The organism is Microbacterium sp. NPDC090003, assembly GCF_044748385.1.
Lineage (GTDB): Bacteria > Actinomycetota > Actinomycetes > Actinomycetales > Microbacteriaceae > Microbacterium.
The window spans coordinates 675629-1130410 of the sequence record NZ_JBIVFW010000001.1; the positions used below are offsets into that span (position 1 = coordinate 675629).

Genomic DNA, 454782 nt, shown 5'->3' on the forward strand with positions numbered 1-454782 from the left:
TGCCGAGGCCCCAGTCGTCGACGCCGCAGTTGTTGCTGACGACGCTCAGGTCGGTCGTGCCCTGCGCGAGCAGAGCTTCGATGAGGGCGATCGGGTTTCCGGAGAGGCCGAACCCGCCGACGGCGAGGGATGCTCCGTCGGGGATGTCGGCGACCGCCTCCGCGGCAGAGGGCCAATGCTTGTCGATCACGCGTACTCCTTCGAACGGGCGTTGGGTCCAGCTTGACCGTCGCGCGGTGGGATCGACAGCGGGTGCTTGTGATGTGGACGTATCCCCGGGTAGCGTCCACATTATGGAACGAGTATCGACGAGCGTGCCCGGAGCGCAGGCCATCGCTCGGGCTGCCGGACTCCTCCGCCTCGTGTCGGGCGGGCGCCCCGAAGGGATGGCGCTCCAGGAGCTCGCCCACGCCGCCGCCCTGTCGAGGTCGACGACGCACCGCCTGCTCAGCGCGCTCCGCGCCGAGGGGCTCGTCGATCGGGAAGACACGACCGCCCGCTGGATGCCGGGACCCGAGCTCTACCTCATGGGCAATGCCGCAGCCGCGCGATACGACGTCACCGCCCTCGCTCGCGATATCGTGCGGTCGCTCGCCGTCAAGACCGAGGAGAGCGCGTTCTTCTCGGTTCGACGAGCCGATGAGACGGTCTGCCTGCTCCGCGAGGAAGGAGCCTTCCCGATCCGCTCGTTCGTGCTCAGCGAGGGTGTGCGCTTCCCCCTCGGTGTGGCGAGCGCAGGCCTGGCGGTCCTGGCCTTCCTGCCCGACCACGATGTGGATGCATACCTCGATCGCCATCCGGAGCTCGCGTCGACGTGGGGGCGCTCGCATGCGCCGAAGCCGCTGCGTGCACGCCTCGCCGAGACGAAGGAGCGCGGCTTCGCGGTCAATCCCGGCCTCATCGTGGAAGGCAGCTGGGGCATCGGCGCGGCCGTGTTCGATCGCCACGGCCGCCCGGAGTGGGCGCTGAGCCTGACGGGCGTGGAGTTCCGGTTCGGCCCGGATCGCCTCGCGCACCTCGGTCGCACGCTGCTCGCCCACGCCCACGAACTCTCGGCGCGGATCGCGGGCGCTCGACACTGACATCGCATTACATACCAGCGGGTATATACTCATTGGTATGCAACGTACGGAAGTGATCCCGTCCATCGTGCTCTCGGCGTATGCGCTCGGCCGTATCGCCGCACAGGATGCCGGCAATGAGGCACCCGCCGCCCAGTGGCGGGTGCTCAGCCTGCTCGGCCGCCAGGGCGCCTCGAGGGTCGGCGAGCTCGCCGCGGCCGCTCGCACCACCCAGCCGGGAATGACCCGCCTGATCGGCACTCTCGAGCGCGACGGACTGGTGCACCGCTCCCCCGACCCCGCCGACTCCCGCGCGGTGGTCGTCGAGACGACCGACGCCGGTGCCCGGGCTCTCGCCGCCTGGCGCGACGAGTTCCGCGACACGCTCGCGCCGCGGTTCCACGCCCTCGACGACGCCGACTGGGCGACCCTGACCCGTGCGGCCGAGATCCTCGCCGCGCACACCGACCCCACCGACCTCCCCGACCGAAAGGACTCCACGCAGTGAACACGACCGCCACCCCCTCCGTCTGGAAGCAACCCGCGCAGGTGTGGGCCGTCGCCTTCGCGTGCGTCGTCGCGTTCATGGGCATCGGACTGGTCGATCCCATCCTCCCGGCGATCGCGGAGTCCCTGCAGGCCTCGCCCGTCGAGACCGAGCTCCTCTTCACGAGCTATCTGCTCGTCACCGGCCTCGCGATGCTCGTCACGAGCTGGATCTCGAGCCGGATCGGCGCGAAGGCGACCCTCCTCATCGGACTCGCGCTGATCGTCGCCTTCGCCCTGCTCTGCGCCCTCAGCGGCAGCGTCGACGCCGTCATCGGCTTCCGCGCCGGGTGGGGCCTCGGCAATGCGCTCTTCATCTCCACGGCTCTCGCCACGATCGTCGGCGCGGCGTCCGGCGGCAGCAGCGCCGCGATCATCCTCTACGAGGCGGCACTCGGCCTCGGCATCGCGATCGGCCCGCTCCTGGGCGGGCTCCTGGGCGAGATGAGCTGGCGGGGACCGTTCTTCGGCGTCGTCGCCCTCATGGCGATCGCGTTCATCGCGGTCCTCGTGCTTCTGCGCGGCCCCGCCGAGAAGCGCACTCCGGTGCCGTTCTCCGCGCCGTTCACCGCACTCCGCCGCCCGGCGCTCGCGATCCTCGCCATCGCCGCGCTGTTCTACAACATCGGTTTCTTCGTGCTCCTCGCGTTCTCGCCCTTCCCTCTCGGGTTCGGCGCACTCGGCATCGGATTCACGTTCTTCGGCTGGGGCGTCGCGCTCGCGATCACGAGCGTCTGGGTCGCTCCACTCCTCATGCGCCGGATGCCGCGGACGCGCATCATCGTGACCGTGCTGCCACTGCTGGCCGTCGACCTCGTCGCGGCGGGTTTCCTCGCCGGTGACCCCGCGGCCCTCGTCGTGTGCATCATCATCGGCGGCCTCCTGCTCGGCATCATGAACACGGTGCTCACCGAGGCCGTCATGGAGGCCACCGACCTCCCCCGCTCGGTCGCCTCGTCGTCGTACTCGGCGGTGCGTTTCCTCGGCGGCGCGATGGCGCCTCCGCTCGCCGCGCTGCTGTGGCACTCGTTCAACGTGACGGTCCCGTACCTGTTCGCCGCGGCATCCGTCCTGATCGCCGCCCTCACGGTCTTCCTGGGCCGGCGCGCACTGGCCCACATCGATTCCCACGGGGCGGTCCCGGCCGCCGAAGACGCGCAGGCGATCCTCGTCGGCGACGCCGCCTGACCGAACCCCCGGGAGTCTCCCGCCGCACCGACGGCTGCGACACTCCCGGGGGTGCGAGCTCGATTTCGCACCGCGTCGATCCCCTGGTAATGTAATTCCTCGGTCGGGGTCATCCCGGGCCACGCACCTCTAGCTCAATCGGCAGAGCAACTGACTCTTAATCAGTGGGTTCTGGGTTCAAGTCCCAGGGGGTGCACGGATCAGCCTCGTAGACTCTCGCCAGTCTTCGGGGCTTTTCTGCTTTCCGCATCACCTTCGCGCCGCGTCACCGCAGGTCTCCCGACGATCGAAGCGCTCGGCCCGGGCGACTACGCTGGTGGCGTGACCGCCATCCCCCGCGCATCCGACTTCCGCAGCGATCTCGAACTCGCCCTGCGCCTGGCCGATGCGGCCGATGCGCAGTCGCTCCCCCGGTTCGACGCCGCCGATCTGCAGATCTCCACCAAGGCCGACAACTCCCATGTCACCGACGCCGACCTCGCGACCGAACGCGCGATCCGCGACATCCTCGCGACCGAGCGCCCGGAGGACGGGATCTTCGGCGAGGAGTTCGGCGCCGAGGGAGACACTCACCGCCAGTGGATCATCGATCCGATCGACGGCACCGCCAACTTCCTGCGCGGTGTGCCGCTCTGGGGCACGATGATCGCCCTTGCGGTCGACGGCGTGCCGCAGGTCGGAGTCGTCAGCATGCCCGCGCTCGGCCGCCGCTGGTGGGCATCGCCCGACGAGGGCGCATGGACGGCGACGGAGAGCGAGCCGCGGCGCCTGCATGTCTCCGCCGTCGCGTCGCTCGACGATGCGAGCGTCAGCTTCCAGAGCATCGCGCAGTGGGCGGATGCGGGACGCGTCGACACGCTCATCGCCCTCGCGGATCGGGTGTGGCGCGACCGCGCGTACGGCGATGTCTTCTCGTACATGCTCCTCGCCGAGGGCCGCCTCGACATGGTCGCCGAGTTCGACGTCAAGGAGTACGACATCGCGGCCGCCGTGCCGATCGTGCGCGAAGCCGGCGGCACGATGACGGACTACGCGGGTGCCGAGACGATCTCGACGCGCTCGACACTCGCCACCAACGGCATCCTCCACGACGCCTTCCTCACCTTCCTGCACCCCTGAACTCCCGAGGCTCGCGATGACCCCTCCCCGCATCGTCTCCATCACCGCCGGAGCAGCATTCCTCCTCGCCGCACTGACGGCGTGCTCCGCCCCGGGCGACACCGACCCCACCCCGACGCCCGATGCCGCGACGCCAGCCCCGCAGGCGAGCGTGGAGCCGGACGCAACGCCGAACCCCGATCCGACATCCGCAGCGCTCACGTGCGAGTCGATGATCTCCGTCGGCACGGTCGCGGCCCTGACCGAGGCGGGATGGACGGCAGAGACCAAGGACTTCGTCATCGGCGACACCACCATCTCGGAAGACGAGGGACTGCTGTGTTTCTGGGGTGACTACGCCGTGGCGTCCGATCACGGCCAGCTGTACGGCTGGGCCGAACTGAGCGCGGGCGCGGCCAGCGCTGCCCAGACGTCGCTCCTGGCCGCGGGTTGGCATCGCGAAGACGGCCCCGAGGGGGTCTACATCACCGAGGATCCGCAGTATGCGATGGGCACCGACGACGACGGGTACGGCATGACCTACCTCTTCGGCGACGGGTGGGTGAAGCTCGCCGACACCAAACAGGGTCTCCTCCTCATCGAGGGCGCCGGCTGAGGGCACTCCATTGCGGATGCCGGTCAGCCGGGAGACAATCGGCCCATGAGCGAACGCAACGACGAAGCGAACACCGCCGCGATGCTCGACCGAATCGCCACGCGATTTCCCGATGTCCCGCGGGAGAACATCGAGAACATCGCACATGAGGAGCACGAACGTCTCAGCGGAGCGCGCATCCAGGACTACGTGCCGGTGCTCGTCGAGAAGGAGACCGTGGAGCGCCTGCGCACGGGGGCCGTCCCCGTGCAGACGCCGCTTCCCGACGGAGCCTGACCGGCGCGCGGCGGCTGCCGTCGTCACCACATCGACGGGAAAATCGCAAGGGTGGCGACATCTTCCGGCCGTCGTGGTGCGCTGGATATCAGCGACGCCACCACGCCGCGGAAGGAGCAGACATGTCCGATCCGTTCTCCACTCCCCTGGCGCCGGGCGAACAGCCCACGCGCCCGGAGCCCCTCGACCCGACACCGGGTGAGCCGACGGCCCCGACCCCGGACGAACCTCTCGTCCCGCACCCGGACGAGCCGCTCGCGCCGAACCCGCAGGAGCCCACGATCCCGCTGTAGCAGCTATCCAGGCATCCACCGACCCACAGACGAGGAGAGATCATGACCGCAGACAGCGACCGCAACGACATCAGCACCGAGCCGTCCCCCGGCCCGGAGGAGAACGACAACCTCGGAGCCCAGGACGGCAAGGGCGACCCGGCGACGGTGCCTCCTGGCGAAGGCGACGACGACTCCGTCGACGCGGAGGACCCCGCCGAGAGTTGACGCACTACCCGCACGCAAGAGGCCCGGCCCCGTGATCACGGGGCCGGGCCTCTTTGCTTGCGACAGCGACCTGGTGGAGCTGGGGGGAATCGAACCCCCGTCCAACGCTGAGTCTCCACGCCTTCTCCGGGCGCAGTCTGTGAAGACGTTCTGCTCGGCTCCGACCTTTGTCACAGACACCTAAGTCGACGAGCCCAGCCTGGGAAGAGTCCCATGCGACGTCCAGACGCCGTCGCACAGCAAGATTCCTAGATGACGCCAGGATCCGTATCGGAATCACATACGGCCTGACGGACTATCGGGCTCGCTTATGCAGCGAGGGCGAAGTCGTTGCGCTTGGTTTCGGCAACTATTTTTTTGCAGAGAGCGTTTACGAGATAACTCTGCATCCTCGGCCCGCTTCTCGTGGATTCACAGGCGCTGTCGAAACCGATCAGCCCCGTGGTCCTTCTCTCGAAGGAGCCGCTGTCGCACTATGGAATTTTCCTCCGGATGCTGTCGCATCCGGCTTCACAGGATACAACGGATCCTTCCCTCCTGCCATTCCCGCCGGTGAGTGCGGGCGTTCATCCGCGCGTCGGGTGCCTGGCGTAGAGTCGGCCCCATGAGCGATGTCACCGTCACCGTCCGCGGCGAGCACGAGGCGCGCGTCGCGCCGGAGCGCGCCACCATCCGCGTCACCGTCCGCGCCGAGGGCCCCGAGCGGGCGGCTGTCGTCGACACCGTCATGCGTCTCGCCGAGCCGCTGCGGGTGAGCATCACCGACCGCAGTGACGCCCACACCGTCGTCGACTGGTCGAGCAAGCGCCTTTCGGTGCGCGCCGAGAGGCCGTGGAACAACGAGGGCAAGCGACTCGCCCCGGTGTACTACGCGAGCATCGACTTCACGGCGACGTTCACCGAAGCATCCGAGTTGTCGATCTGGGTGTCCGACATCTCGGCCTGGGAGGGCGTCGAGGTCGGCTGGGTGAACTGGCACCTCACCCCCGAGACGCGCGCTCGCATCGAGCGCGAGGTCGCCGCCGCGGCCGTCGGGGTCGCCGTCACCCGTGCCGAGGCCTACGCCGGCGCCCTCGGGCGCGACTCGGTCTCCCCCGTCGAGATCGCCGACGTCGGACTCATCTCGAACCGTGAGGCGCAGCCCGCGGCCCCCATGCTGAAAGCGCGTGGCGCGGCCTTCGCAATGGCCGACGCCTCTCCTGGAATGGAGTACGAGCCGGAGGAGATCGTCGTCTCCGCCACCGTCGAGGGGCGTTTCATCGCCTCCTGACCGCTGCGGACGGTCTCAGCTCGCGTATGGTGCGAGATCGGCGGCGAGACGCTCCGACACCCGGGCGTGCACCGCGGTTCCGTCTTCACGATGGTCGACGGCGAGAAGCATGCCGGTTTCGTGGATCGCGGCGACCAGGTCGCCCCGGTCGTACGGAACGACCGCATGCACCTCGACCGCCGGCTTCGGGAGTGCCTCCTCGATCGCGGCACGAAGCTCGGCGATACCCTCCCCCGAGCGCGACGACACGAAGTGGGCCTTCGGCTCGAGACCGCGCAGCACGAGTCTCTCGTCGTCATCGATCAGGTCCGCCTTGTTGAAGACGACGAGCTCGGGCATGTCCCGCACACCGACGTCGCCCATCACATCACGAACGGTCTGCAGTTGGCCGGCAGGATCGGGGTGCGAAGCGTCGACGACGTGAAGCACGACGTCGGCGTCGCCGACCTCCTCGAGCGTCGACCGGAAAGCCTCGACGAGCTGATGCGGCAGGTTGCGGACGAACCCGACGGTGTCGGTCAGCGTGAACACGCGTCCGTCAGCGGTCTCGGAGCGGCGGACGGTCGCGTCCAGCGTCGCGAACAGCGCGTTCTCGACCAGCACTCCCGCACTTGTCAGCGCGTTGAGCAGACTCGACTTGCCGGCGTTCGTGTAGCCGGCGATCGCGACGGAGGGGATCGTGTTGCGCTTGCGCTCCGCCCGCTTCGCCTCGCGAGCCGGACCGAAGTCGCGGATCTGACGACGCAGAAGCGCCATCTTCGTGCGGATGCGTCGGCGGTCGAGCTCGATCTTCGTCTCGCCCGGGCCGCGCGAGCCCATTCCGGCGCCGCCGGCACCGACCTGTCCGCCCGCCTGACGGCTCATGGAATCGCCCCAGCCGCGCAGACGCGGGAGAAGGTACTCGAGCTGGGCGAGTTCGACCTGCGCCTTGCCCTCACGACTCTTGGCGTGCTGGCTGAAGATGTCGAGGATCACGGTCGTCCGGTCGATGACCTTGACCTTGACGACGTCCTCGAGCGCACGGCGCTGGCTGGGCGCCAGCTCCGTGTCGGCGATGACCGTGTCCGCACCGACAGCGGCGACGATGTCCTTGAGCTCCTGGGCCTTTCCGCGGCCGAGGTAGGTGGCGGCGTCGGGGTGGGGGCGACGCTGCAGCACACCGTCGAGCACGACGGCGCCCGCGGTTTCGGCAAGGGCTGCGAGCTCGCGGAGGGAGTTCTCGGCGTCGGTCTGCGCGCCCTGCGGGTAGACACCGACGAGCACGACGTTCTCGAGTCGGAGCTGCCGGTACTCGACCTCTGTGACGTCTTCGAGCTCGGTGGAGAGGCCGCCGACGCGACGAAGAGCATGGCGATCCTCCAGGTCCCACTGGTCACCGTCCGATGCGGCATGCGCCGCCGTCGACCGGTCCTGCAGCGCCTGTGCTGCTCCGAACACGCGGACCTCCGAGCGATTCTCGGCGTGAGCGAGCACGCGGTCGAGTGCGTCGCCGTCTTCGTGCTGTGTGGTGGTTTCCGTCATCCGTCCCTGATCTCTTGCTTTCGTTCGAGCCTTAACCTTAGCCCGCGCTCTCCGGTACGCTCACCGTATGGGGTCCGATCACTACTTCACTGCGGCCCCGGCCAGTCCTGAGAACCTGCGAACGATCCGTGTGACGCTCGCAGGCCGCGAGCTCGAACTCACCACCGCCGGCGGTGTCTTCAGCCCGGATCGTCTGGACGCCGGTACGTCAGTGCTTCTCGCCAACATGCCTCCCGTTCCTCCGGGGGGCAATCTTCTCGACCTCGGCAGCGGCTGGGGTCCCATCACGCTGTCGATGGCACTCGCGGCGCCCCATGCGAAGGTCTGGGCGGTCGACGTCAACGAGCGTGCCCTCGATCTCGTCCGCCGCAATGCGGCATCCCTCGGGCTCACCAATGTCAACGCGTCGTTGCCCGAGGATGTTCCCGCCGATGTGACCTTCCGGACGATCCGCTCGAACCCGCCGATCCGCGTGGGCAAGAACGTTCTGCACGATCTGCTCGAGAAGTGGGTGCCGCGGCTCGACGAGCGTAGCGACGCCTGGCTGGTCGTCCAGCGCAACCTCGGCGCCGACTCACTACAGCGCTGGATCGGTTCGACGTTCCATCCCGGGTTCACGGTTTATCGGACCGCGACCAGCAAGGGCTACCGGGTGCTCAAAGTGCGCAAGCACGGAACGCCCCCGACCGAGCCCATCGCGATCGCCTGAGGCGCAATCGGCCGTTCGCCGACCCGTGAGCGAGCGCCGCCGCTCAGGCGAGTTCGATCTCGCCATGGAAAGCGAGCTGGGCCGGCCCGGCGAGAGCGACGTGCTCACCGTCCTCGGCGGCGAACATCCGCACTCCGAGCGTCCCGCCGGGAACCTCGACGCGCCAGTTGTCCGGCGCCTGCTCCCCCGCCCAGTGACGCACGGCGAGAGCCGTGGCGGCCACACCCGTTCCGCAGCTGAGGGTCTCCCCCACACCACGCTCGAACACGCGCATGCGCACATGTCCGATGCCGTCGCGAACCAGGGGTTCGCCCGGCACGACGAACTCGACGTTGGCGCCGGCAGGCGGGAGCGGATCGAGGAGCGGAGGCCGGTGAAGGTCGAGAGAGGCCAGTTCCGCCTCGCTCGCGACCGCGACGACGACGTGTGGATTCCCGACGTCGATCCCCAGGCCCGGTCGGGTGACGGCGAGTCCGCTGGCGGTCACCAGCGGATCGTCTCCGTCGAGACGCCAGCGGCCGAGATCGACCTGATACCCGTTCTCGCTGCGCGTGACGTCGCGCACCCCCGCTCGGGTTCCGATCGGAAGAGTCGATCCCGCATCGATGACGGCGAGGCCCGCCCACAGGAGGTAGTGCGCGAAGACACGGATGCCGTTGCCGCACATCTCGGCGATCGAACCGTCGGCGTTGCGGTAGTCCATGAACCACTCGGCATCCGGCTCTTCGGCGAGGGATGCGGCTCCGTCCGCGATCGCGGCGGAGCGGACGACGCGAAGGACCCCGTCGGCACCGATGCCGAAGTTGCGGTCGCAGAGTGCCGCGACCTGATCGGCTGTGAGATCGAGAGCACCATCGGGGTCGGCGATGATGACGAAGTCGTTGCCGGTGCCGTGACCCTTGGTGAATGCGACCATGCTCCCAGTCTAGGGATCCCGGCTATGCGTCAGCGATGAGCCGCTTGCCGGTGTTCGCCACGGCGAATCGTTCGTAGCCGAGCGCATCGTAGAAGCCCAGCACCCCTTCGTTGCCCTCACGGACCATGAGCTGCACCTTCGGGCAGCCGAGAGCCAGAAGCAGCCTTTCCGCCTCGGCGACCAGCTCGCGCGCGATGCCTCGACCACGATGAGAAGCCGCTGTCGCGAGGTAGTAGAGCCATCCGCGATGGCCATCGTATCCGGCCATCACCGAGCCGAGGACGGTCGCGCTTTCCGGGGCCGTCGCGACGAGGAACAGCTCCGGTTGCACGCGGAGTTTGCGTTCGATGTCGCGGCGGGGATCGTTCCAGGGTCGGGTGAGTCCGGCCTCGGTCCACAGCTCGACGACCGCATCGGTGTCGGCCTGCTCGAATGCCCGCACGTTCCAGTCCATGATGATGCTCCCTTCGTCGACGCCTCCAGGATCGCGCCGACGAACGAGCCTATCCAGTGCGGGTATTACCGGACCACGCGATAGTGACCGCAGAGGAAGCCGCGGTTACGGGCCACATCGAGCAGCTCGAACTCCAGCGCGCGGGGAAACAGGGGCGCACCCGCTCCGAGCGTCACGGGTGCGAACTGGATCCACACCTCGTCGAGCACACCGGCGTCGGCGAACTGGCCGGCGAGGTCGCCACCACCCACGACCCAGATGTCATCACCGCCGGCCGCGAGCCGCATCGCAGCGTGCACGTCGCGCACCTCGCCCTGGACGAAACGGACGTCGGCCCGCGAGGGAACCGCGAGCTCGCGATGCGTGAACACCCAGGTGGGCTGCGCATACGGCCAGGGTTCGTCGCCCTGGGCGCGCAGCAGCCACTCATACGTCGATGCACCCATCGCGAGCGCACCGATCCCCTCGACGAAGGCCGGGTAGGCCATCGGACCTTGCTGGTCGAAATCCTGGCTCAGAAGCCACTCGAGAGAGTGATCCGCCGTCGCGATGAAGCCGTCGAGGCTCGAGGCCGTGTAGAAGTGGGTCGCCATGTGGCCATGGTCGCACCGACCACCGACATCGGTCAGTCGGCGATCAGCGCCGCGACATCGATCGGATGCTCGACCCACTCGATCGCGGGATACCGCTTGAACCACGACACCTGTCGGCGCGCGTAACGGCGTGTCAGAGCCTGGGTCTCGGCGATGGCTTCCGCTTTGCTGAGGCGACCGTCCAGTTGACCCAGCGCCTGCGCATAACCGATCGCGCGGCTGGCCGTGATGCCTCTTTCGAGTCCCCGAGAGCGAAGCCGCTCGACCTCTTCGAGAAGGCCCTCGGCCCACATCCGCTCCACGCGGGCATCGAGCCGTTCGACGAGCGCGGGGCGTTCGACGTGCACACCAATCACGCGCGTACGTTGCTGCCAGAGCGTCGGCGAGGTCGGCAGAGCGGCGCCGTGCGTGGTGGCCCCCTGTTCGAGCACCTCCAGCGCTCGCACGATGCGGCGGGAGTTCTTCGGATCGACCCGCGCCGCCGCGGCTGGGTCCGCTGACTGCAACCGAGCGAGAAGTGCATCAGCTCCGTGCTCGGCGAGCTCCGCTTCCAGGCGCGCGCGGACCGCCTCGTCACGGGGCGGGAACCGGAAGTCGAAGACGACGCTCGAGACATAGAGCCCCGATCCGCCGACGAGGATCGCATCGCCACCGCGCCTCTGCACGTCGAGAACGGCGGCCCTCGCCTCGGGCTGGTACCACGCGACCGCCGCCTCCTCGTCGACCTCGCGGACGTCGAAGAGATGATGCGGAATCCCGCGTCGCTCATCGAGAGGGAGCTTGGCTGTACCGATGTCCATACCGCGGTACAACTGCATCGCATCGACGTTGATGATCTCAGCCGGATTCCCGCGCGACCGCAGCCCCTCGGCGATGTTCAGTGCAAGTTCGCTCTTGCCCGTACCGGTGGCTCCGACCACCGCCCAGAGGCGCGGCGCCGCCTCTGACGCGGAACGGGCGTCGTTCACACCCCGACGCGCAGGGTCGGCAGCCCGAGGGACACGGCACGGGGGCCACCATCGCCCGCCGGGGTGGGGACGGCGCACGACTCGGACTGCGCGCGATCCCAGGCGTCGCCTCCACGCGTGCGGCGGATCCGGAGCGGAGCACCGGTCGGGTCGTCGGCAAGAAGATGGAACGGCGCGGCATGCGTGATCGTCACGGTGACGACATCGCCCGGCCGCGGAAGGTCGGAGCCCGGCGTGACCTCGAAGTGCACGAGACGGTTGTCCTGGGCGCGTCCGGTGAGCCGATGCGTCTCGGCATCCTTCTTCCCCTCCCCCGTCGAGACGAGAACCTCGACCGACCGACCGACCTGCTTCTGGTTCTCTTCGAGCGAGATCCGCTCCTGCAGCGCGAGCAGGCGGTCGTAGCGCTCCTGCACGACGGCCTTGGGGACCTGATCCTCCATCGTCGCGGCGGGGGTGCCCTCGCGGATCGAGTACTGGAACGTGAAGGCGCTGGAGAAGCGCGAGAGCTCCACGACGCGCATCGTGTCTTCGAAGTCCTCGTCGGTCTCGCCGGGGAAGCCGACGATGATATCGGTCGTGATGGCCGCGTCGGGCATCCGATCGCGGACACGATCGAGGATGCCGAGGAACTTCTCGCTGCGGTAGGAACGACGCATGGCCTTGAGGATGCGGTCACTGCCGGACTGCAACGGCATGTGCAACTGGGGCATCACGTTGGGCGTCTCGGCCATCGCATCGATCACGTCGTCCGTGAATGCCGCCGGATGCGGGCTCGTGAAGCGGATGCGCTCGAGTCCCTCGATCTCACCCGCGGCACGCAGCAGCTTGCTGAACGCCTGACGATCGCCGAACTCGACGCCGTAGGAGTTAACGTTCTGCCCGAGGAGGGTGACCTCGATCGCTCCGTCCTCGACGAGCAGACGGATCTCGTTGAGGATGTCGCCGGGACGCCGATCCTTCTCCTTGCCGCGCAGGCTCGGCACGATGCAGAAGGTGCAGGTGTTGTTGCAGCCCACGGAGATCGATACCCAGCCGCTGTGCGCGGCGTCGCGCTTGGTCGGGAGCGTGGAGGGGAACACTTCGAGCGACTCGAGGATCTCAAGCTCGGCATCGCCGTTGTGGCGTGCCCGCTCGAGCAGACGCGGCAGCGACCCCATGTTGTGGGTGCCGAAGACGACATCGACCCACGGAGCCTTGTCGAGCACGGTCTGCTTGTCCATCTGCGCGAGACATCCGCCGACCGCGATCTGCATTCCATCCTTGCGGCGCTTCACGCCCGCGAGCTGGCCGAGCGTTCCATAGAGCTTCCCGGCCGCGTTGTCGCGCACCGCGCAGGTGTTGATGATGACGACATCGGCTTCGTCACCGGCCGCGGCGCGAACGTAGCCCGCACTCTCGAGCGAGCCGGAGAGGCGCTCGGAATCGTGCACGTTCATCTGGCAGCCGAACGTGCGCACTTCGTAGGATCTCTGACGACCGTCGGCGTCGACGGCTGCCGACGACGAGGTGATGATCGTCGGTTCACTGCGCGGAGTAGTCATGATCTCTCCATTGTACGAGCGGGAGACGGCACCTCCGGGCTGACGCCTCAGTCCGACTCGACGAAGCGCACTCCGGAGCTCTTCGCACCGAATGATGCCTCGTTCAACGCCGTCTTCGCCGCGTTCGTCGCAACGGATCCGCCGTACCCGCGGCGAGCGAGCTGTCCGAGCAGACGCCGGAGGGCGGTCTCGTGATCAAGGCGGCTGAGCGAACGTGCCTTGGTACGAGCGAACTCCAGTGCGCGTTCCGCATCGTCGTCCGGCAGTTCGTCGAGGGCCGCGGCGATCACGTCGCGCGGGATCCCACGCTGCGCGAGCGAACGGGAGATGGCGACGCGCCCCTGCCCCTTGCGATCGACCCCCGCGGCCACGAGCATCTGCGCGAGCTCTTGATCGTCGAGGTACCGGCGCCGGAGGAAATCGTCGATGACATCGTCTACCTGTTGAGCATCGAGTCCATGACCACGCAAGACCTGCCGTGCTTCGGACACCGACAGCGATCGCGTGCGGAGCTTGCGCACCAGACTCTCTTCGGCCGCTTTACGGACCTCGAGCAGGTCGGGTGCATCGTCGCCGGCGCGCCGGTCATCGACGAAGGATACGGAAGCGGATTCGTGAGCGGACGCGGAAGTCGTCGGCGCGGCAGACGCGGAGGAGGGAGCGTCCGAGAGGGCCCGCAGGCGCGGGGCCTTTGCTCCCGAAGACGCGCGCCCTGAGCCTCCGGATGGCTCCGCAGCCCCCTCGCGAGTCGTTGCGTTCGCTCCGGGAGGGGTGACGCTTCGGGCTCCGAAAAGAGGGATGACGGGGGCGACCCGCCCGGTGTCCTGACGCGGACCGCCCCCGTTCTCACCGTTCATGATCAGGCCGGGCGACGCTCGGCGAGCTCATCTGCCGGAGCCGCGGGAACGGATGCACCACCGATGCCGAGCTTCTGCAGGATCTGGGTCTCGATGGCGAGTGCCACGTCGGTGTTGTTCAGCAAGAACGTGCGGGCGTTCTCCTTGCCCTGGCCCAGCTGATCGCCGTCGTAGGTGTACCACGAGCCCGACTTCTTGACGATTCCGTGCTCGACACCGAAGTCGATCAGACTGCCCTCGCGCGAGATGCCCACTCCGTAGAGGATGTCGAACTCCGCCTGCTTGAAGGGCGGGGCCATCTTGTTCTTGACGACCTTCACGCGGGTGCGGTTACCCACTGCGTCGGTGCCGTCTTTCAGGGTCTCGATACGACGGATGTCGAGGCGAACCGATGCATAGAACTTGAGCGCCTTACCACCGGCGGTCGTTTCGGGAGAGCCGAAGAACACACCGATCTTCTCGCGCAGCTGGTTGATGAAGATCATCGTGGTGTTGGTCTGGTTCAGGCCACCGGTGAGCTTGCGGAGAGCCTGCGACATCAGTCGAGCCTGCAGACCCACGTGCGAGTCACCCATCTCACCTTCGATCTCGGCGCGGGGCACGAGCGCCGCCACGGAGTCGATGACGATCAGATCGATGGCACCGGAGCGCACGAGCATGTCGGCGATCTCGAGCGCCTGCTCACCCGTGTCGGGCTGCGAGACGAGCAGGGCGTCGATGTCGACGCCGAGCTTGGCGGCGTAATCAGGGTCGAGCGCGTGCTCGGCATCGATGAACGCCGCGATACCGCCCGCGCGCTGAGCGTTGGCGATCGCATGCAGCGTCAGCGTGGTTTTACCCGAGGACTCCGGGCCGTAGATCTCGACGATGCGGCCACGCGGGAGGCCTCCGACGCCGAGAGCGACGTCGAGGGCGATGGAGCCGGTGGGGATGACGGCGACGGGTGCGCGCTCGTCGCTGCCCAGCCGCATGACCGAGCCCTTTCCGAACTGACGGTCGATCTGGGCGAGTGCGGTCTCGAGGGACTTCTCGCGGTCGGCGGGAGATGGCATGTCGTGCTCCTTCTGCTTCGCGTGGTGCCGCCTGTAGGCTGTCGCGGCACTTCCGGCTGGAAGCAACTCTCCGACAAGGCGTATGGCTCGGTGGCCATGTCTTCACCGTACGAGGAGCCTCCGACATTGCGTCGTCGAGTCGCGCGAACAGTGGAGAACACTAACGTCTGAACCACTGTGCAGAAGACTACGCCCGCTTCGAACGAATATTCGACGACACGCCGGATCCTGCCATCTCGTCGCGATATCGATCGAACGCATGCGCGAACTCAGCGCCTGCGCGGCTCAAGCCTGCCCGCACCGTACCGTCTGTTATCGGGCACTTCCATCTCGTCGCAGAGCGCGAACCAGATCTCCCGCGGGGGAATCCCCGCGGCCAGCGCCTCTTTCGCGGTGCGACCGGCGAGCGGCGTGAGCACCAGATCGTTCAACACCGAAGACGTGCGTCCGGGGAACTCGTCCTCGACGGCACGCAGGAATTCACTTCGACGCATGAAGCAACGACGGGGCGCGTCGGATCAGTGGAGCGAGAGCTCGGGCTCGATCGAGGCGACCAGATCGTCGGGAACGACATCGGGGAACACCTGGATGCCCTCGAGCACGGAGATGCGATCTCCGACCTCGCGCATGATGGTCGAGATGGGGACGTCGAGCGCATCGGCGACAGAGGCGAGGATCTCGCTCGACGCCTCCTTCTGACCGCGCTCTACTTCGCTCAGATAGCCGAGCGCCACGGAAGCCTTGCTCGCGACCTGCCGAAGGGTGCGCCCCTTCTGCAGACGGAAGTCCCTCAGCACATCGCCGATTTCCTGTCGTACAAGAATCATCGGAACCTCCTCCCCAATCGGTGTCTCGGAGTCTCCCCCGAAGTGATGGCCAGTATAACCTCGCCGACCTTCATAAAATCTACAACTGCACTCTGTGGTTTGAGTGTGAGCACGAAATCAATAACCTCGTCGCGACGGCGACTATTCCCGGGACATTTCTCGGAGCATCTCGAGGGCGGCTCGTACGGACGCAGAGCGGATCCGATTCCGGTCGCCGGGGAAGAGGAACGATCCCGCCTCGACGCGCTCGGGTGTGGCGACGGCGATGTGCACGGTGCCGACCGGCTGCCCATCGGGCGAGACGGGACCGGCGATGCCCGTGGTCGCGACGCCGACCGAGGCGTCGACGCCGTCCACCCCCACGGCGCGCCGGACGCCCCGTGCCATCTGCCGCGCAACCTCCGGATGCACCGGGCCCTCACGGCCGAGAAGCGATTCATCCACCCCGAGCAGCGTGTGCTTGATCGGCGTCGCGTAGGCGACCACTCCTCCGAGCACCACGGAAGATGCTCCGGGCACGCTCACGAGCTCGGCGATCACCGCTCCGCCCGTGAGCGACTCCGCTACGCCCAGTGTCCAGCCGCGGCGCGCGAGCGTCTCGATCACGGCTGCCGCGAGGTCGGTCATCGACTCCGACGCGCCCCGCGCACCTGCGCGACGACGTAGTCGATCCCGCTCCAGATGGTCAGCACCAGCACCACGAGCATGAGCACGAAGGTGATCAGGGTCCACGCGGGAATGCCGATCAGCACGTGCAACGGCATCAGCGCCCATGCGAGGGCGACCCCTTGCGCAGCGGTCTTGACCTTGCCCATCCATGCCGCAGCGACGACGTGCTCGTTGACGATCATGAGCCGGTGGATCGTGATCCCCAACTCGCGGACGAGGATGATCGCGACGATCCACCAGGAGACCTCGCCGAGGACGGCGAGCCCGATGAAGCCCGCCCCCGTCAGCAGCTTGTCGGCGATCGGGTCCCAGAGCTTGCCGAAATCACTGACGATGTCGTAGCGGCGGGCGAGGTAGCCGTCGACCCAGTCGGTCGAGATGGCGAGGATGAACAGGATCGCCGCAGTCCAGCGCAGACCGAGATCGGGAACCCCATAGGTTCCTCCGAGCAGGAGCAGCACGAAGAACACCACTGCGAGCGGGATGCGCGCGATCGTGATCGCGTTGGGCAGCTGCCGAGGAATCGCCATCAGTCGCGTCCCGTCAGGCCCCAGGCGTCTTCATCGCCCTCTGCCTCGACCACGGGAAGACCCTCGAACTGCGCTTCGAGAGGATCGGAGGCCATCGCCGCCGTCGCAGGAGCGGCCGGCGCCGCGCTGGGCGCCGCGGGAACATCCTCACCACGGAGCTTCGCCATCACTCCCCCGAGCTGCTCCGCCGTGACGAGCACGTCGCGAGCCTTGGAACCCTCGGACGGGCCGACGATCTCCCGCGACTCGAGGAGATCCATCAGGCGTCCGGCCTTGGCGAAGCCGACGCGGAGCTTGCGCTGCAGCATCGAGGTGGAGCCGAACTGAGAGGAGACGACCAGCTCGGCGGCAGCCAACAGCAACTCGAGATCGTCGCCGATGTCTTCGTCGACGTCCTTCTTACGCGGCTCCAGTGCCTCTTGGACATCGTTGCGGTACTCGGGTCGAGCCTGACGCGTCACGTGCTTGACGACCGCGTCGATCTCCTTCTCGTCGACCCAGGCGCCCTGCAGACGGAACGGCTTCGAGGAACCCATCGGCGAGAACAGCGCGTCGCCCTGACCGATGAGCTTGTCGGCACCGGGGCTGTCGAGGATCACGCGGCTGTCGGTGACGCTCGTCACGGCGAACGCGAGACGGGATGGCACGTTGGCCTTGATCAGACCTGTCACGACGTCGACGCTCGGGCGCTGGGTCGCGAGCACCAGGTGGATGCCGGATGCGCGGGCGAGCTGGGTGATGCGCACGATCGAGTCCTCGACGTCGCGCGGGGCGACCATCATGAGGTCGGCGAGCTCGTCGACCACGACGAGGAGATAGGGATACGGCTTGAGCACTCGCTCGCTGCCGGCCGGCAACTCGACCTCGCCGGCTCGCACCGCGCGGTTGAAGTCGTCGATGTGGCGGAATCCGAACGACGCGAGGTCGTCGTACCGCATGTCCATCTCTTTGACGACCCACTGCAGCGCCTCGGCCGCCTTCTTCGGGTTGGTGATGATCGGAGTGATCAGGTGCGGCACGCCCGCGTAGCTGGTGAGCTCGACGCGCTTCGGGTCGATCAGCACCATTCGCACGTCGGCCGGGCGCGCGCGCATCAGCAGACTCGTGATCATCGAGTTCACGAAGCTGGACTTTCCGGAACCGGTGGAACCGGCGACCAGGAGGTGAGGCATCTTCGCCAGGTTCGCGATGACGATGTTGCCGCCGACATCCTTGCCCACGCCGATCGTCATCGGGTGCGTGCTCTTCTGGGCCGCCGGGGAGCGGAGCACGTCGCCGAGGGCGACCATCTCCTTGTCGGCGTTCGGGATCTCGATACCGATCGCGCTCTTGCCCGGGATCGGCGAGAGGATGCGCACGTCGTTCGAGGCCACGGCATACGCGAAGTTGTTGCTCAGCTGCAGGATCTTCTCGACCTTGACGCCGTGACCCACCTCGACCTCGTACTGCGTCACCGTCGGTCCGCGCGAGAAGCCGGTGACCTTCGCATCGACTTTGAACTGCGTGAGCACACTGGTGATCTGCTCGATGACCTTATCGGTCGCCTCGGAGCGCATGACGGGGGGCGGGCCCTCGACCAGGAGCCCCGGCGAGGGGAGGATGTACGGCGCGACGGGTGCCTGGGGGCCGCGATCCCCCGGCCCCTCGGTCCCGAAACCGTCGAGGCCCGGGAGCTCGGGCACCTCACCGGTGTCGGAGTCGTCGTCGAGGAGCGCCGTCGTCTGCTGCTCAGCGAGGGAATCGGCCACGGAGCGCACGTCGGACAGAACCTCGGTGGCGGAATCGTAGGGGTTCTCGACGACGACGGCCTGGTCGTACGCAGGGGTCGCCTCCGCGGTCGAGAGGAGGGCCGTGATGTCGTCGGAGCCGAGGGTGCCCTCATCGGGGTCCTCCTCGCGGCCACTCTTGTTTCGCCGCCACCAGGGCAGGACGTTCTCGTCGTCGGTCTTGTCGGCATCGTCGATCTCGGGCTGCTCCGCCGCGGGCTGAGGACGCTCCGCGTCGAACATCCAGGCGTACAGATCGCCGAGCCGCCGACCGATCCGGTTGGGCGGCGTCTTGGTGAGGATGAGGATGCTCAACGCGATGACGAGGCCGAGCACGACGTAGGCCACGGCGGGATGCACCAGCGCGAGCGGTTCACCCACCAGCCAGCCGAAGACCCCTCCCGCCTCGCTGATGGCGGCCATTCCCATGTTCGGGTGCGCGCGCGCGGCGGTTCCCGCGCCGTCCGGAGCGCCGGCGGCGACGTGGCTGATACCTGCGAGTGCGAGCACGAAGAGGCCGAAACCGATGCCGATGCGGCCGTTGTCATGGACCGAGGACGGGTGACGGAAGAGCCATCCGGCGAGGAAGAGCAGCAGTACGGGCATGACGAACGCGATGCGGCCGACCAGTCCACCGACCGAATAGGCGCTGACATTGGCGGCGACCTCGTTGCCGATGAAGAACCACTCGTTCACCGCGCCGAGGACCGCCAGCAGGACCAGGAGGAACGGGAACCCGTCGCGACGGTCGTCCTTCTCCAGCGTCTCCGGGCCGAAGGCGCGGAAGAGCCCTCCGACACCGTGTGCGAGCCCTGTCCACGCCCGGACCGCCACCGGCGGCTTGTCGAGTTCGTCGATGTACTTCTTGGGGACGGGCTTCTTCGCTGCCGGCTTCTTGGGCGCAGGCGAGGCTTGGGGAGCCGCCCGCCGCGAGGGGCGGGACGGCGCGCTCCCGGACGCGCGCTCGGACTTGGTGGTACTCCTGGCCATGCCCTCACGTTACGGCCCGTGGCCGACATTCCCGCGTATCGACGCGGCTTTCAGCCGATCCCGCTGATCACGCCTCGATCACGAGGGGGACGATCATCGGACGGCGACGCAGACGCTGGTTGACCCATCGGCCGATCGTGCGGCGCACGACCTGGGAGAGTGCGTGGGTGTCGCGCACGCCGTTGCCGGAGGCCTCCTTGAGCGCGGCGACGATCTTCGGCGTCACGTCGTCGAAGACCGAGTCGTCCTCAGCGACACCGCGCGCGTGGATCTCGGGTCCGGAGATGATCCGCCCGGTCGCGGCATCCACCACCACGATGACCGAGATGAAACCCTCCTCGCCGAGGATCCGGCGGTCCTTGAGATCGGCATCCGTGATCTCGCCGACCGTCGAGCCGTCGACGTACACGAAGCCGAGGTCGAGCTGCCCGACGACCGACGCCACGCCGTCGCGCAGGTCGATGACGGTGCCGTTGGAGGCGATGATCGTGCGCTCCTCGGCGATTCCCGTGTCCTGCGCCAGCTTGGCGTTCGCGATGAGGTGACGGTACTCGCCGTGCACCGGCAGCACGTTCTTGGGCTTGAGGATGTTGTAGCAGTAGAGCAGCTCTCCCGCCGCGGCGTGTCCAGAGACGTGCACGCGGGCGTTCGCCTTGTGCACGACGTTCGCACCGAGCTTGGTGAGGCCGTCGATCACGCGGTACACGGCGTTCTCATTGCCCGGGATGAGGCTCGAGGCGAGGATGACGGTGTCGCCCTCGCTGACCTCGATCGCGTGATCCATGTTCGCCATGCGGCTGAGCACCGCCATCGGCTCGCCCTGCGAACCGGTCGACATGTAGACGATCTTCTCGTCCGGGAGATCGCGCGCCTTCTTGAAGTCGATGAGCACGCCGTCCGGCACCTTCAGATACCCGAGCTGCTCGGCGATGGTCATGTTGCGCACCATGCTGCGGCCGAGGAACGCCACGCGTCGCCCGTGGGCGTGCGCCGCGTCGATGACCTGCTGCACCCGGTGCACGTGACTCGAGAAGCTGGCCACGATCACACGCCGGGGCGCCTTGCCGATCACCTGGTCGAGCACCGGGCCGATCGAACGCTCGGTGGGGGTGAAGCCCGGCACGTCCGCGTTGGTCGAGTCCACCAGGAAGAGATCGACGCCCTCCTCGCCCAGGCGCGAGAACGCGCGGAGGTCGGTGATGCGACCGTCGAGCGGCAGCTGGTCCATCTTGAAATCACCGGTGGCGAGCACCATGCCCGCCGGCGTACGGATGGCGACGGCCAGGGCATCGGGGATGGAGTGGTTCACGGCGACGAACTCGAGATCGAAGGGGCCGACCTTCTCCTGCTGGCCTTCCTTGACCGTCAGCGTGAACGCCTTGATGCGGTGTTCCTTGAGCTTCGCCTCGACGAGAGCCAGGGTCAGGCCCGATCCGATCAGAGGGATGTCACCCTTGAGGCGCAGGAGGTACGGAACAGCCCCGATGTGGTCCTCGTGCCCGTGCGTGAGCACGACGCCGACGATGTCGTCGAGACGATCGCGGATCGGCTCGAAGTCAGGGAGGATCAGGTCGACACCGGGCTGGTGCTCCTCGGGGAACAGCACCCCGCAGTCGACGATCAGGATCTTGCCGTCGTACTCGAACATGGTCATGTTCCGACCGATCTCGCCGAGACCGCCGATCGGGATGACCCGCAGCGTTCCTTCGTCGAGTGCGGACGGTTCGGCCAGGGGAATGGACATGCTGTCTCCTCAGTCGGACACTCGGCGCGTCCGTTCGTTCATGGCGACGCGACTCAGCGCGTCGTGCCGTGCACCTTGGGCAGGGCACCACCCGCGGCCGCGTTGCGGTCGGGGCGGAAGTTCGAGAAATCGGCGCCCGGGACGCCGGCGACGAGATCGAGCTCGTCTTCGATGAGTGCGGCCTCCCACTCCTCCGGCCCGACGAGCGGAAGACGCACGCGCGGACTGGAGATCCGGCCGAGGCCGTGGAGGATGTACTTGGCGGCGACCGTGCCGGGAACGTGGGTCATCACGGCGCGCACGAGGGGCTCGAGGCGCTTGTGCTCGGCGGTCGCCGTGGCGAGATCGCCACGGTTCACCGCATCGACGATCGTGCGGTACGGAGTCGCGGTGATGTTCGCGGTCACACCGATCAGGCCCGTCGCCCCGATGGCGAGGTGCGGAAGAACGTTGGCGTCGTCACCCGAGAAGTACATGAGGTCGGTCTGGTTGAGCACTCGGCTCACCTCGGAGAAGTCGCCCTTGGCGTCCTTGACCGCGAGGATGTTCGGGTGCTTCGCCAGGCGGAGGAGCGTCTCGTACTTGATCGGCACACCGGTGCGCCCGGGGATGTCGTACAGGATCACCGGCAGGTCGGTGGCATCGGCCACCAGACGGAAGTGCGTGAGGATGCCGGCCTGCGTCGGCTTGTTGTAGTACGGCGTGACGATCATGATGCCGTCGGCGCCGGCCTTCTCGCTCGCCTTGTACAGCTCGATCGCGTGGGCGGTCTCGTTCGATCCGCCTCCCGTGATGATCTTGGCGCGACCGGCGGAGACGGACTTGCCGATCTCGACGAGCTTGAGCTTCTCGGGGTCCGTCAGGGTCGAGGTCTCGCCGGTCGTGCCCGTCACGACGACACCGTCAGCACCCGCGGTGATGACGTCGTCGATGTGCTTCTCGACGGCGGGCCAGTCGACTTCGCCGTCGGCCGTCATCGGAGTGACGAGCGCGACGAGAACCTGTCCGAAAGGGTTGCCCGAGTGCGTCATGCAACCAGAGTATCGTCTCGGCCCGACCTCACGCGGACGCGGTCGTCCGGATGACGTCGCCGCGCACGACGTCGGGACGATCCCGGAACAGGATGCCGACGGTCGAACCGACGCTCGCCTCGTTCGCCTTCTTGCGGAGCATCTCGATCGCCGCGATCTCCGCAGGCATCGGTGGCGTCCCGTCGCGCATGATCACCACGCGGTCGCCGACGCGCAACCTGCCCGTGGTCACTCGCCCCGTCGCGACCTTGCCGCGTCCGGTGATCGTGAACACGTCCTCGACCGTGAGCTCGCCGAGACTCGACCCGCCCACGTTCGGAACAGGACCCTGCTCCGCTCCCGCATTCCCCGACAGCGCGGCCAGACGAGCCGCCTGCTCGTCGTTGTACCGGCGCAGCATCTCGTCCGCGCTCTCCGGAGCCTTCTTCCGACCGAACAGCCATCCCATGCACCGATCCTAGGCAACGATCACGTCGTAGGCTCAAGCCATGGCATGGGTCACGCACGAGTCCGACACCGTCTACGCCAACCGCTGGATCGAAGTACGCGAGGACAGAGTCACCGGCCCCGCCGGAGACGACGGCATCTACGGGGTCGTGCGGATGCAGCATCCCGCCGTCTTCGTCGTCGCGCTCGACGACGAGGAGCGCGTCTGCCTGGTCACCCTCGACCGCTACACCACGGGGACCTCCGTCGAGGTGCCCGCCGGCGGTAGCGATGGCGAGGATCCCCTCGTCGCCGCGCGACGCGAACTTCTCGAGGAGACCGGATTCACGGCATCCGACTGGCGCGAGCTCGGTGTCATGAACGCGCTCAACGGCGTCGCGGATGCTCCGGAGCACGTCTTCCTGGCCCGAGGGCTGACGGCGATGGACCCGGCGACGGCCGCCGAGAGTCAGCGCGAAGAGGGTATCGACCAGGTCTCCTGGGTGCCGTTCGCCGATACGCTCGCGATGATCGCCGACGGACGCATCACGGACGGCGAGACGATCGGTGCGCTCGCTCTGGCCGGCATCCGCCTGGGACGGTTCCGCTGAGCCGGATGGTCAGACCCGTCCGCGCCGAGCGATCCCAGCCGTGACCGACCGCGGAAGCAGACCGGTCAGCGCCACGATCACCTTGTACCGCAGCGACGGAACAGACACCGACTTCTCGCGGGCGGCGTCGCGAAGTCCCTCTCGGACCACGTCGCGCGCATCGAGCCACATCAACGATGGAACACCCTCATGCCCCGGGGCCAGGCCCATCCGCTCATGGAAGCTCGTGTGGGTGAACCCGGGGCACAGCGCCGTCACACTCACCCCGTCCCGCGCGTATTCGGCGTTGGCCCACCGACTGAACTGGATGAGCCACGCCTTGCAGGCGGAATAGGTCGACCGCGAGATGAATCCCGCCACGGAGGCCACGTTGATGATGCGCCCTCCACGACCGCGCATGGTCTGCAGCGCGGCGTGCATGAGGCGCATCGAGGCCTCGACGTGTACTCGCAGGTGGCGCACCTCGTCGGCGATGTCGTTGTCGGCGAACTGCAGCGGCAGCCCGAACCCGGCGTTGTTCACGAGCAGGTCGATCGGGTCGTTCGCGTCCTCGAGTCGCTGCTCGACCCGCTCGACGCCCTCCTCGATCGCGAGATCGGCCGGAAGCACCTCGACGGCGACGCCGAACTCGCTGCGCAACTCGGCCGCCAACGACGCCAGAGCCTCCTCCGACCGAGCGACCAGGACGAGGTCGGCGCGGCGCCGCGCGAGCTGGCGCGCGAACTCGGCCCCGAGCCCGGCGCTCGCTCCGGTGATCAGCGCGGTGGGCATCAGCGCTCGTATCCGAGGAAGCGGTAGCGCACACCGGTGCGGGAGGTGAGCCACTCCCCCTCGTCGACCAGGCGCCACCCGGTCTTCGCGGGAGCGTACGCGTCACCGTCTACCTCGAGCTCGAGCTCGGTGACCTCGAGCCGATCGGCGTCGCCGATCACCTGCCGGAAGATCTCGGCTCCCCCGATGATCCAGACCCGGTCCTGGCCGCGCACCGCCTCGGCGACCGTCGCCGCTCGGCGTGCCCCCTCTGCGTCCCAGTCCTGCTGGCGGGTGACGACGATGTTCTCCCGGCCGGCCAGCGGACGGAACCGCTCGGGGAGCGAGTCCCACGTCTTGCGCCCCATCACGACCGGAGCACCCAGGGTGACCTCTTTGAAGTGCGCCAGGTCCTCGGGCACGTGCCACGGCATGCCGCCCTCGGCGCCGATGACGCCCCCGGCCGCCTCCGCCCAGATCAGGCCGACCCAGGTCATACCGCGACCGCCGCGCGGATCGGGGCGTGGTGCTGATAGTCCTCGACGACGAAGTCCTCGAAGGTGTAATCGAAGATCGACTCGGGCGTGCGCGCGAAGCGCAGGGTCGGGTACGGGTACGGGTCGCGGGTGAGCTGCTCGGTCACCTGCTCGATGTGGTTGTCGTAGATGTGGCAGTCACCGCCCGTCCACACGAAATCGCCGGGCTCGAGACCGAGTTGCTGGGCGATCATCAGGGTGAGGAGCGCGTAGGAGGCGATGTTGAACGGAACGCCGAGGAACATGTCGGCACTGCGCTGGTAGAGCTGGCACGACAGCTTGCCGTCGGCGACGTAGAACTGGAAGAGCGCGTGGCAGGGCGCGAGAGCCATGTCGGGGATGTCGGCAGGATTCCAGGCCGACACGATCAAACGGCGTGAGTCCGGCGAGCGGCGGATCTGTTCGATGACCTCCGACAGTTGATCGATGCTCTCGCCGCCCGGAGTCGGCCACGAGCGCCACTGCACGCCGTAGACGGGGCCGAGCTCTCCGGCGTCGTCCGCCCACTCGTCCCAGATCGTCACGCCGTTCTCCTGCAGCCATCGCACGTTCGACTCCCCGCGCAGGAACCACAGCAACTCGTAGGCGATCGACTTGAAGTGCACCCGCTTGGTCGTGATCAGCGGGAAGCCCTGCGACAGGTCGAAGCGGATCTGCCGTCCGAACACGCTCGTCGTCCCCGTTCCGGTGCGATCGGACTTGTGCGTTCCGTTCTCGAGGACGTCGCGGAGGAGGTCTTCGTACGGCGTCGGGACGGGTGCGCTCATGAGAGCCAGAATACCTTCCCGGACCACGACACGGGCGGAGGAGCACTCGCCCGCTGCCGTCATCGTCGGACACATCGGCCCCTCCACTCGCGCGGGCGCCGTACCCTCGATTCATGTCTCCCGTCGTCGCCCTCGCGCTCCTCGCCGCGCTCGTGGCGGCCGCCGTCGTGATCGGCGCCGTCGCGAAGAGGCGGGACGGACGCCGGCGGGCGGGAGGAGCGCTGCGATTCGATGCGCAGGATGCCGTTCCCGCCGAGCTCGGATCGAGAGCGACACTCGTGCAGTTCAGCACCGAGATGTGCGCACGCTGCCCTCAGGTCCGCCGGATGCTGCGCTCCTTCGCCGAGGAGGGCGACGGCCTCCGTCACATCGAGGTCGACCTCACCCATCGCCCCGACCTCTCCTCGCGCTATCACGTGCTCCAGACCCCCACCACGTTCCTCGTGGACGACTCCGGCGCCGTGCGTTCCCGATTCCATGGCGTGCCGCAGCGGCGCGCCCTCACCGAAGCCCTCGCCTCCCTCTGAGACGACGTCAGGAGCATCCATGTCCTCTCCCGTCGGCATCGATCCCCGCGGTCCGCGTTTCGCAGCGACGATCACCGCCGTGCTCCTTCTGATCGCGACGTTCCTCGGTCTCACCGGACTCGCGACGGCGCGGGGCGCGGCGACGTTCGGCTGGTTCGCCTATCAGCCGACGGTCGTCACGGGGGGCGACTGGCTGATCGCGGATGCATCGGTCTCCGAGCGCGCACTCGATCCCGCCTTCCTCCTCTCGGCGGTGATCGCGCTGCTCTTCCTCTGGAGCATCCTGTCCCCCGCGACCGCTCCCTGGGGCGTGCTCTTCCGCCGCGCTATCCGCCCGCGCCTCGCGCCCCCGACCGAGCTCGAGGACCCACGCCCACCCCGCTTCGCGCAGGGAGTCGGCCTGTTCGTCGTGGCGATCGGTCTCGTCCTCCAACTCGTCGGCGTGCCCTGGGCTCTCCCGATCGCCACCGCCGCCGCCTTCATCGCCGCGTTCCTGAACGCCGCGATCGGCCTGTGCCTCGGCTGCCAGCTCTATCTGCTGCTCCAGCGCACCGGGCTCCTCGGGCGCACGCGCGCGGCCTGACACGTTCCCCCGGAGAGCGCCGCTCGCTAGGCTGGCGATGACGCGACGCTGCGCATCCGCAGTGCGAGAACCGGAGGAATCATGCCCGTCACCAGCGAAGCGACCACCACCTGGACCGGATCACTGGCGGAGGGCTCCGGCACCGTCGCGTTCTCGTCGTCGAAGCTCGGCACCTTCCCCATCGACTGGAAGGCCCGCAGCGAGGGCAGCGACACCACCACCACGCCGGAGGAGCTCATCGCCGCCGCGCACGCGTCATGCTTCAGCATGGCTCTCGCCCACGCACTGAGCGAGAACGGCACGCCGCCGGAGCGGGTCGACGCGAGCGCCTCCGTCACCTTCAAGCCGGGCGTCGGCATCACCGGCAGCCATCTCAACGTCAACGCCGTGGTTCCCGGCCTCTCCGCCGAGGCGTTTCGAGCGATCGCCGAAGAGGCGAAGTCCGGATGCCCGGTCTCGCAGGCGCTCGCCGGCATTGACATCACCCTCGAAGCCACTCTCGCCTGAGTCGACGGCGATCAGCCGCGCGAGAGCCTGATCGCCTCGCGGATGCTCGCGCGGGCGTCCTTGCGCCGCCCCGCCGCATCCTGCACCACGCCCAGCCGGAACCGCTCGCGCCACTCCTCGGGTGCGGCCTCCGCTGCGGCGGCGTACCGCTCGATCAGCGGGTCGGCATCCGCCCGCGCGATGCGTCCGCTCGGAGTCAGTTCGGTCTCCGCCTCCGGCATTCCGCCCTCGGCATCGAGCGTACGACCGAGCCGGTCTGCGGCGAAGCCGAACTGCATCTCACGGATCAGCGCCCAGGCGCCGATCAACGGCATGACGAGGAGAGCGACGCCGATCGCGATCGCGATCGGCTCGCCGGTGCCGAGCATCAGCACGGCGCGATAGCCCACCACGACGATGTAGAGCGCGAGGCACAGGGCCATCACGCCGACGCCGATGCGGGAGATCATGATCGGATGCCGATGTCGATCATGTTCTCGAGACCGACGACGACTCCCGACGCGTCGCGAGTGAACGGAACGGCGAGGCGGATGCCGGGGGCATAGGCGAGGGCGGGCTCGACCGTGTCGTGCGTGAATGTCAGCGATTCGCCGGGGCCCGCAAGCACCACCTCCTGCTTCGCGATGACACCGGGACGGCGGAGCGAGTGGATCGGGACGCTGCCGACCTGCTGACCGCGGGCCCGCTGATCGGCGTGCGGGGCGCTCACCGGCCCCTGCTCGGAGCGCGCGGCCGCGATGAGTTCGGCGGTGCGCACGGCGGTGCCGCTGGGCGAATCGATCTTCGTCTCGCGATGCGCCTCGACGATTTCGGCGGAGTCGAAGAACGGTGCCGCCGCGGCGGCGAGAGCGGACCCGAGTACCGAACCGAGCGAGAAGTTGGGAATGAACACCGCCGCCGTGCCGGCGGCTTCGACCAGAGGGCGCACGAGCGCGATGCGCTCCGCCGACCAGCCCGACGTGGCCACGAGCACGTTCTGCCCGTGCTCGACCGCCGAGCGTACGACGTCGATGCTCACCTGCGGCGTCGAGGCATCGATCACCAGGTCAGCGCCCGCGAGCTCCGAGAGGTCACTCGACGAGGACAGGACACGGCTCACCTCGAACCCGTCGAGGTCGTCGATGACGGCGTGGATGATCGCCCCGAGCTTGCCGGTCCCACCGACGATTGCTACCTGCGTGGTCATGGTTCCCAGTCTATTTCGGGCGCCGCGCGCCCCGGCCCGGGGCGCGCGGTAACTTCCGCCGACTCAGACGGGGATCGCGTCGGGAATACCCGTGCGGAGCTCCATGGGCAGGTGTCCGGTGTCGTTGTGGTTCAGCAGCGTCCACGGACGGCCCTGCTTCTGAGCGATGACCGTGAGACCGCAGTGGGCCTGATTCAACGTCATCCACCGCCACTCGGGAGCTCCGAGCACTTCGCGCACGAACCACGAGATCACGAAGTTGTGGGTGATGAGCACCTCGTGCACCTCGCCCGTCTTGCGCACGAGGAACTCGTTGACGGCGTCGGACATCTGTGCGCCGCCGGCCTCGATCTCCGCGTCGGTGATCGATCCGAAGAACGGCTCGAATGCGGCCGGGGTCTCCTCGGTCATGCCGGTCGGGACGCAGTCGAACAGCAACGAGGTCGGCTTGGGGTCCACCGAGGGCAGCCGGCCCGCGATCGCACGCGCCGTCTCGTTAGCCCGCAGCAGAGGGGAATGCCAGACCGCATCGAGCGGGAGACCGCCCAGGCGGTCGGCGATCAGCTCGGCCTGGCGCTGTCCGCGCGGAGACAGGGGGCCGTCGGCCAGGCCGTGCTCGGCATCCTGATGTTCACCGTGTCTGACCAGATAGATATAGTGCGTCACTGCTCGCTCGCTTCATCGCCAGCATCTGCCGGACTCTCACTCCACCCTATGCCACGCATATGACAGTCGCGTGGAGCCGCTCAGGTCCCCGCTCGCGCGAGATCTGCGAGCTGGGCGCGCGACAGCGCGACGCCCGCCCCCTGCATGAGCTCGTCGACGTGCTCGGCGGCGAAGGTGTTGACGATCGGCGCGACGATCGACCTCTGAGCGAGCAACCAGGCGATCGAGACGGCGGCGACGGGCACGCTCAGCTCTTCCGCGATCTGATCGAGCGCGCGGAGGATGCGGATGCCGCGACGGTTGAGGTTGCCCCGCAGCTGTTCGCCCCGCACTCCCCGAGAAGCGACGGACTTGTTTCGGTGACGTCCCGAGAGGAATCCGTGCTCGAGCGCGTGCGACGGGGTCACCGCGAGGTTCTGCGCACCGGCGACGAGGCGCAGATCGCCTTCGAACCACTGGCGGCGGATCAGGTTGTACGGGGCGTCGACGACTTCGATGCGCGGGTAGCCCGCCGAGGCGAGGATGCGCGCCTCGACCAGTCGCTCCGGGGCGAACCCGAAGGCGCCGACGGCTGCCACCTTGCCGGCGTCGACCAGCCACTCCACGGTCGCGAGGGTGTCTTCGAGATTCGTCGTGGCGTCGAGAGTCGCGTCGAGGTACAGCACATCGATGCGTTCGGTGCCCAAACGCGTCAACGACCCCTCGACCGCGCGCACGAGATTGACCGACCCGAGCCCCGGGTTGTCCGCATGCGCACCGATGCGCGCGCTCAGCACGACCTCGTCGCGCAGCCCGCGGGACCGCAACCACTGACCGATGATGTGCTCGCTGCGACCGCCCGAGAAACCGTCGGCGGTGTGCACGGCGTTGCCGCCGAACTCGATGTAGCGATCGAGGATGCCGTGACTCGTCTCGAGATCGACGTTCCACCCGAACTCGGCGGCACCGAGCATGAGCGGGAAGGTCTCGATCCCGGTCTCACCGAGCGGGACACGGATGGTCTCACCGACCCCTGGACCCACGATCGGGATCGGGGCGGACGGATGCTCGGCGCCCTGCGCGAGCGCGCGATCATCCGGGGCGCCTGCGCCTACGCCGAACAATCGCATACTCTCACCCCCACGTCGATCGGTGCGATCCGATCTTCGTACCTGCATTCGTGCACCCCCCGGTGCGTACTTCGAGGGTATGCGAAACCGGCGAACTCGCCGACCAATCCGCGGAACGGCGGGCAAACTTCCCATAACGGTTCGATCACGAGAACGACGAGGGCCCGGTGCCCTCCCCTGCGGGAAGGCACCGGGCCCCGTCGTACGGAACCGATTACTCGGCCGCGGCGTCCTCGGCCGGAGCGGCGTCGGCTGCGGGGGCCTCGTCGATCACGGGCTCGAGCGAGAGCTTTCCGCGGTCGTCGATCTTCGTGATCTTCACAAGGATCTTCTGACCGACCGAGAGCACGTCGTCGACGTTCTCGACGCGCTTGCCACCGGCGAGCTTGCGCACCTCGGTGACATGCAGCAGGCCGTCCTTGCCGGGCAGCAGCGAGACGAACGCACCGAAGGTGGCGATCTTCACGACGGTGCCGAGGAACTGCTCGCCGACCTCCGGGTTGGTCGGGTTGGCGATCGCGTTGACCTGAGCACGGGCGGCCTCGGCCGAGGGGCCGTCGGTCGCGCCGATGTAGACGGTGCCGTCCTCCTCGATCGAGATCTGCGCGCCGGTCTCGTCCTGGATCGCGTTGATCGTCTTGCCCTTCGGGCCGATCAGCTCGCCGATCTTGTCGACCGGGATCTGCACGCTGATGACGCGCGGCGCGGTCGGCGCCATCTCGTCGGGCGCGTCGATCGCGGCGTTGAGGACGTTGAGGATCGTCAGACGCGCGTCGCGAGCCTGGGTCAGCGCACCTGCGAGCACCGACGACGGGATGCCGTCGAGCTTCGTGTCGAGCTGGATCGCCGTGACGAACTCGCTCGTACCGGCGACCTTGAAGTCCATGTCGCCGAGCGCGTCCTCCGCACCGAGGATGTCGGTGAGGGCGGCGTAGCGCGTCTCGCCGTCGACCTCGTCGGAGACGAGACCCATCGCGATACCGGCGACGGGCGCGCGCAGCGGCACACCCGCGTTCAGCAGCGACAGCGTCGAGGCGCAGACCGAGCCCATCGACGTCGAACCGTTGGAGCTGAGCGCCTCCGAGACCTGACGGATCGCGTAGGGGAACTCCTCGCGGCTCGGCAGCACCGGCACGAGTGCGCGCTCGGCGAGGAAGCCGTGCCCGATCTCGCGACGCTTCGGCGAGCCCACGCGGCCGGTCTCACCGGTCGAGTAGGGCGGGAAGTTGTAGTGGTGCATGTAGCGCTTGCTCGTGGTGGGCGACAGCGAGTCGATCTGCTGCTCCATCTTGAGCATGTTCAGCGTGGTGACGCCCATGATCTGGGTCTCGCCGCGCTGGAAGATCGCGGAGCCGTGCACGCGCGGGATGACCTGCACCTCGGCGTCGAGCGGACGGATGTCGGCCAGGCCGCGACCGTCCATACGCACGCTCTCGGTGAGGATGCGGCCACGGACGATGGTCTTGGTGACCGACTTGTAGGCTGCACCGAACTCGAGCGGTGCCGCCGCGGGAAGCTCGCCCGCCTCGGTCGCCGCGATCAGCTCTGCCTTGACGCGGTCCTTGACCACATCGTCGGCCGCCTGGCGCTCCTGCTTGTCGGCGATCTGGTAAACGTTCACCAGTTCGTCGTACGAGCGGCCGGCCACGAAGTCGTAGACCTCGCTCGAGTACGGGGGGAAGACCGGGTACACGCCCGGCTCCTTCGAGGCGGTGGCGGCGAGTTCGGCCTGAGCCTTGACGAGCTGCGCGATGAACGGCTTCGACGCCTCGAGGCCCTGGGCGACGACGGCCTCGTCGGGCTTGGTGGCGCCCGCCTTGATGAGGTTCCAGCTGCCCTCGGTCGCCTCGGCCTCGACCATCATGATCGCGACGTCTTCGGTGCCGTCGGCCTTGGTGACGACGCGGCCGGCGACGATGAGGTCGAACACGGCTTCGCTGACCTGCTCGGCCGTCGGGAACGCGACCCACTGGTCGGCGTGCTCGCCCTGGCCCGGGATGAACGCGAGGCGCACGCCGGCGACGGGGCCGGAGAACGGAAGACCCGAGATCTGCGTCGACGCGGATGCCGCGTTGATCGCGAGAGCATCGTAGAACTCTCCGGGGGCGATCGAGAGGACGGTGATGACGATCTGGACCTCGTTGCGCAGTCCGTCGACGAACGACGGACGCAGCGGACGGTCGATCAGACGGCAGACCAGGATCGCCTCGGTGGAGGGGCGGCCCTCGCGACGGAAGAACGAGCCGGGGATCTTGCCGGCGGCGTAGGAGCGCTCCTCGACGTCGACCGTCAGCGGGAAGAAGTCGAAGCCCTCACGCGGGTGCTTGCCCGCGCTGGTCGCCGAGAGGAGCATCGTCTCGCCGTCGAGGTACGCGGCGACTGCGCCCTGAGCCTGCTGCGCGAGGCGGCCGGTCTCGAAGCGGATGGTACGGGTGCCGAAGCGGCCGTTGTCGAGAACGGCCTCGGTGGCGGTGATTTCAGGACCTTCCAAGAGGTCTCTCCTTCTTTGTTTAGACTCGCGAATCCGTGTGACGCGCGAGCGTGTTCATGAAGGAGCGGAACGGCAGGATAAGGGCGCGCGAGCACTCTCGCGAATGTCACCTGCGCTGGCCACCAGTAGAAAGCCACCCGACATGACGTCTGCCGAGGAACCCACCACAGGGGACCAGCTCCTCCGCCGATCGCTCCATGAGTCGATGTGAAGTTGTCCGGCCGACACAGGTCAGCCTCCCCAACCCTACCAGGAACGCCCGATTTCACCCCTGTCCGGCCGGTACGCCGCGCTGCACCGTGGAGCGCCCGAGGTAGACGTAGTCGTCGTGCTTCGCGACGCGGCCGTCACCCGCGGCGCGACCGTGGAGCCGCCGCCAGACCCAGGGCAGGGCATGGCGGGACCACCACAGTCCGGTACCGATGTCGACCTGCTCGTGCAGTGCGGCGTCGAGGGCTCCGAGAGCCTCGGCATGCGGAACCCCGAGGATGTCGCCCGCGCGATACGCCAGGAAGCGGTGGCCGCTGCTGCTGAGGTGGACCAGATCCTCCCCCCAGTGCTCGCGCTCGCGCAGCGCCGGGTGGAGGTCGGTGTCGATCAGCACCGCGCCCGTGCGGGCGGCGATGCCGCTGAGCGCCGTGGCGAACGCCGCGAACCGGGCTGTGTAGATCGCGGCGGCACGCCGACCCGGCAGGAACGGCGTCACGACGACGACCGTGGCTCCCGTCGCCCGCAGACGCACGATCGCACGCTCGAGCTCTGCGGCGAGCGCGGGGATGTCGACACGATGCTTCACCAGGTCGTTGGCACCGACGAGCACCGAGACCAGATCGGGACGGAGTTCCAGAGCGCGCTCCAGTTGAGGGCCGCACACGTCGGCGACCCGCTTGGAACGGATGGCGAGGTTGGCATAGTGCAGCCCTCCCCGCGAGGCGAGCAGGAGGGCGAGGCGGTCGGCCCATCCGCGCAGAGCGCCGTCGGGCGCGGGATCGCACAGCCCTTCCGTCAGGGAGTCCCCCAGGGCGATGTATCTCTGCCATCGCGCGGGGACGACGGGCAGGGGTGTCTCGGGTCGGACGCTGCGGCGAGCGCGGAGCGACACATCGACCCGCTGGAGCGTGCGCGCCTCCTCGAAGTGCTCGACCAATCGTCCGCAGACGCTGTCCCAGGAACGCGCTCGCACCGCCTCGCGGCCGGCCTCACCGAATGCTCGGCGCTTGCGGGCGTCGCCCACCAGATCGGACACCCGCATCCGCAGGTCGTCGAGGTCTCCCGGGCGGTAGAGCCATCCGTCGATCCCCATCCGGACGAGGTCGAGGGGCCCACCGCGACCGGTGGCCACCACCGGCACACCGCTCGCGTGCGCTTCCTGCAGTGTCTGTCCGAATGTCTCGCTCTCGCCGGGATGCACGAAGACGTCGAACGAGGCGACGGCTGCGGCGAGCGCATCGCCGTCGAGGTGACCGAGGAAGACAGCATCCGGCAGCCTCTCCTGCAGGCGCGCCCTGCTCGGCCCGTCTCCGACGACGACGAGGCGCGCACCGGCGATCGCACGCAGGGCGACGAGGTCCTCGACCTGCTTCTCCGGCGCGAGACGGCCCACGTAGCCGATGACGACCTCGGCACCCCAGCGGGCGCGCAGGTTCTCGTCACGGCACGCCGGCTGGAAGCGTTCCGCGTCGACTCCTCTCCCCCAGCGGCGCAGCCGGTCGACTCCGAGGCTCTCGAGCTGTCGGGCGGACTCCGACGAGGGGGCGAGGTTCAGCGTCGCGCGCCGGTGCAGACGAGCGACGTGCGTCTGCGCGATTCCGGTCGTCGCCGCGACGCGATAGCGCTCGGTGTAGGCCGCGACGTCGGTCTGGTAAGCCGCGACGGATGCCACCTCGAGCCGCTCCGCAGCGAGCACGCCCCGCCAGCCCAGCGCGAACGGCGACGCCAGGTGCACGACGTCCGGCCGGAAGCGCCGGAGGGAGACCGCCAGGCGCGAGGCCCGCGAGGTGCCGACCCGGACGTCGCGGTACCCCGGGAGTGGGACGCTCGGGATCGCGTCGATCGGAGCGCCGTGCATCATCTGCGGCATGCCGATCGCAGCGGGGGCGATGACGTGGGCGTCGTGCCCGTGCCGTTCGAGGTGGCGCAGGATCTGCACCACGGATCCGGTCACACCGTTCATGTGCGGAAGGAAGGACTCTGTCACGATCGCGACTCTCACACCCCCAGGATGCGGGCAGGGATCGGCGGCCGAGGCCGATTCGCGGGGAGCGCACCAGATGTTCACCGGATGCACGAAAGCCCGTCACCGGCTATCCGGATTTCAGTTGCCGTTCACCGCCGGAGGGCACCGTTGAAGACGTGCCCACCGATCTCCTCGCCGATGTACTCGCCGATGTCCTCGACGGCCCGTGGGCGCTCGCAGTCATGTGCCTGCTCGTGTTCGGTGACGCCTTCCTGGTGGTGATCCCCGGAGAGGTCGCCGTGACAGCCCTGGGTGCAGCATCCGTCTCGACGGGCGCTCCGCCGCTCTGGGCCGTCATCGCCTGCGCCGCAGTCGCGGCCGCTCTCGGCGACATCGCGTGCTACCTCATCGGGCGCTTCGTCGGAACCGAGCGCTGGCGCTGGACGCGCGCGCCGCGCGTCCGGCGTGCGCTCGACTGGGCCCGCCGCAGACTGGACGGTGGGATGGCGACCGTCCTCTTCACCGCGCGTTTCGTTCCGTTCGCCCGCCTCGCGATCAACCTCGTCGCCGGAGCGTCCCGTGCGCATCCTCCCCGCTACCTCGCCCTGGTCACCATGGCGGCGCTCGGATGGGCGGCGTATCAGGCCTCGGTCGGCGCTGCCGTCGCCGCGCTCCTCCCCGGGGGGCCGATCGTCGCGATCCCCGTGTCGATCGCCGTGGCCGTCGGCCTCGGTCTGCTCATCGACCTGATCACGCGCCGCAGCAGGCGAGACCTCCCGGACGAGACGCCGGTGGCCTAGGCTGGCGGACATGAGCACCGAAGAAGGCGCCACCTCCTCCTCCGAGGAGATGAAGCGCAAGTTCAAGGAAGCGCTCGAGAAGAAGAACGCGCAGCACCGCCAGGGCGAGTCGCACCTGGATGGCGATTCCGCCGTCCACGGCGGCGCGGCCCCGCAGACGCGGCGCGAGTTCCGACGCAAGAGCGGTTGACCACCGATGCGGGAGCCGACATGCCGTCGGCTCCCGCATCCTTCGTCCGCTCCTCGGGTCAGCCCTGCAGCGAACGTCGACGCGCGCGCTCCTCTTTCGCCGACATCTCGGCGAGCGCCGACTCCTTGAGCTCCTGTACGTCGGCGGATTCTCGTTCATCGGACATCCCGTGCTCATCGACCCCGTCCAGCAGTGATTCGTCGAACGGCAGGTCGCCCCTGAGCACCCGACCGACGCGATCGCGATCGATCTGCTTCGTCCACGTGCCGATCAGAAGCGTCGCGACTGCGTTGCCGGTGAAGTTGGTGAGAGCGCGTCCCTCGGACATGAACCGGTCGATGCCGACGATCACGCCCACCCCGTCGACGAGGTCGGGGCGGTAGGCCTGCAGCCCCCCGGCCAGGGTCGCGAGTCCGGCGCCGGTGACCCCGGCCGCTCCCTTGCTCGCGATGATCATGAACACCAACAGGCCGATCTGCTCCCCGATCGACATCGGCTGCCCCATGCCGGTCGCGATGAACAGCGACGCCATGGTCAGGTAGATGGCCGTGCCGTCGAGATTGAACGAGTAACCGGTGGGTACGGTGATGCCGACGACGGGCTTCGACACCCCCACGTGCTCCATCTTCGCGATCAGTCGCGGAAGGGCCGACTCCGACGACGACGTGCCCACGATCAGCAGGTACTCCCGGCCGAGGTACTTCATCAGCCGGAAGATGTTGACCCGTGTCACGGCGTAGAGCAGCACGCCCAGGATGACGACGATGAACAGGATGCAGGTGATGTAGAACGCCACCATCAGGATGCCGAGGCTCCAGATCGCCGAGATGCCCGTCTTGCCGACGACCGCGGCGATCGCTCCGAAGGCGCCGAGCGGCGCCAGCCAGAGGATCATTCCGAGAATGCGGAAGACGACCTTCTGGAGGTTCTTGACCGCGTCCATGATCGGTGCGCCCCGGTCGCCCAGTCCCTGCAGAGCGAATCCTGTGAGCAGGGCGATGAAGAGCACCTGCAGCACGCTCTCTCCGGTGAACGCCGAGAAGAACGTCGCCGGGATGATGCCGAGGATGAACTCCTGCGTGCTCTTCGCCTCTCCCGTGTCGGCGTCGTACGTCGCGCCGGCCATGTCGAGGCCCGATCCGGGGTGGATGAGGTTGCCGACGACCAGCCCGATGGCCAGAGCGAAGGTCGACATCACCATGAAGTACAGCAACGCGAGCCCGCCGATCTTCCCGACCGTCGCGGCCTTGGCGATCGACCCGACCCCGACGACGATCGTGCAGAAGATGATCGGGGCGATCATCATCTTGATCAGCGCCACGAATCCTTTGCCGAGTGGTTCGAAACTCTGCCCGACCTCGGGCCAGATCAGCCCGACGAGTGCGCCGAGCACGACCGCGATGATCACCGACACATAGAGCCAGGTATGACGGTCCCAGGACTGCTTGCCGCGCCTCCAGTGAAAGCCGGGCAGTGTGAATCCGGTCGTGATGGCCATTGCTCCTCCTCGGGATGAACGTCGTCGTTCGGGACCGGCGTCGTCGCCGGCGATGTGCCCACGCTCTCTGACTTCGCACGACGGCGCCATTTGTGGTCGTATTGGTCACATTCGCCACCGCAGACGAAGGGAGCCGCGATGTCGCACGCCCGCACCGCCCGAAGCGCGGCGTCCCGCGTGTTCCTCGTCCTCCTGGTCTCCGCCCTCGTCATCGGCGCGCTGGTGGCGCTGTTCCTCGTCGTCGAGGCTCAGCGCGCGACGCGTGCGGAGGCAGAGCGGGTGACCGCGTCCACCGCCGTCGCGCTCGCCGCATCGCCAGTCGTCTCGTCGTCGCTCGCGGAGGAGGACCGGGAACGCGCGACGCGCACGCTCGAGCCGTACGCGCTGGAGGTCATCGACGCCGCGGGCCTCGACTTCATCACGATCATGACGGCAGGCGGGCTCCGCGTGACCCATCCCGACCTCGACGAGATCGGGAAACCCTACCTCGGCACGATCCCCGATCGCCCGGTGCCTCTCACCGAAGAGTTCACCGGCACGCTGGGTCCCTCGGTCCGCACCATCGTCCCGGTGACGGGCGCGGACGGGAGCCTCCTCGGGTGGGTGGCCGCCGGCGTCACCACAGAGACCATCAGCGAGACGCTGTTGCGACGCCTGCCGCTCTCCCTCGGCATCACCGCCGCCCTGGTATCGGCCGGGGCACTCGGCGCGTGGGCTGCACGGCGGATCACTCGACGGATCGCCGGGGATCTGCCCCCGGGTCAGGTGAGAGACGCTGTGTCGTCCTACGAGTCGATCCGCACGCTCGGCGACGCGCTGCGCGCCCAGACCCACGAGCACGGCAACCGCATGCACACCGCTGTCGCGCTGCTCGAGCTGGGGCGCGTCGATGAGGCGATCGGGATCCTCACCGAGACCTCACGGCAGAGCCAGTCCCTGGTGGATCAGGTCACCGCCCGTCGGCACGGCGATCCCACCGTGGGGGCACTGCTGCTCGGCAAGGCGTCTCAGGCGAAGGAGCGCGGGATCGACTGGCGCATGACCATCGCGCCCGACACCCCGCCCACGCCGTTGTCCGCCGTCGACAGCGTGTCTGTCCTGGGCAACCTGATCGACAACGCGATGGATGCCGTGACGGATGCCGACGACAGATGGGTGTCGGTCACGCTGCGTCGTTCGGCGGACGACGGGATCGAGCTCGACGTGGCCGACAGCGGCCCCGGCATACCGCTTCTGCTGCGCGACGAGATCTTCGCCTCCGGATTCTCGACGAAGGAGGCCGGCGCCGCCGGGCGAGGGGTCGGGTTGACGCTCGTGCGCGCCCTCGTCCTCGATGCCGGTGGTCGGATCGAGGTCCGCCACGATCCGACCACCTTCCACGTGAGCCTTCCGGCTGCGCGCGGGCGGGGCAGACGATGATCCGCGTGCTGCTCGTCGACGACGACGCCCTCACACTCGAGCTGCACCGGAACTACATCGAACGACTCGACGGGTTCGTGGTCGCCGGCGAGTGCACCGGAGCACGCGCCGCGGTTCAGGCGATCCTGGATCGCCCACACGGGGACGGATTCGACCTCGTGCTCCTCGACGTGACGATGCCCGACGGCTCCGGACTCGACGTGCTCCGCACCCTCCGCGCCCGCTCCGCCGCCGTCGACGTCATCGCGATCACCGCGGTGCGTGACGCCGAGACGGTTCGTCAGATGGCGGCGCTCGGTGTCTTCCAGTACCTCGTCAAACCGTTCTCGTTCTCCGTCTTCCAGGAGCGGCTGACGCAGTACGGCGCGCATCGTGCGGCGGCGCGGGCGACGGACGGCGAAGCGACCCAGGCCGAGATCGACGCGCTGCTGGGGAGGTCCACCGGGAGCATTCCCCTGCCGAAGGGGCTCTCACCCTCCTCGCTCGATCGGGTGACGGCCGCGCTCCGCCGCAGCGGACCGATTTCGGCGAGCGAGGCCGCGGCCGACCTGGGGATGTCGCGCGTCGCCGCCCGGAGGTACCTCGAACACCTCGCGATGGAGGGCCTCGCCGACCGCGGGGCGCGCTATGGCGCCCGCGGTCGACCGGAGACCGAATATACGTGGCGACGAGGCGACGGAGCCTGAGCAGGCCCCGCCGTTCACTCGCCGGCGAGACCTCCGAGCATGTGCCCGAACGAGCGCCCCTCGCCCAGGTAGGTCGCGGGATCGAACGGGTCGGTCGCCACCGCCGCCTCGCGGCGCGCGATGACGTCGGCCAGCTCACGCGCACCTTTCTCGACGCGCTTGGCGAGCGGGGCGACGTCGTCACCCGCGCCGCCCCAGTCGCTCGAGGCCGCGAACACACCGGTCGAGACCGCGTCGGCGTGCAGGTACGCGAAGAGCGGCCGGATCGCGTAGTCGATCGCGAGCGAGTGACGGGCCGTGCCCGCATTCGCTCCGATGAGCACCGGCTTTCCCGTGAGCGCGTCGGGGTCGAGCACGTCGATGAACGACTTGAAGAGCCCCGAATAGCTCGTCGAGAAGATCGGTGTCACCGCGATGAGGGCATCCGCCGACACCACCGTGTTGATCGCCGTGTCGAGGGCGGGCGGAGCGAATCCCGTGAGCAGGTTGTTCGTGATGTCATGCGCGTAGTCGCGAAGTTCGATCACGTCGACCGTCGCCTCGATCTCACGAGCGGCGAGTTCTTTCACGGTCTCGGCCGCGAGACGATCCGCGAGCATCCGCGTGGACGACGGGTTCGAGAGTCCGGCCGAGACGACGGCGATCCGACGCGTGGTCATGTCACGCCTCCTTGCGGCCGAGGCCGAACGACGCACCGGCGGGGGCCGGCGTGTCCTGGTAGGGGCTGTCGCCGGTGAGGTTGTCTCCGCGGTTGGCGCCGGGGCGGGCCTGACGGGTGGGCCCGTCGCCGAACTCCGCCTTCACTCGCGCGGCGTGGGTCGGAGCATCCGGCACCGATTCCGGACGGTTCTCCGCCAGCTCCTTGCGCAGGACGGGCACGACCTCGCCACCCAGGATGTCGAGCTGCTCGAGGACGGTCTTGAGGGGCAGACCCGCGTGGTCCATGAGGAACAGCTGACGCTGGTAGTCGCCGTAGTGATCGCGCATACCGGCGTAGCGATCGATGACCTGCTGCGGCGAACCGACCGTGAGCGGCGTCATCTCGGTGAAGTCCTCCATGCTCGGACCGTGACCGTAGACCGGCGCGTTGTCGAAGTAGGGGCGGAACTGGTTCACCGCGTCCTGCGACTTGGCCGCCATGAAGACCTGTCCGCCGAGGCCGACGATCGCCTGCTCGGGCGTGCCGTGCCCGTAGTGGGCGTAGCGCTGGCGATATAGCTCGATCAGACGCTGGTAGTGCTCCTTGGGCCAGAAGATGTTGTTCGCGAAGAAGCCGTCACCGTAGTATGCGGCCTGCTCGGCGATCTCCGGAGTGCGGATCGATCCGTGCCACACGAACGGCGCGATACCGTCGAGCGGGCGCGGGGTGGAGGTGAATCCCTGCAGCGGCGTGCGGAACTTGCCCTCCCAATCGACGACATCCTCGCGCCACAGCTTGTGCAGCAGCGCGTAGTTCTCGATCGCGAGGGGCAGACCCTGGCGGATGTCCTGGCCGAACCAGGGATAGACGGGACCGGTGTTGCCGCGGCCGAGCATGAGGTCCATCCGACCGTCGGACACGTGCTGGAGCATCGCGTACTCCTCGGCGATGCGCACGGGATCGTTGGTCGTGATGAGCGTCGTCGAGGTGGAGACGATGAGCCGCTCGGTCTGCGCCGCGAGGGCGGCGAGGAACGTGGTGGGGCTGGACGACCAGAACGGAGGGTTGTGGTGCTCGCCGACGGCGAAGACGTCGAGGCCGACCTCTTCGGCGTGCTTCGCGATCGCCAGCGTCGCCTTGATGCGCTCCTGCTCGCTCGGCGTCACTCCGGTGGTGGGGTCGCGCGTGATGTCGCTCACCGACATGATGCCGAACTGCATCGCGGGTGCCCCTGACTGCTCGCTCATGATCTCTCTCCAACTCCTCCGAACCCGATGCTGACATCCGGTTCTATTCATCTGAATGTATATGAGTCAACGCGATCGCACCAACTTTATTCCCGGCGGTAGCCTCGGGGGATGAGCATCACCGGAGCGGACTCCACACCGCCGGCGACAGGATCCACTCCGCGCCCCCGACGTCGCGTCCCGTTCTGGGACAACGCGCGCTACGCCTGCATCGTGCTGGTGGTGCTGGGGCACGCGATCCAACGTCTCATCTACGACTCCGACATCGCGTTCGCCTTCTACCTCGCCCTCTACGCCTTCCACATGCCGGCGTTCGCGATCATCTCGGGATACTTCTCGAAGTCGGGGTCTCCGACCAAGACGCAGATGGCCAGGGTGATCACCGACATCCTCCTGCCCTATGTCATCTTCGAGACGCTCTGGACACTGACGAAGTGGCTCGTCGAGGGCCAGGCGAATCCCAACCCGACGCAGCCGTCCTGGACGCTCTGGTTCCTCCTCGCCCTCGGAATCTTCCGCCTCGTCCTCCCCTACCTCGCGCTGCTGCGCTGGCCGCTGCTCTGGACCGTCGCGATCTCGATCGGCGTCGGCTACCTCCCCAACATCGACAGCACTTTCTCGCTCTCGCGCACGCTCGGCCTCCTCCCGTTCTTCACCCTCGGCTGGTGGCTGCGCGAGCGGGATGTCGTGGCCCGTCTGCGCCTTCTCGACTTCCGCCCGTGGTGGATCCGGGTGATCGCGGTCGCCATACTCGCGGGCACCGGGTGGGCGGCCTGGAACTGGCTCCCGTTCTGGCAGGAGTTCGATCTGCGCCACTGGCTCTTCTACGAGGACTCCTACGCGGACCTCGGTCTCGGGGGCGAGCAGTGGTGGGCCGGCGGTGTGCGCATCGCGCTGATGCTCCTCGCGGTGCTGCTGTGCGCGGCGTTCTTCGTGCTGATCCCCCGCGGCACGTACTGGTGGACCACGTTCGGCCAGTACACGATGTACGTCTTCCTTCTGCACTCCTTCGTGCTGTATCCGTTCCGAGAGTCCGGCATCCTCCGCGACCTCGAGCCCACCTGGATCTGGTTGCCGCTCGTCACGCTGCTCTCGGTCGTCGTCGCGCTCGCTCTCGCCACGAAACCCGTCCGACGGGTGTTCCGTCCGCTCGTCGAGCCGCGACCGAAGTGGCTCTTCCGCGATCCCGAGTTGACCTCGCGTGAGGGGCGGCGCAACGACCCGACCGGCTCGAGACGGCCGCGATAGCCTGGACGATGTGACACGAGCCTCGACCCTCAGCGACCGCATCGTCCGCGAGATCGAGACCAGCGGGTTCGGCGCCCTCGGCCTGCACGTCCTCGTCGGCGACGAGACGGCCGCGCATCGCTGGGCGCCCGACGAGCGCGTCGACATCCAGTCCGTCGCCAAGGGGGTGTGCGTGCTCGCTGCGGGCATCGCCGACGCCGAAGGCCTGGTCTCCGTCGACGCGCCCGTAGCGGACTCCCTTCCCGGATGGGAGCTCGGCCCGGGAGTCGCCGAGGTCACCCTGCGTGACCTGCTCACCATGTCGAGTGGAATCGATCTCCCGTGGTCGGAGACGATGATGACGGACTGGCCCGACCTCGCAGCGGAGTTCCTCCGCCGGCCGACATCCGGACGAGCGTTCCAGTACTCGAACGCGAGCACGTACACCGCGATGCGCGTGCTCGCCGAGCACGTGGGCGACGTGCACGCCTACCTCGAACCGCGCCTGCTCGATCCGCTCGGCATCGTCGACACGAAATGGGAGCGCTGCCCGAACGGCCGGATCGTCGCAGGGGGCGGACTGTTCCTCCGCACCGAGGAGATGGCCCGGATCGGACGCCTCATCCGCGATCGCGGCGAGTGGCGGGGGCGCCGCCTCGTCGACGCGCAGTGGATCGATCGGATGCACTCCGAGTGGATCGCGTGCGGCGAGAACCCCGGCTACGAGCGGTACGCCCTCGCCGGATGGGACGGCCCGGGTGCGGGATGGCGCCTGCACGGCGCTCATGGGCAGCTGTTGATCTTCGCCGGCGACGCCGTCGTCACGATCACCGCCGAAGACCATTTCGGGGCGGATGCCGTCACCGCCGCGATCATGCGCATGATCGCCGAGTGACGAGCCCCCGCCGGCGCGGCGGATCAGGCGAAGAGTTCTGCTCCGATGTACGACCCGGCGGTCGCACCGCGCGGGATCGCCCAGATGCCCGAGCCGACATGGCGCAGATACTCGTTCATGAGGTCGGTCGACAGCCGGCGTTGCAGCGTGATGAACTGCGCGGGGTCTCGCTGATACGACAGGAAGAAGAGCCCGGCGTCCAGCCGCCCGAGGTCGTTGTTCCCGTCGACGTAGTTGTACCCGCGGCGCAGGATGCGGATGCCGTCGTTCTGCGCGGGGTGCGCGAGCCGCACATGCGCATTGGCGTCGATCGCGGAGCCTGCGAAGTCGGGCTCGGTGAACTCCGCGCCCCCGGAGAGCGGCGCGCCCTCCCCCTTGTCCCGTCCGATGATGGTGTCCTGCTCCGACAGCCGTACACGGTCCCACGTCTCGATGAGCATCGCGATCTTGCGGGCGACGAGGTAGGACCCGCCCGCCATCCAGGCCGGCTCGTCGGCGTCCGCGACCCAGACGTGGGCGTCGAGGGCGGCGGTGTCGTCGGCGAGGATGTTCGCGGTGCCGTCTTTGAACCCGAAGAGGTTGCGTGGCGTGGCCTGTGCCGCCGTCGTGCGCGAAGTCTTGCCGAACCCCAGTTGCGACCAGCGCAGGCGGGCTCGGCCGAAGGCGATGCGGCTGAGGTTCCGCACGGCGTGTACGGCTACCTGGGGATCGTCGGCGCACGCCTGGATGCAGAGATCTCCGTGCGAAGCCTGCGGGTCGAGGTCGTCGCCGAGGAAGGCGGGAAGTCGTTCGAGAGCAGCGGGACGGGACGCGGCGATCCCGTACCGGTCGCCGTCTTCGTTCTCGAATAGACCGGGACCGAAGCCGATCGTGATCGTGAGCCCTGCAGCAGGGAGGCCCTGCGCCTCGCCGGTATCGTCCGGCGGCTCCTCCGCCGACCCGCCGACCGCTCCCGTTGCGCTGACGTCGAGGCCCTGGGTCATGCGCGATGCCGCGTACGTCCAGTCCTGCAGGAGAGAGATGAGATCGCCGCGATCCGTGCGCGGCATCATGTCGAACGACGCGAAATGCAGGTGATCCTGTACCGGCGTCGTGATGCCTGCCTGATGCTCCCCGAAGAAGTCATAGGCGGCGAGGGACTCCTCTGCGGCACGCGAGCGTCCGAGGGCGACGCCGCCGGTCAGCCCGGCGGCGGCACCGACCGCCAGGCCCGCGACTCCCCCGCCGATCGCGAGGCCGAGCAGGCCCCGGCGGCTCAGACCGGACGGAGCGGATGCCGCGGCCACCGCCTCGTCGGAGGTCGAGTCGGCCGCGGCATCCGCTCCTGTGTCGTTCACGTGCGTGATCGTACCCTTCCGTGGATCCCGGAGCTCAGTCGAGAACGGTGCCGGTGAGCTGCGAGAGCGGCTCGGCGAGCGCGTTGATGAGGTCGGTGAACTCGCGCTTGTCGGCATCCGTGAGCTCGGAGTACCCGACGAAGCCGTCGGTCAGCGAGCCGTGCGCCGCGAGCGACTGTTCGAGTGCGGCGTAGCCGGACTCGATCTCCGAGACGAGCGCGGCGCCCTCCCCGCCCTGCGCCTCGGCGAAGTCCTGCACCAGCGAGAACGCCATCTTGGATCCTTCGACGTTCGCGGCGAAGTCGTACAGGTCGGTGCCCGACCACCAGTCCTCCTCACCGGAGATCTTGCCCGTCGCGACCTCGTCGAGCAGCGCGATGGCGCCGTTCGAGATCCCGCCGATCCCCTGGTCGTCGAGCGTCTCGGTGAAGTCGTCGGAGTGCACGTAGTCGTACAGTTCTTGCACGTCGGCGAGCAGCAGGTCTCCGAAGTCGGCCCGCTCCTCGGTCGTCGACGGCGCCCAGTCCTGCCAGGCCGGCGTCTCGCCGTCTGCGTTCAACGCGTCCTGCGCGGGAACCCAGAGGTCCTTCTCGATGCGGTGGAAGCCCGTCCAATCGAGGCCCTCGGCCACGGCGTCGACCTCGCGGTAGTCGATGCGCGGGTCGAGGTCGCCCAGCGCCTCGGCGACCGGCTCGATGCGCTCGTAGAAGGCGCGCGTGAGCGGGAAGAGGCTCCGAGCGGTGTCGTCGTCGCCCGCCTCGTATGCCGCGACGAGGTCTTCGACCGCCGGAACGAGCTGGCCGACCTGATCCTTCACGAAGGCGGCGTAGAGGTCGACGGCCTGCTGCTTCTGCTCGGCGTCGGGACCGTCGACGGTGACACGCTCGCCGGTGACGGTGAACGCGGACTTGCCGACCCCCTCGCCGATCATCCCGGGCTTGCAGAGAGTGAAGTAGTCGCCCGGCTGAGCCACGACGGTCAGGGTGCGCGAGGCCGAGGGCGCGATGTTCTCGACCTCGCCGACGATTCGCAGCCCGTCATCGGCGAGCAGGTAGAACTCCGAGACCTGACCGCTGTCGTTGGTCACCTCGAAAGTCAGGGTGCCGCTCTCGGCCGTGGTGCCCGATACCGTGCATGCACTGTCGGTCGACGAGACGTCGAAGGTCGCGCCGGTGGCGACGTCGCTCTTCGCGACGCAGCCGCTGAGCACGAGCGCGGCCGCGCCCGTCGCGGCGATCGCGCCGAGGATCCGGTGGGAGGTGGTCATGCTGCTCCTTGCTGTGTGGGTGAGGAAACCGGTGCGTCCGCGGCGTTCGACGAGACGAGCGGAGCGGATGCCGAGGGACGACGCGAGCGGAGACCGCGCACGAAGAGAAAGCCGACGACCGCGATGTAGATGGCCCAGGCGGTCACCTGCAGCCAGGTCATCCGCGGCATGAACCCGACGGTCGCCTGCAGGATGGCGGCCCAGGCGCTGTCGGGAGCTATCGCCGGCGTCACGTCGAACGCCCACCCGAAGGGGAACGCCTGCCAGCCGACAGCCACGGCACCGGTCACGGGATCGATCGGGGCGGCGGCCGTGAACGGGCCGGGCAGCGCCCCGGCCTCTTGCAGATCCATGAACGCGTAGGCGAGAACCCCTCCGGCGACGATCACCAGGAAGCCGCCCGTCCAGGCGAAGAAGCGCCGCAGGTCGAGACGTACGGCGCCACGCGCGATCAGGGCACCGATCACCACGGCGACGGCGAGTCCGAGAAGCGCTCCGAGCAGAGCGGAGGGAGCGTCGCCGAACGACTGGACCATCGACCACAGCAACAGAGTCGTCTCGATCCCCTCGCGGGCGACCGAGACGAAGCCGATCGCGACGAGGGCCCACAGCCCGCCCTGGGTGAGGGCGCGGTCGATGCCCCCCTCGAGCGTGGCCTTCATCGTGCGCCCGGCCCTCTGCATCCAGAAGATCATCCACGTCACCATCGCGACCGCGAGCAACGACAGCAGTCCGCCGATCAACTCCTGCGCCACGAACGTGAGCTCATACGCCCCGAAGGTCAGGACGGCGCCGATGCCGAGCGCGAGGGCGACCGCAAGGCCGACGCCGGCCCACAGCCGCGGCAGCACGTCCCGCCGACCGAGGCGACCGAGGTAGGCGACGAGGATGCCGACGACGAGGGCGGCTTCCAGGCCTTCACGGAGGCCGATGAGGAATGTGGCGAGCACGCGGGGATCTCTCTGCAGAACATTACTGAGGTAAGGCATCCCTTACCTACGAGACTTTAGCACCGCGGTAATCCTCCGCAACACACGCCCGTCAGGGCGAGGCGGCGCCGTACTCTCGTGCCATGGCTGAACTCTCGCTCCCGATCCTCGATCTCTCCCAGCTCGACGAGGGACCCGCCGCCGCCGCGCGCTTCCGCGAGGACCTGCGCGCTGCCACGCACGACGTCGGGTTCTTCTACCTCACCGGCACGGGCATCTCCCCTGATCTCGAGGCGCGTCTGCACCGGGCCGCGCTGGACTTCTTCGCGCTGCCCGAGGCCGACAAACTCGCGATCGAGAACGTCAACAGCCCGCACTTCCGCGGGTACACGCGGATCGGCGGCGAGCGGACGCAGGGCAAGGTCGACTGGCGCGAGCAGATCGACATCGGCCCCGAGCGCGATGCGATCGAGGGCGGCCCGGCGTTCAACCGCCTCATCGGACCGAACCTCTGGCCCGCCGCGCAGCCCGAGCTGCGGGAGATCGTCACCGAGTGGCACGCGACCCTCTCGGAGGTCGCACGCAAACTCCTGCGCGCCTGGGCCGAGACCCTCGGCGCGGACTCGTCGTACTTCGACGAGCATTTCGGCGAGCCCTCGACCCTGATCAAGATCGTCCGCTATCCGGGCACGCACGAGCCGGAGCCGCAGCAGGGCGTCGGCGCGCACAAGGACTCCGGCGTGCTCACGCTGCTATGGGTCGAACCCGGCAAGGGCGGGTTGCAGGTCGAGCGCGACGGCGAGTGGGTCGACGCTCCCCCGGTTCCCGGAGCCTTCGTCGTGAACATCGGCGAGCTCCTCGAGTACGCGACCGGTGGGTACCTCAAGGCCACCAACCACCGCGTCGTCTCCCCGCAGGCGCCGAACGAGCGGATCTCGATCCCGTTCTTCTTCAACCCCGCGCTCGACAAGCGGTTGCCGCTGATCGAGCTCCCCGCCGATCTCGCGGCCGCGGCCACCGGGGTGACCGACGATCCGACCAACCCGATCCACGCCCTCTACGGCGAGAACGCGCTCAAGTCCCGGCTGCGCGCACACCCCGACGTCGCGGCGATCCATCATGCCGACCTGGTGGGCGCCGACGTCTGACCCTCACGGCCCCGCTGCGCTGAGCGGCTCCGCTGACGATCCGACCGTAGTCGGGGAAGAAGCGAGATCAACCTCTCCGGGGAATGACGAAGGCCGCCCCACACCTGGGGCGGCCTTCTCAAGAATGTTTTGCGCGATTGTACGCTGGCGTGCTCTGCCTTAGCGGCGAAGACCCAGGCGAGCGATCAGCGAGCGGTAACGCTCGATGTCGACGCTCTGGAGGTAGCCGAGAAGACGACGGCGCTGACCCACGAGCAGGAACAGACCACGACGCGAGTGGTGGTCGTGCTTGTGCTCCTTCAGGTGCTCGGTGAGGTCCTTGATGCGCTGCGTCAGCATCGCGGCCTGCACCTCGGGGGATCCGGTGTCACCGGGGTGCGTCGCGTACTCTTCGATGATCGCCTTCTTGACGTCTGCTTCGAGTGCCATAGATTCGATCCCCTTTCAGCTTGTTGCGCGGCGCCCGACGCCTGATGCGAGGGCTCTCTTTATCCGCGGCCGATCAAACGGCAACCTGAAGAGTCTACCAGCCGCAGGCCCCTGCCGACGACAGCTATCCGCGCCCGCCCTCTCTCGCCTCGGATACGCTCGAGAGGTGCAGCACGGCCAGGCATCGCGATGAGCGGATCACGGGGTCACCTCATCGACCTCTCCCCCCTCAAGGCGAGCCCCGCGTTCGCTCGGATGTGGGTGGGATCGGCCCTCGCCGGCATCGGAGGACAGCTGACGCTCGTCACCGTGATGCTGCACGTGTTCAGCCTCACCGGCAGCACCTTCGCGGTGTCGATGATCGCGGTCGCCGGGCTCGTCCCGATGATCCTGGCCGGGCTCTACGGCGGCATGCTCGCGGACGCGTTCGACCGGCGCCGGGTCGCACTCATCGCCGCGACGGTCACCTTCGCGTCCACGGCGCTGCTCGCCACGCTGACCTGGACCGGCTCGGAGACGATCTGGTGGCTCTACGCGCTGAGCATGCTCACCGCGGCGGCGAACTCGGTCGGCATGGCTACCCGCACGGCGATCGTGCCGCGCCTGATCCCGCGCGACCTGCTCGCGCCGGCATCCGCTCTGAACGGGATCTCGATGGGTCTCACCGTCATGGCTGGGCCGGCCCTCGCCGGGATCCTGGTCGCCCTCACCGGGTACGGATGGACCTACACGATCGACGTCATCCTCATGCTCTCGATGTTCCTGGGGCTCTGGACCCTGCCCGCTCTCCGCCCCGAAGGCGATATCGTGCGCCCCGGACTCGCCTCGCTCGTCGACGGTTGGCGATTCCTCCGACGAGCCGGCAACATCCGCATGCAGTACATCGTCGACATCATCGCGATGACGTTCGGGCAGCCGCTCGTGCTCTTCCCCGCTCTCGGCACGATCCTGCTGGGCGGCGGAGCCGTGACGACCGGGCTCCTCACCGCCGCCGTCGCACTGGGCACCTTCGCCTCGAGCCTGTTCTCCGGCCGCGTGGTGCAATACCGCTGGCACGGACGCGGCATCGCCCGCGCCGTCCAGGCGTACGGCGCATCGATCCTGGCATTCGGGATCGTGCTGCTCGCGGGCGCGTTCCTCTCCCCGGCATCCGAGGCCGTACCGAACGTCGCCCTCATCGTCGTGGCGTGCATCGCGCTCGCGTTCTCCGGAGCAGCCGACAACGTGAGCGCGATCTACCGCAACACCATGATGCAGGCGGCGGTGCCCGATGCCATGCGCGGCCGCCTCCAGGGCGTCTTCATCGTCGTCGTGGCCGGCGGGCCCCGGGTCGGCGCCCTGTACGCCGGCACCCTCTCGACCTTCACCGCGCTCTGGTTCCCGCCCGTACTGGGCGGCGTGATCGTGATCGCGCTGGTCGCCGCCCTCGTGCAGCGCAGCCCTCGCTTCCGCGCCTATGACGCGGAGAACCCCGAGCCGTGAACGGCCCGGGGTCCTCAACGCACGCGGATCAGCCCTGCTGCAGAGCAGCCTGCAGGTCGAGGTTGATCGTGACGTCCTTGCCGACGAGCACGCCGCCGGTCTCGAGAGCGGCGTTCCACGTCAGGCCGAAGTCCTCGCGGTTGATGACGGCCTTGGCCGACGCGCCGGCCTTGTAGTTGCCCCACGGGTCGGAACCGAAGCCGCCGAAGTCGACCTCGAAGCTGACCGGCTTGGTGATGCCGCGGATCGTGAGGTCACCGTCGACGTACAGCTCGCCGTTCTCGGCACGCGCGCCGGTGGACACGAAGTCCATCGTCGGGAAGTTCTCGGTGTCGAAGAAGTCGGCCGAACGCAGGTGCTGGTCGCGCCCCTCGTCCTTCGTGTCGACGGACGAGACGTCGACGCTCGCCTCGACCGTGGTCTCGAGGGGGTTCTCGGGAGCGGTCAGCGTCGCGCTCTTCACGCCGAAGGTGCCGCGCACCTTCGAGATCATCATGTGGCGGACGCTGAAGGTGACCTCGCTGTGGGCGGGGTCGAGGACGTAGGTGCCGGGGCGGTAGCCGGGGATGTCGATGCTGGTCATGGGATCTCCTTAGGACGTGGGGGCCGCTCGTATGGCGACAGGAAAGGGAACGGTGCCCTCGAAAGATATATTCCCATGAATAAGAATCTCCTGAGTGCAACGGAAGACGCCCCGCCCGCGAACGGGACGAGGCGTCTTCGTGAACGTCGTCGGATCAGCCGACGGCGACGAGGTCGATGATGAAGATCAGCGACTTGCCGGAGAGGAAGTGCCCTCCCCCGGCCGGGCCGTAGGCGAGGTGCGGCGGGATGACGAGCTCACGACGGCCGCCGACCTTCATGCCGGGGATACCGTCCTGCCAGCCCTGGATCAGGCCGCGCAGGGGGAACTGGATGGTTTCGCCGCGGCCCCACGAGGAATCGAACTCCTCGCCGGACTCGAACTCGACACCGGCGTAGTGCACGGTGACGGTGTCGCCGGGCTTCGCCTCGGTGCCGTCACCCTCGATGATGTCGCGGATGACCAGCTCTGCGGGCGCAGGACCGGTGGGGGCGTCGAACTCGGGCTTCGTACGATCAGTCATGACTCCATCCAACCCGAGGAGACGCCGACCGGTCAACGCGACCGCACCTGCTCACAGCGAACACCCGACGAAGTCGCCCTTGACACTCCCGGGAGGCGGGTGCACCCTGGTTTCAAGCCAACTCAGCGCCCGGGAGACATGCAGGCATCGCCGCAGCACCGGGCGCTGAGTCTGTCCGGGCACCACCCCGTCGCTCAGTAGGCGAGCAGCGCGGCGCGCGTGGCACGGGTGCGGATGAGGAGAGCGCGTTCGTCGTCCGACGCGAGCGGATCCCGCCCGGTGATCGCGCGCTGGCGGACGGATGCCAGTGTCGTCGCGTCTTTGATGAACTCGCGCATCAGGGGTCGCCGATCCCCGCGCAGCCGCGCAGCCCAGGCCATCCCGACCTTGCGCCCCGCCGGTGTCGCGAGCATCGTGACCTCCTCGGGAGTGAACCAGCCGGCTGCCGCGTAGTCGCTCAGACGCGCCTTCGTGAGACGCGCCTCCTCTCGGCGGAGCGCGACGATGCCGATGATGAACCCGGCGAACAGCGGGACCTGCAGCGTGAAGTACAGCAGGAAGAAGTCGGCGTAGGTCGCGGATCCGTTCCACAGCGCGTGCAGCAGGATCGCGCCCAGCAAGCCGAGGAGCCCGGCGCCGAGGGCCGCCCATGCCGAGGAATGACGGCGTGCCGCGAGTCCGATCGCGAGTCCCGTCAGCGACGTGAACATCGCATGGGCGAACGGGGAGAGGAGCGCGCGCACCACGAAGGTCACCGAGAGCTGCTCTCCCCCGCCCTCGATCAGGCTGATCGCGAAGTACTGGATGTTCTCGGTGAACGCGAACCCCGCGCCGACGAGCGCGCCGTAGACGACGCCGTCGATCGGACCGTCGAACGCGCGACGTGCCACGAGGAAGATGAGGAAGACCCCGAATCCCTTCCAGAACTCCTCGACGATGGGCGCCTGCACGACCGCGGCGAGCTCCTCCGAGCGAAAACCGAAGGCGAAGGTGAGCGCGAGATCGACCAGCAGCGTGAGGCCGACCGCGGCGACCGCGCCCCACGCGATTGCGAAGATCACCAGGCTCTTGGGCTCGGGCTCCCACCGATCGATCAGTCTCACGCCGAGGAAGACGATCGCGAGCGGGATGAGCGCGAGCACCAGCCCGATGACGGATGCCGAAGGTCCGAGCGCCACGATGAAGTACCCGATCAACGCCAGGAGCAGCAGACCGAGGAATCCGAAGAGCCAGATCGATACGCTGCGCCCCTTGCGCGTCGGCACGGGGAGCGCGGGGAGCCCCTCGGCGGGAGACGGCGCGGACGGAGCGGGCGGGGTGTACGGCGTCGGCTGCGCGAGCGCGGAGGCGTAGGTCGGCTGCTGTGAGAACTGCCGGGGCGTATAGGCCGACTGTGCGTACTGCTGCTGCGAGAACTGGGGAGCCGGGGGCTGCTGGGGGGCCGGGGGCTGCTGGGGAGCCGGCGGCGGGGTGTACGGCGAGGGCTGCTGCGGCTGGGACGGTCCTCCGAAACTCATAGCCACGAGCATAGGGGCCGAAGGGGTGACGGTCGCGGTATACCGGACGCCTCTACGCGGCCAGGACGCAGCCACCCGGTAGCGTAGAGGCATGCGGTTCGCTCATCTGCGCCGTCCGGATTCCCCCTCTGCGGTTCTCGCGGTGGTGGAAGACGCCGACGCCATCCTCGTCTCCGACCTCCTCACCGACGCTCCGGCGACGCTGCAGCAGCTCATCGAACGCGGGGACGCCGCGCTCGATCTGCTCCGCACGGCCCTCGCCGAAGGTGCCGCGCCACGGCACCCGCTCGGCGAATGGTCCTTCGCCTCGGCGGTTCTGACGCCTCCGGCCGTGCTGGCCGTGGGACTGAACTACGCCGCCCACTCGAGCGAGTTGGGGCTCAAGACCGATGCGGCACCGACCGTCTTCACCCTGTGGCCGAACTCGCTGACAGGCCACCAGCAGACGACCTCCTGGCCCCGTGCCCTCAGCGAAGCGGTCGACTACGAGGCGGAGCTCGGCGTTCTGATCGGCACCCCGGCGAAGAACGTCGCGGCGAGCGATGCTCTCTCGCACGTCTGGGGCTACACGGTCGTCAACGACATCACGGCACGGAACATCCAGTTCGCGGAGGCTCAGTGGTCACGATGCAAGTCCTTCGACGGCTTCACTCCGACCGGGCCGTTCGCGGTCACCGCCGATGAGATCGCGGACCCGCAGGATCTGCACATCTGGACCGTCGTCGACGGTCACACCGTGCAGGACGCGACGACCGGCCAGATGGTGCGCTCGGTGGCGACGCTCATCGCACACCTCTCACAGTCCCTCACGCTGTTGCCCGGCACGCTCATCTCCACCGGAAGCCCGGGCGGGGCCGGCTACTCCCGCGATCCGCAGATCTTCCTCCGCGACCGTTCGAGCGTCACCGTCGGCATCGACGGCATCGGCGAACTCACGACGCACTGCCGCATCCTCGACTGATCGTCGTCGGGACGAGGGATCGCAGAAGGGCGGATGCCGAAGCATCCGCCCCCTGCGATCTCCGCTCAGATCTCGATGAGGTCGTCGGTCGGGATGATCGGGATCGCCGCCGTGACGGCCTCGAGTCCGGACAGACGCGCGGGCGACAGCTGCTTGGTGACCTCTTCACGCGACATGAGGCCGGCCTCGACGACGAGGTCGGCGACACTGCGGTTGGTGAGCAGCGCCGTCTTCGCGAGCGCCGCCGCCGCCGCGTACCCGATGAAGGGGGTGAGCGCCGTGATCACACCGACCGAGGCGCCGACCATGGTCCCGAGCCGGTCGCGATTGGCCGTGATGCCGTCGACGCAGTTCACCCGCAGGGTCCACATCGCCTGGCGCATCCAGGTGATCGACTGGAAGATCGAGTGCGCGATCACGGGCTCGAAGGCGTTGAGCTGGAGCTGCCCTCCCTCGACGGCCATCGTCACGGTCATGTCCGCGCCGACGACCGCGAAGGCCACCTGGTTGACGACCTCGGGGATCACGGGGTTGACCTTGCCGGGCATGATGCTCGACCCCGCCTGGCGGGCGGGGAGGTTGATCTCGCCGAATCCGGCCTGCGGCCCCGACGAGAGCAGGCGCAGATCGTTGCAGATCTTCGAGAGCTTGATGGCATTGCGCTTGAGCGACGACGAGAACGACATGAACGCCCCGGTGTCGCTCGTCGACTCGACGAGGTCGGTGGCTGTCTCGAGGTCGAGGCCCGTAATCTCGCGCAGGTGCTTGAGAACGGCGGGCGCGTAGTCGGAGTGGGTCGTGATGCCGGTGCCGATCGCCGTGGCGCCCATGTTGATCTCGAACATGAGCGAAGCGTTCTCGGTGAGCCGGCTGTGGTCCTCGCCCAGCGTCGTCGCGAAGCCGTGGAACTCCTGGCCGAGCGTCATCGGCACGGCGTCCTGCAGCTGGGTGCGTCCGACCTTGAGCACGTCGTGGAACTCCCCCGACTTCGCCAGGAACGATCGGCGCAGCAGGTCGAGCTCCTCGAGCAGCGCCTGCAGGGTCAGCGACAGGCCGATCTTCACGGCGGTCGGGTACACGTCGTTGGTGGACTGGCTCCGGTTGGTGTGGTCGATCGGCGAGAGGAACGCGTAGTCGCCCTTCTCGCGCCCCGCCATCTCGAGCGCGATGTTGGTGATGACCTCGTTCGCGTTCATGTTGGTCGAGGTGCCCGCACCGCCCTGGATCACCCCGACCGTGAACTGGTCGTGGAACTCGCCGTCGATGACGCGCTGGGCCGCGCGGTCGATCAGATCCGCCCGCTCCGGGTCGAGCACTCCGATCTCGCGATTCGCACGCGCACTGGCCTGCTTCACCATCGCGAGCGCGCGGACGAGATCCGGGTAGACCGAGATCGGGCGCTTCGTGATCGGGAAGTTCTCGTCGGCGCGGGCGGTGTGGATGCCCCAATACGCGTCAGCGGGAATCTCCATGCTCCCGAGGGAGTCGGTCTCAGTACGGGTCAGGGTCGGCGCGGCAGATGCCATGTCACATCCTTGTGGGTCGTGGCGAATGAGTGGAGTGGGGGATCGCTCCAGTCTACGCCCGCGCCCTCGCCGCGCTCGGGGCACCGCATCAGCGCGTCGGCGGCTTCCGTGAGAACGCCTCCAGACGCGCCTCGGGATCCAGCACCGCCATCTTCTCGAGCCACGCCTCCGAGAAGTAGTCGCCGGTGGACGCCGTCGTCACCGGTACGACGGTGTGCGTGACGGTGTCGGAGTAGACGTGCACGAGGTTGAACGCCTGCGCGGCATCCATACCGTTGACCTCGGCCGCGGGGCGGGCGACGTTCATCGTGTAGCAGGTGGCGGAGGCGACGCTCACGGGCACCCCGGCGAACACACCGGTCGACGAGTAGTGGAGGTGGCCGGCGAGGACGCCCCGCACGTCGCTCCCCCGGATCGCCTCCTCGAGCTTCTCCTGATGGCGCAGTTCGAGAATGTCGAACAGCGGCAGGTGACTCGGCAGGGGCGGGTGGTGCATGGCCAGCAGCGTCCCGTGCGGAGCCGGGGTCCGCAGCACATCGGCGAGCCACGCGAGCTGATCATCGTCGAGGTCGCCGTGGTGCCAGCCGGGCACCGAGGTGTCGAGCGCGATGATGCGCAGGCCGTCGACCTCCCAGACGCCCGTGACGGGCTCCTGCGTCGCGGGCGCATCCAGCAGCCCCGCCCGCAGAGCGGGACGCTCGTCGTGATTTCCCGCGACCCAGATCACCTGCGTGCCCAGTTCCTCGGCGACCGGCTCCACGGCGTCGCGCAACCGGCGATAGGCGTCGGGCTCCCCCAGATCGGTCAGGTCGCCGGTGAGGACGATCGCAGCGGGAGACGGATGCACCGCCCGGATCGCGTCCAACGTGCGTGCGAACGTTCCGTCGACGTCGTAGCGTCCGCCTAAGCGCGCGCCTCCGGCGAGGAAGTGCGGGTCGCTGACATGGATGATCGTGTGCGACGCCGGCTGATGCCGACCGAAGACGTAGGGCCCTGGCATGGCACCAGCCTACGACGGGGGTGGGACGCGGCGGCGCCCCGAGCGCATCAGTGGCCGACGACGATGATCAGGATGCCGGCGACGACCGCGAGCGCGCAGAGGGCGAAGCATCCGTACGCCCCCACGAGCGACAGGCGCTTCTGCCCGTCGGTGAGCGGGCTCTTGCGCGCCGCCTTGGCCGCCTGCTTCTCGGCCCGGCGGAGGTCCTTCTCGGTGATGACCGTGATCGCGTCCGTGAACTCCGCGGGGCTCACCACGGGAGCATGCCCGCTGCGCACCAGCAGGCGCAGACCCAGGGCGTAGAAGGTGACGATCGCGACCGCGCCGATCAGCGCCGCGACGAACACCTGGAAGAAGGCGAGCCAATCGATCGAGACGCTCATTCGCCCGTTCCCTTCTCCGTGCCGGTGTCGTCGCGGACGGCGGTCGTGCTCTTCGTGCGCGTGCCGTTCTTGCCCTGTGCACGCGCATCGGCCTTCGCCTGCTTGCGGGCCTTCGCCTCGGCCTTGGCCTGCTCGATCCGCTGCTGGCGGCGCGTGGGCGGCGGGGCATCCGGCAGGTCGATCGCGAGCCCGGATTCGGCCACATCGCTCATCGCGTTCGCGGGCGTGACCGCGTCACGGCGCGAACGCAGGAAGAGTCCGATGATGACGGCGAGGGCGAGCACCGCGTCGATCGCGATGCCCCAGCCGCCGAGCCAGAGGGCGATGAGCGCGGCCAGCGCGCCGACCGCGGCGGCCGCCGGGAGCGTGAGGAGCCATCCGATCGCGATGCGACCGGCCGTCCGCCAGCGCACCGTCGACCCGCGCCGACCCAGACCGGAGCCGATCACCGAGCCGGAGGCGACCTGGGTCGTCGAGAGCGCGAAGCCGAAGGCACTCGAGGCGAGGATCGTGGCCGCCGTCGCGCTCTCGGCCGAGAAGCCCTGTGCCGGCTTCACGTCGGTGAGGCCCTTGCCGAGCGTGCGGATGATCCGCCATCCGCCGAGGTACGTTCCGAGAGCGATCGTCACCGCACAGGCGATGATCACCCAGAGATACGGATCGGCTTGATCGGCGTTCTGCCACCCCACGGTGATCAGGGCGAGGGTGATGACACCCATCGTCTTCTGCGCGTCGTTCGTTCCGTGCGCGAGCGCGACGAGCGACGACGTGAAGATCTGCCCCCAGCGGAAGCCGTCGCGGCCGTCGGGCCTGCCGTCGTACCGACGCGTGATCGAGTACGCGGCCTTGGTGGCGACGAAGGCGATGATGCCGGCGGTGATGGGCGCGATCAGGGCGGGGAGGATGATCTTCGACAGCACCATTCCGAAGTCGATCCCCTGCACGCCGACTCCCACCAGCGTGGCGCCGATGAGGCCGCCGAACAGCGCGTGCGACGAGCTCGAAGGCAGCCCGAGCAGCCACGTGAGCATGTTCCAGGTGATCGCGCCGATGAGCCCGGCGAAGATCATCGGCAGGAAGACGGCGGCTTGGATGCCGTCTTCGTGGATGATCCCGTGCGAGACGGTCTTGGAGACCTCGGTCGACAGGAAGGCGCCGACGAGATTCAGCACCGCGGCGAGGAGCACGGCGGTCTTGGGCTTGAGAGCACCGGTGGCGATGGGCGTCGCCATCGCGTTCGCGGTGTCGTGGAAGCCGTTGGTGAAGTCGAAGAAGAGTGCCAGCAGGATCACCAGCACGACGAGGAGGGCTGCGGTTTCCACCGTTCGCTTTCGGTCGTTGAGGAAGAGGGAGATGTCGACGGGATCGACGTGACGAACGAAGAGTTCACCGTGGGTTTGACTTCCGTTAACCGGCCCCGTTGAATCCTCCCACCGTCCCCGGTGCCGGTCAACTCGACCTGGGATAGCGTGGAGCGGTGACCCACGCCCCGATCGCAGACCGACGTTCGTCCCTCCGCACGCACCACGGCGACACCTTCGACGACCCGTACGAATGGTTGCGCGAGAAGGAGTCCCCCGAGGTCGTCGCGCACCTCGAGGCCGAGAACGCGCACACGGATGCCGAGACCGCGCACCTCGCCGGACTCCGCGAGACGCTGTTCGAGGAGATCAAGGGCCGCGTGCAGGAGACCGATCTCTCGGTGCCGACCCGCCGCGGCGACTGGTGGTATTACAGCCGCACGGTCGAGGGCGCGCAGTACGCGATCCACTGCCGTGCGGCGGCCGACGCCGACGACTGGACTCCCCCGCGGCTGACGCCGAACGCCGCCGTTCCGGGCGAGATCGTGCTCCTCGACGGAAACGTCGAGGCCGAGGGGCACGAGTTCTTCTCCCTCGGGGCGTTCGACACCTCAGACGACGCGACGAAGCTGCTCTGGTCGACGGACTTCGAGGGTGATGAGGTCTACACGGTCCGCGTGCGCGACCTCGCCACCGGCGAGACGCTCGACGATGAGATCCCGAACACGGCCGGCGCGTTCTTCACGCCCGACGGCTCCGCGATCGTCTACACGACGCGTGACGATGCCTGGCGTCCCGACACCCTCTGGCTGCACGTCCTCGGCACCCCGGTGTCCGACGACGTCCAGCTGTTCCACGAACCCGACGAGAAGTTCTGGCTCGGCGCCGGCATCACCCGCAGCCGGAAGTACCTGGTCATCGGCGTCGGCTCGAGCATCACGAGCGAGGAGTACCTGGTCGATCTCGCCGGACCTCTCACGGCGGAGCCGCGGATCATCTGGCCGCGCACCGAAGGCGTCGAATACTCGGTCGAGCACGCGGTCGTCGACGGTGAGGACCGTCTGCTCATCCTCCACAACGACGACGCCCTCGACTTCGAACTGGTATCGGTCGCGGCCGACGCGCCTCAGGGCGCGCGGCGCGTCATCCTGCCGCACGAACTCGGTCGGCGGCTGCTCGGCGTCGATGCGTTCCGCGATTTCGCGACGGTCGAGTACCGGGCGGAGGGCCTGGAGCGCGTGGGACTGCTCGATTACACGACGGATGCCGTCGCCGACATCCCCTTCGACGAGCCGCTGTACTCGGCCGGAGTGAGCGGCAACCCGGAGTGGCACTCCCCCTTCCTGCGCCTCGGATACACCTCGTTCGTCACTCCGGGCACCGTCTACGACCTCGACCTCGCGACGAAGGAACTGCTGCTCCGTAAGCGCGTCACCGTGCTCGGCGGCTACGACCCGACCGAATACGGGCAGCGGCGTGAGTGGGCGACGGCCGATGACGGCACCCGGGTGCCGATCTCCCTGGTCTGGAAGAAGGAGTTCGGCGCCCCCGGCGAGACGCCGCGCCCTCTGCATCTGTACGGCTACGGCTCGTACGAGCACTCGATCGATCCCGGGTTCTCGGTGGCCCGCCTGTCGGAACTCGATCGCGGAGTCGTCTTCGCCGTTGCGCACGTGCGCGGCGGCGGTGAGATGGGCCGGCAGTGGTACGAGGACGGCAAGCTGCTGCACAAGCGCAACACCTTCACGGACTTCGTCGCGAGCGCCCGTCACCTCGTCGACACCGGCGTGACCGCGCCCGACCGTCTCGTCGCCGAGGGCGGCAGCGCCGGCGGGCTCCTGATGGGCGCCGTCACGAACCTCGCTCCCGAACTGTTCGCCGGCGTGCTGGCCGCCGTACCGTTCGTGGACGCCCTCACGACGATCCTCGATCCGTCGCTCCCGCTCACCGTCATCGAGTGGGACGAGTGGGGCGATCCCCTCCACGACGCCGACGTCTACGCGTACATGAAGTCGTACTCGCCGTACGAGAACGTCCGCGACGGCGTGCGCTACCCGCGCATCCTCGCGGTGACGTCGCTCAACGACACGCGCGTCCTGTACGTGGAACCGGCGAAGTGGGTCGCCCGCCTGCGAGAGGCCGGAGCATCCGACGTCCTGCTCAAGTGCGAGATGGTCGCCGGGCACGGCGGGGTCAGCGGGCGCTACAACTCCTGGCGCGAGCGTGCGTTCGAGCTCGCGTGGATGCTCGACACGCTCGGTCTGGCCGACTGACCGCGCGAAGAAAGAACGATCGCGCCGCCTGGGTCCGTTCCGCTGAGGAGCGGCCCGATGCGGCGCGATCGTCTGATTCGAAGTGACGCGCTCAACCGAAGAGCGCTGCGGCCTCGTCGTACCGGCTGCGGGGAACCGTGTTCAGCTCTCCCAGCGCCTCGGCGAACGGCACCTCGACGATGTCGGTGCCGCGGAGCGAGACCATTCGGCCCCAGGACTTCGCGACGATCGAATCCGCCGCGTGCAGGCCGAGGCGTGTGGCGAGGACGCGGTCGAACCCGGAGGGTGACCCTCCGCGCTGAATGTGCCCGAGCACCGTCGAACGCGTCTCGATACCGGTGATGCGCTCGATCTCGGGGGCCAGTACCTCGCTGATACCACCGAGCCGGGGGCGGTTGAACGCGTCGAGCCCCTTGTCGCTGTACGCGGTGTCCATGCCGGTGAGCGTGAAGCCCTCGGAGACGACGACGAGAGGCGCACGGCCGCGGTCGTGTGCGCTCGAGACGAGAGCGGTGATCTCATCGATCGACATGGGCACCTCGGGGATGCAGATGACGTGCGCGCCGGCCGCCATACCCGCATGCAGTGCGATCCAGCCGACATGGCGACCCATGACCTCGGCCACCATGCAGCGCTGATGCGAATCGCCGGTGGTGCGCAGACGGTCCATGGCATCGGTGGCGATGTTCACCGCGGTGTCGAAACCGAACGAGTAGTCGGTCGCGCGCAGATCGTTGTCGATGGTCTTCGGCACGCCGATCACGTTGATGCCGTCGTTCGCGAGACGGTTGGCGGCTGCCAGCGTGCCCTCCCCGCCGATGGCCAGGATGCCGTCGATGTTGTGTGCCGCGAGCGTCTTCGCAATGTTCTCGGCGCCGCCCCTCGGCCCCTCGTACGGGTTCGTCCGGCTGGTGCCGAGGATCGTTCCGCCGACCTTGGAGAGCCCCTTGACCTCGTGACGGGTGAGCGGGAAGAAGTCACCGTCGACGACCCCGCGCCAGCCGTCGCGAATGCCGACGAACTCGATGTCGTAAGTGGTCGTGCCCTTGAGCACGACGCCGCGGATCACCGCGTTGAGTCCGGGGCAGTCGCCACCGCTCGTCAGGATTCCGATCTTCATGCTGTGCCTCAGACGCTCGGGAGAAGGAAAGGGGAAAGGCGACGCTGCCTGCGATCGACACTAGCGCCATGCGACCATCGAGCGCCATTCGAGCACGTCGAAAACCGACGATCTTGTCGACGAAAAAGGGCCATTCGGAGCAACTTCTCCGAATGGCCCTTCGCGGCGCTCGAATCGCGGTCAAGAAAATCGATTCTTAACTCCTTTCAGGCGCTGTGCAGCGTCTCCCGCAGCAGGTGCATGAGCGCCCCGAGCTGCACGGGTTCGGCGGCCGCATCGTCGATGGCTTCGCCGTCGAGCGCTCGAGCGGCCAGGCCCTGCTTCTGATCGATGAGCTCGGCGATCTTCGTGTCGATCGTGTGCGCGGCGATGATGCGCCACGCGGTGACCGGCTCGTCCTGACCGATGCGGTGTACGCGGTCGATGGCCTGCGTCTGCTCGGCCGCCGTCCATGACAGCTCGGCGAGCACGACGTTCGACGCCGCCTGCAGGTTGAGACCGACGCCCGCCGCCGTGAGGGAGCAGACCGCGATGCCGACCTCGGGGTCGCCGTTGAAGTCATCGATCGCCTGCTGGCGGACCGTTGTCGTCTGGTCGCCACGGATCGAGACCGAGCGGATGCCCGCGGCGGCGAAATGCGCCTCCGCCTGATCCATCACGTCGATGTGCTTCGCGAAGAACACGACCTTGCCCACCGAGCGCTGCAGCTGCGCCGCGTAGTCCGCGGCGAGCGATGCCTTGGCCTGGCCGATACGCCGGACCATGGTGAAGACGTTGTCACCCCCGGTTCCCGCGGCTTTCGACTCCTCGAGCTCGTTCTGCGCGACGAGACGCACGATGTCGTCGTCGATCTCGCCCGGCGCGAGGCCGCGATCACCGCGCGCCTCGATGATCCGACGGTACCGGGCGGCGAGACGCTCCCCCAGCTCGCGCTCGGCCTGACGGATGCTGCGACCGAACTCGTCGTCGAGCTGCACGGGGAGATCGGCGATCAGCTTGTCGGGCAGATCCGCGGCGACGTCCTTCTTCTTGCGACGGACGATACCCATCGAGATGACGGCGTCGCGCGCCTCGGGGTAGAACGCCTTGTCCGCCGGGGTGAATCCCGTCGCGTCGAGCTTCTCCATGAGCTCCGGACCGGGCTTCTCGCCCGTGGTCCACCCGAGGAACCGCCAGATCGCGTCGAAGTCCTCGACGTCGTTGATCAGCGGCGTACCGGTCAGGGCGAGCATGAGCGGCTTCCCGCCGGGCGTACGCTCGCGCACGCGGGAGGCCAGCGACAGTACGTTCTGCGAGCGCTGCGATGACAGGTTCTTGATGAAGTGCGCCTCGTCGACGACCATTCCGCGCAGTCCGATCGACGACAACCACGAGAGATGCCGGTCGAGGATCTCGTAGTTGACGATGAAGATGTCGGCGAAGGCGTCGATGTCATCGCCGTCTCCCTGGATCACGGTCGCACGCCGCTGCGGCGTCCACCGTTCGACCTCGCGCGCCCAGTTCATCTTCACGACGTTCGGGACCACGACCAGGAGCGGATAGGCACCCGCGACCGACGCGGCGAGAACCGACTGCGCCGTCTTGCCCAGACCCGGCTCATCGGCCAGGAGGAAGCTGCGGTGCCCGTCGCGAACCGCCTCGAGGAAGCGGGACTGATGCACCATCACCTCGAGCCCCTTGGGCGAGATGTGGTCGTACTCGGGTGCCGGAGGCAGCTCCATGCTGGCGGCCGAGCCGCCCGCACCGGTCTCGAACGCCTTGTACAGCGGGCCCATCAGTTCCCAGCCGTCGAGGCGACGGCGCGGGGTGGTGGTCACGCGCGGCGTGAGATCGGGGGCGAGGAACGGGTTCGCGAGCTGACGGGCCTCGACCGACGGCGGGGTCACCTGGCGCTCGGCGATCGCGGCGGGAACGACGGAGATCTGCACCGGCGCGGCGTCGGCGATGATCAGCTCCTCCGGAGCGAGCTCCGCGCCGGACTCGAGCAGCCAGTCGCGTCGCATGCGCTTGGCGACCGGAGAGGTCGCCTGATCCGCTTCGAGCAGCTGGATGAGCGACGTGTCTCGCGCCGCTGTCTTGGCGAGGATGGTCGCGACGCCATCGAGCCGCTTGAGCAGCTCGGTGCGCGCGGCATCGCCGATATCGGCATCCGCCTTGACCCTGGCGCGCTCTTCGCGCACCAGGAACGCGATCACCTGGAATTTGACCCGGTTGGTCGGTCCCAGCTTTCCGCGCTGGGACTTCGCCTCGATCTCGCGCACCTTGCGCGCGAGGATCGGGATGAGGGGCGCCTCGTCATCGCGACGGGACGACTTCTTGCGCCGTGTGGCGGCGGTTGCCGTGGTCGGCATGCTCCTCCTGAGCGTGAAGGCCGGAACGCCCCAGGGGCTCCGGCGCTCTGTTGTCCGCGTGTGGCGTGAGCCAGGACCGTGCGGACAGTAGATCGATCATCTCGCCGATGCGCGCAGGACGCGGAAGATTCGACGATGACTGCGACTACTCTACGCCATCCCGGGCGGGGAACACTCGTGGCGACGCGCGGCGGGCCGATCAGGCGGTGCGCTCGCGCAGCACACGCTCCGCGTCGGCCACGTCGGCGGCGATCTGCGCCGTGAGCTTCTCGATGCCTTCGAAGGCGACCATGCCGCGCAGGCGCTCGGTGAACTCGACGGTGACGTCGTGTCCGTAGAGATCGAGACCGGTCTCGCCGAGCACGTGCGCCTCGACCTGGCGCTCGAGCACGTCGTCGAAGGTCGGGTTCGTCCCGACGGAGATCGCGGCAGGATGACGGATGCCCGTGTCGTGGTCGATCAGCCAGCCTGCGTACACGCCGTCGGCCGGCACGAACGCATCGACGACGGCCGACAGGTTCGCGGTCGGGTATCCCAACTCCCGTCCCCGCTTGAGGCCGTGCACGACGACGCCTCGCACATCGGGCGAGCGCCCGAGCACGCGTGCGGCGCCGGTGACATCGCCCGCGATGAGGAGCTCGCGGATCCACGTCGACGACACCCGTCGCTCGGAGCCGGGCAGGTACACGTCATCGACCACCTCGACGGTGAACCCGTGGCTCGGCCCCATCTCGCGCAGCAGGTCGGGGGTGCCCGCGCCGCGGTTCCCGAAGCGGAAGTCCTCGCCCACCAGGACGGTCGAGACCCCGAGACCCGCGACCAGGATCTCGGTCACGAAGTCCTCGGCGCTGAGCGAAGCCATCGCCTCGTCGAAGGTGAGCAGCAACGTGGCGTCGAGACCGAGCTCGCCGAGGAGCTCGAGTTTGCGCTCCACGGTCACGACGTTCTCGGGGCAGCGATCCGGTCGAAGGATCGCCAACGGGTTGCGATCGAAAGTGACGGCGACGGAACGTGCGCCCGTCTCGGCCGCTCGCTCCTCGAGCCGCCGGATCACGGCACGATGCCCGGCGTGCACCCCGTCGAACTTGCCGATCGCCACGATGCTGGGGCCGAACCCCGGCGGGACCTCGGCGAGATCACGGAAGACGATCACGCGTCGACCTCGACCGTCGTCCGTGCGGCGCCCGGCCGATTCGTCCGCAGCCACCAGATGCCGAACACCGGAAGGACCAGCGGGATGAAGAGGTAGCCGCGTCCGAAGAGCGACCAGACGGTCTCGTGCTGGAACTGCTCGGGAATGAGGATGCTGAGCAGGCCCACCACGAGAACGCCCGTGAGCTCGAAGACGATCGCCACCCAGGCGACCGTGTACCAGCCGCCCCGCCGCGCGAGGACGAGCGCCAGCGTCGCGAGGATGTAGACGACGGCCGCGACGGCCGAGAGCGAGTACGCGAGAGGAGCCTCGTCGAACCGTCGGAAGATCTGCACGAAGCTCCGGCCGGTGGCCGCGAGCGCCATGACGGCGTAGACGATCACGAGGACGCGACCGATTCCGGTCATCCTGGTGGTGGGGGCGGTGGTGCTCATAGCGCATTCCATCCTAGATGCGCCAGAGGGGACCGACGTCCGTGTGCGGCGCCGGGTTACGCGATCTGCACGGTCCAGATGACGTGCATGCGCCACACCATGATCGCGATCGCCAGCGCGGCGACTCCGAGGATGACGGTGCTCCAACGGCTGCGCTCCATCAACGCCCAGAGCACGGCCCCGATCGGCAGGAGCACGGCGGAGACGAGATAGACCCAGAACTCGAGGAGGTCCCCCGTGGGCGGGTTCCCCACGAGCGGAGCGACGATCGCGGTGATCACCTGGGCGACCAGCAGCGCTTCGACGAGGCCGACGGCGCCGACGGACCAGTCGCTCGGGCGGCGGCCGGCGAGTCCCGCCACGACGCAGAAAGCTCCGGCGACGACCGCCACCACGATCTGGGCGAGCGTGAACCACAGGATCATCGGGCACTCTCCGGCATGTTCATGGCGCTCTTGAGGTCGCTCCCGCGTCTCTCGACGACGCCGACGAGAACGCCTTCGTCGTCGATGGCGGCGACCAGCGGTGCATCGATCCGGCCGGCTTGACCGGGGAGCCGCTTCCCGTGGCGCAGATCCCGCGCTTCGTCGCCGGAGACGGACAGGACGGGCAGGATGAGCTCGGCGGCCTGCGCGGGGGTGAGGACCGGAGCTCCCTCGAGGGAGTCGATGCCGACGGCATCCGCCACGTCGAACGAGCCGACCCGGGTGCGCCGCAGCGAGGTGAGGTGCCCGCCGACGCCCAGCGCGGCTCCGAGGTCGCGCGCCAGCGATCGGATGTACGTCCCGGACGAGCAGTCGACGATCACATCCAGATCGCGGATGCCGTCACCCGCTCTGTCGCCGACGACATCGAAGCGAGAGACGACGACGGTCCGCGCGGCGAGGACGACCTCCTCCCCCGCACGGACACGATCGTATGCGCGGCGACCGTCGACCTTGATCGCGGACACCGCGCTGGGAACCTGCGAGATCTCACCGGTCAACGCCGTGATCTCCGCGGCGATGCGGGCGTCGGACACGTCCGCCCACGCGGAGGGGTCTGCGTACGCCGTGATCGCTCCGTCGGCGTCGTCGGTGCCCGTGGCCTGTCCGAGGCGGATGGTCGCCTCATAGGTCTTGGTGGCGCCCACGATGTAGGTGAGGAGCCGGGTGGCACCCTCGATGCCGATGACGAGCAGACCGGTCGCCATCGGGTCGAGCGTCCCGGCGTGTCCGACCTTGCGGGTGCCGAACGCACGACGTGTGCGCGCGACCACGTCGTGGCTGGTCAGCCCTGCGGGCTTGTCGACGAGGAGGATGCCCGGCAGAACCATCCCTCCAGCCTACGGTGCCCGGCCACGCGGGCGAACACGCGATCGAGGCTCGAATAGGCTTGTCGGATGCCGGAGATGCCCGAGAACCGCGACCGGTCGATCGCCGTGCCGGTCATCGACTGGTACCGCTCCGCGGCTCGCGACCTGCCCTGGCGTCGGCCCGAGTTCCACGAGCGTTTCGGCGCATGGGGTGTGCTCGTGAGCGAGTTCATGCTGCAGCAGACCCCCGTCGCCCGCGTGATCCCCCGTCTCGATGCGTGGTTGGAGCGCTGGCCGACGCCGGCGGACATGGCCACGGCCTCCCCCGCTGAGGTCGTGCAGCAATGGGCGAACCTCGGCTATCCGCGCCGCGCGCTCTGGCTCCATCGGGCAGCGACGGAGGTGGTTCGCGAGCACGACGGAACGGTCCCCCGAGACGTCCCCGCGCTGCTCTCGCTCACCGGGATCGGCGACTACACCGCCCGCGCGGTCGCCGTCTTCTCCTACGGCGACCGTCATCCCGTGGTCGACACCAACACGCGCCGCGTTCTCGCACGCGCCGTCGACGGCGTCGCGCACCCCGGGCCTCCCTCCCGGCGCGACCTCGTCCTGATGGAGGCGCAGATGCCGGTGGACGACTCCGCCGCCACGGTGTTCAACGCCGCCGTCATGGAACTCGGCGCCACCGTGTGCACCGCACGCGTGCCGGTCTGCGAAGCGTGCCCGATCGCCGACCGTTGCGCGTGGCTCGCCGCGGGGAGCCCCGCGACAGCGGACACCCGTCGCAAGCAGGCCGCCTACGAAGGATCGGATCGGCAGGCGCGCGGCGCCGCGCTGCGAGTGCTCAGGGAGATCGCCCCCGCAGGCATCGTACTGGAGGATCTGCTGCCCGACTGGCCGGATCCTTTGCAACGAGATCGCGCGATCGACTCGCTCATCGCGGATGGTCTGGCCGAAGCCGGGAACGGCGAGATCGCGCTCCCCCGCTGACCTCTCACAGCATCTGATTCGTCCGGTGCGCCAGCACGGTGAGCTCGACGCGCGAGCGTACGCCGAGCTTCGCGAACGCCCGTCCGATGTGCACCTCGACCGTGCGCACCGACACCACGAGGGCCTCCGAGATCTCCCGGTTGCTCGCGCCGGCCGCCGCCCGCATCGCGACCTCGAGCTCGCGCGCGGTGAGCTGTTGCGACCACGCTGCCCGGCACGCCGCCAGCGGATCGATCGCCGAGGACGCGTCATCGGCCTCGAGGGTCTCGATCCGGCGCACCACCGATCGCGCCCAGGCGTGAGCCCCCGAGAGTTCGAAGAGGCTGAGCGCCGTGCGCAGGTGCTCGCGAGCGAGGACCGCCTCGCCGCGGATCGCCGCACGCGTTCCGAGCATCGCCTCGATGCGAGCGCGCGCGAACGGCGATCGCAGAGTGCGTGCCGCACGCAAGACCTCATCGCGCTCGGAGTGCCAGCGCACATCGGGAGCGGTGGCGACACGGGTGCGGAGTGACCGAGCGAGGCTGACCTCCGGAGGCTCGATGAGACGCACGGCCGGTTCCTCGTCGCCCCCGGGGCGGATCTCCTCGAGCCCGGGAACGGCGAACGATGTCTGCGGCGCCCCGAGCTCGCGCCACAGTCGGACGAAGCCGGCAGCTCCGTCGAAGTCTCCGTCGAGGAACGCTTCGATGCCCTGATCCACCAGCAGATCGATCCGCTGAGCCGACGGCAGCGCATAGGTCAGCGAACGAGCGAACGGTCCGAGCTCTCCGAGCACCGCGAGGTCGAGTCTGCGGGCGAGAACCACACCCAGTCCGGCGAACGGCATGCTCACCGGGAGCGTCATGGATGCCTCGAGCAGACGCTCGCGGGCCTCGCCCATGTCACCCCGCCAGACGAGAAGCAGAGCATGCGCGACCGCACGGTAGGCATCGACGAGTGGGCTGCGCTCGAATCCCTCCACGAGCGGATCCACACCGGAGGCGAGTGCGTCTTCGTGAGCGAGCAGGCGCAGACCGACGTCGATCCGTCCGTCGAGAGCAGACGTGAGCGCGCGCATCAGGCCCCCCGTCACCGGGCCCGTGCCCTCGGCATCGTCTTCTTCGGACTCCCCCACGAGCAGCCACGCGAGGGCGACCGCGGGGTCCCGCAGCTTCGACTCGACACCGACCCGGGCGGACGCGTACCTCAGCGACTCCCGCCAGGCGCGCATACCTCGGCGATCACCGCGCTCCGCGCACAGGGGCACGGCCAGCGCCGCTCCTCGAGCGATCGAGTACCAGTCCTCCGGTGCATCCGATGACGGGCGCAGGGCCTCCAGCTCGATCTCGGGGACCGAGCCCTGCAGGTGCGCCTGCGCGATGAGCAGTCCGGCGAGGCCCTGCAGGCGATAACGCTCCGTCCCGTGCGGGAACAGGGTGCCCAGCCAGGCCGCGGCCTCGAGGGCGTACCCGCCGCCGATCGCGGCCGCGCCGGCGACCATCCGGGCTTCGTCGAGGTCACTCCCCACCGCGTGGGCGGCCGCCTCGCGTGCGATCATCAGGGCGCGATCGGCGTGCCCCGCTTCCGACAGCCCCCTCGCGATACGTGTGAGCTCGCGGGCGGATCCGGGGGCCGTCTCCAGCGACGCGCGCGCCCGATGCCAGTCCGCCTCGACCGTGCGCCGTCGCCGCGCGAACACCTCGTGCAGACGCGCGTGCACTCGGGCGGCCTCGCCCGACCCCATGCCCGCGGATATCCAGATCGCGAGTCGCCGGTCCTGGAGGCCAATGCGCCCGGCATGCAGGTCGAGATGCCCACTGATCGCGGATGCCGCGAGCTCCTCGGCGGTGCGACCGTCGAAGTCCAGGAGCGGCTCCAACTCGTCGGTCAGCGTCACCGCCAGCGCGAACAGAAGGGCACGATCACGCGCCGAGAGATCCAACCCTCGGAAGGCCTCGTCGACGGCGGGCACCATCGGCAGAGGAGACGGCAACGGAAGCAGCCCCTGGCGCTGTGCGCGCGTCAACGCGGCCACCACCTGACGGATCGCGAGCGCATTCGCGTTGAGATCGACGATGAGCCGCGACAACACGTGCGGCGCACAACCGATCTGTTCGTCGACCAGATCGCCGAGCAACGGACCGACCGTCGCCCAGGCGTGAGTCGTACCCCCGAACACCGCTGTGCCGTCGATGATGCACCCCCTCGCACCGGATGAGTCGTCTCTCATCCGGTGCGACGGTAGCAAGAGGAACCGCGACCGCAACGGTCATCGACCGATATACCCAACGCGTCTCCGCGCAGGCGGGATCAACGGTCGGAGTCGTCGTCCTCCGCACGCACGTACGGGTCGGCGTCGCCGGCGTGCGAGGCCGAGGAAGCGAGCTTCGCCACCTCCGCGTCGCGTTCCTGAGCCTGACGCAGCAGCGCAGTGATGTGGTCGGCGTTCTCCGGGAGCGCGTCCGGGATGAACTCCAGCGTCGGCACCAGACGAGTGCTGAGCTGTCGCCCGACCTCGCTGCGGAGCATCCCGGTCGCCGAGGTCAACGCCGCACCGCTGGCGATGCGCTCCTCCTCGGTGCCGAGCACGGTGTAGAACACCGACGCGTGCTGGAGGTCACCGCTCACGCGCACATCGGTGATCGTCACGAAGCCGAGCCGCGGGTCGCGCAGCCCCTTCTCGAGCCGCTCGGCGAGGATCACGCGGATCCGGTCGGCGAGGCGAGCCTGTCGTTCTCCAGCCATTTCTCTTCTCCTTGTCGCCGGTGATCGTCACCGACGGTCTCACGAGGGAATGCGGATGCCCCGCCCCGGTGACGGGGTCGGGGCATCCACTCTGTCGAGCCTACGTTCAGGAACGCGGCTTCTCGACGAGCTCGGTCGTCTCGATCTCGTCACCGATCTGGATGTCGTTGTACTTGCCGAGGCCGATACCGGCTTCGTAGTCCGTACGCACCTCGGTGACGTCATCCTTGAAGCGACGCAGCGATTCGATCGCCAGGCCGTCCGCGAGGACGACTCCGTCGCGGATGACGCGGGCCTTGGCGTTTCGCGTGATCGTTCCCGATCGCACGATGACACCGGCGATGTTGCCGAACTTCGAGGAGCGGAACACCTCGCGGATCTCGGCGACACCCGACTGGACCTCTTCGTACTCCGGCTTGAGCATTCCCTTGAGGGAGTTCTCGATCTCGTCGATCGCGTTGTAGATGACCGAGTAGAACCGGATGTCCACGCCTTCGCGGGAGGCGCGCTCGCGCGCCTTCGTGTCGGGCCGGACGTTGAAGCCCACGATGATCGCGTTGTCGATCGTCGCGAGGTTGACGTCGGACTCGGTGATCGCACCCACACCCCGGTGGATGATGCGCAGCTGGACGGAGTCGTCGACCTCGATCTTGAGCAGCGATTCCTCGAGCGCCTCGACGGCACCCGAGACGTCACCCTTGATGATGAGGTTGAGCGACTCGACCTTGCCCTCTTCGAGTGCCCGGGTGAAGTCCTCGAGCGAGATGCGCTTGCGGGCCTTGGCCAGCTGGGCGTTTCTCTCGACCGCTTCACGCTTCTCGGCGATTTGGCGGGCCATGCGGTCCTCTTCGGTGACGATGAACACGTCACCGGCGCGAGGCACCGAGTTCAGACCCTGCACCTGGACCGGACGCGACGGGTAGGCCTCGAGGACCTGCTCGCCGTTCTCGTCGGCCATCGCACGCACACGTCCGTAGGCGGTGCCGGCGACGATCGCGTCTCCGACGCGGAGCGTTCCCGACTGGATGAGCACCGTCGCGACCGAACCGCGCCCCTTGTCGAGCTTCGCCTCGATGGCGACACCGCGAGCAGCCTTGTTCGGATTGGCGGTGAGGTCGAGGCCCGCGTCCGCGGTGAGCAGCACGGCGTCGAGGAGCTCCTGGATGCCGGTGTTGGCACGCGCGGAGACATCGACGAACATGACGTCGCCACCGAACTCCTCGGCGACCAGGCCGTACTCGGTGAGCTGCTGGCGCACCTTCGACGGGTTGGCGTCGGGCTTGTCGACCTTGTTCACCGCGACCACGATCGGCACGTTCGCCGCCTGGGCGTGGTTGAGCGCCTCGACCGTCTGCGGCATGATGCCGTCGTCGGCCGCGACCACGAGGATCGCGAGGTCGGTGACCTGGGCACCACGGGCACGCATGGCCGTGAAGGCCTCATGGCCGGGGGTGTCGATGAAGGTGATGGCACGCTCGATGCCCTCGTGCTCCGTCCACACCTGGTAGGCACCGATGTGCTGGGTGATGCCGCCGGCTTCGCCCTCGATGACATTGGTCTGACGGATCGCGTCGAGCAGTCGGGTCTTACCGTGATCGACGTGGCCCATGACGGTGACCACCGGCGGACGGATCTCGAGGTCGTCCTCGCTCTCCTCCTCCAGCTCCTTCTCGAGGTCGAGACCGAAGCCCTCCAGGAGCTCCTTGTCCTCGTCCTCGGGCGAGACCATCTGGATCTTGTAGCCGAGCTCCTCGCCGAGGACCTCGAACGTGGCCTCGTCCAGGGACTCGGTGGCAGTGGCCATCTCACCCAGGTTGAAGAGGATCGTGACGAGGGTTCCGGGCTGGACCGTGTAACCGGTCAGCGTCTCGATCTTGTCGGCGAAGTCCGCGATCGACGCACCACGGCGCATGCGGATGATCTCCCCGTTTCCACGGGTGACGTTGACACCGCCGACGACCGGGGCGCTCCGCATCTCGAACTCTTGCCGCTTCGCCCGCCGCGACTTGCGCTGCTTGCTCTTGCCGCCGCCCTTACCGAACGCACCGGCGGTACCACCGCCGGGACCACGGCCACGACCGCCGCCACCACCGGGACGACCGGCGAAGCCGCCACCGGGACGTGCGCCGGGGCCTGCACCGGGTCCACCGGCGCCACCGGGACGACCGGGGCCACCGGGACGCTGCTGGAACGGCGCGCCGGGACGACCGCCCTGGCCACCTCGAGGGGCACCGGGACGGGGCGAGCCGGGACGCGGAGCACCCGGACGCGGAGCACCGGGGCGCGGAGCCTGCGGGCGCGGGATGTTTCCCGGAGTCGGGCGCTGTCCCATACCCTGCGCCGAGGCGAAGGGGTTGTTCCCCGGGCGCGGACCGGTGGGACGCTGTCCCATGCCCTGGGCCGAGGAGAACGGGTTGTTGCCCGGGCGCGGAGCGCCGGGCTTGGGCGCACCGCTGTCACCGGAGGGCGCGGCAGGTGCCGGCGCCGCCGGTGCGGCCGGGGCGGGCGTGGACGGCTCCGCCGCGGGAGCATCCGCAGCCGGCGTCTCGACGACCGGGGCCGGAGCCGGCTTGGGTCCGGGCTTGGGGCCCGGGGTGGGTGCCGACTTGCCGGAAGGCTTGGCCGCTGCCGGCTTCGCGGCGGCGGGGCTCGCAGCCGCGGCGGGCTCGGCGGATGCCTTGAGCGAGGGGTCGGCATCGATCGCCGCGCGCAGCTTGCGCGCCACCGGCGGTTCGATGGTCGATGAGGGACTCTTGACGAATTCGCCGAGTTCCTTCAGCTTTGCAAGTGCGACCTTGCTGTCGACGCCGAGTTCGGCGGCGATCTCGTGTACGCGTGGTTTACCAGCCACAATTCTCCTGTCTGGGGCAGTCTGCCCAGACAGGGCAGACCATTAGTCGCGGACGGGTCTCATTTCGAGCCGTTCACTTTGTTTCCATAGCCGTTCAGCCGTTTCTCGATGGTCTGCGTGTCCACAGCGGTGGACACACGGAGTGCTCGTCCGAAAGCGCGGCGCCGCAGTGCGGACGCCATGCATTCCTGCGACGGATGCATCCACGCGCCTCTCCCCGGCAGGACGGCACGCTCATCGATGATGAGGATTCCGTTCTGGGACACCACCCTGAGGAGGGTGGAGCGGGGAGCACGCGTGCGACAGCCGACGCACGTTCGTACGGGTTCCATCTTACACCTGCGTTTCCTCTCGCTCGGCACGTGGACGGCGCGTGCCGAGCGGACGGTGGGCGCTCAGTCCAGGACGCTGTCCGGCTGGATGTCGATCTTGGCGCCCGTGAGCTTGGCGGCGAGGCGGGCGTTCTGCCCCTCCTTGCCGATCGCCAGCGAGAGCTGATAATCGGGGACCAGGGCTCGCACGGCCTTGGTCGTGGCGTCGAGGATGAACGAGCTCGTCACCTTCGCCGGGGAGAGTGCGTTCGCGACGAACGCCGCGAGTTCCGGGTCGTGGTCGACGATGTCGATCTTCTCCCCCGACAGCTCCTCGGTGACGGCGCGCACGCGGCGGCCGAGTTCGCCGATGCAGGCTCCCTTGGCATTGATCGACGGGTCATTGGCCTTGACCGCGATCTTCGAGCGGTGCCCCGCCTCGCGGGCCAGGGAGACGATCTCGACGAGACCGGCGGCGATCTCGGGGACCTCGAGTGCGAAGAGCTTGCGGACAAGACCGGGGTGCGTGCGCGAGACCGTGATCTGCGGACCCTTCAGCCCCTTCGCCACACTCGTCACGTAGACGCGGATGCGTGATCCGTGCGCGTATTCCTCGCCGGGAACCTGCTCCTCGGGCGGGAGGATGGCTTCGACCGAACCGAGGTCAACATGGATCATCCGCGGGTTCGGTCCCTGCTGGATGACACCCGCGACGATGTCGCCCTCCTTGCCGCGGAACTCACCGAGCACGGCTTCGTCGGCGATGTCGCGGAGGCGCTGGCTGATGACCTGCTTGGCGGCGAATGCGGCGATGCGACCGAAGTCGCTCGGCGTCGCGTCCTCCTCGCCGATGATGGCGCCTTCGTCGTCGGAGACCGCCTGCAGGACGGCGACATGACCGGTCTTGCGGTCGAGGTCGACGCGCACGCCCTCGGGAAGGTCACCCTCGGCCGAGACGTGCTTGGAGTAGGCGGTCAGGATCGCCTGCTCGATGATCGCGACGAGTTCGTCGAAGGGGATCCCCTTCTCCTTCTCGATTCCACGCAGCAGGCTCAGTTCGATATCCATGACGGCTCCCTATTCAGCTCTCGTCGCGCGGAATCACACACGCGACATCCGTACAACGATACCCCGCCCCCGCCGCGCGTCGCCACGTCAGGCCGACGGCGTCCTCTCCGGCAGCGCGTCCGCGGAGGACAGGGCGTTGATCGCGCCGATCAAGCGGAACAGGTCGCCCACGCGTCGCTGATCGAGTCGGAGCGCCAGCCGCGGAAGGTCGACGACATCGTCATCGGCGATCTCCGGGGCTCGCGGGGCCGCGCGTTCGATGCGGTCGGACGCCAACATGGACGCGAACCTCGCGTTCAGATCGGCGAGCTCGGCATCCGTCGGCTCCGCCCGGAGCCGCAGCACCAGCGTGTCTCCGAACCAGCGCAGCGAATCGTAGTTCCGCCAGAACCCCGTGATCTCCGCGCGGGCTGCTTCCACCGAGTCCGTGATCACCACTCGATCGAAGTCACCTTCCGAGATCACTCCCGCGGGCGCGAGGTGCTCGTCGACGAAACTGCGCAGCCCCTCCCAGAATCGCCCACCGGTCTCGTCGAGGAGCACGATCGGCATCGGCTCCGCCTTACCGGTCTGCTGGAGAGTGAGGAGCTCGAACATCTCGTCGAGCGTGCCGAACCCGCCGGGCAGGCAGATGAAACCCTGCGACTCCTTGATGAGCATCAGCTTGCGGGTGAAGAAGTACTTCATAGCCACGACGTGGTCCTGCCCGGACGCCACGATCCCGTTGGGCTTCTCCTCGAAGGGAAGCCGGATCGAGACACCGAGGGAGAGGGCCGGCCCCGCTCCCTCCGCCGCGGCCTGCATGATCCCCGGCCCTGCCCCCGTGACGACCATCCACCCATCCGTCGCCAGCGCCGCCGCGACGTCGCGGGCCTGCCGGTACAGAGGATCGTCGGTACGCGTGCGGGCGGAACCGAAGACCGTGACCTTGGGCACGCCGCGGTACGGCGCGAACAGCCGGAACGCGTCGCGCATCTCCGCGAGCGCCGCCGACGCGATCTTGAGGTCGAGGCGGTCGGTGCCGTCCTCTCCCAGCAGGATCGCGGTGCGCAGCATCCGCATCACGAGCCGACGGTCGGCGTGCACTCCGGCATCGTCGAGCACGGCGTTGATCTCGGCGCTCAGGGCGTCGGGAAGCGGTTCGTCGATCATGCGTCCAGCGTGTCACGACCCGGTGACCGGGCGCGAGGTGCCACACCGGGAATGCGAACGCCGCGCCCCGACGGGACGCGGCGTTCGTTCGATCGTCAGCGGGAGAGGCGTTCGACGGCTTCGGCGATCGACACGGCATCGCGGTCGCCCGTGGCGCGATCCCACAGCTCGACCTGCCCCTCGGCCGCGCCGCGCCCGACGATCACGATCTTGGGCACGCCCACGAGCTCGGCATCGCCGAACTTCACACCGGGCGAGACCTTGGGCCGATCGTCGTAGAGAACGTCGAGCCCGATGCCCTCCAGAGTGGACGAGAGCTCTGCCGCGACGTCGAACGCGGCCTGGTCGCGGCCGGCGGCGACCACCTGCACGTCGAACGGCGCGACCGACGCGGGCCAGATGAGTCCCTTGTCGTCGTTGTTGAGCTCGGCGATGATCGCGAGGATGCGCGTGACGCCGATGCCGTACGAGCCCATCGTGACCGTGACGAGCTTGCCGTTGACGTCGAGCACCTTCAGACCGAGCGCCTCGGCGTACTTGCGCCCGAGCTGGAAGACGTGCCCGATCTCCATGCCGCGTGCGAGTTCCACGGGTCCCGAGCCGTCGGGGGCGGGGTCGCCCGCGCGCACGTCGGCGATCTCCACGATGCCGTCGGCGACGAAGTCACGTCCGGCGACCACGGAGTGCGCGTGCTTCTGATCGATGTTCGCCCCGGTGATCCAGCTGGTGCCCTCGCTGACACGCGGGTCGACAAAATAGCGGATCCCGGTGGCGGATTCTTCCCCCAGCACGGCTCCCGTGGTCGACCACGGGCCGATGTATCCCCTGACGAGCAGCGGGTGCTTCGTGAAGTCCTCCGGCGTGGCGGTCTCGACCGCGGCCGGGGCGAAGGCCACCTCGGCGCGCTTCTCGTCGACCTCACGGTCTCCGGGGATCCCGACGACGACGAGTTCGCGGGTGCCGTCGAGGTGCGTGAGGGCGAGGACGACGTTCTTGAGCGTGTCCGCGGCCGAGTACTCCCCGTCGAGAACCGCGTTGGCATGCGCGACGAGTGTGTCGATCGTCGGGGTGTCCGGCGAGTCGAAGACGATCGGCTCGGCATCGGTGTCGAAGGCGACGGCGTCGGGCACGGCGGTGGTGAACGCCTCGACGTTCGCGGCGTATCCCCCGGCGCTGCGCACGAAGGTGTCCTCACCGACCGGGGTCGGGTGCAGGAACTCCTCGCTGCGCGAGCCGCCCATCGCCCCGGCATCCGCCTGGACGATCACGTACTCGAGCCCCAGGCGCTGGAAGATGCGCTCGTACGCATCGCGCTGAGCCTGGTAGCTGGCCTCCAGTCCCTCATCCGATGCATCGAAGGAGTAGGCGTCCTTCATCGTGAACTCGCGTCCGCGCAGCAGACCGGCGCGCGGGCGGGCCTCATCGCGGTACTTGTCCTGGATCTGGTAGATCGTCAGAGGCAGATCCTTGTACGAGGAGTAGAGATCCTTGACGAGCTGCGTGAAGGCCTCCTCATGGGTGGGAGCGAGCAGATAGTCGCCACCCTTTCGGTCCTTCAGACGGAAGAGCAGATCGCCGTACTCGTCCCAGCGTCCCGTCGCCTCGTACGCCTCGCGCGGCATGAGCGCCGGGAAGTGCACCTCCTGCGCGCCGGCGGCGGCCATCTCCTCGCGCACGACGGTCTCGATCTTCGACTTGACGCGCAGTCCCAGTGGCAGCCACGCGAAGATGCCCGCCGCCTGCGGCCGGATGTAGCCGGCGCGGATCAGCAGCTTGTGACTCGCGACCTCTGCGCCTGCAGGGTCTTCACGGAGAGTACGGAGGAAGAAGTTCGAAAGACGAGTGACCACGGGCCAAGTCTACTGACCCGTGGCCGTCGCCTTTCGGCGGATGACTCAGTTGAGCGCCGGGAGCCCATCGGGAACGACGCCGCCCTTGTAGAGGCTGGCGGCGAGCTCCTGCAGTGCGGTCAGCGCGGCGCGCTGCGGGAGCGGGCCGTAGGAGATGCGAGCGACGCCGAGCTTCTCGTACTGGGCGGCGCTGAGCGCGCCCGGCAGCCCGATGACGCTCACCTTCCGCTCACCGATGCCCTCGACCAGCTGGCGCGTGACGTGGGCGTCGAGGATGCCGGGCACGAACACCGAGGTCGCGCCGGCATCGATGAACGCGCGACCGCGCTGGATCGCGTCGGCGATGCTCTGTTCGACCGGACGCCCGCCGGCGCGGACGAACGCGTCGGTGCGGGCGTTGAGGGCGAACGGCACCCCCTCCGCCTCGGCCGCCTTGACGATCGCTTCCACGACGGCGATCGACTCGTCGAGGGGCTTGAGGCGATCCTCGACGTTCGCGCCCACGACCCCGGCGGCGATGGCCAGACGCGTGGTCTCCCCCGCGTCGTCGTAGCCGTCGTCGAGGTCGGCGGTGACCGGCACGTGGACGGACGCAGCGATCCGGCCGACCATGTCGAGCATGATGTCGCGCGGGATCGTGCCGTCGTCGTAGCCGAACGACGCAGCGATGCCATGACCGGCCGTCGCGATCGCTTGGGTCTCGGGGAGCTTGGCGACCGCTCGCGCGGACACCACATCCCACACGTTCACGACGCGGAGGATCTCGGGGGCGTCATAGAGGTCGACGAGGGTCTGAGCCTTGGCTGAAGTGGTCATGTCGTCCACGCTAACGCGAACCCCCGACGATCGGGCCGCCGGGAATCACCCGTGACGATCCTCCGCGTGCGGATCCGCCTAGTGTGGACGCATGCCGCAGCGTCGTTCCCATGTCGACTCCTCCGCCGCCCAGACCGAGCTCGCCGTCGCGCTCTCGGCACTGCGTGCAGATCTCGACGCCCCGGTCGACTTTCCCCCCGAGGTGCTCGACGAGGCGCGCGCCTCCACCTCGCCCCCGCCCGAGCTCGACCTGCGCGATCTGCCGTTCGTGACCCTGGATCCCCCCGGCTCCCGCGATCTCGACCAGGCGTTCCATCTCGAGCGCGACGGCCGCGGATACACCGTGCGCTACGCGATCGCGGATGTCCCCGGTTTCGTCTCCCCCGGAGGCGCCGTCGATAGGGAAGCGCGTCGCCGCGGCCAGACGCTGTACGCCGCCGACGGATCGATCCCGCTGCATCCGCCCGTGCTGAGCGAGGACCGCGCCTCCTTGCTCCCCGACATCGATCGGCCCGCACTCGTGTGGACCTTCGGGCTCGACGGTGAGGGCACCGTCGTCGACACCGCACTCGAACGGGCGCTGATCCGGTCGCGGCTGCAGCTCGATTACACCGGTGCACAGGAAGCCGTCGACCGCGGGGAGGACGGCCCCGTCTCCCTCCTCCCCGAGATCGGCCGACTGCGCATCGCTCAGGAGCGCGCCCGGGGCGGCGCCAGCCTGAACCTGCCCGACGAGGAGGTCATCCGGACCGACGGCGGCGGATACGCGATCCGCCGCCGCAGCCCGCTCCCGGTCGAGGAGTGGAACGCACAGTTGTCGCTCATGACGGGCATGGCGGCCGCCTCGCTCATGCTCGGCGCGGGGGTGGGGATCCTGCGCACGATGCCCCGCCCCGACGACGCGGCGTTCGACACGTTCCGCCGACAGACGGCCGCGCTCGGACGCCCCTGGATCACCGGCGACTACGGCGACTTCCTCCGCGACCTGGATCGCACCGACCCTCTCACTCTTCCCGTGCTGCAGGCGGCCGCGACGCTGTTCCGAGGTGCCGGCTACGTGACCTTCGACGGGTCGACGCCGACCGACACCGTGCAGGCCGCGATCGCCGCGCCGTATTCCCATGCGACCGCGCCGCTGCGCCGACTCGTCGACCGGTGGACGCTGACGATCTGCCTCGCCGTGTCGCGCGGCGAAGCACTCCCCTCCTGGGCGCGGGACTCGCTGGCCGACCTGCCCGGTCTGATGCAGGAGTCGTCGCAGCGTGCCTCCCGACTCGACGCTGCCACCGTGAACGCCGTCGAGGCCGCGCTCGTCACCCCGCTGATAGGCGCGCACGTCGAGGCGACGATCATCGAGCTGCGCGGGGAGCGCGCGCGAGTCCAGCTGGCGGACCCCGTCGTGACGGCATCCGCACCCGTTCCGGTCGACGCACGCCCGGGCGACGTCGTCCGCCTGCGCATCGCGCGTGCGGACATCGGTGCCGGCGAGATCGAGTTCTCCCTGGACTGACAGTCCGTCAGGCCGCGGGGACGACGGTCGTCGTCATCACGAGCAGCTGCGGATCGCTCAGATCGAGCGACACCCGGATCTCCCCGAACGCCGCCAGCGAATCCACGTGCGTGCCGCCGCAGAGGATCACCGCCTCCCCCTCCGGGAGCTCGCAGTGCCACCGGCGCCGGTCGACGATCGTCGGACCCTCGGCGACGATCCGGCTGCGCGCGGCCGCCGTCACCCACGCGCTCAGCTGCGCGTTGATCGATGCCTCCCGCTCGCCGAGCGTCGCTGCGAAGGTCTCGGAGTCGAAGCCCGCGCGCCGCAGGCTCTTGCCCAGGCGATACTCGTCGATGCTCCCGTCCTCGTGGATACGACTGGACTGGTTCGCCCGCCCCTCGAAGTCGGGGGTACCGAGAGCATCGGCCCCGGGATCCTTGCGCCACAGATCAGCGACGGCCAGGTCGAGCGCGAGCGACGCGAGGTGGCACGCCGTATGACCGCGGCTGAGCCCCGCTCGGTGCCGCTCATCGACCACGAGTCGGGCCACCTCGCCTTCCGCGAATCCCGCAGGAGCCGAGCCGTCGAGGCGATGGGCGACCAACCAGGTCCACCCCTCGGCCCCGCGTCGCTCGGGAATCGCCGAGCCGACGGCGAAGACTCCGTCGTCGCTGACAGCCGCCATGACCGCCTCCGCGACCGCCGCGCGCTCCTCGCCCACGACGATCGTTCCCTTGTCGCCCGGCTGATCGGGCCAGGTGTGATCGACCGGGTGGAAAGGCGTCTCCGCGACGACGACCACGACGGCGCCAGCGTCGGCCCGATCGATGCGGGCGATGACGCTCTCGCCCCGGACGGAACCGTCGGCGAACGACACGACTGTCGACGACATTGCTTCTCCCTGCCGGGTCAGACGGTGACGACCTGCGCGGTCCCGAGCGGGGCCTCGGGGCCCATCTCGGCGGCGATCCGGTTCGCCTCCTCGATCAGCGTCGCGACGATGTCTGCTTCGGGCACGGTCTTGATGACCTCACCCTTGACGAAGATCTGACCCTTGCCGTTGCCCGAGGCGACTCCGAGGTCGGCTTCGCGCGCCTCGCCCGGCCCGTTGACGACACAGCCCATGACGGCCACGCGCAGCGGCACCGTCATGTCCTTGAGGCCCTCGGTGACGTTCTCGGCAAGCGTGTAGACGTCGACCTGCGCACGGCCGCACGAGGGGCAGGAGACGATCTCGAGCTTGCGCTCGCGCAGGTTCAGCGATTGCAGGATCTGATGCCCGACCTTGACCTCTTCGGCCGGCGGGGCGGAGAGCGAGACGCGGATCGTGTCGCCGATCCCCTCGCCGAGGAGGATGCCGAACGCGGTGGCGCTCTTGATCGTGCCCTGGAACGCCGGTCCCGCCTCGGTCACGCCGAGGTGGAGCGGCCAGTCGCCGCGCTCGGCGAGCTGACGATACGCCTTCACCATCACGATCGGGTCATTGTGCTTGACGGAGATCTTGAAGTCGTGGAAGTCGTGCTCCTCGAACAGCGACGCCTCCCAGACCGCGCTCTCGACGAGCGCTTCGGCGGTGGCTTTGCCGTACTTGGCGAGGATGCGCCGATCGAGCGAACCGGCGTTCACGCCGATGCGCAGGGAGACGCCTGCGGCCTTCGCCGCCTCGGCGATCTTGCCGACGTTGCCGTCGAACTCGCGGATGTTCCCGGGGTTCACCCGCACGGCCCCGCACCCGGCGTCGATCGCCGTGTAGATGTAGCGCGGCTGGAAGTGGATGTCGGCGATCACGGGGATCTGGCTCTTCATCGCGATGATCTTGAGCGCGTCAGCGTCGTCCTGGTGGGGAACCGCCACGCGCACGATCTCGCAGCCCGACGCCGTGAGCTCGGCGATCTGCTGGAGGGTCCCGTTGATATCGGTCGTCTTCGTCGTCGTCATCGACTGAACGGTGACGGGAGCGTCCCCACCCACGAGCACCTTGCCCACTTTGATCTGCCGGGACTTGCGGCGCGGGGCGAGGACTTCGGGGATCTTCGGCATTCCGAGGTTCACTGCTGGCACTGCTCCAGACTACGCCGCCAGGATGGGCGCAGGCTGGAAGCGGAGCCGGGGGACCGAGCGTCACGCGCCCGGAAGACGCACCCCCGGTGTGGTAGTTTCGCCCCATGCTCGCGAACTTCACCTGGTGGCCCGCCTCCTAGGCGGTGTGTTCGCGTTCCCACGAATCCAGACCGCCTCCGGGGCGGTCTTTTCGTTGCGCCGAGCCGGAGCCCTGCACAGGAGACATCGATGACCCTCTCACGACTCGCCGAGCTCACGGCCGATCCACGTTCCTCCTTCGTGCTGATCGCGCGCGACGGATCCGACACCGTCGAGCTGCTCAGCGGTGAGGTGGTCGACGTCGATCTGCTCGCCGACATCCCGCTGACCGTCGACGGCGCCCCGCGCGAGGTGTTCGCGCTCGTCCCGTACCGCCAGGTGCGCGAGCGGGGTTTCGTCTCACAGGACGACGGGGCGCCGCTGCGCTGCATCGTCGTCGACGAGCATCTGCACCTGCCGACGCCTGAGCTCCTCACCGCGCTGCCCGGCGCACGGATCCCCCTGCACGATGACGGATTCGATATCCCCGACGACGAGTACGCGGCGATCGTCGAACGCGTCATCGCGGACGAGATCGGCCATGGCGAGGGCGCGAACTTCGTCATCCGACGCGACTTCATCGCTCACTTCGATGTCGACGAGCGCACGGCGGCCCTCACCTGGTTCCGTGCACTGCTCACGCACGAGCGCGGTGCCTACTGGACGTTCGCCGTCGTCACGCCCGGCCACATCGCCGTCGGCGCCAGCCCCGAGGCTCACGTCGTCGCGCGCGAAGGGATCGTCACGATGAACCCGATCTCGGGCACGTTCCGCCACCCCGCGGGAGGAGCGACCAAGGAGACGCTGGTCGACTTCCTGTCGTCGACGAAGGAGACCGAGGAGCTCTTCATGGTCGTCGACGAAGAGCTCAAGATGATGAGCGCGGTCTGCTCGGACGGCGGACGCATCACCGGCCCGCACCTCAAGGAGATGTCGCGGCTGACGCACACCGAGTACATGCTGCGCGGCCGGAGCCGACTCGATCCGCGCGACATCCTCCGCGAGACGATGTTCGCCCCGACCGTCACCGGTTCCCCCATGCAGAACGCCTGCGCGGTGATCCGACGGCACGAGCGCGAACCGCGCGGCTACTATTCCGGTGTCGCGGCGCTCTTCACCCCGAACGACGACGGCGGTCATGATCTCGATGCCCCGATCCTCATCCGCACCGTCTATCTGAAGGACGGAGAGCTGCGCGTGCCGGTGGGAGCGACACTCGTGCGCCATTCCGACCCGCACGGCGAGGTCAGCGAGACCCACGGGAAGGCCGCCGGCGTGCTCGGCGCCATCGGGGCGATCGATCGGGACCGAGCGGCCGAGATGCGCAGCGATGCGGATGCCCCGGGCGCCCCGCTGACGCTCGCCGACGACCCCACTGTCGCGGCACTGCTCTCGTCGCGCAATGCGCGCCTGGCGGATTTCTGGCTGAACCCGCAGGGCGATGACGATTCGGGTCCGTTCGCCGGGCGCACCGCACTCGTCGTCGATGCGGAGGACCGCTTCACCACCATGCTGGCGCATCAGCTGCGGCATCTCGGGCTCGATGTGCGGATCGCCGCGTGGAGCGACGTGCACGACGACGATGTCGATGCCGTCGACCTCGTCGTCGCGGGTCCCGGCCCGGGAGATCCCCGCGATACCGAGAGCCCGCGCATCGCGCGGATGCGCGATGTCGTCACGCGTCGCCGCTCCGCGGGAACACCGCTCCTCGCGGTCTGTCTCAGCCACCAGATCCTCGCCGATTCGCTCGGGATCGCCCTGACCCCGCTGGATGCGCCGCACCAGGGTCTGCAGAAGTCGGTCCCCGTCTTCGGCGAGGAGGCATCGATCGGCTTCTACAACACGTTCACCGCGCGGGTCTCCCCCGGCACGACCGTCGCCGGCGACGCCGAGGTCTCGGCCGATCCCTCCAGCGGCGACGTCTATGCGCTGCGCGGTCGGCGCTACGCATCGGTCCAGGGTCACCTCGAGTCGATCCTGTCGCGCGACGGCATCCGCACCCTGGAACGGCTCGTCTCCCACGCCCTCCGCTGAGCGGCCCTACTGCAGGAAGTTCACCGGGTTGAATACGTCGGCGAGGAGCAGAAGTGCGCCCATCCCGATCAGCAGCACCGCGACGACGACGGTGAGCGGCACCAGCTTCGTGGCATCGACCGGTGCGGGCGGCGGGCGGCGGAACAGGCGCGCCCATGCGCGCTTGATCCCTTCCCACAGCGCGACGACGATGTGACCGCCGTCGAGCGGCAGCAGCGGGATCAGGTTGAAGACGAAGAGAGCGATGTTCAACGAGCCGAGCAGGTTCAGCAGCACGGCGAAACGGTTGAGCACCGGCGCATCGGTCGCGGCGACCTCTCCGGCGAGCCGCCCGACACCGACGACGCTGAGCGGGCCGTTCGGATCACGTTCACTACCGGTGAACAGGGAGACGCCGACGTCCCAGAGGCGCACGGGCAGTGTCGCGATCAGATTCGCGACACGGCCCACGTTCTCGACCGCCATCTGGGGTCCGACCGACAGCGGCTGCGGGACGTAGCCCATCTGCGCGAACATCCCGACGTAGCCGACCTTTTTCACCACCGGATCCCCGGCGTCGTCGAGGATCGGCCGACCGCTGGCATCCGTCAGCGTGCGCTCGGCGGTGATCGGCGTGATCTCGAGGTTCTGATCAGCGCCGTCGCGCCGGACCACCACGTCGAGCGTCTCGCCCGGCGCCGCCTGCACGATCGCCGTGGCCTCGGCGAAGGTCGACACCGGGGTGCCGTCGATCGAGACGAGGATGTCATTGGGGAGGATCCCGGCTTCGGCCGCCGGTGATGCCGGGTCGGCGTCCGTGCACTCGGTCTGCGACGAGCCGGCCGGCAGCACGCACTCCGTCACCGAGGCGATCGTCGTGGTGCCCTGCTGCAGTCCGATCCCCGAGGCGAGAACGGTGAAGATGAGCAGCGCCAGGACGAGGTTCATGAACGGTCCGCCGAGCATGACGATCACTCGCTTCCAGACCGGGAGCTTGTAGAAGACACGGTCCTCTTCGCCCACCGCGATCGTCTCGTCGTTCGCGGCGCGTGCGTCCTGGACGAGCGACCGGAACATGCCTGTGGCCGCACGGGAGTTCTTCGAGGCCGGGTACATGCCCGACATCGAGATGAAACCACCGATCGGCAGCAGCTTGAACCCGTACTCCGTCTCGCCGATCCGGCGCGACCAGATGCGCGGCCCGAAGCCGATCATGTACTGGCCGACGCGCACGCCGAAGAGCTTCGCGGGCAGGAGGTGACCGATCTCGTGCAGGCCGATCGAGAGCGCGAGCCCAACCAGCATGAACAGGATGCCACCCACATAGAGCAGGGTTTCCACGCGCCAACGCTACTGCCTGGAGCCTAGGAATCCGCCCGGCACGTGAGATCATGGAAGAGACATGTCGATTGAACAACAACCGAGCCTGCCTCCCGTGCTCCGCCCCGCGAACCCGCCCCGGCGTCAGCTGTCCGAACTCGCCTCCCGATTCGCGCGCGACACGCGCGGCGAGCTGGAGGGGGTGGCCGTCAGCGGCATCACCCTCGCGACCGCCGACCTCCGCGCGGGAGAGGCCTTCGTCGCGATCCGGGGCGTGAACCGCCACGGCGCTGAGTTCTCGGCCGCGGCCGCCGAGAAGGGCGCGGTCGCGATCATCACCGACGACGATGGCGCCGCGATCGCCGAGTCGGTCGGCCTCCCGATTTTGATCGTCGACGATCCGCGGGCGGTCCTGGGCGACCTCAGCGCCTGGGTCTACGGCACCGGGGCCGACGATCCCCTCCCCCTGCTCTTCGCTACCACCGGGACCAACGGCAAGACGAGCGTCTCCCATCTGCTCGCCGGCATCCTCGACCAGATCGACGTCGTCACCGGACTCTCCTCGACCGCCGAACGTCACATCGCGGGCGAAGTCATCGTCTCGCGACTGACGACGCCCGAAGCATCCGAGTTCCACGCCCTCCTCGCCCTCATGCGCGAGCGCGAGGTCGAGGCCGTGGCCGTGGAGGTGAGTGCCCAGGCGCTCTCGCGCCATCGCGTCGACGGCATCCACTTCGACGTGGCCGGCTTCACCAACCTCAGCCACGACCACCTCGACGACTACGCCGACATGGAGGAGTACTTCGAGGCGAAGCTCCCGCTCTTCCGCCCCGACCGGTCGAAGCGCGGCGTCATCTGCCTCGACTCCCCCTCCGGCGCGATCGTCGTCGAGCGCGCCGAGATCCCCGTCGTGACGGTGGGCACTCCGCTGATCGCCGCCGACCCGGAGGCCGCAGCGAAAGCGGACTGGGTCGTCACGATCGATGACGAGCGCGCCGCCGGCACCACGTTCACCCTGGCCGGCCCTGCGGGAACCCTGACGACGACGGTCCCGGTGATCGGTCCGCACATGGCCGCGAATGCCGCACTGGCGATCGTCATGCTCCTCGAGGGCGGCTACGCCTGGGAGCGGATCGCCGCGGCCCTCGAGCGCGACGGCGGCATCCGCGCGTACCTGCCCGGGCGCACGCAGCTCGTGTCGGGCGAACGCGGCCCCGCCGTGTTCGTCGACTTCGGCCACTCCCCCGATGCTTTCGAGAAGACGCTCGCCGCCGTTCGCCGCGTGACCCCGGGGCGCGTCGTGATGCTCTTCGGCGCCGATGGCGACCGCGACGCCAGCAAGCGATACGACATGGCCCGCACGGCCGTGCAGGGCAGCGACATCCTCGTCGTGACCGATCACCACCCCCGCTTCGAGGATCCCGAGTCGATTCGGGCGACACTGGTGGCGGGTGCGCGGAAGGCGCGCCCGGATGCCGAGATCCACGAGTACTCGCCGCCCGAGACGGCGATCATCGCCGCCGTCTCGCTCGTCGGGGACGGAGATGCGATCCTCTGGGCGGGTCCCGGGCACCAGGACTACCGCGACATCCGCGGGGTGCGTACGCCGTACTCGGCCAGGGAGCTCGCCCGCCGCGCCCTGCGCGCGGCGGGGTGGCCGGTGCCGGACTCGCGCTGGCCCGTGCCGTACCCCGACGAGGACTGAGGCTCAGGCAGCGGCGATCAGCCGGTCCGCCTTCTGTCGGGCCCAGAGCTCGGCGGCGGCGAGCGACTCCACCGTGAGGTGTTCGGGCGGCTCGTGCGCATCGACGACGCGGGCAATCGTGTCGACGATTCCCAGGAACGGCAGTCGCCCTTCGTGGAAGGCGTCGACCGCCTGCTCGTTCGCAGCGTTGTAGACGGCGGGGAACGTCGCTCCCGCACGGCCGACGGTCTTGGCGAGCGCGACGGAAGGGAATGCCTCCTCGTCGAGGGGCTCGAACGTCCAGGAGGACGCCGTCGTCCAATCGAGAGGGCGGCCCACCCCGCCGACGCGGTTCGGCCAGTCAAGTCCCAGAGAGATCGGCAGGCGCATGTCGGGCGGCGATGCCTGGGCGATGGTCGAGCCGTCGACGAACTCGACCATCGAGTGCACGATCGACTGCGGGTGCACCACGACATCGATGTCGTCGTAGGCGATGTCGAAGAGCAGGTGCGCCTCGATGACCTCGAGGCCCTTGTTGACGAGAGTGGCGGAGTTGGTGGTGACCATACGCCCCATATCCCAGGTCGGGTGGGCCAGGGCTTCGGCCGGCGTGACTCCGGCGAGATCCTGTCGGCTGCGTCCGCGGAAGGGACCCCCGGATGCCGTGACGACGAGTCGACGCACCTCGGCGTGCGTTCCGGCGCGGAGTGCCTGCGCGATCGCCGAGTGCTCGGAGTCGACCGGCACGATCTGCCCGGGCTGTGCCGCGGCGAGCACCAGCTCACCGCCCACGATGAGGGACTCCTTGTTCGCCAGGGCGAGCGTGCGGCCGGCCTTCAGGGCGGCGAGTGTCGAGCCGAGGCCGATCGATCCCGTGATCGCGTTCAACACCACATCGGCGTCGACATCCCGCACGAGTTGCTCGGCCTCGGCGGCCCCCAGAGCGGTGCTCTCGACACGAAAGCTCTCCGACTGCTCTCCCAGCAGCTCTGCGTTCGAGCCTGCGGCGAGACCGACCAGCTCGAAACGGCGGGGGTTGGCGCGGATGACGTCGAGCGCCTGCGTGCCGATGGAACCGGTGGAGCCGAGGACGATGATGCGCTGCATGTCGTCAGCCTATGACACGCCCTCGGCTCCCCTGCTTACTGCTGGACCTGCTCCGGCGGGGTGGTCGCGAGGATGTCCACGACGAACACGAGGCTCTCGTTCTGGAGCTCGTTGCCCTCGCTCGCGCCGTACGCCTCGGACGGCGGCATCGTCACGATGACCTGCGATCCGACCTTCTGTCCTTCGAGCGCCTTCTTGAAGCCGGTCACGACACCCGTCGTGGGGAACTGAGCCGGGGCCGCTCCGCGGCTCCAGCTGGAGTCGAACTCCTCCCCGTCCGACCACTTGATGCCGCGGTACTGCACGGTGACCAGATCGCCCTCGGCGACCGTCGCGCCGTCGCCCTGCTTCAGGACTGCGACCTTCGTCTCGGCCGGAGCATCGCCGTCCGGGAGCGTGATCGTGGGAGCGCCGTCCGCGTCGAGCTCGACGGCGGGCATCCCCGCTTCGGGCTCGACGTCGGTACCCGATGCGGTTGTCGGGAGCTTCTCGATGGTCTGGACGTAGAGAACGCTCGGGTTCAGCCCCTCCTGCGAGGCCGGGAGGGTGAGTACGACGCTCGATCCGAGGGGAAGGCACTCCGCGGCGACCGTGAAGACGGTCGACTGCGTGGGGTCGGAGATCTGCTGCTGCTGCGACGCGAGCAGGGCGGAGAGGATGCCGTCCGGGCCGCGTTCCGAGCTGCTCAGGACCTCGTTGGTCGTCGCGTCGACGAGCTGATAGCGCAGCGAGACGAGGTCGCCCGGAAGCACCTCGTCTCCGTCGCCCTCGGTGATCACCGAACGCTCGGGTTCGGTGATCTCGGTGCCTGCGGGGACCGTGACCTTCGCCTCGGCGTCCGTTCCCTCGACCGTGACGGCGTCGGAGCCGGCACCGGATGGGAGGTCGGCGAGGCACGACGTCGCCGCTGCGGTCTCCTCCGGAGTGGCCGAGCTCTCCGGCTGCGCGCCGCCGGAGCAGCCTGCGAGCAGAAGGGTCGCCGCGGCGACGGTGGACAGGACGAGGAGCGGACGCTTGCGCACAGTTGAGCCTTCGAGATCGCGGGCGGGACGCTCCATCCTCTCGCATTTCGCTTGGCCCGCGCTGGGAGAGGCGACACAACCGCTTCATTCCGGTGCCGGCATGGATCTCGGAGTAGCCTTCTCTGATGACCTCTGAGCCGTCCGTGGACCCGGAATCGTCCCCCGCAGAGACCGCAGAGACCTCGAAGTCGGCGGAGCCTCGTCACGCCGGATTCGCCTACGCACTGGGGCGCAGCATCATCAGCCCGCTCGCCCGGCTGATCTATCGTCCGCGCGTCGAGGGCAAGGAGAACGTCCCGCGCACCGGGGCCGTGATCTTCGCCAGCAACCACCTGTCGTTCATCGATTCCATCGCGATCCCGGTGGCTGCTCCCCGACCGGTGCATTTCCTCGCGAAATCCAGCTACTTCGAGGGCACGGGCGCCAAGGGTTGGCTCAGCAAGACCTTCTTCGAATCCATCGGAGCCATACCGGTACGCCGCGGCGCCGGACAAGCGGCGCTGGATGCCCTCGACCTGCAGCGTCAGCTGCTCGACGAGGGACTCGCCGTCGCCCTCTATCCGGAGGGCACCCGTTCCACCGACGGTCGGCTGTACAAGGGCCGCACCGGCGTGGCGTTCCTGGCGCTCCAGACGGGAGCGCCCGTGGTGCCTGTCGGCCTCATCGGAACCGACAAGGTGATGCCCGTCGGAGCGAAGATCCCCACGACCAAGCAGCGCATCACGGTGCGTTTCGGCGAGCCCCTCGATCTCGCCCCGCACGGACCGGCGACGAGTGGTCGAGCGCGTCGTCTCGCGACCGACGAGATCATGGCCGCGATCCATGCGCTCTCGGGCCAAGAGCTCGCCGGAGCGTACAACGAAGCACCCGCGCAGGGAGCGATCGAGAAGATCAAGCAGGCGCTGCCGCACGAGCGCCGCTGAGGCGTCAGCGAGCGCTCAGCCGAGCGCGGTCACCGTGGCCTCGTGCCGCACGGGGAAGTTCATCGAGTTCGCGATGAAGCACCATTCGTTCGCCTGCACATGTGCGCGCTTCGCCGCCTCGATCATCGACGCGTCGGCGACGACGACCTGCGGGCGCAGTGTGACCTCGGTGAACGATCCGCCGCCCGTGCCGTCTTCGCGCATCGTGCCGGTCGCGTCGTCGCGATAGGAGACGACGACCACACCTGCGGTGACGCACGCATGCAGGTACGACAGCAGGTGGCATTCCGACAGTGATGCCACGAGCAGATCCTCGGGGTTCCACCGCGAGGGGTCGCCGCGGAAAGGCTTGTCGGCGGATGCGAGGAGCATCGGCTTGCCCTCCACGGAGATCTCGACGTCGCGCCGATAGTCGCGGTAGCCGCTCGTGCCGGTCCCGGTGTTACCGGCCCAGACGCTCGTGAGCGCATAGCGGTGCTCTCCGAGGATGCGCGGTGCGTGCTCTGCCATCCCCCCAGTGTGCCACCGGTCGCCGACACTCCCGGTGCCGCGCCCGCTTCGGCGGCTCGTCGGGAGACGGGGATAGTCTGGACGGGTGCTGGAGACTCTCACCGTTCAGGATTCCGTCGAACTCGCCGTCGTCGAGCGGAGCGGCTTCGTCGAGTCGCGACACGCGGGAGCGGCGGTGGTGCTCTCCTCCGACGGAGAGGTGGTCGCCCGCCTCGGCAACGCGGATGCGCTCATCCTGCCGCGCTCCAGCATGAAGCCTCTGCAGGCAGTGGCCTGCATCACGGCAGGAGCCGCGCTCGAGGGCGAGCACCTCGCCCTGTCGACGGCGAGTCACGTCGGTACCGATCGGCACGCCGCCGCGGTGCGGGAGATGCTGACGGCCGGTGGCCTGAACGAGGACGCCCTCGCCTGCCCGCCGGCCTGGCCGAGCGACCAGGCGACCCGCGATGAGATGGTGCGCGAGCACGGCCAGCAGGCGAGCGTGCGGATGAACTGCTCGGGCAAGCACGCTGCCATGCTGCGTGCGTGCATCGCCACCGGCTGGCCCACCGAAGGGTATCTGGAGGAGAGCCACCCCCTGCAAGCGCACATCCGCGAGGTGATTGAGCGTCTTACCGGCGAGAAGATCTCCCACACGTCGATCGATGGCTGCGGCGCGCCGGTCTACGCGATGACGCTGACGGGCCTCGCTCGCGCGATCCACCGGATCGGCACGGCGTCGGATCGCTCGCCGTTCGCCCTTCATCGGGTCGCCGGTTCTTTGGTGCGCGCCGTTCGCGAGCACCCCTGGACCATCGAGGGTCCCGGGCGTCCCGACACCGTCGCCATCGAGAAGCTCGGAGTCTTCGCGAAGGGAGGCGCCGAGGGAGTCATGGTGATGGTGGCGCCCGACGGCACGACCGTCGCCCTGAAGATGCTGGACGGCGGAGCGCGGGCGTCGACCATCGTGGCTGCGACGCTGCTCGCACGAGTCGGAGCACTCGCCGATCGTGACGTCGCCGACCTCGGCGATGCGCTCTCGCTCGACGTGCTCGGTGGCGGCAAGCCGGTCGGTCGGGTTCACGTCTCCCCCGGTATCTGACGGCTCACTCCCGGCGTTCCCGCAGGCTCCTCCGCGTGGGGGGCTGCTCCGACGGCTGCTGCGCGCCAACACTCGCTGCGGACCCGGGCGCGGGTGTCCACGCCTCTTGCTCGCCGAGGAGCGCGGGCACCACGAGTCGCCGCGGCGTCTCTGCGCCGCGCACCGCCCACACCCGTCCGGCATGAACCCGCGCGAACGGCGGCAAGTCACGGTGCCCGACCAACTGCCGGAGATCAGATGGCCGCTCCACGCGGATGAGCACCTCGCCTTCGGCCCGGACGCGCTGCCAGAGCGACCACTCGCGCTGCCAGGCATCGGCATCGCCGAGAAGAACGACCGGCCCCTGCCCTCCGCCTACGGTCTGCATGACGCCTCGACCGGCACCGGCACCCACACCTGCGCCGGATCCGATCGCGCTCACCCGCGCCGAGGGGTACGCCTTCTGGATTGCGGAAACGAGCGATGCGGCCCCGGCCGTGACGATGGCGTGGATCTCCGCGCCCGGCTCCCAGCGCTCCCGCTCCCTGGGCTCCGACTCCCCGCCGCCCATCCCTGCTCGCCCGTCACTCACACCTCCGTCGGGCGTCCAGAAGAACTGCGTCTCGTGTCCGTCGAGACGAGCACGGCCGGGTGGACGCCGCTCGTCGAACGTCGCGCTCTCACCGCCGGCGGCGACGTGATCGACCCTGCTCGCGGCGCGCAGCAGCGCTCGTCGAGGCAGCGCGTCGAGCACCCGCCCGACAGCGCCGCTCGCCCGCGTCGCACTGATCACCACGCTGCTCCCGGTCGCGCCGCGCAGGATCTGCTCCCACCGCTGCACCAACGTCTGCGCATACTCGGGCGGGAGCTCCGCGACACGGGCGTCGAGGTCGTCGCAGAGCACGAGGGCGGGCATCCGGGTCCGCCCCTCGACCAGCGACTGCACCACATCCCACATCCGCTCCGGGTCGGAGGGGATCCAGAGCGCCTCCGGTACCTGTGCGGCGAGCACGCGGAGAGCGGCGGTGCGCCCCGACCCGGGAGCGCCGATCACGGCGATTCCGCGATCCTGGCCCACACGGATGCCGAGCCGCGGCTGCGTCTGCGACTCGGGGACGTCGGCGATCCCCCAGGGGGTCTCCGCGCTCCCGGTCCGCCTCGCATCTTCCGGCAGCGGGATCACTTCGGCCAACGGAAGCAACCACGGACTCGCGGGGCTGGGCAGGTGCGCCCAACGCTTCGCCACTTCGCTCAGGTCGTCTTCGCGAGTCAACGCGACGCGAACGGGTTCAGCATCGTCGTCCTGCGGACGGCGCACGAGGCAGAGGCCTCGGGCACTCGCTCCGCCGGGGATCTCCGCCGCGGCCGCGGTCCCGATTATCGCGCGGCTGTCGGACGGATCGCTGACCCGCAGGCTGAGCCGCAACGGGCAGTTCGCGGCGAGGGAGTCCCTCACCACCCCCGAGGCGCGTTGGGTGCCGAGGATCAGATGCATTCCCAGCGCGCGGCCTCGCGCAGCGATGTCGGTGAACACGGTGCCGAGATCGGGATGGTCCTGCAGGAGGGCGGCGAACTCGTCCACGACGATCAGCAGTCGCGGAATCTCGACGTCGGCGATGTCGCGAGCACCGGCAGCGGCGAGAACGGCTTCCCGACGACGCAATTCGGCGCGCAGGCTCTGTACGCCGCGTCGCGCTCCCGCCTCATCGAGATCCGTCATGACCGCTGTCACCTGGGCAAGCTCCCGGAGTGATTCGAACGCCGTCCCACCCTTGAAGTCGGCCAGCACGAAGTTCACACGCTCAGGGCCATAAACCGCGGATATCGCGGTCACCCAGGTCACCAGAAGCTCGCTCTTGCCGGTTCCCGTGGTGCCGGTGACGATGGCGTGCGGTCCGTCTTCGACGATGTCGACTTCTCCATCCGCACCGGCTCCCCGCCCGATGACCGCCCTCAGCCCTGATCCGGCGGGCGTCTGCACGAGCTGAGCGAACTCCACCGCCTCCGGGACGGCATCCGTTTCGTCCTCGAAGGCGGCTCGACGGGCGGTGATCGTCTCGAACTGCTGGCGGGAGATCCCCTCCGCGGCGATCGTGACGACGCCCTCCGGAGTTCGAAGAGTGGCCTCCCGCGGTTCCTGCAGATCCAGAACGGTGAGGATCCCGTCGGGTACCTCCTCCCCTGGCCCCGCCAGCCAGATCGTCGCGTCCGCCTCGGACTCCCGCATCGACGCGGATCCGACGCCGAGACGGAATCCTCGCCGGAGCGACGACGCGTGCGGTAGCCCGGAATAGTCTCCGTCGGGGAAACCCTCGCCGACGAGCTTCAGCTGTCCGGGCGCGAAGCGCAGACAGAGCTGGAGCACCAGCGCACGCGCCACTGCAAGGGTGAGAGGCTGCGGGCCTCGCACGCAGATGCCCGCTCCCAGGGGGAGGAGGATGGGTGCGGAGTCGAGCACACGCGCGCGTTCCTGAAGTTCACGCGCCCGCTCGCCGTCGCCACCGGTCGTCCGGATGATGCTGGCGACAGCGCCGGAGCCGACCACCACCGGCGTCATTGCCCCGGGCGGCTCGACACCGCGCAGCGGCGGTTCCTGCGCGCAGGTGGCCGCGTCGGGATGCTGACCCCAGCGGCGCCGACGCTCCTCCCGATGCAACGAGGTGAGCTGTTCCTCCGCCATCGTCCACGACCGCTCGTCCTCGTCGAGGATGCGTCGCTGCTCTCTGCGACGACCGCGCGCGGAATCGAGGAGCGAGGCCACCATCATCACCGGTCCGAGCGCGGCGAAGCAGAGGGAGAAGAGCGAGCCGGTGATCAGCCAGAGCACGAGGCCGGCGACGACGGGCATACCGGCCGCGAGGAAAGGGAGAGGGGCGCGTCGGGGCGGGACCGGTGTGGCAGGCAGCACGATCGGGAGGGGATCCATGCCTCCATTCGACGGCATGGGGATGAGCGGAGGGTCTCCGCTCACAGATGATCGGCGCTATTCGCCGTTCTCGTCCGATGTGGAGGAAGAGTCTGCAGGATCCGTCACCTGCACGATGATGACGGTGACGTTGTCTCGGCCACCGTTCTCGAGAGCCGCGGCGAGCATCGCGTCGACGGCCGGTCCCGGTTCGGGGTTCTCGCGGAGGAAGTGCTGGATACCGTAGTCGGTGAGCTCCTTGGTGAGACCATCGGAACAGATCACGAACCGATCGCCGGCGCGGACCTCGATCGTCAGGTAGTCCGGCGGCGTCAGCTCACTCGCCCCGACTGCCCGTGTGATCACGTTGCTGTAGGGGTGCCCTTCCGCTTCCTCCGGACTCAGCTTCCCCGCCGTGATGAGCTCCTGGACGACCGAGTGATCGGTGGTGACCTGCACGAGGCGGTCGTCGCGCAGGAGGTACACGCGTGAGTCGCCGATGTTCAGGGAGACCCAGTGGGGCTCGCCATCCAGCTCTTCGAGGAACACGCCGGTCAAGGTCGTTCCCGTACCCTCGTCCGTCGTCTCGGGGTGATCGGCGATATCCCCCACCGCGAGCGCGAGCGCCTTCTCGATCGCCGGCCTTGCCACCGACCCGTCGTCGACCAGGGCCTGCAACCGCTGCACGGTGCTCTGACTTGCGATCTCGCCTCCGGCGTGACCGCCCATGCCATCCGCGACGATGAAGAGCGGATACTCCGCGAGGAAGGCATCCTGATTGGTGTCGCGGCGACGACCTTGATCGGTCGTCCCCGCCCACGACAGGAGCAGCGGGCGCTGCGCGACCGTGACGCTACGCGTCGTCGTTGTCGTCTCAGCCACGTGCTGCCTCCGATGGTCCCGCGACGGATCGGACGGCCGCGAGGTACTCACACATCGTAGTCGAATCGTCGAACCCGCTCACACCTGCGCCCCGGGGTCGGTCGGCAGCGGGAACAGCGCGTCGATGGCCGCGAGTTCTTCGGCGTCCGGTCGCCACGCGTCCCCGGCTCGCGCGTTCGACTCGACCTGCGCGGCCGACGTCGCCCCTGCGATCACGCTGGACACCGCGGGACGGGAAAGCAACCACCCGAACGTGGCCTCGACCATCGTGATCCCGCGCTCCTCGCAGAAGTCGCGGAGGGCGTCGAGGGCATCCCACGGCGCGTTCTCCCACACGTGACGCCGGGACGACATGATCCGGCTGGTCTCCGGTCCGCCATCGCGGGTGAACTTGCCGGTCAGCAAGCCGTTGTGGAGCGGGAAGAAGGGGAAGAAGCCCAGACCGTAGCGTTCGACTGCCGGGAGCACCTCGCGCTCGGCCGCGCGGGCGAGAAGCGAGTAGTGGTTCTGCGCCGAGACGAAACGACCGCTCGAGCGGGCGGTGGACGTGAACTCGGCTTCGGCGATCTGCCAACCGGTGAAGTTGGAGTGTCCGTAGTACCGGATCTTCCCTTCGCGGACCAGCTCGTCGAGCGCATCGGTGGTCTCGGCGATCGGCGTCTCGGGGTCGGGGAGGTGCAGCTGGTACAGATCGATCCAGTCCGTCTGAAGTCGCCGCAGCGACTCCTCGACCGCGCGCCGCACGTAGCGTCGGGATCCTCGGGCTGCGGGGAACGCGTACCCCATGTCGCGTTCGTGACCGAACTTGGTCGCGAGCACGACGCTGTCGCGTCGCCCCTGGAGGGCCTCCCCCATGAGCGTCTCACTGGTTCCGGCCACGGCGCCGTACATGTCCGCGGTGTCGAACAGCGTGACGCCGTTCGCGATCGCCGCGGAGATCACCTCGCGTGTGCCCTCGATCGTCTCGGTGGCGGTGCCGGCCCGCCCGAAGTTGTTGCACCCGAGGCCGGTGGCGGAGACGAGGAGTCCGGACGCACCGACGCGGCGCTGTGACATGACCATGCCTTCACGCTATCCCAGCGGCGCGCCGGTCCTCGGCGACGGGCCGGAGCGCCGGAAGACGGGAAGAGCCCCCGACCTGAGGTCGAGGGCTCTTCGCACGGGGCGATCAGGCCGGGGGCTGCGTGGGATCCGTCGGCGGAGCAGCGGGCGGTGCCGGCGGAGCAGCGGGCGGTGCCGGCGGGGTCGCGGGCGGCGCAGCAGGGGGCGGCGGAGTGGGAGGCACACCGGGCGCACCTGTGGCCGGAGCGGCCGGGGGCGTGTATCCGGGCTGAGCGGGCTGACCGTAGCCGGGCTGCGCGTATCCCGGCTGAGTGGGCTGCCCGTAGCCGGGCTGAGCCGGCGGAGCGTAGCCCTGCGGGGCCGGTGGCGCGTACCCCTGCGGTGCCGCACCGTAGCCGGTTGCGCCGTAGCCTGCCTGCGGAGCGGCAGCCGACGGCTGGACCGGGATGCCCGCCCACACGGTGCGGTCACCCAGGAAACCGTTGCCGGCCCAGGACGCCGGCTGGATGTTCGGGTTCCACCGCGACTTGTCGAAGGCGTTGATGCCGAGCCACACGACCGAGAGGAAGATGTAGAGGACGACCCAGACGGCATCCTTCTGCAGTTTCAGACCGACACGCCATGCGGCGATCACGGAGAACACTCCGACAGCGAGCGAGAACAGCGCTCCGATGCCGATCCACGAAAGGAGCAGCGCTCCGGCGAGGCCGTAGAGGACGATCCACGGGCTGAGGTCGCCGAGCTTGAAGAACACCATCTGGTTGTAGACCGGTACCCAGGCGCGCCACTTCCCTTCGACGCCGGCCTTCTCGAAGATCTTCATCAAGAAGATCGCGCTGACGACGTAGGCTGCCAAACCGATGACGATACCGAAGATGATGGCGCCCGCGAATGCGGCCCAGTATCCCGAGTCGTAATAAGGGTTCATGATCCCCTCCGGATCCGAATGAGCGGACGCGATTCACGCCGCGAGACCCACCATAGCGGTGCCGATAACGACGCGGCAACGACACGCACGGGGAGAGGTCCCCATGAGCAGCCGGGCGTCACTCCGTGACGACCAGCTCGATCATCCCGCTTTCTCCGGTCCGCCGGAGAACGATGTCGTGCTTCGACGCCCAGGTGAGGAGCGACCGCAATGAACCGATCCGTGGCCGGCTCTCCGCGAGAGCGCGGACGAGTTGCCCCTTCGACTTCTTGTTGAAGTGGTTGAGAGCCCGCGCTCCCCCGTCGCCCTCGTCGGTGACGACCCTGACGTAGACCGACGGCACGGGGGCGGGAATCGGCCCCAGTGCGACGTAGGCCTCGCTCCGCAGATCGAGCACGAAGTCGGGTTCGGCCTCTGCGATGGCACGGCCGGTGGCATCGGCCCAGTGCCGACGCATCGGCGCAACGCCGGGCAGCGTCGTGCCCGCCGCGAGCCGGTAGGGAGGAATGCCGTCGAGCGCCCCGACCGGCCCGAACGGTGCCGAGTGGATCCACACGTGCTCCCCCAGCCAACGGCGCGACGCCACGGAGAGAGTGCGCGCGTCGAGCGCGTCGAACAGCACTCCGGTGTAGCGGTCGATCGCGGGCATCGTCGGCGCGGTTCGCAGCATCCGATTATGGGCGATGTCGCCCGCCTGACGTTCGCTCAGCTTCAACACTCGGCGCGCCTCCTGCTCATCGGCAGCGAGATCGACGAGCGCGTCGATCATCGCCGTGCGACGCGCGTGCAGGCTCGGCAGCGCCAGTGCGGCGGGATCGAGTGGATCACCGGTACCGCCCGGGTGCTTGGTCTCTGATGGAGGGAGAAGGATCTTCATGAGTCCTCGGAGGGGGAATACAGACGCGTCCGCCTCGGAACCCGGAGATCCGGGTCCGAGGCGGACGCATGTAGTGAACTGCTAGGCGATGAGCGCTGCGTTACCGGCGACGATCGTCAGGACGTTGCCCTCCATCGAGAGGAATCCGTCCTGCGCGTTCGCGAGCACCTTGGTGCCATCGGTCTGGGTGATCCGGACCTGACCCTCGGCGAGGATGGCCAGCACCGGCTCGTGACCGGACATGAAGCCGATCTCACCCTCGACGGTCTTGGCGATCACGAGGCTCGCTTCTCCCGTCCAGACCTCCGCGTCGGCGGAGACGAGGCTGACATTGAGCGCCATGGTCAGGCGTTCTCCTTCTGGATCTGCGCCCAGCGCTCTTCGACGTCGCCGATGCCACCGACGTTGAAGAAGGCCTGCTCGGCCACGTGGTCGAAGTCGCCGCGGGTGATCGCATCGAAGGACTCGATGGTCTCCTTGAGCGGGACGGTCGAACCCTCGACGCCCGTGAACTTCTTGGCCATGTAGGTGTTCTGCGAGAGGAACTGCTGGATACGACGCGCACGCGACACGACGATCTTGTCTTCCTCGGAGAGCTCATCGACACCGAGGATGGCGATGATCTCCTGCAGTTCCTTGTTCTTCTGGAGGATCTGCTTGACCGTCGTGGCGACGCGGTAGTGGTCCTCACCCAGGTAGCGGGGGTCCATGATGCGCGACGTCGAGGTCAGCGGGTCGATGGCCGGGTACAGACCCTTCGAAGCGATCTCACGAGAGAGCTCGGTCGTCGCGTCGAGGTGGGCGAAGGTGGTCGCCGGAGCCGGGTCGGTGTAGTCATCGGCCGGCACGTAGATCGCCTGCAGCGAGGTGATCGAGTGACCACGCGTCGAGGTGATGCGCTCCTGGAGCACACCCATCTCATCGGCGAGGTTCGGCTGGTACCCCACGGCGGACGGCATACGGCCGAGAAGCGTGGAGACCTCGGAACCGGCCTGCGTGAAGCGGAAGATGTTGTCGATGAAGAGCAGCACGTCCTGCTTCTGCACGTCACGGAAGTACTCCGCCATCGTCAGAGCCGACAGTGCGACACGAAGACGCGTCCCCGGCGGCTCGTCCATCTGGCCGAACACGAGCGCGGTCTTGTCGAAGACGCCTGCCTCTTCCATCTCGTGGATGAGGTCGTTGCCCTCACGGGTACGCTCACCGACACCGGCGAACACCGACACTCCACCGTGGTCCTGCGCGACGCGCTGGATCATCTCCTGGATGAGCACGGTCTTACCGACACCGGCTCCACCGAACAGACCGATCTTTCCACCCTGGACGTACGGGGTGAGGAGGTCGATCGACTTGATGCCCGTCTCGAACATCGTCGTCTTCGACTCGAGCTGGTCGAAGTTGGGCGCCTTGCGGTGGATCGGCCAGCGCTCCGTGACCTCGAGGGTCTCACCGGGCTCGCCGTTGAGGACCTCGCCGATCACGTTGAAGACCTTGCCCTTGGTGATGTCGCCGACCGGGACCGAGATGGCCTCTCCGGTGTCGCGCACCTCCTGGCCGCGGACGATGCCGTCGGTGGGCTTCAGGGCGATTGCGCGGACGAGCTCGTCGCCGAGGTGCTGAGCGACCTCGAGGGTGATCTCGGTCGACTCCTCGCCGATGGTGATCGTGGTCTTCAGCGCGTTGTAGATGCCGGGGATCGAGTCGTGCGGGAACTCGATGTCGACAACCGGACCGTTGACGCGTGCGACGCGCCCGACGACCGCGGTCGCGGGCTGGTCAGCCGTAGCGGTGGTGGTCATTTCTTCGTCTCTTTCCTGATGGTCTATTTGCCAGACGAGAGGGCGTCGGCGCCGCCGACGATCTCCGCGATCTGCTGCGTGATCTCCGCCTGGCGCGCGTTGTTGCGCAGACGGGTGTAGTCGGTGATGAGCTTGTCGGCGTTGTCGCTGGCGGACTTCATCGCCTTCTGCGTCGCAGCCTGCTTGGCGGCAGACGACTGCAGGAGGGCGTTGAAGACGCGGCTCTGGATGTACACCGGCAGGATCGCGTCGAGCACGGTCTCGGCATCGGGCTCGAACTCGTAGAGCGGGTAGACAGCGCTGCCCGCCTCGGACTCGTCGGCCTCCGCGATCTCCAGCGGAAGCAGGCGCACCGATTCCGGCGACTGCGTCATCATGCTGACGAAGCGGTTGTACACGAGGTGGATCTCGTCGACGCCGCCGTCCGCGCCGCCGCGCGAGAACGCATCGAGCAGAGTCGACGCGATCTCTTCGGCCGTGTGGAACGACGGAGTGTCGGTGTCGCCGGTCCACTCCGCAGCCGCGGCGATGCGACGGAACTGGAAGTAGCCGACGGCCTTACGACCGACGAGGTAGAACACCGGCTCCTTGCCCTGACCGCGCAGCAGCTCCGCCACCTCGAGACCCTCACGGAGGATCTGCGAGTTGAAGGCACCGGCGAGGCCGCGATCCGACGAGAAGATAACGACCGCGGAGCGGCTGATGTTCTCGGGCTCACGCGTGAGCGGGTGGTCGACGTTCGAGTGCGTCGCGACGGCGGACACGGCCCTCGTCACGGCCCGCGCGAAGGGGGTGGACGCCTTGACGCGTGCCATCGCCTTCTGGATGCGCGAAGCCGCGATGAGTTCCATCGCCTTCGTGATCTTCTTGGTCGTCTGAGCAGAACTGATCTTCTGCTTGTAGACCCTGAGTTGAGCGCCCATGAAATCAGTACCTCACGCGATTACGCGCGACGACCCTTGACGATCTTCTCCTGGTTGACGTCGTCTGCCTCCGCAGCGGCGTGCTCCTCGTGACCCGGGGCGCCGATGGCGTGTCCCTTGCCACCCTGGAACTCCAGGACGAAGGCATCCGTGTGCTTCTCGAGCTCCGCGACCGTGTCGTCGCTGAGGACGTTGGTCTCACGCAGGGTGTCGAGCACCGAAGTGTTGCGACGCAGGTAGTCGAGCAGTTCGCGCTCGAAGCGCAGAACGTCCTCGACCTCGATCGTGTCGAGCTTGCCGTTGGTTCCGGCCCAGATCGAGACGACCTGCTCCTCGACCGGGTACGGCGAGTACTGCGGCTGCTTGAGCAGCTCGGTCAGACGTGCACCGCGCGACAGCTGACGACGCGAGGCGGCATCGAGGTCGGAGGCGAACATCGCGAACGCCTCGAGCGAGCGGTACTGCGCAAGCTCGAGCTTCAGCGTTCCGGAGACCTTCTTGATCGACTTGACCTGAGCGTCACCTCCGACTCGCGAGACCGAGATACCCACGTCGACCGCCGGACGCTGGTTGGCGTTGAAGAGGTCGGACTGGAGGAAGATCTGGCCGTCGGTGATCGAGATGACGTTGGTCGGGATGTACGCCGAGACGTCGTTCGCCTTGGTCTCGATGATCGGGAGACCCGTCATCGAACCGGCGCCGAGCTCGTCGGACAGCTTCGCGCAACGCTCGAGCAGACGCGAGTGCAGGTAGAAGACGTCACCCGGGTAGGCCTCGCGGCCCGGCGGGCGGCGCAGCAGAAGGGAAACGGCGCGGTAGGCCTCGGCCTGCTTCGACAGGTCGTCGAAGATGATGAGCACATGCTTGCCGCCGTACATCCAGTGCTGACCGATGGCCGAGCCGGTGTAGGGGGCGAGGTACTTGAAGCCCGCGGGGTCGGATGCCGGAGCGGCCACGATCGTGGTGTACTCCAGAGCGCCGGCCTCTTCGAGCGCGCCCTTCACCGAAGCGATGGTCGAGCCCTTCTGGCCGATCGCGACGTAGATGCAGCGGACCTGCTTGTTGACGTCGCCCGACTCCCAGTTCGCCTTCTGGTTGATGATCGTGTCGATCGCGATGGCCGTCTTACCGGTCTGGCGGTCGCCGATGATCAGCTGACGCTGGCCGCGTCCGACGGGGATCATCGCGTCGATCGCCTTGATTCCGGTCTGCATCGGCTCGTGCACCGACTTGCGCTGCATGACGCCCGGAGCCTGAAGCTCGAGTTCGCGAACGCTCTCGGTGGCGATCGCGCCGAGGCCGTCGATCGGGTTGCCGAGCGGGTCGACCACGCGGCCGAGGTAGCCGTCGCCGACGGGCACGGAGAGGACCTCACCCGTGCGGGTGACCTCCTGACCGGCCTCGATGCCGGCGAAGTCGCCGAGGACGACCACACCGATCTCATGCTCGTCGAGGCTCTGGGCGAGGCCCTTGGTGCCGTCGGCGAAGATCACGAGCTCGTTCGCCATGACACCGGGCAGTCCTTCGACGTGCGCGATGCCATCAGCGGCGTCGATGACCGTGCCGACCTCAGTCGCCGCGGCCCCGGTGGGCTCGTAAGCGGCGGCGAAGTCCTTCAGCGCGTCACGGATGACGTCGGGGCTGATCGATAGTTCTGCCATTGTCTTCCCTTTGTATCTGGGTGCGCGGTTCCCCGCGCGAAGTCGTGTTAGCCCGCGAGCTTCTGGCGAAGGTCGGCGAGTCGTGCGGAGATGCTGCCGTCGATCACGTCGTCAGCGATCTGCACGCGCAGACCACCGATGATCGTCGGGTCGATGACGACGTTGAGCGCCACCTGACCGTCGTAGCGTCGCGAGAGCGCTTCGCCGAGGCGGGCGCGCTGCGCGTCGTTCAGCTCGCTCGCGCTGTAGACCGTCGCGACGACGCGGTCGCGCTGGTCGGAGACGATCCGCATGGCGCGGTTGAGGAGCTGACGGATCCGCCGCCCGCGCGGCTGACGCACGAGGGAGGAGACGATCAGGGCCGCGGGGGCGCTGGTCGCTCCCGCGAGAAGACGCTCGACGAGAGCCGACTTCGCGTCCTGCCCACCGAGACGGCTTCCCAGGGCGAGCTCGAGCTCGGGGTTCGCCGCGACGACGCGGGAGAAGCCGAACAGCTCCCCCTCGATGTCGGCACCGGCGTCGGCGATCGCCGAAGCGCGAATCGCGAGCTCGTCGATGCCATCGATGAGCTCGACGGCGTTCGACCAGCGTTCCGAGACGACCGTCTTGAGCACGGCCTGCGTGTCGGCCGACAGCCCGCCGAACACCGCGGTCACGACGTTCTGCCGTGCCGCTGCGGGGGCCGCCGGGTCAGCCAGCGCGCCGCTCAGCTGAGACGAATCTCCCACGGCGTGCGCGGCGGCGAAGAGCTCCCGCGCGGTGTCGAGGGTGACGTCCTTCGCTGCGGCAAGCGTCTGGATGGATGCCGCGAGTGCCTGAGTGGTCGCGCTGCCCATTACTGAGCCGCCTTCTCGGATGCTTCGAGGTCGGCGAGGAAGCGATCGACGACCGCCGTCGCGCGGGCATCGTCGGAGAGCGTCTCACCGACGACGCCACCGGCGAGGTCGATGGCCAGCGTGCCGACCTCGTTGCGCAGCGAGACGAGAGCGGTCTGACGCTCGGCCTCGATCTGCGTGTGCGCGGTCGCCGTGATGCGGGCTGCTTCGGAGGAAGCCGCATCCTTGGCCTCGGCGACGATCTTCTTGCCGTCCTCACGGGCGGCCTCACGGATCTCACCGGCTTCGGTGCGTGCCTCGGCGAGCTGACGGGTGTACTCCTCGAGAGCCGCCTCGGCCTGCTTCTGGGCCTCGTCGGCCTTGGCGATGTTGCCCTCGATCGCGTTGGAGCGAGCGTCGAGGAGGGTGTAGAGCTTGGGCAGCGCCACCTTCCAGACGACGACCAGGATCACGACGAAGCAGACCGCCGACCAGATGATGTCGTACCAGGCGGGGATGAGCGGATTGTGGTCCGCCTCCTCCGCCGCGTACGTGACAAGAGCGTTCAGCATCCTGTCTCCTTATCGCAGAGGGTGTCTGTCAGGACTGGAAGATGAAGTAGGTCGCGATGCCGATGAAGGCGAGCGCCTCGGTGAAGGCGATACCGATCCACATGAGGACCTGCAGGCGACCGGCCAGCTCGGGCTGACGGGCGACGCCCTCGATCGTCTTGCCGACGACGATACCCACGCCGATGGCCGGTCCGATCGCCGCGAGGCCGTAGCCGACGGTGCCGATGTTGCCGGAGATTTCAGCGAGAACCGTAGTTGCGTCCACGGGTTTTTCCTTTCGTTGGGTGGGAAGGCGGTTGGTGCCGACCCGCTCAGTGCTCTTCTGCGACCGCGAGCTGGATGTAGACCGCGGTGAGGATGGTGAAGACGTAGGCCTGCAGGAACGCCACCAGGATCTCGAACAGGGTGAAGGCGAACCCGAAGGCGAGCGTGCCCGCGCCGAGTGCTGTCCACCACCCTCCGAGAGTGATGACGAAGAACTGCGTTGCGGAGAAGAACAGGACGAGCATCAGGTGCCCGACGATCATGTTCATCAGCAGTCGGAGGGTCAGCGTGACGGGCCGGATGATGAAGGTCGAGAGGAACTCGAGCGGCGTCACGATGATGTAGAGGAACGGGGGAACACCCGACGGGAACAGGGAGTTCTTGAAGAAGCCCTTGGGGCTCTTCTTGATGCCGGCGTAGATGAAGGTCACGTAGCTGACGACGGCCAGCAGCAGCGGAACGGCGATGATGCTCGTACCCGCGATGTTCAGGAACGGGATGATTCCCGTGATGTTCATGAACAGGACCATGAAGAAGATGGTCGCGAGGATCGGCAGGAACCGACGACCGTCCTTGCGTCCGAGCAGATCTTCGGCGACGTTCACCCGAACGAAGTCGAGGCCCATCTCGACGAGGCTCTGAAAGCGTCCGGGGACGACGCGCATGTTGCGCGTGCCGAGCCAGAGGATCAGCACGACCGCGATGGTGGCCAGGAACTGGATCAGGTGGATGCGGTGGATGACCAGATCGCCGATCTGGAACACCGCATCGGGGAAGAACTCCGCGATCGACGGAGCGTGGAACTCGTCATCGGTGGCAAGTCGTGGCGTCAGGGTCGCAGCAAGATTAAACAGCGCGGGCTCCAGCTTCGGGGCACCGGTCAGAACCGGGGCGACGATGGTCGGTGTGCTTCACAGCGCAAGCGCTCGCGGGCGAGCGGCGGGCACGTTTCAACACTATCAGAGTAAAGGCGACCCTAAGACCTCTGCGGGCCCTCATCGGGGGACGAACCCCCCGGAGCGACGTCCTCGGGGGCGACCGCGGGCAGCGAAGCATCGCTGACGTTCGGAAGCCGCATCGTCATGAGGACGACGGCGTCGACGATGAGCGACATGAGCACGCCGGCCACGATCGCGACGAAGAAGATCACGGGGTCGAGCCAGGGCTGATCCTTGAGCACGATGACGCCGAGGAAGAACACGATCAGCTTGAGAAGCCACCCGCCGAGCACGATCGCGAAAAAGAACTGCACGTACAGCGGTTCGCCGAACCATCGGTTCGCGATCAGGATGCTCGCTCCGGTGATCCCGAGGAACACCGCAGCGATGAGCACACCGAGCAGGCCGCTGATCAGTCCGTTCTGCTGCCCGACGAGGTAGCCCACGACCGCCGCGGCGATCGCGAGGATCGCGGTGGCGACAGCCGACCAGATGAGAGTGCGCCGCAGGATCGGCGTGCTGGAAACGGGATTCGGACTCATGATGGCTCCACGGGTGTCGGGTCGGAGTCGGGGGTGACGGGGATCGGCCGCCGGGAGGGCTTCAGTGTGAGAACCAGGCAGGCCGCGATGCCGACCACGCCGAAGCCCACACCGGGGAGGTATTGGCCGGGCCAGTCCTCGCGGGCGCCGACGTACATGAGGAGGACCGCGAGCGAGATCACCGCCGTCCACGCGTAGAAGATGAGGACGGCGTCGCGGTCGCGGTGACCGAGGTCGAGCATGCGGTGATGCAGGTGCTTGCGATCCGGGGAGAACGGCGACTTGCCGGCGTGCATGCGGCGCAGCACCGCGAGGCCGAAATCGAGCAACGGCAGCAGCACCACCATCAACGGCAGAAGGATCGGGATGAACGCACCGAGCAGCTGGGACCGCCCGAGCCGCTCGGGGTCGAGCGCGGAGGGATCCATCTGCCCGGTGAGGGAGATCGCGGAGACGGCCATCAGCAGACCGAGCACGAGTGCGCCCGAGTCGCCCATGAAGAGCTTCGCAGGGCTCCAGTTCCAGGGAAGGAACCCGATGCAGGCGCCGATGAGGACGGCGGCGATGAAGGTCGAGAGATTGAAGTAGCTCGAGGCTCCGGAGTCGCGCGTGAAGATGTAGGAGTACGCGAAGAAGACGCCGTTGGCGATGAGGCAGACCCCGGCGACGAGGCCGTCGAGACCGTCGATGAAGTTGACGGCGTTCATGACCACGACGATCGCGAACATCGTGATCGTGATGCTCAGCCAGCTCGAGAAGACGATGAGGTCGCCGAACGGGAGGGAGAGGATCTGCAGCCCTCCCCCGATCGTGAGGATCCCGGCCGCGAGGAACTGCGCACCGAGCTTGATCATCCAGTCGAGGTCCCACAGGTCGTCGACGACACCGATCACGGCGATCAGCAGTGCGGCTCCGAGGATGGACCACATCGTCTGCGGGGGCATCCAGATGCTCTGGAAGAAGGGGTTCGCCGCCGAGATCCCCATCGCGGCAGCGATGCCGAGGAAGATCGCGACCCCGCCGAGCCGAGGAGTGGGACGCGTGTGCACGTCGCGGTCTCGGATCTCGGGGTACAGCTTGAACCGCAGGCTCACCCGCAGGACCGCCCAGGTCAGTACGAAGGTGATCGCGGCGGTCAGGATGATCGTGAAGAGGTACTGCTTCACGAATCCCCGTCCTGTCGATGCGCGGGCGCCGCGGAGCCCGGCTCCGGGGCGGGCTCGAGCAGATCGCCGAGCACCTCCTCCAGCTGCTCGCGAGTGATCGCCCCGTCACGCAGGATGCGCACGCGTCCGGCATCCGAATCCGCCGGCGGACGCACGAGCGAGGTGGCATCGACGATCGTCGAAGCCACACCGTCGCGGCTCATGCCGTCTGCGAGGTAGACGGCGACGCTGTCGCCGAGCATCTTCTCGGCGTCGAAGGCCGAGATCGCCGCGGCCTGGCCCGTGAGGTTCGCGCTCGAGACCGCGAGCGGACCGGTCTCGGCCAGCAGTTCCAGCGCCACGCGCCCCTCGGGCATCCGCACGGCGACCGTTCCGCGCGTCTCGCCGAGATCCCAGACGAGCGAGGGCTGCGCCGGGAGGACGATGGTCAGCCCGCCGGGCCAGAACGCGTCGACGAGGCGTTGGACCGGCTCGGGGACCGACTCCGCGAGCGCCGTCAGCGTCTCCTGGGTGCCGATCAGGACGGGCGGCGGCTGATCGCGGCCCCGTCCCTTCGCATCGAGCAGCCGCTGCACGGCAGTGGGCGAGAAGGCGTCGGCGGCCACGCCGTAGACGGTATCGGTGGGCATGACGATGAGTTCGCCGCGGCCGATCGCCTGGCGCGCATGACGCATACCGGCGAGCAGCTGCGCCTCGTCGCCGCAGTCGAAGATGGAGGACATGTCGTTCCGATTCTACGGGAGGCCGTCGGGAGAGCGGATCAGGGACGGATGGCCGTCGTGGCGCGGTCGCGCAGGGTGAGGTCTCGGTGCGTCGCCGCGGCCCGCCAGCCATCGCGTTCGAGGATGCCGCGGATCTCGGCCCCCTGGAGTTCGCCGTGCTCGATCACCAGCAACCCGCCCGGGCGGAGCAGCCGCAGAGCGTTGGTACTGAGCGCGCGCACGAGATCGAGACCGTCCTCGCCGCCGTACAACGCCATCGCCGGATCGAAGAGGCGCACCTCGGGGTCGCGCGGGATGGCGGCGTCCGGCACGTACGGCGGGTTCGAGATGACGACGCTGGCTGTACCGGCCAGTTCGGGAAAGGCATCCGCCATGTCGGCGAGCACGAGTGTGAGGTTCTCGGCGTCGGCCGTGTTGCGGCTGGCCCACGCGTGCGCCTCGGGTGAGAGCTCCGCGGCATAGATCCTCGCGTGCGGCACCTCGGTCGCCATCGCCAGCGCGATCGCGCCGCTCCCCGTTCCGAGGTCGATGCCGATCGGCTGCGGGTCGGGCGCGTGCAGGAGCGCGTCGATCGCGTGCTGCACCACCATCTCCGTCTCGGGCCGGGGCACGAACACCCCGGGGCCGACAGCGAGCTCGAGATGCCGGAACGGAGCGGTGCCGGTGATGTGCTGCAGGGGTTCCCGCGACTCCCGACGCGTCACGAGAGCGTCCAGCCGCTCGGCGTCCTCCGCGCTCAGCACATCGCCGCGCACGACGGCCGCCTGCACCTCGCCGCGACGAAGGCCCCGCACGTGGCCGACCAGCAGCTCGGCGTCGACGAGCGGGTCGGTCACACCGGCGTCGGCGAGACGCTGAGCGGCCGCACGGACGGATGCGGCGAAAGAGGTGTCGAGCATGATCTCCAGCGTAGAGCGCCCCGGAGCCGTCACATTGCCCTCTCCCCCGCACCCCTCCCATAGGCTGAGAGCGAAGCGACCCGCACAGGAAGGCTCCTCCATGCCCGGCATCCACTCCGACATCACGACCGCGTTCGGCAACACACCGCTGGTCCGCCTGAACCGCGTGACCGAGGGCCTCGGCGCAACCGTGCTCGCGAAGCTCGAGTTCTACAACCCCGCGTCCAGCGTCAAGGACCGCATCGGCATCGCGATGATCAATGCCGCCGAAGCATCCGGTGAACTGCAGCCGGGCGGCACGATCGTGGAGTCGACCAGCGGCAACACCGGTATCGCCCTGGCGATGGTGGGAGCCGCGCGCGGGTACAAGGTGATTCTCACCATGCCGGCGTCGATGTCGAAGGAGCGCCGCGTGCTGCTCAAGGCCTTCGGAGCCGAGATCGTGCTCACCGACCCCACGAAGGGCATGAGCGGCGCGATCGAGATCACGAAGCAGATCGTTGCCGACACGCCCGGAGCAGTCTGGGTGCGGCAGTTCGAGAACGCCGCGAACCCCCAGATCCACCGTGAGACCACGGCGCAGGAGATCCTCCGCGACACCGACGGCGACGTCGACATCTTCGTCGCGGGCGTCGGTACCGGCGGCACCGTGACCGGTACGGGGCAGGCCCTCAAGGCGGCGAAGCCTGACGTGCAGGTCATCGCCGTCGAGCCGAAGGACTCCCCCGTCCTGAGCGAGGGGCACCCCGGCCCTCACAAGATCCAGGGCATCGGCCCCAACTTCGTACCCGCGATCCTCGACCGCGACGTGATCGACGAGATCATCCCGGTCGAGTTCGACGATGCCATCCGCGTCGCCCGCGAACTCGCGGCTCGCGAGGGCCTGCTCGTCGGGATGTCGTGCGGCGCAGCCACGTGGGCGGCTCTGCAGGTGGCGGCTCGCCCCGAGAACGCCGGCAAGAAGATCGTCGTGATCCTGCCCGACACCGGAGAGCGCTACCTGTCGACCGCGCTCTTCGAAGACCTGCGCGAGGACTGACGATCACCGCATGATCGGTCGAATGCGCGAGGACATCACCGCAGCCCGGCTGCGCGACCCCGCGGCCCGGAGCGCCGTGGAGGTCGCACTGCTGTACCCCGGTCTCCATGCCGTCTGGGCGCACCGGGTCTCGCATGCCCTGTGGCGACGGCGACTGCGTTTTCTCGCGCGGGCCAATTCGCAGCTCGCCCGCTGGTTCACGGGCATCGAGATCCACCCGGGAGCGCGGATCGGCCGCCGCTTCTTCATCGACCATGGCATGGGTGTCGTCATCGGCGAGACCTCGGAGATCGGCGATGATGTGATGCTCTACCACGGGGTCACGCTCGGCGGGCGCTCGCGCTCCAGCGGCAAGCGGCATCCCACCCTCGGCGACGGTGTCGCCGTCGGAGCCGGTGCGAAGATCCTCGGCCCCGTGACCATCGGGGCGCATTCCTTCGTCGGAGCGAACGCGGTCGTCACCCGGGACGCCCCCGCCGAGAGCGTCCTCGTCGGCGTCCCGGCGAAACCGCGTCAGCGTGTCGGCGGTGAAGACACCCGCGCCCTGCTCACCGTGCCGGACTACTCGATCTGACCCCGCTCAGCGTGCGCGACGATCACGCTTCTCGCGCGCATCGCCGACTCTGCGCTTCAGGAAGATCAACGGCAGGAGCACCGTGCCGAGCGCCGTGATGAGCCAGACGATCACCGCGCCGAGCAGCCAGCCGGAGACGTCGACGATGCGCAGACCGCCGATCGGCAGCAGCACGACGATGATCAGCGCCACCAGGGTCGAGAAAATTCCGATGCCGCCGAGCAGCACCGGCGCATAGCGGTCGGCGATCCTGCTGATCCACGGCGACAGGATGCTCTGCAGCAGCGCGAAGATCAGGATGCAGAGCACGAAGCCCCACCACTTCGACCACTCGATCCGGAACCCGTCCAGCAGAAGATCGGCGACGATCAGCCCGAGTCCCGCCGAGGCGATGTAGATGAGGGCACGGAAGAGGAGTGTGATCACGCGCTGAGCCTAGCGCTCGGGGTGACCGCGTGGTCAGGACTCGGTGCCGACGGCGGCGAGCCGCGCCTCTTCGTCGGTCGTGATCGCCGATTCGATGATCGGCCCCAGCGCGCCGTCCATCACCTGATCGAGGTTGTAGGCCTTGAACCCCGTCCGGTGGTCCGCGATGCGGTTCTCGGGGAAGTTGTAGGTGCGGATGCGCTCGGAACGGTCCATGCCGCGGATCTGCGACCGTCGGGCATCGGATGCCGCCGCGTCGAGCTCTTCCTGCTGCTTCGCCAGCAGCCGCGCGCGGAGCACGCGCATGCCCGCCTCGCGGTTCTGCAGCTGCGACTTCTCGTTCTGCATGGAGACGACGATGCCCGTCGGGACGTGCGTGATGCGCACCGCGGAGTCGGTCGTGTTGACGGACTGACCGCCCGGCCCCGAGGAGCGGAAGACGTCGATCTTGAGGTCGTTCTGATTGATCTCGATCTCGTCGGGCTCGTCGACCTCGGGAAACACGAGCACACCGGTGGTCGAGGTGTGGATGCGCCCCTGCGACTCGGTCGCCGGTACGCGCTGCACGCGATGCACGCCGCCTTCGTACTTGAGGTGCGCCCAGACCCCCTGCGCCGGGTCGGTCGAGGAGCCCTTGATCGCGACCTGGACGTCCTTGTAACCGCCGAGGTCGGACTCATTGCGCTCGAGCAGCTCGGTCTTCCAGCCCATCGACGCCGCGTACTGCACGTACATGCGCAGCAGATCGGCCGCGAAGAGCGCGCTCTCGGCCCCGCCCTCCCCCGCCTTGATCTCCATGATGACGTCACGGGCATCGTCCGGGTCTCGCGGGATGAGGAGTCGCCGCAGCTTCTCCTGCGCGGCCTGGAGGCCGGCCTCGAGCCCGGGGACCTCCGCAGCGAAGGCCTCGTCCTCGCGGGCGAGTTCGCGCGCGGCATCCAGGTCGTCGCATGCCGCCACCCACGCCTCGTGGGCGGCGACGATTCGCGACAGCTCGGCATAGCGACGGTTCACACGCTTGGCGCGCGCGGCGTCGGCGTGCACCGCCGGGTCGGAGAGTTCCTCCTGGACCCGGCGGTGCTCGTCGATGAGAGCCTGGACGGACTCGAACACGGATTCTCCGCTCAGCGGATGTTGTTGTCGTGCGAGCCAGCAGGCAGGGTCGGGATCGACTTCTGCATCTGCACGAGGAACTCGACGTTCGACTGCGTCTCCTTGAGCTTGCCGAGGACGACCTCGAGGGCCTGCTGGGTGTCGAGGCCGGCGAGGGCACGACGGAGCTTCCAGGTGATCTTGACCTCGTCGGAGGAGAGCAGCATCTCCTCACGACGCGTGCTCGACGCGTTCACGTCGACGGCCGGGAAGATGCGCTTGTCGGCGAGCGAACGCGACAGACGCAGCTCGCTGTTACCGGTGCCCTTGAACTCCTCGAAGATGACCTCGTCCATCTTCGAGCCGGTCTCGACGAGAGCCGTGGCGAGGATCGTGAGCGATCCGCCGTTCTCGATGTTGCGCGCGGCGCCGAAGAAGCGCTTGGGCGGGTAGAGCGCCGACGCGTCGACGCCACCGGTGAGCACGCGACCGGAGGCCGGAGCCGCCAGGTTGTACGCGCGACCGAGACGGGTGATCGAGTCGAGCAGCACGACGACGTCGCGACCGAGTTCGACGAGGCGCTTCGCGCGCTCGATGGCGAGCTCGGCGACCGTGGTGTGGTCCTCGGCCGGGCGGTCGAAGGTCGAGGCGATGACCTCGCCCTTGACCGTGCGCTCCATGTCGGTGACCTCTTCGGGGCGCTCGTCGACGAGCACCACCATGAGGTGGACCTCGGGGTTGTTCTGCGCGATCGCGTTGGCGATCTGCTGCAGGACGATCGTCTTCCCGGCCTTCGGCGGCGCGACGATCAGGCCGCGCTGCCCCTTGCCGATCGGCGCGACGAGGTCGATGATGCGCTGCGTGAGCTTCTCGGGCGCGGTCTCGAGGCGCAGGCGCTCCTGCGGGTAGAGCGGCGTGAGCTTGCCGAACTCGACACGCGTCGCCGCATCGTCGATCGACAGACCGTTGATCGAGTCGACCTTGACCAGGGCGTTGTACTTCTGGCGCCCCTGCTGCTCGCCCTCGCGGGGCTGCTTGATCGAACCGACGACGGCATCGCCCTTGCGCAGGTTGTACTTCTTGACCTGCCCGAGCGAGACGTAGACGTCGCTGGGACCGGCGAGGTAACCGGTCGTGCGGACGAAGGCGTAGTTGTCGAGCACGTCGAGGATGCCGGCGACCGGGATCAGGACGTCGTCCTCACCGATCTCGGTATCGAACTCGTCGGTCTGCGCGTTGCCGCGGCGCTTGTTGCGCTGACGGTTGCGACCGTTTCCACCCTGCTCGTCGTCGCCGCTGGGCTGCGCCTGCTGCTCCTGCGCCGCAGCGGCGCCGTTCTGGCCGCGTCCGCGGTTGCGGCTGCGGTTGCGGTTGCGACCGCGACCGCTCTGCTCGTCGCCGCTGTCGCCGCCATCACCGGCGTTGTCCGTGGCGGGAGCGTTGTCGGCGGGAGCGGACTCGGCGGCAGGAGCGTCCGCGGCCGAAGCGTCGGGCTCCGCCGTCTTCTTCGGTGAGCGGCGACCGCGGCCCGCGGCCTTGGGGGCCGCCTCGGCGGAAGCATCCGCAGCGGCGGCGTCGGCGGGCTTGTCCGTCGACTTGTCGTCGGAGGCCTGGGCGGGAGCCGCCTTGTCGGCCGCCTTCTCCGCAGCGGGCGTCTCGCCCGCGGACTCCGCAGCGGGGGCCTCGGCATCCGACTTCTTGGCGCGGCTGCGGCGAGGCGCCTTGGCCTTCGGAGCCGCCTCGGCGGTGTCACCCGCAGCGTCGGACGTGGCCGGCGCCGCATCGGCGGCCGGCGCGGCCTCTGCCGCCTTCTCGGCCTTCGCCGCGGCGGTCGCCGTCGTCGCACGTCGCGGTGCGCGCTTGCGGGCGGGTGCCGCCTCAGCGGATGCGTCGGTGCCGGCTGCCGCCGGAGCATCGACGACCGGGGCGGCCTGGTCGTTCTGGGTCTCGGAGAAGTTCTCCACGAGTACTCCCTCTATTTCTCGGGGGGTAGTGAGCGGTCCACGCGCGCAACGGGTGCTGCGCGCGTTCGCACGGGCTGACGCTCGGCGCCAGCCGGCCTAGGCACTTGTGCCATGAGGTTGGACGTGCGGGTCTTGCAAGAGTTGCAATGGGGCCAGATTCACGAAGACGTTACGTGGAGCCCTCCGCTCGATCCCCCACTGTACCACCACGCACATCGACGGCGAGCAGGAGGGATTCCCACGGAGTGTCGGTCACTCGCCCGGCGAGTTCGACCGCGTCCTGACGACTTCCCGGCCCGTCGGCGAGCACCAGCACGCTGGGTCCGGCACCGGAGACCACGGCGGCGAAACCGGCCGCACGCAGGGTCTGCACGAGTCGCTGCGTCTCGGGCATCGCCTCGGCGCGGTAGTCCTGATGGAGCCGGTCGGCGGTCGCGTCGAGGAGGAGTTCGGGGCTCTGCGTCAACGCCGCGATCAGCAGCGCCGAACGCGACACGTTGAACACGGCATCCGCGGTGGAGACCTGTGGCGGCTGGAGAGAGCGCGCCTGCGAGGTCGACATCGTGTACGCCGGTACGAGCACGAGAGGAGACACGCCCCGGTGCACGAGGAGCTTCTTGTGCTGGGCGCCGCGCTCGCTCATCCAGGCGATCGTCAGACCCCCGAAGAGAGCTGGAGCGACGTTGTCGGGATGCCCCTCGAGCTCGGTCGCGAGGCGCAGCAGATCCGAGTCGCCGATCTCGACGTCCCCGGCGAGGAGTCCCTTCGCGATCAGGACCCCGGCGACGACGGCCGCACCGGAGGAGCCGAGGCCGCGGCCGTGGGGCACGCCGTTCTCGGCGACGATGCGCAGACCCGGCATCTCGCGCCCGGCGTCGGCGTAGACGTGCTCGACGGTGCGGACGATCAGGTTCGACGCGTCGCGCGGGATCTCCTCAGCGCCAGAACCCGACACCTCGATGTCGAGCTCACCCGCCGGCAGTTCGGTGACGACCAACGAGTCGTAGACGCTGAGTGCGAGGCCGAGTGTGTCGAAGCCCGGACCGAGGTTCGCGCTCGTGGCGGGAACACGGACCTCGATCGTGCGCCCTTCCGCCACCGTCACTCGCCTTCCACGCGCAGCACCGAGACGACGCGCTCGACGACCGAGCTGTCGGCGAGTGCCGCGACCGCCGCGCTGAGCGACTGCTCGGCTGCCCGGTGCGTGCCGATGATGAGTCGCGCGGTGGGCTCCTCGTCGCCCTCGACCGTCTGGACGATCGTGGCGACCGAGACGCCCCCGTCGCTCAGGATGCCGGCGACCGTGGCGAGCACGCCCGGGGCATCCGCGACCTCGAGGGTGACCTGGTAACGGGTCGTGACATGCCCGATGGGCACGACCGGCAGGTTCGCGCGCGTCGACTCGCCCACGCCCACGCCGCCGGCGATGTGACGGCGAGCGGCGGAGACTACGTCACCGAGCACGGCCGACGCGGTCTGCACTCCGCCGGCACCGGCACCGTAGAACATCAGGGAGCCGGCGGCCTCCGCCTCGACGAACACCGCGTTGTTGGCGCCGTGGACCGTGGCCAGCGGATGCGAGTGCGGCACCAGCGCCGGGTACACGCGCACCGAGATCGATTCGGTTCCGTCGACGTCGAGGCGTTCGCACACGGCGAGGAGCTTGATCACGAAGCCCGCCGCACGAGCCTCCTCGATCATCGACGCGGTGACGGTCGTGATGCCCTCGCGGTACACCGCGTCGAGCGGGACGGCCGTGTGGAACGCCAGGCTCGCGAGGATGGCGGCCTTCTGCGCCGCGTCGTAGCCTTCGACGTCGGCCGTGGGGTCGGCCTCCGCGTACCCGAGCCGTTGCGCATCGGCGAGGACATCGGCGAAGTCGGCACCCTCGGTGTCCATGCGGTCGAGGATGTAGTTCGTCGTGCCGTTCACGATGCCCATGATGCGCACGATGCGGTCGCCGGCGAGCGAGTCGCGCAGCGGGCGGATGATCGGGATGGCACCGGCCGCAGCGGCCTCGTAGTGCACCGAGGCCCCGACGCGGTCGGCCGCTTCGAAGAGCTCCGGGCCGTGCGTGGCGAGGAGCGCCTTGTTGGCCGTGACCACGTCGGCGCCCGAGCCGATCGCCTGCAGGATGCTCGTGCGAGCGGGCTCGATGCCGCCCATGAGCTCGATCACGATATCGGATCCGAGGATCAGCGACTCGGCATCCGTGGTGAAGAGCTCGCGCGGAAGATCGACGTCGCGCGGCGCATCGACGTCGCGCACGGCGATGCCGGCGAGCTCCAGCGACGCGCCTGCGCGGTCGGCGAGCTCGTCGCCGTGGCGCAGCAGGAGATCGGCGACCTGGGATCCGACCGCTCCGGCGCCGAGAAGCGCCACTCGAAGTCGTCGGTACTCAGCCATTGTTGCTCCTTCGGAGGTGGGTCATTTCTCTCCCTCGGGGGCTTTCGCCCCGTCGATGCCCGCGTCACGGGAGAGGAGATCGTCGATGGTCTCACCGCGGACGATGACCCTCGAGCGACCGTCGCGCACGGCGACGACCGGCGGACGCGGAACATGGTTGTAATTGCTCGACAGCGAGACGCAGTACGCGCCCGTCGTCGGCACGGCGAGGAGGTCGCCGGGCACCAGATCGGCGGGGAGGTACTCCTGATCGACCACGATGTCGCCGGACTCGCAGTGCTTGCCCACCACGCGACTCAGCTGCGGGGTACCGAGGCCCGCGCGCGACGCGATGCGCGCCGAGTACTGCGCCCCGTAGAGCGCCGGGCGCGCGTTGTCGCTCATGCCGCCGTCGACACTGACGTAGCGCCGGACGGCACCCGAGTCAATGGTCACGTCCTTGGTGGTGCCGACCTCGTACAGCGTGACGCCCGCCGTGCCGACGATCGCGCGGCCGGGCTCGAACGAGAGCGCGGGCACGGCGATACCCCGAGCGGCGCAGCCCTCGGCGACGGCCGACACGATCTCACCGGCGAGGACATCGATCGGAGTGGGGTCGTCGGTGCGTACGTAGGCGATGCCGAAGCCGCCGCCCAGGTTCATCTGCGGGACTGCGCCACCGTCGAGCAGCGCCGCGTGCAGTTCGAGCACGCGCGAGGCGGACTCGCGGAACCCCGCGACACCGAAGATCTGCGACCCGATATGGCAGTGCAGACCCACGAAATCGAGCCCGGGGATCTCGCGGATGCGAGCGACGGCGGACTCGGCATCCTCGAGGGGGAATCCGAACTTCTGGTCCTCGTGCGCGGTGGCGAGGAAGTCGTGGGTCTCGGCGTGCACGCCGCTGATCACGCGTACGAGCACACGCTGCACCGCGTCCACGCGCGCGGTGATCGCTGCGAGTCGCTCGATCTCGATCGCGCTGTCGACGATGATGCTGCCTACACCGACCTCGACCGCTCGTTCGAGCTCCCGTGTCGACTTGTTGTTGCCGTGGAACCCGATGGAGGCCGGGGCCACTCCGGCGGCGAGCGCGACCTCGAGCTCTCCCCCGGTGCACACGTCGACGCGGAGTCCCTCGTCGACCACCCAGCGCGCGACGGTGGCACTCAGGAACGCCTTGCCGGCGTAGTACACCTGAGCGACCGTGCCGTGCTCCGACGCCGCCTGATCGAAGGCCCGGCGGAACTCCCGTGCGCGTGCACGCACCTCGTCCTCGTCGAGCACCAGGAGCGGCGTGCCGTAAGTGCGGGCGAGGGTCACGGCATCCACCCCGGCGAGGGTCAGGACACCGTCGGCATCTCGGGCGGCGCGCTCGGGCCAGACACCGACCGCGAGGTCATTCGCGTCATCGGGAACGGCGAGCCACTCGGGCGCGAGCGAATCGGCAGCGGAAAGCAAGGGACACCAATCGTGGAGCGGGACTCGGGCGGGAAGCGCACGACGAGACTGACCCCGATTCTAGGGCACGGCGCATGCCGCACTAGCCATGGTGACGCCCATGCCGCAACCCCTGTGACGGCGGCCGCCGCCTGCTCCTAGGGTGGGATCGTGGAAGCCCCGTCGAAGTCCGAAGCCCCCGCCCGCCCCGGGCCGATCCCTCGTGCCGTCGCCGCGATCATCCGCTGGGCGCTGATCCGCAAGCCGGTTCGTGCATTCCTCCTCTACAGCGAGCGACGCGGGGCGATGCTCGCGGACAGCGTGACGTATCGCGCCCTCTTCAGCGTCTTCGCCGGTGTGCTCCTGGGCTTCTCGATCGCCGCCCTGTGGCTCGCCGGCAATCCTCAGGCCTGGAACGCGATCATCGACTCGGTCCAGTCCGTGGTGCCCGGCCTGATCGGCGAGGACGGTGTGATCGACCCCGCCGATCTCCGGCAGCCGATCTCGTTCTCTCTCGCAGGTGCGATCTCGGCCGTCGCCCTGATCGGAGCCGCGCTCGGAGCCGTGGGTTCTCTGCGCACGGCCGTGCGGGTGATCTCCGGCACCGCGCAGAGCGACGTTCTGTTCATCTGGGTCATGCTGCGCAACCTCGCGCTCGCGATCGGCATCGGCGCGGCGTTCGTCGCTGCGGCATTCCTCTCGATCGTCGGACGGATCGGCGTCGGCTGGGTGAGCGATCTGCTCGGCGTCTCCACCGACTCCGCCCTGGCGACCTGGGGCGTCCGCATCATCTCGCTCGCGATCGTCTTCGCCCTGAACACCGCGCTGCTCATCGCCGTGTTCCTCGTGCTCTCCGGGGTGCGTCCGTCGGCGCGCTCGCTCTGGAGCGGCGCCCTCCTCGGCGCCGTCGGCCTCCTGGTGCTGCAGGAGCTCTCTTCGCTCTTCGTCGGCGGCGCGACGAGCAATCCGCTTCTGGCGTCCTTCGCGTCGCTGCTCGCCCTCCTGATCTGGCTCAACCTGTCGGCGCAGGTCATGCTCATCTCGTGCGCCTACATCATCACCGGCGAGGAGGAGCGGCGGGACCGGGTGCGCGCTCGTTTCGGCGCGACCACTTTCCCGCAGCGTCGCGTGCAGCGGGCCGAGATCGATGTGAAGATCGCGACCGACGAACTTCGCGCCGCCCAGGAGGCCGCCCGCGACGCCTGACTCACCCGGCCGGGCAGGTGCCCTTCTCGAGCAGGCTCTCGTCGGTGACGATGGCTCCGTCGACGTCGATGTCGATCACGGCGACGGATCCGTCGATCTCCAGCCCTGTGAGCGTGAGACCCGCCGGAAGCTGATCGGCGATGCAGATCCGCTGCGGCCGGGTGAGATCCGCACCGACGGACCCCAGATCGGATCCGACCTGCGAGGCGTCGATCTCGATCCCCCCGATGCTCAACGACACCGGCGTGAGTTCGAGATCCCCCTCGAGTGCTCCGGGCGTGAGGGTGAGTGAGATCGGCACGGCAAGGCCCAGAACGGTGATCGACCCGCTGACGGTGGCATTCGGTTCGTCGAGAGCGACCGTCTCCACCGGCAGATCCGTGGTGGCCAGCAGCGAGGTGAACTGGTCCTCGTCGATGCGGATCGTGCCCTGCGCGCCCGCGAGATCGCCGCCGCGCAGCGGCACGCCCGTCGCGGTCACGTCGACCGCACCGGTGATGCCCTCGAGGGTGACCGCGTCGGTCGACAGGCGCAGGCTGTCGAGACGCCCGCCGATCAGTTGCGGCAGGAGGATGCCGTCGGCGTCGACCTCGAGCTGCTGATCAGCAGGGAGGTCGAGCTGATCGATGACGAGCGAGCGCACGATCCCCGGAAGGATCGCTCGGGCGACGAACTCCGCCGCGACTACGAATCCCGCGAGCACGATGACGACGATGAGCACCACCCACGGCCAGCGTCGACGACGACGCCCAGAGGCGCGCGTGGTGCCGTGGTCGGTCCCGGTGCCCGGGAGGACGAGCGTCGGATGCTCGGCATCCGGCTCCGGGTACGGCAGCGTGCGGTTGTCCTCGCTCACGTCGTCATCCTGCCCTGCCTCGGTCGTGCGGACGGCGGATCACATGCGCTCCGGTGCGGAGACACCCAGAAGGTCGAGCCCGTTGCGGAAGACCTGGCCGGCGGCGTCGTTGAGCCAGAGACGCGTGCGGTGCACGCTCTCGATGGGATCGTCGCCCTGCGGGATCACGCGGCAGTTGTCATACCAGCGGTGATAGAGGCCTGCGAGCTCCTCGAGATAGCGGGCGACGCGATGCGGCTCGCGGACCTCGGCGGCGAACGCCACGATGCGCGGGAACTCCTGCAGCGCGCCGAGCAGCGCAGCCTCGGACTCGTGTGTCAGCGTCTCCGGCGCGAACTCGGAACGGTCGACACCCGAATCGTTCGCGTTGCGGCTCACATTGTGCGTGCGGGCGTGGGCGTACTGCACGTAGAAGACGGGGTTGTCGTTCGTGCGCTTCTGCAGCAGTTCGGGGTCGAGATCGAGCGGCGAGTCCGCGGGTGAGCGCTCGAGCGAGTACCGGAGCGCATCGGCACCGAGCCACTCGAGCAGGTCATCCATCTCGATGATGTTGCCCGCGCGCTTGCTGAGGCGAGCGCCGTTGATCGACACCATCTGCCCGATGAGCACCTGGACGTTTCGCTCCGGATCCTCGCCCGCCGCACCGGCGACCGCTTTGAGGCGGTGCACGTACCCGTGGTGGTCGGCGCCGAGGAGGTAGATCTTGTTCTCGAAGCCGCGGTCTCCCTTGTTGAGGTAGTACGCTGCGTCCGCGGCGAAGTACGTGTACTCGCCGTTCGAGCGGCGGATCACCCGATCCTTGTCGTCGCCGAAGTCGGTGGTGCGCACCCAGACGGCGCCGTCCTCGTCGAAGACGTGGCCCTGCTCGCGCAGGCGCTCGACCGCCTGGTCGATCAGGCTCGTGCCCGACGCGTCCTTGGCATGCAACGTGCGCTCCGAGAACCACACGTCGAATGGCACGTTGAAACGGTCGAGCGAGCTCTTGATCTCGGCGAGCTGGTACTCGTAGCCGAGTTCGCCCGCCACCGCGAGCTGCTCGTCGTCGGAAAGATCGAGCAGATCCGGACGGGCCTCGAGGATGCGGCCGCCGAGCGCCGTGATGTACTCCCCCGGGTATCCGCCCTCGGGGGTCGGCTCGCCCTTCGCCGCGGCCACCAGCGACGACGCGAAGCGGTCCATCTGCGCACCGGCATCGTTGATGTAGTACTCCCGCACGGCGTGCGCGCCGCTGGCGAGAAGCAGGCGGACGATCGCATCACCGAGCGCCGCCCAGCGGGTGTGGGCGATGTGCAGCGGGCCGGTCGGGTTCGCCGAGACGAACTCGACGTTCACGCTGACGCCCTGCTGCGAGGTGTTCGTGCCGTAGGCGACGCCCGCGTCGACGATCGTCTTCGCCAGCGCGCCCGCGGCAGCGGCCTCGAGACGGATGTTGATGAAACCGGGGCCCGCGACCTCGGCGGAGGCGATGCCGTCGACCGAGACCAGACCGTCGGCGATCTGCTGCGCGAGCTCGCGCGGATTCGTGCCGAAGGGCTTGGCGAGGCGCATCGCGATGTTCGAGGCCCAGTCGCCGTGGTCGCGGTTGCGCGGGCGCTCCAGCACGATGTCGGATGCCGAGAGCCCGAGGGGCTCGCCGGGGCGTCGCTCGTCCGCGATCGGGGCGAGGACGGAGAGGAGGGCTTCGGCGAGCGTTTCAGGATTCATAGACCACCAAGTTTACGGCTCGGGACGGTGTCGAATTTGCGCAGACCGATCTGTGACTTACCCTCATGCCATGACTGTCGCTCCCGCCCGACGCCGACTGCGTTTCGCCGGTGTCGCCGCCGTGCTCGCCGTCGCCGTCGTCGCGGGTGTGCTCGGCGTGTGGCGCCCCTGGGCACCGCTCCCCTCCACCGCCCCCGTCGGCGCCGCGGAAGGCGAGCCCGCCGCCGCGATCGCCCCGGCGCCGCTCGTGCTGCCGGAGCACCCGACCGTGCTCGTCTTCGGCGATTCCTGGACCTACGGCTCGGCGGCCACCGTCCCCACCGAGGGCTATGCATATCTCCTCGCCGACCTCCTCGACGGCGAGACCATCGTGAAGGGAGTGCGCGGCAGCGGCTACCTCAAGCCCGGACTCGACGGTCCCGCTTTCGGCGAGCGCATCGCAGCGCTCGATCCCGCGCTGTCGCCCGACCTCGTGATCCTGCAGGGATCGATCAACGACCGAGAGCAGGGCGAGGCCGGGTATCGCGATGCCGTGAACGCCGCCTGGGATGCGATGGCGGCGAAGTATCCCGAGGCGACGATCGTCATCCTCGGCCCTGCTCCGCATGAGCTCCCCGTGGGTGCCGGTACCGCACGCATCGACGCCGATCTCGCGGATCTCGCCGGCGCCCGCGGCTGGTGGTACATCTCCCCCGTCGCGGAGGATTGGATCACCGAGCAGAACTACCTCGAGGTCATCGACGTCGAAGTGGGGCGCAAGCATCCGTCTTCGGCCGGGCACCGCTACCTCGCCGAACGCGTCGCCGCCGCGCTCGATGAGCTCAGCGGCGCGCCGGTCACGATCGCGGGCGAGTCGGAGACGACCCCCGAGCAGTGATATCGTCGTTCGGTACGCCTCCGTAGCTCAGTGGATAGAGCGCCGGTTTCCGGTACCGTAGGTCGCAGGTTCGACTCCTGTCGGGGGCACGTACGCGAGAGGGACCGTCCGTTCGGACGGTCCCTCTCCACGTTCCTGAGGGCGTCAGGACGCCGGCAGCGCCTTCTCGAGCAGCGGCGTCAGGTTCTTGACCGTGTAGAGCGCGGCCTGGGGCGAGCCCAGCGAGTACGCGGCCGAGATGTCGCCGTCGATGACGATCGAGCGACCGTCGGTCACCGCCGGGAGACCCTTCCACTGCGCGTCGTCGGTGATCTCGGTGGTGTCGATGTAGATCGGGAAGGCGACGATGAGGTCGGCGTCGATCAGGTCGAGCTCCTCGCTCGAGATAGAGACCGAGAAACCGCCCGAGTTGGTGGGGATCTCGGCGATCGTCGGGTTCTGCACGAAGCCGAAGCGCTCGAGCGTCTGCACGCGGTTGCTCCCCTCGATGTAGGCGCCCCAGCCCTCGCTGGTGCGCGTGGCCGCGGTGACCGTCTTGCCCGCCCACTCCGGGTGCGCGTCGGCGGCGGCACGGTAGGCGTCATCGATCTCGGCGAGCAGCTCCTCGCCCTTCTCCGGCACGCCCAGCGCGGTCGAGATCATCTCGACCTGCTGCTCCTGGGTCGTCAGGTAGCTTTCGCCACCCTCGGGCACGCCGATGGTGGGTGCGATCTCGGAGAGACGGTCGTAGCGGTCCTGCTCGCCGCTTCCGCGGACATCGAGGATGAGATCGGGATCGAGAGCGGCGATAGCCTCGTATGACGGCTCGAGCGTCGCGATGATCTCGGGAGACTCGTCGTAGAGGCCCTCGGCCCAGGGGCCGACGCCGTCTCCGCCGAACTCGAGCCAGTCGGAGGCGCCGACCGGCTGGTATCCGAGTGCCAGCGCGGTCTCGGCATCCGCCCATCCGAGCGCGACGATGCGCTGGGGCGCACTCTCGACGGTGACGTCGCCGAACGCGGTCTCGACCGTCTGCGGGAAGGTGCCGGTCGCGGGCACCGATCCCCTGCTCGACGGCTCCGACTCGGCCACGGTGCTCGAGCATCCGGCGAGGGTCAGGGCGAGCAGCGCGACGGCCGCCGAGATCTTGAGGGTCGATTTCATGGCGTTGGCCTTTCGATTCATACCGGGGCGCACCCGATCGGGCGCACGCGACACCTCTGAAGGGTGCGCGGGATCGACCTTAGGTTACCCTAAGCTTGGCGGGTGACCTCGACGACCTCGCTCCCGTCCGCCGACCTCGGCACGACGGCGGGGACGCGTCACTTCGGAGCTCGACGGACCGTCGGGTTCGCCCTCATCGCCCTGGCGCTGAGCGCGACCGTGCTACTCAGCCTCTCGATCGGCGCGCGCGAGGTCGCCCTTCCCCTCGTGTGGGACGCGCTGCGCGGGGCCGGCTCCGATGCCGATGCCGCGACCGCGCTCGCGCTCCGCATCCCCCGCACCGTGCTCGGCCTCCTCGTCGGCGCTGCGCTCGGGGTGGCTGGAGCACTGATCCAGGCCGTGACCCGCAACCCGCTCGCGGATCCCGGAATCCTGGGCGTGAACTCCGGGGCAGCCTTCGCCGTGGCGATCGCCGTCGGCGTCTTCGGCCTCACCGCACCGCCCGCTTTCCTGTGGTTCGCGTTCGGCGGAGCGCTGATCACCACGATCGTCGTGTACCTCATCGGATCGGCGGGCCGCGGGTCGGTGAGCCCGGCGCGCATCACGCTCGCGGGCGTCGCCATCGGCGCCGTGCTCTCGGGGATCACCTCGGCCATGCTGCTGGCGAACCCGAGGGGATTCAACGCGATGCGCGCCTGGGAGGCCGGTATCATCGCGGATCGCGGGTGGGAGGTCGTGCTCGTCGCCGGTCCCTACCTCGCGGTCGGCCTCGTCCTCGCCCTGCTCCTCGGTCGCCCGCTCAACGCTGTCGCGCTCGGTGACGACCTCGCCCGGTCGCTGGGCTCGAGCGTGCTGCGTACCCGCATCCTCTCGATCGTCGCGATCACACTGCTGTGCGGCACCGCGACGGCCATGGCCGGTCCGATCGCCTTCATCGGCCTGATGATCCCCCACGTCGCCCGGTGGATCGTCGGCCCCGATCAGCGATGGATCCTCGCCTACTCCGCACTGCTCGCCCCGATCCTCCTTCTGGCATCCGACGTGCTCGGACGCGTCGTCCTGCGTCCGGGCGAGCTGCCGGTCGGAATCGTCACCGCCTTCGTCGGCGCTCCCGTGCTCATCGTGCTCGTCCGCAAGCAGAGAGCGAGCGCGCTGTGAACCCGACGATGGACGACGCCGTGTCCGCACGGCGGGTGCCCGACGGCCACCTCGCTCTCCCCGTCCCAGGCGGAGTCATCCCCCTGCATCGGCAGGGCGTGCTCGTCGGCGTCCTCACGGCGCTCGGCATCGTTGCGATCGCGCTGCTCGCGCTCTGCCTCGGCGACTACCCGCTCTCCCTCGGTGACGTCGCCACCGCGCTCTTCTCGGACCAGGGCTTCGCGAGCAGGATCGTCGTCGAGTGGCGACTCCCGCGCATCGTGGCCGCCATCCTGTTCGGGGCCGCGCTCGCCGTCTCCGGCGCCCTGTTCCAGACCCTCACCCGCAACCCCCTGGGATCCCCCGACGTCATCGGTTTCTCGACCGGCGCATACACCGGAGCGATCATCGTCATCACGCTCGTCGGCGGCAGTGTGATCGCCGTATCGGTGGGGGCTCTGACCGGCGGCCTCGTGACCGCGCTCCTGGTCTACCTGCTCGCGTGGCGGAACGGCGTGCAGGGGTTCCGGTTGATCGTCGTCGGTATCGCCGTGACCGCGACCCTCAGCAGCGTCAACACCTACCTGCTGATGCGTGCGCAGACCGAGGTCGCGATGACGGCGTCGATCTGGGGCGCCGGATCGCTCTCGCTCGTCGGTTGGGGCGACATCGCGGTCGCGGTCGGGCCGTTGGCGCTGCTGTCGGTCCTCACGCTGTTCCTCAGCGGCCCCCTGCGTCAGCTCGAGCTCGGCGACGACGCGTCCCGCGCGCACGGCGTGCACAGCGAGCGCACTCGTCTGGCGGTGATGATCGTCGGTGTGGCGCTCATCGCGATCGTGACGGCCGTCTCCGGCCCGATCGCTTTCATCGCTCTCGCCGCACCGCAGATCGCACGCCGTCTCACCGCCGGTGCCGGCATTCCGATCGGCGCCTCCGCGATGGTCGGCGCGTTCCTTCTGCTCGCCGCCGACGTGATCGCGCAGCACGTCGTTCCCGGAGCGGTTCCGGTCGGCATCGTCACCGTCGTGATCGGCGGCGTCTACCTGGTCGGTCTCCTCGTCCACGAAGCCCGAAAGCAGCTCTAATCATGCCCGCACCCGATGCCCGCCTGGTCGCCGAATCCGCGACGCTCGCCTATGACCGGCGCGTGATCTCAGAAGGCCTCTCCCTGAGCATCCCCGACGGCTCGTTCACCGTGATCGTCGGCCCCAATGCGTGCGGCAAGTCGACACTCCTGCGCGCACTCGCCCGACTGCTGAACCCCAGTGACGGAGCGATCACGCTCGACGGCAAAGCCATCAGCCGGTACCGGGCGAAGGAAGCGGCCCGGATGATCGGCCTGCTCCCGCAGAGCTCGATCGCGCCCGACGGCATCACTGTGGTCGACCTGGTCGGCCGCGGACGCTATCCGTACCAGGGACTCATCCGCCAGTGGAGCAGTGACGACCAGGAGGCGGTCGAGCGGGCGATGCGCGCGACCAACGTCTCCGAGTTGCGGGCGCGACAGGTCGACGAGCTCTCGGGGGGACAGCGTCAGCGCGTCTGGGCGGCGATGGCGCTCGCCCAGCAGACCCCGATCCTGCTCCTGGACGAGCCGACCACGTTCCTCGACATCGCCCACCAGATCGAACTCCTCGACCTGTTCGCCGACCTCCACGCTGACGGGAACACCCTCGTGGCCGTGCTGCACGACCTCAATCACGCCGCGCGGTACGCGACGCACCTCATCGCGATGCGCGATGGACGTATCGTCGCCGAGGGCGAGCCGCGGGCCGTGGTGACCTCCGCGCTCGTGCGCGACGTCTTCGGGCTCGAAGCCCGGGTGATCGAGGACCCCGCGACGGGAACGCCCCTGGTGATCCCGGAGGCCCGGAGCACCCGCGACGCACGGAGCCGCTGAACGGCGCTGCTGCCCGCCCGGCTCATCCCCTGGACACCGCCCCGCGGCGAGCGCATGCTGAATCCATGACCGCTTTTCAGATCACGCATCCGTTCAGCGGGTTCAGCGTCGACTCGATCGACGCGGCCCGCGCCTTCTACGGCGACACCCTCGGGCTGGATGTCACCACCAACGCGATGGGGTTCCTCGACATCCACCTTCCCGACGGCGGATCGATCCTCGTCTACGAGAAGCCCGATCACACGCCGGCGAGCTTCACGATCCTCAATTTCCCCGTCGACGACGTCGAGGCGGCGGTCGACGACCTGAACTCCCGCGGCGTGGTGACGAAGATCTACGACGATGCCGATCTCAGCACCGACGCCAAGGGCATCATGCGCGGCGGGCCCGATCGCGGCCCGGACATCGCCTGGTTCACCGACCCTGCGGGCAATGTGCTCGCGGTGCTGTCGGCTTCCTGATCTCTCCTCCCCGGAGCACCGCGGCGCCCTCAGACCACGTGGGCGAGCGCAGCGAGCGGGATCGCGATCCATGCGGGGCGGTTGCGCTTCTCATAGACCGCTTCGTACACGGCCTTGTCGGCGACGTACGCGTCGAGCAGCGTGCGGTTGTCGGCGAGGATCTGCTCCTCCTCCCCCGGTGCCGCGGCATCCGCCCCGACCGACTCGGTACGGCAGAGCGCACCGACGTAGGCGTCGAGGAAATGCCCACGCGCACGACGCGCCCACTCCCGGGCGAGATCGGCGCGCAGGTCGTCTTCCGCATCGGGGTCGGGTCCCTCCTCCGTGGCCTGCGTGAGAGCGACCGTGCCGGGCACGTAGTCGAAGGAACGCAGCATCCCGGCGACGTCGCGCCAGGGAGAATCGGGGAGTGAGCGCTCCGCGAACGGGCGTCCCGGCTCGCCCTCGAAGTCGACGATGCGCCACCCGTGCGCGGTGCGCAGGGTCTGACCCAGGTGAAGATCGCCGTGCACGCGCTGCACGTCGAGCCGGCCGAGCGCCGCCACCGTCGCGTACATCGCCCGGAGGCGCTCGGCGAACGGCTCGAGTTCCGGCACGACGCCGAGCGCGTGGTCGAGGCGGTCCTCCAGCGCACGCGCCAGGGCTCGCGCGGCAGCCGCATCACGCGTCTCGGACGGGAACCGGCTGCGCAGTGCCGCGTGCACCTCGGCGACCGCAGTGCCCAGGCGGGCGGCTTCGCCGGCGAAGTCCGCTCCCGACTCCTCGACGCTCTGCGACGGGTTCGCGAGCAGTGATCGCACGCTCCCGGTCGCCAGCTCGAAGCCGTCGGAGGCGGTGCGCAGGAACTCCTGCATCATCGCGAGCTGCACGGTCTCCCCGTTGACATCGGCCTCGACCCAGCCGTAGAGCGCCGCGACGTGCTCCGAGTGCTGCCGGGTGAGTTCCCGATGGATCTCGATGTCGGGATTCACCCCCGGGGTCACCTTGCGGAACAGCTTCATGATCGCGACGTCGTCGAAGCGGACCGACGAGTTGGACTGCTCGCCGGTGAGCGGAGAGGAGCGCAGTTCCGGATCGAGCGGCTCGGTGCCCTCCACGCGCCGGAAACGCAGTCCGCCGATCTCGTGCGCTCCGCTGAGCTCCGCGGCGACGAGCCCGTTCAGCCAGAGAGCCATGGCGTAGCGGTCGTGCACGGCGTCGTAGATGTGACGCAGACGCCCTTCGTCCTCCACGGCGGCTATGAAGGCGTGGGCGATGGCCTCCTGCGGCTCGTCGTAGAGCGCCAGGGGCACCTGGTAGGTCTCCTCCCCCGCCTCCGCGTCGGAGTACTCGACGGTCACGAGGAAGACCGCCACCCGGACGCCCTCGCCCCCGGCGGCGAGATCAGCGATGCGCCGCGATCGCGCGACGCTGAAGGGCCGGCTCTTCCCGGCGAACCACCGCGTGCGGACGAAGTAGTCCTCGAGGTCGGTCCCATCGATGATGCTCACAGCATCCCCCTGTCGTCGCCGTCATCGGCGGGCTCCTGCAACTGGAACCAGAAGAACCCGTGCCCGCCGAGCGTCAGCAGGTACGGCAGTTCGCCGACGCGCGGGAAGGGCACGCCGCCGACCAGCTCGACCGGCACCATTCCTTCGAACCGACGGAGGTCGAGTTCGACCGGTTGCGGGAACTGCGACAGGTTGTTGACGCACAGGATGACGTCGACGGTGCCGTCGTCATTGGTGTGCTCGCGCGTGTACGACAGCACGGCGGGGTTCGATCCCCCGAGATCGTTGAAGCTGCCGAGTCCGAAGGCCGGGTGCTTCTTGCGGGCGTGGATCATGAGCCGCGTCCAGTGCAGCAGCGACGACCGGTCCTCCTGCTGTGCCTCGACGTTCACCGCGAGGTACCCGTACACGGGGTCCTGCACGATCGGACGGGAGAGTCGTCCGGGGTTGGCGGTCGAGAAACCGGCGTTGCGATCGGAGGTCCACTGCATCGGTGTGCGCACGCCGTCGCGATCGCCGAGCCAGATGTTGTCACCCATCCCGATCTCGTCGCCGTAGTACAGCACCGGTGAGCCGGGCAGCGAGAGCAGCAGCGCCGTGAAAAGTTCGATCCGATCGATGTCGTTGTCGAGAAGCGGCGCGAGGCGACGACGGATGCCGATGTTCGCCTTCATCCGCGGATCCTGCGCGTACTCGCTCCACATGTAGTCCCGGTCCTCGTCGGTGACCATCTCGAGGGTGAGTTCGTCGTGGTTGCGGAGGAAGATCCCCCACTGGCATCCGGAGGGGATCGAGGGCGTTTCGGCGAGGATCTCGCTGATCGGATACCGGGACTCCCGCCGCACGGCCATGAAGATCCGCGGCATCACCGGGAAGTGGAAGCACATGTGGCACTCGTCGCCGCCGACCTCGGGATCGCCGAAGTAGTCGACGACATCGGCGGGCCACTGGTTCGCCTCGGCGAGCAGCACGCGACCCGGATACTCGTCGTCGACGATCCTCCGCACCTTCTTGAGGAAGTCATGGGTCTCGGGCAGGTTCTCGCCGTTAGTGCCCGGTCGCTCGTAGAGATACGGGACGGCGTCGAGGCGGAATCCGTCGAGCCCCATGTCGAGCCAGAACCGCATGGCGTCGATCATCGCCTCGTGCACCTTCGGGTTGTCGAAGTTGAGATCGGGCTGGTGGGAGAAGAAGCGGTGCCAGAAGTACTGCTGGCGCACCGGGTCCCACGTCCAGTTGCTGGGCTCGGTGTCGACGAAGATGATCCGTGCATCCTCGTAGAGGTCGTCGGTGTCGCTCCACACGTAGAAGTCGCCGAAGGGGCCGTCCGGATCCTTCCGGCTCGCCTGGAACCACGGATGCTCGTCGCTGGTGTGGTTCATGACGAAGTCGATGATCACCCGCATGTCGCGCGCATGGGCCGCGTCGAGGAACTCCTGGAAGTCGGCCGTGGTGCCGAGATCGGATTGGATGCCCGTGTAGTCGGCGACGTCGTACCCGCCGTCTCTCAGCGGGGAGGGGAAGAACGGCGGGATCCAGAGGCAGTCCACGCCGAGCCACTGCAGGTAGTCGAGCTTGTCGATCAGCCCGCGGAAGTCACCCGACCCGTCGCCGTCGCCGTCCTTGAAGGAGCGGACCAGGACCTCGTAGAACACGGCGGTCTTGAACCACTCGGGCGCAGGGCTGCCCGGGGTGTCGGGGAACGGCTCCTGGGTGAGGATGGGGATGGATGCCGTGGGCGGTGCCGGATCGGCCGCAGTGCTCATGCGTTTCTCCCGTCTCGCAACATGCGCCCAACCTGTCACATCCGCCCCCGGGAGCGTCACCCCTTGCGGGTTCGGACGACGAAGGTGTACCGGAGCGGGCGTCGGTGGTCCCGTCTACCGTTGCCGCATGTCGATTGTGCATCGCCTTCCCGGCCCCTGCCTGCTCTGCGGCGGCACCGATGGCCACCGCCGCGAGGGCGTCTGGACGTGCGCGACCTGCGGCTGGCGGTACGGCGACGTGCCCGACGACGATCTCCCCCGCCCCCGCGTCGACGTCGTCTACTACCTCCGCTACGACCGTCGGGTGAAGATCGGCACGAGCATGCGTCCTCGGCAACGGCTCGCGAGCATCCGGCACGAGGAGCTGCTCGCGTTCGAGCGCGGCGGCCGCGCGCTCGAACAGCAGCGGCATCGTGAGTTCGCCGAGTTGCGAGAGGGCGGTGAGTGGTTCACCTTCGGTACGGCGCTCGAAGTGCACACCGCCGGCCTCCGACGCGCGGGCCCCGCCTGGGACCAGTACGCGCGCTGGGTGAGCGAGGCGTTTCGCGGTTCGACATACTAAATTGTGCACAACTGAATTGCGTGCAATACTCGTTGGATGGCCGTGACCGATGAGATGGTGTGCTTCTCCCTGTACTCCGCCGCCCGCGCGACGACGCAGGCGTACCGCGCTCTTCTCGCGCCGTGGGGGCTCACCTACCCGCAGTACCTCGTGCTCGCGATCCTCTGGCACGAGGGCGAGCAGACCATCGGATCGCTCGGCGAAGCGATGCAGCTCGACTCCGGTACGCTCTCCCCCCTCGTGCGGCGGCTCGAGCAGGCGGGGCTCGTGCGAAAACAGCGCAGCTCCGAGGACGAGCGGGTCGTGACGGTTCAGCTCACGTCGGATGGCCAGGCTCTCCGCGGCGACTTGGCGACGATTCCGGCCGAGGTCGCCGGATTCTCGGGCATCCGCGACGATGCGCACCGGCTGCGTCTGATCGCGGAGCTCCACGAGCTGACGCGCCTCCTCCAGGCATCCACCCCGACCTCCGCCGGCGCCGCACGCGCCCGCGGCTCCGAATGACCACCCTCCCGGAAGGACACACACCCATGGAAGCTCTCTACACCGCCGAAGCCCTCGCCACCGGCGCCGGCCGCAACGGCCACGTCGCCACCGACGACCGCCGCGTCGAGTTCGATCTCGCCATCCCGAAGGCGATGGGCGGGAGCGGCGACGGGGCGAACCCCGAGCAGCTGTTCGCCGCCGGCTACGCGGCCTGCTTCCACTCCGCGCTGCAGTCGGTCGCCCGAGCGCAGAAGGTCCAGATCGAGGACTCCTCGGTCGGCGCACGCGTGCACATCGGTTCCAACGGCCAGGGCGGCTTCGGCCTCGCGGTCGAGCTCGAGGTCGTGATCCCCACGCTCCCCCACGAGCAGGCGCAGGCCCTCGCGGATGCCGCGCACCAGGTGTGCCCGTACTCGAACGCGACCCGCGGCAACATCGACGTCACGATCACCGTCTCCGACGACTGAGACCGAAGGAGAACCTTCATGCACGCACTCATCCACCACACCTTCGGAGAAGCCGAAGACGTCCTCGCCGTGGAGGAGCGGCCCGTTCCCGAACCGGGGCCCGGCCAGGTCCGTCTCCGCGTCGCCCTCTCCCCCATCCACAACCACGACCTGTGGACAGTGCGCGGCACCTACGGATTCAAGCCCGAACTGCCCGCCGCCTCCGGCACCGAGGCTCTCGGCGTCGTCGATGCCCTCGGTGACGGGGTCGATCATCTCGTCGTCGGTCAGCGTGTCGCGACGGGTGGCACGTTCGGCGCCTGGGCCGAGTACATCGTCGCGAACGCCGCCGGGCTCATCCCCGTACCCGACGGCCTCTCCGACGAGAGCGCCGCGCAGCTGGTCTCGATGCCCTTCAGCACGATCAGCCTGCTGCAGTTCCTCGATGTGAGCGAAGGCGACTGGATCGTCCAGAACGCGGCGAACGGCGCCGTCGGGCGGATGCTCGCCCAGCTCGGTGCCGCGCGCGGCGTGAACGTGCTCGGCCTCGTGCGGCGCTCGGCCGGCGTCGACGAACTGCGCGCCCAGGGCATCGAGAACGTCATCGCGACCGACCAGACGGATTGGCGCGAGCGGGCCGCCGCGCTGACCGGTGGGGCCGCGGTCGTCGCGGGGGTCGACTCGGTCGGCGGATCGTCGGCCGGCGACGTGCTGTCGCTGATCGGCGAGGGCGGCACGCTCGTCGCCTTCGGCGCGATGAACTCCCCCGTCATGGAGATCGCCTCGTCCGACGTGATCTTCAAGCAGGCGACGGTGAAGGGCTTCTGGGGCAGCAAGGTCATCCAGACGATGGACGCGCCCACCCGCGGAGCGCTGTTCGCCGAGCTGATCCAGCGGGTGACCGACGGCACGCTCACCCTCCCGGTCGCCGGCACCTTCGACGCCGCCGACATCGCGGATGCCGTTCGTCTCAGCAAAACCCCCGGTCGCGTCGGCAAGGTGCTCCTGCGCTTCTGACACCCGCCGAACGCGTGGGCCGGGTCGCCGATGTCGGCGTCCCGGCCCATACTGCGTTCATGGACATCTCACTGATCAGACCCGCAGGACTCGTCGTGAGTCCTGCGTTCAGCCATGTCGCCGTCGTCCCCCCGGGAGCGACGACGATCCACGTCGGCGGCCAGAACGGCGTCGACGAGACCGGGAGGGTCGTCTCCGACGACGTCGCAGAGCAGTCGATCCGCGCGGTCGAGAATGCGGCGATCGCTTTGACGGCGGCCGACGCGACGCTCGACGATGTGATCAGCTGGACGGTGCTGATCCATCAGGATGCCGATGTTCGCGCCGCCTACGGCGCGGTAGCATCCCGGCTCGAGCGCGACGGCGAGCCTCCGCTGGTCACCGCCGCGGTCGTCGCGGCTCTCGGCGTTCCCGGCGCTCTGATCGAGGTCAGCGCCGTCGCCGCCGTCCTGCGCGCCTGAGGCGCATCCGGAGATCAGGTACCCGGGTCAGGCGAGCGAGGCACCGATCGCGGTGACGACGATCGCGAGCAACGGCAGGGTGCCCTGCATCGCCGCAGCACGCGCCTTGGTCCGATCCGCGAGCACGAGCACGAGGGCCGCGGCGAACATCATCCCGGTGCCCGCGAAGACCAGGGTCAGCCCGATCGTGGCGAATCCGAACATCGTGAACCCGATGCCGAAGAGAGTCGTGAGCGCCAGGAACAGGTTATAGAAGCCCTGGTTGAAGGCCAGCTGCTTCATCGTGACGGCATCCGCCTCACTGGCGACGCCGAAGATGTTGCGGGTCTCGGGCTCGGTCCACTTCAGCGACTCGAGCGCGAAGATGAAGACGTGGAAGGCGGCAGCGGCCGCGGCGAGGACGAGTCCGACGATGAGCATCCTCCGATTGTCGCAGACTCGCGCGGTCGAGGGCGGGCACCCGACCGGGCAGACCTCAGACCAGGAAGATCGGCAGCAGTCCGGGATTGTGCGCGTGCACCAGAACGGCGAACACGACGGCGTCGAACAGCAGGTGCACGGTGACCACGTAGGCGAGTGAATGGGTGCGCAAGAAGATGAAGCCCTGCAGCAGCGCGAACGGGATCGTCAGGAGAGGCCCCCACTCCCGGTAGCCGAGTTCCCAGAGGAACGACACGAAGACGATCGACTGCAGCACGTTCGCCACCGCGTCCGGGAAGTGCCGACGCAGCAGGGCGAACACGGTGCAGATGAAGAACAGCTCGTCCCAGATGCCGACGGCGCCGACGCCCACGAAGAGGCGCGCGATCAGATCGGGAGTGTCGACGACGGGCCAGTTCGCGTAGACGCCGCTCGTGATGAAGTAGAACGGCAGGATCAGCCAGCCGAGCACGAGGACGGCGACGAGCCAGCCCCACTGCAACCGGCCCCACCGGCGGTGCGCCCGCCATGGGAACGAGATCGCCCGGTCGCGATACACGAAGCGCGATACGAGGTAGGGCACCGCGACCGCGCCCCCGAGCGCGAGGGTGAAGCGCAGCATCGCCAGGTTGTCGAGCTCGGCCGCCAGCGGGATCACGCTCACGACGAGCAGGCCGAGGGCGATGAGCGACAGGTCGCGCGTGAGCGAGGGGGCGGATGCCGTCACACGTCCGCGTTCGATCGCCCAGGAGATGCCGATCCCGATCGCCAGGAGCACCCATCCGAGCCAGGCGAGCTCCGCCACGAAGAACGCGGGCGCGGCTGCGCAGACGAGCACCGCCGGGACGATGCCCTGCGCCGTGCTCGTGGTCGGCGCGTCGGTCACGAGCGCGGACGACGTCGGTACACGAGGTCGCGGATGTCGCGCCCCTTCGCGATGCCCTTGCGTTCGAACGCCGTCATGACGCGTCCGTCGAAGCGCTCGGCCCACTCCCCCTCGAAGGCGCGCTCGAAGAGCGGTTCGGCATCGAGCACCTCGCGCATCTGCAGCGCATAGTCCTCCCAGTCCGTCGCGAGACGGAGCAGTCCGCCGTCGACGAGAGCCCGGGCCGCGTTGTCGGCGAATCCCGGACGCACGAGGCGACGCTTCATGTGCTTCTTCTTGTGCCACGGGTCGGGGAAGAAGATCCAGGTCTCCGTGGCAGCGGCCTCCGGCAGGTACGACGAGAGCACCTCGGGCGCGTTCGCCTCGATGACCCGCAGGTTCTTCGCGCCCTCGCGATCGGCGTCGAGCATGGTGCGGGCGAGGCCCGCACGGAACACCTCGACGGCGAGGAAGTCGTCATCGGGCCGCGACGCCGCAGCGGCGACGATCGCGTGGCCCTGCCCCGAGCCGATCTCGACGATCAGAGCGGCGTCGCGACCATATTCGGCGGCGACATCGAACCGGGCCTCCGGATGCACCGAGGTCCACGCGACGGCCCGCGGTACGTCGAGCAGGTAGTGAGGGGCGAGGTCGGTGAAGGCGCGGTCCTGCGCCTCGGACATCCGTCCGCTCCGGCGCACGAAGGACACCGGCTCGTCACGGAAGGTTCGGGGTTCGGGCATGTTTCCAGGGTAGTCGTGTGCTTCGCCGCGGCCAGCGCGCGGGTCAGCCCGCGGGTTCTGTCACGAAGTCGATGAGCTCTTCCACGCGGCCGAGCAGTGCCGGCTCGAGGTCGCGATAGCTGTGCACCCTGCTCAGGATGTGCTGCCACGCACGCGCGGTGTCGGCCTGGGTTTCGTGCGGCCACCCGAAGGCGCGGCAGATCCCGGTCTTCCAGTCCGTGCCCCGCGGAATCTCGGGCCAGCGGGTGATACCGAGTGCTCGTGGGGTGACGCACTGCCACACGTCGACGAACGGATGCCCGACGATGCGCACGTGGCGGCCGAGCGGACCCCGGGCGACGGCATCCGCGATCCGCGACTCCTTCGAGCCCGGCACGAGGTGGTCGACGAGCACGCCGTAGCGCCGCTTCGCGGACGGGGGCTCTTCGGCGAGCAGGTCGTCGAGGAGGTCCACACCCTGCAGGTACTCGACCACGACGCCCTCGACGCGGAGATCGGCGCCCCACACCTTCTCGACGAGCTCCGCGTCGTGCTTGCCCTCGACGAGGATCCGGCTCGGCAGCGCGATGCGCGCGCGCTGGTCTCCGACGGCGAACGATCCGGATGCCGTGCGCTGCGGTGCCTGCGTCTTCGGCGCCGGGGGCGCCAGCCGCACGGGCCGGCCCTCGATGAGGAAGCCGCCGCCGAGCGGGAACAGACGCTTGCGGCCCTTCCAATCCTCGAGTTCGACGTTTCCTCCCTGCACGCGTGTGACCGCTCCGCAATACCCGTCATCGGCCACCTCGACGACGAGATCGAGCTCGGCGGAAACCGTCGGCACCTGCTTCGTGCCACGCTCGCGCCAGCCCGATGCGAGCACATCCGATCCGTACCTGTCGTCCATGCCTTCCAGCGTATGCGTCTCCGCTGAGGGCGAACGGCGATCCGCCCGTGGATGCTGTCGCGTGTCGGGCTGTGTGAATAGACTCGGAGCCATGGGGCGCGCCTGCCGGTCGGAGGGAAAACGATGAAGACACGGTGGCTGGCGCTGAGCGCCGCAGTGCTCGCCGCAACGGCGGGTCTGCTCTCCTCGGGAGCCGCCTCCGCGACCGATCCCCTCACGCTCGACTCCGGGTACGTGACCGACGATGCCGGCGTTCTTTCCGCGAGCGAGAAGGACGCCGTCGAAGAACGGCTCCAGGAGCTCACCGAGAACTCGTCCGCCGATCTCTTCGTCGTCTTCGTCGACGAGTTCACCTCGCCGAGCGGCCGCGTCGAATGGGCGGACGCCACAGCGACGCGCAGCAACCTCGGTCCCGACCAGTATCTGCTGGCGATCGCGACCGATCAGCGCAGCTACTACATCTCCGCGGCCGAGGGCGGGCCGTTGAGCAACTCCCGCCTCGACGACATCGAGCAGGAGATCCAGCCCCTGCTCGCCCAGGACGACTGGGACGGAGCGATCCTCCTCGCCGCCGATGAGATTCAGGGCGATGGCGGCGCCGGTGCTCTCCGGGCTCTCCTGATCGTGGCCGGCCTCGTCGCGCTCGCACTCGTTGCGTGGTTGGTCATCGCTCTCGTCCGGCGGAGTCGCCGCGCGGCCGCAATCCGCAAGCGCGGGGCGATGCCGGAGCATCCCGACCCCGCCGACCCGTTCTCGACGCTGACCGATGAGCAGGTGCAGACGCAGGCGGGATCTGCTCTCGTGCAGGCCGACGACGCCATCACCTCCAGCCGCGAGGAATTGGGCTTCGCCATCGCGCAGTTCGGTGACAGCGCAACGGCCGAGTTCACGACCGCGGTCGACCAGGCGAAGGCGAAGCTGTCGGAAGCCTTCGAGCTCAGACAGAAGCTCGACGACGAGATCGAGGACACGGTCCACGAGCAGCGCGCCTGGAACATCCGGATCATCCAGATCGCCGACGAGATCGACGACATCCTCGATGCGAACACGGAGGCCTTCGACTCGCTCCGCGAGCTCGAACAGAATGCTCCGCAGGAACTCGAACGCGTCCGCGGTGAGCGCGCCGCGCTCGGTCCTGTGCTCGACGGGGCGGCCGAGGATCTGGCGACGCTGTCGTCGACCTACGCGGCCGAAGCGCTGACCACCGTCTCGGACAACCCCGCGCAGGCCCAGGAGCGCGCTGCCCTCGCCGACCATGCGATCGACGCCGCGGCGGAAGCGATCGCCGCGGGCCGCACGGGCGACGCGGCGTTCGCCATCCGCACGGCCGAGCAGTCCGTCGCGCAGGCGGGGCAGCTCGTGCAGGCGATCAGGGCCCTCGGGTCGGACCTCGCCGCCGTCGAGACACAGGCGCAGGCGCTCGTGGCCGAGCTGCAGTCCGATGTCGCCGCCGCCCAGCAACTCCCCGACACCGGCGGAGCGCTCTCCGCGGCCACGTCCACGACCGTGCAGTATCTGCAGGCCGCACAGGCCGATCTCAGCGGGACCGCGCGCAATCCGCAGCGTGCGTTCGACGCCCTGTCCGCCGCGAACGCCCAGATCGATGCCGCGATCGCCCAGGGGCGCGAGGCGCTCGATCGCACTCGGCGCGCGGAGCAGATGCTCGAGCAGACCCTGACCCAGGCGGGCTCCGAGATCCGCACCGCCCGGGAGTTCATCGAGACCCGACGCGGAACGGTCGGGTCCACCGCGCGCACCCGTCTCTCGCAGGCCGATGCGAGCCTGACACAGGCGCTCGGCCTTCGAGCCACCTCGCCGGACGCCGCACTCACCGAGGCGACCCGGGCCCTCGACCTCGCCCGCCAGGCGATCTCCTCCGCCTCCGCCGACGTGTCCGCCTACGATTCCCGCGGGTACGACGGCTGGGGCAACGGACCGTTCGGAAACTCCGGGGGCTCCGGCGGCTCGGGCCTCGGCGGAGACATCCTGGGCGGGATCATCGGCGGACTCCTCGCCGGTGGCGGCGGAGGCGGCAGTCGCTCCCGTTCGCGCAGCAGCAGTTGGCGCTCGAGCGGTGGCGGTGGATTCCGCAGCTCCGGCTTCGGCGGCGGTCGCTCCGGCGGCGGTCGCAGCGGCCGCTCCGGAGGTGGGCGCTTCTGAACTTCACAGACTCCTCGGCAAGACTTCGATATCGGCCCTCTGAAAGGAACCTCGCATGACCAAGCAGTCCATCTTCGGACGAATCTCGACCCTCGTCCGCGCGAACATCAACTCGCTCCTCGACTCTGCCGAAGACCCGCAGAAGATGATCGATCAGCTCGTGCGCGACTACACGAACAGCATCGCCGACGCCGAGTCCGCGATCGCCGAGACGATCGGCAACCTGCGCCTGCTCGAGCGCGATCACGAGGAAGACGTGCAGTCGGCCACCGAGTGGGGCAACAAGGCCCTCGCCGCCAGCCGCAAGGCCGACGAGATGCGCGGCTCCGGTGACACCGCCGACGCCGACAAGTTCGACAACCTCGCGAAGATCGCCCTGCAGCGTCAGATCAGCGCCGAGCGCGAGGCCCGCGGTGCCGAGCCGCAGATCGCCGCGCAGACCGAGATCGTCGACAAGCTCAAGAGCGGCCTGAACGGCATGAAGGACAAGCTCGGCGAGCTCAAGAACAAGCGCAGCGAACTGCTCGCACGCGCCAAGGTCGCCGAGGCGCAGACGAAGGTGCAGGACGCCGTCGGGTCGATCAACGTTCTCGACCCCACCAGCGAGCTGGGCCGCTTCGAAGACAAGGTCCGCCGCCAGGAGGCCATCGCTCAGGGCAAGATCGAGCTCGCGGCGTCGAGCCTCGACGCCCAGTTCGAGAGCCTCGAGGACCTCGGTGAGCTCACCGAGGTCGAGGCGCGTCTCGCCGAGCTGAAGGCCGGCGGCTCCGCTCCGCGTCAGGCCATCGAAGGCAACTGATCCACCCGTGGATGCCCCGGACTCCCCGTCCGGGGCATCCGCACTTCCTCTTTCCCAGGAGGCACCCATGGTGCGATTCCTCGTCGTCCCGCAGTGGCAGGGATCGCCGGCCGCACGCGCGATGCTCCTCGTCGACGGCGCATCGGCCATCGCCGGCGATCTGCCCCGCGCCCGCACGACCACCCTCGACGTGCCGGTGGAAGCCGGCGAGTCGCTGGGCACCGGCGTGCGGCGGCTCAGCGCCCTCCTGCGCACCCGCGATCTGATCCGCGAGCATCTCACCGACGAGTACAGCGTGCTGATCGGCGGAGATTGCAGCATCACGGTCGCCGCCCTCGACGCGCTGCCCGGCGGCACCGACGACCTGGCCGTGGTGTGGTGCGATGCTCACGCCGACCTGAACACGCCGGAGACCTCTCCTTCCGGGGCGTTCTCCGGTATGGCGCTCCGTGCGATCATGGGCGAGGGCGAGCCGCAACTCGCACTCGCCGCTGCCCTTCCTCGCGAGCGCATCGTCACGGTCGGCATGCGGGCCCTCGACGACGCCGAGGTCGACGAGATCTCCTCGTTCACCCACCTGCGGGTCGACGATCTCGACGACTCGGACGCGCTGCTCGACGCCGTCCGCGCGACCGGCGCCTCGCGGGTCTGGGTGCACATCGACGTGGATGTGCTCGATCCCGCCGAGATCACCGGTGTCTCGGATCCCGCACCGTTCGGGATGACCCCGGCGGCGCTCGCTTCGGCCATCCGCCGACTCCGCGAAGAGATCCCGCTCGCAGGTGCCACGATCTCGGGCTTCGCGCCCCGCACGCCCGCCGACGCGGTGGACGACCTCGGGGCGATCCTGCGTCTGATCGGTGCCGTGGCATGACGACGGACTGGAGACCCGTGGCCGAGGAGGCACTGGCCCGCGGCCGACGCTTCGACCGCCGTCTCCCCGCGTTCCTGCTCCGCTCCCCCGTGAGCTGGATCGGTTATGCCTGGGCCACGGCGGTGGGATGGCTCTGGGGATCGTTGTGGAGCACCGGCCGCGTCGAACGCCGTGCCGGACTCTGGATCTTCCGGGGAATGCCGACGTGGACCTTCAATCGCGGCGGCGTGTGCGTCGGAGGTTGCTTCCTCACCGGCGATGCCCGTCCGACGGATGCCGTCCTGCGCCACGAGGCGGTCCACAAGGCCCAATGGCTGCGATACGGGTTCCTGATGCCGGTGCTGTACTTCGTCGCCGGGCGCGACCCGCTGCGCAATCGCTTCGAGATCGAAGCCGGGTTGGAAGACGGCAACTACGTTCGCCGCTCCCGCTGACGGTCAGCGATCGAGCGGGAGGAGACCGAAGCGCTCGGGAGCGTGGATCGACGTCGGCTCGACCGCGAGGCTCGTCGTGAGGTGGTCGACGATGTCGGCGGTGCCGAGGTACCCGCCGAGAAGGGTGACCTGAGTGGAGACCTCGTCATCGCACAGCATCTCGTCGGCCCACGCGCACGTGGCACGTGCGAGAGCCTGCCCCGGAGCGCAGGAGCGACCGGAGCCCGGAGCCCCCGAGCGATCGGCGCGGGCCAGCCAGGTGACGGTCATGCGTGCCGGCGCGTCGATCACCTGGATGTCATCGGCGGTCGGCACCTCGATGAAGATCCGACCCGATGCGCACAGCGGAAGCGTGGAGAGGAACATCTCGAGGTCGACGAGCGACTTCTCATCTGCCGTGACGAGGTGGTGAGAGCGCTGACGAGCGGCACGGCGCGCTGCGCGCGTGCTGCGGGTGTCGAACGTGGTGTCCATGGTCCTTCCATCGTAACACCGATGAAGGCATGCCTAACCTTGCTCCACGATCCGCCTCACCCGACGGGCTCGACGAGAGCCGCGGTGAGCGCCTCGAGCTCGGCATCCGTCATCCCCTGTGCCCGCAGATAGTCGGCCGCCGACCCCCAGCGCTCGTCGACCATCTCGAGCAGACGGCGCATCACGGGAGCCGGTGACTGCGTCGCGAGAGAGACGGCATTGACGGCTTCGGGGTGCAGCTCCGTCAGGTATGCGGCGATCCGACGGTTCCGCTCGGGCGGGAGCTGCGACTCCGTCAGTGCATAGTCCTCGATCACCGCCTCGCGATCGGCACCGACGGCCGACAATGCGAGCGCGACCGTCACCCCTGTGCGGTCCTTACCCACCGTGCAGTGGACGAGCGTCGGTTCCCCCGCCGCGATGATGCGGATGGCCTCGACGAGCCTGTCACCGCTCTCCTCGAGGAGATGGAGATAGAGGTCTTCGAGACTCGTGTCGGTTTCGAAGAACGAGCGCACGGAACCCAGGAACAGCGGGAGGTGCGTGGTATCCGGACCGACGATCTCGCTGGGCTCCGCCGCCACCTCCTCGCCGTCACGCAGATCGACGATGTGCGCGACACGGCCGCGGAGCTCCTCGGCCCCCTTCGCCGTGGCTCCGGACAGCTGACCGGAGCGCAACAGCACGCCGTGTCGGATACGACCGCCGACGGCCGGCATCCCTCCGACGTCGCGGACGTTGTTGACACCGCCGACGTCGAGCACGCTCATGGTGTCGCCTGCGGCGAACGGGCCGGCACGGGGTATCGCCCGGCGACGACGACGCGGTTGAACGCGTTGATCGACACGCACGCCCAGCTCAGCGCCGCATACTCCTTCTCGGTGAAGACACTGCCGACGCGGTCGTACACCTCGTCGGACACGCCCTCGTCCGAGATGAAGGTGAACGCCTCGGCGAGTTCGAGCGCCGCTCGCTCGCGCTCGCTGAACACGCCGCTCTCGCGCCACGTGGCGATCTGCATCATGGTGTCGGCGTCGATGCCTGCAGCCTCGGCGCGGTCGACGTGGATACGGGTGCAGTAGGCGCACCCGTTGAGCTGCGAGCAGTGGATCATGACGAGTTCTTTCAGACGATCGTCGATCCCGTTGGCAGCGCAGATGTCTCCGACGGTGCGGGAGAACGCATCGAGGGCCTGGTAGGCGGTCGGCTCGGTCTTGGAGAGGTGCACTCGCGTCTCGCTCATGACTCCATGATATTCGGCTGTCGATGCCACGAGGGTGACGCATCGCGCCGTCGGGAAATGCAGAACGATAAGTTCATGCTGCTCTTATTGATCTTATTGTCACGGTTTACCGCATCTTGACCGCTCACTTTGATCCGGCATTTCGCGATGACGTCTCACGGGGCGCAGAATATGGGCGTGGCGATCGACATCAGCGAGTTCAGCTATCTTCCCGCGCAGGCCGAGGCACTCGGCGTTCCCGTTCCTCCCGTCGAACGGCTCACCCTCGCCCTGCCGGACGGTCGTGCGGTCAGCGCGCTTCGCTTCGGCACGGAACCTGCGCGCGTGACACTGCTGCACGGCGCCGGTCTGAACGCCCACACCTGGGACACCACGGCGCTCGCCCTCGGGATCCCCTTGCTCGCGATCGACCTCGCCGGACACGGCGACTCGTCATGGCGCGACGATCTCGACTACACGCCGCGCACCCTCGCCGCCGACGTGGCTGCGGCGCTCGATGCCTGGACCGACGTGCCGCAGATCGTCGTCGGACAGTCACTGGGCGGCCTGACCGGTGCAGCGCTGGCGGCGAGCCGCCCGGATCTCGTCGCCGAACTCATCGTCGTCGACATCACCCCCGGCATCGACACCTCCGCCGGTCCCGCAGCTCTCCGCGAGTTCTATGCCGGACCCGTGGATTTCGCGACCCGCGATGAACTCGTCGACAAGGCGATCTCGCTCGGCTTCGGCGGTACACGCCCCGAGACCGAGCGCGGTGTGTTCCTGAACACCCGCGTGCGGCCGGATGGACGCATCGAGTGGAAGCACCATTTCGCGCACCTCGCGGCGCAGGCTCTCGCATCTCACGACCCGGGCACGCCGGCGGCGCCATCGGTCCTGCACGAGACCGGATGGGACGATCTCGCCGCCGTCCGCGCTCCTCTGACCGTGATCCGGGCGACGCGGGGATTCGTGAGCGAGGCGGATGCCGACGATCTGCAGCGCCGCATACCCGACGCACGCGTCGTGGTGTTCGACGCCACCCACAACGTGCAGGAGACCGCGCCCGCCGAGCTCGCCGAGTTCGTCGCTGCCGCCTCCGCGTCGGTGTGAAACGGAATGTGACGTCGCGTTCCACACCGCACCCTTCGATTTCTCGCTCATCCCTAGGCTCGTTCAACCGGCACACAGCACCTGCCGCACCGAGAGGAAACCACCATGTTCCGACGCTCCCGACGCGTAGCGCTCATCTCCGCGCTCGCCGCCACCGCTGTGATCCTCAGCGCGTGCTCCGGCAGTCCGCAGCCCGCCGCCACCTCGACGGGTGAGGTCGACCCCGACGCGACCCTGCACGTGGGTCTCGTTCTCGAGCCGACCAACCTCGACATCCGGCACACCAGCGGTGCGGCACTCGAGCAGATCCTCATCGACAACATCTACGAGGGCCTAGTCACCCGCACCCAGGACAACGGGATCGAGGCGCGCATCGCCTCGGACTACTCGGTCTCCGACGACGGCCTGACCTACTCGTTCACCCTCAACGACGGAGTGGTCTTCCACGACGGCTCCCCACTGACGTCTGCCGATGTCGTCGCCTCGTACGAGGAGGTTCGCACCGACGAGACCGTCCAGGGCAACGCGGAGTTCGCGTCGGTCTCGTCGATCACCGCGCCCGACGACAAGACCGTCGAGATCGTGCTCTCCGAGCCGAACCAGAACTTCCTCTTCGCCCTGACCGGTCCCGCCGGCCTGGTGTTCAAGAGCGGCGACACCACCGATCTGCAGACGGCGGAGAACGGCACCGGACCCTTCACTCTCACCCGCTGGAACAAGGGCAGCACGATCACATTCGCGCGCAGCGACGCCTACTGGGGTGAGCCCGCCGGCGTCGCGTCGGTCGAGTTCCAGTACATCCCCGACTTCACCGCGGGCGTGAACGCGGCGATCGCTGGCGACGTCGACGTGCTGACCGCCGTGGACCCGAACCTCGCACCGCAGCTCGAGGACTCGGGCGACTTCACCCTCACCACCGGCCGGACGACCGACAAGGCCACGCTCGCATTCAACAACGCGAAGGCGCCGCTCGACGACGTCCGTGTGCGCGAGGCGCTTCGCCTGGCGATCGACCACGACGCGCTCATCGAGGCGGCCGGCGCGGGCACCCCGCTCTACGGACCGATCCCCGAGCTCGACCCCGGGTACGAGGACCTCTCCGATGTCGTGTCCTACGACCCCGAGCGCGCGAAGGAGCTCCTGGCCGAGGCCGGGCAGGAGGATCTCGAGCTGACCCTCACGATCCCCTCGTTCTACGGCACCACGGTACCGAAGGTGCTCATCTCGGACTTCGCGAAGGTGGGCGTCACCCTCGACGTCGACTCGGTCGAGTTCGCCACCTGGCTCGAAGACGTCTACACCAACCACGACTACGACCTCAGCTACGTGCTGCACGTCGAGCCTCGCGACTTCGGTAACTTCGCGAACCCGGACTACTACTTCGGGTACGACAACGCCGAGGTGCAGAGCCTCTACGCCGAGGCCCTCGCCGAGGTCGATCCCGACGCCTCCGCCGAGCTCCTCGCCCAGGCGGCGCGGATCGTCTCGGAGGACCACGCGGCCGACTGGCTGTACAACGGTCAGACGATCACCGCGGTCGCTCCGATCGTCACCGGGTTCCCCGAGGATTCGATCAACTCGCGCATCAACCTGGCCGGCGTGACGGTCTCGTCCGCCGACTAGGCGACGGTCTCGTCCTCCGTGATCCGTTACGCGCTCGTCCGAGGGGCCCTGCTCATCGCAGGGCTCCTCGTCGCGAGCGCCCTCATCTTCCTCACCCTGCGCGTCTTCCCGGGCGACGTGGCCCAGCTCATCGCCGGCACCCAGGCCTCGCCGGCCGAGGTCGAAGCGCTGCGCGAATCGCTCGGCCTGAACCGCCCTCTCCTGTCGCAGTACACCGACTGGATCGGAGGCATCTTCCGCGGCGACCTCGGCACCTCGTTGCTCTCCGGCGCCTCGGTCGGCGAGGAGCTCCTGCTCAAGGCGCAGGTCACGGTGCCGCTCGGGCTGATGTCGCTCCTCATCGCCGTCGTGATCGCGATCCCCTTCGGCATCCTCGCGGCGCTGGCTCGCGGACGGCGTGCGGGCACGGCATTGAGCGTCGGTGCCCAGACCCTCGCCGCCGTGCCCGTCGTCTGGGCCGGGATGATGCTCATCGTCGTCTTCTCGGTCTGGCTCGGATGGTTGCCCCCGCAGGGCTTCCCCCGCACCGGGTGGAGCACCCCCGGCGAGGCCATCGAGGCCCTCCTCCTGCCGGCTCTCACGATCGGGATCGTGGAGGGTGCCATGCTCATGCGCTTCGTCCGCAGCGCGACCCTGCAGGCAGCCGGCCAGGACTTCGTCCGCACGGCTGCGGCGAAGGGCCTCAGCCGGACGCAGGCCTTGATCCGACACGGCATCCCCGCCGTCGGGCTGTCGATCATCACGGTGCTCGGTCTGCAGATCGCCGGCATCATCGTGGGATCGGTCGTGATCGAGCAGCTGTTCACCCTCCCGGGCATCGGGCGGATGCTGGTGGCAGACGTCGGCACCCGCGACCTCATCAAGGTGCAGAGCGAACTCCTCGTGCTCACCGGCTTCGTACTCGTGGTCGGATTCGTGGTCGACCTGCTCCACCGCGCGATCGACCCACGCCAGAGGGAGGCATGATGGCCCCGCTGTGGCTCCGCCGTCTGTGGGCGACCCCGACGGGCGCCTTCGGCCTGATCGTCGTCGCCGTCATCGGCCTGACAGCAGTCGTCGCCCTCTTCTGGACGCCGTTCGACCCTCAGTCCTCGACCATCAGCGAGCGGTGGCTCGGTCCGAGCTGGCCCCATCTGCTGGGCACCGACGACACCGGGCGCGACATCCTGAGCCTGATCATGGCGGGGGCGCGCACGACGGTGTTCGTCAGCATCGGTGCCGGAGTCGTCGCCACGCTCGTCGGCATCGCCCTCGCCGCGCTCGGGGCCCTCACCGCCCGATGGCTGCGCGAAACGATCGCCGTGCTGGTGGACATCCTGATCGCCTTCCCGGTGCTCCTCATCGCGATGATGATCTCCTCGGTCTGGGGCGGCTCGCTCTGGGTCGTGATCTGGGCCGTGGGCATCGGCTTCGGCGTGAACATCGCACGCGTCACGCGTCCCGAGCTGCGACGCGTGCAGCAGAGCGACTTCATCCTGGCGGCGAAGGCGTCGGGCCTCACACCCGCGCAGAGCCTGCTGCGTCATCTGCTCCCCAACGTCGCTCCGGTGTTCATCGTGCAGCTGTCGTGGTCGATGGCCGTCGCCGTGCTGGCCGAAGCCGGGCTGTCGTACCTCGGATTCGGTGCATCGGTCGTCGAGCCCAGCTGGGGCCTGCTGCTCGCCGACCTGCAGCGCTACATCGGCGTGCACCCGCTCTCGGTGATCTGGCCGGGTCTCACGATCACCCTCACCGTCCTCGCCCTGAACCTCCTCGGCGACGCGCTGCGCGAAGCGACCGACCCCACGCTGCGTCACCGCCGTGCCGAGACCCACACCCCTGGAGTCGTCGCATGAGCCTCGTCGTCGAAGATCTGGCCGTCGAGATCGACGGGCGTCGCGTGGTCGACGGCATCTCGTTCGAGGTCGAGGACGGTGCCCGTCTGGGGCTGATCGGCGAGTCCGGGTCGGGCAAATCACTCACCGCTCTCGCGATCCTCGGGCTCCTGCCCGACGGCGCCACGGCGGCCGGGAGCATCCGATGGAACGGGACGGAGCTGATCGGGATGCCGGACCGCGAGCTCGCCCGACTGCGCGGAGACGAGATCGGCATCGTGTTCCAGGAGCCCCGCACCGCGCTCAACCCGATCCGCACGGTCGGTCGGCAGATCGCCGAAGCCATCCGCATCCACGAGGGCATCGGGCGACGGGAGGCGCGCGTGCGCGCAGTTCAGGAAGCCACCCGCGTGCGACTCCCCGATCCGGAGTCGATCGTCGATCGCTACCCGCACCAGCTCTCGGGCGGCCAGCGCCAGCGCGTGGCGATCGCCATGGCGCTCGCCAGCCGACCGCGGGTGCTCATCGCCGACGAGCCGACCACGGCGCTCGACGTCACGATCCAATCCGAGATCCTGACGCTCCTGCTGCGCCTCGTCGAGGACGAGGGCATGTCGCTCGTGTTCATCACCCACGACCTCGCCGTCCTCGCGCAGGTCGCCACAGAGGGCGTGGTTCTCGAACACGGACGCGTCGTCGAGTCCGCTCCGGTCTCGACGCTGCTCACCGCGCCGAGCTCGCCGATCACGCAGGGGCTGCTCCGCGATGCGACGGCGACGCTGTGGCGCCCGGACGGAGGCATCGCATGAGTCTCGTCGAAGCGCGCGGGCTGACCCGCGAGTTCATCGTCCCGAAGCGCTCGCCCCTCGAGCGCACGCGTCGGCAGACGGCACTCGAGCCGACCGACCTCGACATCGTCGAGGGCTCGTCCGTCGGGATCATCGGCGAGTCCGGTTCGGGAAAGTCGACACTGGTGCGCCTGCTGCTGGGCCTCGACACACCGACCTCGGGGACGGTGTCCGTCGGCGGTCGGCGCGTGGACGCGTCGGCATCCGCGACGTCCCTCCGGTGGCTACGCCGGCAGACAGGACTCGTCTTCCAAGACCCCTACGCCTCGCTCGACCCGCGCATGACCGCCGGGCAGATCGTGCGCGAGCCGCTGTGGGCCCTCGGCATCGACGGCGAACATCGTGCGCGTGTGCGCGAAGTGCTCGCCCGAGTCGGGCTGGAGCCCGATGCCGGCGACAGGTATCCGCACGAGTTCTCGGGCGGGCAGCGGCAGCGCATCGCATTGGCGCGCGCGATCGTGCACGGTCCCCGCATCCTCATCGGCGACGAGCCGCTCTCGGCCCTCGACGTGACCGTGCGGGCGCAGATCCTCGACCTCCTGGCCGATCTGCGCCGGACGACCGACCTCACCCTCGTGCTCGTCTCGCACGATATCGGCGTCGTGCAGAACCTCAGCGACACCGTCGTGGTCATGAAGGACGGCCGGATCGTCGAGCGCGGCACGACCGACGACGTGCTCCTGCGCCCGCAGCACGACTACACGAAGGCCCTGCTCGCCGCGATCCCGGTGATCCCGCGCGGTCAGTGACCGCGGCCGGCGGCGAGGAAGCGACGGCGGCGCGCGACCGGCCTCAGCGCGCGTTTCATGTAGACGGTGCCGAGTTCACGACCGAACTTGTGGCCGACGCGTGCCATGCGCCCCGCCTCCACGAATCCGAGTCGCGCGTGCAGACGGATCGAGGCCTCGGCACCGCTGTCGCTGATGACCGCCACCATCTCGCGGATGCCGAACTGTTCGCAGGCGTCGATCAACGCCTGCAGCAGCGCGCCGCCGAGGCCCTTGCCGCCGGCGCCCGGGCCGAGGTAGATGGAGTCCTCGACCGTGTAGCGATAGGCGTTCTTGCCCGCCCAGGGCTGCGCGAGCGCGTATCCGATGACCACCCCAGACGGTGAGACAGCGACGAGGAACGGGAGCCCGAGCCGGTCGAGCAGCGCGAACTTGTCGCGCCAGTACGGGATGCTGCTGCTCTTCTCGTCGAGCGTGACGGCGGAGTTGCTCACGAAGTGGTTGTAGATCTCGCGCACGGAGGGCAGATCGCCGGGGCGAGCGGGACGGATCGTGTACGAGAAGATCTCGGGGGTCGCCGCAGGACGCAGGTGGCGCGGCAGGATGCGACGTCGGTCCCCCGGTTCGAACTGCATGCGTTCAGCTTAGGGATCCGGGGCGTTCGCCCTCTACCCGCCAGTCGATGGGTGCCTCTCCCCGGTCCTCGAGCAGTTCGTTCGCGCGGGAGAAGGGTCGAGACCCGAAGAAGCCCCGACGCGCCGACAGCGGCGACGGGTGGGCCGACGCGATGACCGGTGTCGATCCGAGGAGGGGACGCAGGTTCTCGGCATCCTTGCCCCACAGGATCGCCACGAGGGGGCGGTCGCGCGCGACCAGCGCCCGGATCGCCGTTTCGGTGACCTTCTCCCAGCCCCACCGCCGATGCGACCCCGCGACGCCCGGCTGCACGGTCAGCACACGGTTCAGCAGCAGCACCCCCTGATCGCTCCACGCCGCGAGGTCGCCGTGCGGCGCGGGCGGAATGCCGAGATCGCTCTCCCGCTCGCGGTAGATGTTGGCGAGGCTGCGCGGCAGCGGCCGTACGTCGCGGTCCACCGCGAACGAGAGTCCGATCGGATGCCCGGGGGTGGGATAGGGATCCTGCCCGATGATGAGCACCCGCACATCGGCGAGCGGTCGCCGGAACGCCCGAAGCACGTTCGCACCGTCCGGGAGGTATCCGCGCCCGGCCTCCACCTCGCCGCGCAGACGCTCGCCCAGGGCGGTGATGTCGTGCTGCACCGGCGCGAGCGCCTCCGCCCATCCCGGATCGATCTCGCCATCCGCGGCGAGCTCCACGAGGGTGCGCGCCATCGTCAGTCGGCGGAGCGCACGCGCAGCGGTCCGCGCGCCAGCAGGTGCTGCGCCGACTGCGCGACCGGGCGCATCGTGACGAGGTCGAGGTTCACGTGCCCCGGCGCATCGAGCGCGTAGGCGATGACGTCGGCGACGTCTTCGGCGAGCAGAGGAGCCTCGACCCCGGCATAGACGGCTTCGGCCGCGACGGCGTCTCCGCCGAGACGGTTGAGGGTGAACTCCTCGGTGTGCACCATCCCCGGTGCCACCTCGACCACACGGATCGGCTCGCCGTTCAGCTCCTGGCGGAGCACCCGTACGAGCATCGCCTCGGCGGCCTTCGCCGCGTTGTATCCGGCACCGCCCGCATACGCGGACTGGGCGGCCGTCGAGGTCACGAACACGGTGTCGGCGTGGCCGTCGGCCGCTGCCGCGCGGCGCAGCAGGGGAAGCAGGCCCTTCACGAGCCGCTGCGTCGAGAGCACGTTCGCGTCGAACATCCACTGCCAGTCCTCGACGGAGGCGTCCTCGATGCGGTCGGTTCCGCGCGCACCCCCGGCCACCTGCACGAGCGCGTGCACGGGGCCGCTGGCCTCCAGCTCGGTGATGAGGGCGTCGACGGCGGCGGAGTCGGTCAGGTCGCAGGCGATGGCGGATGCCCCGGTCTCGGCCACGAGGGCCGTGAGCCGATCCTCGCGTCGGGCGACGCCCACGACGTCCCATCCGCGCGACCGGAGCTCCCGCACCGTCGCCGCCCCGATCCCCGAGCTCGCTCCCGTCACAACTGCACGTCTGTTCACCATGCCTCCACCGTACGATGTTCCGCGGTTTTTCGTCGATCGGCAGTGTTACGTCACATTTCCCACCCTTTGTTGACAGCGGGGAGTGTTCCGTACTCTCGCTGAAACGGCATCTGCCATCCCACCATCGATCGTTCCAGGGGGAACAACATGTCCGCACCCGAGACCTGGCGTTTCGAGACCAAGCAGATCCACTCCGGCGCTGCGCCCGACCCGGTGACCAAGGCGCGTGCCACGCCGATCTACCAGACCACCTCGTACGTGTTCGACAGCGCCGACCACGCGGCGAACCTCTTCGCCCTGGCCGAGTTCGGCAACATCTACACCCGCATCCAGAACCCGACGCAGGACGTCCTCGAGCAGCGCCTCGCGGCCCTCGAGGGAGGCACGGGAGCACTGGTGCTCTCGAGCGGCCAGGCGGCATCGACCTTCGCGATCCTGAACATCGCCGAGGCCGGTGACCACTTCGTCGCCTCGAGCTCGATCTACGGCGGCACCTACAACCTCTTCAAGTACACGCTCGCCAAGCTCGGCATCGAGGTCACGTTCGTCGAGAACCAGGACGACCCCGAGGAGTGGCGCCGCGCCGTCCGCCCGAACACCAAGCTGTTCTTCGCCGAGACGATCGGCAACCCGCAGATCAACGTCCTCGACATCCGCGCCGTCGCCGACGTCGCGCACGCCAGCGGTGTGCCGCTCATCGTCGACAACACGATCGCCACCCCGTACCTGATCCGCCCGTTCGAGCACGGCGCCGACATCGTGATCCACTCGGTCACCAAGTTCCTCGGCGGCCACGGCACCACGATCGGCGGCGTCATCATCGACGGCGGTTCGTTCGAGTGGTCGAAGAACGTCGAGAAGTTCCCGGGGCTCACCGTTCCGGACCCCTCGTACCACGGCGCGAGCTACACGACCGCGGTGGGCGACCCGCTCGCATACATCATCAAGGCTCGCGTGCAGCTGCTCCGCGACCTCGGATCCGCGATCGCCCCGCAGAGCGCGTGGAACCTGATCCAGGGCGTCGAGACGCTGTCGTTGCGCATCGAGCGCCACGTGCAGAACGCGCAGGAGATCGCCGAGTGGCTCGACGGACGCGATGACGTCGCGACCGTCAACTACTCGGGCCTGCCGTCCTCCCCCTGGTACGCCAAGGCCAACGAGTACGCGCCCAAGGGCGTCGGCGCGGTGCTGTCGTTCGAGCTGAAGGGCGGTGTCGAGGCGGGTCGCGAGTTCGTGAACAGCCTCTCGCTGTTCAGCCACCTGGCGAACATCGGCGACGTGCGCTCACTCGTCATCCACCCCGCATCGACCACTCACGCGCAGCTCACCCCCGAGCAGCAGCTCACGGCGGGCGTCACGCCCGGCCTCGTGCGCCTCTCGGTCGGCATCGAGAACGTCGACGACCTCAAGGCCGACCTCGACCAGGCTCTGGCCGCCGCCCGTCGCGTGTCGGAGGCCGCTCGCGCCTGACGGCTCCTGTGCTGTGACGGATGCCTCGGACTCCCGGAGTCCGGGGCATCCGTGTCTTCCGGCGACGTAACGTTCACCACCCGCCCCGCAGGTCACGCGAGAATGGAAGCATGGACTGGCAGACGACCTCTGAAGACACGGTGCCCTCGGCACTCGTGACGGAGGCCGATGTCCGGCTCCTCCGCGCGCGACCTCCCGCGACCGGCGCCTGGCGCGACGGCGATCCCGTGGGCGGACGCCGCTTCGCGCGTTCGGGCGCGTTCCGGACCGAGAGCGGGGCCGAACTCCCGAGCATCCGCATCGCCTACGAGTCGTGGGGTGAACTGAACGCCGCGGGCGACAACGCGGTGCTCGTGCTGCACGCCCTCACCGGTGACAGCCACGTGCGCGGCGAGGCCGGTGCGGGGCATCCGACCGCCGGGTGGTGGGAAGAACTCACCGGTCCCGGCGCGCCCCTCGACACCGACCGCTGGTTCGTCATCGCACCCAACATGCTCGGCGGCTGCCAGGGGTCGACCGGGCCGGCGAGCGTCGCCCCCGACGGCTACGAGTGGGCCTCGCGCTTCCCGTACCTGACGATCCGCGATCAGGTCGCCGCTCAGGTGCGCCTCGCCGATGCCCTGGGCATCGATACGTGGGCCGCGGTCATCGGCGGCTCGATGGGCGGCATGCACGCGCTCGAGTGGGCGGTGACGCATCCGGAACGGGTCGAACGGCTCGCCGTGCTCTCGTCGCCACCCGTGACCACCGCCGACCAGATCGCGCTCAACACCGTGCAGCTCGAGACGATCCGCATGGATCCGCGTTTCCAGGGCGGCGAGTACTACGACCTCGGCGACGGCGACGGCCCGCACCGGGGGCTGGCCCTCGCCCGGCGGATGGCTCTGCTGAACTACCGGAGCCCGATCGAGCTCAATCAGCGGTTCCAGCGCTCCTGGCAGTCGGGGGTCTCACCGCTCGGGCACGGCGGACGCTTCGCCGTCGAGTCGTACCTCGACTTCCACGGCAACAAGTTCACCCGCCGCTTCGACGCGAACAGCTACATCACGCTCGTCGAGGCCATGAACTCGCACGACGTCGGGCGTGATCGCGGCGGCGTGGAGGAGGCGTTGCGCACCGTGACCGCGACGACGCTCGTGCTGGGGATCGACAGCGACCGCCTCTTCCCGGTCGACGGCCAGCACCGCATCGCCCGGAGCATCCCGAACACCCTCGACGGCCACGACGCGGTCGTCCTGAACAGCGACTTCGGGCACGACGGGTTCCTCATCGAGAACGAGGCCGTGGGCGCCCACCTGCGCCGACTGCTCGCGACCTGACGCGCCGACGGCTCACTCGGCGACGCGCTCCTCGACGAAGCGCCACGGGAGTCGGTCGGTCAGCAGACGACCCTGCTCCCAGGCGAAGTCGCGCCCGGCATCCGTCGGGATCACGCGCGTTCGGAACAGGGTCGGTGCCGACGAGGCGGCGAGCGCGGACGCGGCGTCGGTGACCGCGATCAAACCGTGGAGCGTCATCCACGTCGGCGGAAACAGCGTCCACTCCCCCGTCGCGTGCCGTTCGATCGCCTCTGCCGGCGTCGTCCAGGCGTAGTCGACGACCTCCTCGGGCGACGGCTCGGGCGTGGCATCCGGTGCCGGCGCGAGGAAGAACCACGTCCGGATCCGCGTCGGCGCCTCGGCGGGCGGATGCCACTGCGACAACACCGTCAGACCGTCGACCTCGAGGCCGACCTCCTCCTGCGTTTCGCGAATGGCGGCGCGGCGAGCGTCATCGATCTCCGCCGAGCCGTCTCGTCGATCCCGGTGCTCCACCTTGCCGCCCGGGAAGACCCATGCGTCCGCGAAGGAACCCCGCTCAGGCCGACGGATCATCAGCACCTCGACGCCGCCGCCGCCGGAGTCACGAACCAGCACGGCCGTTCCGGCGACCGGAAGAGCATCGGGGATGAGCATCCCCTCACCCTACGACGATGCGCTCACCGGGGCCGCGGAGCGATGAGCTTCGACGCGGTACGAGAGCAGGGCGATCACCAGACCGGCGATCGCGAGCACGGCTCCCGTCCATGCCGGAGCTGTGAAGCCCCAGCCGACGGCGATCACGACGCCGCCCAGGAACGCTCCGAGGCTGTTGCCGATGTTCAGCGCCGAGTGGTTCATGGCCGCGGCGATCGACTGATTGTCTCCGGCGACGTCCATGAGACGGGTCTGGATCGTCGGGCTGAGCACCGAGGAGACGAAGCCGACGATGAGCACCAGCAGGCTCAGCGAGATGATCCAGAACGAGAAGACGGCGAGCAGGGCGAAGACGACCGCCATCGCCGCGAGTCCGAACAGCAGCGTGCGACGCAGGTCGATGTCGGCGAGATGACCGCCCACGAGGTTTCCGACGGTCATGCCGATGCCCATGAGCACCAGAACGATCGGCACCACCCACTCCGGCGAGCCGGCGACCTCGGTCACCAACGGGGCGATATAGCTGTACACGGCGAAGAAACCGCCGAAGCCGATCGCGCCGATGCCCAGCGTGAACCAGACCTGCCGGATGCGGAAGACACCCAACTCCTGGCGCATCGTCCGGCCGGGGGAACCCGGGTGCTCGGGGACGAAGAACACGATGCAGATCGTCGCGAGGGCGAAGACGAGCGCGACGACGCCGAACGCGGCGCGCCATCCCCAGGCCTGCCCGAGGAAGGTACCGAGTGGAACGCCGACGACGTTCGCGACCGTGAGGCCGGTCAGGATGAAGGCGACGCCCTTGGCGCGGTTTCCCGGGCCCATGACGTCGGCCGCGACGAGTGCACCGATGCCGAAGTAGGCGCCGTGCGGGAGGCCGGCGAGGAAGCGGGACGCTCCGACCAGCTCGAACGTCGGCAGCACCACGGTGAGGGCGTTGAAGACGGTGAGCGCGATCGCCAGGACGATCATGACGCGGTGGCGCGGGAAGCGTGCGACGAAACCGGCGATGGTCGGCGCTCCCACCACGACGCCGAGCGCGTACAGCGAGATGAGCCAGCCGGCCTGGCTGAGCGCATCCTCCTGGCTCGAGGCCCAGAGCGAGGGAAGCAGGTCGGAGGCGATGTTCGGGAGCAGGCCCATGATGACGAACTCGGTCATGCCGATGCCGAAGCTGCCGATGGCGAGAGAGAGGAGCGCCCTCTTCGCCGCACCCCTCGATTCAGTCGAGGGATTCACCGGTCCAGCTTACCGGCCCAGCGAGGGCGCGAAGGCACCGGGGGTCGTCCCGAGCAGACGGCGGAAGTGTCGCGTGAGATGGGCCTGATCGTGGAACCCGGCCTGCGCCGCGACGTCGGACGGTCGGATGCCATCGACGAGAAGCCTCCGCGCGAGATCGATGCGTCGACTCAAGACGTACTGGTGCGGCGCGATCCCGTACGTGCGCGTGAAGGAGCGAATCAGATGACTCGGATGCGCCCCGAACGCCTCAGCGACCTCGGACAGAGTGAAGGACTCCGTGAAGCGATCGTCGATGAGCGCCCGGAGACGGCGTGCGAGGGGTGTGTCGCGAGCGGCCACGGTCGACGATCCGAGATGGGTGAGGAGGCGTCGTCGCAACTCGAGCGTCCAATGCTCGGCGGCGAGAAGGTCGCCGGGCCGGGCGAGTGCGGCGTGGATGCGTCGCGCCGCCGCCGTCGTGCGCGGGTCCCGCACCGTCGGATGCGCGACCGACCTGCCCACCGCCTCCGCGGGCAGCCACTCGGGGTCGAAGTACACGACCCGCTTGCGATAGATGCGGCCGTCGACGGTCGAGCGCCCGTCGTGCGGGATGCCCGGGGGCAGCAGCGTCATCGCACCCGGCGCGGCGATGTGCGGCGAGCGATCGAGACCGTAGGCGACCGCTCCCTCGTCCACGAGCATCGCCGTCCAGACCTCGTGGGCGTGCAGCGGGTACGCGTGCTCGAAGGAGGCGTGATACACCTCCCGCACTGCGGGCACCTCGGGGTGCCAGGCGTGCACGCGATCGACCATGCAAGAAACGTACAAGACGCCGCGCGACTCCGGCGCGATCGTGGATTCATGACCAGCGCACCGCCGACGAGCACCCCCCTCGACCAGACCGCCCGCTTCGACACGAAAGTCGTCGTCCTCCTCGGCGAGAGCCTCGCCGCCTGGCAGGAGCTCAACGTGACCGCCTTCCTGATGTCCGGCATCACCGTGAGCGCGCCCGATCTCACGGGCGGACCGTACCGCGACCGCGACGGCACGACCTATCTGCCGATGCTGCGTCAACCCGTGCTGGTCATGACGGGGAACTCCGATCTCCTGCGCTCGGTGCGCGACCGAGCCTCCGATCGAGGCGATGTCGCACTCGCGATCTACACGCGCGAGCTTTTCGCGACCGCGCACGACGATGCCAATCGTGCCGCCGTCGCGGCCGTGGGCACGACCGACCTCGACCTCGTGGGGCTTGCGCTCCGGGGTCCTCGCAACGCCGTCGACCGCATGCTCAAGGGCGCCCGCATGCACTCGTGAACGAGGTGCGCGGCCTACTCGGCCTCGTCGATCGCGCGCTCGAGCCGCTCGATCTTGCCGTCGAGCTCTCCGGTGAAGCCGGGGCGGATGTCGGCCTTGAGCACCAAGGACACGCGTGAGCCGAAGGGCATGACCGCCTCGGTGGCGCGCTTGACGACGTCCATCACGGTGTCCCAGTCGGGACCCTCGATCTCGGTGAACATGCTCGTCGTGCGGTGCGGCAGCCCGGACTCGCGGACGACACGGACGGCCGCGGCCACGGCGACGTGCACGGAGCCGTCTTCGCGACCGGTGCCGGAGGGGGCGACGGAGAACGCGATCAACATGAGGAACCTCGGTTTCTTCGGTGGTGGGGTGAGTGGGCTCACCGGTTCGCGGTGGCCCCGGGGTCGTCGAGCCGGCGATGCATCAGAGGCTCCGTCCGGTCCGCGGCGCCGTCGGGAGTCCGTACGACGGCGCGGATGCCGATCACGAGCAGGATCAGGAGCAGGGCGTTGCGCACCGACAGCACCACGATCGGCAGGACCTGCGCCTGGAGGAGCGCGTCGTAGCCGAGCGGATAGACGAGGCAGGTGAGGATGCAGAGCAGGAGCACCACGACGGTGGGAACGGCGGCCCGCACACGATCGAACACGAGCCACAGGATGACGGGCGCGATCAGCCATACCTGGAACTGCGGGGAGCCGACCTTGTTGGTCACGATGAGCGCCGCCACGAGCGAGAGCGCGAGCGGGGGAAGAAGCCGGGCGAACGCGGCCCCGCGCATCGCTTTCCAGCCCGAGAGCGCGAGGATGCCGGCGACCACCGCGACCATGACTCCGGAGAGCGCCGCGACGACGACATCGGCGCCCGGAGCGGCGACCTGGAATGTGAGGATGTCGAAGCTGTACTCGATGCGCGCGGACCCGCCGGGGACCGCCCACAGGAAGGGCGTCGCCGCGACCGCCTCGATCTGCAGACCGCGCCCGCCCTGCTCGGTGAGGAAGCCGAAGAGATGCTCGCGCGCTCCCAGTAGAAGCAGACCGGTCACGACGGCCGCCGTCACCGCCAGGGCCGCGACGACCGTACGCAGCCGATGGCGGCCGGCGACGAGCGCCGCGAGCAGCACCGCTCCGGGCCAGATCTTGATCCACGCGCCGATCGTCAGGAGGGCTGCGGCGAGCGCGGGGCGCGAGACGAGCCAGAGGCCGACGATCACGACGATGGGCAGGGTGACCGCATCGAGCCGGTAGAGCGCGATCGGTCCCAGCAGCAGGAGGGCGGCGCTCCAGAACCATGCGGCGGTGCGACGCGGTGCCGACGGCGAGCGCCCGAGCAGCACCGCGAAGGCGAGCGCGTCGAGAGCGCTCACGAGGATCGCCCAGGCGACGAGGTATGCCCCGGAGACACCGAGCACTCCGACGAGGGGCACCGCCATCGCCTTCGCCAGGAGGAGCGGCACGAGGGCCAGCTGGGGGTACACCCAGGTCTCGGTGATCCCGACGATCGGGCCACCACTCACCGCCGCCGTCGCCCAGGGTTCGTACACCAGCACGACATCACCCATCGGCTGACTCGGGTAGACCCACCCCAGCCACGCGATCAGGGCATGGATCGCGACGAACACGACCCAGAGCGCGATGAGTCGTTCCGCCCCCTGCTTCACGCCAGCACGTCCGCGATCGCGCGCGGCAGCGCCTGCGCGACGTCCGACGCGACGATCGGATGCCCGGGCTCACCGTTCGCGCTTCCGGAGGCGAGCCGGGCGGCGTAGCCGTGGAGCCATGCGCCCGCGGCGGCTGCCTCTGCCAGCAGAGCGCCGGGGTTCGCGGCGAGCAACGCACCCAGCGTTCCGCCCAGCACATCCCCCGTGCCGGCCGTGGCGAGCCAGCCGGTCCCCGCCTCGACGGCGATCACTCCCCCGTCCGGGGCGGCGATGAGGGTGCGCGCGCCCTTCAGGAGCAGCGTGACACCGAGCGCGCGGGCGACCTCACCGGCGTCCGCAGCGCGATCTCCCTCGGGAGCCCCCAGACGCAGGCGCGCACGCAGTGTCGCGAACTCCCCCGCGTGGGGCGTCAGCAGCACGGGAGCGGTCGGACGGTCGACGAGGTCGAGCGCCCCGGCGTCCACCACGACTCGGGCGCTCCCGGCCAGCAGCGAGCGGAGCGCTTCTTCTTCGTCGGCGGTGCGATGCGCGGCATCCGTCCCCGACCCGATCACCCACGCATCCACCCGCGTGTGCCCGACATCGCTCCCCGTCACCGTCTCGGGGCGACGGGCGAGCACGGCATCCGACACTCGACGGTCGCCCACGAAGCGCACGAACCCCGCGCCGGCGCGCCACGCGGCCTCGACGCCCAGTACCGCCGCGCCGGGGTAAGCCGCAGAGCCGGTACGGAGTGCCACGACACCGCGCGAGTACTTGTCGTCGTCGGTCGACGGCACCCGGAGCAACCGCGCCGTATCACTGCGGGACCACTCGCGCACCTCGACCATGACTCCACGTTAGTGCGACGGCCCTCGGTCCGTGCGAGCGAGGGTAGCGTCGAACGGTGAGCATTCTCTTCTCCCCCCTGAGCATCCGTTCCGTCGAGTTCCCCAACCGTCTCTGGGTGTCGCCGATGTGCATGTACAGCGCGGTCGACGGCGTGGTGCAGGAATGGCACCACACGCATCTGACGCAGTTCGCCTCCGGCGGCGCCGGTCTGATCGTCGCGGAGGCGACCGCCGTGGTTCCCGAAGGTCGCATCTCACCGCGCGACGTCGGACTCTGGAACGACGAGCAGCGCGATGCCTGGGTGCCCATCGTCGCGGCGATCCACGAGCGCGGCTCGCTCGCGGGCATCCAACTCGCCCACGCCGGCCGAAAAGCATCGACCTGGTGGCCCTGGGCGGAACTGCGCGGATCCGTGCCGATCGCCGACGGCGGCTGGACCACGACCGCGCCGTCCGCCGTCGCGTTCGAGGGATTCGCCGAGCCCGAGGCCCTCGATGCCGAGGGAATCGAACGCGTCGTCACCGGCTTCGCCGAGGCCGCCCGTCGCGCGCTCGACGCCGGGTTCGACGTGCTCGAGATCCACGGCGCGCACGGCTACCTCGTGCACCAGTTCCTCTCGCCACTGTCGAATCGGCGCGACGACGACTACGGCGGCCCGCTCGAGAACCGCGCCCGCCTGCTGCTGCGCATCCTCGATGCGGTGCGAGACGTCGCAGGCCCCGGAGTCCCCGTGTTCGTGCGCATCTCGGCCACCGATCACGCCGAGGGCGGATTCACCGCCGACGAGGCGACGCAGGTCGGGGAATGGGCGGCCGCGCACGGTGCGGACCTCATCGACGTCTCCAGTGGCGGTCTCGTCGCCCACCAGCAGATCAGCGTGTTCCCGGGATATCAGGTGCCGCTGGCCGAGACCGTTCGCCAGGGCGGTCGCATCCCGGTCTCGGCGGTCGGGCTGATCACCGCCGCCGCGCAGGCGGAGCAGGTGCTCTCCGACGGTGCCGCCGATGCGATCTTCGCGGGGCGCGAGTGGCTGCGCGACCCGCACTTCGGCCTGCGCGCCGCTCACGATCTCGGTGTCGACGTCGCCTGGCCCCCGCAGTACGACCGCGCGCGCTGGCGCTGATCCGCCGCGCACGATCCGCGTGCGACGAGGGCCGCCGACCCGTGATCGAGTCGGCGGCCCTCGTCGTGTGCGGATCAGTGCCTGCGTACGCGGCGAGTCGCGTCCTGAACCTCTCCGACCAGCTCTTCGAGGATGTCCTCGAGGAAGAGCACGGCCGTGGTCTCGCCCCGGGCATCGCGCACCTTGGCCAGGTGACGGCCGGCGCGGCGCATGACCGCGAGGGCGTCTTCGAGGTCGGTGTCCTCCTGCACCGGCACCATGTGGTGGATGCGCTTGGCGGGAAGGGGCTCGACCATCTTCACCTCGGCATCCGGGCCGTCCGATGCTCGCAGGATGTCCTTGAGGTGCACGTACCCGATCGGTGCGCCCTCGTCATCGACGATCACGTAGCGGGAGAAACCGTACCGCGCGACCGCCTTCTCGATGTCGTCGGGCGTCGTCGTGGCCGGCAGCGTGACGAGGTCACCGAGCGGAACGGCGACGTCGCGCGCCTTCTTGTCGGAGAACTCGACGGCGGCAGCGACCGTCCCGGCCGTGTCGGTGAGAACCCCTTCGCGGCGCGACTGGTCGACGATCGTCGCGACCTCCTCGAGCGTGAACGTCGAGGCAGCCTCGTTCTTGGGTTCGACCCGGAACAGACGCAACACGGCGTTCGCCGTCGCATTGAGCACCCAGATCACGGGCATGAAGACCTTCGAGACCCACACCAGTGGGGTCGCGAGGATCAGAACGGCGCGGTCCGGCACGGAGAACGCGAGGTTCTTCGGAACCATCTCGCCGAAGACCACGTGCAGGAACGACACGATCAGCAGGGCGATCGTGAACGAGACCGCATCGACGGCGCCGTCGGGCCACCCGAGCGCGTGCAGCGGCACGGCCAGCAGGTGGTGGATCGCGGGCTCAGAGACGTTCAGGATCAGGAGCGAGCAGATGGTGATGCCCAGCTGCGAGGTCGCGAGCATGAGCGTCGCGTGCTCCATGGCGTACAGAGCCGTCTTCGCGGCGCGCGAGCCCTGTTCGGCACGCGGCTCGATCTGCGAGCGGCGTGCCGAGATCACCGCGAACTCCGCGCCGACGAAGAAAGCGTTCGCGACGAGCAGCACGACGAGCCACGCGAGTCCTCCCCAATCGCTCATCGGGTCACCTCCGCATCCGCGTCGACGGGTCTCGGGACGAAGCGGATGCGGTCGACCCGGCGACCGTCCATGCGGACCACCTGCAGCATGCCGCTGTCGAGCGACACCTCGTCGCCGACCGCGGGGACGCGCTCGAGGACGCTCATCACATAGCCGCCCACCGTGTCGTACACATCGCCCTCCGGGACGTCGATCCCCGCGCGACTGCGCAGCTCGTCGGGGCGCAGCTCGCCCGGGAAGGTGAGCCCGTCGCGGCCACGGATCACGCCGGCGCGCGTACGGTCGTGCTCATCCGACACCTCGCCGACGATCTCCTCGACGAGATCCTCGAGGGTGACGAGACCGGCGGTCCCGCCGTACTCGTCGACGACGACCGCGAGTTGGTATCCCCGCGCACGGAGCTCGGAGATGAGACCGTCGATGTGCACGGTCTCGGGAACGCGCAGGGGCTCGGTCGCGAGCGCGCCGACCGGTACTTCGGTGCGGCGGTCGCGCGGCACCGAGATCGCCGCCTTCAGATGCACGACCCCCATGATGTCGTCGAGATCGTCGTCGTACACCGGGAACCGGCTGTGCCCCGTGCGACGGGCGAGCTGGATGACGTCGTCGGCCGAGTCCCCGGCCGCGATCGCGTGCATGCTCGGGCGCGCCGTCATGACATCGGCCGCGGTGAGGCGCGAGAACGTCAGGGTGCGGTCGAGCAGCGTCGCGGTGTCGGCTTCGAGCACCCCCGCGCTCGCCGATCGGCGCACGAGCGAGGAGAGTTCCTCGGCGCTGCGAGCCCCGGAGAGTTCTTCCTTCGGCTCGATGCCCATGCTGCGCAGCACGCCGTTGGCGCTGCCGTTGAGCACGACGACCGCAGGCTTGAAGACGGTGGTGAAGGCGACCTGGAACGGCACCACGAGCTTCGCGGTGGCGCGCGGAAGGGCGAGCGCGAAGTTCTTCGGCACCAGTTCGCCCAGGATCATCGACAGCACGGTGGCGACGAACATCGCGACGACGGTGGCGATCGGTGCGACCGCGGGCTCCGGGATGTGCCAGGCGACGAGCGTCGGCCTCAGGAGGTTCGACAGCGCCGGCTCCATCGTGTACCCCGTCAGCAGAGTGGTGAGCGTGATGCCCAGTTGTGCCGAGGAGAGATGCGTCGAGGTGTGCTTGAGGGCACCGATCGTGAGCGCGAGTCGGGATTCACCGCGTGCATGCCGCGCTTCGAGATCCGCTCGGTCGAGATTGACCAGTGCGAACTCGCTCGCGACGAACAGGCCGGTGCCGATCGTGAGCAGGAGCCCCACGCCCAACATGACGTAGTCCATCAGAGGTTCCTCTCCGGCGGGAGAGGGGGACGGTGGGGCGATCTACTGCAACTGGGAGGGTCGTCCATAGTGTGGACGATTCTACCGAATCCGCCCGCGCGCGGTCGCGTCGCCCGCGCGCGATTCCGCTACCAGCTGACCGGCAGCGCCTTGCCCTCTTCATAGCCCGCGGCCGACTGCAGACCCACGAGTGCGCGATCGTGGAACTCCGGGACGGTGGAGGCTCCGGCGTAGGTGAACGACGAGCGCACGCCGGAGGTGATCATGTCGAGCAGGTCCTCGACGCCCGGCCGCAGCGGATCGAGGTAGATCTTCGACGAGGAGATGCCCTCGGCGAAGAGTTCCTTGCGCGCTCGCTCGTAGGCGTCGAGCCTGCCGAAGCGGGCCTGCACCGCTTTCGTCGATGCCATCCCCCAGGACTCCTTGAAGATGCGCCCCTCGGCGTCGCGCTGCAACTCACCCGGAGCCTCGATCGTCCCGGCGAACCAGGAGCCGATCATCACGGATGCCGCGCCCGCCGCGAGCGCCAGAGCGACGTCTCGCGGGTAGCGCACCCCACCGTCCGCCCAGACGTGCGCCCCGAGCTCGCGGGCCGCCTGGGCCGTCTCGAGCACCGCCGAGAACTGGGGGCGGCCGACCGCGGTCATCATGCGCGTGGTGCACATCGCGCCCGGGCCGACACCGACCTTGAGGATCGATGCTCCGGCATCCACGAGATCGTGCACGCCGTCGGCGGTCACGATGTTCCCGGCGACGAGGGGAAGCCCGAGGTTCAGATCCGACACGGTGCGCAGGGCGCGCAGCATCCCGTCCTGATGCCCGTGCGCCGTGTCGAGGACGAGCACATCGACCCCCGCCCCGGCGAGAGCGGTCGCCTTCGCGGCGACGTCGCCGTTGATCCCCACCGCTGCGGCGACGGTGAGCCGCCCGTCGGCGTCGAGTGCGGGGCGGTAGAGAGTGGAGCGCAGGGCGCTGCGCGCGCTCAGCGTCCCGACGAGGTGCCCGTGGTGCACGACCGTGACCATGTCGACACCGGCCTCGGTGATCACGTCGAAGGCGTGCCGTTCGGAGCCGATGTCGTCGGCATCGATCGACGGCGTCCCTCGATGCACGAGGTCGCCCAGCTGCGCATCCGGCAGAGCCGTCGCCAGCCGATTCGCGGGAAGGATGCCGAGGATGTCCTCGACACCGATGGGCGCGGCACCGTGGGCGACGACGATCCCGTGCCCCGGTGCGGCCGGGAGGAGGCGGAGGGCGTCGGCGACCGATGCGTGGGGCGGGAGGACGAGCGGCGTGTCCCACAGCACCGGCTGCGCCTTGACATCTCGGATCGCCGCATCGAGATCCTGGAGGGGCATATCCTGCGGCAGCACTCCGAGGCCTCCGCGTCGCGCCATCACCGCGGCCAGGCGCGGCCCGGTCACGGAGTTCATGTTCGACGCCACCAGAGGCAGGGTCGCGGGGGTGCCGTCCTGCGGTGCCAGGTCGACCTGGAGTCGGCTGGTGACCGACGATCGCCGGGGCACGAGGAAGACGTCGGAATAGGTCAGATCGACGGTCGGCTGCGCACCTGAGAACTCCATGACTCCACGGTATCGAGATCGAGCGCTCCCTGGGCATGGCGTCGAAGATTCGCACCGGGAAACACGTTAGGCTTGTCGATCGAGAGTGTGCGGACCTGGGCGCATCCTGCGTCCCGCGAGCACTGTGAATCTTCAGCGATGAAAGAGGGCGATCGAGCGTGTCGAACCAGGTGACCGGCGTCGGGGGCGACGGGGGGTTCGGAGCCAATTCCTGGCTCGTCGAAGAGCTCTACGAGCAGTTCAAGGTGAACCGCGATTCCGTCGACAAGGAATGGTGGCCGATCCTCGAGAAGTACCACTCCGAGAACGCCGGTGCCACGGCCCCGGCCGGCGCCCCGGCGGCTGAGCAGCCCGCCCACCCGGTGACGGCCCCGATCCCCGTGATCGGAGCACAGCCCGTGGCGCGCACGACGGCGAAGCCGGCGGCATCCGCTCCGATCCCGGCGCAGGCCCCCAAGCCCGCGGCGAAGGACCCGTCCCCGGCTCCCGCGGATGAGGCCGAGGAAGACAAGGTCACCGTCCTCCGCGGCATGCCCAAGACCCTCGCGGCCAACATGGACGAGTCGCTCACCGTCCCCACCGCGACGAGCGTCCGCACCATCCCGGCCAAGCTGATGATCGACAACCGCATCGTCATCAACAACCACATGGCGCGCACCCGCGGCGGAAAGATCAGCTTCACCCACCTCATCGGCTGGGCGCTCATCCGCACGCTCGACGAGTTCCGCAGCCAGAACGTGTTCTACGCCGAGGTCGACGGCAAGCCCTCCGTCGTCGCCCCCGCGCACGTCAACCTCGGCATCGCGATCGATCTGCCGAAGCCCGACGGCACGCGCGCCCTCATGGTGCCGAGCATCAAGCGCGCCGACACCATGACCTTCACCGAGTACCTCTCGGCGTACGAGGACCTCGTCACCCGCGCCCGCAACAACAAGCTCACCGCCGGTGACTTCCAGGGCACGACGGTATCGCTCACGAACCCGGGCGGCATCGGCACGGTGCATTCCGTCCCGCGTCTGATGAAGGGCCAGGGCTGCATCATCGGCGCCGGCGCCCTCGAGTACCCCGCCGAGTTCCAGGGCGCGAGCGAGAAGACCCTCAACGAGCTGGCGATCGGCAAGACGATCACCCTCACCAGCACCTACGACCACCGCGTCATCCAGGGTGCGGGATCGGGCGAGTTCCTCAAGAAGGTGCACGAGCTCCTGATCGGGCAGCGCGGCTTCTACGACGACATCTTCGCGGCGCTGCGCATCCCGTACGCGCCGATCCACTGGAACCCCGACATCGCCGTCGATCTCGCCGAGCGGGTCGACAAGCAGTCTCGCGTGCAGGAGCTCATCAACTCCTTCCGCGTCCGCGGCCACCTCATGGCCGACATCGATCCCCTCGAGTACCGTCAGCGCTCGCACCCCGACCTCGAGATCGAGAGCCACGGGCTCACCTTCTGGGATCTCGACCGCGAATTCGTCACCGGCGGCTTCGGCGGCCGTCGCGTCGCCAAGCTGCGTGACATCCTCGGAGTCCTGCGCGACTCGTACTGCCGCACGCTCGGCATCGAGTACATGCACATCCAGGACCCGGAGCAGCGTCGCTGGTTCCAGGAGAAGGTCGAGGTCAAGTACCAGAAGCCCGGCCACGACGAGCAGCTGCGCGTCCTCCGCAAGCTCAACGAGGCCGAGGCGTTCGAGACCTTCCTGCAGACGAAGTTCGTCGGTCAGAAGCGCTTCTCGCTCGAGGGCGGCGAATCGCTCGTGCCGCTGCTCGACGAGATCCTCCAGGGGGCCGCCACCGCCGGCCTCGAGGGCGCCGCCATCGGCATGGCGCACCGCGGCCGTCTGAACGTGCTCACGAACATCGCCGGCAAGACCTACGGCCAGGTGTTCCAGGAGTTCGAGGGCACCCAGACCCCGGGCAACCAGCGGGGCTCCGGCGACGTGAAGTACCACCTCGGGACCGAGGGCACCTTCGTTGCCGACGACGGATCGGAACTCCCGGTCTACCTCGCCGCCAACCCGTCGCACCTCGAGACCGTCGACGGCGTGCTCGAGGGCATCGTCCGCGCGAAGCAGGACCGCAAGCCGATCGGCACGTTCGCCTGGCTGCCGATCCTCGTGCACGGCGATGCGGCCTTCGCGGGCCAGGGCGTCGTGGTCGAGACGCTGCAGATGTCGCAGCTGCGCGGCTACCGCACAGGGGGCACGATCCACGTCGTGGTCAACAACCAGGTCGGCTTCACGACGACGCCGAGCGACGGACGCTCCTCGGTGTACGCCACGGACGTCGCGAAGACCATCCAGGCACCGGTCTTCCACGTGAACGGCGACGACCCCGAAGCCGTGATCCACGTCGCGCAGCTCGCCTTCGAGTACCGCGAGCGCTTCCACCGCGATGTCGTGATCGATCTCGTCTGCTACCGCCGTCGCGGTCACAACGAGGGTGACGACCCCTCGATGACCCAGCCCCTGATGACCGACCTGATCCAGGCCAAGCGTTCGGTACGCCGCCTGTACACCGAGTCGCTCGTCGGTCGCGGTGACATCACCGAGCAGGAGTACGACGAGGCCAAGGCCGATTTCCAGAACCGGCTCGAGATCGCCTTCGCCGAGACGCACGCCGCCGAGACCGGGGCCACCCCGATCGCGCCCGACCTGCCTCCGGTCGACGACCAGGTCGGTGCACCGGATGTCACCGGCGTCGCGGGTGAGGTCATCCAGCTCATCGGTGATGCGTTCGTGAACAAGCCCGAGGGCTTCACCGTGCACCCGAAGATCCAGCAGCTGCTCGACAAGCGCCTCGATATGAGCCGCAACGGCGGCATCGACTGGGGCTTCGGCGAGCTGCTCGCGTTCGGATCGCTGCTCGTCGAGGGCACCCCGGTGCGTCTCGCCGGTCAGGACGCGCGCCGCGGAACGTTCGTCCAGCGCCACGCCACCCTCCACGACCGTGCCAACGGCCAGGAGTGGTTGCCGCTCTCGAACCTGTCCGACGCCCAGGGCCGCTTCTTCGTCTACGACTCCCTGCTCAGCGAGTACGCGGCGCTCGGATTCGAATACGGCTACTCGGTCGAGGCTCCCGAGGCGCTCGTCCTGTGGGAGGCGCAGTTCGGCGACTTCGTCAACGGCGCCCAGTCCGTGATCGACGAGTACATCTCGGCCGCCGAGCAGAAGTGGGGCCAGCAGTCCAGCGTCACGCTGCTGCTCCCCCATGGGTACGAGGGCCAGGGACCCGATCACTCGTCGGCACGCATCGAGCGATTCCTGCAGCTCTGCGCACAGGAGAACATGATCGTCTCGCGTCCTTCGACGCCGGCCTCGTACTTCCACCTGCTGCGCCGTCAGGCCTACGCCCGTCCGCGCAAGCCGCTGATCGTGTTCACGCCGAAGGCCATGCTGCGTCTGCGCGGCGCGACCAGCCCCGTCGAAGCGTTCACGCAGGGACGCTTCGAGCCGGTGATCGACGACGACCGCGCCCTCGACCGCAGCGCCGTCAAGCGCGTGCTCGTGCACTCGGGCAAGGTGCATTGGGACCTTCGCGCCGAGCTCGACAAGAAGCCGAACCCCGAAGTGGCGCTCGTGCGTCTCGAGCAGCTCTACCCGACGCCGATCGACGAGCTCAAGGCCATCACCGACTCGTACCCGAACGCCGAGCTCGTGTGGGTGCAGGAGGAGCCGGAGAACCAGGGCGCCTGGCCGTTCCTGGCACTCGCATTCGCGGACGTGCCCGGAGACCGTGCATTCCGACCCGTTGCTCGCGCTGCGTCGGCGTCACCCGCGACCGGGTCGTCGAAGGTCCACGCCGCGGAGCAGGCCACACTCCTGCGCGAGGCGCTGACGACGGCCTGACGTTCCCTCATACGCAGAAGGGCCCCCGACTTCGGTCGGGGGCCCTTCTGCGTATGCTCGGCGCGGAGCGCGCGATCAGTACCAGATGTCGAGCGACGGCGCAGGAGACGTGAAGAAGGCGCGGTCGAGGAGGTCGACGACGGATGCCTCGGCGTCGATGAGGCCCGCTCCGGCGAGCACGGTCGCGCGCACCGCCCCCGCGTACAGCGACGACAGAGCGGCGACGCCGAGGACGGCATCCGGTGCGGCGGATTCCGCTGCTTCGACGGTCGCCACGCCCGAGACGTCGACGCGGAGTCGCCAGTCCCCCGCAGCGAAGCCGAGGGGGTCGTGGATGCGGAGCACCAGATCGACCGGAACCGAGTACTTCCGCGCGCTCAGTGCTCGAGCGACATCCAGCACTCGCAGCCAGCCGTGATCGTGCACCTCCTGCGTGACGCCACGCTGATCGGCCACCAGCCACGGCAGCGGGTCATCCGCCGTCTGCAGGTCGGCGGTGACCTCGTCGACGAGGTCGTGCTGCAGGGCGAACCGCCACAGCGCTGCACGGGCATCCGCGGTCTCGGCCACCAGCATCCGCACGTTCAGGCCGAATCGGAAGCTGCCGCTGCGATCGGTCACCGTGTATACGAGCACACCACGGGTCTCGCCGTCGGCGTCGACGTGGCGCACACCGCGCACCTTGTCGCGATCGGTCTCGCCCGGGGCGGTACCGGCGAACTGCTCCCATCGCCCCGGCCACCCGGCGATGCGGCCGGCACGCATGCGACGGGCACGCTCGTGGACCGTCGCGAGGTCGTCGACGAGCTGCGCGCGCTCGCGATACTCCAGGCGTCCGGACGGTTCGTACCCACCCCATCCCGCGCGCCGGGTGTCTACCGTGAAGCGCACGGCCGGCAACGCCGACCCGAAACCGTAGCGGCCGTAGATGGTGGCCTCGGACACCGTGAGCCCCGCGATCGCGATCCCTGCGCCGTGTGCCGCACGCAGCTCGCCTTCGAGGAGGGAACGAGCGATGCCCCGACGCCGATGCGTGGCGGCGACGGTCACCCCGCTGATCGCCCACATCGCGATCTCCGCTCCACCGGGCACCGTCAACGGCGTCACCCAGGAGTCGATGGTCGCGACAGGAAGGTCGCCGGAGTCCGCTGCGGCCTCGAAGACCCCGGTGGTGCGACGCTGCGAGACGGTCTCGCGGCTGTGGGCGAGCGCCTCGGGGGACGACTCCTCACCGAGGAATCCGCGGCCGACCGCTCGGAGGAAGGGCGTCGCGGCCGCGTCGTCGCTGAGATCGACCACGCGGTAGTCGAGACCCGAACCGTTCAATCGGTCGCGAGAGGTCGCGTCGGCGGGGATGTCGCGGGCGTCGATGAGGCTCATACATCCACCCTATGGGTGGGTGACGGCATCCGACTCCGAGATGTCAGTGCTGTGCGGCCTGCGCCTCACGCAGACGGGCGAACACCTGATCGCGCAGCTCCTCGGGAGCGGTCTCCTTGCAGGCACGCGCGATGACCTCCGTGAGCGTCTTGGCCACGAGAACCTCGTCGCGGCACGACGGGCAGTTCTCGAGGTGCTCGCGGATCTCGGTGTGCTCGGTCTTGCACACCTCGTTGCGGAGGTACTCCTCCAGATCCTGACGCGCTTTGTCGCAACCGCAGTCGCTCATTTCCCGCTCCTCTTCTCAGCCGCGGCGATGCCCCGCTCCGCGGCGTAATCTGCCAGCAACTCCCGCAGCATCCGTCTGCCACGGTGCAGACGGCTCATCACGGTGCCGATGGGGGTCTTCATGATGTCGGCGATCTCCTGGTAGGCGAATCCCTCGACGTCCGCGAGGTACACCGCCAGCCGGAAGTCCTCGGGAACCGCCTGCAGCGCGTCCTTCACGACGGACGCCGGCATGTGATCGATCGCCTCCGCCTCGGCAGACCGGCTGTGCGACGCGGTCGTCGACTCAGCGCCTCCCAGCTGCCAGTCCTCGAGCTCGTCGATCGTGCCCTGGAACGGCTCGCGCTGCTTCTTGCGGTAGATGTTGATGTACGTGTTCGTGAGGATCCGGTACAACCACGCCTTGAGGTTCGTCCCCTGCGAGAAGGTCGCCCACGAACCGTAGGCTTTCACGAACGTCTCCTGCACGAGGTCGGCGGCGTCAGCGGGATTGCGCGTCATGCGCATGGCGGCGGCGTACAGCTGATCCATGAACGGGATCGCCTGTTCCTCGAACTCACGCTGAGAGTCGCTCGGGGTCGCTACGGTTGCGGTGTCATCCATCACGGGCCAGTCTAGGCCGCTGATGTCCACCGTCCCACGCTCCAGGGTCGCCAGCATCCTGCTCTCCTCCTCGGCGGGTGCGCCGCCGTTCACTAAGGTGGAAACCGATGAGCGCCAACAGGTATTCCCCTCCCCCCGTCACGGGCGCCTACACCGCGCCGGTTTTCGACGATCCGATCCACGCGACGCTGACGATCCCCGGCTCGAAGTCCCTCACGAACCGGGAACTCATCATCGCCGCGATCGCCGACGGCCCCGGTCGTCTGATCGGTCCGCTGCACTCCGACGACTCGCGCCGGATGGTCGATGCCCTGCGCGCGCTCGGCGTCGGTATCGAGGAGGTGGAGGCCGGGCGCGAGTTCGGACCCGATCTCGTCGTCACGCCCGCCAAGCTCGCCGGAGGCACCACGGTCGACTGCGGCCAGGCCGGCACGGTCATGCGGTTCATCGCGCCGCTCGCGGGCCTCGCGTCCGCCGACGTGCACCTCACCGCCCACGAGAATGCCCTGCACCGCCCCATGGGCGGCTTGATCAGTGCCCTGCGCGACCTCGGAGTCGACATCGACGACGAGGGCACCTGGGCGCTGCCGTTCACCATCCGCGGGCACGGTCGCATCCGCGGCGGACGGGTCGAGATCGACGCCTCGGCGTCGAGCCAGTTCGTCTCGGGCCTGCTGCTCGCGGCTCCCCGCTTCGATGTCGGCCTGCACCTCGTGCACACCGGAGAGCACCTGCCCAGCCTCCCCCACATCGACATGACCATCGAGGCCCTCAGCCGTCGCGGCATCCGCATCGAACGTCCGGCGGCCGGGGAATGGCTCGTCGAGGCCGGCGTGCCGCGCGCCAAGGAGATCGCGATCGAACCGGACCTCTCCAACGCCGCCCCCTTCCTCGCGGCGGCGATGGTGACCGGAGGGGCGGTGTCGATCACCGGATGGCCGGCGCACTCCACCCAGCCCGGCGCGCTTCTGCCTGAGATCCTCCAGGCGATGGGCGCGCACGCCAGCCGGCACGGCGGAGCTCTGACCGTCCGCTCCGGCGGCGTCATCCGCGGCATCGACCTCGACCTGTCGGCGGCGAGCGAACTCACCCCGACCCTCGTCGGCCTCGCGGCCTTCGCCGACGGCCCCACGACGATCCGTGGGATCGGTCACATCCGGCTGCACGAGACCGACCGGATCGCCGCTCTCATCGCCGACCTCCGCGCGCTCGGCGGCGAGGCGGAAGAGCTCCCCGACGGCCTGCGGATCATCCCCCGGCCGCTGCACGGCGGTGCCTGGGCCGCTCACCACGACCACCGGATGGCGACCACCGGCGCTCTGATCGGGCTCCGGGTCCCCGGGGTCGAGATCGACGACATCGGCACCACCGCGAAGACGCTCCCCGAGTTCACGTTGCTGTGGGAGCGGATGCTGCGAGGCGCGGCCGCGTGAGCTGGCTCGACGGCGACGACGATCTCGAAGACGACTTCGAGGACTACGACGAGAGCGCGATCCGCACCCGTCCCAACCCGAAGGCGAACAGGCCCCGGACCAAGCGTCGGCCTGCCCACGAGGATGCCGAGATCGGACGCGTGCTCGGCGTGGATCGCGGCCGCTACTCCGTCCTCCTCGACGAGGACTCCCCGACCGAGCGGATGATCACCGCCGCTCGCGCGCGGGAACTGCGCCGGAACCCCATCGTCACGGGCGACCGGGCGCGCGTGGTCGGCGACCTCTCCGGGGAGGACGGCACACTCGGCCGCATCGTCGGGATCGTCGATCGCACGTCGCTTCTGCGTCGCAGCGCCGACGACACCGATCAGGTCGAGCGCGTGATCGTCGCGAACGCCGATCAGATGCTCATCGTCGTCGCGGCCGCCGATCCGGAACCCCGCGAACGCCTCGTCGACCGCTATCTCGTCGCCGCCCTCGATGCGGGCATCCGCCCCCTCCTCGTCGTGACGAAGACCGATCTGGCTGACCCCGCGCATTTCCTGTCGCACTTCGACGGTCTCGATCTGACCGTCTTCACCAGCGCCCAGGACGTCATGCCGATCGACGAGATCGGATCCGCGCTCGTCGGGCACTCCACGGTGTTCGTCGGCCACTCGGGTGTGGGCAAGTCGACGCTCGTGAACGCGCTCGTCCCCACCGCCGGTCGGGCGACCGGGCATGTGAACCAGGTGACGGGACGCGGTCGGCACACGTCGTCGTCGACGGTCTCTCTGCGCTATCAGGGTCCGAGCGGCAACGGATGGGTCATCGACACCCCCGGTGTGCGATCGTTCGGCCTCGGGCATGTGAAGCCCGAGAACATCCTCGCGGCCTTCACCGAGCTCGCCGAGATCGCGGAGAACTGCCCGCGCGGATGCACGCACCTCGCGGATGCCCCCGACTGCGCCCTCATCGAGGCCGCGGAGCGCGGGGAGCTCAGCGATACGGGCCGCGCCCGTCTGGACTCGCTGCAACGCCTGCTGCAGACCTTCGCCGACAAGGCGGAGCAGGCGACCGGCCGATAGGCTGGACGGGTGACTCAGCGCCTCGAAGCCGGAACGCCCGCCCCCGATTTCACCCTTCTCGACCAAGACGGCACGAGCGTCTCGCTCACCGATCTGCGCGGCGAGAAGACCGTGCTCTACTTCTACCCGGCCGCGATGACCCCCGGCTGCACGACGCAGGCGTGCGACTTCCGCGACAGCATCTCGTCGCTCCAGGGCGCCGGGTATCGCGTGATCGGCATCTCACGCGACGAGCCGAAGAAGCTCGCGGCGTTCCGCGAGCGCGACGGCCTCACCTTCACCCTTCTGAGCGACGCCGACCACGCCGTGCACAGCGCCTACGGCGCCTGGGGCGAGAAGGTCAACTACGGCAAGGTCATCGAGGGGGTCATCCGTTCGACGTTCGTCATCGACGAGGATGGCACGATCGCTCACGCGCTCTACAACGTGAAGGCGACCGGACACGTGGCCCGGCTGAGGAAGCTGCTGGGCGTCGACGCCTGAGGCGCGTCAGGCGCCCGCCTCGCGTCGCGTGCTCGCGATCAGGAGTACGAATCCGAGCAGTCCCGGCAGACCGGCCCCGAGCACGAACGCCCACGGGATCGGCTGCAGGGTCAGTGCCGCGAGAGCGATCACGACAGCGAGGATCTGGAAGACCACACCACCGGATCTCGCCCAGGAACGCCCCGCACGCGCGCCCCAGGCGAAGGCGAAGAGCGCCGCCGCACCGATCAGGGTGAGCACCGTCAGCGCGATGGCCGTCGGCACGGATGCCGCGTCACCGGCGCCGATCCCGATCAGCTCGATCAGGGCGAAGACCACGAGAGCGGCTCCCTCGGCGGCGAGTACCGCCGCGGCGGCGAGAGCGAGTCCGGGTGCGCGCACGGAGTCTCCTGGGAATCGTGAGTGAATGGCAAAAAGCCTTGATTTCGAAGGTTTCCTGTAACACAATAGAAACAGTCATGTGCTCCCACAGCGGCGTGGGGCGGGCTCTTCGCCCGCATCACACTTCGCGGGCAACCGTCCGCATCTCACACAGGGTAACGGATCCCGAGCCGTCGCCCGAATCGAGACATCGCATCGCGATTCTGAAATCCACACCGAGGAGCCCCCATGGACTGGCGCGACAAAGCCGCCTGCCTGACCGTCGATCCCGAGCTGTTCTTCCCGGTCGGCAACACCGGCCCGGCAGTCGACCAGATCGAGAAGGCGAAGACCGTCTGCGCCACCTGCACGGTCACCGAGATCTGCCTGCAGTACGCTCTCGAGTCCAGCCAGGACTCCGGTGTCTGGGGCGGCCTCTCCGAAGACGAGCGCCGCGCTCTCAAGCGCCGCGCCGCGCGCGCCCGCCGCGCCTCCTGACGAATCACGAAGCCCCGCCGTCGAGAACTCCTCGTCCGGCGGGGCTTTCGTGTGTCTTCAGAGCCCTCGAGGGCTCACTTCTGCAGCCACCGCAGCGGGATGTCGATGACCACGGAGGTCCCCTCCCCCTCGCTGCCGCGCCACTCGATCGTGCCACCGAGCTCGCCCTGGATGAGCGTGCGGATGATCTGCGTGCCGAGGCCCTGACCGATCCGCCCCTCCGGAAGCCCGTGCCCGGTGTCGTGCACCGTGACCCGGAGATTCTCCTCCGTGCGAGCCGCGTCGATCGTGACGAGCCCCTCCTGACCTGCGAGCCCGTGCTCGACGGCGTTGGTGACGACCTCGGTGAGCGCCAGCGCCAGCGGCGTCGCGTACTCGCTGGGCAGCACGCCGAACCGACCGGTCGACTGTGTCTGCGCACGTGTGTTCGGAGCGGAGGCGACCTCGGCGACGAGCTTGAGAACTCGATGGAAGACCTCGTCGAAATCGACCTTCTGGGTCAGTCCCTGGGCGAGCGTGTCATGGACGACCGCGATGGCGTCGACGCGTCGCATCGCCTGGGTGAGCGCGTCCCTGGCCTCGTCGGAGTGCGTCCTGCGCGCCTGGATGCGCAACAGAGAGGCCACCGTCTGCAGGTTGTTCTTGACGCGGTGATGGATCTCGCGGATCGTCGCGTCCTTGGTGATGAGCTCCTGTTCCTGATGACGCAGCTCCGAGACGTCGCGGCAGAGCAGGATCGCGCCGATCCGCGTGCCGTGATCCTTCAACGGAATCGCTCGGAGGGAGACCGTCACCCCGCGCGCCTCGATATCCGTGCGCCACGGCGCCCGTCCGGTCACGACGACGGGAAGCGACTCGTCGACCTGTCGGGACGGCGGGACCAGACGAGTGGTCACCTCGGCGAGGGACTCCCCCTCGAGTTCGTCGTCGAACCCCATGCGATTGAACGCGGAAAGAGCGTTCGGGCTCGCGAACGTCGTGATGCCGTCGACGTCGATGCGGATCAGACCGTCCGAGGCGCGGGGAGCGCCGCGGCGCGGCGAGGTCGGGGCCGCGAGATCCGGGAAGCTTCCGTCGGCGATCATTCGGAACAGATCGTTGGCGCAGTCGTCGAACGTGATCTGCTGACGGGAGGGCGTGCGCGCCTCACCGAGGTTCGTATGCCGGGTGACGACGCCGATGACGGACGGCGGCACGTCGCCCGAGCGCCGCGCGTTCACGATCGGCACGGCGCGCACCCGCGTGGGCGTCTCCTCGAACCAATCGGGTGACGACGAGTCCACGATCTCCGCAGTGTCGAAGGCCCCCTGCACCTGCGTGCGCCACTGCGGACGCACACGCTCCCCGACGATATCCCGATAGAAGAGGGTCGCCGCCCCACTGGGGCGGGCATGAGCCACTGCGATGAAGGAGCCGTCGTCGGTCTGCACCCAGACGACGATGTCGGCCGATGAGAGATCGGCGAGCAGCTGACCGTCTCCGGCCAGGCGATGCAGCCACTCAACATCGCCGTCGTTCAGACGGCCCTGGGCATGGGCGAGATCAGTGAGGGTCGACACCCCACCAGCCTACGGTCCTTCGCTCTAGAGGATCGCCAGCGACGTCGCGCGCCAGCGCCGGTCCAACCCCTCCAGGCGCACGGCGACGGCGCGCGTGCGTCCGGGACCCGCCACGATGACGACCGCCTCGATCACCCCGTCGACGGGGGCGGAGATGCGAAGGGAGCGGATCTCGAAGCTCGGGCGGGCCGGCACCACGCCCCGCGCGCTACGCGCCCGGGCCGAGAGGTTCGACCGCGTGACCAGGCTCCGATAGGCGTCTTCACTGAACCAGCGTGCGAGCTGATCGACCTCCCGCACACCGGCGAGCACCTCCAGCACACCGTGGGTGAGGCTGCGCAGCAGCGGGGCCGGATCGGGCAGCTCGACGGTCGGGGTCGGCTGCCGCGCGAAGTACTCATGAAGCGTCATCGTCACACTCTCAGTCGGGGGAACGCGAGCCAGTAGAGCACGCGGAGGCCTTCGCGCAGGGGCCTTCGGCAGAGGTATGTGGATAACTCGTATGTCGCCTCTCGCTCTCCCCTACGCTCGATCCGATGAACTGGGACAGGCTGTTTGAGGACCTCGAGGGTCAGCTCGCGTCGGAGTGGGAGGCGGAGCGCGCCGCTCTCGACGCGGAGTCGGAGCGTATGCGCATCTCACAGCTCCCGCTGCGAACGCGCCTCCGTGCGATGAGCACGCGGCGCGCATCGATCGTGGTCGAGCTCGCGAACGGACGACGGATGCCGGTGATCCTGCGCACCGTGGGCGCCGACTGGCTCGCGGCCGAGATCTCCACCGCGCTCGGCGCTCTCGCTCCCCGGTCGATGCTCGTCGTCCCCCTTCACGCGATCCAGAGCCTCGGCAGCGATCACGGGATGCTGTTGAGCAGCCTCGAAGAGGAGGCCGATCCCCCCAGCATCCTCCGCGAGAGGATGACGCTCGGATTCGTGCTCCGTGACCTGGCGCGCCGACGCGTCGCGCTCCACCTGAGCACCACGAAGGGCGACGACGTGCACGGGACCATCGATCGCGCGGGCGCCGATCACCTCGATCTCGCGGTGCACGATGCGGGCACCGCCCGACTGGCGAGTGCGGTGCAGAGCTTCCGGATCGTGCCCTTCGAGGCCCTGGTCGCGATCCGGCTCGCCGGCGATCAGCGCCTATGAGAGGTGGAGGCTCCCCAGATCTCGGGGAAGCTCGCCTCCTGCGACTGACGCCAGAGCGCCATCCGACGGGATTCCTCCGACTGCGCGGCCAGGTACCCTTCGATGCTCGGTTCCTCGATCCGCCATCGTGCGGGGACGCCGATGTGAGCGCCCCGCAGATGCCCGGCCACGACGAGCTCGATCACCTCGTCGATCTCGATGCTCAACAACTCCGCCACCTGCGCGGGGGCGAGGTAGCGCGGAGCGACGCGAGACGAATCGGGCATGCACCCATTCTGCCCCGCACGGCATCCGCACCGCATCCGGGCATCCCCGTTGTGGATAACTCTCGGGGCGTTTCGCGGATATCTGTGAGCATGGGTCGCCATGAGCACTTTCTCTCGGCCGCGTCGCGCCTTCTGGGGCGACCTCCGCTTCCTCATCGGGATCGTCCTCGTCGGGCTCTCCATCACCGGTGTCTGGCTGATCGTCTCCTCCGCGGACTCCGCGACGCCGATCCTGCAGGCCGACCGCACGATCGTCCAGGGCGAGACGATCACCGCCGCGGACTTCCGCGTCGTCGACGTCTCCCTGGGAGCGCTGACCGACGACTATCTGCGGCCCCAGGATCTCGCGTCCGACCAGGTCGCCGCCCGGACGATCGAGGAGGGCGAGCTCGTCCCGCACACGGCATCAGGGAGGGCCGACGACAGTCGGAGCACCACGCTCGTCATCGAGAGCAGCATCAGCATCCCCGAGGGCGTCGACGCGGGCACGGTCGTCGAGCTCTGGCAGGCGCCGCTCCTCGAAGACGGCCGCTCGCACGACGCCCCGCGCATCCTCGTCGCCGATGCGATCGTGGCGGAGGTGCTGGATGCCGAAGGGATGCTCTCCGCTTCGCGCAGCGCCGTCGAGATCGTGATCGACCGCGCCGACGTCGCCGATGTGCTCGCGGCGATCTCGGGCGCCGCAGCCCTCTCCGTCGTGCCGGTCGGTGCGGGGTCATGACGGGGCTGATCCTCGCCGTCGACGAGCCGCGAGCGAGTGCTCTCGCCCGCGAGCTCGAACTCGAGGGCGAGCACGTCATCGCGATCGTATCGGCGAGCTCGGCGACGGCGCTCCTCTCCGGCGCCCAGGCGCTCGTGATCCCGGCGAGCAGGGAGACGCTCACGCCGGAACTGGTGTCCGCCTGCGACCGGGCGGGCGTGCGGATCCTCGCCCTCGGCGGCGCGGAGAGCCGCCTGCTCCAGAAGTTCGGCATCGGGCCAGGGTTGCCCGTCGATGCCCCTGGCTGGCAGATCGCGCGCGCTCTCCGCGCGCCTGCCACGATCCAGGACCCCGCACCCGGCGACCTTCCGCATCGCCTGATCGCCGTATGGGGACCGCACGGCTCCCCCGGACGCTCGACCGTCGCGGTGCTGCTCGCCGTCGAACTCGCCCGCCTCGGTCGTCGTACCGCCCTCGTCGATGCCGACACCGTCGCTCCCTCCCTCGCGCTGCTCCTGGGCCTCGGCGACGATGCTCCCGGGATCGCCGCCGCGTGCCGACGTGCCGAGCTCAGCGGGCTCGACAGCGCGGAACTCACCCGTCTCTCCACCGTGGTGTCGACGAGTGCCGGAGACCTCGACGTGCTCCCCGGTATCAATCGCCCCAATCGATGGCCGGAGCTCTCGGCATCCCGCCTCACCCGTGCCCTGCAGACCTGCCGGGAATGGACCGAGGAGACGATCATCGACGTAGCGGGTTCGTTCGATGCGGACGAAGAAGCCACGTACGACGTTCTCGGCCCGCGCCGGCACGCCGCGACGACGGCCGCTCTGAACGAGGCGGATGCGATCATCGCGGTCGCCTCGGCCGACCCCCTCGGGATCAGCCGATTCCTCCGTGACTACGCGGAACTGCGCAATCTCACGGCACCGACGCCGGTCACCGTGGTCGTCAATCAGGTGCGCCCCGGGCCGCTGGGCCTGGATGCGCGCGGGCAGATCCGAAACACGCTCGATCGGTTCGCCGGAATCGTCGATCCGGTCTTCCTGCCCCACGACCAACGGGCGGCCGATGCCGCTCTCCTGCACGCCCGGCCGATGTCGGAGCTGACCCCGCGGTCAGCACTCGTCGCGGGTGCGCGACGCCTGGCGACCGCACTGGCCCCGGGCGCCGCTCCGATGACTAGTTCTGCCGATAGCTCGCGAGGAAGTTCCCGAGCCGTTCGACTGCTTCGCTCAGCACGCGCGGCTCGGGGAGCGTGACGATGCGGAGGTGGTCGGGAGTCGGCCAGTTGAAACCCGTGCCCTGCACGAGCAGGATCTGCTCGGAGACCAGCAGGTCGTACACGAGTCGCGCATCGTCGCGGATCTCGTGCACGTTCGGATCGAGTCGCGGGAACGCGTACAGCGCGCCTTCGGGCTTGACGCACGAGACGCCGGGGATCGACTCGAGACCCTGCCAGGCCACGTCACGCTGCTCGTGCAGCCGTCCGCTCGGCGCGATCAGGGCGTCGATGGACTGCACCCCCGACAGCGCCGCCTGCACCGCGTGCTGCGAGGGCACGTTCGGGCACAGACGCGTGGACGCGAGGAGGGTGATGCCCTCCAGGAAGCCCCTCGCGTGCTCCTGCGGCCCCGTGATGACGAGCCATCCCGAGCGATACCCCGCCACACGGTAGGTCTTCGACAGGCCGTTGAAGGTCAGGCACAGCAGGTCGGGCGCGAGGGTCGCGGTCGGGATGTGCACCGCGCCGTCGAACAGGATGCGGTCGTAGATCTCGTCCGAGAGCAGCAGCAGCTGGTTCTCCCGGGCGATCTGCACGAGGCCCTCGAGGACCTCGCGGGAGTACACGACACCCGTGGGGTTGTTCGGGTTGATGATCACGAGCGCCTTGGTGCGCGGCGTGATCTTCGAGCGGATGTCCTCGAGGTCCGGCTGCCAGCCGTTGTCCTCGTCGCAGAGGTAGTGCGTCGGCGTCCCTCCGGCCAGGCTCGTCATCGCGGTCCAGAGCGGATAGTCCGGCGCCGGGATCAGCACCTCGTCGCCCTCGTCGAGGAGCGCCTGCATGGTCATCGTGATGAGCTCTGAGACGCCGTTCCCGAGGAACACGTCCTCCGGTCCGAAGCGCGGGAAGTCCTCGATCTCCTCGTAGCGGCTGACGACCGCGCGGCGTGCCGAGACGATGCCCTTGCTGTCGCTGTACCCGTGTGCGCTCGGCAGCGCGGCGAGCATGTCCTGCACGATCTGCTGCGGCGCGTCGAAGCCGAAGATCGCAGGATTTCCGGTGTTCAGCTTGAGGATCCTGTGACCCTCCGCTTCCAATCGCGCCGCCTCGACGAGGGCGTTTCCGCGGATCTCGTACAGGACGTTCTTGAGCTTCGACGACTGGTCGAAGTGGCGCGTTGGTGTCATCGCCCAAGCCTACAGGGACGGAAAGAGGGCCAATCCGCATGGACTGGCCCTCTTCGATCCGGGTGGGATCTACTTCTTCTTCTTGCCCTGCGCCCGACGCTGCTCGCGGTTGCCGGCAGCCGGGGCCGGAGCATCCGTGCGCTGCCCGAACGCTCCGCGCGGCGCCTCCTCGGGCTCGGCCTGCGGCGTCTGCGTACGCGCGGCCGCCTGGCGCAGGCGGTCGGTCGCCGCCTGCTGGACCTGCCCACGGTCGTTGCGGACCTCGACCTCCCCGGCGTCGTTGGCCGCCGAGTACTCGAGACGCTGTTCGGTGGCTCCCTCTGCGAGACCCTTCGCCTCGACCTCGGTCACCTGCGAGTCGCCGGCACGACGCACCTCGACCTCGAGGTTGTAGAGGTAGCCGACGGACTCCTCCTTGATCTGCCCCATCATCGACTGAAACATCGCGTACCCCTCGCGCTGGTACTCGATGAGCGGGTCGCGCTGAGCCATCGCACGCAGCCCGATGCCGTCCTTGAGGTAGTCCATCTCGTAGAGGTGGTCGCGCCAGCGACGATCGAGGACCTGCAGCACCACGCGTCGCTCGAGCTCGCGCGTCGCCGCCTCGCCGAGCGCCTCCTCGCGGGCCTCGTATGCGATCTTCGCGTCGGAGAGCAGTTCACGGGTCAGTCCGTCGGCGGTGATGCCGCCCTTGCGACCGGCCGCCTCGGAGACGACCTCGTCGATCGTGACGCTCACGGGGTACAGGGTCTTGAGCTCGGTCCACAGAGCGTCGAAGTCCCAGCTCTCGTTGTGGCCCTCGCCCGTGTGATCGCGGACGACGCCGCTGATGGCGTCCTCGATGAAGTGCTGCACCCGACCGGCGATGTCGTCGCCCTGGAGAATGTGTCGGCGATCCGCGTAGATGGCCTCACGCTGACGGTTGAGGACGTCGTCGTACTTCAGGACGTTCTTGCGCATCTCTGCGTTGCGCGCCTCGACCTGCGACTGAGCACTGCGGATGGCCCGCGAGACGAGACCCGATTCGATCGGCACGTCATCGGGGAAGTTCGTGCGCGAGAGGATCGCCTCCGCGGCCCCCGACTGGAAGAGGCGCATGAGGTCGTCGGTGAGGCTGAGGTAGAACCGGCTCTCGCCCGGGTCGCCCTGACGACCGGAACGACCGCGCAGCTGGTTGTCGATCCGACGCGACTCGTGCCGTTCGGTTCCCAGGACGTAGAGGCCTCCGGCCTCGGTGACCTTCTCGCCCTCCTCCGCGACGATGCCCTTCATCGACTCGTAGGTCTCGTCCCACGCCGCTTCGTACTCCTCGGGGGTCTCGACCGGGTCGAGGCCCTTCGACTTGAGCTCCTGGACGGCGAGGAACTCGGCGTTTCCGCCGAGCATGATGTCGGTACCGCGACCGGCCATGTTCGTGGCGACCGTGACCGCTCCCAGACGACCGGCGCGCGCGACGATCTCGGCCTCGCGCGCGTGGTTCTTCGCGTTGAGCACTTCGTGCTTCACGCCCTTCTTCGCGAGCAGACGCGAAAGGTATTCGCTCTTCTCGACGCTCGTCGTACCGACCAGCACCGGCTGACCCGCGGCGTGGCGCTCCGCGATGTCCTCGACGACCTGGGCGAACTTCGCGGTCTCGTTCTTGTAGACCAGGTCGGGCTGGTCCTTGCGGATCATCGGCCGGTTCGTCGGGATCGGGATGACACCGAGCTTGTAAGTCGACATGAACTCGGCCGCTTCGGTCTCGGCCGTACCGGTCATGCCGGAGAGCTTCTCGTAGAGACGGAAGTAGTTCTGCAGGGTCACGGTCGCGAGCGTCTGGTTCTCGGCCTTGACCGGCACCGCTTCCTTCGCCTCGATCGCCTGGTGGATGCCCTCGTTGTAGCGGCGTCCGACGAGGATTCGACCGGTGTGCTCGTCGACGATCATGACCTCGTCGTTCATCACGACGTAATCGGTGTCCTTCTTGAACAGCGCGAGCGCCTTGATCGAGTTGTTCAGGAACGAGATGAGCGGGGTGTTCGCCGACTCGTAGAGGTTGTCGATGCCGAGGTAGTCCTCGACCTTCTCGATGCCGGGTTCGAGCACGCCGACGGTGCGCTTCTTCTCGTCGACCTCGTAGTCGACGCCCGCCTCGAGCGTGCGGGCGATCTTCGCGAACTCGGCGAACCAGCGGTTGGCCTCACCGGAAGACGGACCGGAGATGATGAGCGGGGTGCGGGACTCGTCGATGAGGATCGAGTCGACCTCGTCGACGACGGCGAAGAAGTGCTCGCGCTGGACGAGGTCTTCCTTGCGCCATGCCATGTTGTCGCGCAGGTAGTCGAAGCCGAACTCGTTGTTCGTGCCGTAGGTGATGTCGGCGGCGTACTGTTCGCGGCGCACGGCCGGGGTCTGGCCCGAGACGATGATGCCGGTGGTCATGCCGAGGGCGCGGTACACGCGTCCCATGAGCTCGGCCTGGTAGCTCGCGAGGAAGTCGTTGACCGTGATGACGTGGACGCCCTTGCCGGCGATCGCGTTGAGGTAGGCGGGGAACGTCGCGACGAGAGTCTTTCCCTCACCCGTCTTCATCTCGGCGATGTTGCCGAGGTGGAGCGCGGCGCCACCCATGATCTGCACATCGTAGGCACGCATGCCGAGCGTGCGCTTGGCCGCCTCGCGGACAGCGGCGAAGGCCTCGGGCATCAGCTGGTCGAGCGTCTCGCCCTTCTCGAAACGTGCACGCAGTTCGGCGGTCTCGTTGCGCAGCTCGTCGTCGGTGAGCTTGGAGATGTCCTCTTCCAGCGCTCCCACGGCTTTGACCACCTGGTTCAGGCGGCGGATGACCCGCCCCTCGCCGGCGCGCAGCAGCTTCTCAAGAGGATTGGCCACGTATGTCATCTCCCTGTTGGTGGGTAAAGTGCCGGCGCACGACGGAGCGCGCCCCGGGCATATGTTGTCATGTTACCGGGCCGTGACCTCCACGTCGCCTGCATGGCCACGCTCCCACGCTTTTCCAGGTATGCATATGCTGGGAAAGCACTTCAGGAGGTGGCGATGTCCGTTCGGCAGAGTCTGCTCGCGATCCTCGACCAGGGCCCCTGCTACGGCTACCAGCTGCGGCACGAGTTCGATCGACGCACGGGGTCGCGCTGGCCGCTCAACGTCGGCCAGATCTACAACACGCTCGAGCGACTCGAGCGCGACGGATTCGTCGCGAGACTCGACGCGGATGCCCAGGGGCACATCTATTGGCGGATCACCGCTGACGGATCGGCGGAGGTCGCCCGATGGCTCGCCTCCCCCGTCGTCCGCACGACCGCCGTCCGCGACGAGGTCGCGATCAAGCTGGCCGTGGCCGCCACACTGCCCGGCGTCGACGCACGCGCGGCCATCCGGGCGCAGCGCGCCGAGACGACGGAACACCTGGCTCGCCTGCGCGCGGAGGCGACGACCGTCGGGGATGTCGAGGATGCCGAGCAGCTGGCCCGTTCGCTCGTCATGGACTCCCTGATCTTCACCGCGGAGGCGGAAGAGCGCTGGCTCACGCATCTCGAGGAGCGGCTCGCGGCGCACCCCCGGCACGCTCTCGCGCTCGGGCTCACGCAGGAGCGCCCCAAGCGCGGCCGCCCGTCGAAGAGCACCGGCGACGCGGTGCTGATCTGAGGCACGCCCGCCGAACCCGCGTTCGCCACGAGCGGATGCACAGGCATCCGCTCGTCCGTGGAAAGTAGGATCGGGTCATGGCAGGTATCTGGGGCAGACGCAAACGCGAACAGGAAGCCCTCGCGGTCCAGGACGCAGATCTCGCACGCCGGGCGGAGCAGGCGCTCGTCTCCGCCGATGAGCGGATCCGGTCGACATCCGATGAGCTGGCATTCGCCGAGGCCGAGCTCGGGGAATCGCTGACGGGTGATCTGAAGAAGGCGCTCGCCGCCGTCCGCACCCACCTTCGCGAGGCGTTCCAGCTGCACCAGCTCAACCACGACGAGATCCCCGACACCCCCGAAGAGCTGCGCACGCGCAACGCGCGCATCATCCAGCTGTGCGACTGGGCGCAGGATCTCCTCGACGAGAAGACGGCCGTCCTCGCCGAGTCGGTCGCGAAGGTGCGGCGGGCACCCGAGGTGATCGCCAAGGTACGGGCGGATGCCGAGACCCTCACCGCGCGCATCCCGGCGACGACCGCCACGATCGAGCGCCTTTCGTCCCGCTACGCCCCGTCGGCGATGACCCAGATCACTGCGAGCGCGCGCGAGGCCGAGCAACTCATCGCATTCGCGGTGCACGGGGCATCGGTCTCGGAGCGCCGCCGGGCCGCCAAGCAGAACGAGGAGGCGAACCTCGCGCTCGAGACCGCCACCGAGGCGACCCGCCGCGCCGCGACCCTGCTCGACGCCGTCGAGGATTTCGAGATCGAGGCGCTGCGCGCGGAGTCCACCCTGGCCGAGGTGATCGCCGACTCACGGGGTGACCTGATCGCCGCGCGAAACGCGCCGCAGGTTCCCGCGGTGGCCGCCGCCGTCTCGGCCCTCCAGGAAGCGCTGAGTGCGCTCACCCCCTCGGGGACTCCGAACGACCCCTTCGCCGAGCTCTCCCGTCTGCGTGACGCGAACACCGGGCTCGACGAGGCGATCGCGACCGCCGAGCACCGCGCCGCGAACCCGCTCCCGTCCGTCGCCCAGGTGCAGCACGCCATCGACGACGCCGACCGCCAGCTCGGAGTCGCCCGCGGTCTCATCTCGGGCCACCGCGGGTGGATCGGTGCCGACGCCCGCACACGCCTCGCCGAATCCGAGCGACTGCGGGTGGATCTGAACGATCTCCTGCCCGCCGAGGAGACGCGCGAACGGGCGCTTCTCGTCGCGCGCCGCGTGGCGCACCTCGCGTCCGAGGCGCTCCAGCTCGCTCAGCGCGACATCGACTCGTCCCGTCCGCAGGATCAGGGCTGGGGCGGCGACGGCGGATGGGGCGGCGGCGGGTGGGGCGGAGGCGGCCGACGCGGAGGGGGCGGCGATATCGCCTCCGGCATCCTCGGCGGCCTCGTCATCGGCAGCCTCCTCGACGGCATCTTCGACTGACGCGTCGCACACGAGAAAGCGGCCCGGTCCCCTCAGGGGCCGGGCCGCTTTCCGTACGATCAGGAGGCGAGAGCCTCGGCGGGCGGGGCCTGCGCGCTCAGCGCGATGACACCGTAGTCCCAGCCCTTGCGGCGGTAGACCACGCTCGGGTGATCGGTGCGAGCGTCGACGAACAGGAAGAAGTCGTGTCCGACCAGCTCCATCCGGTCGACGGCCTCCTCCACCGTCATCCACTCGGCATCGAAGTTCTTCGTGCGGATGACGACGGGAGAGTAGGTCTCCTCCTCATCGTTCTGCACGGGGATGTTGCCCGTGGCCACTGCCCGCAGGACGTCGACGGATGCCGGCTCGACATCGATCCCCTCCAGGGCGCCGCTGCCCTTCTCGAAGTGAGCGCCTCGCGGGTGCTGGCGCCCGTCGACTCGCTTCTCCTTGGCGCGCCGCAACTGCTCGGCCATCTTGTCGACCGCGAGGTCGAGTGCGACGAACTTGTCGCCGTCGGTCGCCTCGGCCCGGACGACCGGGCCCTTGCTCACCAGTGTGAGCTCGACGGTCTCCTCCGGCACCTGGCCGTTGCGGTAGACCCGGTGGGTGACCTTCACATCCAGTCGTTGCGCGCGAGCCGCGAATGTCTGGATCCTGGCGATCTTCTCCTCGACAACGGTTCGGAAGCGATCGGTGATACCCACTCCGACGCCAACGATGCTCGTTTCCATTGCTGCCTCCTTGTCCCGGTCCTCCCGGCCAAGGGCGGACCGTGGTCGCCTTGTGACCCCCCACGCTAGTCCGCTTGGGTGCGGATGTCACGGGTCACTTCCTCCGTGTCGTGACAGAGTCTCCGATGAGTTTCCCGTGACGCGGCGTGGCGGCGAGCGCGACCGCACCGAGGACTCGATAGCCGGCCGCGGTGAGCGCTCGCGCCGCCTCGTCGAGCGTCGCCCCGGTGGTCACGACATCGTCCATCACCAGCACGGGAGCACCGTCGCCACGCCGACGCGCGGTCATGCTGCGCCGGACGTTCGCGGCTCGCGCGCGGGCATCGAGACCACGCTGATCCGCCCGACGCACCACCGACCGCAGCAGGGAGGACGGAGCGACGCCGGCTCGGCGCAGCAGCAGCTCCGGTACCCGATAGCCTCGTCGCCGGAAGGCCGATCTCGACGTGGGCACCGGCACGACAGGATGCGCATCCGCCGCGAGCGGCGCCAGCACCGCCGCGAGCGCCGTGCCGAGCGGCGCTGCGAGCAGAGTCTCGCCCTCGCCCTTCAACCGGCGGATGCACCGTGCGGCGACACCCGTGAAATCCAGAGCCGCCCGCACCTCGAGTCCGTTCGGCGTGATCACCGACCGGGGTGCGGGGCGCAGCTCGGCACGACAAACTGCGCAGAGCACCGTCCCTCCCGCACTGCAGCCCGCACACGATGCAGCGAGGAGGAAGGCGAGGAGTTCATCACCGAGGGATGCGAGGTTCGAGAGCGACGGCATCCCTCGATCATCGTGCGCCGACGGCCGCTCGTCCTCCCGGATGCCCACGTTTCGGCGGAGGGGTGGCCTCTCGCTCGCGGGTGCAGGAGGAGACGGACGTCACTGCCCTGAGCGAGTGGCCAGCACCCGCACATCGGTCGCGACCTCGCGCCATGCCGATCCCCCGTGGGCGAGGAGGGAGCCGTCGGCGGAGAGCACGCGGACCCCGGAGGCGGTCCGAGCCCCCGAGAGCGAGGTCGCGCCGGCCGGGGCGGCTTCCGCCGTCGCCGTCCCTCCGACGACTTGAGTGAGCAGGTCGGGACTCGACGAGTCCGCGAGCACAGCCAGGCGGTAGTCGCCGATCCACACCAGGCCCTGCACGTCTCCGTCGATGCGGGTCTGCTGCTTCATCGGGCCGAGTTCGGTCGGCAGGCCGTTCTCGTCCCGCACGATCGCGGCCACCACGACCCAGCGTTGGCTGCCGACCTCGATCACGGCGGCGATCCTCGCTCCGTCGGCCGACACACGCATCTGCAGAACGGCTGACGCGTCCGGCCAGGCGTTCGCCACGTCGTGCGGCACCGCATCGCTGCCCGCCGCGATCACGTCGGTGGGACTCGCCGACGGCACCGTCCAGGTGTATCCGTACGGATCGAGCGATGGGGCGATCAAGCCACCGCGGGCGTCGAGTTCGTCGAGGCGGCCATCGCCGACCCGATACACATGCCCGTCGGCGAGCTGCACCGCCGCCATGCCCGCATCCGCGGCCGCATCGATCGCGCTGATGGGCTGGGTGAGTGCCATGATCCCGTCGCTGACCCCGTCGATCGGTGAGATCTCATCGCCCACGAGGACGCCGAACGCGCTGTCGGTGAGAACGAGCGGTCCGGCCTCCTGCGGCGGCGAGACGACGCTCACGACGCCCGCATCGAGCGTGCGTCCGTCGACGGTGAACCTCACCTGCGACACGTTCACCCCCGCCGCGCGCAATGTCTCCTGCAGCTGCGTGCGCATGCGGGCGAGCGTCTGCGCGTCGAGGGCCACGGACGGGCGCGTCAGCGCGACTTCCGCCACCTGATTGGCGGTGATCGGCACGGCATCCTGCGCGAGCTGCACGTCGGCGGGGAAGGCCGTCTGCACGGCCGGCTCGAGCCACGAACTCGGCGACCCGCTGATCAGCGCCTGCACCACGGTCGTCGCGATACTCGTACGACGCGGGAACCAGCGCACGTCCGGCACGAGTCGCGACCACGTGCGGTCGAAGTACTGGAGCGGATACCCCTCGAACACCGTCGAGAAGCGTTCCTCGTCGATCACGATGCCGTCCGGCGCCTGCGAGATGCGCCATTCCCCCGCCTCGGTGCGCTCCAGGGCGAAGGCGAGGTTCGCCGGCCCCGCCGCCGAGGAGTACTCCCCCGAGGAATCCACACTCGCCACCTGGTCGAGCTGCACCTGCACGTCAGCGGCATCCGCATCCTCGATGTTCTCATCGAGGACCGACGAGGACACGGCCCGGTCCGCGGCGGAGGCGTCGACGGCTACCCCCGTACTCGGCCGCCACGATCGCTGCATGTCGGGGGTGAGGAACCGGCGGGCGATCTCCCAGTTCTCCGCGGGTGTGATCGCGGCCTCCATGAATCCTTCGACGATCTCCCGGGGTCCGGCCCCCGGCGCCGGGCCGGAGGCGAGCGGGAGGAAGTCCGCGTCGTCGGGCGACTCCCCGAGTTCGAGCCCCACGTTGACGTCGCCCGAGGTCGGCAGACCGGTGCACGCGGTGAGCAGGACCAGGCTCGCTGCGGCGAGCGCGATGCCCCGCAGGAGTCTCCGCATTCGGAAGGCACTCATTCGTCCTCACCCCCGAGCATCTCGCGTCGCACGTCCGTGAGTGAGAGCGGTTGCGTGGCGTCGCCGAGTTCGGCGAGGGAGTCCTGCGGTTCGACGGCCACGGGGCTCGGCCCGTCGAGCGTCGTGCCGTGGCGGGGAAGGGTGAGCACGAAGTTGGTCCCGATACCGAGCTCCGACCACACCGACAGTGCGCCCCCGTGCAGAGTGGCATCCCCCAGTGCGATCGACAGTCCCAGCCCGGTGCCGCCGATCGTCCTCTGACGCGACGGATCGGCGCGCCAGAAGCGGTCGAAGACGCGCTGGGCATCGGCCGGTTCCATCCCCAACCCGAAGTCGCGGACGCCGGCGGCGACCGCATGCTGATTGCTGTCGACCGTGATGACGACGGGGCGCCCCTCGCCATGCTCGATCGCGTTCCCGATCAGGTTGCGGAGGACGCGGCGTACTCGGCGCGGGTCCATGTCGACCGGGGAATATCCTCCGGGAGCGACGAGCCGCAGTTCGGTTCCGTGTCCCTCGGCGAGCGGACGCATCTGCTCGATGACGTCCTCGGCGACGTGCGCGAGACTCGTCGCCTCGAGCTCCAGCTGCACCGACCCGGCGTCGTAGCGGCTGATCTCGAGCAGGTCGGACAGCAGCGTCTCGAAGCGCTGCACCTGCGCGTGCATGAGTTCGGCGGCCCGCGCCGTGACCGGGTCGAAGTCCGCGCGCTGATCGTTGAGCATGTCGGCGGCGAGACGGATCGTCGTCAGCGGGGTACGCAGCTCGTGCGAGACGTCGGACACGAACCTCTGCTGCACCATCGACAGCTCCCCGAGCTCCTTGATCTGCGCTTCGATGCTGTCGGCCATCGCGTTGAACGACCGTCCGAGTGTCGCGAGTTCGTCCTCGCCGTGCACCTCCAGGCGCACGGCCAGGTCGCCGGAGGCGAGGCGCGCACTGGTCTCCGCCGCCTGGATGATCGGCGTCGACACCGTGCGGAGGACGATCCAGGAGATGGCTGCCACGATGGCGACGAGCCCGATCCCGGCGATCCAGAGGGTGCGCTGCACGAACACCAGGGTCTGATCGGCATCCGAGAGGTCGTACGCGAAGTAGATCTCGAAGGGACCCGCCTCGGGAACGACGACCTGCTGCCCGACGATGATCCCTGGCACCTCTCCCCCGCCTTCGACGGGGAGGGCGACCGACTGCCAGGCCTGGCGGTCGTCGAACTCGACGACGCGCGCACGGAGGCCGTCACTGAGCAGGCTCGCGCTCAGACCGGCCGTGAAGCCGTTGAGGCGCACGCCGTTCGCATCGGCGTCCACACGGATGCCGGTGAGCTGATCGGCATTCGAGTTCTGGGCGAATCCGGCCTGGATCGTGTTCCACAGATCGGCGAGGGCCGCCGGGTCGTCTCCGACCTCGGCGACGTCGAGCGTGCTCTGGGCGACGTCGACCGCACGACGGGCGTCTTCGAGCGCCTGGTTCTTCTGCGAGACGAAGAGGTCGTTCTGGATCACGAGCGCCATCGTGACGCAGGTGATGAGGATCGCGAGCGAGGTCGCGAGCAGGGTCACCGCGAGGGTGCGGAATCGCAGCGATCGCCGCCAGAGGGAAGCCAGAACCGTCGGCCATCCGCGCCAGTCGCGCAGGACGGCGACCGCCGTGGTGGTCGCTGTCGTCACGGCCATGGGCGTGTCAGACAGCGCTCCCGGCGCGATAGCCGACGCCGCGGACCGTCATCACGATCCGGGGGTTGTCGGGGTCGAGCTCGACCTTCGCGCGCAGTCGCTGCACGTGCACGTTCACGAGACGCGTGTCGGCCTTGTAGTGGTACCCCCACACCTGCTCGAGCAGCATCTCGCGGGAGAACACCTGCTGCGGCTTCGAGGCGAGAGCGACGAGCAGCTGGAACTCGAGAGGGGTGAGGGCGATCGGCGCCGTGCCGCGGCGCACCTCATGCGCATCGACGTCGACGGTCAGATCTCCGACGCGGAGCTGCTCGCTGGTCGTCTGCGGCACGGGCCGGAGCCGCGTGCGGATGCGCGCGACCAGCTCCTTCGGATTGAACGGCTTGACCATGTAGTCGTCGGCGCCGACCTCGAGACCCCGCACGACGTCGGCGGTGTCGGTGCGCGCCGTCAGCATGATGACGGGCACGCCGGACTCGGCGCGGATACGCGTGCAGATCTCGATCCCGTCCATTCCGGGGAGCATCAGATCGAGGAGGACGAGATCCGGGCGCTGTGCACGCCACTCGTCGACGGCACGTGCTCCGTCGGCGCAGAACACGGGTTCGAATCCTTCGGTGCGCAGCACGATGCCGATCATCTCGGCGAGCGCGGTGTCGTCATCGACCACAAGGATGCGTGAGGTCATAACTGTTACCTTATGGCACTCGGTCTCACGTTCCCCAGGCCTGCGCGCCAACACCGGGGATATGGCACGATGGAGGCGCACGACGGAGGGAAGTGCTGTGAGCGCCCAGACCTGGACCCCTGCCCGGAAGAAGGGCGTCATCCCCCTGCACCCGATGACGTTCGGAATGCTGCTCGGGAAGTCGTTCGCCGCGCTGCGGCACAACCCCAAGGTGCTGTTCGGCTTCGCCGTCGTTCTGCAGCTCGTGATTCTGGTGCTCGCGGCGCTCGTGATGGGGCTCGTACTCTTCACGACCTTCTCCCGGCTCGAGACCGTGTCGACCGCGAGTCCCGACTTCGAGGCCGTCGCGGCGGGCACCATCGCGATCAACGTCGTCGCGGGCATCCTGGTCGGACTCGCCTCGATCGCCGTCACCGCCATCATGCAGGGCGTGATCGCCGCCGACGTCAGCTATGCCACGATCGGCAGGAAGGCCACACTGCGGATGCTGTGGCGCCGGATGGCACCCGCCTTCTGGCGTCTCGCGGCCTACTCCGCACTCGTGATCGTCGCGGTCTTCGGACTCCTCATCGTGGTCGCGCTCATCCTGTTCGGCATCATCGCCGGTGGCATCGCCGGCGGGATGGGAACCTCCCCCGAAACCGTCGGTCTCATCGTGCTGATCGTGGTCGTCTTCTTCCTCGCCTGCATTCCGCTCTACGTCTGGCTCAGCACGAAGCTGATGCTCGTGCCCTCGATCCTCGTCTTCGAACGCGCACGGCTCAAGGACGCGATCGTGCGGTCCTGGCGGCTGATCCGCGGCCGCTTCTGGGTCGCTTTCGGCGTGAGCTTCCTCATCAGCTTCATCATGGGCATCGCGATGAACGTGGTGGCGGTGCCCGCGCAGCTGTTCGCGCAGATGTTCGGAGCGGTGCTCGTGCCGACCGGAGACCCCGAGCCCAGCGCGATCATCGGCATGATCCTCCTGATCCTCGCCCCGCAGATCCTCACCCTCGTCCTCCAGGCGATCACTCTGGTCGTGCAGAGCACGAGTGCGGCTCTCATCTACCTCGACTCCCGCATGCGCTACGAGGGGCTCGACCAGACCCTCGTCTCCTACGTCGAGCGCAGCGACATGGGGTGGACCGAGGAACAGCTCGGCGACCCCTACGCGGTCGACCCGACGCGGGCCGTCTCGAGCGCGCCGCCGCCCAAGGCCGTCCCCGACTACGTCCTCCTGTCGCAGTCGTACGCGTACCCCGCACCCTCCGGCATGCCGCAGCAGCCCGGGTATCCGGCGCCGTACGGATACGCGCAGCAGCAGCAGCAGCAGACGCGGGCGTACCACCCGCCGCAGCCCCAGCCGTTCGGGTACGCACCCGCACCGCAGCCCTCCGGCGCACCGCCCGCTCCCCCCGCGTACACCGCACCGCCCGCTCCCCCGGCACCGCCCGCGGCACCGCCCGCAGCGGCACCGTGGACCGCCCCGGGCGACGGTGATCCCCGGGCATGATCCGACCGTTCGACGACCTGTTCGTCCCGGACGGCGACGACGCGCGCCGCTGGGCCGAAGAAGAGTTGAGCAATCCGCGCTATGCCGATGCCGAACCCTCGTGGTTCGACTATCTTGCACGCGACATCGGCCGATTCATCGGCAACCTCTTCAGCTCCGACAACGGCGCGGCCGTCGGGCCATCCGCCCTCATCATCGTCTGCATCCTGATCGGTGCCGCGCTGATCGTCGCGCTGATCGTCTGGGGGCGCCCGCGACGCTCGCGCTCCGTCGCCCGGGCTCGCACCGACCTCCTCGGTGTCGACGACGACCGCTCGGCGGCGCAGTTGCGCGCAGAGGCGGAACGCAGCGCCCGCGCCGAGGACTGGGATGCCGCCACCGTCTTGAGGTTCCGCGCGATCGCCCGCGACCTGCTCGAGCGCGACCTCATCGACCCCGCTCCGGGAGCCACCGCCCAGGCCATCGCCCGCGAAGCCAGCGCGGTGTTCGCCGACGAGTCCGTACCGATGCGCAGCGCCGCAACCGCATTCGATGACGTCCGCTATCTGCGCCACCCCGCGACGCCCGAGTCCTACGCCGCCCTGGCCGCCACCGACGAGCGTCTGCGGTCCCGCCGGCCGGCGGTGGTGACCGCATGACCGTCGCCGAGGAGCGAAGCGACGCGCCGGTCACTGTAGAACCGATGAGACGACTGCGCTCGGTCATCGGCTGGGTGATCGTCGCCGCACTCGTCGTCGGTGTGGCGTGGGTGGGGCTCCAGATCGCCGCGACTGCTCCGAGTGACCGCCGCTCTCTCGATCCCGAAGGGCGAGGCGACTCGGGCGCGCTGGCGCTCGCCGAGATCCTGCGGGATCAGGGTGTCGAGGTCGATGTGTATCGCTCGCGCGTCGATGCGCGCGCCGCCCTGGACGAGAACACGACGCTCGTCATGACCAATCCGTACACACTCAGCGATGAGGGCCTCGCCGAACTGATGGAGCCCGCCGATCGTGTCGTCTTCCTCTCGGTGGGAGCGCACCTGCTCGACGACCTCGATCTCGGTACCTATTCGTCGGCTCCGCTCGCCGAGGTCGACGCGCAGTGCACTGCCGGGGAGTTCGCCGAGGTCGGCACGATCGAGCCCGATCGGCTGATGACACCGGCGCCGGGCGTGGAGTGGTGCTTCGGCGATCGCGAGGGAGCGGCCCTGCTCATCGCCGACGACGCCGGTCGCCGGACCTCCATCGTCGACGGTTCCCGCCTGTTCAGCAACGCCTATCTCGCCGAGAACGGGAATGCGGCGCTCGCGCTCGCGCTGCTGGGCCAGACCGATCGCGTGGCCTGGTACGTTCCTTCGCTCGCGGATTCCGATATCGAGGGGACTTCGCCGGACACCTTGGGGACGCTGACACCGCCGTGGGTGACCCCGGCGATCCTCCTCCTGGTGCTCTCCGGGGTCGCCGCTGCCCTCTGGCGCGGCCGGCGGTTCGGTCCGCTGGTGGCGGAGACGCTGCCGGTCACGGTTCGCGCTTCCGAGACGATGCACGGTCGCGCACGTCTGACGGCGAAGGCGGCGGATGCCCCGCACGCGGCGCTCGCGATCCGCGACGGCGCGCAACGGCGCCTGGCCCGACGGCTCGGTCTGACGGCACGGGCGACGTCCGACGAGGTCGCCGATGCGGCATCCGATCGTCTGCGCATTCCCCGGGGCACCCTCCAGGCTCTACTCGCCGGGCCGTTGCCCTCCGACGATGCAGCACTCGTCGAACTCGCCCGACGACTCGCCGACCTCGAGGACGCCGTCGAGAAGACCCATCGAACCGCCCGAGCGACGGGCGAGCCATCCCCACACACTCCATCCACGACGGAAGCCGAGGACACCCGTGACCGCTGAGTACAATCCCGCCGACGACACCGCCCTGCGCGGGGCGATGCACCGCGTCCGCAGCGAGGTCGACAAGGCCGTGGTCGGTCAGGCCGGCACGGTGACCGGCCTGCTGGTGTCACTGCTCGCCCGGGGGCACGTACTGCTCGAGGGCGTTCCGGGTGTGGCGAAGACCCTGGTCGTGCGCTCCTTCGCCCGGGCACTGGGCCTCGACACCAAGCGCGTGCAGTTCACCCCCGACCTCATGCCCGGTGACGTGACCGGATCGCTCGTGTACGACGCGCGCACGGGCGAGTTCGACTTCCGCGCCGGCCCGGTGTTCACGAACATCCTGCTGGCGGACGAGATCAACCGAACGCCCCCGAAGACGCAGGCGGCGCTGCTCGAGGCGATGGAGGAGCGGCAGGTGTCGGCCGACGGCACGAGCCGCGCCCTCCCCGATCCGTTCCTCGTCGCGGCGACCCAGAACCCCATCGAGCACGAGGGCACGTACTCGCTGCCCGAGGCTCAACTCGACCGGTTCCTCATGAAGCTCGTGGTCGGCATGCCCGAACGCGACGCGGAGGTGTCGGTGCTGCGTAAGCACGCCGCCGGCTTCTCGCCGCGCGAGCTCACCGGCATCGAAGCGGTCGTGACCGCGGACGAGATCCGCGCTGCCCAGGCCGCCGCCGGACGTGTCGAGGTGACGGACGACGTGCTCGGCTATGTCGTCGACCTCGCCCGCGCCACACGCCAGACCCCGTCGGTCGAGCTGGGGGCGAGCCCGCGCGCTTCGACCGGCCTCCTCGCGGCCGCGAAGGCCTGGGCCTGGCTCAACGGCTCGACGGCGGTCACGCCCGACCACGTGCAGACGATGCTCGTACCGGTCTGGCGTCACCGTCTGCAGCTGCGCCCGGACGCACAGATGGAGGGCGTCTCGGCGGATGCCGTACTGACCTCCGTGGTGCAGCAGACCCGGGTGCCGATCTAAGTGTTCGTCACGGGTCGCCTCGCGCTCGCCGTGGCCGTCGGCGTCGTGCCAGTGGTCATCGCCGGGCTCGGAGGATTTCCGCCCTACGCGGTGCTCGGTGCGTGGGTCGGCCTGTGCGTCGCTCTGGTCGCTCTCGACGTCGCTCTCGCTGCGAGCCCGCGGTCGGTGACCGTGAGCCGGCGCGTTCCGGCCCGCGCACGACTGGGCGAGGCGGTGCCGGTCAGCGTCGCCGTTCACAATCACGGCTCCCGCGAACTGCACGCGCTCCTCCGCGACGCCTGGCAGCCGACGGCCGGAGCGGGATCCGCACGGCAGACCCTCGATATCCCGAGCGGCGAGCGGCGTCGCGTCGACATCCCGCTCCTCCCCCGCCGCCGAGGCGAACTGGTGAGCGAATTCGTGGTGATCCGTTCCCGCGGCCCCCTCGGTCTCGCCGGACGGCAGGCCGTCCACCGCGTGCGGGGAGCGATCCGAGTGCTCCCCGCCTTCTCGTCCCGCAAGCACCTCCCCTCACGTCTCGCCCGGCTGCGCGAGCTCGACGGCAACACGAGCATCCAGGTGCGCGGTCAGGGCACCGAGTTCGACTCGCTGCGCGAGTACGTGCGCGGCGACGACGTGCGATCGATCGACTGGCGGGCGACTGCCCGCGCCGGCACCACCATGCTGCGCACCTGGCGACCGGAGCGCGATCGGCACGTCGTCATCATCATCGACACCGGACGCACCGCGGCAGCCCGCGTGGGCGACGGAACACGAGCGGATGCCGCGCTCGAGGCCGCACTCCTCCTCGCGGCTCTCGCGGCACGCGCGGGCGACCACGTGCACCTGCTGATGTACGACCGCGTCGTCCGGGCACGGGTGACCGGTGTCGAGGGCAATGCTCTCCTGCCCGCGCTGACCGACGCCATGGCCCCGGTGCACGCGCGCCTCGTCGACACCGACTGGCACGGCGCGTTCGCAGCCGTGCGCACGCTGACGACTCGCCCCTCGCTCATCGTCGTACTCACCGCGCAGGACGCCGCGGAATCGGCGCGAGGCTTCCTCGGCGCTTTTCCGGATGCCTCGCGGGCGACGTCGATCCTGGTGGGGTCCGTCACCGACGAGTCGATCGTCGAGCTGGCCCAGCAGCGCGGTTCGCGCGAGGATGTCTACCTCGCCGCGGCCGCCGAGCGCACTCTGCGCGACGCCGAGAATGTGGCGGACGCGATCCGCCGAGCGGGCGGCGAAGCGATCTCCGCTGACCCCGAGGATCTCCCGCCGCGGATCGCCGACCGCTATCTCGAGCTCAAGGCTGCAGGCCGGCTCTGAGCGCTCCGGTCACCCCGCGAGAAGTCGTGGGGTGCCCGCCTCGTACTCGACGAGATCACCCGTCTCGCCGCGGCGATACGCGCGTCGACCGACGACGAGCATGTAGATCAGGAATACGGCCAACGCCGACGCGCCGATGCCGATCTTGAGCGGCCACGGCAGAGCCCACCCCGTCACGAAGCCCTCGACGAGGCCGGCGAGGAACATCGCGAAAATGAGGCCGAGCGAAACCGTTGCGAGAGCTCTGCCCTCCTGCGCGAGCGATTCCGAGCGTGATCGGTGCCCCGGTGCCACCCACGACCAAAACAGTCGTAGCCCGCCGGCAGCCGCGACGAACAGGCACGTCATCTCCAGCATCCCGTGCGGCAGGACGTACAGCACCATGATGTCGGCCTTGTCGTAGGCGGCCATGATCGCGCCGGCTTGCCCGATCGCCATAGCGTTCGTGACGATCATGTACACGGGGTAGATCCCGGTCACCCCGAAGATGACGCAGAGCATTGCCAGCCACGCGTTGTTCGACCACACCATGCCCATGAATACCGCGGCGGGATTCTCTGTGTAGTAGCCGGTGAAGCTCTCGTCTGCGTACTGCTCGAGAGCAGCGGGTGGGCCGAGCGTCGCCACGAGCGCCGGGTCACTCGCGATCCAGGCGGCGGTTCCGATCGCGATCGCGAGGAACACGACGGCGATCGCCAATGTGAGCCACCGCAGACGGTAGAGCGCCGCGGGGAACTGCCGAGCGAAGAATCGCGAGGACTGGGTGAGGACGCTGTCGGATGCCCCAGTGAGCCGCATGCGAGCGCGAACGAGGATCGTCGACAGGTAGTTACCCTGCGGCGAGTCGCCGACCGATGTCTTGAGCTCCGCGAGATCCGCCGACGCGGCGCGATAACGCACGATGAGTTCGTCGACCCCGGCCCCGTCCAGCCGCGAAGTGCTGAGCTCATCCAGTCGCGCCCACTCGGCGCGGCGTGCATCGGTCAACGCATCGGCATCCACCTGATTTACTGTACTCATGTCCGCGCCGATCGATACGACCGACGAGATGCTCTCCGGGGAAGCCGTCGCCATCGACGTCCAGCCGGTCGGGTTCCTCCTGCGTTCGCTCGGGGCGCTCATCGACATGCTGCTCGGCTACGGGGTCTTCATCCTGTGGCTGTTCCTCCGCGTCTGGCTGCTCGACGCCGGCATTCTCACCGAAGCGACCGACCGGATCGCGACCATCGCCTCTCTCGCGGTGAGCTTTCTCGTGCTGCCCCTGAGCGTGGAGATGTTGACGAAGGGCCGCAGCCTCGGCAAGCTGGCCGTCGGCGGGCGCATCGTCCGCCTCGACGGCGGGGCGACGGGGTTCCGGCACGCGTTCATCCGCGCGCTTCTGGGTGTGCTCGAGATCTATATGACCTTCGGCGGCCTCGCCGTGCTCTCGGGCGCCCTCACCGCGCGATCCCAGCGCCTGGGAGATCTCGTCGCGGGCACGTTCAGCCAGCGCGTGCGCACACCCGTTCTCGTCGAGAACGTCCCGGTGATGCCCGGTGAGCTGATCGGCTGGTCGCAGATCGCCGACGTCGCACGTCTGCCCGACCGCCTCGCCCGGCGCATCTCGCAGTTCCTCGCCTCGGCGCACCAGCTCGTGCCCGGGGCTCGCGCGCGCGTCGCGCAGGAGCTGCTCGCCGAGGCATCCGCCTTCGTCTCTCCCTTGCCCCCGGCGACACCGGAGCGAGCGCTGGTCGCGATCACGGCCATCCGGCGTGAACGCGAGCGGCGCGCCCTCACCACTTCGGATGCCCGCGCCGAGCGGCTCACCGGGCGGCGCGTCGGGGTCTGACGCTCAGGCGCGCAACGCTTCGTGGCGCACGACGATCCACCCTGCGGGCACCGACAAGCGGTCGGCGTGCTGCGCGCACAGATCGTGCGCATGCGGGTGACGTTCGAGCCCGAGGGGGCCGAGCGCGGCCATCTGATCGCCGTAGTCGTACGTGAGCGTAGCCACCGCTTCTCGCGCGCAGCACACCTTCGAGCAGAGTCGTCCGTCCATCCGTGCCAGGCTACGGTTCGGAGCGCGTCGAAGACGGATGCCGCGCCGTCCGACGCCGCACACGGCCTAGACTTTCGTCATGCCCCGTCGACGTGCCACCCGCTCCCCCGAAACGCCGCGACGCGGCGCGCGGCACGGACGACACGGCCGGCTCGGGCGCAGCGAGGTCGTGAGGCCTCCTCTGGCTCCGCTCGACGGACGCCTCGACCGGTTCGACCTCTCGGTGGGGACCGCCGTCGAGTTCCTCCGCGGGACGTGGCCGGAGTTGCAGGACGTGCGATTCGAGATCGGCGCAATGCCCGGGTTCGAGGCAGGCGACGAGGTGCCGCGCTGGCACCTCGACCGCGATCACGCGCGCATCGTCCTCTTCCGCCTGCCCATCGAGCGTCTACTCCCTCCCGGACACGACGACAACGCGCACCGACGGATGGCGATCGAGAGCGCCGTGTTCCGCGCAGCGGCCGAGTACGTCGGCCGCGAGCCGTGGGATCTCGGCCACGACCACTGACGCGAAGGCACCGACCCGTTTAGGGGTAGACCGTTATGCTCTTCTCCGCGCCCGCGCTCGGCTGCAGAGGCCACGTCGCGAGTGCTCCCGCCCCGGACATGCTCATCGCCCCGCGAACCGCGTCGGAGGTGTTGAGTCGATAGACCGTATCGCCGTTGACCGTCGCCGCCACCGAGCTGCCTGCCGGAACGACGACCTCACGGGAGTTCCCGTTGCCGAGGTTCTCGAGGGTGACGGTCGCGTCGGCACCGTCCTCGTTGACGAGGTACAACGTCGGTCGGGGCCCGTCCGGCACGGCGAAAACGGCATCCGTTCCGATCTCCGGGGCCGGCGTCATCCACGAGAAGTCCGCCCCCTTGCCGAATCCGTTCTGCTGTCGGACACCCGCGACCACCGGGGTGTCGGCCTCGATCGACACCGAATAGGACCCGGGTTCGAGCGCACTGAGCGACGCCTCCGCCGGCGTATCGGCCACGAGATCCACCGAGAACTCCTCGACGACCTCGGGTGAACCGACAGCACGCACCGTCACGACGGCTTGCCCGTCTTCTCCGGCCGAGAGCATCCGGAGCACCGTCATGTCGGCGTTGTCCCCGTCACCATCGAACGATTGGACACCGACGATCACAGGATGCCGCTGCGGCCCGGCGACGGCCTCCTGCAGGTCGATGCCCGCCGGGTCGAGCGTGCGCACGAAAGATGACTGCAGAACGGCTCGTACGGGCGCTCCCTCGGCCGTCACCTTCACGACGGGGGCCGTGTCGCCGGCGGCGATCGAGCTCAGTGGAAGTGCGACCTGTGTCAGGGCCGGGATGACCACCGTGCGATTGCTCCGCGACTCGCCGTACGTCGACAGGGTGACGGTCGAGGTCACTGCCGCGGCGTTCGTCAGGGTCACGATGTCCTTCGTGCCGGTGGCGACGCTGCCGCCCACCAGCCAGGATTCCAGCCGGCTCTCTCCGCACGGCACCGCGGCGAAGCCCGCGAGGTCCGTCGCCGACACCGCGATCGACTCGGTCGCCGCGATGAGCGGCGCGGACCGATCGACGACCTCTCCGGTGAATCGGTCGACCTCGCTGCCGCCGATGAGATCCGGCGCGGCGATCGGTGCGGATGCAGGGACCCCTCCCGTACCGTTCACGGTCACCGAGGGGGTTCCCGCCGAGCGCATGCTCAGCGGATCCGACGAATCTCGCCCGATCGCTCGGAAATCACCGTTGCACACGAGCACCGGAGCGCCGGGGATGGGGGTGACCTGCACCTGTGCGGGTTCGTGCGCGACCTCGGGCCACGGGGCGTGGATCGCCGTGACGACGCCGGCGACGCACGCGACCGCGACGACGGCTCCGACGGCGACGCGCGCGCCGGTGGCGACCACTCGGAAGACTCGCGTGCGGCTCATCGGTCCTGCTCCTCGGGCTCGGGATCCCCGCTGGGATCGCCGTCGACGTCATCGTCGATGGCGGCGTCCTTCGCGAGCGTTTCGGCGTCGGACTCCCGCGCGTCGGCGTCGGGACCCCCTGAGTGCTCCTCGAGCGCGGCGATGTCGTCGTCGGTCATCGGGGCCTCATCGAGCGCATCGGCGGGCGTCTCTCCGACGATGGCGGCCTCCGCCAGTTCGTCCACCCCTCCCGGTTCGACGATCGAGGCCTCCGCGAGCTCCTCCCGATGGCGGGGAAGCACGAGCGGTTCGCCGGGTGCGCGCCCCACGATGCGGGACTGCGCACGTGCCGCACGTCGTGACGCACGGGTCGGCAGGGCGAGGAGCAGGGCGGCGAACAGGAAGATCAGCTGCAGAGTGACGACGAGTCGCGCCTGGTGCTCCTGCGCGCTCGTGAGCGTCGCAGGGGCGGCGATATCGGTGTCCACCCGCCAGAGCACTCCGCGATCCGTGGTGCCGGCGTGAACGAAGCCGGCCCGCTGATCGATCGCCGTGATCGCCGACGTCCGCATCGAGCGCGCCTGGTCGGCCTCGTCTCCCGACACCTGCGCGACGAGGACATAGCTGATCCCGTGAGCGGCGAGCTCCCCGGGAGCATCGAAATCGCGTGCCGAGAGCAGGTCGACCGAGAGCGCTGCGATATCGGTGCCCCGCGGGTGCTCCGCCGTCGAGAGCAGCGTGGTCTGCGCCCCCAGGGTCTCACTCGCCCCCCACACCACTTCGGCGGCGAGTCCACCGTCGTTCTGCGGCGTGAGTACCAGGGTGCTGATCTGTCGATCCTCGGCCGCCTGAGCCGCCACGTACGCGGGAAGCGTCGAATCGGGCCCGTTGCGCAGAGCGGACGCGTCGAGATGGAGAGCCGTGAGAGCCGGCACCGCTCCGACGACCAGAGCCACCGCGGCGATGCCGGTCACTGCTGTGCGCAGTCGAGGCAGCGTGACAGCGGTGTCGAGGGTGACGACCGCGCCACCGACGATACCGATCCACGCGAGCGAGAGTCCGGCACCCGGCCAGATGGCGACCGGAGCGCCCTGCGCGAAGCTGACCGCGACGCCCACGGCCAGGAACGCGGTGGCGAAGCCGGCGAGCGCCACGACGAGCAGGGTGATCCCCGCACGCCAACGCGGCGCGACGGTCGCACCGAGTGCGAGGAGGGCGAGAGGCGCACTGAACACGGCCGCCCAGGCACCGAGCGGCGCGATCTGGAAAGCCGCCCACCCCGCGGCATCCGCGGTGGGATACCCCGTCGCGAGGGCGAGGCGCCCTGCGGCATCCGCCGCCGCCTGCGGGCCAGCCCAGATCGCCCCGGGATCGGCCAGGAGCGCGACGAGCGATCCGTCGATGAGGTGCGCGTATGCGAGCGGCGCGAAGATCACGAGAGTCGGGATCGGAGTCCAGAGCAGACGGACTGCGCCGCGGAACTGGGCCGTTCCCAGGGCGATCCCGAGCCCGATGACCCACAGCACGAGAAGCGCGGGGACGAGAGACGGGGAGCATGCGGCCACGGCCGCGAAGAACAGCGACGCAGCGCCCGCCGCCCCCCACGACCGATGGGCGACGACCGCCGCATGGAACAGCCAGGGCAGGAGGAGATGCACGAGGACGCCGGTCGGGCGGCCGTCGACGAGCGCGGTGAGGAACGTCGGTGCCAGAGCCCATGCGACTCCGGCGAAGATGCGGAGCCCCGCGCGATCCGTCACCCGCGTCGCGGCGAACCAACCGCCGAGGACGGCGAGGGGCAGCGCGAGCACCCACAGGAGCACGAGGGAGAAGGACGGCGATCCCGGCCAGAGCGAGCCGAGAACGGCCACCACGCCGGCGAAGGGGTCGGCCGGGCCGACGACGTCGAGGCCGAGTCCTCGGACTCCCCACATCGCGTCCTGCCAGAGCCCCGCGACGGTCTGCCGCAGCGGGAGAAGCGCCCCACCGCCGAGCGAGGGCCAGGCAAGCAGAGAGGTGAAGGACGCGACGCTCACGGCGAGCGCGGCCAACACGGCCCATGCCCCGCCGCCGCCGAAGAAGTGCAGTTCGCTGACGGCGCCGCCTTCGCTGCCATGGCCGTCGTCGAGACGACGGCGGAGCTGCGAGCCGGTCACGCGCAGGGGCGAGATGCTCGCCCACGACGACGTGCGGAACGATCGGATGGCGGCACGCGATCGGGCGAGCGCCCCGAATCGGAGCATCGCCACCACGGCGGCCCCGAACTCGGGGAAGACCTCCTCGGGACGCTTGCCGACGAGGTGCGCGACCGAGCGCCACAGCGCGAGCGGCAGGAGGGCGATCCAGTGCAGGGGCACAGCGACCGCGGGCGCATAGGCGAGGCGACGATGCAGCTGGGCGAGACGGGTCACGTACGCACGCCGGGAGCGGCCGCGCGGGAGCGATGCCGGGCCGTCGGGCGAGACCGAGATCCGCGCGGTCGGGGCGAGGACCACGCGTCCTCCCCCGAGTCGAGCACGCACGCCCAGATCGAGGCCTTCATCGGCTCCGGCCAGCGCCGGATCGGGGCGGAGTGCGTCGCGCACCTCGCTGCGGATCAGCATGCCGCGGATGTCGGCCGCGAGAGCCTCATCGAGACCGTCGTGCTGACCCTGGTCGAGCTCGCCCGCCGAGAGCTCGACCGAACGGCCGAGGCTCGTCATGCTGACGCCGAGGGAGACGATCTCACGATCGTTGTCGGTGGCGACCAGCTTGGGCGCCGCGATCGCCGCCGATGGTGATCGCTCGAGCATCCCGACGAGGCGCTCCAGCGCACGAGGGTGGGGCGCGGTGTCGTGCGCGAGGAGCCAGACGGCGCTGTTCTCCGCGACGCGGGGACGTGCGAGTTCGACGGCCTCGGCGAACGACGTGGAGTGCCGAGCCTCGACGATGCCCTCGACCGTCTGCGCGACGGCCTCGCTGGCACGAGCCGATGCGGCGTCGCCGCAGATCACGAGGGTGACGGCTTCGACCGGTGCGGTCTGTGCTCTCAGCGCCTCGAGGGTGCGGAGCAGTTGCGCGCGGGCTGAGGAACCGGGGCGCGCGACGATGATGGCGTGAACACGGGCTGGCATGACATCGTCAGCCTAAGCGCGGTGCAACGCGGGAGAAGGCAGCCGGTGCGGCGCGCCCGCGAAGGTCCCGGTGGGAATCCATCCGGGAGACCGTCGATCGGCGGATGAGCCGCGGGTCAGCTGGCGCGGCGCTTGAGCTTGCGACGCTCGCGCTCGGAGAGGCCACCCCAGATACCGAATCGCTCGTCGTTGTTGAGCGCGTACTCGAGGCACTCTCCGCGCACGTCGCACGAGGTGCAGATGCGCTTGGCGTCTCGTGTCGAGCCGCCCTTCTCGGGGAAGAACGCCTCCGGGTCTGTCTGAGAGCACAGCGCGTCGGTCTGCCAGGCGAGAGCGTTGTCGTCGTCTGCCTCGACCTTTCGAACCCCGGGTACACCGAGGTTGACCGGGTCGACGAACCAGTTCTCCGGAACGTCGGATCGGTATCCCGTCATCTCGACCTCCAACCCCTCATCTGTCGCCCCCCGCCGGGCCGTGCATGACTAATTACACCCGTGTCATTCGCTCGGGTCAAGTCGCGGATCGTAAACCCTCAATCATGTCTTGAAGGTTCTTGACGGTATATCGGCGTGTCGCCGATGGGAACGCGGACTCGGGCGAGGACATCGCGCGTCAGTGCCCCGGAGACGCGATGAACACCTCACCGACGCCGGACAGGCGCAACTCGGTCTCGTCGTCCGATGCATAGGCGACGGCCCCGACGGGCAGATCGATCGCGGCATCCGCTCCTTCGACGCGAACGGCTCCGCCCGTGACGAGCACCATGGTCCGGCCGTCGACGGGCGTACTCGTCGGAGAGCCGTCGAGCACGATGCGGCGCAGGGCGAAGTCCGGAACCGGCACGTCGTACGTCGTGATCGCGCCCTCCTCGGCGGGGCGCAGCACCGGGACGACCCCGGGTGCCGTATCGACGAGCGACAGGAGTTCCGGCACGTCGATCCGCTTGGGTGTGAGTCCCCCGCGGAGCACGTTGTCGCTGGCGGCCATGATCTCCACACCGAGGCCCGAGAGGTAGGCGTGCAGGAGACCGGCGCGGAGGAAGACGCCCTCGCCCCGGCGGAGCACGACGTGGTTCATCAACAGCGCGACCACGACACCCGGGTCACCCGGATAGGTGTCCGCGATCCGGGCGATCGCGCGCAGAGTCTCGCTCCACTCCCCGGCATCCCCACGGGAGGCGGTGACGACCGCTTCGATGACACCGTCCACGGCTTCGCCCGCCGACCCGTCGAGCAGCCACTCGAGGGTGTCGCGCAGGACATCGCCCTCGGCGGAGAGCCGCTCCCGGAGCCTGACGACGGCGGTGGTGGGTGCGAGAGCGTCGATGAGCCGTAGCGTCTGCGCGACGGGGCGCAGACCGCTGAGCGACTCGAATCGTTCGCTCAGCGCGACCAGCAGCTCGGGCTTGTGGTTCGCATCGCGGTAGTTGCGCTGCGGGTCATCGAGGGCGAGGCCGCTCTCGCGCTCCCATCCCTCCTTCGCCTGGGCGATGGTCGGATGCACCTGGATCGACAGCGGCTGCGCTGCCGCGAGCAGCTTCAGCAGATACGGAAGCGTCCCACCGGTGACCGCGTCGAGCGTGCCGCCGCCCACCACATCCGCGGGGTCGCCCGGGTGATCCCCGAACCAGACCTCCGCCTCGGGGGCGCCGCTCGGGGCACGCCCTTCGAGCTCGGCGAGAAGGGTCTCCGATCCCCAGGCGTAGTCGCGGGGTGCATTGGTGAGGTGCAGCAGCATGATCCCAGCGTAGAGTGCGCCACGCCGCTCACAGACGCACCCGACCGCCTCGCGGTACCCTGATCGCGATGGCCCAGTACACCCAGCATCCGGTGAGCGCCCCGCCGACCGCCCCCGAGCGGGAATCGACGGGGCATCTGCTGTTGCGCGGGTACGTGACCCTCACCCTCTTCATCACCTTCGCGCATACTGCCGTCTACAACCTCCTCGGCATGCTCGGCGCAGCCGTCGTGCTCGTCGTGTTCACGCTCGCCACCGTCGCCATCGGCGTCCCGATGCTGGCGCGCAACCGCCCTCAGGCATTCCGCTGGCGGCGACTGCCGTGGACGGCTCTCGGGTATACGACCCTCGCCCTCGTCTCGGTCGCCTGGTCGCAGTGGCGGGGACCGACGCTGCTCACCTGGCTGCTCCTCGCCGCGGTGACCGTCAACGGCCTGTTCATCGCGCACGTGCTGACGTGGCACGAGATCGTGCGTGCGCTCTCGTCGACGTTCAAATGGATCCTCGGGTTGTCGATCGCTCTCGAGCTGTGGGTGTCGCTGGTGATCCACGGCCCGCTGCTTCCGAACTTCGCCGTCATCCCCGAAGACGGGATCGACCCGCAGCTGTACTGGGTGCGCGACAACCTGTTCGACGGAGGCCGGCTCCAGGGCATCGTGGCGAACGCGAACATCCTCGCGATCATCTCCCTGTTCGCGATCCTCACCTTCGGAGTGCTCTTCGCCGCTCGCGCGCGCTGGCGGACGACGCTCGCGCTGTGGATGCTGCTCGCCGCATTCTTCCTCGTGCGCACCGCATCGACCACCGCCCTCGTCTGCGCGGCGGCCGTCGGGGTCGCGCTGGCCGTCGCACTCCTCATGCGTCGCGCCCGAACACCCGGCGACCGCACGCGCATCTACGTGATCGCGATCGGAGGCTCCGCCGTGCTCGCCGCCGTCGTCTGGCTGCTGCGGGAGCCGCTGCTCGCCCTGGTCGGCCGCAGCTCCGACCTGACGGGACGCTCCGACAAGATCTGGACCGCGGTGCTCGAGCGCGCAGCCCAGCATCCGTTGTTCGGTAACGGCTTCTCGAGCCCGTGGATTCCCGACGATCCCGCTTTCGACGGATGGATCGTCGACCACGGCCTCACGGTGTTCCATGCGCACAACATGTGGCTCGACGTGCTCATGCAGCTCGGGATCCTCGGCGTGATCCTGATGGGCATCTCTTACCTCAGCCTGCTCTGGCGGTCGTGGTTCTTCGCCGTCGATCGTCCACGGTGGGACCTCAACTCCTCACGCAACTTCTCTCCGATCACGCTCCTGCCGAGCATGTTCACGATCGTGCTTCTGGTGCAGGGACTCTCAGAGTCGACCCCGATCATGCTCTGGGGGTGGATGCTGCTGGTGATGTTCACGTTCAAGCTCAAGTCGGTGCCCCTGATCGGCGTCGGCGAGCGGGAGCAGTTGTTCGACCGCGGCGCACGCGCCCGGCGGATCCCGTGACGTCGACGAGCCGCACCGTCCGTCTCCTCGGGTCGGTCGAGATGGCCCGGGCGTTCACGCTCGCGGTGATCACCGCGGTGTTCGGATCGTTCGCGATCGAGCGGCTGACCTCGCGCGTGTCGCTTGCGACGATCATCGCCGTGCTCTGCCTGCTCGGGGCGGCGATCCTGTGGGCGCGACGCGAGGAGCTCTCCGCCCTGCGCCTGGCGCCGTTCTCGCTGTACGCCTTCCTCGGCTGGGCCCTGGTGAGCCTGGTGTGGACGACCGACCGCGGCGAGACGCTGCTGGGGTGGTCATCGCTGTTCGGCTACGCGTTCCTCGCCCTCACCGTCGGACACATCCGGGACACCCTGCAGACCGTGCGCGCTCTCGGTGATGCGCTGCGCGGGCTCCTTGTCGTGTCTCTCGCGCTCGAGATCCTCTCCGGCATCCTGCTCGACGTGCCCTTCGCCGCCCTCGGCATCCAGGGGAGCCTCGCGGCCGGCGGTCCCGTCCAGGGCATCTTCGGCAGCCGGAACATGCTCGGCTTCATCGCCGTGATCGCCCTCATCACCTTCGTGATCGAGTGGCGCACCCAGTCCGTGAGCCGGGCGATCGCCATCCCGTCGATCGCTCTCGCGGCATTCCTCGCCGCCCTCTCGTCCTCCCCTACCGTGCTCGTCCTCGCGGCTGCGGTGGGGATCGTGACGGCAGCGCTGACCCTGGTGCGGCACTCGCCGCCGGCCCGACGCAGCATCGTGCAATGGTCGCTCAGCGTCCTCGTCACCGCCGCGCTGGCGGTCGCGTTCGCCTTCCGGCACCAGATCATCGCCCTGCTCGACGCGGGTTCGGACTTCTCGATCCGCGCGACCCTGTGGAACACCATCCTGGACTTCGTCGCCCTCAAACCGATCGAGGGCTGGGGCTGGTTCGGGTCATGGGCACGGGGCGAGTACCCCTTCACGTACATCAACTTCTTGCTCGACGACCGTCATCAGAGCGCGCTGAACGCCTTCTTCGACGTTCTTCTCCAGCTCGGCACCGCCGGACTCGTGCTCTTCCTCCTGCTCGGAGGCGTCGCGCTCGTCCGTTCCTGGTTGGTCGCGAGCGTGCGGCGTTCCGTCGTCTACGCGTGGACGCCCATCACGCTGATCACGCTCGCCGTCGACTCGGTCTTCGAGAGCTTCACACTGGTGGGAGCCGGATGGTTCCTGCTCGTGCTCTGCGCGCTGCGCGCCGGACAGTCGCGCTCGTGGCGCGAGAACATCGACGCCGCCCAGACGGGTGTGATCCCCACCCTGCGTGCGCAGGGCTGAGCGAACGCTCGATCAGAGGGCGTCGGAGGCGGCGCGCACGGCGGGCAGCTTGTCCGCCCAGTCGAGGGCGTCGCGCACGCCGTCGTCGGTCGATCGCTCCGCCCGCCAGCCGAGCAGATCGTGCGCGCGCTCGACGATCGCGAAGGCTCCGGCCTGGTCTCCCGCACGGCGGGGCGCATCGATCACGGGGAGGGGCTCCCCCGTCACCCGCTCGAAGGCGGCGACCAGTTCGCGCACGGTGACGCCGTCGCCGGTTCCCAGATTGATCACCCGGTAGGGATCCGGGGTCGTCACGATGTCGTCGAAGCGCTGCACGGCGGCGACATGGGCGAGAGCGAGGTCCCACACATGGATGTAGTCGCGCAGGCCCGAACCGTCGCGCGTGGGCCAGTCGGTGCCGGTGATCGTGAACGGCACGCCCTCGGCCTTCGCCTGCATGATCCTGCCGAGCGCATGAGTCGGTCGCGGGTTCTGCAGCCCGGTGCGCAGACGCGGGTCCGCGCCGATCGGGTTGAAGTAGCGCAGAGCGATCGCGCGGAAGTCGCCGGCCACCGCCGAATCGTGCAGGATCTGCTCGACCATGGCCTTGGTCGAGGCGTACGGGCTCGACGGTGCGAGCGCCCCGGACTCGTCGACCCCGCCTCCGGTCTCGGCCGCGTAGACCGCGGCGGAGGAACTGAAGACGATCCGGTCGATCCCGGCCCGGCGCAGGCGCGCGAGGAGCAGCACCGTCTTGCCCACGTTCGTGTCGTAGTAGCCCAGGGGATCGTCGACGGACTCGGGCACGACGATCCGCGCGGCGCAGTGCACGACGGCGTCGATGTCGGGGTGGTCGGCCAGCACCCGGTCGAGGACCTCGGCATCCGCGATGTCGCCGACGTAGAGGCCCCGCCCCTCGCCGAACGCGCGCAACCCGGTCGACAGATCGTCGATCAGGACCGTCTCGATCCCGGCCTCCAGGCATGCCGTCGCGACGGTCGATCCGATGTATCCCGCACCGCCGGTGATCAATACCTTCATCGCCCGCCATCCTATCCCGCGCCCCCGACCCCGCCCGGAACCCGCCGACCCTCCGCGGATCCCGAGGTGGCGGAGGGTAGGCTACTCACTGCTCGCAGAGTCCACTGCTCCGCCCGTCCGGCGGCAGTCGGCGCAACCCCTTCGGAGAACTCCCCCGTGGCCCACGTCCTGCAGAACGTCGTCTTCCCGCTCGATCGCGACCCCGACCTCCTCCCGCTGTACGCCGACCCCGAGACGTGGTCGGTCATCGAGAACGAGCCGGTGCGCGTGTCGAACCGCGCGCACCTGGGCAACATCCTCGGTCGCCACCGCGCCCGCATCGTCGCGGGGCGACGAGTATCGCTCGGCACGTACTTCAACGCGTTCCCCGCCTCCTACTGGCAGCACTGGACGAGCATCCGCCAGGTGCAGCTCACCGTCCGCACCCAGGGGTCCGCGACGATCCTGGTGTACCGGTCGAACGGTTCCGGTGTGCGTCAGCGCGTCGCCACGAGCGAGGTGACCGGCGATTCGTCGACGACCTTCGATCTCGAACTCACCCAGTACAGCGACGGCGGCTGGCTGTGGTTCGATGTCGTCGCCGACGAGAGCAACGTCATCCTCGACGGCGCGGAGTGGACCACCGAGCAGGCACCCGCCCGCACGGGTAAGGCCTCGCTGGGCATCACGACCTACAACAAGCCCGACTACTGCGTGGAGACCCTGCAGGCCCTCGCCGCCTCCCCCGATGCCCTCGAGTTCGTCGACCGCATCTTCCTCGTCGATCAGGGCACCCAGCTCGTCGCCGACCAGGAGGGCTTCACGGAGGTCGCGGCCGAACTCGGCGAGACCCTCCAGGTGATCCGGCAGGCGAACCTCGGCGGCTCCGGCGGCTTCGCCCGTGCGATGCACGAGACCCTCCAGCGCCCCGAGAGCGACTTCGTGCAGCTCCTCGACGACGACGTGCGCATCGAGCCGGAATCGCTGCGCCGCTCCGTCGTGTTCGGGCAGTACGCGACGAACCCCGTGCTCGTGGGCGGCCACATGTTCGATCTGCTCGACCGACCCAAGCTGCACGGCTGGGCCGAGGTCGTCGACGAAGCGCCGTTCATGTGGCGCAACCTCTACCAGGAGGAGATGCCGCACGACTTCGGCGCCTCCAATCTGCGCCAGTCACCGCTGCTGCACATGCGCATGGATTCCGCCTACAACGGGTGGTGGATGTGCCTCATCCCCCTCGACGCGATCCGCAAGGTCGGGCTCTCGCTTCCCGCGTTCATCAAGTGGGACGATGCCGAATTCTGCCTCCGCGCGGGCGAGGCGGGATTCCCGACCGTGTCGATGCCGGGCGTGGCCCTCTGGCACGTGTCCTGGGTCAACAAGGACGACACCATCGACTGGCAGGCCTACTTCCACGCCCGTAACCGCATCGTCGCCGGCCTCCTGCACTCGAACGCCCCGAAGGGCGGTCGCCTGATCCGGCACAGCCGCCGCGTGGACCTCAAGCACCTGATGATGATGCAGTACTACCCCGTGGCCCTCCGCGCACGCGCCCTGCGCGACGTGCTCTCGGGCCCCGACCACATGCGGCGCACACTTGCGACCGCGATGCCGGCTGCCCGAGCGCTGTCGTCGGAGTACCCCGAGACCGTGATCCACAAGGACCCGACGGCCGTCCTCCACTCGCGTCGTGGACGCCAGGTCTTCCAGCGACAGCGCTCGCGGCACGAGTACGACAGCCCGAGCGGCCTGGCCCTGCGCAAGTTCACGCTGACGACACTGATCGCGCACTGGATCCACAAGCCCGACCCTGCGAACGTCGCCCAGCCCGAGGTGGAGTTCGGCAAGGACGATGCGCACTGGTGGCGCCTTCCGGTGTTCGACAGTGCGCTCGTCAGCACGGCCGACGGCTCCGGCAAGAACATCTACACGCGCGACCGCGCGAAGTACCGTCGGATGTTGCGCGAGAGCGTGCGCCTCCACGCAGAACTGCAGCGCAGGTGGCCGGAGCTGCAGAAGCAGTACCGAGATGCGCTGCCCGGACTCGTCTCGCCAGAATCCTGGGAGCAGATCTTCGAGGAGCAGGCATGACCGAGGCATCCGTCGCCTTCGACCCGGCCACGGCGACGATCGTCATCGTCACCTACAACCGCTCGCACCTGCTCACCGGCCTACTCGAGAGCATCACCGCGATGGACCCGAAGCCGGGACACGTGGTGATCATCGACAACGCCTCCGCCGACGACACGACCGAGGTCGTGGAGTCCTTCCGTGCGCGAGTCGGCACCGAGATCGTCTACCGACGCCTCGAGACGAACACGGGTGGATCCGGTGGGTTCAGCGAGGGCATGCGCACGGCGTACGAGCTGGGTTCCGAATGGATCTGGATGATGGACGACGACGTCGAGGTCATCCCCGACGGCCTCGCGAAGATGGGCAAGTGGTCGTCGCGATTCAAGAGCATCCAGGGACGCCGCTACGACTACGACGGCAGCGAGTTCTACTGGCAGTACCGCATCGCCGAGCGCATGGGCATCCCGATTCCGTTCGCGCCGTCCGGTTTCGACGCGTCCGGGTTCAAAGAGATGAACAGCGGATGCTTCGAGGGGATGTTCATCCACCGCTCGATCGTGAAGCGGATCGGCCTCCCCGACCATCGCTTCTTCATCTACTGGGACGACCAGATGTACGGCTGGCTGGCTTCGCGCCTCACCACCGCCGTGATCGTCGATGAGTTCGTGCTGCGGCGCACCCGTGAGATCAAGCAGTGGGATATGGGCATCCGCCACATGAACGCGTCGAGCAATGCCTATCGCTTCTACATCATGCGCAACCGTGCCCACATCAAGCACTACTACCGCATCCACGACAACTACAACCCGGTGCTCTTCGGTGTGGGAACGGCCATGACGTTCGCGAAAGAACTGATCCGCCTGGTCTTCGTCGAACGCACCGTTCGCGGGACGAGCAACCTGTTCCGCGGTCTCAAGGAGGGGCGCAAGATCTCCCGCGACCGCTCCTGGCAGCCGATGCCGCCCCTGGAGGCATGATGTCGAACGATCCGCAGCCCGAACTTCGCTGGGCGCCCATCCCGCCCAAGCCGAAGAATCGTGCGCGCATCTGGGTCATCATCGGTTCGGTGATCCTGGCCCTGGTGATCGTCGCGGGCTTACTGTGGTTCTTCGTGCTCCGGGGAGAGACCCCGGGAGGTGCCCCATCACCGTCTCCGTCGTCATCGGAGACCGCGAGCCCGTCCCCGTCGGACGAGCCCACACCGGGAGCGTCCGAAAATCCGACCGAGGAGCCGGGTACTCCTCCGGTCGCACCGGCTCCCGAGCTCGACGCCTTCGTGACGCAGGTCCAGCCTCGCGTCGACGACGGCGTCCGCGGTCTCGACATGCTCGCTCAGCTCAGCGGGCAGGATGCCATCGGAGTCGTCGATCAGCTGCAGCAGGACGCCCAGCGGCTGGCGGAGACGACACCTCCCACGTCGATCACCGACTCCTGGTTCACCGCCGTCTCGGAGTACTCCACGGCACTGACCGAGGTCCGCTCCACCGCCGAGAACGGCGAGAGCACGAGCGATTCGGTGACGACCGCCCGCGAGCGTCTCCAGGCGCTGCGGGATCTCGTCGGCATCTGATGCGGCTCCGGCCCGGAAGTCGACCGGTAAACTGCACTTTTGCGCATGACGCGCCCCGCGCGCTTCGATCGGACGAAGGATACGGACATGGCTGAGCGGAAGACCACCGGAGAGGACGCATGACGAAACGGCTCGCGCTCGTCGCACATTACGACCCGCGTGGCGAAGCGGCTCCGCACGTCCTGCGCCAGCTCGACGAGCTCGGTACGCAGTTCGACGAGGTGGTTCTCGCAACGACGGTCGACCTGTCCCCCTCCGCTGCAGAAGCGATCTCCTCACGTGCCACGCTGATCCGTCGAGCCAACTACGGCCACGACTTCGGTTCGTGGAGGGACTGCCTCGAACGCTATGACTGGGCGCAGTCCTATGACGAGGTCCTTCTGACCAACGACTCCTACGTCGGATTCTTCCGGCCACTCGGCCGCATCATGCAGACGATGAGCATGCGACCGGTGGAGCTGTGGGGCATCACGCAGAGCGCCAGGCACTCCCTGCACATCCAGAGTTATTACTTGCACTTCACTCGCGAGGCTCTTCACTCGCTGGCGTTCCGTCGGTTCTGGACGGACTCGAAACCCGCACCCGACCGCCAGACCGCCATTCAGCTGCAAGAGGTCGGAATCAGCCGAGCGATGTCCGACGCCGGGTACCGCTTCGACGCGTACTTCACGCCGACGCACGACGAACGCCTGCGAGCCACCCGTCGCGGAGTGCACTGGCTGCGGCAGCGCCGCAAGAGTTTTCCCGCCCGATTCGACACGCTCGAAGACGGGTACTTCGATGCCCGGCAGTGGCGCGACCCCGCCCAGGCGGACAACCTCAACTGGTCGAGCGCTTTCGCCGACTCCAGTCTCGATGACGGCCGTCTGCCGCTCATCAAGCTCGACACGCTGCGTTACGACCCTTATTGGTTGGGCGCGGGCTCCCTCCTCGAAGAGCTCGAGAAGAAGTACCCCGTGCAGATGGCCGGCGTGCGCGAGTACCTCATCGCGACGCAGCCGTACTACAGCCAGCGCCGGTACGAGAACTACGGCTTCGCGCGGTTGAACGCCGCGGAACGTCTCATGTTCGGATATCGCACCCCGCAGCCCCGCCACCTGAGAGGACGCGCCTCCCATGTCGTCGATTCGTGAGATCTCGCGCCTCGCGCGACGAGTGCCCGTGCTCAAGGACGTGCTGGAGTCGACCGACCCTCGGCGACGCGCGGAACGTCTGGCGCGGACCGGAGTCGTCGACGCCGCACTCTATGCCGCACAGCTCGGAGTGCCCTCGATCAGCGTGGAGGACGCGGCGGCGCATTACGCCTCTGTGGGATTCCGCTGGGGCTACACGCTGAACGTGCTGACCGATCCGTATGTGATCCGCCGCGCCATGATCCGCACCGACAGACCGGCTCTCTACGACTACTTCAACTCCCGGGCATGGCATGCGAACACCACCGGAGTGTGGAGCGTGAAGCGCTACGCCGACGAGTACCCGGAGTCGCTCGAGCACCCCGCGGGCCCCGTCGGTCACCTCTGGGAGCGCGTGCGACGGGATGCCTCCACCGAGGTCATCATCGAGCCCGGGGGTGCCCGGCCGCTGCCCTGGTCGGAGATCTACCCCGTGCTCTTCGACGCGACGGTCGCATGGGCCGCGCTGCAGCGCGATAGGCGCAACCGCTACCCGCGGGCGGAACTCGAACACGCCGAATCCCTCGAGTTCGATGGTCCGGCAACAGGAGCTCGAGCGAGCATCATCATGCCGGTGTGGAATCGTGGGGGCGCTATGCGCACCGCTGTCGAATCCGTCCTCGCGCAGTCCTGGGAGGACTGGGAGTTGCTCATCGTCGACGACGGCTCCTGGGACGACACCGTCGCCGTCGCCGAGCTGCTTGCCGCCCGCGATCCGCGCATCCGCCTCCTCCGACAGGATCATCTCGGAGTATGCGCCGCCCGCAACGCGGGAATCGCGGAGGCGACGGGCGAGTTCATCGCCTTCCTCGACAGCGACAACACGTGGAAGCCGCATTTCCTCCGCGACATGGTGACGACCATGACGCGGGACTCCTTGACCAGCGCCTACGCCACGATCGCGCTCGACGATGGTCGAACCGTCCGCTACAGGTACGGTTCGCCGGCCCCGCAGAGTCTTATTCTCGGCAACTCGATCGACCTCAACACTCTGGTCGCGCGAAAAGAAGCGGTCGTCGAGGTGGGCGGCTTCGATCCCGAGCTCCGGCGCGCCGTGGATTACGATCTGATCCTCAAACTCGCAGCGCATTCGCCGATCACGCACGTCCCGACGCTCGGTGCCCACTACGACAATGCGGATGACGCTGCCGACCGGATCTCGACCACCGAGGCCATCGGTTGGAACACGTCCGTGCGACTGCGCCACTCGAGTGTCGAGGCGTCGGACGTCGTCGGCGCCGCCACTATCGTGACGCTCATCCAGCCGCACGACCCCATCCTGCACACGAAGCTGGCCGCGCTCGCCGACGCGCCCGAGGGAACCGATGTGCGCTTCGTCGGCGTCGGAGTGCGTCCCGATCAGTGGCGTCAGATCAGCGCCGCAGCTCACGGCCGCGATCGCGTGTCCGCTGCCCTCCACCAGGACGGCGAACCGTTCGCGTACGTGGTGGATCTCGAGCTCTCCCGAAGCCGCAGCGCCGTCTTCGCGGTGGTCGATCCACGTTCCACCTTCTCCCGCGACACCCTCGTCGATCTGATCGAGGAGGTTGCGACGCACGGATCCGATGCGGTGATCCCGCTCACGCTCGGGCTGGACGGCACCGTCGAGAGCGTGGGCTCGATGCTCGTCGGAGCCTACGGGGCCCCGGTGGCGATCCTCGGTGGACACCCCGCTGAGGATGCCCGACGTCTCGGCGACCGCGTGGCGGTGAGTGCCCTCTCCGGACGCACGTTCGCCATCGGTCGCGAGGTCCTCGAGTCGATCGGTGGGATCGACCCGCTCCTCTACAACGAGCATGAACTCGCCGGACTGAGCGCCGGCCTCAGCGGGCACGGATTGGTCGCCCGCACGGATATCGTGCTCACGCAGGTTTCTCCCGCCCGCGAGTTCACGGTGACCGACCCAGCGGGGACGACGAATGCCCTCCGCGCGAAGAATCTGCCGGTCATCTCTTCCGACGGCGACGAGGCTTACGCTCGGGCCGGACTGCGTGTCGCGCACTGGCGCCGGGAACTTCCCCCGCCCCTCGAGCCCCACGAGATCGGCAAGCGCGTGACGCCGCCCATGCCTCTGGTTCCCGTCGTGGTCCGGGATCGACGCGATGTCGAGATCGACGGCCGCACGGTGCCTCGGCTGCGGTGGGCGATCAAGACCGCCTCACCCGCCGGGCCGAAGGGCGAGACCTGGGGCGACACGCATTTCGGCCGTTCACTCGCCGCCGCCCTGGAATCCCTGGGCCAGGAGACTGTCGTCGATGCGCGCGAAGCGCAGCGACGGGGGACGGACTATCTCGACGACGTCGTCGTGCATCTGCGAGGTCTCGACCTCTACGTCCCGTCTCCGGGGGCTCTGTCGTACCTCTGGGTGATCAGTCACCCCGACATGGTGACGAGGCAGGAGGCGCAGGTCTTCGACCGCGTGTTCGCCGCCTCGCTCAGCTGGTCCGCCCAGCAGTCCCACCGCTGGGGCTTCCCGGTCGAGGCGCTGCTGCAGTGCACCGACCCCGACCGCTTCCACCCGGGAGACTCCGCCACCCGGGCGAAGAGCGGCGGCCCGCTCTTCGTCGGCAACAGTCGCGGCATCCCCCGTCCGACCGTCATGGAGTCCATCCGCGCCGGACTCCCCCTCGAGCTCTACGGCGGAGACTGGGGGCGATTCGTTCCCGAGGATGCGATCACGGGTGAGCGCGTCGACAACGCCGAGCTCGGGCAGCTCTACTCCTCGGCCTCGGTCGTACTCAACGACCATTGGGCCGACATGCAACGCGAGGGGTTCATCTCGAATCGTCTGTTCGACGTCGTCGCGGCCGGTGGCCGCGCATTCAGCGACGACGTTCCCGGTATCGATCAGATCTTCGACGGCGCCGTGCAGACCTACGACACCGTCTCCGAGATCGTGCCGTTCCTCGAGAGCGACCTCGACGAGCGCTTCCCCGATGCAGATGCTCTCGCCGAGATCAGCCGGCGCATCCGCGAGGAGCACTCCTTCGCAGCGCGCGCACGCATCCTGCTCGACCACGCGATCGCCGACCTCGCCGCGCAGGGTCGACGGTGAGCGCGATCGACGCGTCCGCGACGCGCCGTCGTCTGCACCGCCCGGACCTCATCGGGTGGGCGCTGCTCGCCATCGTGGTGGTCGGGGCGGTCGTCCGCTTCGGTGGCGTCGGCTGGGGGCTCCCTCTCCAGCTCCACGCCGACGAGTGGGTGGTCGTCGAGGGCGCCATCGACATGGCTCAGCGGAACTCCTTCGCGCCGCCGTTCTTCTTCCGCCCCGATCACCTCGAGACGCAGCTGAGCTACATCGTCTACCAGGCGTGGTCGCACCTCTTCGGCGGCGGATCTCCCGAGACGCTCTTCGCGGTCGACCAGGCCCCCTTCTATGCCCTCGCCCGGGCGACGACGGCGACGCTCGGCACGGCATCCATCGTCGTCGCCTACTTCATCGGCAGCTCGTACACTCGCGCGGCCGGCCTGTGGTCCGCCTTCGCGATCGCGTTCTTCCCCCCTCTCGTCGAGCACTCGCGCTACGCGACGCCCGATGTCCCCCTGGTGTTCGCGGTGCTTCTGACGGTCCTCGGCGCCGTGCGCTACATCCAGCGCGAGAGTTGGCCGTGGCTCGTTCTGGCGTCCGCCGGGGTCGCGATCGGCATCACGGCCAAGTACCCGGCCGTCGCCGCCACCTCCACCATCGCACTCGCGGTGATCGTCGCATCGATCCGGTCACGCCACTACTGGCGGATCCCGGTGCGGGGGGCCGCGGCGATCGTCATGGTCCTCGGGTTCACCTTCGCGTTGTCACCGACGCTGTTCACCAACTTCTCCGAGGTGCGCGCCCAGCTGTTCCAGCAGAACTCGACGGGGCATCTCGGGGCCGATGGCCTGGACTGGTCGGGAAACGCGCTCTTCTACGCGTCCTCGTTCCTGAGCAGCGGCGGCATCATCGTCGTACTCTTCGCCGCCGTGGGTCTCATCGCGGCCGTCACCGGACGGCGGTGGGACATGCTCCCCCTCCTCACGGGGCTGGTGTTCTGGGTGGCGATCTCGATCCTCACTCTGCACTGGGACCGCTGGGGACTCCCGATGTTCATCACCCCCCTCCTGCTGGCGGCCGTCGGGCTCGACGCCGCGTGGCGCTGGACATCCGCGCGCGGGCGCGCGCCGAGGATCATCGTGGGTGCGCTGGCAGCCGTATCCGCGGTCTCGCTCCTGCTGGCATCCTTCGCCCAGCTCGCAGTGGCTCTGGCGCCGGACACCCGGCAGACGGCGGCCGACGACCTCGCCGCTCGAGGGATCGAAGCCGATGACACCTTCTACGACGGCTACACCCCGTTCCGAAGCGACGGTCCCCGCAATCTCGCCGCCGAGCTCACGGTCGTGGGCGACGTCGTCGGCCCGCGCGAGGGGATCGATCGTCTGCCGTACATCCTCACGTCATCGTCGATGGTCAACCGCTACCTCCGGGCCGACAACATGCCGGAGGAGCAGGCCGTGTACTCGGCGATCCAGCAGCTCCCGATCGACACGGAGTGGAACAGCGTGGGCATCGCCCCCGCGTCGCCCTGGGAGCCTGTGCGCATCTGGCAGAGCATCGACTTCCTCGCGAAGGCCGTGGGTGGCGCGAACGGCGGCCCTCAGCTCATCCTGTACCGCACGCCGGAGACATCGACCGAGTGAGCATCCGCCCCGGCCGGTTATCCGCTCAGGCCGGGGCGCTGTCGGCGTTGTACCGATCGAGCACGTCGCCGATCGGCCCGTCGAGCACGAGCGCTCCCTTGTCGAGGTAGAGTCCTCGCACGCAGAACCGACGCAGGTCCCGCTCGTTGTGGCTCACGAAGAACAGCGTCCGCCCCTCGGCGAGCAGCTCGTCGATCCGGCGATAGCACTTCTCACGGAAGGCCTTGTCCCCCACCGCGAGCACCTCGTCGACGAGCAGGATCGGCTCCTCGAGCTGCGAGACGACCGAGAATGCGAGGCGCACCTTCATTCCGTTCGAGAGGTGCTTGTACGGGGTGTCGAGGAAGTCCTGCAGTTCGGCGAACTCGATGATGCCGTCGAACCGGCGGGAGATCTCCGCGCGGCTCATCCCGTGCAGGCCGGCGGTGAGGCGCACGTTCTCGCGCACCGTGAGATCGCCGACGAACCCGCCGGTGAGCTCGATCAACGGGGCGACGCCCTGGTGCACGTCGACACGCCCCTCGTCGGGCAGGAGCACTCCGGCGACGAGCTTCAGCAGGGTCGACTTGCCCTGGCCGTTCCGGCCGACGACGCCGATGGATTCACCGGGCTGCACCGTGAACGAGACGTTCCGGAGGGCCCAGAACTCGCCGGGACGCTTGCCGCGCCCCTTGCCTCCGAAGAGATCTTTGAAACTTCGGCGGCCCCGACGATTACGGCGGAAGCGGACGCCCAGATCGACGACCTCGATCGCGCTCATCACAGCTCCTTCAGGACAGCGGGCTCGAGGCGCCGGAAGACGAGGACGCCGAGCACCAGAACGAGGGCGCTGACGAGGACTGCGCCCAGGACCTCTGTGGGGTTCCACTGATCGGGGAAGAACGCGACCCGGTAGAGGCTGAAGATGCCGAACAGCGGGTTGGCCGCCGCGAACTGGCCGAACGCGCCCGGGAGGTCGGAGCCGGCGTAGATGATCGGGGACGCGTAGAACAGCACGCGAAGGATCAGGCGGGTGGTGCGCTCGAGGTCGGCGTACAGTGCGCACAACGGAGCCACCAGGAGGCCGAGGCCCACCAGCAGCACCGCCTGCAAGAGCACCGCGACGGGGAACCACAGCAACTGCCACGACACCGTCGCGCCCGCGAAGATCGCGAAGGCCGCGAGAACCGGCAGCGAGCAGAGGAACTCTATGCCCTTGCTCAGCACGATTCGATTCACCCAGATGGAGCGCGGGATCGCGGTGGATCGCACGAGCTTGGAGTCGCGACTGAACGCGCGGGTGAAGTCCGTCACGGCCGAGTTGAACCACACCCACGGCAGAAGCGCCGAGATGAGGAAGACGATGTACGGCTGCTCGCCGACGGTGCGCGAGAAGACCTGGGTGAAGACGAACCAGTAGATCAGGCTCATCAGAAGCGGGTCGAGCACCGACCACAGGTACCCCAGCCAGCTCGTGGCGTAGCGCACGCGAAGATCGCGCGCCGACAGGAGCCAGAGGGAGTGCAGGTAGCGGCGCGCCGAACCCGGCGCGCCGATCGAGGTCTCGCTCATCCCGGTGTGAGGAACATCGTCCGGTCGCCGATCAGGCGAGCGTGTTGTTCCACATGGACAGCGCGGAACCGATGGCCATGTGCATGTCGAGGTACTGGTACGTGCCGAGGCGGCCGCCGAAGTGCACGTCCTTCTCCCCCGCCATCAGCTCACGGTAGGCGAGGAGACGCTCACGGTCGGTCGCGGTGTTGACCGGGTAGTAGGGCTCATCGTCGCGGCCGGCGAATCGCGAGAACTCGCGCATGATCACCGTGCGGTCCTTCGGGTAGCGCTCAGCGCGCTCCGGGTGGAAGTGGCGGAACTCGTGAATGCGCGTGAAGGGGACGTCGGCGTCCGGGTAGTTCATGACGCTGGTGCCCTGGAAGTCGCCGATGTCGAGGACCTCCTCCTCGAGGTCGATCGTGCGCCAGCTCAACTCGCCCTCGGTGTACTCGAAGTATCGATCCACGGGGCCGGTGTAGACGATCGGCACCTGCCCGACGACGGCAGCGCGGTTGAGGGGCTGAGCCTCGTCGAAGAAATCCGTCGAGAGGCGCACGTCGATGTTGGGGTGGTCGGCCATGCGCTCGAGCCACGCCGTGTACCCGTCGGTCGGCAGGCCCTCCCACGTGTCGTTGAAATAACGGTTGTCGTACGTGTAGCGGACGGGGAGACGGCTGATGATCGAGGCCGGGAGATCCTTCGCCTCGGTCTGCCACTGCTTGGCCGTGTAATCCCGGATGAACGCCTCGAACAGCGGGCGTCCGATGAGGCCGATGCCGCGCTCCTCGAGGTTGCTCGCGGACGTCGGGTCGAACTCGCCGGCCTGCTCCTGGATGAGAGCCCTCGCCTCGGCCGGGCTGTACGCAGCCTGGAAGAACTGGTTGATCGTGCCGAGGTTGATCGGCAACGGATAGACCACGCCCTTGTGAGCGGAGTACACCCGGTGGACGTAGTTCGTGAAGGTGGTGAAGCGGTTGACGTACTCCCACACCGTCGCGTTCGACGTGTGGAAGAGGTGCGCCCCATAGCGGTGGACCTCGATGCCGGTGGTGGCCTCGGCCTCGCTGTACGCGTTGCCGCCGATGTGGTGGCGTCGTTCGAGGATGGTCACCTTGCGTCCGGCCGCGGCAGCGCGCTCGGCGATGGTGAGTCCGAAGAGACCGGAGCCGACGATGAGGAGGTCCATGGATGCTTCTTTCCTGTCTGGATCCCTGTCGAAGGACCCGTCGCGGCCGGACCCGTCGGTGGGCGGCCGTTGGCGTTCCCATGCTACCTGCGACGGCGCCGCCGCCCGCTCAGGGTCGACGGGGTGCCATGCGGTAGTCTCAATGGGCACCGGCAGGGCGGTGGTGAGCGAAAGCGCAGGTCAGGTGGGCGAGCCGATGAGCACTGGTCGAGACGACAGCGAATCGGGCGTCGCAGACTCCGGCACCGCTGCGGACGAGCCGACCGCCGACGAGGATCGCTCGGTCGCCGGGATGCGGGGGCCGGACGGGCCCCTCCTTCGTCTTTTCCGTGATCGTCGCATCGCCTTCCTCTTCGTCGGCGGCATCAACACCGTCGTCGGATTCGGGTGGTTCGCCCTCTTCGACATCACCGTCGGCCAGCTGTGGGGCTACATGGTGACGCTGCTGTTCGCCCACGTCGCCAGCGTCCTGTGCGCCTTCGTGCTCTACCGCCGCCTCGTCTTCCGCGTCCGCGGTCACGTCTGGACCGACTTGATGCGGTTCGAGCTGGTGTATCTGACCTCGCTCGGCATCAACGCCGTGCTCCTGCCGCTCCTCGTGGAGTTCGCACATCTCCAGCCCATCGTGGCGCAGGCGCTCATCGTCTTCGTCACGACGATGGTGAGTTATTTCGGCCACAGCCTCTTCTCGTTCCGACGCAAGGAGCCCACCGCGTGACGACGCCCACCCTCAGCGTGGTGATCCCCGCCTACAACAACGCCGGCACTCTTGCGGAGACCATCGACTCGGTGCTCGATCAAGAGGGCATCGACTTCGAACTGATCGTGGCGGACCACTCCTCCACCGACGGGTCGGACCGGGTGCTCGACCGCTATCGCGACGACCCGCGCGTCACGATCCTCACCACCGCGAGCGGCGGCGGGGCCGAGCGCAACTGGAATCGGGTGACCGCTGAGGCCCACGGCGAGTACATCAAGCTCGTGTGCGGCGACGACGTGCTGCGGCCGGGCATCCTGGCTCGGCAAGTGGAGCTGCTCCGCACGAGCGGGGCTGTGCTCACCGCCTGCCGGCGCGACGTGACGGATGCCGAGGGCAAGGTGCTGATGCCCGATTGGGGCCTCCGCGGCCTCGGCGCGCCGATGGACGGTGCACGTGCCGCGGCGAAGGCGGTGCGGGCGGGGTCGAACCTGTTCGGCGAGCCGGCATCCGTGACGATGCGGCGCGATGCGCTCGAACGGGCGGGCGGCTGGGATGCGACCTTCCCGTACCTGATCGATCAGGCGACGTACTCCCGTGTACTCCTCGACGGCACGTTCGTGCCCGATCCCGAGACCGGGGCCACCTTCCGACTCTCCGACTCCCAGTGGAGTGCCGTGCTGATCGCGTCGCAGGCCGATCAGGCCCGCCGCTTCCACCGATGGTTCCGCCAGGAGCATCCGTCGGTGGTCTCGGCGTGGGACCTGCGAATCGGCAACGTCCGCGCGAGCGTGATGGCGCGGCTTCGCCGACTCTCCTACACCGTGCTCAGATGGAGGAACCGATGAGCGATCCCTACGTCCATCGCATCAGCGTGGTCACCCCCGTCTACCAGGGCGAGCGCACGCTCGACGCCCTGGCGCAGAGCATCGAGCCCTGGACGCGGGAGTTCACGACCCCCGAGGGCCATCGCGCGATCGTCACGGAGGTCATCCTCAGCTACGATCGCGGACCCGACGACTCGGGTGCGGTCATCCGTCGGCTCGCGGCGTCCAAGCCCTGGATCCGTCCGGTCTGGCTCAGCCGGAACTACGGCCAGCACGCGGCGACCCTCGCCGGGATCGCGAGCTCGGGTGGCGATTGGGTCGTGACGCTCGACGAAGACGGGCAGCACGATCCCGTGTTCATCGGCAGCATGATCGATACGGCGCTGCGTGAGCAGGCGGATCTCGTGTACGCCGCACCGAGCAATCGCCCGCCCCACGGATTCGTGCGGAATACGGCCTCGAAGAGCTCGAAGAAGTTGCTCGAGTCGTTCCTGGGCGGCGGTCGCGCCTCGCAGTTCAACAGCTACCGGTTGATCCTGGGCGAGATCGCGCGCAGCGTCGCCGCCTACGCCGGCACGGGGGTCTACCTCGATGTCGCCCTCAGCTGGGTGTCGGCGCACACGGTGACCTCGCCCGTGCTGCTCCGCGAGGAAGGCGATCGGGACTCCGGATACTCCTATCGGCGTCTCTTCGCGCACTTCTGGCGAATGGTGTTGACGTCCGGCACGCGCGGCCTCCGTTTCGTCACCGGAGTCGGGGCGCTGTTCTTCATCGGCGGGATCGTCTTCGCTCTCTATCTGGTGATCATGCGGGCGTTCGCGGTCGACATCCCAGCGGGGTGGACGTCGCAGATGGTCCTCACCGCGGTCGGGATCGGGGCCATCCTGATGGCGCTCGGAATCGTGGCCGAGTACTTGGGCGTCGCCGTGAGCTCCGCCCTCGGCCGTCCGACGTATCTCATCGTGCGCGATCCTCTGTCCGGCCCCCTGGGGCACCGCGAGCCTGCGTCGAAGGAACCGGGTGGCGAGCGCGGCGCGTAGGTGGGTCATCGGACGCGGGCTCCTCGGTGAGGCGGTCGCGCGTGCCCGATCAGACACCCCGTTCTCCGTGACCGTCGACTGGACGGACCCGGAGCGCGCGAAACGGACGCTGTCCTCCGCGGTGACCGACTTCCTCACCCCCGCAGGCGTGCACGAGATCTATTGGTGCGCCGGGAAGGGCGTCACGTCGACACCCCGCGAACGCCTGCAGGAGGAGGTCGACGTTTTCGAGTCCTTCCTCGCAGCGCTCGGACGCGCCTGTGCGGAGTCCGATGCCGTCGTGGTGCTGTTCCTCACCTCATCCGTCGGCGGCGCGTACGGCGGCGCGGGCGGCGGCCCCTTCACCGAGTACAGCCCCGCAGTGCCCGCATCGGCCTACGGCGAAGCCAAGCTCGACATGGAGCGACTCGCGAGCGCATACGGCGAGGCCCACGGCTGGCGCACGGTGATCGGGCGTCTCACCAACCTCTATGGTCCCGGACAGGATCTCTCGAAGGGCCAGGGGCTGATCTCGACCCTGGTCAACAGCGCGATCACCCTGCAGCCGGCGACGATCTACGTCTCGCTCGACACCTTGCGCGATTACATCTACGAAGACGACGCCGCAGACGTCATCAGCGCCTCGGTTTCCCGAGCGCGCGGACTCGGCGCCGGCGACACCGTGACCAAGATCATCGGCACCGGCCGAGCGGTGTCGGTCGGCGCGATCATCGGCGAGCTTCGCCGGCTGCGACGTCGCTCCGGTTTCTCGCTCGTCGGCCAAGGGGCTGCGGTCGGGCAGGCCCTGGATCTGCGCGTGCGGTCGGAGGTCTGGCCGGACCTCGACGACCTCATCGGTACGAACCTCCCGGAAGGTCTCGACAGAGTGATGCGCGCGCGTCTGGACCTCCTCACGCGCGGCTGAGCCGTCGACGGCGGGGCTCTTCGTATGCTGGAGGCACGATGACCATCGATATCATGCTGCCCTTCTGGGGCGATCCTCTGCTCCTGCGGCAGACGGTCGAATCCGTGCTCGCGCAGAGCGACCCCGAGTGGCGGCTGACGGTGATCGACGATGCGTATCCGGATCCGACGGTCGCCGAGTACTTCGCGCAGGTCGAAGACCCCCGCGTCCGATACGTCCGCAACGACGTGAATGTCGGGATCATCGAGAACTTCCGCACCAGCGTGAGACTCGCGACGGCTGATCACCTCGTGGTGCTGGGCAGCGACGATCTGCTCCTGCCGGGTTTCGTGTCCGCCCTGCGCGACGCCGTGCGACGGCATCCGGATGCCGCGGTGTTCCAACCGGGCGTGCGGGTCATCGATGAGAACGGCGCACCGTCGCTGCCGCTCGTCGACCGCGTGAAGCAGCGGATGCTGCGCCCCGACACCCGGGCGGGCGATGCCGTGCTGTCGAACGAGCGGCTCGCGACCAGTCTCACGCGCGGGAACTGGCTGTACTGGCCCTCGCTGCTCTTCCGCACCGACGCGATCCGAGCCCACGAGTTCCGCGATGACCTGCCCATCGTCCTCGACCTCGCGATCCTGCTCGACATCGCGTTCGCGGGCGGATCGCTCATCGTGATCGACGACGAGGTGTTCGCCTATCGTCGGCACACCGAGAGCGCCTCGCAGAAGGCGATCCTCGACGGTTCCCGCTTCACCGACGACCGTCGATTCTTCCTCGAGACCGCGCGACGCGCAGACGCACGGGGGTGGCGATCGACTGCCCGAGCCGCCCGGGCTCGGCTGTTCGCGCGGCTCCACGCTCTCACGACGGTGCCGACGGTGCTGCGCCACGGCGATGCCGCCGGCCGCCGCGCGCTCTGGCGGCACATCCTCCGCTGATCAGCGGCGTCGTGCGCTCCCCCAGGCGCGCAGCAGCATGACCCGAGCGCGGAGCACCGCTCCGACGCCCCGCGGGCGGGAGGGTGAGGCATTCGCGTCGTGGATGCGGCGCCGGATCGTCGCCGTCTCGATGTGCGCCATGGTGCGGTGTGCGTTGCCGAAGAGCGCGATCCACAGGTCGTGGCTCTCGTCGAGGTAGTGCGGGAACGGGAGGATCCGATCCACGACGTCGCGGCGGATCGCCATCGCGCATCCGTAGTACGGCGCCATACCCGCGAAGATCCGCAGCGCGTTACGGGTGCCCTGGCGGGACCATGCGGCGCGCAACCGCCACGGACGACGGGTGAGCGGATTCGGCAGCGGTTCGTCGGAGCCGAGCAGCACCAGGTTGGAGGCGGCGACGGCGGAGTCCTCGAGCGCGGCGACGAACAGCGCGCGACGCCCTGGCACCCAGACGTCGTCCTGGTCGGAGAGCATCAGGATGTCTCCGGTCGCTCGTCCCAGAGCCTCTTCGAACGTCTTGACGTACCCCCGGTTCTCCTGACGTGCGTGCACGCGGATGCGCGGATCGTCGAAAGCCTCCAGCGCCGCGACGGTTTCGTCCGTCGAGGCATCGTCGACGACGACGAGCTCGTCCTGGGACTCGAGCTCCCGCAGGATCGACTCGATCTGGGGGCCGAGGAACCGCTCGCCGTTGTACGTCGCCATGCAGACGCTCACCCGCACCGCGCTCATGACGCCACCTCCGTGATCGGTTTGCGCAGCTCCCGCCGCAGGACGAGAACCTGATAGCCGCCGACGCAGAGCTCGGACACCGCCACGGCCCAGGCCACGAGAGGCACGGATCCGGCGGCGGCGAAGAGGAGGATCAGCGGCGCTCCGACGATCGCGCCGATGAGGGTCGACACCGCGAGCGCGCGCACGCGTCCGACGACGACCAGACACGCATAGCCGACGATCGCGGCCGTGGCGATCCCCACGAAGGCGACGCCGAGGGGCAGCGACACCTGCCACGGCACGCTGATCTCGCCCACCGAGAGGAACGTGGAAACCCACGGGCTCAGCACCGCGATACACGCGCCACCGATGACGCCGATGGCCATGGCGGCGAGAGTCGCGATCCTGGCACGGTGACGGAAGTCGGCCTCGGGGTCGGGCACCCAGCTCTGGAAGTACTGCTGAATGGGGAGCAGCGCGACCGAGGCGTACTTGAAGAGGCGGTCGGCGAACGCGTACATCGGCTGCAGTCCGGGGAGGAAGACCTGTACGGCCACCATGGGCAGGGTGACGTACAGACCGCTGACGAGGGTCGCCGAGACGGCGTGCCGCTGCCCGCTCAGCGCGGCGCGCAGCGGAACTGGAGAATGCGAAGCCCCGGAGGAACCGCGCAGCACGACGACGGCATCGAGCACGATGGCGCCGATGAAGCCCAGCCCCTGCGCGACGAGATAGACCCAGAGCTCGCCCGTGACGACGGCGCCGATGATACCCGCGATGCCTCCGGCGACGGTCGGGAGCGTGTCGCAGAGCAGAACACGGAGCGGCTTCCCCTCCCCCGTGAAGTACCAGATCGCCCCGAGATTCGGTAGCAGGTAGACCGCGGCGCCCAGCACCGAGATCAGCACATCGCCGCGCGTGAGGAGAGTCAGGATAACGGCGATGACCGGCAGCACGAGCAGATAGAGCAGCCCGCGGGCGCGCAATGACGAGCGATAGAAGGCCTGGCGCTGCCCGATGGGGATGCCGGCGACGGTCGCCGCCCCGGTCGCTCCCCAGCCGAAGGCCACGAGGATGCCGCCGAACTGCGAGACGGTCTGCACGAGTGCGAGCTTTCCCCAGGTCGCGTCGCCGAGGGACGCGGTCAGGAGCGGGATCGAGACGATCCCGATGATCGTCACGACCGCGACGGAGATCGTGAATCCGCTGAGACGACCGATCGCCGTCCGGATCGGCCCGCTCACTTCTCCCCCGCCTCGACGATCGGTGCATCCCACCGGATCCCCGCCGCGATCGGGAACAGCGCAGCGGGCATCCGTCCCATCCGACCGCGCACGGCGGCGACGAGGGCGGCCCGGTACACGCGCGCCAGGGCGCGGCGCGGCCGCGCGACCCACCAGGCGTTCGCGAAGTGGATGCCGTCGAGCAGCGTCTCGCGGATGATCTGCCCCGGCGCGGAGAAGAAGTACTCGCGGTTGAGGATCAGGCGATTCCGCACGCGATAGAAGTAACGGAACGGCGTGCTCAGGCTGAACTCGTCGGGGACCCCCGGGAACGCCACCGTTCGTCCGAAGAGCTCGCGCCGATACCGGGTACCGAGCGTGTGCTCCATCCGCACCCCTCCCGCGGCGAGCACCCGCCACCCGCGGGCACGGAGCCGCAGGCCGAACTCCATGTCGACGAGATCGATGAAGAAGTCCTCCCGCAGGGGTCCCGCCTCGGCGATCACGGCCGCAGGGATGAGCATCCCCGACTGGATGACGTTCGCGGCGTCGCCGAACGGCGCTGCGGGCCCCGTCTGCTGCCGCACGCCGGCGAAGTACTCGGGCACGACGAGGCCGACGCGGGCGCCGGCGCGGGTCGCGGAATCGTGGGCGGCGACGAGGCCCCGGACGAACCCCTCCGGCACGCGGGAATCCTGGTCGAAGGTGACCACGAAGGCGGCACCGGAGCCGATCGCCCGAGTGATCCCGTCGTTGAGCGCGGCCGCGATCCCGTCGTTCTCGGGCCGGCGGACGACGATCGCACCTCCGCGCTCGAGCCGGTCGAGCATCGCCTCGGCGATGGGTCCCGACCCGTCGTCGACGACGATCACTCCCTCGACCTGGTCGGCGACGGAGGAGACGGCTTCCAGAGCAGAGTCTCCGGGACGGAACGTCGAGAACACCGCCCACACGGGGGAGGCGCTCATCCGAGACGCACCGGACGACGGACGGAGACGGGAATCACGAGCATGGCGCATTTAGACTAGCTTCATTCGCTGTCCAAACCCCGCAGACCCCGGAGGGCCACCTGTGTCGACACACTCCTTCGGCACGATCGTGCTCGCCGCCTACTCCCCCGACCCCGAGCTCTTCCGCCGGCAGCTGACGTCGCTGCAGGAGCAGACGGTCCGCGAGTGGGAGTGCGTGATCTCGGTCGACGGCGATCCTGAACCGATCGCCGCCCTGGTCGCGGAGATCACCGACGGAGACAGCAGATTCCGGGTCGTCGGCGACGGCACGCGCCTCGGCTTCTATCTGAACTTCGAACGCGGCCTCCTCGCCGTCGACGAGCGGAGCGAGTGGATCGCCCTGTGCGACCAGGACGACCGGTGGGACGCGGACAAGATCGAGAAGCTCCTCCCGCACCTCGACGAGGTGTCGCTCGTCTCGGCGCAGGCCCGGCTCGTCTCCTACCCGTCCGAGGTCGAGACGGGCCGCACGACGCGACACGACCACGGCGCGATCTTCACGATCCTCTCCAACGAGTTCACCGGCTCGCTCTGCCTGTTCGACCCGGAGCTGCTGCCCACGGCGCTGCCGTTCCCCCGAGCGTCGACTCGCGCGGCCGCCCACGATCACTGGCTCGCCGTCGTCGCGTCCGCATACCGCGGAACCCGCATCATCGATGATGTCGTCCAGGACTACGTCCAGCACGACGCGAACGTGTTCGGCGACCCGAGCAGGCTGGGCAGCGGAAGCTTCCGCAGCTCCATCACCAACGTCCTGGCGCAGTCCCAGCGCTTCGAGGGCTCGCGGAGCCCACGGTCGATCTTCCGCATGACGTTCTGGGCGTACGTGGGCTGGCGCCAGCTGATGGTCGACACCCTCGTTGCGCGGCGCACCGACGACGCGACAGACTCCCGCCAGGAACTGGCCTTCGGCCGTCCCCGCAGGCTGCGCACCGCGCTGTCATTGCTCCGTGCGGGGCGAGCCCGGGGAATCGTCCCGGAGCGCTTCACCTGGGAGTACCGCGCGAGCTGGATCGGCGGCGCGCTCAGCGGCGGCCGGCGTGCCGTGGCCCGAGCCGTCACCGCCCCGCGGCGCTGAGGCTCCGCGCGGACCTACGATCGGTCGCCGGACGAACCCGAGGGCGGGTTCTCGAGCGTCGCGAGCCGGTCCTCCACGCTCTCCAGCTGCGTGCGGAGGATGGCTGCTTCCTCCGCGAGGCGCCGCGTCTCCTCCTCGACCTGGCTGAGTTCCCACGAGAGGTGAAGGGCCACGCCGAGGAGCAGGAGGATCGCGGTCGCGAAGAGCAGGTTCGAGGGAACCTGAACACCGAGCAACGCCGTGAGCGCGCCCAGCAGGCCGGGGAACAACCCGACGATGAGCACCGAGACGGCGATCACGAGCCACAGGACGGCGTACTTCTCGCGCAGCTTGCGCGTGAGGAGCATCCACAGGACGATCACGAGGATCAGGACGGCGAGAGCGATCCCGACGAAGACGATCATGCGCGTTCCTCCTTCCGCCGCGAACCCGTACGTCGCATCGCGGCCAGCAGCAGCGCGAACACCGACCTCAGCAGGTAGACGGTGGAACCGAGCGGCCCCTGGCTGGGGTTGCCGTGCGCGCGGGGGCGCATCGCGACGCCGACCTGCGTGACCTTGAGCCCTGCGTGCAGGGCGGCGACGAGGGAGTCGAGGGTGTCGCCGAGGTACTCGGCCGGGTAATAGTGCACGTACTGGGCGATCGCGCGCGCGTTCGCCGCCCGGAAGCCGCTCGTCACGTCGGTCAGCCGGGTCTTGGCGATGCGCGACACCACCGAGGCGAGGAAGACCATGGCCCAGCGGCGGGGCCCGCGCACCGAGTAGTCGCCGACGTCGGAGAAGCGTGCTCCGATCGAGATGTCGGCGTGCTCCAGACCGGCCAGCACCCGGTCGATCTCCACGGGGTCGTGCTGCCCGTCGGCATCCACCTGGATGGCGGACCCGTACCCCTCGCGCGCCGCATAGGTGAACCCCGTGCGCATCGCGCCGCCCACCCCCAGGTTGAAAGGCAGGGAGAGCACGGACGCGCCTGCGGCGCGGGCGACCTCCGCAGTGTCGTCGGTCGACCCGTCGTCGATGACCACGACGTCGTACCGAGGCGAGGCCGCACGGATCTCGCGCACGGTGTCACCGACGCTGCGCTCCTCGTTCCACGCGGGGACGAGGACGAGGACGCGATCGATGCGCGTGGTGTCGCTCATGAGGGAAGTCTCTCCGTGTTCAGCCGAGACCGCAGGCGGTCACTTCGTACAGTCTGGCATCGCCCTGGCTGTCGACCAGGCGCACCGCTCCCGATTCCTCGAGATCCTCGAGGCCTGCGAGCGGATGAGACCCGCCGTGCACCTCCCGCTCACCGAAATCGAGGACGAACCGCACGTCGAGCGCTTCTGCCGCGTCGCACACGGCCGGCATCGATTCGGCGTCGGCGAGATGGTCGTTGATGGTCGCCGCATCGTCCGAGACGTCGACCAGGATGTGCGGCATGAGTACCTGGCGCCCCCCGATCGCGTAGGCGAGTGCGGTGCCCGTATAGGGGTTGCCGGCGATCACGGAGCCTGCGGGAACGTGCTCGGGGAGGCGTTCGAGCAGGGCCATCTCGTCCGAGCTGATGAGGGAGGAGCCCTCGTCCAGCACGAAGCGGATCTGCGCCTGCGCGACCGCGGCCGGGATGGCGGGAAGCGGCAGGACCACGAAGCCGAGCGCGGCGGCGACGACGCCGGCGATCGCACGCAGGAGACGACCGTCCGGCTGGAATCGCGACCAGAGCCGCCCGATCGCCTCGACCGTTCGCGCGATCCCCAGGGTCGCGAGCGGAACCAGCGCGATCCCGAACACCGCGGCCAGACGCGGCCAGTTGTTGTACCAGCTCCCCGTCAGCGCGTCGCGGATGGGACCGATGGGCAACGAGATGACGACGATGAAGAGGAGTGCACCGATCGCCCAGAGAGCTGCGCTGACGACCAGCGCCTCACTGCGCTCCTTCACGACCCAGAAGAGGCCGAGGAGCACGGCGATCGCGACGCCGACCGCGATCGTTCCGTAGAACATCGAGACCTGCGCGACTTCGAGTGCCGCTTGCCCCGGCGTGCGCTCCGTCGGCCACCCGCGTGTCGGCAGCGGCGGGCGCAGCACCATGAGCAGAAGCACACCGATGCCGAGATAGACGAGGACGCCGACGGCGAGTGCCGCGCGAACCCGACCGGACCGATGCGCGCGCCACAAGCGCACCACGAAGACGACGACGATCGGAACCGAGAACGCGAGCCAGGCGACGAATCCACCCGGGTGCGCGAGGGCGGCCCCGGGGATCGCGCCGAGCGCGACGAAGCCCCACCAGCCCGGCGCGAGATCCTTCGCCGATGTACCGATTCCGAAGGCGGAGGCCGTCGCCGCCACCGTGAAGGGGACGATCGCGAGAGCGAGTTGGAACGGGTAGAGGACGCCGTAGTCCATCGGCAGGAGCGGGAACATCGGGATGGCCGTGCTCACGATCGCAGCGGCGACGGTGACGGTCGCCGTCTTGCCCATCAGCGTCCGCGCCAGGAGCATGGCGCTCACCGGCCAGATGACCGCGGCGATCACGAGGGTCTGCGCGTTGACGACGGCGGGGATCCCGACGCCGCTCAGCTGCGCCACGATGGCGGCGGTCGCGTGCCAGGCCGACGGATAGAACGGAACTCCGCCGTTCGGGCTCGTCATCTGCCCGAGTTCGAGGGGCGAGGCGGCTCCGGTCTCCATGATGTAGCGGATGGCGTTGAGGTGGAACACGTTGTCGAACGTCTGGGAGATCGCCGACGGCTGACCGATCACCGCGAAGATCTGCAGGCCGATGACGACCGCTGCGGCGACGGCGGCGCCGATGGTCCACCACCGCGACGTCGACGGCGAGGAGGTCGTGCCACGCCGTCCGCGGCGGCGCACGAGATGGATCCCCACGCCGATCACCGCCGTCAGGATGAGGCACGGCAGGATCGACCAACCGGTTCCGGCGAAGCCGGCGAGCAGACTCGCACCGCCCACCACGGTCATCGCGAACGCCGGTGCGGCGGCCACGGCCCAGAGCCCGCGCAGTCCGATCAGCCAGGCCAACGTTCCGCCCAAGACGGCGTACAGCGCGAGAAGCACGGCGGCAGGCCAGAGCAGTTCGAGCATTTCCATGTGTTCCAGACCCTCTCACCGACAACCGACCCAGGATATCCCGGCGGGGCTGCGATCTCGGTGAGCGCACCCCGGGGGCCCTGACACGGGCGATCCAGGCTCGGTATGACAACATAGAGGCGTGAAAGGCATTATTCTCGCCGGCGGGTCCGGCACGCGTCTGCACCCGATCACGCTGGGCGTCTCCAAGCAGCTGATCCCGGTCTACGACAAGCCGATGGTCTACTACCCGCTCTCGACGCTGATGCTGGCGGGGATCAAGGACATCCTCGTCATCACGACGCCGCACGACGCTGCGCACTTCGAGCGCCTCCTCGGCGACGGATCGCAGTTCGGTGTGAACCTGACGTTCGCGCAGCAGCCCTCTCCGGACGGACTCGCTCAGGCGTTCACGATCGGCGCGGACTTCATCGGTGACGACTCGGTCGCCCTCGTCCTGGGCGACAACCTGCTCTACGGCCCGGGCCTCGGCAGCCGCCTGCAGCGGTTCGAGAACATCGACGGTGGAGCGGTCTTCGCGTACTGGGTCGCCGAGCCCGAGGCGTACGGTGTCGTCGAGTTCGACGCCGAAGGACGCGCGGTCTCCCTCGAGGAGAAGCCCGCCTCCCCCAAGAGCAACTACGCCGTTCCCGGCCTCTACTTCTACGACAACGACGTGATCGAGATCGCACGCAACCTGGCGCCCAGCGCCCGCGGCGAGTACGAGATCACCGACATCAACCGCGAGTACCTCGAGCGCGGCAAGCTCCAGGTCGAGGTCCTCCCGCGCGGTACCGCCTGGCTCGACACCGGAACGTTCGACCAGATGACCGACGCCGCCGAGTACGTGCGCACGATGGAGCGTCGTACGGGCATGAAGATCGGGATGCCGGAGGAGGTCGCCTGGCGCCAGGGCTTCCTCACCGATGACGAGCTGCGCGAACGCGCCGAGAAACTCGTCAAGTCCGGCTACGGCGCCTATCTGCTCGACATCCTCAAGAGAGGCCACGCATGACCCGTCTGCTCGTCACCGGAGGAGCCGGTTTCATCGGCTCCAACTTCGTCCACCACGTGATCGAGAACACCGAGCACCACGTGACCGTGCTCGACGCCCTCACCTACGCCGGGAACCGGCGCTCGCTCGAGGGACTCCCCGAGGATCGAATCACGTTCGTCCACGGCGACATCACGGATGCCGGCCTGGTCGACGGCCTCTTCGCCGAGACGGATGCCGTCGTGCACTACGCCGCGGAGTCGCACAACGACAATTCGCTGAACGACCCCCGGCCGTTCCTCGACACCAACATCATCGGCACGTACACGCTGCTCGAGGCCGCACGACGCCACGATGTGCGCCTGCACCACATCTCGACGGACGAGGTCTACGGAGACCTCGAACTCGACGATCCCGAGCGATTCACCGAGTCGACTCCCTACAACCCCTCGTCGCCGTACTCCTCCACCAAGGCGGGCAGCGATCTGCTCGTGCGCGCCTGGGTGCGGTCGTTCGGCGTCCAGGCGACGATCTCGAACTGCTCGAACAACTACGGTCCGTACCAGCACGTCGAGAAGTTCATCCCTCGTCAGATCACGAACGTGATCCGCGGCATCCGTCCGAAGCTCTACGGTGCCGGCCAGAACGTTCGCGACTGGATCCACGCCGACGACCACTCCTCGGCCGTTCTGACGATCCTCGAGAAGGGCGCGATCGGCGAGACGTACCTCATCGGCGCCGACGGCGAGAAGGACAACAAGTCCGTCGTCGAGCTGATCCTCACCGAGATGGGCCAGCCCGCGGACGCGTACGACCACGTCACCGACCGCGCCGGCCACGATCTCCGCTACGCGATCGACTCGAGCAAGCTGCGCGACGAGCTCGGCTGGGCTCCGCAGTTCTCGGACTTCGAGGCCGGACTCGCCTCGACGATCCAGTGGTACCGCGACAACGAGGCCTGGTGGGCGCCGTCCAAGGACGCCGTCGAGGCGTTCTACGCGGGCAAGGGCCAGTGAGCGCCGCGTTCGGGAAGCAGCTCGAACGGATCGAGACGCCCATCCCGGGCCTCGTCGTGTTCGAACTGCCCGTCCACGGGGACTCGCGCGGATGGTTCAAGGAGAACTGGCAGCGCGAGAAGATGCTGGCGCTCGGGCTCGAGGACTTCGGCCCTGTGCAGAACAACATCTCGTTCAACGACGCCGTCGGCACGACGCGCGGCATCCACGCCGAACCCTGGGACAAGTGGGTCTCGGTCGCAACGGGGCGCATCTTCGGGGCCTGGGTCGACCTGCGGGAGGGTCCCACCTTCGGCACGGTCTTCACCACCGAGATCGACCCTTCGCGGGCGATCTACGTGCCCCGCGGCGTGGGCAACTCGTACCAGACGCTCGAGGCCGACACGGCGTACACCTATCTCGTCAACGACCACTGGTCCCCCGACGCGTCGTACTCCTTCCTGAACCTCGCGGACGAGACGGCCGCTGTGGCCTGGCCCATCCCGCTCGCAGACGTCGAGATCTCCGAGAAGGACAAGGCGCATCCGCGGCTCGCGGACGTCACCCCGATCCCGCCGAAGCGCATCCTGATCCTCGGCGCCTCCGGCCAGCTCGGGCTCGCGCTGCGTGACCGGTTCGGTGATGCCGCGCACATCGAGTACGCCACTCGCGCGGACATCGACGTGACGGCCGCCGACCTGTCGAGTGCTCGCCGCTGGCGCGACTACGGTCTGATCGTCAACGCGGCCGCATACACCGCGGTCGACCTGGCCGAGACTCCGGAGGGCCGCGAGCAGGCCTGGGCCGCCAATGCGACGGCGGTCGCCGCGCTCGCCCGCGTCGCCGACGATCACGGCATCACTCTGGTGCACGTCTCGAGCGACTACGTCTTCGACGGAACGCTCGAGGGCGCATACGACGAGACGGCGCCGCTGCGTCCGCTCGGCGTCTACGGACAGACCAAGGCGGCCGGCGACCTCGCCGCCTCGACCGCGTCGCGGCACTACGTCGTGCGCACCTCCTGGGTCATCGGCGAGGGCGGCAACTTCGTCCGGACGATGCACTCGCTCGCCGAACGCGGAATCGACCCGCGCGTCGTGGGCGATCAGTTCGGGCGTCTCACTTTCACCTCGGACATCGCGGACGCGATCGCGCACCTTTACGAAGCGGATGCCCCGTACGGCGTCTACAACGTGACGGGATCCGGGGAGGCGCAGTCCTGGGCTCAGATCGCGCGCGAGGTCTTCCGTCTGGCCGGCCACGACCCCGAGCGCGTGACGGCCGTGAGCACGGAGGACTACTTCGCCTCGGCACCCGGCCCGGTGGCACCACGTCCGCGGAACAGTCGCCTGGACCTCACAAAGATCGTCGCATCGGGCTTCACGCCCGCTCCTGCGGAAGAGTCCCTGCGCGCCTACGTCGCAGGTCTGAAGGGTTGATGGAATGAAGCTCAGCGTCATCGGCTGCGGATACCTCGGCGCGGTGCATGCGACGGCGATGGCATCGTTGGGCCACGAAGTCGTCGGCATCGACGTCGACGAGAACCGGATCGCGATGCTCGCGGCGGGCAAAGCGCCTTTCTTCGAGCCGGGACTCGACGATCTCCTCACCCGTACCCGCGACCGGGGAACTCTGACGTTCTCGACGGACTTCGCCGCGGCATCCGAGGCGACCGTGCACTTCGTCGCGGTCGGCACCCCGCAGCGTTCCGACGGAGACGGCGCAGACCTGCGGTATGTCGACAGCGCCATCGCTTCCCTGACCGAGGTGCTCTCCCCCGGCGACCTCGTCGTCGGCAAGTCCACCGTGCCCGTCGGCACAGCCCGACGGCTCGCCGATGCGATCCGCGAGACCGGAGCCCGCCTGGTCTGGAATCCGGAGTTCCTCCGGGAGGGCTTCGCGCTCCAGGACACCCTCGAGCCCGACCGCCTCGTCTACGGGGTCGAGCGCGACGATGCCGCCGCCGCGGACGTGGCACTGCTCGATGAGCTCTACCGTCCGGCGATCGAAGCCGGGACGCCGCGCGTCGTCACCGACTACGCCACCGCCGAGCTCGTCAAGGTCTCCGCGAACGCCTTCCTCGCCACCAAGATCTCCTTCATCAACGCGATGGCCGAGATCGCCGAGGTCACGGGAGCGGATGTCACCCAGCTCGCCGACGCGATCGGATTCGACGCCCGCATCGGCCGCCGATTCCTGAACGCCGGTATCGGATTCGGTGGCGGATGCCTGCCCAAGGACATCCGCGCCTTCGCCGCGCGCGCCGAAGAGCTCGGCGTCGGCGAGTCGGTTCAGTTCCTGCACGAGGTCGACGCCATCAACCTGCGCCGCCGTCAGCGCGTCACGGACCTCGTACTCGGCGCCCTCGACGATTCCGCGGACGGCCGGAGAGTCGCCGTTCTCGGGCTCGCGTTCAAGCCCGACTCCGACGACACGCGTGATTCGCCGGCGCTCGACGTGGCCCGTCGTCTGCACGCGGCCGGCATCGAGGTGCGGGCGTTCGACCCCGCCGCGAACGAGACAGCGCGTCGTGTGGCGCCCGATCTGACCTACGCCGATTCTGCACTCGCTGCGGTCGCGGACGCCGAGGTCGTGGTGGTGGCGACCGAATGGCGGGAGTTCCGCGACCTCGACCCCGCGACGGTCTCGTCCGCGACCTCGGCCAGGATCATCATCGACGCGCGCAACTGCCTCGACCCCGACGCCTGGCGCGCTGCCGGCTGGACGTATCACGGCATGGGCCGACCATGAGCGCCCCGCGCGTCAGCATCGTCGTCCGGACGAAGGATCGACCGGACTTCCTCGAGCGCGCCCTGTCGAGCATCACAGGACAGTCCTTCGCGGACTGGGAGGCGATCATCGTCAACGATGGCGGGAACCCCGCCAAGGTCGCCGCTCTCGTCGCCGGCCTGCCACGCGCGACCGATCGTGACCGCATGCGCATCATCGACCACGAGGAGTCCCGCGGCCGTTGGGTCTCCGCGAACGCCGGCGTCCTCGCGGCGACGGGTGAATTCCTCGTTCTGCACGACGACGACGACTCCTGGCACCGCGACTTCCTGGCACGGGCGGTCGAGTACCTCGATGCCCATGCAGACCGTCAGGGCGTCGTCTCCCGCATCGAGATCGTCTGGGAACACGAGGAGAACGGCCGCTTCGTCGTGGACGAGCGCGAGGAATTCCAGGCACAGCTCACCGCCCCGTTGCTCACCGATACGCTGCTCTTCAACCGTTACGTCCCGATCGGCTTCCTGTACCGACGTTCCCTGCACGCCGAGATCGGCCTGTACGACGAGAAACTGCCCGTCGTCGGGGACTGGGACTTCAATCTCAAGGTCCTCTCGCGCGGTCCGCTGGAGTACCTCGGCGACGAGCCGCTGGCATACTGGCATCAGCGCCGGGGGGCGACCGGTGACTCCGCGAACAGCGTCGCCGGGGCGCGAAGCGATCATGCGAAGTACGATGCGAGCATCCGCGACGAGGCGCTCCGGAGCTGGGTCGAGGACAACGGTTCGGGACTCGTGCTGTACCTGACGAAGTTCATCGATCAGCGCTTCGTGGATGTCGAGAACGGCATCCGCGCAGAGATCGTCGCCTCGTCGTTCTGGCGGCGCGTGCTGCGCCGCGTACGTCGCCGCTGACCGCGGATCAGCCCTTCAGGAAGTCGACGGCCTCATCGATCGGTCCGTCGAAGACCTTCTTGCCCTTCGCGATCACGATCCCCCGAGAGCACAGCTGCTTCACCATGTTGCTGTCGTGGCTCACGACGAGCATCGTGACACCCCGGCCGGTGAGCTCCTTGATCTTCTCGGCGCATTTGGCGCGGAAAGGTGCGTCACCCACGCTGAGCACCTCGTCGACGAGAAGCGTGTCGAGCTTGACGTGGATCGCGACCGAGAACGCCAGACGCATGAACATACCCGAGGAGTAATGCTTGACCTCTTGATCGATGAAATCGCCGATCTCGGAGAACGCGACGATGTCGTCGAACTTCTCATCGGTCTCCTTGCGCGACATCCCGAGGATCGCCGCGTTCAGATACACGTTCTCACGCCCGGAGAGATCCGGGTGGAAGCCGGCGCCGACCTCGATGAGACCGGCGACTCGTCCGCGGGTGAGGACGCGCCCCGAATCCGGCTCCAGAACGCCGGACACCAACTTGAGCGTGGTGGACTTCCCCGAGCCGTTCATGCCCAGGATCGCGACCGACTCACCCTCCCCCACCTGGAAGCTGATGTCGTCGAGCGCGAGGAAATGGTCGGTGCCGACCTTCTTACGCTGGATCCACCCGATGAAGGCTTCTTTGAACGAGTGCGAGTTGCGACGGAGGAAGAACTTCGAGGCGCTCTCGACGATGATCGTCGGGGGTGTCGAGGTCTCGACGGTGATCAGATCTTGCATGTGCTCACAGGTCCTGGGCGAAGCTGCGCTCGAAGCGCCGGAAAACGGTCTGTCCGACGACGAGCATGATCAGGCTGACCACGCACGCCGCCAGGGTGTACACCATGAAATGCGGCGGGAGGCCGGGGGTCGACGTCGCCGTCGGAGCCCAGAAACCGACGTGGAAGAGCTCGGCCGCGACCGTCAGTGGGTTCGACATGTAGATGTGGAAGAGCCACGGCGGCATCTTGTCAATCACGAGCGTCCACATGTAGAGCACCGGCGAGGTCCAGGTCGAGAACATCCGGATGATCTCGACCACGTTCTGCGCGTCCCGGAAGCGGACGTTGATCCCGCCGAAGAACAGCCCCAGACCGATCGCGAAGACGATGACGATGACGACGGCCGCCAGAATCGCGGCCAGGCCGATCAGAGACGGGGTCCATCCCAGGAGCAGACAGATCACCAGCAGCACGGCGACCTGCGGCAGGAAATGCACGAACGCCACGATGATCGCGGCGACCGGGAAGAGTTCTCGCGGGAGATAGATCTTCCTCACCAGAGCGCCGTTGTCGACGATCGAGTTCGTCGCGTTGCTGAAGCCCTCGTTGAAGAGATTGATGATGACGATGCCCGAGAACAGGTAGATCGCGAAGTTGTCCACGTCCCGGTGGATGTTGAGGATGATCCCCATGACGAAGTAGTACACCGCGAACTGCGACAGCGGCTTGACGTACGACCACGTCCAGCCCAGAACGGAGTTGCGGTAACGCGTCGCCGTCGCCTTGCGCACGAGCAGGCGCAGAAGATAGCGACGACGGAAGATGTCGAGCACTCCACGGCCACGCCCCGGAGATTGATACAAGCGTGCGTCGACCGTGCTCACCTGACTACCACCGCGCCTCCTCGTCGCGCGCTCGGGTCAGCGCGCATAGCTTCTCTCATCGTAGCCCGTTCGCCTGGACGGAAGCCGTCAGCGACCTCGTCCGGGCGTGGCTCACCCGGGGGCGAGAGAGGCGCTCAGGGAAGACGCAGCGTGGCGCAGTTCGCGGCGGAGAGCTCGGTCACGGCGGTTCCCCCGCTGTCGGCGATCTTCGTCAGCGTTCCCCCCGAGGCGGAGTAGAGCTGTGCATTGCACCGGACGACGGTCGTCACCGGACCGGCCTTCGGCATGGTCGCCGCCGCCGCGTCGGAGATGGCGATCGCCGCACGCGGGAGGCCGAGCGCGTCGGCCACCGTCCAGGAGTTGAGGTAGATCAAACGTCCGGCATCGGAGAGATAGACCTTGCCGTCTGCCGGGGTCACGACGAGACCGATGTCCGCGCGCAGCGGAGTCCCCTGGGGCAGTTGCGCCATGTCCGCCGCCGAGAGCGTGACGACTCGCGCCGCACCCGGTCCCTTGAGCGCGGCGAGCGTCGCCGGGTTGGCGACGTGGCGGAAGGTGTTCGAGTCGGCCGCGTAGATCGCGGAGTTCCCCGCAGCCGCATAGAAGAGCGGTCCCTGCGCGTCGTCGGCGATCTTCAGCAGAGCACAGGTGCGCGCGTCCAGCGTCACCGTCGTGAAGCCGGCGGACGACGCGACGCGATAGAGCGCGCCTCCTGCCGTGAAGTACGTCCCACCGTTGCACACCACATACCGCCCGAGGTTCGCCCGGCCGGGATGCTGCGCGATCGACCGCGCCGGCACACCCTTGAGCACACTCGTGGAGAGTCCCATGCTGGTGGCGTTGACGAACTTCGCGACATAGAACAGCTGGCCGTCCGAGGTGGGGAGGTAGACCCGATCCGAACCCTGCACCGTGATGAGCTGCCCCGGCAGGAAGCGAGTCGGAAGCGCCGTGTAGCGCGACGCGTGGGCGGCCGGCATCGTGGCCGCGAACAGGGAGGTGTTCTGACCCCACGCAGCCATCGCCGACGCGTTCTGGTACGGGACGAGATCGCTTCCCTCGAGCGCGAAGATCCGAGGATCGCCCTTGACGTTCGCACGCGTCGTCATCTCGCGTCCTACCGCGGGAGTGGAGAAGTCATCGGCGTCGAACACCGTCAGTGCCGCGCAACTCCCCTTCCACTGAGCGACGAGATCGCAGCTCGGGAAGCGGTGGGTCTGGCCACCGTTCAGATACGACACGGTTCCCGACGTGGCGTTTCGCAGGAAGAGCGTCGCCGCTCCCCCCTGACCGAGCGACGCGATATGGGCGTTCACCGTGGCTTGCGGATTGCCGTACGCGGCCCTGTACTCCGGCCAGACGTCCGCGGTGATGTGGTACGCCGTGCCGTTGGAGATCGCGTAGATGTCGTTGCCGACATTGACGATCGGCCCGTCGGGGTACTTGATCCCCTGCGTCGACCCGAACCAATCGGTGAAGTAGTTGTAGAAGTTGCGGTTGCCGTAGGCGGAGCATCCGTCGCCCGTGCCGTAGCCGGCGCGCAGTGCGGCCGCGTTCGGCTGGTACGGCGTGTAGTAGTAGAGCGCCGACGTCGCCTTGTTCGCGACGTACACCGGGGACGAGCCGCAGTTGGCGTTCGGGTTGTACAGGATGTTCCAGGTCTTGCCCGGGGCGTACCACTGGAACCAGCGGCCCTCCATGTAGATCTGCATCTGACGCGCGGCGCCGTAGATCTGGTGGAAGAAACCGATGTAATTGGGGTCGCACGGGGCGGTGTCGGGGCATCCCTGACCCAGCGCGATGTTGTACCGCCACGCACTCGGCCAGGTGTGGGTGATGAGCCCCTGCTCCTTCTGGAGCATGACGATCAACACCTGCGGGTTGATGTTGCACGCCTGCGAGACGCGGTAGATGATCCGCGCCGCGGACTCGTTGGCCTGACCGGAGTATCCGCTGCAGTACTGATCGGCCGGACGCGTGACCGACGTGATCTTGAAGTCCTTGAGGCAGACAATCGGTTTGCCGTTCTCGTCGGTGCCGCCCAGGCACCTCGACACCTTGCTGTTGAAGAACGTCTGGATCTGCGCCTCGGTCATCGTGCTCTTGTTGGTGAACACGGCGTCGCTGATGATGTTGCCGGGGTTGAAGCCCGCGAGGGTGCTCTTGACGATCCCGGATGCGGCCGGGTCACCGACCGTCTGCGAGACGGCGTTCGAGACCGTCGACGCTGCGGGGGCTGCAGCAGAGGCAGCCGCAGACGCGGCACCGGCCGGGAGCACGGTACCGGCGATGACAGCGGTGACAGCGAGGAAACAAGTGAGGAGACGGGTGATCTTCCGGTTGTTTCGCGAGCGTGGGGCACGTCGAGACATGTGACCAGTGTGACGGAAGTCACGTGATGATGCCACTGTTACGGAATATCGGCTACCGCGTGTCGGCGTGTCCGCCGGATCCGAAGACGTCTCCCAGGAGCCGTCTGGCGCTCACAGGTCCGCGTGCAGACCCCATACGCGCTCGGCCGATCCCGCCCACGAGAATGCCCGGGATCGGTCCGCCGCGAGAACGGAGAGCCGTGCCCCTTCTCCCCCCGCCGCACTTTCGACGGCATCGGCCAGGTCACCCGAATCGACGAGCAGCCCCCCGTCGGCGAGCACATCGCGGTGGGTCCCCGAGTCGACGCCCACGACCGGCACACCGAGACGCATCGCCTCCACCGCACGCCAGGGCCAGGCAGCGATCGGGCTGCTCGCGACGTAGGTCGCGGCTCCGGCGAGCACAGCGGCGCGGTCGTCGATATCGAGAGCCCCTCGGACGTGCACGCGCGACTCCGCCAGGCCCGCCGACGATGCGATGTCGGAGTACCGGGGCTCCGTCCCCTCCCCCGCATCCATCACCACGGCGTGCGCCCCGGCGGCCAGCGCCCCCCGGAACCCATCGGCGACCGAGTCCCAGGTGCCGTGCACGACGACGTAGCGCTCGGGCAGCGAGAGTGCGGCGCGGCGTGCCGCAGCATCGAAAGGCTGAACGAAGCCCTCGGGCGCCGCACCCGCGATCACACGCACGCGATCACCCACCTTGGCGATCTCCTGAAGCCGCTGAGCGATCGTGTGAGTCGGCACGACGACGGCATCCGCGTGCTTCGCGGCGCGGCGCAGCATCGATTTCTGCCAGGCGACCGCGGCGCGCGAGAGGACGTCGGGCGCCTCCCAGGCCTCGAGACCCCAGATCGTCACTGTCGTCTGGTCGTTGTCATGAATGCGGTCGTGCCGCACCAGCGGCGCCATCAGCGTCGGCGAATGGATCAATCCCCCGCCGGCACCGGCGGCGATCCCCAGCTGCCACGACGCCGCCAATTCCCGGCGCGCCAGGCCGAGGGTCCGCACCTCGGCGACACCGGGGATGGACACCTCGCTGCCCGCCGCGACGATCGCTTCGACATCGCACCCCGAGGGCGCTGTGGCGACGAGTCCACGCGTGAGTTCGATCGCGGCGGCGGCGTGATCCGGGTCGACCACCTGCACGAGCTGATCCAGAACAACACGCAGTCGAGCACCCATGCGCTCAGAGTATCTCCGTCGTACGCTTCCGGCCCGGAGGAGGCCGACGCGTCGCATGCACTGACAGCGTTCCCACAGGATCCTCGCCCGCGCACCGGCCGTCGTGCTTGAATGCTCACGTGAGCGACGGGCGACTTCCACGACGGCGCCGATGGGTGGGGTGGACCGTCGGCATCGTCCTGACGCTGCTCGTTCTCGCCCTCGGCTGGGTGACGATCCGAGGGATCGGAGCGGTCGACAATCTGACACAGGTCGCCGAGAAGTCCGCCGATCTGAAGTCGGCCATCGCCGAGGGCGATCTCGAGAAGGCCGAGGACGTATCCGCCAGCATCGCCCGGCACGCGGCATCCGCGAACGACCTCACCTCGGACGTCGTATGGCAGGGCTTCGCGGCCGTGCCGTTCATCGGCCCCAACTTCCGAGCGGTGAGCGACATCGCCGCCATCGCAGACAGCGTGGCGACGGACGCGCTCACCCCGCTCCTCGGCGTCGCTGCCGAAGTGGACCTGGCGAGTCTGGGGCTCTCCGGAGGAGCGATCGACCTCGCCCCGTTCGCCACGATCCGAGAGCCGCTCGGTGAAGCCTCGAGCGTGCTCGATGACGCGCTCGAGCGAGCGGAGGGCATCGATGCCGATGCGACTCTGCCCCCGCTGGCGGATGCCGTCCGGGAGGTGCGCACGAACGTCACCGAGGCGGCGACCGTGGTCGGCACGCTGAACGGAGCCGCGATCCTGCTTCCCACGATGCTCGGCGGCGAGGCTCCCCGCACCTACGTCCTCGCGATGCAGAACAACGCCGAACTCCGCTCGTCCGGCGGCATCATCGGTTCGATCGCCCTGTTGCGCGCCGAGAACGGCAGGGTCTCCCTGGAGCGGCAGGCGTCCACTCTGGACTTCCCGCCCCTGACGGATCCTCTCCCCCTGAGCGACAGCACGGTCGCCCTCTTCGAGGACGGACCCGGCCGATATCTGCAAAACCTGACGAGCATTCCGGACTTCGCCGAGGCCGGACCCGCCATCGCCACCCGCTGGGAGGGCGTGTTCGGTGGCCCGGTCGACGGAGTGATCGCGGTCGACACAGTCGTCGCCCAGCACTTGCTCGAGGCGATCGGCGAACTGAGCTTCGGTCCGTTCACCGCGACCGCTGAGAACGTGGTGAGCATCCTGCTCTCGGAGATCTACGCCGCCATCCCGGATCCGGCGGTCCAGGACCAGGTATTCGCCCAGGCCGCGACCGGGCTCTTCGGCGCTGCGCTCGCCGGCGGCGACCCTCGGTCACTGCTCGGAGCCCTCGCCACGTCGGCGGATGAAGGACGGATCCGCATCTGGAGCGCGCACGAGGACGAGCAGAGCGTCCTCGCCGCCTCGACCGTGGGAGGCACCCTCCCGATCGACACGGATGCAGGAACGCACGTGGGCGTCCTGATCAACGACACCACCGGCGGAAAGATGGACTTCTACGCGCACGCCACGGTCTCCACGGCGATCGGCAGCTGCGCGGGCACGCCGACGACGCAGGTGAGCGTGACGTGGACGAACGACGCGCCGGTGGACGCGGCGACCGCTCTTCCCCCGTACGTGACCGGTGGCGGGAACTTCGGTGTGGCCCCGGGTAGCTCCCGGACACTGCTCGCGATCTACGGCCCGGAGGGCGCGACGCTGTCGCGCGCCGACCGCGACGACGTCGAGGAACCCGTGCAGACCGCACTCCTCGGGACGCGCTCGGTCGTGCAGCACGATGTTCTCCTGACGCCGGGCGAATCCACCACCGTCACCGTGCAATTCCAGGGCGAGGGCGCAGGAGAGCGCATCGACTCGGTCGTGCAGACCCCCACGATCGATGCGCCGAGGGTGACACACGAAGAACTGCGCTGCACGTCGTGACTTTCTCCCCGGGATGGGGTACCGTCATCTCACTGGGGAATATCTGGGCTCTAAAAACCTGCCGTGGGGGCAGGAAGGGCCCACACAGTCGGATGCAGGGGTGTATCCGGATGTGATTCCGCGTGAAATTCTGGGGAAACATCATGCTGAAGAAACTGGCTGCTCTCAGCCTTGCCGCCGGCGTCATCATTCTCGCCGCGCCGACCGCCGCCTCGGCGGCGTCGTCCGACTCCTATGCCGAAAAGCCGAGTGTGACGGTCAACGACCCGATCATCGACATCTGCGACGTCTCGACCATCGTCTTCGAGGCCGGATCGTTCCAGCCCTCCGAGGTCGTGGGCGTCTCCGTCTCCGGCCTCCGTGCCGAAGAGGCCGAGATCTCGGGCAACACCGCCGCTGCCGACGGTAGTCTCACGGTCTCGTTCCGCCCGCCGTCCGGCGGTTCCGGAGCGTATGCGATCACGTTCACGGGCGCGGGCGCCAACGCCGCGGCTCGTGCGGCGTCGGTCGCCGGCATCGGCCAGTACACCGCCGTGATCACGGTCAGCGGCACGTCGAGCTGCGCCCACGACCCGAGCGTCGCGGCTGCCGGCACCGAACTGCCGCTCACGGGCGACGGCTCCATCGAACTCGCGCTCACCGGCGGAAGCATCTCGCCGTGGATGATCGGCGGCGGTGCTGCGGCACTCGCTGTCGGCGGCGGTCTCGTGGTCATCGGAGCCACCCGCCGCAAGCGCGCCTAGATCCGATCGTCGTCTCGTGCGGCGGTCGACTGGACGACGGTGATCCCTCCCCCTCCGATCACCGTCGTCTGGCGAATCCGGTGACACACCGGAAGCCCACGGCCTCTTCCACACTCTCCCGAGGAGGCCGTGGGCACATTCATGCCCCGGTGCGGCGCTTCCGCCGTGACCTCCGTCAGGGTGCGGGACTCGGCGTCGGCGTCGGCGGGTGAAGCGCCTGCTGGATCATCTCGTGGATGTGAGAGTAGTCCGGCTGGAACTCGTCGACGCCCTGCTCCGGGGTGAGCTCGATCGTGTTCACCGGCAGTTCCTTGGCCTTCATCATCAGATCGAAGAACTCCGGAAGCTTGTCCTGCGGAAGATCCGTGCTGATCAGCGCCGTACCCGCCGCCGCCACCTCATTGAACCGGGTCAGAACGGTCTGCGGAGTGAACTGCGCGAGGATCGCCGCCTGCAGTTCGCGCTGGCGCTTCATGCGATCCCAATCGCTCGTCGTGTACCGCGAGCGCGCGTACCACTGCGCCGTGTCGCCGTCCATGTGCTGCGCGCCGGGCTCGATCCAGCCGATCGCCCACTCGTTCACATCCGTCCCGTGCCACCCCTCGGGCGGGCCGCCCTTCGGTAGACGCTCCGTCACCGTGATATCGACACCACCGAGCGCGTCGACCAGATCAGCGAAGCCGTGCATGTCGACGAAGACGTAATAGGGGATCTTGATCCCCAGTACGCCTTCCGCGGCATCCTTCGTCGCTTCGATACCGGGCTCGGAGCCCTGCGCCTGCGCGTCGGGGTAGAGCCCCGTGCCGTTGTCATCGCGGCACACCTCTGCCGCATTGCGGACGTGGTTCATCCAGCCGTTCCAGCCGCAGGTCGATGAACCATGGCCCTCGAAGCCGTTCGGGTAGAGCTCCTGCATCGGGCTGCCCTCGCTGAACGGGGCATTCGGCAGCTCGCGCGGGATGCCGGTGATCGTCACCGCGCCCGTGTCGGCGTTGACGGAGACCACCGAGATGCTGTCGAAGCGCATGGAGTCGCGACCGTCGCCGCTGTCGGCGCCGAGCAGCAGGATGTTGTAGTAGCCGTCGTCGGGCGGCAGACTCGGCCCGCTCTGCCCGAAGATCGAGCTGATGGTGTTGCGGGTCGATCCTACGACCGTCGCTGCATAGGCTGCTCCCCCACCGACGAGACCGAGCAGGATCAGTGCGACGACGGGGATCGCGAATCGCGATGCCGTAGGCACCTTCACCAGTCGCACCATGCGGAGCACGTCGAAGGTCAGCACGACCCAGAGCACCACATACACGACGAGGAGGATCTGCACGAGTGTGAGAACGAGAGCGGAGAACCACCCCGCGCCCACGGTCAACCACAGCAGCACCGGGCGCGCGAAGAGCGCCAGACCCGCCGTGACGATGACGAGGAACCAGGCGAGCAGGGTCGCCCGCAGACCGATGCGTCCCAATCGGCGGTTGCCCGCGACGATCTGAGCGGAACCGGGGATCAGCACGTTCAGCGCGACCAGCCACCAGCCGCGCTTCGCCATCGCCCCCGCGTCGGCGGAGTCCGGATGCCGCATCGGCCGGGTCTCGATCAGCGGCCGCCCACCCGCCCGCGGCGGCGCGAGGGTCACAGGGAGTCCTTCAGCCGTTCGTTCTTGGCCTCGACCTGGGCCTCGAGCTCGCGCGCGTAGTCCTCGACGCGGTCGGCGAGAGCCTCATCGGCGGTCGCGAGGATCCGCGCGGCGAGCAGACCGGCGTTCCGCGCTCCCCCGATCGACACGGTGGCGACGGGGATGCCCGCGGGCATCTGCACGATCGACAGCAGGGAATCCATTCCGTCGAGGTAGGCGAGCGGCACCGGCACACCGACGACGGGCAAAGGCGTCATCGAGGCGAGCATGCCCGGCAGATGGGCCGCGCCGCCGGCCCCGGCGATGATGACACGCATGCCGCGGGCACGAGCCTCGCGAGCATAGCTCATCAGTTTGTCGGGCGTGCGGTGCGCCGAGACCACCTCGACCTCGTGCGCGATGCCGAAGTCGGTGAGTGCCTGGGACGCGTCGCTCATGACGCGCCAATCAGAGTCGGATCCCATGACGACGCCGACCAGGGGCGCGGCGGAAGAGTGCAGTGGCTCGGTCACCACAACAGGCTACGGTCTGGTGCTGGAGATTGCCCCCACGGCACGCGGCCGACGGGCACCCTCGTCCGGCGAATCAGGCGAAATGCGCGGCCGCGGCGCGCGCCACGTACACCGCGTCGTCGAGGTCGCTCGATGAGACGTTCACGTGCCCGACCTTGCGTCCGGGCCGCGGATCCTTGCCGTAGGTGTGGATCTTCGCCTCCGGGTGCGCGACCATCGCGCTCGCGAAACGGTCCCCGAGCCCTCCCTCGGCGGGACCTCCGAGGATGTTGACCATGACCGACCACGGCGCGCGCGGTGCCGTGCTGCCGAGGGGAAGATCCGCCACGGCGCGCAGATGCTGCTCGAACTGGCCGGTGACGGCGCCGTCCTGGCTCCAGTGGCCACTGTTGTGGGGGCGCATGGCCAGCTCGTTCACGAGGATGCGCTCATCGTCGGTCTCGAACAGTTCGACGGCGAGCATCCCGGTGACGCCGAGGCCCTCGGCGATGCGGACGCCGATGCTCTCGGCCACCTCGGCGAGGCGCCCGGCGGCCGCCGGTGCCGGCGCGATCACCTCGGCGCAGACGCCATCGCGCTGCACGGTCTCGACGACGGGATAGGCCGCGATCTCACCGCTCGGGCGGCGTGCCACCTGCTGTGCGAGCTCGCGCACGAAGGGGACGAGCTCCTCGACCAGCAGCGCCTCGCCCGCGGGCACGGCCGCGAACCAGTCGCGTGCATCGCTCGCCGCACCGACGACGCGCACACCCTTGCCGTCGTACCCGCCGCGCGGGGTCTTGACGACGCCCTGGCCGTCGTGGGCGTCGAGGAAGGACTGCAGCTCCTGCTCGGAGGCGACCGCCGCCCAGTCGGGCTGGGGTACTCCGAGGTCCGCGAGGCGCGCGCGCATGACCAGTTTGTCCTGGGCGAACTGCAGGGCGTCGGGTCCCGGGTGCACGGCCACACCGTCAGCGACGAGGGCGCGCAGGATCTCCTGCGGGACGTGCTCATGATCGAAGGTGACGACGTCGACGTCGGCGACGAAGGCGCGCACGGTCTCGAGGTCGTGATAGTCGCCGACGGCGGTCGCGGCGAGCTGGGCCGACATCCCCTCGCCCTCGGCGAGCACTCGGAGATCGAGCCCCAGTTCGACCGCCGGAGCGATCATCATCCGAGCCAGCTGTCCGCCGCCGATCACGCCCACACGCAAAGCCATGTGCCGTCTCCCTTTCGTCTCGACCATTCTCGCGCATCACCGTCGGTGCGGATGACATCCCAGGAGCCCAAGCGCACGGCGGTGCCAGCGCCCGTCACGCGGAGATGAAGCCCTCGGTGCCGCTCTGTGCGTCGCGGTGGGCGAGGATCTGACTGACCTCGATCTGATCGGCCAGAGTCTCGTGCACGAGAGTGACGTTCGGCACGTTGACCAGTCGCAGCGGAGCGTCGACACCGTTCGAGAGCGTGATCGTACCCGCGCCCCACACGCGCTGCAGCGGGCCGCGGCGCACTCCGATCGTGTACCCGCGAGCGTGCGACATCTCACGGCGGTTGCGCGCGCCCACACCTGCGTGGACGATCACCCGCCGGGTCGTCACCGTCGTGGAACGTGCGAGCCACACGGTGAACGGAATCACGACGAGCAGCAGTACCGCCCCGCCCGCGGCGGACAGCAGCATCCAATTCTCGAACGGCGCCGGGAGGTTGTCGTAGAAGTAGGCGGTCGCCCCGAAGGTGGCCACCAGGACGAGCGCCGACCAGAAGAGTCGACGCGCATGACCGCGGAAGCGTGCGATGAGGCGCTCCTCAGACGGCGCGCCGGGCGGCGGCATCATCGGCCGACCGCTGAGCGTCACAGGGTGCGTCACCCCACCATTGTGCCCGGGATCTCCGACATCGACGCGCGGGCGGGCGGCGTGTCAGTCCGCGAGAGGGCGCACGTGCACGACGTCGCCGGCGGAGATCGGGTGGTCCTCCCGGCCGCGGCGCACCACGAGACGTCCCTCGCGGTCGAGCTCGCGCGCGATGCCCTCGAGCGTCCGCTCCCCCGGCAACGACACCCGCACGGCACGACCGAGAGTCGTGATCCGCTCCGTCGCCACGGCGTACAGGCCGCTGGAGACCGCGTCGTCGGCATGGGCGAGCGCCACGAGGTGCGCGTCGAGACCCCGGAGGTAGTCGGCGAGCAGCCGATCCTCATCGACCGCGGCGCCCAGCACGGCGAAGGAGGTCGCGCTGGGGACGGGCAGCTGTTCCGCCGTCATCGCCGTGTTGACGCCGGCGCCGACGATGATCGCGTCTGCCGTCGCTTCCGCGAGGATGCCGCAGATCTTTCGCTCGTCGACGAGTACATCGTTCGGCCATTTCACGCCCACCGCATGCGCGGGGAGCTGTGCGGCGACGGCATCCGCCATCGCGATCCCCGCGATCAGGGGGATCCACCCGCGGAGCGCCGGCTCCACCGAGACGCGCACGACGACCGAGATCGCCAGCGCCGCCCCGTCGGGAGCCGTCCAGAGGCGATCCAGCCGCCCGCGGCCGGCGGTCTGGTTCCGGGTGACCAGTGTCGACAGGTGCGGCCAGCCGAGCGGATCGTCGGCCAGCAGCCGCAGATCGGCGTTCGTGGATGCCGACGTCGGCACGTACTCGATCCGGGGGGCGACCTCTCGCGCGAGCGGAAGATCCATGGTCAGATCTCCTCCTCGTCACCCTCTTCGTCGTCGTCGTCGAGATCCGGCCGGAGGGCACCCATCTCGTGCGCCTCCCAGTCATCCCACTTGGCCATGAGCTGTTCGATGCCCGCGTGGAACTTGGCCGTCGCGGCGCCCGGAGTCGTGTCGCCGAAGTAGTGCTGCACCCACATGCGCAGACGCGCGATCGCCGCATCGTCGGCACGGACCCGCTCGACCTCCGACACGATGTCGGCGGCGGCATCCGCGGTCAGCCACTCGCAGTCCGAGAGATAGCCCGTCGTGTCGATCGAGGCGCGCTCGTCGGCCGGGCGCGTGATCATCAGGGGCTTGCCCGAGGCGAGGCGGTCGTAGACCATCGCCGAGATGTCGACGACGGCCACGTCGGCGGCCGACAGCTGCCACCCGAGCTCGGGGCCGTCGTCGTACACGTGCTGAGCGCGCGGGTCCGTGGCATTCGCCGCGGCGATCGCGGCGATGATCCGACGATGCGCCGCTCCGTAGTCGTGGTCGACGACACCGCTGCGCGGGTGCGGTCGGTAGATGACGCGGTGCGATCCGGTCGCCAGCAGCGCCGACACCAGCCGCTCGCCGTGCGTGGCGATCGACCCGTAGTGCGCGCTCGGCCGGTCGCCCTCCCAGGTGGGCGCATAGAGGACGACAGTGCGGTCGTCCGGGGTGTAGGGGAGCTCACCGGAATAGTGATCGGCCTGCGGCCGGCCGATCTCGATGGTGCGCCGATCGACGTCGTAGGCCCAGAGAGTGCGCGAGAGACGGTCGCGCGCCGCCTGGCCGGCCACCATCGCGTAGTCGTACGCCTTGTACTGGTTGGTGGTCATGTACATCTTGTCGGACTCGCCGTGGTTGATGAACACGTGCCAGCGGCGTCCGTAGCGGAACATCTGGAAATTGCGGGTGTTCTGGTTGACGTACAGCACGATGCGGATGTCGTGCTGCGCGACGAACTTCTCGAGATCGCGCACAGTCGGAACGAACGCGACCGGAGGGGCGTCTTCGGCGAGCAGCTTCTCGGCTCCCGTCGCCTGCCGCGCGAGCACGACGACCGGCCAGCGCTTCGACAACTCGGCGAGCGGCCGGTACCACTGGCGCATCTGGTACATGTTCACCGCACCGTCGGCGAAGTAGACCCCGATCTTGAAGTGCCCTTCGGGGAACTGCTCGCTGACCGCGAGGCGGCGGCGCACGCGCTGCACGGCCGTCCTCGAGGCGACCGCCCGCTTCAGCAGACGGTACGCCTTCTTCGCGTCGGAGAATGCACCCATCCCTCCAGGATACCGAGCCGGGAACAGGCCCGAGGTCTCGATCAGCGAACGTCCGACGCCCCATGACATGATCGACGGATGCAGCAGGACGATTCGCACGCGCCGCCCGTCGGGGTCTCCTTCGTCATGCCCGTGCTGAACGAACGCGGGTACCTGGAGCACGCTGTGCAGTCGGTCCTCGCCCAGGATCTCGACGTTCCCGTCGAGCTGATCCTCGCCCTCGGCCCTTCGACCGACGGCACGACCGAGATCGCGAACCGGCTGGCTGCCGACGACGAGCGCATCCGCCTCGTCGACAACCCCGCCGCACACATCCCGGTGGGTCTGAACGCGGCGATCCGCGCGGGCCGGTACTCGACCGTGATCCGCGTCGACGCGCACTCCGAGCTCTCCCCCGGCTACGCCGCCCGAGCCATGCAGACCCTCGAACGCACGGGTGCGTCCAACGTCGGCGGCGTGATGCACGCCGAGGGACGCGCACCGTTCCAGAAGGCCGTCGCCCGTCTCTACAACTCCCCCGTCGGCCTCGGCGGCGGCGCCTATCACGGCGGCGCGCACGAGGGCGAGGCGGAATCCGCCTACCTCGGCGTGATGCGCCGAGAGGTCCTCGACGAGGTCGGTCTCTTCGACGAGACGATCCGGCGCGGCGAGGACTGGGAGCTCAACCTCCGCATCCGCCAGGCCGGGCATCGGGTCTGGTTCGATCCCACTCTCGCGGTCACGTACTGGCCGCGCGAGAGCTGGGTGCGCCTGGCGCGCCAGTTCCGAGCCACCGGCGCCTGGCGCGGAGAGCTCGTGCGACGATTCGGGCGGCGCAACGGCATCCGTTTCTTCGCCCCTCCGGTTCTGGTGCTGCTCACGATCGTCGCGGTGATCGTCGGCATCCTGCAGCTCACCGGAGTGCTCAGCGGTCTCGCCTCGCTGATCGCCTCGATCGTCTACGCCCCGCTCGCGGCGTACGCCCTGCTCGTCGTGGCCGTCGCCGCCGCACCGGGCGGGGGCGGCGTCCGACAGCGGCTCTGGACGCTGCTCGTGCTGCCGACGATGCACCTCGCCTGGGGCTGGGGGTTCCTCGGCGGCGTGCTGCGCGGAGCCGGGGACACCGTCGATGCCTCTCGCCTCGGCACCCGCAACACCCCGTTGCCCTGACGCGTCTCGGCCAGGACCTGCCGCGGCCGGTCAGGCCGTCAGGAAACCCTGGTCGAGGATGCGGTCGACGACGCGCTCAGCCGCTCGCCCGTCGTCGCGCGCGTTGAACTGACGCCGCCACGCGTCGTAGCGTTCGGCGTACACCTGCTCGTGATCGGGCGCGGCGAGTGCGCGCACGAGTTCGTCCTGACTCCCCACGAGCGGCCCGGGAGCCCGGGCGTCGAGATCGAAGTAGAACCCGCGCAGAGTACCGCGATAGTGCCCGATGTCGGGCACGAGGAAATACATCGGCTTGCCGGTGACGCTGAAGTCGAACATCACCGACGAGTAGTCGGTGATGAGGGCGTCGGCCACGAGGAGCAGCTGAGCCGTCTCGGGATAGCCGGTCACGTCGATCACGCGCGCCCCCGCGTGGTCGCGTCCGGAATCGAGCGTGCGCGAGTGCCCGCGCACCAGCACGACCGCGTCGGTCTGCTCGGCCAGCCTCTCGGCATCGATGAAGTCGACCATCTCGGAGCGGTCGTCGCGCCAGGTCGGCGCGTACAGCAGCACGCGCTCGTCGGCTCCGATGCCGAGCGCCGCGCGGATCACGGCCGGATCGGTCGTCGTGAGCGCGTCGTTGCGCGGATATCCCTCGACCCAGATCGGACGCCCGAAGAACGCATACGCCTTCTTGAGGATGCGCTCGGCGTAGGTGTTCTGCGCGAGCAGCACGTCCCAGCGCCGCGACTCCTTGACGACGGCCGCCATCCGTCGCGGGTCGAAGCCCGGACGATGCAGCGCGAGCCGCTTGAGCGGAGTCCCGTGCCACGTCTGCAGCACCTTCTGGCCGGGCTTACGGGCGAATCTCCGGCGCAGCCAGTCGTTCACGACGAGCAGGCGCGCCGCTCCCCGAGCGTGCCACCACTCCGGGCTTCCCTCGACCACGGCGATCGCCCCCTCCGGCACGGGGACCGAGAAGTCCACCACGCTCCAGTAGCGACGGACGTCGGGGGCGCGCTTCGCGATCTCGCGGTCGATCGCCTGCGGATTGCATCCGACGCTCCGGCCGTAGAAGCTCTCGAAGAACACTGCGTTCTCGGTGCCGCCGGCCTGGGCGACGTAGCGCTCCTCGAGCGTGGCCTGCCCCTCGGCGGTCTCGTAGATGGGATCGACCGGTGCGGCGATGTGCACGGCATCCCCGGCGACCGTGACGCGGAGCCCGGGCAGCAGCACCGGAGCGACGTCGATGCCCTCCAATGCCGTGCCGTCGACCGTCAGGCGGTACCGACCGGCGGGAAGCGGGAGTGCGGGGCCGCCCCACCGGGCGGCCTGCAGCGCGAACTCAGCCTTCCAGCTCTTCCCCCCGCCCGACAGCCGAGCGTCGACGCGCGCGCGCGGGCCGACCAGCTCGGCGTGCGCCGGGCGCGGTCCGGTTCCTGCGATGATCAGCGTCTGCGCCGACTCATCGATCCGGGCCGTTGTCATACTGCTCCCTTCGGTGCGCGGACTCCCCGCGCGCGGATCGCGCCGTAGACCCGTTCGGTGTTTCGGCCGTCGCGGAAGGCGTGCATCTCCGCGCTGAGCGTAGCGGAACGGACGGACCGCTCCGTGAACGCCGCCTCGTCGGACAGCAGCCCCTGGAGCTGCTCCAGCACATCGGGCCAGGAGGATGCGGCATCCGCTCCCGCGACATCGCGGAAGCGACCGTAGAAGCCGCGCGAGCGCGCGTACTCCTCCGCGTCGGGCGCGAGGTAGAGCACAGGCATCGCCAGGAGCCCGACGTCGTAGGCGAGCGACGAGTAGTCGGTGATCAGCACGTCGACGGCCGGCAGCACGGGGGTCACGTCGGCGAGTACGGAGGAGCCGAGCATGCGCACCCGACGACTGGGCAGGGGCGGGACGTACCCTCCCTCACCGAGCGGATGCGATCGAATGACCAGGGTCGCGTCGCACTCCTCGAGCACTCGGATGATCCGCACCCAGTCGTCGGCCGAGGGAACGGCGGGGTCCGCTGCCCCGTCACGCCAGGTGGGCGCGTACAGCACCACGCGCGACGGTTCGGGAAGGCCCTCGAGCGCCGTGCGCAGTCGGGCGGATGCTCGCACGCGGCGCTCCTCCGGCGATCCCTCCGACAGCACGTCCACGCGCGGCTCACCGGTGACGACGACGCGGTCGCTCGGCAGTCCGAACGCCGACTCCAGGCGCCCGCGCGAGCGGTCGGAGGCGGCCGGGAGTACGCGGATCCTCTGCGCGGCCGCCCGATAGAGGATCGCGACGGCTCGCCGCAGGATCCCGGCTCCCGGGAGGTTCGGAACCTGCGTCGTCGCGGGTGAATCGAGTCCGATGCGTTTGAGGGGGATGCCGTGCCAGAGCTGCACGATGAAACCGCCGCCGTCGGCATACCGGTTGATGTCGCCGAGACCGTGCGTGACGACGAGGACCCCGGCGCGTGCGGTCGCCCACCAGCCCCGGATGCTCGATCGGCGGAGCGTGCGGATGCCGAGCGCCGCCGCCTCGTCGTCCTCCCGCTGGGAGCGGGTCAGCCAGACGGCCTCGTGGCCCAGCGCGGTGGCGTGACGATGGAGAGCGAGCGCCCCGTCGCCGATCCCGGCGCCGCATCCGAACACCCACCGGTCGCCACGCGGCACGACGAGCGTGCCGAGGCGCCCTGCGAGGGAGAGCGGGATCCTCAGCAGCTTGGCCGCATTGCCGGACCCGAAAGAGAAGGACGCCACCTCGCGAGCCTATCGCGGAGGTGGCGTCCTTCTGTGGGCGGCGGGATCAGCCGGCGAGTTCGCCGAGCGTCACCTCGATCTGGTATTCCTTGCCGCCGCGGATGTAGGTCACCTTCGCGTCGCTGCCACCGGCCGCGGCGCGCACCTGAGCCGTGAGGTCGCTGGCACTCGTGATCGGCACGCCGTTGAAGGCGGTGACGATGTCGTCGGCCTTGAGGCCGCCGGCTGCCGCCGCTCCCCCGCTGGTCACATCGGCGATGTAGGCACCGGCGACATCGGCATCCTGCACCGATGCCGCGTCCTGCACCGATGCGCCGAGCAGGCCGTGGGTGGCCGCACCGTCGGCGATGATCTCTTCGGACACGCGCTGGGCGATGTTCGACGGGATCGAGAAGCCGAGACCGATCGACCCGGACTCCTCCGACGATCCGGAGCTGGCGATCGCGACGTTGATGCCGATCAGCTCGCCCTTGCTGTCGACGAGCGCGCCGCCGGAGTTTCCGTGGTTGATCGCGGCGTCGGTCTGGATCACGGCGATCGAGATCGACTCCGACGTCTGCTGCTGGCCGTTGCCCGGCAGATCGAACTGGAACGGACCCTGCTGGCCGTCCTGCTGACCGTCCTCGGGCGCCTGTTCCTGCGGGGCATCCTCGCTCGACGAGTCCGGCAGGGCGGACGACGCGATCTGGATGCTGCGGTTCAGCGCACTGACGATGCCGGTGGTGACCGAGTTCGACAGCCCGAGGGGCGCGCCGAGCGCCACGGCCGTGTCGCCGACGTTCAGCTCCGACGAGTCGGCGAACTCGATGGGCGTGAGGTCGGTGGCATCCGTGAGCTTGATGACCGCGAGATCGTAGATCGGGTCCGTCCCCACGACGGTCGCGGAGTAGATGCGACCGTCGGAGGTCGTCACGCGGATCGTGGGGTCGGCCACGGCACCGCCCAGCGTCACGACGTGCGTGTTGGTGAGCACGTAGCCGTCGTCGCTGATGATGACGCCCGAGCCGCTGCCGGCCTCGCTGGAGCCGGCGACCTCGATCGTGACCACCGACGGCAGCGCCTTGGTGGCGACGGCCGTGGTCTCGTTCACGGAGCCGGGATTGTTGACCGTGACCGTCTGCGGACCCTCCGCCACGCCGGTCGAGGGCGTGGTGCCGACGGCGTTCCAGATGGCGCCGCCGCCGAAGCCGGCGACACCTCCGACGAGCGCGGCGGCGACCACGATGGCCGCGAGACGCACGCCGCCGCGCGGCTTGGCCTCCTTGGTCTTCGCGTTCGGATCGGCCGGTGCGTCACCGAGGCCGAGCGGCGCGGTGCCGCCCAGGGGTACCGTGGGCTGGGCGTGGGCGGAGCCGGAGTGGAGTCCGAATGCGGCGCCCTGTGACGTCGCCGTCGAGCCCGCGAACGGAGACGCGGTGACCGGAGCGATCGAGGGTGCGGGAGCGGGCGACGCGAACGTCGAAGGCACCTGGTGACCCGTGGTCGGCTGCGGCGCGGGAGCGGACTCGGCGGCCACCGGGGCGGCGGGCTCTGCGGCCGGCGCGGCGGGGATCTCAGCGGCGGCCTGCGGCGCCGAACGGTCGGCGACCTCTGCTGCCTCGGTGGACGGCACGTCGGGTGCCGAGTGGTCGGGGGTGTTGTCTTCGTTCATGGTGTGTGCTCCTTCAACAACGCCCCTTCAGAGTGCTCTCCGAGTCTGTGCGTTTCATATGGCGAAGGTGAGTTTCCCTTATGGCCATAGCCTGTTCTTCATGAGTGTCATCACCGGTGCATGGCGGCGCACAGCGGCGGGCGCGGGCCTGCTCTCGCCCGACGGGGCCGTCGCGCCCACCATTTTCGCAGAGATGTCGGCCCTCGCGGCCTCGACGGGAGCGATCAATCTCGGGCAGGGGTTCCCCGACGAGGACGGTCCGGCCGAGGTGCTCGAAGCCGCCAGGCAGGCGATCGCAGACGGGGTGAACCAGTACCCACCCGGCCGCGGCACCGCGGATCTCCGGCTCGCGATCGCCGAGCACCAGAAGCGCTTCTACGGCCTCGACGTCGATCCCGACACCGAGGTGCTCGTCACGGTCGGAGCGACCGAGGCTCTCACGGCGACGCTCCTCGCCCTGATCGACGGCCCCGAGGACGAAGTCGTCGTCTTCGAGCCGTACTACGACTCCTACGCGGCCGCGGTGTCGCTCGCCGGCGGCACACTGCGCACCGTGCCGCTGCGCGTGCCGGACTTCCAGCCGGACCTCGACCGGTTGGCGGATGCCGTCACCGACCGCACCCGGATCATCCTCGTGAACGATCCGCACAACCCGACCGGAACGGTGTTCGGCACCGACGTGCTGACCGAGATCGTTCGCCTCGCCGAGAGGCACGACGCGCTCATCGTGACCGACGAGGTCTATGAGCACCTGGCGTTCCGTGCCCGGCACCTCCCCGTCGCCACGCTGCCCGGCGCGGCGGAGCGCACACTGACGATCTCCTCGGCGGGCAAGACCTTCTCGGCCACCGGGTGGAAGGTCGGCTGGATCCACGGTCCTGCCGCGCTGATCACCGCCGTGCTCACCGTGAAGCAATTCCTCACCTATGTCGGGGCCGCGCCCTTCCAGCCCGCCGTCGCGGTCGGGCTCCGCCTGGGAGACGCCTTCTTCTCGGATGCCGCGGCGACGCTCGCCCACAAGCACGATGTGCTCGGTGCCGGGCTGCAGGCCGCGGGTTTCACCGTCTTCGCCCCGCAGGGCGGGTACTTCACCCTCGCCGACGCCACGGCGGTCGGCGGGGCCGACGGCGCGGAGTTCTGCCGCACCCTGCCCGAGCGCTTCGGCGTCGGGGCGATTCCCCTGGCGGCTTTCCTGCCCCCGGCGCACCGCGCCGACCCGGAGTACGCGGGCATCGTGCGCTTCGCCGCCTGCAAGAAGGTCTCGGTCATCGACGAGGCCGTCTCGCGCCTGGCGCGTCTGCGGGGCTGACTCGCTCTCCGTCGCCCTGCGGGAGCTCGCGGGTCAGCGCGGGACGACGGCGTACCGGCGCACCCGCAGCGACGGGTTCGTCTCGCGGACCCGATCGATGACGGCCCGTTCGACGGGCGCGACGGCGATCCCCTCGGCGCTGCCGACACCGGCGAGCACCACTCCCTGCGGATCGATGATCTGCGAATGGCCCACACCGATCGGCGCGGGGTGGTCGGCGGAGACGACGTAGACCGTGTTCTCGATCGCCCGCGCGGCGAGCAAGGTGGTCCAGTGATGCTCCTTGAGCGGGCCGCGCACCCACTCGGCGGGCACCACGAGGACATCAGCATCGGCGTCGACGAGAGTGCGGGCGACCTCGGGGAAGCGCAGATCATAGCAGGTCATCAGACCGAAGCGCAGACCGGCGATCTCGAATGTCGCCGCCTCACCGATGACTCCCGGCTCGACCCAGTCCGACTCGGTCTGGCCGAAGGCGTCGTAGAGGTGCTGCTTTCGGTAGACGGCCAGAAGGCCGTCGCCACGGACGGCGACCACCGTGTTCCGGACGCGCCGGGGGTCGTCCGACTGCTCGACGAGCCCGGCGACGATCACGACCGCGTACTCCCCCGCCAGCGCGGTGAGCGTCTGCACGAACTCGCCCTCCAGAGTCTCCGCATGGGCCGCGAGGGTCTCGTCCATCGGGTTCACGAAGTAACTCGAGTACTCGGGCAGCACGATCAGGCGCGCGCCCCGCGCCGCGGCATCCGCCACGAGTTCCGCGATGCGCTCGCGATTGCCCTCCCGGGAATCGGTGGGCGCGAACTGGCAGACGGCGACGGGAACGGCGGGGCTCACGGACATGCCCTCATCCTCGCGCATCCTCGCGGAGGACGCCTCGATTCGCGCACTCCCGATCGTCGTGTTAGGCTATTCAACGTGCCGCGGGGTGGAGCAGTTCGGTAGCTCGCCGGGCTCATAACCCGGAGGTCGCAGGTTCAAATCCTGTCCCCGCAACGAGAATGCGACACACGAAAGGCCCCTGATCAGGAGAAATCCGGATCAGGGGCCTTTCGCTATGCCCGGGAGGTCGCCAGCACGATCGACCGTCCCCGCAAACGACGAATGCCGCACCCCGAAGGATGCGGCATTCGTCAGCACGATCCGAGGATCACTCCCCCGCGGACTCCATGTCGAGGAGCTTCTGCACGGCCTCGGTGAGACGCTTGTCGGCCTCACCGAACTTCTCGAGGTCACCGGCCTTCAGAGCGGTGTCGCGGTCGAGGAGCGCCTGGCGCGCGTCGGCGAGGGCGGCAGCCTGCTCGCCGGTCGGCGTCGTGGGCTCGGTCGGCTCGGTGGTCGGCACCTCACCCGTGTCGGGGTCGACCTCGGAGGGATCGACCGGTTCGACCTCGTCATCTCCTCCGGTCGCACCGGAATCACCGCCGAACAGCGAATCCAACGCCTCGGTCAGTGTGTTCTCGAACGCGACCCTGTCACCGAAGGCCACGAGAACCTTCTGCAGACGCGGGAGCTGCGTGCCCTCGGACGACTGCACGTACACGGGCTGCACGTAGAGGAGACCGCCACCCACGGGGAGGGTCAGCAGGTTGCCGTAGATGACCTCCGACTCTCCCTGCTGCAGCAGGTTGAGCTGCGGGACGACCGCCGTGTCCGAGTTGTAGGTGTTCTGCACCTGACCCGGACCCGGCACCGTCGTGTCGTCGTTGATCTCCAGCATGCGCAGTTGGCCGTAGCCCTCCGCCTTCACACCGGCCTCGGCACCGGCATCCGAATCCACTGCGAGATACCCCATCAGCACGTCTCGGCTGCTGCCGGCGCCCTGCGACGCCGGGATGAACGTCGAGAACATCGAGAACCTCGCGCTGTCCTGCCCCGGCATCTGCATGGTCAGGTAGTACGGCGGCTGCAGCATCGCGTCGCTGCGCGGGTCGTTCGGGGTCTGCCAGCGGTTGTCCTGCTGGGCGAAGGACCCGGCGGTGTCGATGTGGTAGATCCCGAGGATGTCGCGCTGCACCTTGAACAGGTCGGTCGGGTACCGGACATGACTCATGAGCTCGCCCGACATGTCGCTGATCGGCTTGACCGTCGACGGGTAGACCTTCTGCCACGTCTTGAGGATCGGGTCCTCGGCGTCCCACGCGTAGAGCGTGACGGTGCCGTCGTACGCATCGACGGTCGCCTTGACCGAGTTGCGGATGTAGTTGATCTCGTCGATCGCGAGGCTCGGCGCCCGCGTGTTCGAGTCGGTGATCGCGTCGGAGAGGCTCACGCTCGTCGCGTAGGGGTACGTCGAGCTGGTCGTGTAGCCGTCGACGATCCAGACGATGCGGCCGTCGACCACGCTGGGGTACGGGTCGCTGTCGAGCTCGAGGTACGGCGCGACCTTCCCCACGCGCGTCTTCGGGTCGCGGTCGTAGAGGATCTGCGAGTCCTCGTTCACGAGATTCGAGAAGAGGATCTGCTCGGACTGGAACTTGAGCGCGTAGAGGAGCTTCGTGAACGTGTCGCCGATGGCGGGGCCACCCTCGCCGTCGAACGTCGTCTTCGTCTCGCTCGCTCCGTCCTTGCCGCGCGGGTAGTCGATCTCGACCGGGTCGGAGCCCTCCGGTGCCCCCACGATCGAGTACTCGGGCGAGTTCTCGCCGAAGTAGACGCGGGGCTCGAAGTTCTCGCGGTCGGTCAGGAAGCCCGACGACGGGATGCCGCGCTCGAGGAAGACCGGCTCGCCGTCGCTCGTACGCTGGTTTCCCGCGGCGGCGACGAGGCCGTAGCCGTGCGTGTAGACGGCGACGCGGTTGTTCCAGTTGTCGCCCTCGCCGAGCTTCGTGATGTCGAGATCGCGGACGGCCACGACCGTGTCCTGCATCTCGCCGTCGATCTCGTAGCGGTCGACGTCGAGCGTCTCCTCGAACTGGTAGTACGCGCGGTACTGCTCGAGCTGTCGCACCGTGGGGCTGATGACCTTCGGGTCCATGATGCGGATCGAGGCCGTGGTGTCGGCATCGGCGCGCAGCTGACCGGCTTCGGCATCCGTCTCGGCCTCGAACGTGGTCGTCTCGAGGTTCGCCACCCCGTACGCCTCCTTCGTGCCGTCGATGTTCCGCTGGTAGTACTCGGCCTGGTAGGCGTTCTGGTTCGGCTTGACCTGGAAGGTCGTGACGACCCACGGGTATCCGACGCCGACGACCAGCGAGGCGACGATCAGCAGTGCGGTCGCGGCGAGCGGGAAGCGCCAGCGTCCGATCACGGCCGTGACGAAGAAGAGGACCGCGACGAGTGCGGCGATGATCGCCAGGATCGCGAGACCGGGGATCGTGGCGTTGACACCCGTGTAGGCGGCACCCGTGATGCGGTCATCGGGGGTGACCAGCGTCTTGTAGCGGTCGAGCCACAGGCTGACCGCTTGAACGAGGATGTAGAGACCCGCGATGACGGCGAGCTGGATGCGCGCTGCCTTGGAGATGCGCAGTTCACCCTGGCCGATGCGCACCGACCCGTACAGGTACGACACGAGCGCCGTGACCAGGAGCGAGAGCAGCAGCACGGCCGAGATGAAGGCGAGCGCGATCGAGTAGAACGGCATCGCGAACATGTAGAAGCCGGTGTCGATGCCGAACTGCGGGTCGACATCACTCGTCGCGACGCCGTTGGCCCAGAGCCACACCGTCTTCCACTGCCCGGCGGCAGAGAAGCCGGCGAACAGACCGAAAAAGATCGGCATGCCCCACATGGCGAGGCGACGCAGGGGCTCGATGACCTCCTGGTAGCGGTCGAGCTGCGAGCTCAGACGCACGTAGACCGGGCGAAGGCGGTAGGCCAGCTGGATCACGACGAACAGCGGCACCGCCATCCCGAGGAAGCCGATGACGAACATCACGGCGGTGGCGATCCACTGGGTCGTGAGCACACCGGTGAAGCCCACCTGATCGAACCAGAGGAATTCGGTGTAGAGCGACGCGAAGACGAAGAACACCGCGATCAATGCGGCGATGATCACCAGCGAGATGCCGAATATGCGTCGGGAGGTTCGAGGAGTGGCCGGGTTCGGAGCTGAGGTCGAGGTCACACCCCCATCCTAGGCACGCGTTACTGGGCTGCGGCTGTCATCCCGGTCACGGCGAGGTCACGACGCGGTGCAGGTGGGCAGCGCCGAGACGTCTCCGCCATCGGCGATGACCTCGAGAGCGTCGAGCGATTCCTCGAGCGTCGCGGTGCGGATGACCTGCAACCCTTCGGGCACGTGGCCCACGACCTCGTCGCAGTTCGATGCCGGAGCGAGGAAGAACTCGGCCCCCGCATCACGTGCGCCGTACAGCTTCTGACGGATGCCGCCGATGGGGCCGACCGTGCCGTCGGCCTCGATCGTGCCGGTGCCGGCGACGTTCTCGCCGCCGTTGAGCTCGCCCGGAGTGAGCTGATCGACGATCCCGAGCGCGAACATCATCCCCGCGCTGGGGCCGCCGACGTTGTCGAGCTGGATCGTCACATCGATCGGGAAGTCGTAGTCGGTGCGGAGGGTGATGCCGATCAGCCACGTGGTGGTGTCACCCTCGGTGTACTCCTGCGGGGTGATCGAGAGGTCCTGCTCCTCGCCGTCGCGCAGGACCGTGAAGTCGATCTCCGCTCCCCCGATGTCCTGGATGCGCGAGCGCAGCTGCTTCGCCGACACCACGGGGTCACCGTCGATCGCGGTGATCACGTCGTCGGGTTCGAGGATGCCCTCGGCCGGAGAGTCCTCGACGGCCTCGACGACGACGACCTCGGCCCCGGTGTCGTAGCCGAGCTCACTGAGCGCCGCGGCGGTCGCCTCGTGCTGCGAGTCGACCATCAGTGTCGCGTTGCGCTCGTCGCGCTGCTCGGTGGTCACGCCTTCCGGGAACACGGAGTCGAGCGGCACGACGGCGCGAGACGAGTCGGTCCACGCGAGGGCGAGTTCGAACCAGCTGGGGGTGCGCTCGCGGTTGCCGACGACCTGGACGGTGGTCAGATCGAGCGTGCCGCCGGTCTCGAAGGTCTCGGCGCCCTCGATGCTGATGAGCGGCACCTTCTCGCCGTCCGCGCCCGCGGCTGTGCCGAGGGTGTCGTAGACGGGACCCGGCCGCTGGATCACGTAGGGGGTGGGGAGGAAGGTGAGGACGACCAGCGCCACGAGTGCGACGAGCAGCGCCCAGACGCCGAGTCCGAGCTTCACAGGCCGCGTTCGTTCCACAGCATCCTCCGTCGTTCGCGAGCGGCGTACAGGGATCTGCCCGCATCGGGTTCGCTCGCATGAACCTGTGACTAGCGTAGATGGCACGGCTATAGGCGTGCTGAGAGGGCGATCGACATGGCAGACAACGACCCGACACCCGAGGACTTCCAGGAGTTCCTGCGACGGATGCTCGCAGGCCAGGGTGGCGACATCGACCCCGAAGCGCTGCGCGGGGCGTTCGAGGGCATGGACGGACTGACGCTCGACCCCGCGATGATGCAGACGATCATGTCGCAGCTGCAGGGAGCCTTCGGCGGCGACGCCTGGGAGAACGCGCTCCGTCAGGCGCTGCATATCGCGAACCGAGACGGGCAGGGCATCACCGACGGCTCGCGCACGTCGCTCGTCGACGCGTTCGCCCTGGCCGGGCTCTGGCTCGGCGAGGCGACCACGATCTCCGACCTCGCCCAGTCGCCGGTCGCGATGACCCGTGGCGAATGGGTCGAGAAGACCCTCCCCGTGTGGAAGGAGATCGCGGGCCCCGTCTCGACCAGCATCGCCGATGCGCTCACCAGTGCACTCGACACGCAGGTCCCCGAGGAGATGCGCGACGTCGTGCAGGGAGCGGGAAAGCTCATGCGAGGGCTCGGCGGTTCGGTCTTCGCCGCGCAGTTCGGCCAGGTTCTCGGCAACCTCTCGCTCGAGGTCGTCTCGGGCGGAGACGTCGGCATCCCGGTGCTCCCCGCCGGCACCGCCGCGATCATCCCGCAGAACCTCTCGGCCTTCGGAGAGGGACTCGAGATCCCCGACGACCAGATCGCCCTCTACCTCGCGGCGCGCGAGCTCGCCTACGCCCGCCTGTACCGGCACGCCAAGTGGCTGCACCTGCACGTGATGGCTCAGATCACCGACTTCGCACGCGGCGTCACGGTCGACGTCGATGCGCTCGAAGACGTGGCGAGCCGTCTCGACCCTTCCAACCCCGAGGAACTGCGGGCCGCGATCGAAGGCGGCGCCCTGCTGCCGACGCAGACCGAGGCGCAGCGCGAGGCCCTGACACGGCTCGAGAACCTCATCGCGACGATCGACGGCTGGGTCGACGTCGTCACCACGCAGGCGACCTCGCGCCTCCCCGACGGTGCACGGCTCGCGGAGGCGGCACGTCGTCGGCGGGCGGTCGGCGGGCCCGCCGAGGATGCCCTCGGAGCTCTCGTCGGTCTGAAGCTGCGCCCGCGCCGCATGCGCGAGGCCGCCGCGATGTGGCAGCAGGTCACGGATGCCGTGGGCATCGCCGCGCGAGACGCGCTCTGGGACTATCCCGACCTGATGCCGACCGCCGATGACATCGACGACCCGACGGCCCTCGTCGCTCGCCTGCAGGCGACGGCGCGGGGCGAGCAGCCGGTCGCCGACGAGTTCGACGAGGCGCTGGCCCGCCTGCTCGACGGCGACGACTTCTCGGGCGACGCCGACGGCGAACCGGATGGAGATCCCTCGGATGGAGACGAGCCGGAAGACCGCCCCGAGGGCGACCGACCGGTCTGAGCCACGACTGCTCCTCCCCACCGGAGAGGAGCAGTCGTGTTGTCCACGGATGTCCGTGCGGCACCCCACGAGGGACGTGGAGTGTCCAGAATCGGTGGATGCCTCCGCTCACGCCGACGACACTCACGCGCCTCGCCCCCTCCCTCCCGCTGCTCTGGCGCGACGAGCGCACGCTGCAGCTCGGACTCGACGGCGATCTGCACATCGACGCCGAGGCCGCATGGGTGGAGCTCCTGCTCTCGCGGATGAGTTCCGGGTTCCGCCGGGCCTCCTTCGATGTGATCGCGCATGGACTCGGGGCCCCGCGCGACGAGGCGCGCGCCCTGCTCGCGCGGCTGGAGCACCTCCTCGAGGACGACTCGCCCGTCCCGCGCGCGGCCTGGGTCGAGCGTCTCGGTGTGACCGATGCGCGCACCGAGCATCGCTTGCGGGAGAGCCTCGCCGACGAGGGTGTTCCGATCGGAGAACACGGTTCCCCGTCCGATGCGGCCGTGGTGCTCGTCGCCGGTAGCGCGGCGGCCACGCAGCTGGCGACGTACCTCCGCGACGACGTGACGCACCTGCCCGTCGCCGTCGGTCGCGATCAGGTGACGATCGGGCCGATGGTCGTCCCCGGCGTCACCCCGTGCCTCACCTGCCGGGATCTCCATGCCCGCGACCGCGACCCGGCGTGGCCCCGGCTGCACACGCAGCTCGTGGCTCGCGACCCCGGGCGCGTGAGCGCCGCGCTCATCGCGGGCGCCGGAACGATCGCCGCGCGCCTCCTCGCCGCCACACCCTCGGCGGAGAGCGAGATCGTCCGGCTCAGCGCGGACGGGTCCCGCGACTCGCGAGCGGTGAGGTCTCACGAAGGATGCCTGTGCCGCGTCCCGTCGTCCCGATCTCGGCCAGGAACCGCGAGGGAGCCCGTTCGCCTCGTCCCGCCGAGCGCGACCACGACAGAGACAGCGTTCGCGCGGCTCGCGTGACGCCGACGTACGCCAGGCGGCGCTCTTCGTCGATCGATTCGAAGCTCGTCGCGTAGGAGATCGGCAATGCCCCCTCCGCCCATCCGGCGAGGTGCACGTGCAACCACTCCAGACCCTTCGCGGCATGCAGGGTCGAGAGCGTGACGGTGCGCATGGTCGGCTCGTGCTGGTCCTTCGCCCGGGCCATGAGCTCATCGCCGAAGGAGCGCAACGTGGCGTCGGGCCCGGCTTCCTCGGCGAGACGGAGGATCGCACGACGGGCCTCCCAGCCGTCGCGCTGCGCTCCGCCAGCCGCCGGCGGTTCCTCGGTGAGTCCGAGCTCGCGCAGAACACGCTGCACCGCCGGGACGAACCCCTGCTCCACCGGGGCGACGGCCGCAGCACGGATCGCGAGGATCGCCTGACGCACCTCGGGCATCGAGAAGAAGCGGGTGCCACCCAGAACCGTGGTCGCGATGCCCTCCGCGGCGAGCGCCTGCTGCAGCGCGGCCGATTGGGCGTGGGCTCGGTAGAGCACCGCGATGTCGGCGGGAGAGATGCCCTCGGCGATCTGCGCCGAGATGGCTGCGGCGATGCCCTCCGCCTCATCGCGCTCGCTGTCGTAGGCGGTGACGGTGGGCGGCTCGGTCGCGAACTGCTCGCGGGCGGGCGTGAGCTCCAGCGCGCCGGGGCGCCCCTTCATGAGCGCGTTCGCGGCGGAGAGGATGGGGGCCTGCGAGCGGTAGTTCGTCTCGAGCCGCACGACGGTCGCATCGGGATGGCGGCGCTCGAACTCGAGGAGGAAACGCTGCTCGGCGCCGGCGAAGGAGTAGATCGTCTGGCTGGCGTCGCCGACCACGCAGATGTCGTGCCGGTCACCGATCCAGAGTTCGAGCAGGCGGTTCTGCAACGGCGAGACGTCCTGGAACTCGTCGACCGTGAAGTGGCGGTACTGCTCGTGCACGGATGCGGCGACCCGCGGCTCGGCCTCGAGCATTCCGGCGCACGCCAGGAGAACGTCCTCGAAATCGAGCTGATTCCGCTCGTCCTTGAGCGCCTCGTACCCGCGCTGCAGTTCGGCGAGCTGCGTTGCATCGACGCCGGAGACCGATCGCCCCAGAGCCGCGTGCTGCTCGATCGAGAGCATGGAGACCTTGCGCCATTCGATCTCGGACGCGATGTCCCGCAGGGTCGCGGTGCTGGGACGCAGGCGGATCGCGTCGGCGACCTGCCCCAGCATCCGCACCTTGTTGTCGATGATCGACGGCGCGGGCTGCCCGGCGAGCGTCGGCCAGAAGAAGTTGAGCTGCGCGAGGGCGGCGGCGTGGAAAGTGCGGGCGGCGACGCCCTCGACCCCGAGGGCCCGCAGGCGCCCGCGCAACTCCCCCGCGGCCTTCGCCGTGAACGTCACCGCCATGACCCGCGCGGGCGAGTAGGCGCCGGTGTCGACGCCGTGCGCGATCCGGTGGGTGATCACGCGCGTCTTGCCGGTACCGGCGCCCGCCAGCACCGCGACAGGCCCGCGGAGCACGGATGCCGCCTGCCGTTGCCGCTCGTCGAGTGCGTCGAGGGCGCTCACGCGCCGGCCTCGAGCCAGTCCAGGATGAGCGCGCGAGCGATCGATGCGTGCCCGGGAAGCCCCACGGGCCCCTCGCCCTCCAGGGAGGAGGTGATCTCCGCACGGGTGAACCAGCGCACATCGATGATCTCTTCGCCATCGGCGCGGGCATCCGCCTCGACGTCGACGACCGCGCGGAAGCCGACCATCAGAGAGCGCGGGAACGGCCAGGCCTGCGAGGACACGTAGCGCAGCCCGGAGAGACGCACCCCCGATTCCTCGGCGAGCTCGCGGTGGACGGTCGACTCGAGCGATTCACCGGCCTCGACGAATCCTGCGAAGCACGAGTACATCCGGCCGCCCCAGTTCGCGTTCGCGCCGAGCAGCAGGCGTTCCCCGTCGCGGCTCTCGACCGCCACGATCACCGCGGGATCGGTGCGCGGGAAGTGCTCGCGCCCGCAGACCAGACAGCGACGCGACCATCCCGCCTGACGGATCTCGGTTCCTCCACCGCAGGCCGGGCAGAACGGTGCATCGCGCAGCCAGGCGGCGAGCGCCAACGCCTCGATGAGGATCTCGCTCTCGTGCGCCGGGAGCCGCGCTCCGAGATCACGCAGCCCGAGCCACGTCTCGTCGGGGGCCGCGTCGATCGATGCGCTCTCGGCCGGAAGGGCCGCAAGCAACAGCGGAATTCCGGACTCGTCACGACCGAGGAGCGCCCATGTGGCATCGACGGGCTCGGTCGGCGCGACGCGGACCAGCCGATCATCGGCCACGCGCACCCGGCCGTCGCGGACGACGATCACGCGTGTCGACGCCTCGCCGCGCAGACGATCGACGACGCCGGATTCCTCGCGGAGCTCGGCCGCGCGGTCGAGGGTTGGGCGGTGCATGGGTGATCGACTCCCTCTCTCACGGGCGTGGCGGAGGCGGGACCGCCCCTGAGCCGACCTACCCTTAGGGCATGGGACGCTCACCTTTCACTCTAGCCGCGGCCGTGACGGCGGCACTGCCCGGCGCGGAGGTCACGGGTACTCGCACGCTGAGCGCAGACGGTGACGCACGTTTCGATTCCGCGGTCGCCTCGCTGGCCGACGGGCGCGAGCTCGCGATCCGCGTCGCGGACGACGACGAGACCGCCCGTGAGCTCGCCGCCGAGTCCCTCGCGCTGCGCGCTCTGACGGCCGGTGCGCGAGCGATCCTCCCCTTCCGCGCGCCCGAATACGTGGGCGAGACCCGCGTCGGCGATGGTCGCGCCCTCGTCACCGAGCTCCTCCCCGGTTTCCAGGTCGAGGCCGCCCACGTGCCGGCGGGACGCGGCACGGCCGAATCGATGGGAGCGGCGATTGCAGCCGTGCACGGCCTGCCCGTCTCGATCGTCCGGAGCGCCGGTCTCGTCTCGCGCTCGGCCGAGGAGAGCCGTGAGGACATTCGGCGTCTGGTCGACGATGCGGCGTCCACAGGCCGCGTCCCCGCCCGGCTGACGGCGCGCTGGCGGGATGCCGTCGCCGATGACGAGCTGTGGCGCTTCGAGTCGACGGTGACCCTGAACGGCGTGCAGTCGACCTCCTTCCTGCTCGAGGACGACGATGAGCGCGGTCCTCGGGTCACCGGACTGCTGAACTGGCACGGCCTCTCGGTCGGCGACCCGGCCGTCGACCTCGCCTGGTTGTCGGCCGCGCCCGATGCGGCGCCCGACGTGCAGGCCGCCTACGCGCGGTCATCGGAGCGTTCGCCGGACGGCGCGATCGAGGTGCGTGCACGGATGCTCGCCGAACTCGAGTTCGCGCGCTGGCTGGTGCACGGCGATTCGCTGCACCGCCCCGACATCGTCGACGATGCCGCTGCCCTTCTCGAGGCTCTCGCCGAGGGCCTCCGAGCGGATGACCTCGCCGTCGTCGCCGCACGGAACGAGGGCGTCGACTCGGCCCTCGATGCGCTCGACCGGGTTCCCGCGGAGGCTGCGGCACTGATCGACACCTCGATGCAGACCGATGCCTACAACCCCGACGACCTCTGGGCGCAGGAATCGGACGAGGACGCGTCGCCGACCGACAGCTCCGAAGCGGCCCGTCGCGCCGCGATGGTCGACGTCGAGACCGAGGACCTCACCGGTGTCGGCGACATCTTCACCGCGCCGACGGATGCCGATCACGACGCGGATGCCGAGGAAGGCGATGACGACGAAGCTCAGCGCGCGGCGCGCGCTGCGCTCCAGCGCTGGAAGAGCTCCGACTCGGAGTAGACCCGGTCTCCGCGGATGACGAGGTCGTCGGCGACGTAGTACAGCGCCACGTCGATCTCCTCGAGCGGAACCCCGAACCGGCGGTGATACGCGAGGCGGTACAGCGCCAGCTGCAGCATCCGCTCCTCCCGTTCGGCGTCGCCCTTCGGCGGCTTGCCCGTCTTCCAGTCGACGATCTCGATCCTGCCCCCACGATCGTCGCGGCGGTAGACGGCATCGAGCTTGCAGATCACGATGTGCGCGTCGTCGGACTCGTCGGCGAGGTCGGCGGTGGCATCCGCGAGCCCGGCCCCGAGCGCGAAGTCGATCTCGATCTCGACGGCGATCGGCTGGAGAGCCCCCCACTCGCTGCGCTCGAACGTCGCCTGCAGGATGGCGAGGTCGGCGGCATCCGCCGCTTCACCGGTCCCCTCTCCCGGAGCCGGCCCGATCTCGCCGCCCACCTCGTCTTCGTCGATCTCCCAGAGCGCCTCGTCGACGCGGGCACCGACTCCCACGATCGATGACCGATGCTCGACCCAGGCGTGGAAGAGCGTGCCGAGGCGGGTCTGCCGGTACGGACGCTCCGGCATCGGGCGGATGATCGCCGAGACCGTCCCGCCGTAGTCGGTGACGTAGTCCTTGAAACGTGAGGCGGGCACGCGGGTCGGCGCTGCTGCGTCGATGCCACGCAGACGCGCGGCGCGCTCTGCGAGGAGACGCTCGAGCTCTTCGGAGGGGATCAGCGCCTCCGGTCGCGCGAGGGCCCCCGCGACCATCTCCGCCGCCGTTTCGACGAGCGGACGGCGGGCACCGAGCGGATCCAGCGGCCACGAGATCGTCGCTCCCGGCCCGTCGTACGGGTTCTCGTCGGGATCGACCGGCTCGATGGGCTCGTGCTCCAGGACGTCGATCGCCTCGAGCAAGAAGGGGCTCGGCGTGCGGGGAGCCTTCTGCCCCGCCCAGTGCGCACCGCTGAGAAGCAGGTCGGTGCGCGCCCGTGTGACTGCCACGTAGGCGAGCCGGCGCTCCTCCTGCTGCTGATAGGCGCGGTACGCGTCTTTGAAGCGCTTGATCGCACCACCCTGGGGATTGGCCTTGGTCGCCCCGCCCGACAGCGACGCTTGCGCCAGTGCCTGGAGCTTCTTCGGGTCGGGCTCGCCGTCGACCGCCGCTTCGGGATCCCATTCGAATCGCGGTAGCGCGTCGCGGTCGCCGCGGAGCGCGAACGGAACGACCCCGAAACCGAACCAGCCCGAGGTGTCGGAGACTCGGCTGGGGAGTTCATCGGCGACGAGGCGGACGACCGCGACGGCATCCCACTCCAGCCCCTTCGAGCCGTGGATCGTCAGCAGCTGCACCACGCCCGGCTCGGGAGGCTCCGGCCGTGGCATGAGCTCGTCGGTGCGCTCCGCCTTGTCGAGCCACGCGAGCAGGCTGCCGATCGTGCCACGATCATCGGCCGCGAGGAAGGCGCGCACTTCGTCGGAGAACGCACGGAGTTGCGTCGAGGCGACCCGCGCCGGCCCCCGGGTTTCGTTCGCCGCCAGTTCGATGTCGAGGCGCAGTTCGAGTTCGATCAGGCGCAGCAACTCGGTCAGCGGCTGCGACGAGGCGCGTCGGAGTCGTTCGAGCATCTCCCCCGCCGCACGGATGCGCGATCGCCCGTCCGGGGTGAAGCCGCCCAACAGCCGATAGTCGTCGCGCACGGCGCGCACCACGTCAACGGCATCGATGATCGACACCGCCTCGTCGGCGCCGCGCGACGAACGCAGTCGCACACGCACCTCTTCGGGAAGCGGCATCATCGAGGTGTCGCGTTCGGCGAGGGTGCGGCCGAGATCGTAGAGCGCGGCCATGTCGGCCACCCCGACGCCGAACCGCGGGCCCGTGAGCAGGCGGATCAGTGCCGAACCCGCGGTCGGGTCGTGGACCACGCGGAGGGTCGAGACGACATCGACCACTTCGGGGGTCGACAGGAGCCCTCCGAGTCCGAGGATCCGGTGCGGTACGCCCTCCGCGGCGAGCGCGGCGGCGAAGGTCTGCATGTGACGTTTCGACCGGAACAGCAGCGCGCCGGTGTGCGGGCGGCCGGCGGCGGACGCATCGTGCGCGGCCCGTCGCTGGACGAACCAGCGGGCGACGTCGGCGGCCTCGTCGTCGACCGTGAACGGAAATCGCAGGTCGACGGTTCCGGAGCCCGCGCCGGGGCGGGGTTCGAGCGGGGGCACGTCGAGTCCGGGGCGCTGCAGCGGCTCGAGGACGCGGTTGGCGATGTCGAGGATCGCGCGGTCGTTGCGCCAGCTGGTCATGAGGCTGTAGGTCTTCGCCGCCTGTTCCCGCGCGAAGGCGCTCGAGAACGCATACAGGTTGTCGGCACTCGCGCCGCGCCAGCCGTAGATGGACTGATGCGGGTCACCCACGGCCATCACCGCACTGTCGTGGAACAGCTCGGCGAGGAAACGGGTCTGGATGACGGAGGTGTCCTGGTACTCGTCGAGCAGGACCACGCGGTGCTGCTCGCGCAGCTCGGCGCGCACGTCGGGAGCGGCCTCGACGATGTCGTAGGCGCCACCGACCTGATCGGCGAAGTCGAGCACGCCGCGGCGACCCTTCTCGGCGATGTACTCGCGTACCAGGGCGGCGAGGGTCGGCAGGCTGAGGAGGTTCGCGGCCGCCTTCTCGACGTCGCCGTTGCCGCGGTACGGCTCGAACGAGAACGCCGTCTCGCGCGCGAGACGCTCGGCCTCGGCGAGGTCGACCCGGTGGTCGAGTGCTTCCCCCGCGAGACGCTGCACCGCGTCGATAACGGTGCCGAGCGCATAGTCGATTCCCTCGAGCTCGGGGAGGTCGGCGCGCAGCACGACCTCTCTCGCGAGCATCCACGACGCTGCCTGGCTGAGCATCGCGACGTCGGCGTCGCGTCCGATCCGAGCGGCATGCTCGCGCACGATGCCGTCGGCGAAGGCGTTGTAGGTCGACACCCGCGGGCGGATCATCAGCTCCTCGGCCGCACGCGGGGCGGTCGGGTCCCAGCCGGTGCCGAAGCGGGCGGCGAGCTCGTCGAGCACATGCGCCCGCACCACGTCGCGCTGACGCCCCGCCGCTGCCTCCTCGACCCGGCGGAGGGCGTGCGACGCCACGATCTCGGGCACATGCGGCAGCAGACCGCGGCGACCGAACTCGTCGATCACAGCGAGACGGTGGCCAATGCGCTCGGCGAGCTCGCCCGCCGCCTTGCGGGTGAAGGTGAGTCCGAGGATCTCGTCGCGTCGCACATGACCGTTCGCGACGAGCCACACCACGCGCCCCGACATCGTCTCGGTCTTCCCGCTGCCCGCTCCGGCGACGACGAGGGCGGGCGACGGCGGGGCTTCGATCACCTGCTGCTGTGCGGGGGTGGGCGAGGGCTGGCCGAGAGCCGCAGCGACGTCGGTCGCCGTCAGACCGAGGCCGCCGCCCCAGCCGGTCACGCGCTCACCGCCGGGACGGTGTGGATCCGACAGGGGTGGATGCGGCGCTGCGTGTCGGCGCAGTGCGACTCGACCTGCGCGGTGAAACTCGACGCCGACATTCCCCGGGCGGCACCGGCCACACGACGCAGGAACGCCTCGCGCGCCGTGTCGTCGAGCGTGTGCTGGTGGGCGATGCGGTACTCGCTCTTGGCGAGGGTCTTCGAGACGATCACGAGACGCGCCCCGGCGAGCGCCTCGGCGGGGGCCCCCTCGATCAGCCCCTGCTGGACCGCCACCTGGTAGGCCGCCAGCTGGGCGTGCTCGCGGACTCCCGCGTCGGCCTCCGGGTCGGTGCGTCCGGTCTTGAGGTCGACGACCACCGCGCGCTCGCCCTCGCCGACCGCGGTCATCTCGATCCACCCGCGCCCGCGCGCCGGGGGATGCTCCCCCGCCCCCGGAGGGTAGGCCTCGACGCGGTCGATGTAGCCGCTCACGATCGCGCGCGCCCCTCTGCCGTCACCGACGTCGTGCACGACCGGGAGTCCGTCGTCATCGGGCAGGGACACGGCGAAGTCGAACCGCGTCTCGCTGCCGACGACTCGCCCGCCGTCGCGTCGGACGTCGCCGAGGTACGTGTGCAGCCGATCGACGTAGAGGTCGGCGCGACGCCGCTCCTTGCGCCCGATCCACTCGGTCTCGAAGTCCAACTCGGGCCAGTGCTCCGCGACGATCGCCCGCATCTGCTCGAGATCGCCGTCCGGTACCTTCTCCATCGCCTCGTGGATGATCGTTCCGATCCCCGCCGTCGGCGGCATCACCGTGTCGCCCCCGAGAGCCGAGACGACCCAGTTCAAGCCGCACTCCTCGTACGCCTCCATCTTCGACGGCGACACCCGCGCGCCGTCGACGGCGAGGTCCCGGAGGGGGCGGTCGGTGCTCGGTGGCGTGACGCCGTACCACTCCCGCGGATCCGCTCCGGCGACGCCCTCGGCGGCGAGGATCGCGAGTTGCTCCGCAGCGAGACGACGCGTCTGCGCCGAGGTCGCCGTCGTCAGCGTGCGGCGGTGGCGCGCCACGAGTCCGCGCAGGGTGAGCGGGTGCTCGGCGGATGCGTGGTCCTCCGGGGCGTCGGGCGTCGGCAGGAACGCGAAGAACGGGCTCGGGCTCTGGTCGTCGTCGTCGACCGCGGTCACGAGAATCCGGTCTCGCGCACGCGAGATGGCTCGCACGAAGAGGCGGAGCTCGTCGTGCAGCGCACCGCGACGACGATCGAGGATGCCCGGTGTCGCGAGGGGGACGCCGGTGCGCATCGACATCACGGCATCGGGGAGACGCCACGTCTGCAGCATCCCTCCCCGGAGCCGGAGGTTCGGCCAGACGCCGTCTTGAAGACCGGCCACGACGACCGCGTCGAACTCGGTGCCGAGCGCGGTCGCCGGCGTGAGCAGGGTGACCCGCCCCGGTCGATCGGGCGTCGAGAGGGAGTCCTCGGGCACCTCGCTGTCGAGGATGTCGCGGACGAACGTCTCGGGGCGCTCGTTCGGTGTGCGCTCGACGAAGCGCTTGGCCGCGTCGAACAGCGAGACGAGGGCGTCGAGCGATCGTGCGGTCTCGGCCCCGCCGGGCTGCGACGACACCTCTCGCCACGCGATGTGCAGGCGGCGGCCGTCGATCGCCCGCGACTGCTCCCAGATCCGCCAGAGCAGGTCGTGGATCGTCTCGCCTGCTCGCGCGGCGGCGGAGACCGCCTGGATCGTCTCGGCGAACCGCCGGGCCGTGCGGGACTCCGGGGCATCGATGAGCGTGAAGTGCTCCGGGTCGGCCATCGCGCGGCGCAGGAGTTCGCGAGCGGGCGTGGCTCCGCCCTGTTCGAGTTCGAGGTGCCGCAGCCGTGCGCGCAGACGACGAAGGGCGATCGCGTCCATCCCCCCGAACGGCGTGCGCAGGGCCTCCTCGAGTTCTGCGGACGTGCGCTCGGTTGCCGGGGTGAGTGCCAGGCGCACGATCCCGACGATGTCGCGCACGACGCCCTCACTGCCGAGCGGACGCTGCACTCCGGCGGCCCGTGTCGGGATCTCCCGCGCGGCGAGCTCGGTCTCGAGCAGCGTCACCTGACGCGTGTCATGTGCGATCACGGCCATGCGATCCCAGGCGATGCCCTGCATGAGGTGCCACTCGCGCATGACGCCGGCGATCCGGTCGAACTCCTCGTGCGGCGACGGGGCGAGGAACGACGTGACGGCGGCATCCGCGCCCTCGATCGGGCCGGTCTGCGGTGCACGCCGATGCTCGACCCTCCCCGACGCCCCGATCGCCTGCGTGACGGTGCGGGTGAGCGCGGTGAGTGCCGGGTGCTGGCGGTGGGCGCCGTCGAGCACGTGCACGGTGCCGAGCGCCGATACGAGGTCGGCGAACAATTCGGGGCTCGCTCCCCGGAAGGCACCGGAGGAGATGTCGGGATCGCCGAACGCGAGGACCGAGACCCCTCGGCCACGCAGCGCCTGGACGACGGCGACGCCCCCGCGGGTCAACTCCTGCGCGTCATCGATGAGCACCACGCGCAAGGGCGCCAGGGGGCCGAGCATGCCGGGAGACGCGTCACGGAGGATCGTGCTCGCCTCGCCCAGCAGGTCCGCGGCATCGCGGTGCGCCGAGCGCAACGCGTCGAGCACCGAACGGTATTCGAGAACGAAGTCGGCGGCGGCCGACCAGGTCGGATCGCCGGATGCCTTCAGCTCCTGCGGGAGCACACCCAGCTCGGTGCACTCGGCGATGAGTGCGCGCAGCTCGGAACGGAACCCCTTCGACGCGCGCACCGATGCGCTGAGCGCGTCGGGCCAGCGGATGCCGTCGTCTTCGGCGTCGCCGGCGAGGAGCTCGGCGATGATCCGGTCCTGATCGGCACCCGTGAGCAGCGCCGGTGGCTCGGAGCCCGCGTGCACCATCGCCCCCCGGACGATCTGGAAGGCGAACGATCCGAGGGAGCGCGCGAGAGGACCCGGCGTCGCCTGACGCACACGCACACCGATCCGGTCGCGGAGCGCCGTCGCCGCCTGCCTGCTGGGCGTGAGCGCCAGCACCTCCTCCGGGCGCAGACCCTCCTGATCGAGCAGCCGACCGATGCGCTCGATCAACGTGCGCGTCTTGCCCGTTCCCGGCGCGCCGATGATGACTCCGGATGCGGTCGCCGCGGCGTCGATCACGGCTCTCTGCGCGGCATCCCCTGTCATGCACTCCACGCTAGCGGCGTGCGCCGACATCGCCTCCCGCGGCGGGTGGGGCGCGTGTGCGCTCACGGCGAAACCGCTCGCGTGCGCCGATCCGGCGGCGTACCTGCGGGGTAGAGTTGGCGCAGACCTCGGACGACGACATCGTCCTGACACTCCAAGGAGTACGCGTGGAAATCCGCATCGGAATCATCAACACCGGCCGCGAGCTGAGCTTCGAGACCGCCACCGCAGCAGAAGAGATCCGCACCCAGGTCGCGGCAGCGCTCGACCAGAGCACCGCGCACCTGAGCTTCTCCGACGTCAAGGGCAACTCCTACATCGTCCCCACCGCGAACCTCGCCTACATCGAGCTGGGTACCGAGGAATCGCGTCGGGTCGGCTTCGTCGCCTGATCGCGATGTACATCCTCCTCGCTCTCGTCGCCGCCTGCGCTCTGGGCATCGCCGCGCACTTCCTCATCGACGGCCGCGATCTCCGCGGTGTCGCGCTGACCCCGGGTATCGCGACGGTCGTCACCGCGGCGCTCTACACGGGCCTGCAGTGGGCCGGTCTCGGCGAGGACAACGTGTGGCTGTGGCTCGCGAGCATCCTCGGCGGTGTGGCCGTGTCCGCGGCGGCGACCCTCGCACTGGTCGCCGCCCGTCGTCGCTCGGACGCGGCGAAGACCGCGGCCCTCGGCATCTAGGTCCGCGCGCCTAGGACGCGAGCCCCATCGCATCCATGCGTCGCGCGTGGGCGCCCATCAGTTCGGTGTACACCGGCTCGATGCGCTCGTCGTCCGATGCCACGAAGACCTCGGGCTTCAGGGCCGAGCGGCAGACGAGGATCGTGTCGCCGACCAGGCGTCGCGCCCACATCGACAGCAGCGAGCGCCACTCCTCGTCGCTCTCGATCGTCTCCTGGATGATCGAGACGATCTCGTGGCGGGCGTCGTCCTCGCGCAGAATCTCGGCGATCCGCCGCCCGGTCTCGCCATAGCTGGACGCGAGCGCGAGGTAGAAATCGTCGAGCATGCCGGCCGTGATGTAGACGGCCAGGAGCGTCTCGCGGGGCCGCGCGCCGATCGTCTTCCGGCGGAACGCGTCGAGATTCTCGCGGAACGGGAGCATCAACCGGGTGGGATCGTCGCCGCGCTCGGCGATCACCTCGACGATGCCGCGATGCTTCGTGAGGGCGGCGCCAGCCGCACGGGAGAGAGCCTCCTTCTCGGCGAGTTCCGGTGTCGCGCGGATGAGACGGGTGAGGGTCTCGAAGTACCCCAGCTGCAGATAGGCGGCCTGCCCCAGGAAGCGCGGCAGCTCAGGCGCCAGATCGGCGAAGTCGACGCGGGTCGCGTCGCCCTGGTCGCCCCGGCTGCGCAGGGCGAGAGTGCGTCGCGGCGCATCGTCGCGCTGCCAGAACCACTTAACCACGAGGTCTCCCTACCGAGTTCGCCACGACGATCACAATACCCGGGGCGGAGGTCCTCCTCGGGCGTTCGTCCGCCCTCCGGTAGGCTGGGCGTGTCCCCGCCGTCGGAGCGGGGCCCGCGCCTGTGGCACAAGAGACGGCGTGGATCGTTAACGTGGCGGCCTCAGCACGACCGCCGGACAGGCAATCTGAATACAGTGACTACTTTCTCCGATCTCGGGATCGATCAGGACATCGTCGATGCACTCGCGGCGAAGGGCATCGTCGACGCGTTCCCCATCCAGGAGCAGACCATCCCCCTCGGCCTGCCGGGCCAGGACATCATCGGCCAGGCGAAGACCGGAACCGGTAAGACCTTCGGCTTCGGCATCCCCGTCGTCCAGCGTCTCGGGCTCGACCCCGAGCACGGCGTGAAGGCGCTCATCGTCGTGCCGACCCGCGAGCTCGCGGTGCAGGTCTACGAAGACATCGATCTGCTCACCAGCAACCGCTCGACCAGCGTCGTCGCCATCTACGGCGGCAAGGCGTACGAGGGCCAGATCGATCAGCTCAAGGCCGGCGCGCAGATCGTCGTCGGCACACCCGGTCGACTCATCGACCTCGCCGGCCAGCGCCTCCTCGACCTGTCGAACGCGACCGAGGTCGTGCTCGACGAGGCCGACAAGATGCTCGACCTCGGATTCCTCGCCGACATCGAGAAGATCTTCCAGAAGGTGCCGGCCGTGCGCCACACCCAGCTGTTCTCGGCGACGATGCCCGGCCCGATCGTGGCGCTGGCCCGTCGGTTCATGACGAACCCGATCCACATCCGCGCCAACGACCCCGACGAGGGCCTCACGCAGGCGAACATCAAGCACCTCGTGTACCGGGCGCACTCGCTCGACAAGGACGAGGTCATCGCCCGCATCCTGCAGGCCGAGGGCCGCGGCAAGACCGTGATCTTCACCCGCACCAAGCGCGCGGCGCAGCGCCTGGTCGACGAGCTGAGCGACCGCGGCTTCAACGTCGGCGGTGTGCACGGCGACATGGGACAGGACCAGCGCGAGCGCTCGATGGCGGCGTTCAAGGCCGGCAAGAAGGACGTCCTGGTCGCGACCGACGTCGCCGCCCGCGGCATCGACGTCGACGACGTCACGCACGTAATCAACCACACGATCCCGGACGAGGACAAGACGTACCTGCACCGCGCGGGCCGCACGGGCCGCGCGGGCAAGACCGGTATCGCGGTCACGTTCGTCGACTGGGAGGACCTGCACAAGTGGGCGCTGATCAACCGCGCCCTCGAGTTCGGTCAGCCCGAACCCGTCGAGACGTACTCCTCGAGCCCGCACCTGTACGAGGACCTCGACATCCCCGCCGGCACGAAGGGCCGTCTCGTCTCGGCGCCGAAGGCCGAATCCACCCGGCCCCCGCGCACCCCGCGCCCCGAGCGCGCAGCGGATGCCGCTGCCGAGGGCACCGACGAGGGCGGCACGCGTCGTCGTCGTCGCCGTCGCGGGGGTTCGACCCCGGTCGGCTCGACGTTCGCCGACGGCGCGGCGCCGGCGGCCTCGGGTGACGGCGACGGCGCCCCGGCCGCCGATCGCAGCGCCGAGGGTGCCGGCACGCACGACGGCGCGGGCAAGGAGCACCACGATGGAAAGCCCGCCCCGGCTCGCCGACGTCGCCGTCGTCGCGGAGGTTCCGGCGGAGCGGGCGCGGCACCGGTCACGGGCGCCTGAGACGTCTTCGAAAGAGGGGCGGATGCTGCGGCATCCGCCCCTCTTTCATGTGCGGGGCCGGTCCCGCACCGGCGCCTTCGGCGGATACACCCACGTCACGAGCACCACCGAGATGATCATGAGCAGGAACCACGACACGAGCTTGCTCGGCGAGACGGGTTGCCATCCGTCGACCTGATCCGGGTACGCCCAGGCACCGGCCAGTGTGCCGATGTTCTCGGCGAAGTAGATGAAGACCGCGACGCCGGCGAAGGCCAGCAGAAGCGGGATGCGCAACGTGCGCCGCCACACCCGCGCGTGCATGACCGTGGGCAGCCAGAGCACCAGAACGGCGATCAGCAGAACCCAGCGCGCATCCCACCAGTAGTGGTGCGCGAAGAAGTTCGCGTAGATCGCCGCGGCGACGAGCGCGGTGAGCCATCTGCGCGGGTAGCGCGTGAAACCGAGGTCGAACAGGCGGTACACGCGCACCATGTACGAGCCGACCGCCGCGTACATGAAGCCGCTGAACAGCGGCACTCCGCCGATACGGAGGACGCCGTCGGCGGCATACGCCCACGAACCCACGTCCGTCTTGAACAGCTCCATGGCCGTGCCGGTGACGTGGAAGAGCAGGATCACCCACAGCTCGCGTCCGCTCTCGAGCCGGAACACCAGCATCGCGACCTGGATGAGCACCGCGGCGATCGTGAGGGCGTCGTTGCGGGCGAGGACCGCGTCATCGGGATACCAGAGCCGCGCGGCGACGATCACGACGAGGAGCGCCGCACCGAAGATGCACGCCCACGCCTGCTTGAGCACGAAGACGGCGAATTCGACGAGGAACGCGCGGATGCCGTTCGCCGGAGCATCGCGGAGAAGGCGGTGAGCGGCCGCGTCGATACGTCGCTCGAGCGAGGTGGCGCGTTGCATCGGGCGAGCGTATCGACGACGACGGCGAGAGCGCCGGGAGTCGACCGCCAGTATGCCGGGAAGCTCCGTCAGGGGTAGCGCGGTGTGGTACCGGAGGCGCGCGCGATCAGTCGCTCGACCATCTCGTCGCTCGTGGTGTTCTCCCCCGGCCGGTTGGGCTTGCCACTGCCGTGGTAGTCGCTGGAGCCGGTCACGATGAGATCGCGCCGCGCGGCGAGTTCGCGCAGCAGGGTCTTCCCCGCCTCGGTGTTCTCCCGGTGGTCGATCTCGAAGCCGCCGAGCCCCGCGTCGATCAGTCGTTCGAGGAACGACACCGGCATCATGCGGTCGCGACCGGAGGTCACGGGGTGGGCGATGATCGCCACTCCCCCGGCATCCGTGATGAGCCGGACGGCGGTGAGGGGATCCGGCGCGTAGTGCGGCTCGTAGTACCCCTCGCGCGGATGCAGGATGCCGTCGAACGCCTCGGTGCGGTCGCGGACGATCCCTCGTGCGACGAGCGCATCCGCGATGTGCGGGCGACCGACCGTCGCGTCCGGCGTGGTCTGGGCGAGCACGTCATCCCAGTGCAGGTCGTAGTCGCGGCCGATGCTGCGGACGATCCGCTCGGCCCGGCCGATGCGGTCGCCGCGGATGCGATCCGTCTCCGCGCGCAGAGCCGCGTCGTCGGGGTCGAACAGGTAGCCCAGCACGTGGACGCTGCGCCACTCGTGCTTCGCCGACAGCTCCATCCCCGGCAGGAAGGTCATGCCCCGCGCCGCCGTCGCCTCTGCCGCCTCCCCCCAGCCGGTCGTGCGGTCGTGGTCGGTGAGCGCGATCGTGCGCAGTCCGTGCGCATGCGCCTGGCGCACGACCTCGGCCGGCGCCTCGGTCCCGTCGGAGTGATTCGAGTGCAGATGCAGGTCGGCGGGACCGACGAATCGACGGGAGTGCTCAGGGGCCATCCTCCGAGCGTACCGAGCGGGGCGGACGCCGGACGCACCGGAGGCGAGTCCCGCCTGTCGCGGCAGGGACTTCACAGGCGGCGCTCCTAGGCTGGAGGGGATGTTTCGCCTCCTCGGAATCCTGATCACCGTGCTGTTCGCCGCCGCCACGGCGGTCGTGGTGTGGCCGCAGTTCTTCCGGTTGGAGCAGACCTATCCCTTCGCCCAGGTCGTCGCGGCGCGTGGCGTGGTGCTGGGCGTCTTCGTCGTGATCGCGCTCCTCGCGCTGCTGCTCCTGCTCGCCCGCCCGTTGCGCGGCTTCGCCGCCTCGATCCTCATCGTCGCACTGCTCGGAGCCGGAGCGACCGGCATCATCGGAGCGACCCGCGGATTCGGCACGGCGGCCCTCCCCGACAAGGCGGAGACGAGCGTGCGCGTCCTGACCTGGAACACCGCCGGCGAGGCGGTGTCGGCCGACCAGATCGCCCAGGAGATCCTCGACCAGGGAGCCGACATCGTCGCGCTGCCCGAGACGACCGAGGCCGTGGGCGAACGCATCGCGCTCATGCTGCGCGAGCAGGGTCATCCGATGTGGGTGCACCACGTGCAGTTCCGCCCCGATGTTCCCGATGGGCCGCAGTCCTGGCAGACGACCGTCCTGGTCTCCCCCGACCTCGGGGAGTACTCGGTCATCGAGTCCTCGCAGGACGGCACGAGCAACACCGGTTCGGTGCCCAGCGTCGTACTGATGCCGGTCGACGGGAGCGGGCCGACGGTCGTCGCTGTGCACGCCGTGGCGCCCCGCGTGGAGGAGATGCAGCAGTGGCGGTCCGATCTCCAGTGGATCGCCGACCAGTGCCCCGCGGGGGATTTCATCCTCGCGGGCGACTTCAACGCGACGATCGACCACATGGCCGGACTCGGCATCGAGGGCGGCGACATCGGGTACTGCCGCGACGTCGCTTCGCGCACAGGCAACGGGGTCGTCGGAACCTGGCCCAGCTCGCTGCCCCCGTTGGCGGGCGCTCCCATCGATCATGTGATGGCCTCGCAGAACTGGACGCCCACCGGTTCGGTCGTGCTCGACGACGCCGGTGGCAGCGATCACCGGGCCCTCGTGGTGCAGCTCGAGCCTGCGGGTTGAGAGGCGGCGCGCATCCCCGGGTGAGAGACTGGACGGATGAGCACCGCAGCAGAACGCGACACGATCGCCGAACCCGTCGTCGAGAACAGCAACACGAATCGCAAGCAGCCGTTCCCGCAGGGCTTCCTCGACACCATCTCGACCGGCTGGGCCGAGCGTCCCGAGACGCTTCCCGCCGCGCGTGAGCAGGCGCCCTACGCCGCCGTGCGTCGCGCCGCGCTCTCGGCCGCGTTCCCCGGCAAGCGCCTCGTCATCCCGGCGGGCTCCCTCAAGCAGCGCAGCAACGACACCGACTACGTGTTCCGCGCGCACTCCGCCTTCGCGCACCTCACCGGCTGGGCATCCGACACCGAGCCCGACTCGGTGCTCGTCTTCGACCCGACCGACGACGGCCACGACGTCACCCTGTACTTCCGCGAGCGCGCCGACCGCACCACGACCGAGTTCTACGCCGACGCCACCGTCGGAGAGTTCTGGATCGGACCGCGCCCCTCGCTGGCCGGCGTCGCCGCCGATCTCGCCCTCACCACCGCGCATCTGGCCGAGTTCGCACCGGCCGAGGGCGAGCTGGTGCTCGACGACGACGAGACGCTGACCCGCGTGGTCTCCGAGCTGCGCCTCATCAAGGACGACTTCGAGATCGCCGAGATGCGCCGCGCGGTCGAGATCACCGCCGCGGGCTTCGACGACATCATCCGCGAACTCCCCTCCGCCGTCGCACACGCGCGCGGCGAACGCGTCGTCGAGGGCGTGTTCCACCGCCGAGCGCGCGAGGACGGCAACGGAGAGGGCTACGACACCATCGCCGCCTCCGGCCCCCACGCCTGCTACCTGCACTGGACTCGCAACGACGGCGCCGTGGTGCCCGGCGACCTGATCCTCGTCGACGCCGGCGTCGAGGCCGACAGCCTCTACACCGCCGACATCACCCGGACGCTGCCCGTCTCCGGCACGTTCACCGACGTGCAGCGCCGTGTCTACGAAGCCGTGCGCGAGGCGGCCGACGTCGCCTTCGCCGCGGCGAAGGTCGGGGTGCGCTTCCGCGACATCCACGCTGCGGCGATGACCGTGATCGCGGCTCGCGTCGCGGAGTGGGGTCTGCTCCCCGTCACGGCCGAGGAGGCCCTCGACGCCGACGCCGGCGGCCAGCACCGCCGCTACATGGTGCACGGCACCTCGCACCACCTCGGCATCGACGTGCACGACTGCGCTCAGGCCCGCCGCGAGATGTACTACGACGGCATCGTCACCCCGGGCATGGTGTTCACGATCGAGCCCGGCCTGTACTTCCAGATCGACGACCTCACCGTCCCCGCCGAGCTCCGCGGGATCGGCGTGCGCATCGAGGACGACATCCTCATGACCGAGGACGGCCCCGTCAACCTGTCGGCCGGCATCCCCCGCACGGCCGACGAGATCGAGGCCTGGATCGCCCGCGTCCAGAGCTGATCCCTCGGGACTCAGATCCGAGCTGCGAAGTCCACGAGGAGGGGCGCGAGCCCGGCGCCGATATCGGATGCCGGACGCTTGCGCCCCTTCACCTCGAAACTATGACCTCCGCCGTCGATCCAGGCGACGCGTGCATCCCGGCAGGTCTCGACGACCTCCTCGAACTGCGTGAGCGGCTGGATGAAGGGGTCGTTGGACCCCTCGACGAACAGCTGCGGCACGGCGATCGCCGGCAGATGCTCGGCGCGCAGCTTCTCGGGGGCGCCCGGCGGGTGCAACGGATATCCGAGATAGACGAGCGCGTCGACGTCGAGTCCCTCGGCCACGGCCATCGAGGCCATCCGTCCGCCGTACGATTTGCCTGCCGCGATGATCCGCGCCGTCGGGTCGAGTTCCCGCTCCGCGGCGACGGCGGCACGCCACGTCGCGATCGCGTGCGCGGCCGGACCCGGCATCCGTCGCCCCTGCTCCACGTAGGGGAAGTTGAATCTCGCGGTCGAGAATCCGGCCGCCGTCAACGCGGCGGAGAGCCCGGCGAGGAACGGGTGATCCATGCCGGCGCCCGCACCGTGGGCGATCAGGATCGTGCCGTGCTCGCCCTGGGTGCGCTCGACCGAGACCTGCGCGGGCCCTGCGGGCAGGGCGACCTCGAACGACGAGCGTCCGGACGCGAGCATCAGGCGGGCTCGGGCGTACCTGCGGCGGGAGCGTCGCCCTCGCCCGGCTTCGCGGGCCTGCCCTGCTCCGTGTCGCCGGGCTCGGCGCCCTCGGGGGCGGTCGGAGCGTCGGCACCGGGAGCGACGGGCGCAGCCGGCCGCGGCGGGATCACCGGGTCGCCGGCCGGCACGGGAGCCGGGGCCGGGGCGCCCGGAGTGATCCGCTCGCCGTAGCGCGGGGGCTCATCGAGATCGACCGGCGGGCGAACGGGCGCCTGGCGAGCGGTCCCGAGCGCCTGACGGGCCTTCACGAGCGACGCCGGCAGCACCGTGACCTCATAGTGGTCGGCCGCCAGCTGCGTCACGCTGGCGAAGTCGCGACGGCGGCGGACGATCGCGAAGGTCACGAGGCTGAGGATCATGCCGATCGCCACACCGATGAGCACGAAGCCCAGGAACAGCTGGATCGGGACCTCGGGGTTGCCGATCACGAGGATCGCCGAGAGGAAGAGGCCGATGAGCACGCCGTTCACCGCGCCGGAACGCGCGGCCGTCGCGTAGCCGAGGCGACCGGTGATGCGCTCGACCGTGCGGACGCCCTGGCCCACGATCGCGATGTCACGGGCGGGGATCTCGGCGGCGATCAGCGTCGACACGGTCTTCTGCGCGGTCGCGTAGTCACGGGTGGACGCGACCTTCTCGCCGGTGTCGGTGCTGTTCACGGGACGGTTGAGCATGCTCATCCGCCCATTGTCCCACGCCTCGATGCGCGCATCCTCGGAGCGCCGATCCGGAGGACGCGCGGGGCCGCGCGGACTACGCTGGATGAGTGAGCACACAACGGGTATTCGCCGCGCGCCTGGCAGGTTGCGCCGTCTTCGACCCCGTCGGCGACCGGCTCGGCAAGGTCCGGGACGTCGTCATCGTGTACCGAAGTACCGCGGCCCCGCGCGTGATCGGCCTCGTCGTCGAGATCCCGGGCCGCCGACACGTCTTCCTGTCGATCGGTCGGGTCACCTCGATCCGCTCCGGTCAGGTCATCAGCACCGGCCTCATCAACGTGCGCCGCTTCTCGCCGCGCGCCGGCGAGGTGCGCGTCCTCGCCGAGATGCTGGGGCGCCGTGTCAGTTTCGCCGACGGCAGCGGCACGGCCGTCATCGAAGACGTCGCCATCGAGCCGAATCGACTCGGGGAGTGGGCCGTCAGCCAGCTGTTCCTCCGGAAGCCGAAGACCAGCGCCTCGCCGTTCGCCAAGGGGTCGACGACGTTCGCCGCCTGGAGCGAGGTCACCGAGCAGCGCGCGCCCGGGGAGTCGCAGTCCGCCGAGCAGCTGGTGGCGTCGTACTCCGAGCTGCACGCGGCCGACCTCGCCAACACGCTCCTCGATCTTCCGCAGCAGCGCATGATCGAGGTCGCCGAGGAGCTGTCCGACGACCGCCTCGCCGACGCCATGGAGGAGATGCCCGAGGACGAGCAGGTGCACATCCTCGACCGGCTCGGCGACGAGCGCGCCGCCGACATCCTCGACCAGATGGAACCGGACGACGCGGCCGACCTGCTCGCCCAGCTCCCCCCGAACCGTCTGGAGCACCTCCTCGAGCTCATGGAGCCGGAGGAGGCCGAAGACGTGCGCATGCTGCTGCGCTACGGCCCCGACACCGCCGGCGGGCTGATGACGCCCGAGCCGATCGTGCTCTCGGCCGACGCGACGGTCGCCGAGGCGCTCGCGCTGATCCGCCGTCACGAGCTGCACCCCGCCCTCGCGGCCGCGGTCTTCGTCACCCTTCCGCCGTTCGAGACGCCGACGGGCCGCCTCCTGGGCGTCGTGCACTTCCAGCGGATGCTGCGCTACCCGCCGCACGAGCGCCTCGGCGCGATCGTCGACGACAGTCTCGAACCGGTGGCCGCCACGGCATCCGCGGCCGAGGTCGCCCGTCTGCTGGCCAGCTACGACCTCGTCTCGCTCCCCGTGGTGGACGCTGCGCACCGGCTCGTCGGCGCGATCAGCGTCGACGACGTGCTCGACTACCTGCTGCCCGACGACTGGCGCACGCACGACGTCGACGAGGTGTCGGACGACACGACCACGGAGGTGCGCTGATGGCCCGCTCCCCCCGCCTCGACGCCCCGCTGGGGCGCGGCACGACCCGTCAGCGTCCGACCTCGCGCGACCGCTTCGGCCGATTCACCGAATGGGTGGCCCGCGCGATGGGCACACCCGCGTTCCTCCTGATCCTCAGCCTCTTCTGCATCCTGTGGATCGTGTGGAACACGATGTCGCCCACCAGCCTGCGGTTCGACGATGCCGCTCTCGGATTCACCGCTCTGACCCTCGTGCTCTCTTTACAGGCCTCGTACGCCGCCCCGCTGATCCTGCTCGCTCAGAACCGGCAGGACGACCGCGACCGGGTGCAGATCGAGCAGGACCGTCAGCGCGCCGAGCGGAACCTCGCCGACACCGAGTACCTCGCCCGCGAGATCGTCGCGCTGCGCATGGCGCTCGAGGAGCGCAACTCGCAGGTCGTCACGCGCGACGTGCTGCGCCAGGAGCTCAAGGCGCTGCTCGCCGACCTCGGCGACCACGAGGCCGAACCCGAGGCCCCGTCGGCCTCTTCCGCGCCGACCACGGGTCCGGTGGCGACGAGGCCTCCGCGGCGCCCGCGCGCATGACGTCCGCCGATGACGTCCGGCGCGCGGTCGCCGCGGTATCCGATCCGGAACTCCGACGCCCGATCGGCGACCTCGACATGGTGCGCGACATCGTCGTGGAGGGCAGCAGCGCCACCGTCGGGATCGTCCTGACGATCGTCGGCTGCCCGGCCGCGACGAAGATCGAATCCGATGTGCGCCGTGCCGCGGCATCCGTTCCCGGCATCGACGTCGTCGAGGTCGAGGTCGGGGTGATGACACCCGAGGAGCGCAAGCGACTGACCGAGAAGCTGCGCGGCGGCAGAGCGCCCCGCCAGATGCCCTTCGGCCCGGACTCCCTGACCCGCGTGATCCTCGTCTCCAGCGGCAAGGGCGGCGTCGGCAAGTCGACCGTCACCGCGAATCTCGCCGTCGCCCTCGCCGACCTCGGCCTCGCGGTCGGTCTCGTCGACGCGGACGTGCACGGCTTCTCGATCCCCGGACTCCTCGGCATCCCCGCGGGCACGCAGCCGACCCGCATCGACGACCTCATGCTGCCGCCGGTCGCGCACGGCGTGAAGACCATCTCGATCGGGATGTTCCTGCGCGAAGGCGAGGGAGTGGTCGCGTGGCGCGGCCCCATGCTCCACCGCACCGTGTCGCAGTTCCTCACGGACGTGCACTTCGGCGACCTCGACATCCTGCTGATCGACATGCCGCCGGGCACCGGCGACATCGCCATCTCGATCGGACAGCTGCTGCCGCACGCCGAGGTGCTCGTGGTGACGACCCCGCAGGCGGCCGCCGCCGAGGTCGCCATCCGCAGCGGACTCGTCGCGCGCCAGACCGGTCAGCGCGTGATCGGGGTGGTCGAGAACATGGCGGGCCTCACGCTTCCCGACGGGTCCGTGGTCGATCTGTTCGGCACGGGCGGTGGAGCCGCGGTCGCGGAGGCACTGTCATCCGACGGCGCCGGCGTCCCTCTGCTGGCCTCGATCCCCCTGAGCCCCGCCCTGCGCGCCGGCGGGGACGCGGGTGCTCCGATCGTGCGGGATGCCGAGCCGGATGCTGCGGCCACAGCCATCCGCACCCTCGCACGTTCCCTGGCCGGGCGCGGGCGCGGACTCGCCGGACGCCCACTGCCAATGTCGCTCGGCTGAGGTCGCGACCGCCGTCGATCGCCGATGCGATCAGGTGGCTTCGAGATCGAACGGCGGCAGCTCGCCGGGAGTGAACCTCTGCGGCGGGGTGCGCGGCTCGGGTTCGGCGATGGCGGCGGCCGCCGCCATCGGATGCGCCGGCGGGGTCGGCTCCTCGAGGAGGGCATCCCGGATGATGCGACGGGGGTCGTACTGGCGGGGGTCGAGCTTGCGCCAGTCGACGTCGTCGAGCTCGGGTCCCATCTCGTCGCGCACGCGGGTGCGCGTGTCGCGGAGATACTCCCCGGCGCGGCGCACGACCTTGGCGAAGCCCTCGGCCATGCGCGGAAGGCGTTCGGGACCCACGATGAGCACCGCGATGAGACCGATCAGCAGAAGCTTCTCGAAGGTCAACCCGAACTGCATCTGTCCAGGCTACCGCCGCGCCTGCGCTCCGCGTGCGCACCGAGCCAATACGCTGGGAGGAGTCACAGCGTGGACGGGAGGATCAGGTCATGAGCGAACACGACGCGAACGCACGTTTCATCCGAGAGTCCCTCACGGAACCGGATGCGATCGCTCGCGCTCGGGCGCACGGCGTCGAACTCGGAGCGGCGCCGATCAGCATCGCCGTCGGTTCCCAGATCGCCGTGCTCGCCGCCGCGACCGCCGCCCGCTCGATCGTCGAGATCGGCACCGGCGCCGGAGTCTCCGGACTCTGGCTGCTGCGCGGCGCGCCGCAGGCCGTGCTCACCTCGATCGACAACGAGCCCGAGCACCTCGCCGCGGCCCGCCAGTCGTTCTCCGACGCGAAGGTCCCGGCCACCCGCGCCCGCTTCATCACGGGCCGCGCCGCCGATGTGCTCCCCCGGATGAACGAGGACGCCTACGACATCGTGCTCGTCGACGCCGATCCCGAGAACGTCATCGACTACGTCGAACACGGACTGCGCCTCGTCCGCCGCGGCGGTATCGTGCTCGTCCCCCGCGTTCTCGCGGGTGGACGCGTGGCCGACCCCGTGCAGCGCGACGAGATCACGGCGGGCTACCGCTCGCTGATCCAGGAGACCCAGGAGTCGTCGGCCGTGCTCGCGACCGTGTCTCCCGCCGGCGAGGGCCTGCTGCAGCTGATCAGCGTCGCCGAGCGCGACTGACGCGCCCCGCGACCGACGAAGGAGGCGGCGGATCCGATGATCCGCCGCCTCCTTCGATTGATCCGTCGAGACGGATCGGGGTGACTCAGGCCGGTGCCACGACGGCTGCCAGCACGTCGTGAAGCTCCTTGGCCTCGGCGTCGTTCACGGAGACGACCAGACGGCCTCCTCCTTCGAGCGGAACGCGCACGATGATGAGTCGTCCTTCTTTCACGGCCTCCATGGGGCCGTCCCCGGTCCTCGGCTTCATCGCTGCCATCGCGGCTTCCTTTCCTCGGTGGTATGGGAAGAGTTTATCGGTGTCGTCGCGACCTGAGCGTCACCTGTGAAGAAATACATCGACTCTTCCTGTTCACGGCACCTGCCAGAACGTGTTCCCGAGCGCGTAGACGAAGAAGATCCACACGCCCTGACCCGCGAGGCACAGCGCCAGAATGCTCAGTCGCCAGAGCCGCGCGCGCGGCACCGCGACCGCTCCCCAGAGCGGACTGATCGGAAGGAGCAGTCGGAAAGTGCTCGACTGCGGGAAGAAAACGGCCAGCAGGTACAGCAGATAGCTCGCGCTCCAGAGCCGCAGATCGAGTCCGAGCGCTCGTACCTGCGGCGAGCGCAGGAGCACGAGTCCGGCGGCCACGACGATGGCCACGAGTACGATCGGTCCCCACCATGCGGGCATCCCCCACTGGGCGAACCAGAACTGCGACGCCTGGATCCAGCCCTCGAAGGGCACGAACCCGGCCACTCCCCCGCTTATCCAGTGCTGACGCCAGGCCAGCTCGGTGGCGAGGTACGCCCCCATGTCGCCCGTGACGAGACCGGCGATCACCTGCCAGGAGAACCCGGCGACGGTCGCCAGTGCCGCCGTCGCGACGATGTGCACGATCTCGACGGTCGTCAGCGGTTCGCGGCGCCGATTCACCCAGCGGGCGATGCCGTGGAGGCCGAGCAGCAACGCGAACGCCAGGATGCCCGGGCGGGTGAACGCCATGATCGGGAGCAGGAGGTACAGCCAGGCGTATCGGCGCCGGATCACCGCGTCCAGCGCCAGGAAGAGCAGGAGCAGGAACAGCGTTTCGGCGTATCCCACCTGGAACATCGCCGCGAGCGGACCTGCGGCGAAGAACACCACCGCCCACAGCGCCGCAGAGGATCCGATCCGGTCGCGCAGCAGCCGGTGCAGGGCGAGACAGGCGAGGTATCCGGCCACGAACGAGAGCAGGAACGCGCCGACTCCCCAGGAACCGAAGAGCAGGCCGATCGCCTTCGCCGCATAGGCGAAGACGGGCATGAAGGCCCACTGGTTCTCGACGACGGTGCCCGCGTCGGTCAGCTCGAGCGTCGTGGGATACCCGCTCTCCGCGACCAGCCAGTACCACTGCGCATCCCAGCCGAGCACGAAGTCGGCCAGTCCGGCATCCGCTCCGAAACGCGACAGCGACGTCGAGGCGGATGCCGCGACGAGGAGGAAGCCCGTCGTGACGAGCCGGGCGAGCAGGTAGATGACGGCGATGCGCAGCGGCAGAGGCATCTGCGCCCACCGACGCGCGATGCTCAGTGCGAGCCGAGCCACGCCCGCAGTCCCCGCTCGACGGCGTCGATCTGCGCGACGGGGACGCGCTCCTCGTCATGGTGGGCGAGGTGGGGATCGCCGGGACCGTAGTTCACGGCCGGGATGCCGAGCGCAGAGAACCGGGCGACGTCGGTCCAGCCGTACTTGGGGCGCGGTTCGGCGCCGACGGCGGCGACGAACTGCCGGGCGATGGGCGCGTCGAGACCGGGACGAGCGCCCTCCGCCGAGTCCGTGACCTCGAGGTCGAAGCCTGCGAGCACACTGCGCAGGTGAGCCTCGGCATCCGCCGCCGACTTGCTCGGGGCGAACCGGTAGTTGATCTCGACCTCGCAGGCATCGGGGATGACGTTGCCGGCGACGCCGCCGCTGATGCGTACGGCACTGAGGCTCTCGCGATACAGAAGGCCCTCGACCAGCACCTCCCGCGCCCGGTACTCCCCCAGGCGGGTGAGGATGGGAGCCGCCCGGTGGATCGCATTCTCGCCGATCCAGGCGCGTGCGCTGTGCGCGCGGACACCGCTCGTACGCACGATTGCGCGCATGGTGCCGTTGCATCCGCCCTCGACCTCACCGTCGGACGGCTCTCCGAGAATCGCGAAGTCGGCGACGAAGAGATCGGGACGCACGGCGGCGAGCAGACCGAGTCCGTTCTTCGACGCCTCGACCTCCTCGTTGTCGTACCACATCCACGTGATGTCAATCACGGGATCGGTGAGCTCGGCGGCGAGCTTCAGCTGCACCGCCGTCCCCGCCTTCATGTCGACCGTGCCGCGACCCCAGAGGTACGCCTCGCCGTCGACGTCGATCAGCCGGGTGGGCAGGTTGTCGTTGATCGGGACGGTGTCGATGTGGCCGGCGATCGCCACCCGCTGGGCGCGACCGAGTGCGGTTCGGGCGACGATCGTGTTGCCGTGCCGGATCACCTCGAGGTGGTCGAGGGGCGCGAGCGCCTGTTCGATCGCGTCGGCCAGGGTCTTCTCGTCTCCGGAGACGCTCGCGATGTCGCAGATCGCGCGCGTGAGGTCGAGAGAGGATGCGGTCAGATCGAGCACCATGCCCCCAGCCTATGACTTCGGCGCGCGGTCGTCGGACGCCGGTCACACGGGCCGAGTCGCATCGCGGGAGCCGGTACCGTGGAGGCATGACTGATGCGCGCACCGTCTGGGGAATCGGACTCACGACCATCGCCGGCGACGGCACGGTTCTCGACGCCTGGTACGCCGCACTCGGCACCGACGCCCTGTCGGGGGATGCCGCGGCCGATCTCGACGGACTCACCGGTCCCGATGCACGGCGCAACGTGACCGTCGAGCCCGTGCGGCTCGAGATCGACCTCGATGCCGCTCCGGCGTCGACCGCCGACGCCTACCTGCGTCTGCACGCGCTCTCGCACCTGCTGGTGCGCCCGAACGAGCTGAACCTCGACGGCATCTTCGGTCACCTCCCGAACGTCGCCTGGACGAACGCCGGCCCTGTGCTCCCGGCCGACGCCGCACGCCTGCGCCCCCAGCTCCAGCGTGCGGGCATCCAGGTGCAGGGACTCGACAAGTTCCCCCGCCTGACCGACTACCTCCAGCCGCAGGGCGTACGCATCGCCGACGCCTCGCGCGTGCGCCTCGGCGCTCACCTCGCTCCGGGCACCACCGTGATGCACGAGGGCTTCGTCAACTTCAACGCGGGGACCCTCGGCGCATCGATGGTCGAGGGCCGCATCTCGCAGGGCGTCGTCGTGGGCGACGGCAGCGACATCGGCGGCGGCGCATCGATCATGGGAACCCTCTCGGGCGGCGGCTCGCACCGCGTGTCGATCGGGTCCCGCACTCTGCTGGGCGCGAACGCAGGCATCGGCATCTCGCTGGGCGACGACTGCGTGGTCGAGGCGGGCCTCTACGTCACCGCCGGCACCAAGATCGTGCTCGTCGACGGCCCGGTGACCGCCGAAGGCACCCGCAGAAATGTGAAGGGCGCCGAGCTCTCGGGGCAGAACGGCCTGTTGTTCCGCCGCAACTCGATCAGCGGCGCGGTCGAGGCCGTTCGTCGCACCGGCGTCGGGGTCACGCTCAACGAGGCGCTGCACGCCTGACGCGCGGTTTTCCGTGCCTGCGGCCGTCGAGGGGCGGGCGCTGATAGACTAACTCCGTTGCCCGAGCACGATGCTCGCCAACATCGTCGTCGTCACGGGGTCTCTGAGGACCGAAGCGAGTCACCCGGCTCCCCCACCAGCGCTCTGCTGGCCTTTCGAACGGCGAACCGATGCGCACGCCGCCTGCGAGCGCCGTCGCCCACCTCAGCCCACTATCGTGCGTGTCTTCTCGCGTACGGACGGAGTCATCCATGCCTACTTTCCTCGAACTCGGCGTTCCCGCCGAACTCGCCGCCGTTCTCGCCGATTCCGGCAAGACCGAAGCCTTCGCGATCCAGCGCGACACCCTGCCCGACTCGCTCGCCGGCCGCGACCTGCTCGGCCGCGGTCGCACCGGCAGCGGTAAGACGATCGCCTTCGCGCTCCCCCTCGTCGCCCGCCTCGCCGCGTCCGGCAAGCAGCGTCGTGCGGGTCTCCCCCGCGGTCTGGTGCTCGCCCCGACCCGCGAGCTCGCGACTCAGATCGCCGCCACCATCTCGCCTCTCGCCGAGGCCGCCGGCCTGCGGGTGACCACCGTCTTCGGCGGCGTCAGCCAGCGCCCGCAGGAGCAGGCGCTGCGCGGTGGCGTCGACATCGTCGTCGCGTGCCCCGGCCGCCTCGAAGACCTCATGAAGCAGCAGATCGTGCGACTCAGCGCGGTCGAGGTCGCCGTTCTCGACGAGGCCGACCACATGGCCGATCTCGGCTTCCTGCCCGGTGTCACGCGCATTCTCACCGCGACTCCGGCCGGCGGACAGCGTCTCCTCTTCAGCGCGACGCTCGACCGCGGCATCGATTCGCTCGCCCGCCGCTTCCTCTCGAACCCGGTCAGCCACGAGGTCGACGAGGAGAGCGTCCCCGTGGGCGAGATGACGCACCGCGTGCTCGTCGTCGACTCCACCGAGAACAAGACGACCCTCGTTCGCGACCTCGCGTCCGGCACCGGTCGCCGTATCCTGTTCACCCGCACCAAGCACCAGGCGAAGAAGCTCGCCAAGCAGCTCACCGCAGCGGGCATCCCCGCCGTCGACCTGCACGGCAACCTCTCGCAGAACGCCCGTGAGCGCAACCTCGGCGCGTTCTCCTCGGACCCCGCCGACGGCGGAGTGCGCGTGCTGGTCGCGACCGACGTCGCCGCCCGTGGAGTGCACGTCGACAACGTCGACCTGGTCGTGCACGTCGATCCGCCCATGGAGCACAAGGCGTACCTGCACCGCTCGGGCCGCACCGCCCGCGCCGGTGCCGCCGGCACCGTCGTCACGGTCGTGCTCCCCGAGCAGCGCCGCGACGTCAAGGACCTGCTCCGCAAGGCGGCGATCGTCGCGCCTCTCGAAGACGTGACCGCCGGTGCCGTGACCGAGCTCGTCCCGGAGCGCGCTCCTCACGTGCGTCCCGCCCCGGTGCAGGCTCCGCAGCGTCAGGCGCCGAAGCAGCGCCCCGCCGGCGGCGAACGCAGCGGCGCGGCGAACCCGCCCGCGCGTCGTCGTCGTCCGCGTTCCGGTGGCGGTCAGGGCCAGGGCCAGGGCGGCGGATTCGCGCGCCAGGGCAGCCAGGGTCGTCAGGGCGGCCAGGGTGGACAGTCCCGCCAGGGGGGCCGCAGTTCGCAGGGACGCTGACGCGCGGCATCCGCACGTCTACGACCCCGGGGTCCCGTTCCGCACGGAACGGATGACCTCGGGGTCTGCGCATCCGGTGACGAATCCCGCCAGGCGGCGTCGGATCTCGAACCCGAGCACGACGCCGCCGATGCGCTCGGCCAGCGGCGCGAGCCATGCCGGCCGGCACGAGAAGTTGTACTTCCACGTCGCGATCGTGCCCGTGCCGTCCGGCGAGGCGGCGAAGCGCCACCCACCGCCGAGCTTCTCGAAGAACCACGGGCCGCGCTCCATCACCATCCCGACGTTCGTCGGCGGGGCGTACGACACGTAACGGCTGATCATCGACAGCCCGAACCTCTGACGCGTGAACGTACGCACGCCCTTCGCGGCGTGCTGCGCGCCGTCGAGGAAGTACTGCTCGCTGATGAACCCGTCCCAGCGTCGACGCACGGTGCCGGTCGTCTGGGACACCGCGAACGCCGTCGCCGGGTCGACCGGCACGAAGGCCTCAGCGCTGACGACGGGCATCGGCGTCGAGTCAGCGGGTCGGGTAGGAACGCTCCGGAGACCCGGTGTACAGCTGCTGCGGGCGACCGATCTTGGTCTGCGGGTCGAGCTGCAGCTCGCGCCACTGCGCGAGCCAGCCCGGCAGACGGCCGATGGCGAACAGCACCGTGAACATGCGCGTGGGGAAGCCCATCGCCTTGTAGATCACGCCGGTGTAGAAATCGACGTTCGGGTACAGGCGACGCTCGCGGAAATAATCGTCGGCGAGAGCGATCTCCTCGAGCTCCTTCGCGAGGTCGAGCAGCGGGTCCGTCACGCCGAGGGAGGCGAGGACCTCGTCGGCGGCGTCCTTGACGAGCTTGGCGCGCGGGTCGTAGTTCTTGTAGACCCGGTGCCCGAAGCCCATCAGCTTCACGCCCTCTTCCTTGTTCTTCACCCGCTCGACGAAGCGCGAGACGCTCTGACCCGAGTCGCGGATCTGGCCGAGCATCGTGAGAACGGCCTCGTTCGCCCCGCCGTGCAGCGGACCCGAGAGCGCCTGGATGCCGGCGGAGACCGACGCGAACTGGTTCGCACCGGTCGAGCCGACCAGTCGCACGGTCGAGGTCGAGGCGTTCTGCTCGTGGTCCTCGTGCAGGATCAGCAGGAGCTCGAGCGCCTTCGACATGACCGGGTTGATCTCGTACGGCTCGGAGTTGACACCGAAGTTGAGCTTGAGGAAGTTCTCGACGAAGCCGAGCGAGTTGTCGGGGTAGAGGAAGGCCTGGCCGACGCTCTTCTTGTGCGCGTAGGCCGCGATCACCGGGAGCTTCGCGAGCATGCGGATCGTGTTGATCTCGACGTGCTCGGGGTTGTGCGGGTCGGTCTGCCCCTCGTAGTAGGTCGAGAGCGCGGCGACGGCCGAGGACAGAACCGACATCGGGTGCGCCGTGTGCGGCAGAGCAGAGAAGAAGTGCTTGAGGTCTTCGTGCAGCAGCGTGTGGCGACGGATCTTCTCGTCGAACTCAGCCAGCTCGGACTCCGAGGGGAGCTCGCCGTAGATGAGCAGCCAGGCGACCTCGAGGTAGCTGGTGCGACCGGCGAGCTGCTCGATCGGGTACCCGCGATAGCGAAGGATGCCCTTGTCGCCGTCGATGAAGGTGATGTCGGACTTCGTCGACGCCGTGTTGACGAACCCGTAGTCGAGCCCGGTGTAACCGGTCTGACGGGTCAGCGTGGAGAAGTCGATGCTGTTGTGGCCCGCCGTGCCCTGCAGCACGGGGAACTCGGCGGTCGTGTCACCGATGGTCAGCTTCGCCGTGGCCTGCTGGTCTGCCGCTGCACTCACGCGGACCTCCTTGGGTTTCTGCCCGTAGTCTGTCTCGTCTCGCCCCGAGCGGATCGGTCATCCTTGGAACCTGATCTCATCGGAGCGGGCGATCGCACGGCGCACAGCGCCAGGCCGGGTCACGACCGAATCGCCATTACAGCCTAGTAGGCCCGCGCGCCTACTGTCGCATCCGCCAAACGGATCGGCGCTCGGAGGGGGAAACCTACAGATTCTCTCCGGAAGCAGCGGCGTGCAGGCGTCGGGCGGCCTCCGCGACGCGCTCGGTGGGCGCCGTCAGCGCGAGACGAACGTGCGAGGCAGCGCCCACTCCGTAGAACGGGCCGGGGCCTGCCAGGATGCCGAGATCGGCGAGGCGAGACATCGACTCCCAGGCGTCGCGACCCTCGGTCACCCAGAGGTAGAGCCCGGCCTCGGAGCCGTCGAGACGGAAACCGGCAGCCTCCACGGCCGGACGCAACAGATCCCGCCGCTCGCGGTAGAGCTCCTTCTGGACGGCGACGTGCTCGTCGTCACCCAGCGCCACCGCCATGGCGTGCTGCACGGGCTCCGGCGGCATGAGGCCCAGGTGCTTGCGGGCGGTGAGGAGGTCGGCGACGATACGCGCGCACCCGGCGACGAAGGCGGCGCGGTAGCCCGCGAGGTTCGACTGCTTGCTCAGCGAGTAGACGCTGAGCAGGTTGGCCCGCGATCCCCCGGTGACCCGCGGGTCGAGTATCGACGGGATCGCCTCGGTCGCCCAGGCGCCGTCCCAGCCGAGCTCTGCATAGCACTCGTCGCTCGCGATGACGGCATCCAGTTCCCGCGCACGGCGCACCGCGGCGGCCAGTTCCGCGACCGTCCACGTGCGACCGTCGGGATTGCCAGGCGTGTTGATCCAGATGAGCTTGGTGCCCTCGGGCCAGTCCGCGGGGTCGTCGGCGGGAAGGGGCGTCGCTCCGACCACGCGCGCGCCGACGTCGTAGGTCGGGTAGGCGATCTCGGGGTGCACGACGATGTCGCCCTCCCCCAGGCCGAGCAGAGTCGGGAGGAGTGCCACGAACTCCTTCGAGCCGATCGTGGGGAGCACGTTCGCGACGGTGAGGTCGTCGACGCCGCGGCGACGCGCGTACCAGGAGACGATCGCCTCGCGCAGCGCCGGGGTCCCGACGGTCTGCGGGTAGGCGTGCGCATCGGTCGCCTCGGCGAGAGCACGTCGGATGATCTCGGGAGTGGCATCGACGGGTGACCCGACGGAGAGGTCGACGAGACCATCGGCGTGCGCGGACGCCCGCTCACGGAAGGGGACCACGGCGTCCCAGGGGTAGTCGGGGAGGTCGCGGACGCTCACGGCCGCCGGCCTACTCGCCCTGGGGCGGCAGGGCCGCGATGTTCGGGTGATCGTGCGCGATGACGCCGACCTTCGCCGCGCCTCCGGGCGAGCCGACCTCGTCGAAGAACTCGACGTTCGCCTTGTAGTAGTCCTGCCACTCATCGGGCAGGTCGTCTTCGTAGTAGATCGCCTCGACGGGACACACCGGCTCGCAGGCGCCGCAGTCGACGCACTCGTCCGGGTGGATGTAGAGGGATCGCTCGCCTTCGTAGATGCAGTCGACGGGGCATTCGTCGATGCAGGCTCGGTCCTTCACATCGACACACGGGAGGGCGATCACATACGTCACCCCTCCAGTCTACTTCTCCGCCTCCGTGGCGACGGGCACCGTCCGGAACGACGGCCACGCGATGACGACGAGCACGATCGCGGCGATCAGGTACGTCCATATCTGCCCGGCGAGCGTGTTCTCGACGACGACGGATCCACCGGGCCCCCGGCCGGAGATCAGAAGCAGCATGCCCACCATCCCGAGACCGGCCGCGACGGCCGCACCGCGATCATGGGTGAGCACCCGGATGGCGATGAGGATCGCGGCGCACGCGATCGCTCCGACGATCATTCCGGTCGGGATCGGACCCCAGGTCTGGCTGTGCGCGATCGTTCCGGCGACACCGTAGACGCCGCCGACCAGGGCCGAGGCCACCCACGACAGAACTCTCGACAACCGACTCACCCGCACCCTCCGATCCTACGCGCGGTCAGGCCGCGAGTTCGAACAGGCGCAGCAGGGCGGCGGTGAGCGCCGCCGCGAACACCACGACGAGGAAGGACTGTCGCAGCCACAACAAGCCCGCAGCGACGAGCAGAGCGGGAACGCGCGCGTCGACGACGATCGCCTGACCGTCGCCCAGCGTCTGCACCGCGACGAGTGCCGCGAGCAGAGCGACGGTCAGCAGATCCGAGATGCGGGCGGGCCGCGGCGCCTCGAGCACCTTCGGCGGCACGAGGTATCCGACGGCCTTCAGGGACAGGCAGACGAGAGCGGCCAGCAGGATCGCACTCCACAGGGTCATGAGGCCTCCTCCCTCCCGGCATCCGCCGCGCCGAGGTCGGATGCCGGGTGCCCCAGCCAGTCGAACCACCCGACGAGTACGGCTACCACGGCCGCGACGAGCACCGGCAGACCGGGAAGGAGGAAGGGAGTGAGTGCCGCGGCGACGACGGCCGCGGCGATCCCGACCGCGATCGCCTGGCGTTTCTGGAGCCGCGGCCACAGCAGCGCCAGGAAGGCGGCTGCCGCCGCGGCGTCCAGACCCCAGTCCTTCGGATCCCCGAGAACGTTGCCGACGAGGGCACCGATGAGAGTGGTGATGTTCCAGCCGACGAAGATCCCGATGCCGGTCACCCAGAATCCGACCCGGCGCAGGCGTGGATCGTCCTGCGCGATCGCCACCGCCGTCGATTCGTCGATCGTGAAGTGGGCCGCGAGGGCACGGGTCGCGGGCGCCGCCCCGACGATCGGCGACATGCGCATGCCGTAGGCGACGTTGCGCACGCCGAGGAGGACGGCCGAGGCGATCGCCGAAGGGAGCGCCGCGAGACCGCCGGCGGCGAAGACCCCGACGAACGCGAACTGCGATCCTCCCGTGAACATGAGCAGGCTCAGCACGCAGGTCTGCGAGACATCGAGTCCGGCCGCGACGGCGAGGGCACCGAAAGAGATGCCGTAGGCGCTCGTCGCCAGCACGACGCCCAGGGCCTCGCGCCAGACCTCGCGCTCGGCGGTCACGACGCGACTCCCCGGGCGATCGTTCGCTGGAATGAACACATGATCATCATTCTGAACATCCCGGATCGGCTCGTCAAGCGAACGCACGTTTGGCATGATGAACGGATGGAGGATCTTCGCACCCGTATCGCCCGGACGCTGCGCCGGGAGCGCGAAGCCGCGACCCTCTCGGTCTCGGAGCTCGCCCGGCGCGCCGGGGTCTCGAAGGCCACCGTCTCGCAGCTCGAGAGCGGCGCCGGGAACCCGAGCGTTGAGACCCTCTGGGCGCTCGGCGTCGCGCTCGACGTGCCGTTCGCCGTCTTCGTCGACCCACCCCAGAGCGGGCCCACCCTCATCCGCCGCGAGGATCTCACCGGCATCCCCTCCTCGGCCGCCGCATACAGCGCCACACTACTGGCCGCCTCCCCGCCCGGCGCGCGGCGCGACCTGTACCTGATCTCCGCCGAACCCGGCGACGCACGGCGATCCGATCCGCACCACCCCGGAACGATCGAGCACGTGGTCCTGATCTCGGGGCAGGCCAGAGTCGGCCCCGCCGAGGCCGCCGCACTGCTGAACCCCGGCGACTACCTCACCTACCCGGGCGACGCTCCGCACGTCTTCGAAGCCACGGCCCCGGCGACGAGCGCCGTGCTCATCTCCGAGCTGCGCTGAGACTCAGTCCGACGCGACCGCCGGCGACGGGTCCGGGATCTCCTCCGGCTTGTAGCGGGGAAGGCGGGAGGCCGGGAGGATCGCCAATGCGCTGATCCCGGCGAGCACGAGCAGCCCCAGTCGCAGCGTCGACAGGCGGGATTCCTCGTTGACCGCCACGGCGGCGTCGACCTGGGCGGGCGTCGCGTCGGTGCGCTCGAGCACCGCACGCAGATCCTCGTTGCTCACGAAGTTCACGCTGTCGAGATCGACCTGCGCCACGAGCGCAGGCGGCAGCTCCGGGTGCTCGACGACCGCCCGCCCGACGCTCAGCCCCAGCAGCGAGACGAGCAGCGCACCTGCGACCGCCGTCCCCACCGCCGATGCAAGGTTCTGCGTCGTGCCCCGCAGCGACCCCACATCGCCGGCGAGCGACGACGGCGCCGAGGTGACGAGCACGTTGAAGACGAGGGTAACGAGCGCCCCCTGCCCGATCCCGAACACCACCAGACCGAGGATCGTCGGCAGGGTCTCCCAGTTGTTGTTCACGACGAACGAGAGCCAGACGAGGGCGCCGGTCGTGAGCAGGAACCCGAAGACCCCGATCACCCGCGGCGGGTAGCGCCGGTAGAACCGCACGACGAGCGTCGCGGTGATGAACACGGTGAGGTTGAAGGGCATCATGGCGATCGACGTGTCGAAGGGCGTCCGTCCCTGCACGATCTGGATGTACAGCGGGATCGTGAAGTTCACGCACGCTTCGAGCGCGACCACGATGAACATGGCGTACACCGCCGCACGCTCCTTCGAGGAGCGAAGGATGCCGAGGTCGATCAGCGGCACGCGCCCCTCGGCGATCCGCCGGCGCGTCCACAGGACGAACGCCTGCCCCAGCACGATGCCTGCGCCGATGAAGAGCGGCGCCGGGGAGAGACCCAGGATGTCGAACGGCGCGGCCTCCGTCGCCTCGATCGCGCCCCAGCCGTTGAGGTTGTTGAACCCGAGGGTGAGGAGCACGATCGCCGCACCGATGAGGAACGAGGCGACGAGGTCGATGCGGATACCGGGGTCGCCGCGGTCGCCGCGAAGCGTGAAGCTGAAGGCGAAGACGAGCACCGCGATACCGAGGACGATGAAGAACATGGGCCGCCACCCGACGAGCGTGCCGAGAGTGCCACCGATGAGGAACGCCGTGACGCCGGAGATCGCCCGCGCCGAACCGATCGCGCCGATCGCCGTGGCCTGCTGGGCGCCGCGGTAGTTCTCGGCGATGAGCGCGACGATCGAGGGCACGATGATGGCGGCCGCGGCACCGGCCACCGCCTGACCGGCGATCGCCCAGCCGATGCTCGGTGCGATCAGCATCAGCATCAGCACCGACGATGCCGCGAACAGCGCGATCACGACGCGGAAGATCAGCACCCATCCGACGCGCTGGCCGAGCTTCGCACCGGTCATCACGAGCGCGGCGACGGCCAGTCCGTACATGACGATGGTGGTGCTCGCGACCGTGGGCGGCACGCCGAACTCGCCCACCATGCCTCCGAGCGAGATGGGCAGGGCGGCGACGTTGAACGACATGAGCACCTGCGCCATGAACAGGCTGATCATGGGAAGCCACGACGACGTCGCGGCGACGGATGCGGTCTGCGGCACGGGCTCGGTCATCGGGACTCCTCGGGGGCGGGTGGAGCGGCGGGTGCGGATGCGAACAGATTGAGCCCCAGGGCCCGGGAGAGGTAGCCGATCGCCCGCTGCGAGCGGACGGAGTTGCCGGCGTCGTCGAGACGCGGCGAGAAGCCCGCGACCGCGCCCTTGCCGGGGGCGACCGCGACGATGCCTCCGGAGACACCGGATTTCGCCGGGAGTCCGATCTCGAACAGCCACTCGCCCGAGCGCTCGTACAGGCCGCTGGCGGCGACGACCGCGAGCGTGTCGCGGCACACGTCGGCCGACACCACCCGCTGCCCCGTGACCGGATTGACGCCGCCGTCGGCCAGCGTCGCCCCCATGACCGCGAGATCGTGCGCGGTCACCGTGAGCGCGCACTGGCGCGTGTAGACGTCGACGACCTCGTCGGGGTCGCCCTCGAGACGACCGTAACTCGCGAGCAGACGTCCGAGCGCACGGTTGCGGTCGTTGGTGCGCGCCTCGGACGCGTAGACGACGCCGTCGAGCCCGAGACCGCGGCCCGCGAACGCCGACAGCCCCTCGCGGACCCGCTCCCACTGCTCGGCGGACGTCTCCCCCGGCATGAGTGCGGTGGTGGCTATGGCGCCCGCGTTGACCATGGGGTTCAGGGGATGCCCGCCGTTCAGCTCGAGCGCCATGACCGAGTTGAAGGGCAGCCCGGTGTTGTTGACCCCGACGATCTCGCGGACGAGCTCGTGCCCATGTTCCTGGATGGCGAGGGCGTAGACGAACATCTTCGAGATCGACTGGATCGAGAACGGATGCTGCGCGTCGCCCGCGTCGTGCACTCCCCCGCCGACCTCGATGACGGCGAGCCCGAAGAGCTCGGGATCGACCTCGGCGAGGACGGGGATGTAGTCGGCGACGACTCCGTCGGAATCGTCGGCGAAGCGTGCGTGCGCGACGCCGACCAGTCGCTCGACGTCTCCCCAGCGGGGCAACGTTCCGGTCGAGACCTGCTGCGGGATGTCGTCCCACCCAGCCGTGTCCACGGGCTCTCCTCGCGCTCGACGACGCCCCAGCCGTCGATGGTCACGATAGCGCGGGAACGCCCCCGGCAGAAGAGGTCTACCGGGGGCGTTCTATGGGCGTCTGCGGGTTCAGTACCAGTTCATCGCCTGCGAGTGACCCCACGCGCTGCAGGGGGTGCCGTACACCGAAGAGATGTAGCCCAGCCCCCAGGCGATCTGCGTCGCGGCGTTGGTCTGCCAGTCGCTGCCCGCCGAAGCCATCTTGCCGCCGGGGAGGGCCTGCGGGATGCCGGTCGCACCGCTCGGGTTGTAGGCCTGGTAGTTCCAGCCCGACTCCTTCTGCCACAGCGAGCTCAGGCAGGAGAACTGGTCCTCGCCCCAGCCGTACCGGTCGGCCGCCATGGCTCGCGCGGTCGCCCTGGCGCCGTCGGGGGTGTTCGACGAGGCGAGTGCCGCGGCAGCCGCCTCAGCCTCGGCCTGGGCCTGTGCGGCCGCGGCCGCCGCCGCCTCGTCCGCCGCCTTCTTCTCCTGCGCCGCGGTGAAGGCCGACTGGAGCGCCGCAGTCTGCTCGATCACCTTCTCGGTGTTCTGCTGGGCGATGACCGTGGTGAGGGTGAGCTGGATGGCCGGAGCGGCCTTCCGACCGTCGAGGGTGTCGACGTTGCTCTGCAATTGCGCGGTCTCGACGGCGGGGACGACTCCGCTCAGGTCGAAGCCCGCGGCATCGATATCGGCGGAGAGCGCATTAGCGGCATCGATCGCGTCGGCCGCCGCGGTCGCGGTCGCGGCGACATCATCCGACGCCTCGACGGTCGCAGTACCGGGGGTCGCCGAGGGCGATGCGTCATCGGCATGGGCGGCAGCGGCGGCCGGGCCCGCGACGAGTCCGGCGGTCAGAGTGATGCCGAGCATCGCGCCGACGGCGGTGCCGAGGAGCAGCAGCGGTCGACGCGAGCGGACGGCGGAGTGGGCGTTGGCGGCCTCGAGGGCGCGCCGGGAAGCACGGGTGTTCTGAAGGTGAAGCAAAGAATCGACTTTCGGGTCGTCGCGCGCCCGGACCTGCGGACAGGGCGGCTCATCGGGAGCCGACTCATCGGACGCAAGTCATCGATTCTGTGTCATGTTTCTGGACGAAACCTCCGTGGAACCTGGATGGAATATAAGTCCCACCTGGACTTTTCATGAGAAGAGGGCCCGGGGCCGCATTCCTGCGGCCCGGGCCCTCTCGTCGGTCCTGTCCGGACTCAGGCGTTGGCGTCCTGACGCTTGAGACGAGCGGTCTCGCGCGCACGCGTGTTGGCATCGAGGTTCACCTTGCGGATACGCACGGCCTCCGGCGTGACCTCGACGCATTCGTCGTCACGCGCGAACTCCAGGCTCTCCTCGAGGGTCAGCTGACGCGGGGGCGTCATCGACTCGAACGAGTCGGAGCTCGCCGCACGCATGTTGGTGAGCTTCTTCTCCTTGGTGATGTTCACGTCCATGTCGTCGGCGCGAGAGTTCTCGCCGATGACCATGCCCTCGTAGACCTCGGCGGTCGGCTGCACGAAGAACGACATGCGCTCCTGCAGGGCGATCATCGCGAACGGAGTGACGACACCCTGACGGTCGGCGACGATCGAGCCGTTCTGACGGGTCGTGATGGATCCGGCCCAGGGCTCGTACCCGTGCGAGATCGCGTTCGCGATGCCGGTGCCGCGAGTCGTGGTGAGGAACTCGCTGCGGAAGCCGATCAGACCACGCGACGGGACGATGAACTCCATGCGCACCCAGCCGGTGCCGTGGTTGGTCATGTTCTCCATGCGCCCCTTGCGGTTCGCGAGGAGCTGGGTGATGGCACCGAGGTGCTCCTCCGGCGTGTCGATCGTGAGGTGCTCGAAGGGCTCGTAGGTCTTGCCGTCGATCTTCTTCGTGACCACCTGCGGCTTGCCGACCGTGAGTTCGAAGCCTTCGCGGCGCATGTTCTCGACGAGGATCGCGAGGGCGAGCTCACCACGGCCCTGAACCTCCCAGGCATCCGGGCGTCCGATGTCGACGACCTTGAGCGAGACGTTGCCGATGAGCTCCTTGTCGAGGCGGTCCTTGACCATGCGCGCCGTGAGCTTGTGCCCCTTGACCTTGCCCATCAGCGGCGAGGTGTTGGTACCGATCGTCATCGAGATGGCAGGGTCGTCGACCGTGATCGCCGGGAGCGGGCGCACGTCTTCGGGGTCGGCGATCGTCTCGCCGATCGTGATGTTCTCGAAGCCGGCGATCGCGACGATGTCGCCGGGGCCGGCCGACTCGGCCGGGTAGCGCTCGAGGGCGCGGGTCATCAGCAGCTCGGTGATGCGGGCGTTGCTGGTGGTTCCGTCGGCGCGCACCCAGGCGACCGTCTGGCCCTTCTTGATCGTGCCGTTGAAGACGCGCAGCAGCGCGAGGCGACCGAGGAACGGGCTGGAATCGAGGTTCGTGACCCAGGCCTGCAGCGGTGCCTCGTCGTCGTAGGACGGAGCCGGGACGTGCTCGAGGATGGCCTCGAAGAGCGGCTCGAGGTCGTCGTTGTCGGGCAGTGAACCGTCGGCGGGACGATTCTGCGACGCCGCACCCGCACGGCCCGACGCGTAGACGACCGGAACGTCGAGCAGTGCGTCGACGTCGAGGTCGGGCACGTCGTCAACGAGGTCGGAGGCGAGGCCCAGCAGCAGGTCGTGGGCCTCCTCCTCCACCTCCGCGATGCGGGCGTCGGGACGGTCGGTCTTGTTGACCAGCAGGATGACGGGGAGCTTGGCCTCGAGCGCCTTGCGCAGCACGAAGCGGGTCTGCGGAAGCGGGCCCTCGCTCGCGTCGACGAGCAGCACGACGCCGTCGACCATCGACAGGCCGCGCTCGACCTCACCACCGAAGTCGGCGTGACCCGGGGTGTCGATCACGTTGATCGTGATCTCCTTGCCGTCGGCGTGCTTGCCCTTGTAGGTGATCGCCGTGTTCTTGGCGAGGATCGTGATGCCCTTCTCGCGCTCGAGGTCGTTCGAGTCCATCGCGCGCTCTTCGACGTGCGAGTGCTCACCGAACGAGCCGGTCTGGCGGAGCATCGCGTCGACAAGAGTGGTCTTGCCGTGGTCGACGTGAGCGACGATGGCGACGTTGCGGAGGTCAGAGCGGAGGGCGTGAGCCATGCAGGAATCCTAAGAAGAGGAGTGGGAGGAGTCGGGAAACCGACGTTCCAGGATAACGCACGCGCAGGACCCCCGGCTGAACGGAGGCCGTACCATCGGAAAAGTGAGGCACGAACAGGCAGACCGACCGCTCCCGGACCCGACCTCCGAGCCCTCGGCGCGGCGGCTGTGGTGGGAGATCGCGATCGTCCTCGCCCTCGGTCTCGGCCAGTCGGCGATCTACGCGATCGTCCAGCTCGCCTACCGGCTCACCGACGACACTCCGCTCGCCGACCAGACCGCGACGCTGAATCCCTCGCGCAGCGACCGCGAGGTCTTCGACCTGATCTACCAGGTGCTGTCGATCGGCTTCTCGCTCGTGCCGGTGCTGCTCGTCTGCTTCCTGCTCTGGCAGCACCGCCGACCGCACCTCGCCCGTCTCGGTCTCGACGGCACACGCGTCGGCGTCGACATCGGCCGCGGTGCGCTCCTCGTGCTGGCGATCGGCGTCCCCGGCCTCGGCCTCTATGTCGCAGGCCGGGCGCTCGGGCTGTTCGTCGCCGTGAATCCGGGCGGGCTCGACGCCCACTGGTGGACGATCCCGATCCTGCTGATGGCCGCCGCGCGAGCGTCGTTGCAGGAGGAGTTCGTCGTGCTCGGCTATCTGTTCGCCCGCCTCAAGCAGCTCGGATGGTCGCCCTGGACCATCATCATCGCGACCTCGGTGCTGCGGGCGACCTATCACCTGTATCAGGGACCCGGCGCCTTCATCGGCAACCTCGCGATGGGGCTGCTGTTCGGCTGGCTGTTCCTCCGCACCGGACGCCTGTTGCCGTTCCTCGTCGCGCACTTCCTGATCGACGCGACGGTGTTCGTCGGCTACCCGTGGGCCGCGGCGACGTGGCCGACGCTCTTCGGCCTCCCGGGCTGATCGCCCGAGCGCCCGAGCGCCCGTGCGAGTTCGAACCCGGTTCAGCCGGCGTTCGCGATCAGCACGGCGCCGACCGCCCACAGCACGAGAGCACCGAGGGCGAGGAGAGCGCGGGCGTCCCACTCGCGTCGGATCGGAGCATCCGCGCCGGTCGCCGCCTCCCAGCGGTCGCGGATCTCGGTGAGATCGCGGATGCCGGCCGGGGCCTTGGATGCTGCACCCTCGGCTGCTTCCCGACGCGAGGGACGTGCACGGGCAGGTCCGCCGTATGCGCTGACGCGAGAGCCGTCGTCGAGAGAGAACTCGAGCTGCCAGCGGAAGTCGACGTCACGGACGTGGGCCCAGCCGAACGACGTGCGCCGGAGCATGTTCTGCACGACCACACCGGCATCGTCGACCCGCACCATCGACACGAAGCTCAGTTCGTAGACGACCCACATGCCCAGCAGCACCCAGGGCGCCACCAGGAGCATCTGCGTCCAGCTGCCCCGCACGACCGTGTCGCCGAGCAGGAAGAGCGCGAGCGCGCCCGAGATCACGAGCACGGCCGTGCCCGAGGACGCGCGGAAGACCCGCGCGCCCTCGGGCCGATCGGCAGCGGTCACGCGCCGCTTCCGCCGAGCGGGATGGACGCACCCGGAATCGCCTGGAGCAGACGATCCGTGTACTCCTGCTGCGGATTGGCGAAGATCTCGTCGACGGTACCCTGCTCGACGATCTTGCCCTTCTCCATGACGCACACCAGGTCGCTCGACACGCGCACGACCGCGAGGTCGTGGGTGATGAACAGGTAGGTCAGGCCGAGTTCCGACTGCAGCTCCGCCAGGAGCTGCAGCACCTGGTCCTGCACGAGCACGTCGAGGGCCGAGACGGCCTCGTCGAGCACGATGATGTCGGGCTTGAGCGCGAGCGCGCGGGCGATCGCGACGCGCTGCCGCTGACCGCCCGAGAGCTCGTTCGGGTAGCGCGTCGCCAGGACCCGCGGAAGGGCGACCTGGTCGAGCAGCTCCTCGACGCGCTCACGGTGCGACGCACGATCGCCGACGCCGTGGATCTGCAGCGGCTCGGCGATCGTGTTGCCGATGTTGCGCAGCGGGTCGAGTGAGCCGTACGGGTCCTGGAACACGGGCTGCATGCGACGCCGCAGACCGAACGCCTGCGCGTTCGACAGCTTCGACACGTCCTGCCCGTCGATCTCGATGGTTCCCGCGGTGGGCTCCTCGAGCTTGAGCACCATCTTCGCGACGGTCGACTTTCCCGAACCGGACTCGCCGACCAGCGCCAGCGTCTTGCCCTTGGGGATCTCGAACGACACGCCGTCGACCGCACGGAAGGCTTCACTGCGGAAGCCGCCCTGGCGGATCTTGTAGTCCTTCGTGAGCCCCGCCACGCGCACCGTCGGCGGGATGTCGGCGAGGTCGTCGAGGGTCTCGATCCCTCGATCCTCCACGACCGCCTGGATGCGCTGCGAGGCGACGCTGGGTGCCGCCGCGACGAGCCGCTTGGTGTACGGGTGCTGCGGGTCCTCGAGGATCTGCCGGCTGGGGCCCGCCTCGACGATGTTGCCGCCGTTCATCACGATGATCTTGTCTGCGCGCTCGGCCGCGAGACCGAGGTCGTGCGTGATCAGCAGCACCGAGGTGCCCTTGTCGCGCGTCAGCGAAGCCATGTGATCGAGGATCACGCGCTGCACCGTCACGTCGAGGGCCGAGGTCGGCTCGTCGGCGATCAGGAGCTTCGGATCGGCGGCGAGGCCGATGCCGATCAGCGCGCGCTGCCGCATACCGCCCGAGAACTGGTGCGGGAACTGATGCAGACGACGCTCGGCGTCGGCGAGACCCGCCTGCTGCAGCACCTCGATCGCGCGAGCCTTGACGGCCTGGCGACCCTGGGCGATGCCGTTGGCGCGGATCGCCTCCTTCACCTGGAAGCCGATGCTCCACACCGGGTTGAGGTTCGACATCGGGTCTTGCGGCACGAATCCGATGTCCCGACCGCGCACGCTCTCGATGGCGGTGCGACTCAGAGTGGTGAGCTCGCGCCCCTCGAGGGTGATCGATCCGCCGGTGACCGTGCCGGTACCGGGCAGCAGATTGACGATCGCCGTGGCGGTCGTGGACTTGCCGGAACCCGACTCCCCCACGATCGCGACGGTCTCGCCGGGGAAGACGTCGAAGCTGATGCCGTGGAGCACTTCGCGCAGACCCTCTTGGGTGCGGAAGGCGACCTTGAGGTCGCGGATGCTCAGCAGGGGCGCCTGATCGGTGATGCGCTCGCTCATCGGCGTGCCCTCGCCTTCGGGTCGAGGGCGTCTCGGATGAGCTCACCCAGGGTCACGAACGCGAGCACCGCGAGGGTCAGCGCGATCGACGGATAGATGAGCGCCATCGGGGCGACGCGCAGCGACGCTTGAGCATCACTGATGTCGTTACCCCACGACATCACGTCGCTGCCGAGGCCGACGCCGAGGAACGACAGCGTGGCTTCCGCCACGATCGCCGCGGCGAGGCCGAGGGTCGACACGACGAGCAGCGGGGCGATCGCGTTCGGGATGACGTGGTTGAGCATCGTCTTGAACTTCGACTGGCCGAGCGCCTCCGAGGCCACGACGAAGTCCGCCTGACGCACGCGCAGCACTTCGGCGCGCACCACGCGCGCCGTCGACGCCCACGCGAATCCGCCAATGGCGAGAGCCAGCGTCCAGACGGACCGCGAGTCGCGGAACACCGTCATCACGACGACGGCCGCGAGGATGTACGGGATCGCGAAGAAGATGTCGCCGATGCGCGACAGCAGACCGTCGAGCCATCCGCCGTAGAAACCGGCGAGTGCCCCCATGATCAGGCCGAGGAACGAGGAGATCACCGTGGCGATGAGACCGACGGCGAGCGACGTCTGCGCGCCCCAGGCGATGCGGGCGTAGATGTCGCACCCCTGGAACGTGTAGCCGAGCGGGTGTCCGGCAGCCGGGCCGGCGTTGCTGTTCGACAGGTCGCAGGAGTCGGGTGGGGTAGCCGTGAACAGCGTCGGCCACACCGCCATCAACAGGAAGACGAGCGCGAGCACGACCGAGAACCAGAACAGCGGACGACGGCGCAGGTCGCGCCACGCGTCGCGCCACAGGTTGCTGGGCTTGTCGGAGATGCGGACCGCGTCGACCGCGATCGACTCGGTCTCGACCGGAGCGACGTAGTGCTTCTGGGTCGTGGGGTCAGGCATAGCGGATCCTCGGGTCGAGCAGACCGTAGAGCAGGTCGATGAGCAGGTTCACCAGGACGTACAGGATGACGAACACCGTGACGAACGAGACCACGGTCGGTCCCTCACCGCGCTGGATGGCCTGGAACAGGGTGTTTCCGACGCCGGGCACGTTGAAGATGCCCTCGGTGACGGTCGCGCCGACGAGCAGCACGCCGAAGTTGGTGGCGGAGTTCGTGATCACGGGGATCAGCGAGTTGCGCAGCACGTGCACGGGGATCACGCGACCGCGCGAAAGACCCTTGCTGTACGCGGTGCGCACCCAGTCCTGGTTGAGGGTGTCGATGACGGAGCTGCGCATCAGACGCATGCTCACGGCGTAGAGGCTGAATCCGAGCACGATGGCGGGGAGCCAGAGACCGCCCCAGTCGTTGTCGGCGCCGACGGTCGGCTTGAACCACCCGAGCTTGATCGCGAGGAAGTACTGCGCGAGGAACGCCACGACGAAGATCGGGATCGCGATCGCGACGAGGGCGACCATGAGCGACACGTTGTCGAAGATCTTGCCCTTGCGCAGTGCCGAGACGGTGCCGATGATGATCGCGAGCACGAACTCGATTCCGATCGCCATGACCGCGAGGCGACCGGTGACCGGGAGCGTCGCGGCGAGCACGGCGGAGACCGGTCGACCCGAGAACGTGTTGCCGAGGTCGCCCTGGAACACACCGGTGATGTAGTACCAGTACTGCACGATGAACGGATCGTTCAGGTGGTACTGCTCGCGCAGCTGCTCGACGACCGCCGGGTTGGGGGTCTTGTCACCGAACAGGGCGAGGATCGGGTCGCCGGGCATGGCGAACACCAGGAAGTAGATGAGCAGGGTGGCCCCGAAGAAGACGGGGATCACCTGCAGGAGACGTCTCAGGATGTAACCGAGCATCCGCTGTCCCTTCTGAAGGGGGGAGTAAGAGAACCGTGCGAACACAAGCCTGTGAGGCGGTGACGAAAATCGTCACCGCCTCACAGGTGAAGTGCCGTTAGATCTTACTCGCCGGCCTTCGTGATCTCGTAGTACAGCGGGACGGAGTTCCAGCCGAACGTGACGTTGTCGACGTTCTCGCTGAATCCACCGGTCACGTTGGAGTACCACAGCGGGATGGCGGGGAGGTCCTCGAAGAGAACCTCCTGAGCCTTGGTGAAGTCCTCGATCTGCGCGTCGGCGTCGGGGTTGCTGATGCCGGCCGAGATGAGCTCGTCGAACGCGGGGTTCGAGTAGTCACCGTCGTTCGAGCCTGCGCCGGTGGCGTAGAGCGGTCCGAGGAAGTTGTACAGACCCGGGTAGTCCGCCTGCCAGCCCGAACGCGCAGCCGTGGTGATGGTGCGGTCGTTGATCTTCGTGCGAAGGTCCTGGAAGGTGGGGTACGGGTCGCCCGAGGCGCTGATGCCGAGGTTGTTCTTGATCTGGTTGCTCACCGCGTCGACCCAGGCGTCGTGCCCGCCGTCGGCGTTGTAAGCGATCTTGAAGTCACCCTCCCACGGCGAGATAGCGTCGGCCTCGGCCCACAGCTCCTTCGCCTTCTCGGGGTCGAAGTCGAGAACCTCGCTGCCGGGGACCGAGTCCGACCAGCCGGCGATGACCGGCGAGGTGAAGTCGGCGGCCGGGGTGCGCGAGCCCGAGAAGATGGTCTCGGTGATCTCTTCGCGGTTGATCGCCATCGACAGCGCCTGACGACGCAGCTTGCCCTCTTCACCCGAGAAGTGCGGGAGGAACTGGCCGATGGTGAACGACTGGAACACGGCCGAAGGCTGGTTCACGGCGCGGTCGCCGAGCTCGTCGGTGAAGACGGCCAGCGAGTTCGTCGGGATCGCGTCGATGACGTCGACCTCGTTCGAGAGCAGGTCGGCGTACGCCGCTTCCTGCGTCGCGTAGAACTTGATCGTCAGACCGCCGTTCTTCGCCTGACGGCCGCCCTCGTAGTCGTCGTTGCGGACGAGGTCGATCTGGACGTCGTGCTGCCACGCGTCGTCGCCGTCGATCTTGTACGGGCCGTTGCCGATCGGGTTCTGACCGAATGCGTCCATGTCCTCGAAGGCCACGTCCGGGAGCGGGTAGAACGCCGAGTAGCCGAGACGCAGAGCGAAGTCGGATGCCGGCTTGTTCAGCGCGATCGTGAAGGTGTAGTCGTCGACCTGCTCCAGACCCGTGAGCTCGGAGTCCTCGTCGTAGCTGAAGCCCTCGATGTCCTCGAAGAAGTAGCTCGACAGGTGGCCGTTGGAGAGCTTGGCGCCCTCGTTCCACGCCTTGATGAAGTTGTCGGCGGTGACCTCTTCACCGTCGGTGAAGGTGAGGCCTTCCTTGATCTTGACCGTGAGGTGCTGCGGGTCCTCGGTCGTGATCTCCTCGGCGACGTCGTTGACGGGCTCGCCGTCGGCGTCGTAGTAGATGAGCCCTGCGAAGATCTCGTCGAGGATCTTTCCGCCGCCGACCTCGTTGGTGTTGGTCGGGATCAGCGGGTTCTCCGGCTCCGAGCCGTTCGTGGTGATGATGGCGTCCGGGTTCGCCTCGCCCGACGCGCTGCCGCCGTCGGAGTCGTTTCCACCACCGCTCGCGCAGCCCGCGAGCGCCAGGGCGCCGATCGCGAACAGCGCGGTGCCCGCAAGGGCGATCTTGTTGCGCTTCACTATGTGTCCTCCTAGGACGTGTACTTCTGACTGCGCGCTCATCGTCGAGCACGTAGGGATATTTCAGAGTATCCCGGCATCCGGCGCCCGACGCGCCCGGATAATCAACCGTTACTGAGTGGTGACCATCCGAAACATCGCCGAAACACACGGCAACACGCCGTAAAACTTCCGACGGCACCGTCTCCGGGAGGAAACGGTGCCGTCGACGTGTTATCGGGTCAGGCGAACGCCTCGATCGGCGGGCAGGCGCAGACGAGATTCCGGTCTCCGTACGCCTGGTCGATGCGGCGCACCGGCGGCCAGTACTTGCCGGTGATCAGCGCATGCACCGGATAGGCGGCCTCCTCGCGGGTGTACGCGTGCGTCCACTCCCCCGCGATCAGCGACACGGCCGTGTGCGGTGCGTGCACGAGCGGGTTGTCGTCGGCCGGCCAGCGACCCGCCGCGACGGCATCCGCCTCCGCCTTGATCTGGATCATCGCCTCGATGAACCGCTCGATCTCGCCCAGGTCCTCCGACTCCGTCGGCTCGACCATCAGGGTCCCGGCGACCGGGAACGACATGGTCGGCGCGTGGAAGCCGTAGTCGATCAGGCGCTTCGCGACGTCGTCGACGGTGATGCCCGTCTTCTCCTTCAACGGGCGCAGATCGAGGATGCACTCGTGGGCGACGCGACCGTTCTCCCCCGTGTAGAGCACCGGGTAGTGCTCGCCCAGGCGAGCGGCGATGTAGTTCGCCGACAGCACGGCCGCGGCGGTCGCACGCCGCAGGCCCGCACCGCCCATCATCCGCACGTACGCCCACGAGATCGGGAGCACGCCCGCTGAGCCGTAGGGGGCGCCCGAGACGACGCCGCCGGCGAAGACGTGGCCTCCCGCGTGCTCCGCGCGCTGCGCGAGGGGATGCGAGGGCAGGTAGGGGGCGAGATGCGCCTTGGCCGCGACCGGGCCGACACCCGGTCCGCCCCCGCCGTGCGGGATCGCGAAGGTCTTGTGCAGGTTGAGGTGCGAGACGTCGCCGCCGAGGTCGCCGAAACGGGCGTAGCCGAGCAGCGCATTCAGGTTCGCACCGTCGACGTACACCTGACCGCCCGCATCGTGCACGGCGGACGTGATCTCGACCACGTCGTGCTCGTACACGCCGTGGGTCGACGGGTAGGTGATCATCAGCGCCGAGAGCTGCTCGGCATGCACCTGGATCTTCGCCCGCAGGTCGTCGAGGTCGACGTTGCCGAGCTCGTCGCACGCGACGACGACGACCTTCATCCCGGCGAGCACGGCGGACGCGGCGTTCGTTCCGTGCGCCGACGACGGGATCAGGCACACGGTGCGCTGCTCGTCGCCGTTCGCGAGGTGGAAGCCGCGGATCGCCAGGAGCCCCGCGAGTTCGCCCTGCGAGCCGGCGTTCGGCTGCAGCGACACCGCGTCATACCCGGTGACCTCGGCCAGCCAGGCCTCGAGCTGATCGATCAGCTCGAGGTAGCCGGCGACGTCGGATGCCGGGGCGAACGGGTGGATGCCCGCGAACTCGGGCCACGTGATCGCCGCCATCTCGGTGGCCGCGTTGAGCTTCATCGTGCACGAGCCCAGCGGGATCATGCCGCGGTCGAGCGCGTAGTCGCGGTCGGCGAGGCTCTTGAGGTAGCGCATCATCGCCGTCTCACTGCGGTGCGCGTGGAAGACGGGGTGCGTGAGGAACTCCTCCTGACGCACCAGGCCGTCGGGCAGGGCGTCCTGACCTGCGACGAAGGCGAAGGCGCGCTCGGCGCGGCCGCCGAAGACGCGGGCGACCTGCAGCAGTTCGTCGACGGTCGTGGTCTCGTCGACCGAGATGCCCACGGTGTCGGCGTCAGCCGCATGCAACAGGATGCCGAAGCCGTGGTGAGCCTGCTCGACGTACTCGGCCGCGCGCCCGGGGACGCGCACCTGCACCGTGTCGAAGAACGCGTCGTGAACGACGTCGGCTCCGTCCTCGACGAGCCAGGAGCGCAGCAGCCCGGCCTTGTCGGCGACGCTCCGGGCGATCGCCGTCAGCCCGTCGGGCCCGTGATAGACGGCGTACATCGACGCCATGACCGCGAGCAGCACCTGCGCGGTGCAGATGTTCGAAGTCGCCTTCTCGCGGCGGATGTGCTGCTCGCGCGTCTGCAGCGACAGGCGGTACGCGGGCTTGCCGTCGGCGTCGACCGACACACCCACGAGGCGGCCGGGGAGCTGACGCTCGAGACCGGCGCGCACCGCCATGTACCCGGCGTGCGGGCCGCCGAAGCCCATGGGCACGCCGAAACGCTGGGTCGTGCCGACCGCGACGTCGGCGCCGAGGGCGCCCGGCGAGGTGAGGAGGGTCAGCGCGAGCAGGTCGGCCGCGACGACCGCCAGACCACCGGCGAGGTGCGCCGCGTCGATCACGGCGGACGGATCCCACACGCGGCCGGAGGCACCGGGGTACTGGACGAAGACGCCGAACAGTTCGGCCGGCAGCTGCTCGCCTGCGGCGAAGTCCACCGTGACGAGCCGGATGCCGACGGCATCCGCCCGGTTCTCGAGGAGCGCGCGCGTCTGCGGGAGCGCATCGGCGTCGACGGCGAACACATCGGTCTTCGCCTTCGACGCGCGGCGTGCGAGGAGCATGCCCTCGGCGACGGCGGTGGACTCGTCGAGCATCGACGCGTTGGCGGTCGAGAGCCCCGTGAGGTCGGCCACCATCGTCTGGAAGTTGATGAGCGCCTCGAGGCGGCCCTGCGAGATCTCGGGCTGGTAGGGCGTGTAGGCCGTGTACCACGAGGGGTTCTCGAGCACGTTGCGCTGGATCACCTGCGGGGTGATCGTGCCGTAGTACCCGAGGCCGATCATCGGTCGATTCACCGTGTTGCGCGCGGCGAGCGAGCGCAGTTCCGCGAGCGCCTCGGTCTCACTGGCGGCGGCGGGGATGCTGCTGCCCGCGAGCGCGGAGTCCGACGGTGCGGCCGTGAAGATCGACGACGGCACCGCGTCGGTCATCAGCGCTTCGAGAGGCCCCTCGGGGTCGGCGTCCGGCCCGATGCCGAGCGCATCGAGCATCCGACGCTGCGCGTCGGCCGTGGGTCCGATATGACGATCGGCGAAAGTGACCACGTGCGGATCAGCCCTCCGTGAGTGCGACGTAGGCGTCGCGGTCGAGCAGTCCGTCGGGCGTGCCACCCGCGACGGACACCTTGATGAGCCATCCGCCCGCGAAGGGCTCGGCGTTGACGAGCGAGGGGTCGTCGACGACCGCGTCGTTGACCTCGACGACGGTGCCGGTCACGGGCGCGTACAGCTCGCCCACCGACTTGGTCGACTCGATCTCGCCGACGACGGTGCCCGCGGCGACCTCGGTGCCCACGGCGGGCAGCTCGACGAAGACCACGTCACCGAGCTTGTCGGCGGCGTAGTCGGTGATGCCGACGGTGAGGGTGTCGCCGTCGGCGGCGATCCACTCGTGCTCCTCGGTGTAGTGCAGGGTGCTGAGATCGGTCATTTCGTCCTCCGGTAGAAAGGCAGAGCGGTCACGGTCGCGGGGATCCTCGTCCCCCGCACATCCAGGAATACTGCGGTTCCCTCTTCCGCGGAAGTAGGGGTCACGTAGGCCATCGCGATCGGATGGCCGAGGGTGGGGCTGAGCGCACCGCTGGTGATCTCACCGAGCGGGGCGCCGTCGGCGTCCACGACGCCGTAACCGGCGCGGCCGGCGCGCTTGCCCTCGGCGACGAGACCCACGAGCACGGGGGCGTCGGCGGCGGCGTCCGCAGCGTCCTTGCCGACGAAGCTCGGCTTGTCGGCGGCGACCACGCGGCCGAGCCCCGCCTGCGCGGGGGTGGTCCCGGTCGTCAGCTCGTGCCCGTAGAGCGGCATGCCCGCCTCGAGGCGCAGGGTGTCGCGAGCGGCGAGTCCGGCCGGCACGAGACCGTGCGGCTCGCCGGCGATGAGGAGCGCGTCCCACAGCGCCGCCGCGTCGTCGGCGCGGACGAGGAGCTCGAAGCCGTCCTCGCCGGTGTAGCCGGTGCGCGCGATGAGCAGGTGCTCGCCGAGGAACGTCGCCTCGGCCCAGGCATAGTACTTCTGCTCGCTCCAGGGCGTGCTGAGCGCGTCGATACCCTGCGTATCGGCGAGGATCGCCTGCGCCGCCGGACCCTGCACCGCGATCAGGGCGAAGGCATCGGAGACGTCTTCGACGTCGACGCCCCGGTCGCCCAGGAATCCGGCGAAGCTGCGCTCCTCGCCCTCGGCGCGCTGCTGCTGCCGCTCGATGATCGAGGGGAACGAGCGCACGCGCGACGCGAAGGCGGAGTCGACGAAGCCCCGGTTGCCGGCGTTCGCGATCACCAGGAACCGGTCGTCGGCGATGCGGTAGGCGATGACGTCGTCGATGATCCCGCCGTCGGCGGCCAGGATCAGCGAGTACTTCGCCTTGCCGACGGGCATCGCCGAGATGCGACCGGCGAGTGCGTAGTCGAGGAACTCCCCCGCATACGGCCCGGTGACGAGGAACTCCGCCATGTGCGAGATGTCGAAGATGCCGGCCGACTGCCGCACCGCGTGGTGCTCGGCGAGATCGGAGGTGTAGCGCACCGGCATCTGCCAGCCGCCGAAGTCGGTGAACGACGCACCGAGCGCCTCGTGGCGCTCGCGGAGCGGGGTGTAACGGGGATCGGACATGGAGTTCTCCCGGTTGCAGACGGGCGGAACGACGACATCGCCGTCCCTCGGAACTCCCCCTCTGTCATGGGCCTGAGAGTTTCGCCCGCGCTGGCGCAGGGCTTTCACCGTCGGCGGATCCCCCGACGGGCGGGATCGCTTTTCAGAGTGGCCGGAACCGCGCGGTACGCGTACCTGAGAGATTGGCGGGGAGGCTTGCTCCTTCGGTGCCCGGCTGCGTTCGCCGGGGCTCTCCCGCGGGGGTCATTCGGCCCGTGTTCGATTGTGCGCCCAGTCTAGCGGGTCTCCGCCGCGAGCTCCCGCCTGACCTCGTCGCGCAGCCGTCCCAGATTCTCGGGCTCCGGCGCGGCGCCCAGCAGCGTCTTCGTATAGGCGTGCTGCGGATTCAGGATGACCTCGTCGGCCGGCCCGCGCTCGACCACGTCGCCCTTGTAGAGCACCATGATCTCGTCGGAGAAGTGCCGGGCCGTCGCGAGATCGTGCGTGATGTAGAGCACGCCGAGGTCGTCTTCGCGCTGCAGATCCGCGAGCAGGTTGAGCACCCCGAGACGGATCGACACGTCGAGCATCGACACCGGTTCGTCGGCGACGATGAAGCGCGCGCCGGGGGCGAGGGCACGCGCGATCGCGACGCGCTGGCGTTGACCGCCCGAGAGCTCGTGCGGCTTGCGATCGGCGAAGCCCGTCGCAGGCGACAGCCGCACGCGGTCCAGAAGCTCCAGAGCGCGCTCGTGCACCTGCGCGCCGCTCAGCTCCGGGTGGTGGATGCGCAGCGGTCGCTCGAGGTGGTGCACGATCGAGTGGAAAGGGTTCAACGAGGCGAACGGGTCCTGGAACACCATCTGCACGTCCGAGCGATAGCGGGCGAGCCCCGGTCCCCGTATGCCGGTCTCGGATCCGTCGAGCAGGATCTGCCCGCTCGTCGGGGTCTCGAGTTTCATGAGCATGCGTGCGATCGTGGACTTGCCCGAGCCGGACTCCCCCACGAGCGCGATCGTCTTTCCCGCCGCGAGCGTGAAGGAGACGTCCTTCACCGCGTGCAGGATGCTGGTTCTGAAGCCCGACCGCAGGGAGAAGTCCTTCGTGAGGTGCCGCGCCTCGAGCGTGCGCGTCGTCGCGCCGGCATCCGTGTGAGCGCTCATCGCACCTGCTCCTGACTCTCGTGCATTCCGGTGCGGACGAAGTCCCCGCGCTCTCCGCGCAGACTGGGGAAGCTCGACAGCAACCGCTTCGTGTACTCGTGCTGCGGAGAGCGGTAGATCTCCTCGGCGGTGCCCTGCTCCACGATCTCGCCCTGCAGCATCACGGCGATGCGGTCGGAGATCTCGATCAGCATCGGCAGATCGTGGGTGATGAAGATCACCGCGAAGCCGAGCTTCTCGCGCAGCCGCATGATCTCGCGGATGATGCCGCGCTGCACCACCACGTCGAGCGCCGTGGTGGGCTCGTCCATGATCATGACCTGCGGGTCGAGGGCGAGGGCCATCGCGATCATCATGCGCTGGCGCATGCCGCCCGAGAGCTCGTGCGGGAAGCTCGTCAGCCGCGTGGGATCGACGCCCACCAGCTCCAGCAGCTCCTCGGCGCGAGCCTTCTTCGCCGCGCGCGTCATACCGGGGCGATGCGTGTCGAAGATGTCGTAGATCTGGGCGCGGACGTCGATGACGGGGTTCAACGAGTTCATCGCGCCCTGGAAGACCATCGAGATCTTGTCCCAGCGGAAGGCCCGCAGCCCGTCGTCGCGCAGGCCGACGATGTCGATGTCCGATCCGTCGCGGTCGTGGAAGACGATCTCCCCGCTCGTCATGAGCGCCGGTGCCTTGAGCAGCCGGTTCATGCCGTAGGCGAGCGTCGTCTTGCCGCACCCCGACTCCCCCGCGAGACCGAGGATCTCGCCGCGGTGCAGGGTCAGCGAGACGTTGCGCACGGCCTTGACCGGCGGGTCGACCTCGTACTCGATCGAGACGTCGCGGGCGGTGAGGACGGCGTCGCTCATGCCGCGACCCCCTTCGTCTTGGCTGCCCGGCGGACCCGTCGCGCGGCATCCGGCGCGTTGCGCAGCTTCGGGTTGATGATCTCGTCGATGGCGAAGTTGATCAGTGCGAGTCCCGCTCCGAGGAGCGCGATCATCACGCCCGGCGGCACGAACCACCACCAGGCTCCGCGTCCGAGCGCCTGTCCGGACTGTGCGTCGTTGAGGATCGTGCCCCACGTGATCGAGGAGTTCGGGCCGAGCCCCAGGTACGACAGACCCGCCTCGCCGAGGATCGCGAAGATGATCGCGAAGAGGAACTGCGCGGTCAGCAGCGGCAGGAGGTTGGGCATGATCTCGACGAGGATCACGCGGAACGACCGCTCACCGGCCACCTTCGCGGCCGACACGTAGTCGCGGGTGCGGAGGGAGCGCGTCTGCAGCCGCAGCACGTACGCGGCACCCGCCCACGACGTGATGCCGAGCACGAAGGCCACCAGTTGCCAACTGCGCTGCGGCACGAACGACGCGATCACCATCACGAGCGGCAGGCCGGGGATGACGATCATCACGTTCGTGATGAGGGCGAGCCCGTCTTCGCGCCACCCGCCGAGGTACCCGGCGAGCACGCCGAAGAGCAGCGACAGCACGATCGCGATGCCCCCGGCGGTGACGCCGACGAGCAGCGATCCCTGCGCGCCGATCGCGAGCTGCGCGAGCATGTCGTTGCCGAGCTTGGTCGTGCCCAGCCAGTGCTCGGCCGAGGGCGGCTGCAGGGCCGCGTTGTCGGTGCTCCGCGGGTTCTGCGTGAAGAACGGCGCGATGATCGCGAACAGCGCGATCGCGAGCACGAGCACGAGGCCGGTCACGAACTTCGCCGAGCGGGTGGGCAGCAGGCCGCGCCCCCGCTTCGGACGACCGGTCGCGGTGGCGAGGGTCATGGTGGTGGCCGGCTCGTCGGTCGGCTGCTCTTTGACGATCTGCATCGGGGTGAGCTTGGTGTCAGACATTCTGGCGAGCCCTCGGGTCGATGAATCCGTAGATGAGATCCATGAAGAAGTTGGCGGCGAGCACGGTGATCGTGATGACGAGGAAGAGTCCCTGCATCAGCGCGTAGTCGTTGTTGGTGACGGCCTGGAACATGAGCTTGCCGATGCCCGGGTAGGTGAAGACCTGCTCCATGACGATGGACCCGGCGACCACGAACCCGAGGGTGATCGAGAAGCCCGCGATCGACGGGATGGCCGCGTTGCGCGCGGCGTAGGTGGTGAGGATGCGCCGGGGACGCAGCCCCTTGGCCTCGGCGGTGAGGACGTAGTCCTCGGCGAGGGTCGAGACCATCATGTTGCGCATGCCGAACAGCCATCCGCCCACCGAGCTGATCACGATCGTGACCGCCGGGAGGATGGCGTGCGAGACGGCGTTCGTGAAGAACGCCCATGTCGGCTCCGGGCCGTCCGGGAAGTCGAAGACGTCGTAGCCGCCGAAGATCGGGAACCAGCCGAGGCCGACCGCGAACACGGCGACGAGGATGAGCGCCATCCAGAAATACGGGATCGACTGCAGCACGGTCGTGGCGGGGATCAGGTGATCGACCCACGTGCCGCGCTTCCACCCCGCCCACGCGCCGAGCACGACGCCGAGGATGAACGAGATCACGGTCGCGGTGCCGACGAGGATCAGCGTCCACGGCAGCGCCTGCCCGATGAGCTCGGTCACGGGGGTCGGGAACTTCGTCACCGAGACGCCCAGGTCGCCCTGGAACATCCGCCCCCAGTAAGAGAGGTACTGCTCCCACAGCGACGAGTCGTCACCTCCGAGGAGGAGCTTGATGTTGCGGATGGTCGTCTCCGAGACGTCACCGCCCGCGCGTTGCATCTTGGCGATCATGATGTCGGCGGGATTGCCCGGCATCATGCGGGGAAGCAGGAAGTTGATGGAGATCGCGGCCCACAGCGTGAAGGCGTAGAACCCGATCCGTCGTGCATAGAACTTCATGTGTGCGTCTTCCTCGACTTCCTGCTTCCCCGGTGACGGTGCTTACTCGACCGGCTGCAGATGCGTCAGGACGTAGCCCGCCGCGATCGCGCCCCAGGACGGCGGGAACGCGTACAGGTCCTCCTCCGTCGGCCAGCCCGTGTAGTCCTTCGTGTTGTAGAAGGTCTGGGTGGCGTTGATCACCAGCGGGATGTACGGGAGGTCGCGCACGATCTCGGTCTGGATCGTCGCGTACAGCTCCTTCTTCGTCGCCTCGTCGTTCGTGCTGATCGCGGACTGGATCGCGGCATCGACGGTCGGGTTGTCGTAGCGGCTGAAGTTCCAACGCCCGGTCGGGATCTCCTCGCCGACGGGGCCGGTCGAAGCGACGGCGGTGCCGCCGAACCAGTCGCGGTAGATCTGGAACGGGTCGGCGACCGAGGTGCCGATCATCCCGCCCACGATGAGCTGGTAGTCGCCGCTCTGGCGGGTGTCGGAGAACTCCTGCCACTGCACGGTCGACGCGTTGATCTTGATACCCGCGGCTTCGGCCTGCTCGGCGATGAGCTTCGCGGCGTCGTTGTAGTCGGTCCAGCCGTCGACCGAGGTCAGACTGAGCTCGACGGGCACGCCGTCCTTCTCATAGATGCCGTCGGAGCCCTTCGTGTACCCGGCGGCCTCGAGGATCGATCCGGCCTCGGTCGCGTCGGCCTCCTGCGGGCTGAGCTCGTTCGCGGGGTCGGCGACCCACTTCTCGTCACGCGGAAGCAGGGCGTAGGTGGGCGAGATCTCGGCGGTCAGGTCGACGAACGCCTTCTCCTTGATGGTGCCGCGGTCGATGGCCGCATTGAGCGCCTGGCGCACGGCGACGTCGGTCTGCGGTCCCGTGCAGCCGAGGTCGGCGTTGGAGCAGGTGTAGAGCACCGTCGGGTCCTGCGGCGTGTTGACCCAGTCGATCGCGCCGTTCGCGGTCACGTCATCCGGGTTCGGGATGAACATGCCCGTCCAGTCGAGCTTTCCGGCGGCGAGCAGGTCCTGCGCCGTCTGGTTGTTGTCGACGGCGATGTACTGCACCTTCTTGACGCCGAGGTCGGCGGCGTCGCGGAAGTTCTCGTTCGCGACCAGGGTGTACGACTCGCTCGTGGTCTTGTCGACGACGTAGGCGCCGGATCCGACCGGATCCTCGTTGGCGAAGTTGGCGTAATCGTCGATGTCCTTCCAGATGTGCTCGGGGAGGATGTACGTCGACCCGAGCCGCTGGAACTCGGTGGTGTACTGCGCGCTGTCGTAGGTGAGCACGACGGTGGTGTCGTCGGTCGCCTCGGCCGAGACCAGTCCATTGGCGTCGGGGCTGTTGGCCTCGTAGCCGAACGAGAACGCGACGTCGCCCGCCGTGAGGGGCTCGCCGTCGCTCCACTTGAGGTCGGGCTTGATGGTGACGGTGATCACCGTACCGTCCTCGTTGTACTCGTAGGTGTCGCCGATGAGGCCGACGGGCTCGGTGTCCGCGGTCTTGTTGAAGAAGAACAGCGGCTCGTAGATGGGGCCGAGCGCACCGTGGAGCACGGTGGGCGCGAAGGGGTTGTAGTTCGCCGTGATCGGGGTCTGGCTGCCCGCCCAGACGCGGAGGGCACGGTCGCCGTTCGCGTCGGAGTCGCCGCTGCCGCCCGAACCGCAGGCGGTCAGGCCCAGAGCGAGGACGGATGCCCCCGCTACCGCGGTGAGCGCGATCTTGCGCTTGCCATTACGGATCATTCTTGATTCCTCTCGGTGCTGCACTGCAGGAGGGGCGCCCCGGGTGTGGGGCCGATCCTCGGGGGTGGGGATCGTGGCCGCCGTCGGCTGCTCTGCCGAGCGGCGGGGTTTGTTAGGACAGTAACCTAACAAACCCCGCCCGGGGGGACAAGAGTTCTCTCCGCCATCGCATAACGTTTCGGACTCGACGCCTCGAACGTCATCCACTCGCACTAAGTGTCTCGATGACACTAAGATCGAAGCGGAGGTTAAGGTAACTATGACTCGAACTGACGGCATCCGCGTCGCCGGATCCACCGTGATCCTGACGCTACGCCCGTCGTCGTCGGGAACTCCCGCGCTCGCGCTGCCCCTGGTGCGACGCACGCGCGAGCCCTTCGCCGACCGCTGGGCACTGCCCGGCGGCTGGATCGCCCCCGACGAATCCCCGATCGACACCGCTGCGCGCACGCTCGCCGAGACTACGGGCCTCACCCCGTCGTATCTCGAGCAGCTGTACGCCTTCGGTGCCGTCGACCGCTCCCCCACGCGCGTGATCTCGATCGTCTACTGGGCGCTCCTGCGCCAGGACGAGGTTCTCGCCCAGAGCGCCGCGCACCGGGCATCCGGACGCGCGCCCGAGAACGTCGAGTGGTTCGACGTCGACGCGCTGCCCGAGCTCGCTTTCGATCACGCCGACATCATCGAGTACGCCCTGTGGCGCCTGCGCAGCAAGGTCGGCTACAGCCGCGTGGCGCACGGCTTCCTCCCCTCCGAGTTCACGCTCGCCGACCTGCGCGAGGCCTACGAGGCGATCCTCGGTCGGCACCTCGATCCCGCCAATTTCCGGCGCCAGGTCGAGGCGAGCGGCAACCTCATCCCCACCGACCGCTTCCGCACCGGCAGCCACCGACCCGCCCGCCTGTACCGCGACAACACCGACGTCGAACTGGCCGCCCGCGGCCCGCTCGGTCCCGAAGAAACGAGCATCCGATGAGCATCACCTTCGTCCCCGCACCCGCCGTCCCGCCGCGGGACGGCTCGGTCGATCACGCGATCCAGGCGATCGTCACCGGCGCGTCCGTCGATGAGACCTGCACCACCGATCTCGCCGTCGGTCCGTGGGACTTCGATACCCGCCCCGGCTACGGACCCGGCTCCTCGATGGGCGATGTGATCCCGACCGGAGCGCCGCGTCAGGGAGAGCTCCCCGCCGCCTACCGCGAGGCGGATGAAGCCGAACTCGACGAGCGTATCCGCGCCGCCAAGCAGACGCTCGGCGACCGCGTGGTCGTTCTCGGTCACTTCTACCAGCGCGAGGAGGTCGTACGCCACGCCGACTACGTGGGCGATTCCTTCCAGCTCGCGACGGCGGCCAAGGGCCGACCGGATGCCGAGGCGATCGTGTTCTGCGGCGTGCACTTCATGGCCGAGACCGCCGACCTGCTCTCGGGCCCCGATCAGGCCGTGATCCTGCCGAACCTCGCGGCCGGCTGCTCGATGGCCGATATGGCCGACATCGATCAGGTCGAGGAGTGCTGGGAGCAACTCGAAGACGTGCTGGGCGACCTCGACGCGACCGACGACGACGGCCGGGTTCCCGTGATCCCGGTCACCTACATGAACTCCTCGGCTGCGATCAAGGGCTTCGTCGGCCGGCACGGCGGCATCGTCTGCACGTCGTCGAATGCGCAGACCGTGCTCGAGTGGGCGTTCGAGCGCGGGCGCCGCGTGCTGTTCTTCCCCGATCAGCACCTCGGCCGCAACACCGCCAAGGCGATGGGCGTGCCGCTCGAGCAGATGCCGATGTGGAACCCGCGCAAACCCCTCGGCGGATCGAGCGCCGCGACCCTCGAGGACTCCCGGGTGATCCTGTGGCACGGCTTCTGCTCGGTGCACCGCCGGTTCACCGTCGGGCAGATCGAGCAGGCGCGCGCCGAGCACCCGGGCGTACGGGTGATCGTGCACCCGGAGTGCCCGATGGAGGTCGTGGATGCGGCCGACGAGGCGGGATCGACCGACTACATCCGGCGCGCGATCGATGCGGCGACCGAACCCACGACGTTCGCGATCGGAACCGAGATCAACCTCGTCAAGCGACTGGCCGCACAGTATCCGCAGCACGAGATCTTCTGCCTCGACCCGGTCGTGTGCCCGTGCTCGACGATGTACCGCATCCACCCCGGCTACCTCGCCTGGGTGCTCGAGGAACTGGTCGCCGGTCGCACGCCGAACCGGATCACCGTCACGTCGGACGTCGCCGACCCGGCCCGCGTCTCCTTGGAGCGGATGCTCGCCGCCAAGCCACCGGTGGTTGCGAGCGCTCGATGAACGTGATCGTGGTGGGCTCGGGCATCGCGGGCCTCACCGCGGCCCTGCACGCGCATGAGGCCGGCCACTCCGTCACGGTGGTGACGAAGGGCTCGCTCGGCGAGGGGTGCACGGGCTACGCGCAGGGCGGAGTCGCGGGTGTCTACGGGGCGGGCGACTCCGCCGCCCTGCACGCGGCCGACACGATGACCGCGGGAGCCGGCCTCTCCGACGAGGCGGCGGTCGGGGTACTCGTCGCAGACGGCGCCGCTCGGATCGCCGAGTTGATCGCCCGCGGAGCAGCCTTCGACCGCTCCCCCGACGGGGCGCTCCTGCTCGGCCGCGAAGCCGCGCACAGCCACGCGCGCATCGTGCACGCGGGCGGCGACGCCACCGGCGCCGAGATCGCTCGCGCCCTCACCGCCGCCGTGAGCGGCGGCGGCATCACGGTCGTCGAGAACGCCTTCCTCGTCGACCTGATCGTCGACGGCGCTGCCGTGCGCGGCATCCGCCTGCTGCGCGACCGGACGCCGAGCGATTTGCGAGCGGATGCCGTCGTACTCGCGACCGGGGGCGCGGGGCACCTCTACGCGCACACCACGAATCCCGACGGCACGACGGGCGACGGCATCGCCGCCGCCCTGCGCGCGGGGGTGGCGGTCGCCGACCTGGAGTTCGTGCAGTTCCACCCGACGATCCTCGACGCGCAGCCCGCATTCCTGATCTCCGAGGCCGTGCGGGGCGAGGGCGCGACGCTGATCGACGACGCCGGTCGCCGCTTCACGTTCGACAGCCACCCCGACGGTGAACTCGCTCCGCGCGACGTCGTGTCGCGGGCCATCGCGCGTCAGGCCGCCCAGCAGGGTTCGCCCGTTCGCCTCGACGCCACGATGCTCGGCACCCCGACCCTGGGCCGGCGCTTCCCGACGATCGACCGCGTCACCCGCGAGCGCGGCTTCGACTGGGCGCACGAGCCGATCCCCGTGACCCCGGCAGCGCACTACCTGATGGGCGGGATCACGACCGATCTCGACGGCCGTACGACGATGCCCGGCCTGTTCGCCGTGGGCGAGACCGCCCGCACCGGCGTGCACGGCGCGAACCGCCTCGCCTCGAACTCGCTGCTCGAGGGCGCCGTGTTCGGGGCCCGCGCCGCTGCGGCGATCGGAACGCCCTGGCCTCGACCCCAAACGACGGAGCCGCACAGGATCACCGAGGGCGCAGCGACGCCCGCCTCCTGGCCCTTCTCGCGTGGCGCCCTCCAGCGGCTGATGTGGGACGAGGTGGGACTGCTGCGCACCGACGACGGACTGCGTCTCGCACTCGCGACCATCCGCGCCTGGCGCACCGGGCTCCCCACCCCGACCGACGTCACCGCGCACGAGGACGCGAACCTGCTGGTGCTCGCCGAGGCGACGGCATCCGCCGCTCTCCTGCGCACCGCGTCCGTCGGCGCCCACTTCCGCGAACCCGCCCTGATCGGAGTCTGATGCTCACCGCCGCCACCCTCACCCGTGTCGTCGCCGCCGCCCTCGAGGAGGACGCACCCTGGGGCGACCTGACGAGTGAAGCACTGATCCCCGTCGACGCGACGGCCACCGCGGATCTCGTCGCGCGCGAGTACGGCGTCTTCAGCGGCGGCGCCGTCTTCGCCGCCGCCTTCACCCTCACCGACCCCGACGTGACCGTCGACCTGCACGTCGGTGACGGCGATGCGTTCGAGACCGGCGACGTGCTCGCCTCCGTATCGGGCTCGGCCCGCAGCATCCTCACCGCCGAGCGCGTCGCGCTGAACTTCACCCAGCGCATGAGCGGCATCGCGACGATCACCGCAGAATACGTCCGAGCGGTGGCGCAGACTCCTGTTCGGATCGCCGACACCCGCAAGACGACTCCCGGCCTGCGCGCCTTCGAACGCCACGCCGTCGCCTCCGGTGGCGGCAGCAACCACCGGTATTCGCTGTCGGACGCCGTGATGGCGAAGGACAACCATCTCGCCGTCCTCACCCGTTCCGGCGTCGATACCGCCACGGCGCTGCGCGCCGCGATCGCCCGCCTTCCGCACACCGCGCACGTCGTGGTCGAGGTGGACCGTCTCGACCAGATACCTGCCGTGCTCGAGGGCGGGGCGCACACCGTGCTGCTCGACAACTTCACCCTCGACGACCTCCGCGCGGGCGTCGAGCTGATCGGTGGGCGCGCCACGGTCGAGGCCTCCGGAGGCGTGAATCTCGACACGGTCGCCGCCATCGCCGCGACAGGCGTCGATGTGATCTCGGTCGGAGCACTCACGCACTCCGCTCGCGCACTCGACCTCGGCCTGGATCTGCGGATCGGCTGACGCGGGTGCTCTACCTCGATCACGCCGCGACCTCGCCGGTGCGCCCCGAGGTCCTCGAGGCGATGCGGCCGTATCTCACGGACGTCTTCGGCAACCCCTCGAGCCACCACACGGTGGGCGAGGCTGCGGCGAGCGCACTCGACGACGCGCGACGTCGAGTCGCCCGAGCGCTCGGCATGCGCGCCGGTGACGTGGTGTTCACCTCCGGCGGGACCGAGGCGAACAACCTGGCGGTGAAGGGCATCGCGCTCGGCGCCCTCGCGGGGGGCAAGCGCCATCTGATCGTCTCTCCGATCGAGCACGAGTCGATCCTCGAGTCCGCGGAGTACCTGCACCGCTTCCACGACATCGAGGTGTCGCTCCTGCCCGTCGACGCATACGGACGGATCGCGGCATCCGACCTGCGGGCGCTCCTGCGCGACGACACGGCGCTCGTGAGTGTCGGCCACGCGAACAACGAGATCGGCACGGTGCAGGATGCCGCCGGGCTCAGCGGTGTCGCCCGAGATGCCGGGGTCCCCCTGCATCTCGACGCCGTGCAGTCCGCCGGGTGGCTGCCCCTCGACGGACTCGGCGCGGATGCCATCTCGATCGCCGGACACAAGCTCGGCGCCCCGAAGGGGACCGGCGCTCTCGCCGTGCGCGGGAGGGTTCCGCTCGAACCCCTCCTGCACGGCGGCGGGCAGGAGCGCGGGCGCCGGTCGGGAACCGAGAACGTCGCGGGAGCGGTCGCGCTGGCCACGGCTCTCGACCTGGCCGCGGCCGAACGGGCAGGTGTCGTCGCACGGGTCGGTGCGGCGACGGCTCGTTTCATCTCCGCGGTCCTGGCGGCAGTCCCCGCCGCGGCGCTCACCGGAGACCCCGCGCACCGGCTCCCCGGCACTGCGAGCTTCACGTTCGCCGGCACGAGCGGGGAATCGGTGCTCCTCGAACTCGAGCGACGCGGGGTGGTCTCGTCGAGCGGTTCGGCGTGCGCAGCGGGCAGCGACGAGCCCTCCCCCGTACTGCTGGCGTGCGGAATCGACCCCGCGACCGCGCAGACCTCGGTGCGTTTCACCTTCGGTCGCGGAGCGCTTCCCGACGACGCTCCGGTGCATCTCGCGCGGCTCGTCGAGGAGTCGGTGCGCGCCGTCCTCGGCTGACCCCTCAGCCATAGAATCGGGGGGTGAGCGCACCCGACCCGATCGTGACGATGATCGTCCCCGGGCGGGACATCGCCGCCTTCGCCCCCGCCGCGATCGAGTCGCTGCGGGCTCAGACCGAACCGCGATGGCGGGCGATCCTCGTCGATGACGGGTCGACCGACGGTACCGGCGAGGTGTTCCGGGCGGCCACGGACGACGATCCGCGCTTCCACCTGCTCCGCCGCGACGAGGCTCACGGTCTCGGCGCCGCTCGGAACGCCGGAATCGACCTCGTCGACACACCGCTCCTCGGATTCCTCGATGCAGATGACGAACTCACCCCGACCGCCCTCGCCCGCCTGACCGGCACCCTTGCCGAGAGCGGCAGCGACTTCGTGGCGGGAGCGTACGTGCGCTCCCGCTCGCAGGGCGACTCCTACGCGCCCGGCCGCGTGCAGCCCTGGGTCGCCGCGGCCACGGACCCGCAACGGCTCGGCACGACGATCTTCGACCACCCGGCCGCATCGGCGAACATCGTCGCCTGGTCGAAGATCAGCCGCACCGACTTCTGGGGAGGCCTGCGCTTCCCCGAGGGTGTCGCCTATGAGGATCAGGTGGTGGCGCAGTCGATGTACACCCGGGCGAGCGCCTTCGACGTGATCCCCGATGTGGTGGCGCACTGGCGGGTTCGCGCCGACGGCTCCTCGATCACGCAGGGCAAGGCGCGACTTCCTGTGCTGCTCGACTATCTCGCCGCGTTGCGGGGCGGCATCCGCGTGCTGCAGGATGCCGGGGCGCACGACGCCGTCGCCGCCCGTCTCTCGCTCATCCTCGCAATGGACCTGCCGCCGCTGCACGAGATCGCCCGCACGCACCTCGACCCCGCCTACGCTGCCGCGGTCGCCGGTTTCGTCGCCGAGATCGAGGCGCTGCCCGAGTTCGCCCACGCCGCCCCCGACCACGCGCTCACGGCCGCCCTCAGCTGGTGACGCTCCCGGAGACCCCATGACCTACCTCGACACGCTCTTCTCGCTCACCGGACGCACCGCGATCGTCACGGGCGGCAGTTCCGGGATCGGGCGCGGCATCGCGACCGCCCTCGCCGGAGCGGGGGCATCCACCGTCATCGTCGCCCGCGGCGCCGAGCGCATCGCCGAGACGGTCCGCGCGCTGCGCGATGCCGGCGGGATCGCGGATGGAGTCGTCGGAGACCTCGGCACACGGGCCGGGATCCGAGCTGCCGCGGAAGACGCGTCACGGCCGTTCGGTGAACCCGACATCATCGTGCACTCCGCCGGGATCAACATCCGCCCGCCCTTCGCCGAGATCACGGAGGACGACTGGGACACGACCATGACCGTCAACGCGCTCGCCCCCTTCCTGCTCGGACAGCGCTTCGCGCCCGCGATGGCGGAGCGTGGATACGGGCGCCTCATTCACATCAGCTCGCAGCAGGCGCACCGCGCCTTCGCCACGAGCGGCATCTACGGGGCGTCCAAGGGCGCGGTGGAATCCCTCATGCGCTCCGAAGCCGAGGCCTGGGGCGGCACCGGCGTGACGAGCAACACGCTCGTCCCCGGGTTCGTGCTGACACCGCTCAACGCCCGCCTGCAGCAGGATCCGCAGGCCGTCGCGAGTCTCGCCGCGCGCACGATGATCGGGCGGAACGGACTGCCCGAGGATTTCGCGGGTGCCGCGGTCTTCCTCGCCGGCGCAGGCTCGGCCTACGTGACCGGGCACTCGCTCTTCGTCGACGGCGGCCTCTCGGCGCACTGAAGCCCTGCGGGCCACGACGTCGTCGTTCGCCGCGACATCGTCGGCACAGGCTCGGGTCTCACGCCTCCCGCGGGTACGCCCGGTCTTCCGGCGCGGCCTCCCGCAGCGGAACGGATGCCGTCAGCGTCTCGACCGTGTCGGCGGACACCGAGTCGTCCGGAGCGCGGTCGGCTCGGCGACCGCTCAGCCCGGTGGCCATGCCTCCGGTGACGGCCCGCTCGACGGCCGCCTCGGTGGCGAGCACGCGGGAGGCGGCCACCTGCTGGGCGGCGAGCTCGGCGTAGAGCCCGTCGTGGGCGAGCAGCTCTGCGTGGGTGCCGGACTCGACGATGCGCCCCGCCTCCAGCACGTGAATCACATCCGCGCCCATCACGGTCGAGAGGCGGTGTGCGATCGAGATGGTCGTCCGGCCCTTCGCGGCCTCGTCGAGCGCCTCTTGCACGACGCGTTCCGACACCGTGTCGAGCGCAGACGTCGCTTCGTCGAGCAGCAGCACGGGAGGATCTTTCAACAGCACGCGCGCGATCGCGATGCGCTGCTTCTCGCCGCCGGACAGTCGGTACCCGCGCTCGCCCACGACGGTGTCGTAGCCGTTCTCGAACCCCGCGATGATGTGGTGGATGTTCGCCGCCGTCGTCGCCTCGATCAGTTCGTCCTCACTCGCGTCGGGTTTGGCGTACAGCAGGTTCTCACGAATGGTCGCGTGGAAGAGATAGGTCTCCTGCGACACGATGCCCACGTTGTCGATGATCGACTCCTGGGTGAGCGTGCGCACGTCGGCGCCGGCGAAGAGCACGGCTCCGCCGCGGACCTCGTACAGCCGGGGAGCGAGATAGAGCACCGTGGTCTTGCCCGCTCCCGACGGACCGACGAATGCCACGTGCTGGCCGGGTTCGGCGACGAACGACACCCCGTCGAGGGTCGGTCGCGCATCATCGGTCGCGTCGGGATAGCGGAACACCACCTCGCGGAACTCGACGCGCCCTCTCGGTCCCGGAGCAGCCGCGACGGAGACCGCATCGGGGGCGTCCTCGATCTCGGGCACCAGGTCGAGGTACTCGAAGATGCGCGCGAACAGGGCCGAAGATGTCTGCAGATCGAGTGAGACGCGCATGAGCCCCATGAGCGGCTGCAGGAGTCGTGCCTGCACCGTGGTGAAGGCGACCACGGTGCCGGCGGTGATCGCGCCGGTCCCTCCCGCGATGAGGTAGCCCGAGACCAGGTAGATGATCGCGGGAACGCTCGCCATGATGACCTGCACCACCGCGAAGAAGCCCTGACCGCTCATCGCACGGCGCACCTGCAGGTGCACCTGGTTGCGGTTCTCGGCCTGATAGCGCTGCGATTCCGCGCGCTGCCGGTTGAACGCCTTCGACAGCAGCATGCCCGAGACGCTCAGGGTCTCTTGCGTGATCGAGGTGAGCTCGGACAGGGATTCCTGGGTCTCGCCCGCGATGCGCGCACGCACCTGCCCGACGCGGCGTTGCACGATGATCAGGAACGGCATGAGGACGATCGCGATGAGGGTCAGACGCCAGTCGATCAGGATCATCGCCACGAGGGAGGCGATCACGGTGACCGCGTTGCCCAGGATGCTCGTGACGGTGTTCGTCAACACGCCGGAGACGCCGCCGACGTCGTTCTGCAGGCGCGACTGGATCACACCGGTTTTTGTGCGGGTGAAGAACCCCAGTTCCATCGCCTGGAGATGCTCGAACAGGCGCACCCGCAGATCTCCGGTGACGCTGTTGCCGACGGTCGAGGTGAGCCACGTCTGCCCGACGCCGAGCGCCGCGGACCCGAGGAACAGCGCCATCATGGCCACCACGAGCCACACCAGCAGCTCGAGGCGCGGCCCGCCGCCGTCGACGGGGAAGAGCGCATCGTCGAAGACGCGCTGCACGATCAGCGGCGGGATCACCGCGATGCCCGCACCCACCACGACGAGAATGCCCGTCAGGACGATCCGCCACTTGTAGGGGCGGAAGAGCGTCACCACCCGGGCTCCGAGGCCGCTGATGCGTGGAGCCTCGGCGTTCAGTCGGCGCTGTGCGTCTTCATCGACCCCGCGGAAGCCCCCGGGATGCCTCCCACCCATTCCGCCGCCCATGCTCATGAGGTCAGCGTAGCCAGCGGCGGGGACATCGGGGCCGCGGGCGGCGTCCCTCGGCAGATATATCGCCGATACGGAATGAAATGTCCGATCCTGTGGTTACGCTGAATGATCCTGGCGCACTCGCGCACCGTTCTTTCTCTCTCTTCCTGTGCCCTGGAGGCCGTATGTCTGCCGTCGACACCGGGTCGATCCCGACCACCGCTCCCGCAGACGGGGCGATCGCACGCTCCGACATGCGGGTGATCTGGCTGCTGCTGGTCGCCGCGTTCGTGGCGATCCTCAACGAGACCACCATGGGGATCGCGATCCCCCATCTCAACACCGACCTCGGTATCCCGCCCGAGCTCGGGCAGTGGCTCACGAGCGCCTTCATGCTCACCATGGCCGTCGTGATCCCGACGACCGGATTCATCCTGCAGCGCTTCACGACGCGTCAGGTGTTCATCGCCGCGATGATCTCCTTCTCGCTCGGCACCCTGGTGTCGCTGATCGCCCCCGGTTTCGCTGTGCTGCTCGTCGGCCGCGTGATCCAGGCCGTCGGCACGGGCATCATGATGCCGCTGCTCATGACGACGATCATGAACGTCGTGCCCCCTCAGTCGCGCGGTCGCATGATGGGCCGCGTCGGCATGGTGATCTCCCTCGCTCCCGCGACCGGTCCCGTGCTCGCGGGCGCCGTGCTCGAGGTGTTCAACTGGCGAGCGCTCTTCGCCATCATCCTCCCGATCGCCCTGATCGCCCTCGGCATGGGCATCCGCTGGATGACGAACCTCGGTGAGACGCGCCGGATGCCCCTCGACGTGGTCTCCATCCCCCTCGCCGCTCTCGGCTTCGGCGGCATCGTGTTCGGCATCAGCCAGCTCGGCGGCGAGGGTACGGGCGCGGGCGCGACCACCGGCACCGTCGCGCTGGTCGTGGGCGTCGTATCGCTCGGTCTGTTCGTCTGGCGTCAGCTCGTGCTCCAGCGCGTCGACGACGCCCTGCTCGACCTGCGCGTGTTCCGGTCGACGAACTTCACGTTCTCGGTGATCATCATGTCGATCCTCGCGCTGTCGATGTTCGGAACGCTCACGCTGCTTCCGCAGTACCTGCAGAACGTCGTGGGTCTCGAGTCCTTCTCCGCGGGCCTCATCCTGCTCCCCGGCTCGGTGCTGATGGGTCTGCTCGGCCCCATCATGGGCCGCGTGTACGACGCACGCGGCACCCGCCCGCTGCTGATCCCGGGCACGATCCTGGTCTCGGCCGCGCTGTTCTTCTACTCGACGGTCAGCGAGCACACCGAGTGGTGGGTGCTCGTGATCGTGCAGGCGGTGATGTCGGTCGGCCTCGCCATGTCGTTCACACCGCTGTTCTCGGCATCGCTCGGCTCACTGCAGCGTTCGCTCTACTCGCACGGCTCGGCCGTGCTCAACACCATGCAGCAGGTGGCGGGGGCGGCCGGTGTCGCGGTGCTCCTCGTCACCTATTCGGCGATCCTGCACTCGGGCGAGGAGCAGGGGCTGACGACAGCGCTGGCCGGCGCACCGGGTGCGCGCATGGCGTTCCTGATCGCGGCGATCATCTCGCTCGCGGCCGTGGCTCTGAGCCCGTTCGTCCGGAAGCCTGCCGACGACGCCGGCGGAGAATTCCACGCCGGTCACTGACGATGCCGTCGGGCGGCGTCTGGCGCTTATCCCGTCTTCTTCGGAGCGGGGAAGTGGCAGGCGCCGCCGCTGCAGAGGCCCGCGGCTTCTCCGTCGAGGAGGTTGAGGGTTCCGGGCAGCGGTGCCAGCCCGAGGGCGGCGTCCTGCTCGGTGGTGTCTCCCTGCTGATCGGTCATCCCTCGATCGTACGCCTGTCCTGCGGCGGCGGCGTCGATCCGGGTGTTGCGTCGCGCCCGTGCGGCGTATCGTTCGCTGTGGACACGAGCGTCGAGGCGAAGGAGCAGCGATGATCATCACTCCCCCGGATGCGGCATCCGTCTCGGGGCACGCCGCGGAGATGTACGCCGACGACATCGCCGAAGACGGATTCGTCTACGTCCATACCCAGGCGATGGCGATCAATCCCGAGGCGCACGCCGCGTTCGAAGAGCTGATACGGGCCGTCGTTCCGTCGATCGGCGTGCGGGTCTACGAGGCCGCGACCCTCGGCGCCGCACGCGCGATCGGCTCGACGCACTGTCTGCTGGCGCACGGTCGGCGCGCCCTCGCCGTCGGAGCGCTCGACGACGCCGGCCTCGCGGCGTTCACCGCTCACGATGATCGCGGGTTCGGCCCGGCCGAGCAGGCGGTCGTGCGCTATTCGGCCCGCCTGTCGACCACTCCCCGGGCGATGACGGATGCCGATTCGCAGGAGCTGCGCGATCTCGGGTTCTCCGATCGGCAGATCGTCGACATCACGCTCGCGGCCTCTCTGCGCAACTACTTCAGCCGCGCGCTGCAGGCGCTCGCAGTGCCCGTCGACGCGGTGCCGGGGCTTCCGCCGGGTACTGCGGCCGCTCTCATCCGCCTCGCCGGCGAGTCAGAGGCATCCTCGACGCCAGCAGACGGATAGCCGCTCCCCCTACGGTGGGAGGATGATCACGCGTTCGATAGCCCGCCTCTTCTGGGCCCTCAGCCGTTGGACGCTCGTCGGTCACGACGCCGTCCCCACGCGGCCCACGATCCTCATCGGTGCACCGCACACCTCGAACTGGGACTTCGTCCTCATGCTCGCGATCGCCTGGCGGCTCGGGATCGATGTGCACTGGCTCGGCAAGAAGAGTCTCTTCCGTGGCTGGCGCGGCCCGATCATGCGACGTCTCGGCGGCGTACCCGTCGATCGCGAGAACCCGGGGCGGGTCGTCTCCGACGTCGTCGGCCAGGTGCACGCGGGCGAGGTCTTCGGTCTCGTGATCACCCCCGACGGCACCCGCGGGGGCAACGACTTCTGGAAATCGGGGTTCTACCGCATCGCGACCGAGACCGGGATGCCACTGACACTCGGTTTCGTCGACCGAACGACCATGACCACGGGGCTCGGACCGACCATCGAGGTCACCGGCGACGTGCGCGCCGACATGGATCGCATCCGCGCCTTCTACGCCGACAAGGCGGGTGTGCGACCCGCCCGTCGCACCGAGCCGCGCCTGCGCGAGGAGCAGCCGACCGATACGGCCCTCGGCTGAGGAATCACTCCTCGGAGTCCTCCACCTCGGCGCGCGCGTAATCGAGATCGTCGTCCGACAGCGTCTCCTGCATGCCGACCACCGCGCCGGTGATCTCGCGGATCTCATCGCGCACGGCGTCGGTGAGGTGAGGGAGGTCACCGTCGAGAAGGGTGCGTCTCGCGTCAATGGAGAGTCGCGGCCACCAGTCGCGGATCGGCGGAAGAGTCATGCCGTCATTCTCTCGTTCGGTCTCGCATCTGGACAGGCATCCGACGCAGTCGACAGACTGAGTCCATGAGTGCTGCGTCCGAGTTCGACGACCGGGCCGACGGCCGTGACGAGACCCCCAACGAGCGCGCCGATCGCAACTGGGACGAACTGCTGCAAGAACTCCGCGTGATGCAGACCGGCACGCAGATCCTCACGGGATTCCTGCTCGCCGTCGCCTTCCAACCGCGTTTCACCGACATGGACGAGCTGCAGCGCGATCTGTACGTCGTCCTGGTGGCACTGGCCGCGATCGCCACGATCCTCGCCCTCGCTCCGGTGGGGATGCATCGCGCGTTCTTCGGCCGACGGCGCAAGCCCGAACTCGTGCACATCGCCGCGCGCATCGTGAAGATCGATCTCGTCGTCATCGGAGCGCTGACGATCGGAGTCACGACGCTCATCGTCGACTTCACGGTGGATCGCACCGCGGGACTCATCGCCCTGATCGCGGCGATCATCGCCGTCACCGCGCTCTGGATCGTTCTGCCGCGCGTCATGCGGAACTCGGTGCGGCCGGGCGACAGCCCGAAGGACTGACCCGACCGCACCCCGACGCGTCGCTCCCCTGACGCGCGGCCGTGCGGATCGCTCCCTTCAGCGTCCCGCAGGCTCTCGATTCTCCGCACTCACCATCCAGGCGAACTGCTCGAGGCGTTCGATGATGGCGTGGAGAAGATCTGCCGAGGTCGGGTCCTCGTCGTCGACGGCATCGTGCACGTCGCGCAGGGTGGCGACCGTGGCCTCGAGACGCTCGGTGACGAGATCGACCGTTTCGGTGGTCGACACCTCTCCCGCCGGGAACTCCGGGAGCGAGGTCGCCGCGGCGATCGTGGCGCTGCGCCCGTCCGGTACGGCGTGCAGGGCGCGCATGCGCTCGGCGATCGTGTCGCTGAACGCTCGGGCGTCGTCGATGATCTCGTCGAGCTGACGGTGCATGTCGCGGAAGTTGCGCCCGACGACATTCCAGTGCGCCTGCTTCCCCTGCAGAGAGAGTTCGAGCAGATCGACGAGAACGGACTGCAGATTCGCCGCCAGCGTCGACGAGGCGGTGAAGCCCTTCTCCGCGTTCTGGGTGCGCGTCGTCTTCGCGCCGCGCTTGCTCGTGCCGCTCTTCTTCGCGGCCGGCGTGGACGTGGTCTTGCTTGCCATTTTCTGACCTCCTGAGCGCGACGGTACCGTGCACTATCCGCCTTTCCGAGGGGGTTGACACCCCGGCCCGGGAGCGCCGAACGTGGGCAGGTGACCGAACCGAAAAAGACATCGCCGACGCACACGCACGAGGGCACGCCCGTCGAGATCTCCCCTCTTCGCGAGGAGGACGCCGGCGAGGTGATGACGATCCAGAGAGCGGCTTTCGTCTCGGAGGCGCAGATCTACGGCAGCGCCGACATGCCACCGCTGACGCAGACCCTCGAGGAGGTGCGCGCGGAACTCGCCGCGGGCGCCGGGTTCGGCGCCCGCGTCGACGGTCGGCTGGTCGGGGCGATCCGCTATCGGGAAAGCGACGGTCTGCTGTTGATCGGACGGATCGCGATCGCCCCCGACATGCAGGGCGAAGGGATCGGACGAGCACTGCTGGCAGCCGCCGAGAACGCGTCGACGGCCACAGAATCCGAGCTCTTCACGGGAAGCCTGAGCGAGGCGAACATCCGCCTCTACGAGGCATGCGGCTATGTGGAGAGTGAGAGGATCCCCGACGGCGACGGCACCGAGCAGGTGTTCCTGCGAAAGCTGTTGGCCAGGTGAGAGGTTCCTCCGAACCGGCGCGTCGAGGTTGAAAGCGCGTCGCCATTTCGGCATCGTGGCCCGGACACGTCGCGACCGCGGCGTGCCCCAACCGGAAGGAGAGTCTCGTGCTCACCCTCACCGATAACGCCTCCGCCATCGTCACCACCCTCGTGAGCCGCCAGAGCGAGGCCCCGGATGCCGGTCTGCGCATCCACTCCACCGAGGCGCAGGGACCCAGCGGAGAGTCCCGCCTGGCCGTGCTGGTCACCACCGATCCCGAACCGCAGGACCAGGTGGTCGAGATCTCCGGGACGCGTCTCTTCCTCGACGAGACCGCCGCCGTCGCGCTCGACGACAAGATCCTCGACGCGGGCGTCGATGACGAAGGGGCGGTGTCCTTCGCGGTCCTGCCCCAGGTCGCCTGACCCACAGACTTCGGATGCCGCGGCTCACCAGAGCCGCGGCATCCGCTGCGTCCGGCCGATCCGACGATAATCTGAGCCCATGATGCATCCTCGATCCCGCCTCGCCCTCTCGTGGGTCGCTCTCGCAGCGGCCAGCGGAATACTCGCGGGCTGCGCACCTTCCGCGCCGATCGAATCTGCGGCGACATCATCGCCGACGGCGACACCTGCACCCTCTCCGTCTGCGACCCCCGAGGTCCCTGTGGTGGTGATCTCCCTCGACGGGGCGTCGGTCGATGATGGGGCGCTCGTCCCCTTCGACGACGTAGACGGTCTGGTCGCCTCGTTCACCGACCTGTTCGGCACCGCCCCCGACGAGTCGACGGTCGACGGCCCTTACGACTCCGCTTACACCGCCTACGATTGGGCGTCGGTGCGCGCGCTGGTCGCCGACACTCGGGTCACCGTCACGATCTCGGCCGAGGCTCCCGGGGTCGCCTTCACCACCGAGCAGGGCATCGGCCTCGGCTCCGCCCGAGCCGAAGCGCTGGCAGCAGGGGCGGAGGATGACTGGGACGAGAACGGCGACGGCATCGCCGACTACCTCAGAATCGGCATGCGAGAGGTGCCGGGAACGCAATCGCTCACCACCCCCGGCGCGGTCGGCACCGAGTACCTCACCCTGAAGATCACCGACGACGTCGTCAGCAGCATCAGCACCGGCGGCAACGACTTCAGCGACATCTGATGAAGATCGCCCTCCTGCGCCGCTACGTCGTCCTCGCCGAGACGCTGCACTTCCCGCGTGCCGCGGAGTCACTCGGCATCCCCCTCGCCTCGCTCTACACGTCACTCGACAAGCTCGAGGAGGAGGTGGGGCATACGCTGATCAACCGCGAGGGCACTCCACGACTCACGCACGTCGGCGAACTCTTCCTCGTCGAGGCGCAGGCGGCCGTCGCCGCTGCTCCCCCGCCCGCCGCGAAGACCGTCGCCCCTGCGGGAGGCAAGGCCAAGGCGTCGAAGGGCAAAGGCCGAGCCCCGATCGTGAAGGGCCAGCCGAAGCCGTACAAGAAGCGTCAGGGGCGCTGACGCTCAGAGTTCGGCGACGTTCCCGTCGGCGACGCTCCATCGCCGGTTCGTCTCGACGGCGTCGAGCATCCGCCGATCGTGCGTGACGAGCAGCAGCGTGCCCGTGTACGACTCGAGGGCTTGTTCGAGTTGCTCGATCGCGGGCAGATCCAGATGGTTCGTCGGCTCGTCGAGCACGAGCAGGTTCACGCCGCGGGCCTGCAGAAGCGCGAGCGCCGCGCGGGTGCGCTCCCCCGGAGACAGCCCATCGACCGGCCGCGTGACGTGGTCGGCCTTGAGCCCGAACTTCGCCAGCAGCGTGCGCACGTCGGCCGACGCCATCTCGGGCACGAGCAGTTCGAAGGCATCCGCGAGCGCCGCGTCGCCGACGAGGAGGGAACGCGCCTGGTCGATCTCGCCGATCTGCACGCTGCTGCCGAGGCTCGCGCTCCCCTCGTCGGGGCTGCGCGTGCCGAGAAGGGTTCGCAGAAGCGTCGACTTTCCCGCACCGTTCGGGCCCGTGATCCCGATGCGGTCGCCCGCGTCGACCTGGAGCGTCACCGGTCCGAGCGTGAAATCGCCCTGCCGAACGACCACCCCGCTCAGCGTCGACACGACGGTACTGGAGCGCGGTGCGGATCCGATCGTGAACTCGAGCTTCCACTCCTTGCGCGGCTCCTCGACCTCGTCGAGGCGCGCGATGCGGCTCTCCATCTGACGCACCTTCTGCGCCTGCTTCTCGCTCGACTCCATCGACGCCTTGCGCTTGATCTTGTCGTTGTCGGGCGACTTCTTCATCGCGTTGCGCACGCCCTGGCTCGACCACTCGCGCTGCGTCCGCGCCCGCGCGACCAGATCGGCCTTCTTCTCGGCGAATTCGTCGTACTGCTCGCGCAGATGACGCTTCACCGTCGCGCGCTCCTCGATGAACGCGTCGTACCCTCCGCCATAGAGGCGGTTGGTGCCCTGCGCGAGGTCGAGCTCGAGCACCTTCGTCACGCTGCGAGCCAGGAACTCGCGGTCGTGACTGACGAGCACGACCCCGCCCCGGAGCCCCCGCACGAACGCCTCCAACCGGTCGAGACCGTCGAGATCGAGGTCGTTCGTGGGCTCGTCGAGCAGCACGATGTCGAACCGCGAGAGCAGCAGCGCCGCCAGACCGACTCGGGCCGCCTGCCCGCCTGACAGCGAGGTCATCATCGATTCGGGCGTCAGGGTTCCTCCGCTCGACGACCCGAGGTCGGCCAGCACGGCCGGGAGACGCTCGTCGAGGTCGGCCGCCCCGCTCGCGAGCCAGCGGTCGAGAGCTGTCGAGTAGGCATCCGCCGGGTCGACACCGGGCTGTGCGAGCGCGGGATCGCCGAGGGCCTCGGCCGCGGCATCCATCTGTCTCGTCGCCTCTGCACAGCCCGTGCGACGCGCAATGTACTCCGCGACGGTCTCGCCCGCGATGCGCTCGTGCTCCTGCGGCAGCCACCCGACGAAGGCGTCGGCCGGTGCGAGCGCGACGCTCCCCTCGATCGGTGCATCCGCACCGGCGAGCAGGCGCAGCAGGGTGGACTTGCCGGCGCCGTTCGCGCCGACCACGCCGATGACGTCCCCGGGAGCGACCGTCAGGTCGACACCCTCGAAGAGGATGCGGTGGCCGTACCCACCGGAGAGGTTCTGGGCGACGAGGGTGGCGGTCATCAGACCATCCTCTCAGCCCGAGAGGTCAGTCCCAGTCGAGGTAGTCCTCGATGGCCCAGGAGGTCGCTCCCATGTGGGTGAACGGGAAGAGGTATCCGCCCCCGTCGACTGCCACGACGCTGACGCGGTCGGGGGCTGCAGCCTGCAGCTTCTCACCATTCTCGACCGGGGAGATCGGGTCGTCGGTCGCCTGGACGACGAGAACCGGTACGCCCTCGGCGAGTGGAGCGGGGGTCTCCCACGCGGCGGCCTGCAACCCGTCGACCTCGGCGTCGCGGGCAGGAGCGGGAATCGGGGCGAGCGCATCGGCCGAGGGACCGGTCTCGTCCACGCCGAGCAGCAGAACGCCGTTGACGCGATCGTGATGGTCGAGCGCGACGACGCGGGCCACCGCACCGCCGAAGGCGTGACCGCCGACCCAGGCATCCGAGATCGAGAGGTGCGACATGACGTCGACCACGTCCTGCGCGAGGTCGTGCATCGAGACCGCGGCATCCGAGGGGCGACGCGAACCGATGCTCACGACCCGGAAGTCCTCCTCCGACACCGAGTGCGACAGCAGCTCGAGGTACGTGACGTTCAGACCGTGACCGGCGATCAGGATCAGCGCGGGGCCTTCGCCTTCTACGGTGAAGGGGATCGCGCGTCCTTCGGGCTCGAAGATCTGAATATCAGCCATAGTGCGGCAGTCTCCTTTGGTGAGGTGGGCCTTACCAGCGTACCGGGCGGTCCAGGGGGCGACGAAAGCAAGGCCCACCGCGCCCTGCCTAGCGCGAGACGTCTCGTGCGTCAATCTGTTGCCGTACGACCGCGTCTAGCTGCACGCTGAAAGCGTGACCAGAGAAATCCCACGTCGCAGCGCAGCAGGGAGCGCGCTCGCGCTGCTGACAGCGCTCACCCTCGCAGGGTGCGGTCTGACGATCCCCTCCGATCCCGACGGCACGCTCGAATCCGTGCACGGCGGTCAACTGCGCGTGGGCGTCGCTCCGGACGGAGAGCTCGTGGACGTCGGTGACGGTGAGCCGACCGGGAGCGTCATCGACCTCGTCGACGGATTCGCCGAGAGCATCGACGCCACACCCGACTGGACCGTCGCGACCGAGGAGACGCTCGTTCGCATGCTGGAGCAGGGCGACCTGGACCTGATCGCCGGCGGCATCACCTCCGACACCCCCTGGCTCGACAAGGCCGGCGTCTCGCGCGGGTACACCGGCATCGACGGTGCCGACGGGCGCACACTCGTGATGCTGGTGCCGCTCGGCGAGAACGCGTTCCTGAGCGAACTCGAGAGGTACCTCGACGCGGAGGTGGGGTCGTGAAGAGGATCCACGAGTTCGGACGCACCGATCTCCCTCCCGAACAGACGAAAGCCCTCCGCTCAGCCGTGCGCTGGGAGTGGTTCACGATCGGCTACACGACCGTCACGATCGCAGTCATCGCGCTCGTGGTCGGCAACTCCCAGGCCATGCGCACGGCCTGGATCGAGGACATGCTGTCGCTGATCCCGCAGATCGCCTTTCTCGTCGCCCTGATCGTCGTGAGACGGCGCCCGGATCGGAAGCACCCCTACGGTATGCACCGGGCGATGGGAGTGGGACACCTGGTGGCCGGAGTCGCACTCCTCGCCGTCGGCCTCAATCTCGCGAGAGAAGCGATCGTCGGACTGGTCTCGGGCGAGCATCCGACGATCGGCACCGTCGTGCTGTTCGGCCAGACGATATGGCTCGGGTGGCTGATGGTCGCCGTCATGGCTGTCGTCGTGGTCGGTCCGATCTTCTTCTACGGCCCCGCGAAGGCGAAGCTCGCGCCGGTGCTGCACAACAAGCTGCTGTACGCCGATGCCGACATGGCGAAGGCCGACTGGCAGACGACCGTCGCCTCGATCGTCGGTGTGCTCGGCGTCGGCTCGGGAGCATGGTGGCTGGACGGCGCCGCGGCCGTCTTCATCTCGCTCGGCATCATCTGGGACGGCTTCCGGAACACGAAGGCGGCGATCGTCGACCTCATGGATCAACGCGCGCGCACCTACGACAGCAGCGCACCCCACCCGCTCGCCCGGGACATCGTCTCGTACCTGCGCAGCCGCACCTGGGTGGCGGATGCCGCGGTCCGTCTGCGCGACCAGGGTCAGGTCTTCCACGTCGAGGCATTCGTCGTCCCTCGCCGCGGCAGTGTGTCGCTCCGTCACATCACCGAGGTGTCGGAGGGCATCGCCGATCTCGATTGGAAGGTGCAGGACATCGTGATCGTCCCGGCCGAACGGCTTCCGGACGAGGCGGACACCGGCCGATAGGGCCGTACACCCGACGTGCAGGCCAGGGGCGTACTGTCGGAGCAGGAACTGACCCTGGTTCTCCGATGATGGGAATCACGTTGTCCGACGCCGCACCCCGCTCCACTGCCGCTCTGCTGTCACTCGGCCTCCTCGCCTGCTCCTCCATGGAGAACGAGCGACGCCTGCCGATCCACCCCCACCACTTCGATCGCATCGACCCCGACCTCCGGGCGCATATGGTCGTCGAGCGCGGTTACGGGTCCGGCTTCCGGCTCTCCCCCGGCTACATCGAGTCGCGCGTCGGACGAATGGCCGACCGCGCCGAGGTGCTCGCCACCGCAGACGTGCTGCTGCTGCCGAAGCCGCAGGCGGCCGATGTGCCCGCGATCCCCGCTGGGCGCACGCTGTGGGGCTGGCCGCACTGCGTGCAGGATGCCGCGATCACCCAGACCGCGATCGACAACCGCCTCACGCTGATCGCGTTCGAGGCGATGAACCACTGGACGCCGCAGGGCGACATGAGCCTTCACGTGTTTCACAAGAACAACGAGCTCGCCGGTTACTGCTCGGTGCAGCATGCGCTGAGCCTGGTCGGCTCGACCGGCGACTACGGCCCGCGCCTCAGCGCGGTCGTGATCGGCTTCGGCGCAACGGCGCGCGGCGCGGTCACCGCGCTCAATGCCCACGGCATCCACGACATCCAGGTGCTCACGCAGCGCGGAGTGGCGGCCGTCGGCTCTCCCATCCACAACGCTCACATGACGCAGCTGCAGACCGACGGCAGCGGAGCCACGCACCTCAGCACGGTCGTCACGGATACCGGTGACGTGCTGCTGCCGGACTTCCTGGCGTCGCACGACATCGTCGTCAACTGCACGCTGCAGGACGTCGCGGCGCCGATGACGTATCTGCGCACGGCGGATCTGCGGGGATTCAGGCCGGGAAGTCTCATCATCGACGTCTCCTGCGACGAGGGCATGGGGTTCGAGTGGGCGACCCCCACGACCTTCGACGAACCGATGTTCACCGTCGGCGAGGGCATCGATTACTACGCCGTCGACCACAGCCCGTCGTACCTGTGGAATTCGGCGACGTGGGAGATCAGCGAGGCGATCCTGCCCTTCCTCCGCCCGGTGATGGAGGGCCGAGGATCCTGGGATGCGAGCAGCACGATCGCGCGCGCGATCGAGATCCGCGAGGGCGTGGTGCAGAACCCGAGCATCCTGAGCTTCCAGGGCCGCGGTCGGGTGTACCCGCACCCGCGGATCGAGCGGCGCCCGTCTGCGGCGTGAAGACCGGGTGGCGGCGAGCTTCGATCTAGGCTGGTGAGATGCTCGCCGCTCTCATCCGCCCCGTCGAATCGCACACCGTCGAGGTAGCCGGCACGTCGCTCGACGACGTCTACGCGCAGATTGCGAGTCATGCACCGGACGGTTTCGACCTCGTCTCGGCTCCGGTGCGGATGCTCAAGGGCGCGGCGGGCATCCAGGCGACGGCGCGATTCGACCGCCGAGACGGCGTCCGGGAGATCACGGCTGACGACATGGGGGCACTCGAGGCCCAGGTGCCCGAAGGCTGGCAGATGCTCTCGGTCTGGACGCTCTAGCGGCGCGCTCCCCTCAGGCCACGCGCAGAGGGGTGATCGCGGCGATCTGATCCGCGACGCGGTCTTCGGCGAGGTCAAGGTCGAACTGAGTCTGCAGATTGAGCCAGAACTGCGCCGACGTTCCGAGGTACCTACTCAATCGCAGGGCGGTATCGGCCGTGATCGCGCGCTTTCCGTGCACGATCTCGTTGATGCGCCGCGGCGGCACTCCGATCGCCACGGCGATCCGGTTCTGAGTGATTCCCAACTCCGCGATGAAGTCTTCCATCAGCACTTCGCCCGGGTGAATGGGCGCGAGCTTGTCAGTGGTAGTCAACGATCTCCACCTCCTCCGGTCCGGCGTCCGTCCACACGAAACAGATCCGCCACTGGTCATTGATCCTGATGCTGTACTGCCCGGCTCGATCACCCTTGAGGGCTTCGAGGCGGTTACCGGGTGGGACCCGAAGGTCGTCCAGTTCCTTGGCCGCCCCCACCTGTCGCAGTTTTCTCAGCGCGACCCTCTGGATCCGTGGATCTATCGATGGCACACGCTCTCGTCGCCACAGCCGCTCGGTCTCCCTGCTGCCGAACGATCTGATCACCCATCGAGTGTATAACGTGGTGCGTTAATAACGCAACGCGTTATCTAGATCTCCCGCTTCAACCCGACGTGAGCGGTGTGATACCCGTGGCGGGTGTAGAAAGCGCGGGTCCGCTCCCGCGCGTCGTCGGTGGTGACCTGCGACAGCCGCGCGCCTCGGGCACGACCGAACTCGTGCGCCCACTCGAGCATCGCGGCGCCCAACCCCTGCGACCGTTCCCCTGCGGCGACGCGCAGTCCCTCGATCTGGAGCCTGGTCGAACCACCGCGGGAGAGGCCCGGGATGACGGTGAGTTGCATCGTGGCGACCAGCTGGTCGTCACTGTCGCGGACGACACCGAGATAGTTCGCACCATCGCGTGCGACCGCGCTGAAGGCGGCTTCGTAGCGCTCGAGCTCGACGCTCTCCCGGTCCGGGCCGTACTGGTCATCGAACAGCAGCGCCGCGATGGCCTCGATGTCGTCGCGGTTCGCCCGCTCGACCCGGAACGCTCGGTCCGCGACCTGCAGTCGTCCCCGCACCGACGATCGCGCGTCCGTCTGCAGCCTGGCGACGAGCAGATCCAGCCATCCGCCGACGTTGGCGCGAGCCTCGGCCGTGTCGGGATAGCGGCATCTCAGGTGCAGGCCCGAGTCGTCCAGGATGAACCAGAGCATGACGCCGTCCGTGTCGGTCGCCGCACCGACGTATTGAGCATCGAGGCCGACGGAGTCGATGCGCACCGGCAACCTGCGCAGGTCGAGCCACGAGATCGCGAACATCCCGGGGGCGACGGGCATGCCACCCCAGGGCGCGAGCACGTCTGCGAGGGGCCATGCACCGAGCTGCACCGCCTCCTTCACCGCGGCAGCCGCCGCGCGCGGTTCGGCGACGTCGGATTCGAGAACCGAGTTGGTGATGAACCACCCGACCGAATCGTGCCAGTTCTCATCGAATCGGCTGTGCACGGGGAACACGGCGCGGAGCGGGGCATCCGCCAGCTCACGGGTCACCGCGGTCATCGCGACCACCGCACGGGCAAGAGTCGAGACGCCGTCGTCACGCGCCTGCGCAGCGAATGCCGCGGCGTCGTCGACATCGAACACATCGCGCACCTCCACGCGCTCGCGGTGGGGCTCGGGAGCGCCCAACGACAGCGGAAACTGCGGCATCACGCCACCACTGCCGTCGATGATGTCCTCCCACCGCCGACGCACGTGGTCGGGCGCCGCTTCCCGATCCAGCAGTGCCTGCGTGTGCTCGACGAACGCCGGTGCCGGGATCGGTCGCGCTCCGGTTCGCCGTGTGTCGAGCGCAGACAGCAGGTCGCGCGCGATCACCAGCATCGACCACATGTCGACGTGCGCGTGGTCCGCGGCGACCACGAGAGTGAGGCCCGCGGCCGTCTCCAAGACGCACAGACGGTGGGACGGATGCCGGTACGGCGAGCATGCGGCGTCGAGCACCTCCCTCAGGGCATCATTGACGGCCTGACCGGGCGCGACCTCGTGCTCGCCCCATTCACCGGGACCGATCTCGATCTCGTGGAGCAGGGGTTCGCCCGCCGCGCCGGGAGTGAACGCCGTCCGCAGTGTGCCGTGCCGCGCGATCACTGCCAGCCAGGCGTCGGCGATCGCCTCCCGAGGGATCGGCGCAGGCAGCCGGAAGGAGAGCGCCATCCACGATCCGGGTCGGTCGCCCGCCCCGACGTGGAGACGCTGATCGAACGACACGGGGAGGCGTCGTCCTGGCGCGGACGCGGTGACGTCGTACCCCCAGAGCCGTCCGAACGGGAGGCGGAGGTGCGTCACATTGGTCAGGCGCATGGGAGCACCATATCGTCCGGATAATGTGATCTCACAACCACTGCCCGAGCGGACTCGTTCCGTCATCGATCGAGGAGTCTGATGCCCACATTCGAGGTTCCCGGAGCCGAGCTGGCCGTCGCCATGAGCGATGAAGGCGGACACCCGGTCGTCCAGCTGCACGGTCTCACCGCCAGCCGGGCCCGCGACCGAGGACTCGAGCTCGACCTCGGACGAGGGCTCAGCGGAACGCGACTGCTGCGCTACGACGCACGCGGCCACGGACGGTCGACCGGGCGGAAGGTTCCCGAGGACTATCGCTGGCAGACCCTCGCCGACGACCTTCTGCGACTGCTCGACCACTGGTTCCCGGGCGAGCGCGTTCACGGCGTCGGTCCCTCCATGGGCACCGCGACTCTGCTGCACGCGGCGACGATCGACCCCGATCGCTTCACCGGACTCACGCTGATGGCGCCGCCGACGGCCTGGGATACCCGCCCCGCTCAAGCCGAGGGCTATCGCGCAGCGGCCGACCTGATCGATTCCGCCGGCATGGAGGTGTATCTCGCGAGCACGCGCGGAGCCGCGCCGATGCCCGATGCCGCACATGACCCTGGACCCGACGTCACCGACGAGCTCCTGCCGTCGGTTCTACGAGGTGCGGCGCTCAGCGACCTGCCCGATCCGGAGGTCGTCGCGCGCATCGAGGCTCCGACGACGATCCTGGCGTGGACGGACGATCCGGGGCATCCGCTGTCAACGGCGGAGGCGCTCGTCGCGCTGCTCCCGAACGCGACCCTGACGGTCGCCCGCGCTCCCGGTGACATCGACGCCTGGCCCGAGGTTCTGAGACAGGACCTCGGGCGTCACGGAGTGGTCGGCTGATCGCGCCGGCCCCGCTCAGTTGTTGAAGCGGAACTCCACCACGTCGCCGTCCTTCATGACGTAGTCCTTGCCCTCGAGGCGGGCCTTGCCCTTGGCACGGGCCTCGACGACGGAGCCGGTCTCGACGAGGTCTTCGAACGAGACGATCTCCGCCTTGATGAAGCCCTTCTCGAAGTCGGTGTGGATGACACCGGCCGCCTGCGGAGCCTTGGCACCCTGCGGGATCGTCCAGGCTCGTGCTTCCTTCGGACCGGCGGTGAGGTAGGTCTGCAGTCCGAGCGTGGCGAAGCCGATGCGTGCGAGCTGGTCGAGGCCGGACTCGTCCTGGCCGGTCGCCGCGAGCAGCTCGGCGGCGTCCTCGGGGTCGAGGTCGATGAGCTCCGACTCGATCTTCGCGTCGAGGAAGATCGCCTGGGCGGGAGCGACGAGGGCGGCGAGCTCCGCCTTGCGCGCGTCGTCGGTGAGGACTGCCTCGTCGACGTTGAAGACGAAGATGACGGGCTTCACGGTGAGAAGGCCGAGTTCGCGGATCGGCTCGAGGTCGAGACCACTGACCGAGAGAAGCTGTCCGCGCTCGAGAGCATCCTTCGCTGCGTTGGCGGCGTCGAGGACGGAGGGGTCGATCTTCTTGCCGCGGACCTCCTTCTCGTAGCGGGTGATCGCCTTCTCGACGGTCTGGAGGTCGGCGAGCATCAGCTCGGCGTTGATCGTCTCCATGTCGGATGCCGGGTTCACCGCACCGTCGACGTGCACGACGTCGTCGTCGGCGAAGCCGCGCACGACCTGCGCGATCGCGTCGGCCTCGCGGATGTTCGCGAGGAACTGGTTGCCCAGCCCCTCCCCCTCGCTGGCGCCGCGCACGATACCCGCGATGTCGACGAACGACACCGCGGCGGGCAGGATGCGCTCGCTGCCGAAGATCTCCGCGAGCTTGTCGAGCCGCGGGTCGGGCAGGTTCACCACGCCGACGTTCGGCTCGATCGTCGCGAACGGGTAGTTCGCCGCGAGCACGTCGTTCTTGGTGAGTGCGTTGAAGAGGGTGGACTTGCCGACGTTGGGCAGGCCGACGATTCCGATAGTGAGAGCCACGGGGAACGAGTCTACCTGTCGCGGGATAGCCCACCGGCTGGCGCGGCCACACTCGCGGCGCTCGCCGGCTATACGCCGTGCACCCATCGGCCGTTCGCGCGAACGTCGATGGCTCGATCGATTACGTGACCTGCGTCGCCGATTCCTCGGACTGGTACGCGAAGTCGTTCGCGTCCGAGCGTGCGACGGACGACGGAATCGACATCGCGCCACTCTCCGACCTGGCGCCGTCCGACGAGGGCCGGGTCGTGCATTTCTCCCGGCCGTCAGGCTCGTGGAAGATGGTGTCGATCGGAGCATCCGTTTATTCGACGATGACCATCCACTCCGATGCCGTACCGCTGGGCGAATGGCAGTGGGCGAACGACGACACCTGCGCGATCGCCGAATAAGCGGAGCCCTTGCCGCCCGCGATCACGCGGGGTAGGTGGTCGCGGGAGTCCCCGAGTCGAGTTTCCCTAGCCACAGCACGGGCTCGCCCGCGTCTACCCGCGACGCGCGCGGAACGCCTTCGTGATGTATGGGAGATCGACGACCCCGTCCGCGAAGTCGAGGGAGTCGAAGAGCACGTCCATCTCCCGATGGATCCGCTCCCGTTCCTCGGGTGTCGCGGTGATCACCGCACTGCGCGAGGAGGCCATGCGGTGGAGCTGTTCGCGTGTCATCGGCCGCGACCATTCCCAGCTGTCGCTCTCGAGGGCGCCGAACGGGGCACCAACCTCCGGATCACCGGCGGCGAGCGCCTCCTCCGCCGCGCTGCGGTGCATGATCCTGCTGAGGTCGCGCACCCACCCGACGCGCTCGTCGCGGATGTTCCAGATCAGCCCGAGCGCTCCGTCCGCGCGCACCACGCGGCCGATCTCGGCCGAGGCGCGGAGCGGGTCGACCCAGTGCCAGGCCTGACCGAGCACGACGGCATCGAGACTGTCATCCGGGAGCGGCAGGGATTCGGCGGTTCCCGAGAACGTCGGCACCCCCGGCACGTTCTCGCGCAAAGCGGCGAGCATCGCGGGATCGGGGTCGATCGCGACGATCTGCGCCCCCGGAGCGTGCGCGATGGCGCGGGTGAGCTTGCCGGTTCCGGCACCGACGTCCGCGACGCGCTGTGCCCCGGCTGGCAGGATCTCGAGCATCCACGCCACCGCGTCGAAAGGGTACTCGGGTCGTCCCGCCTCGTAGTCCTTCGCCTGCGCGCCGAACGACGTCGCTCTGCTGTCCGCCATGTCGTCAGCATACGGCGCGCCGCCCGCGGCGAACACGACGCCCGGGCGAGAGTGGATGCGTGCCCCTGGACTTCACAGCGATCGACTTCGAGACGGCGAACTCCAGCCCCGCCTCCGCCTGTTCCGTCGGCCTCGTGCGCGTGCGCGGCGGAGAAGTCGTGGCGCAGGCCGGGTGGCTGATCCAACCCCCGCCCGGGCACGACGAGTTCCAGGAGTGGAACGTCCGCATCCACGGCATCCAGGCCGAAGATGTGCTCACCGCCGCCACGTGGATCGAGCAGTTCGACCGCCTGTGCGATTTCGCCGGATCCGATGTGCTCGTCGCGCACAACGCCGGTTTCGACCTCAACGTGCTGCGCCGGGCGTCCGAGGCGACCGGCGGGGTCTGCCCGCCGTACCGCTCGCTCTGCAGCCTGCAGGTGGCGCGCAAGACCTACCAGCTCGACTCGTATCGGCTGCCCCAGGCGGCGGCCGCCGCCGGGTTCGCCGAGTTCTCGCATCACGACGCGCTGGCGGATGCTCGGGCCTGCGCGCAGATCGTGATCGATGCCGCGCGTAGGGTCGCGGCCTCGGACGTCGAGATGCTCGCCGAGATCTTGGGGCTCCGACTCGGCGGTGCACGGGTCGCTCAGGAGGAGCGCGCCGTCGCCTGACCGGGATGCCTCCCGGCAATGTCGGCGGCCGGGGGCATCATGAGCACATGGATGCTCCCCTGATCGTTCTCCTCGTCATCGCCGCGCTGTGCGCCGGGGCGGCGCTCGGCTGGTCCCTGCGTGCCGGCCGAGGTGCCGCCGAGTTCGCTCGCGTGCAGGCCGAGCTCGCCGCGGCTCGCGACGATCGCGATCGTCAGTACGACCTCTACCGCGACGCCGTCGAGCATGCGCGCATCGAGCAGCGTGCGGAAGCGCAACGCGTGCAGCAGCAGAACGCCGTGCTCACCGCCCTCGCGCCGGTGCGCGAGAGCCTGCAGCAGATGCAGCAGAAGGTCGCGACGATCGAGCAGGAACGCCACGCGCAGTTCGGCTCGCTCGCCGAGCAGCTGCGGCGAGCACAGGAATCCGATGAGGCGCTGCGGGCGACGACCGAGTCGCTCGCCGGAGCTCTGCGCTCGACCGCCACCCGCGGCGTCTGGGGCGAGACCCAGCTGCGGCGCGTGGTCGAGGCGGCAGGATTGACGCGACACGTCGACTTCGACCTCCAGACCACCATCTCGTCGGATCGTGGGCAGGGCCGACCCGACATGATCATCCGCCTCGCCGGCGGCGCCTCCATCGCCGTCGACGCCAAGGTGCCGCTCGACGCGTATCTCGAGGCGTCCGCGCTGCCATCGGGAGATGCGCACGAGGCCCAGCGTCGCGCGCACATGCAGAAGCACGTCAAGGCGGTGCGTGCGCACGTCGACGCTCTCGCGAAGAAGGCGTACTGGGCCGGACTCGAATCGAGCCCCGAATTCGTGATCTGCTTCCTCCCCAGCGAATCCCTCCTCGCGGCCGCGATCGACGAGGACCCGACTCTCCTCGACTACGCCTTCGGTCGGCGCGTGGCGCTCGCCTCCCCGGTCAACCTCTGGGCCGTCCTGAAGACCGTGGCGTACACGTGGACGCAACAGGAGGTCTCGACCGAGGCCCGCACGCTCCTGAACCTCGGCACGCAGCTGTACGACCGCCTCGGCACCCTCGCAGGCCATGCCGACGACCTGCGCCGCGCGCTGGAGCGCACGGTCGACAGTTACAACCGCTTCGCCGGGTCGCTCGAGTCCCGCGTCCTCGTGACCGCGCGCCAGTTCCCCGGGATCGACGCGACCACGCTCGATGCTCAGCCGGCGCGCATCACCGCGAGCGCGCGCAGATTCACGGCATCAGAACTGGTCGAAGAGCCGCTCCGCGACGAGACCGTTCAAGCAGAGATCGGTGCGGTGCGAGACAGGATCGATACTCCGATCACACCGGAACGCCGCTGAGCAGGATGATGACGAGTCCGCTCGTCGCGAGGAACGCCCCGATCATCCACCAGGCGCTCATCTCCTGCCCCTCGGCACGGCGCTTGCGGAAGAGCACATCGGCGCGACGAGCCGGATCGACGACAGGCTGAGCGGTGGGCACAGCAGGCGTGGCCGCCGCGATGCTGCCCTCGGCATCCGCCGCGCTCACGCGGAGAATGCGCCCGGTGTTGGTGGTGACGATCTTCGTCGGTGCGGCCTTCGAGCTGCGTGTCTGCGGCGTGGTCATGTGTTCGCCCTCCTGTGCCTGCGGTGCCAGATGGCTCCGTCCTCGGCGACAAACCCAGGCTCAAGTCTGACACGACCCGCGCAGAATCGCAGGATCGGGAGCAGAGGAGCGATACCGGGTCGGTAACGATGCCGAGGCCCCGCCAGGCGCCGGGAGCTCCGACGCCTCAGCGGGCGACGATCACAACCACTTCGAGACGAGGTGCTCCGAGGCGATCCGTCGGAGCGTTCCCGAGGCGCCGCGCAGCACGACGCTCTCGGTGTACACGTAGCCGCGCTCGCGACGCACGCCGGCGACGAGCTGACCGTCGGTGACACCGGTCGCGACGAAGATCGTGTTGTTGCCCTGCACCAGGTCATCCGCCTCGTATACGCGATCCATTTCGAGTCCGGCATCGATCCCGCGCTGGCGCTCATCGTCGTCGCGCGGCCACAGACGTCCTTGGATGTGTCCCCCGAGAGCTTTGATCGCGCAGGCGGTGACGATCCCCTCCGGGCTCCCGCCGACGCCGACGCACATGTCGGTGCGCGCGTCATGGCGTGCCGCATTGATCCCACCGGCGACGTCGCCGTCGCTCATCAGACGCGTGCCCGCGCCCGCATCACGGATCTCCTGGATGAGCTGCTCGTGTCGGGGTCGGTTGAGCACCGACACGACGATCTCGTCGACGGGTTTCTCGAGAGCACCGGCGAGGCGGCGGATGTTCTCGGCGATCGGGAGGCGGATGTCGACCACACCCACGCCCGCGGGTCCCGTGACGAGCTTGTCCATGTAGAAGACGGTCGACGCATCGAGCATCGAACCGCGGTCCGAGACCGCGATCACCGAGAGGGCGTTCTGCCGACCCGCGGCCGTGAGGGAGGTGCCGTCGATCGGATCGACGGCGATGTCGCATTCGGGACCGCGTCCCGTGCCGACGACCTCACCGTTGAACAGCATCGGAGCGTTGTCCTTCTCGCCCTCGCCGATCACCACCCGGCCCTGGAAGTCGACCGTGCCGAGGAAGGCGCGCATCGCGTCGACCGCAGCTCCGTCGGCGGCCTCCTTGGCCCCTCGCCCGATGAACGGCACGGCGCGGATCGCCGCCGCCTCCGTCGCCCTCACCAGCTCCATCGCGAGGTTGCGGTCGGGTCGAAGCGGGCTCAGATCAGCAGTAAGACTCACCATGGGGTCAGCCTAACCAGCGGCGGTGGGCGAAACGCCCTGTTTTCCCCGTCGAGAACGTGAAGGATCCGCGTTTCTTAACGGAATAGCAGGAGACACGCGTCGCCACCGGACGACGGCCCCCGGCATCCGTCCACGCTCCCGGCTAGAGTGACTGCTGTCCCAGGCTTCATCTACCGCAGGAGTTCTCATGCCCGTCGCCACCCCGGATCAGTACGCCGAAATGCTCGACCGCGCGAAGGCCGGCGGCTTCGCGTACCCCGCGTTCAACGTCTCGAGCTCGCAGACGATCAACTCCGTCCTCCAGGGGCTGACCGAGGCCGGCTCCGACGGCATCATCCAGGTCACGACCGGTGGCGCGGACTACTTCGCCGGCCACACCGTCAAGGGCCGCGCGACCGGCGCACTCGCCTTCGCCCGCTTCGCCACCGAGGTCGCCAAGAACTACCCGATCACGGTCGCCCTCCACACCGATCACTGCCCGAAGGACGCCCTTGCCGGCTTCGTCGAGCCGCTGATCTCCGCGTCCGAAGAAGAGGTGAAGGCCGGCCGTAACCCGATCTTCCAGTCGCACATGTGGGACGGCTCCGCCGTGCCACTCGCCGAGAACATCGAGATCGCGAAGGACCTCCTTCCCCGCATGAAGGCGATCAACGCGATCCTCGAGGTCGAGATCGGCGTCGTCGGGGGCGAAGAGGACGGCGTTCAGCACGAAGGCTCGAACGATGCTCTCTACACGACCTTCGCCGACGTCGATCAGGCCGTCCAGGCGCTCGGTCTCGGCGAGCAGGGCCGCTACATCGCCGCCCTCACCTTCGGCAACGTGCACGGCGTCTACAAGCCGGGCGGCGTGAAGCTGCGCCCCGAGCTGCTCGGCGACATCCAGAACGAGGTCGCCGCGAAGTACGGCACGGGCCCCAAGCCCCTCGACCTCGTCTTCCACGGCGGCTCGGGCTCGACCGATGAGGAGATCGCCACCGCGGTCGCGAACGGTGTCATCAAGATGAACATCGACACCGACACGCAGTACGCCTACACGCGTGCCATCGCCGACTACATGTTCAAGAACTACGACGGCGTATTGAAGGTCGACGGCGAGGTCGGCAACAAGAAGCAGTACGACCCCCGCGCGTGGGGCAAGATCGCCGAGACCGCGATGGCCGCCCGCGTCATCGAGTCCACCCGCCAGCTGGGCTCGTACGGCCAGTCGAAGAGCTGACCCGCCGCACACACGAGAACGGGTGCCCTGCCTTCCGGCGGGGCACCCGTTCTCGTCGTTGCGGGCGTGCGAGGTCAGGAGCCGGACGGGGCCTGCAGAATCGACATGAACGCGGGGTCCCCCATCATCGGAATGGCGACGCAGATCGAGGCGATTCCCAGCGTCACCACGGCGCCGACCAGCGGCAGCCACCAGGCGAGCTTCCCGCGGCGCAGGCGACGGATCGACAGAGTCGCCGTCAGCGCCCACCCTGCGAGGAGCACCACGGCGGCGATAGTCCCCCAGACCCTGCCCTGCGTGAAGTTGGTGAACTCACCGGAGGCCCCCAGGACCGACAACACCTGGTTCATCACGCGGGGAAGGTCGAGGTACTGCAGGCCGGTGACCACGACGTTCACCAGACCGTACGCGAGAAGGCCGATCGTCACGAAGCGGTCCACCGGGTGAGCGCGCCGGGGAGAATCCGAGGGAGCATCCGTGGCCGGTACCACGACGGCGGCTTCCACCGGCGGCAGTTCCGAGAGAGGCGGGAGACCGGCGGCACGCCGTTGCTCCTCGGGAGTGGCGATCTCGCCGTACTGGGGCCGCTGTTCGCTCATCCCGCCATGCTAACGGCCGCGCCTGTCCCGGGCTCCCAGCAGAAGGTCCGCCGAGAATGGTGGCGGCCCCGGAGAAGTGGGGACTTCTCGGGGCCGCGGACGAGGAGCGCTGGGGACGCATCCTCATCCCAGTCGGCCGCGAGGGACTGGGGATCCATCTCGCAACCCGTAGTGCCGTGATGCACAGACGCCTACGCCTTCAAGGATAGGCAACGGCGGATTCCTCTGCCACTGAGGTTTTTCAGATAGTGAACTCCGGACCGGACTCGCCTCCGCCGAGCGCATCCGCCCCGAGCTGGAGCGACAGCCGTCGCGCCGTCCGCTGCAGCTTCGACACCAGCTCGCGGTCGACGATCGCCTGATCGGACGGCAGCGATATCGCGAGCGAGGCGGTGACGTTCGGAGCGATCACCGGGACCGCGACGCAGGTCGCGCCGATGACGTACTCCTCCTGATCGAGAGTCCATCCCGGCGAGTGCTCGAGCTGCGTGAGCAGCGTGCGGCGATCGCTGATGGTGCGAGGCGTGAGCTCCTCGAGACGGTGGCGGGACAGGTAGTCGACGCGGTCGTCGTCGGGAAGCTCCGCCAGGATCTGCTTGCCCAGCGCCGTCGCGTGCCCGCTCGACTGCAACCCGACCCACAGCTCGACGCGCGGGTTCTGCTCGGCGTCGACGATGTCGATGAGGTGCATCTCCCCGTCGTCGTAGCGCGAGAGGTACGCCGTGGCCCCGACCTCGTCGGTGACCGACCGCAGCGCCGCCCGCACGCGGGCGAGGAACACTCCGCGGGTGTCGATCTCACGCTGGAACGTCGGAAATCGCGCGCCGAGCACGAGCCCATCGGGTTCGGCCGACAGGTAGCCCTCGTGGATGAGCGTGCGCACGAGGTTGTAGGTGGTGCCGGGTGTGAGCCCGGTGATCGCCGCCAGCATCTTGGTCGGCAGCGGACGGGGAGAGTTGGCGACGATGTCGACCAGGCGAAGAGCCCGCTGCACCGATCCGATGAGCGTGGGTTCCGGCGCCTCGGCGGCGCTCAACGCTATGCGCCCCCTCCGGTCGCGCGTCCGCCCAGGGCCCGATCGTCGCGCTTGCCCGAAGCATCCTGACGCAGTTCCTTCGGCAGCGAGAACATGAGGTCCTCCTCGGCCGTCTTGACCTCTTCGACGTCGCGGTAGCCGGCGTCGCCGATCGCGTCGAGCACCTCGCGCACGAGGACCTCGGGCACGGATGCCCCGCTCGTCACGCCCACGGTCTCGACGCCGTCGAGCCACTCCTGCTGGATCTCCTCGGCGTAGTCGACGCGATACGCGGCCTTGGCCCCGTACTCGAGAGCGACCTCGACCAGGCGCACGCTGTTCGAGGAGTTCGCGGAGCCGACCACGATGACGAGATCCGCGCCGACGGCGACCTTCTTGATCGCGACCTGACGGTTCTGCGTCGCGTAGCAGATGTCGTCGGACGGCGGGTTGTGCAGCTCGGGGAAGCGCGTGCGCAGGCGGTTGACGGTCTCCATCGTCTCGTCGACCGAGAGCGTGGTCTGCGACAGCCACACGACCTTGTTCGGGTCCTTCACGACGACCGTGTCGGCCTCGGCCGGTGAGTTGACGATCGTCACGTGATCGGGGGCCTCGCCCGCGGTGCCCTCGACCTCTTCGTGCCCTTCGTGACCGATGAGCAGGATCTCGAAGTCGTCACGGGCGAAGCGCACGGCCTCGCGATGCACCTTGGTGACCAGCGGGCAGGTCGCGTCGATCGCGTGCAGACCCCGGTCGGATGCCGCGTTCACGACGGCCGGCGAGACGCCGTGCGCGCTGAAGACCACGTGCGCTCCGGCCGGGACCTCGTCGACCTCCTCGACGAAGATCGCCCCCTTGGCTTCGAGCTCGCTGACGACGTGGATGTTGTGCACGATCTGCTTGCGCACGTAGACCGGGGCGCCGTAACGTTCGAGGGCCTTCTCGACGGCGACGACGGCGCGATCGACCCCCGCGCAGTATCCGCGCGGCGCGGCGAGCAGCACGCGCTTGCGTCCGGGCACCGCGTTATCCTGAAGCCTCCCGGCCGCCGCACGCACACGTGGGAGGCGAGGGATGGGGAGATGAACGGCAGTCGAGGTCACCCCTCGATTCTACCGGCGTCCACCCTGAGAAAGCCGGGAATCCTCCCCCGCACGACAACCCCAGGGACGAGAGCAGATGACGGTCTTCGAAGCAGCCACCGGCCCCGGCGAGAACCCGCCGGCGGATGCCGTCTCGCCCCGCGATTCGACGGCGGATGCCCCGACCTCCGTCGCCCGTCTGAACGCCACCATCCGGGACTTCGTCGCCCGCTGGAACACGGTGTGGGTCGAGGGTGAGATCACCTCCTGGAACGTCCGCGGCGGCAACGTCTTCGCGCGCCTGAAGGACGTGCAATCCGATGCGCAGATCTCGATCCGCGTGTGGTCGAGCGTTCGGGGGCGCATCCCCGCCGACCTCGGGATCGGGGATCACGTCGTCGCCGCCGTCAAGGCCGACTACTTCGTGAAGGCCGGCGACTTCAGCTTCACCGTCTCATCGATGAAGCACGTGGGGCTGGGCGACCAGCTCGAACGGCTCGAGAAGCTGCGCGCGCAACTCCGTCTGGAAGGCCTCTTCGACCCGTCGCGCAAGAAGCGGCTCCCGTTCCTTCCGCACGTGATCGGACTCATCACGGGCGAGAGATCGGACGCCGAGAAGGATGTGCACCGAAACGCCGAGCTGCGTTGGCCGCAGGTGCGCTTCCGCACCGAGTACGCGGCGGTGCAGGGCGAGCGGTGCGTTCCCGACACGCTGGCGGCCCTCGCCCGTCTCGACGCGGATCCCGACGTCGACGTCATCGTCATCGCCCGGGGCGGCGGCGATCCGCAGACCCTCCTCGGCTTCAGCGACGAGCGCCTGGTGAGAGCCGTCGCCGCCGCATCGACGCCGGTCGTGAGTGCGATCGGGCATGAGAACGACCACCCCCTGCTCGACGACGTCGCCGATCTGCGCGCCTCGACCCCGACGGATGCCGCGAAGCGGGTCGTGCCCGACGTCGGCGAGCAGCGCGCCCTGATCGGGCAGCTGCGCTCGCGGGCGACCACGCGGCTCACCCAACGCCTGTCGCACGACATCGCGCAGCTGGAGCAGTTGCGCTCGCGCCCCGTGCTCCGCTCCCCCGCCCCGATCATCGACTCCCGCTCGCAGGAGCTGTGGTTGCTGCTCTCACGGGGGCGCGACACCCTCACCCGCCACCTCGATGCGGCCGGCCGCCGCACGAGCGAGCTGCGGGCGTCCCTGCGTGCGCTGTCGCCGGCGGCGACGCTCGCACGCGGCTACGCGATCGCGCATCTCGAGGGCGGCGTGATCCTGCGCGATGCGGCGGATGCCCCGGCCGGAAGCGCCCTGACCATCACCGTCGATCGGGGTTCGGTGGCCGCGCGCTCGGAGGGCGAGATCTCCGAAGCATCCTGATCGATCGCGGCCCGACGCCGCTCACCGATCGCGATGGCACGCCGTAGGATGGAGGAGTGAGCGCGCTGAACGATACCCCTGTCGAGACGCTGACGTTCGAGGCCGCCCGCGACGAGCTGGTCACCGTGGTCGCCGAGCTCGAACAGGGCGCGCCGACCCTCGAGCAGTCACTGGCGCTGTGGGAACGCGGCGAGGCTCTGGCCGCTCGCTGCGAGGAGTGGCTGCTCGGCGCCAAGCGTCGACTCGACGCCGCGCGCGCAGCCGCCGACGACGGAGACGAGCGATGAACAAGCCCGCTCCCATCGTCGCGGAGCTCGGACGCCCCGAGACCCCGGAGGAGACGGCCGCCCGCAAAGCCGCGTCGAGCAAGGCCTATCGGTCGAGCCAGACCGTCCGCAGCCTCATCGCCGCACTGCTGGCGACCCTCGCCGTGCTCGCCGTGATCATCTTCGCCGTGCCGCGCGGTGAGCCGGCATCCGCGCCGTCGGTCGACCTCGCCGGTATCGCCGCCGATGTCGAGAACACGATGGACAGCGCGGTGGTCGTACCCGAACTCGGCGACTTCTGGCGAGTGAACGCGGCCGAGCTGCAGAGCGGTGCCACCGTCGTGTGGGACATCACTCTCGCCCCTGCCGCCCAGGACGAGCGCGGGTTCGTCAAGGTCGCCCAGGCTTTCGACGCGGATTCCCGTTGGGCACCGCAGCGCCTCGAGGGAACGGCCCCCACCGATACCGTCACGATCGACGGCATCGAGTGGGATGTCTTCACCCCCGGCGACTCGGCCTCGAACATCTCCTACGCCCTCGGCACGCAGGCCGGCGACGACTACGTGCTGCTGTACGGCTCGCGGTCGGCCGACTCCACCGCCGAGCTGGCGGCCTCGCTCACTCCCCAGATCCGTACCCTCTCGGAGGCCTCATGACGCACGACCTGACCCCGGCCGCAGCCTGGAAGCAGATGCGCGACGGCAATCGCCGTTTCGTGAACGAGGAGCCGCGGCATCCGAATCAGGACGTCACCCGCCGCAAGGGGCTCACCGAGGCTCAGAACCCGGTCGCCACCCTGTTCGGATGCTCGGACTCGCGTCTCGCCGCCGAAATCATCTTCGACCTCGGACTCGGCGACCTCTTCGTCGTGCGCAACGCCGGGCAGGTGATCGGCGAGTCGATCGTCGCCAGCCTCGAGTACGCGGTAGCGGTGTTGAACGTGCCGCTCATCGTGGTGCTCGCGCACGACTCCTGCGGCGCTGTGCGCGCCGCGATCGACGGCACCGCGATCGACGCGGCGCCCGTGCCCCCGCACATCTGGAAGCTGATCGCCCCGATCGTCCCCGCAGCACGCAAGGTGCTCGCCGAGAGCGGCGGCACCACGGTCGCCGAGATCGACGCCGAGCTCGTCGGCCAGGAGCACCTGCGCAACACCGTCGCCGACCTGCTGCAGTCCTCCGAGATCATCAGCACCGCCGTCGAGGAGGGCCGCCTGGGCATCGTGGGGGCCAACTACCGTCTGGCCGAGGGCACGGCCGTGCCCGTCATCACCGTGGGGATCGACCCCGAAACGCAGGAGGGATCGGAATGACCGACACCGAGTACCGCATCGAGCACGACACCATGGGCGAGGTGCGCGTGCCCGTGAACGCGCTCTACGGGGCGCAGACGCAGCGCGCCGTCGAGAACTTCCCGATCTCGGGCAAGGGGCTGGAGTCGACGCAGATCGCAGCCCTCGCCCGGATCAAGAAGGCCGCCGCGCTCGCCAACAAGGAGCTCGGCACGCTCGACGGCGCCGTCGCCGACGCCATCGCCCAGGCCGCCGACCAGGTCGCCTCGGGCGCCCACGACGGCGAGTTCCCCGTCGACACGTACCAGACCGGGTCGGGCACGTCGTCGAACATGAACATGAACGAGGTGCTCGCGACGCTGGCGACGCGCATCCTCGGCGCGGATGTGCACCCCAACGACCACGTCAACGCCTCGCAGTCGTCGAACGACGTCTTCCCGACCTCGGTGCACATCGCGGTGACCCAGGCGCTCATCGACACGCTCATCCCCTCGCTCGATCACCTCGCCGTGGCGCTCGAGGCCAAGGCCGAGCTGTGGAAGGACGCGGTGAAGTCCGGTCGCACCCACCTCATGGATGCGACCCCGGTCACCCTCGGCCAGGAGTTCGGCGGCTACGCCCGCCAGGTGCGCCTCGGCATCGAGCGCGTGCAGTCGGCGCTCCCCCGCGTCGCGGAGGTTCCCCTCGGCGGCACCGCCACCGGCACCGGCATCAACACGCCTCTCGGCTTCCCGCAGAAGGTCATCGCGCTGCTCGCGGCCGAGACCGAACTGCCGATCACCGAGGCGAAGGACCACTTCGAGGCTCAGGCCAACCGCGACGGCCTCGTCGAGGCATCCGGTGCCCTGCGCACCATCGCCGTCTCGCTGACCAAGATCAACAACGACCTGCGCTGGATGGGCTCCGGCCCGAATACCGGTCTCGGCGAGCTGCACATCCCCGATCTGCAGCCCGGTTCGTCGATCATGCCCGGCAAGGTCAACCCGGTCGTCCCCGAGGCCGTGCTGATGGTGTGCGCTCGCGTGATCGGCAACGATGCGACCGTCGCCTGGGCGGGAGCATCGGGATCGTTCGAGCTGAACGTCGCGATCCCCGTCATGGGCACGGCGCTGCTCGAGTCGATCCGCCTGCTCTCCAATGCCTCGCGCGTGCTGGCCGACAAGACGATCGACGGCCTGCAGGCGAACCTCGATCGTGCGGCCGCGTTCGCCGGCATGAGCCCGTCGATCGTGACGCCGCTGAACAAGTTGATCGGCTACGAGGCCGCCGCCAAGATCGCCAAGCACGCTGTCGCGCAGGGAATCACGGTGCGCGACGCCGTGATCGATCTCGGCTACGTCGAGCGGGGCGACCTGACCCTCGAGCAGCTCGACGAGAAGCTCGATCTGCTGTCGATGACGCACCCGGGCTGATTCACCCGCCCACGCGAGAACGTCGGCCCCTTCCGGGCCGGCGTTCTTGCTTTCCCCAGGGCGGTCGTCGCCACTCCGGGGGCCGGAAGGACAGATGCCGGGCAGAGTCCCCGAACCGGTCCGACAACTGTCTTCGCGGCCCCCGGCGCGTACGGCCCGAAGTGCTCTGCACATGACGACGTGCTCAGGACTTCTCCCCCGTTCCGGTGACAGCGCGGCTCATCCCGACGGGCGCCAGGCAAGGCTGGGCGGATGCTTGCACCCCTTGCCATCCTCACCACTCTCGGCGGCCTCGCTCGCGGCACCCGTCTTCAGCAGTACGGCATCACGAGGTCGGCGCTGGGGCAGGCCGTCGATGCAGGCAGAATCCAGCGGATTCGTCCGGGACTCTTCGCCGCTCCCTCGCTCGATGCGAGTGTCCGGACGGCCGCCGTGCACGGCGGTGCGCTCACCTGTCGATCGGCGCTGCGCCAACGCGGCATCCGGATACTCGGTCAGGACGAGCATCCGCACGTCTGGGTCGGCCGTCGCGGGCGAATCCACGAGCATCTCGGCTGCCGATGCGTCAGGCACTTCTTCCACGGGACGCCACCTCTCGGCCTCGTCGACGTGGAGACCGCTCTGATTCACGTCCTGCATTGCGGTGGGGAAGAGGTCTTCTTCGCGGCGTACGAGTCCGCATGGCGTCAACGGATGCTCTCCGCTGCGGCTCGCATTCGCATTCGCACCGCGATCCCCGCACGCGCGAGATGGTTGGTGGACATTGCACGACCGGATGCCGACAGCGGCCTCGAGTCGCTGGTTCGCCTGCGCCTGCACCTCCTCGGCATCCTTCTGGAGTGCCAGGTAGACATATCCGGCGTCGGCCGAGTCGATTTCCTCATCGATGGCCGGTTGATCCTCGAGATAGACGGCGAGGAGAACCACGCGAGCGGCGCCCATCGACATAGAGATCTTCAACGGGATGCAGCGGCGTCACGGCTCGGCTTGGAGACTCTTCGCTTCGACTACGCCCAGGTGGTCCACGACTGGCCCCGGGTGCAGGCTGCGATCGTCGCGGCGGTCGCTCGTACTCGTGAGCATGCCTGAAGAGAAAGCGAAGCCGGGGGCCGACATGACAGATGTCGGACCGAATCGTCTACTCGGCCCGACATCTGCATTCTCGGCCCCCGAACGGGAACGCCGTAGCGCTCCCGGACCAACCGCTAGCTCAGCTCGCCACCCTCGAGGAGTTCGGTGACCAGGGCCGCGATAGCGGATCGCTCGGAGCGCATGAGCGTGACGTGCGCGAACAGGTCGTGCCCCTTGAGGGTCTCGATCACGCTGGCGATGCCGTCGTGACGCCCGACGCGGAGGTTGTCGCGCTGACCGACGTCGTGCGTGAGGATGACCCGCGAGTTCTGCCCCATGCGGCTGAGCACCGTGAGCAGCACGTTGCGCTCGAGGGACTGGGCCTCGTCGACGATCACGAAGGCGTCGTGCAGCGAGCGGCCGCGGATGTGCGTGAGCGGCAGGACTTCGAGGATGCCTCGTTCGACGACCTCCTCCATCACGTTGCCCGAGACCACCGAGCCGAGGGTGTCGAAGACCGCCTGGCCCCAGGGACCCATCTTCTCGCCCTGGTCGCCGGGGAGGTAGCCGAGCTCCTGCCCGCCCACCGCGAACAGCGGACGGAAGACGATGATCTTCTTCTGCTGCTGCCGCTCCAGCACGGCCTCCAGCCCGGCGCAGAGCGCCAGGGCCGACTTGCCGGTGCCCGCACGACCACCCAGCGAGACGATGCCGACGTCGGGGTCGGTGAGCAGGTCGATGGCGATCCGCTGTTCGGCCGAGCGCCCGTGCATCCCGAAGATGTCACGGTCGCCGCGGACCAGCTTGTACTCGCCCTCCCCGGTCACGCGCCCGAGGGCGGACCCCCGCTCGGAGTGGATGATGAGGCCGGTGTTCACCGGAAGACCGCGGGCCTCCTCGCTGATACCGACCTCGCTCTCGTAGAGGTCGCTGATGTCGTCGCCCGAGAGGTTCAGGGTCGAGATACCGGTCCAGCCCGAGTCGATCGCCTGCTCGGCGAGGTACTCCTCGGCACGGAGACCGAGCGACGCCGCCTTCACCCGCATGGGCAGGTCCTTCGAGACGATCGTGACGTCCTGACCGTCCTGGGCCAGATGCATCGCGACCGACAGGATGCGGGTGTCGTTGTCGCTGAGGCGGATCCCGGCAGGGAGCACCGAGGAGTCGGTGTTCGCGAGCTCCACCCGGAGCGTGCCGCCCTCGCCGACCTCGACCGGGAAGTCGAGACGTCCATGCTCGATCCGCAGATCGTCGAGGTGCCGGAGTGCCTGTCGGGCGAAGTATCCGATCTCGGGGTCGTGACGCTTGCCCTCGAGCTCGGTGATCACGACCACCGGGAGCACGACGGAATGCTCGGCGAATCGGAAGAACGCCTGTGGATCGCTCAGCAGAACCGAGGTGTCGAGGACGTAGGTGCGGAGATCCTGGTCCGGATCCGATGACGACGCCCGTCGATCCGACTGACGGGTGGACTGCTGCGCGGTGCTGGTGGACTGCTGCGCTGAACGTGTGGTCACGACCCACTCCCGACCCGGGGAATCCCGGCTATTCGAACGAGTCGACCAGGGGGTCACGAGTCGCTTGCCTGTGGCCGACCCGATCGGGCACCATGCCCGATGCCTTGAAGGTACGACCAGCCGCCGACATTTCCTCGGCTCGACACGCCAGCGATATGTTACGCGATGGTGAACGTCTCGTTGCCGAATCCGGCGAGCGCGTCGTCGAGCATCCGGAGGGTCTCGTCGTCGGTGCCGGCGTGCGGCGCGACCCGCACCGCCGATCCGCGAGCGGTCACCACGAGCCCTGCGTTGGCGAGGGCGGCTGCGAGGCGGGCCGGCTCCTCCGGCGCGAGGGCGACGATCCCCGCGCGCCGCTCGCGCTCGCGCGGCGAGACGACCGTGATGCCGTGGCGGTCGGCGATCTCGATGACCGCGTCGACGCGGCCCGCGAGATGTTCCTCGATCGCCGCGATCCCGGCGTCGCGCATGGTGCGCGCGCCGACGGCCAGGCGACCCGCCGCGAGCGTGTCGGGACCGCTGGTCGTGAAGGCGCGAGCGGATGCCGCGGGCGCAGGGCGCTCGTCGACCGCGAGTCCCTCCCCCTCGGTGCCGGTGATCCCGCTGAGCACCGGGGCGATGCGCTCGCGCGCCAGCTCTGAGAATCGGGCGAAACCGGTGCCGCGCGCGGCGCGCAGCCACTTGTAGCCGTGGCCCACGACCACATCGGCCACGCGGAAGTCGGTATCGACGATACCGAAGGACTGCACGGCGTCGACGATGAGCAATCGGTCCGGGCCGATCACCTCCCGCAGCGCCGCGAGGTCGGCACGGTATCCCGTGCGGAAGTCGACATGGCTCACGGCGAGGGCGGTGACATCGTCGTCGAGCGCCTCCGCGACGGCATCCGGGGTCACGCGGCCGCCGGCCGGGTCGATCCATCGCGGCACGACGGCGCCCTGCGAGAAGGCCGCTGCGCGGTCGAGGGTGAGACTGACGCTGGGGAACTCCGCGGCCGAGGCGATCACGGTACCCCGCGCGCCGTAGAGCGCCTGTGCGAGTCCCTGGGTCGACGACGGCTGCACCGTCACGTCCTCGGCATCCGCCTGCAGGATGTCGGCGACGGCCTCGCGCGCCTGCGCCACCCGCTCCGCGACGAGCGCGAGCGAGGCGGGGCGTCCGCTGCCGAGGAGGTCGGCGTCGGCGAAGACCTCCTCGCGCACCGATGGCGACAGCGGTCCGAACGCGGCCCAGTTGAGATAACCGGGTTCGACGTCGAACGTGGCCAGGTAGTCGTGGATGGTGCTCACCGAGCAAGTCTGGCACGATGCCGGCGCGCTGACGACTCCCGCGCGGGCGCCTCGTCAACGTCCGAAGCGGCGGTCCCGATCCGCGAAGTCCCGCATCGCTCGGAGGAAGTCGACCTCGCGCAGGTCCGGTCCGAGAGCCTCGACGAAGTAGAACTCGCTGTGGGCGCTCTGCCACAGGAGGAAATCGCTGAGGCGCTGCTCGCCGCTCGTGCGGATCACGAGGTCGGGATCCGGTTGTCCTCCGGTGTAGAGGTGCTCCCCGATCATCTCCGGCGTGAGTTGCGCCGCGAGGTCCTCCATCGTGCCGCCCGACGCCTCGTGCGTCACCAGGATGCTGCGCACGGCGTCGACGATCTCGTTCCGGCCGCCGTAGCCGACGGCCAGGTTGACGTGAAGTCCGGTGTGGTCCTTCGTGCGCTCCTCTGCATCCGCGAGGACCCGGGCGAGATCCGTCGGAAGGATGTCGGAGCGCCCGACGTGCTTGACGCGCCAGTTGCCCTCCCACGACAGGCCTTCGGCGAGATCGGCGATGATCTCGATCAGGTCCGCCAGCTCGGCGGAGTCGCGCTTGAGGAGGTTGTCGCTCGAGAGGAGGTACAGCGAGACCACGCGCACACCGAGTTCGTCGCACCAGCCGAGGAACTCGCGCATCTTGATCGCACCGGCGCGATGTCCGTGTGCGGCCGTGGCGTAGCCGAGCTGTCGCGCCCATCGACGATTGCCGTCGATCATCATCGCGATGTGGTGCGGAACCGACGCCGGATCGAGGCGGCGGCGCAGCCGGTTGCTGTAGAGCCGGTACAGCGGCCCACGCCCCTGGTTCTCCCCTGACATCACCTTCCTACGCTACAGCGTCCTCCTCTTGACCGCCGGTGCGGATGCTGTGGACATGTACGGCCGCCGGAATGCCACCACGCATAAAATGTGCACGTGAGCACTCCCGAAGACTCCGGCCCCGACCTCCCCCAGCTGCCCCTCATGGAGGCTGCTGCAGCCGATGCCGTGGTCGAGGTCAAGCCCACCTGGCGCGGGTGGGTCCACGCCGGCACCTTCCCCGTGGCGATCGCCGCGGGCATCGTGCTCATCGTGCTCTCGGAGGGAGCGCCCGCCAAGTGGGCCGCCGCGGTGTTCATGGCGTCGTCGTTGCTGCTCTTCGGCAACTCCGCCCTCTATCACCGTTTCGACTGGGGACCACGCACCAAGATCGTGCTCAAGCGCATCGATCACGCGAACATCCTGCTGCTGATCGCCGGCACCTACACACCGCTCGCGACACTGGCCCTCCCGCCGGAGAAGGGAACACTGCTGCTCTTCCTGGTCTGGGGCGGCGCCCTGCTCGGGATCCTGTTCCGGGTGTTCTGGATCCACGCCCCGCGGTGGCTGTACGTCGCCCTCTACCTGCTGCTGGGCTGGGCCGCCGTGATGTACATCGTCGACCTGCTCGAGGCCAACGTCGCCATGATGGTGCTCGTGATCGTGGGCGGACTGCTCTACACCGGCGGAGCGATCGTCTACGCGCTCAAGAAGCCGAACCCGTGGCCCGGGCACTTCGGCTTCCACGAGATCTTCCACGTGTGCACGGTGCTGGCGTTCCTCTGCCACTGGACGGCGTGCCTGCTGATCGCCCTCGCCCCGTTGTCGCCCTCGCTCGGCGTACCCGCCTGATCCGTCAGGCCGGGCGCGGACCGTCGTCTGCGGGGTCGTCGTCGCCCTCGCGCACGATCGGCAGGTCGGCATCCGTCTCGGTCGCCTCATCGGCGGCGCGCGCGGCCTCTTCGGCATCGAGCTCGTCGCGCACCTCCTCGCGGTATCGCACACGACGGATACGGCGATTCATGTCCCAGATCAGCAGGATGACGGCGATCAGGACGACGACGATCGCCGCGAACCCGACGAAGCCGGGGGTGACGGACTCCGGATCGACGGTCATCGTGGGCGTCGGCATCGGGGTCTCGGACAGAGCGAGCATGAATCGGCCTTTCGTACGCAGGTCGCATAACCTGGTATCACCAGCCTAACGATCGGGAGACCTGCAGCGTGACGACCCCAGAGCAGCTCGACGAACGCTACGGCCGCACCCGCAGGCGACGCACCCCCTGGATCATCGCCGGAATCGTCGCGATCCTGCTCGTCGGCGGCTACGGCTGGGGCATCGTGGCGCAGTCGATGAACCAGGTCGACGCCGACGATCTGGGATACACCCTGGTCGACGAACACAGCGTCGACGTGCGGTTCCAGATCACCGGCGTGCAGGGCAAGGACGTGGTCTGCATCGTCGAGGCCCTCGACGAGGAGTTCGGCGTGGTCGGGTGGAAGGTCGTCGAGATACCGGCCGGCGACAGCCACGCGCAGGCCCTCGCCGCCACCATCCCCACCGTGGCCGAGGCCACGACAGGTTTGGTGAACACCTGCTGGGTCGCTTAGACTCGACGCAGAACGACGACGCCCTGGCAAGTGCCGGGGCGTCTTGGCATATCCCCCGCCGCGAGCGGGAGCGATACCGAAAGAAGGAGCTTCGTCATGTCCACGGACGCTCAGGTTCCCTTCCTCACGCAGGAAGCCTACGACCGGCTCGTCGCCGAACTCGAGAACCTCTCCACCACGGGCCGCGACGAGATCGCGAAGCGCATCGAGGCCGCCCGCGAAGAGGGCGATCTCAAGGAGAACGGCGGCTACCACGCCGCGAAGGACGAACAGGGCAAGCAGGAGGCGCGCATCCGCACGCTCGAGAACCTGCTCAAGACCGCCAAGGTCGGCGAAGCGCCCGCCAGCCGCGGTGTCGTCGAACCCGGCACGGTCGTCACGGCGCTCGTCGCCGGCGGCGAAGAGGTCTTCCTCCTCGGCAGCCGCGAGATCGCGGTCGGCAGCGACCTCGACGTGTACAGCGAGGCCAGCCCGCTCGGGCAGGCCATCCTCGGTCTGAAGGTCGGCGAGAAGTCGTCGTACGAGGCTCCCAACGGACGCTCGATCTCGGTCGAGATCGTCAACGTCGAGACATACGCCGGCTGACGCCCCTCACGAAGAACGCCCCTCGGCCTGTCGGCACGAGGGGCGTTCTTCGTTCGATGTCAGTCCGGAACGACGAGGGGCTCGAAGCCCTCGCGGCGGAGCGTGTCGAGCGTGTGCTCGGAGTGCTCGGGGCCGCGGGTCTCGACGCTGAGTTCGAGGATCACGTCGCTGATCTGCAGGCCGTGCCCGTGACGGGTGTGCATCGCCTCGATGACGTTCGCTCCGGCCTCGGCGATGAGCTCCGAGACGCGCGCGAGCTGGCCGGGACGATCCGGAAGAGGGATGCGGATGGTCAGGTAGCGGCCGGAGGCGGCGAGACCGTGCGAGACCACGCGCTGGAGCAGGAGCGGATCGATGTTCCCTCCCGACAGCACCGCCATCGTCGTGCCCGTCGCCTCGATCTTCCCCGACAGGATCGCGGCGACTCCCGCCGCGCCCGCGGGCTCGACGACGACCTTCGCCTGCTCGAGGAGGATCAGGATCGCCCGGGCCAGATCGTCGTCCGAGACCGTGACGACCTCATCGACGAGGTCCTTGATGATGTCGAACGGGATCGCCCCGGGGCGGGCGACGAGGATGCCGTCGGCGATGGTCGGCCGCGTCTCGATGTCGACAGGGTGACCGGCCGCGAGGGACGGCGGCACGGCCGCCGCGTTCTCGGCCTGAACGCCGATGATGCGCACGTCGCGGCCGAGTTCGGCGGCGCGCGCCTTGACCGCCGCGGCCACGCCGGCGATGAGCCCTCCCCCGCCGATGCCGAGTACGATCGTGTCGACCTCGGGAGCGTCGGCGAGCAGCTCGAGGCCCAGCGTGCCCTGGCCGATCACCACGTCGCGGTGATCGAACGGAGGGATGAGCACCGCTCCGGTCCGCTCGGAGAACTCCGCGGCCAATCGCAGCGAGGTCGCGACGGTCTCCCCCTCGAGCACGACCTCGGCACCGTATCCGCGCGTGGCGAGCAGCTTGGGCACCGGCACGCCCAGAGGCATGAAGATCGTCGCCGGGATGCCCAGCGCCTGGGCCGCGAGCGCGACGCCCTGGGCGTGGTTGCCGGCGGATGCCGCGACCACACCGCGAGAGCGCTCTTCGGCGCTCAGCCGTGACAGACGGTAGGCCGCGCCACGGATCTTGAAGGAGCCGGTGCGCTGCAGGTTCTCCATCTTCAGGAGCACCGGGGCGCCGAGGATGTCGGACAGCGCGCGAGAGGGCAGCGTGGGCGTGTGCGAGATCACCTCAGCCAGACTCTGAGCTGCGTGCTCGAACTCGGTCAGGCTGGGGACTGCGCTCATCGATTTCTCCGTCTCCGCTGTCGCGGTACTGTGCTCCAGATCAGATCTGCGTCTGGTTGGTCTCCCGTGCGCCACGACCCGGTGCTGACGGTCACGGCGGCCACGTTCACGAATGCGGCCAGCGGCACGGCGAACAGCGCGCCGGGGATGCCGCCGATCATGGATCCTCCGGCCACCACCAGCACGACCGCCAGGGGGTGCACCTTCACGGCGGACCCCATGAGGATCGGCTGCAGGACATGGCCCTCGAGCTGCTGGACCCCGAGCACGACGATGAGCATCGCGAGGGCGATCCACGGACCGTTGTAGACGAGGGCGAGCAGCACCGCGATCGCGCCGGTGACGACGGCACCGACGATCGGGATGAACGAACCGAGGAACACGAGAACCGCGACCGGGAGGGCGAGGGGAACGCCGAGGAGGGCCGCTCCGGTGCCGATGCCGACGGCGTCGATCGCGGCGACGAGCAGCTGAGTGCGTGCGTAGTTGACGATCGTCGACCAGCCGTTGTGAGCCGCGCTGTCGGCGGCGGGACGCGCTTTACGCGGGAAGAGACGGAGCGTCCATCGCCAGATCCCCGCTCCGTCGGCCAGCAGGCAGATGAGGATGAACAGCGACAGGACGGCGCCGGTCACGACATGAGCGGCCGTGGTTCCGACGGCGAGAGCCCCGTTGAGGAGGAGCTGGGCCTGCTCGTTGACGAGTTCGAAGCCCTGATCGATGTAGCCCTGGATCTGCTTGTCGGTCAGGTGCAGCGGGCCGTCGAGGAGGAACTGCCGGAACTGCTCGACCGCGGCCCCCGTGCGCGCCTGCACATCCGGGAGCTGGGCGCGGATCTGCCAGATCACGAGCCACAGCAGCGTCGATACGATCGCGATCGTGCCGAGGATCGAGATCGCGACGGCGAGCCACCGCGGGAACCGGTGCCGCAGCATCCACTCGAACGCCGGCCACAGCAGAGCGGTGATGAGGATGCCGACCATGAGCGGGATCACGAGCAGCTTGAGCTGGATGACGATCCAGATGAATCCCGCCACGACCGCGGCGATCAGCAGCAGACGCCACGCGTAGCCCGCCGTGATCCGCAACGGGAGGGGCACCGCCTCCTCCGCCTCGGTCGTCACCGTCCGGTCGGTCGAGACCGGGCGCGGACGCAGGAGATCCCTCAACCGCGGTCGCTGCTCGTCGCTCATCGCCCAAGTCTACGGCGATGCCGTATGCCGTCACGCGCATCCTTCGGCGGCCCGTCACGAGCCTGCGATGTCGGCGACCGGGGCTACGCTTTCCGACGTGACCGAAACCCTCAGCACCGCCCAGGCGCGGCGCATCGCCCTCGCCGCTCAGGGGTTCACGCGCGCGCGCCCGAGGGAGGTCTCCTCTCGGCACGTGCACCGGGCGATGGAGCGGCTCGGTGTGCTGCAGATCGACTCCGTGAACGTCTTCGCCCGGTCGCACTACATGCCCCTGTTCTCCCGTCTGGGAGCCTACGATCCGGCCCTCCTCGACCGCGTGTTCCTCTCCCGGACCACCCACTACGTCGAGTACCTCGCCCACGAGGCGACGTTCATCCCGATCGAGGACTGGCCCCTCTGGCGGTTCCGGATGGATGACTTCCGCCGTCGTTGGTCGGGCGACGAGTCGTGGATGAGCCAGAACGCCCGAACCCTCGCGTGGGTGCAGGACGAACTGCGCGCGCGAGGTCCGCTGCGCCCGGTGGACCTGCGCGACGACGCGCCCCGCGAGCGAGGCACGTGGTGGGACTGGGACGACGTCAAGCTCGCTCTCGAACACCTGTGGCGCACGGGCGACGTGGCGATCAGCGGCCGCAAGGGATTCGAGCGCACCTATGCACTCGCCGAGCACGTGATCCCCGCAGACGTGCGCGAGCGGACCATTCCCCGCTCCGATGCGATCCGCGAACTCGTGCGCCGCGCCGCACGTTCGTCCGGCGTCGCGACGCAGTCCGATCTCGCCGATTACTACCGCATCCGCGACCGCGCCGCGGTGTCCCAGGCGATCTCCGATCTCTCCGATGCCGGGGAGATCCTCCCCGTGCGGGTTCGCGGCTGGGAGCGCGGCGGGCGCCCCCTCCCCGCCTGGCGGCATCGGGACAGCGTCCTCCCGCGCGCCGTCGGGAACGCCGCGCTGCTCACCCCGTTCGATCCTGTCGTGTGGTTCCGCGATCGAGCACTGCGCACCTTCGATCTCGACTACCGCATCGAGATCTACGTCCCTGCCGAGAAACGTCGCTACGGCTACTACTCGTTGCCCGTGCTCGTCGGCGACCGCATCGTGGCCCGCGTCGATCTCAAGGCCGACCGTTCCACCTCTACGCTGCAAGTGCAGTCCGCCTGGTGGGAGCCGCAGGCGCGATCCGCAGACTCCGAGCCGATCGCCCGCGAACTCGCTCTCGCCGCCGCCTGGCAGGGACTCGAGCACATTTCGGTGTCGGGATGGGGCGACGCGTCCGACGCGATCCACGGAGCGTTGCACGCCCTCGGCGGCGTGGTTCGCCGGCACGTCCACGCACGGGAGGCCGCCGGATGACCGTCCGGAGCGCGACGAATCCGCACCCGCGCGCGCGGCGCGGGAGCACTCGACCCTGGGCGTGGCTCGTCGTCGCGATGATCGCGGTGCTGCTGGTCGTCGCGGTCATCGTGATCTGGCAGGCGCAGTCGCGGGCGGGTTCTGCCGACGAGGCCGCGCGCGCGTATCTTCGGGCGCTCGAATCCGGCGATGCCGCAGCGGTGCGGGACACCGGGATCGACCTCTCGGACGAAGCGCTGCAGGCTTTCGACGACGCCGATTCGGTCGTCTCCGAGGCCACCGTGATCTCGGTCGACGAGAAGGGATCGAACGCGACGGCACACGTGTCTTTCACGCTGGGAGGCGCCGAGCACGACGCCGACCTCGCGCTCGTCCGTTCCGACGGCCGCTGGGTCCCGGACGGCTCGGGTCTCGCCGAGGTGACGGTCTCGACGACCGCGGGCACGGCCGTCTCGATCGGAGATACCGTGCTCGATGTCTCGACAGCGCTCGCGCTCGTCCCCGCCGTCTACACGGTCGCGGCTGCACCGGCCGCGTACCTCACGGGGTCGGTGCACGTCGTGGCGCTTCCGGGGGCGGCTGACGAGGTCGAGGTCGAGACCTCGCTGCGGCCCGAGACGACGGCGGCGGCGCAGCAGCGACTCGACGCGCTCCTCGAGGCATGCGCGAAGGAAACGGCCCTCCCCGCGGACGGCTGCGGCATCCGTATCCCCTGGGGCACCGAGTTCCGCACGGTCGACGATGCCGCGTTCCGCATCGATACGATGCCGACGGTTGCACTGGCAGACGACGGTACGAGCTTCACGGCGAGCGGCGGGAAACTCGTGGCGACCCTCACCGGCACCGCTCGCGGCGGCGGCTCACGCACGACCACCTATCGCAGCGAGAACTGGGCGGTGCGGGGAGACGTGACGTTCGCCGGAAACGAGATGACCCTCACCGTGTGGTGAGGGTCATTCACGAGAGCAGCAAGCGGAACGCGCTCAGAACTGGACGCGCGGCGGCTCGGAGATCGCTCCGCTGTCAGCGACCTCGAAGAACTCGCGCTCGGTGAATCCCAGGCCCTTGGCGAAGAGGTTGTTCGGGAACACCTTGATCTTGGTGTTGAGCTCGCGCACACCGCCGTTGTAGAACCGGCGCGCGGCCTGGATCTTGTCTTCGGTGTCGACGAGAGCCTGCTGCACCTGGAGGAAGTTCGTGCTGGCCTGCAGCTGCGGGTACGCCTCCGCAACGGCGAACAGGCTGCGCAACGCCTGCTGCAGGTGTCCCTCGGCGATGCCGGCGGCACCGGGTCCGCTCGCGGAGAGCGTCTCGGCGCGCGCACGGGTCACGTTCTCGAAGACGGCCTTCTCGTGCGAGGCGTAGCCCTTGACGGTCTCGATGAGGTTGGGGATGAGATCGGCTCGACGCTTGAGCTGGACGGTGATGCCGCTCCATGCCTCGTCGACGCGGACGTTCAACTGGACCAGAGAGTTGTACGTGGCCCACAGATAGATGCCGACCAGCAGAATCACGCCGACGATGATCAGTACCGGCACGAGCCATTCCATCAGAGGCCCACCCTTCCTCGTGTTTGTCTCATCCTATCCACCGCGCCTGCACGTGGACTGGGCGTGACGCATCTCCGACCTGTGAATGCTTTCAGGCTCCGAGAACGCGATCGAGATACCGGTTGCGGAAGAGCCGATCGGGGTCGAGCCGGTCGCGCAGCGCGACGAAGTCATCGAACCGGGGATACCTCGCACGCAGCTGATCGGCGTTCAGAGTGTGCAGCTTCCCCCAGTGCGGGCGCCCGTCGTGCTCGTGCATGATCTGCTCGACCGCCTCGAAGTACTCCGTCGGATCGGCCCGCCAGTAGCGGTGCACGGCGATGTATGCGCTGGCTCTCCCGTAGGCCGTCGACAACCAGCGGTCGTCCTCCGCCGCGAATCGCACCTCGAGCGGGAACTCGATGCGCCATCCGCGCTGGGTGATCAGTGCCTGCACGGCGCGGAAAACCGGCACGATCCGTTCCGCCGGCACGGCGTACTCCATCTCGCGGAAGCGCACGTTGCGCGACTGCGTGAGCACCCGGTGCGAGAGGTCGGTGTACTCCCGATCGCCGGTGAGCTTCACGGCGAGGCGGCTGAAAGGGGGTGTGACCGCCGGGACCACCTGACCCGCAGCGCACACCGCGCGGTAGACGCCGTTCGAGAGCAGCGACTCGTCGACCCACTTGCCGAAGAGAGGGAGAGGCTTGCGCACCGCCGACTCGTCGAGACGGGTCTGCCGTTTCGTGAGCGCGACGTCGGTGTGCGGGAACCAGTAGAACTCGAAGTGATCCGATGCTGCTGCGCGATCGTGCAGCGTCGCGAGCACGTCTGCCAGAGGGGCGGGAGCATCGACGGCGTGCAGCACGAAGGCGGGAACGCACTGCAGCGTCACCTCGACGAGGATGCCGAGCGCTCCGAGTCCGAGCGCGACGGCGGGGAGCAGATCGCTGTTCTGCTCGTGGTCGACACGGAGGAACTCGCCCGCGGCTGTCACCAGGGTGACGCCGACGACCTGCGCCGCGAGTCCCCCGAACCCGGTGCCCGTGCCGTGCGTTCCCGTGGAGATCGCCCCCGAGATCGACTGCCGATCGATGTCGCCCAGGTTCTCCATCGCGAGGCCGAACGGCGCGAGCAGACCGGGGATGCGGTGCAGACGTGTGCCGGCGAGCAGGGTCACCCGGCCGGTCTCGGCATCCGCCGACACCAGGCCCTGCAGATCGTCGAGTTCGAGCAGCACACCCGGGGCGACCGCGATCCCGGTGAAACTGTGCCCGGCGCCGACGGCTTTGATCGTCAGCCCCTGCGAGGCGGCGGCCACGACGGCGCGCTGCACCCCTTCGGGCGTGCGCGGACGCTCGACACGGACGGGCTTGACGGATGCCGACCGCCCCCAGTTCTGCCAGGTGCCGCCGATTCTCGTCACAGGAACGCCTTTCCTTCACCGCGATAGGTGGGCAGCTCGTCGACGATCTCGTCGCCCGAGACGAGCTGATAGCGATCGATGCGTTCCGCCGGCTCACCGCTCTTCGCGTGCCGGAACCAGACGCGGTCGCCGACGCCGAGCGAGACGGCAGCGGGGCCCTGGAGCGGTGTCTGCACCTCGCCCGCGGCCTCGCGCGGCAGGGTGCGCAGGCCCTCCGGCCACACCGGGCGGGGCTGACGGGAGGCGACGGGCGGACCCGACGCGATCCATCCCCCGCCGAGCACGGTGGCGATGTCGGCAGCGGGGCGTCGTACGACGTCGAACGCGAACGCGGACGCCGGCGCGGGCTGGAACGAGCGGTACCCGTCGAAGAGGTGACCGCCGAGGAGACCGCTCCCGGCACTCGCCTCGGTGAGCGACTCATCGCTCGCCGTGAACTCGAGCGAACCCGTGCCGCCGCCGTTGAGGAAATCGAGCGGAGCGACCTCGGCGACCGCCGAGACGATCGCGGCCCGCCGCTCGCGCAGCTCGGCGCGCGAACGCGCCTGGACGAGACGGATCAGCGGTGCATCCGACCCCGCGTCGTCGCCCTGCCCGGCGATCTGGGCGTCGTACATTTGCAACCCGACCAGCCGGAACCCGGGGCGCGCCGCCACCTCGCGGGCGAACGCCGCGACCTCGCCCGCGCTGAAGAGGGCCGAGCGGCGAACCCCGATATGACCGAGCACGGTCGAGCGCCACGACGCATCGACGTCGATCGCGACGCGGATCTCCGGCCGACGATCGGGGCCGGCGACGCTGTCGATGAAGTCCAGGTGCGCAGGGTCATCGACCATCAGGGTGATGCGTCGGGCCGCCTGCTCGTCGGCGAAGAGCCGCGCAAGTGCAGCCCGGTCGACCGTGGGATAGCCGATGACGATGTCGTCGTGCGTCTCGGCCAGCCACAGCGCCTCGGCGAGCGTGAAGGCGAGGATGCCCCGGTAGCCCGGAAGAGCCAGGACCGCGTCGAGCACGGCACGCACGCGCACCGACTTCGAGGCGACCCGGATCGGCAGGCCCCCCGCGCGAACGAGCATGTCCATCGCGTTGTAGCGAAGAGCGTCGCGATCGATCACGGCCACCGGGGCCGGCAGGTGCGCGGTCACGGCCGACAGACGCGACCAGTATCTCGCGGGGTCCTCCCACTCGGGGGACACCCCGGTGCGGTGCGGATCGGGGCTCAGTTCGGCTGTGAGGTCGAGCACTCCCCCACCCTACGGCTTCTCGGACTCAGGGTCACGGGTCGCGGGACCGGATCGCACGCGGAGGCTTCGATAGGCTGGCCACGACGGGGCCCCCGTAGCCCAATGGCAGAGGCAGGCGACTTAAAATCGCTTCAGTCTGGGTTCGAGTCCCAGCGGGGGCACTGCTCTTCCCGATGAGGCGCGACGCCTCCATCATCGGGTTGATACGGTCTGAGGGTGACCGCTTCTCCCGATGAGTCCGTCTCGGCCGATGCAGATCGTGGCCTGCGCAATGGCGGGAAGGGTGCGCCGCCGCGCATCGACCGCCCTCGGGTCTCCCTTCTCCGCCCCGTCATCGCGCTCGTGGCATGCGGACTCGGCAGCGGCGTCCTTCTCCTCTGGGCTCTGGATCCCTCGGCGAACGACGGCGCGGCAGCGTTCCTCACGATGGTGGGCGTACCGATGGTGGTCGTCGCGCTGACGATCCAGATGGTCGCGCACAATTCGCTGAAGCACCGACGGGTCCGGTTCGACTTCCTCTGGTGGCTGTTCGCCGTGCTGCCCGCCGGCCTGCTCGCGGCGTCCGTCCCCGCGATCCTCTCCGAGCCGGACTACTTCGGGTCGGCCTCGATCGGCGGCTCGCTCGGGGTCCTCGGCATGCAGGCCGTGCTGCTGCTGCTGGGATACGGATTCGGCGCGCTGCTGTGGTTCTTCATCGTCATGCCGCTCTTCCATCTCGTCGGCTCCGTCATCCGACTGGTGCGAGGCGAGAAGAATGCCGCCGCCGGACTCATCATGCCGCTGATCCTCCTCGCCCTGGGAACGGTGATCCTCGTGGGCGCCGGGGCTCTCGACCTCAGCGCCGCCCTTCCCGGGCGATTCGGATGGCCGCAGATCGCAATGGCACTGCTGGGCATCCCCGGCAGCTATCGGGTCGAATCTGAACTCGGTCTCTGGATCGTGCGTGGCCTCCTCGTGGCAGCCGCGCTGGTCTTCCTCGTTCCTTGGTGGACCGCCCGACGGTCGCGGAAGGCGACGCGCCGGGCGGAATGACCCGCCGCTGCGGGGTCTGCACCCGCTCAGCGTCCGAAGAGGTCGCGGATGTCGGGGAGCCCGAGCTCCCCGAGCTTGTCTCCCCAGCCGCTCGCCGTCTCACCCAGCCCGCTGACCGCCTCCCCGGCCGACCCGACGACCCCCTCGGCCGCACCCGCGAAGCCCTCGACATCGACACCCGCGGCGATCGCCTCGAGATCGATGCCCTCGGCGAGAGCTGTGAAGTCCACACCCAGGTTCGCCGCCTGGTCGAGCAAGGGGCCCGCGGCGGTGCTGAGCACCGCACCTCCCGCCACTGCGCCGAGGACTCCGATCGCCGCACCGCCGACGGCTCCCGCCGCGCCGAGCCCGCGGCTGCCGCCGCGCACGCGCGAGAGCAGTCCCCGCATCCGTCCAGGCCTCCCCGCCTCGGCACGCCCGGCCGCCCGCGCGAGGTGGTCGGCCGATGCGGATGCCGGACGCTCGTGCGGAGGAAGCTCCTCACGCATGCGGTCCTCGATCTGCGCACGCTGCGCCGGTGTGAGACGTTCGAAGGCCTCGCGGTGCATCTGCTCGATGCGCTGCGGGTCGGCGGTCCGCATCAGGTAGTCGTAACGCGCGATCGCCGCGCGATCGGCGTCGGACACACGCGCCCCCGCCTGCGGGGTCGGCCGGTGCGCGCTCGGCGCGGCCGGCGGCGCGTAGGGGTCATGACCGCGAACGGGCCGCTGCGGAGTTCCGGTCGGGGCCGCGGCCTGCGGCGCGGCTTGATCGCGGCGACGATCACCGGAGTCGAGGTCGAGCGCCTGCGCGGCCATTCCGATGAGGCGGGAGAGCTTTCCCATGAGATGCGATTCCTTCGGGTCGTGTGCGGACGACCGCGGGAACCACGATGGGAGATGAGGATCCACGGCTGTCCGCGACGGCGGACGCCAGGTCTCCTCCACCCCGAGCGGGGCCGGTGGGCCGGGACACATCGACATGTCCGTAATGACGACACCACCGCAGACGGGAGTACTCCCCTTGCCTGCCCAAGACTAGCGAACGCACCTATGAGCCCCGTGCGAATACGGCGTGACGCACGAACGCCCCGACTCCGGACGGGAGTCGGGGCGTTCGGTGACGAGGATTACTTCGCTGCGGCGGGCTCGGCGGCCTTCTCGGCAGCCGGCTTCTTCGCGGCGGGCTTCTTGGCAGGAGCCTTCGTCGCCGAAGCCTTCTCCGGGACCTCGGCGGCGGCATCCGCCTTCTGCGCCGGAGCCTTCTTCGCCGGGTCGGCGGCGGCCGGTGAGGCGTCGGCCGCCGGACGCGGACGAGCGGCGAACTCCTCGAAGACGTAACGCGGGTTCTGCACGGTCTGCAGGTTCACGATGTCGCGACCGAGCCACAGGTTGTTCCACCAGCCCCACAGCACGCGCCACTTGCGCTCCCACGTCGGCATCGCCAGACCGTGGTAGCCACGGTGCGCCACCCAGGCGACGAAGCCCTTGAGCGCGATCTTTCCGGACTGGAACACACCGTTGTAGAGGCCGAGACCGGCGACGGCTCCCAGGTTCTTGTGGAAGTACTCCTTGGGCTCTTCACCCCGGAGGACGGCAACGAGGTTCTTCGCGAGAAGCTTGGCCTGACGCACGGCGTGCTGGGCGTTCGGCACGCAGAAGCCGCCGACGCCTCCACCCGAGAGGTCGGGAACGGCCGATACGTCACCGGCGGCCCAGGCGCCCTCGACGAAGGCCTCCGGGGTTCCGACGCGCAGGTCTGCACGAGTCTGGATGCGGCCGCGCTCCTCGACGGGCAGGTCGCCACCGCGCACGACCGTCGGGTTCGCCATGACACCGGCGGTCCAGACGATCACGTCGGTCGGGATGACCTCGCCGGTCGACAGCTCGACGTTGCCGTCGACCGCGCCCGTGAGCTGCGTGTCGAGGTGCACGTTGGCGCCGCGCTTGGCGAGGTCCTTGAGCACCCACTCACTGGTCGGCAGCGAGACCTCGGGCATGATGCGGCCCATCGCCTCGATGAGGTGGAAGTGCGTGTCGTCGAAGCTCAGCTGCGGGTACTTGCCGACGAGCGACGAGGCGAGCGAGCGGAGCTCGGCGAACACCTCGATGCCGGCGAACCCGCCACCGACGACCACGACGGTCAGCAGGCGATCGCGCTCGGGGCCTGCGGGCAGCGACGCGGCCTTGTCGAAGTTCGACATGACGCGGTCACGGATCGCGACGGCCTCTTCGATCGTCTTCAGACCGATCGCGTTGTCGGCGATGCCCGGGATCGGGAACGTGCGCGACACGGCGCCCGCGGTGACGACGATCTGGTCGTAGGCGAACTCGTACGGCTCACCCGAGGGCGGCGTGATCGTCGCCACCTTCTCGGCGTGGTTGATGTTCGTCACCTTGGCGGTGACCACGTTCGTGCGCTTGAGGTGGCGACGGTGCGCGACCACCGAGTGACGCGCCTCGATCGAACCTGCGGCGACCTCGGGCAGGAACGGCTGGTACGTCATGTACGGCAGCGGGTCGACCATGGTGACGTCGGCTTCGCCCTTGCGCAGGTGCTTCTCGAGCTTCCATGCGCTGTAGAAGCCTGCGTAGCCTCCACCGACGATCAGAATCTTGGGCACAGTGCTGTTCTGAGGCACAGGGGGACAACTCCTCGGAGTCAGGAATGTGGCGTACGTCGAACGCGCGCCGATCGGATGCGCCGGGCAGCTGCGGTGACGCCAAGCCCCACCAGGATACCAGGGACTGTGAGGGCGATGAGCGGCAGGGTACCGTAGCGCAGTGAATCGGCGCTGGGAAGCAGCGGGGAGCCCGCTTCGGTCGGTGCATCGGCGGCGGGGAGCGGAGGAACCTCCACCGGCGTCGCCTGGGGTTCCGGCTCGGGATCGGTCGCCGCGGCCCGGCGGTAGAGCCGCACCCATTCGGCGAGATCTCCCATCGGGTTCTTGTCGATCGCGGGGAGATCGGCGGAGATCGCCGCGGCGGCATCCACGAGTCCGTATCCGTAGAGCGGATCGGGGACCTCGGTGACACCGGGCACCGGGATCGCGGTCTTGATGATGCGATTGATCACGTCGATGGCCTGGATGTCGGGATGGGCCGACCGGATCAGCGCGGCGATGCCCGCGACGATCGGTGCCGCGCCGCTGGTGCCGTTCCAGGAGGCGAGCTTGCCATCGGCCGAGACGCCGAGCAGCCCCTCGCTCGGCGCCGAGATGCCGATCGTGATGCCCTGGGTCGACGCCTCGACGCTGGCCGTGCCGGTCTGGTCGACGCCGCCGACCGTGAGCACGCCCGGGATGGTCGCGGGAGCACCGATGATGCTCGTGCCGCTCCCCCGGTTGCCCGCGGCGACGACCACGACGACATCGTGGTCGAACGCGTAGAGGAACGCGTCGTCCCAGCTCTGGTCCCAGTCGAGCGTGTTCGTGGTGAAGGAGAGGTTGATCACGTCAGCGCCATGGTCGACCGCCCAGCGCATCGCCTCGGCGACCTGCTCGCTGAACGGCACGGCGGCCGCGGCGCCGAAGCCGACCGAGATCGACAGAAGATTCGCTTCGGGGGCGACCCCGATCATCCCCGTGCCGTCGGCGGCACCGCGGGCGGCCGCGAGCGATGCGACCCAGGAGCCGTGGTTGCCGTCGACCGCGCCCAGCGCGGTGCGGCCGTCGGGAGATCCCGTTCCCGACACGTCGGTGCCGCCGACGACCGCGTCGCCGAAGGCCTCGGGTACCTTGCCGATGCCGGTGTCGATCACCGCGATCGTGACGCCTTCGCCGCGCGTCGTCTGCCAGGCTTCGCGAATCCGTGCGCCGTCGAGCCAGTATTCCTGCGCGCGCACCGGATCGGAAGGATCGTCCGGTACGGGACCCGTGCCCGGCCCCGGCGTCGGGGTGGGAGTCGCCGTGGCGCCCAGGAGCAGGACGGACACCGCCACCAGCGCCGCCGCGGCGGTGGTGCGCAGCGTCCGCCGGACCGTCACGCCGACGGATCCGTCTCTTCTCGGAGCGCCGCGCCGGGCGCATCGCAGCGGCACACTTCGGGCGACCAGCTCGAGCGGGCGAGGGCGAGATCGCCGATCGGGTTGACTCCCGGGCCCGCCGCGAGCGCGTGACCGGCCAGCGCATGCAGGCACTTCACGCGCGTCGGCATGCCGCCGGCGGAGATCCCGTCGATCTCGGCGACCTCGCCGAACTGTGCACGGTCGGCGAGATAGGCCCGGTGCGCCGCGAGGTAACCGGCGGCCACGTCGTCATCGGTCTCGAGGAGCGCGGCGAACTCGGGCATCACCTGTGTGGCCTCGAGCGTCGACATCGCGGCCGTCGCCGCCGGATGCGTCAGGTAGTAGAACGTCGGGAACGGGGTGCCGTCGGGCAGGCGGGGCGTCGTGGAGACGACCGTCGGGTTGCCGCAGGCGCAGCGCGCGGCGATGCCGACGACTCCGCGGACGGGGCGCCCGAGCTGGGTCGACACGACGGCGAGCTCGGCGGCGGTGGGCGCGGGGAAAGGCGGCGTGGTCACCCCACCAGCGTAGGGGAGGCTGCCGAGAGGATGCTCGGAGCGGGGGTCACTCCGCGACGGCGGCGGTGTCGCTCAGACCGCTCGACACCAGGGTGCGCAGGAGTTGCGGCATCCAGTCGGCCGGCTTCTCCTCGAGCGTGTCGCTCACCGGCTCCTGCTCGCGCGGGAGATCGGTGGCGTCGAGGTCGTTGTCGATGAGGAAGACGACCTCGCCGGGCTTGACGTAGTAGAGGCGCTCACGCGCCTGCGTCGTGATGAACGCCGGGTCGTCCCAGCGCTCGCGCTCCTGCTCGAGTTCGGCGATCTGTTCCTCGCTGACCTGCACCGAGGCCTCGAGGGCGGCGATCTTCTGCCGCTGGTCGATGAACGTGCCGAGCGTCGGCACGAGCACCCAGGCGCCCAGCACCACGAGCGACAGCATGATGACCGAGAACGCCGAGAGACGGATGCCGGCGGCCCACTCCCGCACGTCGACCTTCGCCTCGGCCCCGCGACCACGGCGCGACGCGGGCGTGGTCACGGACCTCTTTCCGGATGCCGCCGCGGACTGCCCCGGAGACGCCGAAGGAGGAGCCGGTCGTCGTACCACGGCTCCTCCTTCGTCGATGTCTCAGCTGCGATCAGCCCTGGTAGCGCGGGAACGCCGAGCGGCCGGCGAAGACCGCCGCATCGCCCAGTTCCTCTTCGATGCGCAGAAGCTGATTGTACTTCGCGACGCGCTCGCTGCGAGCAGGCGCACCCGCCTTGATCTGACCCGCGTTCGTCGCGACGACCAGGTCGGCGATCGTGGTGTCCTCGGTCTCACCCGAGCGGTGCGAGAGCATCGCCGTGTAGCCCGAGCGCTGTGCGAGGCTGACCGCGTCGAACGTCTCGGTGAGCGTTCCGATCTGGTTGACCTTGACCAGCAGCGAGTTGGCGACACCGCGCTTGATGCCGTCGGCGAGACGGGCCGGGTTCGTCACGAACAGGTCGTCGCCGACGAGCTGCACCTTGGAGCCGAGCGCCTCGGTGAGGTGCTTCCAGTTGTCCCAGTCGTCCTCGGCGAGGGCGTCCTCGATCGTGACGATCGGGAAGTCGTTGACGAGGCCGACGTAGTACTCGGTGAGCGCCTCGGCGTCCCAGTCCTTGTTGTCGAGACGGTAGACGCCGTCGGTGAAGAACTCGGTCGCGGCGACATCGAGGCCGAGCGCGATGTCGCGGCCCGGCGTGAAGCCGGCCTTCTCGATCGCCTTGACGAGGAAGTCGAGGCCCTCGCGGTTGCTGGGCAGGTCGGGGGCGAAGCCGCCCTCGTCGCCGAGGCCCGTGGCGTAACCGGCGGCCTTCAGCTCGCTGCGCAGGACGTGGTAGGTCTCGACGCCCCAGCGCAGGGACTCCGAGTAGGTCTCGGCGCCGATCGGCGCGAGGAAGAACTCCTGCATGTCGATGCCGTTGTCGGCGTGCTCGCCACCGTTGATGACGTTGAACAGCGGGACGGGGAGAACATGAGCGTTCGGTCCGCCGAGGTAGCGGAACAGCGGCAGGTCGGCCGAGTCGGCGGCGGCCTTCGCCACGGCGAGGCTGACGCCGAGGATGGCGTTCGCGCCGACGCGCTTCTTGTTCTCGGTGCCGTCGACCTCGATGAGGATCTCGTCGACGATGCGCTGCTCGCTCGCCTCGACACCCTCGAGGGCCGGGCCGAGCTCATCGATGATGGCCTCGACGGCCTTCAGCACGCCCTTGCCGCCGTAGCGGCTCTTGTCTCCGTCGCGCAGCTCGTACGCCTCGAACGCACCCGTGGAGGCACCGGAGGGAACCGCGGCACGCTGGACGATGCCGTCGTCGAGGAGCACCTCCACCTCGACGGTCGGGTTTCCGCGCGAGTCGAGAATCTCACGTGCGCCTACAGCCTCGATCAGTGCCACTGATGTGCTCCTTGTTCAGGGGGAAAAGTGATGTGGAGCGTCTTCGATCCGTCGCCCAGTCTAGCCCGCCCCCTCCGACGCCTTGCAGCCCTCCCCGGGCGAACATCAGCCGAACGTCAGACGACCAGGGCGATCGCCACGCCGTCCCATCCCTTGATGCCGACGGTCTGCAGCGCGGTCGCGTCGAATCGCGGATCGGTTCCGAGCATGTGCAGTCCTTCGCGCGTGCCGATCACCTTCGGATCGGTCGAGTCCTCGCGCACGATCTCGCCGTCGCGGCCGATGTTGTCGAGCACGATCACGGTGCCGGGATGACCGAGCTTCGCCGCCCAGTCGAGGTAGACCGTGTTCGACTCCTTGTCGGCGTCGATGAAGACGAGGTCGAACCCGCCGACGAGGGTCGGCAGAACATCCGCCCCGCGGCCGATCCGGATGTCGACGCGCTCCCCCACCCCCGCGGCGTCGATGCTCGACCGCGCGACGGCCGCGTTGGCCGCCTCGGCCTCGACGGAGATGACGCGGCCCTCGGGACCGACCGCCCGCGCCAACCAGATCGTCGAGTACCCGCCGAGCGTGCCGATCTCGAGCACCCGGCGCGCGCCGCTGATGCGGGCGAGCAGGTGCAGGAGCTTGCCTCCGACCGGCGCGACCTCGATCTCGGGGAGGCCCGCCGCGCGCTGTGCGGCGAGCGCGGCCTCCAGTGCGTCGTCGTGCCCGACGAGGGTGTCGGCGAGGTAGACGTCGGCGTCCGACCAGGTCTGCGGTGTGGATTCCATGGCCTCAGCCAACCCGCCGCATCCGACAGCGTCAAGAGGGTGCGCTCACCGCCCCGTCGCGCGGAGCCGACAGCAGACGCCCCTGACCGTCGGCGAGCTCCGGCTGGCGCCGGAACTGGCCGGTCACGACGAGCACGAGCACGACGAGGGCGATCACGATCCAGCTCGCGACCCCGAGCGGGCCTGCCAGCGCCATGTCGGGCGGCGAGGCGGCGACGACCAGCACGAGCCCGGCGGCGGCGTTGAGCGCGCCGTGCGCCAGCACCGCGGGCCAGAGGGAGGCCGACCGAAGCCGCAGCCAGCCGAGCACGATGCCCCAGGCGACACATCCGGCGACCATGAGCAGCACACCCGAGAAGTCGACCCGGCCGAAGTTGTACCCGAGCAGGATGACCGGGCTGTGCCACAGTCCCCAGATCGCTCCGCTGAGGAGGAGGGCGGGCCACGTGCCGAGAGGTCGCAGAGCGGGCAGGAGCCACCCTCGCCAGCCCAACTCCTCGCCGAACGCGAGGATGCTGTTGAACAGCGCGCCGGCGGGGATCAACGCGAACTGCGCGGCGACCAGAAGCCCGATCGGCGGCATCGGAGCACCCGGCGGAAGAAGCGCGGCGATCTGGGCGGCGAAGCCGCCGAAGGCGAGGTCGATCTGCACGAACCCGAGCGCGGCGGCGACCAGGGTCGTGAGCACCACCAGCACGGGCGGGACGAGCCATCCCGCCACCATCAGCCAGATGACGCGCCTCGCCGGCCGGAGCGGCCAGAGTCCGAGGAATCGGGCACGGCCGCCCGGGGCGGGCACGCGCAGGGCGAAGGTCACGATGAGCGCGGCGAGAGCCGGAGTGAACATCATCACCGGCAGCAGCACCGGGGTGAGCGGCGAGGCGAGCCCGGCGCCGAGCCACAGCGGCAGCGCCACGAGCCACGCGAGACCACAGGCGAGCGCGACGAACACGATCACCGCGCTCCACGGAACGCGTCGGGGAAGGGGTGGGCTTGCAGCGGTCATCAGGAGGCCTCTCGTTCGCTGTCGGATCCGTGGCGGTCGGCGTACGCCTGCAGGAGCGCGGCGGCTTCTTCGGCGCCGTCGACCGTGACGATGAAGGGCTTGCGGTCGCGGCGTGCGATCTCGATCGCCGGGCCCCGATGCATCACGATCCCCGTGCGGCCGTCGACCGCGATCCGCCACCCCCAGCCCCCGAAGTCCCCGAACGGAGAGATGTCGACGGCGCGTGCCGAGACGATCCGGTCGATCGGGATCACGGCCCGCGGCCATCCGAGCAGGGACCGCGCGGCGAACCCCGACGGCGTGATGCGCACGCGGAACGCGGAGGTGAGGGCGAGCGCGCCGCCCACCACGATCACGCTGATCGCGACGGCCCACGCGCCGGCGACACCCGCCGCGAGCATGTACGCCGCGAGCACGGCGAGGAGGAGGGCGACGCCCGCCATCGACAGCAGCGCCGCGCGCGGCATGGTCGTCGTGCCGAGCCAGACGACCCGTTCGCCGTCGGCCACTCGCACGGCGAGCCGGGGTTCGAGGACGCCCGCCCCCTCGTCGATGACGCGCGGTTGCACGGCCCACCCCGCGACCGTTCCCGCGGCCAGGACGACGAACGCGAGCAGCAGCACGAGCCCGACGTCGGGGGTGTCGGCGGCATCGGCCAGTCCGCGCTGCAGCGCGAGCGACCCGAGGCACAGGGTGAACCCGAACGCCGAGAGTCCGGCTGCGAAGCCGCCCATCAGTCGCGTGGTCGCTCCCCACCTCCCGCGCGATGCGCCGAAGGAGGTGAGCGCGAGCGCGAGCGGCAGCACGAGACCGACCGCGAGGAGCAGCCAGAAGTACGCGGTCGGCGCGGCGAACCCGTCGGCGCCGGCGGTTCCCCAGTGGATGACGACGGGGTCGGGCAGAGACGGCAGCCACGCGGCGATCACGGCGGTGCCGATCGCCACGAGCGCGACGGGAAGGGCCACACCGACGGCGAGGAACGCCGCGCGGGCGCGAGGGGTCTCGGATCCCTGAGCGGATGGGTGCGTGGTCATGGGGCGACCTCCTCGGGGCCTGCGGTGCCGGACGCACCGGCACGATGAGAGCGGATCAGGGCGGCGAGCGTGTCGGAGGAGACGCCGAGCCGGGCGGCGCGCTGCACCAGTTCGGCGACATCGCTCGCCAGTTCGGCGAGCGGAGCGGCGGAGGCGGCGACGACCGCCCCCCTCCCCCGACGCAGATCGACGAGCCCCTCGTCACGGAGCCCCTGATAGGCGTGCAGCACGGTGTGCTGGTTGATGTCGAGGGCCGCCGCGACCTCTTTCGCGGAGGGCAGCCTGTCGCCGGGGCGAAGGGTGCCCGCGAGGATGTCGGCTCGCACGGAGGCGGCGACCTGGTCGTACAGCGGCCGCGTGCTGTCGATGTCGACCCTGATGAGCATCTCGCCTCCTTGTTTCTCTATTAATTATAGGAGAACTATAACAACTGTCGCAATCCTCCAGCGAACTTCACCCACCGGAGGTGCTCGGCCACACTGGCGCCATGCGCATCACTCCCCGCCGCCTCGCGATCGGCATGAGCCTGTGGGCCCCGAACCTGTTCAGCGGCATCCACGTCCGTCGTTTCAGCGACGACTGGACCCACGCGACCGTCGAGCTGCACGTCAACGTCTTCACCCGCAACTACGTCAAGACGGCGTTCGGCGGATCGATGTCGGCGATGACCGACCCGTACTTCTTCATGCTCGTGATGCACCAGCTCGGCCGGGACTACGTCGTGTGGGACACCCGCGGCGAGATCGACCTGATCAAGCCGGGACGCGGAGTGCTGACCGCGGAGTTCGCCGTGTCGAAGGCCCGCGCGGAGGACATCCGGCGAAAGGCACACGGCGGCGGCAAGGTGCTCGAGTGGTTCGAGACCGTGATCACCGACCGCGACGGCGACGTGGTGGCGCGCGTGCGGCGCGAGGTCTACATCCGAGAGAAGAAGCGCGTCACCGACGCACGTCGCTGACGCGGGTCACCCGCCGTTCACCGATCGGTGCGACGATGACGGGATGCCCCTCGCCCGCCGACTGAGACTCGCCGATGCCGTGTTCATCGGTCTCGGCTCGATGATCGGAGCCGGCGTCTTCTCGGTCTGGGCGCCCGCGGTCGACGTCGCCGGCGCGGGGCTTCCCGTCGCCCTGCTGATCGCCGCGATCGTCGCCTACGCGAACGCCACCGCCTCCGCCCAGCTCGCAGCCTCCCACCCCGTCGCGGGAGGCACCTACGCCTACGCCCGCGCCGAGATCGGCCCCTGGTGGGGGTTCGTCGCCGGGTGGAGCTTCGCGATCGGCAAGATCGCCAGCTGCGCGGCCATGGCCATGACCTTCGCCGCCTACGCCGCGCCCGCCGGGTGGGAGACGCCCGTCGCTGTGGTCGCCGTCGCCGCCCTCGTCGCGGTGAACTGCTTCGGCGTGACGCGCACGGCGCTGGTCACGCGCATCCTGGTGGTGCTCTCGCTGATCGGTCTGACGATCGTCGTCGCTGCGGGGTTCGGCATATCGCCCGCCACCGCTGCTCCCGCGCTCCCCGATGCAACGGCCTACGGGGTGCTGCAGGGCGCGGGTCTGCTGTTCTTCGCGTTCGCCGGGTACGCCCGCATCGCGACGATGGGCGAGGAGGTCGTGGATCCCGCGCGCACGATCCCCCGTGCGATCCTGCTCGCGCTCGGCGGCGCGGTCGTCGTCTACGGCGGGGTCGCGGCCGTCGTGATGCTCACGCTGGGGGCGGATGCCGCGAACAGCCCCGCCCCGCTGGTCGATGTACTCGCGGCCACCGGCACGGAATGGCTCGCACCCGTGGTGCGCGTCGCGGCGGCGACCGCATCGCTCGGGGCGCTCCTGGCGCTGCTCACGGGCATCGGGCGCACGACCCTGGCGATGGCGCGCGAACACGACCTTCCCGCGGTGCTCGCGAAGGTCGATCCCCGTTGGCAGGTGCCCCGTCGGGCCGAGATCACGATCGGCGTGGTCGTGATCGGCATCGTCCTGGCGGCCGACCTGCGCGACGCGATCGGATTCTCGTCGTTCGGAGTGCTGCTCTACTACCTGATCGCGAACGCCGCGGCATTCCGGCAGCGGGGCGCGGCCCGCCGCTTCCCCCGCGCACTGCAGGTCGTGGGCGCGCTCGGCTGCCTGATGCTCGTGAACACGCTCCCCGTGCTGGCGTCGCTCATCGGCACCGCCGTCGTGCTCGTGGGCGTGGCCGGCCGCGCGATCGTGTTGCACACCCGGCGCAGGAACGGACCCCGCGCTCAGCCCCCGGCATCCGACCGGTAGTCGCGCGGGGCGAACCCGAGCACCGCACGGAAGTCGCGGGTGAGATGCGCGTGATCGGCGTACCCGAGCTCGGCCGCGAGCCCTGCGAGATCGACGCCCGGATCATCGCGCACACGCTGCGCGGCCTCCTGCAGGCGACGACGTCGTATCATCGCCGCCGGAGCGACCCCGACGTAGCGGTGCGCCATCCGCTGCAGTGTGCGCACCGACACGGCCATCCGCGTCGCCGCCTCCTCGGGCGAGGTCGCACCGTGTCCTCCCATCAGCTCGACCGCGAGCGCGTTCGCCTGGTGCGCAGCGTCGTCGAGCGCACCGACCCGCTCCGTCAGCCAGGCACCGAATACCTCGGTTGCGCGCTCCCGATGGCCGCCGCCCGAGCGCATCGCCTCCGCGACCGCGTCGTACAGCTCGGGCGCGGGGAACGAGCGGACGCCGTCGACCAGGGCCGCGGGATCCTCGAGGAGAGCGCCGACCGCAGCCGGACGCAGGAGCGCACCGACGGCCCATCCCTCTCCGCGCAGATCTCGGAACGACGCCCGCGTGGTCGCGCCCGAGACCGTGACCCCGTCGTGCTCGACGACGAGGTTCACCGCGGGATATCCGACGATGTACTGACGGGAGACCTCGTCAGCGGAGAGCCGCCACTCCGGAATCCAGAACCACTCCACGAGCTCGGCCCCCGCCCCGGTGGGCGCCATCCGGTGGAACGTCGGCAGACGCTCCGGATACAGCACCCCACGGGTCGGATCCACCATGCGCCCACCCTAGATCCGACGACCGACACGGGTTGTCGCGGATCTTCAAGCGCACGGCATCCGCGCCGCCGTACGGTCGTCGCATGACTGCAGACATCCCCACCACCGGCGTGACCGGAACCCACACCACCGCCGGCCGCCCGCACAGCGCGACCTCGCTCACCCCCTTCCTCGCGATCCCCCGCGCGGCCGACGCCATCGCGTTCTACCGCGACGTCTTCGAGGCGCGCGTCGTCGACGTCACCGAGTTCGGCGGCGTGGTCGCGCACGCCGACCTCGACTTCGGCACGGGGTTGCTCCAGCTGGGCGAGCCGAGCCCGGACTACCACCTCGTGCCGGCACCGGAGGGCGACGACGACTGCTATTCGATGGGTCTGTACGTCGAGGACGTGGATGCGGCGGTGGCGCGCGCGGTCGACGCCGGATCGACGGTGCGCGAAGCGCCCTCGCACTTCGTCTCGGGAGACCGTTACGCGAGCATCCGCGACCCGTTCGGCGTGCGCTGGTCGATCATGAGCCGTGTGGAGGACCTCTCCGACGCGGAGAGCGCGCGTCGCGTCGCCGACTGGGCCGCCTCGTTCAGCGCGGCGCCGAGCGAGGACGCGTCCTGATCGACCGCTGCGCTCCACGGCAGACAGCCGGCAGCAGTGCCTCGGCCGTGCGGCGATAACCGAGGGCGCTGGGATGGAACCGGTCGAGGCTGAACATCTGCTCCGGCTCATCGAAGAACATCGGCCCGACCGATCGGCGCAGGTCTACGGGCTCGGCCCCGGCGACGCGCGCGGCATCCGTCTGCGCGACCGCGAGCCGCCGAGAGAGGCTCGACACGATCCGCCGCAGCGGCTGCGGCACCGGGCGCAGCGATCCGAGATCGGGACAGGTACCCACCACCACCTCCGCGCCGAGCGCGCGTAGCCGCCGGATGGCCGCATCGAGATGGCTCACCGATGTCGCGATCGGAAGACGATGCGTCACGTCGTTTCCACCCACCACGATCACCGCGACATCGGGCCGGTACCCCGCTGCGAGAGCGTCGAGCTGCTCGTCGAGATCCGGGGACTCCGAGCCGACGACCGCGGCGGTGCGCAACCGCACCGGACGGTGCAGTCGGATGGCCAGGCCCTTGGCGATGCGTCCGCCGAGGGTCTCCTTGCGCCGTGCCGCACCGAGGCCCGCGGCGAGCGAGTCGCCGAGCACGAGGAGCTCGATCGGCTCGCCGTCGAGGGAGCGTCGCCAGATGCGGTCCGCATCCAGCGAGTCCTCCCCCAGCGGCTTGCCGATCCGACGCCGGGCGATCGCCGCCTGGCGGGCGAGGAGGACACGCCCGCCGACCGCGAAGCCTGCGGTCAGAACGGTGGCACCGAGGAGGAAGGGGAGGCGTGTTCGTCCCATGCCCCGATTCGACCTCGGTGACGTGAACGCCGCGTGAACGCGGGCGCGGCGCAGACCGTCAGGCGAGCGGCTTGCGCTCCAGCGAGGCAGCCCCGGCCGATACCGTGGCGAAAGCTGTGAAGCCGTCGGCGGATGCCCGCTCGAGCAGCGCCTTGAGGTTCTTCGTGCGGCGCTCGAGACGCACGCGCGCGCCCTCGGCGATCAGCGCGGTCTTGTGCGCGATCAGTTCGGCGACCGGGACATCGGCGTCGTGCACCAGCACGATCGCCTCCCCCCGGTCGTCGCCGCCCGCCGCGACGAGGTCGACGAGGCGCTCGAAGCCGAGCGAGAAGCCCACCGCCGGCACCTGCTGACCGAGGAAGCGGCCGATCATGCCGTCGTAGCGACCGCCACCGCCGAGCGAGTAGCCGACCGAGGGGTGCGCGAGCTCGAAGATCGTGCCGGTGTAGTAGCCCATGCCCCGGACCAGGAAGGGGTCGAAGACGAGCGGGATGCCGTCGGCATCCGTCGCCCCTGACGCGCGACCGACCGCGACGGCCTCGCCGATGCCCACGAGGTGGGCGACGATGTCGTCGGGGGCGCCTGCGGGCAGCGCCTTGCGGATCTGGGCCTCGCCATAGGGCAGGTACTCGCCGGTCTGCGGGCGACGCAGGAACGCCTCGAACGCGTCGACGGCGCTCGGAGTGGCAGAGCGCTCGCGCAGCTCGGCGGCGACACCGTCGGGGCCGATCTTGTCGAGCTTGTCGATCGTGATGAGCACCCCGGGGCGCTCGTCCTCGCCGAAGCCGAAGCTCTCGAGCATCCAGTCGAGCACGCGACGGTCGTTGATACGCACCGTCGCCCCCTCCAGCCCCAGGGCATCGACGGCGTCGAGCGAGGCGACCATGAGCTCGGCCTCGGCACGCGAGGAGTCGTCGCCCATGATGTCGATGTCGCACTGCACGAACTGGCGGTAGCGCCCCTTCTGCGGACGCTCGGCCCGCCACACCGCGCCGATCTGGATCGAGCGGAAGACGCCGGGCAGCTGCGCCCGGTTGCTGGCGTAGAAGCGCGCGAGCGGCACCGTCAGGTCGTAGCGCAGCCCCAGATCCGACAGCGCGGCGGGGTCGGCGGCGGCCGCGCGGATGGCGTCGGCGTCGAGTCCGCGGCGCAGCACGTTGTAGGCGAGCTTCTCGTTATCGCCACCGATGCCGGCGTGCAGGCGCGCGTACTCCTCGACGACCGGCGTCTCGATCTCGTCGAACCCGTGCGCGCGGTAGCGCTCGCGGATGACGGAGAGCACGCGCTCACGGCGGGCCTTGTCGGCGGGGAGGATGTCGCGCATGCCGCGCGGCGGGTTCACAGTAGCCACGCGTCCATCTTTCCAGGTCTGCCGGGAGGCCCGCGTCACTCTTCGGCGGACCGAACGTCCTGCTCGAGGGCGCGGAGCCGTTCGCGCAGCGCCCGCTCGGCGTCCCACCCCTCGACGCGTGCGCGCCCCACGAGGGCGAGCAGTGCCTCCCCGAGTTCGGCCTCGCTCGACGGTCCGTCGGCCACCGGTGCATCGATACCGGCCCCGGCCGCGCGACCGGTGAGCTTCTGCGCGAGCGCCAGCGCCGGCATCCCCCGGGGCACCCCGTCGAGCACGCTCGTGCGCGTGCGCTTCTCCGCCGCCTTCGCGGCGTTCCAGTGCACGAGCACCTCCTCGGGCGTCGTCGCGGTCTCTCCCGCGAAGACGTGCGGATGCCGCCGCACCATCTTCTCGGTCAGGGTGTCGGCGACATCGTCGATGTCGAAGGGGGCGTCGGGGTCCTGCGCGGCGATCGCCGCATGGAAGAGCACCTGCCACAGCAGGTCGCCGAGCTCCTCGCGCAGGTCGTCGCGGGTGCCGCTCTCGACCGCGTCGATCACCTCGTGCGACTCCTCGATCAGGTAGGGCACGAGGTCGCGGTGGGTGATCCGCTGCGACCACACGCAGCGCTCGCGCACGGCGCGCATGGTGTCGGCCGCAGCGCGGAGAGGGTCGACCGCGTTCGGCTGCTCGGGCTGGCCGGTCATGTGTTCTCGTTCCGTCGGAGGTGGTCAGGAAGCCGCGGCGAGGCGGCGATGATGGCGTGCGCGCCACGAGACGGTGAAGCCCGCGACCACCAGCGAGAGCAGTGAACCGACGAGCACGCCGAGGATCGCCTGATCGCGGATGCCCGCGTCGTCGGCGAAGGCGAGGTTGGCGAGGAGGAGCGAGACCGTGAAGCCGATGCCGCCGAGCGAGCCGGCGGCGAGGAGGTCGGGCAGGTGGAGCGTCGGTTCCGTCCCGCGCGGCCGGATGCGCATGGCGAGCCACCCGAACACCCCGATACCGATGATCTTGCCCACCGGCAGTGCGACGACGATGCCCCAGAACGCCGGGGACAACTCGTTCGGCGAGACGGCGGGGATCACGACGAACGCCGCGACGAAGGCGAACAGCGGCAGGATCGCGCCGTTGACCGCGGGTTCGAGGGCATGGCGACTGCGCGACGCCGGGGTCGGGGCCATGACGAGGCCGAGCAGCACCCCGGCGATGGTCGCGTGGATACCGGATGCCGCCACGAGGCCCCAGCACACCACGCCCAGGGCGATCATCGTCGCGGCGATCGCGAAGTGACCGCGCGCTCCGAGCCGGCGGCTGAGCAGCCAGAAGAGCAGAACACCCACCGCGGCCGCTCCGAGGAGCACCCACTGCACGTCTCGGGCGAACAGCACCGCGATGAAGACGATGCCGATGATGTCGTCGAGGATCGCGAGAGCGAGCAGGAACACCCGCACGCTCGAGGGCAGCCCCCGCCCGAACATCGCCAGCACTCCGAGTGCGAACGCGATGTCGGTGGCGGTGGGGATCGGCCAGCCGGATGCCGTCGCACCGTCGCCCGCGATCAGCAGGTAGATCGCGATCGGGACGAGCACTCCGCCCGTCGCCGCGATCGCGGGCTGGAGGGCTTTACGAGGCGAATCCAGCTCGCCATGGGTGAGCTCGTGACGCAGTTCGATCGCCACCACGAAGAAGAAGACGGCGAGCAGGCCGTCGGACACCCAGTGCGCGAGGGAGAGGTCGAGGGTCGTGCCCGGCACCGCGAGATGCACGTCGAGCGCCGCGGCGATGGGGTCGTGCGTCGGCAGATTCGCGAGAAGGAGGCCGAGCCCCGCTGCCACCAGCAGGAGGACGGCCGGGAACTGCTGCCCGCGAAGGGGGTTCGCCGAGATGCGCATCACCCCTCATGTTAGGCGTCTGCATGACGTCGCAGACCGTCATGCGTTCGAGGCGGCCCCGCCGACCGGGATACGCTCGACGGGTGACCCCCGAACACGTCTTCACCGAGCCCACCAACACCGAAGCCATCCGCGTCATCGGGCGCTTCGAGGCAGGGCAGGGCATACCGGACGCGATGCGCTCCGATGTGCGCATGCTGGGCGGACTCCTCGGACAGGTGCTGCGCGAGGCGGGTGGCGACGACCTCTTCGACGATGTCGAGCGGCTGCGCCTCGCGACCATCCAGGCGTACGAGGACTCGACCTCGGATGCCTTCGAGCGGGCTTCGGCGATCGCCGAGTCGTTCACGATCGCCCGCGCCGACGAGGTCGCCCGCGCCTTCACCTGTTACTTCCATCTCGTGAATCTCGCGGAGGAGCACCAGCGCGTGCGCGTGCTCCGCGAGCGGGCGGGGCAGCCGGGCCGCGAGGACGCGGCCGACACCGTCGCGACCGCCTACGCGCGTCTGCGCACCGAGGTCGGCGACGAGGAGGCACGCCGCCGCCTGGCGGGTCTGCGCTTCCACCCCGTCTTCACAGCGCACCCGACCGAGGCGCGCCGCCGCGCCGTCTCGTCGAGCATCCGCCGACTCTCCGACCTGCTGACGCAGCACGATGCGGCGAGCGCGGGCGGCGCCGAGCAGCACCGCGCCCGCCGCCGCATGCTCGAGGAGATCGACACCCTGTGGCGCACCGCGCCGCTGCGCTCGCAGAAGCCGTCTCCGACGGACGAGGTGCGCACGGTCATGGGCGTCTTCGACGAGACGCTCTTCACGACGGTCCCCCACGTCTACCGCCGCATCGACGACGCCCTCCGCGGCGAGGAGTCCGGCGCGAGCGCGCCCGTCGTCCCGGCGTTCGTGCGCATCGGTTCGTGGGTCGGCGGCGACCGCGACGGCAACCCGTTCGTGACGGCATCCGTCACCCGTGAGGCCTCGCAGATCGCTTCGGACCACGTGCTCCGCGGCCTCGAGCGCGCCCTCGAGCGCATCGGCCGCACGCTCACACTCGACGCCGAGACCACGCCGCCCAGCGCCGAGGTCACCGCCCTGTGGAACGACTTCGCCGGTGCCGATGCGGATGCCGCGGCGGCCCTGGCCACGCGCTCCCCCGACGAACCGCACCGACGCGTGCTGCTGCTGCTCGCGCACCGGGTCGCGGCGACCCGCCAGGGCGACGGTGCGCAGCGCTATGGCACGCCCGAGGAACTGCTCGCCGATCTGCGCGCGGTGCAGGCGTCGCTGGCCGCCTCCGGCGCGCGCCGCCACGCCTTCGGCGGGGTGCAGCACCTCATCTGGCAGGTCGAGACCTACGGCTTCCACCTCACCGAACTCGAGGTGCGCCAGCACTCGCAGGTGCACGCCAAGGCCCTGGCCGAGCTGGAGTCGGACGAGCCGATCAGCGCCCAGACCGAAGAGGTGCTGGAGGTCTTCCGCGCGATCGCCGAGATCCAGCGCGACCGCGGCCTGCGCGCCGCCGGCCGCTACGTCGTCTCCTTCACCCAGGCCGCCTCGGATCTCGCGAACGTGCACCGTCTCGCCCGCCACGCGCTCGGAGACGATGCCCCGGTGCTCGACGTCGTGCCGCTGTTCGAGACCTTCGCCGACCTGCAGGCGGCCCCCGGCATCCTCGCCGAGGCCGTGACCTTCCCCGAGTTCCGGGCGCGCATGGCCGAGACGGGCAACCGCCTCGAGGTCATGCTCGGGTACTCCGACTCGTCGAAGGACGTCGGCCCGGTCGCCGCGAACCTCGCGCTCTACGAGGCGCAGGAGAAGATCGCGCAGTGGGCGCAGGACTCCGACATCGAGCTGACGCTGTTCCACGGCCGCGGCGGTGCCCTCGGGCGCGGTGGCGGACCCGCGAACTCGGCGATCCTCGCCCAGCCGCCGCACTCGGTCGACGGCCGCTTCAAGCTCACCGAGCAGGGCGAGGTCATCTTCGCCCGCTACGGCGAGCCGGCCATCGCGATGCGGCACATCGACCAGGTGGCCGCGGCCACGCTGCTCGCGTCCTCCCCGTCGGTCGAGGAGCGCACGAGCAGTGCCGCCGCCCGCTACGCCGAGGTGGCGGCCGTGATGGATCGCTCCTCGCGCGATCGCTTCTTCTCACTCGTGAAGGCCGACGGCTTCGCGCCCTGGTTCGCGACCGTGACCCCGATGGAGGAGATCGGTCTGCTCGCGCTGGGTTCGCGTCCCGCACGCCGCGGCCTCTCGGTGGAGTCGCTCGAAGACCTGCGTGCCATCCCGTGGGTGTTCGCCTGGACACAGGCCCGCATCAACCTCGCCGGATGGTTCGGTCTCGGCACCGCGCTCGAGGCTGTCGGAGACGAAGCCCTGCTCGCCGAGGCGTACCGCGAGTGGCCGCTGCTGCGCACGATGATCGACAACGTCGCGATGAGCCTCGCCAAGACCGACGAGCGCATCGCCCGCGAGTACCTCGCGCTCGGCGATCGCGACGACCTCGCCGCTCTCGTGCTCGACGAACTCGCTCTCACGCGCCAGTGGGTCATCCGCCTCACCGGTGGAGAAGGACTGCTCGAGAACAAGCCCGTACTGCAGCGCGCGGTGCAGCTGCGCAGCCCGTACGTCGACGCGCTCTCGCTGCTCCAGCTGCGCGCGTTGCGTGCGCTGCGCGCGCCGGCGGATGCCCAGGCGACGGGTTCCGGCGCCGATGCCGAGCAGCAGCGACTGCTGCTGCTGTCGGTCAGCGGCGTCGCGGCGGGCCTGCAGAACACCGGGTGACCTGCACGTCATCGTGGGGCGGTGCCGGGCGGGGTAGCGCGCGGAGGACGCGCGATAGAGTGAAACTTCTCGCCTGATCCGGCGAAGCCTCACGCGACACGATCGCCTGCACCACCTCCCCACCCCAGAAAGTCTTTCGCGTGTCCGCACTCTCCCCTGCCGCCTTCCACCCGCTCGACGCCGCCGTGCAGCCCGTGTTCGACACGGTCCTCGCCCGCAGCCCGCACGAACCCGAGTTCCACCAGGCGGTGCACGAGGTGCTGCAGTCGATCGCACCGGTGCTCGCCGCGCACCCCGAGTACGTCGACGGCGGCATCCTCGAGCGTCTCGTCGAACCGGAGCGGCAGATCCTCTTCCGCGTGCCGTGGGTCGACGACGCGGGCAAGCTGCAGGTCAACCGCGGCTACCGCATCCAGTTCTCGTCGGTGCTCGGGCCGTACAAGGGCGGTCTGCGCTTCCACCCCTCGGTCAACCTCTCGATCATCAAGTTCCTCGGATTCGAGCAGATCTTCAAGAACGCGCTCACCGGACAGGGCATCGGCGGAGGCAAGGGCGGCTCGGACTTCGATCCGCACGGTCGATCGAGCGCCGAAGTCATGCGCTTCTGCCAGTCGTTCATGAACGAGCTCTACCGCCACCTCGGCGAGCACACCGACGTGCCCGCGGGCGACATCGGGGTGGGGGGCCGCGAGATCGGCTATCTGTTCGGCCAGTACCGCAAGGTCACCAACCGTCACGAGTCGGGCATGTTCACCGGTAAGGGCACGGGCTGGGGCGGTGCCGAGGTACGCACCGAGGCCACCGGCTACGGCGCCGTCTTCTTCGCGCAGGAGATGCTCGCCGTGAAGGGCGACTCCTTCGAGGGCAAGCGCGTCGGCATCTCGGGCTCGGGCAACGTGGCGATCTACGCGATCCAGAAGGCCACCCAGCTCGGCGCCGTGCCGGTGACGGCATCCGATTCCTCCGGTTACGTGGTCGACGACGCCGGGATCGACGTCGATCTGCTGCGTCAGATCAAGGAGGTCGAGCGGGCCCGCATCGTCGAGTACGCGAACCGTCGCCCCAGCGCCCGCTTCGTCGAGGGGGGCAGCGTCTGGGAGGTGCCGGTCGACATCGCCGTGCCCTCGGCGACGCAGAACGAGGTCTCCCTCGCCGACGCTCAGGCACTCATCGCGAACGGCGTGCGTGCGGTCTCGGAGGGAGCGAACATGCCGTGCGTTCCCGAGGCGGTCGAGGCGTTCCAGAAGGCGGGCGTGCTCTTCGCCCCCGGCAAGGCGGCGAACGCCGGCGGCGTCGCCACGTCGGCTCTCGAGATGAGCCAGAACGCCTCCCGTCAGCGGTGGACCTTCGGCGACAGCGAGAACAAGCTGCGCGAGATCATGGCCGACATCCACCGGGCGTCCTTCGACGCGGCCGAGCGCTACGGCGTCGAGGGTGATTACGTGGCCGGCGCGAACATCGCCGGTTTCGAGCGCGTCGCTGCGGCGATGCTCGCGCAGGGCGTCATCTGACCCCTGCGGAAGGGCCGTCTCCCGTGATCCTCGGGAGACGGCCCTTCGTGCGTCGGGGCGCCGCTCAGCTCTCGTCGACCGGCACCTTCACGACCTTGTTGAACCCGGTGACCGCCTGGTTCTCGTCGAAGGCAGCGACCTTGCGGCGGAAGCCGCGCGTGATCACGAGCAGGTAGACGAACCCGATCGCCGTCCAGGTGAGGCCGCCGATGAGCGCGTCCTGGTGCAGGTTGACCCAGAGCAGCCCGGTGAGCAGCATGCCGATGGTCGGCATCACGATGAAGTTGAAGATGTCCGCCGGCGTCTCGCGGCGCCCCTTTCGGATGGCGAACCACGCGATCACCGAGATGTTCACGAAGGTGAAGGCGATCAGCGCACCGTAGTTGATCCACGCGGCGATGAGCTCGAGGGTGAAGGGGATCGCGAGCAGCGAGATGGCCCCGACGAGCACGATGTTGAACGTGGGCGTGTGAGTGCGCGGGTTGATGTAGCCGAAGGCCTTCTGCGGCAGCACGTTGTTGCGGCCCATCACGAGCAGCATGCGCGAGACGGAGGCGTGCGAGGCGAGCCCCGAGGCGAGCGTCGCGCAGAAGCCGGCGGCGGTCAGCACCGCCATGAAGACGTTGCCGCCGACGAGGTCGCCGATGATCGGGAGCGTCGAGTCCTCGACGAACTGCATGTCGCCGCCGGGCGCGAACTCGTTCCAGTCCGGGAACCGCAACTGCGACACGTAGGAGGAGACGAGGAAGATGCCACCGCCGATGAGGACGGTGAGCAGGATCGCCTTCGGCATGACCTTCGGGTCCTTCGCCTCCTCGGCGTACATCGTGACCGCATCGAATCCGATGAACGAGAAGCAGACGATGGTCGCGCCGGTCAGCACGGCGGTGAAGGTGACGTCGTCGTGCAGGAACGCCCCGACCGAGAGGATGGTCGCCGCACCGTCGCCGCGCAGCAGCTGAGCGACCACGAGCACGACGAACACGATCATGACGACGATCGAGAAGATCAGCAGGATCACGTTCAGGTTCGAGGTGCCGCGCATGGTCATGTAGATGATGCTGGTGACGAGGATGCAGTACAGCACCACCCAGATCCAGCCCGGGATGTCGGGGAACATCGCCTCGAGGTAGCTCTTGACGATGAGGCAGTTGACCATCGGCAACAGCACGTAGTCGATCAGCGAGGTCCATCCGACCATGAACCCGAGGTTCGGGTGGATCGACTCGCGCACATAGGTGTACGCGGATCCGGCGCTCGGGATGGCGCCGGCGATCTTTCCGTAGCTGATGGCGGTGAACACCATGACGACGAGGGCGACGAGGTAGGCGGCGGGAACCACGTCGTTCGTATCGCGCGCGACCATGCCGAACGTGTCGAAGACCACGGTGGGTGTCATGTACCCGAGCCCCAGACCGACGATGGCCCACAGACCGAGATTCCGTTTGAGCGTTGCGCCCCCCTGGGCGAGCGGCTTCGTCTTCAGTGCCATGGGTACTCCTCGTTGGAACAGCGCCAGGCGCCGGACTCGGGTCGTCCGACGTGTGAGGAACAGTATGGAGCACAGGTATTCCTCAGCGCGACCCTAATTTCGATTCGAAATGCGCATTTAACATAACGAAAATACGCGCGATTCGAAGATCGCGAGATCACCAGCCATCGCGCAGCACCCGCCCCAGCATCGCGACGACGTGATCGGCGCTCTCCGCCGTCAGGCACAGCGGCGGCTTGATCTTCAGTACGTTCGATCGTTCCGATGTCGTCAGCACCACGACCCCGAGTTCGCGCATCCGTTCGCAGATCGCCGCGGCCTCGGCATCCGCGGGCTCCATCGTCGCGCGGTCGCGCACGAGCTCGACCCCGAGATACAGCCCGGCGCCGTGCACGACGGCCACCAGCGGATGCTCGTCGCCGAGCGCCCGCAGACCGTCGGCCAGCCGTGCGCCGATGTTCTCGGCGTTGCGCTGGAGGTCGTCCTCGACCATCGTGTCGAGCACGGCGAGTCCGACGCGGCAGCTCAGCGTGCTGCCACCGGCCGACGAGAAGAACTGCCCCTGTGTGGCGAGGGCGTCCGCGATGCGCTTCGAGGTGATCACTCCGCCGATCGGGAAGCCGTTTCCCATGGGCTTGGCGATCGTCACGATGTCGGGCGCGACGCCCGCCCGCTCGAAGCCCCAGAACGTCGACCCCAGGCGGCCGAAGCCCACCTGCACCTCGTCGGCGATGCACAGACCGCCCGCGGCGCGGACGCGTTCGTAGGCACCCGCGAGATACCCCTCGGGAAGGAGCACTCCCCCGGCGTTGCCGAGAACCGACTCGCACAGAAAAGCGGCGACATCGCGTCCGTCCCTCTCGAGGGCGACGAGATCGTCCGAGAGATCCTCGAGATACCGCCCGGCCGTATCGTCGCCGCGATACGTGCCGCGGAACCGATTGGGCACGTCGGCGACGTGCACCCAGTCGGGTCGCGTCTCGAGCGCGAACGGGTTGTCGTAGGCGCTCGTGGTCACCGCGTCGCTCGCCATCGTCCACCCGTGATACGCCTCGCGCAACGCCACGATCGTGCGCCGCCCGGTCGCCGCCTGCGCGAGCCGGATCGCGAGGTCGACCGCCTCCGAGCCGCTGTTGACGAGCAGCACGGTGTCGAGACCGCTCCCCTCCGGCATCAGCGCCAGCAGGCGCTCGCTGTACTCCGCGAGCTCGCGGAACAGGAACCGCGAGTTCGTGCCGAGAGTGCGCAGCTGCCGATCGGCCGCGTCGGCGACCCGCGGGTGGCCGTGCCCGAGGCCGGCGACGTTGTTGACCATGTCGATGTAGGCGCGACCGGTCGTGTCGACCAGGTGATGACGCCAGCCCCGCTCGACCTGCGGCGGATGCGCGTAGTACCGCTCCTGGGCGCCGGCGAAGATGCGTTCGCGCCGCGCGAGCTCCTCGATGGACTCGTCGTGCTGAGCGAGCGACGGCACACCCAGCAGCGGCGCGGGATCTGCCGTGAGTCGTCGCCAGGCCGGCACCCGCTCCGGCTCGACCAGCGCGGCGCCGGGAGCTCGCGGGGGCCGCTCGGGCGCATCCGAACGCCGCAGGCCGAGCGTGAGCACGCGGTCGACGTCGGATGCCGGAAGCCACCCCACCATGTCGCCCGCCGACACGTGCAGCCCTGCGCGGTCGTCGATCTCCACACCGCGCAGGTCGAGGACCCAGCCGTCGCCGAGGACGATGCGCGGCTCCTCGCGGCTCGCCCGCAGCGCGCCGTCGACGGGACTCGTCACGCGCATCCGGGGACCGGCCCCGAGGTGGATCTCGGTGTGCACGGGCCAGGTCGGCGCGGCATCGGCGACGTCCACCCGCGTACGGGTCAGGCGGAACACCCCGTAGGGCATCAGCGCCGCCGAGGCTCCGGTCGCCAGGGCTGCCTCGACCAGGGCCGACTCGGCATCCTCTCGCTGCCAGCGTCCGGCGTCGAGGGCGACGGACTCGACGCCCGGATCGACCATCTCGACGTCGCCGATGAACTCGGGGAGCAGCGCGGTGAGCGGCGCGACCTCGACCCGGCCGGAGAACTGCGGGGCCCCGACGCCGAGGCGTGCGAGCACGTGCTCGCAGGCCTCTGCGAGAGGCAGGAGGGTCGCCGCGTCGAAGATCGCCTGCTCCCCCGCGATCCGTTCGCGGGCGTAGTCGTTGTCGCCGTCGATCTCGAGCTGCCGCCATCCGCTGGCGACGAGGAGCGCGGCGCGCAGCACCACGAGCGGCCAGACCGCGCGGGCCTCCGCATCGCTCAGCGGGGCGTCGGCGTGGAAGGCGGCGATCGTGTCGAGCACCCGCAGCGGGCGATCCGGTTCGTGGTGCAGCATCGACGACACGCACACCGCGAGCTCGGCCACACGCCACCCGAGAGCCAGGTCGCCGAGGTCGAGCACGGTGTGGGGGTGCAGGCGGGAGTCGGCTCCTCGCCGCCCCATGACGTTGTCGTCCGTGAGATCGCCGTGGATCGGTTGGACGGGCAGATCACCCTCGACCGGGGTGAGCGCCTTCCGGGCTTCTTCGGACGCGGCGAGCACGCGCCTGCGCAGCGCGTCATCGGTGATCGCGTCCGACAGGTGCGCCGTCTCGTCGAAGGCCACGCGCATGTCCCACATGTGCGGGCGGTCGAGCCCCGGGTGCCGGAGGGACGCGAGAGCATTCACGGATGCTGCCGCGAGCGCTCCGAACTCGGCGAGCACGACCGGGGCGAGATACCCGGCGTCGACGAGCTCCTCCCCGACGGCGAACTCGCTGCGCCGCACGGCGAAGCCGCGCCAGCGTTGGGTCAGCGAACCGTCGAGGCCCGGAAGCACGGCCGGCACCGCCACGCCGGCCGCCCGGTACGCATCGAGCGCCGCATGCTGGGCGGCGCGCGCCTCGTCACCGAACACCGGGTTGTCGATGCGGAGGACGCTGCGCGAACCGTCGGACTCCGTGAGCAGGAAGTTGCGATCCTGATTGCTGCCGAGCTCGCGCGCGACGACATCGGCACCGTAGAGATCGCGAGCGATCCGGACGGCGTCGCCCGCGTCGACATCCGGCCGGACGAGTCCCGCCCCGCCCTCAGCCACGGTGGTCGCCGAGCGGGAGGTCGCCGGCATGCCGCGCGAGGGACGAGCCGAAGCGCTCGGTGAGCTGCACCATCAGATCGGGGGTGTCTCGATCGACACCGAACACGTGCCCGGGAAAGTCGAGATCGGGCTGGGCCGCGGCGATCTCGGCATCACGATCCGGCGAGAACAGCTGCAGCGGATCCCCCACCGCCACCCAGCCGATCGGAACGACCGTGCCTTCGGGAACGCGCGCACGTCGCTGAACGATCGCGTTCACGCGCACCTCGCTGCGGGCGCCCACGATCGCACCGTTGAAGATCCGCGCACCCGAGGCGAGGAACACCTCGTCGCCCACCGTGGCGCCGGCGATGCTCGTGAGCGTGCCGACGAGGGAGTGATCACCGATATGCACCGCGTTCGCCGCGGTCGCCCGGATGAGGGCGTTCTCCATCACGATCACGTGCGCACCGAGCGTGATCGGCCCGCCCTCGGCCGTGATCACGGCGCCGTGCAGCACCTGACAGCCCGCCCCGATCTCGACATCGCCGGAGACGACCGCGGTGGGAGCGATGACGGCGGTGTCGTGGATCCGGGGCCGAGCCCCGAGGTGCTCGTACAACATGCTCACAGCGTAGTGGTGCGGGAGCGAGCGGCGGGAGGCCTCTCCCGGGGGCGGGCTTACTCCTTGGTCGCCGCGGCGCGGCGCAGCATGCCGATCACGAGGGTCGCGAGGAACAGCACGACGCCCAGGACGGCGAGCCAGATGAGGCCCTTGACCACGAAGCCGAAGACGGCGAGGCCGGCCCACACGATGAGCAGGATGATCAGAAGTGTCCACATGCCGCCAGCATCCGCCGCATCTCCCCGGCGCCGCACCCCGTTGACGCGCGGTCGATGCTGGTCTAACGGGCTACTCCGCCTTCACCGGCTCGGGGAAGATCGCGGTGAACAACTGCCCCACCCACTCGAGCAGCTCGGCGTCCGGGAGCGGTTCGAGCCCGACGCCGACCGCGGCCGGCACCGTCGGCATCGGCACCACGAGCGCCTCACCACCGGAGACCAGCTTGGCCTTCGGGTAGAGGCGCTGCAGGCGCACCTTGATCGAGTCCTCGAGGCGAGCCGGCGCGATGCGCAGGTTCGAGCCCATCACGACGACGTCCGTGAGCCCGACGCGTGCCGCCCGACGCCGCAGGCGCGCGATCGCGATGAGTCCCTCGACCTCGGCGGGGGGCGTGCCGTAGCGATCGGTGAGCTCGTCGATGACGAGGTCGATCGCGTCGTCCTTCGCCGTCGCGATCGACGCCGCCGACAGCTTCTGATACGCCTCGAGCCGCAGGCGCTCGCTGTCGATGTAGTACTCGGGGATGCGCGCGTCGAGCGGCAGTTCGAGGCGCAGCTCCTGACCGGACTCGACCTCCTCGCCGCGGAACGTCGACACCGCCTCGCCGATCATGCGCAGGTACAGGTCGAAGCCGACGCCGGCGATGTGCCCGGCCTGCTCGCCGCCGAGCAGGTTGCCCGCACCGCGCAGCTCGAGATCCTTGAGCGCGACCTGCATGCCCGAACCGAGGTCGTTGTTGACCGCGATGGTCTGCAGCCGGTCGGCCGCCGTCTCGCTGAGCGGCTTCATCTCGTCGTAGAGGAAGTACGCGTAGGCGCGTTCGCGGCCGCGGCCCACGCGGCCGCGCAGCTGATGCAGCTGGCTCAGACCGTACTTGTCGGCACGGTCGATGATGATCGTGTTCGCGTTCGAGATATCGAGACCGGTCTCGATGATCGTCGTCGAGACGAGCACGTCGAACTTGCGCTCCCAGAAGTCGTCGACGACCTGCTCCAGCGCATGCTCGCCCATCTGCCCGTGCGCGACCGCGATACGCGCCTCGGGTACGAGCTCGGCGAGCTCGGCGGCGACGCGCTGGATCGACTGCACCCGGTTGTGCACGAAGAACACCTGGCCCTCGCGCAGGATCTCGCGGCGGATCGCGGCGGCCATCTGCTTGTCGCTGCGCGGGCCGACGAACGAGAGGATCGGATGCCGGTCCTCCGGCGGCGTGGCGAGCGTGGACATCTCGCGGATCCCGGTGACCGCCATCTCGAGCGTGCGCGGGATCGGGGTGGCGCTCATGGCGAGGATGTCGACGTTCGTCTTCATCTTCTTGAGCGCATCCTTGTGCTCGACGCCGAACCGCTGCTCCTCGTCGATGATCATCAGACCGAGGTCCTTGAACATCACCTGGTCGGTGAGGATGCGGTGCGTGCCGATGACCATGTCGACCGTGCCGTCGAGCAGGCCCTGCAGCGTCAGGCGAGCCTCCTTGTCGGTCTGGAATCGTGAGAGCGGGCGCACCTTCACGGGGAAACCGGCGAAGCGCTCGGTGAACGTCTCGAGGTGCTGCTTCACCAGCAGCGTCGTCGGCACGAGCATCGCGACCTGCTTGCCGTCCTGGATCGCCTTGAACGCAGCGCGCACGGCCACCTCGGTCTTGCCGAAGCCGACGTCGCCCGAGAGCAGGCGGTCCATCGGGATCGGCCGCTCCATGTCGGCCTTGATCTCGTCGATCGTCTGCAGCTGGTCGGCCGTCTCGGCGAAGGGGAACGCCTCCTCGAGCTCCCGCTGCCAGGGGGTGTCGGGGCCGAAGGCATACCCCTTGGCGCTCATGCGCGCCGAATAGAGCTTGACGAGCTCGACGGCGATGTCGCGCACGGCCTTGCGCGCCTTGCCCTTGGCCTGAGACCAGTCGCTGCCGCCCATCTTCGACAGGGTCGGCCCCTCGCCGCCCACGTACTTCGAGAGCAGGTCGAGCTGATCGGTGGGCACGTAGAGCTTGTCGCCCGGGTATCCGCGCTTCGACGGTGCGTACTCGAGCACGAGGTAGTCGCGCACCGACTTCGTGGCGTTGCGTCCCCCGGTCGACACCTCGCGCTGGGTCATCTCGACGAAGCGTCCGATGCCGTGGGTGTTGTGCACCACGAAGTCGCCCGGCTTGAGCTGCAGCGGGTCGACGACGTTCTTGCGGCGGGAGGCGAGCTTCTTGACCACACGCTGGTCGCCGCCGATCGTGCGACCGTAGAACTCGTTGTCGGTGAGTACGGCGAGCTTCGCCTCGGGCACCTGGAATCCGGCCTCGACCGAGCCGGTGAGCAGGGTCGCGACGCCGGGCTCGGGAGCCTCGGTCAGCTCGGCGACGATGCGCGCCGCGATGCCGCGATCGGCCAGCACATCTCGGGCACGGTCGACGAGTCCCGAGCCGGTGGCGATGACCACGACACGCCAGCCCTCGGAGATGCGCCCGGCGACGAAGGAGATCGCCCCGTCGACGTTGCCGTGGAACGAGGGGATCACGGTGGCGTCGAGGTTCGCCGCTTCGGCGTCGTCCTCGCCGAGGCCCGCGCCGAAGGGGCTGAGCCGCCACCACACGCCCCCGCGGTCGCGCACGACCTCACGCAGCTGCGCGATCGTGAGGAAATCGCCCGCCCCCAGGTCGATGGGCGCGGAGGCTCCCGAAGTCGCGGCGCTCCATGCCGCATCGAGGAACTCGCGGTTCGTCTCACCGAGGGTGATGGCTCGGGCGCTCGAACGCTCGGGATCGACCACGGCGGTGGCCGCCCCCGCGGGGAGGTACTCGGCGAGCGAGGAGAGGGGACCCGCGACCGCAGGCAGAAGCGACTCCATGCCCTCGACCGGGATGCCCTCGGCCATCTTCTCGAGCATGCCCGCGATCGCCGGGAAGCCGCCGATCAGCGCACGCGCGCGGTCGCGCACGTCATCGGTGAGCAGCAGCTCGCGGCTGGGCGGCAGGTCGACGGAGCCGACGTCGCCGGGGAGGGAGCGCTGGTCGGCGACCGAGAAGGCGCGGATCTGATCGATCTCGTCGCCGAAGAACTCGACGCGGAACGGATGCTCGGAGATCGCCGGGAACACGTCGAGGATGCCGCCGCGCACCGCGAATTCTCCGCGACGAGAGACCATGTCGACGCGCGAGTAGGCGCGCTCGACGAGACGGGCGGCGACGGTGTCGAGTTCGAGACCGCGACCGCCGACCGCGAGTTCGAGCGGAGCGATCTCGCCCAGATTGCCGGCGATCGGCTGCAGGGCCGCGCGCACGGAGGCGACGACGACGAGCGGACGGTCGCCGGACCACTCGCGAATGCGTCGCAGGGTTGCGAGGCGCTGACCGACCGTGTCGGGGCTCGGGCTGAGGCGCTCGTGGGGCAGGGTCTCCCAGGCCGGGAACGTGAGCACCTCGGCGTCGGGGATGTAGGAGCCGAGCGCCTGCGCCAGGCTCTCGGCGCGACGACCCGTGGGCACGACGGCGAGCAACGCCTGCGGATGCCCCGCTGCGGCGCGCTTGGCGAGGAGTCCCGCGAGGGCCGGAGCATCGAGCCCGTCGACGAGGCCGAGGTCGGCATCGGTCTGGGCCCAGCCGAGCGCTTCACGGTACAGAGACGCCTCTTCCAAGGCGCGCAGAATCCCTGGAACAGTCACCGGATAAGACTAGCCGCCGCCTCCGACATCGGCTCCGGCATCCGTCCGGTGCCGCCTGCGGGGGGAGATACCGTGGTGCGATGGAAACTGTGCGACTGCAGACCGAGCGCCTTGTGCTGGCGGCGCCGACCGACGCCGACATCGACGCCATCACGGCCGCGTGCCAGGACCCGGAGATCCCGCGCTGGACCACCGTGCCGTCGCCCTACTCGCGCGACGACGCCGCCGATTACGTGCGTCTGACCGGCGAGTGGTGGGCCGACGGGTCGCAGGCGGTGTGGGGCGTGCACGCGGGCGAGGAACTCGTGGGCTCGATCGGACTGCACCACATCACCCCGCACGACGCGGGCGGGCATGCCGAACTCGGCTACTGGATCGCGGCATCCGCCCGCGGTCGGGGATATCTCGTCGAGGCGGCCCGCTCCGTCATCGATTGGGGCTTCGACGAGTTGGGGCTCGCACGCCTCACCTGGCGTGCCGTGGTCGGGAACGTCCCCTCCGCCCGCGCGGCCCGCGCCCTCGGCTTCCGCTACGAGGGTCTCCAGCGCCAACTGCTCACCGGACCCCGCGGCCGCGACGACGGCTGGGTCGCGGGCCTTCTGCCCACCGACGACCGCACGCCGGTGACCTGGCCGGTGCTCTAACCCGTCTCCCCCGCGGAGGAGGGTGCCGATGTCGGCTGCCGGTGGCAGGATGTTCGCATGCCCGAGATGCCGGAGGTGCAGGGGCTCGTCGACTTCCTGGGCGAGCGCGTCGTGGGGCGCACGTTCACGCGCACGAGCGTCGCGGCGATCGCCGCGCTGAAGACCTACGACCCGCCCAACACCGCGCTGCACGGTGCCGTGATCAGCGGGGCCTCGCGGCGGGGCAAGTTCATCGTGCTCTCCTGCGGAGACGACCTGCATCTCGTCTTCCACCTCGCGAAGGCGGGCTGGCTGCGATGGTACGAGACCCTGCCCACGACGATCATCAAACCCGGTAAGACGCCGATCGCCCTGCGCGTCGCGCTCGACGACGGCAGCGGGTTCGACCTCACCGAGGCGGGTACGAAGAAGTCCCTCGCCGTGTACGTCGTGCGCGATCCCGCCGATGTGCCGGGCATCGCCCGTCTCGGCCCGGACCCCCTCGACGACGCCTTCACCCGCGATGTGTTCGCCGGTCTCCTCGACGGAAAGCGCACGCAGATCAAGGGCCTGCTGCGCGATCAGGCGTTGATCGCCGGCATCGGCAACGCGTACTCCGACGAGATCCTGCACGCCGCGCGCATGTCGCCCTACGCGATCGCCGCGACTCTCAACGACGCCGCGATCGACTCGCTGTTCTCGGCGATGCAGGCGACGCTGCGCGAGGCGCTCGCCGAAGCGTCCGGCAAGCCTCCGGCCGACCTGAAAGACGCGAAGCGCCGCGGGATGCAGGTGCATGCCCGTCGCGGCGAGACCTGCCCGGTCTGCGGCGACACCGTGCGCAGCGTCTTCTTCGCCGACCGCTCACTCGAGTACTGCCCGACCTGCCAGACGGGCGGGAAGGTGCTCGCCGACCGACGCCTGTCACGGCTGCTGAAATGAGCGGAGACGTCGCAGGATGACGGGGAATGAATTCAGCGCGGGCACGTTGAGTACACTCAGAACATCAACGTGCTCCGGGGTCGGTGGGAATCCGAACCGGCGGTGACAGTCCGCGAGCGTCTCGGTTTCGATCGAGGTGCCGATCCGGTGGAAATCCGGGACCGACGGTGATGCGGGAGAGATCCCGCTAGTCCGGAAGGGAGGCAGCACGATGCGCCGCCGTGCGCGCCGTCCGCCTCCCCCGGAGCCTTCAAAGAAGGACGACGGATGGCAGTGAACGAGACAGAGCGCGAGGCGATGAGCCGTGCTCTCGCGCTCGCGGCGCTCGGCCCCCGCGGCGTGAACCCGCAGGTCGGCGCAGTCATCCTCTCCCCCGACGGCACGATCCTCGCCGAGGGGTGGCACCACGGTGCCGGCACCCCTCACGCCGAGGTCGACGCGCTGTCGAAGCTCGCCCCCGGGGCCGCGCGCGGTGCGACGGCGGTCGTGACCCTCGAACCCTGCAACCACACCGGACGCACCGGACCGTGCGCGCTCGCGCTGATCGAGGCGGGCGTGACCCGCGTCGTCTACGCGCTCGACGATCCCGGCGCCGTGTCGGGCGGAGGCGCCGAACGCCTGCGGGCCGCGGGCGTCAGCGTCGAGGCCGGTGAGCAGGCGGATGCCGCGCACGTCGTGATCGACGGATGGCTCACCGCGCAGCGCCTCGGCCGCCCCCACGTCACCGTGAAGTGGGCGCAGAGCCTCGACGGACGCGCTGCGGCCGACGACGGCTCGAGCCAGTGGATCACCGGCCCCGCGGCCCGCGCCGATGTGCACCGCCGCCGCGCAGCGGCCGATGCCATCGTGGTAGGCACCGGCACCGTGCTCGCCGACGACCCCGCGCTCACCGCTCGCGACGGAGACACGCTCCTGCCCCACCAGCCCGTACCGGTGGTCATCGGCTCGCGCCCCACTCCGCCCGACGCGGCGGTGCGACGGCATCCGCACGCGCCGCTCTTCTTCGAGGCGCACGACCTGCACGCGGTGCTGGGCGACCTGCACGGCCGGGGCATCCAGAGCGTCTTCGTCGAAGGCGGCCCGACCCTCGCCAGCGCGTTCATCGCCGCGGGGCTCGCCGACCGCGTGCTCGCCTACGTCGCCCCCGTGCTGCTGGGCGGGAGCCGACTCGCGCTCACCGACATCGGCGTCTCGTCGATCGGCGACGCGCACCGCCTGACGATCGACGAGTGGGTGCCCCTCGGCGCCGACCTGCTCGCGATCGCCCACCCCACCGCATCGTCCGAAGGAGCCGTCTGATGTTCACCGGGATCATCGAGGAGATCGGCGAGATCACCGCCATCTCGCCGTCGGGTGACGGTTGGCGTCTGACCGTGCGCGCACCGAAAGCCGCCGCCGACGCCGTGCACGGCGAGTCGATCGCCGTCTCCGGCGTCTGCCTGACCGTGGTCGCCTCGGATGTCGATTCCTTCGACGCCGACGTCATGAAGCAGACACTCGACGTCGCGGCGCTCGGTGATGCCGCCATCGGCACCCGCGTCAACATCGAGAAGGCGATGCCCGTCGGTGCGCGCCTGGGCGGACACATCGTGCAGGGCCACGTCGACGGCGTCGGCACAGTCGTCGAGGTGCGGCCCGGGGCCCGGTGGAGCGTGCTGCGCATCGCCCTGCCCGCCGATCTCGCCCCGCTCGTCGTCGACAAGGGATCGATCTCGGTCGACGGCACCTCGCTCACCGTGAGCGCGGTGAGCGATCCTCCTGCGTCGGGCACAGGCTCCGACGAGCAGCAGTGGTTCGAGATCTCACTGATCCCCGAGACCCTCGCCGCGACGACCCTCGGCACTCGCACCGTCGGCGACCGCGTCAACCTCGAGACCGACATCCTCGCCCGGCACGTCGAGCGCCTGCTCGCGTTCCGGACCGCACCGGAAGGAGGCTCGCGATGAGCCTTTCCACGATCGCCGACGCCCTCGACGCCTTGCGCGCCGGGCGCCCCGTCCTCGTCGCCGACGACGAGAACCGCGAGAACGAGGGCGACGTCATCCTGTCGGCCGAACTCGCCACCCCCGAGTGGGTCGCCTGGACCGTGCGCTGGTCGTCCGGATTCATCTGCGCGCCGATGCCCGCCGACCGCGCCGACGACCTCAACCTGCAGCCGATGGTCGCCGCGAGCGAAGACGCGCGCGCCACCGCCTACACTGTGAGCGTCGATGCCGCCGAGGGCGTCACCACCGGTATCAGCGCGCACGACCGCGCACACACCCTCAACGTGCTCGCGAACCCCGGCTCGACGGCCACGAGCATCATCCGCCCGGGGCACGTTCTGCCGCTGCGCGCGGTCGACGGAGGCGTGCGCGAACGCAGCGGACACACCGAGGCCGCCGTCGACCTGATGCGCCTCGCGGGACTGCAGCCGGTGGGGGCGATCGCCGAGGTCGTCGCCGAGGACGGCAGCATGATGCGGATGCCGGGGCTCCTCGAACTCGGGGCCCGCGACGGTGTGCCCGTCATCACGATCGAGCAGCTGATCGACCACCTCAACGAGATCGACCCGCAGGGCGACAACGGTCCGGTGCGCAATCGCCGCGTGAGCCTGCGCGCCGATGCGACCGTGCCGACCACCCACGGAACCTTCCGCTTCCTCGCCTATAAGGACCGCGTCACCGGCACCGACCACATCGCCGTCGTCTCGGGCGAGCCGCAGGAGACCGCGCTCGTGCGCGTGCACTCCGAGTGCCTGACCGGCGAGGCCTTCGGATCGCTCAAGTGCGAATGCGGCCCCCAGCTCGACGCCGCGCTCGATGCGATCGAGCAGGACGGCGGCATCGTCATCTACATGCGGGGTCACGAGGGACGCGGCATCGGGCTCATCAACAAGCTCCGCGCCTACAGCCTGCAGGAGGAGGGACTCGACACGGTCGACGCGAACCTCGCGCTCGGGCTGCCGGCCGATGCCCGCGAATACGCAGCGGCCGCCGGTATCCTCGCCGATCTCGGTGTGTCGAAGGTGCGCCTGCTGACGAACAACATCGACAAGGTGAACCAGCTGCGCGAGCTCGGCCTCGACGTGGTCGAGCAGGTGCCGCTGATCGTCGGCGTCGGACCCAACAACCACCAGTATCTCGAGACCAAGCGTGACCGCATGGGTCACATCATCGGCGAGGACGAGCTCAAGGCCGCCCTCGCAGGACGGAAGGACGACGCATGAGCGGCGCAGGAGCACCCACGACCGGGAACATCGACGGACGCGGACTCGACGTCGTCATCATCGCCGGCACCTGGCACGACACCATCACGAACGGCCTCATCGCCGGGGCCGAGCGCGTGCTGAACGACGCTCGGGCCACGCACCGCCTCGTGCGCGTGCCGGGGTCGTTCGAACTCGCCGTCGCCGCCCAGGCCGCCTTCGCCGGTGGCGCGGATGCGGTGGTCGCGCTCGGCGTGATCATCCGCGGCGGCACCCCGCACTTCGAATACGTCTCGGCGGCGACGACCAACGGTCTCACACGCGTCTCGCTCGACACCGGCAAGCCCGTCGGCTTCGGCGTGCTCACCCTCGACGACGAGCAGCAGGGTCTCGACCGTGCGGGTCTCGAGGGATCGAAGGAGGACAAGGGCGCCGAGGCAGCGGATGCCGCACTGCGCACCGCCCTCGTCATCAAGGAGCTCCGCGGCTGAACACCCGTTGAGGCGAGCCTGCCCTTCGTAGCGGAGGGACGGCGCGGAATCGTACCGTGAGGGTCATGGAGACCCTGCGCCACATCGTTCTCTTCGTCCACCTGATCGGCTTCGCCGTGCTCTTCGGAGCCTGGGCGGCGCAGGCTTTCGGCGGCAAGCGCGTCTTCACGCGGCTGATGAGCATCGGCATGGCGATCGCCGCAGTCGCCGGTCTCGCTCTCGCCGCACCCTGGGGCATCTCGTACGAGCTGAACTACGTCAAGATCGGCGTGAAGCTCGTGCTGCTGCTCGTCATCGGCGCACTGCTCGGCATCGGCACCGCGCGGCAGAAGCGCGGAGCGCCGGTGCCCCCGATCATGTTCTGGCTGGTCGGCATCCTCACCGCGGCGAACGCCGCCATCGCCGCGATCTGGCGCTGAGCCGACTCGCTTCGACTGTTCGTCGCCCGTCGTCGCTCGCTCAGAAACCGGCGCGCGGGGGTGCCGTGCTCTCGCGGACGACGAGTTCGGTGCCGACGAGGGGCGTCTGGGCGACCTCTCCCCCGTCGAGTTCGGCGAGCAGCGCGTCGACCGCGAGCGCACCCACCTTCTCGGGGTGCTGCTGCACCGTCGTGAGCGGCGGCCAGATCTGCGCCGCATCGGGCAGTCCGTCGAACCCGACCACGCTGACGTCGCTCGGAATGTCGCGGCCTGCCTCGCGGAACGCGCGCACCACACCGATCGCCATCTGGTCGTTGGCGGCGAACACGGCGGTGACGTCGTCGCGGTCGCGCAACTCGACACCGGCCCGGTACCCGGAGGCAGCGCTCCAGTCCCCCGGGATCATCTCGGGAACTCGGCGACCGCGCTCCTCCAGCGTCGACCGCCAGGCCTCGCGGCGACGTTCGGCGGAGTAGGACTCGGTCGGACCTGACACATGCCAGACGGTCTCGTGCCCGAGGTCGAGCAGGTGCTCGGTGGCGAGCCGGGCGCCCTGCGCCTGGTCGGTGTCGACGAACGGATGCGTCGAGCCGCGATTGGAATCGACGAGCACGATCGGCAACCCGTCGGGGATCTCGACCTCCGCCTCGTCGAGCTGATGGGCCTCGACCACGATGATGATGCCGTCGACGGCGTGCTCCTCGAGTCGGCGGAACGCGCCCGCCACGGTCTCGCGGGCGCTGGACTCGACCGGGATCAAGGTGAGCGCGTAACCCATCTGCGAGGCGCGCACGGCGATCGCGTCGAGGGTGCGCTGGTTGCCGTAGGAGCTGAACGAGAACATGATCACGCCGATGGCACGGAACCGCCCCGACCGCAGAGCCCTGGCCGCGCTGTTAGGACGATAGCCGAGCTGCTGCATCGCCTGCTCGACACGCTCGCGCGTCGCCGCACCGACGTAGCCGCGCGCGTTCACCACTCGCGAGACGGTCTGCCCGGAGACACCCGCCTCACGCGCCACGTCTTCCATCGAGGGGTCTCGTCGCCGCGGCGACTGCTCTGTCGAGGATTCCAGGGACACGATTGATCATCCATTCATGTGTTGACGTTGACACACTAGCAGCGCATCGCATATGTTGACGTTGACACACGGCGCAGTGAGCGCCTGGACTTGGAGAAGGTCTCGTCGATGACGACTGAAATCATTGCGGCCCCCGGAGCCGCCGGCATCCGCCGCCGCGAAAAGCGCGACTGGAAGGGCTGGGCCTTCGTCGGCCCGTTCATGCTCGTGTTCGCGCTGGTGTTCCTCACCCCGCTCGCGTACGCCCTGTACCTCAGCTTCTTCCAGGAGAAGCTCGTCGGCGGCAACGCGTTCGTCGGCGTCGACAACTACGTACGCGCCCTCACCGATCCCCAGTTCTGGGAGGCGTTCGGCCGGGTGCTGATCTTCCTCGTCGTGCAGGTGCCGATCATGCTCGCCCTCGCCCTCGGTGCGGCTCTCGCCCTCGACAGCGCACGCCTGCGCGGCGCCTCGTTCTTCCGCATCCTGATCTTCCTGCCGTACGCGGTTCCCGCGGTCGTCGCGGTGCTCATGTGGGGCTACATCTACGGCGACCAGTTCGGTCTGACGTCGAACTTCAACGATTTCCTCGGCAGCGACCTCATCACCCCGTTCGCCCGGGAATGGATCCTCGTGTCGATCGGAAACATCGTGACGTGGCAGTTCGTCGGCTACAACATGCTGATCTTCTACTCCTCGCTCAAGACGATCCCCACCGAGATGTACGAGGCGGCCTCGCTCGACGGCGCCGGCGCCTGGCGCACGATCTTCTCCATCAAGATCCCCTCCGTGCGCGGCGCGCTCGTCATCGCCACGATCTTCTCGATCATCGGCAGCTTCCAGCTCTTCAACGAGCCCAACATCCTGCGCCCTCTCGCCCCGAATGTGATCACGACGTACTTCACACCCAACATGTACGCGTACAACCTCTCGTTCGCCGGGCAGCAGTTCAACTACGCCGCGACGATCGCCATCATCATGGGCATCATCACGGCCGTGATCGCCTACGTCGTGCAACTGCGCGGCTCGAAGCCGGAGGTGCGCTGAGATGGCACTCCCCCTCGCCCGCTCCTCGCGCAAGCGCAACGACCCCATGAACCCGCGGTCGTCGAAGACGCTGCTGATCGTGATGGTCGTGTACGCGCTGTACACGCTCGTGCCGCTCGTCTGGCTGCTGTTCAGCTCGACCAAGACGCAGTCGGGGCTCTTCAGCTCGTTCGGCCTCTGGTTCGCCGACGACTTCGCGTTCATCGACAACCTGGTCGCGACGTTCTCGTTCCGGGACGGCATCTTCCTGCGCTGGCTGGGCAACACCCTGCTGTACGTCGTGGTGGGCGCGGGCGGCGCGACGCTGCTCGCGACCATGGCGGGATACGGCCTGGCGAAGTACCGCTTCCCCGGCCGACGCGCCGTCTTCGCGATCGTGCTCGGCGCGGTCGCGGTGCCCGGTACGGCGCTCGCGGTGCCCACCTTCCTGCTCTTCAGCGAGCTGGGGCTGACGAACACCCCCTGGGCGGTCATCATCCCGTCGCTCATCAGCCCGTTCGGTCTCTACCTCATCTGGGTGTTCGCCTCGGAATCCGTGCCGACCGAGTTGCTGGAAGCTGCTCGCATCGACGGCGCCGGGGAGTTCCGCACGTTCTTCACGATCTCGATGCGCCTGCTCGCACCCGGCATCGTGACCGTCGCCCTCTTCACGGTCGTCGCGACGTGGAACAACTACTTCCTGCCCCTGATCATGCTCTCCGATCCCGCCTGGTACCCGCTCACCGTGGGTCTGAACCAGTGGAGCTCGCAGGCGATCGGTGCCGGATCCCAGCCGATCTACAACCTCGTGATCATGGGCTCGCTGCTCACGATCATCCCGATCGTGATCGCCTTCCTGCTGCTGCAGCGGTTCTGGCAGTCAGGTCTCACCGCGGGAAGCGTCAAGCAGTAAGAGTCGCGTTCCCCGCACCTCGCATCGCAGAAAACCGTCGATCCGACGCTGGATCGCACCCCCGAAAGGACACAGCAATGAAGCACCTTCCTCACCCCGCTGCGCGCCGCACCCTGACGGTGCTCGCAGCCGGCACCGTCGCAGCCCTCGCGCTGGCCGGCTGCAGCACCGGAGGCGCCGGTGGCGGCAGCGCCGCCGGCGACGGCTCGTTCGACTCGGTCGAGGCCGCGCTCGAGAAGGGCGGCGAGATCACGTACTGGTCGTGGACCCCCTCCGCTGAGGCGCAGGCCGCGGCGTTCATGGAGGAGTACCCGAACGTCAAGGTCAACGTCGTCAACGCCGGCACCAACACCGACGAGTACACGAAGCTGCAGAACGCCATCAAGGCGGGCTCCGGTGCACCCGACGTCGTGCAGGTCGAGTACTACGCCTTCCCGCAGTTCGCCCTCACGGACGCCTTCGTCGACCTGTCGCAGTACGGCTTCGGCGACTTCGAGGACGACTACACCGCCTCGACCTGGAACTCGGTCACCGACGGCGACGCCATCTACGGCCTCCCCCAGGACTCGGGCCCCATGGCCCTGTTCTACAACAAGGCCGTCTTCGACGCCGCCGGCATCGCCGTGCCGACCACGTGGGACGAGTACTACGAGGCCGCGAAGGCCATCCACGCCGCGAACCCCGACGCGTACATCACCAACGACACCGGCGACGCGGGCTTCGCGACGTCGATGATCTGGCAGGCCGGCGGCCAGCCCTTCTCGACCGACGGCACCGACGTCACGATCGACCTGCAGGACGAGGGCTCGAAGAAGTGGACCGAGAACTGGAACCGCCTCGTCGAGGAAGACCTCGTCGCCCCGGTCAGCAGCTGGAGCGATGAGTGGTTCCGCGCCCTCGGCGACGGCAGCATCGCGACCCTCGTGATCGGCGCCTGGATGCCCGGCAACCTCATCTCGGGTGCGCCCGACGGTGCCGGTGACTGGCGCGTCGCCCCGATGCCGACCTACGACGGCACCCCCGCCAGCGCCGAGAACGGCGGCGGCGGCCAGGCGGTGACCACGCAGAGCGAGAACCCGGAGCTCGCGGCCGGATTCCTGTGGTGGCTCAACAACTCCGAGGACAGCATCTCGCTGTTCCTCGAGAGCGGCGGGTTCCCGTCGACCTCCGCCGAGCTGTCGAGCGAGGAGTTCCTCTCGGACGCCCCGGAGTACTTCGGCGGCCAGAAGATCAACGAGGTGCTCGCCGCTGCGGCCGAGGACGTCGTGCCCGACTGGAGCTACCTCCCCTACCAGGTCTACGGCATCAGCATCTTCGGTGACACCGTCGGCCAGGCCTACCAGAACGGTACCGACCTGAACGAGGGCCTCATCGCCTGGCAGGACGCGCTGGTCGAGTACGGGAACTCGCAGGGCTTCAGCGTCAACAAGTAACACGGTGGCCGGATCGGGCCCGAGCCTCGGGACCCGATCCGGCCGCTTCTCTACCGAAAGCACTTCACATCGTGACCTCCTTCACCATCGGCGACACCGACTTCCTCCGCGACGGACGGAAGCACCAGGTCATCGCCGGCGCCCTGCACTACTTCCGCATCCACCCGGATCAGTGGCAGGACCGCATCCGCAAGGCGCGTCTGATGGGTCTCAACACGATCGAGACCTACGTCGCCTGGAACGCGCACGAGCCTCGGCGCGGCGAGTGGGATGCCACGGGGTGGAACGACCTCGGTCGTTTCCTCGACCTCGTGCACGCCGAGGGGATGGACGCGATCGTGCGCCCCGGACCGTACATCTGCGCCGAGTGGCACAACGGCGGCCTGCCGACCTGGTTGACCGCCGGCGGGCGCGCCCTGCGCTCCTCCGATCCGGCGTTCCTCGCCGACATCAGCGCCTACCTGCACCGCGTATACGAGATCGTCGCCCCGCGGCAGATCGATCGCGGGGGTCCCGTCGTGCTCGTGCAGATCGAGAACGAGTACGGCGCCTACGGGTCCGACAAGGCCTACCTCGAAGCCCTCGTCGCCCTCACCCGCGAGGCCGGGATCACGGTGCCGCTCACGACCGTCGACCAGCCCACCGATCAGATGCTCGCCGATGGCAGCCTGCCCTATCTCCACAAGACCGGCTCGTTCGGATCGCGCAGCGCCGAGCGCCTCGCGACCCTGCGCGCGCACCAGCCCACCGGTCCCCTCATGTGCTCCGAGTTCTGGGACGGATGGTTCGACTGGTGGGGCGGCGTGCACCACACCACCGACGTGGACGCCGCGGCATCCGATCTCGACGCTCTGCTCGCCGCAGGGGCGTCGGTGAACATCTACATGTTCCACGGCGGCACGAACTTCGGCCTGACGAACGGCGCGAACCACAAGGGCCGCTACCTCCCGATCGTCACGTCGTACGACTACGACGCCCCGCTCGACGAGGCCGGCGACCCGACGGCGAAATTCTTCGCCTTCCGCGATGTGATCGCGAAGTACGCGCCGGTTCCCGACGAGCTGCCAGCGCCCGCGGCATCCGCCCCGGTCGCGAGCGTCGAGCTCACGTCCGCCGGCGCATGGACAGATGCCGCCGCATCCGCTTCTCCCGCGTCTCTCCCCGCCACGTTCGATGCGCTGGGGCACCTCAGCGCCCTCGTGCGCTACGACGTCGCCCTGCCCCCGATGAGTGCCCCCGGCCTGCTCACGGTCGACGAGGTGCGCGACCTCGCCTGGGTGAGCGTCGACGGCCAGCCCCTCGGCACTCTGTCGCGCACGCGGCACGATCAGGCGCTGCGGATCCCCGCCGGTCGCACCCTCAGCATCCTCGTCGAGGAGCAGGGCCGCGTGAACTACGACCATCGTCTCGGCGAGGAGAAGGGGCTGATCGGCGCACCGATGCTCGACGGGACACCCCTCAGCGACTGGACCTCGACTCCGCTCGACGTGCAGGCCATCTCCGACGAGGTCGCGACCCGCTCCGCTCCGCGATCGGGAGACGGCCCCCGTGCCTGGACCGGAGACCTCGCATTGGACGCTCCGGCCGACCTCTTCCTCGACACCGGCGCGTGGAGCAAGGGATACGCGTTCGTGAACGGCTTCTTCCTCGGCCGCTACTGGCGCAACGGACCGCAGCGCACGCTGTTCGTCCCCGCGCCGGCGACCTGTGCCGGGGCGAACCGCGTCGTCGTGCTCGAGCTCGAGGAGCTGCTCTCGCCGCGTGCGGAGTTCGTGCGCGGACTGTGCCTCGGCGACACCGAGGAGTGAGCGCACACGGCGCGGAGCGCGCGCTCAGGCCTCGCCGCGGTGCCGCCGCCAGATCGCTGCGGTGGGTGGCGTGACGCCCTCGGCGCGGATGCGCTGCCAGTTGCGCCCTCCGCGACCGAAGGCCGCCTGTACGGCACCGGGGAGGAGGCTTTCCTCGATCGGCTCGAGGAGCCAGTCGCAGCGGCGCACATGCACGAGGTCCGCGGCGAGCGCGGCCTCCGTGGCGTCGTAGGTCCACGGCCCGGTGATCCTCCCGAGATAGCTCGAGCCGTCGACGTCGCGCGTCCAGACGTAGGCCCCGACCGGCGCCTTGGCGAAGCGCTCGATCCTCCAGGCCAGGCGGATGCCGCTCTGCTCGTCGGCACGGACGAGCGCGGACTCCAGAGTCGTCGGCGGGGGCGAGACCCGGCCGCCGATGCCGCAGATCCCGAGCTGGAGCGCGCGCTCGGCCCCGACGCCCCGCGGCACGGCGTCGTCGCGCGAACGCATCGGTGCCCGATACACGGGCGTCTCGGTCGCCATGCAGTGTCCCTCCGACGCCCCGACTCTACGCATCGCGTCATATAGCGCCTCACGACCCGGCCCGGCGCACAGGGAACACTCAGGAAGGCGTAAACTCGCCCGAGTGCCTCGGTATGCCCGGGGTGCTTATTCCTAAGGAGCAGCATGAGTACGACCACAGCGCCGGCGAATCCCCGCTCGCGTGTCATCACCGCGAGCTTGGTCGGCACGACCATCGAGTTCTACGACTTCTACGCCTACGCCACGGCGGCCGTGCTCGTGTTCCCGGTCCTCTTCTTCCCGACCGGCAACGACACCACCTCGCTTCTCGCCTCGTTCGGCGTCTTCGGGGCGGCGATGGTCGCCCGCCCCATCGGCGCGGTGGTCTTCGGACACTTCGGCGACAAGTACGGCCGCAAGGCGACGCTCGTCGCGTCGCTGCTCACGATGGGTATCGCGACGTTCCTCATCGGGCTCCTGCCCACGTTCCAGCAGATCGGCTGGGTGGCCGCGCTCCTCCTGCTGATCATGCGTCTCGCGCAGGGCTTCGCCCTGGGCGGCGAGTGGTCGGGTGCGGCCCTGGTCGCCACCGAGAACGCCCCGAAGGGCAAGCGCGCCTGGTACGGCACCTTCCCGCAGCTGGGCGCCCCGCTCGGGTTCATCATCGCGAACCTGCTGTTCCTCAGCATCAACTGGCTGCTTCCCCACGCCGAGAACCCGGCGCTGAAATCCGAGGCGTTCCTCTCGTGGGGCTGGCGCATCCCGTTCCTGTTCTCGGCCGTGATGGTCATCATCGGCCTGTGGGTGCGTCTGCGCCTTGTCGAGTCCGACACCTTCAAGAAGGCCGAGACGAAGGGCACGATCCGCAAGCTGCCTCTCGCGACCGTCTTCCGCCACCACTGGAAGCAGCTCATCCTCGGCACGTTCTTCATGCTGGCGACGTACGTGCTGTTCTATCTGATGACGAACTTCACGCTGTCGTACGGCACGAAGGCGGCCTCGCTCGAGACGGCATCCGCTGCTGCACAGGCGGCCGCGGAGGCCGCCGGCAACGACTTCGACGCGTCGGCGTTCGCCGCCCAGTTCTACCCCGGTCTCGGCTTCGGCTACACGGACTTCGTGCTCATGCAGATCATCGGTGTCGTGTTCTTCGGAATCTTCACCCTGCTCTCGGGCCCCATCGCCGACAAGATCGGCCGCCGCAAGCTGCTGCTCTGGGTCACGGGCCTCATCATCGTCTTCGGTCTGACGTTCAACGCGTTCCTGCTGCCGGCCGTCGACCCGAAGTTCACCGGGGCGCTCGCCCAGGCGTTCCTCGTGTTCGGCTTCATGCTCATGGGCGCCACCTTCGGCCCGATGGGCGCGCTGCTGCCCGAGCTGTTCCCGACGAACGTGCGCTACTCGGGTTCGGCGATCTCGTACAACGTCTCGTCGATCCTCGGTGCGGCCGTGGCCCCGCTCATCGCGGTATGGCTGTGGCAGGCCGGCGGCGGTGCCCCGTGGCTCGTGGGTCTGTACCTCTCGGCCATGGGCGTTCTGACGTTCATCGCCCTGATGCTCTCGAAGGAGACCAAGGACGTCGACTACGAGGACGACCTCGGCGTGGCGGCGACGCCGCAGCCGTAACGGCATCCCCTCGAAACGCCCTCGGCCCTCCCGGTCCGGGGGCGTTTCTCGTGCCGTTCGCGCTGGGCTGACAGTCAGTAGTCGGCGAAGATGCGGTGCGCCGCGCCGTCGAGGGTCATCGTGCCGCCGTAGGGCACGATCCACTGCGGGCGCGTGTGCCCGAACGGCGGGCCGACGCACACGACGGCCTCGGGGTTGTAGCGGGTGACGACGTCGATCACGACATCGCGCTGGGCATCTCGAAGAGATCGCGCCTCGTCTGCCGACGGGCTGAAGTCGAAGTCGCTCACCGGAGGTCGCGCCACGACGACGCCGGCCACGGCGGAGAGGATGCCGCGCTCCCCGAGACCGCGCAACCACCTGTTCACCCAGCTCGCCGGCGGACGCTCCTCGCTCGTCTCGAGAAGCAGGATCGATCCGGCCACAGAGTCGACCGAGGGCATCCGATCCGCGAGGGCCAGACCGTCGATGACCTCGAGGCATCCGCCCCAGGTGCGCCCGGTGACCGCACGCCGCGGGCCCGCCCACGTCCAGGGCTCGGTCGGGGTGCGTTCGCCGTACTCGCTGAGCGCCCGCGGATCGGCCCAGCGTCGGCCGATGTCCTCCGATTCACCGGGTTCGGTGAGCTCCACCGTGCCGCGGTCGAGGAGCGCCGCGCGCAGCGACAGCAGGTGCACGTCGTCGATCGCGGGGCCGGGTCCGAGGTGCACGGCGGTCGAGCCGCCGTAGTAGCCGCGGACGCCGAGTCCCCACAGCCAGTTCAAGATGTTGGTGTTGTCGCTGTACCCGAGGAACGGCTTCGGATCGGCGAGCGCCAGAACGGGATCGAGATGCGGCACGACGAGGATCTGATCATCGCCGCCGATGGTCGCGAGGATCGCCCGGATGCTCGGATCGGCGAAGGCCTCGTTGACGTCGGCGGCCCGCGCCTCCGGGCTCGCGTCGAGGAGGCGCGTGGTCGGGTACTCGACAGGGACGAGTCCGGTGAGGTCGGCGAGACGCCGCAGTGCCTGCTCGTGGATGTCGGGGGCGACGGCCGGTGCCGCGAAAGCGGGCGACAGGACCGCGATGCGGTCACCGGGGCGGAGTACGGGGGTGTCGAGCATCCGTCCAGTCTGCCAACCCGGGTTTCGATTCGGGCATTCTGCCGTCTTTCGGAGGGTGGCGCACGACAAGGCGAGCGACTCGAAGCGTCAAGAAGTGTTGACGACCGCGCGGCACGTCAACTACCGTTGACGTATGAGCATCCGCACCGCGATCGCGACCGACCCCGAGGGCGAGCCCCTCGCCGAACTGAACCGGCTCACGGCACTGCGCCGCGAGATCTCACGCGCCGAGGAGGCCCAGGTGCGTCGAGCGCGCAACGGCGGCTACTCCTGGCAGGCCATCGCCAGCGCCCTCGGCGTCTCGAAGCAGGCCGCGCATCGCCGGTTCGGGCGATCCTGAGCGACCGCAGACGCCCTCTGCACGAAGTACGGTCGTAGTACCCCCTTATCTCAGAACGAGGTCTTCCATGTCCCGGACGGCGACACCGCGCCGACGCGGACGCGGCGCGCAGCAGGACGGTCCGCGCGCCACGTTCCGCCAGCTCCTCCCCTTCCTGTTCGAGCACAAGCGCACGCTCGTCGTCGTGGCCGTGCTCAGCGTCTTCGGCGCCGCGACCTCGCTGGTGCAACCACTGCTCGTCGGGCAGGTCATCGAAGCCGTGCAGTCCGGAGGCACGCTGGGGATCCTGGTGTGGCTGCTGATCGGTTTCGTGATCGTGTCGTCGATCATCTCCGGCTTCCAGCACTACCTGCTGCAGCGCACCGGCACGGCGGTCGTGCTCTCCAGCCGCCGCAAGCTCATCGCCCGCATCCTGCATCTTCCGACCTCGGAGTTCGACGCGCGCCGCACCGGCGATCTCGTCTCGCGCGTCGGCACCGACACCACGCTGCTCTACGCCGTGCTCACTCAGGGACTGGCGGATGCCGTCGGCAGCGCCGTGCTGTTCGTGGGAGCCCTCATCGCCATGCTCGTGATCGACCCGATCCTGCTGCTGCTGATCGTGCTCGTGATCGGCGTCTCCGTGGTCGTCGTGGTGGCGCTCAGCGGCCGCATCCGCACGGCCTCGACGGCACAGCAGCAGAAGGTCGGCGAGCTGGCGTCCGGTGTCGAACGCGCGGTGGGCTCCATCCGCACGATCCGCGCGTCCGGTGCGACCGAGCGCGAGACGGCGACGGTCTCGCGGACGGCCGACGAGGCATACGGCATCGGCGTGCGGATCGCGAAGATCTCCTCGCTCGTGGTGCCGGTCGCCGGCATCGCCCTGCAGCTCTCCCTGATCGTCGTGCTCGGCGTCGGCGGGTTCCGGGTCGCCGCCGGCGCTCTCTCGATCGCCTCGCTGATCGCGTTCATCATGTTCCTCTTCCTGCTGGTGATGCCGCTCGCCACGACGTTCGGGGCGATCACCTCGGTCAATCAGGCGCTCGGCGCGCTCGGCCGCATCCAGGAGGTGCTCGATCTGCCGACCGAGACGCAGGACGACGAGCGGATCGCCGCCGATATCGCGCGCACCGCGCCTGCACCGGACGCTCCCGCGATCGAGTTCCGCGACGTGCACTTCCGCTACCCCGATAACGTGGTCGCCGCGCGCGAGGCTGCGGCGAGGGCCGCCCGGACGCTCCTCGAAGACGCCCACGTCGAGAAGCCGGAGACGACACTCGACACCGACACCGCAGCAGACGCCTCCGACCGCGAGGTGCTGCGCGGCGTCTCGTTCGCCGTTCCCCGCGGCGCCCGCGTCGCTCTCGTCGGGCCCAGCGGCGCCGGCAAGAGCACGATCCTCTCGCTCGTCGAGCGCTTCTACGACCCGACGGGCGGGTCGATCCGCGTGCACGGGTACGACGCGCGCACCTACCCCCGCGACGAACTGCGTGCCCACTTCGGTTACGTCGAGCAGGATGCTCCGACCCTCGCCGGCACGCTCGCCGACAACCTGCGACTCGCCTCCCCCTCGGCATCCGATGCGGACTGCGAACGGGTCCTGCGCGCGGTCAACCTCGGCGACGTGCTCGAGCGCAGCCCGCTCGGCCTTGCGGCAGCGGTCGGCGAGGACGGCGTGATGCTCTCGGGCGGCGAGCGCCAGCGACTCGCGATCGCCCGCGCTCTGCTCACCGACGCACCGATCCTGCTGCTCGACGAGTCGACCTCCTCGCTCGACGGCGTGAACGAGCAGCGCATGCGCGAGGCGATCGACGCCGTCTCGAACGACCGCACCCTCGTGGTGATCGCGCACCGGCTCTCGACCGTCATCGACAGCGACCTCATCGTGGTGCTGCAGGACGGCGCGGTGGTCGGCCAGGGCACGCACGCGGAACTCGTCGAGTCGACGCCGCTGTACCGCGACCTCGCCCGCCACCAGCTGCTCGCCTGATCCGGCTACGTCACCCGGCCGCACGACCACATGACGCGACGCGCACGGAAAGTCGCGACGGCGGGATGCCGGAGACCACTCAGCCATGGGTTCGTCTCCGACATCCCGCCGTCGCGGGTCTGTGCGCGCGTCCCCGGACGGGGCCCCGCAGAGGTGCCGGCTCCCCCGAACCGGCACCTGGCCCTGCGCTCCGGCTACGCCTTCTCGAGGCGGTACCGGAGCGACGCCAGTTCGGCACGCAGTGCGGCCGGAAGCCGGTCGCCGAACGTGTCGTAGAACTCCTCGGTGCGATCGGCCTCGACCCGCCAGGCCGCCGGGTCGACCTCGAACAGCTCGTCGAGGTCGGCCTGCGGGATGTCGAGTCCGTCGAGGTTGAGGTCCTGCGTGCGCGGCAGGCGCCCGATCGGGCTGTCGACGGCCGGCACCTCGCCGGCGATCCGGCGGATGATCCAGTCGACGACCCGCGAGTTGTCGCCGAACCCGGGCCACAGGAAGCGGCCGTCGTCGCCGCGACGGAACCAGTTGACCTGGAAGATGCGCGGCGCGCGGTCGAACCGCAGACCGCGACCGACCTTCAGCCAGTGGCCGAAGTAGTCGCCCATGTTGTAGCCGCAGAACGGGAGCATCGCGAAGGGATCGCGGCGCAGCTCGCCGAGGGTTCCCTCGGCCGCGGCGGTGCGCTCGGACGAGATGTTCGAGCCGAGGAAGACGCCGTGGGTCCAGTCGGTCGCCTCCACGACCAGCGGAACGTTGCTGGCGCGGCGACCGCCGAACAGGATGACGTCGAGCGGCACGGCCTCCTCCCAGTCCTCGGCGATCTGCGGGCACTGGGCCGCGGAGACCGTGAACCGGGAGTTCGGGTGCGCGGCCGGGCGCCCCGAGTCCGGCGTCCAGGCATTGCCCTCCCAATCGGTGAGCTCGGCGGGAGCGGTGTCGGTCAGCCCCTCCCACCACACGTCGCCGTCGGGACGCAGCGCGACGTTCGTGAAGATCGTGTTGCCCCACAGCGTCTCGACCGCCGTGACGTTGGTCGCCTCGCCCGTGCCCGGAGCGACGCCGAAGAAGCCCGCCTCGGGGTTGATCGCCCAGAGGCGCCCGTCGTCGCCCGGGCGGATCCATGCGATGTCGTCACCGAGCGTCTCGACCTTCCATCCGGGGATCGTCGGGCGCAGCATCGCGAGGTTCGTCTTGCCGCACGCCGAGGGGAATGCCGCGGCCACGTGGTAGGCCGTCCCCTGCGGGTCGATCACGCGGATCAGCAGCATGTGCTCGGCGAGCCAGCCCTCGTCGCGAGCGATCACCGAGGCGATGCGCAGCGCGAAGCACTTCTTGGCGAGGATCGCGTTGCCGCCGTAGCCCGAGCCGTACGAGAACACCTCGAGGGTGTCGGGGAAGTGCACGATGTACTTCTCGTCGTTGCACGGCCACTCGGCATCCGCCTGTCCCGGCGCGAGCGGCGCACCGACGGTGTGCGCGGTGCGCACCCACGGGGCACCGTCCGCGATCTGCCGGGTGACCACATCGCCGACGCGCGTCATGATGCCGATCGAGGCGACCGCGTAGGCGCTGTCGGTGATCTGCACGCCGATGTGCGAGAGCGGGCCGCCGACCGCACCCATCGAGAACGGCACGACGTACATCGTGCGTCCGCGCATGGACCCGGTGAAGAGGCCCGTCATCTTCTCGCGCATCTCGGCGGGCGGTGCCCAATTGTTCGTGGGGCCGGCGTCCTCCTCCTTCTCGGAGGAGATGAACGTGCGCCCCTCGGTGCGGGCGACGTCGCTGGGGTGCGAGCGGGCGAGGTACGAGCCGGGACGCCACTCGGGGTTGAGCTTGATGAGCTTGCCCTCGGCGACGAGGCCGCGCAGCAGCCAGTCGTTCTCGGCGCGCGACCCGTCGACCCAGTGCACGGAATCGGGCTGCGTCAGCTCCGCCATCTCGTCGACCCAGGCCACCAGCTCCGCCATCGCGGGAGTGTCATAAGCCGGCACCGCGCCGAAGGTGCGCGCGGCGGCGACGGGCGAGGTGCGAGGGGTGAAGACTTCGGCGATGGCCATGGGCTGCTCCTTTGAAGTGTGGGGCGTTGTTCCCATCTTCTTCGCCATTCCGCGCGACTTTCCGGCGAATCGAAACGTAAATATTGCGATTCTTTCGTCTAAGATCAAGGAATGGCGTCCTCCGGCATCCATCTCACGACCCTCGGCCATCGCATCCGGCACCACCGGCAGGCTCAGGGGTTCACCCTCGACGAGCTCGGCGCACTCGTGGGCGTCGCGGGGTCGCAGCTCAGCCTGATCGAGAACGGCAAGCGCGAACCGAAGCTGTCGCTGCTGCAGGCCATCGCCCAGGCCACGGGCACGGAGGTCACCGACCTCATCTCCGGCGAGCCGCCGAACCGCCGCGCCGCTCTCGAGATCGAGCTCGACCGCGCGCAGGAGAGCCCGGTGTTCCGACAGCTCGGCATCTCCCCCGTGCGCGTGACGAAGGGCATGAGCGACGAGACGATCGAGTCGGTACTGGGCCTGCACCGCGAACTCCAGCGGCGCGAGCGCGAGGCCATCGCTACCCCGGAGGAGGCCCGCCGCGCGAACACCGAGCTGCGGCTGCGGATGCGGGCGCAGAACAACTACCTCGGCGACATCGAGAAGCTCGCCGAGAAGCAGCTGAAGGCCGCGGGGCACGTGCAGGGCGCGCTCAGCCACCGCACCGTGAGCATCATGGCCGAGCGCCTCGGGTTCGAGCTCATCTACGTCAACGACCTGCCGCACTCCACGCGCTCGGTCACCGACCTCGAGAACGGGCGCATCTACCTCCCGCCCGCCTCGATCCCCGGGGGCCACGGCCTCCGCTCCATGGCGCTGCAGGCGATGGCCCACCGCCTGCTCGGACACACTCCGCCCACCGACTACGCCGACTTCCTGCAGCAGCGCCTCGAGATCAACTACTTCGGCGCGTGCTGCCTGCTGCCGGAGACGGCGTCCGTCGCCTTCCTGCAGCAGGCCAAGAAGGATCGCAACCTGGCCGTCGAGGACTTCCGCGACGCCTTCGGTGTCACGCACGAGGCCGCGGGGATGCGCATGACCAACCTGCTCACCCAGCATCTGGGCATGTCGCTGCACTTCTTGCGCGTGGACTCCGACGGCGCGATCACCCGCGTCTACGAGAACGACGACCTGCCCCTGCCCATGGACGTCACCGGCGCCGTCGAGGGTCAGCGCGTGTGCCGCAAGTTCCAGGCGCGGGCGGCCTTCGGCCAGCAGAACCGCACGACCGAGCACCACCAGTACACCGACACCCCCTCGGGCACGTTCTGGTGCTCGACCCAGACCGGGTCGTCGGCCGACGGCGAGTTCTCGATCACGGTGGGCGTCCCGTTCGACGACGCCCGCTGGTGGCGCGGGCGCGAGACGACCGATCGTGCGGTCTCGAACTGCCCCGATGAATCGTGCTGCCGACGTCCGTCGTCGGAGCTGGCGGAACGCTGGAGCGGAAAGTCCTGGCCGAGCGCGCGCGTGCACACGCACATGTTCTCGCCCCTGCCGCGCGGCGCCTTCCCCGGTGTCGACGACAGCGAGGTCTACGAGTTCCTCGGGCGTCACGCCGCGGAGTGATCTCCGGCGTTCATCTCGGGGCCGCGCCGCGGATCATGCCGCGGCCCCGAGGAACGTCGCGTGCCGGGCGAGCGCAGCGCGCAACTGCTCGTCGATCTCCGGATCGAGGGGCGGCCGCTCCCCCGTGGAGAACAGCTCGACGGCCGCCTCGCCACCCCCGCGTCCGGATGCCGGCGGCAGACGCCACACCCCGACCACCTCGCCGTCGACGACGACGACCGGGCGCACCATGCCGTTCTTACCGGGGCCGACCACGGCCAGCCCCTCGGGCGGGCACACGAGCGTACGATCCGCGTAGGAGATGTAGTACTCGTCGAACGCTCCGAGCACCTGCACCCTCGGAGACCCGGGCGAGCGGCGCGGCGGCGCGACGGGGGCGTAGGTGCCGTCGTCGACCTCGACCACACGCCGTCCCGCGCGTGCGGCCGCCTCGCGCGATGCTCCGAGGGTGAGCCCCGACCACCACGCGAAGTCCTCGACGCGCATCGGACCGTGGCCCTCGACGTAGCGCACGAAGAGCTCGGCGAGCGCATCGTCCGGCCGCACGGGACCACAGATCCACTCGTCGGTCGCGACGAAGCGCTGCTCACGTGCGATGCCCGCGGAGGTCGTCGCCGGCACGACCGGGCCCTGGCAGATCTCGCCCCGCATCGCGAGAGCGCCGAGCAGGTGCACGCCGCGCTGATCCCGCGGGTCGATCCCGGCATCCGACCATCGAGCGAAGGCCTCGGCACGCGAGCACCCGCCGTCGCGGAGCAGCGGGGCGACGATCGCGGCCGCGCCCCGCAGCAGCTCGTCGTCGATGCCGAGGTCGCGGTGGCGCGCAGCGGCGGCGGCCAGCTGACGCGCACCCGTGACCGACAGCACCCACGCCAGATCTCGCGCCGGGATCGTGTGCAGGGTGCCGCGCATCGTCCAGGCGCGCACGAGGTCGCCGCGATCGAAGGCGCGATCGACCGTTTCCAGAGCGACGGTGCCGCGCGTGCGGGCCGCGAGGGCCCAGCGTCCGGCGGTGAAGTCCTGACTCTGCACGGCCAGCATGTGCCGTGCAGCCTCGACGACCGACGCGGCACGGGCGGTGAGCCGATGCGAACGGAGGCGCTCACGGAGTAACGACGTGCGGTTCATGACCCCATGATGCCGGGCGCCTCCGACAGGCGATACCTCCCCCACCCGTTCACCTGTCGGACAGGGAATCCTGCGAGCATCCGACGCGTTCTCCCCTGCGGCGCACGCGCGCCGATATCCGCCGTCGGCACTGACGCTCCCGAAAGGCCCTCGATGACAGACCGACCCCGCCGCTCGCCGTGGCCGCCCCTGCTGATCGCGATCGCGCTCGAGGTGTCGGCGACGCTGTCCTTGCGCGCGGCCGAGGGCTTCACGCATCCGCTCTGGCTGATCGTGGTCGTCGTCGGGTACTCGGGATCGCTCTGGTTGCTCTCGCTCGTGCTCGATCGGGGGATGCCGGTGGGCGTGGCCTACGGCATCTGGTCGGCGATCGGTGTCGTGCTCACCGCCGTGCTCGGCACCGTGCTGTTCCGCGAGACGCTCGGCACGGTGCAGATCATCGGGGTCGGCGCGATCGTCATCGGCGTGCTGCTCGTGGAGCTCGGCTCGCACGCCCGCCCGACATCGGAGGCCGCCTCGTGATCTGGGTGCTGCTGGTTCTGGCGATCGCGAGCGAGGTCACCGCCACGTTGAGCCTGCGCGCCTCCGAGGGCCTGCGCCGCAGGCGGTGGATCCCCGTGATCGTCGTCGGCTACGTCGCCGCGTTCTCGCTGCTGGGCGCGATCCTGGCGATGGGCATGCCCGTGGGCGTGGCCTACGGCATCTGGGCCGCCGCCGGCGTTGCGATCACCGCCGTGATGGGCCGCATCCTGTTCCAGGACCACTTCTCGGCCATGATGGCCGCGGGCGTCGCGCTCATCGCGGTCGGGGTCGCGCTCATCGAGTTCGGGCACTGACCGCCGCGACGACCGGGCGATCTCAGCTCAGCGCCGAGATCGCCTCGCGCAGCAGACCGTCGGCGGCGTCGAGAGCCGAGGCCGCGTCCGCGGGCGTCGCGCCCGTGGCGAGGATGAGCACCGCGAGCTTGACCGAGCCGTCTGCGGCGGCGAGCGCGCGTGCGGCCTCGTCGGTGTCGACTCCCGCGAGCTGCGACACCGTGCGGATGGACCGCGCGTGCAGCTTCTCGTTGGTGGCGAGCAGGTCGACCATCACTCCGCGGTAGGTCTTGCCGAGCTTGATCATCGAGAGCGTCGTGAGCATGTTGACCACGAGCTTCTGCGCGGTGCCCGACTTCAGCCGCGTCGACCCGGAGATGAACTCGGGACCCGTCACGACCTCGATCGCGATGTCGGCGGCGGCACCGATCGCGGAGCCCCGGTTCGAGGCGATCGCGACCGTGAGTGCGCCGAGATCGCGGGCGTAGTCGAGCCCGCCGATCACGTAGGGAGTGCGGCCCGACGCCGAGATGCCGACGACCGTGTCGGATGCGGTGAGCTGCAGTTCTGCCAGCGATGCGGCCGCGGCGTCGGCGTCGTCCTCGGCGTTCTCGACCGCCGAGCGGATCGCCGTCTCACCGCCGGCGATGATGCCGACCACGAGCGAGGGGTCGGTACCGAAGGTGGGCGGGCACTCGCTCGCGTCGAGCACCCCGATGCGGCCCGCCGTGCCGGCCCCGATGTAGATGAGGCGCCCGCCGCGACGGAACCGCTCGGTGATGCCGTCGACGGCGGCGGCGATCTGCGCGGCCTCCGCGGCCACGGCTCCGGCGACCCGGGCGTCCTCGGCGTTCATGCGCTCGACGAGCTGTGCGCTCGTCAGCAGATCGAGGTCGCCGCGCTCGGTGGTCGCCGCCTCGGTGTCGAGCTTCGACAGCTCCTCGATCAGAGCGGTGAGTCGGGTGTCGTCATTCGGCACGGTGCACGAACCTTTCGTGAGGGAGATCGAAGCGGGTGGCGAGCAGCAGGGCACCGTCGATCGCGTCGCCGACGGGCGGCTGCACCCGGCGTCCGGCGGCGGCGAGCGCGGCGGTCAGCTGCGCGCGGAACCAGGCGTGGTCGGTGAGTCCGCCGTGCAGCACGACGTCGGGCGTCGTGGACGCCACGACGGCGGAGGCGGTGAGCAGACGGGTGGCCTCGGCGACGATCGCCCCGGCGGCCTCGTCGCCGGTCTCGGCGGCATCCAGCGCGAGAGGGGCGAGGGTCGCGAGGCGTCGGGCGAGCGGGTCGCCGTGCGCGAGCCAGGGAATGATGTCGGATGCCGCGCCCACGGGTTCCGCGATCGCCTCGGCGAGAGCGGTCGCGGGGCCGAGGCCGTCGGCGGCGCGCAGCACGGCGCGGAGCACCTCGCGTCCGAGCCAGGAGCCGCTTCCGAGGTCGCCGACGTCGGGACCCCAGCCGTCGACGAGGCGGGCGCCGTCGGCATCCGTTCCGAGGGCGGCAGCGCCCGTGCCGGCGATGAGAAGCACACCGTGGGCGCCGTCGAGCGCTCCGGCATGGGCCGTGACGACGTCGGAAGCCACGGCCACGGGGGCCAGCACGCGAGCGGCGAGGAGGCCTGCCAGGCGCTGCGCGGCGGCGGGTGCGGCCCACGCACCCGCCGCTCCGACGGCGAGGGCCGAGATCGTCCCGTCCACCTCGTCGGCGAGCACCGTCTCGACCGCAGCGAGCGCGGCGCTGACGCCGTCGGCGGCGGCGAGCCCCGGCGCACCTGTACCCTCATGTGCAGGTCGGCGTGTCGGATCGGCCACCACGAGGCGGCACCGCGACTTGCCGAGGTCCACGGCGAGCAAGCGCGGCGTCGAAGTCATAAAAATAGTCTACGCGGATTGATGACCACATGAAAGAATTGTTCACGTCCGGTGAAGGAGACGCATGAGTATCCAGACGACGATCGCGGCGTCGGTCGACACACTGCCGCCCTCCCTCGCCCGGATCGCCCGCGCCGTCGCCGACAACCCCACCCAGGTGATCGAGAGCACGATCACCGAGCTCGCCGCGTCGTGCGACACCTCGGTCGCCTCGGTCGTGCGCTTCTGCCGCGTGATCGGCGTGAGCGGTTACGCCGCGCTACGTCGCACCCTCGCCGCCGAGCTCGGCCGCGAGTCGGTCAACTTCGGCACGAACAGCGGGTTCGGCGCGGAGATCGCCGCCGACGACAGCCTGCGTGACGCCGCCCGCAAACTCGCCGCACTCGAACGACTCGCGATCGAGGAGACCGTCGAGCGACTCGACTACGACGCGCTCGGCGCCGCCGCCGAAGCCATCGAGGGCTCGGGGCGCATCCTGCTGTTCGGCATCGGGGCGAGCCGCCTCGCCGCCGCCGATCTCGGCCACAAGCTGCTGCGCATCGGCCACAACGCGATCGCCCTCGACGATGCGCACGAGGCGAGCGCCGCCGCCGCCCTCCGCACCTCGCCCACCGTCGCGATCGGCTTCTCGAACTCGGGAACCACACCCGAAGCCGTGCTCTTCCTCCAGTCCGCGCGCGAGACCGGTGCCACGACGATCGGCATCACCGGGGCCAGCACCTCGCCCCTCGCCCGCGCCTCCGATCACCTCCTCCTCACCCACGCCCGCGAATCGCGCTTCCGCGCCGGCGCGATGGTGAGCCGCATCGCCCAGCTCGCGCTCGTCGACTGCCTGTTCATCGGTGCGGCGCAGCTGCGCCGCGACGTCGCAGTCGACGCCCTCGAGCGCAGTGCCGCCGCGACCCGGGCACTGCGGGGCGAGTAGCCCGTCTCCGGCGATGAGGCGGGTGCTGCGGCCCCACGCCGTTAGCCTGGAGGGGTGACCGAGACCCTCCACGCCCGCGCCGTCCTCCTCGATATGGACGGGACCCTGGTCGACTCGACCGCCGTCGTCGAACGCCTGTGGCTGGAGTGGGCGCAGCCGCACGGGCTCGACCCCGCCACGGTGCTGCGGGTCATCCATGGCCGCCAGGGCCACCAGAGCATGTCGATCCTGCTGCCCGAGCGCGACCACGCGATCAACCTGCACGAGAACACCGTCATGCTCGCGAACGAGAGCAGCGACGTCGAGGGCGTCGTCGAGATCACGGGTGCCGCCGCGCTGCTGCAGGCGCTGCTCCCCCACCCGCACGCGATCGTGACCTCGGCGAACGTCGAGCTGATGACCGCACGCATGGGCGCGGCAGGACTCCCCCTGCCCGCCCTGACGATCACCGCCGAGAGCGTCTCGGCATCGAAGCCCGACCCCGAGGGCTTCCTCCGCGCTGCGGCGGATCTCGGTGTCAATCCCGCCGACTGCATCGTGTTCGAGGACTCGGGCGCCGGCATCCAGGCTGCGCACGCCGCCGGCATGCGCGTGATCGGCGTGGGGCCGCACGCACACGCGCACGATCCCGAGGTGCAGGTCGACGACCTCACCCGGGTCGCCGTGACGGCGACGGACAACGGCTTCACGCTGACGATCGGCTGACGCCCCGCGCCGGAGAGGCGGATGCCGCGGCTCAGCGCGTGCGGAGTCCGTCGAGCGCCACGGCGAGAACGTCGCGGGCGAGGGCCTCGGCCCCCTCAGGACCGTTCGGGCGATACCACTCGATGAGCGAGTTGACCATGCCGAAGAGCAGACGCGTCGCGACCGAGGCATCCACGTCGGCGCGCACCGCGCCCTCGTCCTGCGCCGCGCGCACGATCGCGGTCACGGCCTGATCGAAGGCGCGCCGACGTTCGAGCGCGCACCGTTCGACCTCGCTGTTGCCCCGCACGCGCAGAAGCAGCGTGACCGAGGGCAGGTGCGCGACGAGCACACCGACGGCGCCCTCGAGCACCGCGGCCAGACGGTCTCCCGGGCGCACGGCATCCGTGGCGGCCAGCACGCCCTCGAGACCGTCGAGAGCCTCGTCGAGGGCCGTCTCGAGGATCTCCTCCTTCGAGGAGAAGTGGTGGTAGAGCGCGGCCTTCGAGAGCCCGAGTCGAGCGGCGAGGGCCGCCACCGAGGTGCCGTCGTAGCCGGACTCGTTGAACACGGCGACCGCGGCATCGAGCAGTCCTCGGCGGTCGTACCCCGGGCGCCCGCGGCGGACGGGGTCGGTGGCGGTCATCGCCCCAGTCTGGCACGCGGTGTTCTCCGGGCTGAGAGATCCGCGCTCAGCGCTCGAAGTCCTCGAAGATGAGAGTCGTTCGGGTCGTGCGGATCGACGGGATCGCCTGGATGTCCTCGAGCACGATGCGGCGGAGGTCGCGCGCATCGTTCGCCCGCACGAGCAGGATCACGTCGAAGTCTCCGCCGACCAGCGCCATGTGCTCGATCTCGGGGATCGCCCGCAGACGATCCTGCACGAGCTGCCAGCTGGCCTGCTCGATGGCGAGGGTGACGTAGGCGCTCGCGTGATGGCCGAGCTTCGAGGGATCCGTGCGCACCGTGTACCCGGTGAGCACGCCCGCGTCGGTGAGTCGGCGGATGCGGGCGTGTGCGCCCGCCCGCGAGATGTGCACGGCATCCGCCAACGCCGTCATCGACGCTCGCGCATCGCGGCGCAGCTCGTCGAGGATCGCACGGTCGATCTCATCCAGCGTGGTCATGGCACTCCTTCGTCCCGCCTCGAATTCTGACACTTCGGCGAGCGGGAAGGCAATGCGCGGGCAATCGTCCAGCATTCCCCCTCTCCCCTTGGACGACTGCGCGGGAACGCGCATGATGGCGTCATCAGGTTCGGCGAGGAAGGCGACCAGATGAACGACGACATGCTCCCCCGCGACGAGGCGGTGCAGCTCATCGCCCCCGACGGCACGCTCACCGAGGACGCGGACTATCCGCTGCCCGGCCGCGACGCGCTGCTCGACGCCTACCGCGGGCTCGTCGAGGGGCGCCGGTTCAACGACCAGGCCAGCGCCCTGGTGCGCCAGGGCCGCCTCGCCGTCTACCCCTCGTCGCACGGGCAGGAGGCCTGTCAGGTCGCGGCAACGCGCGTGCTGGGCGGCGCGTCGGACTGGCTGTTCCCCACCTACCGCGACGCCGTCGCCATCATCGGGCGCGGAGTCCCGCCGGCGCAGACCATGGTGCTGCTCGCGGGCGACTGGCACTCGGGGTACGACGTGCGCGCCCACCGCGTCGCCGCGCAGTCCACGCCGCTCGCGACCCAGTTGCTGCACGCGGTCGGCTTCGCGCACGCCGCGAAGCGCCGCGGCGACGACACCGTCGTACTCGCCCTGTGCGGCGACGGCGCCACGAGCGAGGGCGACTTCCACGAGGCGATGAACTTCGCGTCGGTGTTCCGCCTGCCGGTGGTCTTCTTCGTGCAGAACAACGGGTTCGCGATCTCGGTGCCCCTCTCGCGCCAGACCGCCGCCCCCTCGCTCGCGCACAAGGCCATCGGGTACGGGATGCCGGGCCGGCGGGTCGACGGCAACGATGTCGCCGCACTGCTCGCGGTGCTCGGCGCGGCCGTCGCGCGCGCACGTGCCGGCGACGGGCCCTCCCTCGTCGAGGCGCACACCTACCGGATGCAGGCGCATACCAATGCCGACGACGACACCCGCTACCGCGAGCGCGCCGAGGTGCAGGCCTGGGTCGAGCGCGACCCGCTGCTGCGGCTGCGCACGCACCTGCGCGCGGTCGGAGCGCTCGACGACGACCTCGACGCCGGGTTCGCCGCGGGTGCCGAGACCCTCGCGGCCGAGTTGCGCACCGCGCTGAACACCGACGCCGACCTCGATCCCGAGGATCTCTTCCGGTTCGTGACCGCGACCCGCTCGCCGCAGCTCGAGGAGCAATGGTCGATGCTGCGCGGCGAGATCGAGCGCGCGGCGATGGCATCCGGACAGGCGGAGCCCGCCTCTCGCGAAGGAGCATCCCGATGACGATCGCGCAGGACGGCACGCATCTCGACGGCGCGCGGCTCGACGCCGATGCGACCGGCCGCGCGCCCGCGACGCTCACCATGGCCGCGGCCCTGAACCTCGCCCTCGCCGACGCCCTGGCCGACGACCCCGAGGTCGTCGTCTTCGGGGAGGACGTGGGCGCGCTCGGCGGGGTCTTCCGGGTCACCGACGGACTCACCGCGCGCTTCGGCGAGGACCGCTGCTTCGACACACCGCTCGCCGAGTCCGGGATCGTCGGCACGGCGGTGGGCATGGCGATGAACGGCATGCGCCCCGTGGTCGAGATGCAGTTCGACGCCTTCGCCCTGCCCGCGTTCGAGCAGGTGGTGAGCCACGTCGCGAAGTACGGGAACCGCACGCGCGGAGGGGTACGGATGCCGCTGGTCATCCGCATCCCGTTCGGCGGCGGCATCGGCGGGGTCGAGCACCACTGCGACTCGTCGGAGGCCTACTACGCGCACACCCCCGGCCTGACGGTCGTGTGCCCGTCGACTCCGCAGGACGCGTACTCGCTGCTGCGCGCGGCGATCGAGTCCCCCGATCCGGTCGTGTTCCTCGAGCCCAAGAAGCTGTACTGGACGCGCGGCGACGTCGACACCGCCCACCGCGTCGACCTCGGCAGCGCCCGGGTCGCGCGCACCGGCACCGACGTGACACTGCTCGCCTACGGCGCGGCCGTACCGCTCGCGCTCGAAGCAGCCGAGGCCGCAGCCGCCGAGGGCCGCAGCGTCGAGGTGGTCGACGTGCGCTCGCTCTCGCCCTTCGACGACGCCACGGTCACGGCCGCCGTGCGCACGACCGGCCGGGCCGTCGTGATCGCCGAGGCCCCCGGGTACGCGAGCGTCGCCTCCGAGATCCAGTCGCGGGTGTTCGAGCGCTGCTTCGAACACCTCGAGGCACCGGTGCGAAAGGTGACGGGGTTCGACATCCCCTACGCCCCGCCGAAGCTCGAGCACTGGTATCTGCCCGACGTCGACCGCGTGCTCGACGCGATCGACACGCTGCACTGGGAGGACGAATCGTGAGCACCCTCACCGCGCACGTCTTCCGCCTGCCAGACCTGGGCGAGGGCCTCACCGAGGCCGGTCTCGTGCAATGGCTCGTGGCGGTGGGAGACACGATCGCCGTCGATCAGGCGATCGCCGAGGTCGAGACGGCCAAGAGCGTCGTGGAACTGCCCTCCCCCTTCGCCGGTGTGGTCACCGCGCTGCACGGCGACGCCGGCGACACGATTGCCGTCGGCGACCCCGTACTGGAGGTATCGGATGCCGCGGGGACGAGCGCCTCGCCCGACACCGTCGTGCCCGAGAACGCGGCGCACGAGGACTACCGAGTCGAGGAACGCGCGGGCTCGGGCAACGTGCTCATCGGCTACGGCACGAGTGGACGGTCGGCGGCCGGACGTCGCCGCCCCTCGGTCGTTCACGACCCGACCGCGGCGCCCGCCGAGAAGACGGAGGCACCCCGTGCTCGCACCGTCGCCGTGCGCTCGCCGATCGTGCGTCGGCTCGCGCGCGACCTCGGTCTCGACGTGCGCGCGATCCCCGCGACCGGAGCCGACGGCGCCGTGACGCGCGCCGACGTGCTGCGGGCCGCGGTCGATCATGCCGTCGACGGCGCGCACGCACCGGCATCGGCGGGTTCGGCGTCGCCCGTCGACGAGATCGACGGCCTGCGCGTGCGGGCCCGTGACCGTCTGTCTCCGCTGCGGCGCGCCGCGAGCGCCCGCCTGAGCCGCAGTCGCTCCGAGATCCCCGAGGCGACGGTCTGGGTCGACGTCGATGCGACGCGTCTCTGGGATCTTCGCCGCGAGATCGCCACGACCGGCGAGCGCGCGCCCTCGCTGACCGCGCTGTTCGCGCGCTTCGCGCTACTCGCCCTCGAGGACCACCCCGTGCTCGCCTCGCGTCTGGGCGACGGCGGTGACGAGATCGTCGCGTTCGAGGGCGTGAACCTCGGGATCGCCACCGACACCGAGCGCGGGCTGCTCGTGCCGGTCGTCTCCCGCGCGCACGAGTTGAGCGTCGCGCAGCTCGACGCCGCGCTGCGCGAGCTCACCGAGACCGCCCGAGCGGGAGTGATGCCGCCCGAGCGGATGCGCGGCTCGACCTTCACTCTGAACAACTACGGCGGACTCGGCGTCGACGGCTCCGCCGCGATCATCAACCATCCCGACGTGGCGATCCTCGGCATCGGACGCGTGCTCGAACGCCCCTGGGTCGTCGACGGCGAGGTCGTCGCCCGCCGCATCGTCCAGCTGTCGCTGGTGTTCGACCACCGCGTGTGCGATGGCGGCTACGCCGCGAGCTTCCTGCGACAGCTGGTCGCGCTGATCGAACAGCCCTTGCGCGCCTACGGGCGGGTGTGAGGAGGCCGACATGACCGAGGCGTTCCTCATCGGCGGGATCCGCACCCCGATCGGTCGCTACGGCGGCGCCCTCGCCGGCATCCGTCCCGATGATCTCGCCGCCCTCGTGGTGCGCGCCGCCGTCGATCGCGCGGGAGTGCCGGATGCCGCGATCGACGAGGTGATCCTGGGAGCTGCGAACCAGGCCGGGGAGGACAACCGCAACGTCGCACGCATGGCCGTGCTGCTCGCAGGACTCCCCGAAGAGATTCCGGGCTTCACGGTGAACCGGCTCTGCGCCTCGGGGATGTCGGCCATCGCTCTGGCCGCCCAGGCGATCCGCGCGGGCGACGCGGAGCTGCTCGTCGCGGGCGGCGTCGAATCGATGACCCGGGCTCCCTGGGTGCAGGGCAAGCCCGAACGGGCGTGGGCGAAGCCGGGCACCGTCATCGACACCTCGATCGGCTGGCGGTTCACGAACCCGCGCCTCGCGGCGCGCGCGGGCGCCACGCTCTCGATGCCCGAGACCGCCGAGGAGGTCGCCCGACGCGACGGGATCACGCGAGAGGATGCCGATGCGTTCGCGCTGCGCAGCCACCGGCTCGCCGTCGACGCGATCGACGCGGGACGCTTCGCCGACGAGATCGTCGCCGTGCCCACGCGCACAGGCGAGGTCGACGTCGACGAGGGTCCCCGCCGCGACACCGACATCGGCGCGCTCGCGGGGCTGCGCCCCGTGGTGGAGGGCGGCCGTGTCGTCACGGCGGGTAACTCGAGTTCGCTGAACGACGGGGCTTCCGCCGTGATCGTCGCCTCGGGTGAGGCCGTGCGCCGGTACGGCCTCACCCCGCGCGCCCGCATCGTGACCGCTACCTCTGCCGCCCTCGCCCCCGAGGTCATGGGCCTCGGCCCCGTGCCGGCGACCGAGAAGGCGTTGCGCCGCACCGGCCTCGCGGTCGACGGGATCGGAGCCGTCGAGCTCAACGAGGCGTTCGCCTCGCAGTCGCTCGCATCGATCCGGCGACTCGGACTCGACCCCGAGCGCGTCAACGGGGACGGCGGGGCGATCGCCCTCGGGCACCCGCTCGGGTCGAGCGGTTGCCGTATCGTCGTCACGCTGCTCGGGCGCATGGAGCGCGAGGGCGCGGGACTCGGACTCGCGACGATGTGCGTGGGCGTCGGGCAGGGCACCGCCATGATCCTGGAGCGGGTGGCATGAGCGACCCTCTGTTGATCGAACGACGGGATGACCGCGTGCTCGCCACGCTGCACCGACCCGAGCGCCGCAACGCCATCGACCTCGCCACGATCGATGCCCTGCACGCGCTCTGCGCCGAGCTCGAAGCCGACCCCCGCACGCTGATCCTCACGGGGGCGGGCGGCGACTTCGCGGCGGGCGCCGACATCGCCCAACTCCGCGAGCGCCGCGCCGACGATGCGCGCCGCGGGATCAACGCCACGGCCTTCATCCGGGTGTCCGAACTGCCGATGCCGGTCATCGCCGCCCTCGACGGCTACGCGCTGGGCGGTGGCGCCGAACTCGCGTACGCCGCCGATATCCGCATCGCCACCGCGTCGCTCCGGATCGGCAACCCCGAGACCGGACTCGGCATCCTCGCCGCTGCCGGCGCGACCTGGCGACTGCCCGAGATCGTCGGCCATGCCCGCGCCGCCGATCTCCTGCTCACGGGCCGCGCGCTGGGCGCGGACGACGCCCTCGCCTGGGGCCTCATCTCGGCGATCCATCCGCCCGAGCAGCTGCTGCCCGCCGCGCACGCGATCGCGGACCGCATCGCCGCGAACGACGCGCTCGCCACACGGCACACCAAGCACGCCCTCCGCGCGCCACGTGCGGAGCATCCGCGTATCGACGGAGAGCTGCAGGCCGAGTTGTTCGAGAGCCCCGAGAAGGACCGCCGCATGATGGCGTTCCTCGATCGGACGGGTCGCTCGTGAGCGTTCCGGCCATCGTCGGCGTGATGGGCGGAGGGCGTATGGGCGCGGGCATCGCGCATGCGTTCCTGCTCGCGGGATCGCGGGTGGTCGTCGTCGAGCGCGATACGGCGAGCGCGGATGCCGCGGCGCTGCGCATCGACGAGAGCCTCCGTCGTTCCGCCGACCGCGACCCCGGCCTCGATGCGGGCGACTGCGCCGCGCGCCTCCGACTCTCCACCGATGTCGAGGCGTGCGCGGATGCCGCACTGGTCGTCGAAGCCGTTCCGGAGGACCGCGTGCTCAAGGAGGACGCGCTCTCGCGGCTCGACGAGGTGCTGTCGGCCGACGCCGTGCTCGCCTCGAACACCTCATCGATCTCGATCGATGACCTCGCCCTCGCCCGCCGTCGGCCCGAGAGATTCCTCGGCCTCCACTTCTTCAATCCGGTGCCCTCGTCGGCGCTCGTCGAGATCGTGCGGGGTTCGGCCACCGACCCGACCGTGGTCGACGCGGCGCGCGAGTGGGTCGCCCTGCTCGGCAAGACGCCGATCGTGGTCGCCGACTCCCCCGGCTTCGCGTCGTCGCGCCTCGGCGTCGCGCTCGGACTCGAAGCCATCCGGATGCTCGAGGAGCGCGTCGCGTCGGCGGCCGACATCGACGCCGCCATGACGCTGGGGTACCGGCATCCGGTGGGTCCGTTACGCACGACCGACGTGGTGGGGCTCGACGTGCGCCTCGGCATCGCCCAGGAGCTCGCCCGCGAGTTGGGTGAGCGCTTCGAGCCACCCGCCCTGCTCCGCCGGATGGTCGCCGAGGGCCGACTGGGGCGCAAGAGCGGCGCGGGCTTCTACGACTGGACCGACCCCGATTCTCCGAAGGAGACCCGATGACCGAATACCTGCCCAGCTTCATCGAGGGCGCCTGGTGGACGCCCTCGGCCGGATCGCCCTCGACGGAGGTGCGCGACGCATCGACCGGCGAGCTCGTGACCCGCGTGTCGACCACGGGTCTCGACCTCGCGGCAGCGCTCGTGCACGCCCGCACGGTCGGGCAGGCGAGCCTCGCCGCACTCACCTTCCACCAGCGGGCCGTGCTGCTCAAGCAGTTCGCGCTCGCGCTGACCGCCCGCAAGGACGAGCTGTACGCGCTCTCGGTCCGCGCGGGTGCGACGACCGCCGACTCGTGGGTCGACATCGACGGCGGTATCGGCGTGCTCTTCTCCTACTCGGGCAAAGGACGCCGCGAACTGCCGAACGGCACCGTACGCATCGACGGCCCGGTCGAGCCCCTCTCGAAGGACGGGTCGTTCCTCGGGCGCCACGTGCACACCACACTGCCGGGCGTCGCCGTGCAGATCAACGCTTTCAACTTCCCGGTGTGGGGCGCGCTCGAGAAGTTCGCCCCCGCCTTCCTCGCAGGAATGCCGACGCTGATCAAGCCCGCGACCCCGACCGGGTATCTCGCCGAAGCGATGGTACGCATCCTGATCGAGTCGGGGCTGGTACCCGAGGGCACGCTGCAACTCGTGAGCGGGAGCGTGACCGATCTCTTCGACCACCTGCTCCTCGGCGACCTCGTGGGATTCACGGGCAGCGCATCGACGGCCGAGTCGTTGCGCCGGCATCCCGCGGTGCAGACCGGGGGCGTGCGGTTCACGGCCGAGACCGACTCGATCAACGCCTCGGTGCTGGGCACGGATGCCACGGCCGGGACGCCCGAGTTCGAGGCCTACGTGCGCCAACTGGTCACCGAGATGACGACGAAGGCCGGGCAGAAATGCACCGCGATCCGTCGCGTCATCGTGCCGGAGGGATCGGCGGATGCCGTGATCGAGGCGGTGCGCGCCCGCCTGTCGGAGCGGACGGTGCTCGGCGATCCCCGTGCGGAGGGCGTGACGATGGGCCCACTCGCCTCGCTCGCCCAGCGCGACGAGGTGCTGCGACAGGTCGCCGTGCTGCAGGATGCCGGCGGGCGGATCGTCGTCGGCGCGCTCGATGCGCCGGACGTGCGGCACGTCGACGGTTCGTCCGGACCCTCCGCCGACGGCGCGTTCGTCGCGCCGATGCTGCTGCGCTTCGACGACGCGCAGACGGATGCCGTGCACGAGGTCGAGGCCTTCGGCCCCGTCGCCTCTCTGCTGACCTACGCGACCGTCGCAGAGGCCGCGGCGCTCGTCGCCCGCGGCGGAGGTTCACTGGTGACGAGCATCGCGACGCATGACCCCGCGGAGGCGGTGGCGCTCGCGACCCGCATCGCGCCGTTCAACGGGCGGCTGCTGGTGCTCGACCGCGACGATGCGCGCTCGTCGACCGGACACGGATCCCCGCTCCCGAACCTCGTGCACGGTGGGCCGGGGCGGGCCGGCGGTGGTGAGGAGCTGGGCGGGATCCGCGCGGTGCTGCACCACATGCAGCGCACCGCCTTGCAGGGGTCGCCCCAGATGCTGACGGCGCTCACCGGCGTCTGGCATGCGGGCGCCGCTGTGCGCAGCGACGGACGGCATCCGTTCCGCCGATCGCTCGCCGAACTGCGGGTCGGTGATCAGGTGGCCTCGGGTTCACGCACCGTGACCCTCGACGACATCGAGACGTTCGCGCAGTTCACCGGCGACACGTTCTACGCCCACATGGACGAGACCGCGGCGGCGGCCAATCCCTTCTTCCCGGGGCGGGTCGCGCACGGCTACCTGCTCGTCTCGTGGGCGGCGGGGCTCTTCGTCGATCCCGAGCCCGGTCCGGTGCTCGCGAACTACGGCCTCGAGGACCTGCGCTTCGTCACCCCGGTGTCACCCGGCGATGAGATCCGCGTCGAACTGACCGCCAAGCAGATCACACCGCGCGAGACCGACGACTACGGCGAAGTGCGCTGGGACGCGACCATCCGCAACCAGCGCGACGAGACGGTCGCGACCTACGACGTGCTCACGCTCGTGCGCAAGCAGCCTCAGGGCGAGACGGTGCCCGCCGAGGCCGTGCACGCCTGAGCAGATCGCTGTCCGCTACTCCAGATGCGCGCCGATGTACAGCTCGCGGCGCAGCGTGCCGTCTTCGGCGGTGATCCCGATGATGGTCGCGCCGGGCGTCGCGATATCGCGGTCGGTGTGGAAGAGGAGCACTTTGCCTTCCCTCGTCGACACCTCGTAGAAGTGAAGCGCCGCGGAGATCACGCGCACCGACGTGCCCTCGGGGAAGGCCGTCATCGCCTTCTCGATCGGGTCGCCGATCCCGACACCGCCGGCTCGCGGCAGCGTCGCACCGTCGACCGGCGGCTCACCGTACAGCGCGACCTTTCCAGCCAGGATCGTCGCGACGGCGGTGCCCTTCTCCTGGGCGGTGATCTGGACGCTGGCGGAGCCGTCGGCGCTGGTGAGCGTGCGGTTGTTCGGAGACCATTCCTCGGCCGAGACGCCGGCGCCGGGCACCGTCGCCACGGCCGCATCGATGTCCTCCCCCAGACGGAGCGGTCCCACGCCGCCGAAGTCGATCGGCCAGTCCGCCCACGCCGCGGAGGCATCGACGACAGGCGGCGCGGCCGGGGCGGTCGGCGGGTTCGCCGTCAGACCGCCGACGAGCAGGTCACGCGCCTGCCGCAGGCGGTCGTGCAGCACTCGGGCGGCGGCTTGCGGGTCGAGCGCCGACTCCCCGGTGAAGGAGTGGGTGAACTCGACGAGCACGTTGCCCACCGAGGCGATTCCGTAGTAGTTCTGCCAGCCGTCTGAGGAGTTGGCGATGACGATCGAGCCCGCGACCGAACGCACCCCGTCCTCGTCGATCAGGGCGTTCTCGAACGAGGATGCCTCCTGGTTGAAGGTGAACTCGCTGCACTGCTCGGCTGCGTCGACGTAGTCGTCCATCCGCCGCTCCGCCTGCGCGGGTGTCGGGAACTGCAGCACGCTCAGGCGCCCCTCGCGATCGTTCTCGGCCTGCCACGTCATGCTGCGCGCGCCGACGGAGCCCAGCGACGCCTCCATCAGGAGCACCGAGCAGATCTCGGGAGTGATCTCGGCGCCCCACCCATCGGAGACCTGGACCAGAGAAGCCGAGGGCTCGGCGAACTCCGCGGATCCCGGAACGATACCCGCGACCTCATCGGCCGACAGCAGCAACCACTCGAGTTGGTCGCCGACGAAGACCAGCGGCCCGTCGTAGGCCGCGCGCTCGGGTGTCTCGGGCGCGGCGGTCGCGCTCGGCTCCGGCGTCGGCTCGGGTTCGGGCGCGCATGCCGAGAGCCCGAACAGAGAACCGACCGCGACCAGACCGACCACGAGCGTCGAGAACGGCCGCACCGGCGGCACCTCCCGCCCGCTCATCCGAACACCAGCGGCGCACGCAACGTCGCGTCCTCGACGCCGATGCCCGTCACGACCGCTGCCGGATCGGCGGGGTCGCGATCGGTGCGGAAACTCACGGATCCGCCGTCCCGCGTGGCAACATCGTAGAAGAACTCACCGGAGGCGACGACGGTCAGGAAGGTGCCTTCCGGGAACGCCGCGATCGCCGCGCTCACGGGCTCCCCCACCCGCACCCCGCCCGCGGCCGGGAGGGAGGTTCCCTCGTGCACCGGCTCACCGAAGATATTCGAGACTCCGACCGTCACCTTCTCGACGCGCTCACCGCTCTTCTCCGCCCAGATCCCGACGGATGCAGATCCGTCGGCGGCGGTCAGCCACCACGGGCTCCCCTCCCATTCCGGTTCGCGCACCTGCGCACCCGATACGGCGGCCAGGGCCGCGTCGAGATCGCTGCCGAGCACGATCGGGCCGACAGCCTCGACACTCATCTCCCACGTGCTCCACGGCGCGCCCGGGTCGACCGCGCTCGGCGTCTCCGCCGGAGCGGGCGGGTTCACCGTCAGCTCCTCGACGAGGGCGTCGCGCGCGGAAAGGCTGTGCTCGCGGAGCATCTCCGCCACGGCCGCGGCGTCGATCACCGTTCCGTCGATACCGGTCTGGAACAACTCGACGATCACGTTGCCCATCGACGCGTAGCCCTTGTGATATCGCCACTCGCCGTCGATGAACCCCTCGGTCAGCGTTCCGGCGATCGCCTGCGCGCCGTCGCTCTCTCCGACGATCTCCGCGTCGAATCCGGAATCCCGCTCGAGCACGTAGGAGCCGCACTGCTCCGTCGCCGCTCTGAGCTGGTCCATGCGGGCGGCGACCTGCGCCTCGTCGGCGAGCTGCAGGACGTGAAGGCGTCCGACGGCGTTATCGCTCCCCTCGAGCGTCCAGGTGAGGGTTCGCGCCCCGACGGAGCCCAACGACATCTCTGCGGACAGCGCGCTGCAGATCGCGGGCACGGGCGCGGGCCCGCCCCCGTCGGAGATCTGCTCCAACGCACTCGACGGCTCGGACATGTCCGCGATGCCCGGCAGAAGCGCACGGATCTCGTCCTCTGAGGGCAGGAACCAGTCGAGCTCGTCGCCGACGAAGTGGAGCGGCCCGTCGTAGGCTTCGGGCTCCGGCGTCTCGGGAGCCGCCGTCGGGCTCGGAGCCGGTGTCGAATCGGTCTCGGGCGCGCACGCCGAGAGTCCGAGCACTGCCCCGGCCATGACGAGGCCGAGAACGAGCGTGGTAGACGACCGCACCTGCGGCATATGACCCTCCGATGATCTGCTGCGTCGCCTGCCGACGCCTCCCCTCCCGCGAGCGTAGCGGCGACGACGCACGGCTCGCATCGGCGGGGAGGCGGTCGAGATCAGAACGATATGAATCCCATGCCTGCGGACGCATATACGGACGGCGTCGGCGTCAGGCGCCCCTCGAATCCGTCAGGACGGCATCCACTCCGGCCCGTGCCGACGCGGCCGTCGGCGCCGCGACAGCCGCATCGGCCGCCCGTCGGCACGCGTCCCGATCGACGGCGGCGAGCGCCGCGCCGACGCGCCCGAGAGCGCGCGGCGACATCGAGAGCGAGGTGACGCCGAGCCCGGCGAGCACGGGTGCGAGCGCGGGGTCGGCGGCGGCTTCCCCGCACACTCCGACCGGTCGTCCCGCCGCGCGCCCGGCGGCACCCACCGCACCGATCAGGCGCAGCACCGCGGGCTGCCACGGATCGGTGAGGTCGCCCAGTTCGCTGAGGAGCCGGTCGGCCGCGAGCGTGTACTGGGCGAGGTCGTTGGTGCCGAGGCTGACGAAGTCGACGACCTCGAAGAGCTCGATGGCGAGCATAGCCGCCGACGGGGTCTCGATCATGATGCCGACGCGAGCGATCCCCGCGCGGCGCGCCCGGTCGGCGAACTCCGCCGCCTCGTCGACGGTCGCCACCATGGGCGCCATGACCTCCACAAGAGCCGACTCCGCCTCCGTGGCGAGGGCGATCGCTCGCAACTGATCGTCGAGCAGACGCGGGTTGCGGCGCGCGATCCGCAGACCCCGCACGCCGAGCGCCGGGTTCTCCTCGTCGTCGGCGTTCGCGAAGGGCAGGGGTTTGTCGCTGCCCGCGTCGAGAGTGCGCACGACGACCTTGCGTCCGGGGAAAGCGGCGAGCACCCCGCGGTACGCGATGACCTGCTCGTCGACGCTGGGAGCATCCGCGCGCCCGAGGAAGCAGAACTCTGTCCGGAACAGTCCCACGCCCTCGGCCCGCGCCTGCGCGGCGGCGAGCGCATCCGCCGCACCTCCGATGTTGGCGAGCAGGGCGAGCGGATGGCCGTCCGCCAGATGGCCGCGCCCGTCGAATTCGACGACGACCGCAGCGGCGTGCGCGGACGCCACACGCTTCCGGTCCGGACCGACCTCGACGGTGCCGCGATCTCCGTCGACGAGAACCGTCTCCCCCTCGCGGATGCCCGTGGCACCGGCCACACCGACGATCGCCGGGAGTCCGAGCGAGCGGGCGATGATCGCCGTATGCGAGGTCGGACCGCCCTGCTCGGTGACGAGCGCTACGCAGCGCCCGCCGCCGAGGGCCGCCGTGTCGGCGGGCGAGAGGTCCACGGCGACCAGCACGAACGGCTCCTCGCGCTCGGGGATCCCCGGCATGTCGAGTCCGAGGATCTCCGCGATCACGCGGTCGCGCACGTCGCGGATATCGGCGACGCGTTCGGCCATCCGACCCCCGAGCGCGTCGAGCGCGGTCTCGTGCTCCCGCGCCGCTTCCCACACCGCGCGCGCGGCCGTACGCCCGTGCGAGAGTACGAGGGCGCGGGCGCCGGCGAGCAACTCGGGATCGGACGCGATGAGGCGTGCGGCATCGAGGATCTCCCGCGCCTGCCCCGTCGACGCCGCGGAGCGGGCGCGCAGGCGCTCGGCGACGGCGACGGTCGCGCGCTCGATCGCCGAGATCTCGACGGCGCGCTCGCTCTCGGCGACCACGACAGCGGCATCGGGTTCGGGCAGCGCGGGAGCGAGGTGGACGACGGATGCCGCGGCGACCCCGGGGCTCACGCCTCGTCCGCGCAGCACATCGCCCGCCGTCACAGGGGCAGCAGAATCACGAGGCGGCGCGGCCCCCTCCGGCGGCGCGATCCCTTCCGGCGGCGCGATCCGTTCCGCCGGCGCGTCCGCAGCCGTGCCGGACGGACCATCCGTCCCCTCCCCGAAGCCATCGTCGAAGAGCGCCGCGATACGGGCGAGAGCGGCGGCGGCGTCCGCGCCCTGCGCCGAGAGCTCGATCTCGTCGCCCTGCCGTGCGCCGAGGATCAGCAATCGCGAGAGACTGGCCGCCGCCGCCTCCGGGCCATCGGGCAGCCGTCTCAGCCGCACGTCGACGCCGCCGGATGCCTCGGCGATCAGTGCGGCCGGGCGGGCGTGGAGGCCCTGCGGGTTGCGCACGTGCACGCGACGGGTCTGCGCGTCGCCGACGGGTGAGGACGGAGCGGAGGGCTCGCTGGGTTCGGGGGCGGGCTCCCCCGCACCGAGCTGCCCCGTCTTGGCACCGAGCGCCGCGGACGCCTCGGCGGCGACCGTGTCGAGATCTCCTCCGGCCGCGGCCGAGACCACGGCGGCGAGCAGGCCCTCGACGAACGGTGCGGGTGCGAGCCTGACCGGCACGTCGCTCAGGCGCAGTTCGAGCGCGAGCTCGGCACTGAGCACGGCCGAACCGAGATCCATGAGCACGAGAACGCCGTCGCACTGGGCGGCGAGCTCGTCGATCGCTCCGGCGACGGCCACGGCATCCGTGCCGAGGATCGGCATGCCGGCGGCATCCGTCCCCGCACCGGCGGCGACTCGCACTCGCACCCCCTCGCCCTGCACCATCTGCAGGGCGAGCTCGAGCGCCGCCTCCCCGAGTCGTGCGCTGTGGGAGACGGCGACGATGCCGATCATCAGCTCGCCGCGATCGCCGCGGCGAGCGTCTCGAAGAGCAGGGTGGTCGATGCGGCACCGGGATCGAGATGGCCGGCACTGCGTTCGCCGAGATAGCTGGCCCGACCCTTGCGTGCCACCAGGGGCAGCGTCGCGTCGCGCCCCGTGGCGGCGGCGACCGCGGCGGCCTGGGTCGCCTCGGCGAGGTCGGCACCCGCCACGATGGCCGCATCGAGCGCGTCGACCGCCGGCGACATGGCGTCGAACATCGTCTTGTCCCCGGCCTCTGGCTTGCCCCGCGCGACGATGCCCTCGAGTCCGGCGCGCAGCGCGGCGGCCAGGGCGGTCGCGTCGAGTTCCTGAACCGCCCCGGTCGTCATCCCCATCCGCAGGAAGAAGGTGCCGTAGAGCGGCCCGCTGGCGCCGCCGACCGAGCTCACGAGTGTCATTCCGACCGTCTTGAGGAGGTCGTCGGCGGCGGCCGGAGCACTCGCTGCGAGCTTCTCGGTCACGGCGCTCATCCCTCGCGACATGTTGGCGCCGTGGTCGGCGTCACCGATCGCGGAGTCGAGTTCGGTGAGCCACTCGCGCTTCTCGGCGACGGCCGCGCCGAAGCGCGTGATCCAGTCCTGCAGGGTGGCGATCGAGACGATGTCCGCGGCCATCAGGCGCCCCAGCGCAGTCCGGGGGTCACGACCGGACTGTCCCACAACCGCAGCAACTCGTCGTCGGTCTTCAACACCGTGACCGAGCACCCGGCCATGTCGAGCGAGGTGATGTAGTTGCCGACGAGGTTGCGCACGATCTGCACACCCGCCGCCTCCAGGAGAGCCGCGACCTCGGCGTACATCAGGTAGAGCTCGATCTGCGGGGTCGCGCCCATGCCGTTGACCATCACGATCGCGGGTCCCGCGAAGTCGAGGTCGGCGAGGATCGGCTCGACGAGCTGACGAGCGATGTCGGATGCCGGCGCCAGGGGCTCGCGGTGGCGTCCGGGCTCGCCGTGGATGCCGATGCCGATCTCCATCTGGTCGTCCGGAAGGTCGAAGGTCGGCTTGCCGGCGGCGGGCACCGTGCAACTGGTGAGGGCCATCCCCATGGAACGCCCCTGCGCGTTGACGCGCTGTGCGAGGGCGACGACGGCGGCGAGGTCCTGCCCCTCCTCCGCGGCCGCGCCGACGATCTTCTCGAGGAGCACGGTGAGGCCGACGCCGCGTCGTCCGGCCGTGTAGAGGGAGTCCTGCACCGCGACGTCGTCGTCGACCACGACGGTGCCGACCTCGATGCCCTCCATCGAGGCGAGTTCTGCGGCCATCTCGAAGTTGAGCACATCGCCGGTGTAGTTCTTGACGATGTGCAGGACGCCCGCCCCTCGGTCGACGGCCTTCGTCGCGGCCTGCACGCGGTCGGGCGTCGGCGAGGTGAAGACCTCACCCGCGACCGCGGCGTCGAGCATGCCGACGCCGACGTAGCCGCCGTGCAGGGGCTCGTGCCCCGACCCGCCGCCGGAGACGATCGCGACCTTGCCCTGCGCCTTCGGGTCAGCCCGCGTGATGACGTGCGTCTCGAGGTCGACCGACAGCTCGGGATGCGCGAGCGCGACTCCCTTGAGCGATTCGACGAGCACGTCCTCCGGGGCGTTGATGAGCTTCTTCATCGTCCGATCTCCTTCGATCTCTTCCGTCGGGTGTCGATGCCGGCCGCATGGCCGACGTCGCGAAAGCAGGCGACCTGGAAACAGGCGACACCGCCGTCACTGTCGAACATCCTCGGGACGGCTGGTGTTGTCAAGATCGAACCCCGGATCCGGGCCGCGGACTCTCTGCGTCGACGCGCCCGGGTCACCCCCGCAGGGCGAGCACGAACGGCAGCACCTCGCGGGCGCCGGCGCGTCGAAGGATGCGTGCGGCGACCGTGAGCGTCCACCTGCTGTCGGCGAGATCGTCGACGAGCAGCACGGGGCCGTCGGGAATCTCGAGATGATCGGCGCTGAATCGATCCCAGAGACCGCCGAGCCGGAAGACGCTGTTGCCGCCCGGCTGACCGCTCGGACCGCCGCCCACGAGACCGAGTTCGCCCAGGTACGGGAGCCGGCCGATCTCGGCGAGACCGCGAGCGAGGCTGTCGACGAGCAATGGGTGCGAGCGCGAAGGAAGCGCGACCACCGCGACGGGTCGCTGCGACCACTCCCACCCGGCGAGCACGCGCACACAGCCGTCGAGCACCTGTCGCGTCACCGCGGCATCCGGAGCCCCCGCGGCGAACAGCGATCGCAACGTGCCGCCCCACCCCAGGTCGGTCAGTCGAGCCAGCGCTCGCCCCTCGCCCGCCTGCTCGTCGGCGGCGATGCGACCCTTGACGGGGACGTCCAGCCGATCGGCGCCCGTGGGCCAGGCGCGGCGCGGTTCGATCGGCACCCCGACCCGGTCGAGCGACTCCGCGGCCTGCGTGGTGGCCGCGGCGCCGATCTCGCGCGGGAACCAGTCGCCCGCGCAGTTGTCGCACCGCCCGCACGGCTTCGCCGTCTCGTCATCGAGGGCGCGCTGCAGGAACTCCATCCGGCATCCGTCGGTCTGCTCGTACGCGATCATGTGCTGCTGCTCGGCGACGCGCTCCCCCGCGATACGCTCGTACCGCTCGGCGTCGTAGCTCCAGGGTGCCCCCGTCGCGACCCACCCGCCCTGCACGCGCCGCACCGCTCCGTCGACGTCGAGCACCTTCAGCAACAGCTCCAGCGGGTTCCGACGGATGTCGACCATCGCCTCGAGTGCCGGTGTCGAGATCGGCGCGTCGCCGAGCGCGCCGATCACACGCTCCGCACGCTCGCGGTCGGGCATCGATGCGGTCGCGAAGTGGTGCCAGATGTCGCGGTCCTCGACACCGGGGAGCAGCAGCACGTCGGCGCTCTCGCTGGCGCGGCCCGCACGACCCACCTGTTGGTAGTACGCCACGGGCGACGAGGGCGCGCCGAGGTGCAGCACGAAGCCGAGATCGGGCTTGTCGAACCCCATGCCCAGCGCGCTCGTCGCCACGAGCGCCTTCACCTCGTTGCGCTGGAGCATCCCCTCGGATTCCGCGCGCTCGTCGGTGTCGGTCTGCCCCGTGTACGCCCGCACGTCGTGCCCGTGGTCGCGCAGCAGACGGGCCGTGTCGACAGCCGCCGCCACGGTGAGCGTGTAGATGATGCCCGAGCCGGGAAGATCGTCGAGGTGGCTGAGCAGCCAGGCCAGGCGGCTCGCGGAGTCACGCAGACGCAGCACGCCGAGCCGCAACGACGTGCGGGCCAGGGGTCCGCGGATCGTGAGCACACCGGCGCCGGGACCGCCGCCCGCCGTGCTCGCGCCGAGCTGCTCGGCCACGTCGACCATGACGCGGCTGTTCGCCGTGGCCGTCGTCGCGAGAACCGGAACGTCGTCGGGCATCTCGGCGATGAGGTCGCGCAGCCGGCGGTAGTCGGGGCGGAAGTCGTGCCCCCAGTCGCTGATGCAGTGCGCCTCGTCGACCACCAGCATCCCCATGCGGCTCACCAGCGTCGGCAGCCGTTCCTCACGGAAGGCCGGATTGTTGAGGCGCTCGGGCGACACGAGCAACACGTCGACCTCGTCGCGGTCGAGCCGAGCGAGGACATCGGCCCACTCGTGGGCGTTCGTCGAGTCGATGGCGACCGCCCGCACCCCGGCGCGGGAGGCGGCGGCGATCTGGTCGCGCATCAGGGCCAGCAGCGGCGAGACCAGGACGGTCGGCCCCGCACCCTGTCCGCGCAGCAGCCGGGTGGCGACGAAGTAGACCGCGGACTTCCCCCACCCCGTGCGCTGCACGACGAGCGCCCGGCGGCGGCCGTCGACGAGCGCCTCGATGGCCTCGTACTGCCCGTCGTGGAAGTCGGCATCGGCGCGTCCGACCAGCTCGCGGAGTGCGGCGAGTGCTGCCGCGCGGGTGCCGACGGAGGGTTCGGAGGTCATCCCCTCACTCTGCCCCATCCCTCCGACACCGCGATCCCGACGGCGGCGCACCGGCCCCGCCGCGCGACCGGTCGTCTAGCGTGGAGACGTGATCACCCGAGACCTGGCCGTCGCCCTCCGTGCCGCCGGCCTCGTGTGGCATCCGATCGAGGGCGACCGCTTCCAGCTCGATCTGCCGAACGAGGTGGAGC

Annotated in this window: 431 protein-coding genes, 4 tRNA genes, 1 other RNA gene and 1 riboswitch (2 of these 437 only partly in view); of the genes, 184 read left to right on the forward strand and 252 right to left on the reverse strand. The window is 69.3% G+C overall.

Translation table 11 applies throughout. The annotated features are described in order from the left end of the window. A protein-coding gene (locus ACIPVN_RS03355) for a CoA transferase subunit A (RefSeq protein ID WP_400439433.1) crosses the window boundary here: on the reverse strand, positions 1–190 show its beginning. The gene continues 584 nt to the left of window position 1, outside the view; the window shows 190 of its 774 coding nt (coding positions 1–190); the start codon lies at positions 188–190; the stop codon falls past the left edge of the window. A 103-nt stretch (positions 191–293) separates the two neighbouring features. Between ACIPVN_RS03355 and ACIPVN_RS03360 the strand changes: the two genes are divergently transcribed. From ACIPVN_RS03360 to ACIPVN_RS03400, 9 genes are all read left to right on the forward strand, one after another. Continuing rightward, on the forward strand, positions 294–1082 hold the full coding sequence (locus ACIPVN_RS03360) for an IclR family transcriptional regulator (protein WP_400439437.1): 789 nt from the start codon (positions 294–296) through the stop codon (positions 1080–1082). A 37-nt stretch (positions 1083–1119) separates the two neighbouring features. Beyond that, a complete protein-coding gene (locus ACIPVN_RS03365; protein WP_400439440.1) occupies positions 1120–1569 on the forward strand; it encodes a MarR family winged helix-turn-helix transcriptional regulator in 450 nt (149 codons plus the stop codon). Next, on the forward strand, positions 1566–2795 hold the full coding sequence (locus ACIPVN_RS03370; protein ID WP_400439443.1) for an MFS transporter: 1230 nt from the start codon (positions 1566–1568) through the stop codon (positions 2793–2795). Before ACIPVN_RS03365 ends, ACIPVN_RS03370 begins: the two co-directional genes overlap by 4 nt. 123 nt (positions 2796–2918) lie before the next feature. Next, positions 2919–2991 (forward strand) — tRNA-Lys (locus ACIPVN_RS03375). Between the two features lie 125 nt (positions 2992–3116). Then, a complete protein-coding gene (locus tag ACIPVN_RS03380) occupies positions 3117–3914 on the forward strand; it encodes an inositol monophosphatase family protein (protein WP_400439446.1) in 798 nt (265 codons plus the stop codon). Between the two features lie 16 nt (positions 3915–3930). Then, positions 3931–4509, forward strand: coding sequence for a hypothetical protein (locus ACIPVN_RS03385; RefSeq protein ID WP_400439449.1), 579 nt, complete (start codon positions 3931–3933; stop codon positions 4507–4509). A 45-nt stretch (positions 4510–4554) separates the two neighbouring features. Further along, on the forward strand, positions 4555–4785 hold the full coding sequence (locus ACIPVN_RS03390) for a three-helix bundle dimerization domain-containing protein (protein ID WP_400439452.1): 231 nt from the start codon (positions 4555–4557) through the stop codon (positions 4783–4785). Positions 4786–4907: 122 nt separating this feature from the next. Next, complete coding sequence (locus ACIPVN_RS03395) at positions 4908–5078, forward strand: hypothetical protein (protein WP_400439454.1); 171 nt, start codon at positions 4908–4910, stop codon at positions 5076–5078. Positions 5079–5120: 42 nt separating this feature from the next. Further along, on the forward strand, positions 5121–5285 hold the full coding sequence (locus tag ACIPVN_RS03400; protein WP_400439456.1) for a hypothetical protein: 165 nt from the start codon (positions 5121–5123) through the stop codon (positions 5283–5285). Between the two features lie 71 nt (positions 5286–5356). On the opposite strand, the gene ssrA is transcribed toward ACIPVN_RS03400, so the two are convergent. After that, positions 5357–5726, reverse strand: a transfer-messenger RNA (tmRNA) gene (gene ssrA / locus ACIPVN_RS03405). Positions 5727–5889: 163 nt separating this feature from the next. Between ssrA and ACIPVN_RS03410 the strand changes: the two genes are divergently transcribed. Beyond that, the gene (locus tag ACIPVN_RS03410; RefSeq protein ID WP_400439458.1) at positions 5890–6555 is read left to right on the forward strand and encodes an SIMPL domain-containing protein; all 666 of its coding nucleotides are present in this window, start codon (positions 5890–5892) and stop codon (positions 6553–6555) included. A 15-nt stretch (positions 6556–6570) separates the two neighbouring features. Here the strand turns inward: ACIPVN_RS03410 and hflX are convergent, their stop codons facing one another. Beyond that, a complete protein-coding gene (gene hflX / locus ACIPVN_RS03415; protein ID WP_400439460.1) occupies positions 6571–8076 on the reverse strand; it encodes a GTPase HflX in 1506 nt (501 codons plus the stop codon). A gap of 67 nt (positions 8077–8143) precedes the next feature. Here hflX and ACIPVN_RS03420 point away from each other — a divergent pair, with 67 nt between their 5' ends. After that, positions 8144–8785: a class I SAM-dependent methyltransferase gene (locus tag ACIPVN_RS03420; RefSeq protein WP_400439462.1), complete on the forward strand. Its 642-nt coding sequence runs from the start codon at positions 8144–8146 to the stop codon at positions 8783–8785. Positions 8786–8828: 43 nt separating this feature from the next. Here ACIPVN_RS03420 and dapF read toward each other — a convergent pair whose 3' ends face one another. From dapF to ACIPVN_RS03495, 15 genes are all read right to left on the reverse strand, one after another. Next, on the reverse strand, positions 8829–9701 hold the full coding sequence (dapF, locus tag ACIPVN_RS03425) for a diaminopimelate epimerase (RefSeq protein ID WP_400439465.1): 873 nt from the start codon (positions 9699–9701) through the stop codon (positions 8829–8831). A gap of 22 nt (positions 9702–9723) precedes the next feature. Beyond that, positions 9724–10155 carry a GNAT family acetyltransferase gene (locus tag ACIPVN_RS03430; protein ID WP_400439467.1) on the reverse strand — a complete coding sequence of 144 codons (432 nt, stop codon included), beginning with the start codon at positions 10153–10155 and terminating at the stop codon, positions 9724–9726. Positions 10156–10220: 65 nt separating this feature from the next. After that, on the reverse strand, positions 10221–10748 hold the full coding sequence (locus ACIPVN_RS03435; protein WP_400439470.1) for a dihydrofolate reductase family protein: 528 nt from the start codon (positions 10746–10748) through the stop codon (positions 10221–10223). Between the two features lie 32 nt (positions 10749–10780). Beyond that, the gene (miaA, locus tag ACIPVN_RS03440; protein ID WP_400439473.1) at positions 10781–11716 is read right to left on the reverse strand and encodes a tRNA (adenosine(37)-N6)-dimethylallyltransferase MiaA; all 936 of its coding nucleotides are present in this window, start codon (positions 11714–11716) and stop codon (positions 10781–10783) included. After that, the gene (miaB, locus tag ACIPVN_RS03445; RefSeq protein ID WP_400439476.1) at positions 11713–13260 is read right to left on the reverse strand and encodes a tRNA (N6-isopentenyl adenosine(37)-C2)-methylthiotransferase MiaB; all 1548 of its coding nucleotides are present in this window, start codon (positions 13258–13260) and stop codon (positions 11713–11715) included. The genes miaA and miaB overlap by 4 nt, the downstream gene beginning before the upstream one ends. A 47-nt stretch (positions 13261–13307) precedes the next feature. After that, positions 13308–13781 carry a regulatory protein RecX gene (locus ACIPVN_RS03450; RefSeq protein ID WP_400439479.1) on the reverse strand — a complete coding sequence of 158 codons (474 nt, stop codon included), beginning with the start codon at positions 13779–13781 and terminating at the stop codon, positions 13308–13310. Positions 13782–14119: 338 nt separating this feature from the next. Then, positions 14120–15169: a recombinase RecA gene (gene recA, locus ACIPVN_RS03455; RefSeq protein WP_400439481.1), complete on the reverse strand. Its 1050-nt coding sequence runs from the start codon at positions 15167–15169 to the stop codon at positions 14120–14122. A 269-nt stretch (positions 15170–15438) separates the two neighbouring features. Next, on the reverse strand, positions 15439–15663 hold the full coding sequence (locus ACIPVN_RS03460; protein ID WP_400439484.1) for a DUF3046 domain-containing protein: 225 nt from the start codon (positions 15661–15663) through the stop codon (positions 15439–15441). A 24-nt stretch (positions 15664–15687) separates the two neighbouring features. Continuing rightward, complete coding sequence (locus ACIPVN_RS03465) at positions 15688–15996, reverse strand: helix-turn-helix domain-containing protein (protein WP_060925763.1); 309 nt, start codon at positions 15994–15996, stop codon at positions 15688–15690. A gap of 141 nt (positions 15997–16137) precedes the next feature. Next, entirely contained in the window at positions 16138–16623 is a 486-nt protein-coding gene (locus tag ACIPVN_RS03470) for a CinA family protein (RefSeq protein WP_400439488.1), read from the reverse strand. After that, a complete protein-coding gene (gene pgsA, locus ACIPVN_RS03475; protein ID WP_400439491.1) occupies positions 16620–17195 on the reverse strand; it encodes a CDP-diacylglycerol--glycerol-3-phosphate 3-phosphatidyltransferase in 576 nt (191 codons plus the stop codon). Before pgsA ends, ACIPVN_RS03470 begins: the two co-directional genes overlap by 4 nt. Then, positions 17195–19951 carry a DNA translocase FtsK gene (locus ACIPVN_RS03480; protein WP_400439494.1) on the reverse strand — a complete coding sequence of 919 codons (2757 nt, stop codon included), beginning with the start codon at positions 19949–19951 and terminating at the stop codon, positions 17195–17197. Before ACIPVN_RS03480 ends, pgsA begins: the two co-directional genes overlap by 1 nt. Positions 19952–20018: 67 nt before the next feature. Next, a complete protein-coding gene (locus ACIPVN_RS03485) occupies positions 20019–21695 on the reverse strand; it encodes a ribonuclease J (RefSeq protein WP_400439497.1) in 1677 nt (558 codons plus the stop codon). Between the two features lie 53 nt (positions 21696–21748). Continuing rightward, positions 21749–22726, reverse strand: coding sequence for a 4-hydroxy-tetrahydrodipicolinate synthase (gene dapA, locus ACIPVN_RS03490; RefSeq protein WP_400439500.1), 978 nt, complete (start codon positions 22724–22726; stop codon positions 21749–21751). Positions 22727–22754: 28 nt separating this feature from the next. Further along, complete coding sequence (locus ACIPVN_RS03495) at positions 22755–23174, reverse strand: EF-Tu/IF-2/RF-3 family GTPase (protein WP_400439502.1); 420 nt, start codon at positions 23172–23174, stop codon at positions 22755–22757. A 40-nt stretch (positions 23175–23214) separates the two neighbouring features. On the opposite strand from ACIPVN_RS03495, the gene ACIPVN_RS03500 reads away from it, so the two are divergent. Next, a complete protein-coding gene (locus ACIPVN_RS03500; RefSeq protein WP_400439504.1) occupies positions 23215–23763 on the forward strand; it encodes an NUDIX domain-containing protein in 549 nt (182 codons plus the stop codon). 9 nt (positions 23764–23772) lie between these two features. Here the strand turns inward: ACIPVN_RS03500 and ACIPVN_RS03505 are convergent, their stop codons facing one another. The 3 genes from ACIPVN_RS03505 to ACIPVN_RS03515 are packed head-to-tail and all read right to left on the reverse strand — an operon-like array spanning position 23773 to position 25816. Beyond that, complete coding sequence (locus ACIPVN_RS03505; RefSeq protein ID WP_400439506.1) at positions 23773–24534, reverse strand: SDR family NAD(P)-dependent oxidoreductase; 762 nt, start codon at positions 24532–24534, stop codon at positions 23773–23775. Then, entirely contained in the window at positions 24534–25010 is a 477-nt protein-coding gene (locus ACIPVN_RS03510) for a dihydrofolate reductase (protein ID WP_400439509.1), read from the reverse strand. The genes ACIPVN_RS03505 and ACIPVN_RS03510 overlap by 1 nt, the downstream gene beginning before the upstream one ends. Beyond that, entirely contained in the window at positions 25007–25816 is an 810-nt protein-coding gene (locus ACIPVN_RS03515; RefSeq protein ID WP_400439512.1) for a thymidylate synthase, read from the reverse strand. Before ACIPVN_RS03515 ends, ACIPVN_RS03510 begins: the two co-directional genes overlap by 4 nt. Positions 25817–25929: 113 nt before the next feature. Here ACIPVN_RS03515 and ACIPVN_RS03520 point away from each other — a divergent pair, with 113 nt between their 5' ends. The 3 genes from ACIPVN_RS03520 to ACIPVN_RS03530 all read left to right on the forward strand — a co-directional run bounded on the left by ACIPVN_RS03520 (position 25930) and on the right by ACIPVN_RS03530 (position 27433). Then, a complete protein-coding gene (locus ACIPVN_RS03520) occupies positions 25930–26343 on the forward strand; it encodes a thioredoxin family protein (RefSeq protein WP_400439514.1) in 414 nt (137 codons plus the stop codon). A 19-nt stretch (positions 26344–26362) separates the two neighbouring features. Then, positions 26363–26926 (forward strand): DUF4395 domain-containing protein, encoded by a 564-nt coding sequence (locus ACIPVN_RS03525; protein WP_400439517.1) that lies wholly within the window; start codon positions 26363–26365, stop codon positions 26924–26926. An 81-nt stretch (positions 26927–27007) separates the two neighbouring features. Continuing rightward, positions 27008–27433 carry an OsmC family peroxiredoxin gene (locus tag ACIPVN_RS03530; protein ID WP_400439519.1) on the forward strand — a complete coding sequence of 142 codons (426 nt, stop codon included), beginning with the start codon at positions 27008–27010 and terminating at the stop codon, positions 27431–27433. Between the two features lie 11 nt (positions 27434–27444). Here ACIPVN_RS03530 and ACIPVN_RS03535 read toward each other — a convergent pair whose 3' ends face one another. The 6 genes from ACIPVN_RS03535 to ACIPVN_RS03560 form a co-directional block, all read right to left on the reverse strand. After that, on the reverse strand, positions 27445–27882 hold the full coding sequence (locus tag ACIPVN_RS03535; protein WP_400439521.1) for a hypothetical protein: 438 nt from the start codon (positions 27880–27882) through the stop codon (positions 27445–27447). Further along, on the reverse strand, positions 27879–28619 hold the full coding sequence (gene dapB, locus ACIPVN_RS03540) for a 4-hydroxy-tetrahydrodipicolinate reductase (RefSeq protein WP_400439524.1): 741 nt from the start codon (positions 28617–28619) through the stop codon (positions 27879–27881). The genes ACIPVN_RS03535 and dapB overlap by 4 nt, the downstream gene beginning before the upstream one ends. Positions 28620–28682: 63 nt before the next feature. After that, positions 28683–29285 (reverse strand): histidine phosphatase family protein, encoded by a 603-nt coding sequence (locus ACIPVN_RS03545; protein ID WP_400439527.1) that lies wholly within the window; start codon positions 29283–29285, stop codon positions 28683–28685. A gap of 80 nt (positions 29286–29365) precedes the next feature. Next, entirely contained in the window at positions 29366–30394 is a 1029-nt protein-coding gene (locus ACIPVN_RS03550; protein ID WP_400439530.1) for an aldo/keto reductase, read from the reverse strand. Positions 30395–30608: 214 nt separating this feature from the next. Then, positions 30609–32885, reverse strand: coding sequence for a polyribonucleotide nucleotidyltransferase (locus ACIPVN_RS03555; RefSeq protein ID WP_400439533.1), 2277 nt, complete (start codon positions 32883–32885; stop codon positions 30609–30611). A 265-nt stretch (positions 32886–33150) separates the two neighbouring features. Next, on the reverse strand, positions 33151–35082 hold the full coding sequence (locus tag ACIPVN_RS03560; RefSeq protein WP_400439536.1) for a GDSL-type esterase/lipase family protein: 1932 nt from the start codon (positions 35080–35082) through the stop codon (positions 33151–33153). Between the two features lie 155 nt (positions 35083–35237). On the opposite strand from ACIPVN_RS03560, the gene ACIPVN_RS03565 reads away from it, so the two are divergent. Together ACIPVN_RS03565 and ACIPVN_RS03570 are read left to right on the forward strand one after the other, a co-directional pair. After that, positions 35238–35861, forward strand: a complete 624-nt coding sequence (locus ACIPVN_RS03565; protein ID WP_400439539.1) for a DedA family protein — start codon at positions 35238–35240, stop codon at positions 35859–35861. A 10-nt stretch (positions 35862–35871) separates the two neighbouring features. Continuing rightward, a complete protein-coding gene (locus ACIPVN_RS03570) occupies positions 35872–36051 on the forward strand; it encodes a DUF5302 domain-containing protein (RefSeq protein WP_247622721.1) in 180 nt (59 codons plus the stop codon). 58 nt (positions 36052–36109) lie between these two features. On the opposite strand, the gene ACIPVN_RS03575 is transcribed toward ACIPVN_RS03570, so the two are convergent. Beyond that, complete coding sequence (locus ACIPVN_RS03575; protein WP_400439543.1) at positions 36110–37549, reverse strand: cation:dicarboxylate symporter family transporter; 1440 nt, start codon at positions 37547–37549, stop codon at positions 36110–36112. A 138-nt stretch (positions 37550–37687) separates the two neighbouring features. Between ACIPVN_RS03575 and ACIPVN_RS03580 the strand changes: the two genes are divergently transcribed. Together ACIPVN_RS03580 and ACIPVN_RS03585 are read left to right on the forward strand one after the other, a co-directional pair. After that, positions 37688–38968, forward strand: coding sequence for an ATP-binding protein (locus tag ACIPVN_RS03580; protein ID WP_400439546.1), 1281 nt, complete (start codon positions 37688–37690; stop codon positions 38966–38968). Beyond that, a complete protein-coding gene (locus ACIPVN_RS03585) occupies positions 38965–39654 on the forward strand; it encodes a response regulator (RefSeq protein WP_400439549.1) in 690 nt (229 codons plus the stop codon). Before ACIPVN_RS03580 ends, ACIPVN_RS03585 begins: the two co-directional genes overlap by 4 nt. Positions 39655–39668: 14 nt before the next feature. On the opposite strand, the gene ACIPVN_RS03590 is transcribed toward ACIPVN_RS03585, so the two are convergent. Both ACIPVN_RS03590 and ACIPVN_RS03595 read right to left on the reverse strand, forming a co-directional pair. After that, positions 39669–40313, reverse strand: coding sequence for an FMN reductase (locus ACIPVN_RS03590; RefSeq protein WP_400439551.1), 645 nt, complete (start codon positions 40311–40313; stop codon positions 39669–39671). A 1-nt stretch (position 40314) separates the two neighbouring features. Then, positions 40315–41541 carry an LLM class flavin-dependent oxidoreductase gene (locus tag ACIPVN_RS03595; RefSeq protein ID WP_247622727.1) on the reverse strand — a complete coding sequence of 409 codons (1227 nt, stop codon included), beginning with the start codon at positions 41539–41541 and terminating at the stop codon, positions 40315–40317. Between the two features lie 111 nt (positions 41542–41652). Here ACIPVN_RS03595 and ACIPVN_RS03600 point away from each other — a divergent pair, with 111 nt between their 5' ends. Both ACIPVN_RS03600 and ACIPVN_RS03605 read left to right on the forward strand, forming a co-directional pair. Beyond that, positions 41653–42789, forward strand: coding sequence for an acyltransferase family protein (locus tag ACIPVN_RS03600; RefSeq protein ID WP_400439554.1), 1137 nt, complete (start codon positions 41653–41655; stop codon positions 42787–42789). A 10-nt stretch (positions 42790–42799) separates the two neighbouring features. Beyond that, a complete protein-coding gene (locus ACIPVN_RS03605; protein WP_400439557.1) occupies positions 42800–43663 on the forward strand; it encodes a serine hydrolase domain-containing protein in 864 nt (287 codons plus the stop codon). A 23-nt stretch (positions 43664–43686) separates the two neighbouring features. Here the strand turns inward: ACIPVN_RS03605 and efeB are convergent, their stop codons facing one another. The 3 genes from efeB to efeU are packed head-to-tail and all read right to left on the reverse strand — an operon-like array spanning position 43687 to position 47217. After that, on the reverse strand, positions 43687–45000 hold the full coding sequence (gene efeB, locus ACIPVN_RS03610) for an iron uptake transporter deferrochelatase/peroxidase subunit (RefSeq protein ID WP_400439559.1): 1314 nt from the start codon (positions 44998–45000) through the stop codon (positions 43687–43689). A gap of 34 nt (positions 45001–45034) precedes the next feature. Then, the gene (gene efeO / locus ACIPVN_RS03615; protein ID WP_400439562.1) at positions 45035–46267 is read right to left on the reverse strand and encodes an iron uptake system protein EfeO; all 1233 of its coding nucleotides are present in this window, start codon (positions 46265–46267) and stop codon (positions 45035–45037) included. After that, a complete protein-coding gene (gene efeU / locus ACIPVN_RS03620) occupies positions 46264–47217 on the reverse strand; it encodes an iron uptake transporter permease EfeU (RefSeq protein WP_400439565.1) in 954 nt (317 codons plus the stop codon). The genes efeO and efeU overlap by 4 nt, the downstream gene beginning before the upstream one ends. A gap of 122 nt (positions 47218–47339) precedes the next feature. Here efeU and ACIPVN_RS03625 point away from each other — a divergent pair, with 122 nt between their 5' ends. Further along, a complete protein-coding gene (locus ACIPVN_RS03625; RefSeq protein ID WP_400439568.1) occupies positions 47340–48344 on the forward strand; it encodes an isopenicillin N synthase family dioxygenase in 1005 nt (334 codons plus the stop codon). Positions 48345–48503: 159 nt separating this feature from the next. Here the strand turns inward: ACIPVN_RS03625 and rpsO are convergent, their stop codons facing one another. Beyond that, positions 48504–48773, reverse strand: coding sequence for a 30S ribosomal protein S15 (gene rpsO / locus ACIPVN_RS03630; RefSeq protein WP_017203073.1), 270 nt, complete (start codon positions 48771–48773; stop codon positions 48504–48506). Between the two features lie 189 nt (positions 48774–48962). Between rpsO and ACIPVN_RS03635 the strand changes: the two genes are divergently transcribed. Beyond that, a complete protein-coding gene (locus ACIPVN_RS03635) occupies positions 48963–50255 on the forward strand; it encodes an MFS transporter (RefSeq protein ID WP_400439571.1) in 1293 nt (430 codons plus the stop codon). A gap of 28 nt (positions 50256–50283) precedes the next feature. Here ACIPVN_RS03635 and ACIPVN_RS03640 read toward each other — a convergent pair whose 3' ends face one another. The 3 genes from ACIPVN_RS03640 to ACIPVN_RS03650 all read right to left on the reverse strand — a co-directional run bounded on the left by ACIPVN_RS03640 (position 50284) and on the right by ACIPVN_RS03650 (position 52878). Next, on the reverse strand, positions 50284–50838 hold the full coding sequence (locus ACIPVN_RS03640; protein WP_400439573.1) for a YceI family protein: 555 nt from the start codon (positions 50836–50838) through the stop codon (positions 50284–50286). A 154-nt stretch (positions 50839–50992) separates the two neighbouring features. Further along, positions 50993–51361 carry an FKBP-type peptidyl-prolyl cis-trans isomerase gene (locus ACIPVN_RS03645; protein WP_400439576.1) on the reverse strand — a complete coding sequence of 123 codons (369 nt, stop codon included), beginning with the start codon at positions 51359–51361 and terminating at the stop codon, positions 50993–50995. Positions 51362–51555: 194 nt separating this feature from the next. After that, entirely contained in the window at positions 51556–52878 is a 1323-nt protein-coding gene (locus tag ACIPVN_RS03650; protein ID WP_400439579.1) for a PrsW family intramembrane metalloprotease, read from the reverse strand. Between the two features lie 91 nt (positions 52879–52969). Between ACIPVN_RS03650 and ACIPVN_RS03655 the strand changes: the two genes are divergently transcribed. Next, positions 52970–53839: a fumarylacetoacetate hydrolase family protein gene (locus ACIPVN_RS03655; RefSeq protein ID WP_400439582.1), complete on the forward strand. Its 870-nt coding sequence runs from the start codon at positions 52970–52972 to the stop codon at positions 53837–53839. 65 nt (positions 53840–53904) lie between these two features. Here ACIPVN_RS03655 and ACIPVN_RS03660 read toward each other — a convergent pair whose 3' ends face one another. From ACIPVN_RS03660 to ACIPVN_RS03675, 4 genes are all read right to left on the reverse strand, one after another. After that, a complete protein-coding gene (locus ACIPVN_RS03660) occupies positions 53905–55365 on the reverse strand; it encodes an aspartate ammonia-lyase (protein ID WP_400439585.1) in 1461 nt (486 codons plus the stop codon). An 88-nt stretch (positions 55366–55453) separates the two neighbouring features. Next, positions 55454–56365 carry a phosphodiesterase gene (locus ACIPVN_RS03665; RefSeq protein ID WP_400439588.1) on the reverse strand — a complete coding sequence of 304 codons (912 nt, stop codon included), beginning with the start codon at positions 56363–56365 and terminating at the stop codon, positions 55454–55456. A gap of 47 nt (positions 56366–56412) precedes the next feature. After that, positions 56413–56748, reverse strand: a complete 336-nt coding sequence (locus ACIPVN_RS03670; protein WP_400439591.1) for a peptidase — start codon at positions 56746–56748, stop codon at positions 56413–56415. Next, entirely contained in the window at positions 56745–58070 is a 1326-nt protein-coding gene (locus ACIPVN_RS03675) for an anion permease (protein ID WP_400439594.1), read from the reverse strand. The genes ACIPVN_RS03670 and ACIPVN_RS03675 overlap by 4 nt, the downstream gene beginning before the upstream one ends. 155 nt (positions 58071–58225) lie before the next feature. On the opposite strand from ACIPVN_RS03675, the gene ACIPVN_RS03680 reads away from it, so the two are divergent. After that, positions 58226–60322, forward strand: a complete 2097-nt coding sequence (locus ACIPVN_RS03680) for a S9 family peptidase (protein WP_400439597.1) — start codon at positions 58226–58228, stop codon at positions 60320–60322. Between the two features lie 91 nt (positions 60323–60413). Here the strand turns inward: ACIPVN_RS03680 and ACIPVN_RS03685 are convergent, their stop codons facing one another. The 6 genes from ACIPVN_RS03685 to truB form a co-directional block, all read right to left on the reverse strand. After that, positions 60414–61442, reverse strand: coding sequence for an ATP-dependent 6-phosphofructokinase (locus ACIPVN_RS03685; protein ID WP_400439600.1), 1029 nt, complete (start codon positions 61440–61442; stop codon positions 60414–60416). A 206-nt stretch (positions 61443–61648) separates the two neighbouring features. Continuing rightward, entirely contained in the window at positions 61649–63793 is a 2145-nt protein-coding gene (locus tag ACIPVN_RS03690; RefSeq protein WP_400439603.1) for a DEAD/DEAH box helicase, read from the reverse strand. 199 nt (positions 63794–63992) lie between these two features. Beyond that, positions 63993–64946, reverse strand: coding sequence for a bifunctional riboflavin kinase/FAD synthetase (locus ACIPVN_RS03695; RefSeq protein ID WP_400439606.1), 954 nt, complete (start codon positions 64944–64946; stop codon positions 63993–63995). Then, positions 64943–65380 carry a hypothetical protein gene (locus ACIPVN_RS03700; RefSeq protein WP_400439608.1) on the reverse strand — a complete coding sequence of 146 codons (438 nt, stop codon included), beginning with the start codon at positions 65378–65380 and terminating at the stop codon, positions 64943–64945. The genes ACIPVN_RS03695 and ACIPVN_RS03700 overlap by 4 nt, the downstream gene beginning before the upstream one ends. 56 nt (positions 65381–65436) lie before the next feature. Beyond that, positions 65437–65805 carry a hypothetical protein gene (locus ACIPVN_RS03705; RefSeq protein ID WP_400439611.1) on the reverse strand — a complete coding sequence of 123 codons (369 nt, stop codon included), beginning with the start codon at positions 65803–65805 and terminating at the stop codon, positions 65437–65439. Beyond that, the gene (gene truB, locus ACIPVN_RS03710) at positions 65802–66695 is read right to left on the reverse strand and encodes a tRNA pseudouridine(55) synthase TruB (RefSeq protein ID WP_400439614.1); all 894 of its coding nucleotides are present in this window, start codon (positions 66693–66695) and stop codon (positions 65802–65804) included. Before truB ends, ACIPVN_RS03705 begins: the two co-directional genes overlap by 4 nt. Positions 66696–66761: 66 nt before the next feature. On the opposite strand from truB, the gene ACIPVN_RS03715 reads away from it, so the two are divergent. After that, on the forward strand, positions 66762–67664 hold the full coding sequence (locus ACIPVN_RS03715) for an A/G-specific adenine glycosylase (RefSeq protein ID WP_400439617.1): 903 nt from the start codon (positions 66762–66764) through the stop codon (positions 67662–67664). A 4-nt stretch (positions 67665–67668) separates the two neighbouring features. Here the strand turns inward: ACIPVN_RS03715 and ACIPVN_RS03720 are convergent, their stop codons facing one another. From ACIPVN_RS03720 to ACIPVN_RS03755, 8 genes are all read right to left on the reverse strand, one after another. After that, on the reverse strand, positions 67669–69873 hold the full coding sequence (locus ACIPVN_RS03720; RefSeq protein ID WP_400439620.1) for a LuxR C-terminal-related transcriptional regulator: 2205 nt from the start codon (positions 69871–69873) through the stop codon (positions 67669–67671). A gap of 80 nt (positions 69874–69953) precedes the next feature. Continuing rightward, a complete protein-coding gene (gene rbfA, locus ACIPVN_RS03725; RefSeq protein WP_400439623.1) occupies positions 69954–70388 on the reverse strand; it encodes a 30S ribosome-binding factor RbfA in 435 nt (144 codons plus the stop codon). 106 nt (positions 70389–70494) lie between these two features. Beyond that, the gene (gene infB, locus ACIPVN_RS03730; protein WP_400439626.1) at positions 70495–73239 is read right to left on the reverse strand and encodes a translation initiation factor IF-2; all 2745 of its coding nucleotides are present in this window, start codon (positions 73237–73239) and stop codon (positions 70495–70497) included. A gap of 59 nt (positions 73240–73298) precedes the next feature. After that, the gene (locus ACIPVN_RS03735) at positions 73299–73571 is read right to left on the reverse strand and encodes a YlxR family protein (protein WP_400439629.1); all 273 of its coding nucleotides are present in this window, start codon (positions 73569–73571) and stop codon (positions 73299–73301) included. Positions 73572–73634: 63 nt separating this feature from the next. After that, positions 73635–74618 (reverse strand): transcription termination factor NusA, encoded by a 984-nt coding sequence (nusA, locus tag ACIPVN_RS03740; protein WP_400439633.1) that lies wholly within the window; start codon positions 74616–74618, stop codon positions 73635–73637. A gap of 87 nt (positions 74619–74705) precedes the next feature. Continuing rightward, positions 74706–75770, reverse strand: a complete 1065-nt coding sequence (locus ACIPVN_RS03745; protein ID WP_400439636.1) for a TIGR00730 family Rossman fold protein — start codon at positions 75768–75770, stop codon at positions 74706–74708. Between the two features lie 95 nt (positions 75771–75865). Next, positions 75866–77620 carry a proline--tRNA ligase gene (locus ACIPVN_RS03750; RefSeq protein WP_400439639.1) on the reverse strand — a complete coding sequence of 585 codons (1755 nt, stop codon included), beginning with the start codon at positions 77618–77620 and terminating at the stop codon, positions 75866–75868. A 45-nt stretch (positions 77621–77665) separates the two neighbouring features. Next, positions 77666–78436, reverse strand: a complete 771-nt coding sequence (locus ACIPVN_RS03755) for an isocitrate lyase/phosphoenolpyruvate mutase family protein (RefSeq protein WP_400439642.1) — start codon at positions 78434–78436, stop codon at positions 77666–77668. 91 nt (positions 78437–78527) lie between these two features. Here ACIPVN_RS03755 and ACIPVN_RS03760 point away from each other — a divergent pair, with 91 nt between their 5' ends. Then, positions 78528–79946 (forward strand): RNB domain-containing ribonuclease, encoded by a 1419-nt coding sequence (locus ACIPVN_RS03760; RefSeq protein WP_400439644.1) that lies wholly within the window; start codon positions 78528–78530, stop codon positions 79944–79946. Between the two features lie 7 nt (positions 79947–79953). On the opposite strand, the gene ACIPVN_RS03765 is transcribed toward ACIPVN_RS03760, so the two are convergent. Continuing rightward, on the reverse strand, positions 79954–80820 hold the full coding sequence (locus tag ACIPVN_RS03765; RefSeq protein ID WP_400439647.1) for a hypothetical protein: 867 nt from the start codon (positions 80818–80820) through the stop codon (positions 79954–79956). A 17-nt stretch (positions 80821–80837) separates the two neighbouring features. Next, a complete protein-coding gene (ispG, locus tag ACIPVN_RS03770) occupies positions 80838–81968 on the reverse strand; it encodes a flavodoxin-dependent (E)-4-hydroxy-3-methylbut-2-enyl-diphosphate synthase (RefSeq protein ID WP_247624699.1) in 1131 nt (376 codons plus the stop codon). Between the two features lie 249 nt (positions 81969–82217). Between ispG and ACIPVN_RS03775 the strand changes: the two genes are divergently transcribed. Continuing rightward, positions 82218–84101 (forward strand): chorismate-binding protein, encoded by a 1884-nt coding sequence (locus ACIPVN_RS03775; protein WP_400439650.1) that lies wholly within the window; start codon positions 82218–82220, stop codon positions 84099–84101. Between the two features lie 6 nt (positions 84102–84107). On the opposite strand, the gene ACIPVN_RS03780 is transcribed toward ACIPVN_RS03775, so the two are convergent. After that, complete coding sequence (locus ACIPVN_RS03780) at positions 84108–85421, reverse strand: M50 family metallopeptidase (RefSeq protein WP_400439653.1); 1314 nt, start codon at positions 85419–85421, stop codon at positions 84108–84110. A gap of 61 nt (positions 85422–85482) precedes the next feature. On the opposite strand from ACIPVN_RS03780, the gene ACIPVN_RS03785 reads away from it, so the two are divergent. Further along, positions 85483–87105: a Mur ligase family protein gene (locus tag ACIPVN_RS03785; RefSeq protein WP_400439656.1), complete on the forward strand. Its 1623-nt coding sequence runs from the start codon at positions 85483–85485 to the stop codon at positions 87103–87105. A gap of 3 nt (positions 87106–87108) precedes the next feature. Here the strand turns inward: ACIPVN_RS03785 and dxr are convergent, their stop codons facing one another. Both dxr and ACIPVN_RS03795 read right to left on the reverse strand, forming a co-directional pair. Beyond that, on the reverse strand, positions 87109–88191 hold the full coding sequence (dxr, locus tag ACIPVN_RS03790) for a 1-deoxy-D-xylulose-5-phosphate reductoisomerase (protein ID WP_400439659.1): 1083 nt from the start codon (positions 88189–88191) through the stop codon (positions 87109–87111). Positions 88192–88226: 35 nt separating this feature from the next. Further along, entirely contained in the window at positions 88227–89213 is a 987-nt protein-coding gene (locus tag ACIPVN_RS03795) for an FKBP-type peptidyl-prolyl cis-trans isomerase (protein WP_400439662.1), read from the reverse strand. Between the two features lie 125 nt (positions 89214–89338). Between ACIPVN_RS03795 and ACIPVN_RS03800 the strand changes: the two genes are divergently transcribed. Next, positions 89339–90136, forward strand: coding sequence for a lysophospholipid acyltransferase family protein (locus ACIPVN_RS03800; RefSeq protein ID WP_400439665.1), 798 nt, complete (start codon positions 89339–89341; stop codon positions 90134–90136). 15 nt (positions 90137–90151) lie between these two features. Here the strand turns inward: ACIPVN_RS03800 and ACIPVN_RS03805 are convergent, their stop codons facing one another. After that, positions 90152–90646 (reverse strand): OsmC family protein, encoded by a 495-nt coding sequence (locus tag ACIPVN_RS03805; protein ID WP_400439667.1) that lies wholly within the window; start codon positions 90644–90646, stop codon positions 90152–90154. Between the two features lie 85 nt (positions 90647–90731). On the opposite strand from ACIPVN_RS03805, the gene ACIPVN_RS03810 reads away from it, so the two are divergent. Then, a complete protein-coding gene (locus ACIPVN_RS03810; RefSeq protein ID WP_400439670.1) occupies positions 90732–91727 on the forward strand; it encodes an asparaginase in 996 nt (331 codons plus the stop codon). 4 nt (positions 91728–91731) lie between these two features. On the opposite strand, the gene ACIPVN_RS03815 is transcribed toward ACIPVN_RS03810, so the two are convergent. The 17 genes from ACIPVN_RS03815 to prmC all read right to left on the reverse strand — a co-directional run bounded on the left by ACIPVN_RS03815 (position 91732) and on the right by prmC (position 108661). Then, a complete protein-coding gene (locus ACIPVN_RS03815) occupies positions 91732–94632 on the reverse strand; it encodes an FtsK/SpoIIIE domain-containing protein (RefSeq protein WP_400439672.1) in 2901 nt (966 codons plus the stop codon). Positions 94633–94689: 57 nt separating this feature from the next. Beyond that, a complete protein-coding gene (locus tag ACIPVN_RS03820; RefSeq protein WP_400439674.1) occupies positions 94690–95493 on the reverse strand; it encodes a PP2C family protein-serine/threonine phosphatase in 804 nt (267 codons plus the stop codon). Between the two features lie 78 nt (positions 95494–95571). Next, entirely contained in the window at positions 95572–96555 is a 984-nt protein-coding gene (locus ACIPVN_RS03825; RefSeq protein ID WP_400439677.1) for an aldo/keto reductase, read from the reverse strand. Between the two features lie 106 nt (positions 96556–96661). Beyond that, on the reverse strand, positions 96662–97483 hold the full coding sequence (locus tag ACIPVN_RS03830; protein WP_400439680.1) for a large exoprotein: 822 nt from the start codon (positions 97481–97483) through the stop codon (positions 96662–96664). A 118-nt stretch (positions 97484–97601) separates the two neighbouring features. Then, the gene (locus tag ACIPVN_RS03835) at positions 97602–98360 is read right to left on the reverse strand and encodes a YaaA family protein (protein ID WP_400439683.1); all 759 of its coding nucleotides are present in this window, start codon (positions 98358–98360) and stop codon (positions 97602–97604) included. A gap of 81 nt (positions 98361–98441) precedes the next feature. Further along, positions 98442–98702, reverse strand: a complete 261-nt coding sequence (locus tag ACIPVN_RS03840) for a F0F1 ATP synthase subunit epsilon (RefSeq protein WP_247622775.1) — start codon at positions 98700–98702, stop codon at positions 98442–98444. A 2-nt stretch (positions 98703–98704) separates the two neighbouring features. Then, positions 98705–100159 carry a F0F1 ATP synthase subunit beta gene (atpD, locus tag ACIPVN_RS03845; protein WP_247622776.1) on the reverse strand — a complete coding sequence of 485 codons (1455 nt, stop codon included), beginning with the start codon at positions 100157–100159 and terminating at the stop codon, positions 98705–98707. Between the two features lie 23 nt (positions 100160–100182). After that, the gene (locus ACIPVN_RS03850) at positions 100183–101082 is read right to left on the reverse strand and encodes a F0F1 ATP synthase subunit gamma (protein ID WP_400439688.1); all 900 of its coding nucleotides are present in this window, start codon (positions 101080–101082) and stop codon (positions 100183–100185) included. A 20-nt stretch (positions 101083–101102) separates the two neighbouring features. Next, positions 101103–102743: a F0F1 ATP synthase subunit alpha gene (gene atpA / locus ACIPVN_RS03855; RefSeq protein WP_400439691.1), complete on the reverse strand. Its 1641-nt coding sequence runs from the start codon at positions 102741–102743 to the stop codon at positions 101103–101105. Between the two features lie 47 nt (positions 102744–102790). Then, positions 102791–103579 (reverse strand): F0F1 ATP synthase subunit delta, encoded by a 789-nt coding sequence (locus ACIPVN_RS03860; protein ID WP_400439693.1) that lies wholly within the window; start codon positions 103577–103579, stop codon positions 102791–102793. After that, positions 103579–104130, reverse strand: coding sequence for a F0F1 ATP synthase subunit B (locus ACIPVN_RS03865; RefSeq protein WP_400439696.1), 552 nt, complete (start codon positions 104128–104130; stop codon positions 103579–103581). Before ACIPVN_RS03865 ends, ACIPVN_RS03860 begins: the two co-directional genes overlap by 1 nt. A gap of 28 nt (positions 104131–104158) precedes the next feature. Then, entirely contained in the window at positions 104159–104395 is a 237-nt protein-coding gene (atpE, locus tag ACIPVN_RS03870; RefSeq protein WP_045258877.1) for an ATP synthase F0 subunit C, read from the reverse strand. A gap of 46 nt (positions 104396–104441) precedes the next feature. Continuing rightward, entirely contained in the window at positions 104442–105248 is an 807-nt protein-coding gene (atpB, locus tag ACIPVN_RS03875; RefSeq protein WP_372491578.1) for a F0F1 ATP synthase subunit A, read from the reverse strand. A gap of 122 nt (positions 105249–105370) precedes the next feature. Continuing rightward, positions 105371–105874, reverse strand: coding sequence for a hypothetical protein (locus ACIPVN_RS03880; protein ID WP_400439700.1), 504 nt, complete (start codon positions 105872–105874; stop codon positions 105371–105373). Further along, positions 105871–107040 carry a glycosyltransferase family 4 protein gene (locus ACIPVN_RS03885; protein WP_400439703.1) on the reverse strand — a complete coding sequence of 390 codons (1170 nt, stop codon included), beginning with the start codon at positions 107038–107040 and terminating at the stop codon, positions 105871–105873. Before ACIPVN_RS03885 ends, ACIPVN_RS03880 begins: the two co-directional genes overlap by 4 nt. Then, complete coding sequence (locus ACIPVN_RS03890) at positions 107037–107762, reverse strand: L-threonylcarbamoyladenylate synthase (protein ID WP_400439705.1); 726 nt, start codon at positions 107760–107762, stop codon at positions 107037–107039. The genes ACIPVN_RS03885 and ACIPVN_RS03890 overlap by 4 nt, the downstream gene beginning before the upstream one ends. A 38-nt stretch (positions 107763–107800) precedes the next feature. Next, entirely contained in the window at positions 107801–108661 is an 861-nt protein-coding gene (gene prmC, locus ACIPVN_RS03895; protein WP_400439708.1) for a peptide chain release factor N(5)-glutamine methyltransferase, read from the reverse strand. Between the two features lie 100 nt (positions 108662–108761). Here prmC and cysK point away from each other — a divergent pair, with 100 nt between their 5' ends. Together cysK and epsC are read left to right on the forward strand one after the other, a co-directional pair. Beyond that, the gene (gene cysK, locus ACIPVN_RS03900; protein WP_400439710.1) at positions 108762–109700 is read left to right on the forward strand and encodes a cysteine synthase A; all 939 of its coding nucleotides are present in this window, start codon (positions 108762–108764) and stop codon (positions 109698–109700) included. Positions 109701–109710: 10 nt separating this feature from the next. Further along, positions 109711–110274 carry a serine O-acetyltransferase EpsC gene (gene epsC / locus ACIPVN_RS03905; RefSeq protein WP_400439713.1) on the forward strand — a complete coding sequence of 188 codons (564 nt, stop codon included), beginning with the start codon at positions 109711–109713 and terminating at the stop codon, positions 110272–110274. 6 nt (positions 110275–110280) lie between these two features. On the opposite strand, the gene ACIPVN_RS03910 is transcribed toward epsC, so the two are convergent. The 6 genes from ACIPVN_RS03910 to lysA form a co-directional block, all read right to left on the reverse strand. Further along, on the reverse strand, positions 110281–110700 hold the full coding sequence (locus ACIPVN_RS03910; protein ID WP_400439716.1) for a hypothetical protein: 420 nt from the start codon (positions 110698–110700) through the stop codon (positions 110281–110283). A gap of 33 nt (positions 110701–110733) precedes the next feature. Then, on the reverse strand, positions 110734–111813 hold the full coding sequence (prfA, locus tag ACIPVN_RS03915; protein WP_400439719.1) for a peptide chain release factor 1: 1080 nt from the start codon (positions 111811–111813) through the stop codon (positions 110734–110736). Positions 111814–111824: 11 nt separating this feature from the next. Next, positions 111825–113756: a transcription termination factor Rho gene (gene rho, locus ACIPVN_RS03920; RefSeq protein ID WP_400439722.1), complete on the reverse strand. Its 1932-nt coding sequence runs from the start codon at positions 113754–113756 to the stop codon at positions 111825–111827. A 169-nt stretch (positions 113757–113925) separates the two neighbouring features. Then, entirely contained in the window at positions 113926–114861 is a 936-nt protein-coding gene (gene thrB, locus ACIPVN_RS03925; protein ID WP_400439725.1) for a homoserine kinase, read from the reverse strand. Continuing rightward, positions 114858–116162: a homoserine dehydrogenase gene (locus ACIPVN_RS03930; RefSeq protein WP_400439727.1), complete on the reverse strand. Its 1305-nt coding sequence runs from the start codon at positions 116160–116162 to the stop codon at positions 114858–114860. The genes thrB and ACIPVN_RS03930 overlap by 4 nt, the downstream gene beginning before the upstream one ends. A 21-nt stretch (positions 116163–116183) precedes the next feature. Next, complete coding sequence (gene lysA / locus ACIPVN_RS03935; RefSeq protein WP_400439730.1) at positions 116184–117602, reverse strand: diaminopimelate decarboxylase; 1419 nt, start codon at positions 117600–117602, stop codon at positions 116184–116186. A gap of 150 nt (positions 117603–117752) precedes the next feature. Between lysA and ACIPVN_RS03940 the strand changes: the two genes are divergently transcribed. Beyond that, positions 117753–118787, forward strand: coding sequence for a YihY/virulence factor BrkB family protein (locus ACIPVN_RS03940; protein WP_400439733.1), 1035 nt, complete (start codon positions 117753–117755; stop codon positions 118785–118787). A 1-nt stretch (position 118788) separates the two neighbouring features. Here ACIPVN_RS03940 and ACIPVN_RS03945 read toward each other — a convergent pair whose 3' ends face one another. Both ACIPVN_RS03945 and argS read right to left on the reverse strand, forming a co-directional pair. Next, the gene (locus ACIPVN_RS03945) at positions 118789–119643 is read right to left on the reverse strand and encodes a DUF2993 domain-containing protein (protein ID WP_400439735.1); all 855 of its coding nucleotides are present in this window, start codon (positions 119641–119643) and stop codon (positions 118789–118791) included. Between the two features lie 39 nt (positions 119644–119682). Next, positions 119683–121347 carry an arginine--tRNA ligase gene (argS, locus tag ACIPVN_RS03950; protein ID WP_400439737.1) on the reverse strand — a complete coding sequence of 555 codons (1665 nt, stop codon included), beginning with the start codon at positions 121345–121347 and terminating at the stop codon, positions 119683–119685. 70 nt (positions 121348–121417) lie between these two features. Here argS and ACIPVN_RS03955 point away from each other — a divergent pair, with 70 nt between their 5' ends. Continuing rightward, entirely contained in the window at positions 121418–122224 is an 807-nt protein-coding gene (locus ACIPVN_RS03955; protein ID WP_400439740.1) for an SGNH/GDSL hydrolase family protein, read from the forward strand. Positions 122225–122240: 16 nt separating this feature from the next. Then, positions 122241–122313, forward strand: a tRNA-Arg gene (locus ACIPVN_RS03960). Between the two features lie 55 nt (positions 122314–122368). On the opposite strand, the gene ACIPVN_RS03965 is transcribed toward ACIPVN_RS03960, so the two are convergent. Further along, positions 122369–123367: an iron-siderophore ABC transporter substrate-binding protein gene (locus ACIPVN_RS03965; RefSeq protein WP_400439743.1), complete on the reverse strand. Its 999-nt coding sequence runs from the start codon at positions 123365–123367 to the stop codon at positions 122369–122371. Between the two features lie 102 nt (positions 123368–123469). Between ACIPVN_RS03965 and ACIPVN_RS03970 the strand changes: the two genes are divergently transcribed. From ACIPVN_RS03970 to ACIPVN_RS03985, 4 genes are all read left to right on the forward strand, one after another. Next, positions 123470–124525, forward strand: coding sequence for an iron chelate uptake ABC transporter family permease subunit (locus ACIPVN_RS03970; RefSeq protein WP_400439746.1), 1056 nt, complete (start codon positions 123470–123472; stop codon positions 124523–124525). Positions 124526–124533: 8 nt separating this feature from the next. Continuing rightward, on the forward strand, positions 124534–125589 hold the full coding sequence (locus ACIPVN_RS03975) for a FecCD family ABC transporter permease (protein WP_400439749.1): 1056 nt from the start codon (positions 124534–124536) through the stop codon (positions 125587–125589). Between the two features lie 2 nt (positions 125590–125591). Beyond that, positions 125592–126404, forward strand: coding sequence for an ABC transporter ATP-binding protein (locus tag ACIPVN_RS03980; protein WP_400439752.1), 813 nt, complete (start codon positions 125592–125594; stop codon positions 126402–126404). A 65-nt stretch (positions 126405–126469) separates the two neighbouring features. After that, positions 126470–126865 carry a VOC family protein gene (locus ACIPVN_RS03985; protein WP_400439755.1) on the forward strand — a complete coding sequence of 132 codons (396 nt, stop codon included), beginning with the start codon at positions 126470–126472 and terminating at the stop codon, positions 126863–126865. Positions 126866–126894: 29 nt separating this feature from the next. On the opposite strand, the gene ACIPVN_RS03990 is transcribed toward ACIPVN_RS03985, so the two are convergent. Continuing rightward, entirely contained in the window at positions 126895–128355 is a 1461-nt protein-coding gene (locus ACIPVN_RS03990; RefSeq protein ID WP_400439757.1) for an aminoglycoside phosphotransferase, read from the reverse strand. After that, on the reverse strand, positions 128352–130121 hold the full coding sequence (treS, locus tag ACIPVN_RS03995; protein WP_400439760.1) for a maltose alpha-D-glucosyltransferase: 1770 nt from the start codon (positions 130119–130121) through the stop codon (positions 128352–128354). Before treS ends, ACIPVN_RS03990 begins: the two co-directional genes overlap by 4 nt. Before the next feature lie 127 nt (positions 130122–130248). On the opposite strand from treS, the gene ACIPVN_RS04000 reads away from it, so the two are divergent. From ACIPVN_RS04000 to ACIPVN_RS04020, 5 genes are read left to right on the forward strand one after another with little or no spacing between them, the layout of a single operon-like run. After that, positions 130249–130683 (forward strand): GIY-YIG nuclease family protein, encoded by a 435-nt coding sequence (locus ACIPVN_RS04000; RefSeq protein WP_400439762.1) that lies wholly within the window; start codon positions 130249–130251, stop codon positions 130681–130683. 36 nt (positions 130684–130719) lie between these two features. Further along, positions 130720–131187, forward strand: coding sequence for a MarR family winged helix-turn-helix transcriptional regulator (locus ACIPVN_RS04005; protein WP_400439765.1), 468 nt, complete (start codon positions 130720–130722; stop codon positions 131185–131187). Between the two features lie 26 nt (positions 131188–131213). Beyond that, on the forward strand, positions 131214–131636 hold the full coding sequence (locus tag ACIPVN_RS04010) for an organic hydroperoxide resistance protein (RefSeq protein ID WP_247622809.1): 423 nt from the start codon (positions 131214–131216) through the stop codon (positions 131634–131636). 18 nt (positions 131637–131654) lie between these two features. Continuing rightward, a complete protein-coding gene (locus tag ACIPVN_RS04015; RefSeq protein ID WP_400439768.1) occupies positions 131655–132632 on the forward strand; it encodes a zinc-binding dehydrogenase in 978 nt (325 codons plus the stop codon). 59 nt (positions 132633–132691) lie between these two features. After that, on the forward strand, positions 132692–133093 hold the full coding sequence (locus ACIPVN_RS04020) for a RidA family protein (protein WP_400439771.1): 402 nt from the start codon (positions 132692–132694) through the stop codon (positions 133091–133093). A gap of 27 nt (positions 133094–133120) precedes the next feature. Here the strand turns inward: ACIPVN_RS04020 and ACIPVN_RS04025 are convergent, their stop codons facing one another. From ACIPVN_RS04025 to ACIPVN_RS04040, 4 genes are read right to left on the reverse strand one after another with little or no spacing between them, the layout of a single operon-like run. Beyond that, positions 133121–133513, reverse strand: a complete 393-nt coding sequence (locus ACIPVN_RS04025; RefSeq protein ID WP_400439773.1) for a DUF1304 domain-containing protein — start codon at positions 133511–133513, stop codon at positions 133121–133123. 55 nt (positions 133514–133568) lie between these two features. Next, the gene (locus ACIPVN_RS04030; RefSeq protein ID WP_400439776.1) at positions 133569–134399 is read right to left on the reverse strand and encodes a CPBP family intramembrane glutamic endopeptidase; all 831 of its coding nucleotides are present in this window, start codon (positions 134397–134399) and stop codon (positions 133569–133571) included. After that, positions 134396–135121 carry a tRNA (guanosine(46)-N7)-methyltransferase TrmB gene (gene trmB, locus ACIPVN_RS04035; RefSeq protein WP_400439779.1) on the reverse strand — a complete coding sequence of 242 codons (726 nt, stop codon included), beginning with the start codon at positions 135119–135121 and terminating at the stop codon, positions 134396–134398. The genes ACIPVN_RS04030 and trmB overlap by 4 nt, the downstream gene beginning before the upstream one ends. Before the next feature lie 43 nt (positions 135122–135164). Next, a complete protein-coding gene (locus ACIPVN_RS04040; RefSeq protein ID WP_400439782.1) occupies positions 135165–136004 on the reverse strand; it encodes a DUF3097 domain-containing protein in 840 nt (279 codons plus the stop codon). 123 nt (positions 136005–136127) lie between these two features. Between ACIPVN_RS04040 and ACIPVN_RS04045 the strand changes: the two genes are divergently transcribed. The 4 genes from ACIPVN_RS04045 (at position 136128) to ACIPVN_RS04060 (ending at position 140271) form a co-directional block, all read left to right on the forward strand. Beyond that, positions 136128–138164, forward strand: coding sequence for a TPM domain-containing protein (locus ACIPVN_RS04045; protein ID WP_400439785.1), 2037 nt, complete (start codon positions 136128–136130; stop codon positions 138162–138164). Positions 138165–138219: 55 nt separating this feature from the next. Next, positions 138220–138963: a PspA/IM30 family protein gene (locus tag ACIPVN_RS04050; RefSeq protein WP_400439787.1), complete on the forward strand. Its 744-nt coding sequence runs from the start codon at positions 138220–138222 to the stop codon at positions 138961–138963. Between the two features lie 67 nt (positions 138964–139030). Beyond that, entirely contained in the window at positions 139031–139837 is an 807-nt protein-coding gene (locus ACIPVN_RS04055) for an arginase family protein (RefSeq protein WP_400439790.1), read from the forward strand. Then, entirely contained in the window at positions 139834–140271 is a 438-nt protein-coding gene (locus ACIPVN_RS04060; RefSeq protein WP_400439793.1) for a Fe-S oxidoreductase, read from the forward strand. The genes ACIPVN_RS04055 and ACIPVN_RS04060 overlap by 4 nt, the downstream gene beginning before the upstream one ends. Before the next feature lie 3 nt (positions 140272–140274). Here the strand turns inward: ACIPVN_RS04060 and ACIPVN_RS04065 are convergent, their stop codons facing one another. Genes ACIPVN_RS04065 through ACIPVN_RS04075 form a run of 3 tightly spaced genes read right to left on the reverse strand, consistent with a single transcriptional unit; the run spans position 140275 to position 141988 of the window. After that, on the reverse strand, positions 140275–140745 hold the full coding sequence (locus ACIPVN_RS04065; protein WP_400439795.1) for an SIP domain-containing protein: 471 nt from the start codon (positions 140743–140745) through the stop codon (positions 140275–140277). A 56-nt stretch (positions 140746–140801) separates the two neighbouring features. After that, positions 140802–141515: a tyrosine-protein phosphatase gene (locus ACIPVN_RS04070; protein ID WP_400439798.1), complete on the reverse strand. Its 714-nt coding sequence runs from the start codon at positions 141513–141515 to the stop codon at positions 140802–140804. Next, positions 141512–141988, reverse strand: a complete 477-nt coding sequence (locus ACIPVN_RS04075) for a carboxymuconolactone decarboxylase family protein (RefSeq protein WP_400439801.1) — start codon at positions 141986–141988, stop codon at positions 141512–141514. Before ACIPVN_RS04075 ends, ACIPVN_RS04070 begins: the two co-directional genes overlap by 4 nt. Positions 141989–142159: 171 nt before the next feature. On the opposite strand from ACIPVN_RS04075, the gene ACIPVN_RS04080 reads away from it, so the two are divergent. The 6 genes from ACIPVN_RS04080 (at position 142160) to ACIPVN_RS04105 (ending at position 148114) form a co-directional block, all read left to right on the forward strand. Continuing rightward, entirely contained in the window at positions 142160–143080 is a 921-nt protein-coding gene (locus ACIPVN_RS04080) for an alpha/beta fold hydrolase (RefSeq protein WP_400443298.1), read from the forward strand. Positions 143081–143185: 105 nt separating this feature from the next. Continuing rightward, the gene (locus ACIPVN_RS04085; protein WP_400439804.1) at positions 143186–144703 is read left to right on the forward strand and encodes an ABC transporter substrate-binding protein; all 1518 of its coding nucleotides are present in this window, start codon (positions 143186–143188) and stop codon (positions 144701–144703) included. An 18-nt stretch (positions 144704–144721) separates the two neighbouring features. After that, entirely contained in the window at positions 144722–145669 is a 948-nt protein-coding gene (locus ACIPVN_RS04090; protein WP_400439806.1) for an ABC transporter permease, read from the forward strand. Beyond that, on the forward strand, positions 145666–146538 hold the full coding sequence (locus ACIPVN_RS04095) for an ABC transporter permease (protein ID WP_400439809.1): 873 nt from the start codon (positions 145666–145668) through the stop codon (positions 146536–146538). Before ACIPVN_RS04090 ends, ACIPVN_RS04095 begins: the two co-directional genes overlap by 4 nt. After that, positions 146535–147326: an ABC transporter ATP-binding protein gene (locus ACIPVN_RS04100; protein WP_400439812.1), complete on the forward strand. Its 792-nt coding sequence runs from the start codon at positions 146535–146537 to the stop codon at positions 147324–147326. Before ACIPVN_RS04095 ends, ACIPVN_RS04100 begins: the two co-directional genes overlap by 4 nt. Next, on the forward strand, positions 147323–148114 hold the full coding sequence (locus tag ACIPVN_RS04105) for an ABC transporter ATP-binding protein (RefSeq protein WP_400439815.1): 792 nt from the start codon (positions 147323–147325) through the stop codon (positions 148112–148114). The genes ACIPVN_RS04100 and ACIPVN_RS04105 overlap by 4 nt, the downstream gene beginning before the upstream one ends. Here ACIPVN_RS04105 and ACIPVN_RS04110 read toward each other — a convergent pair. From ACIPVN_RS04110 to ACIPVN_RS04120, 3 genes are read right to left on the reverse strand one after another with little or no spacing between them, the layout of a single operon-like run. Beyond that, positions 148108–148728: a GNAT family N-acetyltransferase gene (locus ACIPVN_RS04110; RefSeq protein WP_400439818.1), complete on the reverse strand. Its 621-nt coding sequence runs from the start codon at positions 148726–148728 to the stop codon at positions 148108–148110. The genes ACIPVN_RS04105 and ACIPVN_RS04110 overlap by 7 nt on opposite strands. 4 nt (positions 148729–148732) lie before the next feature. Then, positions 148733–149446, reverse strand: a complete 714-nt coding sequence (locus ACIPVN_RS04115; RefSeq protein WP_400439821.1) for a uracil-DNA glycosylase — start codon at positions 149444–149446, stop codon at positions 148733–148735. 2 nt (positions 149447–149448) lie between these two features. After that, positions 149449–150231, reverse strand: a complete 783-nt coding sequence (locus ACIPVN_RS04120; RefSeq protein WP_400439824.1) for an SDR family oxidoreductase — start codon at positions 150229–150231, stop codon at positions 149449–149451. A 147-nt stretch (positions 150232–150378) separates the two neighbouring features. On the opposite strand from ACIPVN_RS04120, the gene ACIPVN_RS04125 reads away from it, so the two are divergent. Both ACIPVN_RS04125 and ACIPVN_RS04130 read left to right on the forward strand, forming a co-directional pair. Further along, the gene (locus ACIPVN_RS04125; RefSeq protein ID WP_247632468.1) at positions 150379–151701 is read left to right on the forward strand and encodes a bifunctional o-acetylhomoserine/o-acetylserine sulfhydrylase; all 1323 of its coding nucleotides are present in this window, start codon (positions 150379–150381) and stop codon (positions 151699–151701) included. Positions 151702–151811: 110 nt separating this feature from the next. Then, positions 151812–153020: a homoserine O-acetyltransferase gene (locus ACIPVN_RS04130; RefSeq protein WP_400439827.1), complete on the forward strand. Its 1209-nt coding sequence runs from the start codon at positions 151812–151814 to the stop codon at positions 153018–153020. 12 nt (positions 153021–153032) lie between these two features. On the opposite strand, the gene ACIPVN_RS04135 is transcribed toward ACIPVN_RS04130, so the two are convergent. From ACIPVN_RS04135 to ACIPVN_RS04145, 3 genes are read right to left on the reverse strand one after another with little or no spacing between them, the layout of a single operon-like run. Next, positions 153033–153656 carry an NUDIX hydrolase gene (locus ACIPVN_RS04135; protein WP_400439830.1) on the reverse strand — a complete coding sequence of 208 codons (624 nt, stop codon included), beginning with the start codon at positions 153654–153656 and terminating at the stop codon, positions 153033–153035. 9 nt (positions 153657–153665) lie between these two features. Further along, on the reverse strand, positions 153666–154895 hold the full coding sequence (locus ACIPVN_RS04140) for an MFS transporter (protein WP_400439833.1): 1230 nt from the start codon (positions 154893–154895) through the stop codon (positions 153666–153668). Between the two features lie 9 nt (positions 154896–154904). Continuing rightward, positions 154905–155690 (reverse strand): AraC family transcriptional regulator, encoded by a 786-nt coding sequence (locus ACIPVN_RS04145; protein ID WP_400439836.1) that lies wholly within the window; start codon positions 155688–155690, stop codon positions 154905–154907. A gap of 48 nt (positions 155691–155738) precedes the next feature. Between ACIPVN_RS04145 and ACIPVN_RS04150 the strand changes: the two genes are divergently transcribed. Next, positions 155739–156194, forward strand: coding sequence for a DUF2000 family protein (locus ACIPVN_RS04150; RefSeq protein ID WP_400439838.1), 456 nt, complete (start codon positions 155739–155741; stop codon positions 156192–156194). 14 nt (positions 156195–156208) lie between these two features. On the opposite strand, the gene ACIPVN_RS04155 is transcribed toward ACIPVN_RS04150, so the two are convergent. From ACIPVN_RS04155 to ACIPVN_RS04165, 3 genes are read right to left on the reverse strand one after another with little or no spacing between them, the layout of a single operon-like run. After that, positions 156209–156520, reverse strand: a complete 312-nt coding sequence (locus ACIPVN_RS04155) for a thiamine-binding protein (protein WP_247622837.1) — start codon at positions 156518–156520, stop codon at positions 156209–156211. 38 nt (positions 156521–156558) lie between these two features. After that, positions 156559–157839 carry a hypothetical protein gene (locus tag ACIPVN_RS04160; protein WP_400439841.1) on the reverse strand — a complete coding sequence of 427 codons (1281 nt, stop codon included), beginning with the start codon at positions 157837–157839 and terminating at the stop codon, positions 156559–156561. Then, positions 157836–158669, reverse strand: a complete 834-nt coding sequence (locus tag ACIPVN_RS04165; protein ID WP_400439844.1) for an NAD(P)H-hydrate dehydratase — start codon at positions 158667–158669, stop codon at positions 157836–157838. Before ACIPVN_RS04165 ends, ACIPVN_RS04160 begins: the two co-directional genes overlap by 4 nt. A 56-nt stretch (positions 158670–158725) precedes the next feature. Between ACIPVN_RS04165 and ACIPVN_RS04170 the strand changes: the two genes are divergently transcribed. Beyond that, positions 158726–159793: an NADH:flavin oxidoreductase/NADH oxidase gene (locus tag ACIPVN_RS04170; protein ID WP_400439846.1), complete on the forward strand. Its 1068-nt coding sequence runs from the start codon at positions 158726–158728 to the stop codon at positions 159791–159793. 74 nt (positions 159794–159867) lie between these two features. Here ACIPVN_RS04170 and ACIPVN_RS04175 read toward each other — a convergent pair whose 3' ends face one another. The 3 genes from ACIPVN_RS04175 to ACIPVN_RS04185 form a co-directional block, all read right to left on the reverse strand. Then, positions 159868–160929, reverse strand: coding sequence for a hemolysin family protein (locus tag ACIPVN_RS04175; RefSeq protein ID WP_400439849.1), 1062 nt, complete (start codon positions 160927–160929; stop codon positions 159868–159870). Continuing rightward, positions 160926–162242, reverse strand: coding sequence for a hemolysin family protein (locus ACIPVN_RS04180; protein WP_400439851.1), 1317 nt, complete (start codon positions 162240–162242; stop codon positions 160926–160928). Before ACIPVN_RS04180 ends, ACIPVN_RS04175 begins: the two co-directional genes overlap by 4 nt. Positions 162243–162370: 128 nt before the next feature. Beyond that, positions 162371–163825, reverse strand: coding sequence for a GuaB1 family IMP dehydrogenase-related protein (locus ACIPVN_RS04185; protein WP_400439854.1), 1455 nt, complete (start codon positions 163823–163825; stop codon positions 162371–162373). A gap of 158 nt (positions 163826–163983) precedes the next feature. Between ACIPVN_RS04185 and ACIPVN_RS04190 the strand changes: the two genes are divergently transcribed. After that, a complete protein-coding gene (locus ACIPVN_RS04190) occupies positions 163984–167670 on the forward strand; it encodes a multifunctional oxoglutarate decarboxylase/oxoglutarate dehydrogenase thiamine pyrophosphate-binding subunit/dihydrolipoyllysine-residue succinyltransferase subunit (RefSeq protein ID WP_400439857.1) in 3687 nt (1228 codons plus the stop codon). Positions 167671–167745: 75 nt separating this feature from the next. Here the strand turns inward: ACIPVN_RS04190 and ACIPVN_RS04195 are convergent, their stop codons facing one another. The 3 genes from ACIPVN_RS04195 to ACIPVN_RS04205 are packed head-to-tail and all read right to left on the reverse strand — an operon-like array spanning position 167746 to position 169998. Beyond that, positions 167746–169050, reverse strand: a complete 1305-nt coding sequence (locus ACIPVN_RS04195) for a GNAT family N-acetyltransferase (RefSeq protein ID WP_400439859.1) — start codon at positions 169048–169050, stop codon at positions 167746–167748. Positions 169051–169093: 43 nt separating this feature from the next. Then, positions 169094–169339 carry an anti-sigma factor gene (locus ACIPVN_RS04200; protein WP_247622847.1) on the reverse strand — a complete coding sequence of 82 codons (246 nt, stop codon included), beginning with the start codon at positions 169337–169339 and terminating at the stop codon, positions 169094–169096. Then, positions 169336–169998, reverse strand: coding sequence for a sigma-70 family RNA polymerase sigma factor (locus tag ACIPVN_RS04205; protein ID WP_400439863.1), 663 nt, complete (start codon positions 169996–169998; stop codon positions 169336–169338). The genes ACIPVN_RS04200 and ACIPVN_RS04205 overlap by 4 nt, the downstream gene beginning before the upstream one ends. Before the next feature lie 50 nt (positions 169999–170048). Here ACIPVN_RS04205 and aroA point away from each other — a divergent pair, with 50 nt between their 5' ends. Genes aroA through bcp form a run of 3 tightly spaced genes read left to right on the forward strand, consistent with a single transcriptional unit; the run spans position 170049 to position 172924 of the window. Continuing rightward, on the forward strand, positions 170049–171374 hold the full coding sequence (aroA, locus tag ACIPVN_RS04210) for a 3-phosphoshikimate 1-carboxyvinyltransferase (protein ID WP_400439866.1): 1326 nt from the start codon (positions 170049–170051) through the stop codon (positions 171372–171374). Next, complete coding sequence (gene rsgA, locus ACIPVN_RS04215; RefSeq protein WP_400439869.1) at positions 171371–172441, forward strand: ribosome small subunit-dependent GTPase A; 1071 nt, start codon at positions 171371–171373, stop codon at positions 172439–172441. The genes aroA and rsgA overlap by 4 nt, the downstream gene beginning before the upstream one ends. Positions 172442–172450: 9 nt before the next feature. After that, on the forward strand, positions 172451–172924 hold the full coding sequence (bcp, locus tag ACIPVN_RS04220) for a thioredoxin-dependent thiol peroxidase (protein WP_400439872.1): 474 nt from the start codon (positions 172451–172453) through the stop codon (positions 172922–172924). Between the two features lie 6 nt (positions 172925–172930). On the opposite strand, the gene ACIPVN_RS04225 is transcribed toward bcp, so the two are convergent. Further along, positions 172931–173305 carry a hypothetical protein gene (locus ACIPVN_RS04225; protein WP_400439875.1) on the reverse strand — a complete coding sequence of 125 codons (375 nt, stop codon included), beginning with the start codon at positions 173303–173305 and terminating at the stop codon, positions 172931–172933. 228 nt (positions 173306–173533) lie between these two features. Here ACIPVN_RS04225 and ACIPVN_RS04230 point away from each other — a divergent pair, with 228 nt between their 5' ends. Then, positions 173534–173782: a WhiB family transcriptional regulator gene (locus tag ACIPVN_RS04230; protein ID WP_028503730.1), complete on the forward strand. Its 249-nt coding sequence runs from the start codon at positions 173534–173536 to the stop codon at positions 173780–173782. A 74-nt stretch (positions 173783–173856) separates the two neighbouring features. Here ACIPVN_RS04230 and ACIPVN_RS04235 read toward each other — a convergent pair whose 3' ends face one another. Then, entirely contained in the window at positions 173857–175341 is a 1485-nt protein-coding gene (locus ACIPVN_RS04235) for a sensor histidine kinase (RefSeq protein WP_247622853.1), read from the reverse strand. Between the two features lie 24 nt (positions 175342–175365). Then, positions 175366–175752: an Rv3235 family protein gene (locus tag ACIPVN_RS04240; RefSeq protein WP_400439879.1), complete on the reverse strand. Its 387-nt coding sequence runs from the start codon at positions 175750–175752 to the stop codon at positions 175366–175368. Between the two features lie 125 nt (positions 175753–175877). Here ACIPVN_RS04240 and ACIPVN_RS04245 point away from each other — a divergent pair, with 125 nt between their 5' ends. After that, positions 175878–176489, forward strand: a complete 612-nt coding sequence (locus ACIPVN_RS04245) for a hypothetical protein (RefSeq protein WP_400439881.1) — start codon at positions 175878–175880, stop codon at positions 176487–176489. Here the strand turns inward: ACIPVN_RS04245 and ACIPVN_RS04250 are convergent. Further along, on the reverse strand, positions 176477–176755 hold the full coding sequence (locus ACIPVN_RS04250) for a DNA-binding protein (RefSeq protein ID WP_400439884.1): 279 nt from the start codon (positions 176753–176755) through the stop codon (positions 176477–176479). The two genes, ACIPVN_RS04245 and ACIPVN_RS04250, sit on opposite strands and share 13 nt — an antisense overlap. A 100-nt stretch (positions 176756–176855) precedes the next feature. On the opposite strand from ACIPVN_RS04250, the gene ACIPVN_RS04255 reads away from it, so the two are divergent. Together ACIPVN_RS04255 and ACIPVN_RS04260 are read left to right on the forward strand one after the other, a co-directional pair. Further along, positions 176856–177476 carry an SAF domain-containing protein gene (locus ACIPVN_RS04255; RefSeq protein ID WP_400439886.1) on the forward strand — a complete coding sequence of 207 codons (621 nt, stop codon included), beginning with the start codon at positions 176856–176858 and terminating at the stop codon, positions 177474–177476. Then, entirely contained in the window at positions 177473–178717 is a 1245-nt protein-coding gene (locus tag ACIPVN_RS04260) for a CpaE family protein (RefSeq protein WP_400439889.1), read from the forward strand. Before ACIPVN_RS04255 ends, ACIPVN_RS04260 begins: the two co-directional genes overlap by 4 nt. On the opposite strand, the gene ACIPVN_RS04265 is transcribed toward ACIPVN_RS04260, so the two are convergent. Together ACIPVN_RS04265 and secA are read right to left on the reverse strand one after the other, a co-directional pair. After that, positions 178638–179867, reverse strand: a complete 1230-nt coding sequence (locus tag ACIPVN_RS04265) for a pyridoxal phosphate-dependent aminotransferase (protein ID WP_400439891.1) — start codon at positions 179865–179867, stop codon at positions 178638–178640. The genes ACIPVN_RS04260 and ACIPVN_RS04265 overlap by 80 nt on opposite strands. A 69-nt stretch (positions 179868–179936) precedes the next feature. Then, complete coding sequence (gene secA / locus ACIPVN_RS04270) at positions 179937–182738, reverse strand: preprotein translocase subunit SecA (protein ID WP_400439894.1); 2802 nt, start codon at positions 182736–182738, stop codon at positions 179937–179939. Between the two features lie 165 nt (positions 182739–182903). Between secA and ACIPVN_RS04275 the strand changes: the two genes are divergently transcribed. Both ACIPVN_RS04275 and ACIPVN_RS04280 read left to right on the forward strand, forming a co-directional pair. Next, entirely contained in the window at positions 182904–183512 is a 609-nt protein-coding gene (locus ACIPVN_RS04275) for a helix-turn-helix transcriptional regulator (protein WP_400439896.1), read from the forward strand. 77 nt (positions 183513–183589) lie between these two features. Continuing rightward, positions 183590–184927: a hypothetical protein gene (locus ACIPVN_RS04280; protein ID WP_400439899.1), complete on the forward strand. Its 1338-nt coding sequence runs from the start codon at positions 183590–183592 to the stop codon at positions 184925–184927. Between the two features lie 59 nt (positions 184928–184986). On the opposite strand, the gene hpf is transcribed toward ACIPVN_RS04280, so the two are convergent. The 5 genes from hpf to mtrA form a co-directional block, all read right to left on the reverse strand. After that, positions 184987–185643, reverse strand: a complete 657-nt coding sequence (hpf, locus tag ACIPVN_RS04285; RefSeq protein ID WP_247622862.1) for a ribosome hibernation-promoting factor, HPF/YfiA family — start codon at positions 185641–185643, stop codon at positions 184987–184989. Between the two features lie 94 nt (positions 185644–185737). Further along, positions 185738–186412: a ComF family protein gene (locus ACIPVN_RS04290; RefSeq protein WP_400439902.1), complete on the reverse strand. Its 675-nt coding sequence runs from the start codon at positions 186410–186412 to the stop codon at positions 185738–185740. A gap of 99 nt (positions 186413–186511) precedes the next feature. Beyond that, complete coding sequence (locus ACIPVN_RS04295; RefSeq protein WP_400439905.1) at positions 186512–188236, reverse strand: LpqB family beta-propeller domain-containing protein; 1725 nt, start codon at positions 188234–188236, stop codon at positions 186512–186514. Next, positions 188233–189912, reverse strand: coding sequence for an MtrAB system histidine kinase MtrB (gene mtrB, locus ACIPVN_RS04300; protein ID WP_400439908.1), 1680 nt, complete (start codon positions 189910–189912; stop codon positions 188233–188235). Before mtrB ends, ACIPVN_RS04295 begins: the two co-directional genes overlap by 4 nt. Positions 189913–189919: 7 nt before the next feature. Further along, complete coding sequence (gene mtrA / locus ACIPVN_RS04305) at positions 189920–190600, reverse strand: MtrAB system response regulator MtrA (protein WP_400439912.1); 681 nt, start codon at positions 190598–190600, stop codon at positions 189920–189922. A gap of 97 nt (positions 190601–190697) precedes the next feature. Here mtrA and ACIPVN_RS04310 point away from each other — a divergent pair, with 97 nt between their 5' ends. Genes ACIPVN_RS04310 through ACIPVN_RS04330 form a run of 5 tightly spaced genes read left to right on the forward strand, consistent with a single transcriptional unit; the run spans position 190698 to position 196234 of the window. Beyond that, positions 190698–192092 (forward strand): hypothetical protein, encoded by a 1395-nt coding sequence (locus ACIPVN_RS04310; RefSeq protein ID WP_400439915.1) that lies wholly within the window; start codon positions 190698–190700, stop codon positions 192090–192092. Continuing rightward, complete coding sequence (locus ACIPVN_RS04315; protein ID WP_400439918.1) at positions 192089–192730, forward strand: DUF4129 domain-containing protein; 642 nt, start codon at positions 192089–192091, stop codon at positions 192728–192730. Before ACIPVN_RS04310 ends, ACIPVN_RS04315 begins: the two co-directional genes overlap by 4 nt. A 44-nt stretch (positions 192731–192774) precedes the next feature. Further along, positions 192775–193965 carry a DUF4350 domain-containing protein gene (locus ACIPVN_RS04320; protein WP_400439921.1) on the forward strand — a complete coding sequence of 397 codons (1191 nt, stop codon included), beginning with the start codon at positions 192775–192777 and terminating at the stop codon, positions 193963–193965. Between the two features lie 37 nt (positions 193966–194002). Continuing rightward, positions 194003–194926, forward strand: coding sequence for an AAA family ATPase (locus ACIPVN_RS04325; protein ID WP_400443299.1), 924 nt, complete (start codon positions 194003–194005; stop codon positions 194924–194926). Then, the gene (locus ACIPVN_RS04330; RefSeq protein ID WP_400439924.1) at positions 194927–196234 is read left to right on the forward strand and encodes a DUF58 domain-containing protein; all 1308 of its coding nucleotides are present in this window, start codon (positions 194927–194929) and stop codon (positions 196232–196234) included. A gap of 9 nt (positions 196235–196243) precedes the next feature. On the opposite strand, the gene ACIPVN_RS04335 is transcribed toward ACIPVN_RS04330, so the two are convergent. After that, positions 196244–197254 (reverse strand): stage II sporulation protein M, encoded by a 1011-nt coding sequence (locus tag ACIPVN_RS04335; protein WP_400439927.1) that lies wholly within the window; start codon positions 197252–197254, stop codon positions 196244–196246. On the opposite strand from ACIPVN_RS04335, the gene ACIPVN_RS04340 reads away from it, so the two are divergent. Further along, positions 197253–198062, forward strand: coding sequence for an RDD family protein (locus tag ACIPVN_RS04340; RefSeq protein ID WP_400439930.1), 810 nt, complete (start codon positions 197253–197255; stop codon positions 198060–198062). The two genes, ACIPVN_RS04335 and ACIPVN_RS04340, sit on opposite strands and share 2 nt — an antisense overlap. Before the next feature lie 3 nt (positions 198063–198065). Here ACIPVN_RS04340 and ACIPVN_RS04345 read toward each other — a convergent pair whose 3' ends face one another. After that, complete coding sequence (locus ACIPVN_RS04345) at positions 198066–198272, reverse strand: DUF3499 family protein (RefSeq protein ID WP_400439933.1); 207 nt, start codon at positions 198270–198272, stop codon at positions 198066–198068. A 79-nt stretch (positions 198273–198351) separates the two neighbouring features. Here ACIPVN_RS04345 and ACIPVN_RS04350 point away from each other — a divergent pair, with 79 nt between their 5' ends. Beyond that, positions 198352–198780 (forward strand): hypothetical protein, encoded by a 429-nt coding sequence (locus ACIPVN_RS04350; RefSeq protein WP_400439936.1) that lies wholly within the window; start codon positions 198352–198354, stop codon positions 198778–198780. Positions 198781–198799: 19 nt separating this feature from the next. On the opposite strand, the gene ACIPVN_RS04355 is transcribed toward ACIPVN_RS04350, so the two are convergent. The 4 genes from ACIPVN_RS04355 to manA all read right to left on the reverse strand — a co-directional run bounded on the left by ACIPVN_RS04355 (position 198800) and on the right by manA (position 205011). Continuing rightward, on the reverse strand, positions 198800–200182 hold the full coding sequence (locus tag ACIPVN_RS04355) for a DUF5719 family protein (protein WP_400439939.1): 1383 nt from the start codon (positions 200180–200182) through the stop codon (positions 198800–198802). Further along, a complete protein-coding gene (locus tag ACIPVN_RS04360; RefSeq protein WP_400439942.1) occupies positions 200179–203274 on the reverse strand; it encodes a glycosyltransferase in 3096 nt (1031 codons plus the stop codon). Before ACIPVN_RS04360 ends, ACIPVN_RS04355 begins: the two co-directional genes overlap by 4 nt. Before the next feature lie 116 nt (positions 203275–203390). Further along, positions 203391–203708 carry a WhiB family transcriptional regulator gene (locus ACIPVN_RS04365; RefSeq protein ID WP_247622876.1) on the reverse strand — a complete coding sequence of 106 codons (318 nt, stop codon included), beginning with the start codon at positions 203706–203708 and terminating at the stop codon, positions 203391–203393. A 178-nt stretch (positions 203709–203886) separates the two neighbouring features. Next, positions 203887–205011 (reverse strand): mannose-6-phosphate isomerase, class I, encoded by a 1125-nt coding sequence (gene manA, locus ACIPVN_RS04370; RefSeq protein WP_400439946.1) that lies wholly within the window; start codon positions 205009–205011, stop codon positions 203887–203889. 68 nt (positions 205012–205079) lie between these two features. On the opposite strand from manA, the gene ACIPVN_RS04375 reads away from it, so the two are divergent. Then, positions 205080–206495, forward strand: coding sequence for an O-antigen ligase family protein (locus ACIPVN_RS04375; protein WP_400439949.1), 1416 nt, complete (start codon positions 205080–205082; stop codon positions 206493–206495). Continuing rightward, the gene (locus tag ACIPVN_RS04380; protein ID WP_400439952.1) at positions 206492–207790 is read left to right on the forward strand and encodes an O-antigen ligase family protein; all 1299 of its coding nucleotides are present in this window, start codon (positions 206492–206494) and stop codon (positions 207788–207790) included. Before ACIPVN_RS04375 ends, ACIPVN_RS04380 begins: the two co-directional genes overlap by 4 nt. A 12-nt stretch (positions 207791–207802) precedes the next feature. On the opposite strand, the gene galE is transcribed toward ACIPVN_RS04380, so the two are convergent. Further along, the gene (gene galE / locus ACIPVN_RS04385; RefSeq protein ID WP_400439955.1) at positions 207803–208810 is read right to left on the reverse strand and encodes a UDP-glucose 4-epimerase GalE; all 1008 of its coding nucleotides are present in this window, start codon (positions 208808–208810) and stop codon (positions 207803–207805) included. A gap of 156 nt (positions 208811–208966) precedes the next feature. Between galE and ACIPVN_RS04390 the strand changes: the two genes are divergently transcribed. The 6 genes from ACIPVN_RS04390 to ACIPVN_RS04415 all read left to right on the forward strand — a co-directional run bounded on the left by ACIPVN_RS04390 (position 208967) and on the right by ACIPVN_RS04415 (position 218278). Continuing rightward, the gene (locus tag ACIPVN_RS04390) at positions 208967–210880 is read left to right on the forward strand and encodes a glycosyltransferase (RefSeq protein ID WP_400439958.1); all 1914 of its coding nucleotides are present in this window, start codon (positions 208967–208969) and stop codon (positions 210878–210880) included. After that, on the forward strand, positions 210877–211839 hold the full coding sequence (locus ACIPVN_RS04395; protein ID WP_400439961.1) for a glycosyltransferase family 2 protein: 963 nt from the start codon (positions 210877–210879) through the stop codon (positions 211837–211839). Before ACIPVN_RS04390 ends, ACIPVN_RS04395 begins: the two co-directional genes overlap by 4 nt. Further along, positions 211836–212432 carry a hypothetical protein gene (locus tag ACIPVN_RS04400; protein WP_400439964.1) on the forward strand — a complete coding sequence of 199 codons (597 nt, stop codon included), beginning with the start codon at positions 211836–211838 and terminating at the stop codon, positions 212430–212432. The genes ACIPVN_RS04395 and ACIPVN_RS04400 overlap by 4 nt, the downstream gene beginning before the upstream one ends. Positions 212433–212551: 119 nt before the next feature. Continuing rightward, a complete protein-coding gene (locus tag ACIPVN_RS04405) occupies positions 212552–213565 on the forward strand; it encodes a rhamnan synthesis F family protein (RefSeq protein ID WP_400439966.1) in 1014 nt (337 codons plus the stop codon). Continuing rightward, positions 213549–216659, forward strand: coding sequence for a glycosyltransferase (locus ACIPVN_RS04410; protein ID WP_400439968.1), 3111 nt, complete (start codon positions 213549–213551; stop codon positions 216657–216659). The genes ACIPVN_RS04405 and ACIPVN_RS04410 overlap by 17 nt, the downstream gene beginning before the upstream one ends. Then, positions 216656–218278: a phospholipid carrier-dependent glycosyltransferase gene (locus ACIPVN_RS04415; protein ID WP_400439971.1), complete on the forward strand. Its 1623-nt coding sequence runs from the start codon at positions 216656–216658 to the stop codon at positions 218276–218278. Before ACIPVN_RS04410 ends, ACIPVN_RS04415 begins: the two co-directional genes overlap by 4 nt. A 25-nt stretch (positions 218279–218303) precedes the next feature. On the opposite strand, the gene ACIPVN_RS04420 is transcribed toward ACIPVN_RS04415, so the two are convergent. The 3 genes from ACIPVN_RS04420 to glf are packed head-to-tail and all read right to left on the reverse strand — an operon-like array spanning position 218304 to position 220997. Next, positions 218304–219038 (reverse strand): ABC transporter ATP-binding protein, encoded by a 735-nt coding sequence (locus tag ACIPVN_RS04420; RefSeq protein ID WP_400439974.1) that lies wholly within the window; start codon positions 219036–219038, stop codon positions 218304–218306. Continuing rightward, positions 219038–219829, reverse strand: coding sequence for an ABC transporter permease (locus ACIPVN_RS04425; RefSeq protein WP_400439977.1), 792 nt, complete (start codon positions 219827–219829; stop codon positions 219038–219040). Before ACIPVN_RS04425 ends, ACIPVN_RS04420 begins: the two co-directional genes overlap by 1 nt. A 31-nt stretch (positions 219830–219860) precedes the next feature. Then, positions 219861–220997 carry a UDP-galactopyranose mutase gene (glf, locus tag ACIPVN_RS04430; RefSeq protein WP_400439980.1) on the reverse strand — a complete coding sequence of 379 codons (1137 nt, stop codon included), beginning with the start codon at positions 220995–220997 and terminating at the stop codon, positions 219861–219863. 196 nt (positions 220998–221193) lie between these two features. Here glf and ACIPVN_RS04435 point away from each other — a divergent pair, with 196 nt between their 5' ends. Genes ACIPVN_RS04435 through ACIPVN_RS04455 form a run of 5 tightly spaced genes read left to right on the forward strand, consistent with a single transcriptional unit; the run spans position 221194 to position 225391 of the window. Then, entirely contained in the window at positions 221194–221715 is a 522-nt protein-coding gene (locus tag ACIPVN_RS04435) for a GtrA family protein (RefSeq protein WP_400439983.1), read from the forward strand. Continuing rightward, entirely contained in the window at positions 221712–222542 is an 831-nt protein-coding gene (locus ACIPVN_RS04440; RefSeq protein WP_400439986.1) for a glycosyltransferase family 2 protein, read from the forward strand. Before ACIPVN_RS04435 ends, ACIPVN_RS04440 begins: the two co-directional genes overlap by 4 nt. Continuing rightward, positions 222539–223561 (forward strand): glycosyltransferase, encoded by a 1023-nt coding sequence (locus tag ACIPVN_RS04445; RefSeq protein ID WP_400439989.1) that lies wholly within the window; start codon positions 222539–222541, stop codon positions 223559–223561. Before ACIPVN_RS04440 ends, ACIPVN_RS04445 begins: the two co-directional genes overlap by 4 nt. Then, the gene (locus tag ACIPVN_RS04450) at positions 223542–224465 is read left to right on the forward strand and encodes an NAD-dependent epimerase/dehydratase family protein (protein WP_400439992.1); all 924 of its coding nucleotides are present in this window, start codon (positions 223542–223544) and stop codon (positions 224463–224465) included. Before ACIPVN_RS04445 ends, ACIPVN_RS04450 begins: the two co-directional genes overlap by 20 nt. A 38-nt stretch (positions 224466–224503) precedes the next feature. Further along, complete coding sequence (locus ACIPVN_RS04455) at positions 224504–225391, forward strand: glycosyltransferase family 2 protein (protein WP_400439994.1); 888 nt, start codon at positions 224504–224506, stop codon at positions 225389–225391. On the opposite strand, the gene ACIPVN_RS04460 is transcribed toward ACIPVN_RS04455, so the two are convergent. Genes ACIPVN_RS04460 through ACIPVN_RS04470 form a run of 3 tightly spaced genes read right to left on the reverse strand, consistent with a single transcriptional unit; the run spans position 225392 to position 228299 of the window. Further along, positions 225392–226126: a glycosyltransferase gene (locus ACIPVN_RS04460; protein ID WP_400439996.1), complete on the reverse strand. Its 735-nt coding sequence runs from the start codon at positions 226124–226126 to the stop codon at positions 225392–225394. Beyond that, positions 226123–227352 carry a lipopolysaccharide biosynthesis protein gene (locus tag ACIPVN_RS04465; RefSeq protein WP_400439999.1) on the reverse strand — a complete coding sequence of 410 codons (1230 nt, stop codon included), beginning with the start codon at positions 227350–227352 and terminating at the stop codon, positions 226123–226125. The genes ACIPVN_RS04460 and ACIPVN_RS04465 overlap by 4 nt, the downstream gene beginning before the upstream one ends. After that, positions 227349–228299: a glycosyltransferase gene (locus tag ACIPVN_RS04470; RefSeq protein WP_400440001.1), complete on the reverse strand. Its 951-nt coding sequence runs from the start codon at positions 228297–228299 to the stop codon at positions 227349–227351. The genes ACIPVN_RS04465 and ACIPVN_RS04470 overlap by 4 nt, the downstream gene beginning before the upstream one ends. A gap of 103 nt (positions 228300–228402) precedes the next feature. Between ACIPVN_RS04470 and ACIPVN_RS04475 the strand changes: the two genes are divergently transcribed. Beyond that, positions 228403–229419, forward strand: coding sequence for a glycosyltransferase (locus tag ACIPVN_RS04475; protein ID WP_400440004.1), 1017 nt, complete (start codon positions 228403–228405; stop codon positions 229417–229419). A gap of 14 nt (positions 229420–229433) precedes the next feature. On the opposite strand, the gene ACIPVN_RS04480 is transcribed toward ACIPVN_RS04475, so the two are convergent. From ACIPVN_RS04480 to ACIPVN_RS04490, 3 genes are read right to left on the reverse strand one after another with little or no spacing between them, the layout of a single operon-like run. Next, positions 229434–229823 carry a DUF2304 domain-containing protein gene (locus ACIPVN_RS04480; protein ID WP_400440007.1) on the reverse strand — a complete coding sequence of 130 codons (390 nt, stop codon included), beginning with the start codon at positions 229821–229823 and terminating at the stop codon, positions 229434–229436. Then, the gene (locus ACIPVN_RS04485; RefSeq protein ID WP_400440010.1) at positions 229820–230560 is read right to left on the reverse strand and encodes a glycosyltransferase family 2 protein; all 741 of its coding nucleotides are present in this window, start codon (positions 230558–230560) and stop codon (positions 229820–229822) included. The genes ACIPVN_RS04480 and ACIPVN_RS04485 overlap by 4 nt, the downstream gene beginning before the upstream one ends. 19 nt (positions 230561–230579) lie before the next feature. After that, positions 230580–232517, reverse strand: coding sequence for a DUF6541 family protein (locus ACIPVN_RS04490; protein ID WP_400440013.1), 1938 nt, complete (start codon positions 232515–232517; stop codon positions 230580–230582). 121 nt (positions 232518–232638) lie between these two features. On the opposite strand from ACIPVN_RS04490, the gene rfbA reads away from it, so the two are divergent. Genes rfbA through ACIPVN_RS04515 form a run of 5 tightly spaced genes read left to right on the forward strand, consistent with a single transcriptional unit; the run spans position 232639 to position 238126 of the window. Then, entirely contained in the window at positions 232639–233511 is an 873-nt protein-coding gene (rfbA, locus tag ACIPVN_RS04495; RefSeq protein WP_247622902.1) for a glucose-1-phosphate thymidylyltransferase RfbA, read from the forward strand. Next, on the forward strand, positions 233508–234506 hold the full coding sequence (gene rfbB, locus ACIPVN_RS04500; protein ID WP_400440017.1) for a dTDP-glucose 4,6-dehydratase: 999 nt from the start codon (positions 233508–233510) through the stop codon (positions 234504–234506). Before rfbA ends, rfbB begins: the two co-directional genes overlap by 4 nt. Next, positions 234503–235924: a sugar nucleotide-binding protein gene (locus ACIPVN_RS04505; RefSeq protein WP_400440019.1), complete on the forward strand. Its 1422-nt coding sequence runs from the start codon at positions 234503–234505 to the stop codon at positions 235922–235924. Before rfbB ends, ACIPVN_RS04505 begins: the two co-directional genes overlap by 4 nt. A gap of 4 nt (positions 235925–235928) precedes the next feature. Next, positions 235929–237236: a UDP-glucose dehydrogenase family protein gene (locus ACIPVN_RS04510; RefSeq protein WP_400440022.1), complete on the forward strand. Its 1308-nt coding sequence runs from the start codon at positions 235929–235931 to the stop codon at positions 237234–237236. Further along, positions 237233–238126, forward strand: a complete 894-nt coding sequence (locus tag ACIPVN_RS04515; protein WP_400440025.1) for a glycosyltransferase family 2 protein — start codon at positions 237233–237235, stop codon at positions 238124–238126. Before ACIPVN_RS04510 ends, ACIPVN_RS04515 begins: the two co-directional genes overlap by 4 nt. 7 nt (positions 238127–238133) lie before the next feature. Here the strand turns inward: ACIPVN_RS04515 and ACIPVN_RS04520 are convergent, their stop codons facing one another. From ACIPVN_RS04520 to ACIPVN_RS04535, 4 genes are all read right to left on the reverse strand, one after another. Beyond that, positions 238134–238886 (reverse strand): ABC transporter ATP-binding protein, encoded by a 753-nt coding sequence (locus tag ACIPVN_RS04520; protein ID WP_400440028.1) that lies wholly within the window; start codon positions 238884–238886, stop codon positions 238134–238136. Between the two features lie 4 nt (positions 238887–238890). Continuing rightward, positions 238891–239700 (reverse strand): ABC transporter permease, encoded by an 810-nt coding sequence (locus ACIPVN_RS04525; RefSeq protein WP_400440031.1) that lies wholly within the window; start codon positions 239698–239700, stop codon positions 238891–238893. A 185-nt stretch (positions 239701–239885) separates the two neighbouring features. Beyond that, entirely contained in the window at positions 239886–242123 is a 2238-nt protein-coding gene (locus ACIPVN_RS04530; RefSeq protein ID WP_400440037.1) for a hypothetical protein, read from the reverse strand. Between the two features lie 111 nt (positions 242124–242234). After that, a complete protein-coding gene (locus tag ACIPVN_RS04535; RefSeq protein ID WP_400440040.1) occupies positions 242235–243308 on the reverse strand; it encodes a glycosyltransferase in 1074 nt (357 codons plus the stop codon). Positions 243309–243427: 119 nt separating this feature from the next. Between ACIPVN_RS04535 and ACIPVN_RS04540 the strand changes: the two genes are divergently transcribed. After that, the gene (locus ACIPVN_RS04540; protein ID WP_400440042.1) at positions 243428–245191 is read left to right on the forward strand and encodes a DUF4012 domain-containing protein; all 1764 of its coding nucleotides are present in this window, start codon (positions 243428–243430) and stop codon (positions 245189–245191) included. A 143-nt stretch (positions 245192–245334) separates the two neighbouring features. After that, on the forward strand, positions 245335–245934 hold the full coding sequence (locus tag ACIPVN_RS04545; RefSeq protein ID WP_400440045.1) for a hypothetical protein: 600 nt from the start codon (positions 245335–245337) through the stop codon (positions 245932–245934). Positions 245935–246109: 175 nt separating this feature from the next. Here ACIPVN_RS04545 and ACIPVN_RS04550 read toward each other — a convergent pair whose 3' ends face one another. The 6 genes from ACIPVN_RS04550 to ACIPVN_RS04575 form a co-directional block, all read right to left on the reverse strand. Beyond that, positions 246110–247564, reverse strand: coding sequence for an LCP family protein (locus ACIPVN_RS04550; RefSeq protein WP_400440048.1), 1455 nt, complete (start codon positions 247562–247564; stop codon positions 246110–246112). Beyond that, the gene (gene purE, locus ACIPVN_RS04555; RefSeq protein WP_400443301.1) at positions 247561–248028 is read right to left on the reverse strand and encodes a 5-(carboxyamino)imidazole ribonucleotide mutase; all 468 of its coding nucleotides are present in this window, start codon (positions 248026–248028) and stop codon (positions 247561–247563) included. The genes ACIPVN_RS04550 and purE overlap by 4 nt, the downstream gene beginning before the upstream one ends. Before the next feature lie 121 nt (positions 248029–248149). After that, complete coding sequence (locus ACIPVN_RS04560; RefSeq protein ID WP_400440050.1) at positions 248150–249274, reverse strand: 5-(carboxyamino)imidazole ribonucleotide synthase; 1125 nt, start codon at positions 249272–249274, stop codon at positions 248150–248152. 94 nt (positions 249275–249368) lie between these two features. After that, on the reverse strand, positions 249369–249923 hold the full coding sequence (locus tag ACIPVN_RS04565; RefSeq protein WP_400440053.1) for a PH domain-containing protein: 555 nt from the start codon (positions 249921–249923) through the stop codon (positions 249369–249371). Positions 249924–249974: 51 nt separating this feature from the next. After that, the gene (locus ACIPVN_RS04570) at positions 249975–250742 is read right to left on the reverse strand and encodes a biotin--[acetyl-CoA-carboxylase] ligase (RefSeq protein WP_400440056.1); all 768 of its coding nucleotides are present in this window, start codon (positions 250740–250742) and stop codon (positions 249975–249977) included. 2 nt (positions 250743–250744) lie between these two features. After that, positions 250745–252028, reverse strand: a complete 1284-nt coding sequence (locus tag ACIPVN_RS04575) for a CDP-glycerol glycerophosphotransferase family protein (protein WP_400440059.1) — start codon at positions 252026–252028, stop codon at positions 250745–250747. Between the two features lie 78 nt (positions 252029–252106). Between ACIPVN_RS04575 and ACIPVN_RS04580 the strand changes: the two genes are divergently transcribed. Next, positions 252107–253177: a glycosyltransferase family 2 protein gene (locus ACIPVN_RS04580; protein ID WP_400440062.1), complete on the forward strand. Its 1071-nt coding sequence runs from the start codon at positions 252107–252109 to the stop codon at positions 253175–253177. Positions 253178–253207: 30 nt separating this feature from the next. On the opposite strand, the gene ACIPVN_RS04585 is transcribed toward ACIPVN_RS04580, so the two are convergent. From ACIPVN_RS04585 to ACIPVN_RS04595, 3 genes are read right to left on the reverse strand one after another with little or no spacing between them, the layout of a single operon-like run. Further along, positions 253208–254644, reverse strand: coding sequence for a CDP-glycerol glycerophosphotransferase family protein (locus tag ACIPVN_RS04585; RefSeq protein WP_400440065.1), 1437 nt, complete (start codon positions 254642–254644; stop codon positions 253208–253210). Beyond that, positions 254641–255894 (reverse strand): CDP-glycerol glycerophosphotransferase family protein, encoded by a 1254-nt coding sequence (locus ACIPVN_RS04590; protein WP_400440068.1) that lies wholly within the window; start codon positions 255892–255894, stop codon positions 254641–254643. The genes ACIPVN_RS04585 and ACIPVN_RS04590 overlap by 4 nt, the downstream gene beginning before the upstream one ends. A gap of 46 nt (positions 255895–255940) precedes the next feature. Next, entirely contained in the window at positions 255941–257545 is a 1605-nt protein-coding gene (locus ACIPVN_RS04595; RefSeq protein ID WP_400440071.1) for a S1C family serine protease, read from the reverse strand. A gap of 100 nt (positions 257546–257645) precedes the next feature. On the opposite strand from ACIPVN_RS04595, the gene ACIPVN_RS04600 reads away from it, so the two are divergent. After that, entirely contained in the window at positions 257646–258854 is a 1209-nt protein-coding gene (locus ACIPVN_RS04600; protein WP_400440074.1) for an aminotransferase class I/II-fold pyridoxal phosphate-dependent enzyme, read from the forward strand. 33 nt (positions 258855–258887) lie between these two features. Here ACIPVN_RS04600 and ACIPVN_RS04605 read toward each other — a convergent pair whose 3' ends face one another. After that, entirely contained in the window at positions 258888–259697 is an 810-nt protein-coding gene (locus ACIPVN_RS04605; RefSeq protein WP_400440076.1) for a carbon-nitrogen hydrolase family protein, read from the reverse strand. A 79-nt stretch (positions 259698–259776) separates the two neighbouring features. Here ACIPVN_RS04605 and ACIPVN_RS04610 point away from each other — a divergent pair. Then, positions 259777–259850 (forward strand) — tRNA-Met (locus ACIPVN_RS04610). A 154-nt stretch (positions 259851–260004) separates the two neighbouring features. Here the strand turns inward: ACIPVN_RS04610 and ACIPVN_RS04615 are convergent. Both ACIPVN_RS04615 and ACIPVN_RS04620 read right to left on the reverse strand, forming a co-directional pair. Beyond that, positions 260005–262923, reverse strand: a complete 2919-nt coding sequence (locus ACIPVN_RS04615) for a UPF0182 family protein (RefSeq protein ID WP_400440079.1) — start codon at positions 262921–262923, stop codon at positions 260005–260007. 57 nt (positions 262924–262980) lie between these two features. Continuing rightward, positions 262981–264066, reverse strand: coding sequence for a PDZ domain-containing protein (locus ACIPVN_RS04620; RefSeq protein ID WP_400440082.1), 1086 nt, complete (start codon positions 264064–264066; stop codon positions 262981–262983). Between the two features lie 117 nt (positions 264067–264183). On the opposite strand from ACIPVN_RS04620, the gene ACIPVN_RS04625 reads away from it, so the two are divergent. Beyond that, positions 264184–265593 carry a zinc-dependent metalloprotease gene (locus ACIPVN_RS04625; protein ID WP_400440085.1) on the forward strand — a complete coding sequence of 470 codons (1410 nt, stop codon included), beginning with the start codon at positions 264184–264186 and terminating at the stop codon, positions 265591–265593. Between the two features lie 804 nt (positions 265594–266397). Here the strand turns inward: ACIPVN_RS04625 and ACIPVN_RS04630 are convergent. Beyond that, the gene (locus tag ACIPVN_RS04630) at positions 266398–268119 is read right to left on the reverse strand and encodes an ATP-dependent helicase (protein WP_400440088.1); all 1722 of its coding nucleotides are present in this window, start codon (positions 268117–268119) and stop codon (positions 266398–266400) included. Next, positions 268116–268991 (reverse strand): NAD(+) diphosphatase, encoded by an 876-nt coding sequence (nudC, locus tag ACIPVN_RS04635; protein ID WP_400440091.1) that lies wholly within the window; start codon positions 268989–268991, stop codon positions 268116–268118. The genes ACIPVN_RS04630 and nudC overlap by 4 nt, the downstream gene beginning before the upstream one ends. Before the next feature lie 71 nt (positions 268992–269062). On the opposite strand from nudC, the gene ACIPVN_RS04640 reads away from it, so the two are divergent. Further along, on the forward strand, positions 269063–270343 hold the full coding sequence (locus ACIPVN_RS04640; RefSeq protein WP_400440094.1) for a phosphotransferase: 1281 nt from the start codon (positions 269063–269065) through the stop codon (positions 270341–270343). Here ACIPVN_RS04640 and ACIPVN_RS04645 read toward each other — a convergent pair. Then, positions 270289–273795, reverse strand: a complete 3507-nt coding sequence (locus ACIPVN_RS04645; RefSeq protein ID WP_400440096.1) for a UvrD-helicase domain-containing protein — start codon at positions 273793–273795, stop codon at positions 270289–270291. The genes ACIPVN_RS04640 and ACIPVN_RS04645 overlap by 55 nt on opposite strands. Next, complete coding sequence (locus ACIPVN_RS04650) at positions 273792–277007, reverse strand: ATP-dependent helicase (protein ID WP_400440099.1); 3216 nt, start codon at positions 277005–277007, stop codon at positions 273792–273794. The genes ACIPVN_RS04645 and ACIPVN_RS04650 overlap by 4 nt, the downstream gene beginning before the upstream one ends. 167 nt (positions 277008–277174) lie before the next feature. On the opposite strand from ACIPVN_RS04650, the gene ACIPVN_RS04655 reads away from it, so the two are divergent. Together ACIPVN_RS04655 and ACIPVN_RS04660 are read left to right on the forward strand one after the other, a co-directional pair. Further along, positions 277175–277399 (forward strand): DUF3107 domain-containing protein, encoded by a 225-nt coding sequence (locus ACIPVN_RS04655; RefSeq protein ID WP_391477339.1) that lies wholly within the window; start codon positions 277175–277177, stop codon positions 277397–277399. Between the two features lie 5 nt (positions 277400–277404). Further along, entirely contained in the window at positions 277405–277692 is a 288-nt protein-coding gene (locus ACIPVN_RS04660; RefSeq protein WP_400440103.1) for a hypothetical protein, read from the forward strand. A 10-nt stretch (positions 277693–277702) separates the two neighbouring features. On the opposite strand, the gene ACIPVN_RS04665 is transcribed toward ACIPVN_RS04660, so the two are convergent. Continuing rightward, a complete protein-coding gene (locus ACIPVN_RS04665; protein ID WP_400440105.1) occupies positions 277703–278419 on the reverse strand; it encodes a ferritin-like fold-containing protein in 717 nt (238 codons plus the stop codon). Positions 278420–278614: 195 nt separating this feature from the next. Between ACIPVN_RS04665 and ACIPVN_RS04670 the strand changes: the two genes are divergently transcribed. After that, positions 278615–280138 (forward strand): DEAD/DEAH box helicase, encoded by a 1524-nt coding sequence (locus ACIPVN_RS04670; RefSeq protein ID WP_400440108.1) that lies wholly within the window; start codon positions 278615–278617, stop codon positions 280136–280138. Between the two features lie 45 nt (positions 280139–280183). Here the strand turns inward: ACIPVN_RS04670 and ACIPVN_RS04675 are convergent, their stop codons facing one another. Together ACIPVN_RS04675 and ACIPVN_RS04680 are read right to left on the reverse strand one after the other, a co-directional pair. Then, on the reverse strand, positions 280184–281050 hold the full coding sequence (locus tag ACIPVN_RS04675; RefSeq protein ID WP_400440111.1) for a DUF817 domain-containing protein: 867 nt from the start codon (positions 281048–281050) through the stop codon (positions 280184–280186). Between the two features lie 68 nt (positions 281051–281118). After that, positions 281119–281994, reverse strand: coding sequence for a PHP domain-containing protein (locus ACIPVN_RS04680; protein ID WP_400440114.1), 876 nt, complete (start codon positions 281992–281994; stop codon positions 281119–281121). Between the two features lie 100 nt (positions 281995–282094). Between ACIPVN_RS04680 and ACIPVN_RS04685 the strand changes: the two genes are divergently transcribed. Next, the gene (locus ACIPVN_RS04685; protein WP_400440118.1) at positions 282095–283117 is read left to right on the forward strand and encodes an endonuclease/exonuclease/phosphatase family protein; all 1023 of its coding nucleotides are present in this window, start codon (positions 282095–282097) and stop codon (positions 283115–283117) included. 36 nt (positions 283118–283153) lie between these two features. Next, the gene (locus tag ACIPVN_RS04690) at positions 283154–284566 is read left to right on the forward strand and encodes an aminopeptidase P family protein (protein WP_400440121.1); all 1413 of its coding nucleotides are present in this window, start codon (positions 283154–283156) and stop codon (positions 284564–284566) included. Positions 284567–284577: 11 nt separating this feature from the next. Here ACIPVN_RS04690 and ACIPVN_RS04695 read toward each other — a convergent pair whose 3' ends face one another. Next, positions 284578–285243 (reverse strand): alpha/beta family hydrolase, encoded by a 666-nt coding sequence (locus ACIPVN_RS04695; RefSeq protein ID WP_400440123.1) that lies wholly within the window; start codon positions 285241–285243, stop codon positions 284578–284580. Beyond that, entirely contained in the window at positions 285243–285965 is a 723-nt protein-coding gene (locus tag ACIPVN_RS04700; RefSeq protein ID WP_400440126.1) for a general stress protein, read from the reverse strand. Before ACIPVN_RS04700 ends, ACIPVN_RS04695 begins: the two co-directional genes overlap by 1 nt. Positions 285966–286051: 86 nt before the next feature. Here ACIPVN_RS04700 and ACIPVN_RS04705 point away from each other — a divergent pair, with 86 nt between their 5' ends. Genes ACIPVN_RS04705 through ACIPVN_RS04715 form a run of 3 tightly spaced genes read left to right on the forward strand, consistent with a single transcriptional unit; the run spans position 286052 to position 289010 of the window. Continuing rightward, complete coding sequence (locus ACIPVN_RS04705; protein WP_400440129.1) at positions 286052–287323, forward strand: magnesium transporter MgtE N-terminal domain-containing protein; 1272 nt, start codon at positions 286052–286054, stop codon at positions 287321–287323. After that, positions 287323–287892, forward strand: a complete 570-nt coding sequence (locus ACIPVN_RS04710; protein ID WP_400440132.1) for a DUF1003 domain-containing protein — start codon at positions 287323–287325, stop codon at positions 287890–287892. Before ACIPVN_RS04705 ends, ACIPVN_RS04710 begins: the two co-directional genes overlap by 1 nt. Beyond that, entirely contained in the window at positions 287889–289010 is a 1122-nt protein-coding gene (locus tag ACIPVN_RS04715; RefSeq protein ID WP_400440135.1) for an Mrp/NBP35 family ATP-binding protein, read from the forward strand. Before ACIPVN_RS04710 ends, ACIPVN_RS04715 begins: the two co-directional genes overlap by 4 nt. A gap of 30 nt (positions 289011–289040) precedes the next feature. On the opposite strand, the gene ACIPVN_RS04720 is transcribed toward ACIPVN_RS04715, so the two are convergent. Continuing rightward, on the reverse strand, positions 289041–289415 hold the full coding sequence (locus tag ACIPVN_RS04720) for a Sec-independent protein translocase TatB (RefSeq protein WP_400440138.1): 375 nt from the start codon (positions 289413–289415) through the stop codon (positions 289041–289043). Between the two features lie 89 nt (positions 289416–289504). On the opposite strand from ACIPVN_RS04720, the gene ACIPVN_RS04725 reads away from it, so the two are divergent. Beyond that, positions 289505–290143, forward strand: a complete 639-nt coding sequence (locus tag ACIPVN_RS04725) for an O-methyltransferase (protein WP_247622945.1) — start codon at positions 289505–289507, stop codon at positions 290141–290143. Between the two features lie 85 nt (positions 290144–290228). On the opposite strand, the gene ACIPVN_RS04730 is transcribed toward ACIPVN_RS04725, so the two are convergent. From ACIPVN_RS04730 to dapE, 3 genes are all read right to left on the reverse strand, one after another. Then, positions 290229–290402: a DUF3117 domain-containing protein gene (locus tag ACIPVN_RS04730; protein ID WP_017203323.1), complete on the reverse strand. Its 174-nt coding sequence runs from the start codon at positions 290400–290402 to the stop codon at positions 290229–290231. 93 nt (positions 290403–290495) lie between these two features. Further along, complete coding sequence (locus ACIPVN_RS04735) at positions 290496–291713, reverse strand: hypothetical protein (protein WP_400440143.1); 1218 nt, start codon at positions 291711–291713, stop codon at positions 290496–290498. Further along, positions 291695–292768 carry a succinyl-diaminopimelate desuccinylase gene (gene dapE, locus ACIPVN_RS04740; RefSeq protein WP_400440145.1) on the reverse strand — a complete coding sequence of 358 codons (1074 nt, stop codon included), beginning with the start codon at positions 292766–292768 and terminating at the stop codon, positions 291695–291697. The genes ACIPVN_RS04735 and dapE overlap by 19 nt, the downstream gene beginning before the upstream one ends. Before the next feature lie 86 nt (positions 292769–292854). Here dapE and dapD point away from each other — a divergent pair, with 86 nt between their 5' ends. Together dapD and ACIPVN_RS04750 are read left to right on the forward strand one after the other, a co-directional pair. Further along, positions 292855–293796 carry a 2,3,4,5-tetrahydropyridine-2,6-dicarboxylate N-succinyltransferase gene (gene dapD / locus ACIPVN_RS04745; RefSeq protein ID WP_400440147.1) on the forward strand — a complete coding sequence of 314 codons (942 nt, stop codon included), beginning with the start codon at positions 292855–292857 and terminating at the stop codon, positions 293794–293796. A gap of 251 nt (positions 293797–294047) precedes the next feature. After that, positions 294048–295451, forward strand: a complete 1404-nt coding sequence (locus ACIPVN_RS04750) for a DEAD/DEAH box helicase (RefSeq protein WP_400440150.1) — start codon at positions 294048–294050, stop codon at positions 295449–295451. Positions 295452–295469: 18 nt separating this feature from the next. On the opposite strand, the gene ACIPVN_RS04755 is transcribed toward ACIPVN_RS04750, so the two are convergent. The 7 genes from ACIPVN_RS04755 to ACIPVN_RS04785 all read right to left on the reverse strand — a co-directional run bounded on the left by ACIPVN_RS04755 (position 295470) and on the right by ACIPVN_RS04785 (position 300371). Beyond that, positions 295470–295961 carry an SRPBCC family protein gene (locus ACIPVN_RS04755; RefSeq protein WP_400440153.1) on the reverse strand — a complete coding sequence of 164 codons (492 nt, stop codon included), beginning with the start codon at positions 295959–295961 and terminating at the stop codon, positions 295470–295472. A 10-nt stretch (positions 295962–295971) separates the two neighbouring features. Next, the gene (locus tag ACIPVN_RS04760) at positions 295972–297267 is read right to left on the reverse strand and encodes a citrate synthase (RefSeq protein ID WP_391477313.1); all 1296 of its coding nucleotides are present in this window, start codon (positions 297265–297267) and stop codon (positions 295972–295974) included. A gap of 205 nt (positions 297268–297472) precedes the next feature. Beyond that, positions 297473–298597: a succinyldiaminopimelate transaminase gene (gene dapC / locus ACIPVN_RS04765; RefSeq protein ID WP_400440157.1), complete on the reverse strand. Its 1125-nt coding sequence runs from the start codon at positions 298595–298597 to the stop codon at positions 297473–297475. Between the two features lie 10 nt (positions 298598–298607). Beyond that, positions 298608–298928, reverse strand: coding sequence for a ferredoxin (gene fdxA, locus ACIPVN_RS04770; protein ID WP_400440160.1), 321 nt, complete (start codon positions 298926–298928; stop codon positions 298608–298610). Positions 298929–298937: 9 nt separating this feature from the next. Then, positions 298938–299285, reverse strand: a complete 348-nt coding sequence (locus ACIPVN_RS04775) for a histidinol dehydrogenase (RefSeq protein ID WP_400440162.1) — start codon at positions 299283–299285, stop codon at positions 298938–298940. Positions 299286–299340: 55 nt separating this feature from the next. Further along, complete coding sequence (locus tag ACIPVN_RS04780; protein ID WP_400440164.1) at positions 299341–299655, reverse strand: AzlD domain-containing protein; 315 nt, start codon at positions 299653–299655, stop codon at positions 299341–299343. Then, positions 299652–300371: an AzlC family ABC transporter permease gene (locus tag ACIPVN_RS04785; RefSeq protein WP_400440167.1), complete on the reverse strand. Its 720-nt coding sequence runs from the start codon at positions 300369–300371 to the stop codon at positions 299652–299654. The genes ACIPVN_RS04780 and ACIPVN_RS04785 overlap by 4 nt, the downstream gene beginning before the upstream one ends. Positions 300372–300476: 105 nt before the next feature. Here ACIPVN_RS04785 and ACIPVN_RS04790 point away from each other — a divergent pair, with 105 nt between their 5' ends. Continuing rightward, a complete protein-coding gene (locus tag ACIPVN_RS04790; protein WP_400440170.1) occupies positions 300477–301025 on the forward strand; it encodes a helix-turn-helix domain-containing protein in 549 nt (182 codons plus the stop codon). A gap of 3 nt (positions 301026–301028) precedes the next feature. Here ACIPVN_RS04790 and ACIPVN_RS04795 read toward each other — a convergent pair whose 3' ends face one another. The 4 genes from ACIPVN_RS04795 to typA all read right to left on the reverse strand — a co-directional run bounded on the left by ACIPVN_RS04795 (position 301029) and on the right by typA (position 306825). Then, positions 301029–302672 (reverse strand): MFS transporter, encoded by a 1644-nt coding sequence (locus ACIPVN_RS04795; protein ID WP_400440173.1) that lies wholly within the window; start codon positions 302670–302672, stop codon positions 301029–301031. Next, positions 302669–303688 carry a glutaminase A gene (gene glsA / locus ACIPVN_RS04800; protein WP_400440175.1) on the reverse strand — a complete coding sequence of 340 codons (1020 nt, stop codon included), beginning with the start codon at positions 303686–303688 and terminating at the stop codon, positions 302669–302671. The genes ACIPVN_RS04795 and glsA overlap by 4 nt, the downstream gene beginning before the upstream one ends. Before the next feature lie 108 nt (positions 303689–303796). Continuing rightward, on the reverse strand, positions 303797–304693 hold the full coding sequence (locus ACIPVN_RS04805; protein ID WP_400440177.1) for a phospholipase: 897 nt from the start codon (positions 304691–304693) through the stop codon (positions 303797–303799). A 218-nt stretch (positions 304694–304911) separates the two neighbouring features. Continuing rightward, entirely contained in the window at positions 304912–306825 is a 1914-nt protein-coding gene (typA, locus tag ACIPVN_RS04810) for a translational GTPase TypA (protein WP_400440180.1), read from the reverse strand. 103 nt (positions 306826–306928) lie between these two features. On the opposite strand from typA, the gene ACIPVN_RS04815 reads away from it, so the two are divergent. Beyond that, a complete protein-coding gene (locus ACIPVN_RS04815; protein ID WP_400440183.1) occupies positions 306929–307735 on the forward strand; it encodes a CPBP family intramembrane glutamic endopeptidase in 807 nt (268 codons plus the stop codon). Between the two features lie 41 nt (positions 307736–307776). Here the strand turns inward: ACIPVN_RS04815 and ACIPVN_RS04820 are convergent, their stop codons facing one another. The 13 genes from ACIPVN_RS04820 to ACIPVN_RS04880 form a co-directional block, all read right to left on the reverse strand. Next, entirely contained in the window at positions 307777–308340 is a 564-nt protein-coding gene (locus tag ACIPVN_RS04820) for a PH domain-containing protein (RefSeq protein ID WP_400440185.1), read from the reverse strand. Further along, positions 308337–310016 carry a dipeptide ABC transporter ATP-binding protein gene (locus ACIPVN_RS04825; RefSeq protein ID WP_400440187.1) on the reverse strand — a complete coding sequence of 560 codons (1680 nt, stop codon included), beginning with the start codon at positions 310014–310016 and terminating at the stop codon, positions 308337–308339. The genes ACIPVN_RS04820 and ACIPVN_RS04825 overlap by 4 nt, the downstream gene beginning before the upstream one ends. Next, positions 310013–310954 (reverse strand): ABC transporter permease, encoded by a 942-nt coding sequence (locus tag ACIPVN_RS04830; RefSeq protein WP_400440190.1) that lies wholly within the window; start codon positions 310952–310954, stop codon positions 310013–310015. Before ACIPVN_RS04830 ends, ACIPVN_RS04825 begins: the two co-directional genes overlap by 4 nt. Continuing rightward, a complete protein-coding gene (locus tag ACIPVN_RS04835) occupies positions 310947–311873 on the reverse strand; it encodes an ABC transporter permease (protein WP_400440193.1) in 927 nt (308 codons plus the stop codon). The genes ACIPVN_RS04830 and ACIPVN_RS04835 overlap by 8 nt, the downstream gene beginning before the upstream one ends. Before the next feature lie 104 nt (positions 311874–311977). After that, positions 311978–313615 carry an ABC transporter substrate-binding protein gene (locus tag ACIPVN_RS04840; RefSeq protein ID WP_400440196.1) on the reverse strand — a complete coding sequence of 546 codons (1638 nt, stop codon included), beginning with the start codon at positions 313613–313615 and terminating at the stop codon, positions 311978–311980. 221 nt (positions 313616–313836) lie between these two features. Next, positions 313837–316677 (reverse strand): aminomethyl-transferring glycine dehydrogenase, encoded by a 2841-nt coding sequence (gene gcvP / locus ACIPVN_RS04845; RefSeq protein WP_400443303.1) that lies wholly within the window; start codon positions 316675–316677, stop codon positions 313837–313839. A 61-nt stretch (positions 316678–316738) separates the two neighbouring features. Further along, positions 316739–317116, reverse strand: coding sequence for a glycine cleavage system protein GcvH (gcvH, locus tag ACIPVN_RS04850; RefSeq protein WP_400440198.1), 378 nt, complete (start codon positions 317114–317116; stop codon positions 316739–316741). Beyond that, entirely contained in the window at positions 317113–318294 is a 1182-nt protein-coding gene (locus ACIPVN_RS04855; protein ID WP_400440200.1) for a glycine cleavage system aminomethyltransferase GcvT, read from the reverse strand. Before ACIPVN_RS04855 ends, gcvH begins: the two co-directional genes overlap by 4 nt. 152 nt (positions 318295–318446) lie before the next feature. Then, a riboswitch (glycine riboswitch) is annotated at positions 318447–318541 on the reverse strand. A gap of 28 nt (positions 318542–318569) precedes the next feature. Then, a complete protein-coding gene (locus tag ACIPVN_RS04860) occupies positions 318570–319436 on the reverse strand; it encodes an ABC transporter ATP-binding protein (protein WP_400440202.1) in 867 nt (288 codons plus the stop codon). Then, positions 319433–320290, reverse strand: a complete 858-nt coding sequence (locus ACIPVN_RS04865) for an ABC transporter ATP-binding protein (RefSeq protein WP_400440205.1) — start codon at positions 320288–320290, stop codon at positions 319433–319435. Before ACIPVN_RS04865 ends, ACIPVN_RS04860 begins: the two co-directional genes overlap by 4 nt. Next, positions 320287–321276 (reverse strand): ABC transporter permease, encoded by a 990-nt coding sequence (locus tag ACIPVN_RS04870; protein WP_400440208.1) that lies wholly within the window; start codon positions 321274–321276, stop codon positions 320287–320289. Before ACIPVN_RS04870 ends, ACIPVN_RS04865 begins: the two co-directional genes overlap by 4 nt. Continuing rightward, positions 321269–322264 (reverse strand): ABC transporter permease, encoded by a 996-nt coding sequence (locus ACIPVN_RS04875; RefSeq protein ID WP_247622971.1) that lies wholly within the window; start codon positions 322262–322264, stop codon positions 321269–321271. Before ACIPVN_RS04875 ends, ACIPVN_RS04870 begins: the two co-directional genes overlap by 8 nt. A gap of 42 nt (positions 322265–322306) precedes the next feature. Then, positions 322307–323998 carry an ABC transporter substrate-binding protein gene (locus tag ACIPVN_RS04880; RefSeq protein WP_400440211.1) on the reverse strand — a complete coding sequence of 564 codons (1692 nt, stop codon included), beginning with the start codon at positions 323996–323998 and terminating at the stop codon, positions 322307–322309. Positions 323999–324257: 259 nt separating this feature from the next. Between ACIPVN_RS04880 and ACIPVN_RS04885 the strand changes: the two genes are divergently transcribed. The 7 genes from ACIPVN_RS04885 to ACIPVN_RS04915 are packed head-to-tail and all read left to right on the forward strand — an operon-like array spanning position 324258 to position 331528. Then, the gene (locus ACIPVN_RS04885; protein ID WP_400440214.1) at positions 324258–324974 is read left to right on the forward strand and encodes an NUDIX hydrolase; all 717 of its coding nucleotides are present in this window, start codon (positions 324258–324260) and stop codon (positions 324972–324974) included. Beyond that, the gene (nadA, locus tag ACIPVN_RS04890; RefSeq protein WP_400440217.1) at positions 324971–326308 is read left to right on the forward strand and encodes a quinolinate synthase NadA; all 1338 of its coding nucleotides are present in this window, start codon (positions 324971–324973) and stop codon (positions 326306–326308) included. The genes ACIPVN_RS04885 and nadA overlap by 4 nt, the downstream gene beginning before the upstream one ends. Then, a complete protein-coding gene (nadB, locus tag ACIPVN_RS04895; RefSeq protein ID WP_400440220.1) occupies positions 326305–327777 on the forward strand; it encodes an L-aspartate oxidase in 1473 nt (490 codons plus the stop codon). Before nadA ends, nadB begins: the two co-directional genes overlap by 4 nt. Further along, positions 327777–328628, forward strand: a complete 852-nt coding sequence (gene nadC, locus ACIPVN_RS04900; protein ID WP_400440224.1) for a carboxylating nicotinate-nucleotide diphosphorylase — start codon at positions 327777–327779, stop codon at positions 328626–328628. Before nadB ends, nadC begins: the two co-directional genes overlap by 1 nt. 5 nt (positions 328629–328633) lie before the next feature. Then, entirely contained in the window at positions 328634–329770 is a 1137-nt protein-coding gene (locus tag ACIPVN_RS04905; RefSeq protein ID WP_400440227.1) for a cysteine desulfurase family protein, read from the forward strand. A gap of 23 nt (positions 329771–329793) precedes the next feature. Then, a complete protein-coding gene (locus ACIPVN_RS04910) occupies positions 329794–330741 on the forward strand; it encodes a glycosyltransferase family 2 protein (RefSeq protein ID WP_400440230.1) in 948 nt (315 codons plus the stop codon). Between the two features lie 16 nt (positions 330742–330757). After that, a complete protein-coding gene (locus ACIPVN_RS04915) occupies positions 330758–331528 on the forward strand; it encodes an SDR family NAD(P)-dependent oxidoreductase (protein WP_400440232.1) in 771 nt (256 codons plus the stop codon). 58 nt (positions 331529–331586) lie between these two features. Here the strand turns inward: ACIPVN_RS04915 and ACIPVN_RS04920 are convergent, their stop codons facing one another. Beyond that, positions 331587–333638, reverse strand: coding sequence for an ABC transporter ATP-binding protein (locus ACIPVN_RS04920; RefSeq protein WP_400443305.1), 2052 nt, complete (start codon positions 333636–333638; stop codon positions 331587–331589). A 170-nt stretch (positions 333639–333808) separates the two neighbouring features. Here ACIPVN_RS04920 and ACIPVN_RS04925 point away from each other — a divergent pair, with 170 nt between their 5' ends. Further along, positions 333809–335287, forward strand: a complete 1479-nt coding sequence (locus tag ACIPVN_RS04925; protein ID WP_400440235.1) for an MDR family MFS transporter — start codon at positions 333809–333811, stop codon at positions 335285–335287. A gap of 26 nt (positions 335288–335313) precedes the next feature. Here ACIPVN_RS04925 and ACIPVN_RS04930 read toward each other — a convergent pair whose 3' ends face one another. Then, complete coding sequence (locus ACIPVN_RS04930) at positions 335314–335463, reverse strand: hypothetical protein (protein ID WP_400440238.1); 150 nt, start codon at positions 335461–335463, stop codon at positions 335314–335316. Positions 335464–335573: 110 nt separating this feature from the next. On the opposite strand from ACIPVN_RS04930, the gene ACIPVN_RS04935 reads away from it, so the two are divergent. After that, positions 335574–336179 (forward strand): carboxymuconolactone decarboxylase family protein, encoded by a 606-nt coding sequence (locus ACIPVN_RS04935; protein WP_400440241.1) that lies wholly within the window; start codon positions 335574–335576, stop codon positions 336177–336179. Between the two features lie 22 nt (positions 336180–336201). Beyond that, the gene (locus ACIPVN_RS04940) at positions 336202–336792 is read left to right on the forward strand and encodes a 1-acyl-sn-glycerol-3-phosphate acyltransferase (RefSeq protein WP_400440244.1); all 591 of its coding nucleotides are present in this window, start codon (positions 336202–336204) and stop codon (positions 336790–336792) included. Positions 336793–336796: 4 nt separating this feature from the next. Here ACIPVN_RS04940 and ACIPVN_RS04945 read toward each other — a convergent pair whose 3' ends face one another. Next, positions 336797–337003 (reverse strand): hypothetical protein, encoded by a 207-nt coding sequence (locus ACIPVN_RS04945; RefSeq protein ID WP_400440247.1) that lies wholly within the window; start codon positions 337001–337003, stop codon positions 336797–336799. A gap of 65 nt (positions 337004–337068) precedes the next feature. On the opposite strand from ACIPVN_RS04945, the gene ACIPVN_RS04950 reads away from it, so the two are divergent. Continuing rightward, entirely contained in the window at positions 337069–337581 is a 513-nt protein-coding gene (locus tag ACIPVN_RS04950) for a DUF6328 family protein (protein ID WP_400440250.1), read from the forward strand. A 57-nt stretch (positions 337582–337638) separates the two neighbouring features. Here ACIPVN_RS04950 and ACIPVN_RS04955 read toward each other — a convergent pair whose 3' ends face one another. Next, on the reverse strand, positions 337639–338193 hold the full coding sequence (locus tag ACIPVN_RS04955; RefSeq protein WP_400440253.1) for a Dps family protein: 555 nt from the start codon (positions 338191–338193) through the stop codon (positions 337639–337641). A 183-nt stretch (positions 338194–338376) separates the two neighbouring features. Here ACIPVN_RS04955 and ACIPVN_RS04960 point away from each other — a divergent pair, with 183 nt between their 5' ends. The 4 genes from ACIPVN_RS04960 (at position 338377) to ACIPVN_RS04975 (ending at position 340268) form a co-directional block, all read left to right on the forward strand. Continuing rightward, positions 338377–338790, forward strand: coding sequence for a GNAT family N-acetyltransferase (locus ACIPVN_RS04960; RefSeq protein ID WP_400443307.1), 414 nt, complete (start codon positions 338377–338379; stop codon positions 338788–338790). 107 nt (positions 338791–338897) lie between these two features. Then, positions 338898–339197 (forward strand): Fe-S cluster assembly protein HesB, encoded by a 300-nt coding sequence (locus ACIPVN_RS04965; protein WP_247622988.1) that lies wholly within the window; start codon positions 338898–338900, stop codon positions 339195–339197. Positions 339198–339441: 244 nt separating this feature from the next. After that, positions 339442–339924 (forward strand): hypothetical protein, encoded by a 483-nt coding sequence (locus ACIPVN_RS04970; protein ID WP_400440257.1) that lies wholly within the window; start codon positions 339442–339444, stop codon positions 339922–339924. Further along, positions 339924–340268, forward strand: a complete 345-nt coding sequence (locus ACIPVN_RS04975) for a LysR family transcriptional regulator (RefSeq protein ID WP_400440260.1) — start codon at positions 339924–339926, stop codon at positions 340266–340268. The genes ACIPVN_RS04970 and ACIPVN_RS04975 overlap by 1 nt, the downstream gene beginning before the upstream one ends. Positions 340269–340271: 3 nt before the next feature. Here the strand turns inward: ACIPVN_RS04975 and ACIPVN_RS04980 are convergent, their stop codons facing one another. Together ACIPVN_RS04980 and ACIPVN_RS04985 are read right to left on the reverse strand one after the other, a co-directional pair. After that, positions 340272–341936 carry an ABC-F family ATP-binding cassette domain-containing protein gene (locus ACIPVN_RS04980; RefSeq protein WP_400440263.1) on the reverse strand — a complete coding sequence of 555 codons (1665 nt, stop codon included), beginning with the start codon at positions 341934–341936 and terminating at the stop codon, positions 340272–340274. Between the two features lie 25 nt (positions 341937–341961). Further along, positions 341962–342615 (reverse strand): alpha/beta fold hydrolase, encoded by a 654-nt coding sequence (locus tag ACIPVN_RS04985; protein ID WP_400440266.1) that lies wholly within the window; start codon positions 342613–342615, stop codon positions 341962–341964. 154 nt (positions 342616–342769) lie between these two features. Between ACIPVN_RS04985 and ACIPVN_RS04990 the strand changes: the two genes are divergently transcribed. The 4 genes from ACIPVN_RS04990 (at position 342770) to ACIPVN_RS05005 (ending at position 345817) form a co-directional block, all read left to right on the forward strand. After that, a complete protein-coding gene (locus ACIPVN_RS04990) occupies positions 342770–343255 on the forward strand; it encodes a hypothetical protein (RefSeq protein ID WP_400440268.1) in 486 nt (161 codons plus the stop codon). Between the two features lie 5 nt (positions 343256–343260). Beyond that, positions 343261–344229: a cation transporter gene (locus ACIPVN_RS04995; RefSeq protein WP_400443309.1), complete on the forward strand. Its 969-nt coding sequence runs from the start codon at positions 343261–343263 to the stop codon at positions 344227–344229. A gap of 65 nt (positions 344230–344294) precedes the next feature. Then, the gene (locus ACIPVN_RS05000) at positions 344295–345503 is read left to right on the forward strand and encodes a N(5)-(carboxyethyl)ornithine synthase (protein ID WP_400440270.1); all 1209 of its coding nucleotides are present in this window, start codon (positions 344295–344297) and stop codon (positions 345501–345503) included. Between the two features lie 38 nt (positions 345504–345541). Beyond that, positions 345542–345817 carry a hypothetical protein gene (locus tag ACIPVN_RS05005; protein WP_400440273.1) on the forward strand — a complete coding sequence of 92 codons (276 nt, stop codon included), beginning with the start codon at positions 345542–345544 and terminating at the stop codon, positions 345815–345817. Between the two features lie 13 nt (positions 345818–345830). Here ACIPVN_RS05005 and ACIPVN_RS05010 read toward each other — a convergent pair whose 3' ends face one another. Genes ACIPVN_RS05010 through ACIPVN_RS05020 form a run of 3 tightly spaced genes read right to left on the reverse strand, consistent with a single transcriptional unit; the run spans position 345831 to position 348206 of the window. Further along, positions 345831–346133: a HigA family addiction module antitoxin gene (locus ACIPVN_RS05010; RefSeq protein ID WP_400440276.1), complete on the reverse strand. Its 303-nt coding sequence runs from the start codon at positions 346131–346133 to the stop codon at positions 345831–345833. Next, positions 346120–346401 (reverse strand): type II toxin-antitoxin system RelE/ParE family toxin, encoded by a 282-nt coding sequence (locus ACIPVN_RS05015; RefSeq protein ID WP_400440279.1) that lies wholly within the window; start codon positions 346399–346401, stop codon positions 346120–346122. Before ACIPVN_RS05015 ends, ACIPVN_RS05010 begins: the two co-directional genes overlap by 14 nt. Before the next feature lie 44 nt (positions 346402–346445). Next, complete coding sequence (locus tag ACIPVN_RS05020; protein ID WP_400440282.1) at positions 346446–348206, reverse strand: GNAT family N-acetyltransferase; 1761 nt, start codon at positions 348204–348206, stop codon at positions 346446–346448. 81 nt (positions 348207–348287) lie between these two features. Here ACIPVN_RS05020 and ACIPVN_RS05025 point away from each other — a divergent pair, with 81 nt between their 5' ends. Continuing rightward, entirely contained in the window at positions 348288–349070 is a 783-nt protein-coding gene (locus ACIPVN_RS05025) for an alpha/beta fold hydrolase (RefSeq protein WP_400440285.1), read from the forward strand. A gap of 15 nt (positions 349071–349085) precedes the next feature. Here the strand turns inward: ACIPVN_RS05025 and ychF are convergent, their stop codons facing one another. Then, on the reverse strand, positions 349086–350159 hold the full coding sequence (ychF, locus tag ACIPVN_RS05030) for a redox-regulated ATPase YchF (protein ID WP_247955833.1): 1074 nt from the start codon (positions 350157–350159) through the stop codon (positions 349086–349088). 77 nt (positions 350160–350236) lie between these two features. Here ychF and ACIPVN_RS05035 point away from each other — a divergent pair, with 77 nt between their 5' ends. After that, the gene (locus ACIPVN_RS05035; RefSeq protein WP_400440288.1) at positions 350237–350551 is read left to right on the forward strand and encodes a hypothetical protein; all 315 of its coding nucleotides are present in this window, start codon (positions 350237–350239) and stop codon (positions 350549–350551) included. Positions 350552–350644: 93 nt separating this feature from the next. On the opposite strand, the gene ACIPVN_RS05040 is transcribed toward ACIPVN_RS05035, so the two are convergent. Further along, positions 350645–351382: a class I SAM-dependent methyltransferase gene (locus ACIPVN_RS05040; protein WP_400440291.1), complete on the reverse strand. Its 738-nt coding sequence runs from the start codon at positions 351380–351382 to the stop codon at positions 350645–350647. A gap of 59 nt (positions 351383–351441) precedes the next feature. Between ACIPVN_RS05040 and ACIPVN_RS05045 the strand changes: the two genes are divergently transcribed. Both ACIPVN_RS05045 and ACIPVN_RS05050 read left to right on the forward strand, forming a co-directional pair. Beyond that, positions 351442–352035, forward strand: a complete 594-nt coding sequence (locus ACIPVN_RS05045) for a 3'-5' exonuclease (RefSeq protein WP_400440294.1) — start codon at positions 351442–351444, stop codon at positions 352033–352035. Positions 352036–352082: 47 nt separating this feature from the next. Further along, a complete protein-coding gene (locus ACIPVN_RS05050) occupies positions 352083–353342 on the forward strand; it encodes a DNA recombination protein RmuC (RefSeq protein ID WP_400440297.1) in 1260 nt (419 codons plus the stop codon). On the opposite strand, the gene ACIPVN_RS05055 is transcribed toward ACIPVN_RS05050, so the two are convergent. Both ACIPVN_RS05055 and glpX read right to left on the reverse strand, forming a co-directional pair. Further along, complete coding sequence (locus ACIPVN_RS05055) at positions 353323–353610, reverse strand: hypothetical protein (RefSeq protein ID WP_400440300.1); 288 nt, start codon at positions 353608–353610, stop codon at positions 353323–353325. The genes ACIPVN_RS05050 and ACIPVN_RS05055 overlap by 20 nt on opposite strands. A 180-nt stretch (positions 353611–353790) precedes the next feature. Then, the gene (gene glpX / locus ACIPVN_RS05060) at positions 353791–354777 is read right to left on the reverse strand and encodes a class II fructose-bisphosphatase (RefSeq protein ID WP_247632612.1); all 987 of its coding nucleotides are present in this window, start codon (positions 354775–354777) and stop codon (positions 353791–353793) included. Between the two features lie 187 nt (positions 354778–354964). Between glpX and fbaA the strand changes: the two genes are divergently transcribed. Further along, positions 354965–355993 carry a class II fructose-bisphosphate aldolase gene (gene fbaA / locus ACIPVN_RS05065; protein ID WP_400440304.1) on the forward strand — a complete coding sequence of 343 codons (1029 nt, stop codon included), beginning with the start codon at positions 354965–354967 and terminating at the stop codon, positions 355991–355993. 74 nt (positions 355994–356067) lie between these two features. Here the strand turns inward: fbaA and ACIPVN_RS05070 are convergent, their stop codons facing one another. From ACIPVN_RS05070 to ACIPVN_RS05080, 3 genes are all read right to left on the reverse strand, one after another. Next, the gene (locus ACIPVN_RS05070) at positions 356068–356592 is read right to left on the reverse strand and encodes a DUF6264 family protein (protein WP_400440307.1); all 525 of its coding nucleotides are present in this window, start codon (positions 356590–356592) and stop codon (positions 356068–356070) included. Between the two features lie 241 nt (positions 356593–356833). Continuing rightward, complete coding sequence (locus ACIPVN_RS05075) at positions 356834–357628, reverse strand: IclR family transcriptional regulator (RefSeq protein WP_400440310.1); 795 nt, start codon at positions 357626–357628, stop codon at positions 356834–356836. Between the two features lie 2 nt (positions 357629–357630). Next, positions 357631–358629: a 4-hydroxy-3-methylbut-2-enyl diphosphate reductase gene (locus ACIPVN_RS05080; RefSeq protein WP_400440313.1), complete on the reverse strand. Its 999-nt coding sequence runs from the start codon at positions 358627–358629 to the stop codon at positions 357631–357633. A gap of 157 nt (positions 358630–358786) precedes the next feature. Here ACIPVN_RS05080 and xseA point away from each other — a divergent pair, with 157 nt between their 5' ends. From xseA to ACIPVN_RS05105, 5 genes are read left to right on the forward strand one after another with little or no spacing between them, the layout of a single operon-like run. After that, a complete protein-coding gene (xseA, locus tag ACIPVN_RS05085) occupies positions 358787–360064 on the forward strand; it encodes an exodeoxyribonuclease VII large subunit (protein ID WP_400440316.1) in 1278 nt (425 codons plus the stop codon). Positions 360065–360120: 56 nt separating this feature from the next. Continuing rightward, complete coding sequence (locus ACIPVN_RS05090) at positions 360121–360351, forward strand: exodeoxyribonuclease VII small subunit (protein ID WP_247623009.1); 231 nt, start codon at positions 360121–360123, stop codon at positions 360349–360351. Beyond that, a complete protein-coding gene (locus tag ACIPVN_RS05095; RefSeq protein WP_400440319.1) occupies positions 360348–360986 on the forward strand; it encodes a DUF4245 family protein in 639 nt (212 codons plus the stop codon). Before ACIPVN_RS05090 ends, ACIPVN_RS05095 begins: the two co-directional genes overlap by 4 nt. Next, on the forward strand, positions 360983–361642 hold the full coding sequence (locus tag ACIPVN_RS05100) for a carbonic anhydrase (RefSeq protein WP_400440322.1): 660 nt from the start codon (positions 360983–360985) through the stop codon (positions 361640–361642). Before ACIPVN_RS05095 ends, ACIPVN_RS05100 begins: the two co-directional genes overlap by 4 nt. Beyond that, entirely contained in the window at positions 361639–363033 is a 1395-nt protein-coding gene (locus ACIPVN_RS05105; RefSeq protein ID WP_400440325.1) for a class II fumarate hydratase, read from the forward strand. Before ACIPVN_RS05100 ends, ACIPVN_RS05105 begins: the two co-directional genes overlap by 4 nt. A 219-nt stretch (positions 363034–363252) precedes the next feature. On the opposite strand, the gene ACIPVN_RS05110 is transcribed toward ACIPVN_RS05105, so the two are convergent. Continuing rightward, entirely contained in the window at positions 363253–363981 is a 729-nt protein-coding gene (locus ACIPVN_RS05110; RefSeq protein WP_400443377.1) for a hypothetical protein, read from the reverse strand. Between ACIPVN_RS05110 and ACIPVN_RS05115 the strand changes: the two genes are divergently transcribed. After that, positions 363916–364122 carry a DUF559 domain-containing protein gene (locus ACIPVN_RS05115; protein ID WP_400443310.1) on the forward strand — a complete coding sequence of 69 codons (207 nt, stop codon included), beginning with the start codon at positions 363916–363918 and terminating at the stop codon, positions 364120–364122. The two genes, ACIPVN_RS05110 and ACIPVN_RS05115, sit on opposite strands and share 66 nt — an antisense overlap. A 116-nt stretch (positions 364123–364238) precedes the next feature. Here ACIPVN_RS05115 and ACIPVN_RS05120 read toward each other — a convergent pair whose 3' ends face one another. The 3 genes from ACIPVN_RS05120 to ACIPVN_RS05130 all read right to left on the reverse strand — a co-directional run bounded on the left by ACIPVN_RS05120 (position 364239) and on the right by ACIPVN_RS05130 (position 367744). Further along, positions 364239–365621 carry a PhoH family protein gene (locus ACIPVN_RS05120; RefSeq protein ID WP_400440328.1) on the reverse strand — a complete coding sequence of 461 codons (1383 nt, stop codon included), beginning with the start codon at positions 365619–365621 and terminating at the stop codon, positions 364239–364241. A 158-nt stretch (positions 365622–365779) separates the two neighbouring features. Next, complete coding sequence (locus ACIPVN_RS05125) at positions 365780–366910, reverse strand: aminotransferase class V-fold PLP-dependent enzyme (protein WP_400440331.1); 1131 nt, start codon at positions 366908–366910, stop codon at positions 365780–365782. A 54-nt stretch (positions 366911–366964) separates the two neighbouring features. Beyond that, positions 366965–367744 carry an isoprenyl transferase gene (locus tag ACIPVN_RS05130; protein ID WP_400440334.1) on the reverse strand — a complete coding sequence of 260 codons (780 nt, stop codon included), beginning with the start codon at positions 367742–367744 and terminating at the stop codon, positions 366965–366967. Positions 367745–367888: 144 nt separating this feature from the next. On the opposite strand from ACIPVN_RS05130, the gene ACIPVN_RS05135 reads away from it, so the two are divergent. Then, complete coding sequence (locus ACIPVN_RS05135; protein ID WP_400443312.1) at positions 367889–368575, forward strand: hemolysin III family protein; 687 nt, start codon at positions 367889–367891, stop codon at positions 368573–368575. 4 nt (positions 368576–368579) lie between these two features. On the opposite strand, the gene ACIPVN_RS05140 is transcribed toward ACIPVN_RS05135, so the two are convergent. Beyond that, positions 368580–368879, reverse strand: a complete 300-nt coding sequence (locus tag ACIPVN_RS05140; RefSeq protein ID WP_247623015.1) for a hypothetical protein — start codon at positions 368877–368879, stop codon at positions 368580–368582. Between the two features lie 68 nt (positions 368880–368947). Between ACIPVN_RS05140 and ACIPVN_RS05145 the strand changes: the two genes are divergently transcribed. After that, on the forward strand, positions 368948–369334 hold the full coding sequence (locus tag ACIPVN_RS05145) for a DUF4307 domain-containing protein (RefSeq protein WP_391477240.1): 387 nt from the start codon (positions 368948–368950) through the stop codon (positions 369332–369334). A gap of 96 nt (positions 369335–369430) precedes the next feature. Beyond that, a complete protein-coding gene (gene greA, locus ACIPVN_RS05150) occupies positions 369431–369919 on the forward strand; it encodes a transcription elongation factor GreA (RefSeq protein WP_400440338.1) in 489 nt (162 codons plus the stop codon). A 59-nt stretch (positions 369920–369978) separates the two neighbouring features. Here the strand turns inward: greA and ilvA are convergent, their stop codons facing one another. Both ilvA and ACIPVN_RS05160 read right to left on the reverse strand, forming a co-directional pair. Next, entirely contained in the window at positions 369979–371208 is a 1230-nt protein-coding gene (ilvA, locus tag ACIPVN_RS05155) for a threonine ammonia-lyase (RefSeq protein WP_400440340.1), read from the reverse strand. Beyond that, positions 371205–372401 (reverse strand): AI-2E family transporter, encoded by a 1197-nt coding sequence (locus ACIPVN_RS05160; RefSeq protein WP_400440343.1) that lies wholly within the window; start codon positions 372399–372401, stop codon positions 371205–371207. The genes ilvA and ACIPVN_RS05160 overlap by 4 nt, the downstream gene beginning before the upstream one ends. A gap of 97 nt (positions 372402–372498) precedes the next feature. On the opposite strand from ACIPVN_RS05160, the gene ACIPVN_RS05165 reads away from it, so the two are divergent. Both ACIPVN_RS05165 and ACIPVN_RS05170 read left to right on the forward strand, forming a co-directional pair. Next, entirely contained in the window at positions 372499–373755 is a 1257-nt protein-coding gene (locus ACIPVN_RS05165; RefSeq protein ID WP_400440346.1) for a winged helix-turn-helix domain-containing protein, read from the forward strand. Beyond that, positions 373752–374705, forward strand: coding sequence for a hypothetical protein (locus tag ACIPVN_RS05170; protein WP_400440349.1), 954 nt, complete (start codon positions 373752–373754; stop codon positions 374703–374705). The genes ACIPVN_RS05165 and ACIPVN_RS05170 overlap by 4 nt, the downstream gene beginning before the upstream one ends. A 33-nt stretch (positions 374706–374738) precedes the next feature. On the opposite strand, the gene ACIPVN_RS05175 is transcribed toward ACIPVN_RS05170, so the two are convergent. The 3 genes from ACIPVN_RS05175 to ACIPVN_RS05185 form a co-directional block, all read right to left on the reverse strand. Next, a complete protein-coding gene (locus ACIPVN_RS05175; protein WP_247623022.1) occupies positions 374739–375305 on the reverse strand; it encodes a LemA family protein in 567 nt (188 codons plus the stop codon). Positions 375306–375396: 91 nt separating this feature from the next. Further along, positions 375397–376710: a D-arabinono-1,4-lactone oxidase gene (locus ACIPVN_RS05180; protein WP_400440352.1), complete on the reverse strand. Its 1314-nt coding sequence runs from the start codon at positions 376708–376710 to the stop codon at positions 375397–375399. Further along, entirely contained in the window at positions 376707–377954 is a 1248-nt protein-coding gene (locus tag ACIPVN_RS05185) for an alanine racemase (RefSeq protein ID WP_400440355.1), read from the reverse strand. The genes ACIPVN_RS05180 and ACIPVN_RS05185 overlap by 4 nt, the downstream gene beginning before the upstream one ends. Before the next feature lie 88 nt (positions 377955–378042). On the opposite strand from ACIPVN_RS05185, the gene ACIPVN_RS05190 reads away from it, so the two are divergent. Both ACIPVN_RS05190 and ACIPVN_RS05195 read left to right on the forward strand, forming a co-directional pair. After that, positions 378043–378115, forward strand: a tRNA-Leu gene (locus ACIPVN_RS05190). 55 nt (positions 378116–378170) lie between these two features. Then, a complete protein-coding gene (locus ACIPVN_RS05195) occupies positions 378171–378986 on the forward strand; it encodes a hypothetical protein (RefSeq protein WP_400440358.1) in 816 nt (271 codons plus the stop codon). A 26-nt stretch (positions 378987–379012) separates the two neighbouring features. Here ACIPVN_RS05195 and ACIPVN_RS05200 read toward each other — a convergent pair whose 3' ends face one another. The 10 genes from ACIPVN_RS05200 to ACIPVN_RS05245 all read right to left on the reverse strand — a co-directional run bounded on the left by ACIPVN_RS05200 (position 379013) and on the right by ACIPVN_RS05245 (position 388591). After that, on the reverse strand, positions 379013–379810 hold the full coding sequence (locus ACIPVN_RS05200; protein ID WP_400440361.1) for a cation-transporting ATPase: 798 nt from the start codon (positions 379808–379810) through the stop codon (positions 379013–379015). Between the two features lie 284 nt (positions 379811–380094). Continuing rightward, positions 380095–381588, reverse strand: a complete 1494-nt coding sequence (locus ACIPVN_RS05205; protein ID WP_400440364.1) for an NAD(P)/FAD-dependent oxidoreductase — start codon at positions 381586–381588, stop codon at positions 380095–380097. Between the two features lie 38 nt (positions 381589–381626). Beyond that, positions 381627–382949 (reverse strand): S8 family serine peptidase, encoded by a 1323-nt coding sequence (locus tag ACIPVN_RS05210; RefSeq protein WP_400440367.1) that lies wholly within the window; start codon positions 382947–382949, stop codon positions 381627–381629. After that, complete coding sequence (locus tag ACIPVN_RS05215; RefSeq protein WP_400440370.1) at positions 382946–383488, reverse strand: DUF501 domain-containing protein; 543 nt, start codon at positions 383486–383488, stop codon at positions 382946–382948. Before ACIPVN_RS05215 ends, ACIPVN_RS05210 begins: the two co-directional genes overlap by 4 nt. Before the next feature lie 46 nt (positions 383489–383534). Then, complete coding sequence (locus ACIPVN_RS05220; RefSeq protein WP_400440373.1) at positions 383535–384008, reverse strand: septum formation initiator family protein; 474 nt, start codon at positions 384006–384008, stop codon at positions 383535–383537. 100 nt (positions 384009–384108) lie between these two features. Next, positions 384109–385389, reverse strand: coding sequence for a phosphopyruvate hydratase (eno, locus tag ACIPVN_RS05225; protein WP_247623030.1), 1281 nt, complete (start codon positions 385387–385389; stop codon positions 384109–384111). Between the two features lie 116 nt (positions 385390–385505). Beyond that, positions 385506–386165 (reverse strand): O-methyltransferase, encoded by a 660-nt coding sequence (locus ACIPVN_RS05230; protein ID WP_400440376.1) that lies wholly within the window; start codon positions 386163–386165, stop codon positions 385506–385508. 31 nt (positions 386166–386196) lie between these two features. Next, positions 386197–387171, reverse strand: a complete 975-nt coding sequence (locus ACIPVN_RS05235) for a lysostaphin resistance A-like protein (RefSeq protein WP_400440379.1) — start codon at positions 387169–387171, stop codon at positions 386197–386199. After that, the gene (locus tag ACIPVN_RS05240; RefSeq protein WP_400440382.1) at positions 387171–388205 is read right to left on the reverse strand and encodes a DUF1648 domain-containing protein; all 1035 of its coding nucleotides are present in this window, start codon (positions 388203–388205) and stop codon (positions 387171–387173) included. The genes ACIPVN_RS05235 and ACIPVN_RS05240 overlap by 1 nt, the downstream gene beginning before the upstream one ends. Further along, on the reverse strand, positions 388202–388591 hold the full coding sequence (locus ACIPVN_RS05245) for a GntR family transcriptional regulator (RefSeq protein ID WP_400440385.1): 390 nt from the start codon (positions 388589–388591) through the stop codon (positions 388202–388204). Before ACIPVN_RS05245 ends, ACIPVN_RS05240 begins: the two co-directional genes overlap by 4 nt. A gap of 101 nt (positions 388592–388692) precedes the next feature. Between ACIPVN_RS05245 and ACIPVN_RS05250 the strand changes: the two genes are divergently transcribed. Then, positions 388693–389163, forward strand: a complete 471-nt coding sequence (locus ACIPVN_RS05250) for a PaaI family thioesterase (protein ID WP_400440388.1) — start codon at positions 388693–388695, stop codon at positions 389161–389163. A 43-nt stretch (positions 389164–389206) separates the two neighbouring features. Then, complete coding sequence (locus ACIPVN_RS05255) at positions 389207–390472, forward strand: APC family permease (protein WP_400440391.1); 1266 nt, start codon at positions 389207–389209, stop codon at positions 390470–390472. On the opposite strand, the gene ACIPVN_RS05260 is transcribed toward ACIPVN_RS05255, so the two are convergent. Beyond that, positions 390448–391227 carry a helix-turn-helix domain-containing protein gene (locus ACIPVN_RS05260; RefSeq protein WP_400440393.1) on the reverse strand — a complete coding sequence of 260 codons (780 nt, stop codon included), beginning with the start codon at positions 391225–391227 and terminating at the stop codon, positions 390448–390450. The genes ACIPVN_RS05255 and ACIPVN_RS05260 overlap by 25 nt on opposite strands. 83 nt (positions 391228–391310) lie before the next feature. Here ACIPVN_RS05260 and ACIPVN_RS05265 point away from each other — a divergent pair, with 83 nt between their 5' ends. Continuing rightward, the gene (locus tag ACIPVN_RS05265) at positions 391311–391838 is read left to right on the forward strand and encodes a VOC family protein (RefSeq protein ID WP_400440396.1); all 528 of its coding nucleotides are present in this window, start codon (positions 391311–391313) and stop codon (positions 391836–391838) included. On the opposite strand, the gene ACIPVN_RS05270 is transcribed toward ACIPVN_RS05265, so the two are convergent. From ACIPVN_RS05270 to ACIPVN_RS05285, 4 genes are all read right to left on the reverse strand, one after another. After that, positions 391807–392619, reverse strand: a complete 813-nt coding sequence (locus ACIPVN_RS05270) for an SGNH/GDSL hydrolase family protein (protein ID WP_400440398.1) — start codon at positions 392617–392619, stop codon at positions 391807–391809. The genes ACIPVN_RS05265 and ACIPVN_RS05270 overlap by 32 nt on opposite strands. A gap of 58 nt (positions 392620–392677) precedes the next feature. Continuing rightward, entirely contained in the window at positions 392678–393943 is a 1266-nt protein-coding gene (gene hisS / locus ACIPVN_RS05275) for a histidine--tRNA ligase (protein ID WP_400443314.1), read from the reverse strand. Positions 393944–394005: 62 nt separating this feature from the next. Continuing rightward, entirely contained in the window at positions 394006–394656 is a 651-nt protein-coding gene (locus ACIPVN_RS05280; RefSeq protein ID WP_400440401.1) for a MazG family protein, read from the reverse strand. Between the two features lie 24 nt (positions 394657–394680). Next, positions 394681–395844 (reverse strand): Na+/H+ antiporter NhaA, encoded by a 1164-nt coding sequence (locus ACIPVN_RS05285; protein ID WP_400440403.1) that lies wholly within the window; start codon positions 395842–395844, stop codon positions 394681–394683. An 83-nt stretch (positions 395845–395927) separates the two neighbouring features. Here ACIPVN_RS05285 and ACIPVN_RS05290 point away from each other — a divergent pair, with 83 nt between their 5' ends. Continuing rightward, positions 395928–398624, forward strand: coding sequence for a phosphoenolpyruvate carboxylase (locus ACIPVN_RS05290; RefSeq protein ID WP_400440406.1), 2697 nt, complete (start codon positions 395928–395930; stop codon positions 398622–398624). Between the two features lie 140 nt (positions 398625–398764). Then, positions 398765–400135 carry an NADP-specific glutamate dehydrogenase gene (gdhA, locus tag ACIPVN_RS05295; RefSeq protein ID WP_400440408.1) on the forward strand — a complete coding sequence of 457 codons (1371 nt, stop codon included), beginning with the start codon at positions 398765–398767 and terminating at the stop codon, positions 400133–400135. A gap of 64 nt (positions 400136–400199) precedes the next feature. On the opposite strand, the gene ACIPVN_RS05300 is transcribed toward gdhA, so the two are convergent. From ACIPVN_RS05300 to mfd, 5 genes are all read right to left on the reverse strand, one after another. After that, a complete protein-coding gene (locus ACIPVN_RS05300) occupies positions 400200–401627 on the reverse strand; it encodes an APC family permease (RefSeq protein WP_400440411.1) in 1428 nt (475 codons plus the stop codon). Between the two features lie 157 nt (positions 401628–401784). Continuing rightward, positions 401785–404757 carry an aminotransferase gene (locus ACIPVN_RS05305; protein ID WP_400440414.1) on the reverse strand — a complete coding sequence of 991 codons (2973 nt, stop codon included), beginning with the start codon at positions 404755–404757 and terminating at the stop codon, positions 401785–401787. Continuing rightward, positions 404720–405331, reverse strand: coding sequence for a gamma carbonic anhydrase family protein (locus tag ACIPVN_RS05310; protein ID WP_400440417.1), 612 nt, complete (start codon positions 405329–405331; stop codon positions 404720–404722). Before ACIPVN_RS05310 ends, ACIPVN_RS05305 begins: the two co-directional genes overlap by 38 nt. Before the next feature lie 56 nt (positions 405332–405387). Next, entirely contained in the window at positions 405388–405549 is a 162-nt protein-coding gene (locus ACIPVN_RS05315; protein WP_400440420.1) for a hypothetical protein, read from the reverse strand. 70 nt (positions 405550–405619) lie between these two features. Continuing rightward, positions 405620–409195, reverse strand: coding sequence for a transcription-repair coupling factor (gene mfd, locus ACIPVN_RS05320; protein WP_400440423.1), 3576 nt, complete (start codon positions 409193–409195; stop codon positions 405620–405622). Between the two features lie 80 nt (positions 409196–409275). Here mfd and ACIPVN_RS05325 point away from each other — a divergent pair, with 80 nt between their 5' ends. The 7 genes from ACIPVN_RS05325 to ACIPVN_RS05355 all read left to right on the forward strand — a co-directional run bounded on the left by ACIPVN_RS05325 (position 409276) and on the right by ACIPVN_RS05355 (position 414857). Continuing rightward, the gene (locus tag ACIPVN_RS05325) at positions 409276–409839 is read left to right on the forward strand and encodes a GNAT family N-acetyltransferase (RefSeq protein ID WP_400440426.1); all 564 of its coding nucleotides are present in this window, start codon (positions 409276–409278) and stop codon (positions 409837–409839) included. Positions 409840–409896: 57 nt separating this feature from the next. Continuing rightward, the gene (locus ACIPVN_RS05330) at positions 409897–410760 is read left to right on the forward strand and encodes an Fpg/Nei family DNA glycosylase (protein ID WP_400440428.1); all 864 of its coding nucleotides are present in this window, start codon (positions 409897–409899) and stop codon (positions 410758–410760) included. A 267-nt stretch (positions 410761–411027) separates the two neighbouring features. Beyond that, positions 411028–412059 (forward strand): bifunctional diaminohydroxyphosphoribosylaminopyrimidine deaminase/5-amino-6-(5-phosphoribosylamino)uracil reductase RibD, encoded by a 1032-nt coding sequence (ribD, locus tag ACIPVN_RS05335; protein WP_400440432.1) that lies wholly within the window; start codon positions 411028–411030, stop codon positions 412057–412059. Continuing rightward, positions 412059–412706, forward strand: a complete 648-nt coding sequence (locus tag ACIPVN_RS05340) for a riboflavin synthase (protein WP_400440435.1) — start codon at positions 412059–412061, stop codon at positions 412704–412706. Before ribD ends, ACIPVN_RS05340 begins: the two co-directional genes overlap by 1 nt. Then, positions 412703–413968 (forward strand): GTP cyclohydrolase II, encoded by a 1266-nt coding sequence (ribA, locus tag ACIPVN_RS05345; protein WP_400440437.1) that lies wholly within the window; start codon positions 412703–412705, stop codon positions 413966–413968. Before ACIPVN_RS05340 ends, ribA begins: the two co-directional genes overlap by 4 nt. Continuing rightward, positions 413965–414438 (forward strand): 6,7-dimethyl-8-ribityllumazine synthase, encoded by a 474-nt coding sequence (gene ribH, locus ACIPVN_RS05350; RefSeq protein ID WP_400440440.1) that lies wholly within the window; start codon positions 413965–413967, stop codon positions 414436–414438. The genes ribA and ribH overlap by 4 nt, the downstream gene beginning before the upstream one ends. Positions 414439–414503: 65 nt before the next feature. Then, a complete protein-coding gene (locus tag ACIPVN_RS05355) occupies positions 414504–414857 on the forward strand; it encodes a Fe-S protein (protein ID WP_400440443.1) in 354 nt (117 codons plus the stop codon). Positions 414858–414897: 40 nt separating this feature from the next. Here ACIPVN_RS05355 and ACIPVN_RS05360 read toward each other — a convergent pair whose 3' ends face one another. Further along, positions 414898–415887 carry a LacI family DNA-binding transcriptional regulator gene (locus ACIPVN_RS05360; protein WP_400440445.1) on the reverse strand — a complete coding sequence of 330 codons (990 nt, stop codon included), beginning with the start codon at positions 415885–415887 and terminating at the stop codon, positions 414898–414900. A gap of 159 nt (positions 415888–416046) precedes the next feature. Between ACIPVN_RS05360 and ACIPVN_RS05365 the strand changes: the two genes are divergently transcribed. From ACIPVN_RS05365 to ACIPVN_RS05380, 4 genes are all read left to right on the forward strand, one after another. Continuing rightward, positions 416047–416964, forward strand: a complete 918-nt coding sequence (locus ACIPVN_RS05365) for a carbohydrate ABC transporter permease (protein WP_400440448.1) — start codon at positions 416047–416049, stop codon at positions 416962–416964. Between the two features lie 46 nt (positions 416965–417010). Next, positions 417011–417856 (forward strand): carbohydrate ABC transporter permease, encoded by an 846-nt coding sequence (locus tag ACIPVN_RS05370; protein WP_247624713.1) that lies wholly within the window; start codon positions 417011–417013, stop codon positions 417854–417856. A gap of 77 nt (positions 417857–417933) precedes the next feature. Next, on the forward strand, positions 417934–419289 hold the full coding sequence (locus tag ACIPVN_RS05375) for an ABC transporter substrate-binding protein (protein WP_400440451.1): 1356 nt from the start codon (positions 417934–417936) through the stop codon (positions 419287–419289). Positions 419290–419360: 71 nt separating this feature from the next. Beyond that, positions 419361–421097, forward strand: a complete 1737-nt coding sequence (locus ACIPVN_RS05380) for a beta-galactosidase family protein (protein ID WP_400440453.1) — start codon at positions 419361–419363, stop codon at positions 421095–421097. 24 nt (positions 421098–421121) lie between these two features. On the opposite strand, the gene ACIPVN_RS05385 is transcribed toward ACIPVN_RS05380, so the two are convergent. Continuing rightward, complete coding sequence (locus tag ACIPVN_RS05385; protein WP_400440456.1) at positions 421122–421619, reverse strand: GAF domain-containing protein; 498 nt, start codon at positions 421617–421619, stop codon at positions 421122–421124. 144 nt (positions 421620–421763) lie between these two features. Here ACIPVN_RS05385 and ACIPVN_RS05390 point away from each other — a divergent pair, with 144 nt between their 5' ends. Next, positions 421764–423224: an MFS transporter gene (locus ACIPVN_RS05390; protein WP_400440459.1), complete on the forward strand. Its 1461-nt coding sequence runs from the start codon at positions 421764–421766 to the stop codon at positions 423222–423224. Positions 423225–423298: 74 nt separating this feature from the next. Here the strand turns inward: ACIPVN_RS05390 and ACIPVN_RS05395 are convergent, their stop codons facing one another. Beyond that, entirely contained in the window at positions 423299–424330 is a 1032-nt protein-coding gene (locus tag ACIPVN_RS05395; RefSeq protein ID WP_400440461.1) for a S66 peptidase family protein, read from the reverse strand. Between the two features lie 133 nt (positions 424331–424463). Between ACIPVN_RS05395 and ACIPVN_RS05400 the strand changes: the two genes are divergently transcribed. After that, positions 424464–424670 (forward strand): AsnC family protein, encoded by a 207-nt coding sequence (locus tag ACIPVN_RS05400; protein ID WP_247623060.1) that lies wholly within the window; start codon positions 424464–424466, stop codon positions 424668–424670. Between the two features lie 67 nt (positions 424671–424737). Further along, on the forward strand, positions 424738–426639 hold the full coding sequence (locus ACIPVN_RS05405; RefSeq protein WP_400440465.1) for an ABC transporter ATP-binding protein: 1902 nt from the start codon (positions 424738–424740) through the stop codon (positions 426637–426639). A gap of 194 nt (positions 426640–426833) precedes the next feature. On the opposite strand, the gene ACIPVN_RS05410 is transcribed toward ACIPVN_RS05405, so the two are convergent. After that, positions 426834–428696, reverse strand: coding sequence for a phosphoenolpyruvate carboxykinase (GTP) (locus ACIPVN_RS05410; RefSeq protein WP_400440468.1), 1863 nt, complete (start codon positions 428694–428696; stop codon positions 426834–426836). Positions 428697–428807: 111 nt separating this feature from the next. Between ACIPVN_RS05410 and ACIPVN_RS05415 the strand changes: the two genes are divergently transcribed. Next, positions 428808–430250 carry a helix-turn-helix domain-containing protein gene (locus ACIPVN_RS05415; protein WP_400440471.1) on the forward strand — a complete coding sequence of 481 codons (1443 nt, stop codon included), beginning with the start codon at positions 428808–428810 and terminating at the stop codon, positions 430248–430250. Positions 430251–430283: 33 nt separating this feature from the next. On the opposite strand, the gene ACIPVN_RS05420 is transcribed toward ACIPVN_RS05415, so the two are convergent. Continuing rightward, complete coding sequence (locus ACIPVN_RS05420) at positions 430284–431378, reverse strand: winged helix DNA-binding domain-containing protein (RefSeq protein ID WP_400440474.1); 1095 nt, start codon at positions 431376–431378, stop codon at positions 430284–430286. 153 nt (positions 431379–431531) lie between these two features. Between ACIPVN_RS05420 and ACIPVN_RS05425 the strand changes: the two genes are divergently transcribed. Together ACIPVN_RS05425 and ACIPVN_RS05430 are read left to right on the forward strand one after the other, a co-directional pair. Next, positions 431532–431900: a DMT family transporter gene (locus ACIPVN_RS05425; RefSeq protein ID WP_400440476.1), complete on the forward strand. Its 369-nt coding sequence runs from the start codon at positions 431532–431534 to the stop codon at positions 431898–431900. Beyond that, on the forward strand, positions 431897–432214 hold the full coding sequence (locus tag ACIPVN_RS05430) for a DMT family transporter (RefSeq protein WP_400440479.1): 318 nt from the start codon (positions 431897–431899) through the stop codon (positions 432212–432214). Before ACIPVN_RS05425 ends, ACIPVN_RS05430 begins: the two co-directional genes overlap by 4 nt. 22 nt (positions 432215–432236) lie before the next feature. On the opposite strand, the gene murQ is transcribed toward ACIPVN_RS05430, so the two are convergent. Together murQ and ACIPVN_RS05440 are read right to left on the reverse strand one after the other, a co-directional pair. Further along, positions 432237–433172 carry an N-acetylmuramic acid 6-phosphate etherase gene (gene murQ / locus ACIPVN_RS05435; RefSeq protein WP_400440482.1) on the reverse strand — a complete coding sequence of 312 codons (936 nt, stop codon included), beginning with the start codon at positions 433170–433172 and terminating at the stop codon, positions 432237–432239. Further along, positions 433162–434064 carry an N-acetylglucosamine kinase gene (locus ACIPVN_RS05440; protein ID WP_400440485.1) on the reverse strand — a complete coding sequence of 301 codons (903 nt, stop codon included), beginning with the start codon at positions 434062–434064 and terminating at the stop codon, positions 433162–433164. Before ACIPVN_RS05440 ends, murQ begins: the two co-directional genes overlap by 11 nt. 64 nt (positions 434065–434128) lie before the next feature. Between ACIPVN_RS05440 and ACIPVN_RS05445 the strand changes: the two genes are divergently transcribed. After that, on the forward strand, positions 434129–434989 hold the full coding sequence (locus ACIPVN_RS05445) for a MurR/RpiR family transcriptional regulator (protein ID WP_400440488.1): 861 nt from the start codon (positions 434129–434131) through the stop codon (positions 434987–434989). A 54-nt stretch (positions 434990–435043) separates the two neighbouring features. After that, positions 435044–435694, forward strand: coding sequence for an HAD-IA family hydrolase (locus ACIPVN_RS05450; protein ID WP_400440490.1), 651 nt, complete (start codon positions 435044–435046; stop codon positions 435692–435694). A gap of 31 nt (positions 435695–435725) precedes the next feature. On the opposite strand, the gene ACIPVN_RS05455 is transcribed toward ACIPVN_RS05450, so the two are convergent. After that, complete coding sequence (locus ACIPVN_RS05455; protein ID WP_400440493.1) at positions 435726–436319, reverse strand: TetR/AcrR family transcriptional regulator; 594 nt, start codon at positions 436317–436319, stop codon at positions 435726–435728. A gap of 46 nt (positions 436320–436365) precedes the next feature. Beyond that, complete coding sequence (locus tag ACIPVN_RS05460) at positions 436366–436800, reverse strand: Lrp/AsnC family transcriptional regulator (RefSeq protein WP_400440496.1); 435 nt, start codon at positions 436798–436800, stop codon at positions 436366–436368. 150 nt (positions 436801–436950) lie between these two features. Here ACIPVN_RS05460 and ACIPVN_RS05465 point away from each other — a divergent pair, with 150 nt between their 5' ends. From ACIPVN_RS05465 to paaZ, 7 genes are read left to right on the forward strand one after another with little or no spacing between them, the layout of a single operon-like run. Continuing rightward, positions 436951–438078: a thiamine pyrophosphate-dependent enzyme gene (locus tag ACIPVN_RS05465; protein ID WP_400440497.1), complete on the forward strand. Its 1128-nt coding sequence runs from the start codon at positions 436951–436953 to the stop codon at positions 438076–438078. Then, a complete protein-coding gene (locus tag ACIPVN_RS05470; protein WP_400440500.1) occupies positions 438075–439124 on the forward strand; it encodes an alpha-ketoacid dehydrogenase subunit beta in 1050 nt (349 codons plus the stop codon). Before ACIPVN_RS05465 ends, ACIPVN_RS05470 begins: the two co-directional genes overlap by 4 nt. Then, a complete protein-coding gene (locus tag ACIPVN_RS05475) occupies positions 439121–440467 on the forward strand; it encodes a dihydrolipoamide acetyltransferase family protein (protein ID WP_400440503.1) in 1347 nt (448 codons plus the stop codon). Before ACIPVN_RS05470 ends, ACIPVN_RS05475 begins: the two co-directional genes overlap by 4 nt. 10 nt (positions 440468–440477) lie before the next feature. Beyond that, complete coding sequence (locus ACIPVN_RS05480) at positions 440478–441665, forward strand: thiolase family protein (protein ID WP_400440506.1); 1188 nt, start codon at positions 440478–440480, stop codon at positions 441663–441665. Then, positions 441662–442402, forward strand: coding sequence for an enoyl-CoA hydratase/isomerase family protein (locus ACIPVN_RS05485; RefSeq protein ID WP_400440509.1), 741 nt, complete (start codon positions 441662–441664; stop codon positions 442400–442402). The genes ACIPVN_RS05480 and ACIPVN_RS05485 overlap by 4 nt, the downstream gene beginning before the upstream one ends. 23 nt (positions 442403–442425) lie before the next feature. Beyond that, entirely contained in the window at positions 442426–443271 is an 846-nt protein-coding gene (locus tag ACIPVN_RS05490) for a 3-hydroxyacyl-CoA dehydrogenase family protein (protein ID WP_400443315.1), read from the forward strand. Beyond that, positions 443268–445364, forward strand: a complete 2097-nt coding sequence (gene paaZ, locus ACIPVN_RS05495; protein WP_400440512.1) for a phenylacetic acid degradation bifunctional protein PaaZ — start codon at positions 443268–443270, stop codon at positions 445362–445364. The genes ACIPVN_RS05490 and paaZ overlap by 4 nt, the downstream gene beginning before the upstream one ends. 15 nt (positions 445365–445379) lie before the next feature. Here paaZ and ACIPVN_RS05500 read toward each other — a convergent pair whose 3' ends face one another. The 6 genes from ACIPVN_RS05500 to ACIPVN_RS05525 form a co-directional block, all read right to left on the reverse strand. Next, the gene (locus ACIPVN_RS05500; protein ID WP_400440514.1) at positions 445380–446690 is read right to left on the reverse strand and encodes a sensor domain-containing protein; all 1311 of its coding nucleotides are present in this window, start codon (positions 446688–446690) and stop codon (positions 445380–445382) included. Beyond that, positions 446687–447976: a hypothetical protein gene (locus tag ACIPVN_RS05505; RefSeq protein ID WP_400440517.1), complete on the reverse strand. Its 1290-nt coding sequence runs from the start codon at positions 447974–447976 to the stop codon at positions 446687–446689. The genes ACIPVN_RS05500 and ACIPVN_RS05505 overlap by 4 nt, the downstream gene beginning before the upstream one ends. Before the next feature lie 154 nt (positions 447977–448130). Further along, positions 448131–450650, reverse strand: coding sequence for a phosphoenolpyruvate--protein phosphotransferase (ptsP, locus tag ACIPVN_RS05510; RefSeq protein ID WP_400440520.1), 2520 nt, complete (start codon positions 450648–450650; stop codon positions 448131–448133). After that, positions 450650–451294 (reverse strand): dihydroxyacetone kinase subunit DhaL, encoded by a 645-nt coding sequence (dhaL, locus tag ACIPVN_RS05515; protein ID WP_400440523.1) that lies wholly within the window; start codon positions 451292–451294, stop codon positions 450650–450652. The genes ptsP and dhaL overlap by 1 nt, the downstream gene beginning before the upstream one ends. Further along, positions 451294–452286, reverse strand: coding sequence for a dihydroxyacetone kinase subunit DhaK (gene dhaK / locus ACIPVN_RS05520; protein ID WP_400440526.1), 993 nt, complete (start codon positions 452284–452286; stop codon positions 451294–451296). The genes dhaL and dhaK overlap by 1 nt, the downstream gene beginning before the upstream one ends. 184 nt (positions 452287–452470) lie before the next feature. Beyond that, on the reverse strand, positions 452471–454591 hold the full coding sequence (locus ACIPVN_RS05525; protein WP_400440528.1) for a RecQ family ATP-dependent DNA helicase: 2121 nt from the start codon (positions 454589–454591) through the stop codon (positions 452471–452473). Between the two features lie 88 nt (positions 454592–454679). Here ACIPVN_RS05525 and ACIPVN_RS05530 point away from each other — a divergent pair, with 88 nt between their 5' ends. After that, positions 454680–454782, forward strand: the start of a protein-coding gene (locus ACIPVN_RS05530) for a pilus assembly protein CpaE (protein ID WP_400440531.1). The gene runs 317 nt beyond the window's last position; the window shows 103 of its 420 coding nt (coding positions 1–103); the start codon lies at positions 454680–454682; the stop codon falls past the right edge of the window.

Coding starts and splice junctions, on each gene's coding strand:
- ACIPVN_RS05390 (WP_400440459.1), top strand. CDS start 421,764: ATGAGTACGACCACAGCGCCGGCGAATCCCCGCTCGCGTGTCATCACC.
- ACIPVN_RS04075 (WP_400439801.1), bottom strand. CDS start 141,988: ATGAGCGAGACGCGAGTGCACCTCTCCAAGACCGAGCCGACCGCCTAC.
- ACIPVN_RS04260 (WP_400439889.1), top strand. CDS start 177,473: ATGACGGGGCTGATCCTCGCCGTCGACGAGCCGCGAGCGAGTGCTCTC.
- ACIPVN_RS05310 (WP_400440417.1), bottom strand. CDS start 405,331: ATGTTGTACGAGCACCTCGGGGCTCGGCCCCGGATCCACGACACCGCC.
- ACIPVN_RS04625 (WP_400440085.1), top strand. CDS start 264,184: ATGGCAGACAACGACCCGACACCCGAGGACTTCCAGGAGTTCCTGCGA.
- ACIPVN_RS04685 (WP_400440118.1), top strand. CDS start 282,095: ATGTTTCGCCTCCTCGGAATCCTGATCACCGTGCTGTTCGCCGCCGCC.
- ACIPVN_RS04010 (WP_247622809.1), top strand. CDS start 131,214: ATGGAAGCTCTCTACACCGCCGAAGCCCTCGCCACCGGCGCCGGCCGC.
- ACIPVN_RS05325 (WP_400440426.1), top strand. CDS start 409,276: ATGGAAACTGTGCGACTGCAGACCGAGCGCCTTGTGCTGGCGGCGCCG.
- ACIPVN_RS04335 (WP_400439927.1), bottom strand. CDS start 197,254: ATGAGTACAGTAAATCAGGTGGATGCCGATGCGTTGACCGATGCACGC.
- paaZ (WP_400440512.1), top strand. CDS start 443,268: ATGACCGAATACCTGCCCAGCTTCATCGAGGGCGCCTGGTGGACGCCC.
- ACIPVN_RS04490 (WP_400440013.1), bottom strand. CDS start 232,517: ATGGAAATGCTCGAACTGCTCTGGCCTGCCGCCGTGCTTCTCGCGCTG.
- ACIPVN_RS04005 (WP_400439765.1), top strand. CDS start 130,720: ATGGCCGTGACCGATGAGATGGTGTGCTTCTCCCTGTACTCCGCCGCC.
- ACIPVN_RS05315 (WP_400440420.1), bottom strand. CDS start 405,549: ATGTGGACACTTCTGATCATCCTGCTCATCGTGTGGGCCGGCCTCGCC.
- mtrB (WP_400439908.1), bottom strand. CDS start 189,912: ATGGCCGTGACGACAGCGACCACCACGGCGGTCGCCGTCCTGCGCGAC.
- nadC (WP_400440224.1), top strand. CDS start 327,777: ATGCTCACCGCCGCCACCCTCACCCGTGTCGTCGCCGCCGCCCTCGAG.
- ribA (WP_400440437.1), top strand. CDS start 412,703: ATGAGCCTTTCCACGATCGCCGACGCCCTCGACGCCTTGCGCGCCGGG.
- ACIPVN_RS05245 (WP_400440385.1), bottom strand. CDS start 388,591: ATGCTCATCAGGGTCGACATCGACAGCACGCGGCCGCTGTACGACCAG.
- ACIPVN_RS05235 (WP_400440379.1), bottom strand. CDS start 387,171: ATGACCGCTGCAAGCCCACCCCTTCCCCGACGCGTTCCGTGGAGCGCG.
- ACIPVN_RS05160 (WP_400440343.1), bottom strand. CDS start 372,401: ATGAGCGACGAGCAGCGACCGCGGTTGAGGGATCTCCTGCGTCCGCGC.
- ACIPVN_RS04080 (WP_400443298.1), top strand. CDS start 142,160: ATGGGCGTGGCGATCGACATCAGCGAGTTCAGCTATCTTCCCGCGCAG.
- ACIPVN_RS05265 (WP_400440396.1), top strand. CDS start 391,311: ATGACTGCAGACATCCCCACCACCGGCGTGACCGGAACCCACACCACC.
- ACIPVN_RS04730 (WP_017203323.1), bottom strand. CDS start 290,402: ATGGCAGCGATGAAGCCGAGGACCGGGGACGGCCCCATGGAGGCCGTG.
- nadB (WP_400440220.1), top strand. CDS start 326,305: ATGAACGTGATCGTGGTGGGCTCGGGCATCGCGGGCCTCACCGCGGCC.
- hisS (WP_400443314.1), bottom strand. CDS start 393,943: ATGCGCGACATCCTCCCCGCCGACAAGGCCCGCCGTGAGCGCGTGCTC.
- ACIPVN_RS03585 (WP_400439549.1), top strand. CDS start 38,965: ATGATCCGCGTGCTGCTCGTCGACGACGACGCCCTCACACTCGAGCTG.
- ACIPVN_RS03595 (WP_247622727.1), bottom strand. CDS start 41,541: ATGAGCGAGCAGTCAGGGGCACCCGCGATGCAGTTCGGCATCATGTCG.
- ACIPVN_RS03690 (WP_400439603.1), bottom strand. CDS start 63,793: ATGCCGACCACGGCAACCGCCGCCACACGGCGCAAGAAGTCGTCCCGT.
- ACIPVN_RS03775 (WP_400439650.1), top strand. CDS start 82,218: ATGACCCTCTCACGACTCGCCGAGCTCACGGCCGATCCACGTTCCTCC.
- atpA (WP_400439691.1), bottom strand. CDS start 102,743: ATGGCAGAACTATCGATCAGCCCCGACGTCATCCGTGACGCGCTGAAG.
- ribD (WP_400440432.1), top strand. CDS start 411,028: ATGGCAGTGAACGAGACAGAGCGCGAGGCGATGAGCCGTGCTCTCGCG.
- ACIPVN_RS05330 (WP_400440428.1), top strand. CDS start 409,897: ATGCCCGAGATGCCGGAGGTGCAGGGGCTCGTCGACTTCCTGGGCGAG.
- ACIPVN_RS04315 (WP_400439918.1), top strand. CDS start 192,089: ATGATCCGACCGTTCGACGACCTGTTCGTCCCGGACGGCGACGACGCG.
- ACIPVN_RS03395 (WP_400439454.1), top strand. CDS start 4,908: ATGTCCGATCCGTTCTCCACTCCCCTGGCGCCGGGCGAACAGCCCACG.
- ACIPVN_RS03435 (WP_400439470.1), bottom strand. CDS start 10,748: ATGGCGACCCACTTCTACACGGCCTCGAGCCTCGACGGCTTCATCGCG.
- epsC (WP_400439713.1), top strand. CDS start 109,711: ATGATCGGTCGAATGCGCGAGGACATCACCGCAGCCCGGCTGCGCGAC.
- ACIPVN_RS03860 (WP_400439693.1), bottom strand. CDS start 103,579: ATGGGCAGCGCGACCACTCAGGCACTCGCGGCATCCATCCAGACGCTT.
- ACIPVN_RS04065 (WP_400439795.1), bottom strand. CDS start 140,745: ATGGACACCACGTTCGACACCCGCAGCACGCGCGCAGCGCGCCGTGCC.
- ACIPVN_RS05095 (WP_400440319.1), top strand. CDS start 360,348: ATGAACAAGCCCGCTCCCATCGTCGCGGAGCTCGGACGCCCCGAGACC.
- ACIPVN_RS04780 (WP_400440164.1), bottom strand. CDS start 299,655: ATGACCCTGTGGAGTGCGATCCTGCTGGCCGCTCTCGTCTGCCTGTCC.
- rbfA (WP_400439623.1), bottom strand. CDS start 70,388: ATGGCTGGAGAACGACAGGCTCGCCTCGCCGACCGGATCCGCGTGATC.
- ACIPVN_RS04935 (WP_400440241.1), top strand. CDS start 335,574: ATGATCATCACTCCCCCGGATGCGGCATCCGTCTCGGGGCACGCCGCG.
- galE (WP_400439955.1), bottom strand. CDS start 208,810: ATGAAGGTATTGATCACCGGCGGTGCGGGATACATCGGATCGACCGTC.
- ACIPVN_RS04580 (WP_400440062.1), top strand. CDS start 252,107: ATGCAGCAGGACGATTCGCACGCGCCGCCCGTCGGGGTCTCCTTCGTC.
- ACIPVN_RS03390 (WP_400439452.1), top strand. CDS start 4,555: ATGAGCGAACGCAACGACGAAGCGAACACCGCCGCGATGCTCGACCGA.
- ACIPVN_RS04320 (WP_400439921.1), top strand. CDS start 192,775: ATGAGACGACTGCGCTCGGTCATCGGCTGGGTGATCGTCGCCGCACTC.
- ACIPVN_RS04545 (WP_400440045.1), top strand. CDS start 245,335: ATGCTGAAGAAACTGGCTGCTCTCAGCCTTGCCGCCGGCGTCATCATT.
- ACIPVN_RS04280 (WP_400439899.1), top strand. CDS start 183,590: ATGGCAGGTATCTGGGGCAGACGCAAACGCGAACAGGAAGCCCTCGCG.
- ACIPVN_RS03385 (WP_400439449.1), top strand. CDS start 3,931: ATGACCCCTCCCCGCATCGTCTCCATCACCGCCGGAGCAGCATTCCTC.
- rpsO (WP_017203073.1), bottom strand. CDS start 48,773: ATGGCACTCGAAGCAGACGTCAAGAAGGCGATCATCGAAGAGTACGCG.
- ACIPVN_RS05490 (WP_400443315.1), top strand. CDS start 442,426: ATGGGCGGAGGGCGTATGGGCGCGGGCATCGCGCATGCGTTCCTGCTC.
- ACIPVN_RS05020 (WP_400440282.1), bottom strand. CDS start 348,206: ATGCGCCTGACCAATGTGACGCACCTCCGCCTCCCGTTCGGACGGCTC.
- ACIPVN_RS04720 (WP_400440138.1), bottom strand. CDS start 289,415: ATGCAGTTCGGGTTGACCTTCGAGAAGCTTCTGCTGATCGGTCTCATC.
- ACIPVN_RS05130 (WP_400440334.1), bottom strand. CDS start 367,744: ATGTCAGGGGAGAACCAGGGGCGTGGGCCGCTGTACCGGCTCTACAGC.
- ACIPVN_RS05525 (WP_400440528.1), bottom strand. CDS start 454,591: ATGACCTCCGAACCCTCCGTCGGCACCCGCGCGGCAGCACTCGCCGCA.
- dapB (WP_400439524.1), bottom strand. CDS start 28,619: ATGACCACGCAGGTAGCAATCGTCGGTGGGACCGGCAAGCTCGGGGCG.
- nadA (WP_400440217.1), top strand. CDS start 324,971: ATGAGCATCACCTTCGTCCCCGCACCCGCCGTCCCGCCGCGGGACGGC.
- ACIPVN_RS04400 (WP_400439964.1), top strand. CDS start 211,836: ATGATGTCGAACGATCCGCAGCCCGAACTTCGCTGGGCGCCCATCCCG.
- ACIPVN_RS03705 (WP_400439611.1), bottom strand. CDS start 65,805: ATGATCCTGTGGTTCACGCTCGCCCAGATCGTGGTGGCGGTCGTCGCC.
- ACIPVN_RS05420 (WP_400440474.1), bottom strand. CDS start 431,378: ATGAACCGCACGTCGTTACTCCGTGAGCGCCTCCGTTCGCATCGGCTC.
- ACIPVN_RS03525 (WP_400439517.1), top strand. CDS start 26,363: ATGTCCTCTCCCGTCGGCATCGATCCCCGCGGTCCGCGTTTCGCAGCG.
- gcvP (WP_400443303.1), bottom strand. CDS start 316,677: ATGCTCGATGCGCTCGGCATCGGGCCGGACGCCGACCCCGAGGGGCCT.
- ACIPVN_RS03530 (WP_400439519.1), top strand. CDS start 27,008: ATGCCCGTCACCAGCGAAGCGACCACCACCTGGACCGGATCACTGGCG.
- ACIPVN_RS04425 (WP_400439977.1), bottom strand. CDS start 219,829: ATGAGCGAGACCTCGATCGGCGCGCCGGGTTCGGCGCGCCGCTACCTG.
- nudC (WP_400440091.1), bottom strand. CDS start 268,991: ATGCACCGCCCAACCCTCGACCGCGCGGCCGAGCTCCGCGAGGAATCC.
- argS (WP_400439737.1), bottom strand. CDS start 121,347: ATGAATCCTGAAACGCTCGCCGAAGCCCTCCTCTCCGTCCTCGCCCCG.
- ribH (WP_400440440.1), top strand. CDS start 413,965: ATGAGCGGCGCAGGAGCACCCACGACCGGGAACATCGACGGACGCGGA.
- ACIPVN_RS05485 (WP_400440509.1), top strand. CDS start 441,662: ATGAGCGACCCTCTGTTGATCGAACGACGGGATGACCGCGTGCTCGCC.
- ACIPVN_RS04405 (WP_400439966.1), top strand. CDS start 212,552: ATGACGAAACGGCTCGCGCTCGTCGCACATTACGACCCGCGTGGCGAA.
- xseA (WP_400440316.1), top strand. CDS start 358,787: ATGACGGTCTTCGAAGCAGCCACCGGCCCCGGCGAGAACCCGCCGGCG.
- ACIPVN_RS03365 (WP_400439440.1), top strand. CDS start 1,120: ATGCAACGTACGGAAGTGATCCCGTCCATCGTGCTCTCGGCGTATGCG.
- ACIPVN_RS03570 (WP_247622721.1), top strand. CDS start 35,872: ATGAGCACCGAAGAAGGCGCCACCTCCTCCTCCGAGGAGATGAAGCGC.
- ACIPVN_RS03660 (WP_400439585.1), bottom strand. CDS start 55,365: ATGGCATCTGCCGCGCCGACCCTGACCCGTACTGAGACCGACTCCCTC.
- ACIPVN_RS03835 (WP_400439683.1), bottom strand. CDS start 98,360: ATGAAGATCCTTCTCCCTCCATCAGAGACCAAGCACCCGGGCGGTACC.
- ACIPVN_RS04185 (WP_400439854.1), bottom strand. CDS start 163,825: ATGGAGTTCTCAGGTGCGCAGCCGACCGTCGATCTGACCTATTCCGAC.
- ilvA (WP_400440340.1), bottom strand. CDS start 371,208: ATGAGCGCAGTCCCCAGCCTGACCGAGTTCGAGCACGCAGCTCAGAGT.
- cysK (WP_400439710.1), top strand. CDS start 108,762: ATGCCCGGCATCCACTCCGACATCACGACCGCGTTCGGCAACACACCG.
- ACIPVN_RS04880 (WP_400440211.1), bottom strand. CDS start 323,998: ATGATCCGTAATGGCAAGCGCAAGATCGCGCTCACCGCGGTAGCGGGG.
- ACIPVN_RS04265 (WP_400439891.1), bottom strand. CDS start 179,867: ATGACACCAACGCGCCACTTCGACCAGTCGTCGAAGCTCAAGAACGTC.
- ACIPVN_RS05455 (WP_400440493.1), bottom strand. CDS start 436,319: ATGACCGCCACCGACCCCGTCCGCCGCGGGCGCCCGGGGTACGACCGC.
- ACIPVN_RS03700 (WP_400439608.1), bottom strand. CDS start 65,380: ATGAGCACCACCGCCCCCACCACCAGGATGACCGGAATCGGTCGCGTC.
- nusA (WP_400439633.1), bottom strand. CDS start 74,618: ATGGATATCGAACTGAGCCTGCTGCGTGGAATCGAGAAGGAGAAGGGG.
- aroA (WP_400439866.1), top strand. CDS start 170,049: ATGAGCGCCAACAGGTATTCCCCTCCCCCCGTCACGGGCGCCTACACC.
- dapA (WP_400439500.1), bottom strand. CDS start 22,726: ATGACGCACTCGGGCAACCCTTTCGGACAGGTTCTCGTCGCGCTCGTC.
- dapE (WP_400440145.1), bottom strand. CDS start 292,768: ATGGTGCTCGATCTGACCGCATCCTCTCTCGACCTCACGCGCGCGATC.
- ACIPVN_RS04275 (WP_400439896.1), top strand. CDS start 182,904: ATGTCCGTTCGGCAGAGTCTGCTCGCGATCCTCGACCAGGGCCCCTGC.
- ACIPVN_RS05370 (WP_247624713.1), top strand. CDS start 417,011: ATGAACCCGCGGTCGTCGAAGACGCTGCTGATCGTGATGGTCGTGTAC.
- ACIPVN_RS04535 (WP_400440040.1), bottom strand. CDS start 243,308: ATGGGTGCTCGACTGCGTGTTGTTCTGGATCAGCTCGTGCAGGTGGTC.
- ACIPVN_RS05110 (WP_400443377.1), bottom strand. CDS start 363,981: ATGTCGATGGGCGCCGCTCGCGTGGTTCTCCTCGCCGTCTATCTCGAG.
- ACIPVN_RS04700 (WP_400440126.1), bottom strand. CDS start 285,965: ATGAGCATGCTCAACCGTCCCGTGAACAGCACCGACACCGGCGAGAAG.
- ACIPVN_RS03485 (WP_400439497.1), bottom strand. CDS start 21,695: ATGTCCATTCCCCTGGCCGAACCGTCCGCACTCGACGAAGGAACGCTG.
- ACIPVN_RS05355 (WP_400440443.1), top strand. CDS start 414,504: ATGGAGACCCTGCGCCACATCGTTCTCTTCGTCCACCTGATCGGCTTC.
- recA (WP_400439481.1), bottom strand. CDS start 15,169: ATGCCATCTCCCGCCGACCGCGAGAAGTCCCTCGAGACCGCACTCGCC.
- ACIPVN_RS03685 (WP_400439600.1), bottom strand. CDS start 61,442: ATGAAGATCGGAATCCTGACGAGCGGTGGCGACTGCCCCGGACTCAAC.
- ACIPVN_RS05140 (WP_247623015.1), bottom strand. CDS start 368,879: ATGCTCGCTCTGTCCGAGACCCCGATGCCGACGCCCACGATGACCGTC.
- ACIPVN_RS05100 (WP_400440322.1), top strand. CDS start 360,983: ATGACGCACGACCTGACCCCGGCCGCAGCCTGGAAGCAGATGCGCGAC.
- ACIPVN_RS04485 (WP_400440010.1), bottom strand. CDS start 230,560: ATGAGCGACACCACGCGCATCGATCGCGTCCTCGTCCTCGTCCCCGCG.
- ACIPVN_RS04715 (WP_400440135.1), top strand. CDS start 287,889: ATGACGTCCGCCGATGACGTCCGGCGCGCGGTCGCCGCGGTATCCGAT.
- ACIPVN_RS05360 (WP_400440445.1), bottom strand. CDS start 415,887: ATGGAAGACGTGGCGCGTGAGGCGGGTGTCTCCGGGCAGACCGTCTCG.
- ACIPVN_RS04835 (WP_400440193.1), bottom strand. CDS start 311,873: ATGCTCGGTTACATCCTGAGACGTCTCCTGCAGGTGATCCCCGTCTTC.
- ACIPVN_RS04690 (WP_400440121.1), top strand. CDS start 283,154: ATGAGCACCGCAGCAGAACGCGACACGATCGCCGAACCCGTCGTCGAG.
- ACIPVN_RS03825 (WP_400439677.1), bottom strand. CDS start 96,555: ATGGTCATGTCACAGCGCCGCGTCGGTGCGTCCGGACTCCTCGTCTCC.
- ACIPVN_RS03980 (WP_400439752.1), top strand. CDS start 125,592: ATGCCCGCACCCGATGCCCGCCTGGTCGCCGAATCCGCGACGCTCGCC.
- ACIPVN_RS04000 (WP_400439762.1), top strand. CDS start 130,249: ATGTCGATTGTGCATCGCCTTCCCGGCCCCTGCCTGCTCTGCGGCGGC.
- glpX (WP_247632612.1), bottom strand. CDS start 354,777: ATGGTGAGTCTTACTGCTGATCTGAGCCCGCTTCGACCCGACCGCAAC.
- ACIPVN_RS04130 (WP_400439827.1), top strand. CDS start 151,812: ATGGACTGGCAGACGACCTCTGAAGACACGGTGCCCTCGGCACTCGTG.
- ACIPVN_RS05040 (WP_400440291.1), bottom strand. CDS start 351,382: ATGGCGGACAGCAGAGCGACGTCGTTCGGCGCGCAGGCGAAGGACTAC.
- ACIPVN_RS04650 (WP_400440099.1), bottom strand. CDS start 277,007: ATGACAGGGGATGCCGCGCAGAGAGCCGTGATCGACGCCGCGGCGACC.
- ACIPVN_RS03760 (WP_400439644.1), top strand. CDS start 78,528: ATGCCGCAGCGTCGTTCCCATGTCGACTCCTCCGCCGCCCAGACCGAG.
- ACIPVN_RS03830 (WP_400439680.1), bottom strand. CDS start 97,483: ATGAACCCTTATTACGACTCGGGATACTGGGCCGCATTCGCGGGCGCC.
- ACIPVN_RS04600 (WP_400440074.1), top strand. CDS start 257,646: ATGAGTGTCATCACCGGTGCATGGCGGCGCACAGCGGCGGGCGCGGGC.
- ACIPVN_RS05365 (WP_400440448.1), top strand. CDS start 416,047: ATGACGACTGAAATCATTGCGGCCCCCGGAGCCGCCGGCATCCGCCGC.
- ACIPVN_RS04750 (WP_400440150.1), top strand. CDS start 294,048: ATGCCTACTTTCCTCGAACTCGGCGTTCCCGCCGAACTCGCCGCCGTT.
- ACIPVN_RS03460 (WP_400439484.1), bottom strand. CDS start 15,663: ATGCGTCGAAGTGAATTCCTGCGTGCCGTCGAGGACGAGTTCCCCGGA.
- ACIPVN_RS04100 (WP_400439812.1), top strand. CDS start 146,535: ATGAGCCTCGTCGTCGAAGATCTGGCCGTCGAGATCGACGGGCGTCGC.
- ACIPVN_RS04150 (WP_400439838.1), top strand. CDS start 155,739: ATGACCAGCGCACCGCCGACGAGCACCCCCCTCGACCAGACCGCCCGC.
- ACIPVN_RS04365 (WP_247622876.1), bottom strand. CDS start 203,708: ATGACGGGATACCGATCCGACGTTCCGGAGAACTGGTTCGTCGACCCG.
- treS (WP_400439760.1), bottom strand. CDS start 130,121: ATGAGCACTGCGGCCGATCCGGCACCGCCCACGGCATCCATCCCCATC.
- ACIPVN_RS04795 (WP_400440173.1), bottom strand. CDS start 302,672: ATGACCGAGCCCGTGCCGCAGACCGCATCCGTCGCCGCGACGTCGTCG.
- ACIPVN_RS03785 (WP_400439656.1), top strand. CDS start 85,483: ATGTCGATTGAACAACAACCGAGCCTGCCTCCCGTGCTCCGCCCCGCG.
- ACIPVN_RS03510 (WP_400439509.1), bottom strand. CDS start 25,010: ATGACCTGGGTCGGCCTGATCTGGGCGGAGGCGGCCGGGGGCGTCATC.
- ACIPVN_RS03755 (WP_400439642.1), bottom strand. CDS start 78,436: ATGACCACTTCAGCCAAGGCTCAGACCCTCGTCGACCTCTATGACGCC.
- atpD (WP_247622776.1), bottom strand. CDS start 100,159: ATGACCACCACCGCTACGGCTGACCAGCCCGCGACCGCGGTCGTCGGG.
- pgsA (WP_400439491.1), bottom strand. CDS start 17,195: ATGGCGATTCCTCGGCAGCTGCCCAACGCGATCACGATCGCGCGCATC.
- ACIPVN_RS04135 (WP_400439830.1), bottom strand. CDS start 153,656: ATGCTCATCCCCGATGCTCTTCCGGTCGCCGGAACGGCCGTGCTGGTT.
- ACIPVN_RS05340 (WP_400440435.1), top strand. CDS start 412,059: ATGTTCACCGGGATCATCGAGGAGATCGGCGAGATCACCGCCATCTCG.
- ACIPVN_RS03805 (WP_400439667.1), bottom strand. CDS start 90,646: ATGGCAGAGCACGCACCGCGCATCCTCGGAGAGCACCGCTATGCGCTC.
- ACIPVN_RS03850 (WP_400439688.1), bottom strand. CDS start 101,082: ATGGGCGCTCAACTCAGGGTCTACAAGCAGAAGATCAGTTCTGCTCAG.
- ACIPVN_RS03550 (WP_400439530.1), bottom strand. CDS start 30,394: ATGCGATTGTTCGGCGTAGGCGCAGGCGCCCCGGATGATCGCGCGCTC.
- hflX (WP_400439460.1), bottom strand. CDS start 8,076: ATGACGGAAACCACCACACAGCACGAAGACGGCGACGCACTCGACCGC.
- ACIPVN_RS04885 (WP_400440214.1), top strand. CDS start 324,258: ATGACTCGAACTGACGGCATCCGCGTCGCCGGATCCACCGTGATCCTG.
- ACIPVN_RS04530 (WP_400440037.1), bottom strand. CDS start 242,123: ATGTCTCGACGTGCCCCACGCTCGCGAAACAACCGGAAGATCACCCGT.
- ACIPVN_RS04435 (WP_400439983.1), top strand. CDS start 221,194: ATGAGCACTGGTCGAGACGACAGCGAATCGGGCGTCGCAGACTCCGGC.
- ACIPVN_RS05400 (WP_247623060.1), top strand. CDS start 424,464: ATGAGCATCCGCACCGCGATCGCGACCGACCCCGAGGGCGAGCCCCTC.
- ACIPVN_RS05025 (WP_400440285.1), top strand. CDS start 348,288: ATGCCCACATTCGAGGTTCCCGGAGCCGAGCTGGCCGTCGCCATGAGC.
- ACIPVN_RS03890 (WP_400439705.1), bottom strand. CDS start 107,762: ATGTCCTCCATCTTCGACTGCGGCGACGAGGCGCAGCTGCTCGCCGGT.
- mtrA (WP_400439912.1), bottom strand. CDS start 190,600: ATGACCTCACGCATCCTTGTGGTCGATGACGACACCGCGCTCGCCGAG.
- ACIPVN_RS04790 (WP_400440170.1), top strand. CDS start 300,477: ATGGAGGATCTTCGCACCCGTATCGCCCGGACGCTGCGCCGGGAGCGC.
- ACIPVN_RS05250 (WP_400440388.1), top strand. CDS start 388,693: ATGCGCATCACTCCCCGCCGCCTCGCGATCGGCATGAGCCTGTGGGCC.
- ACIPVN_RS04125 (WP_247632468.1), top strand. CDS start 150,379: ATGTCCGCACCCGAGACCTGGCGTTTCGAGACCAAGCAGATCCACTCC.
- ACIPVN_RS04605 (WP_400440076.1), bottom strand. CDS start 259,697: ATGTCCGTGAGCCCCGCCGTTCCCGTCGCCGTCTGCCAGTTCGCGCCC.
- ACIPVN_RS04920 (WP_400443305.1), bottom strand. CDS start 333,638: ATGGGCGGCGGAATGGGTGGGAGGCATCCCGGGGGCTTCCGCGGGGTC.
- ACIPVN_RS03465 (WP_060925763.1), bottom strand. CDS start 15,996: ATGATTCTTGTACGACAGGAAATCGGCGATGTGCTGAGGGACTTCCGT.
- ACIPVN_RS05105 (WP_400440325.1), top strand. CDS start 361,639: ATGACCGACACCGAGTACCGCATCGAGCACGACACCATGGGCGAGGTG.
- ACIPVN_RS05255 (WP_400440391.1), top strand. CDS start 389,207: ATGCCCCTCGCCCGCCGACTGAGACTCGCCGATGCCGTGTTCATCGGT.
- ACIPVN_RS05230 (WP_400440376.1), bottom strand. CDS start 386,165: ATGGAATCCACACCGCAGACCTGGTCGGACGCCGACGTCTACCTCGCC.
- ACIPVN_RS04950 (WP_400440250.1), top strand. CDS start 337,069: ATGAGTGCTGCGTCCGAGTTCGACGACCGGGCCGACGGCCGTGACGAG.
- ACIPVN_RS04095 (WP_400439809.1), top strand. CDS start 145,666: ATGATGGCCCCGCTGTGGCTCCGCCGTCTGTGGGCGACCCCGACGGGC.
- ACIPVN_RS04980 (WP_400440263.1), bottom strand. CDS start 341,936: ATGACCGCCACCCTCGTCGCCCAGAACCTCTCCGGTGGGTACGGCCAC.
- ACIPVN_RS04570 (WP_400440056.1), bottom strand. CDS start 250,742: ATGGATCTTCCGCTCGCGCGAGAGGTCGCCCCCCGGATCGAGTACGTG.
- ACIPVN_RS04480 (WP_400440007.1), bottom strand. CDS start 229,823: ATGATCGTCTTCGTCGGGATCGCTCTCGCCGTCCTGATCCTCGTGATC.
- ACIPVN_RS04710 (WP_400440132.1), top strand. CDS start 287,323: ATGGCCCGCTCCCCCCGCCTCGACGCCCCGCTGGGGCGCGGCACGACC.
- ACIPVN_RS05070 (WP_400440307.1), bottom strand. CDS start 356,592: ATGAGCGAACAGCGGCCCCAGTACGGCGAGATCGCCACTCCCGAGGAG.
- ACIPVN_RS04250 (WP_400439884.1), bottom strand. CDS start 176,755: ATGCCCGATTCGTCTCGCGTCGCTCCGCGCTACCTCGCCCCCGCGCAG.
- ACIPVN_RS04255 (WP_400439886.1), top strand. CDS start 176,856: ATGAGCACTTTCTCTCGGCCGCGTCGCGCCTTCTGGGGCGACCTCCGC.
- ACIPVN_RS03600 (WP_400439554.1), top strand. CDS start 41,653: ATGAGCATCACCGGAGCGGACTCCACACCGCCGGCGACAGGATCCACT.
- ACIPVN_RS03590 (WP_400439551.1), bottom strand. CDS start 40,313: ATGACCACGCGTCGGATCGCCGTCGTCTCGGCCGGACTCTCGAACCCG.
- ACIPVN_RS03410 (WP_400439458.1), top strand. CDS start 5,890: ATGAGCGATGTCACCGTCACCGTCCGCGGCGAGCACGAGGCGCGCGTC.
- ACIPVN_RS03580 (WP_400439546.1), top strand. CDS start 37,688: ATGTCGCACGCCCGCACCGCCCGAAGCGCGGCGTCCCGCGTGTTCCTC.
- ACIPVN_RS03500 (WP_400439504.1), top strand. CDS start 23,215: ATGGCATGGGTCACGCACGAGTCCGACACCGTCTACGCCAACCGCTGG.
- efeO (WP_400439562.1), bottom strand. CDS start 46,267: ATGACCACCTCCCACCGGATCCTCGGCGCGATCGCCGCGACGGGCGCG.
- ACIPVN_RS04870 (WP_400440208.1), bottom strand. CDS start 321,276: ATGTCTGACACCAAGCTCACCCCGATGCAGATCGTCAAAGAGCAGCCG.
- ACIPVN_RS04865 (WP_400440205.1), bottom strand. CDS start 320,290: ATGAGCGACGCCGTCCTCACCGCCCGCGACGTCTCGATCGAGTACGAG.
- ACIPVN_RS04360 (WP_400439942.1), bottom strand. CDS start 203,274: ATGCCAGCCCGTGTTCACGCCATCATCGTCGCGCGCCCCGGTTCCTCA.
- ACIPVN_RS03720 (WP_400439620.1), bottom strand. CDS start 69,873: ATGAGAGACGACTCATCCGGTGCGAGGGGGTGCATCATCGACGGCACA.
- ACIPVN_RS05270 (WP_400440398.1), bottom strand. CDS start 392,619: ATGGGACGAACACGCCTCCCCTTCCTCCTCGGTGCCACCGTTCTGACC.
- ACIPVN_RS05300 (WP_400440411.1), bottom strand. CDS start 401,627: ATGGCACTGAAGACGAAGCCGCTCGCCCAGGGGGGCGCAACGCTCAAA.
- ACIPVN_RS03880 (WP_400439700.1), bottom strand. CDS start 105,874: ATGAGTCCGAATCCCGTTTCCAGCACGCCGATCCTGCGGCGCACTCTC.
- ACIPVN_RS03865 (WP_400439696.1), bottom strand. CDS start 104,130: ATGCTGAACGCTCTTGTCACGTACGCGGCGGAGGAGGCGGACCACAAT.
- ACIPVN_RS03470 (WP_400439488.1), bottom strand. CDS start 16,623: ATGACCGACCTCGCGGCAGCCGTGATCGAGACGCTCGCGCGCCGCGGC.
- dapD (WP_400440147.1), top strand. CDS start 292,855: ATGACTGATGCGCGCACCGTCTGGGGAATCGGACTCACGACCATCGCC.
- ACIPVN_RS05240 (WP_400440382.1), bottom strand. CDS start 388,205: ATGACCACGCACCCATCCGCTCAGGGATCCGAGACCCCTCGCGCCCGC.
- ACIPVN_RS05170 (WP_400440349.1), top strand. CDS start 373,752: ATGACCGTCCGGAGCGCGACGAATCCGCACCCGCGCGCGCGGCGCGGG.
- ACIPVN_RS04245 (WP_400439881.1), top strand. CDS start 175,878: ATGAACTGGGACAGGCTGTTTGAGGACCTCGAGGGTCAGCTCGCGTCG.
- ACIPVN_RS04575 (WP_400440059.1), bottom strand. CDS start 252,028: ATGGGTGCATTCTCCGACGCGAAGAAGGCGTACCGTCTGCTGAAGCGG.
- ACIPVN_RS05480 (WP_400440506.1), top strand. CDS start 440,478: ATGACCGAGGCGTTCCTCATCGGCGGGATCCGCACCCCGATCGGTCGC.
- ACIPVN_RS04460 (WP_400439996.1), bottom strand. CDS start 226,126: ATGAGCGCGGTGCGGGTGAGCGTCTGCATGGCGACGTACAACGGCGAG.
- ACIPVN_RS03665 (WP_400439588.1), bottom strand. CDS start 56,365: ATGCCAGGGCCCTACGTCTTCGGTCGGCATCAGCCGGCGTCGCACACG.
- ACIPVN_RS03495 (WP_400439502.1), bottom strand. CDS start 23,174: ATGGGATGGCTGTTCGGTCGGAAGAAGGCTCCGGAGAGCGCGGACGAG.
- ACIPVN_RS04925 (WP_400440235.1), top strand. CDS start 333,809: ATGTCTGCCGTCGACACCGGGTCGATCCCGACCACCGCTCCCGCAGAC.
- ACIPVN_RS05440 (WP_400440485.1), bottom strand. CDS start 434,064: ATGACTTCGACGCCGCGCTTGCTCGCCGTGGACCTCGGCAAGTCGCGG.
- ACIPVN_RS03420 (WP_400439462.1), top strand. CDS start 8,144: ATGGGGTCCGATCACTACTTCACTGCGGCCCCGGCCAGTCCTGAGAAC.
- ACIPVN_RS04115 (WP_400439821.1), bottom strand. CDS start 149,446: ATGGCGCGCACCCTCGTGGAGCTCGCCGCGGATGGCGAGATCGATCCG.
- ACIPVN_RS05005 (WP_400440273.1), top strand. CDS start 345,542: ATGCTCGCCGCTCTCATCCGCCCCGTCGAATCGCACACCGTCGAGGTA.
- fbaA (WP_400440304.1), top strand. CDS start 354,965: ATGCCCGTCGCCACCCCGGATCAGTACGCCGAAATGCTCGACCGCGCG.
- ispG (WP_247624699.1), bottom strand. CDS start 81,968: ATGCCGAAGATCCCCGAAGTCCTCGCCCCGCGCCGCAAGTCCCGGCAG.
- ACIPVN_RS04695 (WP_400440123.1), bottom strand. CDS start 285,243: ATGCTCGCGTCCGGACGCTCGTCGTTCGAGGTCGCCCTGCCCGCAGGG.
- ACIPVN_RS03360 (WP_400439437.1), top strand. CDS start 294: ATGGAACGAGTATCGACGAGCGTGCCCGGAGCGCAGGCCATCGCTCGG.
- ACIPVN_RS03930 (WP_400439727.1), bottom strand. CDS start 116,162: ATGGCTGAGTACCGACGACTTCGAGTGGCGCTTCTCGGCGCCGGAGCG.
- ACIPVN_RS04340 (WP_400439930.1), top strand. CDS start 197,253: ATGTCCGCGCCGATCGATACGACCGACGAGATGCTCTCCGGGGAAGCC.
- ACIPVN_RS03840 (WP_247622775.1), bottom strand. CDS start 98,702: ATGGCGCTCAATGTCAGCCTCGTCTCCGCCGACGCGGAGGTCTGGACG.
- ACIPVN_RS05445 (WP_400440488.1), top strand. CDS start 434,129: ATGAGTATCCAGACGACGATCGCGGCGTCGGTCGACACACTGCCGCCC.
- ACIPVN_RS03520 (WP_400439514.1), top strand. CDS start 25,930: ATGTCTCCCGTCGTCGCCCTCGCGCTCCTCGCCGCGCTCGTGGCGGCC.
- ACIPVN_RS04585 (WP_400440065.1), bottom strand. CDS start 254,644: ATGACAACGGCCCGGATCGATGAGTCGGCGCAGACGCTGATCATCGCA.
- ACIPVN_RS04930 (WP_400440238.1), bottom strand. CDS start 335,463: ATGACCGATCAGCAGGGAGACACCACCGAGCAGGACGCCGCCCTCGGG.
- ACIPVN_RS04165 (WP_400439844.1), bottom strand. CDS start 158,669: ATGGTCGAGGTGCGCGAGTGGTCCCGCAGTGATACGGCGCGGTTGCTC.
- ACIPVN_RS04120 (WP_400439824.1), bottom strand. CDS start 150,231: ATGGTGAACAGACGTGCAGTTGTGACGGGAGCGAGCTCGGGGATCGGG.
- ACIPVN_RS04350 (WP_400439936.1), top strand. CDS start 198,352: ATGCCCCGTCGACGTGCCACCCGCTCCCCCGAAACGCCGCGACGCGGC.
- ACIPVN_RS05505 (WP_400440517.1), bottom strand. CDS start 447,976: ATGCCGCAGGTGCGGTCGTCTACCACGCTCGTTCTCGGCCTCGTCATG.
- ACIPVN_RS05175 (WP_247623022.1), bottom strand. CDS start 375,305: ATGGAATGGCTCGTGCCGGTACTGATCATCGTCGGCGTGATTCTGCTG.
- dxr (WP_400439659.1), bottom strand. CDS start 88,191: ATGCAGCGCATCATCGTCCTCGGCTCCACCGGTTCCATCGGCACGCAG.
- ACIPVN_RS04675 (WP_400440111.1), bottom strand. CDS start 281,050: ATGCAACGCGCCACCTCGCTCGAGCGACGTATCGACGCGGCCGCTCAC.
- ACIPVN_RS05410 (WP_400440468.1), bottom strand. CDS start 428,696: ATGGCCATCGCCGAAGTCTTCACCCCTCGCACCTCGCCCGTCGCCGCC.
- ACIPVN_RS04830 (WP_400440190.1), bottom strand. CDS start 310,954: ATGCCTGACCCCACGACCCAGAAGCACTACGTCGCTCCGGTCGAGACC.
- ACIPVN_RS04060 (WP_400439793.1), top strand. CDS start 139,834: ATGACGACGGACTGGAGACCCGTGGCCGAGGAGGCACTGGCCCGCGGC.
- ACIPVN_RS03575 (WP_400439543.1), bottom strand. CDS start 37,549: ATGGCCATCACGACCGGATTCACACTGCCCGGCTTTCACTGGAGGCGC.
- miaB (WP_400439476.1), bottom strand. CDS start 13,260: ATGACTACTCCGCGCAGTGAACCGACGATCATCACCTCGTCGTCGGCA.
- ACIPVN_RS04040 (WP_400439782.1), bottom strand. CDS start 136,004: ATGGACGACAGGTACGGATCGGATGTGCTCGCATCGGGCTGGCGCGAG.
- ACIPVN_RS04105 (WP_400439815.1), top strand. CDS start 147,323: ATGAGTCTCGTCGAAGCGCGCGGGCTGACCCGCGAGTTCATCGTCCCG.
- ACIPVN_RS03505 (WP_400439506.1), bottom strand. CDS start 24,534: ATGCCCACCGCGCTGATCACCGGAGCGAGCGCCGGGCTCGGGGCCGAG.
- ACIPVN_RS05425 (WP_400440476.1), top strand. CDS start 431,532: ATGACAGACCGACCCCGCCGCTCGCCGTGGCCGCCCCTGCTGATCGCG.
- trmB (WP_400439779.1), bottom strand. CDS start 135,121: ATGCCCGAACCCCGAACCTTCCGTGACGAGCCGGTGTCCTTCGTGCGC.
- rfbB (WP_400440017.1), top strand. CDS start 233,508: ATGACCCGTCTGCTCGTCACCGGAGGAGCCGGTTTCATCGGCTCCAAC.
- ACIPVN_RS04110 (WP_400439818.1), bottom strand. CDS start 148,728: ATGCAGTTCGAACCGGGGGACCGACGTCGCATCCTGCCGCGCCACCTG.
- ACIPVN_RS05395 (WP_400440461.1), bottom strand. CDS start 424,330: ATGCTCGACACCCCCGTACTCCGCCCCGGTGACCGCATCGCGGTCCTG.
- dapF (WP_400439465.1), bottom strand. CDS start 9,701: ATGGTCGCATTCACCAAGGGTCACGGCACCGGCAACGACTTCGTCATC.
- ACIPVN_RS04855 (WP_400440200.1), bottom strand. CDS start 318,294: ATGTCCGATCCCCGTTACACCCCGCTCCGCGAGCGCCACGAGGCGCTC.
- ACIPVN_RS03715 (WP_400439617.1), top strand. CDS start 66,762: ATGCCGGAGATGCCCGAGAACCGCGACCGGTCGATCGCCGTGCCGGTC.
- ACIPVN_RS04085 (WP_400439804.1), top strand. CDS start 143,186: ATGTTCCGACGCTCCCGACGCGTAGCGCTCATCTCCGCGCTCGCCGCC.
- ACIPVN_RS04975 (WP_400440260.1), top strand. CDS start 339,924: ATGAAGATCGCCCTCCTGCGCCGCTACGTCGTCCTCGCCGAGACGCTG.
- ACIPVN_RS04055 (WP_400439790.1), top strand. CDS start 139,031: ATGGTGCGATTCCTCGTCGTCCCGCAGTGGCAGGGATCGCCGGCCGCA.
- ACIPVN_RS04355 (WP_400439939.1), bottom strand. CDS start 200,182: ATGAGCCGCACGCGAGTCTTCCGAGTGGTCGCCACCGGCGCGCGCGTC.
- ACIPVN_RS04940 (WP_400440244.1), top strand. CDS start 336,202: ATGATCACGCGTTCGATAGCCCGCCTCTTCTGGGCCCTCAGCCGTTGG.
- ACIPVN_RS04375 (WP_400439949.1), top strand. CDS start 205,080: ATGGCCCAGTACACCCAGCATCCGGTGAGCGCCCCGCCGACCGCCCCC.
- greA (WP_400440338.1), top strand. CDS start 369,431: ATGTCCACGGACGCTCAGGTTCCCTTCCTCACGCAGGAAGCCTACGAC.
- ACIPVN_RS05460 (WP_400440496.1), bottom strand. CDS start 436,800: ATGACCACGCTGGATGAGATCGACCGTGCGATCCTCGACGAGCTGCGC.
- ACIPVN_RS03765 (WP_400439647.1), bottom strand. CDS start 80,820: ATGTCGTCGACAGTCGTGTCGTTCGCCGACGGTTCCGTCCGGGGCGAG.
- ACIPVN_RS03635 (WP_400439571.1), top strand. CDS start 48,963: ATGAGCGGATCACGGGGTCACCTCATCGACCTCTCCCCCCTCAAGGCG.
- ACIPVN_RS03735 (WP_400439629.1), bottom strand. CDS start 73,571: ATGGAACCCGTACGAACGTGCGTCGGCTGTCGCACGCGTGCTCCCCGC.
- ACIPVN_RS05375 (WP_400440451.1), top strand. CDS start 417,934: ATGAAGCACCTTCCTCACCCCGCTGCGCGCCGCACCCTGACGGTGCTC.
- ACIPVN_RS03815 (WP_400439672.1), bottom strand. CDS start 94,632: ATGGATCCCCTCCCGATCGTGCTGCCTGCCACACCGGTCCCGCCCCGA.
- ACIPVN_RS04290 (WP_400439902.1), bottom strand. CDS start 186,412: ATGCCGTCGCTCTCGAACCTCGCATCCCTCGGTGATGAACTCCTCGCC.
- ACIPVN_RS04680 (WP_400440114.1), bottom strand. CDS start 281,994: ATGGCCCCTGAGCACTCCCGTCGATTCGTCGGTCCCGCCGACCTGCAT.
- ACIPVN_RS04020 (WP_400439771.1), top strand. CDS start 132,692: ATGGACATCTCACTGATCAGACCCGCAGGACTCGTCGTGAGTCCTGCG.
- ACIPVN_RS04015 (WP_400439768.1), top strand. CDS start 131,655: ATGCACGCACTCATCCACCACACCTTCGGAGAAGCCGAAGACGTCCTC.
- ACIPVN_RS04195 (WP_400439859.1), bottom strand. CDS start 169,050: ATGAGCCTCATCGACGCCCGCGACATCCCCGCCGACGCGACCTCTCGC.
- ACIPVN_RS04595 (WP_400440071.1), bottom strand. CDS start 257,545: ATGAACGAAGACAACACCCCCGACCACTCGGCACCCGACGTGCCGTCC.
- ACIPVN_RS04145 (WP_400439836.1), bottom strand. CDS start 155,690: ATGGTCGATCGCGTGCACGCCTGGCACCCCGAGGTGCCCGCAGTGCGG.
- ACIPVN_RS03955 (WP_400439740.1), top strand. CDS start 121,418: ATGACTGTCGCTCCCGCCCGACGCCGACTGCGTTTCGCCGGTGTCGCC.
- ACIPVN_RS05415 (WP_400440471.1), top strand. CDS start 428,808: ATGGCGTCCTCCGGCATCCATCTCACGACCCTCGGCCATCGCATCCGG.
- ACIPVN_RS03975 (WP_400439749.1), top strand. CDS start 124,534: ATGGACGACGCCGTGTCCGCACGGCGGGTGCCCGACGGCCACCTCGCT.
- ACIPVN_RS04410 (WP_400439968.1), top strand. CDS start 213,549: ATGTCGTCGATTCGTGAGATCTCGCGCCTCGCGCGACGAGTGCCCGTG.
- ACIPVN_RS04455 (WP_400439994.1), top strand. CDS start 224,504: ATGACCATCGATATCATGCTGCCCTTCTGGGGCGATCCTCTGCTCCTG.
- ACIPVN_RS04955 (WP_400440253.1), bottom strand. CDS start 338,193: ATGGCAAGCAAGACCACGTCCACGCCGGCCGCGAAGAAGAGCGGCACG.
- typA (WP_400440180.1), bottom strand. CDS start 306,825: ATGGCTCACGCCCTCCGCTCTGACCTCCGCAACGTCGCCATCGTCGCT.
- ACIPVN_RS04420 (WP_400439974.1), bottom strand. CDS start 219,038: ATGAGCGCGATCGAGGTCGTCGATCTGGGCGTCCGCTTCCGCCGTAAT.
- ACIPVN_RS04725 (WP_247622945.1), top strand. CDS start 289,505: ATGAGCGAACACGACGCGAACGCACGTTTCATCCGAGAGTCCCTCACG.
- ACIPVN_RS05500 (WP_400440514.1), bottom strand. CDS start 446,690: ATGAGCGGGCGGGAGGTGCCGCCGGTGCGGCCGTTCTCGACGCTCGTG.
- ACIPVN_RS04825 (WP_400440187.1), bottom strand. CDS start 310,016: ATGAGCGAGCGCATCACCGATCAGGCGCCCCTGCTGAGCATCCGCGAC.
- ACIPVN_RS03670 (WP_400439591.1), bottom strand. CDS start 56,748: ATGAGCGTCTCGATCGATTGGCTCGCCTTCTTCCAGGTGTTCGTCGCG.
- ACIPVN_RS05465 (WP_400440497.1), top strand. CDS start 436,951: ATGAACGACGACATGCTCCCCCGCGACGAGGCGGTGCAGCTCATCGCC.
- dhaK (WP_400440526.1), bottom strand. CDS start 452,286: ATGAAGAAGCTCATCAACGCCCCGGAGGACGTGCTCGTCGAATCGCTC.
- glf (WP_400439980.1), bottom strand. CDS start 220,997: ATGGACCTCCTCATCGTCGGCTCCGGTCTCTTCGGACTCACCATCGCC.
- hpf (WP_247622862.1), bottom strand. CDS start 185,643: ATGGAAACGAGCATCGTTGGCGTCGGAGTGGGTATCACCGATCGCTTC.
- ptsP (WP_400440520.1), bottom strand. CDS start 450,650: ATGATCGGCATCGTCGCCGTCTCCCACAGCGCACGACTCGGGGAGGCG.
- ACIPVN_RS04205 (WP_400439863.1), bottom strand. CDS start 169,998: ATGCTGGCGACCCTGGAGCGTGGGACGGTGGACATCAGCGGCCTAGAC.
- ACIPVN_RS04200 (WP_247622847.1), bottom strand. CDS start 169,339: ATGAGCGACTGCGGTTGCGACAAAGCGCGTCAGGATCTGGAGGAGTAC.
- ACIPVN_RS05280 (WP_400440401.1), bottom strand. CDS start 394,656: ATGACCGGCCAGCCCGAGCAGCCGAACGCGGTCGACCCTCTCCGCGCT.
- ACIPVN_RS03625 (WP_400439568.1), top strand. CDS start 47,340: ATGGCTGAACTCTCGCTCCCGATCCTCGATCTCTCCCAGCTCGACGAG.
- dhaL (WP_400440523.1), bottom strand. CDS start 451,294: ATGGCCGCGGACATCGTCTCGATCGCCACCCTGCAGGACTGGATCACG.
- ACIPVN_RS04070 (WP_400439798.1), bottom strand. CDS start 141,515: ATGAGCGTGCTCGACGTCGGCGGTGTCAACAACGTCCGCGACGTCGGA.
- gcvH (WP_400440198.1), bottom strand. CDS start 317,116: ATGACCGATCTCAGCACCCTGCACTACACCGAGGAGCACGAGTGGATC.
- ACIPVN_RS03985 (WP_400439755.1), top strand. CDS start 126,470: ATGACCGCTTTTCAGATCACGCATCCGTTCAGCGGGTTCAGCGTCGAC.
- ACIPVN_RS04915 (WP_400440232.1), top strand. CDS start 330,758: ATGACCTACCTCGACACGCTCTTCTCGCTCACCGGACGCACCGCGATC.
- truB (WP_400439614.1), bottom strand. CDS start 66,695: ATGGTTCTGCCGGGCATCCTCCTCGTCGACAAGCCCGCAGGGCTGACC.
- ACIPVN_RS04230 (WP_028503730.1), top strand. CDS start 173,534: ATGGACTGGCGCGACAAAGCCGCCTGCCTGACCGTCGATCCCGAGCTG.
- ACIPVN_RS03535 (WP_400439521.1), bottom strand. CDS start 27,882: ATGATCTCCCGCATCGGCGTCGGCGTGATGGCCCTGTGCCTCGCGCTC.
- ACIPVN_RS03645 (WP_400439576.1), bottom strand. CDS start 51,361: ATGACTGATCGTACGAAGCCCGAGTTCGACGCCCCCACCGGTCCTGCG.
- ACIPVN_RS04985 (WP_400440266.1), bottom strand. CDS start 342,615: ATGGCTGATATTCAGATCTTCGAGCCCGAAGGACGCGCGATCCCCTTC.
- ACIPVN_RS04180 (WP_400439851.1), bottom strand. CDS start 162,242: ATGGACTACGTCATGTTGGGCGTGGGGCTCCTGCTCACGATCGGCACC.
- ACIPVN_RS05260 (WP_400440393.1), bottom strand. CDS start 391,227: ATGGTGGATCCGACCCGTGGGGTGCTGTATCCGGAGCGTCTGCCGACG.
- ACIPVN_RS04470 (WP_400440001.1), bottom strand. CDS start 228,299: ATGAGCGCCTCCCCCGTGTGGGCGGTGTTCTCGACGTTCCGTCCCGGA.
- ACIPVN_RS03650 (WP_400439579.1), bottom strand. CDS start 52,878: ATGAGTTTCGGAGGACCGTCCCAGCCGCAGCAGCCCTCGCCGTACACC.
- ACIPVN_RS03640 (WP_400439573.1), bottom strand. CDS start 50,838: ATGACCAGCATCGACATCCCCGGCTACCGCCCCGGCACCTACGTCCTC.
- ACIPVN_RS04345 (WP_400439933.1), bottom strand. CDS start 198,272: ATGGACGGACGACTCTGCTCGAAGGTGTGCTGCGCGCGAGAAGCGGTG.
- ACIPVN_RS04045 (WP_400439785.1), top strand. CDS start 136,128: ATGAAGACACGGTGGCTGGCGCTGAGCGCCGCAGTGCTCGCCGCAACG.
- ACIPVN_RS04295 (WP_400439905.1), bottom strand. CDS start 188,236: ATGAGTGCCTTCCGAATGCGGAGACTCCTGCGGGGCATCGCGCTCGCC.
- ACIPVN_RS04445 (WP_400439989.1), top strand. CDS start 222,539: ATGAGCGATCCCTACGTCCATCGCATCAGCGTGGTCACCCCCGTCTAC.
- ACIPVN_RS05305 (WP_400440414.1), bottom strand. CDS start 404,757: ATGCCGGCGACCTCCCGCTCGGCGACCACCGTGGCTGAGGGCGGGGCG.
- ACIPVN_RS04395 (WP_400439961.1), top strand. CDS start 210,877: ATGACCGAGGCATCCGTCGCCTTCGACCCGGCCACGGCGACGATCGTC.
- ACIPVN_RS05470 (WP_400440500.1), top strand. CDS start 438,075: ATGACGATCGCGCAGGACGGCACGCATCTCGACGGCGCGCGGCTCGAC.
- ACIPVN_RS04175 (WP_400439849.1), bottom strand. CDS start 160,929: ATGAGCGATTGGGGAGGACTCGCGTGGCTCGTCGTGCTGCTCGTCGCG.
- manA (WP_400439946.1), bottom strand. CDS start 205,011: ATGCTGCTGCACCTCACCAATGCACCCCGCGACTACGCCTGGGGATCG.
- ACIPVN_RS05055 (WP_400440300.1), bottom strand. CDS start 353,610: ATGACCACGCCGCAGACACGCAGCTCGAAGGCCGCACCGACGAAGATC.
- ACIPVN_RS05200 (WP_400440361.1), bottom strand. CDS start 379,810: ATGGGAAAGCTCTCCCGCCTCATCGGAATGGCCGCGCAGGCGCTCGAC.
- purE (WP_400443301.1), bottom strand. CDS start 248,028: ATGGGATCCGACTCTGATTGGCGCGTCATGAGCGACGCGTCCCAGGCA.
- ACIPVN_RS04515 (WP_400440025.1), top strand. CDS start 237,233: ATGAGCGCCCCGCGCGTCAGCATCGTCGTCCGGACGAAGGATCGACCG.
- ACIPVN_RS05285 (WP_400440403.1), bottom strand. CDS start 395,844: ATGCGCATCTCGGCGAACCCCCTTCGCGGGCAGCAGTTCCCGGCCGTC.
- ACIPVN_RS03655 (WP_400439582.1), top strand. CDS start 52,970: ATGCGGTTCGCTCATCTGCGCCGTCCGGATTCCCCCTCTGCGGTTCTC.
- ACIPVN_RS04050 (WP_400439787.1), top strand. CDS start 138,220: ATGACCAAGCAGTCCATCTTCGGACGAATCTCGACCCTCGTCCGCGCG.
- ACIPVN_RS04510 (WP_400440022.1), top strand. CDS start 235,929: ATGAAGCTCAGCGTCATCGGCTGCGGATACCTCGGCGCGGTGCATGCG.
- ACIPVN_RS04025 (WP_400439773.1), bottom strand. CDS start 133,513: ATGCTCATCGTCGGACTCGTCCTCGCCGCGGCCGCTGCCGCCTTCCAC.
- ACIPVN_RS03515 (WP_400439512.1), bottom strand. CDS start 25,816: ATGAGCGCACCCGTCCCGACGCCGTACGAAGACCTCCTCCGCGACGTC.
- ACIPVN_RS04755 (WP_400440153.1), bottom strand. CDS start 295,961: ATGCCCGTCGTCAGCGCTGAGGCCTTCGTGCCGGTCGACCCGGCGACG.
- ACIPVN_RS03430 (WP_400439467.1), bottom strand. CDS start 10,155: ATGGACTGGAACGTGCGGGCATTCGAGCAGGCCGACACCGATGCGGTC.
- ACIPVN_RS04155 (WP_247622837.1), bottom strand. CDS start 156,520: ATGTTGATCGCGTTCTCCGTCGCCCCCTCCGGCACCGGTCGCGAAGAC.
- ACIPVN_RS04240 (WP_400439879.1), bottom strand. CDS start 175,752: ATGACGCTTCATGAGTACTTCGCGCGGCAGCCGACCCCGACCGTCGAG.
- ACIPVN_RS03965 (WP_400439743.1), bottom strand. CDS start 123,367: ATGAAATCGACCCTCAAGATCTCGGCGGCCGTCGCGCTGCTCGCCCTG.
- ACIPVN_RS04960 (WP_400443307.1), top strand. CDS start 338,377: ATGACGATCCAGAGAGCGGCTTTCGTCTCGGAGGCGCAGATCTACGGC.
- ACIPVN_RS03400 (WP_400439456.1), top strand. CDS start 5,121: ATGACCGCAGACAGCGACCGCAACGACATCAGCACCGAGCCGTCCCCC.
- ACIPVN_RS03480 (WP_400439494.1), bottom strand. CDS start 19,951: ATGGCCAGGAGTACCACCAAGTCCGAGCGCGCGTCCGGGAGCGCGCCG.
- prmC (WP_400439708.1), bottom strand. CDS start 108,661: ATGCTCGACACCTCTTTCGCCGCATCCGTCCGTGCGGCCGCTCAGCGT.
- ACIPVN_RS04325 (WP_400443299.1), top strand. CDS start 194,003: ATGCACCGCGTCCGCAGCGAGGTCGACAAGGCCGTGGTCGGTCAGGCC.
- ACIPVN_RS04660 (WP_400440103.1), top strand. CDS start 277,405: ATGTACATCCTCCTCGCTCTCGTCGCCGCCTGCGCTCTGGGCATCGCC.
- ACIPVN_RS04640 (WP_400440094.1), top strand. CDS start 269,063: ATGGGACGCTCACCTTTCACTCTAGCCGCGGCCGTGACGGCGGCACTG.
- ACIPVN_RS05385 (WP_400440456.1), bottom strand. CDS start 421,619: ATGGCGACCGAGACGCCCGTGTATCGGGCACCGATGCGTTCGCGCGAC.
- ACIPVN_RS04875 (WP_247622971.1), bottom strand. CDS start 322,264: ATGAAGTTCTATGCACGACGGATCGGGTTCTACGCCTTCACGCTGTGG.
- ACIPVN_RS05000 (WP_400440270.1), top strand. CDS start 344,295: ATGATGGGAATCACGTTGTCCGACGCCGCACCCCGCTCCACTGCCGCT.
- ACIPVN_RS05135 (WP_400443312.1), top strand. CDS start 367,889: ATGGAGGCTGCTGCAGCCGATGCCGTGGTCGAGGTCAAGCCCACCTGG.
- ACIPVN_RS04945 (WP_400440247.1), bottom strand. CDS start 337,003: ATGACTCTTCCGCCGATCCGCGACTGGTGGCCGCGACTCTCCATTGAC.
- ACIPVN_RS03745 (WP_400439636.1), bottom strand. CDS start 75,770: ATGATCGACGAACCGCTTCCCGACGCCCTGAGCGCCGAGATCAACGCC.
- ACIPVN_RS04520 (WP_400440028.1), bottom strand. CDS start 238,886: ATGCAAGATCTGATCACCGTCGAGACCTCGACACCCCCGACGATCATC.
- ACIPVN_RS04560 (WP_400440050.1), bottom strand. CDS start 249,274: ATGGCTTTGCGTGTGGGCGTGATCGGCGGCGGACAGCTGGCTCGGATG.
- ACIPVN_RS05405 (WP_400440465.1), top strand. CDS start 424,738: ATGTCCCGGACGGCGACACCGCGCCGACGCGGACGCGGCGCGCAGCAG.
- ACIPVN_RS05050 (WP_400440297.1), top strand. CDS start 352,083: ATGGATGCTCCCCTGATCGTTCTCCTCGTCATCGCCGCGCTGTGCGCC.
- ACIPVN_RS03800 (WP_400439665.1), top strand. CDS start 89,339: ATGACCTCTGAGCCGTCCGTGGACCCGGAATCGTCCCCCGCAGAGACC.
- ACIPVN_RS04860 (WP_400440202.1), bottom strand. CDS start 319,436: ATGAGCGCTCACACGGATGCCGGCGCGACGACGCGCACGCTCGAGGCG.